Annotated in this window: 452 protein-coding genes, 7 tRNA genes, 2 rRNA genes, 1 other RNA gene, 6 pseudogenes and 1 other annotated feature (1 of these 469 running past the window's edge); of the genes and pseudogenes, 265 read left to right on the top strand and 203 right to left on the bottom strand. The window is 64.9% G+C overall.

Annotated elements, in window-relative coordinates; translation table 11 throughout:
- Together GCU53_RS20800 and rrf are read left to right on the top strand one after the other, a co-directional pair.
- Positions 1-847 (top strand): 23S ribosomal RNA (locus GCU53_RS20800); it begins 2,045 nt to the left of the window's first position.
- A gap of 156 nt (positions 848-1,003) precedes the next feature.
- Positions 1,004-1,119: ribosomal RNA gene (rrf, locus tag GCU53_RS20805) — 5S ribosomal RNA — on the top strand.
- Positions 1,120-1,482: 363 nt separating this feature from the next.
- Here rrf and gloA read toward each other — a convergent pair.
- The 10 genes from gloA to metG form a co-directional block, all read right to left on the bottom strand.
- Positions 1,483-1,872 carry a lactoylglutathione lyase gene (gene gloA / locus GCU53_RS20810; protein ID WP_152389276.1) on the bottom strand — a complete coding sequence of 130 codons (390 nt, stop codon included), beginning with the start codon at positions 1,870-1,872 and terminating at the stop codon, positions 1,483-1,485.
- A gap of 283 nt (positions 1,873-2,155) precedes the next feature.
- Entirely contained in the window at positions 2,156-2,335 is a 180-nt protein-coding gene (locus GCU53_RS20815) for a PA3496 family putative envelope integrity protein (protein ID WP_152389277.1), read from the bottom strand.
- 105 nt (positions 2,336-2,440) lie between these two features.
- Positions 2,441-3,079: an endonuclease III gene (nth, locus tag GCU53_RS20820; protein ID WP_152389278.1), complete on the bottom strand. Its 639-nt coding sequence runs from the start codon at positions 3,077-3,079 to the stop codon at positions 2,441-2,443.
- 23 nt (positions 3,080-3,102) lie between these two features.
- Positions 3,103-3,816, bottom strand: coding sequence for an electron transport complex subunit E (locus GCU53_RS20825; RefSeq protein WP_152389279.1), 714 nt, complete (start codon positions 3,814-3,816; stop codon positions 3,103-3,105).
- Complete coding sequence (rsxG, locus tag GCU53_RS20830; RefSeq protein WP_167520093.1) at positions 3,813-4,466, bottom strand: electron transport complex subunit RsxG; 654 nt, start codon at positions 4,464-4,466, stop codon at positions 3,813-3,815. The genes GCU53_RS20825 and rsxG overlap by 4 nt, the downstream gene beginning before the upstream one ends.
- 3 nt (positions 4,467-4,469) lie before the next feature.
- A complete protein-coding gene (locus GCU53_RS20835; RefSeq protein ID WP_152389280.1) occupies positions 4,470-5,501 on the bottom strand; it encodes an RnfABCDGE type electron transport complex subunit D in 1,032 nt (343 codons plus the stop codon).
- A 78-nt stretch (positions 5,502-5,579) separates the two neighbouring features.
- Entirely contained in the window at positions 5,580-7,655 is a 2,076-nt protein-coding gene (gene rsxC / locus GCU53_RS20840; protein ID WP_152389281.1) for an electron transport complex subunit RsxC, read from the bottom strand.
- The gene (rsxB, locus tag GCU53_RS20845; protein ID WP_152389282.1) at positions 7,652-8,215 is read right to left on the bottom strand and encodes an electron transport complex subunit RsxB; all 564 of its coding nucleotides are present in this window, start codon (positions 8,213-8,215) and stop codon (positions 7,652-7,654) included. The genes rsxC and rsxB overlap by 4 nt, the downstream gene beginning before the upstream one ends.
- Positions 8,212-8,796 carry an electron transport complex subunit RsxA gene (rsxA, locus tag GCU53_RS20850; RefSeq protein WP_152389283.1) on the bottom strand — a complete coding sequence of 195 codons (585 nt, stop codon included), beginning with the start codon at positions 8,794-8,796 and terminating at the stop codon, positions 8,212-8,214. The genes rsxB and rsxA overlap by 4 nt, the downstream gene beginning before the upstream one ends.
- A 158-nt stretch (positions 8,797-8,954) precedes the next feature.
- Positions 8,955-11,000, bottom strand: coding sequence for a methionine--tRNA ligase (gene metG, locus GCU53_RS20855; RefSeq protein WP_152389284.1), 2,046 nt, complete (start codon positions 10,998-11,000; stop codon positions 8,955-8,957).
- 197 nt (positions 11,001-11,197) lie between these two features.
- On the opposite strand from metG, the gene apbC reads away from it, so the two are divergent.
- Both apbC and GCU53_RS20865 read left to right on the top strand, forming a co-directional pair.
- On the top strand, positions 11,198-12,292 hold the full coding sequence (apbC, locus tag GCU53_RS20860; RefSeq protein WP_152389285.1) for an iron-sulfur cluster carrier protein ApbC: 1,095 nt from the start codon (positions 11,198-11,200) through the stop codon (positions 12,290-12,292).
- 65 nt (positions 12,293-12,357) lie between these two features.
- A complete protein-coding gene (locus GCU53_RS20865; protein ID WP_152389286.1) occupies positions 12,358-12,876 on the top strand; it encodes a sterol desaturase family protein in 519 nt (172 codons plus the stop codon).
- On the opposite strand, the gene GCU53_RS20870 is transcribed toward GCU53_RS20865, so the two are convergent.
- From GCU53_RS20870 to fni, 5 genes are read right to left on the bottom strand one after another with little or no spacing between them, the layout of a single operon-like run.
- Complete coding sequence (locus GCU53_RS20870) at positions 12,794-13,756, bottom strand: phytoene/squalene synthase family protein (protein ID WP_152389287.1); 963 nt, start codon at positions 13,754-13,756, stop codon at positions 12,794-12,796. The genes GCU53_RS20865 and GCU53_RS20870 overlap by 83 nt on opposite strands.
- Positions 13,753-15,243, bottom strand: coding sequence for a phytoene desaturase (locus tag GCU53_RS20875; RefSeq protein WP_152389288.1), 1,491 nt, complete (start codon positions 15,241-15,243; stop codon positions 13,753-13,755). Before GCU53_RS20875 ends, GCU53_RS20870 begins: the two co-directional genes overlap by 4 nt.
- 1 nt (position 15,244) lies before the next feature.
- Positions 15,245-16,414 carry a lycopene beta-cyclase CrtY gene (crtY, locus tag GCU53_RS20880; RefSeq protein WP_152389289.1) on the bottom strand — a complete coding sequence of 390 codons (1,170 nt, stop codon included), beginning with the start codon at positions 16,412-16,414 and terminating at the stop codon, positions 15,245-15,247.
- A complete protein-coding gene (locus GCU53_RS20885) occupies positions 16,401-17,684 on the bottom strand; it encodes a glycosyltransferase (protein WP_152389290.1) in 1,284 nt (427 codons plus the stop codon). Before GCU53_RS20885 ends, crtY begins: the two co-directional genes overlap by 14 nt.
- Positions 17,685-17,700: 16 nt before the next feature.
- Complete coding sequence (fni, locus tag GCU53_RS20890) at positions 17,701-18,744, bottom strand: type 2 isopentenyl-diphosphate Delta-isomerase (protein WP_152389291.1); 1,044 nt, start codon at positions 18,742-18,744, stop codon at positions 17,701-17,703.
- Positions 18,745-18,885: 141 nt separating this feature from the next.
- On the opposite strand from fni, the gene GCU53_RS20895 reads away from it, so the two are divergent.
- The 3 genes from GCU53_RS20895 (at position 18,886) to GCU53_RS20905 (ending at position 20,762) form a co-directional block, all read left to right on the top strand.
- Entirely contained in the window at positions 18,886-19,788 is a 903-nt protein-coding gene (locus tag GCU53_RS20895; RefSeq protein WP_152389292.1) for a polyprenyl synthetase family protein, read from the top strand.
- A 74-nt stretch (positions 19,789-19,862) separates the two neighbouring features.
- Positions 19,863-20,429 (top strand): dCTP deaminase, encoded by a 567-nt coding sequence (dcd, locus tag GCU53_RS20900; protein ID WP_152389293.1) that lies wholly within the window; start codon positions 19,863-19,865, stop codon positions 20,427-20,429.
- 123 nt (positions 20,430-20,552) lie between these two features.
- Positions 20,553-20,762 (top strand): hypothetical protein, encoded by a 210-nt coding sequence (locus GCU53_RS20905; protein ID WP_152389294.1) that lies wholly within the window; start codon positions 20,553-20,555, stop codon positions 20,760-20,762.
- Between the two features lie 25 nt (positions 20,763-20,787).
- Here the strand turns inward: GCU53_RS20905 and GCU53_RS20910 are convergent, their stop codons facing one another.
- Both GCU53_RS20910 and GCU53_RS20915 read right to left on the bottom strand, forming a co-directional pair.
- The gene (locus GCU53_RS20910; RefSeq protein ID WP_152389295.1) at positions 20,788-21,459 is read right to left on the bottom strand and encodes a phosphoribosyltransferase; all 672 of its coding nucleotides are present in this window, start codon (positions 21,457-21,459) and stop codon (positions 20,788-20,790) included.
- Between the two features lie 4 nt (positions 21,460-21,463).
- Positions 21,464-22,801 carry an erythromycin esterase family protein gene (locus GCU53_RS20915; RefSeq protein ID WP_208845354.1) on the bottom strand — a complete coding sequence of 446 codons (1,338 nt, stop codon included), beginning with the start codon at positions 22,799-22,801 and terminating at the stop codon, positions 21,464-21,466.
- A gap of 177 nt (positions 22,802-22,978) precedes the next feature.
- Between GCU53_RS20915 and GCU53_RS20920 the strand changes: the two genes are divergently transcribed.
- Entirely contained in the window at positions 22,979-23,218 is a 240-nt protein-coding gene (locus GCU53_RS20920) for a hypothetical protein (RefSeq protein ID WP_152389296.1), read from the top strand.
- 99 nt (positions 23,219-23,317) lie between these two features.
- Here GCU53_RS20920 and GCU53_RS20925 read toward each other — a convergent pair whose 3' ends face one another.
- The 3 genes from GCU53_RS20925 to GCU53_RS20935 all read right to left on the bottom strand — a co-directional run bounded on the left by GCU53_RS20925 (position 23,318) and on the right by GCU53_RS20935 (position 26,928).
- The gene (locus GCU53_RS20925) at positions 23,318-25,849 is read right to left on the bottom strand and encodes a penicillin acylase family protein (protein ID WP_152389297.1); all 2,532 of its coding nucleotides are present in this window, start codon (positions 25,847-25,849) and stop codon (positions 23,318-23,320) included.
- Between the two features lie 119 nt (positions 25,850-25,968).
- Positions 25,969-26,424 (bottom strand): DUF2489 domain-containing protein, encoded by a 456-nt coding sequence (locus tag GCU53_RS20930; protein WP_152389298.1) that lies wholly within the window; start codon positions 26,422-26,424, stop codon positions 25,969-25,971.
- Between the two features lie 6 nt (positions 26,425-26,430).
- Entirely contained in the window at positions 26,431-26,928 is a 498-nt protein-coding gene (locus tag GCU53_RS20935; protein WP_208845356.1) for an LEA/WHy family protein, read from the bottom strand.
- Between the two features lie 178 nt (positions 26,929-27,106).
- Here GCU53_RS20935 and GCU53_RS20940 point away from each other — a divergent pair, with 178 nt between their 5' ends.
- From GCU53_RS20940 to tnpC (GCU53_RS20960), 4 genes are all read left to right on the top strand, one after another.
- Complete coding sequence (locus GCU53_RS20940; protein ID WP_152390001.1) at positions 27,107-27,643, top strand: hypothetical protein; 537 nt, start codon at positions 27,107-27,109, stop codon at positions 27,641-27,643.
- 1,860 nt (positions 27,644-29,503) lie between these two features.
- On the top strand, positions 29,504-29,827 hold the full coding sequence (tnpA, locus tag GCU53_RS20950; RefSeq protein WP_152389299.1) for an IS66-like element accessory protein TnpA: 324 nt from the start codon (positions 29,504-29,506) through the stop codon (positions 29,825-29,827).
- Positions 29,824-30,159, top strand: coding sequence for an IS66 family insertion sequence element accessory protein TnpB (gene tnpB / locus GCU53_RS20955; protein WP_152389300.1), 336 nt, complete (start codon positions 29,824-29,826; stop codon positions 30,157-30,159). The genes tnpA (GCU53_RS20950) and tnpB (GCU53_RS20955) overlap by 4 nt, the downstream gene beginning before the upstream one ends.
- Before the next feature lie 81 nt (positions 30,160-30,240).
- Complete coding sequence (gene tnpC, locus GCU53_RS20960; protein ID WP_152389301.1) at positions 30,241-31,752, top strand: IS66 family transposase; 1,512 nt, start codon at positions 30,241-30,243, stop codon at positions 31,750-31,752.
- A 75-nt stretch (positions 31,753-31,827) separates the two neighbouring features.
- On the opposite strand, the pseudogene GCU53_RS20965 reads toward tnpC (GCU53_RS20960), so the two are convergent.
- The 3 genes and pseudogenes from GCU53_RS20965 to GCU53_RS20975 form a co-directional block, all read right to left on the bottom strand.
- Positions 31,828-32,688 (bottom strand): annotated as a pseudogene (locus GCU53_RS20965) (IS5 family transposase); the annotation flags it as partial.
- A gap of 116 nt (positions 32,689-32,804) precedes the next feature.
- Positions 32,805-33,302 carry a YchJ family protein gene (locus tag GCU53_RS20970; RefSeq protein ID WP_208845358.1) on the bottom strand — a complete coding sequence of 166 codons (498 nt, stop codon included), beginning with the start codon at positions 33,300-33,302 and terminating at the stop codon, positions 32,805-32,807.
- 4 nt (positions 33,303-33,306) lie between these two features.
- Positions 33,307-33,804, bottom strand: a complete 498-nt coding sequence (locus tag GCU53_RS20975; RefSeq protein ID WP_152389302.1) for a DUF6231 family protein — start codon at positions 33,802-33,804, stop codon at positions 33,307-33,309.
- A gap of 116 nt (positions 33,805-33,920) precedes the next feature.
- Here GCU53_RS20975 and GCU53_RS20980 point away from each other — a divergent pair, with 116 nt between their 5' ends.
- On the top strand, positions 33,921-34,184 hold the full coding sequence (locus GCU53_RS20980; protein ID WP_152389303.1) for a DUF1145 domain-containing protein: 264 nt from the start codon (positions 33,921-33,923) through the stop codon (positions 34,182-34,184).
- An 18-nt stretch (positions 34,185-34,202) separates the two neighbouring features.
- Here the strand turns inward: GCU53_RS20980 and GCU53_RS20985 are convergent, their stop codons facing one another.
- On the bottom strand, positions 34,203-34,667 hold the full coding sequence (locus GCU53_RS20985; RefSeq protein WP_152389304.1) for a CopD family protein: 465 nt from the start codon (positions 34,665-34,667) through the stop codon (positions 34,203-34,205).
- Positions 34,668-34,761: 94 nt separating this feature from the next.
- Between GCU53_RS20985 and dinG the strand changes: the two genes are divergently transcribed.
- Entirely contained in the window at positions 34,762-36,906 is a 2,145-nt protein-coding gene (gene dinG / locus GCU53_RS20990) for an ATP-dependent DNA helicase DinG (RefSeq protein WP_152389305.1), read from the top strand.
- A gap of 56 nt (positions 36,907-36,962) precedes the next feature.
- On the opposite strand, the gene mnhG is transcribed toward dinG, so the two are convergent.
- The 6 genes from mnhG to mbhE are packed head-to-tail and all read right to left on the bottom strand — an operon-like array spanning position 36,963 to position 42,721.
- Positions 36,963-37,301, bottom strand: coding sequence for a monovalent cation/H(+) antiporter subunit G (gene mnhG, locus GCU53_RS20995; protein WP_152389306.1), 339 nt, complete (start codon positions 37,299-37,301; stop codon positions 36,963-36,965).
- A complete protein-coding gene (locus GCU53_RS21000) occupies positions 37,298-37,615 on the bottom strand; it encodes an MrpF/PhaF family protein (RefSeq protein ID WP_152389307.1) in 318 nt (105 codons plus the stop codon). Before GCU53_RS21000 ends, mnhG begins: the two co-directional genes overlap by 4 nt.
- Positions 37,612-38,100, bottom strand: coding sequence for a Na+/H+ antiporter subunit E (locus GCU53_RS21005; protein ID WP_152389308.1), 489 nt, complete (start codon positions 38,098-38,100; stop codon positions 37,612-37,614). The genes GCU53_RS21000 and GCU53_RS21005 overlap by 4 nt, the downstream gene beginning before the upstream one ends.
- Entirely contained in the window at positions 38,101-39,594 is a 1,494-nt protein-coding gene (locus tag GCU53_RS21010; protein ID WP_152389309.1) for a proton-conducting transporter transmembrane domain-containing protein, read from the bottom strand.
- Complete coding sequence (locus tag GCU53_RS21015) at positions 39,591-39,998, bottom strand: sodium:proton antiporter (protein WP_152389310.1); 408 nt, start codon at positions 39,996-39,998, stop codon at positions 39,591-39,593. Before GCU53_RS21015 ends, GCU53_RS21010 begins: the two co-directional genes overlap by 4 nt.
- The gene (gene mbhE / locus GCU53_RS21020) at positions 39,998-42,721 is read right to left on the bottom strand and encodes a hydrogen gas-evolving membrane-bound hydrogenase subunit E (protein ID WP_152389311.1); all 2,724 of its coding nucleotides are present in this window, start codon (positions 42,719-42,721) and stop codon (positions 39,998-40,000) included. The genes GCU53_RS21015 and mbhE overlap by 1 nt, the downstream gene beginning before the upstream one ends.
- Positions 42,722-43,093: 372 nt before the next feature.
- Here mbhE and GCU53_RS21025 point away from each other — a divergent pair, with 372 nt between their 5' ends.
- The 4 genes from GCU53_RS21025 to pdxH all read left to right on the top strand — a co-directional run bounded on the left by GCU53_RS21025 (position 43,094) and on the right by pdxH (position 48,209).
- On the top strand, positions 43,094-45,478 hold the full coding sequence (locus tag GCU53_RS21025; RefSeq protein ID WP_152389312.1) for a beta-agarase: 2,385 nt from the start codon (positions 43,094-43,096) through the stop codon (positions 45,476-45,478).
- Positions 45,479-45,567: 89 nt separating this feature from the next.
- Entirely contained in the window at positions 45,568-46,719 is a 1,152-nt protein-coding gene (locus GCU53_RS21030; RefSeq protein WP_152389313.1) for a serine hydrolase domain-containing protein, read from the top strand.
- Positions 46,720-46,864: 145 nt separating this feature from the next.
- A complete protein-coding gene (locus GCU53_RS21035; RefSeq protein ID WP_152389314.1) occupies positions 46,865-47,509 on the top strand; it encodes an OmpA family protein in 645 nt (214 codons plus the stop codon).
- A 52-nt stretch (positions 47,510-47,561) separates the two neighbouring features.
- The gene (gene pdxH / locus GCU53_RS21040) at positions 47,562-48,209 is read left to right on the top strand and encodes a pyridoxamine 5'-phosphate oxidase (RefSeq protein ID WP_152389315.1); all 648 of its coding nucleotides are present in this window, start codon (positions 47,562-47,564) and stop codon (positions 48,207-48,209) included.
- A 60-nt stretch (positions 48,210-48,269) separates the two neighbouring features.
- On the opposite strand, the gene GCU53_RS21045 is transcribed toward pdxH, so the two are convergent.
- Entirely contained in the window at positions 48,270-48,506 is a 237-nt protein-coding gene (locus tag GCU53_RS21045) for a hypothetical protein (RefSeq protein WP_152389316.1), read from the bottom strand.
- A gap of 162 nt (positions 48,507-48,668) precedes the next feature.
- On the opposite strand from GCU53_RS21045, the gene GCU53_RS21050 reads away from it, so the two are divergent.
- From GCU53_RS21050 to GCU53_RS21080, 7 genes are all read left to right on the top strand, one after another.
- Positions 48,669-49,133 carry an outer membrane lipoprotein gene (locus GCU53_RS21050; protein ID WP_152389317.1) on the top strand — a complete coding sequence of 155 codons (465 nt, stop codon included), beginning with the start codon at positions 48,669-48,671 and terminating at the stop codon, positions 49,131-49,133.
- 337 nt (positions 49,134-49,470) lie between these two features.
- A complete protein-coding gene (locus GCU53_RS21055; protein WP_152389318.1) occupies positions 49,471-52,263 on the top strand; it encodes a monovalent cation/H+ antiporter subunit A in 2,793 nt (930 codons plus the stop codon).
- A gap of 1 nt (position 52,264) precedes the next feature.
- On the top strand, positions 52,265-52,594 hold the full coding sequence (locus tag GCU53_RS21060) for a Na+/H+ antiporter subunit C (protein WP_039803610.1): 330 nt from the start codon (positions 52,265-52,267) through the stop codon (positions 52,592-52,594).
- Entirely contained in the window at positions 52,591-54,093 is a 1,503-nt protein-coding gene (locus GCU53_RS21065; RefSeq protein ID WP_152389319.1) for a monovalent cation/H+ antiporter subunit D, read from the top strand. Before GCU53_RS21060 ends, GCU53_RS21065 begins: the two co-directional genes overlap by 4 nt.
- Positions 54,090-54,593, top strand: coding sequence for a Na+/H+ antiporter subunit E (locus tag GCU53_RS21070; RefSeq protein ID WP_152389320.1), 504 nt, complete (start codon positions 54,090-54,092; stop codon positions 54,591-54,593). Before GCU53_RS21065 ends, GCU53_RS21070 begins: the two co-directional genes overlap by 4 nt.
- Complete coding sequence (locus GCU53_RS21075; RefSeq protein WP_152389321.1) at positions 54,578-54,847, top strand: K+/H+ antiporter subunit F; 270 nt, start codon at positions 54,578-54,580, stop codon at positions 54,845-54,847. Before GCU53_RS21070 ends, GCU53_RS21075 begins: the two co-directional genes overlap by 16 nt.
- 14 nt (positions 54,848-54,861) lie before the next feature.
- On the top strand, positions 54,862-55,188 hold the full coding sequence (locus GCU53_RS21080) for a Na+/H+ antiporter subunit G (protein WP_152389322.1): 327 nt from the start codon (positions 54,862-54,864) through the stop codon (positions 55,186-55,188).
- A 1-nt stretch (position 55,189) separates the two neighbouring features.
- Here the strand turns inward: GCU53_RS21080 and GCU53_RS21085 are convergent, their stop codons facing one another.
- Positions 55,190-55,861, bottom strand: coding sequence for a COG3650 family protein (locus GCU53_RS21085; RefSeq protein ID WP_208845360.1), 672 nt, complete (start codon positions 55,859-55,861; stop codon positions 55,190-55,192).
- A 192-nt stretch (positions 55,862-56,053) separates the two neighbouring features.
- Here GCU53_RS21085 and GCU53_RS21090 point away from each other — a divergent pair, with 192 nt between their 5' ends.
- Positions 56,054-56,416 carry a DUF5064 family protein gene (locus GCU53_RS21090; protein ID WP_152389323.1) on the top strand — a complete coding sequence of 121 codons (363 nt, stop codon included), beginning with the start codon at positions 56,054-56,056 and terminating at the stop codon, positions 56,414-56,416.
- A gap of 3 nt (positions 56,417-56,419) precedes the next feature.
- On the opposite strand, the gene GCU53_RS21095 is transcribed toward GCU53_RS21090, so the two are convergent.
- The 5 genes from GCU53_RS21095 to GCU53_RS21115 all read right to left on the bottom strand — a co-directional run bounded on the left by GCU53_RS21095 (position 56,420) and on the right by GCU53_RS21115 (position 61,330).
- On the bottom strand, positions 56,420-57,121 hold the full coding sequence (locus GCU53_RS21095; RefSeq protein WP_152389324.1) for an ABC transporter ATP-binding protein: 702 nt from the start codon (positions 57,119-57,121) through the stop codon (positions 56,420-56,422).
- Complete coding sequence (gene livG / locus GCU53_RS21100) at positions 57,121-57,885, bottom strand: high-affinity branched-chain amino acid ABC transporter ATP-binding protein LivG (RefSeq protein WP_152389325.1); 765 nt, start codon at positions 57,883-57,885, stop codon at positions 57,121-57,123. Before livG ends, GCU53_RS21095 begins: the two co-directional genes overlap by 1 nt.
- The gene (locus GCU53_RS21105; RefSeq protein WP_152389326.1) at positions 57,882-59,138 is read right to left on the bottom strand and encodes a high-affinity branched-chain amino acid ABC transporter permease LivM; all 1,257 of its coding nucleotides are present in this window, start codon (positions 59,136-59,138) and stop codon (positions 57,882-57,884) included. Before GCU53_RS21105 ends, livG begins: the two co-directional genes overlap by 4 nt.
- Positions 59,135-60,058: a high-affinity branched-chain amino acid ABC transporter permease LivH gene (gene livH, locus GCU53_RS21110; protein WP_152389327.1), complete on the bottom strand. Its 924-nt coding sequence runs from the start codon at positions 60,056-60,058 to the stop codon at positions 59,135-59,137. The genes GCU53_RS21105 and livH overlap by 4 nt, the downstream gene beginning before the upstream one ends.
- 150 nt (positions 60,059-60,208) lie before the next feature.
- The gene (locus GCU53_RS21115) at positions 60,209-61,330 is read right to left on the bottom strand and encodes a branched-chain amino acid ABC transporter substrate-binding protein (RefSeq protein ID WP_152389328.1); all 1,122 of its coding nucleotides are present in this window, start codon (positions 61,328-61,330) and stop codon (positions 60,209-60,211) included.
- A gap of 173 nt (positions 61,331-61,503) precedes the next feature.
- On the opposite strand from GCU53_RS21115, the gene GCU53_RS21120 reads away from it, so the two are divergent.
- Entirely contained in the window at positions 61,504-61,821 is a 318-nt protein-coding gene (locus GCU53_RS21120; RefSeq protein WP_152389329.1) for a DUF2288 domain-containing protein, read from the top strand.
- Positions 61,822-61,830: 9 nt separating this feature from the next.
- Here GCU53_RS21120 and phnE read toward each other — a convergent pair whose 3' ends face one another.
- From phnE to GCU53_RS21145, 5 genes are all read right to left on the bottom strand, one after another.
- On the bottom strand, positions 61,831-62,598 hold the full coding sequence (phnE, locus tag GCU53_RS21125; protein ID WP_152389330.1) for a phosphonate ABC transporter, permease protein PhnE: 768 nt from the start codon (positions 62,596-62,598) through the stop codon (positions 61,831-61,833).
- A complete protein-coding gene (locus GCU53_RS21130; RefSeq protein WP_152389331.1) occupies positions 62,595-63,425 on the bottom strand; it encodes a PhnE/PtxC family ABC transporter permease in 831 nt (276 codons plus the stop codon). Before GCU53_RS21130 ends, phnE begins: the two co-directional genes overlap by 4 nt.
- Entirely contained in the window at positions 63,419-64,219 is an 801-nt protein-coding gene (locus GCU53_RS21135) for a phosphonate ABC transporter ATP-binding protein (protein WP_152389332.1), read from the bottom strand. The genes GCU53_RS21130 and GCU53_RS21135 overlap by 7 nt, the downstream gene beginning before the upstream one ends.
- Positions 64,216-65,067: a putative selenate ABC transporter substrate-binding protein gene (locus tag GCU53_RS21140; protein WP_152389333.1), complete on the bottom strand. Its 852-nt coding sequence runs from the start codon at positions 65,065-65,067 to the stop codon at positions 64,216-64,218. Before GCU53_RS21140 ends, GCU53_RS21135 begins: the two co-directional genes overlap by 4 nt.
- Positions 65,068-65,365: 298 nt before the next feature.
- Positions 65,366-65,752 carry a diacylglycerol kinase gene (locus GCU53_RS21145; RefSeq protein ID WP_152389334.1) on the bottom strand — a complete coding sequence of 129 codons (387 nt, stop codon included), beginning with the start codon at positions 65,750-65,752 and terminating at the stop codon, positions 65,366-65,368.
- Between the two features lie 124 nt (positions 65,753-65,876).
- Between GCU53_RS21145 and GCU53_RS21150 the strand changes: the two genes are divergently transcribed.
- A complete protein-coding gene (locus GCU53_RS21150; RefSeq protein ID WP_152389335.1) occupies positions 65,877-66,665 on the top strand; it encodes a hydroxypyruvate isomerase family protein in 789 nt (262 codons plus the stop codon).
- A 73-nt stretch (positions 66,666-66,738) separates the two neighbouring features.
- Here the strand turns inward: GCU53_RS21150 and GCU53_RS21155 are convergent.
- The 3 genes and pseudogenes from GCU53_RS21155 to GCU53_RS21165 form a co-directional block, all read right to left on the bottom strand.
- A pseudogene (locus GCU53_RS21155) lies at positions 66,739-67,965 on the bottom strand (IS3 family transposase).
- Positions 67,566-67,682 (bottom strand) — a sequence feature (AL1L pseudoknot). (Overlaps the previous pseudogene by 117 nt.)
- A gap of 185 nt (positions 67,966-68,150) precedes the next feature.
- Positions 68,151-68,247: signal recognition particle sRNA small type (ffs, locus tag GCU53_RS21160), an RNA gene on the bottom strand.
- 334 nt (positions 68,248-68,581) lie between these two features.
- Positions 68,582-68,776 carry a hypothetical protein gene (locus tag GCU53_RS21165; protein WP_152389336.1) on the bottom strand — a complete coding sequence of 65 codons (195 nt, stop codon included), beginning with the start codon at positions 68,774-68,776 and terminating at the stop codon, positions 68,582-68,584.
- A gap of 626 nt (positions 68,777-69,402) precedes the next feature.
- On the opposite strand from GCU53_RS21165, the gene dnaX reads away from it, so the two are divergent.
- The 3 genes from dnaX (at position 69,403) to recR (ending at position 72,530) form a co-directional block, all read left to right on the top strand.
- Positions 69,403-71,478, top strand: a complete 2,076-nt coding sequence (gene dnaX, locus GCU53_RS21170) for a DNA polymerase III subunit gamma/tau (RefSeq protein WP_152389337.1) — start codon at positions 69,403-69,405, stop codon at positions 71,476-71,478.
- 10 nt (positions 71,479-71,488) lie between these two features.
- Positions 71,489-71,815 (top strand): YbaB/EbfC family nucleoid-associated protein, encoded by a 327-nt coding sequence (locus GCU53_RS21175; RefSeq protein WP_152389338.1) that lies wholly within the window; start codon positions 71,489-71,491, stop codon positions 71,813-71,815.
- Between the two features lie 115 nt (positions 71,816-71,930).
- Entirely contained in the window at positions 71,931-72,530 is a 600-nt protein-coding gene (recR, locus tag GCU53_RS21180) for a recombination mediator RecR (RefSeq protein ID WP_152389339.1), read from the top strand.
- Positions 72,531-72,621: 91 nt separating this feature from the next.
- On the opposite strand, the gene GCU53_RS21185 is transcribed toward recR, so the two are convergent.
- The 16 genes from GCU53_RS21185 to ccoN form a co-directional block, all read right to left on the bottom strand.
- Positions 72,622-72,930: a cyd operon YbgE family protein gene (locus tag GCU53_RS21185; RefSeq protein WP_152389340.1), complete on the bottom strand. Its 309-nt coding sequence runs from the start codon at positions 72,928-72,930 to the stop codon at positions 72,622-72,624.
- Complete coding sequence (gene cydX / locus GCU53_RS21190; protein WP_152389341.1) at positions 72,905-73,021, bottom strand: cytochrome bd-I oxidase subunit CydX; 117 nt, start codon at positions 73,019-73,021, stop codon at positions 72,905-72,907. The genes GCU53_RS21185 and cydX overlap by 26 nt, the downstream gene beginning before the upstream one ends.
- Positions 73,022-73,095: 74 nt before the next feature.
- On the bottom strand, positions 73,096-74,235 hold the full coding sequence (gene cydB / locus GCU53_RS21195; protein WP_152389342.1) for a cytochrome d ubiquinol oxidase subunit II: 1,140 nt from the start codon (positions 74,233-74,235) through the stop codon (positions 73,096-73,098).
- Between the two features lie 10 nt (positions 74,236-74,245).
- Positions 74,246-75,859: a cytochrome ubiquinol oxidase subunit I gene (locus GCU53_RS21200; RefSeq protein ID WP_152389343.1), complete on the bottom strand. Its 1,614-nt coding sequence runs from the start codon at positions 75,857-75,859 to the stop codon at positions 74,246-74,248.
- A complete protein-coding gene (gene cydP / locus GCU53_RS21205) occupies positions 75,859-76,071 on the bottom strand; it encodes a cytochrome oxidase putative small subunit CydP (RefSeq protein ID WP_152389344.1) in 213 nt (70 codons plus the stop codon). The genes GCU53_RS21200 and cydP overlap by 1 nt, the downstream gene beginning before the upstream one ends.
- A 507-nt stretch (positions 76,072-76,578) precedes the next feature.
- Positions 76,579-77,313 carry a fumarate/nitrate reduction transcriptional regulator Fnr gene (gene fnr, locus GCU53_RS21210; protein WP_012700607.1) on the bottom strand — a complete coding sequence of 245 codons (735 nt, stop codon included), beginning with the start codon at positions 77,311-77,313 and terminating at the stop codon, positions 76,579-76,581.
- Between the two features lie 147 nt (positions 77,314-77,460).
- Positions 77,461-78,837: an oxygen-independent coproporphyrinogen III oxidase gene (gene hemN, locus GCU53_RS21215; protein ID WP_152389345.1), complete on the bottom strand. Its 1,377-nt coding sequence runs from the start codon at positions 78,835-78,837 to the stop codon at positions 77,461-77,463.
- A 73-nt stretch (positions 78,838-78,910) separates the two neighbouring features.
- Positions 78,911-79,672: a sulfite exporter TauE/SafE family protein gene (locus GCU53_RS21220; protein WP_152389346.1), complete on the bottom strand. Its 762-nt coding sequence runs from the start codon at positions 79,670-79,672 to the stop codon at positions 78,911-78,913.
- Positions 79,665-79,892 carry a cbb3-type cytochrome oxidase assembly protein CcoS gene (ccoS, locus tag GCU53_RS21225; RefSeq protein ID WP_152389347.1) on the bottom strand — a complete coding sequence of 76 codons (228 nt, stop codon included), beginning with the start codon at positions 79,890-79,892 and terminating at the stop codon, positions 79,665-79,667. Before ccoS ends, GCU53_RS21220 begins: the two co-directional genes overlap by 8 nt.
- Positions 79,893-79,917: 25 nt before the next feature.
- A complete protein-coding gene (locus tag GCU53_RS21230; RefSeq protein WP_152389348.1) occupies positions 79,918-82,320 on the bottom strand; it encodes a heavy metal translocating P-type ATPase in 2,403 nt (800 codons plus the stop codon).
- Between the two features lie 72 nt (positions 82,321-82,392).
- Positions 82,393-82,896, bottom strand: coding sequence for a FixH family protein (locus GCU53_RS21235; protein WP_152389349.1), 504 nt, complete (start codon positions 82,894-82,896; stop codon positions 82,393-82,395).
- 12 nt (positions 82,897-82,908) lie between these two features.
- Positions 82,909-84,321, bottom strand: a complete 1,413-nt coding sequence (ccoG, locus tag GCU53_RS21240; RefSeq protein WP_152389350.1) for a cytochrome c oxidase accessory protein CcoG — start codon at positions 84,319-84,321, stop codon at positions 82,909-82,911.
- Positions 84,322-84,450: 129 nt separating this feature from the next.
- Positions 84,451-85,371, bottom strand: coding sequence for a cytochrome-c oxidase, cbb3-type subunit III (gene ccoP, locus GCU53_RS21245; RefSeq protein WP_152390005.1), 921 nt, complete (start codon positions 85,369-85,371; stop codon positions 84,451-84,453).
- 5 nt (positions 85,372-85,376) lie between these two features.
- Positions 85,377-85,562 carry a cbb3-type cytochrome oxidase subunit 3 gene (locus GCU53_RS21250; RefSeq protein WP_152389351.1) on the bottom strand — a complete coding sequence of 62 codons (186 nt, stop codon included), beginning with the start codon at positions 85,560-85,562 and terminating at the stop codon, positions 85,377-85,379.
- A gap of 6 nt (positions 85,563-85,568) precedes the next feature.
- Positions 85,569-86,177, bottom strand: coding sequence for a cytochrome-c oxidase, cbb3-type subunit II (ccoO, locus tag GCU53_RS21255; RefSeq protein WP_152389352.1), 609 nt, complete (start codon positions 86,175-86,177; stop codon positions 85,569-85,571).
- The gene (ccoN, locus tag GCU53_RS21260; protein ID WP_152389353.1) at positions 86,177-87,616 is read right to left on the bottom strand and encodes a cytochrome-c oxidase, cbb3-type subunit I; all 1,440 of its coding nucleotides are present in this window, start codon (positions 87,614-87,616) and stop codon (positions 86,177-86,179) included. Before ccoN ends, ccoO begins: the two co-directional genes overlap by 1 nt.
- A gap of 367 nt (positions 87,617-87,983) precedes the next feature.
- Between ccoN and GCU53_RS21265 the strand changes: the two genes are divergently transcribed.
- The gene (locus GCU53_RS21265; protein ID WP_208845362.1) at positions 87,984-88,685 is read left to right on the top strand and encodes an alpha/beta family hydrolase; all 702 of its coding nucleotides are present in this window, start codon (positions 87,984-87,986) and stop codon (positions 88,683-88,685) included.
- Positions 88,686-89,819: 1,134 nt separating this feature from the next.
- On the opposite strand, the gene acnA is transcribed toward GCU53_RS21265, so the two are convergent.
- Positions 89,820-92,507: an aconitate hydratase AcnA gene (gene acnA, locus GCU53_RS21275; protein ID WP_152389354.1), complete on the bottom strand. Its 2,688-nt coding sequence runs from the start codon at positions 92,505-92,507 to the stop codon at positions 89,820-89,822.
- 179 nt (positions 92,508-92,686) lie between these two features.
- Between acnA and rlmM the strand changes: the two genes are divergently transcribed.
- The 4 genes from rlmM (at position 92,687) to GCU53_RS21295 (ending at position 94,797) form a co-directional block, all read left to right on the top strand.
- The gene (rlmM, locus tag GCU53_RS21280; protein WP_152389355.1) at positions 92,687-93,748 is read left to right on the top strand and encodes a 23S rRNA (cytidine(2498)-2'-O)-methyltransferase RlmM; all 1,062 of its coding nucleotides are present in this window, start codon (positions 92,687-92,689) and stop codon (positions 93,746-93,748) included.
- 52 nt (positions 93,749-93,800) lie between these two features.
- Positions 93,801-94,058: a sulfurtransferase TusA gene (gene tusA, locus GCU53_RS21285; protein WP_152389356.1), complete on the top strand. Its 258-nt coding sequence runs from the start codon at positions 93,801-93,803 to the stop codon at positions 94,056-94,058.
- A 170-nt stretch (positions 94,059-94,228) separates the two neighbouring features.
- The gene (locus GCU53_RS21290; RefSeq protein WP_152389357.1) at positions 94,229-94,579 is read left to right on the top strand and encodes a ComEA family DNA-binding protein; all 351 of its coding nucleotides are present in this window, start codon (positions 94,229-94,231) and stop codon (positions 94,577-94,579) included.
- 142 nt (positions 94,580-94,721) lie between these two features.
- A tRNA-Asn gene (locus GCU53_RS21295) sits at positions 94,722-94,797 on the top strand.
- A gap of 104 nt (positions 94,798-94,901) precedes the next feature.
- Here GCU53_RS21295 and GCU53_RS21300 read toward each other — a convergent pair.
- A complete protein-coding gene (locus GCU53_RS21300) occupies positions 94,902-96,098 on the bottom strand; it encodes an amino acid aminotransferase (RefSeq protein WP_152389358.1) in 1,197 nt (398 codons plus the stop codon).
- Positions 96,099-96,389: 291 nt separating this feature from the next.
- On the opposite strand from GCU53_RS21300, the gene uvrB reads away from it, so the two are divergent.
- From uvrB to GCU53_RS21315, 3 genes are all read left to right on the top strand, one after another.
- Positions 96,390-98,399, top strand: coding sequence for an excinuclease ABC subunit UvrB (gene uvrB / locus GCU53_RS21305; protein WP_152389359.1), 2,010 nt, complete (start codon positions 96,390-96,392; stop codon positions 98,397-98,399).
- 111 nt (positions 98,400-98,510) lie between these two features.
- Positions 98,511-99,992 (top strand): glutamate--tRNA ligase, encoded by a 1,482-nt coding sequence (gene gltX, locus GCU53_RS21310; RefSeq protein ID WP_152389360.1) that lies wholly within the window; start codon positions 98,511-98,513, stop codon positions 99,990-99,992.
- A 283-nt stretch (positions 99,993-100,275) separates the two neighbouring features.
- Positions 100,276-101,400 carry a mechanosensitive ion channel family protein gene (locus GCU53_RS21315; protein WP_152390008.1) on the top strand — a complete coding sequence of 375 codons (1,125 nt, stop codon included), beginning with the start codon at positions 100,276-100,278 and terminating at the stop codon, positions 101,398-101,400.
- 62 nt (positions 101,401-101,462) lie between these two features.
- Here GCU53_RS21315 and GCU53_RS21320 read toward each other — a convergent pair whose 3' ends face one another.
- Together GCU53_RS21320 and GCU53_RS21325 are read right to left on the bottom strand one after the other, a co-directional pair.
- Positions 101,463-102,329, bottom strand: coding sequence for an isocitrate lyase/PEP mutase family protein (locus tag GCU53_RS21320; RefSeq protein ID WP_152389361.1), 867 nt, complete (start codon positions 102,327-102,329; stop codon positions 101,463-101,465).
- 357 nt (positions 102,330-102,686) lie between these two features.
- On the bottom strand, positions 102,687-104,702 hold the full coding sequence (locus GCU53_RS21325; RefSeq protein WP_152389362.1) for an alkaline phosphatase D family protein: 2,016 nt from the start codon (positions 104,700-104,702) through the stop codon (positions 102,687-102,689).
- A gap of 177 nt (positions 104,703-104,879) precedes the next feature.
- Here GCU53_RS21325 and GCU53_RS21330 point away from each other — a divergent pair, with 177 nt between their 5' ends.
- A complete protein-coding gene (locus GCU53_RS21330) occupies positions 104,880-105,785 on the top strand; it encodes a pseudouridine synthase (RefSeq protein WP_152389363.1) in 906 nt (301 codons plus the stop codon).
- A 39-nt stretch (positions 105,786-105,824) separates the two neighbouring features.
- Here GCU53_RS21330 and GCU53_RS21335 read toward each other — a convergent pair whose 3' ends face one another.
- Both GCU53_RS21335 and GCU53_RS21340 read right to left on the bottom strand, forming a co-directional pair.
- A complete protein-coding gene (locus GCU53_RS21335) occupies positions 105,825-106,358 on the bottom strand; it encodes an Hsp20/alpha crystallin family protein (protein ID WP_152390009.1) in 534 nt (177 codons plus the stop codon).
- 115 nt (positions 106,359-106,473) lie between these two features.
- Positions 106,474-107,409: an AEC family transporter gene (locus tag GCU53_RS21340; RefSeq protein ID WP_167520094.1), complete on the bottom strand. Its 936-nt coding sequence runs from the start codon at positions 107,407-107,409 to the stop codon at positions 106,474-106,476.
- A gap of 308 nt (positions 107,410-107,717) precedes the next feature.
- On the opposite strand from GCU53_RS21340, the gene GCU53_RS21345 reads away from it, so the two are divergent.
- Entirely contained in the window at positions 107,718-107,909 is a 192-nt protein-coding gene (locus GCU53_RS21345) for a 2-hydroxymuconate tautomerase (RefSeq protein WP_152389364.1), read from the top strand.
- Positions 107,910-108,277: 368 nt separating this feature from the next.
- Here the strand turns inward: GCU53_RS21345 and GCU53_RS21350 are convergent, their stop codons facing one another.
- From GCU53_RS21350 to GCU53_RS21360, 3 genes are all read right to left on the bottom strand, one after another.
- Positions 108,278-109,408, bottom strand: a complete 1,131-nt coding sequence (locus GCU53_RS21350) for a patatin-like phospholipase family protein (protein WP_152389365.1) — start codon at positions 109,406-109,408, stop codon at positions 108,278-108,280.
- 70 nt (positions 109,409-109,478) lie between these two features.
- Entirely contained in the window at positions 109,479-110,462 is a 984-nt protein-coding gene (locus GCU53_RS21355; protein ID WP_152389366.1) for an SDR family oxidoreductase, read from the bottom strand.
- A gap of 119 nt (positions 110,463-110,581) precedes the next feature.
- On the bottom strand, positions 110,582-111,349 hold the full coding sequence (locus tag GCU53_RS21360) for an IclR family transcriptional regulator domain-containing protein (protein ID WP_152389367.1): 768 nt from the start codon (positions 111,347-111,349) through the stop codon (positions 110,582-110,584).
- Positions 111,350-111,495: 146 nt separating this feature from the next.
- Between GCU53_RS21360 and GCU53_RS21365 the strand changes: the two genes are divergently transcribed.
- The 7 genes from GCU53_RS21365 to GCU53_RS21395 all read left to right on the top strand — a co-directional run bounded on the left by GCU53_RS21365 (position 111,496) and on the right by GCU53_RS21395 (position 120,027).
- A complete protein-coding gene (locus GCU53_RS21365) occupies positions 111,496-112,305 on the top strand; it encodes a shikimate dehydrogenase family protein (RefSeq protein WP_208845364.1) in 810 nt (269 codons plus the stop codon).
- Between the two features lie 2 nt (positions 112,306-112,307).
- A complete protein-coding gene (locus GCU53_RS21370; protein ID WP_208845366.1) occupies positions 112,308-114,098 on the top strand; it encodes an FAD-dependent oxidoreductase in 1,791 nt (596 codons plus the stop codon).
- Entirely contained in the window at positions 114,067-114,387 is a 321-nt protein-coding gene (locus GCU53_RS21375; protein ID WP_208845368.1) for an NIPSNAP family protein, read from the top strand. The genes GCU53_RS21370 and GCU53_RS21375 overlap by 32 nt, the downstream gene beginning before the upstream one ends.
- 111 nt (positions 114,388-114,498) lie before the next feature.
- Positions 114,499-116,244 carry an FAD-dependent oxidoreductase gene (locus GCU53_RS21380; RefSeq protein ID WP_152389369.1) on the top strand — a complete coding sequence of 582 codons (1,746 nt, stop codon included), beginning with the start codon at positions 114,499-114,501 and terminating at the stop codon, positions 116,242-116,244.
- A gap of 875 nt (positions 116,245-117,119) precedes the next feature.
- On the top strand, positions 117,120-118,349 hold the full coding sequence (locus GCU53_RS21385; RefSeq protein WP_152389370.1) for a calcium-binding protein: 1,230 nt from the start codon (positions 117,120-117,122) through the stop codon (positions 118,347-118,349).
- A gap of 135 nt (positions 118,350-118,484) precedes the next feature.
- Positions 118,485-119,681 (top strand): calcium-binding protein, encoded by a 1,197-nt coding sequence (locus GCU53_RS21390; protein ID WP_152389371.1) that lies wholly within the window; start codon positions 118,485-118,487, stop codon positions 119,679-119,681.
- A gap of 124 nt (positions 119,682-119,805) precedes the next feature.
- Positions 119,806-120,027 carry a DUF2934 domain-containing protein gene (locus tag GCU53_RS21395; RefSeq protein WP_208845370.1) on the top strand — a complete coding sequence of 74 codons (222 nt, stop codon included), beginning with the start codon at positions 119,806-119,808 and terminating at the stop codon, positions 120,025-120,027.
- A 20-nt stretch (positions 120,028-120,047) separates the two neighbouring features.
- Here GCU53_RS21395 and GCU53_RS21400 read toward each other — a convergent pair whose 3' ends face one another.
- The 4 genes from GCU53_RS21400 to GCU53_RS21415 all read right to left on the bottom strand — a co-directional run bounded on the left by GCU53_RS21400 (position 120,048) and on the right by GCU53_RS21415 (position 124,673).
- On the bottom strand, positions 120,048-120,980 hold the full coding sequence (locus tag GCU53_RS21400) for a helix-turn-helix domain-containing protein (RefSeq protein WP_425278156.1): 933 nt from the start codon (positions 120,978-120,980) through the stop codon (positions 120,048-120,050).
- A gap of 53 nt (positions 120,981-121,033) precedes the next feature.
- Positions 121,034-122,074, bottom strand: a complete 1,041-nt coding sequence (locus GCU53_RS21405) for an NAD(P)-dependent alcohol dehydrogenase (protein ID WP_152389374.1) — start codon at positions 122,072-122,074, stop codon at positions 121,034-121,036.
- A 13-nt stretch (positions 122,075-122,087) separates the two neighbouring features.
- Positions 122,088-123,395 carry an MFS transporter gene (locus tag GCU53_RS21410; protein ID WP_152389375.1) on the bottom strand — a complete coding sequence of 436 codons (1,308 nt, stop codon included), beginning with the start codon at positions 123,393-123,395 and terminating at the stop codon, positions 122,088-122,090.
- Between the two features lie 390 nt (positions 123,396-123,785).
- On the bottom strand, positions 123,786-124,673 hold the full coding sequence (locus GCU53_RS21415) for a helix-turn-helix domain-containing protein (protein WP_152389376.1): 888 nt from the start codon (positions 124,671-124,673) through the stop codon (positions 123,786-123,788).
- A gap of 73 nt (positions 124,674-124,746) precedes the next feature.
- Between GCU53_RS21415 and GCU53_RS21420 the strand changes: the two genes are divergently transcribed.
- The 9 genes from GCU53_RS21420 (at position 124,747) to GCU53_RS21460 (ending at position 134,200) form a co-directional block, all read left to right on the top strand.
- On the top strand, positions 124,747-125,787 hold the full coding sequence (locus GCU53_RS21420) for an IS630 family transposase (protein ID WP_152385914.1): 1,041 nt from the start codon (positions 124,747-124,749) through the stop codon (positions 125,785-125,787).
- A gap of 230 nt (positions 125,788-126,017) precedes the next feature.
- A complete protein-coding gene (locus tag GCU53_RS21425) occupies positions 126,018-126,851 on the top strand; it encodes an SDR family NAD(P)-dependent oxidoreductase (protein WP_208845372.1) in 834 nt (277 codons plus the stop codon).
- Between the two features lie 72 nt (positions 126,852-126,923).
- Positions 126,924-128,669 (top strand): FAD-dependent oxidoreductase, encoded by a 1,746-nt coding sequence (locus tag GCU53_RS21430; protein WP_152389378.1) that lies wholly within the window; start codon positions 126,924-126,926, stop codon positions 128,667-128,669.
- Positions 128,669-128,995, top strand: coding sequence for an NIPSNAP family protein (locus GCU53_RS21435; protein ID WP_152389379.1), 327 nt, complete (start codon positions 128,669-128,671; stop codon positions 128,993-128,995). The genes GCU53_RS21430 and GCU53_RS21435 overlap by 1 nt, the downstream gene beginning before the upstream one ends.
- A gap of 194 nt (positions 128,996-129,189) precedes the next feature.
- Positions 129,190-130,509, top strand: coding sequence for an MFS transporter (locus tag GCU53_RS21440; protein WP_244306903.1), 1,320 nt, complete (start codon positions 129,190-129,192; stop codon positions 130,507-130,509).
- Between the two features lie 115 nt (positions 130,510-130,624).
- Positions 130,625-131,983: an OprD family porin gene (locus tag GCU53_RS21445; RefSeq protein ID WP_152389381.1), complete on the top strand. Its 1,359-nt coding sequence runs from the start codon at positions 130,625-130,627 to the stop codon at positions 131,981-131,983.
- 44 nt (positions 131,984-132,027) lie between these two features.
- Positions 132,028-132,813: an SDR family NAD(P)-dependent oxidoreductase gene (locus GCU53_RS21450; RefSeq protein WP_208845374.1), complete on the top strand. Its 786-nt coding sequence runs from the start codon at positions 132,028-132,030 to the stop codon at positions 132,811-132,813.
- A 26-nt stretch (positions 132,814-132,839) separates the two neighbouring features.
- On the top strand, positions 132,840-133,241 hold the full coding sequence (locus GCU53_RS21455; protein ID WP_152389382.1) for a PA2779 family protein: 402 nt from the start codon (positions 132,840-132,842) through the stop codon (positions 133,239-133,241).
- Between the two features lie 32 nt (positions 133,242-133,273).
- Positions 133,274-134,200: a PA2778 family cysteine peptidase gene (locus GCU53_RS21460; RefSeq protein WP_152389383.1), complete on the top strand. Its 927-nt coding sequence runs from the start codon at positions 133,274-133,276 to the stop codon at positions 134,198-134,200.
- 1 nt (position 134,201) lies between these two features.
- Here the strand turns inward: GCU53_RS21460 and GCU53_RS21465 are convergent, their stop codons facing one another.
- Positions 134,202-135,485, bottom strand: a complete 1,284-nt coding sequence (locus GCU53_RS21465; protein WP_152389384.1) for an NAD(P)/FAD-dependent oxidoreductase — start codon at positions 135,483-135,485, stop codon at positions 134,202-134,204.
- A 173-nt stretch (positions 135,486-135,658) separates the two neighbouring features.
- Here GCU53_RS21465 and GCU53_RS21470 point away from each other — a divergent pair.
- The 11 genes from GCU53_RS21470 (at position 135,659) to GCU53_RS21525 (ending at position 146,637) form a co-directional block, all read left to right on the top strand.
- Positions 135,659-135,735 (top strand) — tRNA-Val (locus tag GCU53_RS21470).
- A gap of 2,522 nt (positions 135,736-138,257) precedes the next feature.
- Positions 138,258-138,548, top strand: coding sequence for a hypothetical protein (locus GCU53_RS21475; RefSeq protein ID WP_152389385.1), 291 nt, complete (start codon positions 138,258-138,260; stop codon positions 138,546-138,548).
- Between the two features lie 539 nt (positions 138,549-139,087).
- Complete coding sequence (gene thrS, locus GCU53_RS21485) at positions 139,088-141,010, top strand: threonine--tRNA ligase (RefSeq protein WP_152389386.1); 1,923 nt, start codon at positions 139,088-139,090, stop codon at positions 141,008-141,010.
- The gene (infC, locus tag GCU53_RS21490; RefSeq protein WP_208845535.1) at positions 141,010-141,561 is read left to right on the top strand and encodes a translation initiation factor IF-3; all 552 of its coding nucleotides are present in this window, start codon (positions 141,010-141,012) and stop codon (positions 141,559-141,561) included. Before thrS ends, infC begins: the two co-directional genes overlap by 1 nt.
- A 62-nt stretch (positions 141,562-141,623) precedes the next feature.
- A complete protein-coding gene (gene rpmI, locus GCU53_RS21495; RefSeq protein WP_039804765.1) occupies positions 141,624-141,818 on the top strand; it encodes a 50S ribosomal protein L35 in 195 nt (64 codons plus the stop codon).
- A gap of 30 nt (positions 141,819-141,848) precedes the next feature.
- Entirely contained in the window at positions 141,849-142,205 is a 357-nt protein-coding gene (rplT, locus tag GCU53_RS21500; protein ID WP_152389388.1) for a 50S ribosomal protein L20, read from the top strand.
- 198 nt (positions 142,206-142,403) lie between these two features.
- Entirely contained in the window at positions 142,404-143,420 is a 1,017-nt protein-coding gene (gene pheS, locus GCU53_RS21505; RefSeq protein WP_152389389.1) for a phenylalanine--tRNA ligase subunit alpha, read from the top strand.
- A gap of 36 nt (positions 143,421-143,456) precedes the next feature.
- On the top strand, positions 143,457-145,835 hold the full coding sequence (gene pheT, locus GCU53_RS21510) for a phenylalanine--tRNA ligase subunit beta (RefSeq protein WP_152389390.1): 2,379 nt from the start codon (positions 143,457-143,459) through the stop codon (positions 145,833-145,835).
- Between the two features lie 5 nt (positions 145,836-145,840).
- On the top strand, positions 145,841-146,143 hold the full coding sequence (ihfA, locus tag GCU53_RS21515) for an integration host factor subunit alpha (protein ID WP_011913482.1): 303 nt from the start codon (positions 145,841-145,843) through the stop codon (positions 146,141-146,143).
- Positions 146,124-146,480: a MerR family transcriptional regulator gene (locus tag GCU53_RS21520; protein ID WP_152389391.1), complete on the top strand. Its 357-nt coding sequence runs from the start codon at positions 146,124-146,126 to the stop codon at positions 146,478-146,480. The genes ihfA and GCU53_RS21520 overlap by 20 nt, the downstream gene beginning before the upstream one ends.
- Positions 146,481-146,560: 80 nt before the next feature.
- Positions 146,561-146,637 (top strand) — tRNA-Pro (locus GCU53_RS21525).
- Between the two features lie 78 nt (positions 146,638-146,715).
- Here GCU53_RS21525 and GCU53_RS21530 read toward each other — a convergent pair.
- From GCU53_RS21530 to GCU53_RS21580, 11 genes are all read right to left on the bottom strand, one after another.
- On the bottom strand, positions 146,716-147,852 hold the full coding sequence (locus GCU53_RS21530) for a tyrosine-type recombinase/integrase (RefSeq protein ID WP_244306904.1): 1,137 nt from the start codon (positions 147,850-147,852) through the stop codon (positions 146,716-146,718).
- Complete coding sequence (locus tag GCU53_RS26275) at positions 147,753-148,178, bottom strand: hypothetical protein (RefSeq protein ID WP_244306905.1); 426 nt, start codon at positions 148,176-148,178, stop codon at positions 147,753-147,755. Before GCU53_RS26275 ends, GCU53_RS21530 begins: the two co-directional genes overlap by 100 nt.
- Before the next feature lie 47 nt (positions 148,179-148,225).
- Positions 148,226-148,528 (bottom strand): hypothetical protein, encoded by a 303-nt coding sequence (locus tag GCU53_RS21540; protein ID WP_152389393.1) that lies wholly within the window; start codon positions 148,526-148,528, stop codon positions 148,226-148,228.
- 65 nt (positions 148,529-148,593) lie between these two features.
- Positions 148,594-148,938 carry a hypothetical protein gene (locus tag GCU53_RS21545; RefSeq protein ID WP_152389394.1) on the bottom strand — a complete coding sequence of 115 codons (345 nt, stop codon included), beginning with the start codon at positions 148,936-148,938 and terminating at the stop codon, positions 148,594-148,596.
- Positions 148,935-149,537, bottom strand: coding sequence for a hypothetical protein (locus tag GCU53_RS21550; protein WP_152389395.1), 603 nt, complete (start codon positions 149,535-149,537; stop codon positions 148,935-148,937). Before GCU53_RS21550 ends, GCU53_RS21545 begins: the two co-directional genes overlap by 4 nt.
- Entirely contained in the window at positions 149,527-149,781 is a 255-nt protein-coding gene (locus GCU53_RS21555) for a hypothetical protein (protein ID WP_152389396.1), read from the bottom strand. Before GCU53_RS21555 ends, GCU53_RS21550 begins: the two co-directional genes overlap by 11 nt.
- The gene (locus tag GCU53_RS21560; protein ID WP_152389397.1) at positions 149,778-150,059 is read right to left on the bottom strand and encodes a hypothetical protein; all 282 of its coding nucleotides are present in this window, start codon (positions 150,057-150,059) and stop codon (positions 149,778-149,780) included. Before GCU53_RS21560 ends, GCU53_RS21555 begins: the two co-directional genes overlap by 4 nt.
- Entirely contained in the window at positions 150,056-150,451 is a 396-nt protein-coding gene (locus GCU53_RS21565; protein WP_152389398.1) for a hypothetical protein, read from the bottom strand. The genes GCU53_RS21560 and GCU53_RS21565 overlap by 4 nt, the downstream gene beginning before the upstream one ends.
- 3 nt (positions 150,452-150,454) lie before the next feature.
- On the bottom strand, positions 150,455-151,486 hold the full coding sequence (locus GCU53_RS21570) for a DUF551 domain-containing protein (protein ID WP_152389399.1): 1,032 nt from the start codon (positions 151,484-151,486) through the stop codon (positions 150,455-150,457).
- Positions 151,487-151,503: 17 nt separating this feature from the next.
- On the bottom strand, positions 151,504-152,313 hold the full coding sequence (locus GCU53_RS21575; RefSeq protein WP_152389400.1) for a BRO-N domain-containing protein: 810 nt from the start codon (positions 152,311-152,313) through the stop codon (positions 151,504-151,506).
- 80 nt (positions 152,314-152,393) lie between these two features.
- Positions 152,394-152,987 carry a BRO-N domain-containing protein gene (locus GCU53_RS21580; RefSeq protein ID WP_152389401.1) on the bottom strand — a complete coding sequence of 198 codons (594 nt, stop codon included), beginning with the start codon at positions 152,985-152,987 and terminating at the stop codon, positions 152,394-152,396.
- 562 nt (positions 152,988-153,549) lie between these two features.
- Here GCU53_RS21580 and GCU53_RS21585 point away from each other — a divergent pair.
- The gene (locus GCU53_RS21585) at positions 153,550-153,849 is read left to right on the top strand and encodes a hypothetical protein (RefSeq protein WP_152389402.1); all 300 of its coding nucleotides are present in this window, start codon (positions 153,550-153,552) and stop codon (positions 153,847-153,849) included.
- 197 nt (positions 153,850-154,046) lie between these two features.
- Here GCU53_RS21585 and GCU53_RS21590 read toward each other — a convergent pair whose 3' ends face one another.
- The 15 genes from GCU53_RS21590 to GCU53_RS21660 form a co-directional block, all read right to left on the bottom strand.
- The gene (locus GCU53_RS21590) at positions 154,047-154,226 is read right to left on the bottom strand and encodes a hypothetical protein (RefSeq protein WP_152389403.1); all 180 of its coding nucleotides are present in this window, start codon (positions 154,224-154,226) and stop codon (positions 154,047-154,049) included.
- A complete protein-coding gene (locus GCU53_RS21595; protein ID WP_152389404.1) occupies positions 154,223-154,618 on the bottom strand; it encodes a hypothetical protein in 396 nt (131 codons plus the stop codon). Before GCU53_RS21595 ends, GCU53_RS21590 begins: the two co-directional genes overlap by 4 nt.
- A gap of 86 nt (positions 154,619-154,704) precedes the next feature.
- Positions 154,705-155,166 (bottom strand): single-stranded DNA-binding protein, encoded by a 462-nt coding sequence (ssb, locus tag GCU53_RS21600; protein ID WP_152389405.1) that lies wholly within the window; start codon positions 155,164-155,166, stop codon positions 154,705-154,707.
- 2 nt (positions 155,167-155,168) lie between these two features.
- Positions 155,169-155,786, bottom strand: coding sequence for a lambda exonuclease family protein (locus GCU53_RS21605; RefSeq protein WP_152389406.1), 618 nt, complete (start codon positions 155,784-155,786; stop codon positions 155,169-155,171).
- Positions 155,773-156,282 (bottom strand): hypothetical protein, encoded by a 510-nt coding sequence (locus GCU53_RS21610; protein WP_152389407.1) that lies wholly within the window; start codon positions 156,280-156,282, stop codon positions 155,773-155,775. The genes GCU53_RS21605 and GCU53_RS21610 overlap by 14 nt, the downstream gene beginning before the upstream one ends.
- 169 nt (positions 156,283-156,451) lie before the next feature.
- A complete protein-coding gene (locus tag GCU53_RS21615) occupies positions 156,452-156,712 on the bottom strand; it encodes a hypothetical protein (protein WP_152389408.1) in 261 nt (86 codons plus the stop codon).
- Positions 156,712-157,116 (bottom strand): hypothetical protein, encoded by a 405-nt coding sequence (locus GCU53_RS21620; protein ID WP_152389409.1) that lies wholly within the window; start codon positions 157,114-157,116, stop codon positions 156,712-156,714. The genes GCU53_RS21615 and GCU53_RS21620 overlap by 1 nt, the downstream gene beginning before the upstream one ends.
- Positions 157,117-157,180: 64 nt before the next feature.
- The gene (locus GCU53_RS21625) at positions 157,181-157,696 is read right to left on the bottom strand and encodes a hypothetical protein (protein WP_152389410.1); all 516 of its coding nucleotides are present in this window, start codon (positions 157,694-157,696) and stop codon (positions 157,181-157,183) included.
- Between the two features lie 11 nt (positions 157,697-157,707).
- A complete protein-coding gene (locus tag GCU53_RS21630; protein ID WP_152389411.1) occupies positions 157,708-158,490 on the bottom strand; it encodes a hypothetical protein in 783 nt (260 codons plus the stop codon).
- Entirely contained in the window at positions 158,487-158,837 is a 351-nt protein-coding gene (locus GCU53_RS21635) for a hypothetical protein (protein ID WP_152389412.1), read from the bottom strand. Before GCU53_RS21635 ends, GCU53_RS21630 begins: the two co-directional genes overlap by 4 nt.
- 1,049 nt (positions 158,838-159,886) lie before the next feature.
- Positions 159,887-160,147, bottom strand: a complete 261-nt coding sequence (locus GCU53_RS21640; RefSeq protein WP_152389413.1) for a phiTE_015 family protein — start codon at positions 160,145-160,147, stop codon at positions 159,887-159,889.
- A 43-nt stretch (positions 160,148-160,190) separates the two neighbouring features.
- The gene (locus GCU53_RS21645; protein ID WP_152389414.1) at positions 160,191-160,379 is read right to left on the bottom strand and encodes a hypothetical protein; all 189 of its coding nucleotides are present in this window, start codon (positions 160,377-160,379) and stop codon (positions 160,191-160,193) included.
- Positions 160,380-160,445: 66 nt separating this feature from the next.
- Positions 160,446-160,688, bottom strand: a complete 243-nt coding sequence (locus GCU53_RS21650; protein ID WP_152389415.1) for a hypothetical protein — start codon at positions 160,686-160,688, stop codon at positions 160,446-160,448.
- Between the two features lie 408 nt (positions 160,689-161,096).
- Positions 161,097-161,342 (bottom strand): DUF1654 domain-containing protein, encoded by a 246-nt coding sequence (locus tag GCU53_RS21655; RefSeq protein WP_152389416.1) that lies wholly within the window; start codon positions 161,340-161,342, stop codon positions 161,097-161,099.
- Between the two features lie 171 nt (positions 161,343-161,513).
- Positions 161,514-161,765: a DUF1654 domain-containing protein gene (locus GCU53_RS21660; protein WP_152389417.1), complete on the bottom strand. Its 252-nt coding sequence runs from the start codon at positions 161,763-161,765 to the stop codon at positions 161,514-161,516.
- Between the two features lie 176 nt (positions 161,766-161,941).
- Here GCU53_RS21660 and GCU53_RS21665 point away from each other — a divergent pair, with 176 nt between their 5' ends.
- Complete coding sequence (locus GCU53_RS21665) at positions 161,942-162,199, top strand: hypothetical protein (protein ID WP_152389418.1); 258 nt, start codon at positions 161,942-161,944, stop codon at positions 162,197-162,199.
- 37 nt (positions 162,200-162,236) lie between these two features.
- Here GCU53_RS21665 and GCU53_RS26810 read toward each other — a convergent pair whose 3' ends face one another.
- The 3 genes from GCU53_RS26810 to GCU53_RS21680 all read right to left on the bottom strand — a co-directional run bounded on the left by GCU53_RS26810 (position 162,237) and on the right by GCU53_RS21680 (position 164,525).
- Positions 162,237-162,695 (bottom strand): hypothetical protein, encoded by a 459-nt coding sequence (locus GCU53_RS26810; protein WP_152389419.1) that lies wholly within the window; start codon positions 162,693-162,695, stop codon positions 162,237-162,239.
- Positions 162,586-163,536, bottom strand: coding sequence for a hypothetical protein (locus GCU53_RS21675; RefSeq protein ID WP_152389420.1), 951 nt, complete (start codon positions 163,534-163,536; stop codon positions 162,586-162,588). The genes GCU53_RS26810 and GCU53_RS21675 overlap by 110 nt, the downstream gene beginning before the upstream one ends.
- A gap of 338 nt (positions 163,537-163,874) precedes the next feature.
- Positions 163,875-164,525 (bottom strand): LexA family protein, encoded by a 651-nt coding sequence (locus GCU53_RS21680; protein ID WP_152389421.1) that lies wholly within the window; start codon positions 164,523-164,525, stop codon positions 163,875-163,877.
- Between the two features lie 113 nt (positions 164,526-164,638).
- Here GCU53_RS21680 and GCU53_RS21685 point away from each other — a divergent pair, with 113 nt between their 5' ends.
- From GCU53_RS21685 to GCU53_RS21750, 16 genes are all read left to right on the top strand, one after another.
- Positions 164,639-164,875 carry a helix-turn-helix domain-containing protein gene (locus GCU53_RS21685; RefSeq protein WP_152389422.1) on the top strand — a complete coding sequence of 79 codons (237 nt, stop codon included), beginning with the start codon at positions 164,639-164,641 and terminating at the stop codon, positions 164,873-164,875.
- Between the two features lie 2 nt (positions 164,876-164,877).
- Positions 164,878-165,189 carry a CII family transcriptional regulator gene (locus GCU53_RS21690; protein ID WP_152389423.1) on the top strand — a complete coding sequence of 104 codons (312 nt, stop codon included), beginning with the start codon at positions 164,878-164,880 and terminating at the stop codon, positions 165,187-165,189.
- Positions 165,189-166,160 (top strand): DnaT-like ssDNA-binding domain-containing protein, encoded by a 972-nt coding sequence (locus GCU53_RS21695; protein ID WP_152389424.1) that lies wholly within the window; start codon positions 165,189-165,191, stop codon positions 166,158-166,160. The genes GCU53_RS21690 and GCU53_RS21695 overlap by 1 nt, the downstream gene beginning before the upstream one ends.
- Positions 166,160-166,822 carry a replication protein P gene (locus GCU53_RS21700; RefSeq protein ID WP_152389425.1) on the top strand — a complete coding sequence of 221 codons (663 nt, stop codon included), beginning with the start codon at positions 166,160-166,162 and terminating at the stop codon, positions 166,820-166,822. The genes GCU53_RS21695 and GCU53_RS21700 overlap by 1 nt, the downstream gene beginning before the upstream one ends.
- A complete protein-coding gene (locus GCU53_RS25580; RefSeq protein ID WP_167520096.1) occupies positions 166,815-166,976 on the top strand; it encodes a hypothetical protein in 162 nt (53 codons plus the stop codon). Before GCU53_RS21700 ends, GCU53_RS25580 begins: the two co-directional genes overlap by 8 nt.
- The gene (locus tag GCU53_RS21705; protein WP_152389426.1) at positions 166,973-167,164 is read left to right on the top strand and encodes a hypothetical protein; all 192 of its coding nucleotides are present in this window, start codon (positions 166,973-166,975) and stop codon (positions 167,162-167,164) included. Before GCU53_RS25580 ends, GCU53_RS21705 begins: the two co-directional genes overlap by 4 nt.
- The gene (locus tag GCU53_RS25585) at positions 167,157-167,327 is read left to right on the top strand and encodes a hypothetical protein (RefSeq protein ID WP_167520097.1); all 171 of its coding nucleotides are present in this window, start codon (positions 167,157-167,159) and stop codon (positions 167,325-167,327) included. The genes GCU53_RS21705 and GCU53_RS25585 overlap by 8 nt, the downstream gene beginning before the upstream one ends.
- Positions 167,320-168,198, top strand: a complete 879-nt coding sequence (locus GCU53_RS21710) for an ead/Ea22-like family protein (protein WP_167520098.1) — start codon at positions 167,320-167,322, stop codon at positions 168,196-168,198. The genes GCU53_RS25585 and GCU53_RS21710 overlap by 8 nt, the downstream gene beginning before the upstream one ends.
- The gene (locus tag GCU53_RS21715) at positions 168,191-168,373 is read left to right on the top strand and encodes a hypothetical protein (RefSeq protein WP_152389428.1); all 183 of its coding nucleotides are present in this window, start codon (positions 168,191-168,193) and stop codon (positions 168,371-168,373) included. Before GCU53_RS21710 ends, GCU53_RS21715 begins: the two co-directional genes overlap by 8 nt.
- The gene (locus tag GCU53_RS21720) at positions 168,366-168,788 is read left to right on the top strand and encodes a recombination protein NinB (protein WP_152389429.1); all 423 of its coding nucleotides are present in this window, start codon (positions 168,366-168,368) and stop codon (positions 168,786-168,788) included. The genes GCU53_RS21715 and GCU53_RS21720 overlap by 8 nt, the downstream gene beginning before the upstream one ends.
- Positions 168,788-169,087: a DUF1364 family protein gene (locus tag GCU53_RS21725; RefSeq protein ID WP_152389430.1), complete on the top strand. Its 300-nt coding sequence runs from the start codon at positions 168,788-168,790 to the stop codon at positions 169,085-169,087. The genes GCU53_RS21720 and GCU53_RS21725 overlap by 1 nt, the downstream gene beginning before the upstream one ends.
- Entirely contained in the window at positions 169,084-169,686 is a 603-nt protein-coding gene (locus GCU53_RS21730; protein WP_152389431.1) for a KilA-N domain-containing protein, read from the top strand. Before GCU53_RS21725 ends, GCU53_RS21730 begins: the two co-directional genes overlap by 4 nt.
- Positions 169,687-169,782: 96 nt before the next feature.
- The gene (locus GCU53_RS21735) at positions 169,783-170,019 is read left to right on the top strand and encodes a hypothetical protein (RefSeq protein ID WP_152389432.1); all 237 of its coding nucleotides are present in this window, start codon (positions 169,783-169,785) and stop codon (positions 170,017-170,019) included.
- Entirely contained in the window at positions 170,006-170,371 is a 366-nt protein-coding gene (locus tag GCU53_RS21740) for a RusA family crossover junction endodeoxyribonuclease (RefSeq protein ID WP_152389433.1), read from the top strand. The genes GCU53_RS21735 and GCU53_RS21740 overlap by 14 nt, the downstream gene beginning before the upstream one ends.
- Positions 170,368-170,733, top strand: coding sequence for an antiterminator Q family protein (locus GCU53_RS21745; RefSeq protein ID WP_152389434.1), 366 nt, complete (start codon positions 170,368-170,370; stop codon positions 170,731-170,733). The genes GCU53_RS21740 and GCU53_RS21745 overlap by 4 nt, the downstream gene beginning before the upstream one ends.
- Positions 170,734-170,817: 84 nt before the next feature.
- Positions 170,818-170,892, top strand: a tRNA-Met gene (locus GCU53_RS21750).
- A 50-nt stretch (positions 170,893-170,942) separates the two neighbouring features.
- Here GCU53_RS21750 and GCU53_RS21755 read toward each other — a convergent pair.
- Positions 170,943-171,365 (bottom strand): type II toxin-antitoxin system HicB family antitoxin, encoded by a 423-nt coding sequence (locus GCU53_RS21755; protein ID WP_152389435.1) that lies wholly within the window; start codon positions 171,363-171,365, stop codon positions 170,943-170,945.
- 51 nt (positions 171,366-171,416) lie between these two features.
- The gene (locus tag GCU53_RS21760; RefSeq protein WP_152389436.1) at positions 171,417-171,608 is read right to left on the bottom strand and encodes a type II toxin-antitoxin system HicA family toxin; all 192 of its coding nucleotides are present in this window, start codon (positions 171,606-171,608) and stop codon (positions 171,417-171,419) included.
- A 154-nt stretch (positions 171,609-171,762) separates the two neighbouring features.
- Here GCU53_RS21760 and GCU53_RS21765 point away from each other — a divergent pair, with 154 nt between their 5' ends.
- The 32 genes from GCU53_RS21765 to GCU53_RS21920 all read left to right on the top strand — a co-directional run bounded on the left by GCU53_RS21765 (position 171,763) and on the right by GCU53_RS21920 (position 197,770).
- Entirely contained in the window at positions 171,763-172,074 is a 312-nt protein-coding gene (locus GCU53_RS21765) for a phage holin, lambda family (RefSeq protein ID WP_244306907.1), read from the top strand.
- 4 nt (positions 172,075-172,078) lie between these two features.
- Positions 172,079-172,705: a hypothetical protein gene (locus tag GCU53_RS21770; protein WP_152389438.1), complete on the top strand. Its 627-nt coding sequence runs from the start codon at positions 172,079-172,081 to the stop codon at positions 172,703-172,705.
- Positions 172,695-173,888: a PBSX family phage terminase large subunit gene (locus tag GCU53_RS21775; protein WP_152389439.1), complete on the top strand. Its 1,194-nt coding sequence runs from the start codon at positions 172,695-172,697 to the stop codon at positions 173,886-173,888. Before GCU53_RS21770 ends, GCU53_RS21775 begins: the two co-directional genes overlap by 11 nt.
- Before the next feature lie 8 nt (positions 173,889-173,896).
- A complete protein-coding gene (locus GCU53_RS21780; RefSeq protein ID WP_152389440.1) occupies positions 173,897-175,306 on the top strand; it encodes a phage portal protein in 1,410 nt (469 codons plus the stop codon).
- Complete coding sequence (locus GCU53_RS21785; protein WP_167520099.1) at positions 175,257-176,111, top strand: phage head morphogenesis protein; 855 nt, start codon at positions 175,257-175,259, stop codon at positions 176,109-176,111. The genes GCU53_RS21780 and GCU53_RS21785 overlap by 50 nt, the downstream gene beginning before the upstream one ends.
- Positions 176,112-176,235: 124 nt before the next feature.
- Positions 176,236-176,745, top strand: coding sequence for a KilA-N domain-containing protein (locus GCU53_RS21790; protein WP_152389442.1), 510 nt, complete (start codon positions 176,236-176,238; stop codon positions 176,743-176,745).
- Between the two features lie 12 nt (positions 176,746-176,757).
- A complete protein-coding gene (locus tag GCU53_RS21795; protein ID WP_152389443.1) occupies positions 176,758-177,921 on the top strand; it encodes a DUF2213 domain-containing protein in 1,164 nt (387 codons plus the stop codon).
- Positions 177,921-178,418, top strand: coding sequence for a structural cement protein Gp24 (locus GCU53_RS21800; protein WP_152389444.1), 498 nt, complete (start codon positions 177,921-177,923; stop codon positions 178,416-178,418). The genes GCU53_RS21795 and GCU53_RS21800 overlap by 1 nt, the downstream gene beginning before the upstream one ends.
- 12 nt (positions 178,419-178,430) lie before the next feature.
- Positions 178,431-179,522: a major capsid family protein gene (locus GCU53_RS21805; RefSeq protein WP_152389445.1), complete on the top strand. Its 1,092-nt coding sequence runs from the start codon at positions 178,431-178,433 to the stop codon at positions 179,520-179,522.
- Positions 179,523-179,524: 2 nt separating this feature from the next.
- A complete protein-coding gene (locus GCU53_RS21810) occupies positions 179,525-179,911 on the top strand; it encodes a hypothetical protein (RefSeq protein WP_152389446.1) in 387 nt (128 codons plus the stop codon).
- A gap of 3 nt (positions 179,912-179,914) precedes the next feature.
- The gene (locus tag GCU53_RS21815; RefSeq protein WP_152389447.1) at positions 179,915-180,337 is read left to right on the top strand and encodes a DUF4054 domain-containing protein; all 423 of its coding nucleotides are present in this window, start codon (positions 179,915-179,917) and stop codon (positions 180,335-180,337) included.
- Complete coding sequence (locus GCU53_RS21820) at positions 180,337-180,819, top strand: hypothetical protein (RefSeq protein WP_208845378.1); 483 nt, start codon at positions 180,337-180,339, stop codon at positions 180,817-180,819. The genes GCU53_RS21815 and GCU53_RS21820 overlap by 1 nt, the downstream gene beginning before the upstream one ends.
- Positions 180,816-181,211: a phage collar protein gene (locus GCU53_RS21825; RefSeq protein ID WP_152389448.1), complete on the top strand. Its 396-nt coding sequence runs from the start codon at positions 180,816-180,818 to the stop codon at positions 181,209-181,211. Before GCU53_RS21820 ends, GCU53_RS21825 begins: the two co-directional genes overlap by 4 nt.
- Positions 181,208-181,717: a phage gateway protein gene (locus GCU53_RS21830; RefSeq protein ID WP_152389449.1), complete on the top strand. Its 510-nt coding sequence runs from the start codon at positions 181,208-181,210 to the stop codon at positions 181,715-181,717. Before GCU53_RS21825 ends, GCU53_RS21830 begins: the two co-directional genes overlap by 4 nt.
- Positions 181,718-184,003, top strand: coding sequence for a right-handed parallel beta-helix repeat-containing protein (locus GCU53_RS21835; protein ID WP_152389450.1), 2,286 nt, complete (start codon positions 181,718-181,720; stop codon positions 184,001-184,003).
- The gene (locus GCU53_RS21840) at positions 184,003-185,556 is read left to right on the top strand and encodes an SGNH/GDSL hydrolase family protein (protein WP_152389451.1); all 1,554 of its coding nucleotides are present in this window, start codon (positions 184,003-184,005) and stop codon (positions 185,554-185,556) included. The genes GCU53_RS21835 and GCU53_RS21840 overlap by 1 nt, the downstream gene beginning before the upstream one ends.
- Before the next feature lie 5 nt (positions 185,557-185,561).
- Positions 185,562-187,076 (top strand): DUF3383 domain-containing protein, encoded by a 1,515-nt coding sequence (locus tag GCU53_RS21845; protein WP_152389452.1) that lies wholly within the window; start codon positions 185,562-185,564, stop codon positions 187,074-187,076.
- A gap of 12 nt (positions 187,077-187,088) precedes the next feature.
- Positions 187,089-187,550: a phage tail fiber protein gene (locus GCU53_RS21850; protein ID WP_152389453.1), complete on the top strand. Its 462-nt coding sequence runs from the start codon at positions 187,089-187,091 to the stop codon at positions 187,548-187,550.
- Position 187,551: 1 nt separating this feature from the next.
- Positions 187,552-188,007, top strand: a complete 456-nt coding sequence (locus GCU53_RS21855; RefSeq protein ID WP_152389454.1) for a hypothetical protein — start codon at positions 187,552-187,554, stop codon at positions 188,005-188,007.
- A gap of 100 nt (positions 188,008-188,107) precedes the next feature.
- Positions 188,108-189,805, top strand: a complete 1,698-nt coding sequence (locus GCU53_RS21860; RefSeq protein ID WP_152389455.1) for a phage tail tape measure protein — start codon at positions 188,108-188,110, stop codon at positions 189,803-189,805.
- Positions 189,805-190,362: a phage baseplate protein gene (locus tag GCU53_RS21865; RefSeq protein ID WP_152389456.1), complete on the top strand. Its 558-nt coding sequence runs from the start codon at positions 189,805-189,807 to the stop codon at positions 190,360-190,362. The genes GCU53_RS21860 and GCU53_RS21865 overlap by 1 nt, the downstream gene beginning before the upstream one ends.
- Complete coding sequence (locus tag GCU53_RS21870; RefSeq protein WP_152389457.1) at positions 190,362-190,670, top strand: phage baseplate plug family protein; 309 nt, start codon at positions 190,362-190,364, stop codon at positions 190,668-190,670. The genes GCU53_RS21865 and GCU53_RS21870 overlap by 1 nt, the downstream gene beginning before the upstream one ends.
- Positions 190,660-191,478, top strand: a complete 819-nt coding sequence (locus GCU53_RS21875; protein WP_152389458.1) for a baseplate hub protein — start codon at positions 190,660-190,662, stop codon at positions 191,476-191,478. Before GCU53_RS21870 ends, GCU53_RS21875 begins: the two co-directional genes overlap by 11 nt.
- On the top strand, positions 191,475-192,125 hold the full coding sequence (locus GCU53_RS21880; protein WP_208845380.1) for a Gp138 family membrane-puncturing spike protein: 651 nt from the start codon (positions 191,475-191,477) through the stop codon (positions 192,123-192,125). Before GCU53_RS21875 ends, GCU53_RS21880 begins: the two co-directional genes overlap by 4 nt.
- Positions 192,122-192,475 carry a contractile injection system sheath initiator gene (locus tag GCU53_RS21885; RefSeq protein WP_152389459.1) on the top strand — a complete coding sequence of 118 codons (354 nt, stop codon included), beginning with the start codon at positions 192,122-192,124 and terminating at the stop codon, positions 192,473-192,475. Before GCU53_RS21880 ends, GCU53_RS21885 begins: the two co-directional genes overlap by 4 nt.
- Entirely contained in the window at positions 192,462-193,646 is a 1,185-nt protein-coding gene (locus GCU53_RS21890) for a baseplate J/gp47 family protein (protein WP_152389460.1), read from the top strand. Before GCU53_RS21885 ends, GCU53_RS21890 begins: the two co-directional genes overlap by 14 nt.
- The gene (locus GCU53_RS21895; protein ID WP_152389461.1) at positions 193,643-194,263 is read left to right on the top strand and encodes a baseplate wedge 1 family protein; all 621 of its coding nucleotides are present in this window, start codon (positions 193,643-193,645) and stop codon (positions 194,261-194,263) included. The genes GCU53_RS21890 and GCU53_RS21895 overlap by 4 nt, the downstream gene beginning before the upstream one ends.
- Positions 194,260-195,363, top strand: a complete 1,104-nt coding sequence (locus GCU53_RS21900; protein ID WP_152389462.1) for a hypothetical protein — start codon at positions 194,260-194,262, stop codon at positions 195,361-195,363. The genes GCU53_RS21895 and GCU53_RS21900 overlap by 4 nt, the downstream gene beginning before the upstream one ends.
- 63 nt (positions 195,364-195,426) lie before the next feature.
- Positions 195,427-195,903, top strand: coding sequence for a hypothetical protein (locus GCU53_RS21905; protein WP_152389463.1), 477 nt, complete (start codon positions 195,427-195,429; stop codon positions 195,901-195,903).
- Entirely contained in the window at positions 195,900-196,343 is a 444-nt protein-coding gene (locus GCU53_RS21910) for a holin family protein (protein ID WP_152389464.1), read from the top strand. Before GCU53_RS21905 ends, GCU53_RS21910 begins: the two co-directional genes overlap by 4 nt.
- Before the next feature lie 28 nt (positions 196,344-196,371).
- Positions 196,372-197,049, top strand: a complete 678-nt coding sequence (locus tag GCU53_RS21915; RefSeq protein WP_152389465.1) for a polysaccharide lyase family 7 protein — start codon at positions 196,372-196,374, stop codon at positions 197,047-197,049.
- A gap of 520 nt (positions 197,050-197,569) precedes the next feature.
- On the top strand, positions 197,570-197,770 hold the full coding sequence (locus GCU53_RS21920; protein ID WP_152389466.1) for a YodC family protein: 201 nt from the start codon (positions 197,570-197,572) through the stop codon (positions 197,768-197,770).
- 551 nt (positions 197,771-198,321) lie between these two features.
- Here GCU53_RS21920 and pta read toward each other — a convergent pair.
- Positions 198,322-200,460, bottom strand: coding sequence for a phosphate acetyltransferase (pta, locus tag GCU53_RS21925; protein ID WP_152389467.1), 2,139 nt, complete (start codon positions 200,458-200,460; stop codon positions 198,322-198,324).
- Between the two features lie 123 nt (positions 200,461-200,583).
- Positions 200,584-201,771, bottom strand: coding sequence for an acetate kinase (locus GCU53_RS21930; RefSeq protein WP_152389468.1), 1,188 nt, complete (start codon positions 201,769-201,771; stop codon positions 200,584-200,586).
- A 581-nt stretch (positions 201,772-202,352) separates the two neighbouring features.
- Between GCU53_RS21930 and GCU53_RS21935 the strand changes: the two genes are divergently transcribed.
- A complete protein-coding gene (locus tag GCU53_RS21935) occupies positions 202,353-202,880 on the top strand; it encodes a host-nuclease inhibitor Gam family protein (protein WP_244306908.1) in 528 nt (175 codons plus the stop codon).
- Positions 202,881-203,015: 135 nt separating this feature from the next.
- Here the strand turns inward: GCU53_RS21935 and GCU53_RS21940 are convergent, their stop codons facing one another.
- Together GCU53_RS21940 and GCU53_RS21945 are read right to left on the bottom strand one after the other, a co-directional pair.
- Positions 203,016-204,695 carry a tetratricopeptide repeat protein gene (locus tag GCU53_RS21940; protein ID WP_244306910.1) on the bottom strand — a complete coding sequence of 560 codons (1,680 nt, stop codon included), beginning with the start codon at positions 204,693-204,695 and terminating at the stop codon, positions 203,016-203,018.
- A 1,778-nt stretch (positions 204,696-206,473) separates the two neighbouring features.
- Positions 206,474-206,815: a hypothetical protein gene (locus tag GCU53_RS21945; RefSeq protein WP_208845382.1), complete on the bottom strand. Its 342-nt coding sequence runs from the start codon at positions 206,813-206,815 to the stop codon at positions 206,474-206,476.
- Between the two features lie 669 nt (positions 206,816-207,484).
- On the opposite strand from GCU53_RS21945, the gene GCU53_RS21950 reads away from it, so the two are divergent.
- From GCU53_RS21950 to GCU53_RS22005, 12 genes are all read left to right on the top strand, one after another.
- Positions 207,485-209,638 carry a hydantoinase/oxoprolinase family protein gene (locus GCU53_RS21950; RefSeq protein WP_152389469.1) on the top strand — a complete coding sequence of 718 codons (2,154 nt, stop codon included), beginning with the start codon at positions 207,485-207,487 and terminating at the stop codon, positions 209,636-209,638.
- A 41-nt stretch (positions 209,639-209,679) separates the two neighbouring features.
- Positions 209,680-211,998, top strand: a complete 2,319-nt coding sequence (locus tag GCU53_RS21955) for a hydantoinase B/oxoprolinase family protein (protein ID WP_152389470.1) — start codon at positions 209,680-209,682, stop codon at positions 211,996-211,998.
- Between the two features lie 10 nt (positions 211,999-212,008).
- On the top strand, positions 212,009-212,515 hold the full coding sequence (locus GCU53_RS21960; protein WP_152389471.1) for an acetone carboxylase subunit gamma: 507 nt from the start codon (positions 212,009-212,011) through the stop codon (positions 212,513-212,515).
- A gap of 364 nt (positions 212,516-212,879) precedes the next feature.
- Positions 212,880-214,796 (top strand): sigma-54-dependent Fis family transcriptional regulator, encoded by a 1,917-nt coding sequence (locus GCU53_RS21965; RefSeq protein ID WP_244306912.1) that lies wholly within the window; start codon positions 212,880-212,882, stop codon positions 214,794-214,796.
- A 193-nt stretch (positions 214,797-214,989) separates the two neighbouring features.
- Complete coding sequence (locus tag GCU53_RS21970; protein WP_152389473.1) at positions 214,990-215,787, top strand: PP2C family protein-serine/threonine phosphatase; 798 nt, start codon at positions 214,990-214,992, stop codon at positions 215,785-215,787.
- 15 nt (positions 215,788-215,802) lie between these two features.
- Positions 215,803-217,323: a serine/threonine-protein kinase gene (locus GCU53_RS21975; protein WP_152389474.1), complete on the top strand. Its 1,521-nt coding sequence runs from the start codon at positions 215,803-215,805 to the stop codon at positions 217,321-217,323.
- Positions 217,320-217,529, top strand: coding sequence for a hypothetical protein (locus GCU53_RS21980; protein ID WP_152389475.1), 210 nt, complete (start codon positions 217,320-217,322; stop codon positions 217,527-217,529). The genes GCU53_RS21975 and GCU53_RS21980 overlap by 4 nt, the downstream gene beginning before the upstream one ends.
- Positions 217,530-217,585: 56 nt before the next feature.
- Positions 217,586-218,425: an FHA domain-containing protein gene (locus GCU53_RS21985; protein WP_152389476.1), complete on the top strand. Its 840-nt coding sequence runs from the start codon at positions 217,586-217,588 to the stop codon at positions 218,423-218,425.
- 267 nt (positions 218,426-218,692) lie between these two features.
- Positions 218,693-219,214 (top strand): rhodanese-like domain-containing protein, encoded by a 522-nt coding sequence (locus tag GCU53_RS21990; protein ID WP_152389477.1) that lies wholly within the window; start codon positions 218,693-218,695, stop codon positions 219,212-219,214.
- A 130-nt stretch (positions 219,215-219,344) separates the two neighbouring features.
- Entirely contained in the window at positions 219,345-220,286 is a 942-nt protein-coding gene (gene epsC, locus GCU53_RS21995) for a serine O-acetyltransferase EpsC (protein WP_167520117.1), read from the top strand.
- A 51-nt stretch (positions 220,287-220,337) separates the two neighbouring features.
- On the top strand, positions 220,338-221,270 hold the full coding sequence (locus GCU53_RS22000; RefSeq protein ID WP_152389479.1) for a family 2A encapsulin nanocompartment shell protein: 933 nt from the start codon (positions 220,338-220,340) through the stop codon (positions 221,268-221,270).
- Entirely contained in the window at positions 221,245-223,002 is a 1,758-nt protein-coding gene (locus GCU53_RS22005; protein WP_244306914.1) for a family 2A encapsulin nanocompartment cargo protein cysteine desulfurase, read from the top strand. Before GCU53_RS22000 ends, GCU53_RS22005 begins: the two co-directional genes overlap by 26 nt.
- Before the next feature lie 53 nt (positions 223,003-223,055).
- Here GCU53_RS22005 and GCU53_RS22010 read toward each other — a convergent pair whose 3' ends face one another.
- The gene (locus GCU53_RS22010; RefSeq protein WP_152389480.1) at positions 223,056-225,536 is read right to left on the bottom strand and encodes a heavy metal translocating P-type ATPase; all 2,481 of its coding nucleotides are present in this window, start codon (positions 225,534-225,536) and stop codon (positions 223,056-223,058) included.
- Positions 225,537-225,838: 302 nt separating this feature from the next.
- On the opposite strand from GCU53_RS22010, the gene GCU53_RS22015 reads away from it, so the two are divergent.
- Complete coding sequence (locus tag GCU53_RS22015; RefSeq protein ID WP_244306916.1) at positions 225,839-226,138, top strand: hypothetical protein; 300 nt, start codon at positions 225,839-225,841, stop codon at positions 226,136-226,138.
- Between the two features lie 36 nt (positions 226,139-226,174).
- Here GCU53_RS22015 and GCU53_RS22020 read toward each other — a convergent pair whose 3' ends face one another.
- The 9 genes from GCU53_RS22020 to puuE all read right to left on the bottom strand — a co-directional run bounded on the left by GCU53_RS22020 (position 226,175) and on the right by puuE (position 234,263).
- Positions 226,175-227,266, bottom strand: a complete 1,092-nt coding sequence (locus GCU53_RS22020; protein ID WP_152389481.1) for an enoyl-CoA hydratase/isomerase family protein — start codon at positions 227,264-227,266, stop codon at positions 226,175-226,177.
- Positions 227,263-228,159, bottom strand: a complete 897-nt coding sequence (mmsB, locus tag GCU53_RS22025) for a 3-hydroxyisobutyrate dehydrogenase (RefSeq protein ID WP_152389482.1) — start codon at positions 228,157-228,159, stop codon at positions 227,263-227,265. Before mmsB ends, GCU53_RS22020 begins: the two co-directional genes overlap by 4 nt.
- Before the next feature lie 18 nt (positions 228,160-228,177).
- Positions 228,178-228,642 carry an aldehyde dehydrogenase family protein gene (locus tag GCU53_RS22030; RefSeq protein ID WP_167520100.1) on the bottom strand — a complete coding sequence of 155 codons (465 nt, stop codon included), beginning with the start codon at positions 228,640-228,642 and terminating at the stop codon, positions 228,178-228,180.
- A 136-nt stretch (positions 228,643-228,778) separates the two neighbouring features.
- Positions 228,779-229,876 carry an IS630 family transposase gene (locus GCU53_RS22035; protein WP_152389484.1) on the bottom strand — a complete coding sequence of 366 codons (1,098 nt, stop codon included), beginning with the start codon at positions 229,874-229,876 and terminating at the stop codon, positions 228,779-228,781.
- A 165-nt stretch (positions 229,877-230,041) separates the two neighbouring features.
- Positions 230,042-231,232 carry a urate hydroxylase PuuD gene (locus GCU53_RS22040; protein WP_152389485.1) on the bottom strand — a complete coding sequence of 397 codons (1,191 nt, stop codon included), beginning with the start codon at positions 231,230-231,232 and terminating at the stop codon, positions 230,042-230,044.
- 37 nt (positions 231,233-231,269) lie between these two features.
- Positions 231,270-231,770 (bottom strand): ureidoglycolate lyase, encoded by a 501-nt coding sequence (locus GCU53_RS22045; RefSeq protein ID WP_152389486.1) that lies wholly within the window; start codon positions 231,768-231,770, stop codon positions 231,270-231,272.
- A 46-nt stretch (positions 231,771-231,816) separates the two neighbouring features.
- Positions 231,817-232,812 (bottom strand): allantoicase, encoded by a 996-nt coding sequence (gene alc / locus GCU53_RS22050; protein WP_152389487.1) that lies wholly within the window; start codon positions 232,810-232,812, stop codon positions 231,817-231,819.
- 9 nt (positions 232,813-232,821) lie between these two features.
- On the bottom strand, positions 232,822-233,337 hold the full coding sequence (uraD, locus tag GCU53_RS22055) for a 2-oxo-4-hydroxy-4-carboxy-5-ureidoimidazoline decarboxylase (protein ID WP_152389488.1): 516 nt from the start codon (positions 233,335-233,337) through the stop codon (positions 232,822-232,824).
- The gene (puuE, locus tag GCU53_RS22060) at positions 233,334-234,263 is read right to left on the bottom strand and encodes an allantoinase PuuE (RefSeq protein ID WP_152389489.1); all 930 of its coding nucleotides are present in this window, start codon (positions 234,261-234,263) and stop codon (positions 233,334-233,336) included. Before puuE ends, uraD begins: the two co-directional genes overlap by 4 nt.
- Positions 234,264-234,378: 115 nt before the next feature.
- Between puuE and uraH the strand changes: the two genes are divergently transcribed.
- Together uraH and GCU53_RS22070 are read left to right on the top strand one after the other, a co-directional pair.
- A complete protein-coding gene (uraH, locus tag GCU53_RS22065; RefSeq protein WP_152389490.1) occupies positions 234,379-234,729 on the top strand; it encodes a hydroxyisourate hydrolase in 351 nt (116 codons plus the stop codon).
- 41 nt (positions 234,730-234,770) lie between these two features.
- Entirely contained in the window at positions 234,771-234,956 is a 186-nt protein-coding gene (locus GCU53_RS22070; RefSeq protein ID WP_152389491.1) for a hypothetical protein, read from the top strand.
- A gap of 26 nt (positions 234,957-234,982) precedes the next feature.
- Here the strand turns inward: GCU53_RS22070 and GCU53_RS22075 are convergent, their stop codons facing one another.
- Entirely contained in the window at positions 234,983-235,549 is a 567-nt protein-coding gene (locus GCU53_RS22075; protein WP_152389492.1) for a LuxR C-terminal-related transcriptional regulator, read from the bottom strand.
- Positions 235,550-235,824: 275 nt separating this feature from the next.
- Between GCU53_RS22075 and GCU53_RS22085 the strand changes: the two genes are divergently transcribed.
- Complete coding sequence (locus GCU53_RS22085; RefSeq protein WP_152389493.1) at positions 235,825-237,003, top strand: acetyl-CoA acetyltransferase; 1,179 nt, start codon at positions 235,825-235,827, stop codon at positions 237,001-237,003.
- Positions 237,004-237,005: 2 nt separating this feature from the next.
- Positions 237,006-238,520, top strand: coding sequence for a class I adenylate-forming enzyme family protein (locus GCU53_RS22090; protein ID WP_152389494.1), 1,515 nt, complete (start codon positions 237,006-237,008; stop codon positions 238,518-238,520).
- On the opposite strand, the gene guaD is transcribed toward GCU53_RS22090, so the two are convergent.
- The 6 genes from guaD to GCU53_RS22120 form a co-directional block, all read right to left on the bottom strand.
- Positions 238,515-239,813, bottom strand: a complete 1,299-nt coding sequence (guaD, locus tag GCU53_RS22095; RefSeq protein ID WP_152390018.1) for a guanine deaminase — start codon at positions 239,811-239,813, stop codon at positions 238,515-238,517. The genes GCU53_RS22090 and guaD overlap by 6 nt on opposite strands.
- A gap of 134 nt (positions 239,814-239,947) precedes the next feature.
- Positions 239,948-240,790, bottom strand: coding sequence for a xanthine dehydrogenase accessory protein XdhC (gene xdhC, locus GCU53_RS22100; RefSeq protein WP_152389495.1), 843 nt, complete (start codon positions 240,788-240,790; stop codon positions 239,948-239,950).
- A 93-nt stretch (positions 240,791-240,883) separates the two neighbouring features.
- Complete coding sequence (gene xdhB, locus GCU53_RS22105) at positions 240,884-243,277, bottom strand: xanthine dehydrogenase molybdopterin binding subunit (RefSeq protein WP_152389496.1); 2,394 nt, start codon at positions 243,275-243,277, stop codon at positions 240,884-240,886.
- On the bottom strand, positions 243,270-244,718 hold the full coding sequence (gene xdhA / locus GCU53_RS22110; protein ID WP_152389497.1) for a xanthine dehydrogenase small subunit: 1,449 nt from the start codon (positions 244,716-244,718) through the stop codon (positions 243,270-243,272). The genes xdhB and xdhA overlap by 8 nt, the downstream gene beginning before the upstream one ends.
- Positions 244,719-244,851: 133 nt before the next feature.
- The gene (locus GCU53_RS22115; protein ID WP_152389498.1) at positions 244,852-245,799 is read right to left on the bottom strand and encodes an adenosine deaminase; all 948 of its coding nucleotides are present in this window, start codon (positions 245,797-245,799) and stop codon (positions 244,852-244,854) included.
- Between the two features lie 241 nt (positions 245,800-246,040).
- A complete protein-coding gene (locus tag GCU53_RS22120; protein WP_152389499.1) occupies positions 246,041-246,955 on the bottom strand; it encodes a TauD/TfdA dioxygenase family protein in 915 nt (304 codons plus the stop codon).
- Between the two features lie 417 nt (positions 246,956-247,372).
- On the opposite strand from GCU53_RS22120, the gene GCU53_RS22130 reads away from it, so the two are divergent.
- On the top strand, positions 247,373-248,395 hold the full coding sequence (locus tag GCU53_RS22130) for a sigma-54 interaction domain-containing protein (protein ID WP_152390019.1): 1,023 nt from the start codon (positions 247,373-247,375) through the stop codon (positions 248,393-248,395).
- Between the two features lie 181 nt (positions 248,396-248,576).
- Here the strand turns inward: GCU53_RS22130 and GCU53_RS22135 are convergent, their stop codons facing one another.
- The 4 genes from GCU53_RS22135 to GCU53_RS22150 form a co-directional block, all read right to left on the bottom strand.
- Positions 248,577-249,617: an NADP(H)-dependent aldo-keto reductase gene (locus GCU53_RS22135; RefSeq protein WP_152389501.1), complete on the bottom strand. Its 1,041-nt coding sequence runs from the start codon at positions 249,615-249,617 to the stop codon at positions 248,577-248,579.
- Between the two features lie 113 nt (positions 249,618-249,730).
- Positions 249,731-250,351: a glutathione S-transferase N-terminal domain-containing protein gene (locus tag GCU53_RS22140; protein WP_152389502.1), complete on the bottom strand. Its 621-nt coding sequence runs from the start codon at positions 250,349-250,351 to the stop codon at positions 249,731-249,733.
- 53 nt (positions 250,352-250,404) lie between these two features.
- Complete coding sequence (locus tag GCU53_RS22145; RefSeq protein WP_152389503.1) at positions 250,405-251,352, bottom strand: TauD/TfdA dioxygenase family protein; 948 nt, start codon at positions 251,350-251,352, stop codon at positions 250,405-250,407.
- A 62-nt stretch (positions 251,353-251,414) separates the two neighbouring features.
- A complete protein-coding gene (locus GCU53_RS22150) occupies positions 251,415-252,776 on the bottom strand; it encodes an LLM class flavin-dependent oxidoreductase (RefSeq protein WP_152389504.1) in 1,362 nt (453 codons plus the stop codon).
- Between the two features lie 413 nt (positions 252,777-253,189).
- On the opposite strand from GCU53_RS22150, the gene GCU53_RS22160 reads away from it, so the two are divergent.
- Positions 253,190-254,269, top strand: a complete 1,080-nt coding sequence (locus GCU53_RS22160; RefSeq protein WP_152389505.1) for an ABC transporter substrate-binding protein — start codon at positions 253,190-253,192, stop codon at positions 254,267-254,269.
- Between the two features lie 212 nt (positions 254,270-254,481).
- The gene (locus GCU53_RS22165) at positions 254,482-255,153 is read left to right on the top strand and encodes a hypothetical protein (RefSeq protein ID WP_244306920.1); all 672 of its coding nucleotides are present in this window, start codon (positions 254,482-254,484) and stop codon (positions 255,151-255,153) included.
- Between the two features lie 62 nt (positions 255,154-255,215).
- Here GCU53_RS22165 and GCU53_RS22170 read toward each other — a convergent pair whose 3' ends face one another.
- The 3 genes from GCU53_RS22170 to GCU53_RS22185 form a co-directional block, all read right to left on the bottom strand.
- Positions 255,216-256,484, bottom strand: coding sequence for an OprD family porin (locus GCU53_RS22170; protein ID WP_152389506.1), 1,269 nt, complete (start codon positions 256,482-256,484; stop codon positions 255,216-255,218).
- Between the two features lie 212 nt (positions 256,485-256,696).
- Entirely contained in the window at positions 256,697-258,049 is a 1,353-nt protein-coding gene (locus GCU53_RS22180; RefSeq protein ID WP_152389507.1) for a GntP family permease, read from the bottom strand.
- 83 nt (positions 258,050-258,132) lie between these two features.
- Positions 258,133-258,657 (bottom strand): gluconokinase, encoded by a 525-nt coding sequence (locus tag GCU53_RS22185; protein WP_152389508.1) that lies wholly within the window; start codon positions 258,655-258,657, stop codon positions 258,133-258,135.
- A 635-nt stretch (positions 258,658-259,292) separates the two neighbouring features.
- Between GCU53_RS22185 and GCU53_RS22190 the strand changes: the two genes are divergently transcribed.
- The 6 genes from GCU53_RS22190 to GCU53_RS22215 all read left to right on the top strand — a co-directional run bounded on the left by GCU53_RS22190 (position 259,293) and on the right by GCU53_RS22215 (position 265,522).
- Positions 259,293-260,366, top strand: a complete 1,074-nt coding sequence (locus tag GCU53_RS22190; RefSeq protein WP_152389509.1) for a PhnD/SsuA/transferrin family substrate-binding protein — start codon at positions 259,293-259,295, stop codon at positions 260,364-260,366.
- A 7-nt stretch (positions 260,367-260,373) separates the two neighbouring features.
- Positions 260,374-261,585, top strand: coding sequence for an MFS transporter (locus tag GCU53_RS22195; RefSeq protein WP_152389510.1), 1,212 nt, complete (start codon positions 260,374-260,376; stop codon positions 261,583-261,585).
- On the top strand, positions 261,582-262,424 hold the full coding sequence (locus GCU53_RS22200) for an ABC transporter permease (RefSeq protein ID WP_152389511.1): 843 nt from the start codon (positions 261,582-261,584) through the stop codon (positions 262,422-262,424). Before GCU53_RS22195 ends, GCU53_RS22200 begins: the two co-directional genes overlap by 4 nt.
- Positions 262,425-262,436: 12 nt before the next feature.
- On the top strand, positions 262,437-263,210 hold the full coding sequence (locus tag GCU53_RS22205) for an ABC transporter permease (protein ID WP_152389512.1): 774 nt from the start codon (positions 262,437-262,439) through the stop codon (positions 263,208-263,210).
- A 96-nt stretch (positions 263,211-263,306) separates the two neighbouring features.
- Entirely contained in the window at positions 263,307-264,074 is a 768-nt protein-coding gene (locus GCU53_RS22210; RefSeq protein ID WP_152389513.1) for an ABC transporter ATP-binding protein, read from the top strand.
- A gap of 116 nt (positions 264,075-264,190) precedes the next feature.
- Positions 264,191-265,522 carry an OprD family porin gene (locus GCU53_RS22215; RefSeq protein WP_152389514.1) on the top strand — a complete coding sequence of 444 codons (1,332 nt, stop codon included), beginning with the start codon at positions 264,191-264,193 and terminating at the stop codon, positions 265,520-265,522.
- A gap of 84 nt (positions 265,523-265,606) precedes the next feature.
- On the opposite strand, the gene GCU53_RS22220 is transcribed toward GCU53_RS22215, so the two are convergent.
- Positions 265,607-265,891 carry a hypothetical protein gene (locus GCU53_RS22220; protein WP_152389515.1) on the bottom strand — a complete coding sequence of 95 codons (285 nt, stop codon included), beginning with the start codon at positions 265,889-265,891 and terminating at the stop codon, positions 265,607-265,609.
- A gap of 289 nt (positions 265,892-266,180) precedes the next feature.
- Here GCU53_RS22220 and GCU53_RS22225 point away from each other — a divergent pair, with 289 nt between their 5' ends.
- A complete protein-coding gene (locus GCU53_RS22225; RefSeq protein ID WP_152389516.1) occupies positions 266,181-266,492 on the top strand; it encodes a hypothetical protein in 312 nt (103 codons plus the stop codon).
- A 79-nt stretch (positions 266,493-266,571) separates the two neighbouring features.
- On the opposite strand, the gene GCU53_RS22230 is transcribed toward GCU53_RS22225, so the two are convergent.
- Positions 266,572-267,420, bottom strand: coding sequence for an NAD-dependent protein deacetylase (locus GCU53_RS22230; RefSeq protein WP_152389517.1), 849 nt, complete (start codon positions 267,418-267,420; stop codon positions 266,572-266,574).
- Positions 267,421-268,256: 836 nt separating this feature from the next.
- Here GCU53_RS22230 and gstA point away from each other — a divergent pair.
- The 13 genes from gstA to GCU53_RS22295 all read left to right on the top strand — a co-directional run bounded on the left by gstA (position 268,257) and on the right by GCU53_RS22295 (position 278,861).
- The gene (gene gstA, locus GCU53_RS22235; protein ID WP_152389518.1) at positions 268,257-268,862 is read left to right on the top strand and encodes a glutathione transferase GstA; all 606 of its coding nucleotides are present in this window, start codon (positions 268,257-268,259) and stop codon (positions 268,860-268,862) included.
- A gap of 281 nt (positions 268,863-269,143) precedes the next feature.
- Complete coding sequence (locus GCU53_RS22240; RefSeq protein ID WP_152389519.1) at positions 269,144-269,482, top strand: heavy-metal-associated domain-containing protein; 339 nt, start codon at positions 269,144-269,146, stop codon at positions 269,480-269,482.
- Positions 269,469-270,164 carry a ferritin-like domain-containing protein gene (locus tag GCU53_RS22245; RefSeq protein ID WP_152389520.1) on the top strand — a complete coding sequence of 232 codons (696 nt, stop codon included), beginning with the start codon at positions 269,469-269,471 and terminating at the stop codon, positions 270,162-270,164. The genes GCU53_RS22240 and GCU53_RS22245 overlap by 14 nt, the downstream gene beginning before the upstream one ends.
- Before the next feature lies 1 nt (position 270,165).
- Entirely contained in the window at positions 270,166-270,579 is a 414-nt protein-coding gene (locus GCU53_RS22250) for a hypothetical protein (RefSeq protein WP_152389521.1), read from the top strand.
- A complete protein-coding gene (locus GCU53_RS22255; protein ID WP_152389522.1) occupies positions 270,576-270,938 on the top strand; it encodes a hypothetical protein in 363 nt (120 codons plus the stop codon). The genes GCU53_RS22250 and GCU53_RS22255 overlap by 4 nt, the downstream gene beginning before the upstream one ends.
- Positions 270,922-271,446, top strand: a complete 525-nt coding sequence (locus GCU53_RS22260; RefSeq protein ID WP_152389523.1) for a YtxH domain-containing protein — start codon at positions 270,922-270,924, stop codon at positions 271,444-271,446. The genes GCU53_RS22255 and GCU53_RS22260 overlap by 17 nt, the downstream gene beginning before the upstream one ends.
- The gene (locus GCU53_RS22265) at positions 271,446-273,614 is read left to right on the top strand and encodes a heavy metal translocating P-type ATPase (protein WP_152389524.1); all 2,169 of its coding nucleotides are present in this window, start codon (positions 271,446-271,448) and stop codon (positions 273,612-273,614) included. The genes GCU53_RS22260 and GCU53_RS22265 overlap by 1 nt, the downstream gene beginning before the upstream one ends.
- Before the next feature lie 27 nt (positions 273,615-273,641).
- Positions 273,642-273,869 (top strand): FeoA family protein, encoded by a 228-nt coding sequence (locus GCU53_RS22270; RefSeq protein ID WP_152389525.1) that lies wholly within the window; start codon positions 273,642-273,644, stop codon positions 273,867-273,869.
- Positions 273,866-276,205, top strand: a complete 2,340-nt coding sequence (gene feoB / locus GCU53_RS22275; protein WP_152389526.1) for a Fe(2+) transporter permease subunit FeoB — start codon at positions 273,866-273,868, stop codon at positions 276,203-276,205. Before GCU53_RS22270 ends, feoB begins: the two co-directional genes overlap by 4 nt.
- An 11-nt stretch (positions 276,206-276,216) precedes the next feature.
- Positions 276,217-276,444 (top strand): FeoC-like transcriptional regulator, encoded by a 228-nt coding sequence (locus GCU53_RS22280; RefSeq protein WP_152389527.1) that lies wholly within the window; start codon positions 276,217-276,219, stop codon positions 276,442-276,444.
- Between the two features lie 9 nt (positions 276,445-276,453).
- A complete protein-coding gene (locus tag GCU53_RS22285; protein WP_152389528.1) occupies positions 276,454-277,011 on the top strand; it encodes a hypothetical protein in 558 nt (185 codons plus the stop codon).
- A complete protein-coding gene (locus GCU53_RS22290; protein WP_244306922.1) occupies positions 277,001-277,978 on the top strand; it encodes a glutaredoxin family protein in 978 nt (325 codons plus the stop codon). Before GCU53_RS22285 ends, GCU53_RS22290 begins: the two co-directional genes overlap by 11 nt.
- Positions 277,979-278,366: 388 nt before the next feature.
- On the top strand, positions 278,367-278,861 hold the full coding sequence (locus GCU53_RS22295; RefSeq protein WP_152389529.1) for a Dps family protein: 495 nt from the start codon (positions 278,367-278,369) through the stop codon (positions 278,859-278,861).
- Between the two features lie 28 nt (positions 278,862-278,889).
- Here GCU53_RS22295 and GCU53_RS22300 read toward each other — a convergent pair whose 3' ends face one another.
- The 4 genes from GCU53_RS22300 to GCU53_RS22315 all read right to left on the bottom strand — a co-directional run bounded on the left by GCU53_RS22300 (position 278,890) and on the right by GCU53_RS22315 (position 282,917).
- A complete protein-coding gene (locus tag GCU53_RS22300; RefSeq protein WP_152389530.1) occupies positions 278,890-279,318 on the bottom strand; it encodes a heavy-metal-associated domain-containing protein in 429 nt (142 codons plus the stop codon).
- Between the two features lie 313 nt (positions 279,319-279,631).
- Positions 279,632-280,678 carry a sensor domain-containing diguanylate cyclase gene (locus GCU53_RS26285; RefSeq protein WP_425278157.1) on the bottom strand — a complete coding sequence of 349 codons (1,047 nt, stop codon included), beginning with the start codon at positions 280,676-280,678 and terminating at the stop codon, positions 279,632-279,634.
- A gap of 137 nt (positions 280,679-280,815) precedes the next feature.
- Positions 280,816-282,162, bottom strand: coding sequence for an omega-aminotransferase AptA (gene aptA / locus GCU53_RS22310; protein ID WP_152389531.1), 1,347 nt, complete (start codon positions 282,160-282,162; stop codon positions 280,816-280,818).
- A gap of 92 nt (positions 282,163-282,254) precedes the next feature.
- Positions 282,255-282,917, bottom strand: coding sequence for an ion channel (locus GCU53_RS22315; protein WP_152389532.1), 663 nt, complete (start codon positions 282,915-282,917; stop codon positions 282,255-282,257).
- Between the two features lie 118 nt (positions 282,918-283,035).
- On the opposite strand from GCU53_RS22315, the gene GCU53_RS22320 reads away from it, so the two are divergent.
- Together GCU53_RS22320 and GCU53_RS22325 are read left to right on the top strand one after the other, a co-directional pair.
- Complete coding sequence (locus GCU53_RS22320) at positions 283,036-283,404, top strand: DUF2946 family protein (protein ID WP_152389533.1); 369 nt, start codon at positions 283,036-283,038, stop codon at positions 283,402-283,404.
- Positions 283,405-283,564: 160 nt separating this feature from the next.
- Entirely contained in the window at positions 283,565-285,601 is a 2,037-nt protein-coding gene (locus tag GCU53_RS22325; protein WP_152389534.1) for a TonB-dependent receptor family protein, read from the top strand.
- A gap of 34 nt (positions 285,602-285,635) precedes the next feature.
- Here the strand turns inward: GCU53_RS22325 and GCU53_RS22330 are convergent, their stop codons facing one another.
- The 6 genes and pseudogenes from GCU53_RS22330 to GCU53_RS22355 all read right to left on the bottom strand — a co-directional run bounded on the left by GCU53_RS22330 (position 285,636) and on the right by GCU53_RS22355 (position 295,741).
- Positions 285,636-286,304: an MliC family protein gene (locus GCU53_RS22330; RefSeq protein WP_152389535.1), complete on the bottom strand. Its 669-nt coding sequence runs from the start codon at positions 286,302-286,304 to the stop codon at positions 285,636-285,638.
- A 183-nt stretch (positions 286,305-286,487) separates the two neighbouring features.
- Positions 286,488-287,240: a general secretion pathway protein GspB gene (locus GCU53_RS22335; RefSeq protein ID WP_152389536.1), complete on the bottom strand. Its 753-nt coding sequence runs from the start codon at positions 287,238-287,240 to the stop codon at positions 286,488-286,490.
- Position 287,241: 1 nt separating this feature from the next.
- On the bottom strand, positions 287,242-288,951 hold the full coding sequence (locus GCU53_RS22340; RefSeq protein ID WP_152389537.1) for an ExeA family protein: 1,710 nt from the start codon (positions 288,949-288,951) through the stop codon (positions 287,242-287,244).
- Positions 288,952-289,124: 173 nt separating this feature from the next.
- Entirely contained in the window at positions 289,125-291,356 is a 2,232-nt protein-coding gene (locus GCU53_RS22345) for an Ig-like domain-containing protein (RefSeq protein WP_152389538.1), read from the bottom strand.
- 32 nt (positions 291,357-291,388) lie between these two features.
- Positions 291,389-292,753: pseudogene (locus GCU53_RS22350) on the bottom strand (hypothetical protein).
- Positions 292,754-293,026: 273 nt separating this feature from the next.
- Complete coding sequence (locus tag GCU53_RS22355) at positions 293,027-295,741, bottom strand: cation-transporting P-type ATPase (protein WP_152389539.1); 2,715 nt, start codon at positions 295,739-295,741, stop codon at positions 293,027-293,029.
- A gap of 913 nt (positions 295,742-296,654) precedes the next feature.
- Between GCU53_RS22355 and GCU53_RS22360 the strand changes: the two genes are divergently transcribed.
- The 4 genes from GCU53_RS22360 (at position 296,655) to GCU53_RS22375 (ending at position 301,348) form a co-directional block, all read left to right on the top strand.
- On the top strand, positions 296,655-297,572 hold the full coding sequence (locus GCU53_RS22360; RefSeq protein WP_152389540.1) for an AAA family ATPase: 918 nt from the start codon (positions 296,655-296,657) through the stop codon (positions 297,570-297,572).
- Positions 297,542-298,531, top strand: a complete 990-nt coding sequence (locus GCU53_RS22365) for a DUF58 domain-containing protein (RefSeq protein WP_208845387.1) — start codon at positions 297,542-297,544, stop codon at positions 298,529-298,531. The genes GCU53_RS22360 and GCU53_RS22365 overlap by 31 nt, the downstream gene beginning before the upstream one ends.
- Complete coding sequence (locus tag GCU53_RS22370) at positions 298,528-300,528, top strand: transglutaminase TgpA family protein (protein ID WP_152389542.1); 2,001 nt, start codon at positions 298,528-298,530, stop codon at positions 300,526-300,528. The genes GCU53_RS22365 and GCU53_RS22370 overlap by 4 nt, the downstream gene beginning before the upstream one ends.
- A gap of 64 nt (positions 300,529-300,592) precedes the next feature.
- Entirely contained in the window at positions 300,593-301,348 is a 756-nt protein-coding gene (locus GCU53_RS22375) for a CHAD domain-containing protein (RefSeq protein WP_152389543.1), read from the top strand.
- A gap of 15 nt (positions 301,349-301,363) precedes the next feature.
- Here GCU53_RS22375 and GCU53_RS22380 read toward each other — a convergent pair whose 3' ends face one another.
- The 4 genes and pseudogenes from GCU53_RS22380 to folE2 all read right to left on the bottom strand — a co-directional run bounded on the left by GCU53_RS22380 (position 301,364) and on the right by folE2 (position 303,444).
- Positions 301,364-301,726 (bottom strand): Mpo1-like protein, encoded by a 363-nt coding sequence (locus tag GCU53_RS22380; protein ID WP_152389544.1) that lies wholly within the window; start codon positions 301,724-301,726, stop codon positions 301,364-301,366.
- 116 nt (positions 301,727-301,842) lie between these two features.
- Positions 301,843-302,271: pseudogene (locus GCU53_RS22385) on the bottom strand (metal ABC transporter solute-binding protein, Zn/Mn family); the annotation flags it as partial.
- Positions 302,272-302,368: 97 nt separating this feature from the next.
- Positions 302,369-302,548: pseudogene (locus GCU53_RS22390) on the bottom strand (ATP-binding cassette domain-containing protein); the annotation flags it as partial.
- The gene (gene folE2 / locus GCU53_RS22395; RefSeq protein ID WP_152389546.1) at positions 302,545-303,444 is read right to left on the bottom strand and encodes a GTP cyclohydrolase FolE2; all 900 of its coding nucleotides are present in this window, start codon (positions 303,442-303,444) and stop codon (positions 302,545-302,547) included. The pseudogene GCU53_RS22390 and the gene folE2, both read right to left, overlap by 4 nt.
- 161 nt (positions 303,445-303,605) lie before the next feature.
- Between folE2 and dksA the strand changes: the two genes are divergently transcribed.
- From dksA to GCU53_RS22410, 3 genes are read left to right on the top strand one after another with little or no spacing between them, the layout of a single operon-like run.
- Entirely contained in the window at positions 303,606-304,010 is a 405-nt protein-coding gene (dksA, locus tag GCU53_RS22400) for an RNA polymerase-binding protein DksA (protein ID WP_152389547.1), read from the top strand.
- Positions 304,011-304,020: 10 nt separating this feature from the next.
- On the top strand, positions 304,021-305,226 hold the full coding sequence (zigA, locus tag GCU53_RS22405) for a zinc metallochaperone GTPase ZigA (RefSeq protein WP_152389548.1): 1,206 nt from the start codon (positions 304,021-304,023) through the stop codon (positions 305,224-305,226).
- Between the two features lies 1 nt (position 305,227).
- Complete coding sequence (locus tag GCU53_RS22410) at positions 305,228-305,860, top strand: DUF1826 domain-containing protein (protein WP_152389549.1); 633 nt, start codon at positions 305,228-305,230, stop codon at positions 305,858-305,860.
- Between the two features lie 19 nt (positions 305,861-305,879).
- Here the strand turns inward: GCU53_RS22410 and GCU53_RS22415 are convergent, their stop codons facing one another.
- A complete protein-coding gene (locus tag GCU53_RS22415) occupies positions 305,880-306,692 on the bottom strand; it encodes a TatD family hydrolase (protein ID WP_152389550.1) in 813 nt (270 codons plus the stop codon).
- A 222-nt stretch (positions 306,693-306,914) separates the two neighbouring features.
- On the opposite strand from GCU53_RS22415, the gene GCU53_RS22420 reads away from it, so the two are divergent.
- On the top strand, positions 306,915-308,342 hold the full coding sequence (locus GCU53_RS22420; RefSeq protein WP_152389551.1) for an MltF family protein: 1,428 nt from the start codon (positions 306,915-306,917) through the stop codon (positions 308,340-308,342).
- A 12-nt stretch (positions 308,343-308,354) separates the two neighbouring features.
- On the opposite strand, the gene thpR is transcribed toward GCU53_RS22420, so the two are convergent.
- The 4 genes from thpR to GCU53_RS22440 are packed head-to-tail and all read right to left on the bottom strand — an operon-like array spanning position 308,355 to position 312,641.
- Entirely contained in the window at positions 308,355-308,885 is a 531-nt protein-coding gene (thpR, locus tag GCU53_RS22425) for an RNA 2',3'-cyclic phosphodiesterase (RefSeq protein ID WP_152389552.1), read from the bottom strand.
- A gap of 24 nt (positions 308,886-308,909) precedes the next feature.
- On the bottom strand, positions 308,910-309,407 hold the full coding sequence (greB, locus tag GCU53_RS22430) for a transcription elongation factor GreB (RefSeq protein ID WP_152389553.1): 498 nt from the start codon (positions 309,405-309,407) through the stop codon (positions 308,910-308,912).
- A gap of 51 nt (positions 309,408-309,458) precedes the next feature.
- Positions 309,459-311,960 carry an ABC transporter permease gene (locus tag GCU53_RS22435; protein ID WP_152389554.1) on the bottom strand — a complete coding sequence of 834 codons (2,502 nt, stop codon included), beginning with the start codon at positions 311,958-311,960 and terminating at the stop codon, positions 309,459-309,461.
- Positions 311,961-312,641 carry an ABC transporter ATP-binding protein gene (locus GCU53_RS22440; protein WP_152389555.1) on the bottom strand — a complete coding sequence of 227 codons (681 nt, stop codon included), beginning with the start codon at positions 312,639-312,641 and terminating at the stop codon, positions 311,961-311,963.
- A 10-nt stretch (positions 312,642-312,651) separates the two neighbouring features.
- On the opposite strand from GCU53_RS22440, the gene GCU53_RS22445 reads away from it, so the two are divergent.
- From GCU53_RS22445 to GCU53_RS22455, 3 genes are all read left to right on the top strand, one after another.
- Positions 312,652-313,260 carry an arylesterase gene (locus tag GCU53_RS22445; RefSeq protein WP_208845389.1) on the top strand — a complete coding sequence of 203 codons (609 nt, stop codon included), beginning with the start codon at positions 312,652-312,654 and terminating at the stop codon, positions 313,258-313,260.
- Positions 313,261-313,353: 93 nt separating this feature from the next.
- On the top strand, positions 313,354-313,647 hold the full coding sequence (locus tag GCU53_RS22450; RefSeq protein ID WP_152389556.1) for a hypothetical protein: 294 nt from the start codon (positions 313,354-313,356) through the stop codon (positions 313,645-313,647).
- Between the two features lie 65 nt (positions 313,648-313,712).
- Complete coding sequence (locus tag GCU53_RS22455; protein WP_152389557.1) at positions 313,713-314,666, top strand: L,D-transpeptidase family protein; 954 nt, start codon at positions 313,713-313,715, stop codon at positions 314,664-314,666.
- 120 nt (positions 314,667-314,786) lie between these two features.
- On the opposite strand, the gene GCU53_RS22460 is transcribed toward GCU53_RS22455, so the two are convergent.
- The gene (locus GCU53_RS22460; RefSeq protein WP_152389558.1) at positions 314,787-315,041 is read right to left on the bottom strand and encodes an Lpp/OprI family alanine-zipper lipoprotein; all 255 of its coding nucleotides are present in this window, start codon (positions 315,039-315,041) and stop codon (positions 314,787-314,789) included.
- 460 nt (positions 315,042-315,501) lie between these two features.
- Here GCU53_RS22460 and GCU53_RS22465 point away from each other — a divergent pair, with 460 nt between their 5' ends.
- Entirely contained in the window at positions 315,502-315,774 is a 273-nt protein-coding gene (locus tag GCU53_RS22465) for a GNAT family N-acetyltransferase (protein WP_152389559.1), read from the top strand.
- A 57-nt stretch (positions 315,775-315,831) separates the two neighbouring features.
- Here GCU53_RS22465 and GCU53_RS22470 read toward each other — a convergent pair whose 3' ends face one another.
- A complete protein-coding gene (locus GCU53_RS22470) occupies positions 315,832-316,908 on the bottom strand; it encodes a 3-deoxy-7-phosphoheptulonate synthase (protein WP_152389560.1) in 1,077 nt (358 codons plus the stop codon).
- Positions 316,909-317,257: 349 nt separating this feature from the next.
- On the opposite strand from GCU53_RS22470, the gene cysB reads away from it, so the two are divergent.
- On the top strand, positions 317,258-318,232 hold the full coding sequence (gene cysB, locus GCU53_RS22475; RefSeq protein WP_152389561.1) for an HTH-type transcriptional regulator CysB: 975 nt from the start codon (positions 317,258-317,260) through the stop codon (positions 318,230-318,232).
- A gap of 20 nt (positions 318,233-318,252) precedes the next feature.
- Here cysB and GCU53_RS22480 read toward each other — a convergent pair whose 3' ends face one another.
- The 5 genes from GCU53_RS22480 to rloA form a co-directional block, all read right to left on the bottom strand.
- Positions 318,253-318,987, bottom strand: a complete 735-nt coding sequence (locus GCU53_RS22480) for a phosphoadenylyl-sulfate reductase (RefSeq protein ID WP_152389562.1) — start codon at positions 318,985-318,987, stop codon at positions 318,253-318,255.
- Between the two features lie 124 nt (positions 318,988-319,111).
- A complete protein-coding gene (gene pabB / locus GCU53_RS22485) occupies positions 319,112-320,446 on the bottom strand; it encodes an aminodeoxychorismate synthase component I (protein ID WP_152389563.1) in 1,335 nt (444 codons plus the stop codon).
- Between the two features lie 96 nt (positions 320,447-320,542).
- Positions 320,543-321,529, bottom strand: a complete 987-nt coding sequence (locus tag GCU53_RS22490) for an alpha-L-glutamate ligase-like protein (RefSeq protein ID WP_152389564.1) — start codon at positions 321,527-321,529, stop codon at positions 320,543-320,545.
- Between the two features lie 3 nt (positions 321,530-321,532).
- On the bottom strand, positions 321,533-323,059 hold the full coding sequence (gene rloB, locus GCU53_RS22495) for an osmotic stress tolerance membrane protein RloB (RefSeq protein WP_152389565.1): 1,527 nt from the start codon (positions 323,057-323,059) through the stop codon (positions 321,533-321,535).
- 5 nt (positions 323,060-323,064) lie between these two features.
- The gene (gene rloA, locus GCU53_RS22500; protein ID WP_152389566.1) at positions 323,065-323,601 is read right to left on the bottom strand and encodes a retropepsin-like aspartic peptidase RloA; all 537 of its coding nucleotides are present in this window, start codon (positions 323,599-323,601) and stop codon (positions 323,065-323,067) included.
- A 274-nt stretch (positions 323,602-323,875) separates the two neighbouring features.
- Between rloA and GCU53_RS22505 the strand changes: the two genes are divergently transcribed.
- From GCU53_RS22505 to prpF, 5 genes are all read left to right on the top strand, one after another.
- A complete protein-coding gene (locus GCU53_RS22505) occupies positions 323,876-324,592 on the top strand; it encodes a GntR family transcriptional regulator (protein WP_152390022.1) in 717 nt (238 codons plus the stop codon).
- A 3-nt stretch (positions 324,593-324,595) separates the two neighbouring features.
- A complete protein-coding gene (gene prpB, locus GCU53_RS22510; protein WP_152389567.1) occupies positions 324,596-325,480 on the top strand; it encodes a methylisocitrate lyase in 885 nt (294 codons plus the stop codon).
- A gap of 83 nt (positions 325,481-325,563) precedes the next feature.
- Entirely contained in the window at positions 325,564-326,727 is a 1,164-nt protein-coding gene (prpC, locus tag GCU53_RS22515; protein ID WP_152389568.1) for a bifunctional 2-methylcitrate synthase/citrate synthase, read from the top strand.
- Position 326,728: 1 nt separating this feature from the next.
- A complete protein-coding gene (gene acnD / locus GCU53_RS22520) occupies positions 326,729-329,332 on the top strand; it encodes a Fe/S-dependent 2-methylisocitrate dehydratase AcnD (RefSeq protein ID WP_152389569.1) in 2,604 nt (867 codons plus the stop codon).
- A gap of 115 nt (positions 329,333-329,447) precedes the next feature.
- The gene (gene prpF, locus GCU53_RS22525; RefSeq protein ID WP_152389570.1) at positions 329,448-330,641 is read left to right on the top strand and encodes a 2-methylaconitate cis-trans isomerase PrpF; all 1,194 of its coding nucleotides are present in this window, start codon (positions 329,448-329,450) and stop codon (positions 330,639-330,641) included.
- Positions 330,642-330,908: 267 nt separating this feature from the next.
- Here prpF and ppsR read toward each other — a convergent pair whose 3' ends face one another.
- Entirely contained in the window at positions 330,909-331,727 is an 819-nt protein-coding gene (ppsR, locus tag GCU53_RS22530) for a posphoenolpyruvate synthetase regulatory kinase/phosphorylase PpsR (protein WP_152389571.1), read from the bottom strand.
- A gap of 159 nt (positions 331,728-331,886) precedes the next feature.
- On the opposite strand from ppsR, the gene ppsA reads away from it, so the two are divergent.
- From ppsA to GCU53_RS22560, 6 genes are all read left to right on the top strand, one after another.
- The gene (ppsA, locus tag GCU53_RS22535) at positions 331,887-334,259 is read left to right on the top strand and encodes a phosphoenolpyruvate synthase (RefSeq protein ID WP_152389572.1); all 2,373 of its coding nucleotides are present in this window, start codon (positions 331,887-331,889) and stop codon (positions 334,257-334,259) included.
- Between the two features lie 538 nt (positions 334,260-334,797).
- A complete protein-coding gene (gene rraA / locus GCU53_RS22540) occupies positions 334,798-335,286 on the top strand; it encodes a ribonuclease E activity regulator RraA (RefSeq protein WP_152389573.1) in 489 nt (162 codons plus the stop codon).
- A gap of 195 nt (positions 335,287-335,481) precedes the next feature.
- Positions 335,482-335,727, top strand: coding sequence for a CrfX protein (locus tag GCU53_RS22545; RefSeq protein WP_152389574.1), 246 nt, complete (start codon positions 335,482-335,484; stop codon positions 335,725-335,727).
- A gap of 1 nt (position 335,728) precedes the next feature.
- Entirely contained in the window at positions 335,729-336,553 is an 825-nt protein-coding gene (locus tag GCU53_RS22550; RefSeq protein WP_152389575.1) for a mechanosensitive ion channel family protein, read from the top strand.
- 86 nt (positions 336,554-336,639) lie between these two features.
- Positions 336,640-337,230 (top strand): RNA polymerase sigma factor SigX, encoded by a 591-nt coding sequence (gene sigX, locus GCU53_RS22555; protein WP_152390023.1) that lies wholly within the window; start codon positions 336,640-336,642, stop codon positions 337,228-337,230.
- Between the two features lie 103 nt (positions 337,231-337,333).
- A complete protein-coding gene (locus tag GCU53_RS22560) occupies positions 337,334-338,392 on the top strand; it encodes an OmpA family protein (RefSeq protein WP_152389576.1) in 1,059 nt (352 codons plus the stop codon).
- Positions 338,393-338,532: 140 nt separating this feature from the next.
- Here GCU53_RS22560 and cobA read toward each other — a convergent pair whose 3' ends face one another.
- The 6 genes from cobA to GCU53_RS22590 all read right to left on the bottom strand — a co-directional run bounded on the left by cobA (position 338,533) and on the right by GCU53_RS22590 (position 348,329).
- Entirely contained in the window at positions 338,533-339,270 is a 738-nt protein-coding gene (cobA, locus tag GCU53_RS22565) for a uroporphyrinogen-III C-methyltransferase (protein WP_152389577.1), read from the bottom strand.
- Positions 339,271-339,362: 92 nt separating this feature from the next.
- On the bottom strand, positions 339,363-342,074 hold the full coding sequence (locus GCU53_RS22570) for a nitrate reductase (protein ID WP_152389578.1): 2,712 nt from the start codon (positions 342,072-342,074) through the stop codon (positions 339,363-339,365).
- A 138-nt stretch (positions 342,075-342,212) separates the two neighbouring features.
- The gene (gene nirD / locus GCU53_RS22575; protein ID WP_152389579.1) at positions 342,213-342,539 is read right to left on the bottom strand and encodes a nitrite reductase small subunit NirD; all 327 of its coding nucleotides are present in this window, start codon (positions 342,537-342,539) and stop codon (positions 342,213-342,215) included.
- A gap of 94 nt (positions 342,540-342,633) precedes the next feature.
- On the bottom strand, positions 342,634-345,084 hold the full coding sequence (nirB, locus tag GCU53_RS22580; protein ID WP_152389580.1) for a nitrite reductase large subunit NirB: 2,451 nt from the start codon (positions 345,082-345,084) through the stop codon (positions 342,634-342,636).
- A gap of 263 nt (positions 345,085-345,347) precedes the next feature.
- Complete coding sequence (locus GCU53_RS22585) at positions 345,348-347,027, bottom strand: bifunctional protein-serine/threonine kinase/phosphatase (protein ID WP_152389581.1); 1,680 nt, start codon at positions 347,025-347,027, stop codon at positions 345,348-345,350.
- 90 nt (positions 347,028-347,117) lie between these two features.
- A complete protein-coding gene (locus GCU53_RS22590) occupies positions 347,118-348,329 on the bottom strand; it encodes a nitrate/nitrite transporter (RefSeq protein WP_152389582.1) in 1,212 nt (403 codons plus the stop codon).
- Positions 348,330-348,861: 532 nt separating this feature from the next.
- On the opposite strand from GCU53_RS22590, the gene GCU53_RS22595 reads away from it, so the two are divergent.
- Together GCU53_RS22595 and GCU53_RS22600 are read left to right on the top strand one after the other, a co-directional pair.
- Positions 348,862-350,583: a sulfatase-like hydrolase/transferase gene (locus tag GCU53_RS22595; RefSeq protein ID WP_152389583.1), complete on the top strand. Its 1,722-nt coding sequence runs from the start codon at positions 348,862-348,864 to the stop codon at positions 350,581-350,583.
- Between the two features lie 98 nt (positions 350,584-350,681).
- The gene (locus GCU53_RS22600; protein ID WP_208845391.1) at positions 350,682-351,608 is read left to right on the top strand and encodes a 1-phosphofructokinase family hexose kinase; all 927 of its coding nucleotides are present in this window, start codon (positions 350,682-350,684) and stop codon (positions 351,606-351,608) included.
- Between the two features lie 11 nt (positions 351,609-351,619).
- Here GCU53_RS22600 and GCU53_RS22605 read toward each other — a convergent pair whose 3' ends face one another.
- Positions 351,620-352,936 (bottom strand): leucine-rich repeat-containing protein kinase family protein, encoded by a 1,317-nt coding sequence (locus GCU53_RS22605; protein WP_152389585.1) that lies wholly within the window; start codon positions 352,934-352,936, stop codon positions 351,620-351,622.
- 88 nt (positions 352,937-353,024) lie between these two features.
- Positions 353,025-354,266 carry an alanine transaminase gene (alaC, locus tag GCU53_RS22610; RefSeq protein WP_208845393.1) on the bottom strand — a complete coding sequence of 414 codons (1,242 nt, stop codon included), beginning with the start codon at positions 354,264-354,266 and terminating at the stop codon, positions 353,025-353,027.
- Between the two features lie 218 nt (positions 354,267-354,484).
- On the opposite strand from alaC, the gene GCU53_RS22615 reads away from it, so the two are divergent.
- The gene (locus tag GCU53_RS22615; protein WP_152389586.1) at positions 354,485-354,784 is read left to right on the top strand and encodes a hypothetical protein; all 300 of its coding nucleotides are present in this window, start codon (positions 354,485-354,487) and stop codon (positions 354,782-354,784) included.
- 29 nt (positions 354,785-354,813) lie between these two features.
- Here the strand turns inward: GCU53_RS22615 and GCU53_RS22620 are convergent, their stop codons facing one another.
- The 3 genes from GCU53_RS22620 to acnB form a co-directional block, all read right to left on the bottom strand.
- Positions 354,814-355,392, bottom strand: a complete 579-nt coding sequence (locus GCU53_RS22620; RefSeq protein WP_152389587.1) for an ANTAR domain-containing response regulator — start codon at positions 355,390-355,392, stop codon at positions 354,814-354,816.
- Positions 355,374-356,624, bottom strand: a complete 1,251-nt coding sequence (locus GCU53_RS22625; protein WP_208845395.1) for a CmpA/NrtA family ABC transporter substrate-binding protein — start codon at positions 356,622-356,624, stop codon at positions 355,374-355,376. The genes GCU53_RS22620 and GCU53_RS22625 overlap by 19 nt, the downstream gene beginning before the upstream one ends.
- A 245-nt stretch (positions 356,625-356,869) precedes the next feature.
- On the bottom strand, positions 356,870-359,479 hold the full coding sequence (gene acnB, locus GCU53_RS22630) for a bifunctional aconitate hydratase 2/2-methylisocitrate dehydratase (protein ID WP_152389589.1): 2,610 nt from the start codon (positions 359,477-359,479) through the stop codon (positions 356,870-356,872).
- A 386-nt stretch (positions 359,480-359,865) separates the two neighbouring features.
- On the opposite strand from acnB, the gene GCU53_RS22635 reads away from it, so the two are divergent.
- Together GCU53_RS22635 and GCU53_RS22640 are read left to right on the top strand one after the other, a co-directional pair.
- Positions 359,866-360,342, top strand: a complete 477-nt coding sequence (locus tag GCU53_RS22635; protein WP_152389590.1) for a DUF1289 domain-containing protein — start codon at positions 359,866-359,868, stop codon at positions 360,340-360,342.
- Positions 360,343-360,417: 75 nt separating this feature from the next.
- Positions 360,418-361,020, top strand: a complete 603-nt coding sequence (locus tag GCU53_RS22640; protein ID WP_152389591.1) for a MiaE family protein — start codon at positions 360,418-360,420, stop codon at positions 361,018-361,020.
- 110 nt (positions 361,021-361,130) lie between these two features.
- Here the strand turns inward: GCU53_RS22640 and lpxH are convergent, their stop codons facing one another.
- Together lpxH and GCU53_RS22650 are read right to left on the bottom strand one after the other, a co-directional pair.
- A complete protein-coding gene (gene lpxH / locus GCU53_RS22645; RefSeq protein ID WP_152389592.1) occupies positions 361,131-361,856 on the bottom strand; it encodes a UDP-2,3-diacylglucosamine diphosphatase in 726 nt (241 codons plus the stop codon).
- A gap of 5 nt (positions 361,857-361,861) precedes the next feature.
- On the bottom strand, positions 361,862-362,356 hold the full coding sequence (locus GCU53_RS22650) for a peptidylprolyl isomerase (RefSeq protein ID WP_152389593.1): 495 nt from the start codon (positions 362,354-362,356) through the stop codon (positions 361,862-361,864).
- Between the two features lie 156 nt (positions 362,357-362,512).
- On the opposite strand from GCU53_RS22650, the gene GCU53_RS22655 reads away from it, so the two are divergent.
- Both GCU53_RS22655 and cysS read left to right on the top strand, forming a co-directional pair.
- Entirely contained in the window at positions 362,513-364,183 is a 1,671-nt protein-coding gene (locus GCU53_RS22655; RefSeq protein WP_152389594.1) for a glutamine--tRNA ligase/YqeY domain fusion protein, read from the top strand.
- A complete protein-coding gene (gene cysS / locus GCU53_RS22660; protein ID WP_152389595.1) occupies positions 364,184-365,569 on the top strand; it encodes a cysteine--tRNA ligase in 1,386 nt (461 codons plus the stop codon).
- Positions 365,570-365,665: 96 nt separating this feature from the next.
- Here the strand turns inward: cysS and folD are convergent, their stop codons facing one another.
- Positions 365,666-366,520 carry a bifunctional methylenetetrahydrofolate dehydrogenase/methenyltetrahydrofolate cyclohydrolase FolD gene (gene folD, locus GCU53_RS22665; protein ID WP_152389596.1) on the bottom strand — a complete coding sequence of 285 codons (855 nt, stop codon included), beginning with the start codon at positions 366,518-366,520 and terminating at the stop codon, positions 365,666-365,668.
- 275 nt (positions 366,521-366,795) lie between these two features.
- On the opposite strand from folD, the gene GCU53_RS22670 reads away from it, so the two are divergent.
- From GCU53_RS22670 to GCU53_RS22680, 3 genes are all read left to right on the top strand, one after another.
- Positions 366,796-366,872 (top strand) — tRNA-Arg (locus GCU53_RS22670).
- A 35-nt stretch (positions 366,873-366,907) separates the two neighbouring features.
- Positions 366,908-366,983, top strand: a tRNA-His gene (locus GCU53_RS22675).
- A 59-nt stretch (positions 366,984-367,042) separates the two neighbouring features.
- Positions 367,043-367,127: transfer RNA gene (locus tag GCU53_RS22680), tRNA-Leu, on the top strand.
- 9 nt (positions 367,128-367,136) lie between these two features.
- On the opposite strand, the gene GCU53_RS22685 is transcribed toward GCU53_RS22680, so the two are convergent.
- Genes GCU53_RS22685 through GCU53_RS22705 form a run of 5 tightly spaced genes read right to left on the bottom strand, consistent with a single transcriptional unit; the run spans position 367,137 to position 370,876 of the window.
- Complete coding sequence (locus GCU53_RS22685) at positions 367,137-368,081, bottom strand: tyrosine-type recombinase/integrase (protein ID WP_244306926.1); 945 nt, start codon at positions 368,079-368,081, stop codon at positions 367,137-367,139.
- 44 nt (positions 368,082-368,125) lie between these two features.
- Positions 368,126-368,446: a helix-turn-helix domain-containing protein gene (locus tag GCU53_RS22690; RefSeq protein WP_152389598.1), complete on the bottom strand. Its 321-nt coding sequence runs from the start codon at positions 368,444-368,446 to the stop codon at positions 368,126-368,128.
- A 57-nt stretch (positions 368,447-368,503) separates the two neighbouring features.
- The gene (locus GCU53_RS22695) at positions 368,504-368,740 is read right to left on the bottom strand and encodes a hypothetical protein (RefSeq protein WP_152389599.1); all 237 of its coding nucleotides are present in this window, start codon (positions 368,738-368,740) and stop codon (positions 368,504-368,506) included.
- 52 nt (positions 368,741-368,792) lie between these two features.
- Entirely contained in the window at positions 368,793-370,544 is a 1,752-nt protein-coding gene (locus GCU53_RS22700) for a DNA cytosine methyltransferase (protein WP_244306928.1), read from the bottom strand.
- A complete protein-coding gene (locus GCU53_RS22705; RefSeq protein WP_152389601.1) occupies positions 370,541-370,876 on the bottom strand; it encodes a hypothetical protein in 336 nt (111 codons plus the stop codon). The genes GCU53_RS22700 and GCU53_RS22705 overlap by 4 nt, the downstream gene beginning before the upstream one ends.
- A 106-nt stretch (positions 370,877-370,982) precedes the next feature.
- Between GCU53_RS22705 and GCU53_RS22710 the strand changes: the two genes are divergently transcribed.
- Complete coding sequence (locus GCU53_RS22710) at positions 370,983-371,198, top strand: hypothetical protein (protein ID WP_152389602.1); 216 nt, start codon at positions 370,983-370,985, stop codon at positions 371,196-371,198.
- A gap of 41 nt (positions 371,199-371,239) precedes the next feature.
- On the opposite strand, the gene GCU53_RS22715 is transcribed toward GCU53_RS22710, so the two are convergent.
- The 8 genes from GCU53_RS22715 to GCU53_RS22745 all read right to left on the bottom strand — a co-directional run bounded on the left by GCU53_RS22715 (position 371,240) and on the right by GCU53_RS22745 (position 376,359).
- Positions 371,240-371,491, bottom strand: a complete 252-nt coding sequence (locus GCU53_RS22715; RefSeq protein WP_152389603.1) for a hypothetical protein — start codon at positions 371,489-371,491, stop codon at positions 371,240-371,242.
- A complete protein-coding gene (locus GCU53_RS25590) occupies positions 371,488-371,643 on the bottom strand; it encodes a hypothetical protein (protein WP_167520101.1) in 156 nt (51 codons plus the stop codon). Before GCU53_RS25590 ends, GCU53_RS22715 begins: the two co-directional genes overlap by 4 nt.
- Positions 371,640-371,822, bottom strand: coding sequence for a hypothetical protein (locus GCU53_RS22720; protein WP_152389604.1), 183 nt, complete (start codon positions 371,820-371,822; stop codon positions 371,640-371,642). Before GCU53_RS22720 ends, GCU53_RS25590 begins: the two co-directional genes overlap by 4 nt.
- Positions 371,806-372,168, bottom strand: coding sequence for a hypothetical protein (locus tag GCU53_RS22725; RefSeq protein ID WP_152389605.1), 363 nt, complete (start codon positions 372,166-372,168; stop codon positions 371,806-371,808). The genes GCU53_RS22720 and GCU53_RS22725 overlap by 17 nt, the downstream gene beginning before the upstream one ends.
- A gap of 729 nt (positions 372,169-372,897) precedes the next feature.
- Positions 372,898-374,409 (bottom strand): IS66 family transposase, encoded by a 1,512-nt coding sequence (gene tnpC / locus GCU53_RS22730; protein WP_152389606.1) that lies wholly within the window; start codon positions 374,407-374,409, stop codon positions 372,898-372,900.
- Between the two features lie 81 nt (positions 374,410-374,490).
- A complete protein-coding gene (tnpB, locus tag GCU53_RS25595; protein ID WP_167520046.1) occupies positions 374,491-374,826 on the bottom strand; it encodes an IS66 family insertion sequence element accessory protein TnpB in 336 nt (111 codons plus the stop codon).
- Positions 374,823-375,152: an IS66-like element accessory protein TnpA gene (tnpA, locus tag GCU53_RS22740; protein ID WP_152388408.1), complete on the bottom strand. Its 330-nt coding sequence runs from the start codon at positions 375,150-375,152 to the stop codon at positions 374,823-374,825. The genes tnpB (GCU53_RS25595) and tnpA (GCU53_RS22740) overlap by 4 nt, the downstream gene beginning before the upstream one ends.
- 991 nt (positions 375,153-376,143) lie before the next feature.
- Positions 376,144-376,359, bottom strand: coding sequence for a hypothetical protein (locus tag GCU53_RS22745; protein WP_152389607.1), 216 nt, complete (start codon positions 376,357-376,359; stop codon positions 376,144-376,146).
- Positions 376,360-376,951: 592 nt separating this feature from the next.
- Between GCU53_RS22745 and GCU53_RS22750 the strand changes: the two genes are divergently transcribed.
- The 5 genes from GCU53_RS22750 (at position 376,952) to GCU53_RS22770 (ending at position 378,810) form a co-directional block, all read left to right on the top strand.
- On the top strand, positions 376,952-377,266 hold the full coding sequence (locus GCU53_RS22750) for a DUF1654 domain-containing protein (RefSeq protein WP_152389608.1): 315 nt from the start codon (positions 376,952-376,954) through the stop codon (positions 377,264-377,266).
- A gap of 107 nt (positions 377,267-377,373) precedes the next feature.
- Entirely contained in the window at positions 377,374-377,505 is a 132-nt protein-coding gene (locus GCU53_RS26630; protein ID WP_280115845.1) for a hypothetical protein, read from the top strand.
- Between the two features lie 233 nt (positions 377,506-377,738).
- On the top strand, positions 377,739-378,026 hold the full coding sequence (locus GCU53_RS22760; protein WP_152389609.1) for a type II toxin-antitoxin system Phd/YefM family antitoxin: 288 nt from the start codon (positions 377,739-377,741) through the stop codon (positions 378,024-378,026).
- Positions 378,016-378,303 carry a type II toxin-antitoxin system RelE family toxin gene (locus tag GCU53_RS22765; protein ID WP_152389610.1) on the top strand — a complete coding sequence of 96 codons (288 nt, stop codon included), beginning with the start codon at positions 378,016-378,018 and terminating at the stop codon, positions 378,301-378,303. The genes GCU53_RS22760 and GCU53_RS22765 overlap by 11 nt, the downstream gene beginning before the upstream one ends.
- A 54-nt stretch (positions 378,304-378,357) precedes the next feature.
- Positions 378,358-378,810, top strand: coding sequence for a DUF2442 domain-containing protein (locus GCU53_RS22770; RefSeq protein WP_152389611.1), 453 nt, complete (start codon positions 378,358-378,360; stop codon positions 378,808-378,810).
- A 72-nt stretch (positions 378,811-378,882) separates the two neighbouring features.
- Here GCU53_RS22770 and GCU53_RS22775 read toward each other — a convergent pair whose 3' ends face one another.
- Positions 378,883-379,134 (bottom strand): DUF1654 domain-containing protein, encoded by a 252-nt coding sequence (locus GCU53_RS22775; protein ID WP_152389612.1) that lies wholly within the window; start codon positions 379,132-379,134, stop codon positions 378,883-378,885.
- A 151-nt stretch (positions 379,135-379,285) separates the two neighbouring features.
- On the opposite strand from GCU53_RS22775, the gene GCU53_RS22780 reads away from it, so the two are divergent.
- Together GCU53_RS22780 and GCU53_RS22785 are read left to right on the top strand one after the other, a co-directional pair.
- Positions 379,286-379,543 (top strand): hypothetical protein, encoded by a 258-nt coding sequence (locus GCU53_RS22780; RefSeq protein ID WP_152389613.1) that lies wholly within the window; start codon positions 379,286-379,288, stop codon positions 379,541-379,543.
- A gap of 123 nt (positions 379,544-379,666) precedes the next feature.
- Complete coding sequence (locus tag GCU53_RS22785) at positions 379,667-379,903, top strand: hypothetical protein (RefSeq protein WP_152389614.1); 237 nt, start codon at positions 379,667-379,669, stop codon at positions 379,901-379,903.
- A gap of 96 nt (positions 379,904-379,999) precedes the next feature.
- Here GCU53_RS22785 and GCU53_RS22790 read toward each other — a convergent pair whose 3' ends face one another.
- The 3 genes from GCU53_RS22790 to GCU53_RS22800 all read right to left on the bottom strand — a co-directional run bounded on the left by GCU53_RS22790 (position 380,000) and on the right by GCU53_RS22800 (position 382,931).
- Positions 380,000-381,073, bottom strand: coding sequence for a helix-turn-helix domain-containing protein (locus GCU53_RS22790; protein WP_152389615.1), 1,074 nt, complete (start codon positions 381,071-381,073; stop codon positions 380,000-380,002).
- Positions 381,060-381,698, bottom strand: a complete 639-nt coding sequence (locus GCU53_RS22795; protein WP_152389616.1) for a hypothetical protein — start codon at positions 381,696-381,698, stop codon at positions 381,060-381,062. Before GCU53_RS22795 ends, GCU53_RS22790 begins: the two co-directional genes overlap by 14 nt.
- Before the next feature lie 195 nt (positions 381,699-381,893).
- Positions 381,894-382,931, bottom strand: a complete 1,038-nt coding sequence (locus tag GCU53_RS22800; RefSeq protein ID WP_244306931.1) for an XRE family transcriptional regulator — start codon at positions 382,929-382,931, stop codon at positions 381,894-381,896.
- Here GCU53_RS22800 and GCU53_RS22805 point away from each other — a divergent pair.
- The 44 genes and pseudogenes from GCU53_RS22805 to GCU53_RS23015 all read left to right on the top strand — a co-directional run bounded on the left by GCU53_RS22805 (position 382,899) and on the right by GCU53_RS23015 (position 414,346).
- Positions 382,899-383,042 carry a helix-turn-helix domain-containing protein gene (locus GCU53_RS22805; RefSeq protein ID WP_341873524.1) on the top strand — a complete coding sequence of 48 codons (144 nt, stop codon included), beginning with the start codon at positions 382,899-382,901 and terminating at the stop codon, positions 383,040-383,042. The genes GCU53_RS22800 and GCU53_RS22805 overlap by 33 nt on opposite strands.
- Before the next feature lie 27 nt (positions 383,043-383,069).
- A complete protein-coding gene (locus GCU53_RS22810) occupies positions 383,070-383,375 on the top strand; it encodes a CII family transcriptional regulator (RefSeq protein WP_152389618.1) in 306 nt (101 codons plus the stop codon).
- A gap of 98 nt (positions 383,376-383,473) precedes the next feature.
- A pseudogene (locus tag GCU53_RS22815) lies at positions 383,474-383,755 on the top strand (BRO-N domain-containing protein); the annotation flags it as partial.
- A 132-nt stretch (positions 383,756-383,887) separates the two neighbouring features.
- Entirely contained in the window at positions 383,888-384,220 is a 333-nt protein-coding gene (locus tag GCU53_RS26290; protein ID WP_280115887.1) for a phage antirepressor KilAC domain-containing protein, read from the top strand.
- Positions 384,220-385,074: a DUF1376 domain-containing protein gene (locus GCU53_RS22825; RefSeq protein WP_152389619.1), complete on the top strand. Its 855-nt coding sequence runs from the start codon at positions 384,220-384,222 to the stop codon at positions 385,072-385,074. Before GCU53_RS26290 ends, GCU53_RS22825 begins: the two co-directional genes overlap by 1 nt.
- Entirely contained in the window at positions 385,071-385,829 is a 759-nt protein-coding gene (locus GCU53_RS22830) for a replication protein P (RefSeq protein WP_244306933.1), read from the top strand. The genes GCU53_RS22825 and GCU53_RS22830 overlap by 4 nt, the downstream gene beginning before the upstream one ends.
- Positions 385,822-386,211 carry a hypothetical protein gene (locus GCU53_RS22835; protein WP_152389620.1) on the top strand — a complete coding sequence of 130 codons (390 nt, stop codon included), beginning with the start codon at positions 385,822-385,824 and terminating at the stop codon, positions 386,209-386,211. Before GCU53_RS22830 ends, GCU53_RS22835 begins: the two co-directional genes overlap by 8 nt.
- Positions 386,204-386,710: a VRR-NUC domain-containing protein gene (locus tag GCU53_RS22840; protein ID WP_152389621.1), complete on the top strand. Its 507-nt coding sequence runs from the start codon at positions 386,204-386,206 to the stop codon at positions 386,708-386,710. The genes GCU53_RS22835 and GCU53_RS22840 overlap by 8 nt, the downstream gene beginning before the upstream one ends.
- Positions 386,703-387,002, top strand: a complete 300-nt coding sequence (locus GCU53_RS22845) for a hypothetical protein (RefSeq protein WP_152389622.1) — start codon at positions 386,703-386,705, stop codon at positions 387,000-387,002. Before GCU53_RS22840 ends, GCU53_RS22845 begins: the two co-directional genes overlap by 8 nt.
- Complete coding sequence (locus GCU53_RS22850; RefSeq protein WP_152389623.1) at positions 386,983-387,291, top strand: hypothetical protein; 309 nt, start codon at positions 386,983-386,985, stop codon at positions 387,289-387,291. Before GCU53_RS22845 ends, GCU53_RS22850 begins: the two co-directional genes overlap by 20 nt.
- Before the next feature lie 11 nt (positions 387,292-387,302).
- Complete coding sequence (locus tag GCU53_RS22855) at positions 387,303-387,695, top strand: antiterminator Q family protein (protein WP_280115846.1); 393 nt, start codon at positions 387,303-387,305, stop codon at positions 387,693-387,695.
- Between the two features lie 326 nt (positions 387,696-388,021).
- Positions 388,022-388,336, top strand: coding sequence for a phage holin, lambda family (locus GCU53_RS22860; RefSeq protein ID WP_244306935.1), 315 nt, complete (start codon positions 388,022-388,024; stop codon positions 388,334-388,336).
- Between the two features lie 72 nt (positions 388,337-388,408).
- A complete protein-coding gene (locus tag GCU53_RS22865) occupies positions 388,409-389,155 on the top strand; it encodes a hypothetical protein (protein ID WP_152389626.1) in 747 nt (248 codons plus the stop codon).
- A gap of 119 nt (positions 389,156-389,274) precedes the next feature.
- The gene (locus tag GCU53_RS22870) at positions 389,275-389,802 is read left to right on the top strand and encodes a terminase small subunit (RefSeq protein WP_039804063.1); all 528 of its coding nucleotides are present in this window, start codon (positions 389,275-389,277) and stop codon (positions 389,800-389,802) included.
- Positions 389,803-389,818: 16 nt separating this feature from the next.
- Entirely contained in the window at positions 389,819-391,741 is a 1,923-nt protein-coding gene (locus GCU53_RS22875) for a phage terminase large subunit family protein (RefSeq protein ID WP_152389627.1), read from the top strand.
- Entirely contained in the window at positions 391,741-391,944 is a 204-nt protein-coding gene (locus GCU53_RS22880) for a phage head-tail joining protein (RefSeq protein ID WP_039804066.1), read from the top strand. Before GCU53_RS22875 ends, GCU53_RS22880 begins: the two co-directional genes overlap by 1 nt.
- Before the next feature lie 2 nt (positions 391,945-391,946).
- The gene (locus tag GCU53_RS22885; protein WP_152389628.1) at positions 391,947-393,455 is read left to right on the top strand and encodes a phage portal protein; all 1,509 of its coding nucleotides are present in this window, start codon (positions 391,947-391,949) and stop codon (positions 393,453-393,455) included.
- Positions 393,430-395,403: a prohead protease/major capsid protein fusion protein gene (locus GCU53_RS22890; protein WP_244306937.1), complete on the top strand. Its 1,974-nt coding sequence runs from the start codon at positions 393,430-393,432 to the stop codon at positions 395,401-395,403. The genes GCU53_RS22885 and GCU53_RS22890 overlap by 26 nt, the downstream gene beginning before the upstream one ends.
- Before the next feature lie 69 nt (positions 395,404-395,472).
- A complete protein-coding gene (locus GCU53_RS22895; RefSeq protein WP_152389629.1) occupies positions 395,473-395,826 on the top strand; it encodes a DUF2190 family protein in 354 nt (117 codons plus the stop codon).
- 3 nt (positions 395,827-395,829) lie between these two features.
- Positions 395,830-396,153: a head-tail joining protein gene (locus GCU53_RS22900; RefSeq protein WP_152389630.1), complete on the top strand. Its 324-nt coding sequence runs from the start codon at positions 395,830-395,832 to the stop codon at positions 396,151-396,153.
- Positions 396,150-396,710: a hypothetical protein gene (locus GCU53_RS22905; RefSeq protein WP_152389631.1), complete on the top strand. Its 561-nt coding sequence runs from the start codon at positions 396,150-396,152 to the stop codon at positions 396,708-396,710. Before GCU53_RS22900 ends, GCU53_RS22905 begins: the two co-directional genes overlap by 4 nt.
- Positions 396,707-396,898 (top strand): DUF2635 domain-containing protein, encoded by a 192-nt coding sequence (locus GCU53_RS22910; RefSeq protein WP_152389632.1) that lies wholly within the window; start codon positions 396,707-396,709, stop codon positions 396,896-396,898. Before GCU53_RS22905 ends, GCU53_RS22910 begins: the two co-directional genes overlap by 4 nt.
- On the top strand, positions 396,899-398,371 hold the full coding sequence (locus GCU53_RS22915; RefSeq protein WP_152389633.1) for a phage tail sheath subtilisin-like domain-containing protein: 1,473 nt from the start codon (positions 396,899-396,901) through the stop codon (positions 398,369-398,371).
- 33 nt (positions 398,372-398,404) lie between these two features.
- Entirely contained in the window at positions 398,405-398,764 is a 360-nt protein-coding gene (locus GCU53_RS22920; protein ID WP_152389634.1) for a phage tail tube protein, read from the top strand.
- Positions 398,764-399,066 (top strand): hypothetical protein, encoded by a 303-nt coding sequence (locus tag GCU53_RS22925; protein WP_152389635.1) that lies wholly within the window; start codon positions 398,764-398,766, stop codon positions 399,064-399,066. Before GCU53_RS22920 ends, GCU53_RS22925 begins: the two co-directional genes overlap by 1 nt.
- Positions 399,067-399,166: 100 nt before the next feature.
- Positions 399,167-400,849 (top strand): phage tail tape measure protein, encoded by a 1,683-nt coding sequence (locus tag GCU53_RS22930; RefSeq protein WP_152389636.1) that lies wholly within the window; start codon positions 399,167-399,169, stop codon positions 400,847-400,849.
- A gap of 103 nt (positions 400,850-400,952) precedes the next feature.
- Positions 400,953-401,150, top strand: a complete 198-nt coding sequence (locus tag GCU53_RS22935; RefSeq protein ID WP_152389637.1) for a hypothetical protein — start codon at positions 400,953-400,955, stop codon at positions 401,148-401,150.
- 113 nt (positions 401,151-401,263) lie between these two features.
- Positions 401,264-402,457: a DNA circularization protein gene (locus tag GCU53_RS22940; RefSeq protein ID WP_152389638.1), complete on the top strand. Its 1,194-nt coding sequence runs from the start codon at positions 401,264-401,266 to the stop codon at positions 402,455-402,457.
- Positions 402,450-403,568: a phage baseplate assembly protein gene (locus GCU53_RS22945; RefSeq protein WP_152389639.1), complete on the top strand. Its 1,119-nt coding sequence runs from the start codon at positions 402,450-402,452 to the stop codon at positions 403,566-403,568. Before GCU53_RS22940 ends, GCU53_RS22945 begins: the two co-directional genes overlap by 8 nt.
- 2 nt (positions 403,569-403,570) lie before the next feature.
- On the top strand, positions 403,571-404,050 hold the full coding sequence (locus GCU53_RS22950; RefSeq protein WP_244307211.1) for a phage baseplate assembly protein V: 480 nt from the start codon (positions 403,571-403,573) through the stop codon (positions 404,048-404,050).
- Complete coding sequence (locus tag GCU53_RS22955; RefSeq protein WP_152389641.1) at positions 404,050-404,517, top strand: phage GP46 family protein; 468 nt, start codon at positions 404,050-404,052, stop codon at positions 404,515-404,517. Before GCU53_RS22950 ends, GCU53_RS22955 begins: the two co-directional genes overlap by 1 nt.
- Positions 404,517-405,581 (top strand): baseplate J/gp47 family protein, encoded by a 1,065-nt coding sequence (locus GCU53_RS22960; protein WP_152389642.1) that lies wholly within the window; start codon positions 404,517-404,519, stop codon positions 405,579-405,581. Before GCU53_RS22955 ends, GCU53_RS22960 begins: the two co-directional genes overlap by 1 nt.
- A gap of 9 nt (positions 405,582-405,590) precedes the next feature.
- A complete protein-coding gene (locus GCU53_RS22965; protein WP_152385844.1) occupies positions 405,591-406,262 on the top strand; it encodes a YmfQ family protein in 672 nt (223 codons plus the stop codon).
- Positions 406,259-408,124: a hypothetical protein gene (locus tag GCU53_RS22970; RefSeq protein ID WP_152385845.1), complete on the top strand. Its 1,866-nt coding sequence runs from the start codon at positions 406,259-406,261 to the stop codon at positions 408,122-408,124. The genes GCU53_RS22965 and GCU53_RS22970 overlap by 4 nt, the downstream gene beginning before the upstream one ends.
- The gene (locus tag GCU53_RS22975) at positions 408,070-408,669 is read left to right on the top strand and encodes a hypothetical protein (RefSeq protein ID WP_152385846.1); all 600 of its coding nucleotides are present in this window, start codon (positions 408,070-408,072) and stop codon (positions 408,667-408,669) included. The genes GCU53_RS22970 and GCU53_RS22975 overlap by 55 nt, the downstream gene beginning before the upstream one ends.
- Positions 408,669-410,150: an SGNH/GDSL hydrolase family protein gene (locus GCU53_RS22980; RefSeq protein WP_152389643.1), complete on the top strand. Its 1,482-nt coding sequence runs from the start codon at positions 408,669-408,671 to the stop codon at positions 410,148-410,150. The genes GCU53_RS22975 and GCU53_RS22980 overlap by 1 nt, the downstream gene beginning before the upstream one ends.
- Positions 410,147-411,175 carry an IS5 family transposase gene (locus GCU53_RS22985; protein ID WP_425278158.1) on the top strand — a complete coding sequence of 343 codons (1,029 nt, stop codon included), beginning with the start codon at positions 410,147-410,149 and terminating at the stop codon, positions 411,173-411,175. Before GCU53_RS22980 ends, GCU53_RS22985 begins: the two co-directional genes overlap by 4 nt.
- Before the next feature lie 108 nt (positions 411,176-411,283).
- On the top strand, positions 411,284-411,493 hold the full coding sequence (locus tag GCU53_RS22990) for a hypothetical protein (RefSeq protein WP_152389644.1): 210 nt from the start codon (positions 411,284-411,286) through the stop codon (positions 411,491-411,493).
- 33 nt (positions 411,494-411,526) lie between these two features.
- On the top strand, positions 411,527-412,057 hold the full coding sequence (locus tag GCU53_RS22995) for a gp53-like domain-containing protein (protein ID WP_152389645.1): 531 nt from the start codon (positions 411,527-411,529) through the stop codon (positions 412,055-412,057).
- 172 nt (positions 412,058-412,229) lie between these two features.
- A complete protein-coding gene (locus tag GCU53_RS23000) occupies positions 412,230-412,433 on the top strand; it encodes a hypothetical protein (RefSeq protein WP_152390030.1) in 204 nt (67 codons plus the stop codon).
- 76 nt (positions 412,434-412,509) lie between these two features.
- The gene (locus tag GCU53_RS23005; RefSeq protein WP_152389646.1) at positions 412,510-412,992 is read left to right on the top strand and encodes a hypothetical protein; all 483 of its coding nucleotides are present in this window, start codon (positions 412,510-412,512) and stop codon (positions 412,990-412,992) included.
- A complete protein-coding gene (locus GCU53_RS26295; RefSeq protein WP_244306939.1) occupies positions 412,989-413,231 on the top strand; it encodes a 3TM-type holin in 243 nt (80 codons plus the stop codon). Before GCU53_RS23005 ends, GCU53_RS26295 begins: the two co-directional genes overlap by 4 nt.
- Before the next feature lie 6 nt (positions 413,232-413,237).
- Positions 413,238-413,435 carry a hypothetical protein gene (locus GCU53_RS26300; protein WP_244306941.1) on the top strand — a complete coding sequence of 66 codons (198 nt, stop codon included), beginning with the start codon at positions 413,238-413,240 and terminating at the stop codon, positions 413,433-413,435.
- 35 nt (positions 413,436-413,470) lie between these two features.
- Entirely contained in the window at positions 413,471-414,346 is an 876-nt protein-coding gene (locus GCU53_RS23015) for a polysaccharide lyase family 7 protein (RefSeq protein WP_152389647.1), read from the top strand.
- Between the two features lie 328 nt (positions 414,347-414,674).
- On the opposite strand, the gene GCU53_RS23020 is transcribed toward GCU53_RS23015, so the two are convergent.
- On the bottom strand, positions 414,675-415,709 hold the full coding sequence (locus GCU53_RS23020; RefSeq protein WP_152389648.1) for an IS630 family transposase: 1,035 nt from the start codon (positions 415,707-415,709) through the stop codon (positions 414,675-414,677).
- Positions 415,710-415,940: 231 nt separating this feature from the next.
- Between GCU53_RS23020 and tig the strand changes: the two genes are divergently transcribed.
- From tig to GCU53_RS23050, 6 genes are all read left to right on the top strand, one after another.
- Positions 415,941-417,251 (top strand): trigger factor, encoded by a 1,311-nt coding sequence (gene tig, locus GCU53_RS23025; protein WP_152389649.1) that lies wholly within the window; start codon positions 415,941-415,943, stop codon positions 417,249-417,251.
- A gap of 104 nt (positions 417,252-417,355) precedes the next feature.
- Positions 417,356-417,976, top strand: a complete 621-nt coding sequence (gene clpP / locus GCU53_RS23030; protein ID WP_152390031.1) for an ATP-dependent Clp endopeptidase proteolytic subunit ClpP — start codon at positions 417,356-417,358, stop codon at positions 417,974-417,976.
- A 102-nt stretch (positions 417,977-418,078) separates the two neighbouring features.
- Positions 418,079-419,359 carry an ATP-dependent Clp protease ATP-binding subunit ClpX gene (gene clpX / locus GCU53_RS23035; RefSeq protein ID WP_152389650.1) on the top strand — a complete coding sequence of 427 codons (1,281 nt, stop codon included), beginning with the start codon at positions 418,079-418,081 and terminating at the stop codon, positions 419,357-419,359.
- Between the two features lie 130 nt (positions 419,360-419,489).
- Positions 419,490-421,883 carry an endopeptidase La gene (lon, locus tag GCU53_RS23040; RefSeq protein ID WP_425278159.1) on the top strand — a complete coding sequence of 798 codons (2,394 nt, stop codon included), beginning with the start codon at positions 419,490-419,492 and terminating at the stop codon, positions 421,881-421,883.
- Positions 421,884-422,019: 136 nt separating this feature from the next.
- Positions 422,020-422,292, top strand: a complete 273-nt coding sequence (gene hupB / locus GCU53_RS23045) for a nucleoid-associated protein HU-beta (protein ID WP_012700946.1) — start codon at positions 422,020-422,022, stop codon at positions 422,290-422,292.
- Positions 422,293-422,517: 225 nt separating this feature from the next.
- Positions 422,518-424,392 carry a SurA N-terminal domain-containing protein gene (locus GCU53_RS23050; protein WP_152389652.1) on the top strand — a complete coding sequence of 625 codons (1,875 nt, stop codon included), beginning with the start codon at positions 422,518-422,520 and terminating at the stop codon, positions 424,390-424,392.
- A gap of 169 nt (positions 424,393-424,561) precedes the next feature.
- Here the strand turns inward: GCU53_RS23050 and phaC are convergent, their stop codons facing one another.
- The 3 genes from phaC to phbB all read right to left on the bottom strand — a co-directional run bounded on the left by phaC (position 424,562) and on the right by phbB (position 428,498).
- Positions 424,562-426,265 carry a class I poly(R)-hydroxyalkanoic acid synthase gene (gene phaC, locus GCU53_RS23055; protein ID WP_152389653.1) on the bottom strand — a complete coding sequence of 568 codons (1,704 nt, stop codon included), beginning with the start codon at positions 426,263-426,265 and terminating at the stop codon, positions 424,562-424,564.
- A gap of 247 nt (positions 426,266-426,512) precedes the next feature.
- The gene (locus tag GCU53_RS23060) at positions 426,513-427,691 is read right to left on the bottom strand and encodes an acetyl-CoA C-acetyltransferase (RefSeq protein WP_152389654.1); all 1,179 of its coding nucleotides are present in this window, start codon (positions 427,689-427,691) and stop codon (positions 426,513-426,515) included.
- Between the two features lie 63 nt (positions 427,692-427,754).
- A complete protein-coding gene (phbB, locus tag GCU53_RS23065) occupies positions 427,755-428,498 on the bottom strand; it encodes an acetoacetyl-CoA reductase (RefSeq protein ID WP_152389655.1) in 744 nt (247 codons plus the stop codon).
- Positions 428,499-428,976: 478 nt separating this feature from the next.
- On the opposite strand from phbB, the gene GCU53_RS23070 reads away from it, so the two are divergent.
- Both GCU53_RS23070 and GCU53_RS23075 read left to right on the top strand, forming a co-directional pair.
- Positions 428,977-430,047, top strand: coding sequence for an AraC family transcriptional regulator (locus tag GCU53_RS23070; protein WP_244306943.1), 1,071 nt, complete (start codon positions 428,977-428,979; stop codon positions 430,045-430,047).
- A 343-nt stretch (positions 430,048-430,390) separates the two neighbouring features.
- A complete protein-coding gene (locus GCU53_RS23075; RefSeq protein ID WP_152389656.1) occupies positions 430,391-430,951 on the top strand; it encodes a phasin family protein in 561 nt (186 codons plus the stop codon).
- A 61-nt stretch (positions 430,952-431,012) separates the two neighbouring features.
- Here the strand turns inward: GCU53_RS23075 and phaR are convergent, their stop codons facing one another.
- From phaR to GCU53_RS23090, 3 genes are all read right to left on the bottom strand, one after another.
- Positions 431,013-431,537, bottom strand: a complete 525-nt coding sequence (gene phaR, locus GCU53_RS23080; protein ID WP_152389657.1) for a polyhydroxyalkanoate synthesis repressor PhaR — start codon at positions 431,535-431,537, stop codon at positions 431,013-431,015.
- Between the two features lie 163 nt (positions 431,538-431,700).
- The gene (gene folE, locus GCU53_RS23085; RefSeq protein ID WP_152389658.1) at positions 431,701-432,246 is read right to left on the bottom strand and encodes a GTP cyclohydrolase I FolE; all 546 of its coding nucleotides are present in this window, start codon (positions 432,244-432,246) and stop codon (positions 431,701-431,703) included.
- A 93-nt stretch (positions 432,247-432,339) separates the two neighbouring features.
- Positions 432,340-432,900, bottom strand: a complete 561-nt coding sequence (locus tag GCU53_RS23090; protein ID WP_152389659.1) for a Smr/MutS family protein — start codon at positions 432,898-432,900, stop codon at positions 432,340-432,342.
- A gap of 256 nt (positions 432,901-433,156) precedes the next feature.
- Between GCU53_RS23090 and GCU53_RS25600 the strand changes: the two genes are divergently transcribed.
- Entirely contained in the window at positions 433,157-433,393 is a 237-nt protein-coding gene (locus GCU53_RS25600) for a hypothetical protein (protein WP_167520006.1), read from the top strand.
- A 1-nt stretch (position 433,394) separates the two neighbouring features.
- Here the strand turns inward: GCU53_RS25600 and GCU53_RS23100 are convergent, their stop codons facing one another.
- Positions 433,395-433,988: a cysteine hydrolase family protein gene (locus GCU53_RS23100; RefSeq protein ID WP_152389660.1), complete on the bottom strand. Its 594-nt coding sequence runs from the start codon at positions 433,986-433,988 to the stop codon at positions 433,395-433,397.
- Between the two features lie 342 nt (positions 433,989-434,330).
- On the opposite strand from GCU53_RS23100, the gene prmB reads away from it, so the two are divergent.
- Positions 434,331-435,251, top strand: a complete 921-nt coding sequence (gene prmB / locus GCU53_RS23105) for a 50S ribosomal protein L3 N(5)-glutamine methyltransferase (RefSeq protein ID WP_152389661.1) — start codon at positions 434,331-434,333, stop codon at positions 435,249-435,251.
- A gap of 21 nt (positions 435,252-435,272) precedes the next feature.
- Here the strand turns inward: prmB and GCU53_RS23110 are convergent, their stop codons facing one another.
- A complete protein-coding gene (locus tag GCU53_RS23110) occupies positions 435,273-436,226 on the bottom strand; it encodes an alpha/beta hydrolase (protein WP_152389662.1) in 954 nt (317 codons plus the stop codon).
- A 112-nt stretch (positions 436,227-436,338) separates the two neighbouring features.
- Here GCU53_RS23110 and aroC point away from each other — a divergent pair, with 112 nt between their 5' ends.
- The 8 genes from aroC (at position 436,339) to speE (ending at position 442,651) form a co-directional block, all read left to right on the top strand.
- Positions 436,339-437,430 (top strand): chorismate synthase, encoded by a 1,092-nt coding sequence (aroC, locus tag GCU53_RS23115; protein ID WP_152389663.1) that lies wholly within the window; start codon positions 436,339-436,341, stop codon positions 437,428-437,430.
- 94 nt (positions 437,431-437,524) lie between these two features.
- Positions 437,525-438,676, top strand: coding sequence for an MFS transporter (locus GCU53_RS23120; RefSeq protein WP_152389664.1), 1,152 nt, complete (start codon positions 437,525-437,527; stop codon positions 438,674-438,676).
- The gene (locus GCU53_RS23125; RefSeq protein ID WP_152389665.1) at positions 438,673-439,293 is read left to right on the top strand and encodes a methylthioribulose 1-phosphate dehydratase; all 621 of its coding nucleotides are present in this window, start codon (positions 438,673-438,675) and stop codon (positions 439,291-439,293) included. The genes GCU53_RS23120 and GCU53_RS23125 overlap by 4 nt, the downstream gene beginning before the upstream one ends.
- Positions 439,294-439,346: 53 nt before the next feature.
- Positions 439,347-439,892 (top strand): 1,2-dihydroxy-3-keto-5-methylthiopentene dioxygenase, encoded by a 546-nt coding sequence (locus GCU53_RS23130; protein ID WP_152389666.1) that lies wholly within the window; start codon positions 439,347-439,349, stop codon positions 439,890-439,892.
- 1 nt (position 439,893) lies between these two features.
- Complete coding sequence (gene mtnC, locus GCU53_RS23135) at positions 439,894-440,577, top strand: acireductone synthase (protein WP_152389667.1); 684 nt, start codon at positions 439,894-439,896, stop codon at positions 440,575-440,577.
- Between the two features lie 71 nt (positions 440,578-440,648).
- The gene (locus GCU53_RS23140) at positions 440,649-440,849 is read left to right on the top strand and encodes a PLDc N-terminal domain-containing protein (protein WP_152389668.1); all 201 of its coding nucleotides are present in this window, start codon (positions 440,649-440,651) and stop codon (positions 440,847-440,849) included.
- Positions 440,850-440,972: 123 nt separating this feature from the next.
- Positions 440,973-441,506, top strand: coding sequence for a histidine phosphatase family protein (locus tag GCU53_RS23145; RefSeq protein ID WP_152389669.1), 534 nt, complete (start codon positions 440,973-440,975; stop codon positions 441,504-441,506).
- Positions 441,507-441,790: 284 nt separating this feature from the next.
- The gene (gene speE, locus GCU53_RS23150; protein WP_152389670.1) at positions 441,791-442,651 is read left to right on the top strand and encodes a polyamine aminopropyltransferase; all 861 of its coding nucleotides are present in this window, start codon (positions 441,791-441,793) and stop codon (positions 442,649-442,651) included.
- Positions 442,652-442,793: the final 142 nt, after the last annotated feature.

Raw genomic sequence — 442,793 nt, forward strand, 5'->3', positions numbered from 1 at the left:
AAAGACCCCGTGAACCTTTACTGTAGCTTTGCACTGGACTTTGAGCCTGCTTGTGTAGGATAGGTGGGAGGCTTTGAAGTGGGGACGCCAGTTCCCATGGAGCCATCCTTGAAATACCACCCTGGCATGCTTGAGGTTCTAACTCTGGTCCGTCATCCGGATCGAGGACAGTGTATGGTGGGCAGTTTGACTGGGGCGGTCTCCTCCCAAAGAGTAACGGAGGAGTACGAAGGTGCGCTCAGACCGGTCGGAAATCGGTCGCAGAGTATAAAGGCAAAAGCGCGCTTGACTGCGAGACAGACACGTCGAGCAGGTACGAAAGTAGGTCTTAGTGATCCGGTGGTTCTGTATGGAAGGGCCATCGCTCAACGGATAAAAGGTACTCCGGGGATAACAGGCTGATACCGCCCAAGAGTTCATATCGACGGCGGTGTTTGGCACCTCGATGTCGGCTCATCACATCCTGGGGCTGAAGCCGGTCCCAAGGGTATGGCTGTTCGCCATTTAAAGTGGTACGCGAGCTGGGTTTAGAACGTCGTGAGACAGTTCGGTCCCTATCTGCCGTGGACGTTTGAGATTTGAGAGGGGCTGACCTTAGTACGAGAGGACCGGGTTGGACGAACCTCTGGTGTTCCGGTTGTCACGCCAGTGGCACTGCCGGGTAGCTATGTTCGGAAAAGATAACCGCTGAAAGCATCTAAGCGGGAAACTTGCCTCAAGATGAGATCTCACTGGAGCCTCGAGCTCCCTGAAGGGCCGTCGAAGACTACGACGTTGATAGGTGGGGTGTGTAAGCGCTGTGAGGCGTTGAGCTAACCCATACTAATTGCCCGTGAGGCTTGACCATATAACACCCAAACAATCTGCACGCAGCACGCTGCGGCAGCGGGTGGGGTCGAAGCCGACAGAACCGAAGATTCGCCTGAACCGCAAGAGCACCGCGACACCGATATCACATGCCCGATACGGGAGGGCGCCGCACAGCGACCTCCCCACCGAATTGCTTGACGACCATAGAGCGTTGGAACCACCTGATCCCATCCCGAACTCAGCAGTGAAACGACGCATCGCCGATGGTAGTGTGGGGCTTCCCCATGCGAGAGTAGGTCATCGTCAAGCGCCCTTTCCGAACCCCCGAGCCGTCATCCGGCTCGGGGGTTCTTGCTTGCGCGAGCAGCCCTCGCGGCGCGGCCGAACCGTCTTCGGGTTCAGGCCATAGCTTTTGCTCAGCGTCTGAATCAAAGCTTTCGATCGCTGTATTACAGTTCGGATGGCGTAAGTGGCCGTGGCGTAGCCATAAAGTATCTGTCTTATAACGACTCCCTGTAATGGTGAATACCAAGCATGCCACCACACTGCAAGGCCGAACATCTAGAGAAAAAACACACCGTACTCCCCTCTCTGAGCTATGGTGCGGCTTACGTTTGATGCACCGGCATGAATTTTTATACTCCGGCGCAGTTTAGGAATTTCCTTATTTATTCAGGCTTGGCTTTCCTGAATAAGCTCGATTTTGTAGCCATCTGGGTCAGTCACAAACGCAATAATCGTTGTTCCATGTTTCATGGGGCCGGCTTCTCTGATCACATTCCCGCCGTTTCGCTTGATATCTTCGCAAGCCTTATAGGCGTCATTGACAGCAATGGCGATATGTCCGAAGGCGCTGCCCATTTCATATTTATCAACGCCCCAGTTATATGTCAGCTCAATGACAGCATTTTCTTCTTCTTTCCCATATCCAACGAAGGCTAGAGTGAATTTTCCTCCGGGGTAATCATGTTTTCTGAGAAGGCTCATGCCCAAGACCCGAGTGTAGAAATCTATTGACTTTTCAAGATCGGTTACACGGATCATGGTGTGTAGAAGGCGCATGTCTAGTCCTTATATGGATGGGATGCTCAGAGAAAATTTTAGGAAGAAGTAGCCCAAAGAGGCAAATCATAGCCATGGCATTCGATACCTTGGCTAATAGCCGATCATGCTCTTGAAGCTGTAGAAGGGATAGGGAGGAGGCAAAGGGCCCTTTTCGTGTAAGGCCGCCTCTGCCTCACCGGGTAGGAATTAAGGAATACAGGGCTTTCAGGAGCGGATCAATCTGAAGCACATGGCTGAAAGCAAGCTCACTCCCAAAGAGTACCAAGTTTAGAGGCTGAGCTCATATATCAAAGTCGTAGTCGGCAAGGTCTTTTTGCAGGCGGCGTTCTTCAAGGTAGTTATCTATGATTCGGCGCTTGGTCAGGTTGGTCTTGGCTGCTTCAACTTCGGCTCCAGCGTCATCTGCTTCTTCAGCGACGAAGTCATCATCCAGTTCAATATCGGCTTTATCGGTGGCCATATTGTTCACTCCAGGCTACGGGCGCTATGGCGCTTCTTATAGCGGCAAAGCCTGAGAGGGTAAAAAAGATTTTTTCAATTGATCCGGCACATTTGAAATGAAAGGCTAATCGTTAGATGTCTTGTGTTTGTACTCGCACAGGTCTTCGATGCGGCAGCTGCCGCATAGCGGCTTGCGAGCCTTGCACACATAGCGGCCATGCAGGATCAGCCAATGATGGGCGTCCAGGAGATACTCCTTGGGCACCAGTTTGACCAGTTTGCGCTCGACCTCCAGTACATTCTTGCCTGGCGCAATGTGGGTACGATTGCTTACCCGAAAGATGTGCGTATCCACCGCCATGGTGAAGTGCCCGAAGGCCGTGTTGAGCACCACATTGGCTGTCTTGCGGCCGACTCCGGGCAGCGCCTCCAGCGCTTCTCGATTGTCCGGAACCTGGCTGTTGTGCTTCTCGATGAGGAGGCGACAAGTCTCGATGATGTTTTTGGCCTTGCTATTGAACAGGCCGATACTCTTGATGTACTCGCTCAGCTCCGCAACTCCCAAGGCGAGTATGGCTTCTGGGGTGTTGGCCACTGGAAAGAGCTTGGCAGTAGCCTTGTTTACCCCGACGTCGGTAGCTTGAGCAGAGAGAATCACCGCGATTAGCAGCTCGAACGGCGTGCTGTAGACCAGTTCTGTGGTAGGGCTTGGGTTGTCTTCCTGGAAGCGGCGAAAGATCTCCCGACGTTTGGCTGCGTTCATGAGTAGTGGATTTCAGGTTGGATTTACTCGATCACCCCGGTAACCCGTACCCGACGGCTGGGGGCGGGAGCGTGTGGTTGCATGGCCTTGGCCCGCTCGGCGCGATGTTCATCGATCCGGTTCTTCAGTGCAATGAGAAGGCCGAGGACGATAAAGGCCCCGGGCGGCAATATGGCCAGCAGAAATCCCTTGTAGTCGTCGACCAGCACGATATGCCACTCGGTTGCTGCGGAGCCAAACAACAGATGCATGTTGGCAAATAATCCGCCAGTGCCGAACAGCTCGCGCAGTCCGCCCAGCATGACCAGCACTGCGGCAAAACCTAGCCCCATCATCAATCCGTCGAAACCGGCCAGCAGGGGAGAATGCTTGGCAGCGAAGCCGTCGGCGCGACCGAGTATCACGCAATTGGTCGTAATCAATGGAATGAAGATGCCGAGGATCTGGTAGAGCTCGTAGGTGAAGGCCTGCATCAGAAGTTCGATGCAGGTGGTCAGCGCAGCGATGATCATCACAAAGACCGGCAAACGTACAGCAGTATTTACCACTCTGCGCACCAGCGATACGGCCACGTTCGAGCAGCCCAGCACCAGCACCGTGGCCAGTCCGAGCCCCAGGGCATTGACGGTCGAGTTGCTTACACCGAGCAAAGGACAAAGTCCGAGCAGCTGAACCAGCGCCGGATTGTTCTTCCAGAGCCCGTTGAAGCTCAGTTCACGATAGCTCGGATTGCTCATGGTTTATTCCCCTGCCGCTCGACGAGCTGTGCGTTCAGAAGTGCCGCCTTGTTGGCCTGGAAATACTGCAAGGCCTGGTGAACTGCCTTGACCACGGCCCGCGGCGTGACGGTGGCTCCGGCGAACTGATCGAAAGCTCCGCCGTCCTTCTTCACAGCCCATCCGGAGTCATCCGGATTTCCAAGGGATTTACCCTTGAAGCCGAGAATCCAAGGATCCTTGGCCAGTTCGATGCGATCTCCCAGTCCAGGTGTTTCCCGGTGGCCAATGATCCGTACTCCAGCCAGTCGCCCATCGGCCAGGACACCGATCAGCAGATGGATAGCTCCACTGTAGCCGTCGGGAGCCGTGGCTCGGAAGATCACTGCAGTGGTCTGTCCATACTTGCGGGCGAGATGGGCCGGCTGCGGCCCGCGATGGCCGAGCAACGGCTCGTTGAGCAAGGCGGTATTGGCGAGTAGATCGTTATCGTAGCTGCCGCTCGGGAGAATCTCGCCCAAGGCACGAACCTGAGCCTGGCGCTCAGCGGCCTGGATCCGGTCGGCCGTACCCTGTTGGAGCAGGGTGACACCACCGACCGTAACTACTGCAAACAGCCCCAATACCAGAGCATTCTTCAACATCGAGCGACCGATTTCAGGCGCGGGCATGGTTCAGTCTCCCACCTTGAAGCCGCGCTCCGCCTTGCGATGCCCATAGGTGCGCGGACGGCTGAAATAGTCGATGGTCGGTGCAGCCAGGTTCATCAACAGCACGGCGAAGGCCACCGCATCCGGATAACCGCCCCAGGTGCGAATCACGTAGACCAGGATGCCGACGCCGATTCCGAAAATCAGCCGCCCTTGGTTACTGGTCGCGCCGCTTACCGGGTCGGTGACGATAAAGAAGGCGCCCAGCATGGTCGCACCGCTCAGCAGGTGAAACAGTGGCGAGCCGTTGGAGTCGGAGCCCGAGCCGTTCCAGAACAGCAGGCTCATGACGAACAGCGCACCGAGCATGCCGAGCGGCGCGTGCCAGCCGAACAGGCGACGCCGGAGCAGGAACAGTCCGCCGGCGAGGAAGGCCAGGTTGACCCATTCTGCTCCCCGGCCCCCCAGGTTGCCGAATGCCGGATTTTGCGCCCGGAGTTCGTCCATCGTCAGGCTTCGATTGGTTTTCAGTGTATCCAAGGCCGTGGCCTGACTCCAGCCATCGGGCAGGGCAGCGATGCCGAGGATCTGCTGGAGACCATCGGCCAGCCCGACGACATGGGGAGCCGGCCAGGCGGTCATCTCCACCGGGAAGGAGATCAGTACCACCACATAGCCAACCATTGCCGGGTTGAAGGGATTTTGCCCCAGCCCGCCATAGACGTGCTTGCCGAACAGAATGGCGAAGCTGCAGGCCGTCAGGGTCAGCCACCAAGGCGAGTAGGGCGGAAGGGCCAGGGCCAGCAGCACGGCCGTGACCACAGCGCTGCAGTCGTTGAGAAAGAAGCCGACAGGGCGTTGCCGGAGGTGCAGAACGGCCGCCTCGAGACCGAGCGCTACGGCACTTCCCCAGAGCAGATTGACCAAGGTGCCGAAGCCATACAGCCAGGTCAGCACCAGCAGACCGGGCAGGGTGGCGACCAGCACCTGCTGCATGACCTGGCGGGTACGGTTGCTGCCCGTGGCATGGGGCGAAGTGATGCGAGGCAGGGCCATTGGCGCTCCGTTGTGTACTTGCCTGGGGGCGCGGCTATCAGGCTAACTGGTTGATTGCCAGAAACGGCCGCTGCCGGGTTATTCGCTTTGGTGTTCCGCCAGCCGGCGTTCGGCTTCCGCCAGGCGCGTCCGGGCCGACTCCAAGGCGGGTGGATCGACCGCCTCGTTGCGCTCCAGCTTGCGCAGATCGGCGAGTGCGAACGCGAGTTCGGTCTTCAAGGCTCGCAACTTCTCATCCATGGGGCGCTTTTCCGTGCGCACCACTTGTGGTGCGGGCTTGTCCGAAGCCTCCTCGGCGGCATGCAGGGCGCGCTCGGCCCCGGCCAGGGCCTCGTGCAGGCGCGTCAGTTCGCTGTCGTCTGCACCGCCTTTCTCGGCCTTTTTCAGTTCGGCACGCTTCATCGCCAGTTCGATCTTGGCTTTCTTCAGGGCAGCATCGTCGCTCGCCGGCGGTGCCGCCGGAGCAGCGGCCACGGCGGCCTCAAGGGCTTTCTGGGCCGCCTTGGCCGCGGCACGCAGCTCGGCGACTTGGGCTTCCAGCTCTGGCGCGGCGTGGGCAGCGAGCTGCTTCTCGGCCTTTCTCAGGGCGACTTGGGCCATGCTCGCCTCGATCTTCAGCTTCTTCTGAAGGTCGGAAAGCCCGGCCGGCTGGCCGGCAGGCGGGACTTCCTGATGGGGCACCGAGGTGCTCTCCGCCTGTACCGCCTTGGCCCGCGCGGCCTTTTCGGCACGGGCCTGGCGTTCGGCCTCCTTCTGCTCCTCGGCCTTGCGCAGACGCTCCTGGCGCAGCTCGAAGCGCTGCCGGGCATTCTCGGCCTTGTGATGCTTCTGCTCCAGCTCGCGGATTTCCGCCTTGGCCGCGCGGTAGTACTGTACCAGCGGCAATGTGGAGGGGCAGACATAGGCGCAGGCACCGCATTCGATGCAGTCGAACAGGTTGTATGCCTTGAGCTGTTCATGCTCCTGACCGAGGGCGAAGAAATGCAGTTGCTGCGGCAGCAGGCTGGCCGGACAGACATCGGAACAGGCGCCACAGCGGATGCACGGCAGTGCCGGTGGTGGAGGCGGTAGCTCGCTGCGGGTCGGCGCCAGCAGGCAGTTGCCGGTCTTGATCAGCGGTGCGTCGAGCGAGGGCAGGGTGAAGCCCATCATCGGACCGCCCATGATCAGTCGGTCCATGCGTTCCTCGTCCAGCCCGGCGAAGGCCAGCAGCTCGCCCACCGGCGTGCCGAGCAGGGCCTCGACGTTCATCGGCCGCGCCAGGGCTTCGCCGGTCAGGGTGACGATGCGCGAGATCAGCGGTCGTCCCTTGAGCACCGCATCATGGATGGCGACACAGGTGCCGACGTTCTGGCAGATCATGCCGATGTCCGCCGGCAGGCCGCCGCTCGGCACCTGCAGGCCGGTGAGGATTTCGATCAGCTGTCTCTCACCTCCGGACGGGTATTTGGTCGGCAACACCCGCAGACCGAATGGTTGCTCGCCGAGGGCGGCGCGCACCGCGGCGCTCGCCTCGGGCTTGTTGTCCTCGATGCCGATCAGCACCTGCTCGGGCTCGATCAGCCGCACGAGGATCTCGATGCCGACGACCAGCTCGGTAGCTCTCTCGCGCATCAGCCGGTCGTCGGCGGTGATATAGGGCTCGCATTCGGCACCATTGATGACCAGCGTGTGGATCTTCCGCTGCGAACGGGCCGCCAGCTTTACCGCCGTGGGAAAGCCGGCACCGCCCAGGCCGCTGATACCAGCCTGGCGGATCTTCTCCAGCAGGGCCGCAGGCTCCAGGCTGCGGTAGTCGATGCAGGGCTCCAGTGCAGTCCACTCGTCCAGGCCGTCGCTGTCGATGACGATGGCCGGAGCGAGCATCCCGGAAGCGTGGGGATAGGGCTGCAGACCGATGAAGCTCACCGTGCCGGAGGTCGGCGCATGCAGCGGCGCGCCGACCCGTCCGCTGGCGGCGGCGATCGGCTGGCCCTTGAGGACCCGCTCGCCGACCGTGACGATCGGCTCGGCTGGGGCGCCGATGTGCTGTCCGAGCGGCAGGATCAGGCGCGCGGGCAACGGCGCCGTCTGGATCGGCGTACGGTTGGAAAGCTCCTTGCGCTCCGGCGGATGGATGCCACCGTGGAACTCCCAGAGTTTCATCTCGCTCATGCTACCCGCTCCCGATCGCTGGCGATCAGTCGGCCAGGGGGCAGGGGCATATCCCATTTCCAGTTCTGCAGCGTGCCGGCGACCGGCAGCATCTCGATGCAATCCACCGGGCAGGGCTCGACACAGAGGTCGCAGCCGGTACATTCGGCGGCAATCACCGTGTGCATGTGCTTGGCAGCGCCGACGATGGCATCCACCGGGCAGGCCTGCAGGCACTTGGTACAGCCGATGCATTCCGCTTCGCGGATGTGGGCGACCATCTGCGGTTTTTCGCCCTCGGCGGCATCCAGCGGTTCGGGCTCGAGGTCCAGCAGCTCGGCCAGGGCCTGGATGGTCGCCTCGCCACCGGGCGGACACTTGTTGATCTTGTCGCCGGCAGCAATGGCCTCGGCGTAGGGCTTGCAGCCGGGATAGCCGCACTGGCCGCACTGGGTCTGCGGCAGCAGGGCGTTGATCTGCTCGGCGATGGGGTTGCCCTCGACGCGAAAGCGAACCGCCGCATAGCCGAGGATGGCGCCGCAGACCAGACACAACAGGAGCAGGGCGAGAACTGCAGTCATGGCTTGATCAATCCGGAAAAGCCCATGAAGGCCAGTGACATCAGCCCGGCAGTGACCATGCCGATGGCCGCGCCCTTGAACGGGCCGGGCACGTCGGCGATGGCGATGCGCTCGCGCAGGGCGGCGAACAGCACCAGCACCAGAGAGAAGCCGAGTCCGGCACCGAAACCGTTGATGCTGGCTTGGAGAAAACCGAAGCCGGTCCTGTTGGCGTTGAGCAGGGCCACGCCGAGGACGATGCAGTTGGTGGTGATCAGCGGCAGGAAGATGCCCAGCACGCGGTAGAGCAGCGGGCTGGTCTTGTTCACCAGCATCTCGGTGAACTGCACCACCACGGCGATCACCAGGATGAAGCCGATGGTGCGCAGATATTCGAGATCCAGCGGCTTGAGCACGTACTGCTGCAGCAGGTAGCTGCACATAGACGCCAGGGTCAGCACGAAGGTGGTGGCCAGGGCGAGGCCGATGGCGGTTTCGATCCGCTTCGACACGCCCATGAACGGGCAGAGGCCGAGGAACTGCACCAGCACAAAGTTGTTGACCAGGATGGCGCCAACCAGGATCAGGACGAGTTCGGTCATCGCGGGGGCACCGTCAGGCGGGCAGAAAGCGGAGGAGAAAGAGTGTCCATTATCCGGGAAGGCGCCAGGGCGGACAACCGTGAAGGCCGTCCGGAAAGGATTTCAGGGAGCGGCCAAGGGAGGAGAAGCACAGCTGGCTTCTCCTCCCCCGGCAGGCCTCAGTGCACGCGCTGACCGGGCTTGGCGCCGGCGTCCGGACTGAGCAGGAAGATCTCGCTGCCGCCGGGGCCGGCGGCCAGCACCATGCCTTCGGACATGCCGAACTTCATCTTGCGCGGCGCCAGGTTGGCCACGTACAGGGTGAGGCGGCCTTCCAGCTTGCTCGGATCCGGGTAGGCGCTCTTGATGCCGGAGAACACGTTGCGCTTGGCATCGCCGATGTCCAGGGTCAGGCGCAGCAGCTTGTCGGCGCCCTCGACGAACTCGCACTTCTCGATCAGGGCGATGCGCAGGTCGACGGCGGCGAAGGCGTCGAAGTTGATTTCCGCGGCCAGCGGCTCCTTGACCAGCTCGCCGTTGCCGGTCGGGGCGGCAGCTTCGGTGCTCTGGGCGGCGAGGTCTTCCTTGGAGGCTTCGATCATGGCATCAATCTTCGCGGGTTCGATACGGGTCATCAGGGGCGTGAAGGGGTTGAGCGGGTGGTTGGCCAGACGCAGCACATGGTCCTGCCAGGAGAGCGGGGCGACGTTGAGGAAGCCCTCGGCGGCGGCGGCCAGGTTGGGCAGCACGGGCTTCAGGAAGATCACCAACTGGCGGAACAGGTTGATGCCGAAGGCGCAGATCTCCTGCACTTCGGCCTGCTTGCCTTCCTGCTTGTTCAGCGCCCAGGGTGCCTTGTCGGCAATCCAGGCGTTGGCGCGGTCGGCCAGGGCCATGATCTCGCGCATGGCGCGGCCGAAGTCGCGCTGCTCGTAGGCCTCGGCAATGGCCGGGGCGGCGGCCTGGAAGGCCTCCCACAGCTCCGGCTCGGGGTTGGCATCGACTATCACGCCGCCGTTGCCCTTGTGGATGAAGCCGGCGCAGCGGCTGGCGATATTGACCACCTTGCCGACCAGATCGGAGTTGACCTTCTGCACGAAGTCCTCGAGGTTGAGGTCCAGATCGTCCACGCCGCGCGACAGCTTGCTGGCGTAGTAGTAGCGCAGGTACTCGGGGTTCAGGTGATCCAGGTAGGTGCGTGCCTTGATGAAGGTGCCGCGCGACTTGGACATCTTCTGGCCGTTGACGGTCAGGTAGCCGTGCACGTTGACCGCGGTCGGCTTGCGGAAACCCGCGCCCTCCAGCATCGCCGGCCAGAACAGGGTGTGGAAGTTGACGATGTCCTTGCCGATGAAATGGTACAGCTCGGCGCTGGAGTCCTTGCGCCAGAAGGCGTCGAAGTCCAGCTCCGGGCGGCGTGCGCAGAGGTTCTTGAAGCTGGCCATGTAGCCGATCGGCGCATCCAGCCAGACGTAGAAGTACTTGCCCGGCTCGTCGGGGATCTCGAAGCCGAAGTAGGGCGCGTCGCGGGAGATGTCCCACTCCTGCAGGCCGCCGTCCAGCCATTCGGCGATCTTGTTGGCCACCGCGTCCTGCAGGGTGCCGCTGCGGGTCCACTCCTTGAGCATCGCCTCGAAGTCGGGGAGCTTGAAGAAGAAGTGCTTGGAGTCCTTGAGCACCGGGGTGGCGCCGGAGATTGCCGAGCGCGGGTCCTTCAATTCGGTCGGCTCGTAGGTGGCGCCGCACTTCTCGCAGTTGTCGCCGTACTGGTCCTCGGCACCGCACTTCGGACAGGTGCCCTTGATGAAGCGGTCGGCGAGGAACATGCCCTTGTCCGGGTCGAAGTACTGGGTCACCGAGCGGGTGGCGATGTGCCCGGCGTCGTGCAGGCGGGTGTAGATCAGGCTGGCCAGCTCGCGGTTTTCTTCCGCATGGGTCGAATGGAAGTTGTCGAAATCGACGAGGAAATCGGCGAAGTCGGCGCTGTGCTCGGCCTGCACGTAGGCGATCAGCTGTTCCGGGGTGATGCCTTCCTTCTCGGCGCGCAGCATGATCGCCGAGCCGTGGGCGTCGTCGGCGCAGACGTACACGCACTGGTTGCCGCGCTGCTTCTGGAAGCGCACCCAGATGTCGGTCTGGATGTACTCGAGCATGTGGCCCAGGTGGATCGAGCCGTTGGCATAGGGCAGGGCGCTGGTGACGAGGATCTGGCGAGCTTCGGACATGGTCTGTGCGATCGGGATTGCGGAAGGAAAGTCCGCGAGTGTAAAGCCGCGGCGGTTTTTTTTCATCCGCAGGGGGCGCCTGTGCAGAGGCCGGCGGAGATGCCTCTTCCACGGCGGTTGACGCCTGCGCATGGCGATCGGGCCGGGCTCGGCTATCATGGCCATCTGTTTTAGTCGGTTTTTCTCGGGAGTAGCCCATGTCCGTCACTCGCGAAGCGGTGGAAACCGCGCTGCGTCAGTACCTCGACCCCCATCTCAAGCAGGACCCGGTCAGCGCCGGCTGCGTCCGCGACATCGCCATCCAGGATGGCCAGGTCAGCGTGCGCTTGGAGCTCGGCTATGCTGCCGGGCTGTTCAAGGACGGCTGGGCACAGCTGCTCGAGGCCGGCCTGAGGAATCTCGACGGCGTGCGCGAGGCTCGGGTGCAGGTGGATTGCGTGATCGCCCCGCACAAGGCGCTGGAGCAGGTGCAGGGCCTGCATGGAGTGAAGAACGTCATCGCCGTGGCCTCCGGCAAGGGCGGGGTGGGCAAGTCCACCACTGCCGCCAACCTGGCCCTGGCCCTGGCCCGCGAGGGCGCGCGGGTCGGCATGCTGGATGCGGACATCTACGGTCCCAGCCAGGGCATCATGTTCGGCATTCCCGAGGGCACCCGCCCGCAGGTCCGCGACCAGAAGGCCTTCGTCCCGCTGCAGGCCCACGGCGTGCAGCTGATGTCCATGGCCTTCCTCACCGACGACAACACGCCCATGGTCTGGCGCGGCCCCATGGTTTCCGGTGCGCTCCTGCAACTGGCCACCCAGACCGACTGGGATAACCTCGACTACCTGGTGGTGGACATGCCGCCCGGAACCGGCGACATCCAGCTGACCCTGGCGCAGAAGGTGCCGGTGGCCGGCGCGGTGATCGTCACCACGCCGCAGGACCTGGCTCTGCTGGACGCCAGGAAGGGCGTGGAGATGTTCCGCAAGGTGAACATCCCGGTGCTCGGTGTGGTGGAGAACATGGCCGTGCATATCTGCTCCAACTGCGGGCATGCCGAACACCTGTTCGGCGAGGGTGGCGGCGAGAGGCTGGCAGCCCGGTACAACGTCGAGCTGCTCGCGTCCCTGCCGCTGTCCATGGAGATCCGCAGCCAGGCCGATGCCGGCCGGCCGACGGTGATCGCCGACCCGGACAGCCCGGTCAGCCTGATCTACCAGCAGATGGCCCGCACCGTCGGCGCGCGCATCGCCCAGAGCGGGCAGATCGTCGCCCAGTCGATGCCGAAGATCGTGATCAGCGAGGATTGAAGTCCGGGGTTGTCCGCAGCCGGCGTCTTCTAGACTGAGGGCACCTCCACTGCCGAAGGTCCGCCATGCGCCTGCTGCTCGACACCCTCATCGTGCTCGCCACCGTCGCCGTGATGGAGGCGGTGGCCTGGGCCTCGCACAAGTACGTGATGCACGGCTGGGGCTGGGGCTGGCACCGCTCGCACCACGAGCCACGCCACGGCCCGTTCGAGAAGAACGATCTCTATGCGCTGGTATTCGCCGGCCTTGCCATCCTGCTGATCGCCCTGGGCACCGCCGGCCTCTGGCCGCTGCAGTGGATCGGCGCCGGCATGACCCTCTACGGTCTTCTCTACTTCCTCGCCCACGACGGCCTGGTGCACCGACGCTGGGGGCTGCGCTACGTGCCGCGCAAGGGCTATCTCAAGCGGCTTTACCAGGCGCACCGGCTGCACCATGCGGTGCCGGGGCGTGACGGCTGCGTCTCCTTCGGCTTCCTGTATGCGCCCAGGCTGGACATCCTCAGGGCGCAGCTGCGACGCCTGCATGGCGGGTCGCTGCAGGGCGCCGCGACCGGGTCCACAGGCCCGCGGGCCGCGGACTAGGCCTGCCGAGGCGCGAGACCAGCGCCTGCAAGCCGCCGACGAAGGCCAGACGCAGCTTGTCCGTCCTGCTCGTGGCCAGGCGCGAGTCCCAGGCAGCGGAGCCGGCCGCCTTCACCCTGATGCCGATCTGCCGATAGACCGCCCAGGCCGTGGCGACGGCCCAGGCCGAGCGTGGCGGCAGAGTCGCCAATCCGCCGAGCGCCGAGGCGTAGTAGGGCTCGGCTGCATTCACCAGGCGACCGGCCAGTCGTGCCAGCGCCGGGCGGTGCCGGGGGGCGCTCAGCGCCTCGGGCGGTATGCCGGCTTCGTCCAGCCACTGCGCCGGCAGGTAGAGGCGGCCGCTGGCGTGGTCGTCGAGGATGTCACGGGCGATGTTGGTCAGCTGGAGGGCCAGGCCTAGGTCGCAGGCGCGATCCAGGATGTCCTCGTCGCGCACGCCCATGACCAGCGCCATCATCACGCCGACCACCCCGGCGACGTGGTAGCAGTAGTCCAGGGTGTCGGCGAAGCTGTGGTAGCGCCGGCCCTCCACGTCCATGCGAAAGCCGGCCAGGTGATCGAGCGGGTAGCGCTCGGGAATGCCGTGCCGGCGGACCACCTCCTGCAGCGCGGCGAAGGCGGGGCTGGCGGGGGGCTCGCCGGCGCAGACGCGGCGGGTCGCCTCCTCGAGCTGGGCGAGACAGGCCGGATCGGCGCCGGGCAGTCCGTTGCCGAAGCCGTGGGACTGGCCGTCGATCACATCGTCACAATGCCGGCACCAGGCATAGAGCAGCACCGTGCTGCGCCGGGTCGATGCATCGAACAGCCGGGCGGCGGCGGCGAAGCTCTTCGAGCCTGCGGCGATGCTCCGGCTGGCGTGTTCGAGTAGGGCGTCGCTCATCCAGTCAGCTCCTCGATCATCAATCCTGCAGTGGCCTTGGCCGAGCCGACTACCCCGGGCAGGCCGGCGCCCGGGTGGGTGCCGGCGCCGACGATGTAGAGGTTGGCGATCTCGTCGTCGCGGTTGTGCGGACGGAACCAGGCGCTCTGGATCAAGGTGGGTTCCAGGGAAAAGGCCGAGCCCAGGTGGGCATTCAGCTCGTCGCGAAAATCCAGCGGGGTGAAGGTGCGGCAGGTCACCAGATCCTGGCGCAGGTCCGGGATGTAGTGGCGTTCCAGGTAGGCGAGGATGCGGTCGCGGTAGCGCGGCCCTTGCTGCGTCCAGTCGATGGCGGCGCGCCCCAGATGCGGCACCGGCGCCAGCACATAGAAGCCGGAGCAGCCCGGGGGTGCCAGCGAGGGATCGGTGACGCAGGGCGCGTGCAGATAGAGGGAGAAGTCCTCGGGCAGGGCCGTGCCCTTGAAGATTTCCTCGATAAGGCCGCGATAGCGCGGGCCGAAGCACACCGTGTGATGCTGCAGATGTGCGTGCTGGCGCTTCAGGCCGAAGTAGACGACGAACAGCGACATGCTGAAGCGCTTGCCCGCGAGCCGCCGGCCCTCCCGGCGGCCGCGCTCGTGCTGGCCGAGCAGTTCGCGGTAGGTGTGCACGACGTCGGCGTTGGAGGCGACGGCATCGGCCGCGAAACGCCGGCCATCGGCGCAGATCGCCGCGTTCAGGCGCTTGCCCTCGGCGGCCAGGTGCGCCACCGGCGCGTTCAGCTCCAGTCGCCCGCCGAGTTCCTCGAACAGTTGCACCATGGCGCGCACCAGGGCGCCGGTGCCCCCGCGGGGGAACCACACGCCCCAGCGCCGCTCGAGGGCGTGGATCAGCGCATAGATCGAGGAGGTGGCGAAGGGATTGCCGCCGACCAGCAGCGAATGGAAGGAGAAGGCCTGACGCAGCTGGTCGTCCGCGATGAAGGACGACACCATCCCGTATACGCTGCGCCAGGCCCGCAGCCGGACCAGCTGCGGCGCGGCCATGACCATGCGCTCGAAGGTCAGGAAGGGCACGCTGCCGAGCTTCAGGTAACCGGCTTCGAATACCGCCCGGGAGTAATCGAGAAAGCGCCGGTAGCCGTCGACGTCCGCCGGATTGCGCGCCCGGATCTGGCTGTCCAGCAGGGCCTGGTCGTTGACGTAGTCGAAGCGGCTGCCGTCCTCCCAGCACAGCCGGTAGAAGGGGCTGACCGGCAGCAGCTCGACGTAGTCGGCCAGGCGCCGGCCGCTCAAGGTAAATAACTCCTCCAGCGCCGAGGGATCGGTGATCACCGTGGGACCGGCATCGAAGACGAAGCCCTGGTCCTCGTAGACGTAGGCGCGGCCGCCCGGCTTGTCGCGCTTCTCCAGGAGCGTGGTCTGGATCCCGGCGGCCTGCAGTCGGATGGCCAGAGCCAGGCCGCCGAAGCCGGCGCCGATCACCACGGCGTGTTTCCCCGTGCTCATTTCAACTCCCTTGTCGATGCAGGTCCCCGGCCAGCGCCGCCCGCAGCGCCTGGTCGAGGGGCACCGGCGGCTTGCCGGCGAGGATGCGCAGTTTGTCGCCGGCATGCAGACGGCCGGCGTAGAAGCGCCGGATCAGAGCCTCCGGCAGGCCGTAGAAGCGCTGCATGACCCGCCAGCGGTCTTCCGGCGCGCCGGCGAGGAACAGCATGCGGTTGAGCAGGCGGAAGAACCCCTGGCGGCGCCACTCGGCGCGCAGGGTCGCCTGGATTTCTGTAGCCAGACTGGCGGCGTCGAGCTGCGGCAGGGCGGCGATGCGCTCGGCCAGGCGCACCGCATGCGGCAGCGAGTAGCCGGTGGTGGCGTGAAACAGGCCAGCGGCCAGACCGCTGCACGGCTGGGCGCCCATTTCCCGGCAGAAGCCCTCGAGATCGCCGCTGAGGATGATAGGCAACACGCCTTGTTCCTCGCGCAGTACCTCCAGGATGCACCAGCCATGCTGCGCAGAGTAGTCGTCGATCTGCGTGCGCAGGGTCGCCGGTGCCAGGCTCGCGCCGTCGGTGTAGTAGGTGTCCTCGATCAGCAGGCGGTCGGGGCCGAAGGGCAGCAGGTAGACGAACCGGTAGCCTTCGCGCTGGGCGACACCGGCGTCCATCAGCACCGGCATGTCCAGCCCGTGTGGCGCCGTCAGGCGTACCTCGCGGCCGAGGAATTTCTGGTAGCCGAGCGCCAGGTGCGGACTGGAACGCGGGCCGCGGCCGTCGATCACCGCGCGGGCACCGAGGCTGCTGCCGTCCGTCAGCTCCACCCGTTGCGGATTCAGGCTGTGCACCTTGTTGCCCAGCTGCACCTGACCGACGAGGCGTGCGCACAGCTGGGCATCGAAGTGCGTGGAGGTGATCGACGCATAGCCGCTGCGCAGGATGCGCCGTCGCTCGGGAAAGCGCACTTCGTAACCGGGCCAGCGGTGACTCACCAGCGGCGCCAGCCAGGCGTGCTGTTGTGCGGTCAGATCATCCTGATGGAACGACCAGGTGTGATTGCCGCCGAGCACCGGGCCCCGTTCCAGCAGCAGCAGGCGCAGCGCCGGGCGCAGCTCGGCCAGACGCCAGGCGATCAGGCCGTTGGCCAGGCCGCCGCCGACCAGGATGAGGTCGTAGTCAGGCCGCGGCATGGAGAACCGGCCGGCCGCTTTTCAGCACCGCCTCGACGATGTCGGCGGCGCGTTCGACGCCGCCCGCCTGCCGCGCCTCGGCGCCGATCCGGGTGGCATGCTCGGCGAAGGCCGGCTCGTCCAGTAGCCGGCGCAGCAGGCGACGCAGCCTGCTGCGCCGGGCCAGCAGCGGTGAGGCACGCAGCCCGGCGCCGGCATACACCACCCGGGCGGCGATCGCCGGCTGATCGAAGGCGATCGGCAGGGCAAGCATCGGCGTGCCGGCGACCAGGGCGTCGAGCACGGTGTTCAGTCCGGCATGGGTGATCGCCACGTCGGCTTGGGCCAGGGCCGCACACTGCGGGGCGAAGTCGGTCACCCAGGTAGCGCCCGCCGCGTGCAGTGCACGCACCTGGCCGGGGTCCAATCGGCCGCAGTGCGCCAGCAGGAGTTGCAGATCCAGGTCGCGACAGGCTGCGGCCATACGCCGAAACAGGCCGAAACGGCCGCCCTGCAGGGTGCCGAGCGAAGCGAAGACGAACGGCCGCCCAGGGTCGATTGGCAGGTCCAGCGGCGCCGCACCCTGGTTCGGTGAGCGCAGCGGGCCGACCGGGTGGAAGTGCGCCGGGGCCTCCTGGCGCGGAAAGTCGAAGCCGGCGAGGGTCTGGCTGATCTGGGCGAAGGGCGACAGGCACTGGTGCAGGCTGTCGCGCGGCGGCAGGCCGAAGGCCTCGGCATGCCTGGCGATGATCCTCCCATGGGGCCGCATCAGGTAGTCGTAGACCCGGCTGCTGCTGCGGTTGAGATGCTTGCCGAAGGGTGAGACGGCATAGCCCCAGGGCATCACCGGCAGCGGCAGGCGCGGCTCGCGGTTGACCGGCAGGGCGCAGGCCACCGAAACCCAGGGCAGGCCCAGGTATTCGGCGAGCAGCCCGCTAGCGGCCTCCATCTGGTCGGCGATCAGCGCCTCGACGCCGAGCGCGCGCAGCAGCTGTGGTCCTTCGCGGCAGAGCATGTCGGTGCCGTGCGCCATGTCCTGGATCACCCTGCGCAGGCCGAACGGGGCGCCGGGATGCCCGGCATGGGCGATGAGCGTGGCGAGCGAGCCGGGCGGATGCGAGGCCTGGCCGAGGGCGGCGAACTCGACCTGCGGCTGGCGCAGCAGGGCGCGGGCATCCTCCTGCTGGACGAAGGTGACCCGGTGCCCGCGCATGATCAGGCATTCGGCCAATGCTTCCAGTGCCCAGAAATGGCCGGCGAAAGGTGGTGCGATGACGGCGAAGTGGCTCATCCTTGAACTCCAGCTTCTAGTGCGGCGGCGCTGCCTGCCGTATGCGCGCCAGGCGCAGGGCCGCCAGGTCCGCCGAGCCGGTGCAGAAGCAGGCGATGCGCAACTGCTCGATGATCACGTTGAAGTGCTCGATCACCGCCTCGCTGGAGTGCAGCGCGCCGGACAGCGCGGCGGCGGCCTGCCCAGCCAGATCGGCGCCCAGGCGGATCGCCTTGGCCACATCCACGCCGTCGCGTATCCCGCCCGAGGCGATCAGCGGCGTCCCCGGGCACGCCTGGCGCACCTCGCGCAGCGCCTCGGCGGTGGGGATGCCCCAGTCGGCGAAGGCCAGCGCGACCTGCTTCCGGGCCGGGGTGCGCGCCCGTTGCGCCTCGACCGTGACCCAGTTGGTGCCGCCGGCGCCGGCGACGTCGATCACCGCGACGCCGGCTTCGACCAGGCGCCGCGCGACCGGGGCGCTGATGCCGGCGCCGACCTCCTTGACCACCAGCGGCACCTCGAGGCGGGCGGTGAGCCGGCCGATGGCGTTGAGCACGCCGCGCCAGTCGCGGTCGCCTTCCGGCTGCACGGCTTCCTGCAGTGGATTCAGGTGCACGATCAGGGCGTCTGCCTCGAGCATGTCCACCGCCCGCCGTGCTTCCTCCAGGCCGAAGCCGGCAGCCAGCTGCGCCGCGCCGATATTGGCCAGCAGCGGCACGTCCGGGGCCAGCTGGCGCAGCTGCCGGGTCAGGCCGTGGTCGGCGCCGGTTTCCAGGGCGATGCGCTGGGAGCCGACGCCCAGGGCGATGCCGAGCGCCTGTGCCGCTTCGGCCAGATGCCGGTTGATGGTCGCCGCCCGCGCGGGACCGCCGGTCATGGAGCTGATCAGCAGCGGCGCACGTAGGGGGCGGCCGAGGAAACTCGTGCCCAGATCGATCTGCTGCAGGTGCAACTCCGGTAGCGCGCAATGCTCGAAGGCAAAGGCGGCGAAGCCGGTATTGCCGTGCCGATTGGTCCGGGCCGGGTCGAGGACGATATCCAGATGGTCGTTCTTGCGCGCCGCCAGTTCGTCTCCTGCCATCGCTGTTCCCTGGTTCGGTGGAGTGGGACTGCGGGGTCGGGAAATCTTTCCGTCAGGATTGTACAGAATTAGAAATATGTACAAGAATTTTAGCATTCTTTCTTCCGCCCGCCTTTTCAGAAAACGGAGTTTCTGGACCTTATGGCAACTTCACTTGTGCCACCCCAAGGTGACACCTTCGCCGGCGACCTCGGCGCGCTGCGTGGGCGGATCGACCGGCGCCTGGCGCATCTGCTGTCCACTTCCGCGGATGAGAGCGACTTGATCGGCACGGCGATGAAGGCTGCGCTGCTCTCGCCTGGCAAGCGCGTACGTCCGCTGATAGTGGTGCTGGCAGGAAGCCAGCTGGGCGCCCGCGAGGCGCCGCTGCTGGACCTGGGGTGCGCGCTGGAGATGGTCCATGCCGCCTCCCTGGTGCTCGACGACATGCCGTGCATGGACGATGCGCGCCTGCGCCGGGGCCTGCCGACCGTGCATGTGCGCTTCGGCGAGGATATCGCCGTGCTGACGGCGGTGGCGCTGCTCGGCCAGGCCTTCAAGGTGATTTCCAGTGCGTCCGAGCTGCCGTCGTTGCTGCGTACCCGGCTGGTCGGCGTGCTCGCCGACGCGGTGGGGGCGCAGGGGCTGGTGCGCGGCCAGTATCAGGATCTGCGCGAAGGCGGCCGGCCGCGCCGGGTCGGCGAGATCGCCGAAACCAATCACCTGAAGACCGGGGCGCTGTTCGCCGCGGCCCTGGAGATGGCGGCTCAGGTCGCGCATGCCCGCGATGACGTGCGCATGACCCTGCGCGAGGCGGCGCTCGAGCTGGGGCAGGCCTTCCAACTGTACGACGACCTCTGCGACCGCGCGTCGGATGCGCCACTGCGCAAGGACCTGGGCAAGGATGCCGGCAAGTCGACCCTGGTCGCCCTGCTCGGGCAGGAAGCGGCCAGACAGCGTCTGTACGGGCACGTGCAACGCATCGATACCCTGCTGAGTGGCGTGTACGGGCCGGATTGCCTGCTCCTGCGGCTTCTTTGCCTGCTGTTTCCGCGTCTGTACTAGGCCGGCGGCTGGCGCTTTGAAGGCGTCGGGACAGCCGTTAATATGCGCACCTCATTTTTTGCAGGACTGCCGTCATGACCATCAAATCGGACAAGTGGATTCGCCGCATGGCCCGGGAGCAGGGCATGATCGAGCCCTTCGTCGAGCGCCAGGTGCGCACCGAGGGCAGCGAGCGGCTGATTTCCTACGGCGTGTCCAGCTACGGCTACGATGTGCGCTGTGCCGACGAATTCAAGGTATTCACTAACATCCACTCGGCTACCGTCGATCCGAAGAACTTCGACGAGAGGAGCTTCGTCGACGTCAAGGGCCCGGTCTGCATCATTCCGCCGAACTCCTTCGCCCTGGCGCGCACCGTCGAGTACTTCCGCATCCCGCGCAACGTGCTGACCATCTGCCTGGGCAAAAGCACCTACGCGCGCTGCGGCATCATCGTCAACGTCACCCCGCTGGAGCCGGAATGGGAGGGCCATGTGACCCTGGAGTTCTCCAACACCACCACCCTGCCGGCGAAGATCTACGCCAACGAGGGCGTGGCACAGATGCTCTTCCTCGAGTCCGACGAACCCTGCGAGGTGTCCTACAAGGACCGCGGCGGCAAGTATCAGGGGCAGACCGGGGTGACCCTGCCGAAGGCGTGAGTGGCAGCGGCATCGCTGTCATCGGACTTTCGGCGGGCTCGGGGAATTACTCCGCTCCGGCGGACTCTACCGACTGTAGCCATCGGGCCGGCAGCGTGCCGTCCCTCACAGTCGGAGGTCGTCATGGAAATCCGTCATCACAGCGAACCCCTTCCCCAGCCCTCGGTGGCAGCGCAGGCATTACCCGGCCGGCCCTGGATGGCCAGTAATCCTTCCGGCGATCCGGAACCGGGCGTGCCGACGCAGCCCCATGAGCCCGGTGTGCCGACGCAACCGACCGAGCCGGGAGAGCCGACCCGGCCGGACCAGCCTCCGCCGGCGCCGGTGGCCTGAGCGCCTGCCCAAGCACAGCACCCGTTCACCGGGCGCTGTGCCGCGCTTCCGCCAGCAGGCCGACGACTTCCTGGTCGGTGGTTTCGGCGAAATCGCCATAATGTTGCGCGATCGAGCCAAAGGGCTCGGGCATGGCCAGGCAGACCAACTCGTCCACCAGCAGCTGCAGGTCCTTGGCGACTTCCCGGGGAGCGACCGGCACGGCCAGGATCAACTGCGCGGGAGCGGACTTGGCCAGGCCCTTCAGGGCTGCCCGTACGCTGCTGCCGGTGTCGATGCCGTCGTCCACCAGGATCACGTAGCGTCCGGCCACCGGTATCGGCGGCTCGCTGCAATACAGCCGTCGGGCACGCTCCAGCTCCTGCAGCTGACGCTGCATTTCCTCCTCGAACCAGCCGGACGGCGGGCGCACCTGGCGCATCACTTCCTCGTTGACCACGAATTGCGGATTGGCGCCGTCGATCACCGCCCCGAGCGCAAGCCCGCTATGTCCGGGCGCGCCGATCCGACGCACCAGCAGGATGTCCAGTTCGGTGTGCAGCATCCTGGCGGCTTCGAAGGCGACCGGGACACCGCCGCGGGGCAGGGCGAGCACCAGCGGACGGTTCGCCGCATGGGGCATCAGCGCTTCGGCCAGCTCCAGGCCGGCGCTGCGGCGATCGAGGAACAGGTGGGAGGCGTGGCTGGTTCCATGCATGGGGTCATTCTCCGAACGGGTAGGTTTCGGCCTGCCCCACCTGCGGCTGGCGGGGCCCCAGGGGCGTGACGGCGCGGGTTTTCTCCAGCCAGATCCAGGCATCGAACTGTTCGGCCAGCACGGCTTCGAAATAATGGCTCTGGCGCTCGCTCTCGGGTCGGTAGATCACGCCGATGGCGCGTTCCAGCAGGGTCTGGGAAAGGACCGCACGCAGTTCGATGGGGGCGTCGTCACGCCAGTCGGTGAGCGAGGCGGGGATGCCGGTCTGTAGGAACAGGTGTTCCCAGCTGTCCGGGCGCGACGGACGGACCTGCTTGATGCGCATCGGCTCGTCCCATTCGTTGGCGCACGCCACTTCGCCGCGGTCGGTGCCCATGCCGATCAGCACGGCATCCCTGCCCCATGCGGTGCGGCTCAGTTCGCCGATGTTGAACTCGCCGGCCCAGCCCATGGCCGTTGCGTCGGCATTGCCGATGTGCGAATTGTGCGCCCAGACCACCGCCCTGGCCTCGGGACTGCGGTGCTCCAGCAGATGACGCAGGGTGTCGAACATGTGCCGATCGCGCAGGTTCCAGGAGGCGCTGGAACCGTGGTACATGATCCGGTAGTAGTGCTCGGCAGCCCGCACCACGCGGGCGTTCTGGGCGGCGTCGAAGAAGTCCTCGCCATCCTGGCCGAGGGCCGCCAGGCGCAGCTCGAGCAGGCTGCGCAACTGCTCGATCACCGCCTCCTCGCAGGACTGGCGGCCATAGAGGACATCGCGACCGTAGCGGGTCGGTGCATCCTTCCAGGGCATTAGACAGCCGTAGCGCTGGCGTGCGGCCCGGGCAGCCTGGGTGTCGATCTTGTCCAGGTAGTCCAGTACCGCGCCGATCGAGGCGCCCATGCTGTAGACATCCAGGCCGCGGAACTCGACGCGCCGTTCGTACGGCAGGTCCCGGTTGAAGCGGCTCAGCCAGTCGCAGAATTCGGCGACCTCCAGATTGCGCCACATCCAGATTGGAAAGCGCTGGAAGGCCTGGCGCTCCCAGTCGGGACGCTGCTGCCGGCGCACCTGGCGATCGATCTGGGCGGCGTCCGGCCAGTCGGCTTCGACAGCGACGATGTTGAAACCATGCCGCTCGATCAGCCGCCGGGTGATCGCCGCGCGGGTGCGGTAGAACTCGGAGGTGCCGTGGCTCGCCTCGCCGATCAGCACCACCCGGGCATCGCCATAGCGGTCGAACAGGCTGGGGAACGCCTCGCTGTCGAGCGCAGGCAGGGAAATGGCATGACGGCGCAGCACTTCCACGTGCTCCCGGACTTCCGGCGAGGCAGAGCGGGTCTCGAAAGGCTTTCTCATGCAGGCCTCCTGAAGGCCTGTCCCTGCGGACGGGCCCGGGACAGGCGTTGGCAGGATTCTTCAGAAAGCCTAGCCACATTTGGCCGACTGGCGAACTGTGCGAAGGGGGGCTAGTCTGACTCTTAACTTGGATTGGAATGCCTATCCGCATCAGTGGTTGGAACGGAGGAGCAAGACATGGCTATTTGGTCGATTACATTCAACAAGGACGGTAATACGGTCAAGATGGTGACCGAGTCAGTGGCCAAGCCAACCGTGGAGGAAGCTAGTCAGAAAGTGCTGGAACTGGCGCGGCGTGAGGGATTCGAGCCTCAGGACAGGGAAGGCGGTAGCGCGGGAAACGGGGCCAAGGAGCCGGCAGTGCAACTGTTCGAGCGCTATGGCATTACCTTGAGTGGCATCTTGAAGACGGGGTGAGACGCAAGGTTCTGTCTTAGGTGTTCATCCCCGGTCGCCAGCGGCGATGACGGCCGGGGGTTGCTGCTTTTTCGCCATCAAGTTCCCATCCATTCAAGCCTACGGCACCAGCAGCAGACGCTGGTTGCCGTAGGTCTTGTCCAGATTCTCCGCCTTGAAGGGAAAGCTCATGTAGCGCCCTTCGAGCCAGGCATCGATCCCATCCTTGTAATGCGGACTGGCCGGATTGCCGGATTGGCCGGTACTGTTCAGCCCGAGCATGGGCTCTTCGCGTGCGAAGTCGACGACGATGCGCATGGCCGGAATCAGCTGGCTGTCGAAGTCCTGCCCCCAGCGATAGGCAGAAACGTTCAGCGTGCCATGGTCGCCACCGGCGGGATCGGGCGCTCGGTTCAGGTAGTCGTCGAGCGCGTGGATGGCGGTACGCTGCCGCGCGCCGAGGTAGGGGGCCAGGCGGGTGCTGTCGCTGATCCACCGGTAGCGGTGCAGCTTGCCCCATTGCCAGGCGCCCCGATCGCTGCCGAGCCGGCTTTCCAGATGCTGTACGGCGGCCGCCAGGCTGCGCGCGAGAATGGCCGGCTTGTCTTCGGTCTGTGCGGTGGCGATGTCGTCCCAGAAGGGGCTTTCCTCGCGGCCGAGCAGGTGATCGGCCTGGGCCGAGTAGGAAAGACCGGACATCTGCAGCAGGGCATGCCAGGCGTGGCTGTCGTCCGGGCCCAGTTCGTCGAGGAAGATCTGGCGCGCACTTTCCTGCAGGAAGGCACTGTACAGGGCTGCATCCGCCGAGCCGGCCGCGAGCCGGCCATCGAAGGCGAGCAGCCGGGCCAGGGCTTCGCGAGCCCGGTCGCGCGCGGCCGGCGGCAGGGCATCGATGGCCTGACGCAGCGGCCCGGTCATGCCCGGCGCTTCGAACATGGCCTTGAGCTTGCCAGCGAAAGGCGTGGTCTGGTCGTACTGCATGGCGATCATGCTCTGCGCATCGTGGCGACCGCGGCCGGCCAGCTCGGCGATGCGCTCGGCGCGCTCCGGGTAGTACCAGGTGCTGGACAGTTGCATGCCATAGCCGCGCGGCACCGTGCGCTGGTTGGCGGTACCCAGCCAGCCCTGCGCCGGGTCCTGGTCGTAGGGGTGCAACATGGGATCGGCGAAGCCGTCCCAGTCGTAGGCGCTGTCCCAGCCCGGGGAGGGCAGGAGGCCGAGGCCGCCGCGGCGATTGGGGTAGCGTCCGGTCACCTGCCAGCCGATGTGTCCGGCATCGGCGAACATCAGGTTCACCGCCATGGCGCGCAACTCGCCGGTTGCGGTGAAGGCCTCGTCCACCGAGCGGGCGCGGGAGAGCTGGAAGAAGGCATCCAGGCTGCGATCGTCGTCGAACGAAAGCGTCTGCAGCGCCAGCCCATGGCCGCTTTTCAGCGACAGGGGCTGCAGCGGATGCTTGCGCTCGCCGAGCACGCTGTTCAGCAGCGGGCCGTGGCGGGTCTCGTAGAGCGTTTCGCGCACCGCTTGTGCGCCCTTGACGAGAAAGGTCTCCTGACGCGCACGAGCAGGTAGCCACTTGCCATCGGCCAGGTAGTGGAGGCGTCCGCCTTCGCTCTTGATCCGCTCGAGGAAAAGGTCCTGGGTATCGGCCATGACCATGGTCATGCCCCAGGCCAACTGGCCGTTGAAGCCGACGATCACCGCCGGGATGCCGGCGACAGAGACGCCGGCGGTCTGGCGCTGTGGCGTGCGGACATGCACGAAGTTCCACAGCGAGGGCAGGGTGGACGGCAGGTGGGTGTCGTTGGCCAGCAGGCTCTTGCCCAGCCGGCTGCTGCGCGGTGCGATCGCCCAGTTGTTGGAGGCGGCGACGCCGAGCATGTTCAGGGTGGCGATCTGTCCGGCCGTCCGATCGAGAGCGCTGAGGCCGGGGATCTGCCCGCCGAGATCGAGCCCCTTGAGCTTGTCCGCCTCCGCCTCCGGCAGGGGGTCGTCAGGGTAGATCGGCGTCAGCCAGGCGAGCCGTTCCGCTCCGACCTTCTGTGCCAGCGCGAGCGCGGCAATTTCCTCCTGCAGATTGGTCGACAGGCCGAAGTTCAGCAGACAGAACAGCAGCACAGAGTCCTCGGCCTTCCAGTATGGCGGCTGGTAGCCGGACTCGGCCAGAGCCATGGGCAGTCGGTCGCGGTGGCGGAACAGGAAGGCATTGACCCCCCGGGCATAGACCTCGAAGTCCTGCTTCAACCGGGGCGAAGCATTGCGGTAGAGCGTCTCGGCATGGCGCCGGAGGTCCATCGCGCGCATGAAGCGGTCGATATCGAGGACGTCCGGACCGAGCATCTCGGCCAGTTTCCCTTCGGCCACCAGGCGCAGGCCGACCATCTGGCCGAGACGATCGCTGGCGTGCACGTAGCCGAGGGCGAACAGGGCGTCGTGCTCGTTGCGGGTTTCGATCAGCGGCATGCCGAGGGCGTTGCGCCGTACCACCACGGTGTCCGCCAGTCCCTGGATGCGCAGCATGCCCTGCGCGGGCGGCAGGCTGTCCGCATAGCGCTTGTCTACCATCGACTGGCAGCCGGCGAGAACGAGCAGGGCGGCGAGCCCGGCAGCGAGGGGCAGGCGGGACAGGGGTCGAAACGGGCGCAGGCGCATGCGGCGGCTTCCTTGGGGCATGGGGTCGCGAAAAGACGGGCAGGCCGGCGACTTGGGGTACGGGAATGGGCGCCTAAAGTAGGGAGCCGGCCGGTGACTTGCAAGCTGGCCGAGCTGTCTCAGCGACCCGTGGCCAGCCCTTCCTCCAGCAGCCAGCGGGCACTGCCGCGGGCCGCTGTCTTGTGCTGCAGCTCGAGGCGGCTGAACAGCGCCTCGTACTGACGACGCTCCGTTCTGCTCAGGGCCTTCCAGGCCTCGTGCGTGGGGATGTGGGCAGTGGCCTCGCCAAGCTCACGAAAGACCTGCAGGTGCTCGCTCTGGTGCAATTGCGGGTCGTAGTGCTCGAGCAGGGCTCGGATGCGGATGGCCCCCTCGATCAATGGCAACTGCCCATCGAGCAGGCTGCCGGCGAGGATACGCAGGTGCTCGGCGAGTTGAGCCCGGCGCTCCTGCTCGGCAGCCTTGCGGGCCTTCTCGCGCAGCCATACCCGGCGCCAGAGGACGACGGCCACGACGCTCAGGGCAAGCACGATCAGCAGGGCGGCCAGCAGCAGACCGACAATCAATGGATTCATGGGTGATCAGTCCCGGATATAGTCGCCAGGGGTTATCTCGCCATAGCGGGAAACCAGCACGCGGCGTCCGAACAGAAGCCCTGTCTTGGCCTTGCCCTGCAACTGGTACTGGATTGGCTGGTCGGGTTCTTCCAGCAGCTTGACGATGCGCTTCATGTGTCGCCAGAGGTTGGTCGTGACCAGGACGTCGAACTCCTCGCGACCGCGGGCGGGTACGGTGAACCACTTGCTCGACTCACCCTTGGCGAGGCGGATATCGTTCAGGAACACTTCGTAATCCAGGCCGCGGATCGGCAGGCTCGCCCAGTTGGGATTGTCGACGCGAAAGCGCAGAATGAATTGCTGCTCCAGCAGGCGGGCCTTGACGACATCGACCTTGACCAACTGGACGTCGGGATCCTTGAAGGCCCCGGTCACCCAAGTAGAGCAGCCGGCAAGGCCGGATAGCAGACCGAGCAACCCCAACAGGCCTAGAATTCTTGTGATATGTGCCTGGAAAAACATGCTGAACTCCAAAGGGGGCCTCAGTGTAACAAGCAGCTCTCTGGCTGCAACCTTTGCCGGATCGCCCGGAAGGCGCGGGATGATCTGCTTCGCAGAAGTCCCTCCTGCAAGGTTCCCGAGCTTTTTGGTCGAAAAAAACTGCGCCATACTGCCCGACGATTGGGGCATGAGTATGACCATGAGCCGCTATCGGATCGTTTTTTCCGGCCAACTGATGCACGGAGTCTCTCGAGAGCAGGCGCAGGCCAATCTGGCCAGGCTGTTCCGTGCGGATGCCGCACGCATTGCCGCGCTGTTTTCCGGTCGGCGCATATCCCTCAAGGACAATCTGCAGGCCGATGAGGCCGAGAGATACCGAGCCGCGCTGGAGCGCGCCGGTGCCCTGGCGGACATTCTGCCGATGGAGGCGGTGGAGCCGTTTGCTCCAAGGCAAGAAACCGACCTTGCCACGCCACGTCCCGAACCTGCCCGCAAGCCTCTCGTGGTCGTGCCACGAGACGTCTACATGGCGGCCTTCAATGCCGTCGAGGCGCCAGACTTCGGCATCGCTCCGGTGGGAACCGAGTTGCTGGAGCCGCGAACCGAAGAGTCGCCACCGCCTCTGGATCTGAGCGGTCTGAGCCTGGCGCCGGTCGGCAGCGACATGGAACAGGTCCCGGCGCGGTCGGTCGGCGTGCTGCCCGATATCTCCCATCTTCGCCTGGAAGCACCCTGATCCGGGGGCGCTTGTGCCCCATCCGGACAGGGGGCATGCACCACTTCTTTGAATCGTCACCGTATACATCCGATATCCGGGATGGGAAATGGCGAGGCGACGAGTGTACCTCAACAATTAAGAATTATTCTCAAATATTGGTGTCCTGCTGCAGTCGGCAGGCATGGAATGTCCGTCCAGACCCAGGCGGGATCGGTTGTCATGGCCATGGGTCGTCTGGCATTGAAGGCCCGGGCAGGGCATGGGATCGAGGCCGCTGGCGCCTGGTTGCGCGCGCATGCCGGGTTGAGCGGCTTGCCTTGAGGGGCGGAAGGTCGGTGATTTTGGTGGAGAGTACGGAGATGCGGTTCCTCGGGACGAACAAAAAGCGACAAGAGGTCGTCTTGTCGCTTCATGTTCTTGCTTTCCTCCATGGGGCCATCATCCTGATGGAGCCGCTATCCTGCGACTGTTCCCATGGCCTTCATCCCTAGCAGCCTTCATCGGTCCCTCGATGCCGATGAAAGTGAATCTAACGAAGTGGCCGCCTCGGATAAATTGGAAAAGCTCCTGATCTTTTGTAAGTGATGGCTTACAGCGCGACCTGCATGCAGCGATGCTCAGCGCAAGTGTCCTTGGCAGGAAAATTTATCTTCGACAAAGGCCTTGTTGGTTTCCCTCGTGTTTATCCAGGCTCTAAAATCTAGAGCTTCCCTTGGGAAGCTCTGCAATTTGTCCTAATCAGGAGCGTCACGTGCCTAATAAGAAAATAGACGCCATCAAGCTATCTAACATGATCGATCAAAACTACAGTCCAAACTTGGGAATTGTCTTGCGAAATCTGTTCGCCCTTGGATGTCTGCTGACGAGCCAGGGCAGGATCAAGGAGGGGCTCAGAGTTTGCCATGATGTAATCAACGCCCTCGACCAGAGCGGGAGCAGCAGCTACCTTGGCCGACTCATGGCTGCCTTGCTGGCCGACCCCATCCGTATCGCCCGGGAGGTCGGGCCATCCCACGAACTGCTGGCTCTCTTTCCGAGTGACAAGGCCTGGAGTTCCGGGCCTCCGACTGGAAGCCGATAGTCAGGCCGAACTCAAGAATTGAATGATCGTTGGGGGCTGGATATACGCCAGCCTGGCTTTCAATTCAGATCGCTCTGATGGGGCTTGATTAATGGTGAGGCTTCAACTACTTGATTCGATCGACTTCAAGGATTTCATAACTCCACAACTATCCCGGGGTGTTGTAGTGCTCCGTTGCCTCGGAGTAGCTGTATCCTATCTTGGACACTCTTCCCAAGATGGGAGTATCAAGCCGAATGGCGCTCCCGGGCTCTTGATCCAGATTGCAATGATTGCCAAGGGCGAGAGGCAGGGGCCGGGGAGAGTGTCGAGTGTTTTCTCCATGGCGGGCCGGCGGGAGATTGAGATGCGCCGCGAGCCATTTGTCTCGATGGCTCGGCCCTTGCCGGCTTCATGGCCGGGAATTGAAAGCGGCACGGTTGCGCTGCCCGAAACGAAGCGGGCAGCATTCGCACGCATCGCCTGATGGGCACCTCTAAAAACACCCACCTGAGCTAGGTCGAGCAGTGACGAACCCAGCGCTTGGCATCCGTTGACCGGGTTGATGTCTCGCAGAAGATCCTGCTGCCGGTCGCGGTATGCAACCGGCGACCTGACTCAGGCCATTTCCAGCAGTCTCGACATCCGCTTGAGGTTGTAGACCGCCGATTTGACCACCAAACCGAACTCCGCCCGGACCAAGAAGCCAATGCTCCGTAAGCGTCCGGCCAAGTCATCTGGTTTGAGCCCGCCAGGCTAAGAGATGGTGTCCACCTATTTATCGTGGACACCATCTCCAGGCTTTTAAGCGGGAAATCATGCAGCGTCGTTCCTATTCCACAGCCTTCAAGGCTCAAATCGTGCAGGAGTGTGGCCAGCCCGGCGCCTCCGTCGCCAGCGTGGCGCTGAGCCATGGCATCAACAGCAACGTTGTCCATAAATGGATACGCACGGCACGCAGCCAGGTTGAGACCCTGCCGGCGTTCATCCCGCTTGCACTGGATGCGCCCGTGCGGGCCGGATATGCCTCCCGCGCGGACATTCGCATCGATATCCCCCATCGGCGCACAACCTTGACCGTTCCCTGGCCTGCGGGCGATGCAGAGGGGTGTGCCCGGTTCGTGCGCGAGATCCTGCAATGATCCGTATCGATGCCATCTGGCTCGCCACCGAACCGCTGGATATGCGGGCCGGAACGGAAACGGCGCTGGCCAGGGTGGTGGAGGTCTTCGGTGCGGCGAAGCCGCACAACGCCTACCTGTTCGCCAACAAACGAGCCAACCGCATGAAAGTGCTGGTTCACGATGGTTTCGGTGTCTGGCTGGCCTCGCGCCGACTGAACCGGGGCCGTTTTGTCTGGCCGGGCAGTTGGCAGGGCACGCAGTTGGAGCTGAATGCCGAGCAGCTTCAGGCCCTGGTGGTCGGGCTGTCCTGGCAGCGGGTCGGATCGGGGGCCGAAATCAGCCTTTTATAGTTGGCCGTCAGGTGGTGCCTGCCGCGCAATTGACCGAACGACCTATCGTCGATAGCGGTCAAGGCAGGCACACTCGGCGCCATGACTTCTGCTTGCTTCGACCATCTGACTCCCGAGCAACTGCGCGAACTGGCGGCGCAGTTGACGCAGCAAGTCCATTACTACAAAACCCGCGGCGAGCAGCTGGCTCACGAAATTGCCGTCCTCAAGCGGCATCGGTTTGCCCGGCGCAGCGAGCAGCTCGGTGCTGCCCAGCTCAGCCTGCTGGACGATCTGCTCGATACCGATATCGCGGCCATCGAAGCCGAGCTCGAGGAGCTGGCTCCAGCTCCCGCCGCTGCCGAGCCACGCCAGCAGCCCAGGCGCACAGCCTTGCCGCCGCAGTTCCCCCGCACGCTGATCCATCACGAGCCGGACAACACGCAGTGCGCCTGCGGCTGCCAGCTCAAACGCATCGGTGAAGATGTCAGCGAAAAGCTCGACTACACCCCGGGCGTCTTCACGGTGGAGCGGCATATCCGCGGCAAATGGGTCTGCGAACGATGCGAAACGCTGATCCAGGCGCCGGTTCCGGCCCAGGTGATCGACAAGGGCATCCCGACTGCCGGGCTGCTGGCCCAGGTCATGGTGGCCAAGTTCGCCGACCATCTGCCCCTGTACCGGCAGGAAAAGATCTTCGGCCGGGCCGGTTTCGCCCTCCCGCGCTCGACCCTGGCGCAGTGGGTCGGCCGCTGCGGCGTGCAACTGCAACCACTGGTCGATGCACTGCGGGACATAGTCCTGGAGCAGAACGTCATCCATGCCGACGAGACCCCGGTACAAATGCTCGCGCCGGGCATGAAGAAGACCCGGCGCGCCTATGTCTGGGCCTACGTTCCCAGCCCGTTCGCCGAGCTGCGTGCGGCGGTCTACGACTTCAGCCCCAGCCGTGCCGGCGAGCATGCCCGCACCTTCCTCGGCGACTGGCGCGGCCAACTGGTCTGCGACGACTTCGCCGGCTACAAGGCCTGCTTCGAGCAGGGCGTGACCGAGATTGGCTGCATGGCCCATGCCCGGCGCAAGCTCTACGACCTGCATATCGCCAACCAGAGTCAACTGGCCGAACAGGCTCTGCGCTACATCGGTCAGCTGTACGACATCGAGCGTGAGGTGCGCGACCTGCCGCCCGACGAGCGACAGCGAATACGCCAGGAAAAAGCCAAGCCCATCGCCGATGCCCTGCACGGCTGGATGCTCACCCAGCGCCGGTTGGTGCATGAAGGCACGGCCATCGCCAAGGCACTCGACTACTGCCTCAAGCGCTGGACGGCCCTCGTGCGCTATCTCGATGACGGCATGCTCGCCATCGACAACAACGGGTGTGAAAACCAGATCCGCCCGTGGGCCATCGGCCGCGCAAATTGGCTGTTCGCCGGCTCACTGCGCAGCGGCAAGCGTGCGGCCGCCCTGATGACACTGATTCAATCGGCACGCCTGAACGGGCATGATCCGTATGCCTATCTGAAAGATGTGCTGACCCGGCTGCCGACGCAGAAGGCCAGCGAGATCACCCAGCTGCTGCCACACAACTGGAAACCCTCCTGCAAGGCGTGATGCCCGGCCGCTTACAATGCTCCGGACCATCTTGCCGCCCATCTGGGCGAGGCTGGCAAATACATGCTCGACCCTGGCCCGGGGGCTGGCAATGCGTTTGTTCCGGGCCTTGCCCGGCTCTCCGATAGGCTTGCCGGCCTGGCCCTTGCGCTGGATATGCGGTCGCCAGCCGATCAGCTTGAGCCAGCGCTCTCTGGGCTTGTCGTGATAACCGCGATCCGCCCAGAAGTCACGGCTGCTGTTGTTTCGGTCGAGCACATCCACCAGGTGCAGGGTATCGGCCTCGCTGGCATCGCTCACCCGCACGCCGCGGATCAGCTTGTGCCGACGATCCACGCTGACCGACAGCTTGTAGCCGAAGTACGATTTGCCGTGCTTCTTCGTCCAGCGCGCCTCGACATCCTTTTGTCGGCGCTGGGCGGGTGACCACTCCACCGGCACAGCCTGCTCCTTCACCACGGCCTGCTCATCGGCTGTGTTGTGCTGGATGGGCGCGCGAACGATGCTGGCATCGATGATCTGCCCTTCGCGAGCCCGGAATCCGTGTGCCTGCAACTGACGCTGCACCTCGGCAAAGATCTGGTGCTCGACATTGGCCTTGACCAGGCGCTCGCGAAAGAGCCAGATCGTGTTGCGATCCGGCACTCGGCCGGCGTGCTTGAGACCGGCAAAACGCTGGAAGCTCATGCGGTCGAGCAACTGGAACTCCATCTGCTCGTCGGACAGGTTGAACAGTTGCTGGAGTACCAGCAGTCGCGTCATCTGCTCCGTTGGATAAGGCGGCCGGCCGCCCTTGGCCCTACTGGGCCTGGGAGCCCAGCGGTCGATTTCGGCGGCCAAGGATGCAAAGTCCACATGCTTGTTCAGTAGGGCCAGTGGGTCGCCCAAGCTGTCCAGCTTGGCTTCACGCTCCTGGTCGGCAAAAAGACTGAACATCAGCAGGCTCCGGGTGATCAACAGGCGGATGATCTTACCCGGCGGCCGGGCTGGTTTTTAGAGGTGCCCTGATGTGTATGTACGCATCGCAGGCAGCTGTGCGCGGACGAGTGTCTTCACTGGCCTGCCGCTCCGTAGCAGCACTTCTTGAATTTCGCGCCGCTGCCACAGGGGCAGGGGTCGTTGCGTCCTGCATGCAGCGGGACGGTCGGGTCGATGAAGTACCAGCGGTCGTCGCATCGTACGAAGCCCGAGCGTTCACGATGGACGTGTTCGCCCGAGCCATCGCGCCAGTGCGCGCTGAAGGTGACGAAGGCGTGCGCCGGTCGCTCGGCAGGCAATTCGGTTTTCTCCACCGTCAAACCGAGCCAGGTGCTCTGCAGGCTCCAGTCCTGCATGGCTGCGCGATCCAGTCCTGCCTGCTGAGCCGGCAGGGTGGTCTGCAGCAGATAGTCGATATCGCCCAGGACGTAGGCGCTGTAGCGCGAGCGCATCAGGCGTTCGGCCGTAGGGGCAGGAGTGCCGGCCAGATGGCGGCCGCAGCATTCATCGAACCGGCTGCCACTGCCGCAGGGACAGTTCCCGCCCTGCGCCGACAGGTCGTTGCTGTTCATCCGTTCACCACCAGTATTTGCCGAAATTCTCGGGGTTGGCCCAGAACTTGGCATTCAGCCAGTCCGGGATCTGCTTGTAGTCATAGAGATCGTAGGTGAACAGGGTGAGGACCTGTTCGTTGCGCCGGAAACGCTCGCTGGCCTGCAGCGCCAGGGAGAAGAAGTCGGTATCCTGCCAGCCGCACGCCGCCAGATCGACCAGTACCGCAAGGCGACTGGCATTCAGGTTGCGAATGCCGCCGAGCAGCTCCAGGCCGGCACGTCGGGGCAGGTGCTCCAGGCAGTCGACCAGCGCGGCCAGCTCGTAGCGCTGGGCGGCGACCTCGGGGGGCAGCGGGCCGGCGGCACAATGAGTCACCTGGGCCTCCGGGTGCGTAGTGCGAAAGGCCTCGAGAGCAGGCAGATCGCTGGCGCCGACCAGCAGCAGCCGGCTCGGGGCGTAGCGCTCGAGCAGGGCGGCGAGGGCTTGCTGCGGCGTGCGGGAAGAAAAGCTGTCGTTCATCGAAGGTCCTCGAGCGGAGTGCAGCTGAGATTCAAGAGTAAGGCAATGGGCGCTTCGTGCCGGCGGCTACGCCCGCGGATGTCCCGCCTGGATGAAGATCGTATGACAGGAACGCGATGAAACTGTTGTTGACCCTGGGAAAGGCCCTGATCCTGATGCTGTGGCTGGCGCTTGCCGGAATGCTCCTGCAGCCGTTGAACAAGCCCTTCGACCTGCTGCTGCCGCTCTGCGGCGGGCTGCTCCTGTCCGCTCACCTGCTCGCGCTGGTGCTGTTCGAGCGTACCGCCAGAGCCGATCCGCCGTGCTGGAAGATCCGTCTGCAGATACTGCTGTTCGGCATCCTCCATCTGTACGCTCCGCCGAAGGATGGCCGAGCATGACTTGGGCAGCCGGACGGTTCAGAACATCGGCCGGGCGGAGGCGATGGCGACCAGCGACAGACCGATCGCCAGGTTGAAGCCCACCAGCCGGCGAATCCGTCCCAGCGCCGCACCGCCGGCCGGCCAATCGCGAAGCTCCACGGCCCTGCGCAGCTGCGGCAGTTGCTGCAGTCGCACGCGCAGGAACAGGGCGAGCATCACCAGGTACAGGCCCATCATGATGTGTACGTACGCCGGCGCCGTCTCCAGGCTGGGAAAGCGCAGGTGCAGCAGGCCGACGCCGGTGACCGGCAGCAGCACCACCGCGGCCCAGACCCACTGGAAGAAGCGGCGGAACACTTCCGGCCACAGCTTCAGGCGGGCCGGCGCGTCCAGTTCGCTGACCGCGGCGGGACGCAGGATCGTCCAGGCGAAGAACATGCCGCCGACCCAGATCAGGGCGGGCAGCACGTGCAGGGTGTAGGCGAGGGAATAGGGCGTCATTCGGCAATCTCCGGTGGTGGTCCACGCAACGCGCGCTATCATAGCCGCCCATTTGCATACTGAAAATTTGTCCAGTTTCGATTCGGGAAACGGAATGCTCAGCGCCGAACTCAAGTCACAGATCCAGGGTGCCTACTCCCGCTTTCTCGAAGCCAAGGGCCTCAAGCCGCGCTATGGCCAGCGCTTGATGATCGCCGAGGTGGCCAGGAGCCTGGGGGCCATCGCCACCGACGACGAAGGACGCCGCCAGGGCGAGCCGGCGGTGGTCGTGGTGGAGGCCGGCACCGGCACCGGCAAGACCGTCGCCTACAGCCTGGCAGCGATTCCCGCGGCCAAGGCGGCCGGCAAGCGCCTGGTGATCGCCACCGCGACCGTCGCCCTGCAGGAGCAGATCGTCAACAAGGACCTGCCCGACCTGATGCGCAACAGCGGCCTGAGCTTCAGCTTCGCCCTGGCCAAGGGGCGCGGTCGCTACCTGTGCCTGTCCCGGCTCGATCTGCTGTTGCAGGAGGGCCAGGCGCAGAGCGCCACCGCCCAGCTTTTCGAGGAGGAGGGCTTTCGCATCGATGTCGACGAGGCCAGCCAGAAGCTGTTCACCCAGATGATCGAGAAACTCGCCGGCAACCGCTGGGACGGCGACCGCGATGCCTGGCCGCAGGCCATCGAGGACGACACCTGGTCGCGGCTGACCACCGACCACAGCCAGTGCACCGGCCGGCACTGCCCGAACTTCCAGCAGTGCGCCTTCTACAAGGCGCGCGAGGGCATGACCAAGGTCGATGTGATCGTCACCAACCACGACATGGTGCTCGCCGATCTCGCCCTGGGCGGCGGCGCCGTATTGCCCGATCCGCGCGACACCCTCTATGTGTTCGACGAGGGCCACCATCTGCCGGACAAGGCCATCGGCCATTTCGCCCACTTCACCCGCCTGCGCTCGACCGCCGACTGGCTGGCGCAGGTGGAAAAGAACCTGACCCGGCTGCTCGCCCAGCATCCGCTGCCCGGCGAGCTCGGACGGCTGATCGAGGGCGTGCCGGAGCTGGCCCGCGAGCTGCGCACCCAGCAGCAGTTCATGTTCGCCGCCTGCGAGCAGTTGGCCGATTTCCGCGCCGGCGAGGACATGGACGGCCGCGAGAGACCACGCCACCGCTTCGTCGGCGGAGTGGTGCCGGAGCACCTGCGCGAGCTGGGACTCGAATTGAAGAAGGGCTTCTCCAGGCTGGTGGAGCTCTTCACCCGGCTCACCGAGCTGCTCAAGGAGGCCATGGACGGCGAGCCCGGCATGGGCCTGCCCAGCCACCAGGCAGAGGAATGGTATCCGCTGTTCGGCAGCCTGCTGGCGCGGGCCGAGGGCAACTGGCAGCTGTGGACCGCCTTCACCGCGGAGGATCCCGAGGACAGTCCGCCGATGGCGCGCTGGCTGACCCTGGCCGAGAGCGGTGCCCTGCACGACATCGAGGTCGACGCCAGTCCGATCCTCGCCGCCGAGACCCTGCGCCGCCATCTCTGGAGCATCGCCCATGGCGCGCTGGTGACCTCCGCCACCCTGACCGCGCTGAACAGCTTCGAGCGCTTCCGCATGCGCGCCGGGCTGCCAAGGAGCGCCGTCACCGCGGTGGTGCCCAGCCCCTTCGCCCATGCCGAGGCGGGCCTTCTGCGGGTGCCGGACCTCAAGGCCGACCCGCGCGACGCTGCCGCGCACACCGTCGCCATCGTCCGCGAGCTGCCGCAATTGGTGGAGGGCGCGCGCGGAGCCCTTGTGCTGTTCTCCTCGCGCCGGCAGATGCAGGACGTCTTCGACGGCCTCGAGCGGGACTGGCGCAGGCGCGTGCTGATCCAGGGCAACCTGTCCAAGCAGGAAACCCTGAACCGGCACAAGGCGCGGGTCGACGCCGGCGAGTCCAGCGTGCTGTTCGGCCTGGCCAGCTTCGCCGAGGGTGTCGATCTGCCCGGGGCCTACTGCGAGCACGTGGTCATCGCCAAGATTCCCTTCGCCGTGCCCGACGATCCGGTGGAGGCGGCGCTGGCCGAGTGGATCGAGGCCCGCGGCGGCAACCCCTTCATGGAAATCGCCGTGCCCGACGCCTCGCTGCGCCTGGTCCAGGCCTGCGGCCGTCTGCTGCGCACCGAGCAGGACCGCGGCACCATCACCCTGCTGGATCGCCGGGTGGTGACCCAGCGCTATGGCAAGGCGATTCTCGATGCGCTTCCGCCCTTCCGCCGGGAGATCGGCTGACACCGCCGCGGCGAGGCTCGCCGTGGCTGCTTCCCCGCAAGCCGTGATGCCGGCGCTTAGTCGTGTTTCCGTCGCTCCCGCTCCAGGGCATCGCCGAGTGGGCCTACCTGCGGCCTGATCCGCGCCCGGTGCGCAGCGCGGGAGATCGCATGGGTGGCCAGAGGCGCGCTGGCCAGCAGTACGAGCAGGCCGAGCAGGGCCTCGCCGGCCATCTGGCCACGGCTGGCGGCAGCGGTGCCGGCCAGGACCAGCACCGTGCCCAGCACCCCGGCCTTGCTCGCCGCATGCATGCGGCTGTAGCTGTCGGGCAGGCGCAGCACGCCGATGGCGCCGAGCAGCGAAACCAGCGCTCCGCCGAGGACCAGCAGCGAGGCCAGCCAGGGCAGGATGTTCATGGGTTCTTGTCCTGCTCGCTGCGCGCCTCCTGCTCGGCCGGCTCCCCACGGAACAGAAAGGCGAAGGCGGCGGTGCCGATGAAGGACATCAGAGCCAGCAGCACCGCGACCTCGAGCAGCACCGCCTGGGCTCGGGACAGGGCGGCCAGTGCCATGGCGGCGATCGCCACCAGCGTCAGGGCGTCGATGGCCACCACCCGGTCCGGGCGGCTCGGTCCGCGCAGCAGGCGGTAGAGGATCAGCAGGGCGCTCATGGTCAGCAACAGGGCGGCCGTGGGCAATACCCAGGTGGCACCGGCCAGCTCCACGATCATCCCGTCTCTCCGTCGCTGCCGGCATCCAGCCAGTGGAGCAGGCGACGCTCCAGTTCGCGCAGCATCTCTTCCACGGCAGCCGGGTTGCGCACATCCAGGGCATGGATGAAGAGGGTGCCTTCGGTTTCCCGGTACTCCAGGGCCATGGTGCCGGGCGTCAGGGTCAGCAGGCAGCCGAGCAGGGTTGCCAGACGCGCTTCGGGGCGGCGCAGGGACACGGCCACCACCGCCGGCTCCACCCTGATCCGTCGCGCCAGCACCAGGCTGGCCACATGCAGGCTGGCGAGAAACACCTGACCGACGAACCAGAGGATGAAGGCGCTTCCCCGTTCCACCTTGCGCGCATGGCGGCGCAGGGGCCGCAGAGGAAGGACCAGCCTGCACAGCAGGTACAGGGCGACGAAGGCCGCCAGCAGCCCCGGGACATGGGCGGCTCCGGCAAGTGCGGCGAGGGCGCCGCTCAGCAGAAGGTGGGCCAGGAACATCTAGCGTGCTTCCGTCGTGCGCAGGAGGTGGAAATAGGCCTGGGGATCGCCCAACTGGGCGGCCGCGGCGCTGGCATACTCGGCCACCGGCCCGGCGCCCAGGCCGATTGCCACGGTCAGCAGGGCCAGCGCAGCGATGGACCACCAGTTGCAGCGATGCGCTCCCGCCGTCCGCAGCGCTGCCTCGCCCTGTGGATGAGCCTTGAGGAAGGCCTCGTTCCAGAGCTTGTTCATCGACAGCAGGGTGAAGATGCCGGTGACCAGCGCGATGGCTGTGGCCCACCAGACACTGCTCTCCAGGCTGGCCCTGACCAGCAGGAGCTTGGCCCAGAACCCGGAGAGCGGGGGAATGCCGGCCAGCGACAGCGCCGGAATGGCGAACAGCAGGGCCAGTCCGGGATGGCGCGCGTAGAGCCCGCCCATGCCCGCCAGGTGTTCCGAACCGCAGATCCGTGCCGCCAGCCCGCCGATGAAGAACAGGTTAGCCTTCACCAGGATGTGGTGGATCAGGTAGAACACCGCTCCGGCCAGGGCCAGGGGCGTGGCCAGGGCGAGGCCCAGGATCATGTAGCCGACCTGGCTGACGATGTGAAAGGACAGGATGCGCCGCACTTCGCTCTGTGCCGCGGCGCCCAGCACGCCCACCAGCATGGTGGCGCAGGCGATCCACAGCAGGATTTCATGGGCCGGGCCGTACTCGGGCCAGAGCAGGGTCACCAGGCGGATCAGCGCGTAGACCCCGACCTTGGTCAGGAGACCGGCGAACAGCGCCGAAACGGCCATCAGCGGTACATGATAGGTGGCTGGCAGCCAGCCGAACACCGGGAACAGTGCGGCCTTGATGGAGAACGACAGCAGCATCAGGGACAGCGCGGCGGTGGTGCCCGGGGCCGTTTCGCCAGCGCGCACGAGCAGCGCCAGATCGCCCATGTTGAGGGTTCCGGTCGTGCCGTAGACCAGTCCGGCGGCGAGCAGGAACAGCAGGGTGGCGAACAGGTTCAGCGCCATGTAGCTCATGGTGCCCGCCAGATGCCGCTTGCCGCCGCCCAGGGCCATGAGGGCGAACGAGGCGATCAGCAGCACCTCGAACCAGACATACAGATTGAAGATGTCGGCGGTGATGAAGGCGCCGCAGATCCCGCACAGCAGCCCCTGGACGAACAGGTGGAAGTCGCGGATCACCTGCGGCGGACAGTCGTGGCCGACGCCATAGACCACGGTAGCCAGGCCGATCGTTGCGCTGATGGCGACCATCGCCGCGGACAGCCGGTCGATCACCAGGCTGATGCCATAGGGCGCCGGCCAGCCACCCAGTTGCCCGGACAGCACCACATCGCCGGCCGCCTGCCAGACGAGCGCCAGGCCGACCAGCAGCAGCAGGCTGCAGCCGCCGATGCTGAGTCGCTCCACCAGCCGGACCCGTGGCCGCAACAGGATGCCCAGCAGCAGCGTGGCCAGCGGCACCAGCACGGGGGCGACCAGCAGGATGTTCATGGGCGCGGCTCCCGCTGCTCCTCGCTGCCGGGCTCCTCTTCCTCCTGGCCGGCCTGCCAGTCCGGCGCCGGCTCTTCGGTGACGGCACTGACCGCATCGGTGGAGCGGTCGCCATACAGTTCGCGGGTGCGCTTGAGCAGGGCCAGGGCGAACACGAACAGTCCGAAGCCGATGACGATGGCGGTCAGCACCAGCGCCTGGGGCAGGGGATTCGCCGCCGCCGCACCGACGTTCGCGAAGGCCGCACCGTTGCCGGCGAGGCGGCCGGCGGTGAACACGCCGAGGTTGATGGCGTTGCCCAGCACGCCGATGCCCAGCACCACGCGCTTGAGATTGCGGTCCAGGAGCATCCACAGGCCAAGGCCGGCGAGGCCGCCGACGGTCACTGCCGCCATCCATTCCATCAGTCCGGCACTCCCGTCACCCTCTCCTGCATGTGCATGGCCGAGCCGAGCACCGTGAGAAACACGCCCAGGTCGAACAGCAGGGGGCTGCCCAGCGGCAGACCGCCGGGAAAGATCCAGAGCCCGTCGAGAAAGGCCTCGCCGGCCACCAGGCCGAGCATTCCCGCTCCCATGGCACAAGCCAGCCCGCAGCCGATCAGGCGTGCCGGGCCGACCCGCAGCAGGCGACGGGCCGCGTGGCTGCCGAAGGTCAGGGACAGCAGCATCAGGCCGGCAGCCGCCACCAGCGCGGCGATGAATCCGCCGCCGGGCAGATTGTGGCCACGCCACAGCAGCAGCAGGGCGACGCCCATCAGCAGCATGGCCAGGGGCGGAAGGCCCTGGCGCAGCAGCACCGAGGCGAATTCCGGCTCACCCCGGCGGCCCTCCCCGGTGCCCGCTCCGCCAGCCAGCAGGGTTGCCGCGGACAGGGCGGCCAGCGCCACCACGAGGATCTCCCCGAGCGTGTCATAGGCACGAAAGTCCACCAGGATCACGTTCACCACGTTGTTCCCGTGACCCTCTGGCTGGCTCCTGGCCAGATACCAGGCGGCCAGGTCGCCCGGCAGTGGCAGGCTCACCGTCAGGAGCAGGGCACAGGTCACGCCCAGGCCGAAGAGTATCGCCACGGTGGCGTGCAGGCGGCGCTTCCAGGGCGAATGCGCGCCGCTCGGAGGCATGGATGGCATCCTGCGAAAGACCAGGGCGAGAAAGATCACGCCGAGGGCTTCCACCATCAGTTGAGTCATGGCCACGTCAGGCGCATTGGCGGCGGCGAAGAACAGCGCCAGGCCCAGGCCGCAGGTGGCCAGTGTCGCCACCAGGGTCAGCCGGCCGGGCAGCAGCGCCGTGGCGGCGGCGCCGACCAGGGCCAGCAGGCAGCCGACCAGGCCCAGCGGCGAGAGCGGCGAGAAATCCGCCCCGGCCAGCACCCCGCCGACAGCCGGCAGGCCGGATGCCAGCAGGGTGCCGAGCGCCGTCATCGCGAGCAGCAGCAGATGCTGGCGCAGCGAGCCGTGCTGAAAGCGCGCGGCGAGGGTTCCGGCGATCAGGAACAGGTGCTTGAGCAGGCGATCCCAGAGCAGATCGCCGCTGATGCTCAAGGCCATGTCGGCACGCTCCAGCAGCGTCCGTACGCGCTCGCGGGAACGATAGAACCGCATCCCCAGCAACAGGGTCAGCAGACTGGCCAGCACGGCCGGCGTGATGCCACCCCAGAGGTACAGTTTGACGTCTACCGGGCTGCGCGCCACCGCCTGCACGGCCGTGTTCACCAGCCAGGTTTCCGGCCAGGTGTTCCAGGCGCCGAGGAGGAAGCCGCCGAGCGCCAGCAGCATCGGCCCCAGCCACATCGACAGGGAAACTTCATGGGGAGCCTTGGGGTAGTCGCCCGGGGGGCCGAGGAAGCTGCGGATGAACATCAGGCCGGCGATGGCGAACAGCAGGGCGTTGGTGAGGATCATCACCAGGGCCACGGCCCAGCCGACCAGGCCCATCTCCATTAGCCCGGCGTATTTGAATTCCTTGGCGATGAAGCCGAAGAATGGCGGCAGTCCGGCATTGGAGAAGGCTGCCAGGGCCATGGCCGCGCCGGTCAGCGGCATGTAGCGGATCAGTCCGCCGAGGCGCGTCAGCTCACGGCTGCCGGTGCCCTGGTCGATGGCGCCCACCACCATGAACAGGGCACCCTTGTACAGCGAGTGGGCCACCAGATAGAGCACGAAGGCCTGCAGGCCATGGGCGGTATCGGTGCCGATCAGCATGGTCAGCTGACCCAGCACGGTGACCGTGGTGTAGGCCAGCAGTCGCTTGAGATCGGTCTGGCGGAACGCCAGCAGGGTGCCGAGCACGGCAGTGGTCGCACCCACGGCAATCAGTACCGTCCCCCAGCCAAGGGGGCCGCCGAGCACCGGATTCAGGCGCGCCAGCAAATAGATGCCGGCCTTGACCATGGTCGCCGAATGCAGGTAGGCCGACACCGGCGTCGGTGCGTTCATCGCGTTGGGCAGCCAGATGTGGAAGGGGATCTGCGCCGACTTGGTAAAGCAGCCGAGCAGCACCAGCGCCATGATCGCCGGCAGCAGGGGATCTCCTTCCAGCTGCGCCGCCTTCAGGGTGGAAAACTGCGAGGCTTCGGCAGCAATGCCGAGCAGGATTAGCCCGGCGAGCAGGGCCAGACCGCCTGCGCCGGTGATCAGCAGCGCCTGCAGGGCGGCACGACGCGACTCCGCCCGCTCGTGCAGGAAGCCGATCAGCAGGAAGGAGGCGATGCTGGTCAGCTCCCAGAACACGAACAGCGCCACCATGTCGTCGGCCAGTACCAGGCCGAGCATCGCCAGCATGAAGGCCAGCAGATAGGCGTGGAAGCGGCCGAGATGCTGGTGACGGGACAGATAGGCGCCGGCATAGAGCACGATCAGCGTACCGATGCCGCTGATCAGCAGGGCGAACAGCAGCGACAGACCGTCCAGATACAGGGCGAGCCGGACGCCCAGAGCCGGTACCCAGGCGAGGCTTTCATGCAGTGTCTTGCCGGCGGCCACGGCAGGGATACGGGAGACGAACCAGCAGAACGCCGCCAGCGGTGCCAAAGCCAGCACCCAGCCGGCACGCTGCTGCAGCTTCCCGGTCACCCAGGGAGCGGCCGAGGCTGCCAGCGCGATGACGAACAGCAGACCGAACACGGTTTTCTCCTGTTCCGAGGCCTGCGGCACAAGGCCGACACTGACCCGGCGCAACCGGCGGAACGTGCCGGCGAGAAGGACATCGGCGCCCGGGCGCGCGGGAGGCGTGCCGACCGGTCTTCCACACCGCTTTCTCCAGCATAGAGAATCCGTCCGCAAATCACCGTTGATCGCAGCGGGCGCCGGGGGCGGCAGCCGGTGTCCGTTTGCGATCGAACTGCAGGGGCGAATCCCGGTCGCATCCAGTCACGCCCGCGCATGAAGGGTGTTGAAACAGGCCGTCCAGTCAATGTCTTGGCTTCACCGCTGCAGGAGCGACTGGCATCATGCCAACTCTGTTGTCCACCTCCGTTCCGCTGGAGAGCGAACTCGATGATCCGTCCCCTGGTTCCCCTGCTGTTTGCCTGTTGCCTGGTACCCCTGTCGGCACGGGCGGCCGACGAGCAGGTGCTGTTCAACTTCGTGCGTCCCACCGATGTGGTGCAGGTCAAGGGCGAAGGCGCCTTCCTGCCGCAGCTGACGGCGGAGAGCACGGCAGGAGGCGAGGTGCTCCGGCGGGTCACCTTCAATCCGCAGGAGCAGCCGAGCCTGCGCCTGACACCGCAGCAGGGCAGCTGGGACTGGTCTTCCGCCGGGGCGGTCAGTCTGCGCATCCAGAACGCCATGGACTGGGCACTGACCCTGCAGGTGAGCATCGAGAGCGCCGACGGCAAGGTGCTCAGGACGCTTGTCGCGTTGCCGGCCGGTCCGGCGCAGACCCTGGTGTTGCCACTGCGCGCCAGCTCGCCCAGGGCGCACGGCATGCGTGCCGCGCCGCCGATGCCCTGGACCCATGACAACCAGCGCCTGCTCGTGGCGACCAACCTGGAGGGCGAGATCGATCCGCGCCAGGTGCGGGCGGTGAGCCTTTCCCTGGAGAGGCCAGACGTGCAGCAGAGCATCCTGCTCGGCCGCTTCGGCGTGCGCGAGGATCTCGAGGCGGCCGCGTACCGCGGCATCGTCGATGCCCATGGGCAGTACAGCCGTGGCAACTGGCCGGAGAAGGTCAGCAGCGACAAGCAGCTGAAGGCGGCCGCCGAACAGGAGCGGGCGCAGCTCGGCCGCTGGCTGGCCGAGCGGCCCGGGCTGGATCGCTTCGGCGGCTGGTTGAAAGGCCCGCAGCTGGAGGCCACGGGCTTCTTCCGGGTGGCCAGGCACGAGGGCCGCTGGTACCTGGTGACGCCGGAGGGCCATCCGTTCTTTTCCCTCGGCGTGAACACGGTTTCCTCCGGCAACAGCCGCACCTACGTGGAGGGGCGCGAGGAGATGTTCCTCGCGCTGCCCGGCGAGGACGGGCCGCTGGGCGCCTTCTATGGCGCCGCGGACAGCCGCCAGGCCACCGGCGCCAACGGCGGCCGGCAGTTCGCCCATGGCCGCTGGTACGATTTCTATCGGGCGAATCTCTATCGAACCTACGGGCAGACCTGCAAGCCGCCTGCGGAGCAGGTTGCCGAGCCGGAGCGCACGACACCGGCAGCCCCCACGGAGGAAACGCCCGCCAATGCGCCGGTCGTCCCGGAGGCTGGCGTGCCGGTCGCCGGACAGCCGGCCGCCGCGTCGCCGTGCGTCGCCCAGTTCTTCGATGCCCAGCGCTGGCGCGAGCACACCCTGGGCCGCCTGCAGGCCTGGGGCTTCAACACCCTCGGCAACTGGAGCGATCTCGCCCTGGGGGCGATGCGCCGGGTGCCCTACACGATCCCGCTGCTGATCCGGGGCGACTATGCCACCATCTCCACGGGCCACGACTGGTGGGGCGGCATGCCCGACCCCTTCGATCCGCGCTTCGCCATGGCCGCCGAGCGGGCCATCGCCATCGCCACCCGCGACCACCGCAACGACCCTTGGGTGATCGGCTATTTCGCCGACAACGAGCTCAGCTGGGCCGCCCCGGGCACGGACCCGAAGGCCCGCTATGCCCTGGCCTACGGCACCCTGCGGCAGACCACCGACGTGCCCGCCAAGCGTGCCTTCCTCAAGCTGCTGCGCGACCGTTACCGCAACCAGCAGGGCCTTTCCGCCGCCTGGGGCATCGAACTGCCCGCCTGGGAACTGATGGAGGACCCGGGCTTCGAGGCGCCTCTGCCGAGTCCGGAGCATCCGGCCATCGAGGAGGATCTGCAGCGCTTCCAGCAGCTCTTCGCCGACACCTACTTCAAGACCATCGCCGAATCGCTGAAATGGCATTCGCCCGATCATCTGCTGCTCGGCGGTCGCTTTGCCATTTCCACCCCGGAAGCGGTCGCTGCCTGTGCCAGGTACTGCGACGTGCTCAGCTTCAACTTCTACACCCGCGAGCCCCAGCACGGCTATGACTTCGAGGCTTTGCGCAAGCTGGACAAGCCGGTACTGGTCAGCGAGTTCCATTTCGGCTCGCGGGATCGCGGCCCGTTCTGGGGCGGCATGGCCGAGGTATACAAGGAAGAGGAGCGTGGCCCGGCCTATGCCCACTTCCTGGAGCGGGCCCTGGCCGAGCCGTCGATCGTCGGCGTGCACTGGTTCCAGTATCTCGACCAGCCGGTGACCGGACGGCTGCTGGACGGCGAGAACGGCCATATCGGTCTGGTCGGTGTCACCGATCGACCGTTCGCCGGCTTCGTCGAAGCGGTGCGCAAGGCCAACCTGGAGGTGGGCGAGGCCCTCGAGCCGGCTGCGCCTGCCGCCGGGCAGGCGGCGGCAGGGGGCGGCGCTCCCTCCGCGGCGCCGGCCGGGGCACAGTGAGGATGGTGCGGCGGTTTCGTGCAGGAGTTCACAAAAACCCGCTATGGCTGGGAGAATGACCAGCGGTTTTACAGCCAGGAGAGACAAAGGTGCAGGTTCAAGGCTATTTCGACCTCAAGTTCGAGGCATTGAAGGACGCGTTCGCCGCGCTGTTCGAGGACGGACAGACCCGCGGCGCGGCACTCTGCATCCAGATCGGCGGAGAAACCGTGGTGGATCTCTGGGCCGGGCTCGCCGGCCGGGACGACAGCGAGGCCTGGCAGAGCGATACCATCGCCAACCTGTTCTCCTGCACCAAGCCCTTCGCCGCGGTCGCTGCCCTGCAGCTGGTGGAGGAAGGCAAGCTGGACCTCGATGCCCCGGTGGCACGGCTGTGGCCCGAGTTCGCCGCCGCCGGCAAGGCCCGGATCACCCTGCGCCAACTGCTCTGCCATCAGGCTGGACTGCCGGCGATCCGTGCACCGCTGGCGGCGGAAGCGCTCTACGACTGGCAAGCCATGACCGCGGCACTGGCTGCCGAGACGCCCTGGTGGAATCCGCACGACAAGGGGCATGGCTATGCGCCGATCACCTTCGGCTGGCTGGTCGGCGAACTGCTGCGACGCGCCGACGGCCGCGAGCCCGGCCACTCGATCGCGGCGCGCATCGCCCGGCCGCTCGGCCTGGATTTCCATGTCGGGCTGGACGATGCCGAATTCCACCGGGTCGCCCATATCGGACGGGGCAAGGGCAATCTGGGCGACGCCGCCGCCCAGCGCCTGCTCAAGGTCACGATGAGCGAGCCGGAAGCCCTCAGCACCCGGGCCTTCACCAACCCGCCGTCGGTTTTGAACAGCAGCAACAAGCCCGAGTGGCGGCGCATGCACCAGCCGGCGGCGAACGGCCATGGCAATGCGCGCGCCCTGGCGGGCTTCTATGCCGGGCTGCTCGACGGGCGCCTGCTGCCACCCGAGCTGCTCAATGAAATGACCCGCGAGCACAGTTGCGGCGAGGACCGCACTCTGCTCACCCCGACCCGTTTCGGTCTCGGCTGCATGCTCGACCAGCCCAAGCTGGCCAATGCCACCTTCGGCCTCGGCCCCAAGGCCTTCGGTCATCCCGGCGCCGGCGGCTCCTGTGGCTTCGCCGATCCCGAGCGCGAACTGGCCTTCGGCTTCGTCACCAACAGCCTGGGCCCCTACATACTGATGGACCCGCGGGCGCAGAAGCTGGCGCGCCTGGCGGGAGAATGCCTTGGTTGACGCCACTCGTCTGTCTGGCAAGGCAATGCCTTGCCTGCAGTGGGGTTGCGGCCAGACTCAAAATTCGATCTTGAGGCCTGCTACCGCCATGCTGCCTGTGATGCCTCATCTCCCTTGGCACTTTTCTTTACGACGGGACCTGTCGATGAAACTTCTCATTAAAAGCAGCACCCTGATCCTCTGCATGGCCATCGCCGCCTGCAGCTCTTCCGGCAAGCAGGAACGTGCCGGCGCTCAGGCCGCCAAGTCCGGCTCATCGGCGGCCGGTTTCGACTCCAGGGCAAGTCGGGCCTGGGTGGCCAGCCACGAGGCGAGCGTGCGCGAAGCCGTCAAGGGCAGCCAGTTCGAGGTGGAGCGTCGTGGCGATCTGCTGGTCGTGACGGCCCCGGTGGACAGCTCGTTCAACCCCGACCGGCCGAGCATGCTGCTGGTGGCGACCCTGGGGCCGCTCAGCCGGGTGGCCAAGCTGGTGGCGCAGGACCGCGAAGTGGCCGTGCTGCTGCTGGGGCATGGCGACAGCAGCGGCTCGACCGATCTGACCCGCAAGTTGAGCCAGGAACGGGCGCAGTCCATGGCGTCGATCTTCCGTATGAGCGGCCTGCACCATGACCGTCTGATGTACAAGGGGGTGGGCGCCGACATTCCGCGTTCCAGCAACGCCAGCAAGAACGGTCGCTCCCACAACCGCCGCGTGGAGATGTTCCTGACCACCCGCGGCAGCCTGTCTGCCGTGCTGGCCCAGTACGGTACGCCAGGGGTTCGGGTGGTTGCTTCAGATCAAGCGAAGTGATAGCGGTCTGGTTAGACTTTGGTCGACTGCAATCCATTCGAAGGAACCCGCCATGCCCCAGACGCTGGCCGACATGCGCCGTGACTATACCCGCTCCGGCCTTTGCGAGGCAGATGCCCCGCTCGAACCCTTTTCCCTGTTCCATCAGTGGTTCGCCGAGGCGATGAAGACCGAGCAACTGCCGGTCGAGCCCAATGCCATGAGTCTGGCCACCGTGGACGCCAGCGGGCGGCCCCATTGCCGGGTGCTGCTGCTGAAGGGTCTGGACGAGCGTGGCTTCACCTTCTTCAGCAACTACGACAGCGCCAAGGGCCAGCAGCTGAAGGCGCGACCGTTCGCCGCCATGACCTTCTTCTGGCCGACTCTGGAGCGTCAGGTGCGCATCGAGGGACAGGTCGAGAAGGTCACGCCACAGGAGTCCGACGCCTACTTCCAGGTACGTCCCCTGGGCAGCCGTCTCGGTGCCTGGGCTTCGCCGCAGAGCCAGGTGATCCGCGACCGCGTGGAGCTGGAAGAGCTGCTGGCGCTGACCGAGCAGCGCTTTCTCGATCAGGCGCCGCACTGCCCCGGACATTGGGGCGGCTATCGCCTGCTGCCCGAGCGCATTGAATTCTGGCAGGGGCGTGCCAGTCGTCTTCACGACCGCCTCAATTACCGCCTGGAGAAGGGCGGCTGGGTGCGCGAACGCTTGGCGCCCTAGATCGATCCCACGACGGGGCGCTCGCCCGGGAGCGCCTCTGTGCAAGACCGGCCCGCATGCTCAGGAGGCGGGATAATCGGCCGCTGCGCGTTCTAGCCACTGCGCCAGATCGCGACGCTTGACACCCTCTCTCCTGGCCTCGTCGAGGCGCTCCAGCATGTAGTCGCGCCTGGCTGCGTCCCGACTGGCGAGGGACAGCGCCAGATCGCGGTCCATCCAGCGCTTGATGCGCACATACAGCCACCAGTGAAAGTACAGCCCGGTCACAGTGGTGATGAAGATGATGAAATAGTCCATGGCAGTCCTCCTGGCCGCCACCCTAGCCGATCCGCCCAGGGGCGGGAAGTGGGGGCGTACCGCTGGATATCCGGGCGGTGCCGGGAAGCGGCATGAACGCGCCGTGACAAGGGGCGGAGGCGGGGATTTAATAATTGGCATGACTCATGTGGAGTAAGTGCAATGCGCAAGCCCGTACTGTTGTTCGCCTCTTTCACTGCCGTGGCGCTGGCCCTCGGCGGCTGTGCCTCCAGCCTGACCGGCGAGGCCTATTCGCGCGGGGAAGCGCGTACCGTCCAGACCGTGCGCATGGGCACCATCGTGTCGCTGCGGCCGGTGCGCATCGAGGGCACCAAGACTCCCATCGGTGCCGGTGCCGGCACCATCGTCGGCGGCGTGGCCGGCAGCGGAGTGGGCGAGGGCCGTGGTAGCGCCGTGGCTGCGGTGATCGGCGCAGTGGCCGGCGGCATGCTCGGTGCCGCGGCGGAAGAGGGAATCACCCGCACCCAGGGTGTCGAGATCACCGTGCGCGAGGACGATGGCAGCATGCGTGCCTATGTGCAGGCGGTGCAGCCGAACGAGGTGTTCCGCGTCGGTGAGCGGGTGCGCATCCTGACCGTCAACGGCACCAGCCGCGTCGCCCACTGAGCCTCGCGCTGTCCTCGCGAGCGATCGTCTCCCCGGAAGGCGGCAGGCTGGTTCGCGCCTGCCGACTTCCGGATAGCTTGTCTGGTGCCTTTCCCCTGTGCCATATCTGTGCCAGCCATGCTTGATTCATGCCTGTAGTGAAGATTCCAATTTTCCTTTTTACAAAATAATTCAATTCATGACGGTTAACCGATAGATATGGATAATCGGTTCAACCAGTTTCGTTCGGGGCTGGCAATCGGAAGAGACCTGGCGCGGGCGCGCGACGCCATGTTCGCCACGAATCCCTGGCATCAAGGAACCGGTTGCAAGTCGGAACTATGAAAAGGACGTGCCGATGACGCTTGCGTTGATCATTGCCTTGCCCTTTCTCGGCGCCTGCCTGCCTCTGCTGGCGGATGGCCGTGGGCGCTCGCTGTGCGCGGCAGCCGCTGCGCTGGTTCCGCTGCTGGGACTGATCCTGCTGTTTTCCCAAAGCGCGACAGTGTTCTCCGGGACGCTCATCGAAACCAGTATCCCCTGGCTGCCGGAGCTGGGTCTGAACCTCAGCCTGCGTCTGGACGGCCTTGGTTTTCTCTTCGCCCTGCTGATTCTCGGCATCGGCATTCTGGTCATCGTCTATGCCCGCTACTACCTGGCCAAGCACGAGCCGATGGGGCGTTTCTTCGCCTTCCTGCTGCTGTTCATGGGCGCCATGCTGGGGCTGGTACTGTCGGAAAACCTGCTGCTGATGCTGATGTTCTGGGAGCTGACCAGTCTCTCCTCGTTCCTCCTGATCAGCTTCTGGCACCACCGCTCCGATGCCCGCCGCGGTGCACGCATGGCCCTGACCGTGACCGGCGGGGGCGGGCTGGCGCTGCTCGCCGGGGTGCTGCTGATCGGCCACATCGTCGGCAGCTTCGAGCTGAGCGAGGTGCTCGCTGCCGGCGACAGGGTCAGGGCCCATGCCCTCTATCCGCTGACCCTGATTCTGGTGCTGCTCGGCGTGTTCACCAAATCGGCCCAGTTCCCCTTCCATTTCTGGCTGCCGCAGGCGATGGCCGCACCCACTCCGGTGTCGGCCTATCTGCACTCGGCGACCATGGTGAAGGCCGGGGTCTTTCTCCTGGCCCGCCTGTATCCGGTGCTCTCGGGCAGCGACTGGTGGTTTTATCTGGTCAGCCTGAGCGGTCTGACGACCCTGCTGCTGGGGGCGGTGACGGCGCTGTTCCAGCACGACCTCAAGGGTCTGCTCGCCTATTCGACCATCAGCCACCTGGGCCTGATCACCCTGCTGTTCGGACTCAACTCGGACCTGGCGACCGTGGCGGCGGTGTTCCACATCATCAACCACGCCACCTTCAAGGCCTCGCTGTTCATGGCCGCGGGCATCATCGACCACGAAACCGGCAGCCGCGACATGCGGCGCGTCAACGGCATGTGGAAATACATGCCGCACACCGCCACCCTGGCCATGGTGGCCAGTGCTGCGATGGCCGGGGTGCCCCTGCTCAATGGCTTCCTGAGCAAGGAGATGTTCTTCAGCGAGACACTCCAGCAGAACCTGCTGGGCAGCTTCCACTGGCTGCTGCCGGTCGCCGCGACCATCGCCGGGGTGTTTTCGGTGGCCTATTCGCTGCGCTTCATCCACGACGTGTTCTTCAACGGCGAGCCGATCGATCTGCCCAAGCCGAAGCCGCACGAGCCGCCGCGCTACATGAAGATTCCGGTCGAGGTGCTGGTATTCCTCTGCCTGCTGGTGGGCATGGTGCCGGGCTGGGCCGTGGCACCGCTGCTGGCCGTTGCGGCCTCGGCCAGCCTCGGTGGAGAGCTGCCGACATACAGCCTGGCGATCTGGCATGGCTTCAACCTGCCCCTGGCGATGAGCGCCGTCGCCCTGTTCGGCGGGGTGCTGGTCTATAGCCTGCGGCAGCCGTTGTTCCGCTGGTACGAGGGCCTGCCGAGCCTGGACGCGCAAGGTATCTTCCGCCGCTGCGTCGGCGTGCTGGTGGACTTCTCCCGCGATCTGACCGAGCTGCTGGAGAACGGCTCGCTGCAGCGCTACCTGGGTCTGATGCTGGGCAGCGCCCTGCTGCTGGCGGTGTTCGCCCTGGCGCCGCTGGCCGATGTCGACGGCCCCGTGGCGCTGAGCCCGATGGACGGCATCACCGTGCTGGGCCTCGCCGCACTGGCCCTGACCGCCCTGCTCAGCGCGGTGTTCCATCGCAACCACCTGGTCGCCCTGATGATCCTCAGCGGCACCGGGCTGATGGTAGCCCTGGCCTTTGCCCGCTACTCGGCGCCCGATCTGGCGCTGACCCAGCTGTCGGTCGAGGTGGTGACCATCATCCTGCTGCTGCTCGCGCTGTTCTTCCTGCCCGAGCGTTCTCCGGCCGAATCGGGCAGCCTGCGGGTGGTTCGCGACCTGCTGCTGGCGGCCGGCAGCGGCGTCCTGGTGTCGCTGCTCGCCTACGCGGTGCTGACGCGCCCCTACGAGAGCATTGCCGACTTCTTCCTGGCGAACAGCCTGACCGGCGGCGGTGGCTCCAACGTGGTCAACGTGATCCTGGTGGATTTCCGCGGCTTCGATACCCTGGGCGAGATCAGTGTGCTGGCCATCGCCGCGGTGGGCGTCTTCGCCCTGCTGCACGGTCTGCGCCTGCCGCACCCGCAACTCGACCTGCGGGGCCGGCCGTGGTCCGCCGATCCGCATCCGCTGATCCTCGACCAACTGGCGCGCGCCCTGCTGCCCCTGGCGCTGCTGATCTCGGTGTTCATCTTCCTGCGCGGTCACAACCTGCCGGGCGGCGGGTTCATCGCCGGACTGATCACTGCGGTGGCCCTCATCCTGCAGTACATCGCCCTCGGCGTGTCCTGGTCCCAGGCCCGCCTGCGTTTCAGCTATCACGCCATGGCCGGTGCCGGGGTGCTGATCGCCGCCCTCACCGGGCTGGGCAGCTGGGTCTTCGAGCGACCCTTCCTGACTTCGGCGTTCGGTCATTTCAGCCTGCCCCTGGTCGGCGAGTTCGAGCTGGCCACGGCGATGCTCTTCGATCTGGGGGTCTATCTGGTGGTGGTCGGCGCGACCCTGCTGATCCTGTCCAACATCGGCCACGTCAGTCGGGACGAGGCGAGCAAGGAGGTGCTTTGAGATGGAAGCGCTGTTCGCCATCACCCTCGGCGTGCTGACCGCCAGCGGCGTGTACCTGCTGCTGCGCGCGCGGATCTTCCCGGTGGTGATGGGACTGACCCTGATTTCCTATGCGGTGAACCTGTTCCTCTTCGCCATGGGTCGTCTGCGCACCGGCGTGGCGCCGGTGCTCGGCAAGAGCGCCGAGTACGGCGATCCCCTGCCGCAGGCCCTGGTGCTCACCGCCATCGTCATCGGCTTCGCCATGACCGCCTTCGTGGTGGTGCTGGCCCTGCGCGGCCTGGGCGAAGTGCATAGCGACCACGTGGACGGACGGGAGCCGGACCAATGATGCACGCACCGATCCTGCCGATCCTCCTGCCGCTGTTCGCCGGCAGCCTGCTGCTGCTCGGCCATCGCCTGGGGCGCAGCATGCAGCGCCGGCTGTCCCTGCTCGCCACCTGGGCGTTGCTGCCGCTCTCCGTCTGGCTGCTGGTCCTGGCCGGGGACGACCAGTTGCGCATCTATGCGCTGGGCGACTGGGCGCCGCCTTTCGGGATCATCCTGCTGCTCGACCGGCTGAGCGCGCTGATGCTGCTGGTCACCGCCCTGCTGGCCGGGTTCGCGGTGCTCTACGCGGTGCGCGGCGACGACGAGCGGGGGCCGAACTTCCACGCCCTGTTCCAGTTCCAACTGCTCGGCATCAACGGCGCCTTCCTGACCGCCGACCTGTTCAACCTGTTCGTGTTCTTCGAGATCCTGCTGATCGCCTCCTATGCACTGCTGATGCACGGCAACGGCGCCGCGCGGGTACGGGCCGGCATGCATTACGTGCTGCTCAACCTGCTCGGTTCGTCGTTCTTCCTGATCGGCGTGGGCACCCTCTACGGCCTGACCGGGACCCTGAACATGGCCGATCTGGCCCGCCAGGTGGCCAGCGCCGATGCGACGCAGACGCCGCTGCTGGCGGCTGCCGGCTACCTGCTGCTGCTGGTGTTCGGCCTCAAGGCGGCGGTTCTGCCGCTGTACTTCTGGCTGCCGCGCGCCTATGCCGCCGCCAGCGCACCGGTGGCGGCGCTCTTCGCGATCATGACCAAGGTCGGGCTGTACGCCATCCTGCGGGTATTCACGCTGATCTTCGGCAGCGAGGCCGGCGAACTGGCCGATCTGGCGCAGCCCTGGCTCTGGCCGCTGGCCGCCATGACCCTCGCTGCCGGGGTGTTCGGTGCCCTGGCGGCGCGCAGCCTGCAGACACAGCTGGCCTACCTGGTGGTGGTATCGGTCGGCACCCTGCTGGTCGGCATCGCCCTGGGCACCGCCGAGGGCTTCGCTGCCGCGCTCTATTACCTGTTGCACAGCACCCTGGTCAGCGGTGGCCTGTTCCTCCTCGCCGATCTGATCGCCCGCCAGCGCGGCGAGCTGGGCGGCGAGCTGCAGCACGGGCCCACCCTGCGCCAGCCGACTCTGCTCGGCGGGCTGTTCTTCTTCGCGGCGATATCGGTGGCCGGTCTGCCGCCGCTGTCCGGCTTCCTCGGCAAGCTGATGCTGCTGCGTGCGGTACCGACCGGCTCCCCGGCGCTGCTGATGTGGTCGGTGCTGCTGGTCGGCGGCCTGGGGCTGCTGATCGCCCTCAGCCGCTCCGGCAGCACCCTGTTCTGGCGCACCTCCGGGGCGCCGGTGGCCGAGGGGGCGGCCGACCGCCTGCGCATCCTGGCCTGCGCCGGCCTGCTGCTCGGCAGCCTGCTGATGGTTCTGGCGGCTGCGCCGCTGCAGGCCTACGTGCAGGCCACGGCGCGCCAACTGCTGGATCTTTCGCCCTATCTGCAGATCGGCATGGGAGGTGCTGCATGAAGGCAATGCGCGGCTTGCCGCATCCGGCCCTGAGCCTGTTGCTGGCGATCATCTGGCTGATGCTGGTGAACACCCTGAGCCTCGGCCACCTGCTGCTGGGGGCCTTTCTCGGTTGGGCGATCCCGCTGCTCTGCCGCGATTTCCTGATCCGGGTGCCGCGGGTGCGCCGGCCGCTGCAACTGATCCGGTTCGTGCTCAAGGTGTTCGGCGACATCCTCATCGCCAACCTGGCCGTGGCGAAGCTGGTGCTGGGGCCGAAGGAGCGGCTGAACCCGGCCTTCGTCGAGGTGCCCATGGCCATCGAGGACGGGTTCGTCCTGGCGGTGCTGACCAGCATCATTTCCCTGACGCCGGGCACGGTGTCCGCCGATCTCAGCGCGGATCGCCGGACCCTGCTGCTGCACGCCCTGGATGCGCCGGAGCCCGGACAGCTGGCTGCCGAGGTGAAGCGCCGCTACGAGGCGCCCCTGCTGGAGATCTTCGAATGCTCGCCTACGTGATTCCCTTCTGCCTGGTGGTCATCGGCCTGGCGCTGGCCCTCAACCTGGTTCGCCTGATCAAGGGGCCGAGCCTGCCGGACCGCATCCTGGCCCTGGACACCCTGTATATCAACGCCCTGGCGCTGATCGTGCTGTTCGGCATCTGGTTGGCGTCGGACCTGTTCTTCGAGGCGGCGCTGCTGATCGCAGTGATGGGCTTCGTCGGTACCGTGGCGGCCGGCAAGTACCTGCTGCGCGGCGATATCATCGACTGAGGAGTTTGTCATTCATGCCATTCTGGATCGAAGCGCTGGTCAGCCTGTTCCTGGTCCTCGGCAGCCTGTTCGCCCTGATCGGCGCCATCGGCCTGTACCGTCTGCCGGATTTCTACACCCGCCTGCACGGCCCGACCAAGGCCACCACCCTGGGCGTGGGCGGCATGGTGATCGCCTCGATGCTGTTCTTCGCTGGGCGGCCGGAAGGGCCGAGCCTGCATGAACTGCTGCTCACCCTGTTCCTGTTCATCACCGCGCCGGTCAGCGCGCACATGCTGGCCAAGGCGGCGATGCAGAAGAAGCTGCCGCTGACCGAGCGGACCCGCGGCAAGCCCTGGTGACTCAGTTCTCGCGGCTGCCGCCGACATAGGCGCAGCCGCGCTGCACCTGGCCATCGAGGCGCAGCTCGGCGCTCAGGTGGCGGATCGCGCCGCTCATGGAGTCGACGCAGCGTTGCGGCGCTACCCAGAGCTCCAGGCGCCGGCCGTCGGCCTCGCTGGTCAGGTTGAGGCTGCCGCCGGGCAGCTGTTCCTCCAGATAGGGCAGGGCCAGGGGAGGCTGGTCGGGGCGCTGCAGCAGCAGGCCCCGGCTGCCGACGCTGACGCTCCAGAAGGGCTCATTGCCCGCGGCGCGCAGGATCATGCGGCGGAAGTCCGGATCCTTGCAGCTCTGCCCGCCTAGTTCCAGGCGATAGAGCCGGCTCGCCTCGAAACGCCCATCCACGCCGGACTTGTCGCTGGAGCCGAGGCTGCCGCGCAGGTCGGCGAACAGCGGCTCGTTGCCGCCCCCCTGAAGTCCGCGTATGTCCTCGGCCAGACCGAGGTCGCCGGCATCGATCAGCACGAAGCGGCGTTGCTCGTCGCACGGGCGCAGCAGCAGATCGCCGTCGCGCATGCTCAGCTCGCCGTGCAGGCGGACTTGCCCGCCCGCAGGGGCCTGGCTTTCTCCGGCGAACAGCTGGCAACCGGTGAACAATGGCAGAAGGCAGTACAAGAGGGGACGGACAAGGCGCATCGGCGGTCTCCTGAAAGGGGGCTCACGTTAACCAGAGGGGCCGCCGATCTCAAGCCCGACGATACTGTGCCAAGCGACGACACGCAGGAGATGGGCAGCCTCCGCTGTCTACACTGAGCGCAGGCTGCACCCCGCCGATTGCGGACCGGGGGCTCTACGTTGTTCGGTCTTACCCCCTGCGAGGAGGCTCCCATGTTCAAGCCGGGTCACCTGCATCGCGAGCATCTGCCGGACAAGTCCGACCCGCAGACCTTCGTCTACGACGTGCATTACGAGGTGCGCGACCTGCCGGAAAAGGGCCAGGTGCTGCACATGCGCATGGACGGCGCGGTCGACGGCAAGGCCTTTTCGGAGGAGTGCGAGCTGCCCCGCGACATGGCCTTCGACTTCATGAACGAGCTGACCCGGGTCGCCGTGCGCAACGGTTTGCATCCGCGCTTCGGCCCGATCCTGCGCGAGCACGACGAATACGACGCGATGTTCGAGGATATCCGCCACAAGCTGGGGTTACGCCCCGGAGAGCCGATCGATCTCGGCCATCTACCCGGGCGATAGGGCTCAACTGCCCAGGTAGGCCTCGCATACCCGCGCATCGCCGAGCAGTTCCTCGCCCGTGCCGTGCATGACGATCCGCCCGTTCTCCAGCACGTAGCCGCGGTCGGCCAGCTTCAGCGCCTGGTTGGCGTTCTGCTCGACCAGAAAGACCGTCACGCCTTCCGCGCGCAACTGCTCGATGATTGCGAAGATCTGCTGGATGACCAGCGGCGCCAGGCCCAGGGAGGGTTCGTCGAGCAGCAGCAGGCGCGGCCGGCTCATCAGCGCGCGGCCGATGGCGAGCATCTGCTGCTCGCCGCCGGACAAGGTGCCGCCGCGCTGGGCATAGCGCTCCCTCAACCGCGGGAAGAGCTCCAGTACCCGCTCGAGCTGTTCCTCGAAGGCGTCCTGGGCGGTGAAGAAGCCGCCCATGGCGAGGTTTTCCTCCACCGTCAGACGGGCGAAGATGCGCCGGCCCTCCGGGACCACGGCGATGCCCTTGCGCATGATCGCGCTGGTGTCCTGGCCGACCAGTTCCTCGCCGCGGTAGCGGATACTTCCGGCGCTGGCCCGCGGCGTGCCGCAGAGGGTCATCAGCAGGGTCGACTTGCCGGCGCCGTTGGCGCCGATCAGGGTGACGATTTCGCCCTCGCGGACCTCCAGGCTCACCCCGTGGAGCGCCTGGATCTTGCCGTAGCAGGTGGAGACGTCGTCGAACCGTAACATCAGGCTTCCCCCAGATAGGCCTTGATCACCTCGGGATGACAGCGGATCTGTGCCGGCGTGCCCTCGGCCAGCGGGCGGCCCTGGTTGATGACGACGATCCGGTCGGAAATGCCCATCACCAGCGGCATGTCGTGCTCGATCAAGAGCACGCCGAGGCCGTGTTCCTCGCGCAAGAGGCCGATCAGCGCCTTGAGGTCCGCGGTTTCCCGCGGGTTGAGGCCGGCGGCCGGCTCGTCGAGCATCAGCAGGCGCGGACGGGTCATCATGCAGCGGGCGATTTCCAGACGGCGCTGCTGGCCGTAGGCGAGGGTGCCGGCGGAACGGTTGGCGCAGTCCAGCAGCCCGACCCGTTCCAGCCAGCTGTGGGCGAACTCCAGGGCCTGGCGTTCGCTGCGGCGGAAGGCCGGGGTCTTCAGCAGGCCGGCGAAGAAGTTGGTGTTCAGGTGGCGGTGCTGGGCCACCAGCAGGTTCTCCAGCGCGGTCATCTCCCTGAACAGGCGGACGTTCTGGAAGGTGCGCACGATCCCCTTGCGGGCGATCCGGTGCCCCGGCAAGCCCTGGATCGGCTCGCCGTCGAGGAGGATCTCTCCGCCGCTGGGCCTGTAGAAGCCGGTCAGGCAGTTGAACACCGTGGTCTTGCCGGCGCCGTTGGGGCCGATCATCGACAGCACCTGCCGTTCGCCGAGGCAGAGGTTCACGCCGTCGACCGCCAGCAGGCCGCCGAAGCGCATGGCCAGGTCGCGCACCTCGAGCAGGGCGCTCATCGCTTGAGCTCCAGGTGCGGGCGCTGCATGGGCAACAGGCCCTGCGGCCGCCAGACCATCATCAGCACCAGCAGGGCGCCGAACAGCAGCATGCGGTACTCGCTGAACTCGCGCATCAGTTCGGGCAGCAGAATCATCACCACTGCGGCGAGGATCACCCCCAGCTGCGAGCCCATGCCGCCCAGCACGACGATGGCGAGGATCACCGCCGACTCGATGAAGGTGAAGGATTCCGGCGTCACCAGCCCCTGGCGGGCGGCGAAGAAGCTGCCGGCGAATCCGGCGAAGCAGGCGCCCAGGGTGAAGGCCGAGAGCTTGATGGCGGTGGGGTTGAGGCCCAGGGCGCGGCAGGCGATCTCGTCCTCGCGCAGGGCCTCCCAGGCGCGGCCGATCGGCATGCGCAGCAGGCGGTTGATGACGAACAGGGTGAGCAGTACCAGCGCGAGGGCGATCAGGTAGAGGAAGATCACCTTGTGCGCCGAGTCGTAGGGCAGGCCGACGAAGCCGTGGAAGGTCTGCAGGCCCTCCGGGGCGCGGCGCTCGAAGGTCAGGCCGAAGAAAGTGGGCCTGTCGATGCCGCCGATGCCGTTGGGGCCACCGGTGAGTTCGGTGAGGTTGCGCAGCAGGAGGCGGATGATTTCGCCGAAGCCCAGGGTGACGATGGCCAGGTAATCGCCGCGCAGGCGCAGTACCGGAAAGCCGAGCAGAAAGCCGAACAGCGCGGCCATCGCCCCGGCGATCGGCAGGCAGGTCCAGAAGCCAAGGTCGAAGTACTGCGAGAGCAGGGCGTAGGTATAGGCGCCGATCGCGTAGAAGCCCACGTAGCCGAGGTCGAGCAGGCCGGCGAGGCCGACCACGATGTTCAGGCCGAGTCCCAGCATGACGTAGATGAGGATCAGGGTGGCCAGATCCACGGCGCCGCGGGAGGCGAAGAACGGCCAGATCAGGGCCGGAACCAGCAGGGCGAGCACACCCCAGCGCTGGGTCGAGGGCAGGCTGAGGAGGTTCTTCACCCGGCCCGGCATGCCGGGAAGCTGCGGTGCTTCGCCCCAGAGGGCGGCCAGTCGGTCGCGGCCGAGCTGCCAGCAGAACATGCCGACGGCCGCGGCGGCGATGCTCCAGAGCACCGCCGGGCTGGCATTGTGCACTTCCAGGCGGATGCCCACGGTGGTCAGCTTGAGTCCCAGCACCGGCCAGGCTACGGCGAGCACCAGCAGGGCGCTGAACAGGGCGGTCTTCAATCGGGGGCTCATACCTTCTCCACCTCCGGACGGCCGAGGATGCCGGTCGGGCGGAACAGCAGCACCAGCACCAGCAGGCCGAAGGCCACCACATCCTTGTACGGATCGCCGAACAGGTCGGCGCCGAAAGCCTCGGCGACGCCCAGCAGCAGGCCGCCGAGCATGGCTCCGGGGATGCTGCCGATGCCGCCGAGCACCGCGGCGGTGAATGCCTTGATCCCGGCGAGAAAGCCCTGCTGCGGGTTGATCACCCCGTACTGCAGGCCCAGCAGCACCGCGGCCACCGCAGCCAGGGCGGCGCCGATGACGAAGGTCAAGGCGATGATGCGGTGGGTATCGATGCCCAGCAGACTGGCCATCTTCAGGTCCTCGGCACAGGCACGGCAGGCGCGGCCGAGACGCGAGCGGGAGATGAACAGGCTGAGGGCGAGCATGACCAGCAGGGTGACGGCGAAGATGAGGATCTGCGTCCAGGAGATCACCACGCCGTGCATGGCGCTTTCGCCGATGACGAAGTTGCCCGGCAGCAGGCTGGGGATCGCCTTGTCGCGGGAGCCCTGGGACAGCAGTACCTCGTTCTGCAGGAAGATCGACATGCCGATCGCCGAAATCAGCGGAATCAGTCGGTTGCTGCCGCGCAGGGGGCGGTAGGCGATTCGCTCGATGGAGTAGCCGTAGGCGCTGGCGACCACGATGCTCGCGGCGAAGGCGACGGCCATCAGCAGCGGCAATTGGTCCAGACCGAGCATCGACAGCCCGGCGATGGCGATGAAGGCCACGTAGGAGGCGATCATGTACACCTCGCCGTGGGCGAAGTTGATCATGCCGATGATGCCGTAGACCATGGTATAGCCAATGGCGATCAGCGCGTAGGTGCTGCCGACCGTCAGGCCGTTCACCAGTTGTTGCAGGTAGTGGTAGAGCTCGGGCATTGCCTGGTTCCTCGAAGCCCGCGGCAGGCGCAGACACACTCGCTCGTCGGTTTTTGCGGCCTTGGGAGTCGTAGGGTGGGTTAGGCCAACGGCCGTAACCCACCAACGGCACCGCAGGTGCCGCTTTCGCAGACGAGCTGGGCTCTCGACCTACTCGACCGGCGTCTTGCTCCCGTCCCGATGCCACTCGTAGACCTCGAAGCCGAAGTCTTTCAGATCGCCCTTGGCATCGAAGGCCAGGGTGCCGGTCACCGTATCGAAGCTGTTGCCGCGCAGGGCCTCGGCGACCGCCTCGGGGTCGTCGCTGCCGGCTTTCTCGATGCCCTGGGCGATCAGTTGCACGGCGGCATAGGCGGGAAACACGAAGGGGCCGCTGGGGTCCCGGTTCTTGGCCTTGAGAGCCTCGACCAGCGGCTGGTTGCGCGGGTCCTGGTCGAAGGCGCGCGGCAGGGTGAGCAGCAGTCCTTCGGATGCGTTCCCGGCAATGGCGGAAAGTTCCTTGTTGCCGACCCCCTCCGGTCCCATGAAGCGCACCTTCAGGCCCCTTTCCGCGGACTGGCGCAGCAGCAGGCCGAGCTCCGGGTGGTAGCCGCCGTAGTAGACGAAATCGACGCCGGCCTGCTTGAGCTTGGCGATCATCGCCGAGAAGTCCTTGTCGCCGGCGTTGATGCCCTCGAACAGGGCCACCTCGACACCGCGCTCCTGCAGGGTCTTCCTGACCGCGCTGGCGATGCCTTCGCCGTACTGCTGCTTGTCGTGCAGCACCGCGACGCGCTTGGGCTTGATCCGCTCGGCGATGAACTTGCCCGCGGTCGGCCCCTGCAGGCTGTCCAGGCCGATGGTGCGGAAGATCAGTTGGTGGCCCTGGGCGGTGATCTGCGGGCTGGTAGCGGCCGGGGTGATCATCAGCACGCCCTCGTCCTCGTAGATGTCCGCCGCGGGCTGGGTCGAGCTGGAGCACAGGTGGCCGACGACGAAGGCGATGCCGTCGTTGACGATCTTGTTGGCCACCGCGACGGCCTGCTTGGGATCGCAGGCGTCGTCGTAGACGCTGCCCTCGAGGAGCTGGCCGTTCACCCCGCCGGCCTCGTTGATCCGTTCGATGGCCAGTTTCGCGCCGATGAACTGCATGTCGCCGTATTGCGCCACGGGCCCGGTGACCGGCCCGGCCAGGGCGATGCGGACCGGCTCGGCGGCGGCTGCATGGAGTGCGGTTCCGGCCAGCGCCAGGGCGGCGAACAGTCGGGAAAGGTGTCGGGTAGCCTTGTGCATACTGCTCCTCGTTGTTCTGTCGTTGCGGGGGGCCGCTCTGCAGCGGGCCCTTCTGCCAGGCGTTGCGTTACAGTGTAAAGTCACGCTTCGCCGCTTGGAAACCTTGCCGACCGACACTTGCCTGGTCCCGTCACACCGTTATGATGGCGGCCCTTCCAACCGGTGAATCCTTCATGACAGACACGACCAACCCCCTCTACGTCAAACTGCTCGGCGAAACGGCGCGGATCACTTGGGAAGAACTGCAGCCGTTCTTCGCCCGTGGCGCGCTGCTCTGGGTCGCCGGCGAGGTGGATCTGGTGGCGGTGGCGCTGGCCGTCGCCGAGGACGATCAGGCCAGTGTGGCCGCCTGGTTGACCGGCGGCCAGCTGGCGAAGCTGGAGGAGAGCCGCGCCGAGGATCTGCTCGCCCGCGACCCCGAACTCTGGGCTGTGGTGGTGGCGCCCTGGGTACTGGTGCAGGAGCGCAGCGGGGCGCCGGGGCACCACTGAGCCGTCAAGCTATGCCTGCACCCAGCGCTGGCGCCCCCAGCCGCTCAGCGCGTCGACCCCAAGCACCAGCAGCAGCATGGCGAGGATCACCGTGGCGGCCTGGGCCTCCTGGAACAGGCTGAGGCTCAGGTAGAGCATCTGTCCCAGCCCGCCGGCGCCGACGAAGCCCAGCACGCTGGCCATGCGGATGTTGTTTTCCCAGCGGTACAGCGAGTAGGCCAGGAGTTGCGGCCAGACTCCCGGCAGGGTTCCGTAGCAGAACGCCGCGATGCGCCCGCCGCCGGCCAGGCGCACGGCTTCGGCCGGCTCGCCCGGGGTGTTTTCCAGGGCCTCGGCGAACAGCCGGCCGAGCACCCCGGCGGTGTGCAGGGCCAGCGCCAGGGTGCCGGCATTCGGCCCGAGGCCGGCAGCCAGCACCATCAGCGCAGCCCACACCAGCTCCGGAATCGCCCGCAGTGCATTGAGCAGCAGGCGCGCGGCGCTGGTCGCCAGCAGCCCGCAGCGTCCGCTGGCCGGGAGCGCCAGCAGCAGGCCGAGGCCGGCGGCGAGCAGGGTGCCGATGGCCGACATGGCCAGGGTCTCGAGGGCACCCTGACCAATGGCCAGCAGGTGTGCCGGGGAGAAGTCGGGGCGCAGGAAGCCGCCGGCGTAGTCGCCCATCTGCCGCAGGCTGTCCGCGCCGAACAGCGTCCCCAGGTCGATCTCCAGCCAGGCGAAGGAGGCCGCGACGGCCGCCAGCAGGCCCAGCAGCAGGAGGACGTTGCCCGTACGCCTCATGTCAGCCTCCCGCGCAGCAGGCGACTCAGCTGGTCGGCCAGCAGCACCAGCAGGAGGAAGGTCAGCAGCATGCTGGCCACCTCGCCGCCGGCGAACATGCGCATCGACAGGTCGATCTGCTGGCCGAGCCCGCCGGCGCCGACGAAGCCCATCACCACCGAGGCGCGGATCGCGCATTCCCAGCGGTAGACGGTGTAGGAGAGCATCTCCGCCGCGGCGTTGGGCAGGATGCCATAGAGGAAGGCGACCAGCCGCGGACTGCCGCTGCCGAGCAGGGCGCGCACCGGGCGCGGGTCGACCGACTCGAAGATCTCGGCGTAGACCTTGCCGAGCATGCCGGCATAGGTGATGGCGATGGCCAGCACCCCGGCGCTCGGGCCGAGCCCCACGGCGCGCACGAAGAGCAGCGCCCAGACGATCTCCGGCACGCTGCGCAGGACGATCAGCAGGCCGCGCACCGGCCAGCGCAGCAGGGCACCCCACCAGGCCGGCCGGCCACTGCGATGCACCGCCGAAAGCGACAGGGCGCGGCTGGCGAGCAGCGCGGCGGGCAGGGCGACGAGCAGCGCCAGGCTCATGCCGGCGGTGGCGATGGCCAGGGTTTCCAGGGTTGCCCGGCCGAGCAGTTCGAGAAACTCGTGGCCGTGTTCCGGCGGCCAGAAGGCGGCGACGAAAGTACCCATGGTGGCCACGTTGTCGCCGTGCAGCAGCACGCCCAGGTCCAGCTCGCTGAGCGACAGCCCCGGCCACAACAGGGCCAGCGCGAGCAGACCGAGCAACAGGCGCGGCAGGGCGGCGGGATCGCGGGAGGCAGCGCGGGTCAGCATCGGGGTATGTGCAGTACGTGGGGCAGAGCCGGCGGTGCAGCCGGCGGCTGCAGCTGTTCGTTGGCGTAGAGCGCGTCCAGCTCGGCCCGGCCGAGGGCGGCGGCCGGGCGGTCGAAGACCAGGCGCCCGGCGCGCACGCCGAGGATGCGCGGGAAATGCGCCAGCGCCAGATCCACGGCATGCAGGCTGGCGAGCAGGGTGATGCCGCGGCGGGCGGCCTCCTCGCTCAACACGCCGAGGGTGTGTCCGGCGAGCACCGGGTCCATGGCCGAAACCGGCTCGTCGGCGAGGATCAGCTCCGGCTCCTGATAGAGCACGCGGGCGATGCCGACCCGCTGCAGCTGGCCGCCGGAAAGCTGGTCGCAGTGCTCGAACAGCTTCTCGGCCAGGTCCAGACGCGCCAGGGCTGCAGCGGCGCCGGCGGTATCCAGCGGATGCAGCAGGTTGAGCAGGCTCCTGCCCAGGGACCACTGGCCGAGCTTGCCGGCCAGCACCGCGGTGACCACCCGCTGGCGCGGAGGCAGGGGCGGCGCCTGATGGATCAGGCCGATGCGCGCGCGCAGCCGTTGCCGGGCTGCGGCGGACAGGCGCCAGGGATCGGCACCGAGTATCTCGAGACGGCCGGCGGTGGGTTTCTGGGCAGTGGCGAGCAGGCGCAGCAGGCTGGTCTTGCCGGCACCGGACGGCCCGATGATCGCCACCCGCTCGCCGGGGGCGACTTTCAGCTCGACATCGCTCAGTGCAACCTGGCCGTTGGCGTGGGTCAGCCCCACGCCGGACAGGTTCAGGGTCACTTCAGCAGGCCGGCGGCGCGTGCCGCTTCCTCGATGCCCTGGTAGTTCTCCGGCTTGGTCTCGATGAAGCGGCTGGCCGCCTGCAGGTCGAGGATCTCCTTGTGCTCCGGCTTGGCCGGGTCGAGGGCGAGGAAGGCCTTCTTGATCTTCGCGGTCAGCTCGGGATCAAGGCTGCCGCGCACCGTCCAGTTGTAGTCGTAGTAGGTCGGGGTGGTGGCGAACACCTTGACCTTGTCGGTATCGACCTTGCCGGCAGCGACCAGCTTGTCCCAGACCGAGGCGTTGAGCACACCGGCGTCGACCTTGCCGGACTGTACCCAGGCGACGGTGGCGTCATGGGCGCCGGAGTAGGCCACGCGGCTGAAGAACGCTTCCGGCTTGATGCCGTCCTTGAGCATGAAATAGCGCGGCATCAGGCTGCCGGAAGTGGAGGACACCGAGCCGAAGGCGAAGGTCTTGCCCTTGAGGTCCTGCAGGGACTTCACGTTGGCGTCGGCGCTGATGAACTTGCTGGTGAACTTCTCGTCCTGCTCGCGCTGCACCAGCGGAATGGCGTTGCCGGTCTTCAGGCGGGTCTGCACGAAGGTGAAGCCGCCCAGCCAGGCCAGGTCCACGCGATCGGCGGCCAGCGCCTCGACCACGGCGGCATAGTCGGCCACCGGCACGAACTTCACCGGCATGCCCAGCTCCTTCTCCAGATAGGCGCCGAGCGGCTTGAACTTGCGCAGCAGCTCGGTGGGCGCCTCATCGGGAATCGCCGAGACGTTGAGCACGTCGGCAGCCTGGGAAAGAACGCTGGACAGGGACAGGGCAAAGCCGGCGGCGAGCGCCAGGGTACGCTTGAGCATGGGGTTCTCCGGTTCAATAGCGGAAAAAAGGCGGGCGGATTATAGAGGAAGCACATGGCTGATTGGCGAGTGCCATGCCACGGCTCTGGAGGATCTCTGGAGGCATGTTGAGCGGTAGGTGACCGCAATGGCTATGGCGCCGTCCTTGCGGTGGGTAACGCTGCGCGGTTACCCACCCTACGGAATCCGAGTCAGCGTGTACGGTGGATGGCCACCCCGTGGAAAACTCGCGCAGCGATTTTCCACCAGAAGATATCCAGGCGTCTCGCCGGGCCTTATGGAGCTGCTCTCCGAGCGGCTATGACAGCAGGATGGTCGCCCAGACCGCGGCGATCAGCACCAGCGCCAGCAACTGGGCCGCACTGCCCATGTCCTTGGCCCGCTTGGAGAGGGGGTGCAGTTCCAGCGAGATGCGGTCGACGGTGGCTTCGATGGCCGAGTTGAGCAGCTCGACGATCGGCGCCAGCAGCACCACGGCGATCAGCAGGGCGCGCTCGACCCGGCTCACGTCGAGCAGGCAGGCGACGGGAATCAGCAGCAGGTTCAGCATCACCAGCTGGCGGAAGGCAGCCTCGCCGACGAAGGCGGCCTTGAGGCCGGCGAGCGAATAGCTGGTGGCGTTGAGAATCCGGCGGAATCCTCGTTGGCCCTTCAGGGCCCGGCTGTCAAGCAGATTGGATGGCATCAGAAGCGTCTCGGTGGCGAATGAGGGGACCACGGGGCGGTTGTTGGATCGTCCGATGGTAAACAGCATAGAGTGAAAAAAACGTAAGCCACCATGATTGGGGCTCGACCAGAGGAGCAGAAGCATGCAGATCGCCGCCAACCTTTCCCTGCTGTTCAGCGAAAAACCGCTGATCGAGCGCATCGTGGCCGCTGCCGCGGCGGGCTTCGACGGCGTGGAAATCCAGTTTCCCTACGAGATCCCGGCCATCCGCCTGAAGGAAGAATTGGAGCGCGCCGGGCTGCCATTGGTACTGATCAACCTGCCGGCCGCCGATCTTCTGCAGGGCGGCCCCGGCCTGGCCGCGGTGCCGCAGCGCCAGGCGGAGTTCGACGCCGCGCTGGAGCTGGCGCTGAGCTATGCCGCGATGGTCCGGCCGGACTGCGTCAACGTCCTGCCGGGCTGCCTGGCCGGGGGTGTGGCCCCGGAGCAGGCCCTGGCGACTCTCGAGTCGAATCTGGCCAGGGCCGCCGAGGCCTTCTCGGTGCTGGGAATCACCGTGGTCTGCGAGGCGATCAACCCGCTGGACATGCCGGGCTTTTTGATCAACACCGCCGACCAACTGGATACCCTGCTGCGTCGCGTGGATCACCCCAATTGCCTGGCCCAGCTGGATCTCTATCACATGGCCCGCCAGGGACTGGATATCCCGGCCTGCATCGCCCGCCTGGCCGGGCGCATCGGCCATGTGCAGTTCGCCGATTGTCCGGGGCGGGGCGAGCCGGGCAGTGGCCAGGTGGATTTCACCGCGTCGCTGGCTGCCCTGCGGGAAAGCGGCTATCGAGGCTGGCTCGGTGCCGAGTACCGTCCGGCCGGTGCAACCCGCGACAGCCTCGCCTGGCTGGCGCGCTGGCGGGCCGGGGATTATCGCTGACGCTTCTCTCCCGCGTGTGGGCTACGGTGTGCACTGAATCGCCCCGGGATCTCTGGAGGCTCTTTGGTGTGAATCATGCCGCTTGGGCCGACTCGGTAAGTTGTCGATAATAAAGGGCTTCGGCTTCGGCGGGTGGCATGTTGCCGATGGGCTCCAGCAGCCGTCGGTGATTGAACCAGTCCACCCACTCCAGCGTCGCCAACTCCACTGCCTCTCGATTCTGCCAGGAACGGCGATGGATCACCTCGGCCTTGTACAGGCCATTGATGGTCTCGGCCAAGGCATTGTCATAGGCGTCGCCTACGCTGCCCACCGAGGGCTCGACCCCAGCTTCGACCAGGCGTTCGGTATAGCGGATCGAGACGTACTGCACGCCCCGGTCGCTGTGGCGAATGAGCCCACCCTGATTGACGGGGCGGCAGGCGTACAGCGCTTGCTCCAGGGCATCGAGCACGAAGTCGGTACGGGCCGAACTGGACACCCGCCAGCCGACGTTACGCCGGGCGAATACGTCGATGACAAAGGCCACATAGACGAAGCCCTGCCAAGTGCTGACGAGGTGAAGTCCGACACCCAGAGCGCGTTTGGCCGCTCGGCGCGGAACTGGCGATTGACCTTATCCTGCGGGCATGGGTTGGCCTTGTCGCTGATCGTGGTCTTGAGCGGCTTGCCGCATACGACACCTTGCAGACCCAGTCGCCGCATCAGCCGTTCCACCGTGCAGCGGGCCGCCACTACGCCTTCGCGCTGGAGCTGCCGCCAGACCTTGCGCACGCCATAGGCCTGGAAATTCTCCTCCCAGATCCGTTGGATATGCCCGCTCAGCACCTCGTCACGCTGTGCTCGCGGGGAACGCCGCTCGGGGGCAGCCTGGCAACGCGCATGGGTGTAGTAGGTCGATGGAGCGATCGGCAGTACCCGGCAGATCAGCTCGACTCCATAAACCGCACGATGCTCGTCGATGAATGCTTTCATGGCTTGAAGCGGCGGTCGAACTCCGCCTGGGCAAAAAAATACGCCGACGCCTTGTGCAAGATCTCGTTGGCCTGGCGCAGCTCACGCACCTCACGTTCCGGTGCCTTGATCCGCTCGCGTTCGCTGATGGTCTGGCCTTCGCGCTTTGCCATTGCCGCGCTCAGCCTGAGCGCACCCAGCGGCGCAGCGTTTCGGCCGTACAACCAATCTTGGCTGCAATTGAGCAGATCGCCGCCCACTCCAAGTCATGTCCGTCTTGATGCTCCAGCACCAAACGAACCGCTCGCTCGCGGACTTCCGGGGAATACTTCGTTGCTGTCTTCATGGCTCCATCCTCTCAAGAGTTGGAGCCTCCGGGAAAGCCGGGACGGTTCAGAGGGGCTTGGAAAGAAAACGAGCACGATACAGCCTAACGAAGATACATCACTTTGGTGTACCTAAACGCTGTCACACTCTGGGCTTCTGGCAGAAAATTCTTTAGAAAATCAACGAATTAGAGATTGGAGATGGCCCCACCAGCCACACCCCGGCACACAAGGTCACCGCTACGGCTGCTCCCTTCCGGGCCTGACCGGGTTCACGGCTGCTCGTTGCGGGGGGACCGGCAGGACCACCATAACGAAACCCACCAGCTCGGTGGGTCGGATAATTCTACTGGCTTACTCGCAATTTACAACTGTCACGTGCAAAGAAAACGTTTGGAGACAGTCAATTGCTGATATAAGCCTGCGCAAAAGCCTCTGGCTGGCCATCTGGCATCAGTGAACCGCCCCGGGTTTTCCGGAGACAGCAGGGGGCAGCGGTTGGTGAGTTTGGCGGCTGCCAATTTACCTGCTTCCCTGACTGTCAATCCTCGCTTCCCCAGGACTCTGCGAAGAACCATAAAAAAGCCCTCCGAAGAGGGCTGGAGCAGATCGAGCAAAGAACAAAGCACGCACCTACTAGAAAACCAGACCCTGCCCATCGAGTTGAAGTTCATATCGGGAAACAGGGAATTCTGCTAACAAGTTGCCGTTTTCAGGCGGAAAAGGAGGCTGCCGGGGAGGTGGGCTGGCATTGATACAGCCAGATGATGTCGGGTCGGTGAAGCTTCCATCCTTTCCGCGAAATATAAAGAGCTGGGTGGCTGCCTTCATGATCGAAAGCTCCGCTCTGGCAGCGAGTCGGGGTGCAGACCCGGGACAGCTACCAGGAGCGCATTGGCCGATTCCGAGCTAGCGGCCCTTGTATGTGCCCTGCCAGATCACGCCGACAATGGACACCAGAAAAACGATTGACCAGAAAGCCCATTGAATACCCATGGCATTTACCTCCAGAGGCAGCGGCGTTTACCTGTTTGAAGCAATAATCCTTCCAACTGCCTGCCTTCCCGCACCGATCGCTCTATGACGCTACCTGGGCTGCGGCTTTGCACTTGGGGTGAGGTGGCCTCGGGCAGGGGTGTTTCATATTTGAAACAGTCGAGTGTCTCGGTGGACATGGGTGCTCCACATATGAGACATGTGGGTAGACAGATGGCTGCTCGGCACTTGCCGATGCACCTCTTCCGGGCTCGGGCGATGCTCGAGATTGCGCCTGATCGCGCCGCGATAAAGCCTCGGGTCGGTTTGCGTCCTTTCACAAGTCCAAGCATTTCAGGCAAGGCCGAGATGCGCCTTGGGCTTGCCCCGAGTCCTGGCTGGTGTGCCTGCAGGGCGGATGCAATTTGCATTCTGCTCCGCTAGCATTGCCGCTCTCCGCTTGTTCAGCTGCGATGGTATCGATGAGTTATCAGGTTCTTGCACGTAAATGGCGTCCCCGCTCGTTCCGAGAAATGGTCGGCCAGACCCATGTGCTCAAGGCACTGATCAATGCCCTCGACAGTCAGCGCCTGCACCATGCCTATCTGTTCACCGGCACCCGCGGGGTGGGCAAGACCACGATCGCGCGGATCATCGCCAAGTGCCTGAATTGCGAGACCGGCATCAGCTCTATCCCCTGCGGACAATGTTCGGTCTGCCGTGAAATCGACGAGGGGCGTTTCGTCGATCTCATCGAGGTCGATGCTGCCAGCCGCACCAAGGTGGAGGACACCCGCGAGCTGCTCGACAACGTGCAGTACGCGCCAAGCCGTGGACGCTTCAAGGTCTACCTGATCGACGAAGTGCACATGCTTTCCAGCCACTCGTTCAACGCGCTGCTGAAGACCCTCGAGGAGCCACCGCCTCACGTCAAGTTCCTGCTGGCGACCACCGATCCGCAGAAGCTGCCTGTCACCATCCTGTCTCGCTGTCTGCAGTTCGCTCTGAAGAGTATGCCGCCAGAGCGGGTGGTCGAGCACCTGACCCACGTGCTTGGCGCGGAAGGCATTCCCTTCGAGTCGGATGCCCTCTGGTTGCTCGGTCGTGCTGCCGACGGTTCGATGCGCGATGCCATGAGCCTGACCGATCAGGCCATCGCCTTCGGCGAGGGCAGGGTGCTCGCCGCCGATGTGCGAGCCATGCTCGGAACCCTCGATCACGGTCAGGTCTATGGTGTGCTGCAGGCGCTGCTGGAGGGCGATGCCCGGGCCATGCTCGAAGCGGTGCGCCAGTTGGCCGAGCAGGGGCCGGACTGGAGCGGTGTGCTGGCGGAGCTGCTCAACGTGCTGCATCGGGTGGCCATTGCCCAGGCGCTGCCGGAGGCGGTGGACAACGGCCAGGGCGACCGCGAGCGGGTGCTGGCCCTCGCCCAGGCGCTGCCGGCCGAAGATGTGCAATTCTATTACCAGATGGGCCTGATCGGCCGTCGCGATCTGCCGCTGGCGCCGGACCCGCGCGGTGGTTTCGAGATGGTGCTGCTGCGCATGCTGGCGTTCCGTCCGGCGGATGTCGGCGGAGCGCCCGGCAGGCCGCTAAAGGATCAGGGAATCCGCTCGGCCACGGCTGATTCCCCATCCGATCCTGTGGCAGAGACTGACTCTGCACAGTCGCCTGCCGTCTCCGCGGCTGTATCGGGCGAAAGTTCGGCCATGGCTGCTCCGGCGTTTGCCGAACCGATCGAGCCTGTATCGCCGCCAGAGCCAAGGTTGCCTGCCGGAGCTCCCGATCTGCCATGGGAGGAGCCTTCGCAGGCTGCCGGCGCTCTCGTCTCGAAGTCGGCTGCGATGCTGGTCGGTGGCATGGCCACTGCGCCTGTGGCGGAGAAAACGGAGAGGGCTCCCGAAAGTGCCGTATCGGATCAGCCGAGTCCGCCGGCTCGAGCCTCCTTGGCGTGCGAGAGGTCAACGGCTCCTGCCGCCGATCGCGCGCCGGAAAGGATGCCTGCGCCGGTCACGGGGGAAGAGCCTCCTCCGGCGGACGATGACTATTATGAAGTGGATGCCGAGGAGGTGGATGTCGAGGCCTACGCCTACCTCGATGCCTTTCCCGTCGAGGAGCCGCTTCCGGCGAAGCCGGAGCCCGAAGCCGAGCCCGCGGTAGCGCCGGCCACCGGCCTTGCGGCCGAATGGCTCGAACTTTTCCAGCGCCTGAGACTGGCCGGCATGACAGCCAACATCGCAGCCAACTGTACCCTGGTGAAGGCCGAAGGCGACCATTGGGTGCTGCATCTGGATCCGGCGCAGGCCGCACTGTTCAACAGTACCCAGCAGCGGCGCCTGAACGAGGCTTTGAACCAGCATCATGGGCGTACGCTCAAGCTGGACATCGAATTGCGCAAGCCGGAGCAGGAAACTCCAGCCCAGGCGGCGGCACGGCGAAGGGCCGAGCGCCAGCGCCAGGCCGAGGCGTCCATTCAGGACGATCCCCTGATCCGGCAGTTGATTCAACAGTTCGCCGCGGTGATCCGCGACGGCACCATCGAACCCCTGAATACCTGAGGTGATTCCCATGATGAAAGGTGGCATGGCCGGCCTGATGAAGCAGGCCCAGCTGATGCAGGAAAAGATGCAGAAGATGCAGGAAGAGCTGGCCAACGCCGAGGTGACCGGTCAGTCCGGGGCCGGCCTGGTGAGCGTGGTGATGACGGGGCGTCACGATGTCCGGCGCGTAACCCTGGACGATAGCCTGATGCAGGAGGACAAGGAGGTTCTCGAGGACCTGATCGCCGCTGCCGTCAACGATGCGGTACGCAAGATCGAGCAGAACAATCAGGAAAAGATGGCCGGGATGACCGCCGGCATGGGCTTGCCGCCCGGCTTCAAGATGCCGCTCTAAGCATTTCCCGGGTTTTTCCCGCGCCGGCCCCTCCCGCTTGCGGGGGAGGGTGCCGACTGGTCGCCGTTCTTGCGTGCGATCTATCCTGCTGTCCTGCCCTCCGGTCCGTTCGCCCATGAGCTTCAGTCCGCTGATCCGACAACTCATCGACGCCCTGCGCATCCTTCCCGGTGTGGGGCAGAAAACCGCCCAGCGCATGGCCCTGCATCTGCTCGAGCGCGATCGCAGTGGCGGCGTGCGTCTGGCCCAGACGCTCACCCAGGCGCTCGAGCGTGTCGGTCACTGCCGACAGTGCCGTACCCTGAGCGAGGACGAACTCTGCCCGCAATGCGCCGATCCGCATCGCGACGATTCCCTGCTCTGTGTGGTGCAGGGACCGATGGACGTGTTCGCCATCGAGCAGACCGGTTATCGGGGCCGCTACTTCGTGCTCAAGGGGCATCTGTCTCCCCTGGATGGTCTCGGTCCGGAAGCCATCGGTATTCCCGAGCTGTTGATGCGGATCGAGCTGGGAGTCTTCGCAGAGGTGATCATCGCCACCAACCCGACGGTGGAGGGCGAGGCCACGGCCCATTATATCGCCCAGATGCTGGCGTCCGGAGGTGTCATGGTTTCCCGCATCGCCCATGGCGTGCCGCTGGGCGGCGAGCTGGAACTGGTGGATGGCGGCACTCTGAGTCACGCTCTGGCCGGACGCAAGCCGATCAGCCTGTGAGCCTGGTTGTGCGCCGAGTGATTCGATGGCAGGAGAGGACGGGGGAAGGGGAAAAGCGAAAGGCCCCTCGCGGGGCCTTCCTGGCAGGGCATCAACCCATCTGCACCTGGTACAGAATCGCGTAACCCAACCCCATCAGCACCCAGCCACCCACGGGGTGGAACAGGATGCGCCAGACCAGGCCGCGCGGATCGAAGCCGACACCGTGAATGAAGCCGCTGGAGATCCCCAGCATTACCAGCATCAGCATGCTGTGGCTGTACCCGGCCTCGGGATCGACGATCAGCGATGGATGAATCAGAAATATCAGCGTGATCGGCGTGGCCAGAAGCAGCGACAGGATGCGGAGCGGGCGTCGCTGCAGGAGCTGCTTTTCACTCGTCACCCGCCGGACCCTCATCCATTTTCATGGTGGTTTCCAGCCACAGGGCGTTGATGACTCCGAAGCCACAGGCCAGCAGGATGCCGAGAATCCAACTGAAGTACCACATGTTGCCTCCTAGGCCCGCCATGGGGCGGGCGAACTCGATGGGGATGGCGCGGACAGGGTCCGCGCCGGTTTCAATCAGTACAGGCCGTGAGGGTTGGCCTCGATGGTCTGGTCGTTCAGCTTGCCCCACATGCGCCAGTAGCACCACAGGGTGTAGCCCAGGATGATCGGCACGAAGATGATCGCGGCGATCAGCATGATCCCCAGAGTCTTGTGGCTGGACACGGCATCCCACACGGTCAGGCTGGAGACCGGGTCGATGGCCGACGGCATCACGAACGGGAACAGGGCGAAGCCTGCGGTGAGGATGGCGCCGACGATCGCCAGGCTGGTGCCCAGGAAGGCCATGCCATTGCGCTTGGTCTGCGCGCCCATCAGGGCCAGCGCGCCGCCAACCAGGCCCAGCAGCGGAGCGAACTGGGTGAGGGGGTAGCGTACATAGTTGGCCTGCCAGCCGCTGTTATCCAGGGTGACCTGCTTGGTCAGCGGATTCAGAGCCGCGTTGGGATCGAAGTTGTCGACCAGATTCATGCCGTCGATGCCCAGCAGCAGCCAGATGCCGCAGATGAAGAAGCCGCCCAGGAACACCAGCGCGCACAGGCGGGTAGCCTTGCAGGAGCGCTCGTACAGTTCGCCTTCGGTGCGCAGCATCAGCCAGGAACCGCCGTGGGCGCTGAGCATGCTCAGGCTCACGATGCCGGCCAGCAGGGCGAAGGGGTGCAGCAGGGAGAAGAAGGAGCCTTCGAAGTGGGAGCGCATCGTCTCGTCGAAGCGGAACGGCAGGCCCAGGAACAGGTTGCCGAACGCTACCCCGAACAGCAGGGCGGGCAGTGCGCCACCGGCGAACAGAGCCCAGTCCCAGATGTCGCGCCACTTCTTGTTTTCCAGCTTGCTGCGGTAGTCGAAGCCTACCGGGCGGCAGAACAGACCGAAGAGCACCAGCAGCAGGGCCCAGTACATGCCGGAGAAGGCCGTGGCGTAGACCAGCGGCCAGGCGGCGAACAGGGCGCCACCGGCGGTGATGAACCACACCTGGTTGCCGTCCCAGTGGGGGGCGATGGTGTTGATCGCGACGCGGCGCTCGTTGTCGGTCTTGGCGACGAAGGGCATGATCGCCATCGCGCCCATGTCGAAGCCATCGGTCAGGGCGAAGCCGATCAGCAGCACACCGATCAAGCCCCACCAGATCAATTTCAGTGTTTCGTAATCAAACATGGCGTTTTCCTTAGGCGCTGACTGGTTGTTGGGGTTCCGTCTGGCTCGGGCTGGCATGCTTGTGAGCCGACTGCTCGAGCTGCTCGAAGTGATAGCGGCCGGTATGCAGGCTGGACGGGCCAAGGCGAGCAAAGCGGATCATCAGATACATCTCGACTACCAGCAGCAGGGTGTAGAACGCGATCAGAGCCAGCAGCGAGCCCCAGAGATCAGCACTAGTCAGGCTGGAGGCGGAGAGGTGGGTGGGCAGGACGCCACCGATGGTCCAGGGCTGGCGGCCATGCTCGGCCACAAACCAGCCGGTCTGGGTGGCAATCCACGGCAGCGGCAGGCTGTACAGGGCGAACTTGAGCAGCCAAGGCTTGGATTCCTCGTTCTTGCGAGCCGAGGCCCAGAAGGCGCAGGCGAACAGAACAAGCATCACAAAGCCGGAGCCGACCATGGCGCGGAAGCTCCAGAACATGCTGGGCACGTGGGGAATGGTGTCCTTGGCAGCTTGCTTGATCTGCTCTTCGGAGGCATCGACCACGTTCGGGGTGTACTTCTTCAGCAGCAGACCGTAGCCGAGATCATCCTTGACTTCGTTGAAGGCTGCGATCTTTTCCGGGCTCTTGTCGCCGGCACGGATTTCTTCCAGCAGGCCGTAGGCAATCATGCCGTTGCGGATGCGGGCTTCGCTCTCGATGACCAGATCCTTGATACCAGTGACCTGCTCATCCAGCGAGCGAGTGGCGATGATACCCAGGGCGAAGGGAATCCGGACCGCAAAGTCGGTGCGCTGCTCTTCCTCGTTCGGGAAGCCGAACAGGGTGAAGCTGGCCGGTGCAGGATGGGTTTCCCATTCGGCTTCGATGGCGGCAAGCTTGGTCTTCTGCACTTCGCCGACTTCGTAGCCGGATTCGTCACCGAGCACGATTACCGAGAGAATGGAGGCCATACCGAAGGCGGAGGCGATGGCGAAGGAACGACGTGCAAAGCCCAGATCGCGTTTTTTCAGCAGGTAGTAGCTGGAGATGGCCAGTACGAACACGGCGCCGGTTACATAGCCGGAAGCGACGGTGTGAACGAACTTGACCTGGGCGACCGGGTTGAGGAGCAGGGCACCGAAGTCCACCAGTTCCATCCGCATGGTTTCGAAGTTGAACTCCGCGCCAACCGGATGCTGCATCCAGCCGTTGGCCACCAGAATCCACAGGGCCGACAGGTTGGAGCCGAGTGCCACCAGCCAGGTCACCGCCAGGTGCTGCACTTTCGACAGGCGATCCCAGCCGAAGAAGAACAGGCCGATGAAGGTGGACTCCAGGAAGAAGGCCATCAGACCCTCGATGGCCAGCGGCGCACCGAAGATGTCACCCACGTAGTGGGAGTAGTAGGCCCAGTTGGTGCCGAACTGGAATTCCATGGTCAAACCGGTGGTGACGCCGAGAGCGAAGTTGATACCGAACAACTTGCCCCAGAACTTCACCATGTCCTTGTAGACCTGCTTGCCGGTCATTACATAGACCGACTCCATGATGGCGAGCAGGAAAGTCATCCCTAGGGTCAATGGTACGAATAGGAAGTGATACAGCGCCGTCATGGCGAACTGCAGACGCGATAGGTCTACGACGGATTCCGAGATCATCAGGGACTCTCCTCGGTCGGGGATTGATCTTGTGCTGCCACACTGCCAAACAGTCGCTCGCTGACTTTCTCGGTACCGTTTTCAGGCACCGTCGGTTCTGTGAACCAAAGTGCCTTGATACCGAGAATTACGCTCAGCTTGATCGTCAGGATGACAACGAGCTCCCGAACCAGAGGAATACGCCAAGGCGAAGATTTGGATGGTTGAGACATGTGGGCAGCTCCAAAAGGCTGGATGGCCAACGGTCGACGGGGGAAGGCGACCGTTGATCCAGGTCAAATAAATCAAGATTCACTGTTGGTCGGTAGTGACCAATTGACGCAGGTCAATGAAGCCTGCCCGTTTTTGCTGCTTGGGAGAGGTCTTGCGGAGGGGGAAGGCAGGGCGATCGAGTGTTATAAGTATATGATATTTAACAAAAATGTCTTGTATTGACTTTTTGGTACTGACGTGCCCCTAAGTCTTTGGTAGGGGGTGTCATAAGGGCGAAATAATGGCCTTCGCCTGCGCATATGCGCAGGCTGCGGTCGCAGCGTGCAGGAAATGTCCCCAGTACGCGGCGGAGAGCATCTCGGCTGCGAGTTGTCTGCTGGGTCGGAGAGAGGTACGCCTTGGTGGCGAAGACGGTAGCGTTGCGGTGAGGGAGGGGCCCCAATGCGCTCAAGTCGCTGCTGCAAAGGGGCTGAAGCGGGGCGCCTTCTGATGGCGCCCGACGCAGGTCAGGCTTCCATGTTGCCGCCTGCCAGGGAGCATAGTTCGACGGGGTTGAGGATGGTCACTTCCTTGCCTTCGGCGGCAATCAGCTCGTTCTGCTGGAAGCGGCTGAACACGCGGGACACGGTTTCAACGGCCAGGCCCAGATAATTGCCGATCTCGTTGCGCGACATTGCCAAGCGGAAGTGGTTGGCAGAGAAGCCGCGTGCCCGGAAACGCGAGGACAGGTTGATCAGGAAGGTGGCAATGCGCTCGTCGGCAGTTTTCTTCGACAGCAGCAGCATCATCTGCTGGTCGTCGCGGATTTCACGGCTCATGACCCGCATCAGCTGTCGCCGCAGCTGGGGCAGCTGCAGGGCGAGCTCGTCCAGCCGCTCGAAGGGGATCTCGCAGACCGAGGTGGTTTCCAGTGCCTGTGCGGAAACCGGGCAGCTGTCGCTGTCCATGCCGGAAAGACCGACGAGTTCGCTGGGCAGGTGGAAGCCGGTGATCTGCTCCTCGCCATTGTCGCTGACGCTGAAGGTCTTGAGAGAGCCCGAGCGTACGGCGAACACCGAGCCGAAGGCATCACCTTGGCGAAAGAGGAATTCGCCCTTTTTGATCGGCTTGCCGCGCTTGACGATTTCGTTCAAGGCGTCGATATCCTCGAAGTTGAGCGAAATCGGTAGGCACAAGGCCGCCAGACTGCACTCCTGACAGCGGATATGATGCACGGGGCGTACCTTGGATTTATCCGACATAAGCAACTTTCTCTTACTTGTGATGCGCTTTGACGGAGGATAATACCCCAGGCTTCAGTCAACTGACAAAAAGTCTTAACCCGGAGAAACCCTCATCTTCGAGGCACCGCGCCGGAAGGTCTGCATGGCTTTCCGGCGCGCTGCGAGTCAGATGATACGGGAGAAGCGCTGGCGATTGTGTTCGACCAGATAATAGTCGAAAAGCATGCAGATCGAGCGAACGAGCAGGCGTCCGGCAGGCAGGACCTCGATGCCTTGCGGAGTCAGATCGATCAGTCCGTCGCGAGTCATGCTCTGCAATTGAGGCCAGACATCTGCGAAGTAGTCCCGGAAGACAATGCCGAACTGTTGCTCGATGCTGGTGAATTCCAGCTGGAAGTCGCAGATGAGCTTCTGGATGACCGCGCGGCGAATCCGGTCGTCGCCATTGCATTGCAGGCCGCGGGCGGTCGGCAGCTGATCGTTGTCGAGGCGACTCTGGTAGGTGTCGATGTCGCTCTCGTTCTGGCTGTAGAGATCGCCGATCTGGCTGATGGAGGAAACGCCCAGCCCGATCAGGTCGCAATGACCGTGCGTGGTGTAGCCCTGGAAGTTGCGTTGCAGCCTGCCATCTTCCTGGGCAATCGACAGCTCGTCGTCGGGGAGGGCGAAGTGATCCATGCCGATGTACTGGTAGCCGGCGGCGGCGAGTTGCTCGATGCTGTTGTGCAGCATGGTCAGCTTGTCGGCGGGTGCCGGCAGGTCGGCAGCGCTGATTCGCCGCTGCGGCTTGAAGCGCTCCGGCAGGTGGGCGTAATTGAATACCGACAACCGGTCGGGTTGCAGGGCGATGATCTCTTCGACGGTACGGGCGAAGGTTTCCGGCGTCTGCCTGGGCAGGCCATAGATGAGATCGACGTTGATCGAGCGGAACCCCAGGGTCCGGGCGGCCTCGACGATGGCGCTGGTTTCCTCCAGGCTCTGCAGACGGTTCACTGCGCGCTGGACGCCGGGGTCGAGATCCTGCACACCGAGACTGATGCGGTTGAAGCCCAGCTCGCGGAGCAGTCCCATGGTCGACCAATCCGCTTCCCGAGGATCGATCTCGATGCTGAAGTCGCCTTTCTCGGCAAAATTGAAGCGCTGACGGAGGAGCTCCATCAACTGCTGCAGTTCACCGTGACTGAGGAAGGTCGGTGTGCCGCCGCCCAGATGCAGTTGCTCGACCTGCTGTTGTGGCGAAAGGTGACGGCTGATGATGTCGATTTCCTTTTCCAGCCGCTCGAGGTAGGGCTGGGCGCGGCCGCGATCCTTGGTGATGACCTTGTTGCAGGCGCAGTAATAGCAGACGTGGGCGCAGAACGGGATGTGTATGTAGATCGACAGCGGACGCTTGGCCTGGCGGCTTTCGCGCAGTGCGTTGAGCAGCTTGAAGGAGCCCACGCCAGGCTGGAACTGCACTGCCGTGGGGTATGAGGTATAGCGCGGACCCGCCTGATCGTAGCGACGGATCAGGTTGGTATCCCATTTGATCGGAGCAGGCATAGGGGGTATTCCGGTATGGGCAGGCTGTGGGGGAAGTCTAAAAGAACGCTCTCGGAAAGCACCTTGATTTGTATCAAACGGGCTTGACGGTTGCCGCCGGCGGGCCGACAGGCTGCATTGGCACCGGCATGCGGTCGGTTGCGGCATGCTCCCGGTGTCCCGTCAGCCATGCCTGGTGAGGACCGGGGAAGGTCCAGAAACCGAACAGGATCACCAACAGACCACCAGCAATACGCACGTGCCGCTGGCGTAGCCAGGCGGTCAGGCGCTCGGCCGCCAGTCCGGTGGCGAGCAGTACTGGCCAGGTGCCGAGACCGAAGGCGAGCATCAGCAGCGCGCTATCCAGGGCGCTGCCCTGGCTCGCTGCCCAGAGCAGGGTGCTGTAGACCAGTCCGCAGGGCAGCCAGCCCCAGACTGCACCGAGCAGCAGGGCGCGGGGCAGGCTGTCGACCGGGAGCAGGCGGGAGGCAACCGGCTGGAGATGCCGCCAGAGTCGCTGGCCGAGAGCTTCGAGACGGGTCAGTCCGCTCCACCAGCCGGCCAGATACAGGCCCATCGCAATCAGCAGCAGGGCTGCGACGATGCGCAGGACCAGAGCGGCCGGGCTGTTGGCCAAGGCCCAGCCGCCCAGGCCGATCAGCAGGCCGGCGGCGGCATAGCTGAGGACTCGTCCGAGGTTGTAGGCGAGTAGCAGCCGCAGGCGGTGGCCCCGTTGCTCGGGCGGGATCGCCAGTGTCAGGGCGCCCATCAGGCCGCCGCACATGCCCAGGCAATGCCCGCCGCCCAGCAGGCCCAGGATCGCGGCCGAAGCGAGCAGCGGGATCATTTCAGGCACGGGGAGGCTCCTTGTCCTGGCCCTGCCCGGTTGGCTTGTCAGGATGTTCTGCCTCGGCCAGTCCGGCCTTGTGCGAGGGATCTTCGTCGTCGAAAAGGATGTTGTGCGCCGGGCTGTCGAGATCGTCGTACTGGCCGTTGTCGATAGCCCAGAAAAGCAGCCAGATGGCCAGGGCGACTACTATTACAGCGACCGGAATCATTACATAGAGCGCAGCCATGTCGTGCTCCTGTTGTGCTGGCGGCTCAGGAGCCGCGGGTCAGCCGCAAGGCATTCAGGACCACCAGGAGGGAGCTCAGCGACATTCCAATCGCGGCCCAGAGCGGGGTGACCCAGCCGAGTGCGGCAAAGGGCAGAATCAGGCCATTGTACAGGCCGGCCCAGGTCAGGTTCTCGATGATGATGCGGCGTGTTCGGCGGGCGAGGGCGAAGGACTGTACCAGCGTTTCCAGCCGGTTGGACAGCAGGACGGCATCGGCGCTGGTCTTTGCCAAGTCGGTGGCCGAGCCCATGGCCACGCTGATGTCCGCGCCGGCCAGCACCGGAACGTCGTTCACCCCGTCGCCGAGCATCATGACGCGGTGTCCCTCGGCATGTAGCTGCCTGAGTACGCCGAGCTTCTCGTCCGGGGTCAGGCCGCCACGGGCATCGTCGATAGCCAACTGCCTGGCGACCTCGGCAACCATCGGCGAGCTATCGCCCGAGAGCAGCAGGGTTCGCCAGCCGCGTGCGCGACAGGCATCGAGCAGGGCGGAGGCGTCTTCGCGCAGGCGGTCGTCGAGCACCAGCCAGGCCAGTGGTCCCTGTCGGTCGCCCAGCAACAGCCACTGGCCCTGTTCGCCGGGAATCGGTGGTGCTGGCTGGTCGTGGAGTGCGGCGACGAAGGTGGGCTGGCCAATGCGTAGCAGTCGGCCCTGGACGACTCCCTCCAGGCCTTGCCCGGGAGTGACATCGACCCGCTCGGCAGCCTGGGGCGCGCGGCCGAAGGCACGGGCGATCGGATGCTCGGAGCGGTTCTCCAGGGCAGCGGCCAGTGCCAGGCAGGCATCGCCGTCCACTTCGCGCAGGGGATGCACGGCGCTCAGGACCAGGCGTCCTTCGGTGAGGGTGCCCGTCTTGTCGAAGATCACCGTGTCTATGCCGTTCAGGCCCTCCAGCACATGTCCGCGGGTCAGCAGCAGGCCCAGCCTGTGCAGAGTGCCGGTGGCCGCGGTGAGAGCAGTGGGGGTGGCCAGCGACAAGGCGCAGGGGCAGGTGGCGACGAGCAGGGCGAGTACTACCCAGAAGGCCCGCTCCGCATCGATCTGCCACCAGATCAGACCGACCACCATGGCTGCGCCCAGCATGGCGAGCAGAAACCACTGGGCCACCCGATCGGCCAGTTCGGCGAGCCGGGGCTTGTCGGCCTGGGCGCGCTCGAGCAGGCGCACGATGGAAGAGAGGCGAGTATCGTCGCCCAAGGCCTGAACCTCGATGGTCAGCGGGCCTTCCACGTTCAACGTTCCTGCAGTAACGGCATCGCCCGGGGTACGGGGTTGCGGCAGGTATTCGCCGGTCAGCAGCGACTCGTCGACACTGGACTGCCCCGCGATGATGCGGCCATCGGCCGGTAGAAGGTTGCCTGGCGGCACCAGCACGCGATCGCCCAGGTTGAGCTCCCTGAGCAGGATGCGTTCGCTGTGTCCTTCGTCATCGAGGCGCAGGCAGGAAGGGGGCAGCAGATTGACCAGTTGGGCCGTAGCCGCAGCAGTGCGTTCGCGGGCACGACGCTCGAGAAAGCGCCCGGCGAGGAGAAACAGGGCAAACATGCCGGCTGCATCGAAATAGAGTTCACCCTGGCCTGTCAGGGTCGACCAGATGCCGGCTGCATAGGCACCACCGATCGCCAGGCTGACGGAGACGTCCATGGTCAGGTGATGCGTGCGCAGGTCGCGCCAGGCGCCCTTGAAAAAGTCGATGCTGCTGTAGAAGACGATCGGCGTGGTGAGAATCAGACTGACCCAGCGGAGGATCTTGTCCATCCCTGCCGAGAGATCGAGGTTGAATTCCGGCCAGGTGGCCATGGTGGCCATCATCACCTGGAACCACAGCAGGCCGGCGACCCCCAGCTGCCTCAGCACGCGACGATTCTCCCGGGCCAGATGCTCGGCGGCTCGGTCCGGCTGATAGGGGTGGGCGGCATAGCCGATCTGGCGCAATGTTTCGAGCAGGCGGCTCAGAGGCACCTGGCTGGCATTCCAGCGCACATGCAGGCGGTGGTTCGACAGATTGAGGCTGGCATCGGCAACGCCGTCCAGAGTGCGCAGGTGCTTTTCGATCAGCCAGCCGCAGGCAGCACAGCTGACGCCCTCGATCAGCAGGCAGGCAGTGCTCAGCTCGCCCTCGTGCTGGACGAAGGGCTGCTGTACATCGGCGCGATCGTAGAGTGCCAGTTCCTCGCTCAGTGCCTGGGGCAGGGCCTCGGGATTGGCGGCATTCTCGCTGCGATGCTTGTAGTAGCTTTCCAGGCCGCCGGCGACGATCGCTTCGGCCACGGCCTGGCAACCCGGGCAGCACATTGCACGGGGCTCGCCCAGTACGCGAGTCTGGAAGTGGCTGCCGGCAGGGACCGGCAGGCCACAGTGGTAGCAGGGGGTGAGGGTGGCCATGGGGAGTGCCGAAATGCGGGATGAATGGTGGGAGCCTGGACAAGTCGACGGCAGAGCCTGCCGTCGACTTCTTTAGTCGCCCAGCTCGAGGGTGACGCCCGATTCGAGGTTCTCCTCCTCGAACAGGCGCCAGTCCTTTCCGCCTTCCTGGCCAAGGATCTCGACGAAGCGGCGTCCCTGCACCGCATCCTGCATCTGGCCCCTATAAAGGTCATCGGTCTGCGGCTGCAGCACGATGCGGCGGTCTTTTTCCACCTGGGTCGGCGAGATCAGGTTGAGCACCAATTGCTGGGGGCGGCTGTTGCCGGTCAGCCTGATCTCGGCGATGCCGTCCTCCTCGTGGAGTACGAGCCGTGCCTGCATGCCCAGGCGACGAGCGAGGTGCTCCCGTTCCAGCGAAGTGTTGATGCCCTTGCCGGCATCGTAGTAGTTGTCCACTACCAGGCTGTCCGCCTCGCGGATGGAAATCACCAGCAGGCTGGTGCCCAGCACCACCGAGCAGAGAAGGATCGCGATGACGAACCAGGCCCAGAACTGCTTGTACCAGCGGCTGCTTTCACGGTTTGTCGGGTGCATGCGTTACCTTGGCTAGCGGACGCTGGGGCCGATGAAACGGCTTTCGGCGTCTTGGTGAATGCTCGGGTCGTCAGCGGACTGTATCCTGAAAACGATGTCGTTGGTGCTCGAAGGCAGCTTGTCCGGATCGAGGGATAGTTCCACCGGTATCGACAGAATTTCCCCGGCGCTGGCCCGCACTTCGCGCTGGCCTTCATAGATGAGGCCGTCGAGGCCTTCGGCGTCGATCACGAAGGTAAGGTCGCGCTGGGCCTTGTTCATGACCTTCAGGATGTAGACGTTCTCGATGCGGCCATCGTCATTCTCGCGGTAGAGCACCCGATCCTTCAGCACGTCCAGCTCGACCAGCGAGCGGTTGGATACGGCGTATCCGAACACGCTTGTCATGGCGATCAGCGCGATGGCATAGCCGACCAGGCGCGGACGCAGCAGGCGGGTCTTCTCGCCGGACAGCGTGTGTTCGGTGGTATAGCTGATCAGGCCCTTCGGATAGTTCATCTTTTCCATGATCGAATCGCAGGCGTCGATGCAGGCGGCACAGCCGATGCACTCGAACTGCAGGCCATTACGGATGTCGATTCCGGTGGGGCACACCTGGACGCACATGGTGCAGTCGATGCAATCGCCCAGACCCTGGGCCTTGTAGTCGATACCCTTCTTGCGCGGGCCGCGCTTTTCACCACGGTTCGGATCGTAGGAGACGATCAGGGTGTCCTTGTCGAACATCACACTCTGAAAGCGTGCATAGGGGCACATGTAGACGCACACCTGTTCCCGGAGGAAGCCGGCGTTGCCATAGGTGGCCAGGGTGAAGAAGCCAATCCAGAACAGGGCCCAGCCTCCGACATCGAGGGTCAGCAGATCGGGCACCAACTGGCGAATGGGGGTGAAATAGCCGACGAAGGTGATTGCCGTAAGCAGGGCGACGCCCAGCCAGATGCCATGCTTGGCCATCCTGCGGAGGAGTTTCTGACCGCTCATCGGAGCCTTGTCCAGCTTCATGCGCTGGTTGCGGTCTCCTTCGGTGACCTTTTCCGCCCACATGTAGACCCAGGTGAAGACGCTCTGCGGGCAGGTATAGCCGCACCAGACGCGTCCGGCGAAAACGGTGACGAAAAACAGGCCGAAGGCACAGATGATGAGCAGCCAGGACAGGAGCATGAAGTCCTGTGGCCAGAAGGTGGCGCCGAAGATGTAGAACTTGCGTTCCGGCAGATCCCACCAGACGGCCTGGCGGCCATCCCAGTTCAACCAGACGGTGCCGAAAAAGAGAATGAAGAGAACCAGGCCACCGACGCGCCGCAGGTTGCGGTACAGGCCGGTGAAGGCGCGGGTGTAGATCTTTTCACGCTGGACATAGAGATCGACGTTGTCGCTGTCTTTGTCCGCTGGAGTAACGTCTTGGACGGGGATTTGCTCGCTCATCAATGCTTACCACGGCGTTGGAGGGTGATCCGGCCGATGGGCTACCGGCCGTGATCAGTTTACCTTTTGGTAGATTGTAGACCTGGCGAGTCGGATGCAGGTGCGACCGCTGGTCGCGCCTGCAGGCGATCATTTCTCCGTGGCTTTGTTCGACAGGCTATACACGTAGGCGGCTACCAGGTGGGCCTTGTCGTTGCCCAGGAAGTCCTTGTGGGCTGGCATGTTGCCATTGCGCCCATGGCGCAGGGTCTGCTGAACCTGGGCGAAGCTGGATCCGTAGAGCCATACGCGGTCGGTCAGGTTGGGCGCGCCCATGGCCTGAACGCCCTTGCCCTCGGGGCCATGGCAGACCACACAGTTGGCCTGGAAGATCTTCTGGCCTTCGGCCAGGTTGACTTCGACGCCTTCCGGAGCCTTGAGACTGGCGAGGCTGCGTACATAGGCGGCAGTGTTCTTGATGCCTTCCTCGCCGATCACGTCCTTCCAGGCCGGCATGGCTGCCTTGCGGCCTTCCATGATGCTGGTCTTGATGGTTTCCGGCTCGCCGCCATACAGCCAGTCGTGGTCCGTCAGGTTGGGAAAGCCGTAGGCGCCCTTGGCGTCGGAGCCATGGCACACGGAGCAGTTGGAGGCAAAGATGCGGCCGCCCATCTTCAGGGCCTGATCCTGTTTGGCAACTTCCTCGATCGGCATGGCGGCGTATTTCTGGAACAGCGGGCCGTACTGGTCGTCGGCCTTGGCCATTTCCTTCTGGTACTGGTTGGCGCCGGTCCAGCCTTCTTCATAGCCAGGCAGCACGCCTTTCCAGTTGCCCAGACCCGGATAGAGGATCAGATAGCCGACCGCGAAGATCACGGTGCCGAGGAACAGCCAGAACCACCACTTGGGCAGCGGGTTGTCATATTCCTCGATCCCATCGAAGGAGTGCCCCATGGTCTGGTCGGTGCTGCCCTTGCGTTCGCCCTTGCGGGTCGCGAAAAGCAGCCAGGTAACGGCGACGATGGTCCCGAGGGTCAGCAGGGTGATGTACGAACTCCAGAATGAAGTCAATGAAGTCATTCGTTCTTGCTCCTAGAAGCTTTGTCGTCACGCTTCTCGGATTCGGGCTCGTCGGCGAAGGGCAGGTTGGCGGCTTCGTCAAAGCTCTTTTTGCGTTTGCTGCTGAAGACCCAGATCAGCATTCCCACGAAGGCGATCAGCACCAGAGCGGTGCCCAGTCCGCGAAGAGTCCCGATATCCATGATGCGTTACCGTTTGGTTTTGATGGAGGTGCCGAGAACCTGGAGATAGGCCACCAGAGCATCCATTTCGGTCTTGCCCTTGACCGACTCCCGGGCACCGGCGATGTCCTTGTCGGTGTAGGGCACGCCGAGGGTGCGCATGGCTTCCATCTTGTCGGCCGTCTTCTCGCCGGTCAGCTTGTTCTCGACCAGCCAGGGATAGGCGGGCATCTTTGATTCCGGCACCACGTTGCGCGGGTTATAAAGGTGCGCGCGGTGCCAGTCGTCGGAGTAGCGGCCGCCTACGCGGGCCAGATCGGGACCGGTGCGCTTGGAGCCCCACAGGAACGGATGGTCCCAGACGCTCTCGCCGGCAACCGAGTAGTGACCATAACGCTCGGTTTCGGCACGGAACGGGCGAACCATCTGCGAGTGGCAGCTGACGCAGCCCTCCTTGATGTAGATGTCGCGTCCCTCCAGTTGCAGGGCGGTATAGGGCTTCATGCCCTCTACCGGCTCGTTGACGACGTCCTGGAAGAACAGCGGAACGATCTGGGTCAGGCCGCCGATACTGACGGCGGCGACCATGAACAGGCCCAGCAGGCCGATGTTCTTTTCGAGTACTTCGTGCTTCATTAGTGGGCAACCTCGACGATTCGGGCGGCAGCTTCGTATTCAGTCGATTTGGCGACACGCACGGTACGCCAGGTGTTGTAGGCCATCAGCAGCATGCCGACGACGAAGAAGGCGCCGCCGATCATCCGCACGATGAAGCCGGGGTGGCTGGCTTCCAGTGCCTCGACAAAGGAGTAGGTCAGAGTGCCGTCCTGGTTCACCGCGCGCCACATCAGGCCCTGGGTGATGCCGTTGACCCACATGGAGGCGATGTACAGCACGGTACCGATGGTGGCCAGCCAGAAGTGGGCGTTGATCAGGTCGACGCTGTGCATCTGCTCGCGACCGAAGACCTTCGGAATCAGGTGATACAGCGAGCCGATGGACACCATGGCTACCCAGCCGAGGGCGCCGGCATGAACGTGGCCGATGGTCCAGTCGGTGTAGTGGGACAGGGCGTTGACGGTCTTGATCGCCATCATCGGGCCTTCGAAGGTGGACATGCCGTAGAAGGCCAGGGAAACTACCAGGAAGCGCAGGATCGGGTCGTTGCGCAGCTTATGCCAGGCACCCGACAGGGTCATCATGCCGTTGATCATGCCGCCCCAGCTCGGAGCCAGCAGGATGACCGACATCACCATGCCGAGCGACTGTGCCCAGTCCGGCAGCGCGGTGTAGTGCAGGTGGTGCGGGCCGGCCCAGATGTAGAGGGTGATCAGGGCCCAGAAGTGGACGATGGACAGGCGATAGGAGTAGACCGGACGCTCGGCCTGCTTGGGCACGAAGTAGTACATCATGCCGAGGAAGCCGGTGGTCAGGAAGAAGCCCACGGCGTTGTGGCCGTACCACCACTGGACCATGGCATCGGTCGCGCCGGAATAGAGGGAGTAGGACTTGAACCAGGAAACCGGCAGCTCCATGTTGTTGACGATGTGCAACATGGCGGTGACGAGAATGAACGCTCCGTAGAACCAGTTGCCTACATAGATGTGCTTGGTCTTGCGCTTGATGACGGTGCCGAAGAAAACGATCGCGTAGGTGACCCAGACCACGGCGATCAGGATGTCGATCGGCCACTCCAGCTCGGCGTACTCCTTGCTGCTGGTTACGCCCAGCGGCAGAGTAATGACGGCCAGCACGATCACGGCCTGCCAGCCCCAGAAGGTGAAGGCGGCCAGGCTGTCGGAGATCAGGCGCGTGTGACAGGTGCGTTGCACCACGTAGTACGAGGTAGCGAACAGGGCGCAGCCACCGAAGGCGAAGATCACCGCGTTGGTGTGCAGCGGTCGCAGGCGACCGAAGCTGGTCCACGGCAGGTTGAGGTTCAGTTCCGGCCACACCAGCTGTGCGGCAATGAGGACCCCAAGTCCCATTCCGATGACCCCCCAGATCACCGTCATGATGGCGAACTGGCGGACCACCTTATAGTTATAAGCAGTCTGACTCGATGCTGTGCTCATGCTTAAGGTTTCCACGGTTAATGGAGGTTTTTGAAGACAAAAAACGGCGTCTGCTATGCTTGATGGAGTGAACCATGGCAATGCTCGAGCCGTCGTGATCTGCGTTAAAAAAGCCCAGCAAAAGACTCGACCCTGTTTGCGGGCAGGCCTGACCGAGGTGGTCGCCTCAAGAGGGACGCCGGGTCAATGCGCCATTGTCTCAAAATTATTTCGGAAAGTTTAGATAGCGGAAGTCCAATCAAGAGATCGGGCGGTCCGTGGTGCGAGGTCGTATCGCACTTCGAGGGGGATCTGCCCCTCTGTGGCGGGCTATGTGTCATGCTCAGGCTTCATCAGGAAAAATTGGGCGTTTCAAAGCGGGGAAAGGATGGTGAATGAGCAAGGTGTCTGTATTGACGTAGATCAATGCCCGCAGGACGCTAATGGGATTGGGCAATGGCTGTGGAACGGTCCGGCGCCGGCCGAATCGCATGCCTGCCTGGTCCTGGCTCACGGCGCCGGATCTCCGATGGACAGCGAGTTCATGACGGGGATGGCCGAGCGCCTCGCTGCCCGCGGGATTTCCGTGGTGCGCTTCGAGTTTCCCTACATGGCGGCGCAGCGGCGGGGAACTGGCAGACGCCCTCCCGATCGGCAGGCACGCTTGCTGGACTGTTGGCGCGCGATATATTCCCTGTTGCGCCGGGAGATATCCAAGCCTTTGGCGATCGGCGGCAAGTCAATGGGCGGACGCATGGCAAGTCTGCTGGCGGACGAGCTTGAGGCCCAGGCGCTTGTCTGTCTGGGTTATCCCTTTTATCCCGCAGGCAAGGCAGACAGGCCGAGAACGGCTCACCTGGCTACGCTCAGGACACCGACTCTGATTGTGCAGGGGGAGCGTGATGCCATGGGCAGCCGGGAGAGGGTCAGGGGATATTCCTTGTCTCCGGCAATATGTCTTCAGTGGTTGGCGGCAGCCGATCATGATCTGAAGCCACTCAGGGCTTCAGGTTTTACCCATGAACACCATCTCGATACTGCTGCAAATATGGTCGCAGACTTCCTGCAATCCTTCGGTCGGCATCGCTGATATCTTTTTGCTACCGTTTTATATTGCCGATATCGGTGGCATATTGCTTCGATAAATCCTGCCATTCAGTATGGCTATTTGCCGCGCAAGAAGGTGAATTGGCCTTTATTCTCGATGGGGGCTACCGTTTCGCTTGGATAGCTTGTGTCTGATTCGGCTCAATGGAGCAAATGCTGAATTTCGGGAATTGTTTGCTGGCATTTTGGTCATGTCATCGCTGATGGCGCTTGGGTTGGTTGGGGGCGAATAACCGTCCTCTGCTTGCCCATTTACATGTCATCTTGCCATATCAGTCATTGCCTGGCGGAAAGGGTAGAGATGGGGTCGTGATGTGCCAAGTAAGGGGCTGCTGCAAGCAGCCATGAGCCTGGCGGAGAGGCAAGGGACAGGTGGTTGCAGCATGCAGGTCCTTCGATAACCGCAAGGCGAAGGGAAACGGACTGCGTTACAGTTATGAATATGTGAATATTTTTAGATATATAAATATTTCTTTTTCAAATAAACAATTGCTCGAAATCAGCTTGTGCCCTTGCTCGCGCATTACATTGACCATTGTTTCGGCGCTGAGTTGCACGGGGTTGCCGGCAAGTGCGCAAGACGCATCATCGCTTGGTCTGTTTGCCGGGGCTGCTGTGGCTTGTGCGAGGGGTTGAGGGGGCGGGACCAGGGCTATGTCTCCAGCGTTCCGGTCCACTCCTTGCGGGGGTATGGAGCGAAGCTTTTCGTCTGCCAATGGTGGCAGGGCTCACTGCCGTCTGGCTCAGCCAGGCGGCATGCAAAACGATGTTCAGGAGGCGCTATGGATTGGCATTCAATCCTCAGGAAGAAGAGGGTACGCGCTGTAGTACCCATCACGGGCCTGGCCTGCTGCTGGCTGCTGCTCAATGCAGTGGCCGCGGAAGGCGGGCGCATGGCCATGAGCGAAAGCCCGGTGAGGCAGTACAAGAGTGCCGGACACGTCAGTGTCGATCTGCTCGGTGCTGGCGCCGACCGGCAATGGGCATCCTATCCGCAATGGGAGGGAGCGGCTTCCAGCGGGACCGCGGGGCAGCCGGTACAGACCTACTGTCTGAGTACCTTGGAGTCGACACTGCATCCGATTGCCCGTCTGAAGGGGAGACCTGTATGGCGCTTCTAGGTCTGCGATTCGGCAATCAGCTGTCGCAGCACGTATTGCAGAATGCCGCCGGCCTTGAAGTATTCAACCTCGTTGGCCGTGTCGATGCGGCATAGCACCGGGAAGTCGGTTCGCGATCCATCCCGGCGTTCCACCTCCACCGTCAGCGACTGGCGCGGTTTCAGCAGGCTTCCCGACAAGCCGCGAATGAACAGTTTCTCCGTGCCGTTCAGGCCTAGGCTTTGGCGCGTGGTGCCTTCGCCAAACTGCAGTGCCAGCACACCCATGCCAATCAGGTTGGAGCGGTGGATACGCTCGAAGCTCTCGGCGATCACTGCCTTCACGCCGAGCAGATTGGTGCCCTTTGCCGCCCAGTCACGACTGGAGCCGGTGCCGTATTCCTTGCCGGCGATCACCACCAGCGGCACGCCTTCAGCCTGGTAGCGCATGGCCGCATCGTAGATGGGCAGCTTTTCCCCGCCCGGTTGATGCAGGGTGTTGCCACCTTCCTCGCCAGCCAGCATCTCATTCTTGATGCGGATATTGGCAAAAGTGCCGCGCATCATCACTTCGTGGTTGCCGCGCCGCGCGCCGTAGGAGTTGAAGTCGGCCGGCTGCACGCCGAGCTGTTGCAGGTAGAGCCCGGCCGGAGAGCTGGGTTTGATGCTGCCGGCCGGGGAGATGTGGTCGGTGGTGATGGAGTCGCCGAACAGCGCCAGAATGCGTGCATTCTCGATGTCCCGGGGAGGCGCCGGGGGCTGGGCGATGTCTGCGAAGAAAGGGGGATTTCGGACATAGGTGGACCGGGCGTCCCATTGATAGGTATCTCCGGTTCCGGCCGGAATGGCCTGCCAGGCGGCATCGCCGCTGAACACGTCGGCGTAGCGCCTGCGGAACATCTCGCTGTCGATCTGGGCAACTGCCATGGCAATCTCCTCGTTGCTCGGCCAGATGTCCCGCAGATGGACCGGCTGCCCCTGGGCATCGAGGCCGAGCGGTTCGCGGGTCAGGTCGATGCGTGTGGTGCCGGCGAGGGCGAAGGCTACCACCAGGGGCGGCGAGGCCAGCCAGTTGGCCTTCACCAGAGGGTGCACACGGCCCTCGAAGTTGCGGTTGCCGGACAGCACCGAGGAGACGATCAGATCGTTGTCGGTGATCGTTTGGCCAACGGGGTCCGGCAGGGGGCCGGAATTGCCGATGCAGGTGGTGCAGCCGTAGCCGACCAGGTTGAAGCCGAGCCGGTCGAGATAGGGCGTGAGACCAGCCTTTGCCAGATAGTCGGTGACCACCTTGGAGCCTGGCGCCAGGGAAGTCTTCACCCAGGGCTGGCACTTGAGGCCGCGCTCGACGGCCTTCTTCGCCAGCAACCCGGCGGCCATCAGTACGCTGGGATTGGATGTGTTGGTGCAGGAGGTGATGGCGGCGATCACCACGTCGCCGTGATGCAGGCTGCAGCTGCCATCGCCGACCGGAAAGGCCTTGTCGAGTTCGGCCTTGCGTCCGCCGAGGTCCAGCAGCAGGTCGAACTGGGTACCGATGTCTTCCAGGGCAACCCGGTCCTGCGGGCGCTTGGGACCGGCCAAAGACGGGCGGACCTCGCCCAGGTCGAGTGCCAGGGTGGTGGTGAAGGCGGGCTCCGGAGCCTCGACGTCGTGCCACAGCCCCTGGGCCCTGCAGTAGGCCTCCACCAGGGCGATGCGCCGCTCGTCACGGCCGCTCAGGCGCAGGTAGTCGAGGGTCACCCGGTCGACCGGGAAGAAGCCGCAGGTCGCGCCATACTCCGGGGCCATGTTGGCGATGGTGGCCCGATCGGCCAGCGGCAGATTGTCCAGACCGGGGCCGTAGAACTCGACGAACCTGCCGACAACCCCGTGCTTGCGCAGGATCTGCGTGACGGTGAGCACCAGGTCGGTGGCGGTCACGCCTTCGTTCAACTGGCCGTTGAGGCGAAAACCGACCACCTCGGGGATCAGCATCGAGACCGGCTGGCCAAGCATCGCCGCCTCCGCCTCGATCCCGCCGACGCCCCAGCCGAGCACGCCGAGGCCGTTGATCATGGTGGTGTGCGAGTCGGTGCCGACCAGGGTGTCCGGGTAGGCCCAGAGTTCGCCGTTCTCCTCGCGGGTCCAGGCCACCTGGGCCAGGTATTCCAGATTGACCTGATGGCAGATGCCGGTGCCCGGCGGTACCACGCGGAAGTTGGCGAAAGCCTGCTGTCCCCAGCGCAGGAAGGCGTAGCGCTCGCCGTTGCGCTCCATTTCCAGGGCGACATTGTCGGTGAAGGCGCTCGGGTCGGCGAAGCGGTCGACCATCACCGAATGGTCGATCACCAGGTCGACCGGGGAGAGCGGATTGATCCGCTGCGGATCGGCGCCGGCCTGCGCTACGGCGTCGCGCATGGCGGCCAGGTCGACCACCGCGGGCACGCCGGTGAAGTCCTGCATCAGCACCCGCGCCGGGCGGAAGGCGATCTCTCGCGTGGAGCTGCGCGTCTCGAGCCAGCCGGCCAGCGCGGCGAGATCGTCGGCGCGCACGCTGACGCCGTCTTCCCAGCGCAGCAGGTTCTCCAGCAGCACCTTGAGCGAAATCGGCAGGCGACTGATGTCGCCCAGGCGCTTCGCCGCCTCCGGCAGGCTGAAGTAATGATAGGTCTGGCCATCTATCTCGAGGCTGCGTCGGCAGTTCAGGCTATCCAGGGAAGGCATCGGGGGGTTCTCCGGGAATGTTCGGCGGGGCAGGCTTCTTGATGGACTAGTGTTCCAAGCTAGTCCCGCCGGCCGGGACGTGCCAGTCGAGGGGATTGCCGGGAAGGCCTACCGCCGTCGAATTGGCTATCATGCGCGGCCCTGAAGGCGATCGGATGTCTCGAGGAAAAATACCGACCATGAACAGCCTGTTGTTGCATTGCCGTCCCGGTTTCGAAGGCGAGGTCTGCGCCGAGATCGGCGAACATGCCGGGCGCCTGAATGTGGCCGGCTATGCCAGGGCCAGGCCAAACAGTGCCTATGCCGAGTTCGTCTGCAGCGAGCCGGGCGGTGCCGAGCGGCTGATGCGCGAGTTGCGCTTCGCCGCGCTGATCTTTCCCCGCCAGTGGGCGCGTGGTGGTTTCGTCGAGCTGCCCGAGAGCGATCGTATCGGCGTTCTGCTCGAGCATCTGGCCGACTACCCAGTCTGCGGCAGCCTCTGGCTGGAGGTGCTGGACACCAACGAAGGCAAGGAGTTGTCGACCTTCTGCCGCAAGTTCGAGGTGCCGCTGCGCAAGGCGCTGGGCAAAGCCGGCAGACTGCTGGACGATCCACGCGGGCCGCGCCTGCTGCTGACCTTCAGAAGCGGCCGCGAGGTCTTTCTCGGACTGGCCGAGCCGGTCAACTCGTCAGCCTGGCCGATGGGCATCCCGCGCCTCAAGTTCCCCCGCGAGGCGCCGAGCCGTTCGACCCTCAAGCTGGAAGAGGCCTGGCATCAATTCATTCCGCGCGAGGCATGGGACCTGCGCCTCGCACCGGGGATGACCGCCGTGGACCTCGGTGCCGCGCCCGGTGGCTGGACCTGGCAATTGGTCAACCGGCACATGAAGGTGATGGCGGTGGACAACGGGCCTATGGCGCAGAGCCTGATGGATTCCGGGCTGGTCGAGCACGTGCGTGCCGATGGCTTCGTCTTCCGGCCGCGCCGGCCGGTCGACTGGATGGTCTGCGACATCGTCGAGAAGCCCGCCCGCACGGCCGCCCTGATCGAGACCTGGCTCGGCGAGGGACTCTGCCGCGAGGCGGTGGTCAACCTCAAGCTGCCGATGAAGCAGCGCTACGCCGAAGTACGCCGCCTGCTCGAGCGCATCGGCGATGGTCTGGCCGCGCGTGGCGTGAAGACGTCCATCGCCTGCCGCCAGCTCTACCACGACCGCGAGGAAGTGACCTGCCATCTGCGCCGGCTGCAGGCCCCGGCGTGACCCGGGGCGCTGCTTCGGCGACAATGTCCCTACCGGTTTTCTGGAGTTAGCCATGTCCCAGCCCGATCCCGCCAGCCTGGCCGTCGACGCGATTCTCGATGCCACCGGCCTCAACTGCCCCGAGCCGGTGATGCTGCTGCACAACAAGGTCCGCGACCTGACAGCCGGCGGTCTGCTCAAGGTGATCGCCACCGATCCCTCGACCCGTCGCGACATCCCCAAGTTCTGCATCTTCCTCGGCCATGAGTTGCTCGGGCAGCAGGAGGAGGGCGGAACATACCTGTACTGGATCCGCAAGAAGGTGGAATAGGCGGCATGCCGGGCGTGCCAGATCGTCCGCAAAAGTCCGGCATCCATTCGCCAGTTCTGTGCATCCGTTGCGGATTCCGCAATGTGCCGGGTCGATGTGCCCGGGGTGTCCGCTATCGTGGCGATGCGTGGTCATGGAACCCCGCGCTTAACGACACAAGGAGTGCACCCATGCGCAAGAACCCGTTTTCCTCCCTCCTGCTGGCTCTGCTGGCCAGCGCATCCGTCGCTGTCTCGGCAGCCGAAGCGCCCAAGGCCGAAGCCGCCAAGCCGGCCGTGACCCAGCCTGCGCAGCCCGCCCAGGTTGTCCAGGCGACTGCCGCGGCCAAGGTCGATCTCAACACCGCCGATGCGGCAACGCTCGAGCGCGAGTTGCAGGGCATCGGTCCCGCCAAGGCCCAGGCCATCGTCGACTATCGCCAGGCTCATGGCTCGTTCGCCTCGGTGGACGAGCTGCTGGAGGTCAAGGGAATCGGCGCTGCGACACTGGAAAAGAACCGTGCTCGCTTGAGCGCCAACTGATTCCAGTGCAGTAGTCGGGCCGGTCTCGTGACCGGCCTTTTCATGAAGGGGAGCCATCGGTCCGATTCGTCGCAAGCGAGTTGCAGCCGATCCCGAGGGGAGTTGACTTTCCTTTCTCTATCAGTAGGATACGCACCGTTGTTCCGCGATAGCTCAGTCGGTAGAGCAAGTGACTGTTAATCACTGGGTCCCTGGTTCGAGTCCAGGTCGCGGAGCCAGATCGCAAAAGGCCTGATCGCAAGATCAGGCCTTTTTGCTTTTCTGCAGCGTCGCTCCTTCGTCCCGGCGGCTCTCGCATGGAGAGTCCGCCGGGCGGGCAGGATCAGAGCACCTGGGCGATGGCCTGGGTGACGCTGGCGATGTTGCGCTGGTTCAGGGCGGCGACGCAGATGCGGCCGGTGGCGACGGCATAGATGCCGAACTCGTTGCGCAGACGCTCCACCTGCTCGGCGCTGAGGCCGGAGTAGGAGAACATGCCGCGCTGCTGGGCGACGAAGGCGAAGTCGCGCCTGGCGCCCTGGGCAGCCAGCTGCTCGACCATGGCCTGGCGCATGCTCTGGATGCGTCCGCGCATCTCGGCCAGTTCGCTTTCCCACAGGGCGCGCAGTTCCGGGCTGTTGAGCACGCCGGACACCACGCTGGCGCCATGGGTCGGCGGGTTCGAGTAGTTGGTGCGGATCACCCGCTTGATCTGCGACAGCACGCGCGCGGCCTCGTCCTTCGAGGCGGTGACGATGGACAGGGCGCCGACGCGCTCGCCGTAGAGGGAGAAGGACTTGGAGAAGGAGCTGGAGACGAAGAACTGCAGGTCCGATTCGGAGAACAGGCGTACCGCGGCGGCGTCCTCCTCGATGCCGTCGCCGAAGCCCTGATAGGCGATGTCGAGGAAGGGCACGTGGCCGCGCTCGCGGATCGCTTCCAGCACCTGCTTCCAGTCGTCGGCGGACAGATCGACGCCGGTCGGGTTGTGGCAGCAGGCGTGCAGCAGCACGATGGAGCCGGCCGGCAGGGCCTTGATGTCCTCGAGCATGCCGGCGCGGTTCAGGCCGTGGCTGGCGGCGTCGTAGTAACGGTAGCTCTGCACGCGGAAGCCGGCGGACTCGAACAGGGCGCGGTGGTTCTCCCAGCTCGGGTCGCTGATGGCGACCACGGCGTCCGGCCGCAGGCGCTTGAGGAAGTCGGCGCCGACCTTCAGCGCGCCGGTGCCGCCCAGAGCCTGTGCGGTGACCACACGGCCATCGGCGAGCAGGGCGGCGTCGTTGCCGAACAGCAGCTTCTGCACGGCCTGGTCGTAGGCGCCGATGCCCTCGATCGGCAGGTAGCCGCGTGGCGCATGGGCGGCGATGCGAGCCTTCTCGGCTTCCTCGACGGCGCGCAGCAGGGGAATTCGACCCTCTTCGTTGTAGTAGACGCCGACACCGAGGTTGACCTTGGTCGGACGGGTATCGGCATTGAATGCTTCGGTGAGGCCAAGGATCGGGTCACGCGGTGCCATTTCTACGGCAGAGAACAAGCTCATGGTCGAGGTGCTCGAAGAAGAAGAGGGTGGAGGGCCAGGCTACTACCCCCACGCAGGCGGACGGGCCATCGACCGGAGAGGGGCGACGGTATGCGCAGGGGGCATGCAGAATCGGGGCGTTAGTATAGCGGCCACGTCCGATGCCTGCGATATGCTGTTTCAGGGTTTTGTGTCAACCATATGTCGAAGGCGGCCCCGCCGGCCGGTGCTCGAAGGCTCCTGCCGGACGCATGCCGGCTGCCTGCAGTTTCCCGGCGAAGTTGTCCGCCGGCACCATCGAGAGAGGTTCCCATGTCCGAATTCCAGCTGGTGACCCGTTTCCAGCCCGCCGGCGACCAGCCCGAGGCCATCCGTCGGATGGTCGAGGGGCTGGAGGCCGGGTTGTCGCACCAGACCCTGCTCGGGGTGACCGGCTCCGGCAAGACCTTCAGCATCGCCAGCGTGATCGCCCGGGTGCAGCGCCCGACCCTGGTGCTGGCGCCCAACAAGACCCTGGCGGCGCAGCTCTACGGCGAGTTCAAGAGCTTCTTCCCGCACAACGCGGTGGAATACTTCGTCTCCTACTACGACTACTACCAGCCGGAAGCCTATGTGCCGTCCTCCGACACCTACATCGAGAAGGACGCCTCGATCAACGACCACATCGAACAGATGCGCCTGTCGGCGACCAAGGCGTTGCTGGAGCGGCCGGACGCGATCATCGTCGCCACCGTCTCGTCGATCTACGGCCTGGGCGATCCGGCCAGCTACCTGAAGATGGTGCTGCACATCGACCGCGGCGACAGACTCGACCAGCGCGCCCTGCTGCGTCGCCTGGCCGAGCTGCAGTACACCCGCAACGACATGGATTTCGCGCGCGCCACCTTCCGCGTGCGCGGCGACGTGATCGATATCTTCCCGGCCGAATCCGAGCTGGAAGCGATCCGCATCGAGCTGTTCGACGACGAGGTGGAGAGCCTGGCCGCCTTCGATCCCTTGACCGGCGAGGTGATCCGCAAGCTGCCGCGCTTCACCTTCTATCCCAAGAGCCACTACGTCACCCCGCGGGAAACGCTGCTGGAGGCGGTGGAGCAGATCAAGGCCGAACTCAAGGACCGCCTGGAGCATCTGCAGGGGCACGGCAAGCTGGTGGAGGCGCAGCGCCTGGAACAGCGCACCCGCTTCGACCTGGAGATGATCCTCGAGCTGGGCTACTGCAACGGCATCGAGAACTACTCCCGCTACCTCTCCGGGCGCGCGCCGGGCGAGGCGCCGCCGACCCTCTACGACTACCTGCCGGACAACGCGCTGATGGTGATCGACGAATCCCACGTCACCGTCCCGCAGGTCGGCGCCATGTACAAGGGCGACCGCTCGCGCAAGGAAACCCTGGTGGAATACGGCTTCCGCCTGCCCTCGGCGCTGGACAACCGGCCGATGCGTTTCGACGAGTGGGAGCGCATCAGCCCGCAGACCATCTTCGTCTCGGCGACCCCCGGTCCCTACGAGGCCGAACACGCCGGACGGATCATCGAGCAGGTGGTGCGCCCCACCGGCCTGGTCGACCCCCAGCTCGAGGTGCGTCCGGCGACTACCCAGGTCGACGACCTGCTCTCCGAGATCCGCAAGCGCGTCGCCGCCGAGGAGCGCGTGCTGGTCACCACCCTGACCAAGCGCATGGCCGAGGACCTCACCGACTACCTGGGCGACCACGACGTGCGGGTGCGCTACCTGCACTCGGACATCGACACCGTGGAGCGCGTGGAGATCATCCGCGACCTGCGCAGCGGCGCCTTCGACGTGCTGGTGGGCATCAACCTGCTGCGCGAGGGGCTGGACATGCCCGAGGTGTCGCTGGTGGCGATCCTCGACGCGGACAAGGAGGGCTTCCTGCGCAGCGAACGCTCGCTGATCCAGACCATCGGCCGCGCCGCGCGCAACCTCAACGGCAAGGCGATCCTCTATGCCGACAACATCACCGGCTCGATGCAGCGCGCCATCGACGAGACCGAGCGGCGCCGGGCCAGGCAGATCGCCTTCAACGAGGCCCACGGCATCGTGCCCAGGGGCGTCAAGAAGGACATTCAGGACATCCTCGAAGGGGCCGTGGTGCCCGGCGCGCGCAGCCGCAAACGGGTGGCCAGGGCGGCGGAGGAGAGCGGCCAGTATGCCGCCGAGCTGCGTTCGCCGAGCGAGATCAACAAGCGCATCCGCCAGCTCGAGGAGAAGATGTACGCCCTGGCTCGCGACCTGGAGTTCGAGGCCGCGGCGCAGCTGCGCGACGAGATCCAGGCGCTGCGCGAAAAGCTGCTGCAGGTCTGATGCAGGAAGGCTCCAGCGTTCGGCCGCGTGCCCGGCTGGAGCCCCCGGCTTCGCCCCTGCTAACATTCGCGCCCTTCATCCTTCTGTTCGTCCCTCTGTCCGGGAGCCTGCATGACCACCGTCCGCACCCGCATCGCGCCGTCGCCCACCGGCGATCCGCACGTCGGCACCGCCTATATCGCCCTGTTCAACCTGTGCTTCGCCCGTCAGCACGGCGGCCAGTTCATCCTGCGCATCGAGGATACCGACCAGCTGCGCTCGACCCGCGAGTCGGAGCAGCAGATCTACGACGCCCTGCGCTGGCTAGGCATCGAATGGGACGAGGGCCCGGACGTCGGCGGCCCCCACGGCCCCTACCGGCAGAGCGAGCGCGGCGAGATCTATAAAAAGTACTCGGACGAGCTGGTCGCCAAGGGCCACGCCTTCCCCTGCTTCTGCAGCGCCGAGCGCCTCGACCAGGTGCGCGCGCAGCAGATGGCCAACAAGGAGACCCCGCGCTACGACGGCCACTGCATGCACCTCGCCCCGCAAGAGGCGCAGCGCCGCATCGATGCCGGCGAGTCCCACGTGATCCGCATGAAGGTGCCGAGCGAAGGCGTCTGCACGGTGCCGGACCTGCTGCGCGGCGATGTGGAGATCCCCTGGGACCGCATGGACATGCAGGTGCTGATGAAGGCCGACGGCCTGCCCACCTATTTCCTCGCCAACGTGGTCGACGACCACCTGATGGGCATCACCCACGTGCTGCGCGGCGAGGAGTGGCTGCCCTCGGCGCCCAAGCTGATCAAGCTCTACGAGTACTTCGGCTGGGAGCAGCCCAAGCTGGTGTACATGCCGCTGTTGCGCAATCCGGACAAGAGCAAGCTGTCCAAGCGCAAGAACCCCACCTCGATCACCTTCTACCAGCGCATGGGCTTTCTGCCCGAGGCGATGCTCAACTACCTGGGCCGCATGGGCTGGTCCATGCCCGACGAGCGCGAGAAGTTCACCCTGGCGGAGATGATCGAGCACTTCGACATCAATCGCGTGTCCCTCGGCGGGCCGATCTTCGACATGGAGAAGCTTTCCTGGCTGAACGGCCAGTGGCTGCGCGAGCTGCCGGTCGAGGCCTTCGCTGCCGAAGTGCACAAGTGGGCGTTCAATCCCGAGTACCTGATGCAAATCGCTCCGCACGTGCAGGGTCGGGTGGAGACCTTCAGCCAGATCGCCCCGCTGGCCGGCTTCTTCTTCGCCGGCGGCGTGCCGCTGGACGCCACGCTGTTCGAGCACAAGAGGCTCTCGCCCGACCAGGTCCGCCAGTTGCTGCAGCTGATCCTCTGGAAGCTGGAAGCCCTGCGCCAGTGGAACAAGGACAACATCACCGCGATCATCCAGAAGACCAGCGAGCACCTCGGCTACAAGCTGCGCGACGCAATGCCGCTGATCTTCCCGGCGATCACCGGCCAGGCCAGCTCGGTGTCGGTACTCGACGCCATGGAGATCCTCGGCGCCGACCTGACCCGCTTCCGCCTGCGCCAGGCCATCGAGCTGCTCGGCGGCGTGTCGAAGAAGGAGAACAAGGAGTGGGAGAAGCTGCTGGCCGAGATGCCCTGATCTTTCCCGCATGAGCGAGGCGGCGGGCTGAACCGGCCCGGCTTCCCGAGCTACGTGCCCCGAGCTACGCGCCCCGGTCTTTCCAGCAGGAGAGGCCGGGGCTTTTTGTTTGTCGCGTCAGCAGGTCACCCAGACAGCCATGGACGTCCACGGCTGTCGGCGAGGGGAACTTATCAAGGTCGTCGGTCAACGAAAAAAGACCTGCGCCTTTTTCTTTCCCTATCTGATTGCCTTGCTCGGAGGACGCCACGCAATGAATTGGACGGAGCTGAATTGGCAAGAGCTGGACTGGCAGGCAATGCTGAACGAAAGCCTCTGGACGAGCCTCGCCCTGCTGCTGGCCGTGACCCTGGCCAGCTACTGGCTGCTGCGCGGCATTCTCGGCATCGTCAGCCGCCGGATGCGGGCGCTGGCGGCGCGCGGGCGGCTCTACGGCTTCATCGCGGAAATGCTCGCGCATACCAGCCGCCTGCTGGTCTTCGCCTTCTCGCTGCTCATCGGCCTGAAGGTGGTGGAATTGTCGCCGCGCTGGGAGGACATGCTGTCCCACGGCTGGTTCATCGCCCTGGCCTTTCAGCTGGCGCTGTGGCTCGACACCGGCATCCGCCTGTGGATGGACAGCCTGGCCCACAACGGCCGGGCGCGCAATCCGGTGACCACGGCGATCATCGGCATCCTCTTCCGTATCCTGATCTGGGCGATGATGCTGCTGTCGATCCTCGCCAACCTCGGGGTGAACATCACCGCCATGGTCGCCAGCCTGGGGATCGGCGGCATCGCCATCGCCCTGGCGGTGCAGACGGTGCTCGGCGATGTCCTCGCCTCGCTGTCGATCGGCATGGACAAGCCTTTCGAGATCGGCGATTTCGTGGTGTTCGGCGAGGTGGCCGGAACCATCGAGCACATCGGCGTGAAGACCACCCGCATCCGCAGCCTGAGCGGCGAGCAGATCGTCTGCGCCAATTCCGACATGCTGACCAGGACCCTGCACAACTACAAGCGCATGGACACCCGGCGGATCGTGTTCAAGTTCGGCATCGCCTACAACACGCCGGTGGAGAAGGTGCGCGAGGTCGCGGCGCTGGTCCGGCGGATCGTCCAGGGGATCGAGGGCACCCGTTTCGACCGCGCGCATTTCCTGGCCTTCGATGAAAGCCAGCTGACCTTCGAGGTGGTCTACATCGTGCTCAGCGCGGATTACAACCGCTACATGGATATCCAGCAGGAGATCAACCTGGGCCTGCTGCAGGGCCTGCGCGAGATGCAGGTGCAGTTCGCCTTTCCCACGCGCAGTGTCGAGTTCATCGGAGGCGTCCTGCCGCAGGTCAGCGTGGGCGGCCTGCCCTCGGGCAAGCTTGCCGCCAACAACGGCATCGTCCTGAGCGACGGCAGAGGGCAGCAGCAGTGAGACCTTGAAAGGAGCCAGCCCGCGGCGCCCCGAGGGCGCCACGGGACAGGCCCGGGGGAGGGTTATTCCTGGACGTTCATGAACTCGCGCGCCCAGATGCGATATTCATCCAGGGTCGAGTACTTGGTGCAGAGTTCCTTGGCGCTCAGGTCGGACGGGCCGACGCCGCGCTGTTCGCGCAGGCAGTCGTAGGTCGCCTTGATCGCGGCGAAGTAGGCGGCATGCCCGTTCACCACGATGCGCACGCCGTTCTCGGCCAGGCGGGCCATGTCGCGCAGCTTCGGATTGCCGTAGGTGATCAGCATCAACGGCGTATCCGGCAGGTGCCGGGTGATGGCCTCCAGATGCTCGAAGTCCTTGATGCCGATCATGCAGATGCCGTCCGCGCCGGCGGCCTGGTAGGCCTTGGCCCGCTCGATGGTCTCCTCGATGCTGAGCTGCTCGGCGTTGGTACGGGCGATGATGCTCAGCTGCGGATCGATGCGTGCCTCCAGGGCGGCGCGGATCTTGCCCACGGCCTCGTCCAGGGGGATCAGGTCGGTGGTCTTGTGCCCGTACTTGGGCGGCAGCAGGGTGTCTTCCAGGGTCAGCGCGGCGACGCCGGCGCGCTCCAGTTCGGCCACGGTACGCATGGCGTTGATCGCGTTGCCGTAGCCATGGTCGGCATCGGCGATGATCGGCAGGCTGGCCACGCGGCCGATGCGGGTGGCCTGCTCGACGAACTCGCTGAGGGTGATCAGCGCATAGTCCGGGGCGGCGAGCACCTGCAGGGCGGCGACCGAGCCGCCGAGAATGCCGACCTCGAAATTCAGGTCGCCGGCGATCCGCGCCGACATCGGATCGAATACCGAGGCGGCGTCGTAGCAGGTCCTGGATTCCAGCAACGCCCGGAATTGGCGTCTCAAATCGTGCTGAGAAGCAAGGGTCATAGAAAAACTCCTGAAAGGCGGTATGGGGTAGTCGTTATTTTTTTTGAATGGCTCCGGTCTGCCCCGGGCAAACAGCCGGGGTGCCTGGCCTTTTTGGTTTTAATGTCGCAGCGGCTGCGCAAGGGGCCATGCGGACTACTGTTTCGATGGCCAGGGGCTCGCCGTGCCGCTAGGTGCCGGCGGGCCTGATTGTTGTTCTGCTGCCAGGCGGATTTGCTCCGTGCAGGCAGACCCGTTCCGGTCCCTTCATGAAGGGCGGGGGGCTTGACTAAAGTACAGCTTGTTTCGCTTGAAGACGAGCCTTTTTGGCCGCTCTGGTGGCTTTTGGCCTGCCCCGTTCCAGCGTGCGGGATCCTCTCACTCCACCTTGCTGCGGCGCAGCCGAGCGCTTTCGGCGATGCCGCTCTCGGCCTGCTCGGACGCCTGCTGCAGTTCCGCCGAGCGGACGAAGCGGGTCGGCGCCGAACCGTCGGCATTGTGCTGGAGGATGCCGCGAGGGCGGCCCTGGGCGTCGAGCAGCAGCTGGCCAATGCCGGCGCCGTTCCACAGGCGCTCGCCGCGCCGGCCGCGATGGGGAATGCGCGGCACCACCTCCATCCGGCGCCGCTTGGTCAGCCAGTTGAGCGGCGACCAGGGCGCGTATAGCCAGCGGTTGAGGCGGTCGAAGCACTTCAGCAGGCCAGGGGGGAACTCGTTCTTGATGCCGCTGCTGGTGATCTGCCAGATGCGCGGTCCTCCGGCGCGGTAGCGGATCTGCACGTCGTAGGCGAAGGAGTAATGCACGTCGCCCGACAGGATCACGTAGTTGGCCGGGGTGCGCGAGTGGCGGAAGATGTTGAGGATCACCTGCGCCGCGCCGCGGTGTGCCATCCAGTTCTCCGCATCGACCAGCAGCGGGTGCCCGGCCAGGGTGAACAGGCGCTGGACGGCCTCTATCAGCTTGACGCCGAAGACCGGCGCCGGCGAGACGATCACCGCGGCCTGCTCGTCGAGCAACTCCTGCTGCAGCTCGCAGAGGGCCTCCCAGTCCATCAGCCCCGAAGGCCGGCTCAGGTGGATTTCGCTGCGCCAGCGGCGGGTGCGGGTGTCCAGCACGATCAGGGTGGGCGTGGTCGACAACTGGTAGTGCCAGTTCTGGAACTTCAGCAGCTCGTCGATCAGCCCGTCCTGGGCTTCGCAGTCAAGGCATCCGTCGGGGTCCGCGGTCAGCGTCTCGATCTGGTGCAGGAGTTCATGGAAGACATCCGGGTTGTTGCCCCAGCCCTGGCACAGGGCATAGGCGATCAGCGCGTTGCCGATGATGCGCCGGGAGAAGGGATGGCCGTAGGCGGTTTCCTCCCAGCGCGCGGACAGGTTCCAGTCGTCGGTGACGTCGTGGTCGTCGAAGATCATCAGGCACGGCAGATGGGCCAGGGCGCGGGCGGCCTGCGGCAGCTGGGCGCGGAAGGCGTCGAGGGCTTCCTGTTCGCCGGCGTAGCGCTCGGCGAGGGCGGCATCCAGTTCCGGCGGTTCGGGGCGGATCAGCGTCCAGGGCACCGGCGACCAGACCAGCAGGTACATCGCCAGCACCTCGGCGAGGGTGACCAGGTGGTTGTGGGCGTTGGCGGTGGTGAAGACCGGCTTTTCCACACCGCCGAAGAAGCGCTCGCGCAGAGCCTCGGTGGACTTGAAGGCGGGCAGCAGTTCTTCGCGCCGGTAATAGGTCAGCGGATGGACATAGAGCTCGTCGCTATCGGCGACCAGGGCGCCCTCGAGCTGCTCGCCGTAGAGCCCGAGCCGGCGGATCAGCGCATGGATGGCCACCAGCATGGGGCCGGCGACATCGTCCGCGTAGACCTGGTCGCCGCTCAGCATCAGCAGCGCCGGGCGTGCTTGCGGCCGCTCGCGCAGGCCGGCGAGCAGGCTGTCGACCTTGGCCAGGCCGTCCTCGCAGGGGAAGTGTGGCTTGCGGCAGGAACCGTGCAGCAGGTTGTCGAGACGCGACTTGAGCACGAAGTCCGGCCGCTTCGCCCCCTCGTGCAGCAGGTGCGGCGCCCAGTCGGCGATGCCGCTCTGCCGGCCGTCCTCCTCCAGCAGCAGGTCGTATTCGATCGGGATGTCCATGGGCAGCGGCCTGTCCAGCGGCACGTCGATCAGGTGCAGCCAGGCGTGGGTGCCGACGCGCAGGTGGTTGCAGTGCGCCGCGTCGAGTGCGATGAGGCGCTGCTGCGGACCCTGCGGTCCGCTCCAGGCCAGTTGCAGCGACAGCTGCAGCGGCCACGAGCCGACCAGCCAGAGGATCAGGCGCTCTGGGCTCAGCCGGCGCAGCAGCGGGCCGGCGATGACCGGAGGCAGGGGGGAGGTGTCGGGCGGGAGCGGGAGGTCTGTCGGCATGTCTGGCGTGTCGATCCGTGCAGCATGGGGCACTCCCTCGCTCCCGTGCGTGCGGTTCATGGTCGGTGCCGCGCCCGGACGCAGGCTGCGGAGCCGGGCATTATGGCACCCGTGGGCCCTTTGACGTCAGACCCTCGCTGGGGCCTAATGCGCTCCCGCCGCCGGAGTCTTTTCGCCATGTCCCCTGCTTCTGCCGCCAGCCTTCGCCCAAGCGTCCTGCACCTGCCGCGCGGCGACTGGCGTACCGTGCTGGACTGCCTGTGCGCGCACTTTCCGGCGATCGGCCGGGAGGTCTGGCTGGAGCGCATGGGCCGCGGTCGGGTGCTGGACGGCGAGGGGAACGTCCTGGGTCCCGAGCATCCCTACCGCGAGGCGCTGCGCGTCCACTACTTCCGCGAGGTGGCGGCGGAAACGCCGATCCCCTTCGCCGAGGCAGTGCTGCACGTGGACGATCATCTGGTGGTGGCGGACAAGCCGCACTTCCTGCCGGTCGCCCCGGTCGGCGAGTACGTCGAGCAGACCCTGCTGGCGCGTCTGGTGCGCCGCCTCGGCAACCCCGATCTGGTGCCGCTGCACCGCATCGACCGGCTCACCGCCGGACTGGTGCTGTTCTCCTGCAACCCGGAAAGCCGCGGGCGCTATCAGGCGCTGTTCCGCGAGCGGCGGATCCACAAGGTCTACGCGGCCATCGCGCCGGCGCTGCCCGGGCTGAGCTTCCCGCTGCTGCGCCGGACCCGGCTGGTCAAGGGCGAGCCGTTCTTCCTGATGCGCGAGGCCGAGGGCGAGCCGAACAGCGAAACCCGCGTCGAGCTCGGCGAGCGTGCGGGGGACTTGTGGCGCTACGTGCTGTATCCGGTCACCGGCAAGACCCACCAGCTGCGCGTGCACATGGCCGCGCTGGGCGCGGGGATCTGCAACGATCCGCTCTATCCGCGCCTGCTCGAGCGCTCCCGGCGGGAGATCGACGACTATCGCCGGCCGTTGCAGCTGCTGGCGCAGAGCCTGAGCTTCGTCGATCCCCTGTGCGGGCGGGAGCGGCGCTTCGACAGCCGTCTCGCGCTGAGTTTCGATGCCTGCCGCTGAGGCCCGCCGGGAGGCGGGCGGGGCTGGAATGCGGAGCGCTCAGTCGGCCTTGATCTGGATGGTCTTCTCGGCGCTGAGCGCTTCGGCCTTCTTCGGCAGGCTCAGGGTCAGCACGCCCTTGTTGAAGTGCGCCTCGATGCGGTCGGCGTCGACTTCCGCGGGCAGAGCGAAGCTGCGCTGGAAGGAGCCGTAGTAGCGCTCGGCGACGTAGGCGTCCTTCTTCCTGTCCTCGTGCTCTTCCTTCTTCTCGCCGCGGATGGTCAGGCAGCCGCTGGACAGCTTGATCTCGATGTCCTTCTCGTCCAGGCCGGGCAGCTCGGCGGAGATCTCGTAGGCCGCGCCCTTGTCGTTGATGTCCACCGCCGGCATGCCCTGGCTGAACAGCTCCCGTGCCCACTGTGGCTCGCTGTCGAACAGGCTGCGGCTGAAGGGGCTGCGCAGGGCCTTGCGACCGAAGTCGGAGAACAGGTGGTCGACCTGCCGGCGCAGGCGGTCGAGCGGATGCCAGTGTTCCAGGGAATGCCTGCTGTCCTGCGTGCCGCCCGTGGGCCCTTGCTTGTCGCTGTTGATCATTTCCAATCCCTCCCGATGGCGATTGTCCGAAGCGGACAGGCCAAAGCTTAGGCCAGTCTCCATGACCCGCTTCCGGGGGGTGCCGGGAAGCTCCTGTCCCGGCGCGGCTGCGTCATCACAGGTGCGGCTTCATGATGCCGATCAGCAGGCTGATGGTGAAGAAGGACATCAGCGTGGTGAACAGCAGGGCAGCAGCGCAGCGGCCCTCGATGCCGAAGCGCTGGCCGAAGATCGGGTAGATGCTCAGCATGGGCGAGCTGGCGAACATCACCCCGGCCACCATCAGCGCCGGGTCCACGCCCGGCAGCAGCGAGAAGAGCAGGAACACCGCCAGCGGGTGCAGGATCAGCTTGCCCGCGGCGATCATCGGCAGCCCGGCGAACAGGCCTTTCAGCTTCAGGCCGTAGAGCGAGCCGCCGATCACGAACAGCGCCACCGGCGCCGAGGCCGCGGCGAGCATCTCCACCACCTTGCCCGGAATCGCCGGCAGGCGCGCCTCCAGGAGGGACAACAGCAGGCCGCTCAGCATGGCGAGGATCAGCGGCGTCCGGGCCAGGCGCTTGGCCGTCTCGCGCAGCACCTTGGCGGTGGAACCCTGCTGCCGGCCGGCCTCGGCGAGGATCAGGCTGAGCGGAATGATCAGCAGGTTCTCCACCAGCATGTTCAGCGCCAGGCCGATGGCCGCCGCCGGGCCGAGCAGCATGGCGACGATGGGGTAGCCGACGAAGCCGCTGTTGGAGACAGCCATGCCCAGGGCGGTGATGGCGCCGGTGGTCAGGGGCTCGCGGCGCAGCCTGAGAGCAAGCAGCAGGCCGAGCAGGTAGACCGCCAGGGAGCCCAGGGTGTAGGCCAGCATGTATTGCCAGTTCATCACCTCCTGGAAGGCGTTGTTCGACAACGCCTTGAGCACCAGCGCCGGCAGGGCGAAGGTGATGACGAAGCTGCCGAGACCACGGATCTGTTCGCGGCTGATCACATCGAAGCGGACGGCGAAGAAGCCGAGCCCGATCAGGATGAAGATGGGCGTGGTGATGGAGAGGATCTGCAGCACGGCTGACTACCTTGGTGGGATGGCGAGGAGGGAAGGGGCAGGGGTGCTTGCAGATTGTACTGACCGGTTCAAGCCGGTGCGTCAAAGGAACCCCCCGTAGTGTTCGTTTAGCGAACACATATGGCGGCGCGCCATGAGCTCCTCAGAAATTATTTAGTTGACAGACATCGTATCTCATTGGAGGCTGCTCGCAACCGGCAGGCAATGCCGGCTCTAGCGAGCGGGAAAGGCGTCTCGCTTGATTTATAACCCAGGCTGCCTTGCCGCGCCGCATGGCGAAGTGGCAGCTCTTCTGGAGTAGTCATCCTATGCCCATCGTCCATGTACACCTCATCGAAGGCCCCAGCCGCGAGCAGAAGGAATCCATGATCCGCGAAGTCAGTCAGGCCATCTCCCGCTCGCTGGACTCTCCCATGGAGCGGATCCGGGTGATCATCCACGAGATCCCCAAGACCGACTTCGGCATCGCCGGCGAGCCGGCCAGCAAGCTCAGGCCCTGAGGGGAACCCGCAGCGTGCAGGCGGGCCGGGGAGGCGGGCCTGTCTCCCCCGGCATCGCGGCGCACCGGCTGTGCAGGGCCATGGTTTCAGGTTCCCGGAAAGGCTTCCTGGCCAGAGGAGGTCCCATGAAAGCGATGACCTGCGACCGCTACCATAGCGGCCGGCAGCCGTCTGGAGATCCCCGTGGCCTGGGTGTTTCCCCTGGAGCAGGCGGGGCCGCCACGCTACGAGGTAGGAGCCATGCGGATCTGCGCGAGGCCAAAGCCTTCATCGAGACGGCGTTCGGGCGCTACGAGTCCAATTACGAGGAAGTGATCCGCAGGCCCGTTCCCGTCCGCGCCTCGGGCGGACGGGGTCGCCGTCCGCGCTCAGGAGATATCCGCGCCCTGGAGTTCCCTGGACTCGCCGCCGCTGAAGGTCCGCACGACGAACTCTCCCGGGGCGGCACGCCGGCTGCCCAGCTCCTGCAGGGCCCGCGCCATGTCCGCACGGCCGCTTTCCCAGCGCTCGGTCAGCACCGGCCGGGAGAAGTCGAACGCCCGAAGTTCGGTATCGTGGGGCACGCTGGTGTGGCTGAGCAGCAGCAGTGTGGTGCCACCGCCAAGCTTTTCTCCCTCCGCCAGGGCCGGCGCCAGGGCGGGGTCCGTGCGCACTTCCGCCGGAAGCCTGTCGCCGAGCAGGCGCAGCTGGCGGCGCAGCTCATGGACCTGTCTCAGGTTCTTCAGCGCCTTCCACGTCTGGGACGAGAGCAACAGTTCGAGCTGCCGGTCGACCGCCTGTCCGACGGTGTGCACCCCATCGTTCTGCCGGCGCAGCAGATCCAGCGCGATGCACAACCGGTCCTCCGCGACATGCTCCTCCAGCGTGGCCTCCAGGGGCAGGTTCGAGGACATGGCGCCGTCGACCAGCAGGCGGCCAGCGATCTCGACGGGCGGAAAGAAGGGCAGGAAGCCGCAGCTCGCCAGCAGGTGGTCGACCTCGATCGGCCCCTCGGTGGTGTCGAAGCGCACCTCCTCGCCGCTGTGGGCGTCCACGGTGACGACGATCATCCGGGTCTCGCCGCTGTTCAGCCGGCCGAAGTCGACGGCCTTTTTCAGCTGCTCGCGCAAGGGGCTGAGGTCGTAGAGGCTTTTGTCGGTGGGCATGCCCGGCAGCATCGACAGGGCGCCCGGAAAGCGTGGATGGTAGATGCCCGCGCTGCCGAGGAGGGCGCATTGCATGATGCGCGCCCGGCCGCTGTCCAGCGCCGTCGACCAGTAGGCCGGCCCCAGGACCCAGGCGGCCATGTCCTGCGAAACCATCGCCCAGAAGCGACGCAGGCTGTCCACGCGCTTTTCCGGCGGATTGCCGGCGATGAGCGCGGCATTGATCGCGCCGGTGGAAACGGCGACGAATTGCCCCGGATACAGGCCGCGTTGATGCAGCGTCTCGTAGGCGCCGGCCTCGTAGGCGCCGAGTGCGTTGCCTCCGGCCAGGATGAGCGTGATCCGATCGGTCATGGTGAGCTCCTTGGGGCGATCCCCCGGCTCAGGCCGGGGTGACGGAATGGAGGGTCGGTATCGGGCGTGTCTAGCTTCCGTGGCCGGCCCTGCGGCGCCAGAGCAGGATGCCGAGCGGCAGGCCGATCAGGGCCAGGGCCAGCAGCGAGGGCACGCCGCCGTTGTTCGGCCCCTTGCGCCAGCCGCCACGCACGGTATGCCCGTCGTACATCGGTTCGAACAGGGTGCCGCTGCTCTCCTTGCCCGGTTCGCCGGCGAGAAAGCCACGCGGGGAGAGCTGGGCGCCGAGCCGCGTCATCAGTTGGGGCGCGAGGCGTTGCAGCAGGGCGGCCGCGCGTCCGGCCCCGCCGACGACGACCTCGGCACGCGGCTGCCGGACCAGGTCCACGACCGTGCGGGCGACCTTCTCCGGCGTGTAGACCGGCGGCGCGGCGCGCACCCGGTGATGGCTGAAGTTGGCCGCATGCTCGAAGAAGGGCGTATCGATGACCGCGGGCAGGACGGTACAGACGTGGATGCCCCGCTGGTCCCACACTTCCTGGCGCAGTGCCTCGGAAAAGCCGCGCACGGCGAACTTGCTGGTGGCGTAGGCGGTGGAGTCCGGCTGGGCGAGGACCCCGGCGATGGAGGCGTTGTTGATCAGGATGCCGTGGCCCTGGGCGCGGAACTGGCGTATCGCCGCCCTGGCGCCGTACATGTAGCCGAAGACGTTGGTCTCGATCACCCGGCGCCAGATTTCGGAGGGGATGTCCTCCAGCCGGCCGAACACGCCCACGCCGGCGTTGTTGAACCACACGTCGATCCGGCCGAAGCGGACGATGGCCTGGCGTGCCAGCTTTTCGACGTCCTCCTCGCACGTCACGTCGGTGCCCAGGGCGAAGGCGCTGCCGCCCAGCTCCCGGCACTTGCGCGCTACCTCCTCGAGCATCTCCGTGCGCCGGGCGGCGAGCAGGAGCCTGGCGCCGCGCTCGGCAAAGGCATAGGCGGAGGCGCGGCCGATGCCGCTCGACGCTCCGGTGATGACGACGACTGTCCCGCTGGAGATCGGATTCATGGCGTTCCCTCGGCTTGAGCGCTTGGGCGGTTACGGCCTGCTTGCTGAGAGAGAGCGATTCCGCGAGAAGTTCAAAGGCGTGCGCGATTGGCTGACGGCCTGTCGGCCGCAGAGGGGCCTCAGAGAATCGGCTTGAGCAGGGCCTGGGCTTCGTACAGGGCGGGCAGGTAACGCTCGCGCATCTCCTCCGGGCTCATCCGCGAGGCATGGGTGGTCAGCGTCAGGCTGGCCTTCAGCTGCCCCTCGCGGTCGCGCAGCGGCACGCCCAGCACGCGCATGCCCACTTCGTATTCCTGGTCCACCAGTGCATGACCGAGTTCGCCGATCCGGGCGATCTCGGCCCTGATCGCCTCCGCCGAGGTCCGGGTGTAGGGCGTCAGGGCGCGCAGCTCGACCCGCGCGAAGTAGGCGTCCAGCGCCGTGGCGTCCAGCGCGGCCAGCCACAGCCGGCCGCTCGCCGTGCAGTACATCGGCACCCGCGAGCCGGGGCGGATCGACAGCGAGGCGACGTGGCTGTAGCGGCTGCGCACGATGTGCACGATGTCGTCGCCGTCGCGCACCCCCACCGAGACATGCTCCTGGGTATTGCGCGCCACCTGCTCGACGATCGGCCGCAGCATGCGCGGCAGCTGCGCCGAATCCACGTAGGCCTGGCCGATGCGCAGGGCCTTGGCGGTCAGCCAATAGTGGCGCCCGTCGGTCTCGGCGAAGCCGTCGTGGACCAGGGTCAGCAGAAAGCGCCGCACCGCGCTCGGCGTCAGTCCGGAAAGGCTGGCCGCCTGCGGCACGCTGAGGCGCGGATGGCGCTCGGAGAACAGCTGCATCAGGGCCAGGCCCTTCTGCAGGCCGACGATCAGGTCGCGGGAGTGGATGACGGGCTGTTTCATGGAGGCGGAAGGTATTTTGCCGATTCGGTGCGATTATCGCAGTGTAAGCGCGATTAACAAATAAAACGGCGAACAGGAACCTTGTTCCGGAAATTGCGGATGGCACAGGATGGCTCCCACAACAAATCCAAGAACTGGAGGCCCGCATGATTCGTGGTTCCACCGCCCTGGTCGGCATCGTCGGTTCGCCGATCGCCCAGGTCAAATCCCCGGAAAACTTCAACGCCTGGTTCGCCGGGCACGGACAGGACCTGGCGATGCTGCCCATCGACCTGCAGGAGCAATCCCTGGACGCCTTCCTTGCCACCCTGCGCGGCTGGAAGAACCTGCGCGGCTGCGTGGTCACCGTGCCCTACAAGCAACTGCTCGCCACCCGCCTGGACGCCGTCAGCGAGCGCTCGGCGGCGCTGCGCTCGGTCAACGTGATCCGCCGCGAGGCGGACGGCCGCCTGGTCGGCGACATCGTCGACGGCGAGGGCTTTCTCGACGCGGCGCGTCGGCACCGCTTCGAGCCCCGCGGCAAGCGCGCCTTGGTGGTCGGCTCCGGCGGGGTCGGCAGTGCCATCGCCTATTCCCTGTGCCAGGGCGGGGTGAGCCGACTGGCCATCGCCGACCTCAGCGCCGAGCGCGTCGAGAGCCTCTGCGCGCTGCTGCGCCAGGCCTTCCCGGACATCGCCATCGGCGGCGGCTACGCTTCGCTCACCGACTTCGACCTGGTGGTCAACGCCTCCCCGGTGGGCATGGGCGACAGCGGCGAGCTGCCGCTGCCGGAAAGCCTGCTGGAAAGCCTGCCGAAGCAATGCCTGGTCGCCGATGTGGTGACCTCGCCGGAGATCACCCCGCTGCTCGCGCTTGCCCGGCGCATGGGCTGCGCAGTGCAGACCGGCCCGGAAATGGCCCGCGCCCAGCTCGGCAACCTCGGCCATTTCATGGGCGTCACGCCCCTGGATATCTGACGATGAACACAGCTATGCACCTGTCCAGTACAGGCCCGACGGACACCTGCGCGCAGACCTACGACGTCATAGTGCTCGGCAGCGGCGCCGCGGGTTTCGCCGCGGCGGTCAGCGCCGCCTGCCAGGGCCTCAGGGTTCTGCTGGTGGAGAAGGCCGCCACCTTCGGCGGCACCTCGGCGATCTCCGGCGGTGCCGTGTGGATCCACGACAGCGACCAGGCGCGGGCGGCCGGCATCCATGTCCCGGCCGAGCAGACGCGCACCTATCTGAAGGCGGTCATCGGCAAGGGCTACAGGCCCGAGCTGGTCGACGCCTTCCTCGCGCGCGGCCGCGAGGCGCTGGGCTTTCTCGAGCGCCACAGCGAGCTGAAGTACAGCCTGCGGGCGCTCTCCCCGGACTACTACCCGGACCTGCCCGGCGGCACCGAAACCGGCCGTGCGCTGGAAATCGCCGAGTACGACGGGCGCCGCCTCGGCGCGCGCTTCCAGGACCTGCGCAGGCCGCCGGACGGCATGCTGCTGTTCGGCGGGATGATGGTCAACCGCGTCGACATCCAGCATTTCCTCGGCATCAAGCGTTCGCCCAAATCGTTCTGGCACTGCCTCAAGCTGCTGGCGCGCTACGGCGTCGGCCGCCTGAGCCAGCCGCGCGGCACGCGCCTCACGGTCGGCAATGCCTTGATCGCGCGCCTGGCCAGCACCGCCTTTGCCAAGGGGGTGGCGCTCTGGCTGAATGCGCGCACGGAATCCCTGATCGTCGAGGACGGCAGGGTCGAGGGCGTGCTGATCGACTACGCCGGGCAACGCCGGCGCGTGCTGGCCCGCGGCGGGGTGGTGCTGGCCTGCGGCGGCTTCGCCGCCGGTCCGCAGGCCGCCGCCTACCGGCCGGAGACCGATGCCGAGCACTGGAGCATGTCGCCGGAGACCAACGTCGGCGATGGCCTGAGCCTGGCCGCCGCGGTGAATGCCGCCACCGGCGAGGATCTGGCGGCCAGCTTCTTCTGGGCACCGGTGTCGGTGCTGCGCAAGCCGGACGGCAGCCTGGAGCGCTTCCCGCATCTGGTCACCGACCGGGCCAAGCCGGGGGTGATCGCCGTCAACCGCGCCGGGCGGCGCTTCGTCAACGAGTCCGACTCCTATCACCGCTTCGTCGAGGCCATGTTCGCCGACGGCGGCGCCAACGCGCCCTGCTGGCTGATCTGCGATGCCGAGGCGATGAACCGGTACGGCATGGGCCTGGCCCGGCCCAAACCGGTCGACAACGCGGCGCTGGTCGAGGCCGGCTACCTGCACCGCGCGGACGGCATCGCCGGGCTGGCGCGCAGCATCGGCGTGGACGCCGCCGGCCTGCAGCGGACCCTGGAGCGCTACAACGCCGACGCCCGGCACAACCTCGACCGGGAATTCGGCAAGGGCGGCAACGCCTACAACCGCTACATGGGCGACCCGCTGCACCAGCCCAATCCCTGCATCGCGCCGTTGGACAGGGCGCCGTACTACGCGATCCGCGTCGACACCGGCGACCTCGGTTCGGGGCGCGGCCTGCTGACCGACGCCCGGGCCAATGTGCTGGATCGCGCCGGCCAGCCGATCGCCGGGCTCTACGCCGCCGGCAACGAGATGAATTCGATCATGGACGGCACCTATCCGGGCCCCGGCATCACCCTGGGCCCGGGCCTGACCTTCGGCTACATCGCCGCCTGCGATATCGCCGAGCGCCTGAGCGGCAACACTTCGCACGCAACCCAACCTGGAGAAGCCCATGTACTACGAACTGCGCACCTACACCATTAAACCGACCAAGCTGGCCGACTGGCTGGCCCTCTACAAGAGCGATGCGTTGCCGCTGCAGACGGAGGTCCTCGGCAAGCTGGTCGGCTTCTTCGTCACCGAGTTCGGCGGCGCCAACCAGGTGGTGCACATCTGGGCCTACGAGAGCCTGGACGACCGTCAGGCGCGCCGCGGCAGGATGGCCGCCGACCCGCGCTGGCTGGAGTTCAGCCGCAAGAACAAGGAGCTGGACGCGGTGATGAACCTCGAGTCGCGGCTGATGCGCCCGACCGACTTCTCGCCGTTGCAGTGACGACCCGGCCCCGCCAGCGGGGCCGAACACCCGGCGAAGATGCCGATGTCCGCCGCATGCGGGCAGGGGATCGGCTTGCCCCCCGATCACGACAACAAGAAGGAGATCGCCATGCACAGTGTCGACAGCCAGCCCTTGCCCGAGTACTGCGACGTGCTGGTCCTGGGTTCGGGCGCCGCCGGCCTCGCCGCGGCGGTGACCGCTGCCGAACACGGCCTCGAGGTGGTGGTGGCGGAGAAGGAGCCGTTTCTCGGCGGCACCAGCGCCTGGTCGGGCGGCTGGCTGTGGATTCCGCGTAATCCCCTGGCCATTGCCGAGGGCATGGTCGAGGACACCGAGCAGCCGAAGACCTACCTGCGCAGCGAATTGCACACAGACTGCCTGGACGAGCGGATGGAGGCCTTTCTGGATCAGGGGCCGCGGATGGTCGAGTTCTTCCAGCAGCGTACCGCCGTGCAGTTCTTCTCCGGCAGCCGGATGCCGGACTTCCACGACTCGCCCGGTTCCGTCCGCGGCGGCCGCTCGCTCTGCGCCCAGCCGTTCGACGGCCGCCAGCTCGGCCCCTGGCTCGACAGGCTGCGCCCGCCGCTGGACCTGATCAGCCTGGCCGGCATGGGCATCGCCGGCGGCGCCGACCTGGCGCACTTCTTCAACGCCCGCCGCTCGCCGCGCTCGGCGCTGTATGCCGGCAAGCGCCTGCTGCGGCATTTCCGCGACCTGCTTGCGCATGGCCGCGGCCTGCATCTGGTCAATGGCAACGCGCTGGTGGCGCGGTTGCTGAAGAGCGCTCTGGAGCGCCGGGTGCGCCTGTTCACCGAGGCGCCGGCGCGCGGCCTGCTGCGCGACGGCGAGGCGGTGGTCGGCGCGCGGATCGAGCGGGGTGGGGCGCTGGTCGAGGTTCGCGCCCGCCGCGGCGTGGTGCTGGCCTGCGGCGGCTTCTCCCACGACCAGCGGCGTATCGCCCAGCTGTTCGCCCATGCGCCGCACGGCACCGAGCATCTCTCGGCGGCGCCCAAGGGCAACACCGGCGATGGCCTGCGCCTGGGCGAGAGCGTCGGCGGGCGGGTCGCCACCGATCTGGCCAGCCCTGCGGCCTGGGCGCCGGTGTCGCGGGTGCCGCGCGCCGACGGCGGCTTCAGCGGCTTCCCGCACCTGCTCGAGCGCGCCAAGCCCGGCTTCATCGCCGTGCGCCGCGATGGCCGGCGCTTCGTCAACGAGGCCGACTCCTATCACGATTTCATGAACGCCCTGTTCGCCGCCACGCCGGAAGGCGAGGTGGCGCAGGCCTGGCTGATCGGCGATCACCGGGCGCAGCGCCGCTACGGCCTCGGCTGGTCGCGGCCGTTTCCGTTCCCGACCCGGCCCTGGGTGCGCAAGGGCTATCTGCACCAGGCCGACAGCCTGAGCGGGCTGGCCCGCCAGTGCGGCATCGACGCCCGCCAGCTGGAGGCCACGGTGGCGGCCTTCAACGCCGCCGCGGCGCAGGGCGTCGACCCCGAATTCGGGCGCGGCGCCTCGGCCTACAACAAGGCCCAGGGCGAGGTGCTGCACGGCCCGAACCCGGCGCTTGGCGCGCTCGTCCAGGCCCCGTTCTATGCGGTGAGGCTGGTGCCCGGCAGCCTCGGCACCTTCGCCGGACTGCGCACCGACGCCGGCGCCCGGGTGCTCGGGGAGGACGGTGCGCCGATTCCCGGCCTGTACGCGGTGGGCAACGACATGGCCAGCGTGATGAACGGCCACTACCCGAGCGGCGGAATCACCCTGGGGCCGGGCATGACCTTCGGCTACATCGCCGGCCGGGCCCTGGCCGGGCAGTCGGTGCTGGCACCGGCAAGGGCGCATCCGGCCAGCGCCTGAGCGGTGCGGGCATGGATAAAAACAATCTGGGTACCGGCGGGAAATCATTTTGTTGGGCAGAACGGATGTCTCATCCTCCCGAATCCGGATCATGCGGGGCGGATAAGCGCTGCGCAGTTTCGTATGCATCGAAATATCGGGATACCGTTTCACAAGAATAACTGCTGATTCTTTTTATAATGAAGGGGGCCGAGTGAAAATTGATTGCTGATTTAAAGTGGACAGTTTAATCATGCATTGTCATTGATATTGTCGACACTTCGAGCGAGCAATCTGAACCGAGGCGCTCATGTCGCTTGAGTCCGGGCGGCAGACCATTGCATCGAGTCGCTTCCGAACTTGAAGCGGGGATTCCGATCCTCGACAGGTACTGGCGAGGCCGGCTCGCTGTGGCCGCCTTGTCAGGCCATGCGGTTGTCGCAGAAGCTCGCCGGGCCCCTCGCCACACGCCATGGGCCGGGCTCTTGGGGCGCGCCGAGACGTTGCCTGTCGAGCAGCCGCCTTTCCGTTCGCCGGCCTGAAACGGATCCGTTTGCTGCATCAACTTTGTAATGGGCATGGCGGCAAGTTACCGGAGCGCTCGAGGGCGGTGGAGTTTGCGATCGCCGGTAAATAACCAGGCCATCAATGCCGGATCTGGCGACTGGTTGTAGTGGTCCGGGTGGCGCCCGTCATTCCGATTCGCTGCTGACCAGTTGTCGCCCGAGTCCGCTGGGGTTGCAACTTTGCGATGTTCGTCAATATCCGATCTATGCCTGGTGTCTCTTGGGTGACATTGTCGAGACGCTGGCAGATTGTTTGTCGGGAACGTTATGGGTTGGGATTTCCAGTAGTCGAGTAACTTCCTGGATTGATCGAATAGGGAGTGCGAAAGCATGACTGACTATTACGGTACCGATGGCGACGACACCATCAATGCCGGTGACGACGACGACCGCCTCTATGGTCGCGCCGGGAACGACCGCCTCTACGGCGGCTCCGGCCACGACTGGCTCTGGGGTGAGGACGGCCATGACAGGCTCTATGGCGGTGACGATAGCGACCGGCTCGACGGCGGTTCCGGCAACGACCGGCTTGATGGCGGCCAGGGTGACGACCTGCTCTACGGTAGCTACGGCAGCGACCGCCTCTACGGTCGGGCCGGCCACGACTGGCTCTATGGCGAGGACGGCAACGACCGGCTCTATGGCGGCGAAGGCGACGACCGGCTGGAGGGCGGCGAGGGTGACGATCTGCTGCAGGGCGAGGACGGAAACGACTGGTTTGACGGCGGCAGAGGCAATGACCGGCTCTACGGCGGCGCCGGCAACGACGTCCTCAACGATGGTGGAAACGGCGACGACCTGATCTACGGCGATACCGGCGACGACCTGCTCTACGGTGGCTACGACAACGACCGGCTCTATGGCGGGGACGACAACGATTCGCTCTACGGCGAGGACGGCGACGACCGGCTCGATGGCGGCGAAGGCAACGACCGGCTGGAAAGCGGGGATGGCAACGACCGGCTCTACGGCGGCAACGGCCACGACTGGTTCGACGGCGGCAGAGGCAACGACCGGCTCTACGGCGGCGCCGGCAACGACTTCCTCAACGATGGCGGCAACGGCGACGACCTGATCTACGGCGGTACCGGCAACGACCAACTCTACGGCGGCTACGACAACGACCGGCTCTACGGCGAGGACGACAACGACTGGCTCTACGGCGAGGACGGCAACGACCGGCTCGAGGGCGGCGACGGCGACGACCGGCTCTATGGCGGCAATGACGTCGACTGGCTCGAAGGCGGGGATGGCAACGATCGCTTCGTCTATAGCGCCCTCACCGATACGGGCCTGGACAGCGGCAGTTGGGACGTCATCAACGCCTTCACCCGGGGTGCCGACAAGATCGACCTGTCGGCGCTGGATGCCGATACCGCCACGTCCGGCGACGATGCCTTCACCGTCTTCCTCGACAGCCAGGAGGATTTCTCCGGGGCTGGCCAGCTGAAATTCGACGGCGGGGTGCTCTACGGCAACGTGAATGGGGATGACTCGGCCGATTTCGCCATTGCCGTTACCGGCGTCGGCAGTCTTTCTCTGGCGGATGTGATCGCCTGAGCCAGAAGGGCAACCTTCTTGGTTTCGCGGCCGCTTTTTACTGCTGGGCCGGCACTGCCAGGCTTGACGCTTGTCGGTGCCGGCAGCGGATGACCGGCAAAACACCTCCTGGTTTAGCGAGTAGGGAGAGTGGACATGACCCATAACCTGATCGTCGGCACCGACGGCGACGACGTCCTCGAGGGGACCGGCGCCGGCGATACCATCGATGCCCTCAAGGGCGACGACATCCTCGACGGCCGCGCCGGCAACGACACGCTCAGAGGCGGCAGCGGCAACGACCGCCTCGATGGCGGCCGGGGCAGCGATCTGCTCTATGGCGGCGAGGGCGACGACTGGCTGCAGGGCCGCAGCGGCAACGACCGCCTCTACGGCGGCAAGGGCAACGACCAGCTCGACGGCGGCGACGGAGAGGATACGCTGGAGGGCCACACCGGCAATGACAGCCTCTACGGCGGCAGGGGCAGCGACCGGCTCTTCGGCAACGCCGGGGACGACCGGCTCGATGGCGGCCCCGGAGCCGACACCCTGAGCGGGGGAACCGGCAGCGACACTTATGTGGTCGACGATCCCGGCGATGTGATCGTCGAAACCGATACCTACGGCGATCTCGAGACCGTCTTCTCCAGCGTCAGCCATACCCTGGGCGACTTCCAGGAGTGGCTCGTCCTGACCGGCAGCGCGGACATCGACGGCACCGGCAACGATCTGGGCAACGAGCTGACCGGCAACCACGGCAACAACGTGCTGGATGCCGGCAAGGGCAACGACGTCCTCAACGGCAGTCTCGGCGACGACATCCTCCACGGCGGCGATGGCGACGACTGGCTGTACGGGGACGACTGGCTGATCAGCGACGAGGGCAACGACCGGCTTTATGCCGGTGCCGGTGACGACAGCCTCAACGGCGGCACCGGCAACGACTGGCTCGAGGGTGGCGACGGCAACGACTGGTTCAACGCCGGCACCGGCGACGACGTCCTGGTGGGCGGTGCCGGCAAGGACCGGCTGAACGATCCCTCCGGCCGGGACCTTTTCGTCTTCAACGCCCTCACCGATACGGGCCTGGACAGCGAAACCTGGGACGTGATCTCCGGTTTTGCCCGCGGAGAGGACAAGATCGACCTCTCCGCGCTGGATGCGGACATGGGCACGCCGGAAAACGACGCCTTCATCGGCTTCATCGACAGCCAGGAGGATTTCACCGAAGCCGGACAGCTGAAATTCGACGGCGGAGTGCTCTACGGCAACGTGAATGGAGATGGCTCGGCCGATTTCGCCATCGAACTCCTCGGGATCGACAGCCTGTCGCTCGACGATGTGATCGCCTGACCCGGAAGGGTTGCGCCACGCCTGGTGCAGGCTCGCCAGGCCTGGTCGGGCGGCTCCGGAGCCTCGGGCTCCGATACGACGGCTTGTCCGCAAGCCCGGCAACCTCAAGGGAGGACGGATGAACATGACTCACGACGAACCGCGCATTCGCGAGCGGGCCTATCGGATCTGGGAGTCGGAAGGCTGCCCGGAAGGGCAGGAGATGAAGCACTGGTGCGAGGCGTGCGAGCAGATAGAGGCCGAGGACGCTGCCGCACGGACTTCGGAAGAAACCCGGGAGACCGCTTCGGGCGGTATCGAAAGCGGCGTCGCGCCGCCCATGCCCGACCGGCAGGGTGAGCCCTGAGCCGGACCGGTCGCGACGGATCAGCCGGTTGCCGTTCCCACCGACCCCGCGCGGCCGGCCGGCAGGCCGGGAAGTTGCCCGAGCCGTCGGCGGTATTCGCTGGGCGTCTCATGCATTTCATGGCGGAAGTGGCGGTTGAAGTTCGACAGGTTGCCGTAGCCGACCTGAAAGCAGATGTCCGCGATCGACTGCCGGCTTTGCAGCAGCAGGCGGCAGGCCCGCTGGATGCGCAGCTTGCGGATCAGGTCGACGAAGGTGTGCCCGGTCGTGCGCTTGAAGAAGCGCGAGAAGGCCGGCTCGCTCATCTGCAGGCGCTGGGCAATGACCGACAGGCGGATCTCGCCGGCCAGATCGGCCAGGATGTAGTCGAACACCTGATTGATTCGCCTGGTCGTCAGGCTGTCCAGCAGGGGCGAGTAATGAGGGCTGGCCAGCGCGCGGCTCTCGTCGGCGCCGGCCCGGGCCAGGGTGTCCAGGAGCGACAGAAACAGCACCAGGCGCCCGAGGCCGTCCGTCTGCCCGATGGCCTCGAGCAACCGGGCGGCACTACGGGCCGTCTCGCCCGTGAACTCGACGCCCTGCCGGGCCCGCTCGAACAGGGGCTGCAGATCGCCCAGTTCTGGCAGGCTTTCGCGCAGCCTCAGCAGACTTTCCCCGTCGAACTGCAGGACCACATCGCGTCCCCGGATGCATTGCCCCGGCGCCAGATCGCTGATCCAGTCGTGGGGCAGCCCGGGGCCCATCAGCGCCACGTGGCCGGGGCCGAAGTGGCCGATATGATCCCCGGCGAGCAGCTTGCCGGTGCCTCGACGGATCAGGTGAATCTCGAACTCGGGGTGATGATTCCAGCGTGCCAATGGGAAGGGATAATCGTGCTCGTACCAGCGGAAGCTGTGCTGCGGCTCGTTGAGGATCACCTCGAGATCCGAGGGCCTTCCACCGAATTCGCTCATCATCATCACCCGGCGACTTCCTCTGGCTGCTCCTCGGAGAGTAGCCGCCGCGATCAGCCGTCGGCAAAGGTGATTTGCACCTTCACATCGCCAGGCTGGGCACTGGCGGCCCGCTCGAAGGCCTCGACGCCCCGTTCGAAGGGGTAGGTCGCCGAGATCAGCGGCTTCAGGTCGACCTTGCCGCTGGCGATCAGGTTCACGGCCCGCTCGTAGACATTGGCGTAGCGGAACACGGTCTCGATGCGGATCTCCTTGGCCTGGGCCGCCACCACGTCGAAAGGCACCGGCTCGACCGGCATGCCCACTAGCACCAGCGCGCCGCCGGGGCTGACGGTCGCCAGCGCATCGCTATAGGCGCGGGCACTGCCGCTGGCCTCGAACACCACGTCCGCACCCCAGCCGCCGGTGGCCTCGGCCACCTTGTCCTTCAGGGAGTGCGCCTTCACGTTGACGGCGGTGATGCCTTCGTAGCGCCCGGCGATGGCCAGTTTTTCCTCCATCAGGTCGGACACCAGCACCTGGCTCGCGCCGCCGGCCAGGGCGGCCAGGGCGGTCATCATGCCGATGGTGCCGGCGCCGATGACCACGGCGACATCGCCGGGCTTGATGCGCGCCTTGACGGCTGCCTGCATGCCGATCGCGAAGGGTTCCACCAGCGCGCCTTCGGCAAAGCTGACGTGATCGGGCAGCTTGTAGGCGAAGGCCGCCGGATGGACGACTTCCGGGGTCAGGCAGCCATGCACCGGCGGGGTGGCCCAGAACACCACCGCCGGATCGACGTTGTAGAGCCCCAGGCGCGAGGCTTTGGACGTGGGATCGGGAATGCCGGGCTCCATGCAGACGCGATCGCCCTTGGTCAGGTGCGTCACATTGCTGCCGACTTCGACGACCGTGCCGGCCGCCTCGTGCCCCAGCACCATCGGCTGATCGACAATGAACGGGCCGATCCGGCCATGGGTGTAGTAATGCACGTCGCTGCCGCACACGCCCACGGTATGGATGCGGATGCGCACATCGTCCGGACCCAGGGTCAGGGGCAGATCGATGTCGCGGATCTTCAGGTCGTGTTGCTTTTCCAGGACCAGAGCTTTCATGGATGGCCTCTCCTTAGATGGCTTTGCTGGTGTTCGATGGATGCGAAATGGGAAGGCCGGGCTTGGCCTGGTGTTCGAGTCCGGGCTGCTCGACGTGGATGAAGTAAGTCAGCACCATCCCGACCAGGTAGAGCAGGGCGTAGATCCAGACCACGCCCTCCACGCCCACCGCGGAAATGGTCAGGGTGGCGATGGCCGGGCCCATGAAGTTGGAAAGGCCGGCGGCCAGGTTGTGGGCCGAGATGGCCGCGCCCTTGTGCTCCGGGGCCATGGCCGGAAAGATCGCGCCCATCGGCACGAAGGCGGACACGCCGATGCCCAGGAAGACCGCGGCCAGGATGGCGGCCGGGAAGCTGGCGCCGTAGGTGAGCGGCACGTAGTAGAAGGCCAGGGTGGCGAGCGCGCATCCGGCGCAACCGAACCAGCGCATCTGGAACACCCAGCCGATCCGGTCGCCGATCAGGCCCCACATCACGTTGGTGAAGATGGTGACGATGAACAGGGCGCCCCAGACGCGCAGCCATTGCTCCATGCTGAAGCCCACCTCGGGCGAGGTGAAGAACAGCGGCATGACCACGGGGAAGCCGAACAGCGTCAGGTTGCAGATGATCCGCACGAGGGCGGCGACGAGGATGCTGCGGTGCTGGAAAAGGATGGTGACGCCACGGCCCAGCTCACGAAAACGCCCGGCCAGATCCCGGTGGGCGCCGTTATCGTCCGCCTGCCGATCCTTTACCAGGAACACGACCATGGCGCCCGCTATCGCCACCCAGGCGACGGCCATCCATAGTGTGCCCATGAAGCCGATATGGGGGATGCTGAAACTGGGCAGGTAAGTGCCGAGAAAACCGATGCCGATCGAATACATCGTCCAGTACCAACCCATGGCCGAAGCCAGACGGGCGCGTGGCGCCACTTGGGCGACCCAGACGACGAAGGCATAAATGAACAGGGGATAGGCCAGCCCCCGAATGCCGTAGAACAACAGCATCAAGGCGTAGTTCTTTTCTTCCAGGCCGAAGAGCAGGAAAAGAACATGGAAGACGATCCAGGCGATTACGCCGATGCGCATGATCCGTCTCGGCCCGAATACGTCGGCCAATACTCCCGAACTCCAGCTGGACAGGGCTGCCAGCAATCCATAAACGGTGAAGAGAAGGGATGCCTGTGTGGCCGAGAAGCCGAGATCGACGACGTAGCGCGACAGAAAGGCCAGTTCGATGCCGTCTCCCGTCATGAACAAGGCAATGGCGATATAGCCCCATATGAGCGACAAGGGCATGCCGAGCAGCAGCCCTCGCGACTCTTCGCGATGAGTCATGGTGTTTTCCTTTGTTGTAGTTGTAGGTGAATATGGCCGTCAGTTGACGGTCGGCGGATTAAAACTAACGAGGAGATGGCTTGACTGGCTAGCGCGCTTCTTTCCGGGGGGTGATACTTTTTTGCGGCGCCGTCCGAATGCGAAAGTCGGTAATGACAGAATGATGTAAAAGATCGAACGCTTATCTCTGCAGAAACTTCATGGTCCGCAGAGTGATGATCAAGAAAAATTGATCTGAACTTCCATGCCGTTATTCAAGATCTTTTTATTGCATCGATAACTTTCGAAACCGATCGTCGGCCGACCGCGAAAGTTGTACGCCCCCGTTGTTTGCAACGCGCCGATGGGCGTGGCCGGTCAGTCGGTTCCCGGCGGTGGGGCAGGCTCCGGCTAGAGGCGCTCCTGCCGCACCTGGCTGCGGAATTCGCTGGGCGTCAGGCGGGTGTGCCGGCGGAAGAAGCGGCTGAAATAGCCCTCGTCGGAAAAGCCCAGGTCGTGGGCGATCTCCTTGATGCTGCGGCTGGAATAGGCCAGCTCGCGCTTGGCCTCGAGCAGCAGGCGGGCGTTGATCGCCGCCAGTGGGCTCATGCCCAGCTGTTCCTGGCAGAGCCGGCCGAGAGTCGCCAGGGGCATGCCGAGCAGGTCGGCGTAGTCGCTGACCGGACGATGGCTGCGAAAATGGATCTCCACCTGTTCGCGGAACTGGCGGATCTGCTGGCTGCGTCGGCCGCGCGGCTGCCCCGGCTCGGCCGCGGCCGACTCGCCCAGACGAGCGATGTGCACGACCAGCGCCAGCAGCAGGGCGGTGCTGCAGGCCGCATGCTCGCGGCCGCGGGCCAGGTATTCCTCCTCGAGGGCGGCGAACAGCGGCAGCAGCGGGTCTTCCGCGGCCGTCCAGCGCGGCAGGTCGATCAGCTGGCGGCTGCGCAGCAGCGGCAGCAGGCCGGGGGAGAGGACTTCGGCGACCGACTCCAGCGGCTGCTGCAGGGCGGTGATCACCTTGCCCTCCACCGGCCCCTGCCAGTCGAAGCCGTGCACGCTCTGCGCCGGGATATGGATGATGCAGGGCGCGCGGGCGGCCAGGCGGACGCTGTCGCAGAGCACCTGGCCGCCACCCTGCTGCAGGTAGAGGATCTGCAGCTGGCTGTCGTGTCGATGCGGCTCGATCGACCAGTCGTGGGCGCCGGAGCGGTTGGAAATGGTCTCCACGTGGAGAGACTCGTGCCAGACCGGCTGGGCGGCCTCGCCATAGAGGGCGTAGCTGGGAATCTTGTTCATTGTTGTTCCGGGCTCCTTGCCTCCTTTGATTATTAAGGTGGCCCTTAAATAGACGTCTAGTTAGACTTCAGGCATGGAAAAGATCGACGCCCGCAAACTGACCGCAGAGAGTCGCAAGCTGCTTCGCCAGATAGTGATTCGCCTGCGCCAGCAGTCCAACATGAAAGTCGAGGAGTTGGCCTCGGTCACCGGTGTGCATCCGACCACCATCAAGACTTGGCTGACCCGTGCCAACCGCGAGGGCGCGCAAGCCCTGGAGGAAAAGCGTCGGGGGCGCCCGGCGGGCGCCTGCCGCAAGCTGACGCCGGCCGACGAGCAGTGGCTGCGCGAGCAAATCGTCGAGCAACCCCCGCAGCAGCTGCAGTTGCCGTTTGCCCTGTGGACGCGCCCGGCCATCAAGGCGCTGGCCAGGGAACGCCTCGGGATCGAGCTGCAGGACCGGTTGATCGGCAAGTATCTCAAGCGCTGGGGGTTTACGCCTCAGCGTCCCGTGAAGCGGGCGCAGGAGCAGCGGCCGGAGGACATCGAGCGCTGGCTGAAGCAGACCTACCCCCAGGTCAAGGCGCGCGCCGCTGCCGAAGGAGCGGTGATTCACTGGGGGGACGAAACCGCAGTCAAGGAGGATGCGAACTGGATACGCGGCTACGCCCCCAGGGGCCAGACGCCAGTGCTGGCGACGCCCACTCGCTGGCACAAGCTGTCGATGATCTCCGCAATTTCGCCCCGTGGCGAGGTGGCCTTCCAGATCGTCGAAGGCAGTATCAACGCGCTGCGTTTCATCGACTTCCTGAGCCGCCTCGTTGAAGGGACACCGCAGAAGATCTTCCTGGTGGTCGATAACCTGCGCGTCCACCATGCCAAGGTGGTCAGCGAGTGGCTCAGTGACAAGCAGGACAGGATCGAACTGGTGTTCCTACCACCCTATGCGCCCGAGTCCAATCCCGACGAGTACCTGAATCGGGATTTCAAGACGGCGCTGCGCAGCGGCCCGGTCAGCCATGACAAGGCCAGCCTGCTGGACAAGGCGATGGCTTTCATGAACACACTCGGCAGCTTGCCCGACAAGGTCATGGCCTATTTCCAGCATCCTGCAGCACGCTATGCCATGGCGTGAATTTAAGGGCCTGATTAATAGCCCGAGGCGGCCGGGCCGGTCAATGCGACTCTTCCCGGAGGCGCTTTTTTGTTCGAAATGTCGGGGCGGTTGTCGATTTCGTCCATTCTGGAACGCCGTCACGTCCTCCTAACATCCGCCTCACGTGCAGGGCCGGAAGGCCCGACGCGCCAACAACAATAAAACGCGGCGCCACGGCGCGCCGCCCTGCGTGAGTGCCGGAGATGGTCATGAACAACAACAACGTCAACTGGCTGGGGCTCGACTCGGCCGTCTGTGTGGTCAGCGGAGCGGCCGGCGGCATCGGCCGCGAAATCGCCGCCGCGCTGGTCGGGCAGGGCGCCCGGGTGGTGCTGCTGGATCGCGACGCGGCCGGCTGCGCGCACCTTGCCGAGCAACTGTCCCCGCGTGCCGCCGAACCCGTCCAGGCCATCGCCTGCGACATCGCCGACCCGGCGAGCGTGCGCCAGGCGGCCGCCCAGGTGGAAAGCCGCTTCGGCGGCTGCGACGTGCTGGTCAACAACGCCAGCGTGCTGCAGCCCGGCGGCATCGAGGAGATCAGCCTGGAGAAGTGGAACCAGGTGCTGTCGGTCAACCTGAACGGCTACCTGCTCTGTTCCCAGGCCTTCGGCCGTTCGATGCTGGCCCGCGGCTGCGGGCGCATCGTGCACATCGCCTCGATCGCCGCGCACTCGCCGCAGACCTGGAGCGGCGCCTACAGCGCGGCCAAGGCCGGGGTGAGCATGCTCTCCCGGCAGATCGCCAGCGAGTGGGAGCCGCGCGGCGTGCGCAGCAACGCCGTCTGCCCGGGGCTGATCCGCACACCCCTGTCCGCCGCCTTCTATGCCGATCCGCAGATCGAGCGCCAGCGCTGCGCCATGACCGCCAACGGACGGATCGGCGAGCCCACCGACATCGCCAACGCCGTGCTGTTTCTCGCCAGCCCGCGCGCCGACTACGTCAACGGCGCCGAGCTGACCGTCGACGGCGGCCTGGAAAGCATGCTGATGGCGCTGATCCCGCGCCCCGGCTTCGAGTCGTCCGCTAACGCCCGCCAGGGCTGAACCCCCCCTTCATCGGCGCGCGCCGCTCTCCGGCGCGGGCGCGCCCCTGCCTGTTCGGCAAGGAGACTGCTCATGACTGCGCAAACCCCGCTTCCCACGCTCAGCTGCGACGTACTGGTCGTCGGCTCCGGCGCGGGCGGCCTGTCGACCGCCATCACCGCGAAGAAGCACGGCCTGGATGTGCTGGTGGTGGAGAAGGAAGAGTATTTCGGCGGCACCACGGCCTTTTCCGGCGGTGTGCTGTGGATTCCCGGCAACCATCTGGCCAGGGCCTCCGGCGTGCAGGACAGCCACGAGGCGGCGCGCACCTACCTGCGGAACGAGGCCGGGGCCTTCTATGACGAGCGGGCGGTGGACGCCCTGCTCGAGCACGGCCCGGAGATGCTGGAGTTCTTCGAGCGCGAGACCGAGGTCAAGTTCGTCCCGACCCTCTATCCCGACTACCACCCGACGCTGCCCGGCGGCGTCGACATCGGCCGCTCGGTGCTGGCGGCGCCCTACGACATCCGCCGGCTCGGCAAGGACATGGCGCGCCTGCGTCCGCCGCTGGAGACCATCACCTTCATCGGCATGATGTTCAACTCGTCGAACGCCGACCTGAAACACTTTTTCAACGCCACCCGGTCGCTGACCTCCTTCGTCTACGTGACCAAACGGCTGACCACCCACCTCAAGGAGCTGCTCCTCTACCGCCGCGGCATCAATGTGACCAGCGGCAACGCCCTGGCCGCGCGCCTGGCCCAGTCGACGCTGGATCTGGGCATTCCGATCCACACCCGTACCTCCGCCAGCGAGCTGCTGGTGGAGAACGGCCGGGTGATCGGCGCCCTGGTCCGCGGGCCCCAAGGCACGCAGCGGATCGAGGCGCGGCGCGGCGTGGTGCTGGCCAGCGGCGGCTTCTCCCATGACCTGGCGCGCATCCACCAGGCCTATCCGCACCTGCGCCGCGGCGGCGAGCACCTCTCGCCGGTGCCGGCCGGCAACACCGGCGACGGCGCCTACCTGGCCGAGTCCGTCGGCGGCAAGCTGGAGCTGCGCTTCCCCGAGGCCGCGGCCTGGATGCCGGTCTCCAGGGTGCCGCTGGGCAAGGGCCGCCACGGGGTCTTCCCGCACCTGCTCGACCGCTACAAGCCGGGCGTCATCGGCGTGCTGCGCGACGGCCGGCGTTTCACCAACGAGTCGGAGTCCTACCACGACGTCGGTGCCGCGCTGATCCGCGCCTGCGAAGGCCAGCGCGAAACCGCCATGTGGCTGGTCTGCGACCGCACCGCCATCGGCAAGTACGGCCTGGGCTACGCCAAGCCGTCACCGATGCCGCTGCGTCCGCTGCTGCGCAGCGGCTATCTGCTCAAGGGCGCGACCCTCGCCGAGCTGGCGCAGCGGGCCGGCATCGACCCGCGCGGGCTGGAGGAGACGGTGCGTCAGTACAACCTCGGCGCCGAGCGCGGGGTGGACAACGAGTTCGGCCGCGGCACCACCTCGTTCAACCGCTACCTGGCCGACTCGGAGCACAGGCCCAACCCGTGCGTGGCGCCGATCGCCAGGGGGCCGTACTACGCGGTGAAGGTGGTCATGGGCGACCTCGGCACCTTCGACGGCCTGCGCACCAGCCTCGAGGGCGAGGTGCTGGGCGAGGGCGGCGCGCCCATCTTCGGCCTGTACGCGGTGGGCAACGACCGCGCCAGCGTCATGGGCGGCAACTATCCGGGCGCCGGCATCACCCTCGGCCCGATCATGACCTTCGGCTACCTCACCGGCCGCCATCTGGCCCGCGCCGAGGCGCTGCAACCCGCAACCCGCTACCGGGAGGCCGTGTGATGAACCACAGGCCGGTCGTCGACCACCGCATCTACACCATCAGGCCGCGCGGCATGGCCGAGTTTCTCGAGGTCTTCGACCGCCTGGCGATGCCGGTGCTGCTGCGCCACCTGGGCAGGCCGCTGGCCTTCTACACCAGCTGCATCGGGCCGCTGAACCAGGTGGTGCACCTCTGGGGCTACGACAGCCTGGACGACTTCGAGAAGCGCGCCCTGGCCCGCGACAGCGACCCGGAGTTTCGCGAGTACCTGCAGGCCTCGGCGCACCTGGTGATCGCCCAGGAGACGCGGATCATCCGCCCGGTGCAGTTCCAGAGCCTGCCGTAACGACGTCGCCGCCGGTTGCCTTGCCGGCGGCTAGCTTGCCCGCCAACCCACCGGCTGCGCACGTCCGGCAGTGCGCGCGCAGCCCTCATGCCCGGAGGAAATGTCGTTCGTGCTCTGCCATCCCCGATCGCCTTTCGACAATAAAAAAATGAGCCCGAGGCTCGAGGTGACTTCAAGTGAACGCGACAAGAACAATGGATGTGCGTGAACTGATCAACGACCGCCCCTTCGGCGGCTTCCAGAAACTGGTGGTGTTCTTCTGCTTCGTGATCATCGCCCTGGACGGCTTCGACGTGGCGGTGATGGGGCTGATCGCGCCTCAACTGCGCGAGGAGTGGGGGGTGACCCCGCAGGCGCTCGGCCCGGTGCTGAGCGCCGCGCTGGTCGGCCTGGCGGTCGGCGCGCTGGTCGCCGGGCCGCTGGCCGACCGCTACGGGCGCAAGATCGTGCTGGTCACCAGCGTGCTGTTCTTCGGCTTCTGGACGCTGGTCACGGCCTTTTCCAGCGATGTCACCCAACTGGTGGTGTTCCGCTTCCTCACCGGCCTGGGCCTCGGCGCCGCCATGCCCAATGCCGCCACCCTGACCGCGGAGTTCGCCCCGGAGCGCAAGCGCGCCTTCCTGGTCACCGTGGCCTTCTGCGGCTTCTCCTTCGGCGCGGCCGGCGGCGGTTTCCTGTCCGCCTGGATGATCCCCAACCTCGGCTGGCAGAGCGTGCTGATCATGGGCGGGGTGCTGCCGATCCTGGTGGTGCCGCTGCTGATCTGGAAGATGCCGGAGTCGCTGAGCTTTCTGGTCAGCCGGCGGGCTCCGCGGGAGCGCATCCGGCGCATCGTCGAGCGGATCGCGCCGGGTGTCGCCGACAGCCGCACCGACTTCACGATGCCGAGCGCCCCGCAGCAGCAGGGCGGTGCGCGGCTGGTGCTGTCCAGCCATTACCGCTTCGGCACCCTGATGCTGTGGGTGGGCTATTTCACCGCGCTGTTCCTCGTCTACCTGTTCAGCAGCTGGTTGCCGACCCTGGTCAAGTCGGGCGGTTACAGCGTTGCCGATGCGGCCATCGTCACTTCCATGTTCCAGGTCGGCGGGCCGGTCGGCGCGCTCTGCGTCGGCTGGGCGATGGACCGCTTCCGGCCGCACGGGGTGCTGCTCGTGACCATGCTGGTGGCCGCGCTGACCATCGGCGCCATCGGCCAGGCGACCGACAACCTGTTGCTGCTGGGCGCCATCGCCTGTGCGGTGGGCTTCTGCCTGAACGGCGGCAGCGTCGGCATGAACGCCATGGCCACCTGTTTCTATCCCACCGAGGCGCGCGCCACCGGAGCCTGCTGGATGAGCGGCATCGGCCGCTTCGGCGCCATCCTCAGCGCCTTCGCCGGCGGCCAGATGATCGCCATGGGGCTGCCGCTCGGCCAGGTGTTCGCCCTGCTGGCGATTCCCGCCGTGCTCTCCGGGCTGGCCCTCGCCGCCAAGGGGCTGAGCCGGCGCGCCCTGCCGCAGTTGCAGACCGCCTGACCTCCGGAGCGCACCCGCATCGCGGGTGCGGCTCCGTTCGCCGTCATGGACCGGAAGCCGGACGCGACGTCTGCGCCGGTCTTCATCGCAGAACAACAACAAGAGCGATACGGATATGCGACCTCGATTTCTCGCTGCGGGACTGCTCGGCCTGTCCCTGAGCGGCACGCTTCAGGCCGGCCAGGCGGATGCCAAGGGCTTCCTCGAAGACAGCCACCTGGATCTGCTGAACCGCAACTTCTACTTCAACCGCGACCTGCGCCACGGCGCCCGCAACAACCTCGGCGCCAACGCCCGCAAGCCGCGCGACGAGCGCAACGGCTACCGCGAGGAGTGGGCGCACGGGCTGATGGCCTATTTCCGCTCGGGATTCACCCGGGGGCCGCTCGGCTTCGGTCTCGATGTCCATGCGCTGATCGCGCTGCGCCTGGACGGCGGCGGCGGGCGCACCGGCACCAGCCTGATGCCCTGGGACGGCGAGGGCCATCCGGAGCGCGAGTCCGCGGAGCTGGGCGCGGCGCTCAAGCTGCGCATCTCCAACAGCGTGCTGAAGTACGGCCAGCAGCAGCCCAATGTGCCGGTGTTCGCCATGAACCAGGCGCGCCTGCTGCCGAGCACCGCCACCGGTTTCAGCCTGAGCGTCGACGAGATCGCCGGACTGAACCTGCAGGCGGGTCATTTCACGGCAGTCAGCGGGGTGGACTCGAGCGACAGCCACGGCGAGATCACCACCGATTACGCGGTGCTGCCGGCCGCGCGCAGCCTCGACTACCTGGGCGGCACCTACCAGTTCGGCAAGGACTTCGCCGTCACGCTGTACGGCAGCGAGCTGGAGGACATCTGGCGGCAGTATTACGCCGGCATCCGCTACCGGCTGCCGCTGAGCGAGCGCCAATCCCTGAGCTTCGTCTTCAGCCTCTACGACACCCACGATTACGGCGAATCCAGGGGCGGCGAGATCGATAACACCTCCTGGTCGCTGGCCGTCGGCTACAGGCTCGGCGGCCATACCCTGACCCTGGGACACCAGCGCATCCATGGCGACGAGCCGCTCGATTGGGTCGGTTTCGACGGCACCCAGGGCGGTTCGCTGTTCATGCACAACTTGGGGCAGGTGGTGACCTTCAGCGAGGCCAACGAGCGCTCCTGGCAGCTGCGCTACGACCTGGACCTGGCGGCCTACGGCATCCCCGGGCTGAGCTTCATGACCCGCTACACCCGTGGCGACAACATGGACAATGCCGACAGCGACAACCGCTTCTATACCCGCAACGGCACGAGCATCTATCCGCGCGGCAAGGACCTCAGCCACTGGGAGCGCAACGTCGAGCTGTCCTACCTGGTGCAGTCCGGGCCAGCCAGGGACCTGCTGCTGCGGGTGCGCCAGTCTACCCATCGGGGGGACACCGGCTACCGCTATCCCGATCACGACGAGGTACGCCTGATCGCCGAATACCCGCTGAGCGTCTTCTGAGACGGACGCGAGCGTTTCTTCACTGCTTCGAGAGGAGATTCATCATGCTCGATGGAAAGGTTGCCGTCGTCACCGGCGGCGGTTCCGGGATAGGCGAGGCGATTGTCCGGCTGTTCGTGGCCGAGGGCGCCCGGGTGGTGATCGGCGATATCGACGCGTCGGCGGCGGCATTGGCTGCCGAACTCGGCGAGGCGGCGATTTTCGTGCGCGCCGACGTGACCTGCGAGGAAAGCGTTGCGGCCCTGATGCAGGCGGCGGTGGACGGTTTCGGCCGGCTCGACATCCTGGTAGCCAACGCGGGAATTCCGGAAAAGAAGGCGCCGGTGCACCAGCTCGACCTCGCGAACTGGCAGCGGGTGATCGACATCGACCTGACCGGGGTCGCCCTGTGCAACAAGCACGCTGCCACCCGGATGCTGGAAGGCGGCGGCGGGGCCATCGTCAACATGGCCTCGATCCTGGCGCACGTGGGGCAGGAGAACAGCACGGCCTATTCGGCGGCCAAGGCCGCGGTGGTCAACTTCACCCGCTCGGTCGCCCTGACCTACGCCCGCCAGGGCATCCGCGCCAACAGCGTGTCGCCGGGCTATATCGACACGCCCCTGCTGGCCCGGCTGCCGCAGGCGACCCGGGAGGCGATCCTGGCCAGACAGCCGGTCGGCCGCCTGGCCCAGCCGCTGGAGATCGCCCAGGGCCAGCGACCGGGCCTCGATCGTGACCGGTGCCTGTCTCCAGGCAGACGGTGGCTATACTGCGATCTGACGGAACGGCACGTGGGGATGGGGGAGGTTCCGTCTAGAATGGCCGTCTTTCGTAACAGGACGGGCTGACAATCAAATGAAGGGAGTTCTCTCCTATGTCCACCTCGACTCCTATTCGGCGTGTGGCCGGCACCTTGGCCGCGCTGCAGCTGCTGATGTGCACCCAGATTCCCATGGCCCAGGCGGCGATGATCGGCACGCCGGAGGTAGTCGCTGCGGAACAGCACCAGGTCGATCGCCAGCAGTTGCTGCAGATGCTCGAGAATCAGGAAGTCCGGAAGAAGCTGGAAGCCCTGGGCGTCGACCGGCAGCAGGTCGAGCAGCGGATCGGCAGCCTCACCAGCGCCGAACTGGCGGAGTTCAACCGGCAGCTCGCCGAAGCGCCGGCCGGGGGCAATGTGCTGGGCATCATCGTACTGTTCCTGGTGATCTTCATCATCACCGACATGCTCTGCGCCACGGACGTCTACACCTTCGTTCGCTGCATCAACCGCTAGGCCGGCGCCTGCGGACGTTCCTGCTGTTCGGGATGCTGGCCCTGCTCGTGGCCTGTGCGCGCGCTCCCGTGTTGCCCGCGGAAACCGCGCGCCTGCCCGAGCGGGTCGAGCTGACTGGCGTGCCTTTCTATCCGCAGAGCGCCTATCAGTGCGGGCCGGCGGCGCTGGCGACCATGCTCAGCCAGCGGGGCCTGGATACTTCGCCGGGGCTGCTCAAGGACCAGGTGTATCTGCCCGGTCGCAAGGGCAGCCTGCAGGTGGAGATGGTGGCCGCCGCGCGTCGCCACGGAATGCTGGTCTATCCGTTGGCGCCCCGGCTCGAGAGCGTCCTGGCCGAGGTGTCCGCCGGCAACCCGGTGCTGGTGCTGCAGAACCTCGCGCTGGACTGGTGGCCGAGCTGGCATTTCGCAGTGGTGGTGGGCTACGACCGTCGCGAGCAGCAGCTCATCCTGCGCTCGGGAACCACACGCCGCCTGACGATCGACTTCGCCACCTTCGACCGGACCTGGGCGAAGGGCGGACGCTGGGCCGTGCTGACGCTGCCCGCCAACCGGCTGCCGGCAACTGCGCAGGCACAGCCCTGGCTGAAGGCCGCCAGCGATCTGGAGGAAACCGGGCAGGGCGATGCGGCGCAGCAGGCCTACCGCACGGCGGTGACGCGCTGGCCGGAAGCCTCCGTCGGCTGGTTTGCCCTGGCCAACAGTCGCCATGCCCAGGGCAATCGGCTGGGCGCCGAGGAGGCGTTGCGGGAAAGCCTGAGGCGTGACCCGCGGCTCGCCGCCGGCTGGTTCAATCTGTCCGAGGTCCTCGCCGAGCGCGGCTGCCCGGCAGTGGCCAGCCAGGCCCGCAGCTGCGCCCGGCAGCTGGCGCCGAACGACGCCCGCTTCGCCACGGAGCTGCCGCCGGCCCGGGGTGGGGGCGCGAGCTGCGCGCCGGTGCCGGCCTGCCCGTCCTCCTGAGTCAGACGCCCAACTGGTCCCGCAGGTTGTAGTACCAGGCTCCCAGGGCGGTGAAGGGCACGCGCAGCAGCCGGCCGCCGGGGAAGGGGTAGTGCGGCAGTGCGGCGAAGGCATCGAAGCGTTCGGCCTGGCCGCGCAGGGCCTCGGCGAGCAGCTTGCCGGCCAGGTGGGTATAGGTGACGCCGTGGCCGCTACAGCCTTGGGAGTAATAGATGTTGTCGCCGATCCGCCCTACCTGGGGCAGGCGCGAGAGGGTGAGCAGGAAGTTGCCGGTCCAGGCGTAGTCGATCTTCACGTGCTGCAGCTGCGGGAAGGTCTTGAGCATCTTCGGCCGGACGATGGCAGCGATGTCCCGCGGATCGCGCGCACCGTAGACCACTCCACCGCCATAGATGAGGCGCCGGTCGGCGGAGAGCCGGTAGTAGTCCAGTAGGAAGTTGCAGTCTTCGACACAGTAGTCCTGCGGCAGCAGGTTGGCGGCCAGCTCCTCGTCCAGGGGCTCGGTAGCGATCACCTGGGTGCCGCAAGGCATCGATTTGGCGGCCAGCTCCGGGACCAGGTCGCTCAGGTAGGCGTTGCCGGCCAATATGACGAACTTCGCCCTGACCTGTCCCTTGGGCGTATGCACTACTGGTGTGGTGCCGTGCTCGATGCGCACGGCGGGCGATTGCTCGTGGATCACTCCGCCGAGAGCCTCCACTGCAGCGGCCTCGCCGAGCGCCAGGTTGAGCGGATGGATGTGCCCGCCGCTCCTGTCCAGCAGGCCACCCACATATTGCCGGCTGTCTACCACCGTGCGAATGCCTCGCTCGTCCAGCAGTTCCAGCTGGCCATGGCCATAGCGCTCCCAGAGTTTCTTCTGCTCCTCCAGATGGGCCATCTGCCGGCTGGTGAAGGCGGCGAACACACCGCCGTCCTTCAAGTCGCAATGAATGTCATGACGAGCCACGAGTGCGCGCAGGATACGTCCGCCCTCGAAGGCCATGTCGCCGATCCGGCGGGCCTGCTCGACGGGCAGGCTGCGCTCGATCACATCAATGTCGCGACTGTAGCTGTTGACGATCTGCCCGCCGTTGCGCCCGGAAGCGCCGAAGCCGACCTTGGCCGCCTCCAGCACAACGACGCGAAAGCCGTTCTCCAGCAGGAACAGGGCGCTCGACAGGCCGGTATAGCCCGCACCGACGATGCAGACGTCGGTTTCGACCTCCCCGACGAGCTGTGGGCGCTGCGGGGCGGGGGCGGCTGTGGCGGCATAGTAGGAAAGGGGATAGTCGGTATGCGCCATCTTGCAGCTTCCTGATTCAATATTCGAGGTCGATCCGATGCTACCGAAGCGGCTTTCCCCCGGCTAGCGCACCGGGAATCCGGTCCCGCAGGGAAAAATCATCTTTTTCAGTTGGTTAGCGGGAAAAGGTGTTGACAGGGCGGCTCAAGTCCGTAGAATGCGCGGCCATCGACAGGCACATAGCTCAGTTGGTTAGAGCACCACCTTGACATGGTGGGGGTCGTTGGTTCGAGTCCAATTGTGCCTACCAAACAAAACCCGCATCGTGCGGGGCTTAGAAGGCGATCCGAAAGGGTCGCCTTTTTTGTTTTGAGCAAAATATTGGGAATATTTGGGGGAAACGCCCATCGGCTCGCAACTTCAGGTCCGCCTGGACACGCTGGTAGGTGATTCCCTTCTTATGTCATGGGCGGTCATCGCCCGTCGGGGCCTGTACGTGGGTCTGCATGAACTTCTCTTATCCTGGCGTGAATCTCTGTTGTCGCGGCCATGAGGAGGTCGCTGCCGGGCGGGCGAGCTGGCATTCCGATGCATGCGGGGACGTAAGGAGAAGAGTGCGGCCGGTTACGCCGGCCAGGCGGGCACTCTGTCGCCATTGGCGTGCCTACCAATAGGAGAGGGTACGGATGGATTCCCCTTTGGCTTGCAGATTATTCGAACCGACCGCGCGCTTTACCGATCCTTTGGAGGTCCGGTGCAGCCATTTTTACCAATGACCAGCTGACGCCGAGGGTATGCCGATCTGCCGGCGGCAATGCATGGGCATGTGCCTGTCCTGGTTGGTAGGGGGGGCTTTCATAAAAGTTAGCCTTTGGCGAACTTTTTTCCACACGCTTTGTGCGGATGTATTGTCCTTGTTGGTGGAGTGGCAGAGCGCGTGGGGTGCATGTGCTCTCCGTTTGGCCCCAAAAGACAAAGATGGCCGGTTGCGCCGGCCAGGCGGTCACTCTATCGACGCCTGCGTGACTACAGGCGGATTCCGGTGTCATAACTTCCGTGTCTTGCAGATTACTCGAACCGACTGCGCGCCTTGCCGGGGACGACATACCCTGACGTGGACATTTCACGAATGGCCGGCTGACGCTGCCGGCATGCCGATCTGCCGACGGCTCCTTGGCAAATACCTGCTGCAGGTGCTCCCCCGGGGGTTGCAAGGGAGTAATAAGTAAGGTAGTTCCCAGGTTGTTTTTGACAAATCCAGCGGTGGGAAAGTCCTTCTCTGCGCCCGATCCTGGGCGAATGCAGTGCATGTGCTATCAGCCAACCGGAAAGGGGTGGAGGTGTGGCCGGTTACGCCGGCCAGGCGGGCACTCTGTCGCCATTGGCGTGCCTGCCAGCAGGGGGGGATAAGCTCCCTGGCTTGCGGATTACTCGAACCGACTGCGCGCCTTGCCAAGGCTGTGGCCTTGGCGTGGCCACCGTGCGCGTGGCCGGCTGACGCTTTCGGCATGCCGATCCGCCGACGGTATTTACAAGGTAAGCCCGATAACTGGCGCCCAGCCAGGCGGCTGTGTCTGTTTTTGTCACGGGCCGAGGGGGCGGATTTGCATGCGAAATCGTGTGGCTGTCTCTTTGCTCTGGTTCCTCGGGGTTCTTCTTGTCCTTGGCGTGGTGCGCGCGCAGGCAGCTGAATCGCCCCGGTTGAGGTGGTTTCCTGATGGGGTATGGACGGGGTGGGTGTGGCCGGTTACGCCGGCCAGTCGGGCACTCTGTCGCCATTGGTGTGCCTGCCAATAAGGAGCAGGAGCGAACGTCCCTTGGCTTGCGGATTACTCGAACCGACTGCGCGCCTTGCCGGGGCCGTGAGACCCGGCGGGCCACCCTTAGCAGTGGCCAGCTGACGCTGACGGCATGCCGATCCGCCGACGGTATTCAAAGAATAGCTTCTTGGTGCGGAACGCCCAGGCAGGCACGGGTTTTTCTGCCTGCGTCGGAGGCTTCTGGCCGAATGCTCGCAGGTGTTCGACCCGGTGCAGGGTTGGCGGCTCGATTGGTGGTGAGGCAGGCTGTGGATAGGGGGCGGGGGGAAGGGTGCGGCCGGTTACGCCGGCCAGTCGGGCACTTTGCCGCCGCTGGCGTGCCTGCCAGCTGGGTAGGTGAATCGGCCTCGGCTTGCAGATTACTCGAACCAGCTGCGCGCCTTGCTGGAGCCGGGAGCTCCGGCGTGGCCATCATCTTGGATATGCCGGCTGACGCTGCTGGCGTGCCGATCTGCCCACGGATATTGCAAATCCTGCCCGATGTCGGGGCAATGGCCGTCTTTCCGGCCTGTCATCTGCTCTGTCGCCGACTGCGCAGATACAGCCCGTATAGGGGATATGGATAAAACCCTAGGCTTGCGGATTACTCGAACCTGCAGCGCGCATTCACAGCCCCTACTAAAAAGGTGAGTCAGCTAACGCTGCGGGCATGCCGATCCGCCGGCGGCAGGGTCATGATAACCTGTCGAAACGAGGATATGTTGTTTTAATAATAACATTTTTTCCTAAAATTTCTCTTTTAAGAAAGAATTTGTCTTTTATTTCTGTTTTTTTTCGTGTATCGCGGCTTGCCCATGGTTACTTCCTGGGTCGTAGCCGCTCCGGTTGCTATCGGGGCGGTGATCGTAATCAAGGGCGTCTGTGGTTGGGCTCGAGGGGGCTGGTCGGGGGGAGGAGGCTTGCAAGCCATTGCCGAGCTTGTCGGATGATTGGCGGGTTTGCTGGTCGAACGCTATGCGCTGGCAGTCATCTCATGTACATGGCCGATCTGTAAGTCAGTAGCGAGGTGTGCATGATGGATCCGGAAGCTCCTATCGAAATTCCTGCCGATACTGAAGGTGAAATTCCAAGATCTCGCGATGAGCAGGGAGAGCGCGAGTCTGAAGAGGTCAAGGAGGTAAGGCGCAAATCAGGCTCTTTGAATGCCCGGCGAGTCCGGGGGAGCCCTGATGAGTCGGGTGTTGAGGATGTGCCCGGCTATGACATCGAACTTCCACCGGATGCCAATGACGAGATCAAGGGATTGCCCTCGGATATTGATCCGGATAGTGCGGATATTGATGGCCAGATCAATCCACTTTGATTGTCCGGTTGGATGTGTTGGGAAGGCCCGGTCAGTGCACCGGGCTTTTTCTTCTCTGGCTTCTGGAAGGCGCCATCGGGGTGAGGCCCGAATGTTGTTGTCGAACGGTATGGCGAGACGCCCGAAGGGCTCTGCGTGCGCTGTCGTGGGTTTTTTCGTGGGGAAATACAGCATTAATTTATAAATGGTTCATGTTAGGATAAGCGTTTCAAAAGCAAGCGATTCGATCTGTTTCCCTTTTTGACTCAATGGATTAAGGCCATCCTGCCGCTGTCCTGAAGGGGTAGCTCGGTCAAGTCCTATTATGCTCGCAACTCTGAATTGAAAAGGCCGCGAAAGCGTCTTTTTACAGGATGCTTGTCAGTGGCGCGGCTTTCTGAAAGCATCCCGCAGCTTTTACTTCCAGTGACTCCGGTTCGCTCGGTTCGGGCCTTCGGGCTTCTGCCACCGTGAGGCAGGCATATCCGGCGAATCGCTTTACTGGCTCATCCCAACCCATGTGGCCTTTGGTAGGGGTCACCACTAGGAGAGGAGGCGCCATGCCCACCATCACTCTTCCCGACGGCAGTCAACGTGCATTCGATCATCCGGTTTCGGTCGCCGAGGTCGCCCAGTCCATCGGCGCCGGCCTGGCCAAGGCCACCGTGGCCGGCAAGGTCGACGGCAGGCTGGTCGATGCCTGCGATCTGATCGACCATGATGCGACCCTGCAGATCATCACGCCGAAGGACGAGGAGGGGGTCGAGATCATCCGCCACTCCTGTGCCCACCTGGTCGGCCATGCGGTCAAGCAGCTGTATCCGACGGCGAAGATGGTGATCGGTCCGGTCATCGAGGAAGGTTTCTACTACGACATCGCCTACGAGCGTCCCTTCACGCCGGAGGACATGGCGGCCATCGAGCAGCGCATGCGCGAGCTGATCGACAAGGACTACGACGTCATCAAGAAGATGACCCCGCGCGAGCAGGTGATCGAGGTGTTCAGGTCCCGGGGCGAGGACTACAAGCTGCGCCTGGTCGACGACATGCCCGACGAGCAGGCGATGGGGCTGTACTACCACGAGGAATACGTGGACATGTGCCGTGGTCCGCACGTGCCGAACACCCGCTTCCTCAAGGCCTTCAAGCTGACCAAGCTGTCCGGCGCTTATTGGCGCGGCGACGCCAAGAACGAGCAACTGCAGCGCGTCTACGGTACCGCCTGGGCGGACAAGAAGCAGCTGGCCGCCTACATCCAGCGCATCGAGGAGGCAGAGAAGCGCGATCATCGCAAGCTCGGCAAGCGCCTCGATCTGTTCCACACCCAGGAAGAAGCGCCGGGCATGGTCTTCTGGCATCCCAATGGCTGGATCGTCTACCAAGTGCTCGAGCAATACATGCGTACCGTCCAGCGGGAAAACGGCTATCTGGAGATCAAGACGCCGCAGGTGGTCGATCGCGTACTCTGGGAAAAGTCGGGGCACTGGGCAAACTATGCCGAGAACATGTTCACCACCGAATCGGAAAGCCGCGACTACGCGATCAAGCCGATGAACTGCCCGTGCCATGTGCAGGTGTACAACCAGGGGCTGAAGAGCTACCGCGAGCTGCCGCTGCGTCTGGCCGAGTTCGGTGCCTGTCATCGCAACGAGCCGTCGGGTGCGCTGCACGGCATCATGCGCGTGCGCGGCTTCACCCAGGACGATGCGCACATCTTCTGCACCGAAGAGCAGATGCAGGCCGAGTCCGCCGCTTTCATCAAGCTGACTCAACAGGTTTACGCCGACTTCGGCTTCCAGGACATCCAGCTGAAGCTGTCCACCCGTCCGGAAAAGCGCGTCGGTTCCGACGATCTGTGGGATCGTGCCGAGGGTGCGCTGGCCGCGGCCCTGGAGACTGCCGGCCTGCCCTATGATCTGCAGCCGGGCGAAGGTGCTTTCTACGGCCCGAAGATCGAGTTTTCCCTGAAGGACTGCCTGGGGCGTGTCTGGCAGTGTGGCACCCTGCAGTTGGACTTCAACCTGCCGGTCCGTCTCGGAGCCGAGTACGTCAGCGAGAACAACGACCGCCAGCATCCGGTGATGCTGCACCGGGCGATCCTGGGCTCCTTCGAGCGTTTCATCGGCATCCTGATCGAGCACTACGAAGGCGCTTTCCCGGCCTGGCTGGCGCCGACTCAGGCGGTGATCATGAACATCACCGACAAGCAGGGCGAATTCGCGCTTGAAGTCGAGCGGATGCTCAATCAAAGCGGTTTTCGTGCCAGGTCCGACTTGAGAAACGAAAAGATCGGTTTTAAAATCCGCGAGCATACTTTGCTCAAGGTTCCCTATCTCTTGGTGGTCGGAGATCGGGAAGTTGAGACGCGAGCCGTAGCTGTGCGCACCCGCGAAGGGGTCGATCTGGGCTCGATGCCCGTCGAACAGTTCCGCGAGATGCTGGCGCAGGCGGTAGCCCGGCGTGGTCGCCAAGAATTGGAGTAATCATTATTAAGCGTGAAATGAGACAAGATAGAAAAGCTCAACCGAAAGCCCCGATCAACGAGAATATCTCGGCACGCGAGGTTCGGTTAATTGGAGTGGACGGCGAGCAGATTGGCATCGTCTCGATTGATGAAGCGCTTCGCGTAGCGGAAGAGGCCAAGCTGGATCTGGTCGAGATTTCCGCTGACGCGGTACCGCCCGTGTGCCGGATCATGGACTACGGCAAGCACCTGTTCGAGAAGAAGAAGCAGGTCGCGGCGGCGAAAAAGAACCAGAAACAGGTCCAGATCAAGGAAATCAAGTTCCGACCAGGGACGGAAGAAGGGGATTACCAGGTAAAACTACGCAACCTGGTACGTTTCCTTAGCGATGGGGACAAGGCCAAGGTATCCCTGCGATTCCGCGGCCGCGAGATGGCTCACCAGGAGCTGGGCATGGAGCTGTTGAAGCGGGTCGAAACCGACCTCGTCGAATATGGCGCCGTCGAACAGCATCCGAAGATGGAAGGACGCCAACTGATCATGGTCATCGCCCCCAAAAAGAAAAAATAACCCACCAGGGCACTGGCAGGCCTTGCGGTTATGTATATTGACTGAATGCGGAGTATCCGAACATGCCAAAGATGAAAACCAAGAGCGGTGCCAAGAAGCGCTTCAAGCCGACTGCGAACGGCTTCAAGCACAAGCACGCTTTCAAGAGCCACATCCTGACCAAGATGACGACCAAGCGTAAGCGTCAGCTGCGCGGCACCTCGCTGATGCATCCGTCCGACGTCGCCAAAGTCGAGCGCATGCTGCGCGTTCGTTAATTCCGGTCAAGATTCTAGAGGTAACTACTCATGGCTCGTGTTAAGCGTGGCGTTATCGCCCGTCGCCGTCACAAGAAAATCCTGAAACTCGCCAAGGGCTACTACGGTGCGCGTTCCCGCGTATTCCGCGTCGCCAAGCAGGCGGTGATCAAGGCAGGCCAGTATGCCTACCGTGACCGCCGTCAGCGCAAGCGTCAATTCCGTGCCCTGTGGATCGCCCGTATCAACGCTGGTGCCCGTCAGAACGGTCTGTCCTACAGCCGTCTGATCGCCGGTCTGAAAAGGGCGGCCATCGAGATCGACCGCAAGGTTCTGTCCGATCTGGCAGTGAACGAGAAAGCGGCGTTCGCCGCGATTGTCGAGAAGGCCAAAGCCGTTCTGGCTTGATCCCCCCCGACAATCACCGGGTTCGCCCGGTGCCGAACGTCACCGATAGGGGAAGAGCCTAGTGCTCTTCCCCTATTTCGTATCTGAGAAGGGGTTTTTGCAAAACCGAGCGTTGCGTTCCTGGCAGACCTCCTGCCGAGTGCGGCAAGGTCGAAGCGGGCGCCAGGACAGTTCTGCAAGACCCCCTGGAGGTTGTACATGGAAAACCTGGATGCACTGGTCTCGCAAGCGCTCGAGGCCGTGCAACATTGCGAAGACGTCAACGCCCTGGAGCAGCTCCGAGTTCACTACCTCGGCAAGAAGGGCGAGCTGACCCAGCTGATGCAGAGCCTGGGCAAGCTCTCGGCCGAAGAGCGCCCGAAGGCTGGCGCCCTGATCAATGCGGCCAAGAACAGCGTTCAGGAGGCCCTCAATGCGCACAAGGCCGACCTCGAGTCCGCTGCGCTGGCTGCCAGGCTGGCCGCGGAGCGCATCGACGTGACCCTGCCGGGGCGTGGCCAGGCTTCCGGTGGCCTGCATCCAGTGACCCGTACCCTCGAGCGCGTCGAGCAGTTCTTCACCCATATCGGCTACAGTGTCGCCGAGGGCCCGGAAGTCGAGGACGACTACCACAACTTCGAGGCTCTCAACATCCCCGGTCACCATCCGGCGCGGGCGATGCACGACACTTTCTATTTCAATGCCAACATGCTGCTGCGCACCCACACCTCGCCGGTCCAGGTGCGCACCATGGAAAGCGGGGAGCCACCGATCCGCATCGTCTGCCCGGGCCGCGTCTACCGCTGCGACTCGGATATCACCCACTCGCCCATGTTCCACCAGCTCGAGGGCCTGCTGATCGACGAAAACGTCAGCTTCGCCGATCTCAAGGGCACCATCGAGGAATTTCTCCGGGTGTTCTTCGAGAAGCCGCTGGGCGTGCGCTTCCGTCCCTCGTTCTTCCCCTTCACCGAGCCTTCGGCCGAGGTCGACATGCAGTGCGTGATGTGCGGCGGCCATGGGTGCCGGGTGTGCAAGCACACCGGCTGGCTGGAGGTGATGGGCTGCGGCATGGTGCACCCCAATGTGCTGCGCATGTCCGGCATCGATCCGGAGAAGTACCAGGGCTTCGCCTTCGGCATGGGGATCGAGCGCCTGGCCATGCTGCGTTATGGCGTCAACGACTTGCGCCTGTTCTTCGACAACGATCTGCGCTTCCTTGCGCAATTCCGCTAGGGCCGCAACCGTAATCGAATTCTTTGGGAGAACAGGATGAAATTCAGCGAACAATGGCTGCGGGACTGGGTCAATCCGCAGGTGTCCCGCGACGAATTGGTGGCCCGCCTGTCCATGGCCGGTCTCGAGGTCGACAGCGTCACGCCGGTGGCGGGGGCCTTTTCCGGTGTGGTGGTGGGCGAGATCCTCGCCACCGAGCCGCATCCGGACGCCGACAAGCTGCGCGTCTGCCAGGTGAGCAACGGCAGCGAAACCTTCCAGGTGGTCTGCGGTGCGCCCAATGCCCGTCCGGGCATCAGGGTCCCCTTCGCCATGATCGGTGCCGTACTCGGTGACGACTTCAAGATCAAGAAGGCCAAGCTGCGTGGTGTGGAATCCTTCGGCATGCTCTGCTCGGCAGCCGAGCTCAGGATCAGCGAGGAGAACGACGGCCTGCTGGAACTGCCGGCCGATGCGCCGGTAGGGCAGGACATCCGCACCTATCTCGATCTGGACGATGCCAGCATCGAGGTGGACCTGACCCCCAACCGTGGCGACTGCCTGTCCCTGGCCGGCCTGGCCCGCGAGGTAGGTGCCCTCTACGGCGCTCCGGTCGCTCGCCCGTCGGTCGCCAGCGTGCCGCCGGTACATGACGAAGTGCGTCCGGTCGAGGTGCTGGCATCGCAGGCCTGCCCTCGTTATCTGGGGCGCGTGGTGCGCAACGTCGACCTGTCGCGGCCGACTCCGCAGTGGATGGTCGAGCGCCTGCGCCGCTCCGGTGTTCGCGCCATCGACCCGGCGGTCGATGTCACCAACTACGTGATGCTCGAGCTGGGTCAACCGATGCATGCCTTCGATCTTGCCGAGATCCATGGCGGTGTCCGCGTGCGCATGGCCGAGGAGGGCGAGAAGCTGGTCCTGCTCGACGGCCAGGAGGTCAGCCTGCGTGCCGATACCCTGGTGATCGCCGACCACCAGCGCGCCCTGGCGATCGCCGGCGTGATGGGCGGCGAACACAGTGGCGTTGCCAAGGGTACCCGTGACCTGTTCCTGGAAAGTGCCTTCTTCGACACCATCGCCATCGCTGGCAAAGCGCGCTCCTATGGTCTGCACACCGATGCCTCGCACCGCTTCGAGCGCGGTGTCGATTGGCAACTGGCCCGCGAAGCCATGGAGCGTGCCACTGCGCTGCTGCTGGAGATTGTCGGTGGCGAGCCCGGCCCCATCATCGAGGTGGTCGATCCGTCGAGCCTGCCGCAGGTGGCGCCGATCACCCTGCGTGCCGAGCGCATCGAGCAGATGCTCGGCCTGCGCATGGAGGCCGCCGAAGTCGAGCGCCTGCTGGTCGCACTGGGGCTGACGGTCAGCTCCACTGCGGCCAGCCAGTGGCAGGTTGGGGTGCCCAGCCATCGTTTCGATATCGGTCTCGAAGTGGATCTGATCGAGGAGCTCGGCCGCCTGCATGGCTACAACAACCTGCCGGTCCGCTATCCGCAGGCACGCCTGGCACCGCAGGCGCGTGCCGAGGCCCGCGGTGAACTGCCGGTGCTGCGCCGTCTGCTGGTCGCGCGCGGCTACCAGGAGGCGATCACCTACAGCTTCATCGATCCCAAGCTGTTCGAGCTCTTCACTCCGGGCGTCGAGCCGCTGGCCCTGGCCAATCCGATTTCCGCGGACATGGCGGTCATGCGGGCCTCGCTCTGGCCTGGACTGCTCAAGGCGCTGCAGTACAACCTGAACCGCCAGCAGTCCCGCGTGCGTCTGTTCGAGAGCGGCCTGCGTTTCGTCGGTCGGCTGGACAACCTCAAGCAGGAGCCCGTGCTGGCTGGCGTCATCACCGGCAGCCGTCTGCCGGAAAGCTGGAGCCATGGCCGGGATGCGGTGGACTTCTACGATGCCAAGGCGGATGTGGAGGCTCTGCTTGCCACCGCCGGCGCCGCCGACGAATATCGTTTCGTCAGTGGCGAGCATCCTGCGCTACATCCGGGGCAGACCGCACGGATCGAGCGCAAGGGACGTCTGGTCGGCTTCCTGGGTGCCCTGCATCCCGAACTGGGCAAGGCGCTGGGGTTGGATCAGCCGGTCTTCCTGTTCGAGCTGGTCCTGGCGGAAATCGCTGCCGGTCGCCTGCCGGCTTTCCGCGAGCTTTCGCGCTTCCCCGAGGTGCGCCGCGATCTCGCGCTGATCGTCGATTGCGATACTCCGGCAGAGGCGGTGCTGCAGGCCATTCGCGAGGCGGCAGGGGAATATCTGACCGACCTGCGTCTGTTCGATGTGTATCAGGGTAAAGGTATTGATCCGCAACGAAAAAGCCTGGCTGTCGGCTTGACCTGGCAACATCCATCGCGCACTCTTAACGATGATGAGGTGAACAGTACAACCCAGAACATCCTCACCTCGCTGGAAGAAAGGTTCAATGCGACGTTAAGGAAGTAGCGTATATGGGGGCTCTGACGAAAGCTGAGATGGCAGAACGTCTCTACGAGGAGCTTGGCCTGAATAAACGAGAAGCCAAGGAATTGGTGGAGCTGTTCTTCGAGGAAATCCGCCAGGCACTGGAGCACAACGAGCAGGTCAAATTGTCCGGTTTCGGCAATTTCGACCTGCGCGACAAGCGCCAGCGGCCTGGTCGCAACCCCAAGACGGGGGAGGAAATCCCGATCACGGCACGGCGTGTCGTCACCTTTCGTCCAGGGCAGAAGCTGAAAGCCAGGGTTGAAGCCTATGCTGGAACCAAGCCATAACGACGAACTGCCTCCCATCCCCGGGAAGCGTTACTTCACCATTGGCGAGGTCAGTGAGCTGTGTGCGGTCAAGCCGCACGTGTTGCGTTACTGGGAACAGGAATTTCCCCAGATCAACCCGGTCAAGCGTCGGGGCAATCGGCGCTACTATCAGCGTCAGGATGTCCTGATGATCCGGCATATTCGCGCCCTGCTGTACGAGCAGGGCTTCACCATCGGCGGGGCGCGCCTGCGCCTTTCCGGGGACGAAGCCAAGGAAGAAACCACCCAATACCGGCAACTGATTCGACAGACGATCGCCGAGTTGGAGGATGTTCTCCAGGTTTTGCGCAAGTAGCCGAAGTCGCAAAAAAAACTTCCACTTTTCAGAAGCTTAATATATAGTTCGACCCGCTCCAGCGAGTTGGGGCAAAGAGTCGGGGCGTAGCGCAGCCTGGTAGCGCACTTGCATGGGGTGCAAGGGGTCGAGTGTTCGAATCACTCCGTCCCGACCAATGAATTCAATGACTTAGCCGCTTTCGAGCGGTTTTGTTATTTTTGGCCTAGTGACTTTTCAAGTAACTCGGCCTTTTTTATCCCTGCCTCCTTTTCAGGATCGTCAGCGCCGGAGCGCGACTGTCGGTTGCTGATACCTTGTTCGCCGCATCAATCAGCTGGTCGAGTTCTGCCGCCGAATAGTGGCTGGTGATGCTTCCATTCTTGTGGCCCAATAGGGCCTTCCTGTCCTCCTCGGTTACGCCTGCCGCCCTAAGCCGTCTGCCAAACGTATGCTTTAGGTCGTGGATGCGTATCGAGGCGAATCCTGGGTGAGCCGGCGTCTTGTGGATCTCCTCCCACTTGGCAGCCGACCTAACCCTGGCCTTCCTCCAGGCGCTGTCGTTCATCCGGTGGACTGCAGTTGGCCCGAACTGGTCTGGATTTCCGTAGGGGAACACCAGTGATGGGTGTAGGCCGCGCTGCCCATCAATCACCCGCCTGGCTACGTCATTCAGAACGACAAGACGCTCGTCGCGGTTCTTAACGCCAGACTGCTCACGCCTCCCACCGAATTCTGCCGGGATCAGGAAAACGCTGGTCCCGAGTTCTGGCACGGCGATTTCCCATTCCCACCTGAGCTTGCAAACCTCCTGCTCTCGGCACCCGGTGTTAACCTTGTACAAGGCCATTCTCCGAAGGTGGTCGGGAAGCTCCGCGAACAGCAGGCTCTGTTCCTCCCACGACAGCGGGTACGGTTTTCGGCTGGCCCGCTTCTCATCCAGTTTGGCGATCATCGGCACTGTGTCGAGCCACGGTTTGCTGTTGTCGTCCCGCCACTTCCTAGCGCACAGGTTCAGGATCCTGATTACCCTCTCCAGCGCGATGTTCACCGTCCTGTTCGACGCTCCGCCTTGGAGCTTGTCCTTTATGTAGGGAGCCAAGGACCTGTCATCTATGCGGGACAGTGGTAGATCGCCTATGTACGAGTCGAGCTGCTCCAGGTAGATCGCCGTCAGCCAGATGGAAGGCTGGTTCTGGAACTCGATCAGATAGCGGGTTGCGGCCTCCTGCCACTGGATGACAGGGCGAACCCCGTACACTTTTTCCTGCCGCAACTGCTCCAGCCGATGGATCAGGTACTGCTCTGCTTCTTCCCGGTCACAAGTTCCAGTGCTTTCCTGAATCCGTTCTCCTTTGTACCTTTTGTCGATTTTCCAGATGCCGTTCGGCATTTTCTGGAGCCCTGAGATTGTTTTTCGCGCCATTGCTGTTCTCCTTTGCTTTGGCGCTCGCTGCGGGCGGATTGTTGCCCCGTAGCGCCTGCTTTATCAATTGCTGCTCGTTCAACATAGGCGTCAGCCCATGCGTCCAGTTCTTCACGATCGAACCCGACGCCCTGCTTCCCGATGGGGAACTCACGGACATAAGGCCTGACCGTATTTGCAAATTCGGTCTTGCACATGCCGAGGTATGCCGGAGCATCGCCGGCCCGGATGAATCGCGGGGCAATATCCTGCCGGCGCTGCCGAGTGATCGGCTGCGCTACTTCTGCGCTCATTGAGTCTCCCTGCCCCGGCCTGGCCGGGGAGTGTGGGCGGGGTTGGGTTAGGCTTGGCCGGTGGCCTTGGCTATTGCGGCGCGGGCTATATCTCCCGCGTGATACCGGGTTCCGCCCTTGCCTTCGTGTACAGCCAGAAGATTCTCAAGCGCCTCCAGCAGGCTCGGTGCGGCGGCGATCAGGCGGGCGTCATGATCATTCTCAAGCCCTGTTTCTGGTTCTGCCGCATACCAAACAACGGCCTTGCCTTCATGATTTTCAACTCCAAGCCCAGGCAATGAGCTTGGGCCTTCATAGTCCTCTGGAGTGAATACTCGCCAAGGCCCTGGCGTGTGCTTATGTTCAGACATGACTCTCTCCGCGCCGCCCGTGGGCAGCGGTGGTAAGTGGGTATGGGGGGATGGGGGGATGGGGGTTAGCGGATAGTTCCGCCGAGGGCCTTGATTGCTGCCTTGATCTCGTCGAGCTTGTCCTTCGGTGCCTGTACGCTCAGGAACACGCTGCTCTGGAGCTTGCGCCACTTTCGGAACTGAGTCTCCAGATCACGCTCATCGCCATTCTCCAGGCAGATCGCTCCGCCAATGATCTTGATGTCTTGATCGTCGGTAAGAGTTCCCGGGTCTGTGCCATCGAACTCGTCGGTCAGCGCGCCGTCGACCATCAAAGTCAGACCTTCCACGTAGGCCCCGTCCGGCCAGAACATCGGGTCATCCGAAGCCCAGAACGCCTGAAGTTCGCTCGCCGTGGTTTTTGTCGTCATCGGCTGGCCTCCAGGGCTACGTCGATGGCTATGTCGACCTTGACCGATTCGACCTCGCTTGGCTGAGACCAAGCGGGGTGCTCTCCTGGGATATCCTCGACTGCCATGCGCTCGCGCAGCCACCGATAGCGATCCGCATCCTTGCGCAGGGCCTCGACCTCGGCGTTAGCGTCCAGGAGTCCTGCCTTCCAATACTCGGCAGTCCCGCGAGCTTGTTCGACCTCGGCGCGCAGATCATCAACAGTCGACTGGTATTTACCGATCAGTTCGGTGTCTGCTGCGGCCTGGTTTTCCAACTCCCTGCACCGCTCTGCCAGCTGGTCGCGCTCCTGAATCGCCTCGCGGATCAACGACATGACTTCGATCAGCTTCGTGTCATCGGTCAGCTGGTCGAACTCCATCTTGCCCAATGCACATACCACGGACGCGAGCCGGATTGCCTCCTGCTGCCACTGATCCCGCTCCGCCTGCATCTTCCTCCCGCCCTCGACCAGCTCGCTGACGATGCGGTCGTGGTCGGCGGCATCTACCACCTCGACGACTGAGCCGTCACCAGGTCGCTCGGTGGCTCGCCAGCGATGAACTCCGTCATTCGCCATGGCGGGCCTCCTTTGCGGTCAGCATCCAGTCAGGCAGGCACGACAGGCTTTTCCCGCCATTGACGCTATGTAGCCAGCAGGTTACTCGGTGCTCGTCGTCATGCCAGGTTTTAAGCCAATCCCCATGTACCTCGGTTGGCGCGCCTGCGGGCGGGGTAGGTTCTATCTTGCATGCAGCCAACAGCAGGGCCGCAAGGACAACCAATAGGCGCATCATGGTCTTGCGGCAGATGAGGTCGCTCATGCGCCACCTCCAAGCAGATCACGCAGAGCCACGGTTTTGATTTCGATCAAACGGTCAACATCCCATCGCAATCCATTTTCAAGCACGCCTGTCCAAGTAGTTCTGGCCCGGCGCATTTCGATTAGATAGTCAAGTGCATCTCTTGATCCGTTCGCGCTGTCAATATTGACCATTGACATCTGCCTGCGCAGGTCGGTGTTAGTAGGCTGTCCGTGGTCTGCCAACCATTGATCGCTGCGATCCATAATCGCAAAGTCGAATTCATTTTCGGTGCTCATTCGCCACCTCCAAGCAGGGCGCGCAGTTTGTGCCCGGCCTCTACCCAATCGCCGCCCCCGTTCAGGTAGCACTCCAGCAGCCCCCGCGGCACCTTCACGGCGTCCTGCTCGGCCTGCTCCAGTTCGGCCACGCGCTTTTCCAGCTTCTCGACTTGCTTCTCAGCCGCAGCCAATTGCTGCGCGGTCCAATCCGTGTCGAGCACTTCCTTGTCGCCGTCATAGACGCGGGCGGCATATACGTCACCGACATCCATCTTTCCGGAGCAGTAATGGCAAAGACTTGGATTGCCGGCTTCATCCATCGCCAGCTCGGCCGCATCCTCTGGCGTGTCGGCGGTAACCGTCATTGAGGTCGATGCGTCGATCAGCAGCGTTACTGAAAATTCGGCCATGGTTCACTTCCCCTCTGCCGTCGGCTGCTCGGCCTGCCCATTGATCCGCTCCAGCTCAACCAGGGCCTCGGTCACGTTGCCGTATCCCATATCGCGGGCCTTCTGCCACACCTCGTCGTAGAGTTCGGCGCGGTACTTGTCGCTGGTCGTTCCGTAAGGCTGCTCGGTCTGCTCCGGCGCTGCGGTGTCGCCGGGGGCGGCTGGAAGCGGCATCCAGTGCGATACCTCGCCCTCTGTGACGTGAACTGTACTGTAGTCTCCCCAGTTGTTGATCCGCTCGTACCAGCCTGCTTGCAGATAGTAGGTATCGGACTCTTCGTCGTACTCAACAGATTCGATATCTGGGTCTGTGGATTCCTCAGTTCTTGGGGCCACGTATTCGGCGCGGATGACAAATACCCTCCCGGTATATCTACCCGCATAAGAGGCAAGAACATCCTTGCCTCTTTCCGGCAGCCGCTCACTCACAGCCACCCACTGGCTCTGCTGCGCTGGCGGGGCTGCGTAGAGCGGGATTCTTCCAGGCGAGTTCGCAGCAGCCAGTTCGTCGATGGCTTTCCCGTCGCACTGAATATCCCACTCGCCGGCCTCAATCCCGGCCGCTCCATGGAACGGCTCGTCGACGCTTATCCACGCCGCCGGCTGCTGCGCTGGCGGGGTTGGCGAGGATGGTGCTGAACTTTCCCGCCATTCGAGAGCGGCGAGCCAGCCCTTGCGAATTTCGCCATAGGCATTTGCCTGCCACGCATTGAACTCGGTGGCGGCATAGGTGTTGCCGACACGCCTGCAATCGCTCGGCACGGGAAATTTTGCCTCGAATGCCTCGCGCTCATCCGGCACGGCCACCGGGGCGGCCTGCTCAGCTTCATGCGCCGCAACCAGCTCGGCGGCGGCGTGGCGGGCGTCGCGGTGGCCCTCCTTGTAGGCGAGCATCATGTTGACGTTGGTGTACTCCGCCGGATCGCACGGCAGCCACATGATCTGGTCATGCAGGCTCGGGCTGATCAGCTTCATTTCAAGCGGGGTGTCGGTCATATCGTTTCTCCGGGAAATCAGTGGCGGGTTTCGATGAGGTCGAGAAGCTCTTGGAACCGATCGGCGAAGAACAGCGGCTGAGTCTCGCGCGGGTTGCTCGGGCTGGTGGCGTTCTTTCCGTACTGGAGGCCGGGCCCAGTGAGCGCCCAGAAGGTCTTGACCTTTTCCGGCGCCTTGGTCGAAGCCCGTTGCTTGGCTTCCAGGAGGCCCGCCTGTTCCAGCGCTTTGTTGGCCTTGATCGCCGACATCGCGATCCCGTGCTCCTTGAGCAGGTGCGTCAGGCTGAAGGCTGGCAGCGATGATCCGGATGTAACGTGGCCGGCCGGTGCATCCACGGCGTAGGAGGGGAGCAGGCCAACCGGGTCGACGCCGTGGCGGGAGAAGGCGGCGCCGAACATCTGCAGCTTGCTCGACTCGCACACGTTCAGCGATCGGGCGACGATCTCAATGGATGCCACGACTACCGGGAGTTCGGCGACATCGGCAGGGCGTGAAACAGGGGGTTTCAACTGGTACTGGCCAGTCCTGCGGATCGTTGGAAGGACTTCGGCGGTGACCCACTTCTTGAAGCGCTTTGCCTCGGGCTTCTGGCTGCCGAGGATCGCGGTATAGAGGCCTGACTCGTTGATGACCGTGATCCCGCGATTTCCAAAACCTGCTCCGCGCAGGTTTTGCTTTTCGTCATCATCAAGGCGGGTAGTCATGTTGAAGGCATCGGAGTAGCCGAGCGACTCTGCTACGTCCATTGCGATCCACCACAGTTCGCCGTCGATCTCGACGACGCGGACTTCATGCTGCTCGAATTGGAACGGGGTGATGCTCGTCATTGCATTTCCTCCAGGCAGAAGGGGGCCGCACCGCCGGCGATGGCCGGCGGCGGGTAGAAGCGTTTGGGGTTAGCGGTGCGTCAGATTTTCAGCCCGGCTTCCCAGGCTTTCTTGATGCGCGAGCTTTGGTAGTCGGTGCGGGCCTTGAGGTTGGCCATGGCGGCGACGACGAATGCGAACAGCTCTTCGGTCGAGATCGGCAGTTCGCCGGGCTCGGTGATTGCCTTCAAGACCTCGGGGATGGTCATGACGCAGGCGTCGTTTGGAATCGGCTTGATCTGCTCACGGCCCATGTGATCGAAGGAGACAAGCCAGCGGCGGGTTGTCAGGGAGGGGACTGGCCGGACTTGCTCCTGGGCCACTTCCTTGTCCAGCACGTCGAGCACCCACTTACGGAACTCGGCGGCAATCTTGGTACGGGCGAACATGGCCAGCAGGTGAGCGCCGCGCAAGGAGAAAATTCGGGTTTCCTGCAAGACGCCGTTAGGGTCGGTCAACTTGACCGAACCTGTCATCTGATCGGTGAACTCTTCGGCGTTGCGTGCGTAGATGCGATTGATGCTGCTGGCATCTGCGTATCCCAAGGCTAAACCGATCTGGTTTGCCCTCAGCCACGGCTTGCCGTTGCGGTCGATGACGTCGAATTGGGTGTCGCGGAAGGCTAGTGCTTGCATAGCGAAGCTCCTTTGCTTTGGTGAGGAGTTCGCCGCCACCCATTGGTCGTTGGGCATTGGAGGCGAACCGCGCAGGGCGACCAAGACCGGGGCAAAGGAACCCGGCGAGCCCGAGAGCTCCCCTACGCGGCCCGCCATAAAGCGTTTCGCGGGCACAAAAAAAGCGCCTGCGAATGGTGGGCGCTGTTGCGCCTTTGCTGATCCGGGTTGGTCGTCCCGGCCGCTGAATTTGCAGCGGCAGGGCAAAGGTAATCCCGGAAGCATCAGGCGTCAACGGCACATCTCACTTCCCCTGCGAAACAGGGGGTTTCACCGGCTTGGCCGGCGCAACCGGCCGGCAGCGGAAACAGTCTTTCCTCTCGCCGTAGCGGTGCAGGCGTCCGTCACTTCGGCTGCGGCAGTAGGTAGGCGCGTTCATGTCGCCTCCTGCTTGGGGGATTGGTTTTCTGTGGGCATGGGGAGTCCTTGCAGGCCGTATGTCGGCCAGCATATTTGGCGGTGATAGGTGGGCTACGTTGATTATCTAGTCGGATGGGCGATGTGAAATCATCCGGAGGGAATCATGGCGCTCCATATCGTTGCGAAGGCTCGTATCAACAACAATGATGAAATCGAGGGCTTTATGTGGGCTTTGGCTAACGGATCGAACAACTTTCTCGAGGAGCTGCACGAAGTAAGTGTCGAGGAGGTCATCAAGGCGATAGACCGTGGTGATGTTATCGAGATGGTGTTCGAGGCTGACCACAGGCGGCTAGTCTCTGGCGGTGAGCTTCTGAAAGCAGAGCTGCCAGGAGGCGGAGCAACTGTTATTGAAGAGCGTGGTTATCCGGAGAGAAAGATTCGAGATTTACCAAGGTTTTAAGTTGCAGAGCTGATTATCCGGATAGATTCAATTCATACCCTCAATCGGGCAAGGATGGACCGGAAGGCTTACGCCGCCTGCCCAAAAGTCTCACGATTAGCCATCCTGCCGACGGATCGTCCTGGCCCGGCGCTGACCGCGCTCGACCGTGTAGCCGAGCTGCTGCCAGTGCCAGTTGGGGGAGTCGGGCTGGGCGGTCATGCTGCCCTCCGATTGCTCTGCCGCATGCCGCGCTGCTCGGCGTCGCGCACTACGTGGCGAACCGTCTCAGGGTGGGTATCCATGAGCCTGGCGACACAGACCCATTTCAGGCCCTCGCCGTAGTAGAGCTCCATGGCGTAGGCGATGCGCTCGTCGGTCCAGGCCAGGGTGCTCATGTCACTGTCTCCGCCCGCCCAGGCCGGCTGCCCACGCCTGCGAACTGGATTCCGTGCTCCTCGGCGATGCGTGTCAGCCTCATCCGTCCGCACTTCATCAGGGTGGCGGCCGAGTACAGGCTTTCGCCCCGGGCGGCGTGCTGGCGGGCCAGTGCGGCCAGGGCGATATCGGACTCCTGTTTTTCCGCGCTGCTTGCGGCTGCTCGTTGTGCCGGCCTGCGCTTCAGCACCGTCTCCGGATCGATCTTACGGCGGCGCGGTGGCATGGGCTTTTGCTCGTAGCCGGGCAGTTCGATCACTGGGCCTCCGGCCTTGGCATGTTGGTCCATGAGACGGGCAAGCCGCTGCCTGTCCGCCTCTTTGCTGGGCAGAGTGTTGATTGCGTCGTACATGGGATATCCGAGGCCGGTCAGCGCCGGCGGTTGAGGCGAGAGGGGCGCTCGGCGGCGCCCTTGTGGCTGGTCAGTAGTGGTCTGACCTAGAAGGGGATGTCATCGTCGAAAGGGTCAGGCGTCGAAGCCTGCTGGCTTTGCTGGCCCTGCTGCTCATCGCTCGGCTTGCGAGGCTGCTGCTGTTGTGGTGGCAAACCGCCCTCTTGCTTGCCGCCGAGCATCTGCATAGAGCCTTCGACGCCCACCAGAATCTCAGTGGTATAGCGCTTGATGCCATCCTTCTCCCACTCCCGGGTGCGCAGCTTGCCCTCGATGTAAAGCTGCTGCCCCTTGGTGACGTACTGCCCAACGATCTCGGCCAGCTTTCCGCTGAAAACTACGCGGTGCCATTCGGTGCGCTCCTGCTGCTGCCCGGTCTGTTTGTCCTTCCAGCTTTCGGATGTGGCCAGGGTGATGCTGGCAAAGGCGGTACCGTTCTGGCTGTAGCGAACCTCGGGGTCGCCGCCTACGTTGCCGATCAGCATGACTTTGTTGAGCCCGCGTGCCATATCTACCTCGGAATGCTGTCCAGCGTTTCGTTTACCAGGGCAAGGAACTTATCTCGCCGCGCCCTGAGCCGTTCGATCTCTTCGGCGAAGTCACTCCGATGCAGGCGGTGAACGATCAACTGGCCCGCCTCGGGGAACTCTGAGCAGTAGCTGACAAAGTCGACCCATTGGCGGCTAGTACAGTCTAGGTGCCCAATCAACTGCCAGCGGTAGGCAGGATCGAACGAGCCGCGCTTGAGGGTGGCGAAGTGGACTGCGGCAGTGACGGACTTGATCTCTATCACCCCGTCTTCGCCGATCAGGCCGTCAGGTGAGTCTCCGTATGTGCCGTGGTCGAAGAAGCCGCCGTTCGTCACGTCGACGAAGTGCTCTTCCTCGTACAGCATTCGGGCAACAGGTTCCTGCTCGTGGCCGCGGTCGGTGTGGTCATTCTTGAAACTGAACTCCGCCTTCCTTCCGGTCGCTATCTCCAGAGCGATCTGCAGCGCATACCTCTTCGCCGGGTCTCCGAAAGCGTTTCCATCGTTTGCCATGATGGTCCCGAAGTTAGACGCTGTGGCTTTTCCTACCCGCAGCGCCTCCCAGACTTCGCTGTTCTGGGGCACGTCATGCCACTTCACGCTGGCATTCCTCTATCAGCAGGGCCTGGTTCTCTTCGCTCATTTCCGCCCTGGCCAGCACGGCATCGAGGTTTCCGTCGCGCCGATAGGCCAGCTTGGCGTTTTCCCATGCCTTGGTGCCCGGCTCAATCCGGCGACCAACCGGCGCGTGAGGGCTGATGCGCAGCCCTTCTGTCACTTCCTTGCCGAATCGCACGTTCTGGTCGACGTAGATCGTCACCCTGACGTTCTGCCAGTCCTCAAGGAAAGCCGAGCCTGTCAGCGACCGGAGCGTCTTGCTGTTCGTGGCGTTGAGGATCATCGGCTTCAGCGGCTCGCCAGGGCGAATCTCACGTTCGACGAAGTGAGCGGTGTTGAACATGTCCTTGGTTTTCTTCGTGCGGTCAGGCTCCAGCCCGACGCGTTTGATGGTCAGCACGGTCGGCTCTACAAGGTCAGCGCTGCTCAGGTACGGCGAGTCGAATGCTTTGCGATAGTGGGTCTTGGTTTCAGCCATGCTTATCTCCGGCGCACGCTTATCCCTACGGCGTGCGCATCTGGTTAGGTTTGAAGGGGTCAGCAGATCGGGCGAGTCTGCTCAATCATCAGGACGATGATGAGGACGATGCCGGACTCGATTGCGATGATGTTGGCGGTGCGCCAGAGCTTGGCGCGGCGGTAGCGGGTCATGCCTGCTTCAGCTCCTTCAGGATCCGGTGCTGGGTGCCGATGGCGAAGCGGCGGCCGATGCCGGCCAGCCAGCGGCGGAGGCGGGCGGTGCGCAGGCGGGCCAGCGTGGCGACGGGGTTGGTTGCCGGGTAGAACACGGTCCACTCACCGCCGACGCAGTATTCGTACACCGGGGCTTCCGTGTGGCCCTCATTGCGAGCGAGCGACTTGGCCCCGAGCAGGCTGCCGGCTGCGTACTTGTCGAATTTGCCTTCCATCAGATGTCTCCTATCCATGCGTGGGCCTTCTCGGCCGCGTCCTGGTGCTTGAGCAGCATTTCCTCGGCGACCTTGCGGGCCAACTGCTGATACTGCTCGCCGCCGCTGAACATCCCGCCGCGGGCCAGCGCCCATTCGAGGCGGTTCTTGGGGTCGTAGGCGTAGATGTCTGCGGCGGCCTCGCCGAAGCCGGCGATGAACTCTGCCGCGGTGACGACCAGCTTCTGGCTGAAACTGATCACGACGTCACGGCTTTCAAGCAGTGCGTCGGCGCTCTCATTGAGCCAGTCCTTGCCCTGCTGGCTGTCGATCCAGCGGTCTTGCTCGGCCGGCGGCTCCATGTTGTCCCAGGCGTGCTGAGCGGCTTGGAAGGTGCGCTGGTTGTGCAGTGCGAGTGATGCCATTCTGGTTTTCTCCGTTTTCAGGCGTGCGGGTGCCCGTACCGCCGGGGTGGCCGGCAGGCGGGGATCAGAAGGGGAGGCAGAAATTGGCCCCGACCGGGGGCAGGTCTGGGACCTTGGGAAGTGCTATTTCAGGCATTGGGGACTGGTCGATGCCCACGTCGAAGGGGACGCCCACCAGCGGCGTTGTCGATGGCCAAGGGACCAGGCCCTCGTCGCTCCTGCACGGGGCCCAGCGGGCTATCAGGTCCCACACATCGGTGAAGAACCAGCCATGCCCGACGTAGTAGCCTCCGGTCAGGTAGTCGACGCGGATTAGCTGGTCGCGGGGCGGCTGTTCGGATGTCGGCCGCCAGTCGAGTTCAGTCTTTCGGGCAGGTTGCGGGTCGGCAGGTGGCGGTGCGTCAAACGCCTCGAACTGCCGGCGTGCCGTCTCCCCGGTTGCTACCAGCTTGCCGCCGATAAGCAGCGCGTCGAAGTTGCAGCGGCCGCAGGATCGGCACTCCTGGTACTCGAGGAGCGCGGCATGTTTCGATCGCTCGGCCCGCCCAGACTTCATCAGGCCGCCGCAGTTGCATTCCATGGCGGCCTCCTTCAGTGGCGTGTTTCGCTGGCCTCGATCAGGTCCAGCAACTGCGGGAACCGCTCGGCGAAGAACAGCGGCTGTGTCTCGCGTGGGTTGTTCGGGCTGGTGACGTTCTTCCCGTATTGAAGACCGTGCTCGGTGAGCGCCCAAAAGTTCTTGGCCCTGTCAGGCGACTTGGTGGACGGCCGCTGCTGTATCTCCAGAATGCCGGCCTTGGCCAGCTCCTTGTTGGCCTTGATAGCCGACATCGGGATGCCGTGCTCCTTGAGCAGGTGCGTCAGGCTGAATGCCGGCAGCGATGAGCTGGCGGTGACGTGGCCTGCGGGAGCGTCGACGGCGTAGGAGGGCAGCAGGCCCACCGGGTCGACTCCGTGGCGGCTGAATGCGGCGCCGAGCATCTGGAGCTTGGAAGACTCGCAGACGTTGAGCATTCTGGCGGCGACTTCCAGAGCTGCGGACAGATCGGCCAGGGCGGGCGGTGAAACCGGGGGTTTCAGTTGAGCTGGTTCCGCCTTCTTCAGCTTCGCCAGGACTTTTCGGCGAACTCCCTTCGATTCGCGCATCGCAACCAGCATGCACTGGTCCTGGGTAAGCTCGATGGTCTCCGACTCTTTCCCGAACTTCAGGCTTACAAAAATTTTGTAAGCTTCGCCTTCCAACTCGTCCTTGATGCGGTCGACGAACACGTTGTTCCGCAGCTCAGATTCCCCGAACTCTTTGCGGGCTTCGTTGACGATCTCCAGTAGCTCGGTACTGTTCATGGTTGCAGGTGTTTCAACGATGCTGCTCATTGCCTTCCTCCAAGTTCGAGCCCAGCGGATCCGGGGATGCGTTCAACGATCTTCCAGGCCTCGCCAGGGTCGACGCGGGATGGCCCGACGTGGCGCAGCTTGGTGCCGTCGGGCAGTTCCAGGATGATTACGGGCCCTGCCAGCGTCTGGTCGCTGGTGTTGACGGCGGTCGCCACCGCCCAAGAATCGTGGGCGGTGTCCATGATCTGCACGTTCCGCAGGGTTACGTCCGGCGCCGGCAGCTCGGCGCTTTGGGCCTCGTGGGTGGCCAGGGCGCCGGCGGCCAGGATAAGCAGGGTCGCGGTCGCGGCGACGCCTGCCGATTGCAGCATGTCGATCAGTTTCATTGGGGGTCTCGTGGTTGCTGGGGTGGGTCGCGCGCGCATGAGGAAGCCGCCTCGGGCGAGGTGGCTTTCTTATGAGTACGGAAGAGAGAGAAGGGGCGGCCGGTTACGCCGGCCAGGCGGTCACTCTGTCGACGCCTGCGTGACTACAGACTGATTCCGGTGGTTTGACTTCCGTGTCTTGCAGATTACTCAAACCGGCTGCGCGCCTTTCCGGGAACGAGATACCGGCGTGGCCACTTCGGAGGTGGCCGGCTGACGCGGACGACATACCGATCTGCCGACGGCTTAGACTGACATGAGCATCTCTTGCAACTTCTCCCCCGGATTAGCTGGGGAGTGCTCAGTAAGCTAAGCCCTTGGATAGGGCCTCGCTATACCCTGCGGCGGGAAGGTCTTTCCCATAAGAGTAGGGTTGAGAAATGGCCGTCTTTCCGGCCTGTCCGTCAGCGCATCGCCGCGAAGCAATGAGGGCGCTAGCAATCGCTGACTGCTGCTGATGTTTCGGTCTCAGTCAGCGCAACCGGCCTGCTGTGTGACCGGCTACGGTCGACCGGCAACAGGCAACCGGAGATTCGTGCCCGGTGCTTGGCACCCGCCCGGCGCGGGTTAAACGCTGACTGCTGGAGTCAGTTGCCCTCAGGGCAGATCAGAGGGGGATGCTGGGGAAGCATCGGGGAGTGACCTGCGCTGGACCTAACGCCAACCTGGGTAACTCGACACTCTCGCCGGAGGCGAGCGTCTCATGCGTAGCTATCTCGCATGTCAGGTCACTCTCCGATGCCACCCGCTGGATGGATCGGCCCGTCTTTCCGGGGTCATCGCCTAACGCGGTCGACTACGGCCGTCTTTCCGGCTGTCAGATGCGAGCGGCATCGGTGGAGTGGTCTGGCCGGCGCTGATCTCCGGCTTCTTTCAAGGGCAGACTCTTTGGCTGGCTATCCTGGTTGCGAGTCTTAGCAATGCCGCTCGCGGATACGTCACAAATATCTGGCCACGCAGGAGCGCATCAGCCTGCGCATTCAGACCACTCCCCTGATGCCGCCCTGTCGCTACTTGGTGCGGATGCCGGCGGCCTCGATGGCGGCGCGGAAGGCATGGTGCAGGCCGCTCAGCGCATAGAAGGCCTCCATGTCTTCCTCTTCGGCGCCTTCAAGCTCGGGCTGAGGGCATGGTGGCAGCTCCACCACCATCGCGGCGCGGGAGGCTTGCCAGCCGGCCCACATGGCACGCTTGATGAAGTCCGGCTCGCCGTCGTGTTTGCTGTCGATCCACCACGCCTCGAACTCCGCCCGTACCTTGTCTTGTTCCATGTCTCTCTCCTGTGGGCGCCCCGTTGCCAGGGCGCGGTCGTGTTCAAGCTGCCTCGCATCCATTCCGCAATCCGGCCTGGTAGGCCTTCTTCATCTCGTTCAGGATCTGCAGGCAGTACTGGCCGTTCTCCTTGCGAAAGGTGCGGTAGCCCAGGGCGCGCATCTCGCGCTCGAAGTCCAGGGTTTCCGGGTCGGTGGGGCGATGGCTGTTGGTGATTGTGATAGAGGGCATGGGGGGTTTCCTTCTTCGGTTGGTTTTCCCGGATGCCACTGTCGCCAATGGCATCGAGGAAATCGCTCATGCCCCTTGTGCAGCCATTTCGCGCTCCCACGCACGAGTATCGTGCTGAAGGCGTAGCGCCTTCATGCTCCGGCCAATGGAGCCTGCAAGTTCTGGCTCGTCGTCATCGATTGCGTTGTTCTGCAAATCGCGCCATTCCAGGTAGGTGCCGACATCAATCCGAATGGCTTCTTTTGCGCGAAGAGCGTCGCAGGCTTTGCCTAGGTCTTGGGCGCGGTGCAAAGCTACTTTGGTCTTCATCCCTTGCTCCTTCTGCTGGTGGTTTCCCGGTGCGCCCTCGGGAGAAGGCGCAGCAGTGAAACTTCTGGTCTTTCTGGCCGGCGTTACTCGCCACCTCCGGCTGGGCGGTGATTTCTTTCCATACGTTTTCTGGTTTCGGCTGATGGGTTCCGGCCATACGGCACAACCAGGTGGGAGTCACCCACTCCAGATGCGTTAAGGCCGGCTTGGCCATCAGCTTTCAAGCATTCGGTTGTTAAAGAGCGTTCCCGGCGAACCGGAGGCATCGCTGCCTGGCGAGGCGCTTGGTGCGCTTCGATGGGTAAAAAATACAAAACGTATTTCTAAAGGTCAATACGAAACGTATTTTATTTTTCCGTGGCGTATTAAAAAGCCCGCACTCGGCGGGCTTCGTTGGATAGGGGCGGATCAGTCAGAGGTAGGGGCTGTCCAGGTCAGATGTACGGCGCCGTCCTCGCGCTTGGCCATCGTTACTGATTCCTCGTCGGCGAGATCCTCAAGTAGCTGTTCCCAGGCGTCCAGGGGTTCCTCTGGCAGCCGGCTGACCAGGACACATCGGCTGGCCTGAGCCCTAGGACTGAGAATCTGCTTCTTGATTCGCAGGGCGAGGAGTTCATAGGGGGTTGGTGTGCGGGGTAGTGCTTTACGTGCCATACAGTCGTCTCCTTACTGCTTCGCTGTATATCCATACAGTAGTAATAACGAAGCGCTGGATCAAGGAGAAAAGCTATGGCGATTTGATGGTATGTAAACTTTTCGAGCAGGTTCTGAGGGCGGGAGAGACGAAAGCCCCGCGCTGGGCAGGCTTGAGGGGAGGGGGCGGTGCTACTCGGCCGGAACGGTCCAGGTAAGCCGGACGCCATCTCCGCCGACGTGCTGGACCTTGACGTTCTCGGCTTCCGCAACCTCTTCGAGGAAGCGCGCCCAATCAGCCGCTGGCTCATCTGGCAGGCGGTGGACTGTCACGTCCCTGGCCTGCTGCGCCTTTGGCGAGTTGATGATCTTCTGGATGCGGGCGCCCATCAGCTCATAGCTGGACGGCTGGCGGACGGCGGTTTTCTTGGCTGGCTTGGCCATGCAGCTTACTCATTGCTGTATTTGTATACAGTATAAGGGGTGCCAGGGGGAGAGGTGGAGTAGCTGCGGACGGCCGAAGGGCGTGAACCAGGTAGAGCTTTGAGCGCGTCGCTATGGCGCGGCTAAAGGCAGCTGCTACCTTTGGTTAATCGATTCTGCCAAGGAGGGTGACGACGATGATCAACTCAATCCTTTCTCTTCTGCTCGCAGGTGGCCTGCTGACTACTGGTGGCTGTCTGGCCGCCATGAGTTCGCATGGCCAAGATCTGGATGCTTTAGACGATGATGAGCTGCTTGATGGCTTAGGCGATCTCACCCCCAGGGAGCGGAGGAGGCGCCTGGCGGTATACCGGCGGCGTGTGCGCGATCAGATCGCCGAGGAGCAGGAGATGGCTTGGGTACGGGCGCGGATTAAGGGGTACGTGGGGGACTGAAACGAAAAGCCCCGCGCGGGGATTGGATTGCTTAGCATCAAAGTGATTTCCTGCAAATATTGATTATTATGGTGCTTATGGTCGCAACCTGAATTACGCTGTTTGTTGCAAGCGAGAGTGCGGACCGCATAAATATCTCTGCGGAAGCTGATGCTAGAGTAAGTAGCGAGGCTCCAAATGTTAGCGCCAATGTAATTATGCAGTAAAAGTAAATAATGAAGAAAATATCTAGGTATTTGTTATTTTTGTATTTTTTGAATGTCGTTGATTGTGAAAAGTTCAAAAGGATAGCGATTACTGCAGCCAAGAACCCAAGCATTGTGAATGCGTAGGTTGCGAGTATTACGGCAACATTTGGCCTTTGTGCGAATAGGCTGACTGAGTTCTCAGGGGCTGAGCTTATAACGATTTTGTAAATCAGCAGCAAGATTGGCCCAGGTATGGACATCAGAAAAACGAAGAATACGGCTAAAGTCCACTTTGTTAGTTTGTCCATTTTCTGTGAAGGCCTTTAGCTGTTCCTGTAGTTGGTTGTTTTCTCTAATTTTTTCCTCGATTATTCCGGGTATATCTTTTTCGTCACGAGATCCAAGGTCATCAGAAATCACTCCTTTCCCTGCTACGTAAATATCTAGCATAGCAGAAGATGCATCATTTTTTGCTTTGATCATAAACTTTTCAAGGCCATCGCTTGATGTGGCCTCAACAACCTTTTCAATTAATGGCTTAATGCTGCGCATTCTTCTTGGCTTCAAAATAATCTCTATGGATTCCAGCTCTTCTGTGTCAGCTTCGCCAGTAAATACATTGAGAAAATGCTTGGCGAGAGTGTTTTTTTGTGTCACCTCGATGGTTGTTCTTCCTATGTATTCCATCTTGACGGCTTGTTCTTTGGTTGCCTGGTAAATCAATGGCTTAATGCAAAAGCTCCAGCTGCCATTTTCAGTATAGTTAAGGAGTTCATTTATTAGGTTTGTAAATGCATCGAATTTTGGGGAGAGTGACGTTGATGAAAACCCGAAGTAATATTCTTTGAGTATGATGTAAGAGGCAAAGCCAATTTTTTCGTCTTGCCCAAGTATTTTATTTATTTCGCTGATTGATAGGTTTGTGGTATTGATTTTTTTGAACTTCTCACTGTCACGCGTCATGATTAGCACGCAGACATTTCCTAGAAGCCTCTGTAGGTAGATGTGCTCGCCGTTGTGTCTAAAGCTGCCTTTGAATTGAGGGCTGTCAAATTCTGCAAATGAAGACAAAAATCCTGATAAGTCTATTAAGTGAGACTCGTTAGAGATTTTGTGTTGCAAGTAATATCCAAAATAGCTAATCTTCATTTTGACCTTTTTTCATTAAAAGCTAACAAAGCTTATGTTTTGTGCGCGTAACTTTCTCGGGGTTGGTGTATTTTTTGTGACCTCTTTAATTTATTTACATAAGCTCTCACACGGCACCCCATCCCCATCCCCATCCCCATTCCGATCCAGCCGGCCATTCCCGCACTCGTTCAGGTGAAACTCAGCCCCTCCCAACTTCTCATCAGCAAGCGGGGCGGCGACGAACAGCTTTGATCGCATAAGGCTTCCTTGCGTTGCTGATGGTTGTGCTGAGTTGGTTACATCCGGACCCCGCCCGGCGGCCCCCTACCCCCTGACCTTGCTCGGCGGGCAGGCGCTCAGAGCACGCCTTTTGGCGCCTTCATGTCGATAACTCGACCAATCACGTCCCAGTTGTCGTCCATCTCGACCTGCTTGAATTCCTTGTTCAGCGGGACCAGGTACTCGCGCCCGCCATCGTAGATGTACTGCTTGAACGTCGTTTCGCCGTCGCGGTGCTTGGCGACGTAAAACTTGCCGCTGACCAGGTCGAATCCTTCCGGACGCACCAGAATCCGCGTTCCTTCGGGGAAGCTGGGAGAGCCAGGCGCGGTCATGGATGGGCCCTTGACGACCAGCCAGTAGCCGTCCTGCCCGGCGTTTTCTGTCGACGGCAGCCACTCTTCCGGTGCCTGACGGCTGAAGTTCTCCGGCGATTCTGCGCGCTGGCCGGCGATGACCCAACTGATCACCGGGTAGTCGCGCAGGCTGCGGGATGGCTGCAGCGCTAGCTCAACATTCTGGTGGCGCTGAGGGGGCTGCTGTATCGATAGCGCCTCAATCCCGAGTGCACTGAGCATTGCGTTGATGTCAGCCAGTCCAGGCTCACGGCGGCCATTCAACCAATGCGCGATTGCGCCTTGGGTTTTCCCAATACGTTCGGCCAGTTGGGCTTGGGTTACGCGCTGCTGCGCCATAGCGCTTCGCACGGCTTTGATCCATTCATCCATGGGCGAAATGCTACAGCCCGTATTAATTTGCGCAACGCACGGCATGTATTAATCCTTGCATGTTATGAATACGAAATGTATTTTTATGGGAGGCAAAAAACCGGAGAAATGCCATGAGCGCCTTGAAAACCATCCGCAAGCAGACGGGTGTAACTCAAACCCAACTGGCTGAGCGTGTGGGGCTTACTCAGGCCGCCATCGGTCACTACGAGACAGGTCGGCGTAAGCCTGGGCTGAGCGAATGCCGTCGCATCGTCGCGGCGCTGAATTCGTTCGGAGTTGACTGCTGCCTTGCAGACGTCTTTCCAGAGCCAATCCAAGAGCAGGACCCTGCTCAGTCGGTGGCCTAGCCATGGCCACGACTCAATTAAGCCCTGAGCAGGACGCAAGGGCACGAGAGTTCGAATCGCTGATCTTGAGCCAGCTTCTGTCGGTCGGGCAGAAGCATGTGGCTGACGCAATCGCTGTCAGCGAATCGACGGTAAGCCGCTGGAAAGAGGGCGAGATAGAGCGGTGGAGCAAGGTGATTTCACTGCTTGGCCTCCAGCTCGTACCGCAGCACGCGGTCGTAGTGAGCGCCGATTACCTGCGCTCTCTGGAAACCCTGGCAGAGCTTGGCCTGAAGGCTGAGAAGAAGCGTCCAGGCCCGCTGGGGTGGGACTGATGAGCACTTTTCTGCAGGCACAAAAAACCCCGGTCAGCTGGCAGGCCCCGGGGTTCGTTGCAGCACATAAGCATGACATGCACAACGAGGGAATTATGGCGTCAATCCACGCAATCAGTAAAGGGCAGTTGCGTATGCAGCTCCAAGATAGGGCGGGGCCGGTCGTCGGGGTTTACCCGGCGTTCCGTAAGGTCTTGGGCCTGAACGCTACGGCAGCGCAGTTCCTGTCTCAGTGCGTCTACTGGACAGAGCGGACTGATGACGGCTGGTTCTATAAAACCAACGCGGAATGGTTTGATGAGCTAGGGCTTACCGTGGAAGAGGTCAACGGTGCTCGCCGCAAGCTCAAGGCTCTCGGGCTGCTTTCGGAGAAACGCAAGGGTATTCCTCCGAAGCTGTATTACCGAATCGACACCGACCTGCTTCTTTGCCTTCTATCCGGGGAAAAGCCTGTAATCAATTCCGGGAAAACCCCGGAATTAAAGGCTGTAAAACCCCGGCAACGTACCCCGGAAAACCCCGGCGATATTACAGAGACTACCAAAGACTACGGCAAAGAAACTCTCTCTCAGGGCGCGGACGAGCAAGCGAGCGCAGAGGGCGAGGGCGAAAGCGCCGAGGCGGAAGATACCACCCCCCCTGATCAACCCATCCCGGCCAGCAGCGATCTGGTAACCGTCACGCTGGACTGGCAGCCGGACATGATCCGGCTGAAGGCCAGGGCAGTGAAGGCCGGCGTGCCGATGGACCTGTTCACCGGCGAAGCCATCGGCCTGTTCGCCGTCCATCACGAAGCAGGCGGCCTGGCGAAGACCCAAAGCCAGTGGGAAGCCGCGCTGGTGTCCTGGGTCAACCGTGACCGCCAGCGCTCCGCCCGAGCGCCAAGCCGAGATGCTTGGCGACCCCGAACCTCAGGCCCTGACTTCCACAGCGGAGACACCTCTTGGGCCGATGACCTGGGGGACCTGTGATGAAACAGGTCGTCGAAATTGCCAAGCGGGTTACTCCGCAGCAGGTCCAGTTCAGCCCGAAGACCGCGCCGCGCCAGATCGATCGGGGAACCGCCTCCGTCGTGAACGCGCTGTTCTGCGAGCTGCAATCCGTTTTCCCGGCCTGGCGTCAGGCTTGGCCCGACGACAAGGCGCTGGAGTCCGCCAAGAAGACTTGGATCAAGGGCTTCATGGCGGCGGGCATCAACACCCTGGAGCAAATCCGGTTCGGCATCGAGCAGTGCCGCCGCTCTGGCAGCGACTTCGCCCCGAGCGTGGGCAAGTTCATCGCCTGGTGCCAGCCGACCCCTGAAATGCTCGGCCTGCCGAACGCTGACCGGGCCTACCGCGAGGCCTGCGCGAACGCCCACCCAGCCGCCAGTCGCGACTGGAGCCACCCGGCCGTGCACCACGCTGCCTGTGAAACCGGCTTCTACGAGCTGGCCAGCCTGCCCGAGGAGCGCAGCCGCAAGCTGTTCGAGCGCAACTACGCGGCCACCGTCCGCATGGTCCTGGCCGGAGAGCCGCTGCGAGAGATTCCGAAGGCCCTGCCAGAGCGGGTATCCATCTGCACGCCGGAAGTGGGCCGCAGCGCCCTGGCTGGCCTGCGTAACGCACTGAAGAAGGAGTCCGCCCATGGCTGACATACCCCGCTGTCTCCCGCTGAGCCACCAGGCTGAATCGCGCCGGCAGCGCGCCGCGAAACTCCGAGCCCAGATCGAGAAGTTCGAGGCCATCCGCGCCGAGTTCGGAATCACCAATATCAAGGCGCTGATGAAGAAGGAGGCCAGGGCATGAGTTTCTACCTGTTCATGACCGCTGTGATTTCCGCTTGGTCGCTTGGCTTTTCGGCCGGGAGCGAAGAGGAGTCAAGCGCTATGTCGATCATCCTCGCAGCCTTTGCGCTTGGCCTTTTGTGGCCTGTGTTCATCGGCTGCCTGCTGTACGGACTGGCTAAGGCTGCCAAGGAGCCCCGCCATGCGTAAGCACCTCAGCGCCTGGTGGCGCGCCCACATCGTCGCCGACGAGCCCGTGGAGGTTTCCCGCGTGCAGATGCCGAAGCTCTCCGACATGAGCTTCAAGGTGCTGATGCAGAGCCTCAAGAAAGGCGTGGACATCGAAGAACTGCGGAGGGCTGAGCGTGGCTGATATCGAGAACCTGAAGCGGCTGGCCGAGGCAGCTACGCCCGGGCCTTGGTCTGTCGGGGATGCAAACCGAGACGAAAGAGACATCGGTATCCATGGCGTCGGCGAGGGATCAATCGTTGCGGATGTGTGCGTGGACGTTTGGGGCGACCCGGATGCCAATGCTGACTTCATCGCTGCCGCCAACCCCGCCGCCATCCTGGAGTTGATCGCCGAGAACGAGGCGTTGAAGGCCCGCCTGGAAGTCGACGACCGCCACCCCTATGACGGCATCGCCTGCCGGGACGAGACCATCAAGGGGCTTCAGGAGCAGGCCGACCGGCTCAAGGCCGAGCTGGAGCGGGCGAGGGCGGATGTTAATTTTTTCAACCAGCAATGTAGGCGCGAAAAATTAACATGCATGCAGCTCCAGGCTGAGAACGAGCGGCTGCAGGAGCAGCAAAAATCTGCAGGTGATGCAGACGCAGCAGAAAACTGCAGGTGCAACGAAAAAGTGCAGGTGGTGCAGGAGCTGCAGGCCGAGCTGGAGCGGGTGAAAGCCGAAGGATTGGCATTGCTCGTAATGGCGCGGCCTTTTCTGGCCTCCAGGCTCACCGAGCTGCCCTCCATTCGAGAGCAGGTCGAAAATCCTGAAGCGGTTGATCGAGCCATCGAAAAACTTTCAGCCTTGGTCAGTCACATCGACGCCGCCCTGGGCAAGGGTGGTGGTCAAAGCGGCACAAAAACAGCCGAAACCCGCGCCAGTGCTGGGCTTGATGGTGGTGGGCATGGCGGAAATTCTGGTGGCGCGGAAAACGCCCTCGAAACAGTTGAAACCCGCGAGATAGACGGCGCGGAGGGTGGCGCCGAAAAGGGAGGGAAGGCCGATGATTGAGATCATCGCCTCCGCCCTTGCTTGGGCCTGGGTCGGCTACTCAGTCGGGTATCTCCGCGCACAGAAGCGGTATATCCCCGAGATCATCGAGGCCAGAGAAGATCTGGCCAAGGCCCGCATGCTCGCCAAGCTGCATGTCTGCCCGCAGTGCGAGGGAGGGCGCGCAGATGGCTAGCCCAACCTTCCCGCTCCGCACCGAGATGGACCGGCAGCGGGCTATCAGCTTCATCGCCGCACTGGACCTTGAGCAGCCCCGCAAGCTGGCCATCACCGACGAAGACCGCACCGCCGAGCAGAACGCCAAGCTGCACGCGATGCTGACGGATATCTCCCGCCAGGTGGAGCACGTCGGCAAGAAGTGGAACGTCCTGATCTGGAAGCGCCTCTGCACCGCGGCGTGGCTGCGCGAGATCGGCGAGAGCGCCCAGATGATCCCGGCCCTCGATGGCAACGGCTTCGACGTCATCTACGAGAAGACCTCGAAGCTTGGCGTGAAGAAGTGCGCCTCGCTGATCGAGTGGGTGCAGGCATTCGGCGCAGAGCACCAAGTGCGCTGGACGCAGAAGGACGTATGGGGAGGGCGGTACTGATGCTCCGCCAACGCCAACCCATCTACCGCTCCAGCAAGTGGCTGGCCGCGGTTCGCAAGATCGAAAACTGCGTGCTCTGCGGCGCCTATGGCGTGCAGGCCGCGCACCTGAACGAAGGAAAGGGGATGGGGATGAAGACCGATGACGCTTTGACCGCGGCCCTGTGCCCAGCCTGTCATCACGAGCTGGACAACGGCAACAAGCTGAGCCGCGAGGAGCGTCGGGAAATCCTGCGCAAGGCGGTGCTGGACACTATTGCACTGCTGGCCCGCCGCGGGCTGATCGAGGTGAAGGCATGAGCGCAAGCATTATCCGATTCGACTATCAGGGACAGCCAGTGCGGTTCAACGCCGAGGGGTGGCTCCATGCGACAGAGATCGCGGCGCGGTTTGGTCGCGAGCCCTCAATGTGGCTTCGCCAGCCTGACACTGTTGGGTATCTGGCGGCTCTTGCGCGAGCCCTGGGCGTCGAAATCAAATCCTCCATTCTGGAGGAATTAAGTAAAATCAATGACTTAGATAGCTCTAAGGCCTCGACCCAGGCAAAACTCCTTCGCCTTTCAAAGGCAACTGGGCTGGTCAAGACGAAGGCCGGCGCGCCGGAGACAGGTGGCGGCACCTGGCTCCACCCGAAGCTGGCTGTCGCCTTCGCTCGCTGGCTGTCGCAGGACTTCGCCGTCTGGTGTGACCTGCACATCGACGACCTGCTGCACGGCACGCAGACCCCTACTAAGAGCGCCATGCAGGCCTTGGACGAAGCCATCGCGGCTATGGAAGCCGACAAGGCCATTGCCTCGAGGTGCGGCATGGCTCTGGCTCGCTGGAAGAAGTCCCGCAAGCAGCACATCAAGGCGGTCGAGACGGCTACCCGCCGGGCTCAGCTGCTGCTGGGGTTCTGAGCATGAAAATCTCCCCCATAGACGTACAGGCACTCAACGGCGATGACGGACAGCACGAATCGGGCCGGCCCTTCGGCGAGCGCTGGCTCATGGAATTTGGCCTTATCGACTGCGGAGAGCCGCCAGCAGATCGAGGCGCACAAGGCAGCCTGCCTGGAGCGCTGGAAGGCCGCGCAGGAGCTCGCCAGCTCGATCTACTCCCAGCGCAGGGACAAGGGGAAGGGGTGGCGGATGTGGGCCGAGCGGGAGCTGGCGGCCAGGCCGGAGCTCGAGAGGGAGGCCAGGGCGAAGCTCAACAGGCTGATGAAGGGGGCGGGCAGTGATCGAACTTGAGCTGCCGTGGCCGCCCAAGGAGCTGAGCCCTAACGCTCGGGTGCACTGGGCGAAGCGCGGCAAGGTGGCCAAGGCGTACCGGGCAGCCTGCCATCTGCTGGCCAAGAAGGCCGGTTTGCTGGCTCCAGCAGGAAGGGCCCTGCTGATGCTGGAGTTCGTCCCTCCAGACCGGCGCCGGCGCGACGACGACAACATGCTGGCCAGCTTCAAGGCAGGCAGGGATGGCCTGGCCGAGGCGCTGGGCATTGATGACAGCCGATTCGTGACACAGCTGCGGGTCAGTCAAGAGACGGCGACCGGCGGGGTTGTACGGGTTCGCATTTCAAAGTTCGAAGAGGGGGAAGAGGGATGAAAGACCTTGGCACCGAGTATCTGCTGCAGGAGTGGGGCGTCTGGCTGCGTTGCCAGACTGGCGTGCCGCGTTACGTGTCTCCTTCCTATGCTTTGATGCGCGACAAGCTGGGCATCCACGGCGGAGAGACTCCGCAGATCCAAGACGAGACAGCCATGCTCATTGATCGGTTGGTATGCCGTATGGCCCTGCGCTACGAGGAGGCGGCCTACTCGCTGTTCCTCTGGTATCGCCACAGCATGACCAGCTATAGGCAGCTAGGAAGGGCAATGGACGTGCATCACACGAAAGCCGAGGTCTGCCATAGGGCAGGAATTGCCTGGATCGACGCGATGCTGAGTAGCTATGCCGAGGCTGCGTAATCTTTGATGACATGTCGTAGTGATTGACGTGTCGACAGCGAAATGGCAATATGCGTCTACGTTGCGGTTTTACCGCTTAGATGTTGCGTGGTGGAGCAGTGGTAGCTCGTCGGGCTCATAACCCGAAGGTCGGCGGTTCGAGTCCGTCCCTCGCATCCAAATTCAAAGCCCCGGCTCAGAGCAATCTGGCCGGGGTTTTTCGTTTCCAGTCAGGCCGCCTCGACGGAAACCGCCAGGCGCTTGCCGAGAGCTGCCAAGGCCCGCTCGATCTGCTCCATCTTCGAGGTGTGATCGAAGTCGACCAAGCGGCTGGCTACAGGGTGTGAGACCTCGAGCAGTCGGGCAAGATCGGCTACTCGCAGCCCTTGTTCGCGCATGGTGTTCCATAGCGCAATCTTGGCGACGGCCTGGGCGGGAAGGTGCACAACGTGCTGGCCTTCCCCTGCAGGAGAGGCAGGTGGAATGCTGCGCACCTGATCGACATAGATGGTCAGCGCTAGGCAGATGCCATCGACTGCATTGGCCAGCAGCTCCTCGATGGTATCGCCCGCGCTGTGAGCTTCCGGGATGTCTGGACAAGAAGACCAGAAATGGCCGGCCTCGTCGTGCGCAGTGATCGGATAGTCGTACATGGTCACCTCGTCTTGATTTGAGAGCTGATGCCTGTTCCGGGTGACTGGGCCTCAGTCGTTGAGGCCCAGTTGCTTGATGATGTCCTTCCTGAGTCCTTCGCCGATTTCCTTGGCTCCATGATTCGGGAAGATCGTCTGTTTGCCGTTCGGGGCTTTGATCTTGAAGTGGCTGCTGCCGCCGCGTGACTTCGTGAACTCAACCCCCTGGGCCTCCAGCCATCGCCGGAACTCGTTGTATTTCATCAACTCTCCTCTGTTCTGTTGATGGCTCTATTGTATAGCATAAGTGATTAAAGTAAATACTTATGCTTAATCTTTTGTGCTGCCCGATCCGGTCACCCTCCCGGCCGGAGAGGGCAGCGCCCATCCGCCCGCGAGGGCTGCCGAGATGCCCAAGATGCCCGAGAAGTCCCCAGAGTTCTGGGTCGGCGTCGTGTTAGCCCTTCGTGAGCAAGGTCTGGCCATGACGCTGACCTTCATCCTGTCCTACCTGCGCATTCGTCTGTACGGAGATCAGCCGAGCATCGTGCGCTCAGTCCTTGAGGCTGCTGTCGGCGCGCTGCTGGTGATGATCGTCGGCCTTGCCGTGAAGGAGGCCGGGTTGAGCGAGGCCTGGACGCTTTTCACTGCGGGGTTCGTCGGCATCCTTGGCGTGGACCAAGTGCGAGTCCTGGCAAAGAAGTGGGCTGTGCGGAAGGTGGAAGGATAGTGATATGGCGGCAAAGCAACTTGACTGGGAGGCAATAGAACGCGCCTACCGGGCGGGCCAGCTTTCAGTCCGGGCCATCGCCGCGCAGCACGGCATCAACGAGAAGTCCATCCGTAATCGTGCGGCGGCCGGTGGGTGGCAAAGAGACTTAGCCGACCAAGTACGCAAGGAAGTCCGCAACAAGTTGGTCCGCAGTCCGCAGTCCGCAGTCCGCAACCCCTTACGCGCGAGTGCGGACTGCGGACTTGATGCACAGATCGTTGAGGTGGCGGCCGAGGAGGGGGCACAGGTAGTCCGGACTCACCGCCGGGATATCCGCAAGGCATCGGATATCGCCGACCTGCTGATGTGCGACCTGATGACAACGATCAGAAATCGTGAAGCCATCGAGGAGGCCATCGAGGCTGAGACAGAACCTGGAATGCTCCGGGCCAACATGCTCGCCGCCGTGGCTCTCCCAAGCAACGCCAAGACCCTGTTCCAGCTATCGGCGGCGATGAAGAACCTGCAGACGCTGGAGCGCCAGGCCTACAACCTCGACGACGAGAAAGAGTCCGGGCCTGCTCAAGATTGGGACGGCAAGGTGGTGGTGGAGCTGGTAGAGCCTGGGACGGCAGTCGATGCCGATTAATCTGCGGATGCCCGCAGCGATCGGGCGTCTGTTGCATGCCGAGGGATATCGGTACTACGGCCTGAAAGGCGGGCGAGGCTCGGGAAAGTCGGCCAGCGTTGCCCAGCGCCTGCTGATCGAGGGCATGCAGCAGCCGCACCGGATACTCTGCTGCCGCGAGGTCCAGAACTCGATCCGCGAGTCATCGCACGCCGAGCTTGGTACCTGGGTCGACAAGCTAGGGCTGCGCTGGTTCTACGACTGCGGGGACACGTACATCCGCGGGCGCAATGGCACCGAGTTTTTTTATCGAGGCCTGCTGCGCAATCTCGACGCCGTCAAATCCATGTCCGGGGTGACGCGCGTATGGATCGAGGAGGCCGAGAACGTCTCGCAGAACTCCTGGACGAAGCTGGACCCCACGATCCGCGCCCCAGGGGCAAAGATCTACGTCACATACAACCCCGAGGATGCCGATAGCCCTACGGCAAAGCTGCTTGACGGCAACCCGAGCGCCATCGTCGGGCACTTCAACTTCGACTCGAACCCATGGTTTCCAGCAAGCCTTGAAGAGCAGCGCTTGCTATGCCAACGCCGAGACCCGGACGCATACGCTCACATCTGGCTCGGCGAGCCGATCAGCCGAAGCGACGCGCAAGTGCTTGGCGGAAAGTGGGTCGTCGAAGACTTCGAGCCTGGAGCGGACTGGGAAGGCCCGCTATGGGGCTGTGACTGGGGGTTCAGCCAAGACCCGACAACCCTGGTCAAGGTGTGGATCTACGGCGGAAACCTGTACATCGAGCAGGAGCTGTACCGGGTCAATCTTGAGATCCGGCATACCGCGAAGGCCTTTCGAGATGTGCCAGGCCTCACTGACCGCAGCCTGATCTTCGCCGATTGCGCGCGTCCCGAGACGATAAGTCACGTCCGGGGGGATGGCCTGAACATCAAGCCCTGTACGAAGTGGCAGGGCAGCGTCGAGGACGGCATCACTCACCTGCGCGGTGCATACGACAAGATCATCATCCACCCGCGATGCCGCCACATAGCCAAAGAGGCCCGGCTGTACAAGTACAAAGTCGACCCGCACACAGACGAAGTGACAGACATCATCGTAGACAAGCACAACCACGGCTGGGATGCGGTCCGATATGCCCTGGACAGGCGCATCCAGCGGCGCGGCAAGGGCTTCTTCGGGCGATAGGAGGCATCATGCCACGCAAGCGCAACAAGCCCCGTCGAGGGGGTGTTTTCTCGACCGACCTGAGCCTACCGGCCGCCGGTCCGGCTCGAACTGTCGGGATCGCCCGGGACAGCGCCCTTGGGCCGATCATCAAGGGCGCGCAGACAGTTGGCGTGCCAGATGCCCAGTTGGAGTGGTACGGGGCTCAGAGCTTCATCGGCTACGCTGCCTGCGCGGTACTCGGCCAGCACTGGCTGATCGACAAGGCCTGCCTGCAGCCTGCCCGGGATGCGTTACGCCATGGCTATGAAATCACTGGCGTGTCCGAAGAGGTCAAGGCAAGGCTTCGTGACTCGGAGAAGCGTCAGCGGCTGAACGACAAGCTGCGCGAGTTCATCCACTTCGGCCGGCTGTTTGGTGTTCGGATCGCGCTGTTTTCCGTGGCCAGCCCGGACCCCGAGTACTACGAAAAGCCGTTCAACCCTGACGGTGTGGGGGCTGGCTGCTACCGAGGCTTGGTACAGGTCGACCCACATTGGTGTACGGCGGAGCTGGACGAGGCCTCGCTCGCTGACCCGACGTGCCCGCACTTCTACGAACCGCTGTACTACCGGATCGGCAAGCTCCGCATCCATCGCAGCCACCTGGCCATATTCGTCCCGTACCCGGTACCGGACCTGCTCAAGCCGCAGTACCAGTGGGGCGGAGTGCCCTTGCCGCAGCGGATCTATGAGCGGGTCTACGCGGCTGAGCGCACGGCCAACGAGGCGCCCCAGCTCGCGATGACCAAGCGGCTCACGGCCCTGAAGACCGACACGGCACAGGCCATGGCCAACATGTCGGACTTCCAGCAGAAGCTTCAGGACTGGACCGAGCTGCGGGACAACTACGGCGTCTGGGCAATCGACAAGGAGGTCGAGGATCTTGCCCAGTTCGATGTGTCCCTGGCCGACCTCGATGCGACGATCATGACGCAGTACCAGCTTGTCGCAGCCGTCGCCAACGTGCCTGTGACGAAGCTGATGGGCACGCAAGTCCCGGGCTTCAACTCCAGTGGCGAGTACGAAGAGACCAGCTACCGGGAAGAACTGGAGTCGATCCAGAGCAACGACCTCTCGCCGCTGATTGAGCGGCACCTGCTGTTGTGCCTGCGCTCCGCTGGCATCGCTGATCAGATCCCAGGCGTCTCCTGGAACCCGCTCGACAGCCCGACCGCGGAAGAGTGGGCGGCAATCAACAAGACGAAGGCCGAGACGGCAGAGATCTACGCCGGCATAGGCGCGATTGATGGGGGCGACGTGCGCCGTCAGCTCATGGGCGATCCGAACAGCGACTGGAGCAACCTTCAGGCGCTCACTGAAGAGTCGATGCTGGAGGCGGAGGAGCAGCATGGCGAACAAGCGCCCGCCGCTGTCGAGCAAGCGGCAGCAGTACGCTGAGCAGCGTAAATCCGGCTTCTTCGTTGGCAAGCCGCTGAGCTACCCAGCCGGCCCGATGCACCGCTACAGCTTCGCGCTGCTGCGACTGATCGATCCGATGCTGCGCGAGTACGAGCACGAGCTGTCGGCAGTCTTTCGCGAGTACGGGCCTGACCTGCCGGCACAGGACGCCAGCCTGGCCAGCCAGGCACGGATTGCCCTGAACAGGCTTCAGCAGAAGTTCGCTCGGATGTTCCGCCAGGCTGCTACAGGCATCGTGAGCCGGATCTTTGGTCAGGTCGACAAGGCTTCGGCCGCAAGCCTAGGCCTGTCGCTCAAGGAGCTGTCCGGCGGCCTGACGCTCAAGACCGACATCATGCCGGCGGCTCTGGCCGAGGCCGTGACCGCTCGCACCGCCGAGAACGTGGCACTGATCAAGTCGATACCGCAGGCCTTCCACGAGCAGATCGCCGGCGCAGTGATGCGTTCGATTCAGCCGGGGGCCAACGGCCTGGCCGACGTGACCGAGGCGCTGCGCAAGTACGGCGGGATCACGCAAAGGCGGGCGGACTTCATCGCGCGGGATCAGGTTTCCAAACTGACCAGCGTGATGAACGCCGAGCGCTCCAGGGCGCTGGGCATCAAGAAGTTCCGCTGGCTGCACTCCGGGGGAGGCGCCGAGCCGCGCAAGCTTCACCTGAAGCTGAGCGGGCAGGTCTTCAGCTACGACGACCTGCCCGTGATCGATGAGCGGACCAAAGAGCGTGGATTGCCGGGGCAGTTGCCGAACTGCCGGTGCCGCGCCGTGCCGCTAGTTGAGTTCTGAGCCCTGGCATCCGCCGGGGCTTTTTGTTTGCGCGCGGCCTAGGTCCGTACAACCGAACGACGGGTGTCCGCTCATCCGCCTGTCCCGGCCGCGCACCTATTTCCCGGTGAGCGAGGTAACGCCAATGAGCAATGTCATCCCGTTCCATTACCAAGGCCAGCCGGTACGGTTCAACACTGATGGCTGGATCAATGCAACCGAAGCGGCCAAGCGGTTCGGCAAGAAGCCGGCGAAGTGGCTTGAGCTGCCTAGCACTCAGAGCTATATGGCGGCGCTCGCGAAGCGTCTGACCCAGGAGTTTGATGTCCGAAAATCGGACATCAAACTGGTTGATACCTCTCGGGTTCGTGGTAGAGCAGGCACCTGGCTTCACCCGAAGCTGGCTGTTGCTTTTGCTCGCTGGCTATCTGACGACTTCGCCGTCTGGTGCGATCTGCAAATCGACGCCTTGCTCCACGGCAACCTGCCGGCCCAGCAGCAATTCGACAATGCCTGCAGGCGCCTGGCTGACGGCAAGGCTATGGCCAGCCTGAGCGGCCGAGAGCTAGCCCGCTGGCGGTGGGACAAGCCAGGCCTTGAGCACGAAGTCGATCACTGGCGCGGCCAGATTCAATTGATGCTGGCTCTCGGGTAGCAGGAGCACCACATGCCCCCGTCAGCAAGAACCCGAGACATCAATGGGTATGTCGAAATCCGAGACAACCCGATATCCAAGGCTGGCGTATACCCCTACTCGGGCGCGCAGCTCGGCATGACAGGCGAAGCGACAGGCCGGATTTTCCGCGTCTACCGGCCGCCGGAAGAACTGGCGGATCCCGAGTGCATCGCCTCCTTCCGCCTGCTGCCGCTGGTCGATGAGCACCCGGCCGGCATCCTCGGTGACGAGGAACTCGGCGCGACACCCGCCGAACTCCACGGCATTCAGGGCTGTATCGGGGAGCAGGTCCACTTCGACCCGCCCTACCTGCGGGCCAACCTGCGCCTCCTGTCCGAGTCGATCAAGCGGGCCATCGACATGGCCGGCAAGGTCGAGCTGTCTCCCGGCTACCGCTGCCAGTACGACTTGACACCCGGTGTCACGCCAGAGGGCGAACCGTATGACGCCGTGCAGCGCAAGATCCGCGGCAACCACCTGGCACTGGTCGAGGAGGGGCGCACCGGCCCGGACGTCGCCGTGCTCGATCACCTGAAAATCACTCTTGACGCAAAGGAGGTCGCGCCCATGGCCGACGAAAACGAGAACACACAAGACGCCGAAGGCGGAGAGGGCGGCGACATCCTGGCCACTGCCAAGGCTGCGCTCGAAACCCTGAAGCCGCTGCTTGAAGCCTCGGCCGAGGTCAAGGCCATGCTCGCCGAGCTGATGGGCGCCGGCGATCCGGCGGCGGCTGGCGACCAAGAGCCGGAACCGACTCTACCAGCCCCCACGATGGACGAACCCAGCATGACCCCTGCAGCACTCGACGCAGCCCTGAGCAAGGCGCTCCAGCCCATCAACGATCGCCTGTCCGCCCTGGAGGCTGGACGTACCGCGCTCGATGCCGCCGTGATTTCCAGCCTGGCCGAGCGTGATGCGCTGGTCGGCAAGGTCACCCCCTTCGTGGGCACCTTCGACTCGGCCCGCATGACCGTCCAGCAGGTTGCCGAGTATGCCGCGGACAAGCTCGGCATTCCTGTCGTGGTAAAGGGCCAGGAGCGCGTCGCCCTGGATGCCTGGCTGCATGGCCGCACGCCTGACATGAGCAAGCCGACCATCGCCGCCGACGGGGCCAGCGGCAAGGGCATCTTCGACACCTGGAGGGCTCAGTAATGGCTTTTCAAACTTCCATCGCCGCCGACATCGTGTCCGGCTATATCGGCGAGCTGTCGCACAAGGGCCCGATGCGCGCCATCCCGGCAAGGATCGCCGCCGATGCCACGCAAGCCGATTGCCTGGTAGGGCGCGCCTACACCTATGCCGACGAGACCGCCGAGACCGTCCGCCCGGGCGGCACCGGACAATTCGCCGGCATCCTGATCAGCCCGAAGTCGTACCCGCGGCAGGACCTCTATGACGACACGCTGGATATCCCGCTGAACAGCATCGTTCAACTGCTGCAGATGGGTTACGTCTACGTCCAGCTCGCGTCGGCAGGCGCCTCCATTGGCTCCTCGCTGGTCTATCACACCACGACCGGCGCCCTCGACTGGACCGATACCCCCGGAACTCCCCCGGCGGACCATGCCCTGGTCCCCAACGCCATCATCGACCGCCACATGCCCAGCAGCGCGACCCCGCGTCTCGCCCTGGTCAAGCTGACCAACTGATAGGAGCCGCACATGCGTTCCCGCGTTCATAGCAACATCTCGGGTCGCGAGCTTATGCGCCGCGGCCCCCTGCAGCTCGCTCCCGAGCAGTGCGGGCAATACCGCGATCTGCGTCAGCTCGGCATTGGACTCGATGCCGTCGTAGCCAACGATGCAGCCCTGGTCGGCCCGGCTCTGGGTAGCCTTGGCGGCCCGTTCTGGAAGCTGCAGAACTGGCTGCCGGGCGTCGTGCGCCAAATCACTCAGGTTCGCCTGATTGATGAGCTGGTCGGCGTGATGGCCGTTGGGTCGTGGGAGGACGCCGAAGTCGTCCAGACCACCAGCGAGCTGGCAGCTCTGCCCGAGCTGTATGGCGATCACACCAACATCCCGCTGGCCAACTACCGGTTCGGCTACGAGCGCCGGGAGATCGTCCGTTTCGAGCAAGGCTTTATGGTCTCGAAGCTGGAAGAGGCCCGGGCCAGCAAGTTTGACTTCAACGACGAAGCCGAGAAGCGCGCGGCGGTCGCCCTGGCCATGGACATCATCCGCAACCGCGTCGGTTTCCTCGGTTACAACGCGCCGGACACCCGGATCTACGGCTTCCTCAACGACCCGAACTTGCCGGCCTACACCACGCTGCCCAACGGCGCGGGAGGCTCGTCCACCTGGGCCAGCAAGACCTTCCTCGAGATCTGCGCGGACATCCGCAAGATGATGATCGAGCTGGAGGTGGGCTCAGGCGGAAACATCCGGACCGAGACCGATGCCGTGACCATGGCCATCCCGCTCGGTCACTCGCAGTACCTCGGCCTGGTCGATGCGACCGGCGTCACCAGCGTGCGCGACTGGGCGCGCCGTACCTACCCGAATCTGCGGTTCGTGTCGGCGCCCGAGCTGATCGCCGCGAACGGCGGTGCGAACGTGATCTACGTCTATGCCGACCGCGTTCCGGCCGACGACTCGACCGACGACGGCAGCGTCATCGTGCAAATGGTCCCGGCTCGCTTTCAGGCCTTGGGGGTCGAGGTCCGTGCCAAGGGTCGTGTCGAGGACTTCACCAATGCGCTGGGCGGCGTGCTGATCAAGCGCCCATGGGCAATCAAGCGCTACTCGGGGGTATGAGGATGGCCAAGGTATACGTCTACTCCACCCTGACCAGCGATCAGGAGTACCGGACGTTCCGCGAGTCCGGCGGCGACCTGCCGCAGGTAGAGGCCTCGGTGGTCATCCGTGGCAAGGCCAACGTGATGGACAAGCACTTCGTGACGCCGGCCGGCATGCTGACCGAGATCACCGAGGACCAGCTTGCCGTGCTGGAGCGCTGCGAGGTTTTCCGGATCCACGTCAAACATGGCCATGTCATCGTGTCGCGCGATCTGCTGCCGGTGGAAAAAGTCGTCGGCGATCTTGAGGCCCGCGACAAGTCCGCACCGCTGACCGAGTCTTCGGTTCGCGGCCAGGTCGATGACGTCGTGATCAACAAGACCGCCAAGGCCAAGCCGAAGGAGTAAGCCATGGACCTGGCAGCATTCCGCCAACGCTTCCCGCAGTTCGCCAGCGTGCCGGATGAAACCGTCACGGCCACGGCAGCCGACGCGGAGTGCTACCTGTCCGGGCAGGGCTGCTCCTGCGCAGAGCTGCAGATAGAGCTGATGACTGCCCACCTGCTGGCACTTCGGCAAGCGGCGCAGGCGGGGACGGGCGGGGTAACCGGAGCGGTCACGTCGGCGACGGTCGGCAAGGTGACCGTTTCGACCACCCCCCCGCCGGTTCGGTCCTCTTGGGACTGGTGGCTGTCGTCGACGCCATACGGTGCGGAACTGCTGGCGTTGCTGCGGTCCTGCGCCGTCGGCGGACTGTATGTCGGCGGGCGGCCGGAGCGCGCCGCGTTCCGCTCGGTCGGCGGAAGGTTCCCCCGGGGTGGGAGGGCACGGTAATGGGCTTCAAAGTGCACCACATCGAAGGTAGCCACGGCCTGATCCTGGGCGCCATTCAGGCGTTCAAGCGCAAGTCGGCGGCCGTCGGCTTCATGGACACGGCTCGCTACCCAAGCGGTGAGTTGGTCAGTTACATCGCCACTATCCAGGAGTTTGGCTATCCGGCCGGTGGCATTCCGGCGCGACCGTTCTTCCGGCCGACCATCGCCCAGCAGAAGCAGGCATGGCGTGACCACCTGCTGCGGGGCGCCCGACAGGTCTTGCTGCGCAGGATCACCCTGGAGGCCATGCTGCGCCAGTTCGCCATGGCTGCGGCGGGAGACGTGGCGACGACTATCTCCAAGATCCAGACGCCACCCCTGTCCCCGAGCACCATCGCGGCCAGGCAGGCACGGCGAAAGACGCCCGGCGTGAGCACCAAGCCTCTGGTCGACACCGGCCTGATGATCCAGTCCGTGACGGGCGAGGTAATCGACAAATGATCCCCGGAAGCAACCTGTTGGACATGGCGCTGGATCTCATCGGCGCCCAGCCCGACGTGTACTGGCGGCAGCAGACTGGCCGCACCCTGGACGAGGCCGGCGAGTGGGTACCCGAATACGCCCCGCCGTTGCAAGTCAAGGGCTCGCTCCAGCCGCTCAGCTCGGCCCGATACCAACAGCTCGGCCTCGACCTGGCGCGTCGGTACTTCACTTTCTTTACGTCGGCCCCTGTGCAGGGCGTAGGCCGGGACCGCTCGGGCGATCTGCTGGATATCGCGGGCCGCAGGTATCAGGTTGAGGCCATCTCCAACACCGATGGCGGGGGCAGCGATTGGTCAGAGATCGACGGCTGGCGTGAAGTGGTCGTCGTCGATATAGGGCCGGCCCCATGACAGCCCGCGAGCTGGCCATCCTGCTGCGCGCTCAGCTCATCGCTGGCCTTGCGCGCTATGGCGACACCTCGACCACGGTTGCCCAGGCTTACCAGCAGGGGCAGCAGGGCCGCATGGACGCTGGGCTGTATTTCTTCACCGTCACGGCGCACCGCCACGGCTGGCAAGCCCGTCGCCACGTCTATGACCCGGACGCCGATGAGACTGTGACCGAAGAATCGCAGGTCATCGAGACGACCTTTCAGATCTTCGGTCTCGGCCCGCAAGCCGAGGACATCACGCACACGGCGGCCATGGTCTGCAACAGCCTGTTCTTCGTCGAGGGCATGCGCGCTGGCGGCGCGGGCGTCCAGAGGGTCGGCGACGTGCGCAACCCAATTATCCAGAACGACCGGGGCCAATTCGAAGGCAACCCGTCATTCGACCTCATCGTTACGACTCGGCAGACGCGGGTGGATCGCCGTCAGGCCGTCGAGCGCGTGGAAATCCGCATGGGAAGGGTATAGATGGCTATTCCCCAGTCTCGGTATATCAACGTAGGCGGCGCGAATGACGCGGATATCAGCCGCCTCGACCAGCAGATCCGTCAGCTCACCGCCATCATCCAGGCACACATCGGCGCCGGCGGCGACGCGCACCGAGCGGCTACCACTACCCTGGCGGGCTTCCTGTCAGCGTCCGACAAAGCCCGGTACGATGCGTTCGCGTCGCAAGGAGAGCAGGAGCAGGGCGACCAGTTATCGAGTGCCGGCATCTTCACGGGCGCAGCATATGGCGTGATCGGTGGCCCCGGTCGCGATGAGGCCCTGAATATCCTGACCGCTCTCGATGAGATGGGTGACGAAGGCGGAGAACTGATAATCCGCGCCCAGACGCCGGGCGACCCGGTCTATATCAACAGCCCGATCCCAATCGAGAGCAGCAACCTGACCCTACGGTTCCAAGGGACGCTGCTCATGGGGCCGGATGCCTACGTCAGGGTCAATGGCGGTCTAAAGGAGATCGTGCGCCCGGGCATGGCCGGCAGCTCCCTGGCCCTGCGGGCGCCAAGCTTTACTGACAGCGAGGGGCGCATGGTCCTGCCGCTGCGGTCAGGGCATGGCGCCTTTGTGTTCCCTTATGATCAGATCGTCGTGCGCGGCGAAAACGACAAATTCGGCAAGCCATTCGTCAAGCAGATCACCTCGGTTGTATCGGTCTCCGGCGACGACGTGACCTGTGCCGACGAGCCGGATACCACTTTCCAGCCGACTTACCCAGATTCGGACTGGCCGCCGGATCACACCACGGGCACCACGGTTTCCATCTCTGCCTTCAAGGCCCTGACGGTTGACGCGCAGGCCGGCGACATCACCGTCGACGTGGGCGATACCACGATCTTCAGCGTCGGTGATCTCTGCTACATCAGCGACATCCGGACCGAAGCCGACTTCATGGCCGCGATGGACCCGCCCGTGGCCAGCACGCTGCGGTCCATGTGCAACATGGAGATTGCTACGGTGGTGGCCAAGACCGCGACCACCCTGACCTTTGATCGCCGCCTGGAACGCGGCTTCCCAGTTGAATGGGGGGCAGGCGTGGCCATCATGGAGCCGGTCACGAATACCCATATCCGGGCGGATGTCATCAAATGGGACGCGCCGCAACCGAACCGGCGCAACTCGGCGCTCGCCATCAACTACAGCCAGCGTTGCACCATCAAGGCCCAGCTCATCAACGGCAAGGCCGGGCGGATCGGCGCTGCGGCGCGGATCGGCTACAGCTACGACTGCCACATCATCTACACGCGGGCCATCGGCGCCTACCGGTTCGAGAGCGCGGAAGGGTACGGGTTGACCCTGTACTACTCGACCCTCTGCAGCATCAAGCACAGCCACGCGACCGGCTGCCGGCATAACTACCTGGTGCAGACCGGAACCCTGAACGAGATTGCCCATAACTACAGCGGCGATGACTTCATCAGCGGTATCGACGTGCACGGCGCGAACAGCGTCAAGACCTGGATTCACCACAACACGGTCACCCGCAGCAACCGGCATTCGCCTGGCGTCACGAACGGCGGCGGCATCCGCAATGGCAATACCTCGCACGTGATCGGCGACCACGACACGGTCATCGAGGAAAACTGGATCTCAGGTTACCTGGGTGCCCTGCATGCCGCGATCGACGTGTCGCCTTCCAGCCGCGACGCCATCGTTCAGCGCAATAACATCCAGGACGCACAGATCGGCTTTCGCCATTACAAGGTCAACTCGAGCATCCCGAACCAGCACGCCAACCGGGTCACATTCCAGGACAACACCCTGGTCCGCGTCGTCGAGCCGCTCGATGTCGAGAACTACGACGGCAACAGCTACTGGGACGAGCTGATCCTCAAGCGCAACACCTTCCGCGAGTGCGGCCCCGTCGTCGTGTGGGACCTCCCCAAGCTGATCTGCAAGGGCAACGACGTCGAGGCCATGGCCTACGTGCCGGGCCAGCATGCCTTCGAGTTTCGCGGCATCTCCGACCTGCGCGTACAGGGCTGCTCGGTCGACGGCGCGGCCCGTGGCGTCAGCGTGACCAACTGCGGCACGGCAGCCGTGGTCCGCAACTGGTTCGGAGACACGGTGGAAGGCGTCCCGGTCACGGACGGCGGCGGCAACGGGACACTCCTGCTGCTGAGCAACGACAACGGCATATCCAACTCGATCATCGACGCCGGCGCGTTCGGCGACCCGACTACCACGACGCTCAATGGCGGAGCCTTCGGCGACCCGACCGATACCGCTTATGACGGGGGAACCTTCTGATGGCAACGCGCTACCAGCATCGGCGCAGCACGACGACTGCACAGGCGCCGAGCACTCTGCTGCCTGGCGAGATCGCCGCCAACCTGACTGACGAAGTCCTGTGGGTCGGCAAGGCAGATGGCACACCCAAGAAGCTGACATCCTTTGCTGACTTCCTCGAGGCGGTACAGGACCTGATCGGCACATTCGTGAAGGGCGGCACGGGCATATCCGTGGCCTACAACGACGCTACGGGCGAGACGACGATCACCAATACGGGCGGCTCTGGCGGCAGCTCGAACGCTCCCTATCTCCTGTACGAGTTCGGGGATAGCCGCTCATATCAAGCGTGGAGCTACACGACAACCATCCCAGCGCCGCGCGCTGCCAGCCCCTTCTGGTGGATGGAGGCGCTGAGTCGTCGCGTCAAGATGGACTATCGCTATGTGCAGGGCGTGTCCGGCAACGAGGTCGCCCAGGTCAAGGCTCGCATTCAGGCCAACACCGCTAACGCCTGGGGCTTCGGCCCTGAGGACCTGCCAGAGCCCGGAATCGTCACCCTGCTGGTCGGCACCAACGACATCACCGGTGCTGTGGCGGCCGGCGGTCGCACATACATCGACAGCGTGCTGGCCGACCACCTGTGGATCGTGAACTGGGCGCTCGGCAAGGGCCACAAGGTCATCGTCATTACCGAGTGGCCGCGCTCCGGCCTGACCGCCGACGAGCAGAAGCTCATGCAGTACTTCGTCAATGGATTGCGCCGGCAGTACGCCGGCATGAAGGACGTCTGGGTCGATGATCCCTGGATCGAGACGGCGAACCCCAGCGACACGACCGGCGCGGCCATCGTGGGGCTGCTCAATGCAGACGAGTTGCATACGAGCCCGGGTATCGGTCAGGTTCAGGGCCGAAGGCTGGCCCGCCTTGCCGAGCGGATGGGGCTGCCGATCATCCATAACCATTGTCCTGGCTCCAACGCGGACCTGTACGACGCAACGAACAACCCCCGCGGCTGTATCGCGGGCAATCCGATGATGCAAGGTTCTGGCGGCACCCTGGGGGCCGGTGCCAGCGGCGTGGCCCCGGATGGCTGGACGCTCGACGCATCCGGCGGCCTGTCAGTCGTGGGCAGCCGCGAGACGATCACTGTCGACGGCCGTGAATATGACGCCTTCAAGGTTGTCGTCAGCGGCACGACCAGTGCGGCAAACGCATACGCGCGCATTCGCCGCTCTGGGCTCCTGTCGAGCGTGGCGATCGGCGACAAGCTGGAAGCCGGCTGCTTCGTCAAAGTTCTCGACGGGCATCAAAACTTCGGCGCTCCGGCAATGGTCATCGACCCGGGCGTGACTGCCGATCAGGTACACGGCGGCCTGACCGTGACCGGCGACCGTGCGCCGCCGGCTGCGATCGTCGAGGCCATGGACGTATACCCGCGCTCCGAGCGCTACACCGTGCCCGATCCGCTTCCGGCATCGCTGGCCGTCGACTACCGCGTGCGCTTCGTCGAGTCGGGCCTGGTCTCCTCGGCCACCGCCTACTTCATCAGCTCCTATTTCCGGAAGGTGTGATTCCCATGGCCATCTCTTTCGCCCGCTACATCGACATCGCCTCCGGGGTGATCGGCGCGCAAACAGTCGCCGAGCGCGAGCTGGTGGGGCTTCGGTTTACGACCGATCCCCGCGTTCCGGTCAACGACCCCATATCGGCGACCAGTGCCGACGATGTGCTGCAGTACTTCGGCGCATCGTCCGACGAGTACGATTTCGCGCAACAGTACTTTTCCTACGTCAGCCCGTCGCCGATCAGCCGCCCGCGCCGCCTGCTGTTCGCGGCATTCGCCCAGACCGCCCGCGCCCCGCGCATCTACGGCGCAGAGGGCTCCTACCTGCTGGCGACCTTCCAGGCGGTCACCGATGGAACGCTGAACCTGACCATGGGTGCCCATCAGGCCGAGCTGGTCGGTATCAACCTGTCCAGCGCGACCACCCTGGCCGACGTGGCGACGGCCATTCAGGGCGCGATCCGTGCCGAGACTGCCGGTGGCGCGCAGTGGACAGGGGCGACCGTCATCTATGACGCGGCAGAGCGGGCTTTCATCCTGGTGGGCGGCGATGCGGTCGATGCGCCGGTCTCCGTCGCCATCGCCTCGACAGGCACCGACCTTGCGCCGCTGCTCGGCTGGACGCTGAGCGCTACGGTTTTCTCGCCCGGCAGCGATCAGCAGACGCCCGTCGAAGCCTTCACCGCAGCCCGCGACGTGTCGGACAACTTTGGCACCTTATCCTTCGGCACTGTGCTGACTGAGGACGAGATCGAGGCCACCGCTCTGGCCAATGCGGCGCTCAACGTCGAGTTCATGTTCCTGGTCAGCGTGAGCGCCGCCAACGCTGCCGCACTCTCGGCTCGCCTCATCAATGTCCCGTCCGTGGGGCTGGTGCTCAACGGCACGGTGGGCGAGTACAAGGAGGCTCTGATCCAGGCCATCGTCGCCGCGATCGTCTGGACGCGCCGCAATGCGACCGTCAACGTCATGTATCGCCAACTGGCGGGCCTCACCGCCGACGTGACAACCACGGCGGACGCCGACACCTACGATGGGCTGCGGGTCAACTACTACGGGCAGACCGCCAAGGCTGGCCAGCAGTACAGCTTCCTGCAGCGGGGCTACCTCATGGGGCCGCCGACTGCGCCGCTGGACATCAACGTCCATGCGAACGAGCAGTGGCTGAAGTCCTACCTGCAGGCGCGGCTCATGTCGCTACAGCTTTCCCTGGGCAAGCTCGCCGCCAACGATGCCGGCCGGGCAACCGTGCTCGCTCAGGTGGTCGCGGCCGTCCAGCTCGCCAAGCTCAACGGCACGATCAGCGTGGGCAAGATCCTGGACGCCACCCAGCAGGCGGCCGTCGCCGACCTTACCGGCGATCCGGAAGCCTGGCGCGACGTACAGAGCAAAGGCTACTGGGCGGATTGCCAGATCGTGCAGGAGACCGGCCCCGGCGGAATCCTGGAGTACGTCGCGCAGTACACGCTCGCGTACAGCAAAAACGACGTGGTCCGCAAGATCACCGGCAGCCACAACCTGGTTTGAGGATAAACGACCATGACTTTCGATGTTTCCGCCGCCGGCACGGGCGCCCGACTGGTGGCCAGCGAGACTTTCCCGAACGGTTTCGACCTGACCTCGTGGGCCGACGATTCCGATCCGTTCGACATCCCGGCCCTGACCACTGCCAGCCAGGCGATGAACGTCAACGGCGACATGGTGACCTGGTCGACCCCGGCGCCCATCGTCGTGACCATCAACGTCCTGCCCGGCTCGCCGGACGACCAGAACCTGCAGGCGCTGCTGGACGCCAACCGCCCGGCCGCAGGCCGCCGCGTGGCCCGCGACGTGATCACCCTGACCAAGACCAACCCGGACGGATCGACCGAGTCTCTGGTAGACGGTCGGATCACCGGCGGCATGCTGGGCCGCAGCATCGCCAGCGCCGGCCGGCAGAAGGCATCGACCTTCACCTTCGCCTTCCAGGACATCGCCGTGACCCGTGCAGGAGGCCAGTAACATGGGTGCAAGCCATGAGCTGATCGAGCCGGTCGACCGGGTAATTACTGGGCGCGGGGGCAAGGAGAAAACCTTCGTCCTGTCGTACCTGGATTGTGTGGATGGCCGCAAGATCGCGGCCCTGTACCCGGTCGCCAACATGCCCAAGCTGGGGGACTACCAGTCCAGCGAGGAGGCCATGCAGCTCCTGCTGTCGCATGTAGGGGTCTATCGGTCGGACGGCACGATACTGCGGCTATCAACCCTCGACCTGATCCGCAACCACGTTCCCGACCCCATCATGCTGATGAAGCTGGAATATTCGATGCTGGATCACAACTTCGATTTTTTCGGACCCGGCGGCCCCTTAAGCTCGGTCGAGGGGCTGCTCAAACAGGGCGCCGCGTGGATTACCCAAATGCTGACCCAATCGTTGGCGTCATCGTCTCCGCGGGCCTCGCATCGTACGCCGAGCTGAAAACGTCCATCTCCCTGCGCGAAGCCATGGACCTGTGGGAAATCGCCATCGTCAACCGGCATAACGAGTGGCTGGCGATGGAAGATGCCAAGAGGCAACGATGAGCATTCTTGACACTTTCGTTACGATCTTCACCGCCGACACGACGGGTCTGGAGCAAGGCGCGGACCGGGCGCGCCGGGAAGCTGATCGGCTGATCGACCGGCTACGGGGCGTTGACCGCGCAGCGACAGGAGCCAGCCGGACGCTGGTCGACATGTTCCACGAGTTTGAGCGAGGCCTTACCGTCGCCAACACGACGGCAGCGGCGATGGGCGCAGGTGCAACTATCGGGCTCGGCTTGGCTGGCGTGGCGGCGCACGTCACAGCCACGGAGTTCGGTCAGCTCGCATCCGCAGCCGAAGCCCTGGGCATCTCGGCGCAGCAGGTCGATGGCTTCGGCACCGTCCTCGGCCAGTTCGGCGGGGATGCCGAGATGGCGCGGGAGGCGCTACTCGACCTGGGCGAGGCCATTGGTACCGCAACGCTGGACGCCAAGAGCACCGAGGCCGAGACTTTTGCCGCCCTGGGCGTCCGCATCCGCGACTCCAGCGGCCGAGCCATCGATGCACGGGAGGGCTTCCTGCGGCTGGCCGACAGCCTGTCGAAGCTGGACAAGGCTGCCGCACTCTCCCGCGCCAAGGACCTTGGCATAACCGACCCCGAGACCATCTACGCGCTGCGCCTGGGGCGGCAAGCGCTTGAGGAGCAGTGGAACGCGGCGGCTCAAGGCAGCGGAGCGACGGAAGAGAACATTCGGGCCACGAAAGAGTACATGCTCGCCAACCAGGGGCTGAAAAATTCCTTCGGCGACCTCACTGAGTCGGTCGGGTTCGACGTTATGCCCACGTTCACCGAGCTGCAAAAGCTACTGGCGCGGGCGTTCGACTGGATGGCTGAGAATGAAGACGTTGTAATTGGTTTCTTCGTTGGCGTTGCGGCAGCGGCTACGCTGCTAGCCGCGCCGTTGCTGACCCTGCTCGCCCCATTCATCGCCGTGGGCTTGGCTATCGCAGCGGTCGGTGTGGCGGCTGGCCTGGCCTGGGATGACCTACAAGCCTTCCTTGAGGGCGGCGACAGCCTGATCGGCCAGTTTTTGAACCGCTTCCCCGAGCTGCGCGAGGCTTGGGAAGGGCTCACCGAATGGGCGGCGCGTGCCTGGGAGTCGATCAAGGAGTTCGGGGCGCAAGCGGCTGAGGCGCTAACCCCTTTCGCCAACTCGGCTAAGGCGGTTTTCAAGTCGGTGGGTGAGTTCGCATCCGCGCTGCTTGACGTGCTGATAGCGTTCGGAAAGCGGATATGGGAGGTCTTTGGCGATGACATCATTGCCGCGTTCAAGTGGATGCAGGAGGTAGCCAATGGGGTCTTTGAGTGGCTCAAGCGTGCCTTGCAGGGGCTGGCCAATTTCCTCACCAATGCCTTTAACCAGATCGCCGGCGGCTTCAGCACCGGCGCGGGCGTGCTTCGCACCGTGGCCGGCTGGCTCGGGGGGGGCGACGAGGCGGGGGCGCAACAAGCCGTTGCCATGGGGCAGGCGCAGATGGCCGCCGCTGCTACCAACCCCCTGAACGCCGCGACAAGCCAGTCGATCAGCAACACGGCGACCAGCAACCGCCGCGAGTCGTCGGTCACGGTCGGCGAGATCAACGTCCAGACGCAAGCCACCGACGCGCAGGGCATCGCCGGCGCCGTGGCCGACCCGCTGCGCGACCAGCTCCGCAGCCTGGACGAGGAGTTTGCCAGTGGGGTGGATCGGTAATGGCCCAGACAGACCCGCGGGTCATCGAGGCGACGCAGGACCTGGTCGCCATCCTCGACGCGCAGACCTTCCAGCCGGTGTTGTCGCCTTTGGCGCCGATGCGCGTCACGGTGCGCGAGGTGTCTCGACTCACCACCTGGCCCGTGGAGGACGGCACCGAGCGGACCGACCATCGCGTTATCCAGCCCGTGGAGATCGAGCTGCCGGCGTTGTTGACCGAAAGCGTCCGTGACCAGTTCGAGCTGCTGCGCCAGGCGTACATGGCTGGCACCGAGGTGATCGTGCAAACCCGCGTGCGCAGCTACCCGCGCATGATGATCATGGAAATTCCGCACGACGAGACGCCGGACCAGATGGACGCCCTCGCCGTGGCCGTGCGGTTGCGCGAGATACAGACGGTTGAAGTGCAGTTCGGCACCCTGCCGCCCCGCAAGGTGGCCGGACCTACCGGCAACCCGGCGCAGACCGATACCGTGCGCAAAGGCTCGCAGCAGACCACGCCGAGCGACGCGACCACTCAACGTCGTGCCTCGGTCCTGTATGGAATCTTCAACTGATGCTGACCATTCCCCTTGACCCGATCCCGAACCAGTCGCTGGACTTGTCGATCGGTGGCCATCGCTGGTCCTTGCGCATCAAGCAAGCCCGCGAGTCGATGGCCATCGACGTGACCCTTGACGACACGCCGCTGATTGCCGGCCATCGCATCGCCGTCGGCTCTCCGATCCTGCCCTACCCGCCGATGCAAGCTGCCGGAAACTTCCTGCTGCTGACCGACGGGGACGCGAACCCTGACTACTCGCGCTTCGGCGTGGACCAGACCCTGGTCTATGTCACCCCCGAGGAACTGGGCAATGGCACTTGACCTGCGGCGCATCCGCGTGGGGGTGGAAATCTCCGGCCGGCTCCAGTGGTATGAGGGGTTGCGTGTCCGGGCGCAGGGTACCAAGTACGCCAGCCCGACCAAGAACGAGGCGACGATCACCCTCACCGGCCTGTCGCAAAAGACCCGCGACTACCTGCTGACCGAGACCAGCCCCTTCAACGCCAACCGCACGCCGAAGCGGGTCTATCTGGAGGTCGGGCGGCAGTCGGGCGGCATGTTCCGGCTGTACGTGGGGGACATCACGTCGGCCGAGCCATCCAGCCCGCCCGATATCGATTTGATCCTGCGCTCGAAAACCCAAGCCTCGGCGGCCAATACCGTGGTGGCCAAGTCCGCGCCGGCGACCACCCGACTATCCGACCTGGTGCGTACTGTCGCGGCCGACCTCGGGCTTGCCCCGGTGTTCGAGGCGCAAGACATCCAGATCGCCAACTACCAGCACGCCGGCAGCAACCTGGCGCAGGTGCAGGCGCTGCAGGACGTGGGCGGCGTATCGGCCTACGTCGACGACGGGGAGCTGATCGTCAAGGACGCCAACCGCCCCCTGAGCAACCGCATCCGCATCCTGAACAAGGACAGCGGCATGGTCGGTCTGCCGAAAGCCACTGAAAAGGGGCTGTCCGTGACCTTCCTGCTCGACCCGGAAACCAAGATCGGCGGGGCGCTGCGCGTACAGTCGGCCCTGAATCCAGCGCTCGACGGCGACTACCTGATCAAGCAACTGAAATTCGACGTGGCCAGCCACGACGACCCGTTTTTCTACACGGCGGAGTGCACGCGGCTATGACCTTGCAGGCCCCCAATCAGGACCAGTCGCACGATGGCAGCCTCGCGGGCATCGCCGGCGACGTGCTCGCCCGGTGGCTGCGGGATAAGGTCGACGACATGCTGCCGGCGCGGGTGGTCAGCTACGACGATGCAACCAACCGCGCCACCGTACAGCCCATGGTCATGGTCGGCATGACGGACGGCTCGGCCCTGGCTCGGCCCAATGTGGCGAGCGTCCCGGTCTTCCGTTACGGCGGGGGCGGGTTCTTCATCCGATTCCCGCTGAAGCCGGGCGACCTGGGCTGGATCAAGGCCAACGACCGGGACATCAGCCTGTATCTGCAGGCGCAGCAGCAGGCCCGCCCAAATACCCGCCGGTCGCACTCCTTCAGCGATGGGGTGTTCTTCCCCGATACCCTGCGCCAGTGGGCGATCAGCGGGGCCGATGCCGATGCCCTGGTCCTTCAGTCGCTTGACGGGCAAACCGTGGTGGCGCTCCGGCAGGACGCGCTCCACCTGCGCCAGGGCACCAGCCAGATTGCTGTGACCGCGGCCGCTGTGGACATCACCGCGCCGCTGCTTCTGCACAACGGCGTCAACATCGGCGCTACCCACGTCCATGGCGGCGTGACCGCCGGGGGCGCCAATACGGGGGCGCCGGCATGAGAACCTTCCTGACCAACCGCAACAACTCCCTGCAGCGCAACGCCGCCGGCGACTTGGAGACCGTCACCGGCCCCGGCGCTGTGGCCATGGTCGCCCGCCACTTCATGCTCGCCCGGCGGGGAGAGATGATCCACGCGGCCGACCTGGGCATGCCCTATGAGCAGATCGTCTGGGGGGCACAACCAAACGTCGCGCAGTTCGAGGCGGCCGGTAGGGCCACCCTGGCGCGGGTGCCGGGCGTGGTCGAGGTACTGTCGTTTCAAGGGCGGCTGGAGGGTGAGGGGCTGTTCTATGAAGCGACTCTGCGGACCATCTACAGCGAGGATCTGACCATCGATGGCCAGCTATGAATACATCACCTCCACGGGGGTGATTCTGCCGGACACGGGCGAGCTACTGCAGACCGTCGAGGGGGAATGGCGGGACGCCTTTGGTCAGGATCTGGTCACGTCCCCGGAGACCCCGCAAGGCGTGCTCATCACCGCCGAGGTCGAAGCCCGCGACGCGGTTGTTCGCAACAATGCCGAACTGGCCAATCAGATAAACCCCGACTATGCCGCGGGCGTCTTCCTCGACGCCATATGGGCGCTGACCGGCGGCGCGCGGCGGCCGGCTACCTATTCGCAAGTCACCGGTGTGGTGCTGACCGGCACACCCGGCACGATCATTCTGGCCGGCGCCGAGATCGCCAGCGTCACCACCGGGGAAATCTTCCGCCTGCTGGGCACCGTGCAACTGGGCGCCGACGGTACGGGAACGGGAAACTTCGCCTGCATCGACCCGGGGCCCATCGGCGCGCTGCCCGGCACCCTCACGGAGATCCGTACCGCCGTGCTCGGCTGGGAGACGGTGACGAACCCAACGGCGGCGGTGCTCGGCTCGCTGGAGGAGAGCGACACGGCCGCCCGGCGGCGCCGCCGACTGACGCTCGCCCTGCAGGGTCGCCAGACCCCCGAGGCCGTGCAGTCGCTGCTGGCCGATCTGCCCGGCTATCGCAGCCACACTTTCCGCGAGAACGTCACCAATGCGCCGCTGACCATCGATGGGGTGACTCTCGCGCCGCATTCCATCTACGTCTGCGTTGATGGCGCGACCGACGCTGCCGTGGCTGCCGCGCTGCTGGCGGCGAAGGGGGACGGCAGCGGCTGGAACGGCGGGACAACGGTCAACGTGATCGAGCCGATCAGCGGCCAGAGCTACGCCGTGCAGTTCGACCGGCCGGCCGTCATCGGGGTTTTCGTCCGCGTGACCGCACGGTTCAACGGATTGGACGGCCAGACCATCATCGAGGATGCCATCGAGCAGTATGCGAGCGGCACGATGGCCGGCGAGACGGGCCTTGTCGTCGGCGGCAGTCTGTCGCCGTTCGAGTTGGCCGGCGCCGTGAACCAAGTAGAGCCCCGGATCTTTGTCACCCTGGTGGAACTGTCGACCGACGGCATCAACTACGCCGTCCAGAACATCGCCGCCAACGTCTCCCAGTTGATCGCCATCAGCGACGTGCAGGTGCTCGAGGCATGAAACTGACGCATTGCCTGCTCTGGGAGCACGAAGAGGCCGCCGAGCTGGTCGCCCTGCTGGTCAGCAAAGGCGCGTGGTACGACACCGAGCACGACGGATTCTGGGCGGATTGGGTGCGGGATGTGTTCGATCTGCGCACGGCCAACGCGTTCGGCTGCGCGGTCTGGGCGCGCATTCTCGACGTGCGGCTTGACCTGATCGCCCCTGCCACCATCGGCCCGTCCTTCGGCTTCGGGGCCAACAATCGAAACTTTGGCCGCGGCAACTTCGGTCGGCGGGTACCGGGCCGGGTGGGGCTCTCCGTCGAGCAGCAGCGCCTGGTGCTGCGCGCCCGGTATCTCCAGCTCATCAGCCGCGGGACCGTGCCGGAGATCAACCGCATCCTGCACATCCTGGTCGGCGAGCGGGGGCCGGCGTGGGCCATCGACAACCACGACATGACGACGACCGTTTTCCTGGGCTTCGCCCCGGACAGCCAGCTTCGCCAGGTACTGGACAACTTCCCGCTGATCCCTGTGCCTACCGGCGTGCAGGTCAACTATCAGTTCGCCGCGCAACCGGCATGGGGTTTCGGCGAGGACAATCTCAACTTCGAACATGGGGGCTTCGCTGAATGACGAAGTTTTTCGGAACACCTTTCGCCCTCTCCGGCGACCGCGACACCATTCCCGACGCGACGCAGGCGGACGGCAGCGTGTCCTATGCCGCGGGCTTCGGCTTCGACTATGAACGGGATCTGAACGCTGATCCGCCGGACCCGGACGCCAAGGCGGTCCCTCGCGCCGGCACGAACGGCATCCTGTACGACATCACGGATGCGCTGCGGGCGCTCCAGCGCTTCGGCGTACCGGAGTACTTTCCGGCCGCCGCGCCTTACGCCATCAACGCCCTGGTCCGTTATAACAACACCGTCTGGCGGTCGCGTATCGACAACAATAACTCCCTGCCAACCGAGGGTGCCAACTGGACGGCCATCAGCAGCGTGCCGCAGGCCAGCGAGACAGCAGCCGGTATCATCGAGATCGCCACGGCAGCCGAGACCGCCGCCGGCACCGACGGTACGCGGGCCGTGACGCCCGCCGGCCTCAAGCCGCTGCTGGACGCCAAGGCACCTCTGGCCAGCCCGACCTTCACCGGGCAGCCCAAGGCCCCCAGCCCTTCACGGGCGGACGCTACGGATCGCCTGGCTAACACCTGGTGGGTCAAGGATTGGTATGCCAACGATATCGCCCCAGGCGTCCAGCCGGCCCTTGGCTACACGCCTGTCCGCCAGGGCGGCGGCCCGTCGCAGCTCAACAATCAGGTCAATATCGGCTATGACGGCAGCGGCATCCGAGGCAGCGTGGATAACAACCCCGTGTTCGGCCAATTCTGGATGGACCATAACGGCCTGACCAAGGTGCGGGATACGCATGGCGGGGCCAACTTTTCCGGCGGGATTCAATTCACCATCCCGACAAACGTCGGGGATCTCACCGTCAAGTTGTTCAATACGGGAACTCTCCCCGGCAAGGCCATTTCTACCGTTCCCTTCCCGAACAATGGGTTTCCGACCGAATGCCTGGGGGTCATTCCGGTTTCGACGACGAATCAGGGGATCAGCGGCAGCGACGATAACCGTTTCGCCCACGGGGCTGGCGAATACACGAAGGACAATTTCAAGCTCTACAACGACGGGTATAACGCCGCCTTCCTCATCCTTGCCTTCGGGCGGTAACGCGACGCTGCGCAACACCTTCACCAGACCGCCGCCGGCGGTTTTTTCGTCTTTGGAGACCCCATGACATTATCCGAGATCCGCGCCGCGGCCATCGCCCCGGCGCTCGCGCTGCTGCCTGCGCGAATGACCAGTCCGGCGGCCGAGGTGATGCTGCTGGCCATCGGGCTGCAGGAGTCGGCGCTCCGGCACCGCCGGCAGGTCGGCGGGCCTGCCCGTGGCCTCTGGCAGTTCGAGCAGGGCGGTGGCGTGCGCGGTGTGCTGCAGCACCCGCTGAGCCGGCCGCGTGCGCTGTCGATCTGCGAGGCCCGCGGCATCGCGCCGGTGCCGAGCGCCGTCTATGCCGCGCTCGAGCACGACGACATCCTCGCCGCCGCCTTCGCTCGTCTGCTGCTGTGGACCGATCCGGCGCCGCTGCCGGCGGTGGGTGAGGTCGGCAAGGCCTGGGATCTGTACCTGCGGACCTGGCGGCCGGGCAAGCCGCACCGGCACAGCTGGGACCGTCTCTATGCGCAGGCGATGGATGAGGTGCTGGCATGACCCTGCTTGCCACCGCCACGGCCCTGCTGCCAACCGTCGCCGGCCTGCTCGACCGGCTGATCCCCGATCCCGAACAGAAGGCCAGGGCCCAGCTCGAGCTGCTCAGGCTCCAGCAGGAGGGAGCATTCAGGGATCTGGACGCAGTCCTGCAGGTCAACCTGGCTCAGGCGAAGATCAACGAAGTCGAGGCGGCGAGCCAGTCGGGCTTCCAGGCCGGCTGGCGTCCGATGGCGGGCTACGTCTGCGTCGCGGGCCTAGCCTACGAGTTCCTGATCAGGCCGCTGCTGCCCTGGCTGCTGACCGTGGCCGGCGCCGCGGAGGTGCCGCCGTTGCCCTCGCTCGACGAGGTGCTGTTCGAGCTGGTGTTCGGCCTGCTCGGCCTGGGCACCCTGCGCACTGCCGACCGCTGGAAGCGGATCAACGCCATCGCTCCGAAGTAACCACCACCCACTATATATAGGAGATCCCATGATCGACCTTTCCTGCTTCAACCTTGTCACCCCTGAAGTAACCTCAGACGGTGAAGCAGTCACCTACTGGCCATCTAATCTGCCGTCCAACGAGTATTTCTCGATCCTGGACAATGGCGAGAATGCTCTCTGGGCGCCGACCAAGGGCGCGACGACGGAGAACAGCGAGAAGACGCGCACCGAGTTCCGCGAGATCGTCCCCGGCGGCACAACCCTGAAGAACTGGAAGCTGGGCCAATACAGCGAACAGTATCTGCGCGCGGCGCTGACCCTCCAGCAGGTCACGCCAAACGGGCGTGTGTGCATCGGGCAGATCCATGTGAAGGACAACAATCGCCCGCCGATCAAGCTGGTGTGGAACAACGGCAAGCTGCGCCTGATGTACCGCATCACTTACAACCAGGAAGCGGACGTGGGCGTGACCGTGCTGGACAGCGTGCCCATTGGCGAGTGCTTCACCTACTCCATCCATGTAGCCCCCGACGGCAACGTGACTGTGATCGTCGGACATGGCACCCGTTCCGGGACTAAGACGGTTCAGCTCGATTCGAGCTGGAAGGACAAGCTGCTCTACTTCAAGGCCGGGCTCTATAACCAGGAGGAGGCCACGTCGCTGACCCTGCCCACCGACGGCTCCCGTGGTGTGATGTATACCCTCGAAGTTAAGCGGCCGTGACGATCAAAAGGGGGGGGATTGAGGTGCCCGGACGGGCGGGGAGGGAGGCGTGGCGCCTGACTGGAGGGCGAGTGACTTTCCAAGTAACTTTGTTACTCGCCGTTGGGATTCGTTGGGCTTCGATTGCAGCGAGCGCCCGTTGGACATGGCTTGTAGCGTGGCCTGCAGACGTCCCGGCCTGCATGGGGTGCAAGGGGTCGAGTGTTCGAATCACTCCGTCCCGACCAACAAATTCAGTGAGGAAGGCCGGTTCCAAAAAGACCGGCCTTTGTCGTTTCTGGTGGTTGCCAACACGGGTTGATGCCTGATGGCAACTTACACGCCGGCTTTTGCCTTAACTTCATATTCAGCCGCCGTGATCCTTTCCGCGGCGGAATGGCAATGGTGTTCTGTCTGGCCAGCCTTGGCCCTTGGATGGGGTAGTCGCAGTGGCCGTGGTTCGGCATCGACGCATGTGCGAGAGCTGATTTGCGAAACCCGCTCCATACTTGAAGCTCAGCCATTCTTAGGGAGCGGAAAAATGACTGGGCTTGAGTTTGTGAAGGGCGATATCGTTGCGTTGAAGAGCGGTGGGCCGGCGATGACGGTCGAGAGTATCGGCAACTATGCCGAAGGTTTGGCGCATGGGCCGGAGAAGGGGGCGAAATGCATTTGGTTCGAGGGGGGCAAGCCCCAGGAGCACGTCTTCGATGTAGCGGTGCTGGAGAAGGTCGAGCCTTAGGTTCTGTTGTTGCGTCGGCGTAATCACGGCAGAACAGTGGCAAAGGCCAGCATTTCCTTGACGTGGCTGGCCTTCTTCTCAAGACGCGTGGCGATAGCACTTCAGCTTGCCGAGCAGGCACTCGATGACGTGACGCTCCTTGTGCAGGCATCAATCGCAGGGATGTTGCTCGATGCCCTGCTGTCTGGACATTAGCCCTTGTTCACCAATACTGCCGACGTATCCATCTTGCCATGAGCGGGTTTGCCGGGGTGATGGCGACCTGAGCTTGCGTCGGGATGAGGCGAGTCGGAGTTGCCTTGCTCTGCCTGCGGCGCAGGCGAGGTTGCATGCATGGCAATCCCATGGTCAGCGGCAAACTTGCACTGATACCGATACGGCACCTCCTGCGTCCCGGTTTCCCCGCGGCGAGCCCACTCGGGCCGCTACCGACCATGAGTCAGGTCGCTACCCGGTCGGCATTGGGCAGATGCACACACCTTGCGGAGCTTGCATGGCCGACCGGATAGCGCTGACAGACGTGATTCTCGAGCCTGCTTTTCGTCAGCCTGTCAGGCCTCGATCAGCAGGTCCTGCTCCAGTGCCTTCTGCTGCTTCTGCTTGGTGATGCTGGCAGCCTGAAGCGCGGTGAGGGCGATGGTGAAGACGATGTCGTCCACCAGCGCACCGCGCGACAGGTCGTTCACCGGTTTGGCCAGACCCTGCAGCATCGGGCCGACGCTGATGCAGTTGGCATTGCGTTGTACCGCCTTGTAGGTGGTGTTGCCGGTGTTCAGGTCGGGGAACACGAACACGGTGGCCTGGCCGGCGACCGGGCTGTTCGGCGCCTTCTGCTTGCCGACGCTGGCCACGGAGGCGGCGTCGTACTGCAGCGGGCCGTCGATCGGCAGGCCGGGTGCGCGCTCCTGGGCAATACGGGTGGCTTCACGGACCTTGTCCACCTCGGCACCGCTGCCGGAGTCGCCGGTCGAGTAGCTGATCATCGCCACGCGCGGATGCACGCCGAGGGCCACGGCCGACTCGGCGCTCTGCAGGGCGATTTCAGCCAGCTCGCCGGCGCTCGGGTTGGGGTTTACCGCGCAGTCGCCGTAGACCAGCACCTGATCCGGCAGCAGCATGAAGAACACCGAGGACACCAGGTTGTAGCCAGGGGCGGTCTTGATCAGTTGCAGGGCCGGGCGGATGGTGTTGGCGGTGGTGTGCACGGCACCGGAAACCAGGCCATCCACTTCGTCCAGCGCCAGCATCATGGTGCCGAGCACCACGGTGTCCTTGAGCTGCTCGTCGGCCATCTCTGGGGTGAGGCCCTTGCTTTTGCGCATCTTCACCATCGGGGCGATGTACTGTGCGCGAATGCTGTCCGGATCGAGGATCTCCAGGCCGGCCGGCAGGGTGATGTCCTGCTCGCGGGCCACGGCCTGGACTTCTTCCGGACGGGCCAGCAGCACGCAGCGGGCGATACCGCGCGCCTGGCAGATGGCGGCGGCGCGGATGGTGCGCGGCTCGTTGCCTTCCGGCAGGACGATACGCTTGTTGGCTTCCTGGGCGCGCTTGACCAACTGGTAGCGGAACGCCGGCGGCGACAGATTCAGCTCGCGCGGCAGGCTGCAGCGGGAGTGCAGGTACTCCGGATGGAGATGCTTGGCGATGAAGTCAGTGACGCGGGTGGCGCGCTCGATGTCGTCCGCCGGGGTTTCCTTGTTCAGGGCGAACAGGCTGGTGGCTGTGTCATAGGAGCCAGTGGTCACGCTCATCACCGGCAGGCCGCCATTCAGGGCTGCCTGGCACAGGTCCATGATGCGCGGATCCGGCGCGAAGTCGCTGCACAGCAGCAGGCCGGCCAGCTTCACGCCGTTGAGCGAGGCCAGGCTGGCGGCAAGGATGATGTCGTCGCGATCGCCTGGGGTCACCACCAGCACACCCGGCTGCAGCAGTGGCACGGTGCTGGGCACGGCGCGGGCACACAGGACGATCTTGTTCACCCGACGCTGGTCGGCTTCGCCGGCGCTGATCACCTGGGCGCCGAGCAGCTCGGCTACGTCTCGGGTGCGCAGGGCGTTCAGTTCCTCGGCGAAGGGAATGGCGCCGAAGAGCTGGAAGTCGGCGCTGCCGAGCAGCGGCAAATGCTTCTTGAGTCGTTCGATGAAAGCCGCAGCGCCATCCTCGCTATCAATCTTGTTGATGATCGCACCGAGCACTTTCGGGTGCTTGACGCCGCCGAACAGCTGGGCCTGGATCTCGATGCGCTCGGCCAGCTGCTTGAGGTTGTCGCCGTCCTGGACGGCCGTCAGGATGACTTCGGCATCCAGGCTCTTGCTCAGCAGGGGGTTGAGGTACGCGGAGTAGTCGCTGTCGCGGGTCGGCAGCACGCCCTCGACGATCACCACGTCCTTGCCGGCGGCAGCCTGCTGATAGCGGCTGACCACCTCCTCCAGCAGCAGGTCGATTTCGCCGTTGGCCAGATGGCGCTCCACCTGATCCAGCAGTATCGGTTCGGGCGTGCTTTGGCCCAGAGTGCGCTCGACCAGCAGGCAGGAGCGCTCGCGGCCCTGGTCGATGGGGAAGGGCTGGGCGATCGGTTTGAAGAAGCCGACCTTCAGGCCGGCCTGTTCGAGGGCGCGGATCAGGCCGAGGCTGATGGAGTTGAGGCCGACGGCGTAGCCGGTGGGGGCGAGAAACAGAGTGTGCATGGGATCTCTTGCTCAGACTGTAGAAAGCGTGATGCCGGCGGGAAGTCAGGATGACGAAACCCGACGCCATGATGGTCGTCGGGTTCCGTTGCATTGCTGCTTCCCGCCTGTGCGGGTGTTCGATCAGGCGCCGAGCAGGGCGAGGGTGTCCAGGGCGATCTGGCGCTCCTCGTTGGTCGGTACCACGATGACGCGCGGGCTGCCGTCCGCCTGGATCTCGCCGGCCACGCCGCGGGTGCAGCGGGCGTTGGCTTCGGCGTCGAGCTGGAAGCCGAACAGCTTCATGTGCTCCACGGTGCGCTCGCGCACGGCGGCCGAGTTCTCGCCGATGCCGCCGGTGAAGATCAAGCCGTTCAGCTTGGGGAGGGCGCAGGCCATGCTGGCCAGCGACTTGGCCAGGCGGTAGCAGAACACCTCGAAGGCCAGAATGGCGCCGGGATGGCCGTTCAGGCGCGCTTCGGACAGGGTGCGCATGTCGTTGGACAGGCCGGACAGCCCCTTCAGGCCGCTGTCGTGGTTGAGCATGCGATCGACCTGCTCGATGCTCCAGCCCAGGGTGCGGGCCAGGTAGCTGTGCAGGTTGGGGTCGACATCGCCGCTGCGGGTGCCCATCGCCAAGCCCTCCAGCGGGGTCAGGCCCATGCTCGTATCGCGACTCTCGCCGTTGACGATGGCGCAGGTGGAGCAGCCGTTGCCCAGGTGGGCCGACAGCCAGGCGCTGTCTTCCACCGGCAGGCCGGCCATCTCGGCGGCTCGCTTGCTGACGTAGCGGTGGCTGGTGCCGTGGAAGCCGTAGCGGCGCACGCCGTGTTCCTTGTACAGAAATTCCGGCACGGCATAGCGGTAGGCGTGGGACGGCATGGTCTGATGGAACGCGGTATCGAACACGCTGACCTGCGGCAGATCGGGGAACAGCGACATGGTCGCGGCAATGCCGATCAGATGAGCCGGGTTGTGCAGCGGTGCCAACTGGGCGCTGGTGCGGATGCCTTCGATCACCGAGTCGTCGATCAGGCGGGCTTCGGTGAAGTGCTCGCCACCATGTACCACGCGGTGGCCGATGCCGCTGAGCTGGCCGCCGGCAGCTTCCTGGGCCAGCGGAAGGATCTTGCCCAGGACTGCCTGATGATCGGCGCCTGGCAGGCTGAGGGTTTCCTTGGTGTCGCCAAACTGCCGATGAAGGACTGCTTCCGGGCTGCCGAGGCGTTCGGCCAGTCCCTGCAGGGGGAAGGTTGTTTGTGCTTCGTTGACCAGGGCGAACTTGATAGACGAGCTACCGCAGTTGATCACCAGAATATTGCGGGCGGACATTGAGACTCCTGAAACATGTCGCGCATGGCCACTACACTCGATGGCCATACAATTTTTGTAATTGGATTGGGTCCGGCGTTCTTGTGGAACATGGACGAATCAGGGGTTGCGCCATCATGCCATGCAAAACAGGGCTTTGCCGTTCTGCTTTAGTCGAATCGGGCGCCTGGCGGACAGTTGTCCGAGGGCAGGGCATTGGAGCCGATCCGAGCCCGGGGATGTACCGGCAGGTGCCGCTCTTGCGCTGACCGATGTGCCCGATCGGTGTCGCTGTACAGCGGCGCAGCCGCAGCCCTATCAAGGTCCTGCACGGGCGTTCGGCGGACAAGGCAAGGAGCGCAACCCGGCAGGGCAGCCATGCGTATGGGCGCGCAGATCGCGTCTTGCCCGGCCTGCGGGCAATCCAGCGTCAGCGGCAGGCCTGCTGCAGGGTTTGACGTGGCCTGGTTCATGAAACAAGCTGAAATTTGCTCGAATTCACAAGATGCTTGCTCAAGAGAGGCTGGATCGTCGGCCTTGGGCACGACGCTCAGGCGGTTCGGCTCGATTTCGCTGAAATGCTGGAGGCAGGAGGAGCAGTCATGGCAAAAGCTACTCATGTGAAGGCCGATGCGGCCCAGTTTCCGGTCCCTCAAAGTCGTGATGAAGTGAACGAGGCGATTGCCAGGATCGGTCTGCTCCAGCGCGAGCGTGCGCGCATGCAGGCCGACATGAACGATGAGCTGGCCAAGGTAAGGCTGCGTTTCGAAGAGGCGGCCACCCCCCTCAACGAGCAGCTCGCGGAGCTGACCCAGGGGGTGCATACCTGGTGCGAGGCGCACCGCTCGGAGCTGACCAAAAACGGCAAGACCAAGTTCTATGATTTCGCCGCGGGTGAAATCAAGTGGCGCATGCGTCCGCCGCGAGTGACCCTGCAATCTGTCGAAAACGTTCTGGAAACCCTCAAGCGTCTGGGGCTGACGCGCTTCATCCGTGTGAAGGAGCAGTTGAACAAGGAGGCCATGCTCGCCGAGCCGGATGTGGTTTCCGGTGTTGCCGGAGTGAAGATCGAGCAGAGCGAGGACTTCGTCATCGTGCCCTTCGGGAGCAAGCTCGAAGAGGTCGCCTGATCGAATCGCACCCTTCCCGGCGTTGGCTCAGGGCGCAGGCTGCTGCTGTGCCATGCCGGGCCCGGATCGCCGGAGGGCATGGCGCCTGGAGCGGCAGTCGACCGTCTTTATGGCAGCCAAGACTCCCGCCAAGGATCAGCGTGCCGCCGCTGCCAACTGCATGTCGGCGCCTGCCCAGACCTTGCGGAAGCGCTCCATGACGGCGTCCGCTTCCTGGCTGCGGTTCTGCGTACGCAGGGTCTGGGCCAGTCCGTGCAGCGACCAGCCGTTCTCCGGGAAGCGCTTCAGGTCCTCGCGATAGGCCTGCTCGGCTTCCTCGTTCCGGCCCGCCGCGAGCAGCACCGGACCGAGCTCCTGGCGCACCGGCACCGTCCATTCCGGGGGCTCGCCGTAGACCAGGCCGTCCTCCAGACGGGCCGCTGCGCGCAGATGGTCGATCGCGCCGGGAAAATCCGCCTTCCTGGCGGCAATATGGCCGGCCAGCACTTCCGTGGCGATTTTCAGGATTGCCCCCGAAGTATTGAACTCCAGGCGCAGCGAGTCCATCCGCGGATCCTGTGCCGTGGCGCGCAGCTGTGCCAGCTCCGCCTCGGCGCCCGGTACGTCGCCCCGCGCCGCCAGCGCCCGGCCCCGGGCGTAGTGCCAGAGGGCGCGGGCGTGGGGCAGGTCCTGCGGCGGAGCCTCTGCCTGAAGGATCTCGTCCCAGCGCCCGAAGCGCACCAGCATCTGCAGCTGGCGCGTCTGGTGATGCTGCAGGAAGGTCATGCCGGGCTCCCGCAGCATGGGTTGCGGCACCAGTTCGGCCATCTTCTGCGTGGCGCCCAGCGCCTGCCCGCTGCGGCCGATCATGCTCGCGGCGAAGGCCAGAAAATCGTAGTTGTGCGGGTAATAGCCGGCGATGTAGATGCCGAATGCCGGATTCTGGTCGCGGATATAGGTTTCGTCCACATGCACCGCATGTTCGTTGGCCTCGATGGCATCCTCGTAGCGCCCGACGCGGACGTAGATGTGTCCGGGCATGTGCACCAGATGACCGGCGCCGGGCATCAGCCCGGCGAGCCGCTCCGCGCATGGCACCGCACGCTCGGGTTGTGCCGCCTCGACCGCGTGAATGAAGAAGTGACAGGCACCCGGGTGATCGGGGTTCGCGGCGATCACCCGCTCCAGTTGGGCGAGCAGCTCGGGCGTATTCGGCCGTGGCTGGCTGTCCTGAGTCCAGTACTGCCACGGGCTCAGGTCCATGAGGGATTCGGCGAAGAGGGTCGCCGCCTCCTGATCCTCCGGGTACTGGCGAACGACCTCGCGCATCGCGCGGGCATAGGCTTCATCCAGGGCGGCCCGGTCGTCGGGCGGGGGCGAGGCGTAGCGTGTCGCGAGGGCACGGATCAGCGCCTGTTCCCTCGGACTGGCCTTGCGCTCGAGGGCCTTCTGGATCGCGGCATGGGCGGCGGCCCCAGCGCTGGCGTCCATCGGTGCGTTGATATTGGGACCATGCGCCAGGGCGATCCCCCAGTAGCACATGGCGCACTCCGGATCGAGCCGGGCAGCTTGCTCGAAGGCGCGGGTCGCCTCCTGATGGTTGAAGGCGTAGTAGAGCCGCAAGCCCTGGTCGAAATAGCGCTGTGCCAGGGGGACGCCGGTCGTGATGCCGTAATGATGGTTGCCGAGATTGTCGTATAGCGGGACAGCGGTGCCTTCGGCCTGGGCAAGGGCAGAAGGTGCGATGCCCAGTGCGAGGGCTGCTCCCAGTGCGGCGAGAAAGTGGCGACCGAAGGAGGGCAGGACGGGCAGAACTCTGGTGATCCGGATGCTCACGGTATCGCTCCCTTCCAGGCGGCTCTGCAGCAGGCGCGCATGACATGGCATATGTTCTGCACCTCCCATGGAATTGCCTGGTCGATGAATGGACTGTCGGAGGATTGTCTTTATTTCGCTAAAGATGTCTGGAAGAAGAATATAGCGTACGAAAAAGAGTATGCAGTCTTCTGGCGGATCGATCTGCCTGGAGAGATTTTTATTTGGTTTCATGGCAGGTTGGATTCGATGCTGTATGGCCGGCGCGGAAAACTGGCCGAAGTGCACTCGTTATTATCCAGGGAGCATAGGGATGACTGTGGCTCGATCGATTGTTTTCGATGTCGTCGGATTCTTACTAAGACCAGTAATGTGCTTGAGGCAGTAATGCAGTATTTGGCTCTTGGCTGCTAGTGCCGTCGGCCTGCGCAAGACCCCTTGGCGCTCTATCGTGCGATATTCGAGTCATTGGCCGATGTGGTTGGGTTTATATGTTCGGCAATGCTGGTGTCGAGGAATTTGCCCTCAAAAGGAGGCTGATGTTTGGTGTCCGGATGGGGTGGTCACGATTTCTATAGTTGTACGGTATGTCGCGAAGATTGCTGATGCAGGACTTGATGGTTCTGTGATCTGCGATAGTTCGATGATCGGTCGGAATTCGTTGGCGCGAGTGATGTTTTCGAAATCACAAGAATGCTGCTGCAGATTCTTTGCACTTCCAAAGAGTAGGGCCGGATTGACATGAGAACTCGTCAACTAATCGTGGCTTGTACAGGTTTCGACCATCCCTGCACTCAGCCGAAGAGGCGGTCGATGCTCCCGGGCTGTCCTTGTCTGGAGCCGTACCGGAGTTCTGGAGGCTCTGATGTGTCTGGTTCGTCAGCCCGGCCCAGCGGTGCTCCCTGGCATGCTCTGGCGGCTTTTTCAGCCCCTGCGGCCCGAGCCAGAGGGGCAGGCGTCTCATCTGCGCATGACCGGGGCTCCGGATAATGTCTGCCCTGATGCGGACGCCTTGGCTCGCATGTGGTCGACCCCGGGCGAGCTTCATTACATAAGCTGCTATAAAGGCTCAGTAATATACCTTTGATCTATTAATTTGCATCTGTTCGTCCGTTCGTCGGTCATGGGGAAACTTTGATGGCTACCCTATTTTCAAAATTATCGACAAGCGCAAGACGGAAAATCTGCTGGATCGGTGCTTGCGAGAGGCTCCGGGGTAGAGCAGAAATAAAGACGGTGGCCGGGTTTCACCGATTGTAACGGCTGCCAGGCGTAATTATTAATTTATCGATTATTTTGGCTCTGCTCGGGTGTGGCAGAGAAAGACGAATAGAGAAATAGAGAAATAAGGGGCGGTGTAGCCGCCTTTTTTGTGTCGGAAACTTGATTCGGTGAAAAGATGACTATACTAGAGGCGGACGGTATGCCTGAGAGCTCATCAGGCACAGTGATAATCACAGAACGAACATGAAAGTTCAGAAGATTGTCTGGGGGAGTTGCACCAAAGCAACTGCGCACTGACCGTCGATGAGGCGGGCCGCAAAAGCGCCAAAGCCACATGGACGGTTCACAACCACGATTTCCCCATAGGAAATCGGATACGAGGGCGGCGAGGCAGTGAAGGGCAGCCAACGTGTCAGGGAGATGCTTGAACAAGGAAAAGGCAGAACCAATCAACCAAGCCCATGAGCCAACGATCGCCCGAAAACCTGAACTACGTACTATGTAAGGAGTTCATCATGGCCACTGAAAAACAACCAGGTCAACAAGGCAACATGGGACGGCAGGGAGGTAGCGAGTCACAGCAAGGCCAGAGCGCAGGGCAGCGTGCCGGCAGCCAGGACCAGGAGCGGAACCTGAATCAGCGTGCAAGCGATCAGGACTGGAATCAGAGCCAAGGGGCACAAGGTATGAGCAATCAAGACCGGACCCAACAAGGTCATCAAGGTGGACAACAGAGCGGCCAGCAGGGCCAGCAGGGCCAGCAGGGCACCCAGCAAGGTCATCAGGGTGGCCAACAGGGCGGCCAGCAAAGCGGCCAGCAAGGCCAGCAGGGCACCCAGCAAGGTCATCAGGGTGGCCAACAGGGTGGCCAACAGGGCGGCCAGCAAAGCGGCCAACAAGGCCAGCAGGGCACTCAACAAGGCCATCAGGGTGGGCAACAGGGGCAACAGGGGCAACAGCGCAACCTGACCGAGGAAGAGCAGCGCAGGCAGAACCAGTCTCGGCAGGAAGACCAGAACCAACCGGGCCGCAACAGGTAGGCCGTGCGTTCAGGACCGAACCATGGAGCCCTGACGACCTGCTGGCTTGATCCGGTCAGCCACTAGTCTTCTGGTAAACGACAGGATCAATGGATGGCCCCGAGCAGCGAATCGGGGCCATCAGCCTCCAGAAAGAATCAAAACCCCCGCGTGGCGGGCGAAGTCCAGGCCAGCCGCCTCAAGCGAACAGCCGCACTGCTTGTCGCAACCTCTTGTATTCCCCGTCAATTTCTCCGTCGCTTTCCATCACGCCCACAGTTCCCTGCATTCGCCGGCTGGCCATCAGACGGGGAGTGTTGAAAATCGTGTCCGAAACTCATACGGCCGAGGACGACGCCATTCGGCTATCGGACGCCTGTACTCGCCTCGGCAGATGCGCAATCAAAAAATAAATCTTTTATTTCAATAAGTTAAATATCCTCTCCGAACATGGCCCAGGCCTTGCTCCGTTGCTTGGTGAGCCGCGACTGCTGCCCTTTTGGCAGGCAAGGACGCGCGGTCTCGAAAGGTTGTACCGCGACAATTCGAACAACAACGGAGAACCCCATGGACATGCAACGCTCGAAAGTCCAGGTGATGGGCATCGATGCCGGCGGCACGATGACCGACACCTTCTTCGTCCGCGAGGACGGCAACTTCGTGGTCGGCAAGGCGCAGAGCAACCCTGCCGACGAATCCCTGGCCATCTACAACTCCTCCATCGACGCGCTGTCCGCCTGGCAGCTGGGCGTCGACGACGTCTACCCCGAGCTGGTGACCTGCGTCTATTCCGGCACCGCCATGCTCAACCGGGTGGTGCAGCGCAAGGGGCTGGACGTCGGCCTGATCGTCAACAAGGGCTTCGAACAGACCCACTCGATGGGGCGCGCCATCCAGAGCTACCTGGGCTACGCCCTGGAAGAGCGGCTGCACCTCAACACCCACCGCTACGACGCGCCGCTGGTGCCCTATTCGCGGACCCGCGGGGTCACCGAGCGCACCGACGTGCAGGGCCGGATCGTCATCCCGCTGCGCGAGGAGGAGGTGCGCCAGGCCACCCGCGAGCTGGTCGAGGCCGGTGCCCAGGCGATCGTCATCGTGCTGCTGCAGTCGCACAAGAACCCCGCCAGCGAGAAGCGCGCCCGCGACGTGTGCCGCGAGGAGCTCAAGCGGCTCGGCGCGGACCTGCCGGTGTTCGCCTCGGTCGACTACTACCCCTCGCGCAAGGAGAGCCACCGCACCAACACCACGATCCTCGAGGCCTACGCCGCCGAGCCGTCGCGCCAGACCCTGCAGAAGGTCAGCGAGCGCTTCAAGAAGCATGGTGCCAAGTTCGACCTGCGGGTGATGGCCACCCACGGCGGGACCATCTCCTGGAAGGCCAAGGAGCTGGCGCGGACCATCGTCTCCGGGCCGATCGGCGGGGTGATCGGCTCCCGGCTGCTCGGCGAGGCGCTGGGCTACGAGAACATCGCCTGCTCGGACATCGGCGGCACCTCCTTCGACATGGCGCTGATCACCAAGGGCAACTTCGCCATCGCCTCCGACCCGGACATGGCCCGCCTGGTGCTGTCCCTGCCGCTGGTGGCGATGGACTCGGTGGGTGCCGGCGCCGGCAGCTTCGTGCGCCTCGACCCCTACAGCGGCTCGCTCAAGCTGGGCCCGGACAGCGCCGGCTACCGGGTCGGCACCTGCTGGCCGGAGAGCGGCCTGGACACCGTGTCGGTGACCGACTGCCACGTGGTGCTCGGCTACCTCAACCCGGACAACTTCCTCGGCGGCACCATCAAGCTCGACGTGGAGCGTGCCCGCCAGCACATCCAGGCGCAGATCGCCGGGCCGCTCGGGCTGTCGGTGGAGGAGGCCGCCGCCGGGGTGATCGAGCTGCTCGACCTGTCGCTGCACGAGTACCTGCGCTCCAACATCAGCGCCAAGGGCTACAACCCCACCGACTTCGTCTGCTTCTCCTACGGCGGCGCCGGCCCGGTGCACACCTACGGCTACACCGAGGGCCTGGGCTTCAAGGACGTGGTGGTGCCGGCCTGGGCGGCAGGCTTCTCGGCCTTCGGCTGCGCCTGCGCCGACTTCGAGTACCGCTACGACAAGAGCGTCGACATCGCCCTGGCGCCGGACAGCGGCGAAGCCGCCTGCGCCGAGGCCTGCGCGGTGATCCAGGCGGCCTGGGACGAGCTGGCGGCCAAGGTCATCGAGGAGTTCGTGATCAACGGCTTCAAGGCCGAGGACGTCACCCTGCTGCCCGGCTACCGGATGCAGTACATGGGCCAGCTCAACGACCTGGAGATCACCTCGCCGATCGCCAGGGCAGCCTCCGCCGCTGACTGGCAGCAGATCACCGAGGCCTTCGAGGACACCTACGCGCGGGTCTACGCCAGTTCGGCGCGCTCCCCGGAACTGGGCTTCTCGGTCACCGGGGCGATCATGCGCGGCCTGGTCGCCACCCAGAAACCGGTATTGCCCGAAGACCCCGAGGCCGGCCCGCAGCCGCAACCGGCCGCACACCTCGGCAAGCGGCCGTTCTACCGGCACAAGCGCTGGGTCGACGCCGACATCTGGCAGATGGAGGCCCTGCAGCCGGGCAACCGCATCGTCGGGCCGGCGGTGATCGAGTCCGACTCCACCACCTTCGTGGTGCCCGAGGGCTTCGAGACCTACCTGGACAAGCACCGCCTGTTCCACCTCAAGGAATGCGCCCGCGGCTGAGCCCGGATTCCAAAACGACAAGAAGAAAGAGGGAACCTCACATGAATATGCTGGCCAAGAACGCGCCCGGCTCGCTGCTGGGCAACGGCAAGACCCTGCAGGCTTTCCGCGGCGAAGTGATGCAACGCACCAGGGAAACCGGCTTCTACAACGGATTGAGCAGCCTGCCGTTCCGCGAGAGCGACCCGATCGGCTACGAGAAGCTGTTCTCCAAGATCCGCGGCGGCCTGGTGCACGCCCGCGAGACTGCCAAGAAGATCGCCGCCAGTCCCATCGTCGAGCAGGAGGGCGAACTCTGCTTCACCCTCTACAACGCGGTGGGCGACTGCATCCTGACTTCCACCGGGATCATCATCCACGTCGGCACCATGGGCGCAGCGATCAAGTACATGATCGAGAACGACTGGGAGAGCAACCCCGGCATCGCCCCCGGCGACATGTTCACCAACAACGACTGCTCGATCGGCAACGTACACCCCTGTGACATCGCCACCATCGTGCCGATCTTCGCTCACGGCAAGCTGGTCGGCTGGGTCGGCGGCGTCACCCACGTCATCGACACCGGCGCAGTGACCCCGGGCTCCATGTCCACCGGCCAGGTGCAGCGCTTCGGCGATGGCTACCAGATCACCTGCCGCAAGACCGGGGTCAACGACCAGCCGCTGCGCGACTGGTTGCACGAGTCGCAGCGTTCGGTGCGCACGCCCAAGTACTGGATCCTCGACGAGCGCACCCGTATCGCCGGCTGCCACATGATCCGCGGCATGGTCGAGGAGATCATCGCCGCCGAGGGCCTGGAGGCCTACGAGCGCTTCGCCTTCGAAGTGATCGAGGAGGGCCGCCGCGGGCTGCAGTCGCGGATCAAGGCGATGACCCTGCCGGGCACCTACCGCAAGGTGGCCTTCGTCGACGTGCCGTTCAAGCACGAGGACGTGCAGACCTCCTCGGCCTTCGCCAAGGTCGACACCATCATGCACTCGCCGGTGGAGATCACCATTCGCCCGGACGCCAGCTGGCGCCTCGACTTCGAGGGTTCCAGCCGCTGGGGCTGGCACACCTTCAACGCCCACCACGTGGCCTTCACCAGCGGCATCTGGGTGATGATGACCCAGACCCTGGTGCCTACCCAGCGGATCAACGACGGCGCCTGCTTCGGCACCGAGTTTCACTTGCCCAAGGGCGCCTGGTGCAACCCGGACGACCGCCGCACCGGCCACGCCTACGCCTGGCACTTCCTGGTCTCCGGCTGGAGCGCCCTGTGGCGCGGCCTCGGCCAGGCCTACTACAGCCGCGGCTACCTGGAGGAGGTCAACTCGGGCAACGCCAATACCTCCAACTGGCTGCAGGGCGGCGGCATCAACCAGGACGGCGAGGTGCACGCGGTCAACAGCTTCGAGGCCTCGTCCTGCGGCACCGGCGCCATGGCGATCCGCGACGGCCTGAACCACGCCGCGGCGATCTGGAACCCGGAAGGCGACATGGGCGACATCGAGATCTGGGAGATGGCCGAGCCGCTGCTGTACCTGGGCCGCAACGTCAAGTGCAACTCCGGCGGCTACGGCAAGTACCGCGGCGGCTGCGGCTTCGAGACCCTGCGCATGGTCTGGAACGCCGAGGACTGGACCATGTTCTTCATGGGCAACGGCTACATGAACTCCGACTGGGGCCTGATGGGCGGCTACCCGGCCGCCGCCGGCTACCGCTTCGAGGCCCACCGGACCGGTCTCAAGGAGCGCATCGAGCAGGGCCTGTCGCTGCCCTTGGGCGGCGACCGCGATCCCGCCGAGCCGGCCTACGAGCAGCACATCGCGGCCACCGCCAGGGTCAAGCGCGACAAGCAGTGCATGACCACCGAGGATTGCTACGAGAACCACGATCTCTACCTCAACTACCTGCGCGGCGGCCCGGGGTTCGGCGACCCGCTGGAGCGCGAGATCGCCGCCATCGAAGACGACCTGAACCAGGGCTTCGTCCTGCCGGCCTACGCCGAGAAGGTCTACGGCGCGGTGATCGCCCAGGATGCCAAGGGCCTCTGGTCGGTAGATGCTGCCGGCACCGAGGCGCGCCGCCAGCAGATCCGCGCCGAGCGCCTGCAGCGCTCGCAGCCGACTCGCGAGTGGATGCGCGAGGAACGCGAGCGGATCGTCACCAAGCACGCCTCGGCACCGGTGCAGCAGATGTTCGCCAGCAGCTTCGCCCTCTCCGAGAAGTTCCTCGCCCGGTTCAAGGCGTTCTGGGAGCTGCCCGCCGACTGGACGCTGAAGGAGGAGGAACTGGGCGTGCCGGTCTACGGCGCCAAGCACCGCATGGACCTGTCCCTGCTGCCCGACGTGCATACCGTGGTTCAAGTGGAAGAATGAGGAGCGCGAGATGAGCACCTATACCAAGGAACAAGTGAAGAACCTGGTGGACGGCCGCCTGGACTGGGACACCACCACCCGCATGCTGACCATGCCCAAGGACCGCGAGCGCTTCCGTCTCTACCTGGAGGTGTTGCAGGAGCGGGTCGCCTGGCCGGACCGCATCGTCCTGCCGCTGGGGCCGGCGCTGTACATCGTGCAGTCGGCGACCAGCAAGCGCTGGGTGACCAAGTGCCGCTGCGGCCACGAGTTCTGCGACTACCGGGAGAACTGGAAGCTCTTCGCCAACATCCACGTGCGCGACACCCCGGAGAGCATGCAGGAGGTCTACCCGACGCTGCTCGCTCCGGACACCCAGTGGCAGGTCTACCGCGAGTACTACTGCCCGCACTGCGCCACTCAGCTCGACGTCGAGGCGCCGACCCCCTGGTATCCGGTGATCCACGACTTCGAGCCGGACATCGACACCTTCTACCGCGACTGGCTGGAGATGCCGCTGCCCGAGCGCGCCGACTGAGCGTGCGAGCCCGTTGCCTCCCCGGCGTTCGCCGGGGAGCCTGCCGACAGGCCCCGTCCCGGGGCCTGCATCCCGCCGCTGGCCTTGACCGGCCAGCGGCTGCCGCCTGTCCGTACTCGCCGAAGCGCCGGGACGATTGCCGGATCGGACGGGTGGATTCCTGTCTAGAATGCCTTGCAGTTTCTACGGCATTGCATATCTTCAGATGCCCGCTGCAGTAAGGACACTGTGGACGCTTCGCTCGCAGGGCTAAGCCAAGAACAATAACAATCAAGGGTGATGGCTGATGAGTTCGCTCATACCGAAAGGAGTCTTTTCCTGTCCCGAGGATGACCAACGGATAAGGGCCGCCTGGCGGCACTTTGTGAGGGGCACGGATCTGCCCGGCGATCTGGCCGTGCGTCCTCCGGTCGACCAGTCCTGGCGGCGCTGCCTGGACAGCCGGGTCGATCCGGGCCTGCGGCAGGCCCCGGAGCCGCTGACCGAGGCGCAGCTCGAAGCCCTTCGCGATCGGCACCGACGCCTGCTCGATGCCAGCATGCCGGTCATGGCCATGGCCCGCGAGCTCATGGCGCAGAGCGGGAACATCATGCTGCTGGCCGACAGCAACGGCATGGTGATCGAGGCGAGCGGCGATTACGCCACCCTCGGCCAGGCCGAACGTATCCATCTGATGCCCGGCAGCCCCTGGGACGAGAAGCTCTGCGGCACCAACGCCATCGGCACCGCGCTGCTGCTGGGTCAGCCGGTGCAGATCCATGCGGCGGAGCATTTCTGCGAGGGCATCAAGCGCTGGACCTGTTCCGCCTCGGTCATCCGCGACCCGCGCGACGGGCATATCCTGGGCGCGCTGGATGTCTCCGGCGAGTCGCGCAGCTTCAGCCGGCACACCCTGGCCCTGGCGGTGACCACCGCCCACCGCATCGAGTCGGCGCTGGCCAAGCACGAGATGGCCAGCCGCTATCGCCTGCTGGAGCTCAGCGTCGAGCAACTGGCAGCCCATCGCGACGAAGGCCTGCTGCTCTTCGACCCCCATGGCTTTCTGGTTCGCAGCAACCTGCATGGGGCGGCGGCCCTGGCGGCCCGTGGCATCGATCTCGACATCCGCGGCACCTGCCGGCTGCCCGCCCTCGCGCTCGGGCCGGACGGGCGCCCGACGGGGCCCTTGCCCGCCTGGCTGCCCGGCGACTGGCTGCAGCCGGTCCAGGCGCGAAGCGAGGTGCTGGGCATGCTGGTGCGCATTCCCTGGCCTGCCCGGCCATCCCGGGCGCTGGCCGTTCACCACCCACGCAAGAGCGTGCCGGGCGAGCGGGAGGTCGGCTTCGCCCGCCTGGTGGGCAACGGTGCGGCGCTGGCCGCGGCGGTGCACAAGGCGCAGCAGCTGGCCAGCTGCAATGTGCCGGTGCTCTTGCAGGGCGAAACGGGCGTGGGCAAGGAGGCGTTCGCCCAGGGCATCCACTACTCGGGAATCGGCCGCGACGGCCCCTTCGTGGCCATCAACTGCGGCAGCCTGTCCCGCGAACTGCTGGCCAGCGAGCTGTTCGGCTATGCCGAGGGCGCCTTCACCGGTGCCCGGCGTGGCGGCATGAAGGGCAAGATCGAGGCGGCCCATGGCGGCACCCTGTTTCTCGACGAGATCGGCGAGCTGCCGCTGGATCTGCAGAGCCATCTGCTGCGGGCGCTGGAGGAGGGCGAGATCTACCGGCTGGGCGAGTGCGAGCCGCGGCGGGTCGAGTTCCGCCTGGTGGCGGCGACCCACCGGGATCTGCGCGAGGAGGTGGCCCAGCGGCGTTTTCGCCAGGACCTGTTCTACCGGGTGGCGGTCACCAGCATCCGCATCCCATCGCTGCGCGAGCGGCGCGACGACATCCCTCTGCTGGCCGCGCATATCCTGAGGCGCCAGGCCGAGCGGCACGGGCGACCGCTGCCGGAACTCGACCCCGAGGCCCTGCAGGCGCTGATGGCCTACGACTGGCCCGGCAACGTGCGCGAGCTGCGCAATGTCCTCGAGGGCATGCTGCTGCTGGGCGGGCGTTGCCTGACCCGCGACGATCTGCCGGACGAATTGCGCCAGTCGGCACGGGCGGCGGCCGGGCTGGTCGAGGGGCAACTCGAGGAGGCCGAGCGCGAGGTCATCCGGCAGGCCATCGAGCGCAGTCGCGGCAACCTCACCCAGGCCGCCAGGGTGCTGGGCATCGCCAAGAGCACCCTGTACCTGCGGCTCAGGAAGTACGGCATGTCCCGTGTAGCGGAAGCCGGCGAGCGGCTGCGGCTCGAATGATGGCGCCGGACAGGGCCGCGTGGAGGAGGGTACGGCTCGCCCGTCCCCCGCCAAACTGTGCGCTCCTTCACCTTCCCGGCGTCGTGCCCGGCAAGCGGCTTTCCGGGCGTTAACGGCAGAGTATGCTACTGGCGAATAGCCATTCACCTCGTCGGCTCCAGCCGCAGCGCCGTCACCGAGACAGTACACCGCCATGTCGATCACCCCGTCTTCCGCTCCCAGCCTGGGATACGCGGCGCTCACGGCCGCCGGCCGGGTGCGCACGCACAACGAGGACGCCCTGCTGTGCTGTCCGCAATTGCGTCTGTGGGCGGTCGCCGACGGCATGGGCGGACATCACTGCGGCGAGGTGGCCAGCGCCCTGGCGCTGGAAACCCTGCGCCGGCTGATCGCTCGCGGCCAGGACCTGCGCAGTGCCGTACTGGGCGCCAATGCCGCCGTCCTCGCCGCCGCCGAGGCCGAGGAGGGGCGTCGCGGCATGGGCACCACCCTGGTTGCGGTGCGCTTCGCCGGTGCGGATTTCCAGCTCGCCTGGGTCGGCGACAGCCGCGTCTACCGGATCAAGGCCGGCTCCATCCAGCAACTGACCCACGATCACAGCTGGGTACAGGCGATGATCGACGCCGGCCGGCTGACCCCCGAGGAGGCCAGCCGCCATCCGCTGCGCAACGTGGTGACCCGCTGCCTCGGTCAGAGCGAGGCGCTCGAGGTGGCGCTGGTGCAGGGCCGTCTCGGCCACGGCGAGCTGCTGCTGCTGTGCAGCGACGGCCTGACCCGCGAGCTGAGCGACGCGCAGATCCGCCAGCTGTGCGCCCGTGCCGCCACTCTCGACGTCCTGGTCGACAGCCTGGTCCAGGCTGCCAACCGCATGGGCGGCAGCGACAACATCTCCTGCATCGCGCTGGGGCTGACCTCGCCGCCGCCGGTGCAGGCCGCGGCCGAGCGGCCGCGCAGTTTTCTCCGCAAGTTGTTGAAATCCGCAAAGAAATGATCGGCGCCCGACTCCATGAACGACAGCGTGCTTGATATTCCCGGTTACAGCCTGCATGGCCTGCTGGGCAAGGGCGGCATGGCCGCGGTCTACCTGGCCACCCAGCAGTCGCTGCAGCGTCAGGTGGCGATCAAGGTTCTGGGCAAGCCCGAGGACCAGAGCTTCATCCTGCGCTTCATCCGCGAGGGGCATTTGGTCGCGTCCCTGCACCACCCCTCGATCATCACCATCCACGACATCGACCAACTGCCCGACGGTCGCCACTATCTGGCCATGGAATACCTGCCCGGCGGCGACCTGGCGCGCCACAAGGGCGAGCTGTTCGCCCCGGAGCGGGCCCTGGAGATCGTCCGGCAGATCGCCAGCGGCCTGGCGGTGGTGCACGCCAAGGGGCTGGTGCACCGCGACGTGAAGCCGGCCAACATCCTGTTCCGCGGCGACGGCACCGCGGTGCTCACCGACTTCGGCGTGGTCAAGGATCTGGATCTCGACAGCGAACTGACCCAGTTCGGCATCGCCGTCGGCAGCCCGGCCTACAGCAGCCCGGAGCAGGCGCAGTGCCTGCCGCTCGATGCACGCAGCGACATCTACAGCCTGGGCGTGATCCTGCTGGAGATGCTCACCGGCGCCAACCCCTTCCGCGGCAGCAACTACACCCAGACCGTGATGAACCATGTGCAGCTGCCGCTGCCGAGTCTGCCCGGTTCGCTCGGGCCGTTCCGCGGCGTGCTCGAGCGCATGCTTGCCAAGGAGCCCGAGCAGCGCTTCGCCAACTGCCAGGAGTTGCTGGCGGCGCTGGAGGCGATCGAGCTGGGCGATCCCGACGAAACCCGTCTCGGCCCCGGTCTGCAGCTGAGCGCCAGCCGCAGCGAAGAGGAAGCCCCGGCGGCTCGGCCCGCATCGCGCCAGCCGCGCCGTGTGCGCTGGCCTGTCGTACTCGGCGTGCTGGTGCTGGGCGGCGCGCTGGCCGGCGGCGGCTTCTACTGGCAGCAGCAGCGGCAGGTCGAGGCTTTCCTCGCCAGGGCCGAGCAGCGCCTGGCCGAGGGGCAACTGCTGGTGCCGGCGCAGGACAGCGCCGAGCACTACTTCCGCGAGGTGCTGCGCCTGGATGCGCGCAGCCAGGCGGCCCTGGCCGGCCTCGAGCGGGTCCGGGCCGCGCACATCGGCGGCCTCCTGACCCTCGGCAAGCAGCGACTGGCCGAAGGGCGGTTGCTGGAGCCGGCGCAGGACAGCGCCGACCACTACTACCGCCACGTCCTGGCGCTGGAGGCCGACAATGCCGAGGCCCTCGACGGCCTGCGCCGCCTGCTCGAGGCGCGGATCGCCGGCTATCTGGCGCGCGCCGAGCAGAGCATCGCCGACAAGCGCCTGCTGACCCCCGAAGACGACAGCGCGGTCTTCTACTACCGGCAGATCCTCGGCTGGGCGCCGCCAACGAACAGGCCCTGGCCGGCCTGCACCGCGTCGCCAGCCAGTACCGCGATCTGGCCAATACCGCCTACCGGCGCCGGGATTTCCCCGGCGCTCTGGAGATGATCGAGCGCGGGCTGCAGGCCGAGCCGGCAAACGCCGAGCTGCTGAAGATGCGCGAGGAGCACCGGGAACTGCTGGCCTCGGCGCGGGCGGCCAAGACGGCCCAGGCCAGCCGGCCCGTACAGCGAACGTCGGTGCCGCGCAGCGAGCCGCCCCCCGAGGACGGCAATCCGATCAAGCGGGCTTGGAACAACCTATTCGGCAACTGACGGACAGTCGCCGCCCCCAACGAGTCTGCGCAACAGGAACAGGGCTCATACCGCATATGCTCAAGCTGCACTTCAAAGACGGTCGCCAGGCGCCCATCTGGCTGGTCGAGGAACGCTTCACCATCGGCCGTGACCGGCGCAACCACCTGGTACTCGAGGATCCGGGCATCGGCGCCTTCCATGCGGAAATCCGCCAGCAGAACGCCCAGTACTACCTCCACGATTGCAACAGCGACAGCGGCACCTTCGTCAACGACACGCGCATCGCCAGCCACTACCAGTTGCGTGCCGACGACCTGCTGCGCCTTGGCGCCGTGGAGCTGCTGCTGCTCGACCCGAGCAAGGCCAGGCCCAGGGCCGAGGCCACTCGGCGCTGGTTCCTGCAGGTGATCCAGGGCGAACATGAGGGGCGCAAGTTCCTCGTCCAGGGCTCGATGACCTTCGGTCGCTCGACCCGGTGCGAGCTGTGCTTCAGCGACCCCGAGCTGTCGCGCCGCCACGGCGAGTTCTTCCTCAAGGGCGATGTGCTGGAAATCAAGGACCTGGCTTCGGCCAACGGCGTCTACGTCAACCGCAAGCGCATCGAGAGCGCCGTCCTGCAGCCCGGCGACCAGGTGCGCATGGGCTCGGTGACCCTGCTGGTGATCGGCCCCAAGGTCGAGGTGCAGCAGACCGAGGACGAGGACGCCACGCTGTTCATGGAGGCGGTCGACCTGCCCAGGCCGGAAAAGCCCAAGGCGAGCGGCCGTGCACCCGTCGCCAACCCTTTGCACGACGCTGCCCAGGCCGCGCCCCAGCCGGAAGCGAAGGCCGACTCCAGCCCCCTGGCTCTGGGGCTGCTGGCCGGCGGGGCGCTGCTGGCGGTGGCAGCGGTGCTGGTGGTGCTCTTTCGCTAGGAAATCATCCGGAGCACCCTGTTTTCTTTGGAGAAGGGACCCTGCCGGTCAGGATGGCTGGCGTCTTGCCGGGCAGTTCGCCACCAACTACGGGCATTGGAAGGCCAAGATGCTGGCTGCTCACGCCAGTGATTCTATATTCAAAAAAGTTTTATAAATAAAATAATAAATTATTTTTTTGGAATAAGTGGGCGGCATACATTAACCCGCAACGTGGTGCGGCGGATGGGCTGCCGGGCCTCGACCAGTCAACCGGAGGACTCACCAATGCCAGCCGCTGCCCCAGCTCCCCATATCGCCGAAGACATCCGGCGCCCCGTCGACCTGTCCGCCGTGCTCGCCGCCCGTCCGGCGGAGCTGTTCGCCCGGGCTCGCGCCCGCGCCGTTGCCGACGGCCTGGCCTATGCCGGCAGTTTCTATCCGCCGGAGGCCTGGGTGCTATTGCAGGCTGGCGTGGCGACCCTGGTGGATGTGCGCAGCGCCGAAGAGCTGAAGTTCGTCGGGCGTGTGCCGGATACTCTGCATGTGGCCTGGCAAAGCGGCCCGACGTTGATCAGGAATCCGCGCTTTCTCATTGAGCTGGCCGGCAAAGCAGGGCGCGACGGCGTACTGGTGCTGCTCTGCCGCAGCGGCAAGCGCTCCGCAGCAGCGGCGACCGCGGCTACGGCGGCCGGTTTCTCCCAGGTGTTCAACGTGCTGGAAGGTTTTGAGGGCGATCTCGATACCCATCAGCAGCGCGGCGAAAGCGGCGGCTGGCGGCACTGGGGCCTGCCCTGGGTGCAGGACTGAGCCGCCTTCACCCAAACGCTCCCGGCACTTCTTCCCCCGTCCATCCTCGTTCAGGACCGGCCGTTTCCGCGGCCGGCAGGGTTCCCTCATGTCCAACAAACTCAAGGCTGTCTTCGACGGCGTCTCGCATATGCCGGAGGCTCCCGCGCCCGGCCCGGTGAACTGGCAGCTCGAACAGATCGTCGACGAACTGCGCGCCGCCCGCGACGACTGGCGCAAGCGCTGCGGCCGGACGCGCGAGCTGGGTAGCCGCGAGCTGCCCTCGCGGCAGACCGTTGCGGAGATTCTCGCCGCGCTGTGTGGCGCACTCTTTCCGATGCGCCTGGGCCCCAGCGACCTGCGCGAGGAGAGTGAGGATTTCTATGTCGGACACACCCTCGACAGCGCGTTGAACGCTCTGCTCGGCCAAGTGCGCCTGGAGCTGCACTACGTCGCCCGCCAGTGCGGGCAGCGCGAGCCGGATCTGGAGTCGCGCGCGGTGCAGATCGTCCGCGAGTTCGGCGCCGCGCTGCCGGAGCTGCGCCAGCTGCTGGACAGCGACGTGATCGCCGCCTACCAGGGCGATCCGGCGGCGCGCAGCCTCGACGAGGTGTTGCTCTGCTACCCGGGCGTGCAGGCGGTGATCCATCATCGTCTGGCCCATCGTCTTTATGGCGCCGGAGTGCCGCTGCTGGCGCGGATCGTCGCGGAGATCGCCCATTCGGCCACCGGCATCGACATCCATCCGGGAGCACAGATCGGCCACAGCTTCTTCATCGACCACGGCAGCGGCGTGGTGATCGGCGAGACCGCGGTGATCGGCAACCGCGTGCGCATCTATCAGGCGGTGACCCTGGGCGCCAAGCGCTTCACCGTCGACGAGTCCGGCCAACTGCTCAAGGGCCAGGCTCGCCACCCCATCGTCGAAGACGACGTGGTGATCTACGCCGGGGCCACCATCCTCGGGCGCATCACCATCGGCAAGGGCTCCACCATCGGTGGCAACGTCTGGCTGACCCGCAGCGTGCCTCCGGGCAGCAACGTCACCCAGGCGACCCTGCAACACCAGCCAGGCAACGCGGAGCAGTCATGACGACGACGCTTCCGGCCCTGTGCATTCATTCGAATCTTTCTGGAGCGATTCATGAGTGACTTTCAGGACATACGCCAGGCACTAGGCGACAGCGCCGCCCGCCAGCTGGCGAACGCGACCAAGACCGTCCCGCAGCTTTCCACCATCAGCCCGCGCTGGCTGGTGCACCTGCTGCAGTGGACGCCGGTGGAGGCGGGCATCTTTCGCCTGAACCGGGTGAAGAACCCGCTGAACGTGCAGGTCGCCTGCTCGCAGCGCGACGAGGCGGTGCTGCCGCAGACCTTCGTCGATTACGAGGAGCAGCCGCGCGAGTACTTCCTCAACGCGGTGACCACCATCCTCGACGTGCACACCCGGGTTTCCGACCTCTACAGCAGCCCGCACGACCAGATCCGCGAGCAGTTGCGCCTGACCATCGAGACGATCAAGGAGCGCCAGGAAAACGAGCTGATCAACAACCCGGAATACGGTCTGCTGGCCAGCGTCGACCCGAGCCAGCACATCTCCACCCTGAGCGGCGCGCCGACCCCGGACGATCTCGACGAGCTGATCGCCAAAGTCTGGAAGGAGCCGGCGTTCTTCCTCGCCCATCCGCTGGCTATCGCCGCCTTCGGCCGCGAGTGCACCCGCCGCGGCGTGCCGCCGCCCACCATCAGCCTGTTCGGCGCGCAGTTCCTGACCTGGCGTGGCCTGCCGCTGGTTCCCTCGGACAAGGTGCCGTTCGACGAGAGCGGGCGGACCAAGATCCTCCTGCTGCGCGTCGGCGACAAGCGCCAGGGGGTGATCGGCCTGTATCAGCCCGGCGTGGCCGGCGAGCAGAGCCCGGGGCTGTCGGTGCGCTTCATGGGCATCAACCGCAACGCCATCGCTTCCTACCTGATCTCGCTGTACTGCTCGCTGGCGGTGCTGACCGAGGATGCCCTGGCCGTGCTCGATGACGTGGAGGTCGACAAGTACCATGACTATCCGGCCACCTATAAATAATCCGCTGCCGGCGGCTGCTCCGACGCCGGGCCTGCCGGACGTGGCGGAGCTGGCGCGGCTGGCCAACGCCTTCTTCGCCAGCCTGCCGAACAGCGCGCCGGCGCGTCCCGAGGCCGCGCCCGTGCAGGCGCTGGCTCCGGCGGGCCTTGCCGCCGGTCCGGGTGCGGCTGCGCCCGAGGCCCATGCCGCGCCGGTGTCGCCTTTCCCGGCGGCCGGCGGCCTGGCGCCGTCGGCCGGGGGCGCGCCGGCCACGCCGTACTACTATCTCGGTGAAGAAGGCGGCCATGCCGGCGAGCCGGTGCGCTTCGCGGATATCGCCATCAATCCGCACGGCCTGGCGGTGCCGGGTGGTGACAGGTTGGAAACGCTGCTGCAATCGATCCTCGCCGAGCCGTCCGGACGGTTCAGCGCGCCGGCTCCGGCCGGAGCGGGAGGCGGGCAATTCTACTTCCTCGACCTGGCCACGCCACGTCTGGAGCAGGCGCCCGAGCTACCCGGCCAACCACAGGCCCGCAGCGGTTTCGACGTACAGGCGATCCGCCGGGACTTCCCGATCCTCGCCGAACGGGTCAACGGCCGGCCGCTGGTGTGGTTTGACAACGCCGCCACCACGCAGAAGCCGAAGGCGGTGATCGACCGCCTGACCTACTTCTACGAGCACGAGAACTCCAACATCCACCGCGCCGCCCACGAACTGGCGGCGCGGGCGACGGATGCCTACGAAGGCGCACGTAACAAGGTGGCGCGCTTTCTCGGCGCGAAGTCGGCGGAGGAGATCGTCTTCGTGCGCGGGGCGACCGAGGGCATCAACCTGCTGGCCAATACCTTCGGCCGCCAGTTCATCGGCGCGGGCGACGAGATCATCGTCTCCCACCTGGAGCACCACGCCAACATCGTGCCCTGGCAGCTGCTGGCCAACGCGGTGGGCGCCAGGCTCAAGGTGATCCCGGTGGACGACTCGGGGCAGATCCGCCTCGACGAGTACGCCAGGCTGCTCGGCCCGCGCACCAGGCTGGTGAGCATCACCCAGGTGTCCAACGCCCTCGGCACGGTCACCCCGGTGGCCGAGGTGATCGCCCTGGCGCATGCCGCCGGTGCGCGGGTGCTGGTGGACGGTGCGCAGTCGGTGTCGCACCTGAAGGTCGACGTGCAGGCGCTGGATGCGGACTTCTTCGTGTTCTCCGGGCACAAGATCTTCGGTCCGACCGGCATCGGCGTGGTCTACGGCAAAAAGGCGCTGCTCGACGGACTACCGTCCTGGCAGGGCGGCGGCAACATGATCGCCGATGTGACCTTCGAGAAGACCCTCTACCAGGAGGCGCCGGCGCGTCTGGAGGCCGGCACCGGCAACATCGCCGACGCGGTGGGGCTCGGGGCGGCGCTGGACTATGTCGAGCGCATCGGCCTCGACGCCATCGCCCGCTACGAGCACGAGCTGCTGGAGTACGCCACCCAGGGGCTCGCGGGGATTCCCGGCCTGCGCCTGATCGGTACCGCGGCGAACAAGGCCAGCGTGCTGTCCTTCGTGCTGCAGGGCTACCGTACCGAGGAGGTCGGCGCTGCCCTCAACCGCGAAGGCATCGCCGTACGCTCCGGCCACCACTGCGCGCAGCCGATCCTGCGCCGCTTCGGGGTGGAAACCACGGTGCGGCCGTCGCTGGCGTTCTACAACACCTTCGAGGAGATCGATCTGCTGGTGAGTACCGTGCAGCGCCTGGCGACCCGGCGCTGAAGCGAGGACAGCCCCCGGCCGTGCGGCCGGGGGCTGTCTTTTTTCCGCTCCGCTCAGGCCGGCTGGAAACGCTTCAGGCGCAGCGCGTTGCCGAGCACGAACACGCTGGACAGGGCCATGGCGCCAGCGGCGAAGATCGGCGAGAGCAGCATGCCGTTGACCGGGTAGAGCGCGCCGGCGGCCAGCGGGACCAGCGCGGTGTTGTAGGCGAAGGCCCAGAACAGGTTCTGCCGGATGTTGCCGAGGGTCGCGCGGGACAGGGCGATGGCCGTGGGCACGCCGCGCAGATCGCCGGACATCAGCACCACGTCGGCCGCCTCGATGGCGATGTCGGTGCCGCTGCCGATGGCCAGGCCGACATCCGCCGCGGCCAACGCCGGGGCGTCGTTGATGCCGTCGCCGACATAGGCGATCTGCCCGTATCCGGCCTTGAGGCGCTTGACCGCCTCGACCTTGCCGTCCGGCAGCACTTCGGCCACCACCTCGTCGATGCCCAACTGTCGGGCGATGGCTTCGGCGGTGCGGCGGTTGTCGCCGGTGATCATCGCCACCCGGATGCCCAGCGCGTGCAGGGCATGGATCGCCGCTGGGGTGCCGTCCTTGATCCGGTCGGCCACCGCCAGCATGGCGGCCAGGCGGCCATCGACGGCGGCGTAGAGCGGCGTCTTGGCCTCGTCACCGAGGCGCCGGGCCTCGCTGGCAAAGAGCCCCACGTCAAGGCCCAGCTGAGCCATGAAGCGGTCGGCGCCGATCTCCACCCGCATGCCGTCCACCGTGGCGCGCACGCCATAGCCGGTGACCGCCTCGAAGTCGTCCAGCTGGCCGAGGGCGAGGCCCTCGGTCTGTGCCGCATCGACGATGGCGCGGGCGATCGGATGCTCGGAGCGCGCTTCGACGGCAGCGATTCGACCCAGCACGGCGCCGCGTTCGAAGCCCTCGGCGAGGATCAGGTCGGTCAGCTCGGGCTTGCCGCGGGTCAGGGTACCGGTCTTGTCCAGCGCCACCACGTTCGCGTCCTTGAGCAGCTGCAGGGCCTCGCCCTTGCGGAACAGCACGCCTAGCTCGGCAGCACGGCCGGTGCCGACCATGATCGAGGTGGGCGTGGCCAGACCCATGGCGCAGGGACAGGCGATGATCAGCACGGCCACCGCGTTGACCAGGGCGAAGGTCAGCGCCGGAGCAGGGCCGAAGAGCATCCAGGCGAAGAAGGTGAGCAGGGCGGCGAGCATCACCGCCGGGACGAACCACAGGGTGACGCGGTCGACCAGGGCCTGGATCGGCAGCTTGGCGCCCTGGGCCTGCTCGACCATGTGGATGATCTGCGCCAGCACGGTGTCGCCGCCGATGCGGGTGGCGCGCAGGGTCAGGGCGCCGTTCTGGTTGATGGTGCCGCCGACCACGCCGGCGCCGGGCGCCTTTTCGACCGGCACCGGCTCGCCGGTGATCATCGATTCGTCGACGAAGCTCGCACCCTCGGTCACCTCGCCGTCCACCGGAATGCGCTCGCCGGGACGCACCTCGAGCAGGTCGCCGCTGCGCACTTCCTCGATGGCCAGTTCCTCGACCTGGCCGTCGCGGCGGACCCGGGCGGTCTTGGCCTGCAGGCCGATCAGACGCTTGATCGCTTCCGAGGTGCGCCCCTTGGCACGCGTCTCGAGGAAGCGGCCGAGCAGGATCAGGGTGATGATCACCGTCGCCGCCTCGTAGTAGACGTGCACGGTGCCGGACGGCAGCAGGCCGGGGGCGAAGGTGGCGACCAGCGAGAACAGCCAGGCGGCGCTGGTGCCGACCGCGACCAGCGAGTTCATGTCCGGCGCCCCGCGCAGCAGGGCCGGGACGCCTTTCTGGAAGAAGCGCAGGCCGGGGCCGAACATTACCAGCGCGCTGAGGACGAACTGCAGGATCCAGTTGGCCTGTTGCCCGAGGGTGGCGAGGATCAGGTGATGCAGGGCCGGAACCAGATGCGCGCCCATCTCCAGCACGAACACCGGCAGGGTGAGGACGGCGGCCAGCGCCAGGGCACGCTTGAGCGAGGCCAGTTCGGCACCGCGCCGAGCCTCCTCGGCGTCGAGCAACTCGCTGGTGGCGGTTACGGGTTTGGCCGCATAGCCGGCACGCTCGATGGCGGCGATCAGGGCGGTCGTCGGCACGCCGCGCAGGACGCGCACCTGGGCCCGCTCGCTGGCCAAGTTGACGCTGGCTCCCGTCACCCCGGGCACCTTGTTCAGTGCACGCTCGACGCGGCCGACGCAGGATGCGCAGGTCATGCCGGTCACGCTCAGCTCGATGCCGTCTTCGGCGACCTGGTAGCCGGCCTTGTGCACCGCGGCGATGGCGGCGTCGACATCGGGGGCGCCGGCGAAGGCGACATCCGCCCGTTCGCTGGCCAGGTTGACGCTGGTACCCGTCACGCCGGGCACCTTGTTCAGGGCGCGCTCGACCCTTCCGACGCAGGACGCGCAGGTCATGCCTTCGATGGTGAGGCTCAGATGCGCCGCCTGGTCTGGATGGTGGGCGCTGATCGATGACTCCATGGAGGTTCCTCGCAAATCTCGACTGCCGGCTACCTTAGAGCTTGCCGTGGTGGCAAGGTCAACGCTCGAGAGGCATCTGCGTGCGTGCGGCTTGTCCCAAATCATCGGTTGGGGGAGAGCTGGCTGGCAAAATGCTACACATGCAGGAGTGGCCGCGGGTACGACAGTGCCCGGATGTCGGCCTGGCCAGGGAAGGAGTCAGTTCATCAGATTTTCAGTCGCCATTATTTTGCCCGACTCCGTTCCATCGGCATTGGGAATGGCAAAGATCAACAACATGTTCCTCGGAGGGAACCGCTGTCATGAAAACTTCCGGTGTCCTAACCCTGACCCTCAGTCTGTCGATGCTCGCCGGCGCCGTGAAGGCCGCCGAGGTCCGCGAAGACGCCGATTCCAATGTCTCGCACGGCAAGTCGCTGGGCGGCATGAACGGCATGATGATCGGCGCCATCGGCGGCCCGATCGGCATGCTGATCGGTGCCGGCGTCGGCATGCTGGTCGGTGACGGTGCGGAGGAGGTGGCCGAGAACACCCTGTCCAGCTCCGGCAAGCCCCAGCCTGCCGAGTCCTCCACCAATTCCAGCAAAACCGTCACCCGCTGAGAACTTTCCGGCCCGGCCTTGAGCCGGGCCGTTTTCTCACCCCACCAAACCCATCCGCTCTTCGCCGGACCTGAAGTCGGCGAAGAAGGCCTGGACCTGCTCGGGCCGGACCTCGGCGAGGGTCGGCGGATTCCAGCGCGGCGATTTGTCCTTGTCGACCAGCAGCGCCCGCACGCCTTCCATGATGTCGCCCCGTTCGAACCACTGGCGATCCAGATGCAGTTCCAGGGCGAAGCAGTCGTCGAGGGACAGATGGCGACCACGCTGCAGCAGCTCCAGGGTCACGCAGAGCGCCAGTGGCGAGCGGCTGTCCATCAGCCGGACGGTTTCCTCGGCCCAGGCGCGGTATTCCGGACGGTGCTCGGCGAGCAGCGAGGCACGGATGGTCGGAATATCCGGCTGCGAGAAGTGGGTTTCGATGGCTGGGTGCAGCTTCTTGAGCTCGGAGCCCGGCAGGTGACGCTTGCCGAAGGCGGCCAGCAGGTTGCCGAGCGCCTGGCGCGGATGCACCTCCCAGGTCAGGTCATCGAGGCTGCGCTCCAGCTCGGCGAAGCCCTCGCTGGGCAGGTACCAGTCGGCCAGGCCGGCGTAGAGGGCATCGGCAGGCGACAGATGCACGCCGGTGATGCCCAGGTAGAGGCCGAGGGCGTCGGGCAGGCGGGAGAGGAAGTAGCTGCTGCCGACGTCCGGGAAGTAGCCGATGCCGACTTCCGGCATGCCGATCCGGGTCCGCTCGCTGATCACCCGCAGCATGCTGCCCTGGACCAGGCCCAGACCGCCACCGAGAACGAAGCCGTCCATCAGGGCCAGCACCGGCTTGGGGTAGCAGTGCAGGTAGTAGTCGAGGGCGTATTCCTTCTCGAAGAAGGTCAGGTGGCGGCCGTCGCCGGCGCGGAAGCTGTCGTACAGGGCACGGATGTCGCCGCCGGCGCAGAAGGCCTTGTTGCCGGCGCCGCGCAGTACCACGGCGAGGATCGTCGGGTCCGCCGCCCAGGCTTCGAGCTGGCGATGCAGGGCGCAGACCATCGGCAGGGTCAGGGTGTTGAGGCTGGCCGGACGGTTCAGCGTCAGGTGGCCGATGCGGTTGCGCTCCGTAACCAGTACGGGGCAGTCGGAAAGGTGCGTCATGGGTGATTGTCCTTGTTGTAGAGGTGGATAATCGCGGAGAAATCCAGGGCTTCGTTGCCCTGGGTGACGAAAACCTGGTAGAGCTGCTGGGCGAGGGCGCCGAGGGGCACCGGCTGGCCGACGTGGCGGGCAGCCTCGCTGGCCAGTCCGAGGTCCTTGAGCATCAGGTTGCTGCGAAAGCCCCCGCTGTAGCCGCGGGCGGCGGGGACGTTTTCCAGCACGCCGGGAAAGGGGTTGTAGGTGTCCGAGCTCCAGCAGCGGCCGCTCGAGCTGTTGATCACCCCGGCCAGCACTTTGGCGTCCATGCCCAGGGCCACGCCCAGGCTCATCGCCTCGGCGGCGCCGATCATGGAAATGCCGAGCAGCAGGTTGTTGGCGACCTTGGCCACTTGGCCATTGCCGGCATCGCCGCAGTGAACGATGTTGCGGCCCATGGCGGCGAGGACCGGCCGGGCCCGCTCGAAATCCTCCGCGGCGCCGCCGACCATGAAGGTCAGGGTGCCGGCCGCGGCGCCCGCCGTGCCGCCGGAGACCGGCGCATCGAGCATGGGGTTGCCGCACGTCCGGGCTGCGGCGGCGACTTCGCGGGCGCTCAGCGGGTCGATGGTGGAGCTGTCGATCAGCAGGACGCCGGGGCGGACATGGGCGAGCAGACCGTCTTCGCCGAGGTAGACCGTCTTCACATGGGTGGCGGCGGGCAGCATGGTGATGATCAGCTCGGCTTCGCTGTGCGCCACGGCGGCGGGCGAGTCGCAGGCGCTCGCCCCGGCCTCGACCAGGGCGGCGACGGCCGCTTCGGAGAGGTCGCAGACGCTCAGGCGGTGACCGGCCTTGAGCAGGTTGCGCGCCATCGGCGCCCCCATGTTGCCGAGTCCGATGAAGCCGATGTGCATGACGATTTCCTCCGCGGCTCACTTGAGGGCGATGGTGGTGTCCAGCGGACCGCCGACTGCGTCTTCGCCGAACCAGCGCTGGGGGGCGGTCCTGGTCGGGGCGAGCTCCACGGTCGGCTTGCCGTAGAGGGCCGGGTCGCCGAGCTGCCGGCCCCGGAGTCCGCCACCTCCGGCATCGGCCAGGGACTTGACCTGCTTGGCGGTGCGGATCGCCGCCAGCTTCTCGAGGTTCTTGCGGATCGGTTGCCGGTAGTTGAGAGGAATCCGTGTGCCGGCGGCGATCGGCGTCTTGCGCCGGCTCCTGGAAGCCATGAGGGCGCCAGCCGCCGCCGCGTTCGGCTCCGCCGCAGGGGCGAAGGGGACGCGGGCCAGAACTTGCCGGCTGGCCGGGTCGGCCACGTTGCGCCACTGCCCACCGGCGGAGTCGACGAACTGGCCGTCGATCAGTCGCCCGACGCGGGGAATGGCGCCTTGCTCGCTCATGGGAAACCCCATTCTTATTGTTGTTCTCGCCCGATGCTGGGGCGGACTCTGCCTAGGAGGCTAGCAGTGCGACTCTGCCGCTGCCATTGGCGCTATTGCCAATTGCAAATTCGTCGAAATGCGCTAGTGTGGTGAATCACAAGTTCGCTTCATTATTTATTTGCAAGGCTCGAGCAGCCCTGCCGACAGAGGCCAGGATTTCACCTGCTCCCTTACTCCAGCGGAAGGGCCTTGGATTCTGGTTGTAAGTCGCCAGGTAATACTCGATGGCCTGCTCGAGATCCTTCACGCTGGTATGGGCCTGGCGCCTTATCCACTTCTGGGTGAGCATCGAGAAAAAGCGCTCCACCAGATTCAGCCATGACGCAGACGTCGGGGTGAAATGCACATGATGACGCGGGTGTGCGACAAGCCAGGCACGCACCTTGTCGGTCTTGTGCACGGCATAGTTATCCATGATCAGGTGTATGGCCTTGTCGCTCTCGACCGTTTCCTCGATGGCCCTGAGAAACTCCAGGAATTCTGCGCTGCGGTGACGGCGCTTGAGACGTCCGATCACCTCGCCGGTGGCCACATCCAGGGCGGCAAACAAGGACGTCGTGCCATGGCGCTGATAATCATGGGTACGGGTCGCCGGATACCCAGGCTCCAGCGGCAGCCCCGGCTGTGTTCGATTGAGCGCCTGGATCTGGCTTTTCTCATCGACGCACAGTACCAGCGCTTTATCCGGCGGATTCAGGTAGAGCCCTACGATATCCTGCACCTTGTCGACAAAGGCAGGATCGGTGGACAGCTTGAAGGTGTGCTCCAGGTGAGGCTTGAGCCCGAAGGCTCGCCAGATACGCTGTACGCTCGCCGGTGAAATATGGGTGGCCTTGCTCATCCGGCGCGAGCTCCAATGACTGGCATCGTCGGGCCTGGTCTGCCGCACCCGGTCGACCACTTCCTGGACCTTTTCATCACTGATGCTGCGTGGGCGGCCTGAGCGCGGCTCGTCATTGAGGCCTTGCAGGCCCAAACGGGCGAAGCGAAGGCGCCACCTCGAAACGGTTTGCGCCGTAATGCCGAGCCGTCGAGCAATGGAAGAGCCGGACTCGCCTCGAGCGCAGGACAGAATGATCTCGGCGCGCAGCTGCATATCGGCAGGCCCCTTGTGCCTGGCTCGGCGGCGGGTGAGTTCGGCATGCTCGTGTTCGGTCAGTTCGATCCGAACGGCTGGGCGGCCTGTTTTCATCGCATGCCCTCCGAAAAAACTCTGTCAGCTCCGCGGTAGACAAGTCTTATCCTGAGTAGTTGTGATTCACCACACTAGCTTCGGCGCAGACTGTGCCCCATTGCGGCATGCGAAGTACCGCCGGGGATCAATGTCCGGCACTAAAACGTGCGATGTCCGCACGCTTCAGTCGATCCGCGCCCCGGCGGCGATCCAGGCGCCGATCAGTTCGCGTTCCTCCACTGTCATTCCGGTGATGTTGCCGAGCGGCATGAGCTGACTGGCCACCGCCTGGGCGTGGATCTTCGGCGCCAGGCTGCGGATCTGCTCGGGACTGTCGAGCACCACCCCGCCCGGTGCGCTGGCGAACAGCGGGCTGGTGGGCCTGGCGGAGTGGCAGACCGTGCAGCGCGTGTGGATCACGTCGGCGACTCGGTCGAACCGGCCGGCCGGCGCCTTGTTGCCGGCGGCCGGCGCGGACACCTGACGCGGCGCGCTGACGAAGGCCAGGCAGAGCATCCCTAGGGCTGCGGCCGGCAGCGCCCAGGCGAAGCGCTGGCTCCGGTGCCGGGTGTTGAAGTAGTGGCGCACCAGCACGGCGAGCGCCGAGAGGCCGGCGAGGATCGCCCAGTTCCACGAACTGCCGTAGGTGCTGGGGAAGTGGTTGCTGATCATGATGAACAGCACCGGCAGCGTCAGGTAGTTGTTGTGCCGCGAGCGCAGGAGGCCCTTGGCCGGCAGGCGCGGGTCCGGTGCACGGCCTTCCTCGATGGCTTTCACCAGATCGCGCTGCGCCGGCATGATGATGCGGAACACGTTGCCGACCATCAGGGTGCCGATCAGCGCGCCGGTGTGGATGTAGGCGGCGCGCCCGCCGAACACCTGGCTGTAGCCCCAGGCGGCGAGGACGATCAGCGCGAACAGCACGCCGCCGAGCAGCGCCGGGCGTTTGCCCAGCGGCGAATCGCACAGGCGGTCGTAGACGAACCAGCCGGCGATCAGCGAGCCGAAGCCCAGAGCCACCGCCGCTGCCGGCGGCAGCGCGCTGCCGGGGGCGAGCAGGTAGAGGCCGGGATTCAAGTAGTAGACCGCCGTGAGCAGGGCGATGCCGGACAGCCAGGTGCTGTAGGCCTCCCACTTGAACCAGTGGAGCTTCTCCGGCATGCGCGGCGGGGCCAGCTTGTACTTTTCCAGGTGGTAGATGCCGCCGCCGTGGATCGCCCAGAGATCGCCGGCGAGTCCTTCGCGGGGATTGCACCGGTCGAGGTTGTTCTCCAGCCAGACGAAATAGAAGGAGGCGCCGATCCAGGCGATGCCGACGATCATGTGAATCCAGCGGATGGCGAGGTTCAGCCATTCGGTCAGGTGTGCTTCCACGCAGGATACCTCTGGCCCGCGCCAGCGGGCCTGTCTGTCACGGATGGCGCAGGAGCAGTTGCTCGCCTTCGCCGAAGAAGTGCTCGTCGCAGTTGGCGCCGGCGCCGCTGCGGTCGATCACCAGAAACTCGTCGTCGTCCACCAGCGCCAGCACCGGATGGTGCCAGACGCCGCGCTGGTAGTTGATGCCCTGGCGGCCGTTGCCGAGGAAGGCGCGGACCTGTTCCGGGCGCGGGGCGTCGCCCGGCGGGGCGACCACGATCAGGAAGGGGTTGCCGCGCAGCGGCACGAACGCCTGGCTGCCCAGCGGGTGGCGCTCCAGCATGCGGATGGTCAGCGGCATCGGCAGGGGGCGGGCGACGAAGATGCTGACGATGGCCCGGTCCTCCGGCGCGCTGGTCTGCACCTGGGCGAGGGCGTGGTAACGGCGGGTCGAGCCGTTGTTGATCAGGAAATGGTCGCTGCCCTCGGTTTCGATCACCTCGCCGAAGGGGGCGAAGGCGGCCTTGCTCAGGGGTTCGATGCTCAGGGTGCGCATGGGGCCTCCAGTGGCTCGCTCTCCCCTCGGGGGAGAAGGGTGGGGATCAGCGGGCCAGCCGCCCGAACAGTCGCAGGCGGCTGACGCCGCCGTCGGGGAAGACGTTCAGGCGCACGTGGGTGATCGGCCCGAGCGGCTTGATCTCTCCGACGAACTCGTGCTCCTGGTGCATCGAGAGCTTCTGGCTGGGCAGCAGCTCGCGCCAGAACAGGCTCTGGGTCTCGATCTGGCTGTCGGTACCGCCTTTCACGAAGGCCGCCTGGATCGAGCAGCTGTCCGGGTAGTTGCCCTTGAAGTGCAGGGTGTCGACGACGATCCGCTCGATTTCGCCGGGATGGCCGAGGGCGACGATCACCCAGTCGTTGCCCGGGGTGCGGCGGCGCGCGGTTTCCCAGCCGTCGCCCATGTTCACCCCGCGTCCCGGGTTGAGCAGGTTGCCCATGCGCCCGAAGTGCTCGTCGGAGCAGGCCAGGGCGCGCCCGCCGTTGAGCGCGGCGGCCAGATCGAGCGACTCGTCGGCGCCGACCGCGCTCCAGTCGCGGTAGGGGATGCCGTAGACGCGCAGGCGCGCCACGCCGCCGTCCGGGTAGATGTTGAAGCGCAGGTGGCTCCAGGGACGCTGGTCGGCGATGGCGTGGTAGTGGTGGCTGTTGCCCTGAAGCTCCACCGCCGGCAGCAGCTCGACCCATTCGGTGTGCTCGTCGGGATCGCCTTCGGCGAGGAAGCAGGCTTCCAGCGAGGCGGACGGTGGGTAGTTGCCGGTGAAATGGCGGGTGTCGATGTCCACGCCCTTGATCGTGCCGGGTACGCCGAGGCGCAGCACCACGTGGTCGTAGCCCTCGAAGCGCTTGCGCCGCGACTCCCAGCCGTCCATCCACTTGCCGTTGTCGTCGTAGACGCCTTCCTTCCACTCGGGCTCGGTGGGCTGGAGCATCCGCTCGACCGGCGCGAACCAGTCGTCGGTGACGTGGAGGGCGCGGGTGCCGAGGCGGGCGTCGGCGAGGTTCAGGTATTTCTCGAAGGGGGCGGCGTAGTTCTTCATGTGTGGTCCTTACATCGCCTGCAGGCGGAACAGGGCGATCTTGTCGATTTCGGCCAGGGCGCGGGCGAATTCCTGCTCGGGCGTGTGGTTCAGGCGCTCCTCGAAGGCGGCGAGGATCCGCTGCCGGTCGCTGCCCTTCACCGCCATGATGAAGACGAAGCCGAAGCGTGCCTGGTAGGCGGCATTGAGGCGCTCGAAGCGCTCGAACTCTTCGGGCGTGCAGTCCTGAATGCCGGCGCCGGCCTGCTCGGCCGTGCTGGCCGCGCTCAGCTCGCCGCGCACCGCGGCCTTGCCGGCCAGGTCCGGGTGGGCCTGGATCAGCGCCAGCTGCGCTTCGTGGGGCGCGGCGCGGACGACCTGTGCCAGGCGCGCGTGCAGGCGCTCGATGTCGTCGTCTTCCTGGCCGATTCCCTGGTCGAAGACGGTTTCGGCGATCCACGGCGAGTGCTCGTAGACGCCGCCGAAGGTTTCGATGAACGCCTCGCGGGACAGGGACGAGGGCTTGACGGTGGCGAAGGCGGTCATTGGCCGGCTCCCGGAAAGGGGTGGGTGGCATGCCAGTGGCGGGCGATGTCGATGCGTCGGGCGAACCAGACCTTGTCATGGCCCTTCACGTAGTCGACGAAGCGCTGCAGGGCGGCGAAGCGCGCCGGGCGGCCGAGCAGGCGGCAGTGCATGCCGATCGAGAGCATCTTCGGCGCGCCGGCCTCGCCCTCGGCGTAGAGCACGTCGAAGGCGTCCTTGAGGTAGGTGAAGAAGTCGTCGCCGCTGTTGAAGCCCTGTACCTGGGTGAAGCGCATGTCGTTGGTGTCCAGGGTGTAGGGGATCACCAGATGGGGTTTTGCCGCTGTGGAGGCCGGGTCCCAGTAGGGCAGGTCGTCGTCGTAGGCGTCCGAGTCGTAGAGAAAGCCGCCTTCCTCGCGCACCAGCCGACGGGTGTTGGGGCCGAGGCGCCCGGTGTACCAGCCGAGCGGGCGTCCGCCGGCGATCCGGGCGAGGATGTCGATGGCCCGGTCCAGATGCGCCTTCTCCTCGGCCTCGTCCATGTACTGATAGTCGATCCAGCGGTAGCCGTGGCTGCAGATCTCGTGGCCGTCGGCGACCATCGTCCTGATGACTTCGGGATGACGCTCGGCGGCCATGGCCACGGCGAACACGGTGAGCGGAATGCCCTCGCGGCGGAACAGCTCGAGCAGGCGCCAGACCCCGGCGCGGCTGCCGTATTCGTAGAGCGACTCCATGCACAGGTTGCGCACGCCCGGCAGCGGCTGGGCGGCGACCATCTCGGAGAGGAAGGCCTCGGACTCCTGGTCGCCGTGGAGGATGCAGCGCTCGCCGCCTTCCTCGTAGTTGAGCACGAAGGACAGGGCGATGCGCGCCTCGCCCGGCCAGTGCGGATGGGGCGGCTGGCCGGCGTAACCGATCAGGTCGCGGGGGTAGGGGCTGGTCACGAGAGTCTCCTATCGGCGGGTGTCTGGGCTTGAAACTATCGAGCCAAGGGTATTTCCTGCAAATCTACCGCTCATCCGGATGCAGGAGGAAGGGGCCGCCGGCTCCGCAGTACCCATGGCCAGACTGACCACCCACGTGCTCGACACCACCCACGGCTGCCCCGGCGCGGGCATCGCCATCGACCTCTACCGGCTCGACGGCGAGCAGCGGCAACTGCTGGCGCAGGCCGTGACCAATGCCGACGGGCGCTGCGACGCGCCGCTGCTGGAGGGCGAGGCGTTTCGCGCCGGCGTCTACGAGCTGCATTTTCATGCCGGCGACTACTACCGCCGCCGCGGGCTGAGCCTGGCCGAGCCGGCCTTTCTCGACGTGGTGGTGCTGCGCGTCAGGCTGGGCGGCGAGGGGCATTACCACGTGCCGCTGCTGGTGTCGCCCTACGGGTATTCGACCTACCGCGGCAGTTAGAGCAGCCTTGTCGTGGGGCACTCTCGACTGGAGTGCCCTCGGTGGTACTGCGCAACCTCCACGGCCGCGCCGAGCCGCTGGTCGACGACCTGGCCAGCCTGGCCCTGGCCGAGCAGGGCGAGTACCTGTGCAGCGGCTGCAATCCCTTGCGCGTCTCCGGCAACTGCAGTTCCTGCCAGGAGCCGATTGATGGTCTGCTGCGCGTCACGCCAGGTGGCGTTGGGTGAGTAGCGGACGCTAGCGTCAGATTGAATCAATTCAGAACAATGATCTTGGAGACCAAATCTGCGCTGTTCTTTGCCGTTAGCTTCTTCATCAGGCGCGCCCGATGTACTTCCACAGTTCGGTGGGAAATTCCCAGCTTGCGGCCGATCTCCTTGCAGGTAAGGCCGTTGACGATGTACGCCGAGATTTCCCGCTCGCGAGGCGTCAGGTTCACTGTCGCGCGGATGGAACGGTCGATGCGCTCGAAGTGCCAGACCATCAGCCGGAAGGGTTCCTCGGGCGTCAGCGTGTAGCCATCGGCATGCGCCCAGAAGACTTTGCCGTCGCACTGCTGCATGAATCGTTCGTCGGAGTAGGAGCGACTCTTGCGCAGCCAGCTCAGGCAACGCTCGCCAATCGCCCGGTAGTCGGCGCGCGAGGGATAGAGCCGCAGGATCAGCTGGCCAAGCAGTTCCTGACGCTCATAGCCGAACAGACGTTGGAACGCTTCGTTGCAGTCGAGTATCAGGCGATTTCCGGTGATCACCTGCGGCGCTGGCGAAACCCGGAACGCCAGGCCGGCCAGATCGCCAGGTTCGGACGTATGTGCTGCCATACCTTGTCCTTCATGCGATTTGCCTTCAAGTACAGCCTAAACGACCTGATCCGCCCGGCCACCAATACTCACGCTTGTACGTAGTTGCACGCATACCGGGCGTGCCAATCGTGCGCCATCGTAAATCCAGCACACCGACAGCGCCGCTGCGTACCGGTCGATGTCGCTACAAGACCTCATGGTTTTCGGTCCTCATAACAACAACGGGAGACCGTGGCGAAAGCCGCCTTCTCGGCCGAGCCGCCGTCACCCGGTCAGCAACAGAGGCAATTCAAATGATCACGGATTCGGTATCCATCGTGGCCAGCGGCCACACCCGTTTCGGCAGGCTGGAAGGCCGCACGCTCGAGGACCTGATCGTCGAGGCGACGCGCGAGGCGCTGGAAGAGGCCGCGGTGGACGCGGCGGAGATCGATGCGGTGTTCCTCGGCCATTTCAATTCGGGAATGGTGGCGGATGGCTTCCCGGCCTCGCTGGCGCTGCAGGCGGACCCGGCGCTGCGCTTCAAGCCGGCCAGCCGTTGCGAAAACGCCTGCGCCTCGGGTTCCGCGGCGATCCGGGCCGGGATCTGCGCGATCCGCTCGGGCGCTGCCGAACTGGTACTGGTGGTCGGTGCGGAAAAGATGACCTCCAACTCCACCAGCGTCGTCACCCGTGCCCTGGCTGGCGCCGGCTACCAGAATGATCCGCAGGAGGCCGCCTTGAGCTTCCCGCAGCAGTTCGGCATGGCCGCCCGGCAATATGGAGAGCGCTACCGGGATCCGCTGGGAGCGATGGCAGCCATAGCGGTTAAGAACCATGGCAATGCCATGAGCAACCCGCTGGCGCAGATGCACAGGGAGATGAGCCTCGAACACTGCAACACGGTGTCCGAGAGCAACCCGCTGATCGCGCCGCCACTGCGCCTGACCGATTGTTCGCTGATCTCCGACGGCGCTGCGGCAATCGTGCTGGCCTCGACGAAGCGGGCCAGGCAGTTCCGCCGCAGCGTGGCCATCCGCGCCATGGCTCAGGTCAACGACTTCCTGCCCCTCTCGAGGCGGGACTTCCTGGCCTTCGAAGGTCCGCAGCGGGCGATCCGATCCGCCCTGGAGCATGCCGGTGTGACCCTTGCCGACCTGCACTTCGCCGAGGTGCATGACTGCTTCACCATCGCCGAGCTGATGATCTACGAAGCCATGGGGCTGGCACCGAAAGGCGAGGGATTCCGCGCGCTGGAGGATGGCACGGTACTGGCCGACGGGCGTCTGCCGGTGAACCTCTCCGGAGGCCTCAAGGCCAAGGGCCATCCGGTGGGCGCGACCGGGGTGTCGATGCACGCCATGGCGTTCCGCCAGCTCACCGGCAAGCCCATGGGCATCGCCCTGCAGCAGCCAGAGTTCGGCCTGGTGTTCAACATGGGCGGCATGGCGGTGGCGAATTACGCCAGCGTGCTGCAAGCGGAGAGGGCCTGACCATGAACCTCGCCAACTGGCTGAACGATGCCGCGCGCCGCTGGCCCGAGCGGCCGGCCCTGTACGAAGGCGAGCGGCCGGTCGCGAACTACCGGACGTTCGCGGCCAGCGCCGGCGCGCTGGCAACGGCGCTGCGCGATGACTACGACATCGCGCCGGGAGAGCACGTCGCGCTGTTCATGAAGAACTGCTGCGAGTACCTGGAGCTGCTCTACGCCATCTGGTGGGCCGGCGCGGTAGCGGTACCGATCAACTGCAAGCTGCATCGCAGCGAGGCTGCCTGGATCGCCGACGACGCTCAGGCCCGGCTGATCTTCACCGACGACGGAAGCCTGTTCGCCGAGGGCGAACTGCCCGCGCAATGCCGGGAGTTGGCCGGCCGCGGAAGCACGATCGAGCGACTTAAGCAGGCCGCCCCTCTATGGGCAGGTCCCACCCGGCGCAGCCCGGACGACCTCGCCTGGCTGTTCTATACCTCCGGCACCACGGGGCGCTCCAAGGGGGTGATGCTTTCCCACGGCAACCTGACGGCGATGTCCCTCTGCTATCCGGTCGATGTCGATCCAGTCAGCGCGGACGACGCTTGCGTCTATGCCGCGCCCATGTCCCATGGGGCGGGGTTGTACAACTTCATCCATGTTCGCTGCGGAGCCCGGCACGTGATTCCCGCCTCACGCGGCTTCGATGCCGCCGAGCTGTTCGGGCTGGCCAGGAGGCTGGGGCAACTGACCCTGTTCGCGGCACCGACCATGGTCAAGCGCATGGTCGAAGAGGCACGGCGCCAGGGTTATGACGGCGACGGCATCAAGTCCATCGTCTACGGCGGCGCACCCATGTATCTGGCCGATCTGCAGGAGGCGGTGGCGACCTTCGGCCCGCGGCTGATCCAGATCTACGGCCAGGGCGAAAGTCCGATGACGATCACGGCGCTCTCTCGCGAGCTGATCGCCGACCGAGCCCGGTCGGATTGGCAGCGGCTGGCGTTCTCGGTCGGCTATGCGCAGTCGTGCGTCGAGGTCTGCGTGGTGGATGGATCGCGTCATCCACTGCCACCAGGCCAGCCCGGCGAGGTTGTCGTGCGCGGTCCCAGCGTAATGCAGGGCTATTGGCGCAACGAGGCGGCAACCGGTGCGACTCTGGTGGACGGCTGGTTATATACCGGCGACATCGGTTACCTGGACCAGGATGGATTGCTGACTCTCACCGACCGCTCCAAGGACGTGATCATCTCCGGGGGCAGCAATATCTATCCCCGCGAAGTGGAGGAGGTGCTGGCGCTGCATCCGGCGATCTCCGAAGTTTCGGTGGTCGGCGAGCCGGATCCCGACTGGGGAGAACGCGTGGTGGCCTTCGTCGTCCTTCGTCCGGGCGAGCAGGCGAGCGCGCAGGCTCTCAACGCCTGGTTCATCGAGCGCATGGCATCGTTCAAGAAGCCCAAACGCTACCTGTTCAGCCAGGAGCTGCCGAAGAACAGCTACGGCAAGACTCTCAAGAGCGAACTGCGCCGCTGCCTATGACCCGCGCCGATGCACCGAACGCCCGGCAGCGAAGGTTTCCCGCACCGCCCGGTCGTCGCCAAGGATCATCAGGGCGAAGAGTTTTTCCTCGAGGCTGCGCGCCTGTTCCAGGCGGCGGGCGAGCAGCGGCGTGGCCTTGTAGTCCAGCACCACGAAATCGGCGTCCTTGCCCGGTTGCAGGTTGCCGATCTGTTCGTCCAGATAAAGCGCCCGGGCGCCGCCGAGGGTGGCCAGGTACAGGGCCTTGAACGGATCGAGCTGCTGCCCCTGCAGCTGCAGCACCTTGTAGGCCTCGTTGAGGCTCTGCAGTTGGGAGAAGCTGGTGCCGCCGCCGACGTCCGTGCCCAGGCCGACGCGCACGCCGTGCCCTTCCAGCCTGGCCAGGTCGAACAGGCCGCTGCCGAGGAACAGGTTGGAGGTCGGGCAGAAAGCCACCGCCGAGCCGCTCGCGCCGAGGCGCCAGCACTCGTCGTCGCAGAGATGGATGCCGTGGGCGAACACCGAGCGGGCGCCGAGCAGGCGGTGGTGGTCGTAGACGTCCAGGTAGTGCTTGCGCTCGGGGAACAGCTCCTTCACCCACTCGATCTCCGCGCGGTTCTCGGACAGGTGGGTGTGCAGGTAGAGCCCGGGGTATTCGCGCAGCAGCCGGCCGGCCAGCTCGAGCTGCTCGGGCGTGCTGGTCGGCGCGAAGCGCGGGGTGACGGCATAGTGCAGGCGGCCCTTGCCGTGCCAGCGCTCGATCAGCGTCTTGCTCTCGTCGTAGCCGGAGGCGGCGTCGTCGCGCAGGTCGTCCGGGGCATTGCGGTCCATCAGCACCTTGCCGGCGATCATCCGCAGGTCGAGTCGACTCGCCTCCTCGAAGAAGGCATCCACCGACTGCGGATGCACGGTGGCGAACACCAGCGCGGTGGTGGTGCCGTTGCGCAGAAGCTCGGCGAGGAACAGGCGCGCCTGGGCGCGGGCATGCGCCGGGTCGGCGAAGCGCGCCTCGGCGGGGAAGGTGTAGGTTTCCAGCCACTCCAGCAACTGGGTGCCGTAGGAGGCGATCACGTCCAGCTGCGGGTAGTGGATGTGGGTGTCGACGAAGCCGGGAAGGATCAGCGCGTCATGGTACTCGACCACTTCGACCCCGGCCGGCAAGGTCGGCAGCAGGCTGGCGGCGTCGCCGATCTGCGCCACCTTGCCGTCCTCGACCAGCAGCAGGCCATCCTCGAAATACTGGCAGGAACGCTCGATGCCGACCACGCGGGGATCGGCGAGGCAGTGGAGCAGGGCGGCGCGGTAGGCGTGCATCGGACGGTCCTTCATGTGTTGAGTCGGTCCCGACAAGGTAGGAGCCAGCTGGCTGGCGATCAGTTTGTAGGGTGGACAACGCCGCAGGCTTGTCTGCCATGGTGAATGGCTTCGGCCATCCACCCTACAGACTTTCAGGCCGGGCTGCGTCGCGAGGCTGGCAGCAGTCTGGCGATGCGCTCGCCGCCCTGGCTTTCCTCTCCGAAACGGGCGTTGTAGGTGGCGATCACCTCGCCGGCGATGGAGATGGCGATTTCCAGCGGCAGCTTGCCCTTCACCTCGGGCAGGCCCATCGGGCAGCGCATGCGCTGCACCACTTCGGCGGCCAGGCCGCGTTCGTGCAGGCGGTGCTCGAAGCGGGCGCGCTTGCTCTTCGAGCCGATCAGCCCGAAATAGGCGAAGTCGTTGCGTTTGAGGATGGCCTCGGCGAGCTGCAGGTCGAGCTGGTGATCGTGGGTCATGACGATGAAGTAGCTGCCGGCGGGCATCCGCTCGACCTCCACGAGCACCTCGTCGTTCACCACCTGTTCCACCCCGGCCGGTACGGGGTCGGGGAATTCCTGCGCGCGCGCGTCGATCCAGCGCAGCCGGCACGGCAGGCCGGCGAGCAGCGGCGCCAGGGCGCGGCCGACGTGGCCGGCGCCGAACAGGGCGATACGCGCCTGCGGCTGGCCCAGCGGTTCGAACAGCAGCACGGTGGCGCCGCCGCAGCACTGGCCGAGGCTGGCGCCGAGGGCGAAGCGCTCCAGGCGCGCGGCCTGGCTGCGGCTCTCCAGCATCTCGCGGGCGATCTGCAGGGCCTTGAATTCCAGGTGGCCGCCGCCGATGGTGTCGTGCAGCCGCTCGCGCTCGACCACCATCTTCGCCCCGGCATTGCGCGGCGTGGAGCCCTGCTCCTCGACGATGGTCACCAGCACGCAGGGTTCGCCGCGTTGCTTGAGGTCGGCGAGGGCGTCGATCCAGCTCATGTTGCTCATGGTTTGGTCCTTGGTAGGGTGGACAACGCTTTGCTTGTCCACCTTGAGCCCCCGAAGATGGATACGGTGGAAAACGCTTCGCGGTTTTCCACCCTACGTTGATTCGCCCGTGTGCTCGTGCACCGCACCTTGGGGCTGCTGCAGCCTTTTCATCTGCTCCACGCCCCAGAGCACCCGCTCCGGGGTCGCCGGGGCGTCGATGGCCGGCTGCAGGCGGTAGTCGGCGAGGCTGGCCACGGCGTCCTTGATCGCGCACCACACGGAGATGCCGAGCATGAACGGCGGCTCGCCGACGGCCTTGGAGTGGAACACCGTGTCCTCCGGGTTGCGGCGGTTCTCCACCAGCTTGACCCGCAGATCGGCCGGCACATCGGCGACCGTGGGGATCTTGTAGCTGGCCGGCCCGGCGGTGAGCAGGCGGCCCTTGTCGTCCCAGACCAGCTCCTCGCTGGTCAGCCAGCCCATGCCCTGGACGAAGCCGCCCTCGACCTGGCCGATGTCGATGGCCGGGTTCAGCGAGGCGCCGACGTCGTGGAGGATGTCGGCGCGCAGCAGGCGGTACTCGCCGGTCAGGGTGTCGACCAGCACCTCGGCGCAGGCCATGCCGAAGGCGTAGTAGTAGAACGGCCGGCCGCGCGCCTGGGCGCGGTCGTAGTAGATCTTCGGCGTACGGTAGAAGCCGGTGCTGGAGAGCGACACCTGGCCGACGTAGGCCGCCTGGATCAGCTCCTCGAAGCTCAGGTAGCGGTCGCGGATGCGCACCTGGCCGTTCCTGAACTGCACATCTTCCTCGCCGACCTGCCAGTGCCGGGCGGCGAATTCGACCAGGCGCTGCTTGATGGTCTGCGCAGCTTCCTTGGCCGCCTTGCCGTTCAGATCGGCGCCGCTGGAGGCGGCGGTGGGCGAGGTGTTGGGCACCTTGCCGGTGTTCGTCGGGCTGATCTGGATGCGCGCGATGTCCACCTGGAACACCTCGGCGACTACCTGGGCAACCTTGGTGTTGAGGCCCTGGCCCATCTCGGTTCCGCCGTGGTTGAGGTGGATGCTGCCGTCGGTGTAGACGTGCACCAGTGCGCCGGCCTGGTTGAGGAAGCTCGACGTGAAGCTGATGCCGAACTTCACCGGAGTCAGCGCCAGGCCCTTCTTCAGCACCGGGCTCTGCGCGTTGAAGGCGCGGATTTCCTCGCGGCGTGCGGCGTAGTCGCAGCTTGCTTCCAGCTCGGCGGTCATCTCCTCGAGCAGGTTGTGTTCCACCGTCTGGTGGTAGTGGGTGACGTTGCGCTCGCTCTTGCCGTAGTAGTTGAGCTTGCGCACCGCGAGCGGGTCCTTGCCGAGCCGGCGGGCGATGGCGTCCATGATCTCCTCGATGGCGAGCATCCCCTGCGGGCCGCCGAAGCCGCGAAAGGCGGTGTTCGAGGCGAGGTTGGTCTTGCAGCGGTGGCCGTCGATCAGCGCTTCGCCCAGGTAGTAGGCGTTGTCGGCGTGGAACATCGCGCGGTCGACGATGGCCCCCGAGAGGTCCGGCGAATAGCCGCAGTTGGCCGCCAGCTGGATGTGCACGCCGTGCAGGCGGCCGTCGTCGTCGAAGCCGACCTCGTACTCCAGCTGGAAGGGATGGCGCTTGCCGGTGATGCGCATGTCCTCGTTGCGCGGCAGGCGCATCTTGGTCGGCCGCCCGGTGAGGCGGGCGATCACCGCGCATAGGCAGGCCGGCGCCGCGGCCTGGGTTTCCTTGCCGCCGAAGCCGCCGCCCATGCGGCGCATGTCCACTTCCACCTTGTTCATCGGCACGCCGAGCACCTCGGCGACCAGCTTCTGCACCTCGGTGGGGTGCTGGGTCGAGCTGTGGACCAGCATGCCGCCGTCCTCGGTGGGCAGCACCGCGGCGATCTGCGTCTCCAGGTAGAAATGCTCCTGGCCGCCGATCCGCAGGCTGCCGGCGAGGCGATGGGGGGCGCTGGCCAGCGCCGCGGCCGCGTCGCCGCGCCGGTGGCTGTGACTGTCGAGGACGAACTGCTGGCGGCGCAGGGCCTCGTCCACCGTCAGCACCGGCTCCAGGTCCTCGTACTCGATCACCGCCGCCAGCGCCGCGCGGCGGGCGTTCTCCAGGCTGTCGGCGGCCACCGCCAGCACCGGCTGGCCGAGGTACTGCACGGTGCCGTCGGCGAGCAGCGGGTCGCCGGGGAACACCGGGCCGATGTCCAGCTTGCCGGGCACGTCGGCGCTGGTGATGGCGATGGCCACGCCGGGGACGGCGTAGCATGGCGCGGTGTCGATCCTGAGGATGCGCGCATGGGCACGCTCGGACAGGCGCGCGTAGACGTGCAGCTGGTTGGGAAACTCCAGGCGATCGTCGACGTAGAGCGCCTCGCCGGTCACGTGCTTGGCCGCGCTCTCGTGCCTGACGCTGCGGCCGACGCCGCTGACCAGCTCCGCGCGGAACAGCGCGGCGAGTTCTTCCTGGGTATGGGGTGTGAGGTTAGACATGATCGGTCACCCGGGTCGGCAGTGCCGGCGTGTGCAGTTCGAGGAAGGCCTTGCGCAGCAGGTTCTGCGCGGCGAGCAGGCGGTACTCGCGGCTGGCGCGGAAATCGCTGAGCGGCGCGAAGTCGCCGGCCAGCGCCGCGCAGGCGCGCTCGATGGCAGCGGCATCGAACGGCTGGCCGAGCAGGGCCTGCTCGCAGGCCGCGGCGCGTCTGGACGTCGCCGCCATGCCGCCGAAGGCGATGCGCGCTCCGCGCACCCGGCCGTCCTCGATCTGCAGGTTGAAGGCGGCGCAGACCGCCGAGATGTCGTCGTCCAGGCGCTTGGACAGCTTGTAGGCGCGAAACGCCTGGCCGGGACGGGCGCGCGGCACGAGGATCTTCTCGATGAACTCGCCCGGCTCCAGGGCGGTGACCCGGTAGTCGAGGAAGAAGTCCTCCAGCGCCAGGCTGCGGCTGGCCTCGCCCTTGCGCAGCAGCAGGCGCGCGCCGAGGGCGATCAGCAGCGGCGGTGCGTCGCCGATCGGCGAGGCGTTGCCGATGTTGCCGCCCAGGGTGCCCTGGTTGCGGATCTGCAGGGAGGCGAAGCGCGCGAGCAGGGCGCCGAAGTCTGGGTACTCGGCGGCCAGCGCGGCATAGCAGTCGGTGAGCGGCGTGGCGGCACCGATCTCGATGGCCTCGTTGCCCACCGTCACCCGCTTCAGCTCCTCGATCCGGCCGAGGTGGATGGTCAGCGGCAGGGCGCGGTGCTGCTGGGTCACCTCCAGGGCGAGGTCGGTGCCGCCGGCGAACAGCCGCGCTTCGGGGTGGGCCGCGTAGAGCGCGGCCAGTTCGGCGACGCTGGCCGGCAGCAGGCAGCGCCTGTCGCCGTCGGCCAGCTCGGTGCCGTCCCGGGCGATGGCCTTGAGCGCGGCGACGATCTCGGCCTCGGCGGCGTCGAACTGGTCCGGCGGCGCAGCGCTGCAGGCCTGCTCGGCGGCGGCGAGGATCGGCCGGTAGCCGGTGCAGCGGCAGAGGTTGCCGGCCAGGGCCGTGCAGGCCTCGTCCCGGTCGGGACCGCCGGCGTTCTTCTGCAGGGCGAACAGCGACATGACCACGCCGGGCGTGCAGAAGCCGCACTGCGAGGCGTGCTGGTCGACCACCGCCTGCTGCACGCTGTGCAGCTGCCCCTGGTGCCGGAGGTCTTCCACCGTGAGCAACTGCTTGCCGTGCAGGGCGGCGACGAAGGTCAGGCAGGCGTTGAGGCTGCGGTAGCGCAGGCGTTCCCGGCCGCCCTCGTCGACCAGCTCGCCGACCACCACGGTGCAGGCGCCGCAGTCGCCGGAGGCGCAGCCTTCCTTGGTGCCGGTGCGGTGCAGGTGCTCGCGCAGGTAGCGCAGCACCGTGAGGTTCGGGTCGAGGGCGCGTTCGCTGCGCAGCTCGCGGTTGAGAAGAAACTGGATCACGGCATTCTCCGGGGATTCGACGGTAGCGCATGTAGGGTGGGAAACGGCCGCAGGCCTTTCCCACCAGCGGTGCGGTCATGGTGGAAAATCGCGACGCGAGTTTTCCACCCTACAAGAGCCATAGGCCGGCCCCTCAGACCAGGCGGGCGTCCAGGCTGTTCTGCGCCAGGCGCTCGGCCTGCTCGCAGGTCATGCCGAGGCTCTCCTGCAGGGCCACGAAGTTCTCTGTGACATAGCCGCCGAAGTAGGCCGGATCGTCGGAGTTCACCGTCACCTTCACGCCCATCTCCAGCAGCCTGAGGATATTGTGCTCGGCCATGTCCTTGAACACGCGAAGCTTGACGTTGGACAGCGGGCAGACGGTGAGCGGGATCTGCTCGTCGATCAGCCGCTCCAGCAGCCTCGGGTCCTCCGCGGCGCGCACGCCGTGGTCGATGCGCTTGACCTTGAGCAGGTCGAGGGCTTCCCAGATGTACTCCGGCGGGCCTTCCTCGCCGGCATGGGCGACGGTGGCGAAGCCCTCGGCGCGGGCGCGCTCGAACACCTGGCGGAACTTGCGCGGCGGATGGCCAACCTCCGAGCTGTCCAGGCCCACGGCGATGAAGGCGTGGCGGAAGGGCAGGGCCTGGTCGAGGGTCTTGTGCGCCTCCTCCTCGGAAAGGTGACGCAGGAAGCTGAGGATCAGCCCGCTGCTGATGCCGAGCTGCCGGCGGCCGTCCTCCAGCGCCTGGCCGATACCGCTCAGCACCGTCTCGAAGGAGATGCCGCGGTCGGTGTGGGTCTGCGGATCGAAGAAGGGTTCGGTATGGACGACGTTCTGTTCCTTGCACCTCTGCAGGTAGGCCCAGGTCAGGTCGTAAAAGTCCTGCTCGGTGCGCAGCACGTTGGCGCCCTGGTAGTAGAGGTCGAGGAATTCCTGCAGGTTGTGGAAGGCATAGGCCTTGCGCAGGCTTTCCACGTCGGGCCAGGGCAGGGCGATCTTGTTGCGTTCGGCGAGGGCGAACAGCAGTTCCGGCTCCAGCGAGCCTTCCAGATGCAGATGCAGTTCGGCTTTGGGCAGGGCATTGAGCCAGGCGTACATGGGGGCGGCCTCTTGTCGTCGTGGGCAAGGCGGGCAGGGCACTTGGAACGGCCCTGCGCTCTATGTCTAGCTTGCCTCTTGTCGCCGCGCCCTGCCACTGCCGCGAGGGCAGTGGGCGCGGTCGCGACGCTCCGACGAAGGCGATCCTGATGCCTGGCGCACAGGTCGTTGGTGAAGCAGCGCACGGATGGCACCGAGTGGCCGGGGGCCACCGGGTGCCTTTGCAGGGAGTGGAGGGGCCTCAGCCGGCCTTCTTCAGCGCCGCCTTGTCCGCTTCGCTGCGCGGGATGCGGCTCTCCGGGGACGGCTTGATCGCCCGGCTGCTCTCGCCGCCGACCGATACCGGGATCTCGCCGAGCACCGTGGTGCGGCGCACGATGCGCCGGGCGCTGCCGTAGTCGTCGACGGCGATGTGCTGGGTGGCGCGGTTGTCCCACAGCGCCACGTCGCCTTCGCTCCAGCGCCAGCGCACGATGTTCTCCAGCCTGACGGTATGCGCCTGGAACAGGTCCAGCAACGCCCGCGAATCGCGCGAGTTGAGGCCGACGATCTTCTGCGCGAAGTGGCCGAGCACCAGTGCCTTCTCGCCGGTTTCCGGATGCACGCGCACCAGCGGGTGCTCGCTTTCGTACACGGTGGAGGTGAACTGCTCGCGGAAGCGCTTGTTGGCCGCCACCTCGATCTGCTTGGGCGCGGCGTAGTCGTAGTCGTTGGTGTGGCGTACCCACAGGCTGTCGGCCAGCCGCTGCAGCGGCTCGGGCAGGTCCTGGTAGGCGCTGACGGCGTTGGCGAACACGGTGTCGCCGCCCGCCTCGGGGATCACCTCGCCACGCAGGATGGTGATCTTCGGGTAGTCGACGACGAAGGTGATGTCGCTGTGCCAGGAATTGGCCCGCGAGCGCTCGGAGTCCACATCGAGGATACCGGCGGTGTTTTCCGCGGTATGCACGGTCGGATGCACCACCAGCTCGCCGAAGCGGCGGCCGAAGGCTTCCTGTTCGGCGTCGGTCAGGTGCTGGTTGCGCAGGAACAGCACCTTGTGCTCGAGCACGGCCTGCTGCAGCTCGGCGAATTGCGCATCGTCCAGATCGGTCAGGCGCACGCCGCTGACGATGGCGCCGATGCGGCCGGTGACGGGGCGGATATCCAGGGACATGGGATTTTCTCCTGTGGGGCTGCCGCGGCTCCTTGCCGCGGGCGAATGGTTGAGTCTGCGCGGCGCGTCGCCAGCGGCAGATCGTTCGGCGGACGGTGGCCGCGCCGCTCTCGTCCAAGGCAGGAGCAGAAAGCGTGCCAGTGCTCGAAATCCTGTTATTTCGCGGCTTTTGACCGCTTTATGGCCGCAGGGCTGTTGGATTTCGCGCAGCTTGCGCAGAAGGCTGGCGCTTATCCGGCAGCGGGAACATGCATTCCGGCAGACGGCTTTATGTGAGTAATGGAATATACAAATCTAATTTGATTATTTTTAAATATATGCATTGGCCGCTAGAGTCCTGCCGCACCGATATATCTGTCCGCGAGGCCGTCCATGAACGCACCCGTCCTGACTCTGGCTCCCCACGAAAACAGTCGCATGGAGATCCGCGCCAAGGCTCTGCTGTTCGCCGACGCGCGTTCGCAGCAGTTGCTGGCCCAGGCCGAGCTGGTCGCCGACAGCCCGGTACCGGTGCTGATCCAGGGCGAGACCGGCACCGGCAAGGAGTTGCTGGCCCGGCACCTGCACCAGCGCAGCGGGCGCAAGGGCCCCTTCGTCGCGGTGAACGGGGCGGCGATCAACGAGAGCCTGGCCGAGAGCGAGTTCTTCGGTCACGAGGCCGGCGCCTTCACCGGCGCCGTCGGCCGCCGCGAGGGCTGGTTCGAGGCGGCCAATGGCGGCACCCTGTTCCTCGACGAGATCGGCGACCTGCCGCTGGCGCTGCAGGTCAAGCTGCTGCGCGTGCTGCAGGAGCGCGAGGTGGTGCGGGTCGGCGGACGCAAGCCGATTCCCATCGACGTGCGGCTGATCACCGCGACCCACGTCGACCTGCAGTCGGCGATCGCCGCCGGGCGCTTTCGCGAGGACCTGTTCTACCGCCTGAACATCGTCACCCTGGCCATCCCGCCGCTGCGCGACCGGCCCGGCGACATCCTGCCGCTGGCCCGGCACTTCCTCGGCCAGTTCGCCCGCGAGCACGCCCGCGAGGAGCCGGCGCTGACGCCGGCCGCCGTCGAGTGCCTGCTCGGGCACAGCTGGCCGGGCAATATCCGCGAACTGGAGAACGTGCTGCTGTCCGCCGCGCTGATGGCCGGCGGCCAGCCGATCGGGGCCCGCCACCTGCAGCTGCGCCCGCGCAGCACGCCGCCGGCGGCGCCGGCCGAGGAGGCACCGGTCGATCCGCTCTGGCAGGGTATCCGCAAGCAGCTCGGCGAACTGCTCGACCGCGGCGACGACGGTCTGCTGGCGCGCTGGGAGTCGCTGCTCCTGGAAACCACCCTGCAGCGCCATCGCTACAACCAGGTGCACAGCGCCGACCGCCTCGGCATCAGCCGCCACGCCCTGCGCACCCTGCTGAAGCGCTACGACCTGCTGCCCGAGACGCGCGCACCGCGGGTCTGAGGTGTTCTCGGGGCAGCAGTAGGATGGATGGCCGAAGCCATCCACCATGGTGGACAAGCCTGCGGCGTTGTCCACCCTACGAAACTGCGGGGATGGATGTAGCAGTAGGGTGGATGGCCGAAGCCATCCACCATGGCGGACAAGCCTGCGGCGTTGTCCGCCGCTACGAAAGCGGCGGCTTTCAGGGCGCCGGGTTGGGCTGCTCGGTGTGGATGCGCTCGATGCCGGCCAGCAGCTCGTCGCTCGGCTTCAGCTCCAGGCTGGCGATGTTGCTGTCCAACTGCTCCAAGGTGGTCGCGCCGATGATGTTGCTGGTGAGGAACGGCCGGCTGGTGACGTAGGCCAGGGCCAGCTGCGCCGGATCGACGCCGTGCTCGCGGGCCAGGGCGATGTAGGCGCTGGCGGCGCGGCGCGCCTGCGGGTTGTTGTAGCGCTGGAAGCGCTCGAACAGGGTCAGCCGCGCCTTGGGCGGCTGTGCACCGTTCTCGTACTTGCCGGAGAGCAGGCCGAAGGCCAGCGGCGAGTAGGCGAGCAGGCCGACCTGTTCGCGGATGGCGATTTCCGCCAGGCCCACCTCGAAGCTGCGGTTGAGCAGGTTGTAGGGATTCTGGATCGACACCACCCGCGGCCAGCCGCGGGTCTCGGCCAGGTGCAGGAAGCGGTGCACGCCCCAGGGCGTCTCGTTGGACAGGCCGATATGGCGGATCTTGCCGTTCTTCACCAGGCCGTCCAGGACCTCCAGCGTCTCCTCGATCGGCGTGATGTGGGCGTCCGGGTCGTGCCGGTAGCCGAGCTGACCGAAGAAGTTGGTCTGCCGGTCCGGCCAGTGCAGCTGGTAGAGGTCGATGTAGTCGGTCTGCAGGCGCGCGAGGCTGGCGTCCACGGCGGCGGTCAGGTTGGCCCGGTCGAAGTGGTTGCGGCCGCCGCGGATGTGGCTGATGCCGTTGCCCGGGGGCGCCGCCTTGGTGGCGAGGATCCAGTCGCCGCGCCCGCCATGACGCTTGAAGTAGTTGCCGATGATGGTCTCGGTGGCCCCGGCGGTTTCCGCCTTCGGCGGCACCGGGTACATCTCGGCGGTATCGATGAAGTTGATCCCGGCCGCCTGGGCGCGGCGGATCTGCTCGAAGCCCTCGGCTTCGCTGTTCTGTTCGCCCCAGGTCATGCTGCCGAGCGCCAGCGCGCTGACCTGGAGATCGGTTCTGCCGAGTGGACGGTAAAGCATTGGAAATTCCCTTTGCTGAGCTGGGTGGAAGGGCAGAGTACCCCATGTGGCGGCCTGTCGCAGACAGGTAGGACCGGCGTTCGGCGGCGGGGCCGGGCGCCCCGCCGTCGGAATCACAGGAGACCTTCGGTGGCCAGCGCCTGGCGGACCGCCGGGCGGGCGCGGAAGGCCGCGCCGATGCGGGCGATCTGCGCAAGGTCGCCGAAACGCTCGCCGAGGCGCGGCAGCCAACCGGCGAACACCCCGAGATAGGCGTCGGCGATGGTATAGCGCTCGCCCACCAGCCACTGCCGCCCGTTCAGCTGGCGTTCGATGTGCGCCAGCGCCTGATGCAGTTGCTCGGTAGCCTGGACGCGGATGCCCGGGTGCGCGCCCTCGTCGGCCGAGTAGCGCTCCGGACGGTTCAGCGGGCGGAAGCCGCCGACATGCACCTCCGAGGTCAGGTAGCCGATCCAGCTCTGGATCTGTGCGCGCTCTCTGCTCCCGGCCGGGGCGAACAGCCCGGCTTCCGGCCTGAGGTCGGCCAGGTAGGGCAGCAGTGCACTGTTCTCGGTGAGCACGCTGCCGTCGTCCAGCCGCAGCGCCGGCACCCTGCCCAAGGGGTTGACGGCGTGGATCGGCGAGTCGGGGGTGCGCAGGGCCACCGATTCGATGCGGATCGGCAGGTCGAGCTCGTGGATCAGGCTGTGGGCGGCCAGGGAGCAGGCGCCGGGGGCGATGTACAGAACGGTCATGCGATACCTCATGGGCAGGGGGCGCATATCCCCCAGTGGATGGAAGGAAGGGATCAGGCGGCCAGCACCGGCTCGCCGGCGATGGCGCGGGAGGGACGGCCGTCCGGGCCGACGGGGATGTCGCCGACCAGGGTGATGCGATAGAGCTGACGGGGCAGATCGGTGGCGTGGATATCCGTCGGCGGCTGGTGGGCGGTGACCCGGTTGTCCCAGAAGGCCAGCGAGCCGGGCCGCCACTTGAAGCGCACGCTGTATTCGGGACGGATCGCGTGCTCGAAGAGCAGCTCCAGCAACTGTTCGCTCTCGCGCGGGCTGAGGCCGACGATGCGCTTGAGGAAGGCCGGGCTGACGAACAGCGCCTTCTCGCCGGTCTCCGGATGCACCCGCACCAGCGGGTGTTCGCTGACCAGCGGCCTGGCCGCCAGCGGCTCGCTGAAGCCCGGCCGCGCCTCGGCGCCCTCCGGCGGGGTGAAGCGGTGCTCGCCGCGCAGGCCATGGACGAAGGCCCGCAAGGTCGGCGACAGGCCATTGTAGGCGGCCACCAGGTCGGTCCACTGGGTGTCGCCGCCATAGGGAGGGATGTCCACGCCGCGCAGGATCGCCGCCGCCGGCGGGTTGACCGCGGCGCTCACGTCGGTGTGCCAGCCGCTCCAGGGGCGCACCAGGCGCTCGTCGGTGAAGCGCGCCTTGAAGCGGTCGCGGCCGACCGAATAGATCTCCGGATAGCCCTCGACATGGCCGAATACCGGGTGGCCGACGGTCAGCTCGCCGAACTGTCGGCCGAACGCCACCTGCTGGGCGTGGTCGAGGTGCTGGTCGTGGAAGAACAGCACCTTCCAGCGCAGCAGGGCGGCGCGGATGGCTTCGCGCTGGGCGGAGGGCAACGGGCGCGACAGGTCGACCCCGTCGATCTGGGCGCCGATGTGCAGGGACAGCGGGGTGACGACGATCGCCTCGGCGGCGGGCAGCGCGGCCTGCTGCGAGCGGGCGGAAGACGGCATGGGCAACTCCTTGTGCGGATGAAACGCTGGGGCGGGCCGCGGCGGCCCGCCGGGACGGGGGATCAGCTCGCCGCGCGCTGGTCGCGCCCGGCGGCATGGCGGTTTTCCGGACGGGCCAGGCCCAGGTGCTCGCGCAGGGTGCTGCCGCGGTACTCCTCGCGGAACAGGCCGCGGCGGCGCAGTTCCGGCACCACCAGCTCGATGAACTCCTCCAGCCCGCCCGGCAGCCAGGGCGCCAGCACGTTGAAGCCGTCGGCCGCGCCCTGCTCGAACCAGCTCTGGATCTGATCGGCGATCTGCACCGGGGTGCCCACCACCGTCCAGTGGCCGCGGGCGCCGGCGATGCGCAGGTAGAGTTCGCGGATGGTCAGGTTCTCGCGGTGCGCCAGCTCGAGCAGCAGGGCCTGGCGGCTCTTGTTCTGGTTGGTGGCCGCCAGCTCGGGCAGCGGGCCGTCGACATCGAAGCCGGACAGGTCGCTGCCGATCAGCGCGCTGAGCAGGTTGACGCCGACCCGCGGGTCGATCAGCTCCTGCAGCTCGCGGTACTTGGCCTGGGCTTCGGCCTCGCTGCGGCCGACCACCGGGAAGATCCCCGGGAGGATCTTCAACTCCTCGGGCGCGCGTCCGTACTTGGCCAGGCGCCCTTTCACGTCGGCGTAGAAGGCCTGGGCGCTTTCCAGGGTCTGGTGCGCGGTGAAGATCGCCTCGGCGCTGCGCGCCGCGATCTCCCTGCCCGGCTCGGAGGAGCCGGCCTGCACCAGCACCGGGTAGCCCTGCGGCGGGCGCGCCACGTTCAGTGGACCGCGCACCCGGTAGTGCTCGCCCTGGTGGTTCAGCACATGCAGCTTGGCCGGATCGAAGAACTGGCCGCTGGCCTTGTCGCGGGCAAAGGCGTCGTCCTCCCAGCTGTCCCACAAACCCTGCGCCACGTCGAGGAACTCCTCGGCGCGCCGGTAGCGCTCGCCGTGTTCGGGCAGCTCGCTCTGGCTGAAGTTCAGCGCCTCGGCCGGCGCCGAGGAGGTCACCAGGTTCCAGCCGGCGCGTCCCCTGGAGATCCAGTCCAGCGAGGCGAACTTGCGCGCCAGGTGGTAGGGCTCGTTGTAGGTGGTGCTGACGGTGGCGATCAGGCCGATCCGCTCGGTCACCGCGGCCAGCGCCGAGAGCAGGGTGAAGGGTTCGAGGCGGGTGCCGCGGGCGGTCAGTGCCAGTTCCTCCAGGCCGCTGCCGCCATTGCCCGCGTTCACCGCCACCGAGTCGGAGACGAACAGCGCATCGAACTTGGCCGCCTCGGCCAGGCGGGCCACGCGCACGTATTCGCCGAAGTCGTGGTTGGCGTGCTCCGGCACGTCCGCGCGCCGCCAGGCAGCGATGTGATGGCCGGTCGGCAGGATGAAGGCATTCAGCGCAAGCTGGCGTTTGCTCATGGCGCATTTCCTTGGCAGGGAGTCGTGAAGAAGGCTTCCGGATAACGCCGGAAGGTCGCGAGGAGTGCCGAGGCAGAATGCATGCCAGCGTCTTGTCTCTTCGCCGCAGGCCGCGCCGGCTCTGGGCCGCAGGGAGTCGCCGGCGTTTGCGGCGGGCGCTTCGGCGAAAAAGGCGAACAGGCGCTGGGGGATTTTCAACACTTGGCCGCGGCGGCTGCGCCGTTTGCAACAGTTGCCGCGGCCGGACAGGGCGCCGATCCGGCCGGTTTCCCCGCGATAACGCCCCGCTGCGCCGCGCCATGCGCGGACCGCGCCCGGCGCCGCATGCGCCTGGGCACAGCGCTTGCTCCGTGGGATTCGGGCAGTCGCCCTGCGCACCGCCAAGTCTTCCAAGCCGAATAAGGAAATCCGCGATGAAAAAGAACCATCCCTTGGCCTCCCTGCTGCCCGGATTGCTGAGTGCAGCCCTGCTGCTGGCGCCGCTTCCGCTCAGCGCCGCCGAGTCCGTGACCATCCGCTTCGGCGTCGCCCAGGTCGGCAAGGGCGGCGTGCCCTTTTCCAGCGGCGGGGTGGCCGGTCTCGCCGACCAGCGCAAGGCTATCCAGCAGGAACTGGAGGGCAGCGACGTGCGGGTGGAGTGGTTCTACTTCAAGGGCGCGGGACCGGCGGTCAACGAGGCGCTGGCCAACCGGCAGCTGGATTTCGCCGTGCAGGGCGACCTGCCGGCGGTGGTCGCCAAGGCCGGCGGCCTGGACACCCGGCTGATCACTGCCGACAACCTGCTCACCTCCACCTACCTGGTGGTGCCGGCCGATTCTCCGGCCAGGAGCCTCGCCGACCTCAAGGGCAAGCGCGTGGCGCTCTTCAAGGGCACCAACCTGCACTTGGCGATCCTGCGCGCGCTGAAGCAGCAGGGCCTCGGCGAGCGCGACTTCCGCACCCTCAACATGGATTTCGCCACCATGGCCGCCGCGCTGACCTCGAAGAACATCGACGGCGCCTGGTTCGATGCGCGGGCCTTCGATCTGCAGGCTTCCGGCGTCGGCCGGATTCTCTACGACACCCGCGCCGTCGATCCGCGGCTGACCCGCCAGGGCCATGTGCTGGTACGCGGCGAGTTCGAGCGCGAGCATCCCGAGCTGGTGCAGAAGGTGGTGACCGCGCTGGTCAAGACCGCGGCCTGGGCCTCGGACCCGGCCAACCGGGAAGCGGTGCTCGCGCTCTGGGCCAACTCCGGCACACCGGTCGAGGCGCTGCGCGCCGAGCAGGAGGGGCAGTCGTTCCAGCGCCGCTATTCGCCGCTGCTGGACGAGTTCTTCGTCGAGCGCTACCGCACCACGGTGCAGGAATCCAGGGAGCTCGGCCTGATCCGCGGCGACGTCGACGTGGCCCGGTGGATCGAGCCGAAGTACGTCCAGGCCGCCATCGAGCAGCTCGACCTGCAGAAGCTGTGGCCGGCCCACGATGCCGGCAACCGCCCCGTCGTCCGCTGAGCCCCGTTCCGGCGAGGACGGCCGTGCCTTCGCCGGCTTCCGGCGGCTTCGGGACCGGACGCCGGCGAATGATCGTCCCCATCCCGCCGCCGATGCAGCGCAATGACCATGGGCCGCGCCGAATGCGCCTATGGTTAATGGCGCGAGCGCTCTGTCTCCAGCATTGGCAATGCGCCATGGCCGAGTCATATGCCTGCGGGCGGGAGAGCGAGATGACTTTCATTGCGACAGTCAGCATGGGGGATTGCACGATACTGGCCGCCGATCGCGCGACCTTCTATGTCGGTGCCGGCATTTCCATTCCGTCGGCGCATCTGGAGCGGAAGATCGCCGGGAACCGGCATGGCTATATCACGGCCGCCGGCTTCGTCGAGCTCATCCGGCCGGTGAAGGAGCGCTTCGTGGCGGAAGCGCCCGGGAGCCTGGAGGCGGTGATGCGGCTCATCGCGGACGAGCAGGAGCGCTTCAGGCGGCGGAATTATTTGAAGGCGGTGGTCGAGTCCCGGGTGAAAAGCTGCTCATGGACGCTAACCCTTGCCGACGGAGAAAAATCCGTCCTGGCGGCCGTATACGATTATGCGGGCGATGGATTGCTCGCCCTTGCCAAGGGGCATTCGATATTCAACTACCCGTCCGATGTGGCCGAGCATGAAAAACGGCATGTCGAATCCATGGCGGCCGAATTCAGCTTCGGATGCAGGGGTGAAGGCGCATCTCTTCAGGATATTCGCCATAACATGTCCCAGATCCTGTCGATTGCCGGATACCTGAGAGGACGTGGTCGCTGTCTGACGTCCCAGATCGACTTTGCCGTGCATGCCGTCGGCTGGCGGAGGGAAGTCGACTCCGGCCAGTTTCTGGAAAAAGGCCTGTCGTTGCGCTGAGCGAACGCTTCGTGCCCGGATAGCGAGGCTGCAAGGCACGACAGGCCTTGCAAGCGGCGCGGTCAGAACAGCGAGAGCGGGTACTGGACGATCAGCCGGTTGTCGTCGAACTTGTTGTTGGCTCCCCAGTCGCGGCGGATGGTCGAATTTCGCCAGCGCAGGCTCAGGGCCTTCAGCGGGCCGCTCTGCACCACGTAGCTGAGCTGGGTCTCGCGGTTCCATTCCTCGCCGTCGTCGATGGCGCCGGCGTGCACGTTGGTGCCCTTGATATAGCGGGTCATCAGGGTCAGCCCGGGAATGCCGAGGGCGGCGAAGTCGTAGTCGTAGCGCACCTGCCAGGAGCGCTCGCGGGCGTTGTCGAAGCTGCCGTTGTAGCTGTCGTTGGCCGCCGTGCCGCCGCTGGTGCCGTTGACCCGCAGCCACTTGTCGTCGCCCGTGACCCGCTGCAGGCCGAGGTAGAAGACGTGCGCGCCATGCTTGAGGGAGAACAGCCCGGAGAGCAGCGTGTTGTCGAGCTCGCCGGCCTGGGCGCTGCCGTCCTCCTCGCCGTCGAAGTAGCCGATATTGGCGCCGAGCGCCCAGTCCTTGCCCAGCGGCTGGGTGTGGGTGAGCTGGAAGTAGCGCTGCTTGTAGATGTCCTCCAGCTGGCCGAACCAGGCGCCGACCAGCGTGCGGTTGTCGTTGAAGGCGTATTCGGCGCCGGCGAAGCTGAAGCGGTCGGAGGTGACGCTGGAATTGCCGACCCAGCTCATGTCATTGAGGCTGCTGTCGTCGCGCGGGCTGTTGCCGCGAAAGCGTCCGCCGTAGACCGTCAGGTTCCTGATCTCCTTCGAGGTGAGCATGCCGCCCTGGAAGGTCTGCGGCAGCGAGCGGCCGTCGTCGGAACGCAGGATCGGCAGCGCCGGCGACCACTCGCCGGCCTTCGCCTCGGTTTTCGAGAAGCGCAGCTTGCCGGCCACCGCCAGACGGCCGAACTGGTCGGCCGGGTCGCCGTCCTTGCCGACTGGCAAGAGTTGGGTGCCGCCGGTGCCCTGGCCGCCGTCGAGCTTGACCGACCAGAGGCCGAGCACGTCGAGGCCGAAGCCGACCGGACCTTCGGTGTAGCCGGACTGCAGGTCGAGGATGAAGCTCTGGGTCCATTCCTCGGCCTTGCTGCGGGTGGCGCCGTCGTCGACGAAGTTGCGGTGGATGTAGAAGTTGCGCAGGGTCAGGGTGCCCTTGGCGTCGTCGACGAAGGCCGCCTGGGCAGTGGGCAGGAAGCCCGCCAGAAGCAGGGGCAGAACAAGCGTACGGGGGCAATCCAGCAGCGAGGGTCTATTGCTGTTTTTCATTATTGTTGTCCTGGCAATCGATAAAGATCGGGCGGCATCCGACGCCGCCGCCATGGGGTGAAAGGGGGGGTATCGGTCGCTGCCGGCACTGGCCGGCCGGAGCGAACCGCTTGGGGGAGTTGTCTTGGGGTTGACAGCCGACCGGCGTGGCGACCGTGGCGGGACTGGCGATCCCGACTCGCCGAGCGAGCCGGGATCGCCTCCCCGCCCGCTCAGACCACCAGCGAGAGCAGCAGGATAAACACCAGGCCGACCACGGAGAGCAGGGTCTCCATCGCGGTCCAGGTCTTGAAGGTTTCGCTGACGCTCATGTTGAAGTACTGCTTGACCATCCAGAAGCCGGCGTCGTTGACGTGCGAGAGGATCAGCGAGCCGGCCCCGGTGGCGAGCACCAGCAGCTCCCGGTTGACCCCCGGCATCATCTCGATCACCGGCACCACGATGCCGGCGCCAGTGATGGTGGCGACCGTGGCCGAGCCGGTGGCGATGCGGATCAGCGCGGCGACCAGCCAGGCCAGCAGGATCGGCGAGACCTGGGCGTTCACCGCCATCTGGCCGATCACGTTGCCCACTCCGCTGGTCACCAGCATCTGTTTGAAGCCGCCGCCGGCGCCGATGATCATGACGATGGCGGCGGTCGGCGCCAGGCTCTCCTCGAGCAGCTTGAACACCCGCTTGGGCGCGAAGCCGCGGGCGTAGCCGAAGGTGTACAGCGACAGCAGCAGGGCCAGCAGCAGGGCGCTGATCGGGTGGCCGATCAGGTCCATCCAGGCGCGGACGATGTGCCCCTCGGCCAGGGCCACGTCGGCGAAGGTCTTCAGCAGCATCAGGAACACCGGCAGCAGCACGGTGACCAGGGTCACGGAAAAGCTCGGCAGGTTGCCGGCCTCGGACTCGTGGGCGAGCTGCTCCATCAGCTCGGGCGAGGGGGTGCCGGGCACCCGGCGGGCGATGAAGGAGGCGAACAGCGGGCCGGCGATGATGGCGGTCGGCAGGGCGACGATCAGGCCGTAGAGGATGGTCTTGCCGATGTCGGCGCCGAACACGCCGATGGCCAGCAGCGGGCCGGGGTGCGGCGGCACCAGGCCGTGGACCGCGGAGAGGCCGGCGAGCAGGGGGATGCCGATCCGGATCAGCGAGACCCCGGTGCGCCGGGCGACGATGAACACCAGGGGGATCAGCAGGACGAAGCCGATCTCGAAGAACAGCGGGATGCCGACCAGGAAGGCGGCGAACATCATCGACCACTGCACGCGTTCCTTGCCGAAGGCCTGGATCAGGGTGCGGGCGATCTGATCGGCGCCGCCGGACTCGGCCATCATCTTGCCGAGCATGGTGCCCAGGGCGAGGATGATGCCGACGAAGCCGAGGACGCCGCCGAAGCCGTCCTGGAAGGCCTTGATGACCTGGTCCACCGGCATGCCGGAGGTCAGGCCGAGGAACAGGGCGGAGATGATCAGGGCGAGGAAGGGGTGCAGCTTGAAGCGGGTGATCAGGACGATCAGGCCGACGATGGCGATCAGCGCATCGAGCAGCAGCAGGGTGGTGTGGGACAGGCCCGGCATGGGAGTTCTCCTATTTGTCGTTGTTTTGGATGGAGCAATACGAGACAGCGCTATCTTTGCGGATTAAAAAAATATGGCCTTGATCAGTCCGGCCGATGCCGGCGCCACCAGTCAGCGGCGGCCGTGGCCAGTTGCCGTATGTCTTCGCGCGCGGCGTCCAGGACCAGGGTCAGGGGTTCGCCCTGCGGCGGCTCGAGGGTGGCGAACTGGCTGTCGATCATGCTGGCCGGCATGAAGTGGCCGGGGCGCTCGGCGACCCGGCGGGCGGCGACGGCGGGGCTCAGTTCGAGGTACACGAAGCCGAGCCCGGGCACGGCGCTGCGCAGGCGTTCCCGGTAGCTGCGCTTGAGCGCCGAGCAGGACAGCACCGGACGCCGTCCGGCGGCGATGGCGTGGCGCAGCTCGTCGCACAGGATGCCGAGCCAGCCGTCGCGGTCCTCGTCGGTCAGCGGGATGCCGGCGCTCATCTTGCGGATGTTTTCCGGTGGGTGGAAGGCGTCGCCCTCGATGGGCATGGCGCCGTTGAACTGGCAGAGCGCATGGCCGACGCTGGACTTGCCGCAGCCGGCGACGCCCATGATCACCAGGGCATGGATGGGTGGAAGCATAAGGCACCTCAGCAGAAAGACAGCGCTATCTTTGAGAAATTGAGAAAAGTCGCAAGATAAAACCGTTACCGCTTTGTTGTCGTTAACATTGGGTGGGCCGGATTTAGCGGTCTACAGGCAATGACGCTGCACTTCAAGAGTACATGAGTCCTGCAAACGCCCTAAAGACAGCGCTATCTTAGGATTGGTCTTTTCGTTTGACAAGTAGCCAGCCACATCCCCCCGAAGCGAGGCGTTGGTTCGGGTACTTCCCCATACACCGGAGCGGATTCGAAAAAACTCGTCGGGTTTATAGAGATCACTGCGGAAAACCATGCACAGAGGTCCCATCACAGTCCCGCGCAGGCGAGGGCATGACCGTCAGCTGTGGCATTTCCCGCAGCCTGCGGCACCTTCTGCCGGGATTCCCGCAGCACCGTCCGTGACAGCCGCATGCCGGCGAGCCGATCCGGCAGGCGCGCACGGGCGGGCGAGGGCATGGCAGGGCCTGCGCAGCGTCCAGGCCGGCTGGTTATGTCTTTTCTGCATCATGATCTGGAAAAAATAGAAGCGGTTGGCATAACCCCTGCAACACCGGCCTTCACCCGCCAGGACTGCACGGGGCAGTCCGGCATCCGGCTACAGGACGCCAACCCATGAAACGCACGCTGCTCCTTCCCCTCATCGCCGCGCTCGCCGGCACCTGGCTGGGCACCGCCCCGGCCGGCGCCGCGGACAATCCGCAGGTGATCCGCTTCGGCCTGGCCACCGTCGGCAAGGGCGGCATCCCCTTCGCTTCCTCCAGCGTCACCAGCCTGGCCCACCAGCGCCAAGCCATCGAGAAGGAACTGGAGACCGACGGCATCAAGGTCGAGTGGACCTATTTCAAGGGCGCCGGTCCCGCGGTCAACGAGGCGCTGGCCAACAAGCAGCTGGACTTCGCCTGGCAGGGCGACCTGCCGGCGGTGATCGCCAAGGCCGGCGGCCTCAATACCAAATTGATCGCCGCCGACGGCCTGCTCGCCTCCAACTACCTGGTGGTGCCGGTCGACTCGCCGGCCAGGACCCTGGAGGATCTCAAGGGCAAGAAGGTGGCGCAGTTCAAGGGCACCAACCTGCAACTGGCCACCGCGCGCACCCTCAAGCGCGCAGGCCTGCAGGACCGCGACTTCCGCACCATCAACATGGACTTCCCCACCGCCGCGGCGGCGCTGGCCTCCAGGGACATCGACGGCGCCTGGCTGTCGTCCACCGCCTTCGAACTGCAGAAGAACGGGGTCGGCCGGATCATCTACGACACCCGCGCGGTGGACGCCCGCCTGACTCGCCAGACTCACGTGTTGGTGGACGGCGACTTCGAGCGGCAGCATCCGCAGATCGTGCAGAAGGTGGTCGACGGCTTGGTGAAGACCGCCGCCTGGGTGTCGGCGCCGGAGAACGATAACGCGGCGTTCGAGCTGTGGGCCAAGTCCGGCACCCCGGTCGACTCGCTGCGTGCCGAGCAGGGCGAGCTGAGCCTGAAGCGCCGCTACTCGCCGCGCCTCGACGAGTTCTTCGTCGACCGCTATCGCGCCACGGTGCGCGAGTCCCGCGAGCTGGGCCTGCTGCGCGGCGATGTCGACGTCGACGGCTGGATCGAGCCCAGGTACGTGAACGCCGCCATCGACCGGCTCGGCCTGCAGACGCTGTGGCCGGCCTACGATGCCGACAACCGCCCGCAGGCCCGGTGAGGTGCCCATGACCCGGACTGCCCCCGGCCTGGCCGATACGCGTGCCCTGGCGGCCTTCATCCTGCTGGCCAGCCTGTCGGGGATCGGCGTGGGCCTGGCCAAGGTCAACTTCGCGCTCTATGCCCTCAGCCTGGAGGCCTCGCCGCTGGAGCTGGGCCTGGTGGCAGGGGCGCAGACCGCCGGCCTGCTGCTCGCCAGCCTGCCGTGCGGGATGCTGGTCGAGCAGTTCGGCCCGCTGCGCCTGTACCTGTTCGGCAGCCTGGCGGCCGGCGGCCTGTTCCAGCTCCTGCCGCTGGTCGGCCAGCCGCTGCTCCTGCTGTTGCCGACCTTGCTGATCGGGCTGTGCATGCCGTGCCGGCTGGTCTCGCTCAACGCGGTGTTCATGCAGCAGCTGGCCCAGGTCGGCGAGGCGCGCGCCGGCTGGTTCCGCGGCTCGCAGATGATCGGCATGCTGCTGCTCGCACCGCCTCTGGCGGCGCTGTTCGCCGGCTGGCTGGGGGCGGGCGGCAGCTGGCTGCCGATCGGCCTGCTGTTCGCCATCCCGGTGCTGCTGGCACCGCGGGTGCTGCACATCTACCCGACCCGCCAGCAGAGCGCCGAACCGCTGAGCCTGGCCGCGCTGGGCCGCCAGCTCGGGGTTCTGCGCGAGCAGCCGACGCTGCGCGACAACTGCCTGCTGGAGTTCTGCGTGCAGGCGGCGGCGATGTTCTTTTCCTGGTTCATCGTCGCCATCACCGTGCAGGACTACGGCTGGTCGGCCGGTGAGGCCGCCGCGCTGCTCAGCACCCACGGGCTGGCCTACATCTTCGCGCTGTTCGGCCTCGGCCGGCTGCTCGGCGGCAGCGGCCAGGCCGGTTTCGCCGCCAGCCTGCTGCTCTGCGTCGTCGCCCTGGCGAGCCTCGGCCTGAGCGGCCGGGCGCCGCTGCTGTGGGGCGGGGCGCTGCTGCTCGGCCTGGGCCTGGGCATGTTGCAGGTGGTCACCCTGTCTGCCTATGCCCGGCACGGCGCGCAGCTCGGCCACGGGCGGATCGCCGGCCTGGCGGTGCTGGCCGGGCCGGGCGGCAGCCTCGCCGGCAGTCTGCTCGGCGGCGCGCTCGGCGAGTGGTTCGGCCTGCAGCCGCTGTTCCTGCTCTTCGTTCCGCTGTTTCTCGGCTTTCTCTTGCGGCCCTCGCCGCAGCATCCGCAACCCGCGCTCTGCGCAAGGAGGATTTCCCGATGAGCACGATTCAGGCTTCGCATCCGTTCCACGCGTTCCACGCGTTCCCGACCCGCCCCTGGCCGGGGTTCGCCCGCGCCCTGCGCCGGGTCGGTGCCGGCGGCGCCGCACTGCTGCTGCCGGCGCTGCTGCTGGTCGTCTGGCAGATCGCCGTCGAGCGGCACTGGGTGTCGGCGCAGATCCTGCCGCCGCCGTCGCGGGTGCTGGAGACCTTCGGCGAGCTGTGGGCGAGCGGCGATCTGTGGTTCGAGCTGTCGATCAGCCTGCAGCGGGTGCTGATCGGCTCGCTCATCGGCGGCGCCTTCGGCCTGCTGCTCGGCCTCGCCATGGGCCTGTCGCGCCAGACCGAGGCCTATCTCATGCCGCTGTTCCAGGCGCTCAGCCAGGTGCCGGTGCTGGGCTGGATTCCGCTGTTGATGATGCTGGTCGGCATCGACGAGACGCTGAAATACCTGGTGATCGCCAAGGCGGTGCTGGTGCCGCTGACCCTCAACACCTTCTCCGGCATCCGCAGCATCCCGCCGAGCTACCTGGAGGTGGCCCGGGTGTACCGCCTCGGGCTGCTGCTGCGCCTGCGCCGGGTGATCCTGCCGGCGGCGCTGCCGAGCATTTTCACCGGGGTGCGCTTCGCCCTCACCAAGGGCTGGATCGCCCTGGTCACGGTGGAGCTGCTGGCCTCCAGCGAGGGCATCGGCTACCTGATGGTCGACGGCCGGCAGCTGTTCCAGCTCGATCTGGTGATCGTCGCCATGCTGGTGGTCGGGCTGGTCGGCCTGGTCCTCGACCAGGGGCTGGCGCTGATCGAAACCCGCCTGCAGCGCTGGCAGCGCCAGGCCTTCTGAAGGAGCGCGCGCATGTCCGAAGCAACCCGCAAACGGCCCGATCTGCGCGGCTGGGTGGTGCCGGGAGTCCTGCTGCTGCTCTGGTGGCTGGCCACCGCGCAGGACTGGGTGGATACCAAGCTGGTCGCCAGCCCCGTGGCGGTGCTGGAGACGGCCTGGCAGGCGGTGGCCAGCGGCGAGCTGTGGCGGAGCCTCGCCGCCAGCCTCGGCCGTAACCTGTCGGGCTTCGCCCTCGGCAGCCTGGCGGGCCTGGTCTTCGGCGGCCTGCTCGGGCTGTCGCGGCTGGCCGAGCGGCTGGTCGGGCCGACCTTCCACGCCCTGAAGCAGATCGCCCTGTTCGCCTGGATTCCGCTGCTCTCGGCCTGGTTCGGTTTCGGCGAGCCGGCCAAGGTAGCCTTCATCGCCCTGGCGGTGTTCTACCCGGTGGCGCTGAACAGCTTCGAGGGCATCCGCGCCACCCGCCACGAGCTGCTCGAGGTGGCCCGGGTGCTCGGCCTGACCCCGGCGCAGCGGCTGCTGCGCCTGGTGCTGCCGTCCGCCGCGCCGGCGATCTTCACCGGCCTGCACCTGGGGCTGATCTACGCCTGGCTGGCCACGCTCGGCGCCGAGTACTTCTTTTCCGCCGGGCCGGGGATCGGCAACACCATGATCGACGGCCGCGAGCATTTCGAGATGGACCAGGTGATCTACGGCCTGCTGGTGGTCGGTGCCGTCGGCCTGGTCCTCAATCGCCTGGCCGCCTGGATCGAGGCGCGCGCGCTGGCCTGGCGCGGCGGCGGGCGCTGAGTGCCGCTGGTGGGAAAGGCCGGTGGCCGTTTCCCACCCTACACAACGGACAGTCCTGGATTCACCGTTTTGCACTTCAACTGATGGGAGTTTTCGATGAGAGGGACCGGTTTTCTGAGTTTGCACGGCGTGGACAAGCGCTTTCCCTTGAAGGAGGGCGAGCTGCACGTTCTCGACGACATTTCCCTGGACATCCGTCAGGGCGAGTTCGTCAGCATCGTCGGCGGCAGCGGCTGCGGCAAATCCACCCTGTTGCGCCTGCTGGTCGGCCTGGAGGAGGCCAGCGGCGGCAGCCTGCGCCTGGACGGCGCACCGATCCACGGCACCGATCCGGCGCGCGGCATCGTCTTCCAGGATCACCGCCTGTACCCCTGGCTGACGGTGGAGGACAACGTGCTGCTGGCGCTGGCCAACTCGCCGCTGGACAAGGCCGAGCGCCTGGCCCGGGTCCACGCGCACCTGGAGCTGGTCGGCCTGAAACACTTCGCCAGGGCCTGGCCGGCGCAGCTCTCCGGCGGCATGAGCCAGCGCGTGGCGATCGCCCGCGGGCTGGTCAACCGGCCGAAGGTCCTGCTCCTCGACGAGCCCTTCGGCGCCCTCGATGCGCTGACCCGCGCCCAGTTGCAGGACGAGCTGGCGCGCATCTGGCAGACCGAGGGCATCACCACCGTGCTGGTCACCCACGACGTCGACGAGGCGGTGCTGCTCGGCGACCGGGTGGTGGTGATGGAGCCGCGCCCCGGACGCATCCGGCGCATCGTTCCGGTCGATCTGCCCCATCCGAGGAGGCGCGACGATCCGCGGCTCGCCGAGCTGCGCAGCGACATCCTGCAGGACTTCACCCGCCGCCAGGCCATCGCCTGACGCCGCGGGTTTCCTCCAAGCCGACACCTTCACGGGGGTCGGTCCGCGACAGCCCATTCGACGACGAAACGTTCTCCCGGCCGACCCGACCAATTGCACGCTTCCGGAGCTGAAGCATGAGAACGTCCATTCTGGCCATGGCCACGGTGGCGGGCGTCGTGGGTCTGCCATGCGCATCCGCCGCAGGTTTCATCGATGACAGCAAGGCCAGCCTCGGCCTGCGCAACTTCTACTTCAATCAGGATTACCGCAGCGGCGAGGCGGCGCCCTCGAAGGCGGAGGAGTGGGGGCAGGGTTTCATACTCAATTTCCGCTCCGGCTACACCCAGGGACCGGTCGGCGTCGGCCTCAATGCCATCGGCCTGCTCGGCGTCAAGCTGGATTCCGGCGGACGCACCGACAAGGCCGGGCGCAGCCGCAATCCCGGCCAGCTGTTCCCCCTCGACCACGACAACAGCGCGGTCGACCACTTCGGCTCTCTCGGCCTGACCGGCAAGCTGCGCATCTCCAGGACCGAGGCGCACATCGGCACCCTGCAGCCGCGCCTGCCGGTGGTGGTGTTCAACGACGGCCGCCTGCTGCCGCAGACCTTCGAGGGCGGGCAGATCACCTCCGCCGAGTTCGCCGACCTGACGCTGATCGGCGGCATGCTGGAGCACGCCAAGGGGCGCGCCTCCACCGACCGCCAGGCGCTCAGCGTGCCCGGCAACCGCACCCGGCGCAGCAACAAGTTCTACTACGGCGGCGCCGACTACCGAATCGGCAAGAACCTGCTGCTGCAGTACTACTACGCGACCCTGGAGGACTTCTACGAGCAGCACTTCGTCGGCCTGACCCATACCCTGGCGCTGCCGGTCGGCAGCCTGACCAGCGACCTGCGCTATTTCCACAGCGAGCCGGACGGCGACAACGCCAGCGCCGCCGGCCGCGCCGACGGCTACACCATCGGCGACGCGCGGCTGGCCAACGACCTGGAGAAGGGCGAGGTGGACAGCCGGCTGTGGAGCGCGCTGTTCACCTACCGCCTCGGCGGCCATGCGCTGGGCCTCGGCTACCAGCAGAACGAGGGCGACAGCGAGCTGCCCTATCTCAACCAGAGCGACGGCGCCACCAGCTACACCATCGCCACCCGCCAGATCGGCGGCTTCAGCTGCGCCGGCGAGCGCGTGCTGGGCGCGACCTACAGCTACGACTTCGCCGCACTCGGCCTTCCCGGCCTGAGCGCCCGGGTGATCTACAACAAGGCTTGGCACATCGACGTTGCCGGCCGTGCGCGCAGCGACCGGGAATGGGAGCGCGACCTGCGCCTCGACTACGTGCTGCAGAGCGGCCCGCTCAAGGGGCTGGGCATCGCCTGGGCCAACGCCTCGCTGCGCAGCCACGTGGCCAGCCAGCGCGACATCGACGAGAACCGGCTGATTGTCCTGTACAGCGTGCCGTTGTTCTGAGGGGAGAGGGCAGGGCGAGCGCCCGGCATCCGGGCGTTCCGGAGGGCGCGCCCGCGCGGGGGCGGGCACGCCTGGCGGCGGGGATCAGTCGTTCTCGCTCCAGAGGTACTGATCGATTTCCTGCATCAGGTAGGCGTTGTTCCTGATATTGCGTGCCTCCGCCTCGGCCTCTTCGCGGGTGTAGCCGTTCAGGGTGAAGCTGGTCCGGCCCGCCGGATGGGTCTCGTAGAACAGGCGCACGTCCAGCAGCCAGGTGTCGGCGCGGTGCCGGTCGGGCAGCAGGCGCAGATGCGCCTTCAGCTTTCGCTCGAGCGGGACGATCAGGTTGAACACTTCCGTCGATACAGGCGATGAATTCACCTCACCCATTTTTCTCCCCTTGTCACTGCAAAGCCGCTGCGCCTACGCCGGGCTTTCCGGTTCATGATGTTCTTCCGCCTGTGCCCGGGCCTGTCGTTGCCGTCCGACGAGCGGTTTGGCAACATCCCCGCAGCCTGCGGGCTGCCCTGGCGGGGGCGATTGGCGCATGGCCGACCGCTGATCGGGCCGCATTAGAGCAGATCGTCATCCGCCGTGATACCGCGTGCAACGCTCGGTTTTTTGCAACCGGTTTTGAAGAATGCTGTTTCGGAAGCGGTGGGAGATACGGAGCGCGAGCATGAATATCTGGGCGCTGGACAAACATCAGGACATTCGCCATGTGTTGTTGCTGCTGAGCGAGCAGCTGGGGCCGGATGCCTTCGGCATCGATGCCACGACCTCGCTGGACCCGCGGGCCGTCTATCTGCTGCACCGCGAGGAGCCCGGCGTGCGCGCCTGGCTCTACACACTCGGGCAGAGTGCGGATCGCTACGGCGTGCATCTGGAATACCCGAACAGCACCGATACCCACGAGAACGTGCCGCTATCGGAGCTGGTGGCGATGCTCGCCGTGCATTTCGACGTGCCGACGATCCGGCCGCTGCCCTGATTCCTCCGGCTTAGGGCCTGTTAACCCTACTCCACACGGCCGCGGCAACGCGGCTTGCGGAGAGTAGTGTTAACAGGCCCTAGGCGACCCCCAGGCGCTCGGCGAGCCAGGGCAGCACCTGCTCGCAGGGCCGCTCGATCTTCAGGGTCAGCAGGGCTTCGGCGCGCATCGCGCCCTGGTTGATCGCCGCCAGCGGCTTGCCCAGCTCGGCGATCGAGCGACACAGCCGGAAGCTGGAATAGGTCATCACCGTCGAGCCGATCACCAGCAGCGCCGGCGCCCGCTCGATGCTCCGCGCGGTCGCCTCGGTCTGCTCGGCCGGCACGCCCTCGCCGTAGAACACCACATCCGGCTTGAGCAGGTCGCTGCCGCAGCAGGGGCACCAGGGGACGCGGAACCCCTCCAGCCAGGCCTCCGCCAGCCGGGCGTCGCCGTCCGGGGCGAGGACGGCCTCGGCGCCCTGCAGGTAGGCGTTCTCCGCTTCCAGCACGGACTGGATCTCGCTGCGCCACAGCCGTTTGCCGCAATCCAGGCAGCGCACCCGGTGCAGGTTGCCGTGCAGCTCGATCACGTCCTCGCTGCCGGCCGCCTGATGCAGCCCGTCCACGTTCTGGGTGATCAGGCCGGCGATCCGCCGTCCGGCCGAGAGCCTGGCCAGGGACTGGTGCGCCGCGTTCGGCTGCGCCTCGCGCATCTTCGGCCAGCCGATCATGCTGCGCGCCCAGTAGCGCCTGCGCGCCGCGGCCGAGCCGGTGAACTCCTGATAGGTCATCGGCGTCCGGCCATGGCGGACGCCCTCCTTGTCGCGATAGGCCGGAATGCCCGAGGGCGTGCTGAGGCCCGCGCCGGTCAGGACCAGCAGCGGCTGCCGCGCCATGAGCGCGCACAGCTCCAGCAGGGCGGCGGGGGGATCGAGGTCGTGCGGCATGGGTGTCTCCACATCTGTCGGTTCGGCGGAAGCGGCCGGCCGGTCGTGCGCTGTCTCGGCGAACGGCATGGGGTGAAACGGAAAGGCTGAGCATAAGGCAGAGTCGATCCGGCCGCTTGAGTGCGCCATTGCCCACAGGGTTATCCACAGATTTTTTCCCGGCCGGCAGTTGACAAGCAAGGGCTTGTAGTACCTCCGGGCGTGTCGGTTATCTCCTGTCGGCCTACTGGAAATGACTTGATATTTCAGGTGGTTATGTGCTGGCAGGAGGCTTCGTCATGCCGCTGGTCAAAAAGTGAGCGCTGCCCTCCAGGCCAGGTTTCATCGGCTCTGCGGCCAGTCATACCGCATTTGTCCACAGTTCGATCCACACTTTCTGTGGGCAAACATGCAGGCCCGATCCGCTGTTCCGTAGGCGGAGTCCGCAGCTCGATCGGCGTCCGGTTGCCGGGATCGGGAGCCGTTTTTCCGGAGTCCGGCAGATAAGATTTCGTCAACCTCTACCGCGGTGGCCGCGGCGACGCCAGCCACGGCGTCTGTCAGCCGTACGGCGAGAGCCGGAAGCTGGGGGCTGATCGGGTGGCACAGGCGATCTGCCCGGCCTCATGGCGCGCAGCGCCGGGGCGTCTGGGCCGAGGGCTGGTGCGGCATGGTCTGGCCATGGCCGGCCGGAGGAAGGCGCAGGCCGCGGCAGTGGCGAGCCGACTCCCCGCAAGATCGCACTCCAGCCGACTCCGGGCGGTGTCCGCTGGTTTTCGATGCTCTGTTAGCAGAGGCGACGGGGCCGTTCTAAGATTGCCGGGCGAGCCGAGCAATTCGTCGATCGAGGAGAAACCATGAAGCTCTACTACACCCCGGGGGCTTGCTCCCTGGTTCCGCACATCGTTCTTTGCGAACTGGGCCTGCCCTATGAATTGGAGAAGGTAGATCTGAAGAGTCATACCATCGAGGGCGGTGGGGATTACTACAACGTCAATTCCAAGGGTTATGTGCCGACCCTGCAGCTGAACGACGGCCAGCGGCTCACCGAAAGCGGGGCCATCGCCCTGTTCCTCGCCGAGAAGTTGCCCGAGGCCGGTCTGCTGCCCTCCAACGGCACCCTGGAACGGTTCCGCGTCCACGAATGGCTGTTCTTCATCAGCAGCGAACTGCACAAGGAGATCGGTCAGCTGTTCAATTCGCAGATCACTCCCGAGTGGAAGCAGGCCGCACTGGCCGCCCTCGAGAAGCGCCTGGCCTACGTCGACAAGGTGCTCACCGGCCAGGACTACCTAAACGGTGCGCGCTTCTCCGTGGCCGACGCCTATCTGTTCACCGTGCTGAGCTGGACCAAGCCGCTGGACATCGATCTGTCCCCCTGGCCGGCCTTGCGCGCCTTCCACGACCGGGTGGCGGCGCGGCCCGCCGTGCAGAAGGCGATGCAGGCGGAGGGGCTGATCTAGCGGGACGGGCAGCGCCACCCTGACCGTTTGCCGTGGGACAGGGGGAGGGCCGCCCCCGCCCACGACGCTCCGCCCAGCGCTTCCCGGACGGTCCGTGGCGCGCCGCGCCCGATGCGAGTCCTTCGCGTTTTGACAGCCACGGATAATGCTGCCATAGCTTTTGAGCGACGCCGGGCCAGCCTGCCGCCCGGCTCCGGGCATTCGCCGGCAGCGCCCGGCCGCAGGCGGGCGGCGGATCTCCCCCGCCAATCCATCCGAATCGCCGTGGGGAGGTTTCCCCGATGCTCAGCTTCGATGAACTGCGCGGCTACCTCGTCTACATCCGCATCGCCCACCACATCCACGGGCGTATCCGCCTCAAGCTGGTGGCCGACTACGAGTCAATCGTCCGCCAGGGCCGGCAGGCCCGACAATTCAAATCTATTCTGGATCGCACGCCGGGCGTGCACTCGATAAGGGTCAATCTGCTGGCTCGCTCGTGCTCCGTGGAATACGACCCGCAGGTGATTCCGGCCGAGGCCTGGAGCGATTTCCTGGCCGGCGTCGAATCGCCTGCCGCGGCGACTCTCGAGCAGATTCTGCGTGAGATCTACGGGGAGATCATGCATGAGAAACTATGACGAGCCGATCCTGCGCAGCCAGCGGATCGATCCCGCCGCTCCCTTTCCCATCCTGCATCAGGCCGTGCGCATCGCCCTCTACGACGAATACGCCGCCCAGAGCTTCTATGCCGGAGTGGTCGAGGCGTTCGGGGCGCGTCAGCCCTTCGCCAGCATCCTGCGCTCCGAGGAGCGGCACATCGCCGCGCTCTCGAACCTGTGCCAGCGCTTCGGCATTCCCCGCCCGTTGAATCCCTTCCCGCAGGAAACCAGCGTCTCGCCCAGCTGGCTGGTCAACTGCGAGCGGGCGGTCGCCGGCGAGATCGCCAACATCCGCCTGTACGACTATCTGCTCTCCCAGGCGGCCGAGCCCGAGGCGCGCCGGGTGTTCCAGAGCCTGCGGGCGGCCTCGCTGGAGCGGCACCTGCCGGCGTTCCGCCAGGCGGTGCTGGAGGCCATGGCGCAGGAGCGCTACCACGCGGACAGGGGCATCCCGCCGCAACAGGCCTACGTGCAGCACGGCCCGCTTTCCGACTTCATGGAGCGGGCGTTCGCCCATCTGGGCATCCAGGCCGGTCCGCTCGGCATTTTCAGCCCCCTCTTGCGTCACAGCCATCCCGCCATGCTGGCCGGCATGCTGGCAGGCGGGACGGGGGTCTATCTGCTGAAGAACCGGCCCGGTCGAAATCGAAAGGAGGACTGAGATGTTCCATATCATTCCCTTTGCCGTCGGCGTCGTGACGGGAGCCGCGTTGCTCAAGCTGTTCAAGAGCGAGAAGACCCAAGAGGGCCTGGACAAGGCCCAGGGCGGTCTGCGCGGCGCCACCGTGTCCAGTCTGGAGGCGATCGAGAACGCCTCGGCGCGGGCCCGCGCCCGTCTCGCCGGGAGGCAGGAGGCCGCACCCGGGCCCGAGCAGGCCGCCGCCGGCGAACCCCCGCACCTGAACGAGGAGGAGGCGGCCACGGCGCGCGCCGCCGCCGAGCCGGTGACGGGCACGCCGGGCACCCAGGGCGCACAGGGCAGGCAGGGCGGAGCGGTCGGGGGCGAGCGCCATCTCTGGACCGCCAGCGAGTCCCTGGAAGGCACTGAGGGCAAGAGGGGGGATCGGGCACCATGAGATACCAGCCCCTCGGCCCCGGCCATGTGGCCTATCCGGCGTATCCGCTCTATCCGCCGCCGCTGCCCATGAGCACCGAATTCACCCGCGCCTTCGTCGCCACCGCCTGTCTCTCGGCGTTCCAGGGCGGCGCCCGCCCGCAGTCGCCGACCCAGCTGCGGAAGGTGCTGCGCCAGGCCCTGCAGGGCGGCACGGCATTCGCCGCCGGGTCGCGGGCCGCGACGGCCGTCCGCCAGGGCGACTATTCCAGCGCGCTGGTCGCCGCTGCACTCGGTGCCGGGGGCGTGCTGCTGCTCGAACAGCTGCTGCGCGATGCGGCCCGGCTCGACAAGGAGAAACAGGATGGGCAAGAAGCATAAGTACAAGAAGCAGTACGCCGGCGGCGGACCCTATGGCATGGGTTATGGCGAAATGCCGCCCCAGGCGGCCGGGTCGCAGTACGGCGAGGGCGGCGGCTATGGGACGGCATATGGCGGTTACGGTGGGTATGGCGGCGGGCCGCAGCCGCAGCAAGGTTTCGATGGCATGCATGGCGGTACCTACCACCACCATGGCCACGGCTATGGATACGGCTACGGTGGCAATGGCGCGTTCGGCGGCGGCTTCCCCGGCGCCGGCCTGTTCGATGCCGGCCTGCTGCAGAACATGCCGGCCTTCCTGCGTTCGGGCAATGCCGAGCAGTTCCTGCTCGGCGCGGTGCTCGGCGCCACCGCGGCCTGGGTGCTGGCCGACGAGGAGCTGCGCGGCAAGCTGATCAAGGCCGGCATGAAGCTCTATGCCGGCGTCGCCGGCGGCTTCGAGGAGATGAAGGAGCAGATGGCCGACCTCAAGGCCGAGGTCGCCGCCGAGCGTCACGGAGAGGACTGATGGACGGCGACTGGTTCGTCCGGCTGCAGCCGCTGCACCAAACGCTCGGTCGGGTGCGCTTTCGCTACCGCTGCCGGGCGGGCATGCCGCTCGATGCGCACAGCATCGAATACGAGGTCAGAACCCTCAAGGGCGTGCTGCAGGCGCGCGCCAATCCGGCGGCGCGCTCGCTGGTGGTGGAGTTCGAGCCGGGCGTCACCGACCCCGACAGCCTGGCCGCCGCCATTCTCGCCCTGTCGCCGTCGGGCCTGCCGCTGCCGGCCGCCAACCACCGGCACAGCGAGGCCGCGCGCCTGGGCGCGGTGGCCATGAGCGGCGCTACATTGCTGGCCACCTCCAGCCTGCAGCCGACCCTGCAGGCGCCGGTCGCCTTCGGCGCCGCCGTGCCGCTGCTCGGCGAAGCGGTCGACGACTTTCTCGAGAAGGGCATCACCTCCCATGTGCTGGAAGCTCTCGCCGTGGGCATCTCCATCGGCCGCAGCGATTTTCTCGCCGCCAATACCACTTCCTTTCTACTGGCGCTCGGCGAATACCTCGAGGAGTCCATCGAGCGCCGCTCCGACGAGCTGCTCAAGCACCTGTTGCGCCCGCCGGGCGGCGAGGTGTGGGTCGAGCGCAACGGCGTCGAGACGCTGATCGATGCCGCCGAGGTGCAGGTCGGCGACAGCGTGATCGCCGCCACCGGCACGGTGATCCCGGTGGACGGCACCGTGCTCGGCGGCGAGGCGCTGGTCAACGAGGCGACCATGACCGGCGAGAGCGTGCCGGTGGTACGCCGGCGCGGCGACCGGGTGCTGTCGGCGACCCTGATCGAGGAGGGGCGCCTGCGCATCTACGCCGAGCGGGTCGGCCGGCAGGCCGCCGCCGCGCGGATCGCCGAATTCGTCGAGCAGTCGCTCTCGGTGAAGAGCGAGACCCAGCTCGAGGCCGCGCGCCTGGCCGACCGCCTGGTGCCCATGGTGCTCGGCCTGGCCGGCGCCACCTGGCTGCTGACCGGCGACGGGCAGCGCGTCGCGGCGGTGCTGCAGGCCGACTATTCCTGTGCCTTGAAACTGGCCACGCCGGTGGCCTTCAAGGCGGCGATGTACCGCGCCGGACAGTCGGCGATCCTGATCAAGAGCGCCAAGGCCCTGGAGCGCCTGGCTCGCGCCGACACCTTCGTCTTCGACAAGACCGGCACCCTGACCACCGGCGTGCTCAAGGTGACCGATTCGATCGCCTTCAGCGCCGCCTATACCTCGGAGGACCTGACCAACCTGGCCGCCTCGGTCGAGGAGCATTACGTCCATCCGGTCGCCGAGGCGGTGGTGGCGGCGGCCCACCGCCTCGAACATCCGCACCACTTCGATCACCAGGCCGTGCAGTTCGTGGTCGCCCATGGCGTGGCCAGCGTGATCGACGGCAAGCGCGTCGTGGTCGGCTCGCGGCACTTCATCGAGGACGACGAGGGGATCTCCACCGCGGCCCATGCCGAGGTGATCGAGCGCCTGCACGGCGAAGGCAAGACCCTCCTCTACATCGGCTTCGGCGGCGAGCTGATCGGCGTCCTGGGGCTGACCGAGAGCGTGCGCGACAATGCCGCCCAAACCGTGGCGCGGCTGCGCGCGCTGGGCGTCCGGCGCATCCTGATGCTCACCGGCGACCAGCCGGAGCGCGCCCGTGCGCTGGCCGAGGAGTTGGGCCTCGACGAGTTTCGCGCCGGCCTGCTGCCGGAGCAGAAGGCCGAGGTGCTGCAGCAACTCGCCGCCGAGGGCGCGCGCATCGCCTTCGTCGGCGACGGGGTGAACGACGCGCCGGCGCTGACCGGCGCCCTGGTCGGCATCGCCATGCACCATGGCGCCGACATCGCCCGCCTGGCTTCCGACATCACCTTGCTGGAAGACGATTTTTCCCGGGTCGCCGACGCCCGTGCCCTGGCGCTGGCCACCCGGCGGCTGATCGACGGCAACTTCAAGCTCACCGCCGGCCTCAACACCAGCATCCTCGGTGCGGCGGCCTTCGGCCTGCTGACCCCGGTGGCCGCCTCGATGCTGCACAACGGCAGCACCATCGCCATCCTCCTGCGCGCGCTGGCCGGCGCCGGCCTGCCGCGCGAGCCCGGGACCCGGGTGAAACGCTGCGCCGCGAAGCGTTCCGATGCCGGACCCGCGACCGCCACAGGCCACTGACCGACATCCGAACAAGGAGGTTTTTCCATGCTGCTCAGGGATCTTCACGTCGGCGAGCGCGCCAGGGTCCTCGGCTTCGCCGAGGGCGGCAGCGCCTACCGCCGCAAGCTGCTGTCGATGGGCCTCACGCCAGGTGCGGAAATCAGCATCACACGGGTGGCGCCGATGGGCGATCCGGTGGAAATCCGTGTGCGCGGCTTCGCCCTGTCGCTGCGCCGGGACGAGGCCGACGCGCTCTCGGTGGAGCGGCTATGAAGGACCTCTACCTGATCGCCCTGGTCGGCAATCCCAACTGCGGCAAGACCACCCTGTTCAACGCCCTGACCGGCTCGCACCAGCGGGTCGGCAACTGGCCGGGGGTGACGGTCGAGCGCAAGAGTGGCGAATACCTGTTTCGCGGGCTGCGCTTCGAGGTCGTGGACCTGCCGGGCACCTACTCGCTGGACGTGACCGACCAGGAGGTCTCCCTCGACGAGAAGCTCGCCCGCGACTATGTCCACGGCAGCGAGGCCGATCTGGTGATCAACATCGTCGACGCCGCCAACCTGGAGCGCAACCTCTACCTGACCAGCCAGCTCGTCGAGATGCGCGTGCCGCTGCTGGTGGTGCTCAACATGGTCGACGTGGCCGAGGCCCGGGGCATGACGCTGGATGCCAGGGCCCTGGTCGAGCGCCTGGGCTGCCCGGTGGTGCCGGTGGTCGCCTCCGAGGGCGAGGGCATCGAGAAGCTCAAGGCGGCCATCGCCGAGGCCGTCGCCGAACGCCGCGGCGCGACCGCCGAGGTCGCCTACGCGGCGGCGCTGGAGGAGGCGATCGCTGCCCTGGCACCGCAGCTGGCGGCGACCGCCGCCCATGCCGGCACCTCGACGCGCTGGCTGGCGGTGCGCCTGCTGGAGGGCGACGATCTCGCCCGGCAGACCGCCGGCAGTGCGCTGAGCGGGCAGGCGCAGGCGCTTGCCGCGAAGCTGGGCGAGGACCTCGACATCCAGGTGGCCGATGCCCGCTACGGGCTGGCCAACCGCCTGGCCGGCGAGGTGGTCGGCGTCGGCGGCCGGGTCGGGCGCGACCTCACCGAGCACATCGACCGCGTGGTGCTCAACCGCGCCCTGGGCATCCCGATCTTTCTGGCGATGATGTATCTGATGTTCATGCTCACCATCAACCTCGGCGGCGCCTTCATCGATTTCTTCGAGCAGCTCGTCGGGGTGCTGCTGGTCGACGGTCTGGGTGCGCTGCTGGCCAGTCTCGGCGCGCCGGGCTGGCTGGTGCTGCTGCTGGCGCAGGGCGTCGGCGGCGGCCTGCGGGTGGTGGCGTCCTTCATTCCGATAATCGGCTTTCTGTTCCTGTCCCTGTCGCTGCTGGAGGATTCCGGCTACATGGCCCGGGCCGCCTTCGTGATGGACCGCTTCATGCGCTGGATCGGCCTGCCGGGCAAGTCCTTCGTGCCGCTCCTGGTCGGCTTCGGCTGCACGGTGCCGGCGATCATGGCGACCCGCACCCTGGAACACCGCCGCGACCGCCTGATGACCATCGCCATGGCGCACTTCATGTCCTGCGGCGCCCGCCTGCCGGTCTATGTGCTGCTGGCCGCGGCCTTCTTCCCCGAGGGTGCGCAGAACGTGGTGTTCGGCCTGTACCTGATCGGCATTGCGGTGGCGGTGCTGACCGGGCTGGTGCTGAAGAACACCCTGCTGCAGGGCGAGGCCACGCCCTTCATCATGGAGTTGCCGCCCTACCATGTGCCGACCGTGCGGGGCGTGCTGATCCATGCCTGGGACCGCCTGAAGCGCTTCATCTTTCGCGCCGGGCGGGTGATCGTGCCCATGGTACTGGTGGTGAACGTGCTCAATGCGCTGGGCACCGACGGCAGTTACAGCAATGAGAACAGCGACCGATCGGTGCTGGCCGCCGTGGGCCGCGGCGTCGCACCGGCCTTCGCGCCGCTGGGGCTGGACGAGGACAACTGGCCGGCGGTGGTCGGCATCTTCACCGGCGTGCTGGCCAAGGAGGCGATAGTGGGCACCCTGAACGCCGCCTATGCGTCCCTGGCGGCAGGCTCGCAGGATGCCGGCGAGAGGTCACCCCTCGCCCTGGGCGCCGGCATCGCCGCCGCCTTCGCGACCATCCCCGCCAACCTCGCCGCGCTGTTCGACGGCTGGCTCAAGCTGCTGCCGGGCAGCACTTCCTGGCGCCGGGATGTCGCCGGCATCGAGGCGCAGAGCCAGAGCCTGCCGGAGGCGGATCAGGCCCGAACCAGCAGCGTCTTCGGTGCCATGGCGAGCCGCTTCGACGGGCGTGCCGGCGCCTTCGCCTACCTGCTGTTCATTCTGCTCTACATGCCCTGCACCTCGGCAACCGCGACGGTCTACCAGGAGTCCGGTCCGCGCTGGACGCTGTTCGTGGCGCTCTGGACCACCGGGCTGGCCTATGGCGTGTCGACCCTGTTCTACCAGGCGGCGACCCTGACCCGTCACCCGCTGTCTTCGCTGGTCTGGATCGGTGCGCTGCTGATGTTCTTCGGCCTGGTGCTGTACGCCATGCGCCGTTTCGCCGGGCGCGGCGCCCCGGCAGCTGTTCCCCAGCGAACCTGAGGAGGAAGACCATGATCCTGTCGGAGATCGGCCAGTACCTGCGACTGCACGGCCGGGCCAGCCTGCGCGATCTGGCGACGGCCACCGGCAGCACGCCGGAGGCGGTCGAGGCCATGCTCGCCACCCTGGAGCGCAAGGGCCGCGTGCGCCGCCTGCCCGCCGGCTCCACTTGTGGATCGTCCTGCTGCCAGTGTGATCCGGGCACGCTCGTGCTCTACGAGTGGACCGGCGACTCCTGAGCGGCGCCGATGAACACCCCCCCGACGCTGCTGGTGATCGGCATCCACCGCGAGGAACTGGCCTTCGGCCAGGCCGTGGCCGGAGGCATGGACCCGGCGCAGGTGGCGGTGCTGGAGATCCCGGAAGGGCTGTCCGGGCAGCCGCCGCCCGCCGCGCGGCGCTTCCAGTACGAGGCCCTGCACCGGGCACTGTACCTGCAGCTGCTGCCCCATGTGCTCAATCGTCACCGTTTGCTCATCGACCTGCACAGCGGCTCCGATCCGCAGCTCGGCGCCGACCTGATCTGCGCCGACCCGGCACTGTGCGCCTGCCTGCGCACGGCGTTGGCCGGTGCCGAGCGCCTGACCGGCGCGGAGGTCCGTGTGGTGCCCCTCGGCGACGAGGGCGCCGACCTGCACGCGCGCACCATCATCCCACCGCAGGTGTGGCGCAACCCGGCCTTTCTCTACCTGGGGCTGGAGATCTACCTGCCTGAGCTGGCGGATGCCTGGCCGGGCGCCCGCGAGCTGGCCCGCGAACTGATCGCCATCGCCGCCGGCTGCGTCGGGCGGCTCGATGGGCGCTGAGCGAGTGTCGCTGCTGTGCCGGCTGGTGCTGCTGTTTCTGCTCGCAGGCCCGCCTTCGGCGTTCGCCGAACCGCCAGCGGACCACGCCGGGGAGCAGACGGTCGAGGTGTTCGTGCGCGACGGCTGTCCGCACTGCAGCGTGGCCAAGGCCTTTCTCGCCGAGCTGGCCGCCGAGCGCCCCGAGCTGCGCATCGTCCTGCGCCCGGTGGACCGCGATGCCGCGGCGCGCGAGGATCTCTTGCGGATTTCCCGCAAGGCCGGCGTCTGGCCGTCCGGCGTGCCGACCTTCGTGATCGGCGAACGGGTGCTGGTCGGCTTCGACGCTGCCGGGCGCACCAGCGCCGAGCTGGTCGCGCTGCTCGATCGGCAAGCGTTGCCTGTCGATTCGCTCGAAACCGGGCTGTTCGGCACCCTCAGCGTGGAGCGCCTGGGGCTGCTGCTGTTCACCCTGGCCCTCGGCCTGCTCGACGGCTTCAATCCCTGCGCGATGTGGCTGCTGCTGTTTCTTCTCTCGCTCCTGGTGCGCCTGCACGACCGCCGGCGCATGGCGCTGGTCGCCGGCACCTTCGTGCTGGCCGGCGGCGCGGTCTACTACGCCTTCCTGACCGCCTGGCTCAACCTGTTCCTGCTGGTCGGCGTCTCCGCGGCGCTGGCCCGGCTGCTCGGCGGCCTGGCCCTGCTGATCGGTGCGCTCAATCTCCGGGACGGACTGCGGCCGGGCGGCGACTTCACGCTGTCGATACCGGCCGCGGCCAAGCCCGGGCTCTATGCCCGCCTGCGTGCCATCCTGCAGGCCGAGCGGCTGCTGCCGGCGCTCGCCGGCGTCGCCGTGCTGGCGCTGCTGGTGAACGTCGTCGAGCTGCTGTGCACCGCAGGCTTCCCGGCGCTCTACACGGCGATCCTCGCCCGCCAGGACCTGACTCCGGCCGCCCACTATGCCTACCTGGGCCTGTATGTGCTGGGCTAGCTGGCGGACGACCTGCTGATGGTGGCCAGTGCGCTGCTCGCCCTCGGCGGGCGGCAGCTGTAGGAACGGGCGGGGCGCTGGCTCAAGCGTGTGAGCGGGGCAGTCATGCTGGCTCTGGGGGCGGTCATGTTGCTGCGGCCGCAGTGGCTGGCGTAGCGCCCGGCCATCTGCACGCTGCTGGCTCTTCGCCGTTCACCGACGGCGGCGTGGACCGTCACTTTCAGGGCTAACCTTTTTCTGCTGGGGGCGTCTTCCGCTTTTCCGGATGCTCCAGAAAGCCCGCTTCCCGCTCGGGAATGCCCGGTTCCTGGCAAGGCTGGCCGATTCGGTCGACAGCATGGCTTCGCCCGGGCATCAGGAAGGTCGTTTCTTCGAGAGGAGTGTTCCCATGGAAAACCGCAAAGCCAAGCTTCCCGCCATCGATATCGGCATCGAGGCCGCGGATCGCGAGCAGATCGCCAACGGCCTGTCGGCACTGCTCGCCGACAGCTTCGCGCTCTATCTGATGACCCACAACTTTCACTGGAACGTGACCGGCCCGCAGTTCAATACACTGCACCAGATGTTCATGACCCAGTACACCGAGCAATGGGATGCCCTCGACCTGATCGCCGAGCGCATCCGCGCGCTGGGCTTTCCGGCGCCGGGCACCTATGCGGAATTCGCCAGACTGGCTTCCATCGAGGAGGTGAAGGGGGTGCCGAAGGCGAGCGAGATGGTCCGTCATCTGGTCGCCGCCCAGGAAGCGACCGCCCGCACCGCCCGCAAGCTCTTCCCGGTGGTCGAGAAGGCCGGCGACCAGCCGACGGCCGATCTGCTCACCCAGCGGCTGGAGGTGCACGAGAAGACCGCCTGGATGCTGCGCAGTCTTCTGGAGGAGTAGACCATGCGCGGAGCGTGGCCTGGGATGCTCAGCGCACCAGCGAGCGCCGATGCACGCCCAGGTGCACGCCCAGGCAGGCCACGAACAGGCCGCCGGTGACGGCATGCGCGCCTTTCTTGCCGGCCGCGGCCAGCGCCAGCGAGGCGGCCAGGCTGCCCAGCATGCCGAGCTTGGCGCCGCGGTTGATCTGCATCTTCAGCGAGCGCCGGCGCGGCGCGTGGGGCCGGGCCAGTTCGGCGTCGATGATCGAGTCGACCTTCGCCTCCAGCGCCTCGACCGCGGTCCGCGCGGCATCGAAGTGCAGGACGAGGCTGCCGGCACGGGCGTTGGGCTGCAGGCTGTCGACGCCTTCGAGGCCGGCCAGGGCCTCCTCAATCCGGGCCAGGCGCGCCCGGTCCCGCAGCACTCGGTCACGGATGCGGATGCGCCCGGGCAGCGCGGAAACGATACGACTCATGGGTGATTCATCCTGTACGGCAGATGAGCGACTCTCCGCCAGTCATGGCTCGGCATGGCTGTGCGCAGGACGGGAAGGGGAGTCGGCATCAACGGGGTGGGTGCGAGAATTGGCAACTGATAATTATACGCATTTGGCTTCCGTGGCAAGCCGAACCGGATGTTCGGTCAGCCTGGCGTTGCGCCTTCGCTGAAGCGGAATGTATCCCGAGTCATGCGGCCAGCCGGGTGGCTGCAGTATTTTCCGCCTGCCATCCTTCCGGGACGGCCTTCCGATGGCCACTGCCTCACGCCGTAGGATGGGTATCGCTGCGTCAACCCATCCTACGGCTACACGAGGGCGTCGCCACGGCTGCGGGTGGCAAGGCCCTGTGCGGACCTGCAGGACGGCGAAGTAGCAGCGCCTTCAGCGGGTGTGCTCCACCCGGTTGCGTCCGTTGCGCTTGGCCTTGTAGAGCTCCGCATCCGCCAGGCTGAGCATGTGTTCGAGGTCCAGCGAACCGTTCTCGCAGACGGCGACGCCGAAGCTGGAGGTGCAGCGGATGACGACCGGCGCCGTGCGCGAGGCTGGTGGCGGCGATGGCGCCGCGCAGCCGTTCGGCGACGGTCAGCGCCTCGGGCAGGGAGGTTTCCGGAAGGATCAGCGCGAATTCCTCGCCGCCGAGCCGTCCGGCGATGTCCGCCTCGCGCACCTGCGCGCGCATGCTGTCGGCCACCGCGACCAGCACCTTGTCGCCGACGAGGTGGCCATGGACATCGTTGATCTGCTTGAAATGATCGAGGTCGAACATGATCACGGCGATGGGGCTGGCGGCACGCGCGGCCTGCCTGAAGGCCTGCAGGCCCAGCTGGAAGAACGCCCGGCGGTTGTTCAGGCCGGTGAGCTCGTCGATCTGCGCCAGGGCTTCGGCCTGGTGCTTGGCCTCGGCGAGCTCCGCCTCGATGCGCTTGCGCTCGGTGATGTCGGTGGCGATCTCGATGCGCACCAGGCGGCCGTCCGCCCAGTAGCGCGCCCGGTCGCGGCATTCGTACCAGCGGCCGGTACGGGTGTTGCGGATCTCCCAGACGTGGACGCCGGCCGGCTCGCCGTTGCCGTCGAGCAGATAGGGGTTGCTGCAGAAGTCGCAGGGGCCGGACTGTCCGGCCTGCATCACCTGCCAGCACTTCATCCCTCCGGGATTGCCGTAGTACTGGCGTCCGTAGCTGTTGAGAAACAGCAGGTCATGGCTGTGCATGTCCGCCACATAGACGATGGCGTCGATGCTGTCGAGGATGATCTCGAGGCTGGCGGCCCGGCTGCAGTCGCAGGCCGTCCCTGGCCCGCGACCGGTTTCTTCTGGGGTGCTTTCTGGCGAATGCATGTCCGCTCTACTGCTGGGCCGGCACTCCGGCCGGCGGGAATACACCCGTCTGCCTCACAGGCGGCAGACGGAGCCAGGGGCAGAATAGATCAAACTGCCATTATGCGGAGGCTTTCGCGCCGAGCCGCCGGCCTTCTTTAGTCGAGCCCGCCGAGCACCTCGCCCACGGCGTCGAACAGGCGGTCGAGTTCGCTGGCGGAGCTGGTGAAGGGGGGGCCGAACTGCAGGGTATCGCCGCCGAAGCGCACGTAAAAGCCCCGCCGCCAGAGCTGCATGGCCGCCTCGAAGGGCCGGATCAGGGCATCGCCGTCGCGCGGGGCGAGCTGCAGGGCGCCGGCCAGGCCGCAGTTGCGGATGTCGAGGATGTGCCGCGCACCGCGCAGGCCGTGCAGGGCGTTCTCGAAGTGGGGGGCCAGCTCCGCCGCCTGCTGCACCAGGCTCTCGCGCTCCAGCAGCTCGAGCGTGGCGAGGGCGGCGGCACAGGCGACCGGGTGGGCCGAGTAGGTGTAGCCATGGGCAAACTCCACCGCGTGCTCGGGCAGGTCCTGCTGCATGAAGGTGTCGTAGATCGCCCCGCTGACCACCACCGCGCCCATGGGGATGGCGCCGTTGGTGAGCTGCTTGGCCAGGTTGAGGATGTCCGGCGTCACGCCGAAGCGCTCGGCGCCGAACAGCGCGCCGGTGCGGCCGAAACCGGTGATGACCTCGTCGAAGATCAGCAGGATCTCGTGGCGGTCGCAGATCTCCCGCAGCCGCGCAAGGTAGCCCTCGGGCGGGACCAGGACGCCGGCCGAGCCGGACATCGGCTCGACGATCACCGCGGCGATGTTCGAGGCGTCGTGCAGCTCGATCAGCCGGAGCAGCCCGTCGGCCAGCGCCGCGCCGCCGTGCGCGGGCAGGCCGCGGCTGAAGGCGTTCTCGGCGAGCAGGGTGTGCGGCAGGTGGTCGACGTCCAGCAGCGGGCCGAAGGCCTTGCGGTTGCCGACGATGCCGCCCAGGGCGGTGCCGCCGACGTTGACTCCGTGGTAGCCGCGGGCGCGGCCGATCAGTCTGGTCTTGCCGGCCTTGCCCTTCAGGCGCCAGTAGGCGCGGGCGATCTTCAGCGCGGTGTCGGCGCATTCCGAGCCGGAGTTGGTGAAGAACACGTGGTCGAGGCCGGCCGGGGTCAGGCCGGCGATCCGCTCCGCCAGGCGGAAGGACAGCGGGTGGCCGAACTGGAAGCCGGGGGAGTAGTCGAGGGTGCCGAGCTGGCGCGCCACCGCCTCGGCGATCTCCCGGCGGCCGTGCCCGGCGCCGCAGCACCAGAGGCCGGAGAGGCTGTCGTAGACCTGCCGGCCTTCGGCGTCGGTCAGGTAATTGCCCTGCGCCGCGACCACCAGGCGCGGGTCGCGCTGGAAGTTGCGGTTGGCGGTGAAGGGCATCCAGTGGGCGCGCAGGTCAAGTCCGGCGACGGAGAGGGTGGGGATTTCCAGCGGTCGATTCATGAGGCCTCGCAGGCTGGGAAGGGGGCTGATTCCAGTCTAGCGGCCTGTGCCGTCGTTGGGCGACTCGGCCCCGGAGGGGCGAAGACGCCTGCCTAACGCCTGGCGCCGAGGATCGTCAGGCCGATCAGGCGCGAGACCACCAGGGTGAAATACATGACTCCGGCGAATTCCTCGAGCATCACCAGGGCGCGGGAAAAGGGCTTGAGCGGCAGGATGTCGCCGACGCCGACCCCGGAGAGGGTGGTGAAGCTCAAGAACAGCAGGTCCATCCAGCTGCGCGTCGCGCCGGGATTCACCTGGCCGACGAAGCTGTCCGGGGCGACGAGCTGGCAGGCCATGAACAGGTAGGCGAAGGCCCAGGCCAGCAGGGTGAAGGTCGCGCCGGCGGCGAAGAGCTCGTCGGTGGTCGCCCGCTGGTCCTCCATCATGTAGAAGATCAGGCTGCCTGCCGCATAGAAATAGAAGGCGCTCTCCAGCAGGGCCAGGCTCAGCTTGATCTCCCAGGCGGAGACCACGGTGTTGGCCAGCATCAGGACGAGGATGGCGACGGCCAGCACCAGGGCGATCCAGGTCACCGCGGCGCTGCGGCGCACCATGCGCAGCGCCGCGCCCAGCACGACGATCCCGAAGGCCCCGAGCAGCGCCGGTCCGATCTGGGTGTCCTCCATCAGCGGATAGAGCAGCACGCCCAGCAGCTGGATGAACAGCAGTCCGGCGGAAGGCAGGCGGATGAAGTGCTGGAAGAGTGGCTGCATCGGCGGCAGAGGCGTCGGCACAAGACTGGGGCAGTGTAAATAGGCGCGGCGGGGCTGTCATGGGGCGCAGCCATCGGATAGATTTTCGCCCTCCCAATCTCCGGCCTGCTCCACGCCCATGGACCTCCCGCGCGCCCACCGCTCGCTGATCGCCTGGATGCTGTATTTCAGCGTCCTGCTCGGCGCGTTGCATTGCAGCCTCGGTCATGGACAGATGGTCGGCTTCATGCCGGCCGGGGTGGAGGGCTCCTGTGCGAGCGAAGGGCATGCCGGACCGATGTCCCATGGCGATGAGGAGGATTCGACGCAGATGCCGGCCTTCTTCAAATGCCCGCTCTGCAGCTGCCTCGCCCTCGTCGATCTGGCCCTGCTGTTCGTCCTCGGCGCCTGGCTGCGCCCGCTGCACACCTGGCGTCGCGGTCGGGCCCGGCGCGGCAAGGCGCCGCCCCGCCAGCACTGGCCTCCGGCCAATCCCCGCGCGCCCTGATTCCCGCCTGGCTTCGCCGTCGCTCCCATCCCCGGGCGTCTGCCCGTGGCGGGAGCGTGCGCCCGCGAAGCCGACCCTTCCTGCGACTTCGGCGTGGTTCCGGCCACGGCCGGGCCCATGCCCGACACGGAACGAAGAAGAATCAAAGGAGACGACGGGGATGCGCCCTTCATCCATTCTGAGCCTGCTGGCCCTGAGCGCCGGCCTGGCAACCCCTGCTTTTGCCGAACAGATCGAACTGGACAGCATGACCATCGATGCACGCCACGAATCGGACCCGACCGCGCCGACCCTGGCCGAGAAACGCGCCGAGTTCGCGCGGATTCCCGGCGGCGCCACGCTGGTCGATAGCGAAACCTGGAAGACCGGCCGCAGCAGCACCCTGCAGGACGCCCTGGGCATGGCCACCGGGGTGTTCGTCCAGCCGCGCTTCGGCGCCGAGGAGTCGCGCCTGTCGATCCGCGGCTCCGGCCTGCAACGCACCTTCCATGGCCGCGGCCTGCTGCTGATGCAGGACGGCGCGCCGGTCAACCTGGCCGACGGCAGTTTCGACTTCCAGGTCATCGAACCCCTGGCCACCGACCACATCGAGGTGCTGCGCGGCGCCAACGCCTGGCACTACGGTACGGCCACCCTCGGCGGGGCGGTCAACTTCGTCGCGCCCACCGGCAGGAGCGCACCGCCGCTGGATCTGCGCTACGAGGGCGGCAGCTTCGACTACCAGCGGCTGTACCTGGCGGTCGCCCAGGACTTCGGCGATTGGGACGCCTACCTGAGCATGACCGACTCGTCCCAGGACGGTTTTCGCGAGCATGCCCGGCAGGACAACCAGCGCTACTTCGTCAACCTCGGCGGGCGGCTCACGGATCGGCTGTCGACCCGTTTCTACCTGACCCACGTGGAAACCGACTCCGAACTGCCGGGCAACCTGACCAGGGCACAGATGCATGACGACGACGAGCAGGCCGCCCCGAACAACCTGCGCAACGATCAGCGCCGCGACTTCACCCTCGACCGCATCGGCAACCGCACCGTCTGGGCGCTGGGCGGCGGCCACAGCCTGGAGCTGGCCAGCTTCTACAGCGAGAAGGATCTCTGGCACCCCATCCATCAGGTGTACGACGTGGACAGCGAGGACTACGGCCTGCGCCTCACCCACAAGTGGCAGCGCCAGGGCTGGCGCTGGACCGGCGGCATCGAGGCCAGCCACGGGCGCAACCGCGACGTGCGCCACCAGAACGTCGGCGGCCACGCCGGGCGCAAACTCAACGAGCTGCGCCAGACCGCGCGCAACCTGAACGCCTTCGCCGAGCTGGAAATCCCGCTGGTCGAGCGCTGGGCGCTGATCGGCGGGCTGGCCTGGCTGCACCAGGAGCGCGAGGTCGACGACCGCCTCAAGTGCAGCACCGCGGTCGCCAGCCGCTGCGTGTTCCAGGACGAATCCTTCGAGGCGACCTACGTCGGCCGCGTCGCGCGCCTCGGCGTGCGCCACGATCTGGCCGAGGGCGTGCAACTGTTCGCCAACTTCAGCCAGAGCTACGAGCCGCCGACCTTCAGCGAGCTGACCGGCGGCCAGATCGTCAGCAAGAACGACGCCCAGCGGGCCAGGACCTGGGAAGCCGGCCTGCGTTACGACCGCGGCGGCGTGGAGCTGGACCTGGCGGTCTACCGCAGCGAAATCCGCGACGAGCTGCTGGCGCTGAACGACGCCAACGGCGATCCGCTGGGCACGGTCAACGCCGACCGCACCCTGCACCAGGGCGTCGAGCTGGGCGGCGCCTGGTCGGTCGGCGCCTTCGTCCTGCGCGGGCAGTACCTGTTCAACGACTTCCGCTTCGATGACGATGATGTCTACGGCGACAACCGCCTGGCCGGCGTGCCGCGCCAGTTCGTCAAGGGCGAGCTGCTCTGGCAGCGGGCGGGCTGGTACGCCGGGCCGACCTTCGAGTGGGTGCCGAGCCACTATGCGGTGGACCACGCGGAAACCCTGTACACCGACCGCTACGCCCTCTGGGGGCTCAAGGCCGGCTACCGGCCGGCGCAGGGGCCGGCCTTCTTCGTCGAAGGCCGCAACCTCTCCGACCGCCGCTACGCCGCCGCCACCGGGGTGATCGCCGACGCCCGCGGACAGGACAGCGCCCAGTTCCTGCCGGGCGACGGGCGCAGTCTCTACGCCGGGGTGGAGTGGCGCCTGTGACGGGGCGCCTGTGGCCGCCGAGGAGCCGGGCGGGTTAGCCGCCCGCCTTGCCCGGCGCCTCGCCGGTGGGCGCGATCAGGGGTGTCTTGATGCACTTCATGGCCGGTGAGTCGTCTCCCCAGGTGACCAGCGCATCGTTGTCGTGCTCCCACAGCGTGGTTTCGTCCAGCCCGGCGTATTTGGCGCCGGTACTGCTGGGCTGGGCGATCATGACCGCGCTTTGCTCGCCGTACTCGGCATAGAGCGAGGGTGGATTGGTCTCGTAGAAGCGGGCGTGGATGATCTTGTTCTGGTCGTCGTCGCAGGTGTAGGTGAAGGTGCCGCTGATGGGAACCAGCCCGTAGCGCGCCTGCAGCTCGGCGATCCGCTGTGTATAGCTCTCCTGCAGGCATTCGGACGGCTCCGCAGCCTTCTCGCAGGCGTCGCGCGACTCGAGCCAGCCTCGCTGCCGTTCTTCCAGGCCTGCCGGATTCTCGGCGGCGGCCTTCTGCTGCGCGGCCGAGTAGACCTCGGCCATCTTCCGGTCCAGCGCCGAGAGGTTCTGGTCCGTGCAGATCGTTTCCTCCAGGGTGCCGGACATGTTCTCGCCGCATTCGTAGGGGGGCGCCTCGCCCGCTTCGGCGGGCAGGCCGAGGCAGCCTGCGAGCATCAGCAGGGGCAGTGTCGCGCGCGATGGCGGGTTGAAGCGAAGCAACTGGTTCATGGAAAGGTCCTTGATGGGCGCTCCTGGCGAGCAGGGAAAAAGGGTGGCCCGCGCCAGGACGTCCGCTGTCGCCGGACGGCGGCCCGGCACCGGCCTGCCTTGGCTGGGCCTTACTCTTGACAAGCAGGTGCGCGAAGCCGTTTCAAGGCGTCGGAGCGTTATCGGCTCGATCGGCGCGATTTCTCAGCGCGGACGGAAGCGGTAGCCCCTGTAGTTCAGCACCACGCCGTCGCTGGCGATCTGCTCCAGGACGATGCCGGGGCCGGCCTGGTCGCCCTGGTGCAGGATGCGGTCGTTGATCACCGCCATGCGCATCTTCGGCTCGTCGGCATAGGAGAAGCCGGCGAGGGACAGGGGCGGGAGGCTCTGGCGCAGCTCGCTGGGCAGCTCGTGGAAGCCGAGCACCCGCTCGGGCGGCGCCGGCAGGGCGTGCGGGAGCACCGGCACGCCGGGCGCGGGACGGGGCGCCGCGGGGAGGGCGGCGGGCGGCGGGGCTGAGGACGGGGTGTCGGGCTCCGCTACCGGATCCACACGGATCAGCGGCTCGGAAGCGGCGACCGGAGCGGCCGGTGGGGCAGCGGCGACGGCCGGTCTGGCCGCTTCCGGGGCTGGCGCGACGCTGGCGGCGACAGGCGCTGTCGGGGCCGGCTGCACGGGGTCGGCCGGCCGGAGGGCGGCGGGCTGTGGAGCTGGCGTTTCGGGCAACGGCGCCTGGACCATGAGGCGGTCTTCTGCAGTGACCTGCCAGGGACGCCACCAGCCGAGGCCTGCGCCGATCAGCGTCAGGCCGAGCGCCAGCGACAGGTAGGCCGGTGGACGGCGGCGGGCGGTTTCGCGGGGGGCGGCGAGCAGGGGCGGCAGGCTGTTGAGGGCCGGCGCCTTGCCCTGCCGGCGGGCGTGTTCCGATTGTTTCAGGGCTTCGAGTATGTAGGACATGTCAGTAGCTCAGTGCGGCCATCTCGGTGGTGCCCAGGCCGGCCAGGCGCTCCAGGGTCTGCGCGCCGACCACGCCGTCGGCGAGCAGGCCGTTGGCCTGCTGGAACTGGCGCACGCGCCGCTCCAGATCGCTGCCGAACAGCGGATCGCCGGCGCGCGGCCGGTTCTGTCCTTCCCAGCGGGCCAGTTGCAGATCCACCCAGGCCACGTCGGCGCCCTGGCTGCCGCGGCTCAGGCGCCGGCCTTGGGCCAGCGGCGCCTGCTGCAGCAGGACGTAGCGGCCGCTCCAGCGGCGCGTCAGCGCGGTGAGGCCGACCTCGCGGACGGCGCCGGCCACGGCCAGTTGCGCTCGCCGCTCGTCCCTGCTCAGCAGGGTGGCCAGGAAGGGCGGGCCGTCGGCCGGGACGAGTTCGAGGATGAGCGGGGGCGGCAGGCTGGCCAGGGATGCCGGCTCGGCCTGCCGGCGCAGGCAGCGCAGGCCCATTTGCTCGACCTGGCGGCAGGCGCCGTCGAGGTCGCTGGGCTGACGGATGGCGGCCTGCCAGTGGCCGAACAGGGCGCGTACCGCCAGCGCCTCGTGCAGCCAGTGACTCTCGGGCGCGGGGCCGACGACATCTTCCTCCGGCGGCAGCTCGATGGGCTCGGGACGCGGCGGCTCCAGGGGCGGGACGCTGTCCTCCGCCGGCAGGCCGGACGAGGGCATCGGCTCTGCGCCGCTGTCCGGGGCGCCGGCCGGCGGCAGCATGTCCCGGGGGGCTGTGGCGGCGAGCAGGCTGTCCAGTTCGCTGCGGCCGGCGGCCAGCAGGGGCTCCGGCGCCAGCTGCCAGCCGGCCGTGGCCACGCCGGCGAGCAGGCCGATGCCGAGGAGCGCGGCCAGGGCGGCCGGACGTCCTGGGTGGCGCCGCGGGCCGAGCACCTCGCGGGCGGCGTTGTCCAGGGTGGCCCGGTCCACCGCGGCCTTGCCCTGCACGTAGGCGCCGAGCAGGGCGCGGTCGCAGAGCACGTTGATCAGCCGCGGCGTGCCGCCGCTCAGCCGGTACAGGCGCTCCAGCAAGGACGGCGCGAAGAGCGCGGCGCGGGTACCGGCGACGGCCAGGCGATGGCGGACGTAGGCGCCGACCTCCGGGCCCGACAGCGGCTCCAGGTGATAGCGGGCGACGATGCGCTGGGCGAGCTGGCGCATGTCCTCGCGGGCGACGAGGTCGCGCAGCTCCGGTTGGCCGAGCAGGATGATCTGCAGCAGCTTGTGCCGGTCGGTCTCCAGGTTGGTCAGGAGGCGCAGCAGCTCCAGCACCTCGGCCGACAGATTCTGCGCCTCGTCGATGATCAGCACCGTCTTGCGGCCGCGGGCGTTGCCCTCCAGCAGATGGGCGTTGAGCCGGTCGAACAGGGTCTTGAGGCTGCGGACCCCTTCCGGCAGGGCGATGTGCAGCTCCTCGCAGAGGGTCTTGAGCAGATCCAGGCGGGACAGCTTGGGGTTGAAGATGAAGGCGATGTCACAGTGCTCCGGTACCTTCTCGAGCAGGCAGCGGCACAGGGTGGTCTTGCCGGTGCCGACCTCGCCGGTGAGCAGCACGAAACCGCCGTCGATCTGCAGGCCGTAGAGCAGGTGGGCGAGCGCCTCGCGATGCCGCTCGCTCATGAACAGGTAGCGCGGATCGGGCGCGATGGAAAAGGGGGCCTCGGAAAAGCCGAAATACTGGTTGTACATATGTCTGCGTTCCGTGGCTGGAAACATTCCTTCAGGGTAGACCCGCCGTCCGACAGCCTGACGGCCGAATGTTGCATTCGGCCATCGGCTCGCTGCCGGGCGACGGGCCGGCATTGCCGGTCAGGGCGGCCCCGGCCGCGATGCGTGTCGTCGCGACCGGGAGCCATGCGGCCTCACTGGATGGTCACGGGGATCGTCATGCCCTGGGTCAGGCTGCTGCTGACGGTGATCGTCCCGCTGATCGGCGGCGCCACACTGCTGTTGTTGGCCTTGATCTGCCAGCGGCCGTTCTGGCCCGGCGTGGCCGTGCCCAGGACGACGCCGTCGACCAGGACCCGGATGTTGTTGCCGTTCACCACGCTGGTGGTGCCGCGGATGTCCCAGTTCCAGCGGTTGCGGTTCTTCGCCTGCACGCTGGCGCTCTGCACCGCCAGGTTCTCCTGGACGACGGGCGCAGTGACCGCGACGGTCACGCTGGCCACGTTGGAGACGGCGCCGAGGCTGTCCCGGGCCTGGTAGGTGAAGCTGGTGCCGAAGTCGGCGGTGACGTTGCCCGGCGGGGTGTAGGTGACCTCAGTGCCGTCGCTGGCGACCGTGCCCTGGCCGGCGGGCGGCGCGGTCAGGTTGACGATGGTTAGTGGTGTGTTGCCCTCCGGATCGCGGTCGTTGGCCAGCACGGCGATGTTCACCGGCGTGCCGTTGCCGTTGCCGCTGGCGCTGGCCGTATCGTTTGCCGTGGTCGGCGCCTGGTTGGCCGCCACGCTTACGGTGACGGTGGCCGGCTCCGAGCGGCCGCCGCGGGCATCCTGGACCCGGTAGGTGAAGGTTTCCACCAGTCCCTCGGCAGGCACGCCGCTGCTCGGCGCGGTGTAGAGCGCCTGGGTGCTGCCGCTGGGCGCGACGCTGCCGAGCGAGCCTGCGGCCATGACCAGGTCGACCACGCCGAGCGGCGTGTCGCCGTCCGGATCCTCGTCGTTGGCCAGCACGGCGATGGTCACCGGCACGCCCTCGCTGGTCGAGGCGCTGTCGTTGCGGGCCAGGGGAAGCTGGTTCTCCCCGACTGGCGGCGCGCTGCCGACCACCGTCACCGGCTCGGTATCGATGCCGCCGGCGGCGGATTTCACGCTGACGCGGGCCGGCGGCTGGGCCAGGCCAGTCACAGTCAGGGTCTGCAGGATGCCGGTCTTGGCCAGGCGGCCGTAGCCTTCCGCGGCGAGGTCGGGAATCGCCGTTTCGTCGCTGGAGTTCGCCTCGATGGTCAGCGTGCGGTCGGCCCAGGAGTAGCGGGCGGTCTTGATCTTCACCACGTCGGAGAGGTGTGACGACAACGAGGTCGACCGGGTCGCCCGCTCCGGATCGCTGGCGGTGAGCACCACGAAGGGCGACAGGCCCTGGCTGGGCGGGTTGCTGGCGAAGAAGTGTCCGTTGCCGTCGCCGGTCAGCGTGTGCAGGCAGGGCGAGGTGCCCTCGATCAGCTCCAGGCTTTCGCGGTAGCAGAGTTCGGCGTCGTCGCTGGAACTGGCGAACAGGTCGATCCGGGTGCCCGTGGAGGTGCGGCTGTAGGTGCTGCGGCCGACGTTCAGCGCGGTCGCCGGGCGGGCGTCGAGGACCTTGCCGGACAGGACGAACTGGTCGGACTCGATGCTTCCAGCCGGGCCCTGGATACGCACGAAGTTGGTGTTGAAGGGGCTGCCGGTCGCGGACGTGGTTTCGTTGGGATCGCCGATGAAGGTTTCCGCCTGGCCGGTTTCCGGGTTGGTGGCCGTGATCCGCGCGCCGTCCGCGCGGGTCAGGAAGGGGCCGACATCGCCGGCGAGGGCGCCGCTGAAGTCGCCCGGCGCGCCGATGCCGATGTCGCGGGTGATGTTGATCGCCCGCCGGCCCGGAGTGGTGACCTGGACCTTCTCGACGCCGTAGGGGTGGGTGATGGTGTATTCGCCGGCCACCGGCACCGAGGCGCGGATGCGGATGCGCGCGAAGCTCTGCTGGTTGCCATCGCGCGGCTGTTCCGAGGCGAAGGCCGCCTCGATGGCGGCGATGTAGACCTCCAGTTCGAAGCCGCTGTTGTTGGTGGCGGGGATGCTGGTTTCGGCGAGGAACCAGAAGAGCTCCGGGGGCCAGTTGTCCGGGAAGACCATCGGCTGGGTGTCGTCGTAGACGCCCGGTTCGGGAATCAGGGTGCAGAGGTAGGCCGGTGCGCCCGGCGTGCCGGGTACCGACGGGCTGACCGCCTTCGACTGGCAGAGCTCCAGTTGCAGCCCGGTGTCGTCCTGGTACCACTGGGGAAAGCCGCCGGTCGCCGGGGTGTAGGGGCCGGGGTCGACGGCCGCGAGTTCGGCCCGGGCCGCGCCGGTCGCGGCGATCAGCCCCAGGGTGCCGAGCAGTAATGCTGACCACTTCTTCATGATGCCTCCTGGCAGGTGAGGGGTGCTTCTTTTCACGGGAGGATGAGCACGTCTTCGGTGTCGCTGCCGCCGTGGGCGGAGGCCACCGTGACGCGGGCCGGAGGCACGGGGCCGACGCCGCTGGTCAGGGACTTGAGCGCCCCGTCGCCGCCGAGCGGGCCGATCGGCGAGCCGCTGCCGGCATCGCTGGCGCTCAGCGCGGGCCGGTCGATCCGGTCGCTGGAGCTGGCCACCACCAGCAGCTGGCCGGAGCCGAGGCTGTACTCGGCCCGCTCGATGGTCACCTGGTCGACCAGGCTGGCGGGCAGGCTGGTCGGTGCATTGGGTGGCGTGGCCAGGCTGTTGTCGGCGGTGATCTCCAGCGGGGCCCCGGGCGCCGGAGCGGCGGCCGACTGGCCGTACCAGTTGCCGGTGCCGTCGGCCTCGCTCATCTCGACGCTGGCACCGCTGCTGTCCTCGAAGCGGGCCCTGCCGGGGGGCGGCGGCGCCTGGACGAACAGGTCCTGGCTCTGCACCGTCGCGTTGTTCTCGTCGGTGTCGCGGTAATAGGTGGTGCGCTGGATGGCCAGCGGGGTCGGCCGTTCGAGCGTGGAGAGCTTGCCGGACACGGCGAAGCGTTCGGTGCGCAGGTCGAGGCCGTTCGGTCCCTGGATGCGCACGTAGTTGGTGTTGAAGGGGCTGCCGGTGACGGCCTCTTCGAGGTTGGGATCGCCGACGAAGAGCTCCACCGCGCCGGTGTCCGGGTTGGACTCCTGGTAGGGGCCGTCGACGCTGCGCAGGAAGGGCCCGACGTCGCCGGCGAGGGCGCCGCTGTAGTTGCCCGGCGCGCCGATGCCGATGTCGCGGGTCAGGTTGATCGCGTTCACGCCGTCGTTGCCGATGTCCTCGGCGGTGACGTTGAACACTTCGACCCCATAGGGGTGGGTGATGGTGTAGCTGCCGGGGGTGGTCAGGTCGGCGTGGATGCGGATGCGCGCGAAGCTGATCTGGTCGCCGTCGACCGGCTATTCGGTGTTGAAGGCGGCCTCCAGGGCCGCGCCGTAGCTGAGGTCGATCCCGCCCTGCTGGATGAGGGCGTCGGCGGTGAACCAGAAGGCCTCGCTGGGAAAGTTGCCGGGGAAGGCGAGCGGCTGGGTGTCGTCGTAGACGCCCGGTTCGGGAAGCAGCGTGCACATGTAGCTGGGGGTGCCGGGCGTGCTCGGCACGCGCGAGCTGAGCGCCTTGGACAGGCACAGGTCGAGGACGCGGCCGTGACTGTCCTGGTACCAGGCGGCGAAGCCGGCGGTGTCGTTGCCGTAAGGGCCGGGGTCCACGGCGAAAAGCGCCGCCTGGGCGGCATTGCCTGCCGTGAGGCCGAGCAGGGCTGCGGTCGCGGCTGTCGAGAAGGTTCTGCGCATAAGTCTCTCCCTGATGATGAGCAGGGCCGCTCGTGGACTTCTGGACTGCCTGTACACACCACTGGCTGGCTGCCATCAGCGTGGGGCAACTTTCATACCAGGCCGCTTCGTTGATGGCCAAATAGCGAAACGGCGAGGCTCTGGCAGAGTGCCACCTTCAGGGGGATGGGGAGCGGGGAGGCGGGACTGTACCCGGAGTTGGGTGTTCTCCGGGGCAGCGGGTGGGGAAAGGGACGGGCGTGCCTGGCGCCGCTAACAGGCACGCCCGCAGGTTCAGCGGGTTGCCACCTCCCGTTCGGCGTGGCCTGGCTGGCGCCGGCGGTAGAAGGCCTTCTCCACCTCCACCGCCAGGCACACGCCGACCGCGCCGAGCAGGCACCAGCCCCAGGCGTTGAGGCTGAGGGCAGCGGTGCCGAACAGCCGCTGCAGCGGCGTCCAGTAGGTGAAGGCCAGCTGCAGCAGGAACAGCAGCAGCACCATGGCCCAGACCATGGGGTTGCGGCGCACGCCGAAGCAGGCCGGCTCGAGCAGGCGGCGGCAGCTGAACAGGTAGCCGATCTCGCCGGCGACCAGCACGTTCACCGCCAGGGTGCGGCTTTCCTCCAGGCTCCAGCCCTGCTGCTGGGTGAGCAGGAACAGGCCGAGGCTGGCCACGGTCAGCAGCAGCGACACGCAGAGCACCCGCCAGAGCAGCCAGCCGCTGAGCAGCGGGGCCTTCGGATCGCGCGGCGGCTGTTGCATGAGCCCGCGTTCGGCCGGCTCGAAGGCCAGAGTCAGGGCCAGGGTCACGGCGGTGATCATGTTGACCCAGAGGATCTGCAGCGGGGTGATCGGCAGGGACAGGCCGAGGGCGATGGCCACCAGCAGCACCATGGCCTGGCCGCCGTTGGTCGGCAGGATGAACAGGATCGACTTCTTCAGGTTGTCGTAGACGGTGCGGCCTTCGGCCACCGCCTGCACCAGGGTGGCGAAGTTGTCGTCGGCCAGCACCATCTGCGCCGCTTCCTTGGCCGCCTCGGTGCCCTTGATGCCCATGGCGATGCCGATGTCGGCGCGCTTGAGCGCCGGAGCGTCGTTGACCCCGTCGCCGGTCATCGCCACGCGGGCGCCGCCGGCCTGCAGGCGTTCGACCAGGCGCAGCTTGTGGGTCGGACTGGTGCGGGCGAATACCGAGGTTTCGGCGAGGCGGGCATCCAGTTCGGCGTCGCCCAGCGCATCGACCTCGGCGCCGGTCATCGCCCGGCTTCCGACGAGGCCCAGGCGCCGGGCGATGGTGCCGGCAGTGGCGGCGTGATCGCCGGTGATCATCTTCACCGCGATGCCGGCACTACGGCATTCGGCGATGGCGCGGATGGCTTCCTCGCGCGGTGGGTCGATCATGCCGACCAGACCGAGCAGGATGAAGCCTTCGTTCAGGTCGTCCTCGTCGAGCTGCTGGCGGGGCTTCTCCAGCGGCCGAATGGCCAGGCCGATCATGCGCAGGCCCTGGCTGGCGCCCTCGTCCAGGCGCTGGTGCCAGTAGCGGCGCTCGAGCGGTTCGTCGCTGCCCGCCCGCCACTGGCGCTGGCAGATTTCCAGCAGCCGTTCCGGGGCGCCGAACTGGTAGATCAGGCCGTGCCCGGCGTGGTCGTGGTGCAGGCTGGCCAGGCTGCGCCGCTCGGAGCTGAAGGGAATGGCATCGACCCGCGGCAGGCGCTGGTTCTCCTGGTGCAGGTTCAGCCCGACCTTGCCGGCCAGGGTGAGCAGGGCCGCCTCGGTGGGGTCGCCGGCGATGCACCAGCATCCCTCCAGCAGATGCAGGCTGGCGCTGTTGGCCAGCAGCCCGGCGCGGGCCAGTTCCAGCAGGTCGTTGGCGTCCTCCAGCTGGCACAGCTGGCCGTCGTCGCAGCGGACGGTGCCGAGCGGCGCATAGCCGACGCCCTCCACCTCGTAGCTGTGTTCGCGGGTGAAGACGCGCTGCACGGTCATCTCGTTGCGGGTCAGGGTGCCGGTCTTGTCCGAGCAGATCACCGTCACCGCGCCCAGGCTCTCCACCGCCGGCAGGCGGCGGATGATCGCCCGGTGGCGGGCCATGCGCTGCACGCCGAGGGCGAGGATGATGGTCAGCACCGCCGGCAGTCCTTCGGGAATGGCTGCCACGGCCAGGCCGACCGCGGCCATCAGCATGTCGCCGGCCGAGTAGTCGCGCAGCAGCACGCCGAAGGCGAAGGTCGCCACGGCCAGGCCGACGATGATCAGGGTGAGCTGGCGGGCGAAGTGTGCCATGTCGGCCAGCAGCGGGGTCTGCAGGCGCTGCACGTCGCCGAGCAGGTGGCTGATCCGGCCCAACTCGGTGTGCCCGGCGGTGGCGACCACCAGGCCGACGCCGCTGCCGGCGCTGACCAGGGTGCCGGAGTAGGCCATGCTGCTGCGGTCGCCCAGGCTGGCGCCGGCATCGACCGGCTCGTAGCCCTTGTCGCTGGGCAGGGATTCGCCGGTCAGCGCGGCCTCCTCGATGCGCAGGTTGCGGGTGTCGAGCAGGCGCAGGTCGGCCGGCACGCGGTCGCCGGCCTCGAGCAGGACCAGATCGCCCGGCACCAGGTGCTCGGCGTCGATCACGCTGACCTTGCCGTCGCGGCGCACCCGGCTTTCCTGGGTGAGCATCTTCTGGATGGCGCGCATGGCCTGTTCGGCCTTGCCCTCCTGGATGAAGCCGACCACCGCGTTGATCAGCACCACGCCGAAGATCACCGCGCTGTCCAGCCACTCGCCGAGGATCAGGGTGACCCCGCAGGAGGCCAGCAGCACGTAGATCAAGAGGTTGTGGAACTGCAGCAGGAAGCGCTTGAGCGGTCCCGCGCTCCTGCGTTGCGGCAGGCGGTTGGGGCCGTGCTGCTCGAGGCGGCGCCTGGCCTCGTCGGCGCTCAGGCCGTCAGGGCCGCTGTTCAGCGCGGCCAGGCTGTCCTCGGCCGGTCGGGTATGCCAGTCGGTGTGCGGGTGAGCTTGCATCGCATTCCTCGTTCTGTCTGTCCTGGCGGGCTCGGCGGCGCCCGCCGCCTGCACAGGCCCGGTCGCACCTTTCCCGGTGCGTCGCCAGGCCCGTCTCCACGGGATGGCAGCTGCTTTCGCCGCATCCGCGCTGCGCGCGACGCCAGGCAGCGGGGCGAAAACCAGTGTGCTCCTGTTCCGGCCGCCTGTCGCCGGCACGCGGCGTGGGTACGGGCTATCCTCGCCCAGGCGCAGAGTGTGCGCCTTGCTCACCGTCAGGCCGGGCTACCGGGCGGTCTGCGTCGTGCCTCCGGTGGCGGCAGGGAGGAGGCGGGTGGCTGTCGGCGGAACATAGCGCATTCGGCGAGGCAGACGCCGTCAATCGATTGTTTCCGGATCGTGCGGCAATCCGTCCGGGTCCGCGGCGGTGGCTGCGTCCCGGCGGATGCGACATGCACTGTTGCTCGCTACGGGCATGCTGACACCATCGCACATGCCTCGCTGGCCACGTTTCATGGAGTCCTTTCCGATGCTTGTCCTGGACCGCATCCAACCCTGGACGCTCTTGGGTCTGCCATCCGCCGAGTTTCATCCACCATGCCTTGCTGCGCTGGTTGCTGACTTTCCCAACGCCTTCGACAAGGCCGCCGAGTCCGCGCACCTGACCCACGACCACCCGACCGGCTACCCGCCCGCTGGCTGGACGGGCTGGAGCTGCGCGACGCGATCGAGCGCGTGGCGCTGGACATTTGCCTGGTGCCTGGGCGGTACCGCAACGACGGCAGCGAGGCGAGCCGGGCGATCCTGGCGCGGTATCCGGGCTGGTGAGGCGCCAGGGCGGCCTGCTTCACATTTTGACCGCTGCGCGCGCCTGCGGCTTTGCCATGGGGGGGAGGCCGGTAGCATCGGGCTTTCGCAATCTAGGGAATCAGACATGCGCGCGCGACTGGAAAGCTGTTTGCAGAGTATCGACCGGGTATTGCTGGGCAAGGAGCTGCAGGTGCGCCTGGCCCTGACCTGTCTGCTGGCGCGCGGCCATCTGCTGCTCGAGGATCTGCCCGGCATGGGCAAGACGACCCTGAGCCATGCCCTGGCCAGGGTGCTGGGCCTGGGTTTCCAGCGCATCCAGTTCACCGCCGACCTGCTGCCCGGCGACATCCTCGGCACCTCGGTGTTCGACAAGGAAAGCGGGCAGTTCGTCTTTCATCCGGGGCCGATCTTCGCCGAATTGATCCTGGCCGACGAGATCAACAGGGCCACCCCGAAGAGCCAGAGCGCGCTGCTCGAGGCGATGGAGGAGGGCCAGGTGACCATCGAGGGCGCGACCCGGCCGCTGCCGTCGCCGTTCTTCGTCATCGCCACCCAGAATCCGGTCACCCAGGGCGGTACCTTCGCCCTGCCGGAGTCGCAGCTGGACCGCTTCCTCATGCGCCTGTCGCTGGGTTATCCGGGGCGCGCCGCGGAGAGGGCGCTGCTGCTGGCCGGTTCGGGACGCCAGCGCCTGCCGGAGCTCGAGCCTGTCCTCGACCATGCCGCGCTGGCGGCGATCCAGGCGGAAATTCCCCAGGTGCGGGTCAGCGATGCGCTGGTCGACTATGTGCTGCGGCTGGTCGAGGCCACCCGCAGCCAGCCGCAGTTCGCCTGGGGGCTGTCGCCGCGGGGCAGTCTGGCGTTGCTGGCCGCCGCCCGGGCCTGGGCCTATCTCGCCGGGCGCGACTACGTGATCCCGGAGGACGTGCAGGCGGTGCTGCCGGCAGTGGCCGGCCACCGTCTGCGCGAGCGCGCCGATCCGGCGGGACAGGGTAGCGGCGCGCTGGTGCAGTGGCTGCTGCGCGAGGTGGCGGCGATCTGATGCTGGCCGAATCCCTGAAGGGCGCCCGGCCCCGCTGGCCGGGGCGGATCGTCCGTGCCGCGGGCGGTGCGCGCCTCGACCGCAGCTGTATCTTCATCCTGCCCAGCCGCATCGGCCTGGCCTTCGGCGTGTCCCTGCTGCTGATGCTGCTGGCGGCGATCAACTACCGCAACAACCTGGCCTATGCGCTGATCTTCCTGCTCGGCTCGGTGTTCATGGTCGGCGTGCTGCATACCTATCGCAACCTGGTCGGGCTGCGCCTGCAGGTTGGGGTGCCGCCGGCGCTGTTCGCCGGCGGGCAGGCGCGCTTTCCGGTCCGCCTGGAGAGCGACGGCCGTACCCGCCAGGCGCTGGCGCTGGGCTGGTCGGGCGGCGCGCTGCAACTGCACGACCTGCCCGCCGGCGGCAGCGCCTGCGTGGAACTGAGCCTGCCCGCGGCACGGCGCGGCTGGCTGCCGGCGCCGCGCCTGCGGGTCGAGAGCCGCTTTCCGCTGGGCCTGATGGTGGCCTGGAGCTGGGTCGACCCGGAGCAGCGGGCGCTGGTCTATCCGCAGCCGCTGGCCGGCGATCTGCCGCTGTCCGCCGGTGCGCCGGAGGAGTTCGGGAGCGAGGGCCGGCAGGCGCGCGGCGAAGGTGTGGACGACTACCAGGGACTGCGCGCCTATCGCCCCGGCGACTCGAGGCGGCGTCTGGACTGGAAGGCCTATTCCCGCGGCCGGGGCCTCCTGGTCAAGGAGTTTTCCGCACTGGAAAGCGGCGAGCTGTGCCTCGATTTCGCCGCACTGGCGGGCGATGGCGAGACGCGCCTGTCGCTGCTCTGCCACTGGGTACTCGAGCTGTCGGCGCAGCGGCGCCCGTTCGTCCTGCAATTGCCCGGCCAGCAGCTCGGCCCGGCCGGCGGCGAGACGCATCGCGACGCCTGCCTGCGCGCCCTGGCGCTGTACGGGGAAGCGCCATGACGACGCAGCCCGGCGCAGCACTGCAGCCGATTCCGCGGGGCGGCCTGACCTGGCTGCTGGTCGCCCAGCTCCTGGTGGTCCTGCCGCATCTGGGCCATCTGCCGCTGTGGATCGTCGGCCTCTGGCTCGGCTGCGCGGCCTGGCGCATCCAGATCTTCCGCATGCGCGCGCCCTATCCCAACGGCTGGATCAAGGCCGGGCTGATGCTCGGCACCGGTTTCGGCGTATATCTCTCCCGCGGCGGGCTGGTCGGCCTGGAGGCCGGGGTGGTGCTGCTGATCGCCGCTTTCATCCTCAAGCTGGTGGAGATGCGCAGCCGGCGCGACGCCCTGGTGGTGATCTTCCTCGGCTTCTTCGCGCTGGCCACCGCTTGCCTGTTCGAGGACGGCATCCTCGCCGCGCTGTACTACCTGCTGCCGCTCACCGCCCTGCTGGCGGCGCTGATCGGCCTGCAGCAGAGCGCCCCGGCCGCCGAGCCCTGGGCCACCCTGCGTCTGGCCGGCAGCCTGCTGCTGCAGGCGGCGCCGCTGATGCTGCTGCTGTTTCTGTTCTTCCCGCGCATCGAGCCGCTGTGGACTCTGCCCGGGCCCCGCGAGCGCGGCGTGACCGGCCTGTCCGACAGCATGACGCCCGGCGACATCGCCGAGCTCGGCCAGTCCGGCGAGCTGGCCTTTCGCGCCAGCTTCGAGGGGCCGGTGCCGGAGCGCAGCCGGCTCTACTGGCGGGCGCTGACCCTGGAGCATTTCGACGGGCGCCGCTGGTCGCAGGCATCGGGGCCGCAGGGCCAGCCGCCGCTCTGGGAGAGGCGCGGCGAACCGCTCGCCTACAGCATCGTCATGCAGCCGAGCAACCAGCCCTGGCTGTACAGCCTGGACGTCGCCGAAGGCAGTCCCGGCGATGCCCGCCTGATGGAGGATTTCCGTCTGCAGCAGCGCCATCCGGTGACCGGGATGCAGCTCTATCGGGTGACTTCATGGCCGGATGCCCTGCGCGAGCCGAAGGGGGCCGTGGGCGCCTTGCAACGCGCCCTGCAACTGCCGGAACAGGGCAATCCGCAGAGCCGCGCCTGGGCCGCCGAGCTGCGTCGCCGCTACCGGCAGCCGGAGGCGCTGGTGCAGGCGTTGCTCGATCACTTCGGCCGCGAGGCCTTCCACTACACCCTGAAGCCGCCGCGGCTGGGGCGCGACAGCGTCGACGAATTCCTGTTCTCCACCCGCCGCGGCTTCTGCGAGCACTTCTCCAGCGCCATGACCTTCGTGTTGCGCGCTGCCGGGATTCCCACGCGGGTGGTCATCGGCTATCAGGGCGGCGAGTTCAATCCGGCCGGCAACTACCTGCTGGTGCACCAGTTCGATGCCCATGCCTGGGTCGAGTACTGGCAGCCGCAGCACGGCTGGACCAGCGTCGATCCGACCTTCCAGGTGGCGCCGGAGCGCATCGAGCGGGGGCTGGAGCAGGCGCTCGGCCAGGACCAGGACTTCCTCGAGGGGGCGCCGTTGTCCCTGGCGCGCTATCGTGGCATCGACTGGTTCAACCGGCTGCGCCTGTCCTGGGACAATTTGAACTACGGCTGGCAGCGCTGGGTGCTCGGCTACCAGGGCGAGCGGCAGATGCAGGTTCTGCGCGCCTGGCTCGGCAGCGCCGACCTGCGCCTGCTGGGGTTGAGCGCCGTCGCCGCGGTCGCGACGATGCTGGCGCTGGTCGCGCTCTGGCTGTTCAAGCCCTGGCGGCGCGAGGGCGACGCGCAGCAGCGGCTGTTCGGGCGCTTCGAGCGGCTGCTGGCGCGTCACAGCCTGCACCGCGCGCCCGGCGAGGGACCGCGGGCCTTCGCCGAGCGGGCGGCGCGCCGCTTGCCCGCCCAGGCTGGGGAGATCCTGGCCTTCGTCGCACTGTTCGAGGCGCAGCGCTATGGCGGGCGGCAGGACGCACCGGGCGACCTGGCAAAAGTCTTGCGGCGCCTGCGCCGGGCGCTGCCCTGGCGTACGGGCGAGGGCTGATTTTCGGACATGTTGATCGGGCCGCAGTTGCAGGGCGGAACGCTGCGTTCGGGGGAGGTAGTGGATGATTGCCAATCGCTTGCAGGATCAGGTTCTGCGCCTGGATGTCGCCTTGCAGGCTTGCGCCGCTCGCCTGGCAGCGCGCAGCGATGGCGAGGCGCTGCACGACCTGCGCATTTCCTTGCGCCGATTGCGCAGCCTGCTGCGCCCGTTGCGCGGTATGCCCGGTGTCGAGCCGCTGGAGCAGGCTGCTGCCGCCATGGGGCGACTGAGTACGCCGCTGCGCGACGACGAGGTGCTGCTGCAGGAGCTGCAGGCCGCCGGTTTGACCGGGCTGATCGGCGTGCGCCGGGAGCGCCTGGCGGCCGGACGCGACAGCCTGCTGGCCAGTGCCGAGTGGCATCAGCTGTGCAGCACCCTGGTCGTCTGGCCTTCGCTCTGGCGTCAGGCCGGGCGCGATGGCGTCCTGCGCGGGCTGCGCCGGCGCATCGGCAAGCGTCAGGCGCGCCAGGCCCGGCGCCTGGGCGAGGCGCTGCGCGATCCGGCCCACGACCGGCACCGGCTGCGTCTGCTGATCAAGCGGGTGCGCTATGGCGCCGAGGCCTATCCCGATCTGGTCGAACTCTCGAAAGACGGGGCGAAGCGGCTGAAGACGGCGCAGTCGGCGCTCGGGGATTGGCACGACCGTCTGCAATGGCTGGCGCGCGCGGAGCGGGAGATCGACCTGCAGCCGCTGACGGCCCGCTGGCGCGCAGAGCTGGAGTCGAGCGCGCAGCGGGCCGACCGGATCCTGCTGAACCTGACCAAGGATTTCGGCTGAGCCGGCTTCCGTCGCTCACTCGCGCTTGCGCTGGCAGGCTTTCCAGGCGCGCCGCCAGGCGCCGCTCAGAACGAACCAGGGAAAGGTCAGGAACTGCTCGACCAGCAGGTGGGGCAGGGAGTTCTCCGGATGCCGCGGATCGGCACCGGCCTCGAAGCGATGGCCCTGGGCGATCAGGGCGAGGGCGGCGGACAGGCCGAGTACGCCGAGCACCAGCGCCAGCAGATCCCGCTGCAGGAGTGCGCTGATCAGCACCAGGCAGGCCACGACGAACAGTGGCAGGGCGAGCATGTGCAGGGCCAGGTTGGTCTGGTTGTGGTGGCAGTCCTCGTAGTGCTGCCATTGACGGTGGAAATACTCCGCAGCGCGCTTGCCCATGTCCGTACTCCTCGAGACCTTGGATGAGAAAAGTCTAGTCCGGTTTCGGGCATGTACCTGCGAGCGGGCGTGCCCGGGCAGTCGCAACTGCCGGCAGCGGGTCCGGAGCACAGGCCTCAGCGACGCAAGGCCCCGAGCAGGGTGGCGACGTTGTGCCGATAGAGACCGAGGTAGGTGCTGGCGGGGCCTTCGGCGGCCAGCGCGTCGGAATACAGGGTGCCGCCGATCCCGGCTCCGCTTTCCTCGGCGATCTGCCGGAGCAGCATGGCCAGCTCCGCCGCGGAGGGCTCCCGTTCGGTCGACAGGCCCTGGGGCGCGAGGATGTCGAGACGGTAGGCTTGGCCGAGATAGCCGAAGGCGTCATGGGAGGTCAGGATGCGCCGGTGCTCGGGCGGAAGGGCGCGAAAGGCCCCGTCCACCCCATCATCCCCAGTCGCTCGATTTCTGCTGCGTAGGCGGCAAGGTTGTGCCGGGTCGTCCGTCTCGATCAGCACCCTGGCGGTGTTCTCGGCGTGGATCCGTGCGTTGGCCAGATCGTGCCAGGCCAGGGCCTGCCAAAGCGGCCAGATCGATGGGGAACTGCCGGTCGAGCGGCGATTGCTGGGGCAGATAGCCGATGCCGCCCAGCCTGGGCACCTTGAGACTCAGGGTGCCGGCCAGCGGCTCCTGCCAGCCGGCGATGACCTTCAGCAGGCTGCTCTTGCCGCTGCCATTGGCACCGACGAGTGCCGTCAGGCTGCCTGTTTCCAGGCGCAGATTCAGCGGCGGGGTCAGCGGCCGGCCGGGCATCCCCCATTGCAGGGCGGTGCAGTTCAGCATCATCCGTGGCTCCAGTTCCAGGCGCTCTCGGCGACGGCATCGTGGGCGTGCAGGCTTTCGGCATGCACCACGCGGACATGGAAGGCCCGGATGCCGTCGAAGCCGCTCAGGGCCCGGTGCAGCCGCCGTGCGGCATCCTCGCAGAACATCGGGTTCTGTCCGTTGGCCAGGGCGAAGGCCTGTTCGTCGCCGCGCTTGACGGCGGTTTGTACGGGGGTGGCGAGTGCCTCCTCGGCAGTATCCAGCAGGGTCCGCAGCGGGAGTTCGTCCTGGCTGGCCGACAGCCTGATGCGCAGCGAGGCGACGCTGCGCTGGCTGTGCGGGGTCGCGGCGATGCCCCGTTCGCTGCCCAGCCAGGCGAGGAGTTCGGCGCGCTGCAATGGCCGGCCGGAGAAGTCCTCGGCGAAGCGTTGCTGGATCACCTGCCTGGCCAGCGCGGCCGAGCAGGGGCAGGTGGAGGAGTAGTCGACATCCAGCTTCAGCTCGATCCGCAGGCCCTTCGCGTCGAGGCGTGCGCTCACCTCGAACGGATACGACTTCCAGCCCGACAGCGGACTGACCAGGGCGGGACGCTTCAGCAGCAGTTCGCCACGCACGGCCAGGAATGCGCGTTTCGACAGGCCCGCGTGGGTGGCGAGGAAGCGCCCGAGTCCATATTTCAGCAGCTTCGGAGTCAGCGGCCGGTCCTCCAACTCCTCCAGCGCCAGGTAAAGCCTCGACATGTGAATGCCGCGGGTGGCGGGATCGTCGAGGCTGACGCCCGCGTCGACGGAGGCAGCGATCCGCTGGTCGGCCAGCACGACGGGCAGCGCGATGTTCCGCATGCCGACCCATTCGAGCGCGATGTCCTGGTGCGCACGGGTCTGGCTGGCGACGTCGGGTAGGGCGAGGGAATTCATGGGCGCTGGTCCAGGATAAAAATGTTATGTTATAACAATAATTATCGTGTTCCTCTCATGCAAGGTATGCAAGCGGAAGTCTTGCTGCGACGCGGGGGAGGAGCGTTGCGAGGCAACCCCTCTGGAATGCGCCTGTGGAGGTCCTGACCCTGGAGACGCCCATGACCGAAGCCGAACTGCTGGCCCAGCCCGAAGAGGCCTACATGAACGAGCGGCAGCAGGCCTTCTTCCGCGAGCTGCTGCTGGCGCAGCGCGCCGAGCTGCAATTGCGTATCGACGAGAGGTTCGCCGCCTTGCGCGAGCCGGAGCCGAGCGGCGATCCGGCGGATATCGGCAGTGCCGAGGAGCAGCGGCAATGGCATCTGCGCGTGCTGGAGCGGGAGAAGAAGCTGCTGGACAAGATCGATGCGGCGCTCGAGCGCCTGGCCCATGGCGCCTATGGCTGGTGCGTCGAGACGGGCGAGCCGATCGGCCTGCGGCGCCTGCTGCTGCGTCCCACCGCAACGCTCTGCATCGAGGCGAAGGAACGTCAGGAGCAGCGCGAACGACACCTGCGTGACACCTGAGGAGAATCCTGTGGATCGACGACTGCCCGTGACCGTGCTGTCAGGCTTTCTGGGAGCCGGCAAGAGCACCCTGCTCAACCATGTCCTGAAGAATCGCGAAAACCTCCGGGTGGCGGTGATCGTCAACGACATGAGCGAAATCAACATCGATGGCAGCGAGGTTCAGCGCGACGTCAGCCTCAAGCGGGGCGAGGAGCGGCTCGTCGAGATGAGCAACGGCTGCATTTGCTGCACTCTGCGCGAGGACCTGCTCGAGGAGGTCAGCCGACTGGCGCGCGAGGGGCGCTTCGACTACCTGCTCATCGAGTCCACCGGCATCGCCGAGCCCCTGCCGGTGGCGGAAACCTTCACCTTCCGCGACCGGCAGGGGCGCAGTCTGTCCAACCTGGCCCGCCTGGACACGCTGGTGACTGTGGTCGACGGGGTCAACTTCCTGCGCGACTTCCACGAGGCCGAAAGCCTGGCCAGCCGCGGCGAGACGCTGGGAGAGGAGGACGAGCGCTCGATCACCGACCTGCTGATCGAGCAGGTCGAGTTCGCGGACGTCATCCTGATCAGCAAGATCGACCTGATCTCCCGGGCCGAACGGGAAGAGCTGACAGCGATTCTCGGCCGACTCAACACCCAGGCCGAGATTCTGCCGATGAGCATGGGCCGGGTGCCGCTGGACAGGATTCTCGACACGGGGCGCTTCGATTTCGAACGCGCCGCCCAGGCGCCCGGCTGGCTCCGGGAAATGCGCGGCGAGCATGTGCCGGAGACCGAGGAATACGGCATCGCCTCGGCGGCCTACCAGGCCCGCCGGCCCTTTCATCCGCAGCGTTTCTTCGATTTTCTGAGCCGCGAATGGGAGAACGGGCGGCTGCTGCGCTCCAAGGGCTGGTTCTGGCTGGCGAGCAAGCCGGAGGAGGCCGGCAGTTGGTCCCAGGCCGGCGGCCTGATGCGCCACGGCCATGCCGGGCGCTGGTGGCGCTTCGTGCCCAGGGAGCAGTGGCCGCAGGACGAGGAGGGGCTGGCGGCGATCATGAAACACTGGACGCCCGAGATCGGCGACTGCCGCCAGGAGCTGGTGTTCATCGGCCAGCACATCGATTTTGCCCGCCTCACCCACGAACTCGACGCCTGCCTGCTCGATGACGCGGAGATGGCCGGGGGGATCGAGGCCTGGCGGACGCTGCCGGATCCCTTCGGTGCCTGGAGCGAGGAGGCCGTCTGAGATGCGGGGAGCGACTATCCAGCGGCGGTCGCGCCAGGTCCGCGCCGACAGCCCGGCGGTGCTCGCCGATGTGCTGGAAGATGGCGTCAACATGGCGCTCTGGCAGCGGCGCCTGCCCCGGCCGGTCGAGCGCTTTGCGGCATTGCTGGCGCGTGGCGCCCCCCTGGCGCTATCGCTGGTGCTGGAGCTGGACCATCCCGAGGCGGAGCCGGATCTGAGCCGGCTGGCCGAGGAGCACGTCGGCGCGGAGGGGCGCGCCGAGTTCATCGCCGATGTGGCCTGGCTGGTATCGGCCTTCGCCTGCCTGGTCGATGCCCGCCGTGTCGGTCTGCGGCTGCGCTCGCTGGAAACCGCCATGTGTCCGCGCTTTCATGTCGACCGGGTGCCCCTGCGGCTGGTCACCACCTACTACGGTGCCGGCAGTCAGTGGCTTCTCGAGGGGGCGATGGCGAGGGCGCGTCTCGGCGATGCCTCTGCCGAGCCAGGCGATGTGCTACAGATCGAAGCCGGCGCGGTGGCGCTGTTCAAGGGCGAGAAGTGGCTGGGCAACGAGGGAGCCGGCATCATCCACCGCTCGCCCCGGCCGGAATCGGGCAAGTCTCGCCTTCTCCTGACCCTGGACTGGCTGGCATAGCCCGGATACGGCGCGGCTATCAGCGGACGGAGATCTCCGGCAGGCCGAAAAAGCGTCGGGCGCAGGCCGTGCTGTGTGCGGCCAGCACCTCCATGGATTCGCCGCGATGCTGGGCGACCTCGCGCAACACCTCGGGCAGGAATGCCGGCTCGTTGTGCCCGCTCCTGGGCCTGGGGCGCAGGGTGCGCGGCAGCAGATAGGGGGCGTCGCTTTCCAGCATCAGCCGGCCGGCGGGAATTTCCCGCACCAGCGGGTGCAGGTGGCTGCCGCGGCGCTCGTCGCAGATCCAGCCGGTGATGCCGATGTGCAGATCCAGGTCGAGATAGGCGAAGAGGGCCTGGCGGTCGCCGGTGAAGCAGTGCACCACGGCTGCCGTCAGACTGTCACGATAGACACGGAGAATCGCGGCCAGGCGCTGGCTGGCATCGCGTTCATGGAGGAACACCGGCTTGCCGAGTTCGACGGCCAGCGCCAGCTGTTCCTCCAGGGCCTTTTCCTGCTGGGCGCGCGGGGACAGGTCGCGGTTGAAGTCCAGGCCGCACTCGCCGACGGCGCGGGTTCGCTCTTCGCGCAGCAGGTCGCGCAGTTGCTGGGCGCTGGCAGGCGTCCACTCGCGGGCATCGTGGGGGTGGACACCGGCAGTGGCGAACAGGCGCTCGCCCGTTTCGTCCAGCTGGCGGCAGAGTGTCAAGGCCTGTTCACTGTCCGCCACGCTGGTGCCGGTCAGAACCAGTTGGCAGACCCCGGCCTGATAGGCACGGGCCAGCAGGGCTCCTCGGTCGTGGGCGAAGCTGGGGTGGGTCAGGTTGACGCCGATGTCGACGAGTTGCATGCCAATGCCTCGGGAAAGAACGCGGGAAGCATAGCAGAGCTTCCTCGGCTGGAATTAAAAAACCCGTCAAATCAGCAGCTTAATGGGTGAACTGACGAACCGTCCTGGCCTTGGCCGGTTCGCTGTGCCACCCTTGAAAGTGAATGCCCCGAGGAACTTGCACCGGACACGGGGTTCTCAGCGCATTGTTTTGCTCGTCAAACACTGCTTTTTGGAGACCGGATGACAATAAGAAGACTGCTACTTCTGTCCTGCCTGCTGAGCCTGCTGCCGCTTCCGGCCGCAGCGCGTCTGGCCGGGCCGCCGGAAGCCTGGCAGCGGCCGGGGGAAGTCCGCGATTTACCGCAGGTGCGCAGCAGTGGCGTACTGCGGGTGTTGGTGAACCAGAGCCGGAACAGCTCGGGCGAAGTGAATGGACAACCCATCGGCGTCGAATACCGGCGCCTGCGAGCTTTCGAGCAATACCTGAACCGCACCGCCAAGGGGAATCGAAACCTTCGCTTGGAGATCGTTCCCAAGGCCAAGGACCAGCTGATTTCCGCCCTGCAGCGCGGTGAGGGCGATCTGGTCGCGCCCGGCGAACTGGTCCATCTGCGTGGTCAGGGCGACATCAGTCCCAGCGCGCCGATCATGACGCGGGTTCCGCTGGTGCTGGTCGGACGCCAGGGGGCACGTCGCTACCAGCGGCTCGACCAGCTGTCCGGCAGGACCCTGATGCTGCCGGCCGGCAGTGCTGTCGGCGCGGCAGTGCACAAGGTCAACGAGCAGTTGGCGGCGCGCAAGCTGCGGCCGATCGACATTGAATGGCTCGATCCCAGCCTGGCGGTGGAGGATGTGCTGGAGATGGTGCAGGCCGGCATCTATCCGCTGACTGCCGTGGAGCTGCCGATCGCCCAGCGCTGGGCCAAGGTGTTGCCCAAGCTGCAGGTGCAACCCGAAGTCGCCTTTTCCCGCGATGACAACCTGAGCTGGTTCATCCGTCGCGATGCGCGTCTGCTGCGCGCCAGCGTCGACCAGTTCCTCAAGGACTATCGCAGCCCGGCCGATCAGGATGCCGCTTTCCAGCGCGTCTACCGTCGCCTCTATAAGGTGCACAACCCCTTGGGCCGGACCGAGCTCGGGCGTCTCGAGAAGGTGCGTCCGGTCCTGCAGCAATATGCCGAACGCAACGATCTTGACTGGCTGAACCTGGCGGCGGTCGCCTTCAAGGAGTCGACCCTTAATCCGTCCGCGCGTGGGGCCGGCAATGCTACCGGGCTGATGCAGGTCACGCCGGCTGCGGCACGCAGCGTTGGCGTGGGCAACATCCACCGGCTGGAGAACAATGTCCAGGCCAGCGCCCGCTACCTGGCTTCGCTGCGGCGGAAATTCTTCTCCAGCCCGCGCCTCAACGAGCGCGAGCGCATGGCCTTCACCCTGGCGGCCTACAACATGGGGCCGCAGCGGGTGCAGCAGCTGCGGGCGGAGGCGAAGCGGCGCGGACTGAACCCCGACCAGTGGTTCTTCCAGGTCGAGCGCGTCGCTGCCGAGCAGGTGGGCATGGGCGTGGTCAGCTATGTGAACAGCGTGAACAAGTATTTCCTCGCCTTCCACCGCGAGCGCAGTGCCCTGGAGTCTCGGCAGCGGGTCGCCCGCCGCGACGACGATTGACGGGTTGCTCGCTCAGAGGCCCGGCATGGCCAGCGGCCAGTGGAACAGGGGGTGATAGACAGTACCCTGTTCGTCGCTCGTCGAGTGGAACAGGACGAAGCGTTCGGCCGTCCAGCTGAAGTCCGGGGGGCAGTCGGAGGGCGGACGTTTCCGGCAGTCCCGGGCCAGGGTGAGGTGCGGCCAGAAGACACGCTCGTCGAGGGCGTAGCCGGCGCCGCGCAGTATCCGGTGCAGCTCCCCGGCCAGCCGCAGCAGGGCTTCCGGTGGTTGGCTGGTGCCCAGGGAGACGAGGCCGTGGCGGCCAGCCTCCAGACGGTCCAGCTTCAACGCGAAGCCTTCCAGCCGTATCCGGCCGGCCAGTTGCTGCAGCTCCTCCAGGCGTTCGACCAGCTGACTGCCGAGAAAGGCCAGGGTCAGGTGCAGGTTGCGCCTGGCAACCAGGCGACCGTCGAGTCCCAATCCGTTGCGCCAGGCGTCGATCGCGTCGGCCTGTCGGTGCGGCAGGGGCAGGCCGAAGAACAGGCGCAGGTTCTTGATGCTCATGGCTTCCCCCTCGCAACCTTCGGCTCAAGGGTAGTCGATCGCAACCAGGTACCAGGTCTTTTCCCCGGTGGGCGTCGGCACCCGGATCTCGGCGTCCAGCTGCTTGCCGACCAGGGCTCGGGCGAGCGGGGCGTCGATGCTGATCAGGTTCTGTTTCAGGTCCAGCTCGTCCGGACCGACGATGCGGTAGCGGGCCTGTTCGCCATCCTCGTCCTCCAGGGTGACCCAGGCGCCGAAGTAGACCTTGTTCAGGTCGGCGGGGCGCTCGCCGACCACCTTGAGTTTCTCCAGCCGCTTGGTGAGAAAGCGTACCCGGCTGTCGATTTCCCGCAGCATCTTCTTGCCGTACGTGTACTCGGCGTTCTCCGAGCGATCACCCTGGGCGGCAGCTTCGCTGACCGCCTGGGTTACCTGCGGGCGACGCACATGCCAGAGTTCGTGCAGCTCGGCGCGCAGACGCGCTTCGCCTTCGGGAGTGATCAGGGGCGTTCCGGCGGAACGGGGCGGTCGATAACGGCTCATGGGACTCGATGGTGTCGGAAGAGAGTGAGGATAACCAAACCTGATGCGGGTTCAGCCTTCCCGCAATACCTGCAGCGGGCTGGCATTCAGGGCCCGCTGCGTGCCCAGCAGCCCGGCGGCGCCCACCAGCAGCGCGCCGAGCGCCGGCAGCAGCAGCAGCCAGGGATGGGGACGCCAGGGCAGGTCGAAGGCGAAGCGGTAGAGCAGCGCACTGACCAGTTCGCAGCCCAGCGCGGCGAGCAGGCCGCTGAATGCCCCGAGCAGGGCGAACTCCAGGCGCCGGGTCTGCACCAGCAGACGTCTGCCGGCGCCCAGGGCACGTAGGAGGGCGCCCTGGCGAAGACGTTCGTCGAGGGTCGCCTGCAGCCCGGCGAACAGCACGCAGAGGCCGGCGGCGAGGACGAACAGCAGCACGTATTCCACCGCCAGGGTGACCTGGGCGAGGATGCCGCGCAGCTGGGCCAGCAGGGCCTCGACCTGGAGCAGCGTCACTGTGGGGAAGCTGCGTGCCAGGCGAACCACTTCGGCATCCTGGCCGGGCGGCAGATAGAAGCTGGTCAGGTAGGTAGCCGGGAGGTCCTGCAGGGTACCGGGCTGGAAGATCATGTAGAAGTTCGGCTGGAAGCTGTCCCAATGCACTTCGCGCAGGCTGCTGACCCGTGCATCGCGGATGATGCCGCCGACGCTGAAGGTAAGGCGGTCGCCGAGCTTGAGCTCGAGGCTCTTGGCCAGTTCGGCCTCGACCGAGACCCCGGGCAGCTCGCTGTCGTCCAACTGGTCCCACCACCGGCCGGCGCTCAGGCGGTTGTCGGCAGGCAGCTGTTCGGCCCAGGTCAGGTTGAGGTCGCGCTGGGTGGCGCGCTCGCCACGGGACTCCTTGCTGACGATCCGCCTGACCGGTTCGCCGTTGATGGCGGTCAGGCGCCCCATCACCACCGGGTAGAGGGGGGCGCTCTGCGGGGCGATGCGCGTCACTTCCGCCATGAAGCGCTCTTTTTCCGCCGGCAGGACATTCAGGGCGAAATGGTTGGGTGCCTGTTCCGGCAGCTGGCTTTGCCAGGTATCCAGCAATTCGCTGCGCAGCAGGGCCACCAGGGCCATGGCCAGCAGGATCAGACCGAAGGCCAGGGTCTGTCCGGCGGCGGAGAGGGGGTGGCGCAGCAGCTGGCCGATTCCCAGTCGCCAGGCCAGGGGGGCCGTGGCCAGGAGGCGTCGCAGGGTGCGCAAACCGAACAGCAGCAGGGCGCCGAGGGCGAATGCGGCGAGCAGGCCGCCGCCGAGCAGGGCCAGGGTCAGTCGCAGGTCCAGACTGAGCCGCCACATGATCAGGCCGAGTGCCAGCAGGGCGGCGCCGTAGGTCAGCCAGGCGCCAGGCGGTACCGGCATGAGATCGCGTCGCAGAACCCGCAGTGGTGGTACCCGGCCGAGGGCGGCGAGCGGCGGCAGGGCGAAGCCGGCCAGGGCGACCAGCCCCGTGGCGCTGCCGGCCAGCGCCGGCATCAGGCCGGCAGCCGGAACCTCGGCCGGCAGCAGGCCATGGAGCAACCAGAACAGCCCCTGCTGGGCGAGCCAGCCCAGTCCGGCGCCCAGGCTGCAGGCGAGCAGGCCGAGCAGGCCGAGCTGCAGACCGTAGAGACTGAGAGTGGCGCGGCGCGACAGGCCGAGGCAGCGCAGCAGGGCGCTAGCGTCGAAGCGGCGGGTCGCGAAGCGCGCCGCCGACAGGGCCACGGCGATTCCCGCCAGCAGCACTGCGGCCAGACTCGCCAGATTCAGGTAGCGCTCGCCGCGCGCCAGTGCACTGCCTATCTGGCGATTGCCGGCGCGCGCATCCTCCAGGCGCTGGCCGGCGGCGAGCAGCGGCGTCACCTGCTGGCGATAGGCCTGGAGCGCCTCCGGGCTGCCACGCCACAGCTCGCGATAGCGCACCCGGCTGCCGGGCTGGACCACGCCGGTGGCGGCCAGATCGTCGAGGTGCATCAGCACCCTCGGCGTGAGACTGTAGAAATTTCCGGCGCGGTCCGGCTCGTGGGTGAGGACGCGGGTCAGGCGCAGGGTCTTTTCGCCTACCTCGAAGCTGTCTCCGACCCTGAGGTTCAGGGCCGCCAGCAGGCGTGCCTCGGCCCAGGCCTCGCCCGGGGCGGGGCCCGGGCCACGGGTGTCAGGCTGGTAGGGGGCTGGAGCGCTCCTCAGCTCCCCCCGCAAGGGGTAAGTGCTGTCGGCGGCCTTGACGCTGGCCAGCTGGATGGCTGTGTCGGTGGCGATGACGCTGGAGAACTCGACGACCCTGGCATGCTCAAGCCCCAGCGCCGTGCCGGCTGCCAACTGCTCCGGGGCGGCCGCAGAACTGCCGCTCAGGCGCAGGTCGGCACCGAGGAATTCGGTAGCGCGCAACAGCATGCTGGCATTCAGGCGAGCCCCGAAATAACCGATGGCAGTGGTCGCCGTCACCGCCACCAGCAGGGCGAAGAACAATACCCGCAATTCTCCGGCGCGGGCATCGCGCAGCAACTGGCGGACGGCCAGATCCAGCAGGCGGAGAAAGGGCAGATCCATTCAGGACTCCGAGGCGACCAGGCGGCCGGCTTCCAGGCGTATGGAGCGTTCGCAGCGCCGGGCGAGGCGCTCGTCGTGGGTGACCAGTACCAGTGTGGTCCCGCGCTCCCGATTGAGGGCGAAGAGCAGATCGCTGATCCGTTCGCCGGTCTGACTGTCCAGATTGCCGGTCGGTTCGTCGGCGAAGAGGATGTCCGGCTCGGCGGCGAAGGCGCGGGCGATGGCGACGCGCTGCTGCTCGCCGCCGGAGAGTTGCTTCGGGTAGTGGGTGAGGCGCTGGCCGAGTCCCACCCGTTCGAGCAGTTCGCGGGCGCGCGTACGGGCATCGATGCGGCCTTCCAGCTCGAGGGGAAGCATGACATTCGCCAGGGCGTCGAGCGTATCGAGCAACTGGAACGACTGGAAGACGAAGCCCACATGCTCGGCACGGATCCGCGCCCGGCGATCCTCGTCGAGGCCGGCGAGGCTGTGACCGGCCAGGACGACCTCGCCGGTGCTGGGCAGATCGAGCCCGGCCAGAAGACCGAGCAGGGTCGACTTGCCGGAGCCGGAGCTGCCGACGATGGCCAGGCTTGCGCCATGGGGGAGCTCGAGATCGAGCCCGTGGAGGATGGTCAGCTCGCCTTCCGCACTGGAAACCACTTTGCTAAGGTTCTGCGCAACAAGAATGCTCGAGTTCATGGAGATTCCAATGCGTGGGTGGTTGCTGGGCGGTATGCTGACTTCGCTGCTTTTCTGGGCGCAGGGAGCGCTGGCGGGTACCGTACTGATCGTTGGCGATAGTATCAGCGCCGCTTTGGGCGTGGAAACCAGCCAGGGCTGGGTTGCCCTGCTGGAAAGGCGTCTCACTGAACGGGGGCTGGAGCACCGTGTGGTGAATGCCTCGATCAGTGGCGACACCACTGCCGGCGGCCTCGCGCGCCTCCCCGGACTGCTCGCCACTCACCGTCCGAATCTGGTGATCATCGAGTTGGGCGGGAACGATGGCCTGCGTGGACAGCCTCCGCAGCAATTGCAGCAGAATCTTGCGGCGATGATCGAACGCTCGCACGCCAGCGGGGCGCGAGTCGTGCTGCTCGGCATGCAGCTCCCGCCGAACTATGGGCCCCGCTACAACCAGGCCTTCAGCCAGGTCTTTGCGACCCTGGCCGAGGAGAAGCAGGTGCCGCTGGTGCCGTTCTTTCTCGAGGGGGTGGGGGGCGTGCCCGGGATGATGCAGGCCGATGGCATCCACCCGACCGTGAAGGCCCAGCCGAAGATGCTGGACAATCTCTGGCCTACCTTGGAGCCGCTGCTCTGAGAGGCCGGCAGTAAGTTTCCGCAAAGGGGGCCTTCCGGGCTTTTCCGCGCATGCCCTTTCGGCTAATGTTGCGCCCCCTTTCTGGAGCCCCCGATGCCGCGTCCTGCCTGGTCTTTGCATGCCTATTACCTGATCGAGCCGGATGAGCAGCTCGATCTCTTCGCCTGTCGCGAGGTGCGTCTGCATCTGGTCGGCCGTCAGCTGGAGCTCGGCGGCCAGATCGATCGGACCCTGTGCGGTAGCCTGCTGCCGGCACAGCCGCGCTGGCACGGGCTGACCAAGCCCTTGCTACGCGATGAGCGGCTGTGCCCGGCCTGTCGGGCGGCCCTGGAGGCACAGCGTCGAGGCGACTGTGTGGGCTGGTCCATTCCTTGGGTGCTTGGCTAAACGCTTCGATGATGGGGTACAATCAGGCACCCTCACTTGGGCTACCCATGCCAAGGATTGTCTCGATGCTTGCGCGTTTCGCTGTTTCCGTGCCTTTTTTGGTGCTGTTGAGTGCTCCTCTGGCGGCCTTGGAACTGCCGCTCCCTCCGCCCGGAGAGGATGTGATCGGGCAGGTACAGGTCATCAAGGCCAAGTACGAGGACACTTTCGCCGATATCGGCCAGGCCAACGACATCGGCTATCTGGAAATGGTCGCGGCCAATCCGGGCGTGGATCCCTGGCTGCCTGGAGCCGGAACCGAGGTGATTCTGCCTACGCGTTACATACTGCCGTCCGGTCCCCGGGAGGGAATCGTCATCAATCTGGCCGAGTACCGTATGTATTACTTCCCCAAGGATCAGAATGTGGTGCATACCTATCCTCTGGGAATCGGGCGCGAGGGTTGGGGGTCTCCCATCGCTGAAACCCGCATCACCGGAAAGGTCAAGGACCCGGCCTGGTATCCGCCGAAATCGATTCGCGAGGAGCATGCCGCCGATGGCGATCCTCTGCCGACCGTGGTCCCGGCGGGCCCGGACAACCCCTTGGGGCCCTTCAAGTTCACTTTGGGTCTGTCCGGCTATCTGATTCATGGCTCGAACAAGAAGTTCGGTATCGGCATGCGGGTCAGTCACGGGTGTTTCCGCATGCTGAATCATAATGTGCTGCAGCTGGCGAGTATGGTACCGGTAGGAACCAAGGTTCGTATCATCAACGAGCCTTACAAGTTCGGCATCTCGGAAGGCAAGGTCTACCTGGAGGCTCATGCTCCGCTGGAGGACGAATCTTCGAACTCTTCCGTCGTAGACAAGCATGCGGCATTGGTTGACGAGTTGCTCAAGCGCACTGATTTGTTGGGGCAGCGGCGATTGGATTGGGAAGTTGTGCGAGAAGTAGTGGCGGCCGAAGATGGTTTGCCGATTGAAATATCCGGGCCGGAATCAGGGCTGGCCAGCACCACTAATGGATCGGATATCTGAGAAGTACTCGGGGTTTCTGCAAGTTGACAAGTTGATGAAGAGGCTGTGTTGATTTTTTCCGCAGCCCTCCAATAAAAAAGCCGACCCAGTTGTGGGTCGGCTTTTTTGTCTCTAAAAAAATTACTTGCGGCTGGCTTTTTCCAGCATGCGCAGAGCGCGCTCGTTGGCTTCGTCAGCGGTCTGCTGAGCGCGCTGAGCGGCTGCCAGAGCTTCGTCGGCTTTGCGGTAGGCTTCGTCAGCGCGAGCCTGGGCGCGAGCAGCTGCGTCTTCGGTGGCGGTCATGCGAGCTTCGGTAGTTTCTTTGGAGGCGCTGCTGCAACCAGCGGCCAGCAGGGCGGCCAAAGTCAGAGCAGAAATTTTCAGAGCGTTGTTCATCATGTTCCCCTTTTGAGGTGGCTTTCATCTTAAAAGCAATTTCCCATGCGAGGGAAATTCGCCGAGCAACATACTACCTATAACTTTTAGTAAGTAAACTGAGCACAGGCAGGGCTGCTATGTTTTTTTCTGGATAAATCCGAAGAATTCATGGAATTGTCTAAAATTTATCCAGGGCCATGCATTGGAAGGCTCTATCCAGGCTCGAAAAGGCTTGCTGAATCGGCCTTGTACGTTCGTGCCACTGCCCGTGTTGATGTGGGACTGTGGAGACGAGAGAGGAGGGCTTGCTGCTCATCCGATAAGGGGGGCGGCTCTTCCCGGGGCGTGCTACACAGAAAGCGAAAAAGAAAGCAGTGGTCCATGGTCGGATAGGGGCGGATTCAGGTAGTTCTTCGTTGGCAAAAGGGCCTAAGGTACGAAGCGTACAAAAATAAGACACGACTTGAGGGGAGACGGAATGAGCGAGGCATTATCCATTCATCATGATCGGACCGGACATCAGTTCGAGGCTGTCGTAGATGGTCATCGTGCCTATCTGGCCTATATGGACCTGGGCAAGAATACCTTGGACATCTACCGAACCTATGTTCCTGCCTCCTTGCGTGGCCGCGGTATCGCCGCCGCCCTGACGGCCGAGGCGCTCGATTATGCCAGGCGCATGGGGTACACGGTGATTCCGTCCTGCTCCTACGTCGAGCGCTACATTGAGCGTCAACAGCGGCAGTCCTGAAGGGGTGGGAGCGAGCAGCAAAACGCCGGGATGTCCCGGCGTTGTTGTGTCTCGTGCTCAGGAGCGTTTTCGTTTCGGCAGGACATCCCTGAGCTTGGCGTGCATGTCGCGTACCGCAGCGACCGTGGTGTCCCAGTCGATACAGGCGTCGGTGATGGAAACTCCGTACTTGAGGTCGTTCAGGTTGGCAGGAATCGACTGGCTGCCCCAGCCCAGATTGCTTTCCACCATCAGGCCTATGATGGACGAGTTGCCCTCGAGAATCTGGTTGGCGACGTTGGCCATCACCAGGGGCTGCAGGGCGGGATCCTTGTTCGAGTTGGCGTGACTGCAGTCCACCATGATGTTCGGCAGGATGCCGGCCTTGCGCAGCTCCTGCTCGCAGATGGCGACGCTGACCGAATCGTAGTTGGGCTTGCCATTGCCGCCGCGTAGAACGACGTGTCCGTAGGTATTGCCCTTGGTCTCCACGATGGAGACGCTGCCTTGCTGGTTGATACCCAGGAAGCGGTGGGGTCTGGAAACCGACTGCAGCGCGTTGATTGCAACGGTCAGGCTGCCATCCGTACCGTTCTTGAAGCCGACGGCAGACGACAGGCCGGAGGCCAGCTCGCGGTGAGTCTGGGATTCAGTGGTGCGAGCACCAATGGCCGACCAGCTGAACAGGTCCTGCAGGTACTGTGGAGAGATCGGATCCAAGGCTTCGCCAGCTGTCGGCAGGCCCATTTCGGCAATATCGAGCAGCAGTTGGCGAGCAATGTGCAGTCCCTCCTGGATCTTGAAGGTGTCGTCCAGATAGGGATCATTGATGAGGCCTTTCCAGCCGACGGTGGTGCGAGGCTTCTCGAAATAGACGCGCATCACCAGAAACAGGGTGTCGGAAACCTCGGCTGCGAGCTCCTTGAGTCGCTCCGCGTATTCATGCGCCGCCTTGAGGTCGTGGATGGAGCACGGGCCGACCACCATGAACAGGCGATGATCCCTGCCGTCGAGAATGTTGCGGATGACTTCGCGACCGCAGGAGACGGTGTTCATGGCGGTGGCGCTCAGGGGAATCTCGGTCTTGAGCTGCTCGGGGGTGATCAGGGGGTCGTTGGAGACAATATTGATGTCATTGATCGGTAAATCGGCCATCGGGTTACTCGTCAGGTCACGGTGCCAGCCGCCGGCATCCCCGCACGACGGGGCGCGGCATGTGAGGCAATGGGGGAGGAGGGAACCTTAACGCGTTATGCGCAGCGTCGACAATGGGCTTTCGGAGAATACCGGAGTGATGGGGTGTGGGGCGGGTGTTCGGCATGCGGAGGCGGTCCTGTCAGAGCTGGGAGGGTGCTCTCCGCATGCCCGGTGCCGTATGGCCAACCGAGGCTATGAATGTGGTTTGGCTGACGGAGCGTCTGGCTTTATTCGATAAACTATCAATAATGGTTATAAGAATGCTGTCATTTTGCGAGCGTTCGTTATCTTGGTTTGAGGAACAACCATGAAGCTTCAGCAACTGCGTTACATATGGGAAGTGGCGCACCACGATCTCAATGTCTCGGCCACCGCCCAGAGCCTCTACACATCACAGCCCGGCATCAGCAAGCAAATCCGCCTTCTGGAGGATGAGCTGGGGGTGGAGGTTTTTGCGCGCAGCGGCAAGCACCTGACGCGGGTGACGCCGGCAGGCGAGCGGATCATCACCACGGCCGGCGAAATCCTGCGCAAGGTGGAAAGCATCAAGCAGATTGCCCAGGAATTCTCCAACGAGAAGAAGGGCACGCTGTCCATTGCGACGACCCACACGCAGGCACGTTATGCCTTGCCGCCGGTAATCAGTGCCTTCATCCAGCAATACCCGGAGGTTTCCCTGCACATGCACCAAGGGACGCCGACGCAGATCGCCGAAATGGCGGCCGACGGAACTGTCGACTTCGCCATCGCCACTGAAGGGCTGGAGCTGTTCAGTGATCTCATCATGATGCCATGCTATCGCTGGAATCGCTGTGTGGTGGTGCCACAGGGACATCCGCTGACCAAGCTGCCCAAGTTGACGCTGGAGGCGGTAGCCGAATATCCCATCGTGACCTATGTATTCGGCTTCACGGGGCGCTCCAAGCTGGACGAGGCCTTCCTCAATCGCGGCCTGACGCCCAGGGTAGTGTTCACCGCCGCCGATGCCGATGTCATCAAGACCTATGTGCGGCTCGGTCTTGGCGTGGGCATCGTGGCCCGGATGGCAGTGGACGAGACGCTCGACAGCGATCTGGTTGCCCTCGACGCCAGCGAGCTCTTCGAGTCCAGCGTAACCAGGATCGCTTTCCGCCGTGGCACTTTTCTGCGCGGGTTCATGTGCGACTTCATCGAGAAGTTCGCCCCGCACCTTACCCGGCCTGTGCTGAGCAAAGCCATGCAGTGCCACAACAAGGCCGAGTTGGACGAGCTGTTCGAGGGGATCGAGCTGCCAGTATACTGACGGGGCGGATGCCGGCCGGATCAGCTCTTGCCGACCAGGTTGCCGGCATGCAGGCCGCATTCCTTGTGGGTGGCCTCTTCCCACCACCAGCGACCTTCGCGCTCGTGCTGGTTGGGGAGTACCGGTCGGGTGCAGGGTTCGCAGCCGATGCTGATGTAGCCTCGCTCGTGCAGCGGGTTGTAGGGAATTTCCAGCATGCGGATATAGCCCCAGACTTCCTCGCTGCTCATCTGTGCCAGTGGATTGAACTTGTACAGCGGCCTATCCGGCGTGGAGAAGGCGCCATCCATCTCGAACGCGGCCACTTGGCTGCGAGTCCCGGGACTCTGATCACGACGCTGGCCGGTGGCCCAGGCGCTGACGGTGGCGAGTTTGCGCTTGAGCGGTTCGATCTTGCGGATACCGCAACATTCGCCGTGACCATCCTTGTAGAAGCTGAACAGTCCTTTTTCCCTGACCAGCGGTTCGAGGAGGCGGGCATCGGGTGAAAGCACCTCGATGGCCATGCCATAGTGCTCGCGCACCTGCTCGATGAACCGGTAGGTTTCAGGATGCAGACGGCCGGTATCCAGGGTGAAGACCTTGACGTTCTTGTTGAGCTTCCAGGCCATGTCGACCAACACGATGTCTTCGGCGCCACTGAAGGAAATCCACAGATCGTCGCCGAAATGATCGAAGGCGACCTGCAGGATTTCCTGGGGCGATTTGCCGGCACAGGCAGCGGCCAGTTCGGCGAGGTTAACAGCTTGCTTCATCGGGCGATTTTCCTAGGTGTCATGAGCGGCTGGGAATTGTGCGTCGCGCATGCTAGCAAAGGAAGTTTCCTTCCCTAAATAATCGATCCCTGTCGATGGATTCATTTTCGTTATGAAGGGCTGGCTAGAGCATGCGAAGAGTATCCAGCAGGGTGCGTACCTTGGTGATGGACTCCTGGTACTCCGCTTGCCAGTCGGAGTCGGCGACGATGCCGCCACCGCCCCAGCAGGTGATTCGCCCATGGCGGGCCAGCAGGGTGCGGATGGCGATCGAGCTGTCCAGCTCGCCGCGCACATCAAGGTAGAACAGCGAGCCGCAGTAGATGGAGCGGCGCCTGCCTTCCAGCTCCTCGATGATCTGCATGGAGCGGATCTTCGGTGCGCCGGTGATGGAGCCGCCCGGAAAGCTGCCGGCGAGCAGGTCCAGGGCATCCTTCCCCGGAGCCAGCTCACCCCTGACGCAACTGACCAGATGGTGCACGTTCGGATAGCTCTCCAGGGCGAACAGTTGGGGAACGCACACCGAGCCGGGGCGGCAGCTACGGCTCAGGTCGTTGCGCAGCAGGTCGACAATCATCAGGTTTTCGGCCCGGTCCTTGGGGCTGTGCTGAAGTTCGTCGGCTAACAGCCTGTCTTCCTCGACGCTGCGGCCGCGTGGGCGGGTGCCCTTGATCGGACGGGTTTCCACCTGTCGCTCTGTGACGCGCAGAAAGCGCTCCGGCGAGAGGCTGAGAATGGCGTCGCCGTCATTCAGGGACTGATATCCGGCGAAGGGGGTCGGACAGGCCCGGCGCAAAGCCTGGTAGGCCGTCCAGGGGTCGCCCTGAAAGGGTGCCTGGAAGCGCTGGGCGAAGTTCACCTGGTAACAGTCGCCTGCCTGGATGTAGGCGAGAATGCGCTCGATGGCCAGGCGATAGCCATTGGCAGTCAGATCCGGCATGAAGTCCGCCTCGAGCTGGAATGCCGTATTCCGGGCTGCCGCCGGAGCAGAGAACAGTTGTTTCAGACGCTCGCATTCATTGGTGTCCAGGCTGGGATGGCAGACGAGGGCGGTCGTTTGCGCCTGGTGGTCGGTGATCACTGCCCAGGCATACAGGCCGACCTGGGCGTCGGGGAGGCCGAGGTCATCGCAAGCCGTGTCGGGCAGACGCTCGAGACGACGGGCGAAATCGTAGGACAGGTAGCCCATCAGGCCGCCAGCGAAAGGAAGTCCATGCGCTTCTGCATGACCCAGGCTCGATGAGGCCTGACGCAATCGCTGGAGAAAATCGCTGCCGGTTTCGCCGGGGGCGGGACTGAAGCAGGCCAGGGGCCAGGCACTGAACAGGTCGTAACGGCCACGCTGCGATGCCGGCTGGCCGCTATCGAACAGTACGGCGCCGGGTGCCTGGCGGATCCTCTCGAAATAGCGGGTTGGGTCGGCACTATAAGGGAGGACGTGGGTACGGCAACTGGGCATGCGGATGCGTCGGTTGTGGCGAGGCCTGATTGTAGCGTCGGATGCTCTGGAGTGCCGACTGGAGAGCAATCCGCCCCCGAGGGGGCGGAGGAGCAGTCAGATGGCTGCGCTGGGAACGTGGCCGAACAGCTCCTGGGAGAAGCGCACGCGCTCGGCCGGGGTCTCCTGGAGGCCGCGCTCCTTCAGCTCGGCCAGATGAGCTTCGATCTTGTGGGTGCGCAGGGCCAGGCCACAGTCGTTGGCGATCTGGATATTCAGTCCCGGGCGGGCATTGAGTTCGAGGATCAAGGGGCCCTTGGTTTCGTCCAGCACCATGTCGACCCCGATGTAGCCGAGACCGCAGAGTTCGTAGCAGCCGGCCGCCAGCCTCATGAAGCCGTCCCAGTCGGGCAGTTGCACGCCGTCGACCGGATTGGTGGTGTCCGGGTGCTTGGCGATCTTGTTGTTCAGCCAGGTGCCGCGCAGGGTGATGCCGGTGGCCAGGTCGACGCCGACGCCGATGGCGCCCTGGTGCAGATTGGCCTTGCCGCTGGACTGGCGGGTCGGCAGGCGCAGCATGGCCATCACCGGATAGCCCATCAGCACGATGATGCGGATGTCCGGTACGCCCTCGTAACTGATGCTCTTGAAGATCGGATCGGGCTTGACACGGTATTCGATCAGCGCCCGGTCCCGATGCCCGCCGAGGGAATAGAGGCCGGTGAGGATGCTGGAAATATGGTGCTCGAGCTCATCGTGGGTGACGATCTTGCCGGACACCGTCTTGTAGCGGCCCTCGAAGCGGTCGGCGATGACCATGATACCGTCGCCGCCGGCCCCCTGGGCCGGCTTGATCACGAAGTCGCTGTGCTCGCCGATGATCTGCTCGAGCTTCTCGATCTCCTTCTCGGTCTCGATGATCCCGTAAAGCTCCGGTACATGGATGCCTGCCTCGATGGCGCGCTGCTTGGTGATGATCTTGTCGTCGACAATGGGATACAGGCTGCGCTTGTTGTATTTCAGCACGTAGTCCGCATTGCGTCGATTGATGCCCATGATGCCCCTGGCTTCCAGGGCCTTCCATCTCTTCCACAGGTTGATCATGTCTCATTCCTTCAGGAAGGCCTTGAAGCGGAACAGCTCGGTCAGGCGGTAGCCGCGGTAGCGACCCATCGCCAGCATGAAGCCCACCAGGATCAGCAGTACCGTCGGGAAGGTGAAGATGAAGTAGGTCAGTTCCGGAATGTTCATCAGCAGGTGGGCCAGCGAGGCGGCGATGATGGTACCCAGGGCGACCTTGAAGGCATGGCCACCGCCGCGCTCTTCCCAAGTGATCGACAGGCGCTCGATGGTCATGGTCAGGATCACCATCGGGAACAGGGACACGGACAGACCACGCTCGAGGCCGAGCTTGTGGCTGAGCAGGCTGATGACGGCGATCAGCACTACCACGAAGGTCAGCACCACCGACAGGCGCGGCAGCATCTGCAGCTTGAGGTGCTCCAGGTAGGAGCGCAGCGACAGGCCCAGCGCGGTGATCAGGGTGAAGAGAATGATGCCGAAGCCCACCTGGGTTTCGCGGAAGGCCAGGGCGATCAGGACCGGCGTGAAGGTACCGAGGGTCTGGATGCCGATCAGGTTGCGCAGGACCAGGATCACCAGCACGCCGATTGGAATCATGATCATGATCTGATAGGTCTGCTGGGTTTCCAGGGGCAGGCCGTACAGCGTGTATTCCAGGAAGTCGGCATCGGTGTTCTGGTCGGTCATCTTGGCCAGGCCGATGGCGTTCAGTTCACTGTTGTTCAGGGTGAAACTGACCTTGGCCTGCTTGCCTCCGTCCACACTGATCAGCGGCTCGTCGCCGGTCCACCAGATCAGGCGGTCGGCCGGCAGTCCCTGTTCGCCGGTGTCGGGGTTGAAGTACAGCCACTTCTCGCCGTTGAAGCTGCGAATCCAGAGTTCAGGACTGACTGCCTGGTCGGTGATCAGGCGCAGGGTGTGCACGCGCTCCATGGGGACATGGGCGAAGGACAGCAGGAGTTCGACGATGCGCACCCGGTTCGGAGTCGAGGTGTTGCCGGCGGTGAGCAGCTTGACGTTGTCGTCGTTGAGGTTGTTCACCCGCTTGATGGTCTCGCCGATGAAAGTCTCGACATCGGCCGAATGCTCGCGGATGGGAGCCAGCAGGGCTTCGGCGGCGATCTTCTCGGCGCCCTCCAGCGGGATGCTGTCGCGGAATACCGGGCCCTTGGGCTTGGGCAGGTCGCCGGTATAGCGCTTGGTCAGCGCCAGACGATAGTAGAGGGTCTGCTTGCCGCTGGTGCGTCGTGCCGACCAGGTCACCCGGCGGTTGTTGTCGACCTGATTGACGCTCACGCCATAGTTGTTGGAGATGAAGCTTTCATTGAGGCTGACATAGTTCTGGTTGAGCGGCGGAGCGAACATCTGCACTTTCACCGGCTCGCGGGGGTTGGCCTGAAATTCGACGCGCGCGTCGATGTTCCACAGGTCGTCGGTCTCGTCTTCGGTCACTGGAATGCCGAGGACGAAGATCTGATAGGCCGTGACCAGAACCCCGACCGACACCAGCAGGACAATCAGTATTTTCAGATGCAGGTTGAGAGCGCGCATGCGTATTACTCGGCGGAGTTTGCGACGGTGGCGCAACCGGGCTTGCCGGCTGCGTATTTAAGGCTCGGGTCGACCAGGGCACCGAAGCGCGCGAGTGCGTCGGAGCCGATCAGCAGCGGGTATTGGAATGCGCTCCGATCGGTCAGGTTTACCTCGATGGTGCGCAGGGTATCGCCCATGCAGAAGTCCAGCTCGACCACGGGGCGAGCCGTGTAGGACTTGCTTTCCGTCGGGTCGTAGTCGCCGGAGCGGCGCTTGATCTTGCTGACCCGAGCCAGAGGCCGTTCGATGGGATGCGAATGGCTGTCGTCGATGGCCAGGTAGAAGCGTACCCAGGTCTCACCGTTGCGCTTGAAGCGACTGATGTCGCGAGCGCTGAGCGATGCCGTCTCGGCCCCCGTATCCAGCTTGGCCGCTACCTCCAGCTTGATCTCGGGCAGCGACACGTATTCGTTCAGGCCATAGATGGTCTTCTCGGCAGCAGTAAGTAGACCAGGGATGAACAGCAGGCAGAAAAGCAGGGCAAGGGGTTGGAATCTCATAGGTCCTGTAGACGGAAGCGATCGACAGTTAAGGCAGCGGCTTGGCAAGCGATCCTGCCGCCTGGGTAGCAGGCGGTCACGGACAGGGCCGCCTGCCGCGCGGCGCGCATTCTAGCACGGGTTTCCCGCATCGACAGACCCTTGCCCCCGGCCTCTGGAAAAGGTGTGGAGAAGTGCTCGTCTTCGACGATTGTCGACAATCTGAAAGATTTATTTGACACTCTGGCTTTGCAGGCCTACTTTCCGTGCAACAAAAATAGTGATTGTCGACAATATGCTGGACACCCCATCCTCACCTCAAGCTCTTCCAAGCGATTCCGAGACGCTCTCCGAACATGTGTTCCGTCGCATTCAGGCGGCGATCGTGAAGGGCGAGATCGCTCCGGGCAGCAAGATTTCCGAGCCTGAGCTGGCCCGTATCTATGGCATCAGTCGCGGGCCCCTGCGCGAAGCCATCCATCGCCTGGAGGGGCAGAAGCTGCTGGTCCGGGTGCCTCATGTGGGGGCCAGGGTGGTTTCGCTCAGCCATCAGGAACTGATCGAGCTTTACGAAATCCGCGAGTCCCTCGAAGGGATGGCCTGTTGCCTGGCGGCCGAGCGCATGACGCAGACGGGTATCGACGAGTTGCGCCGGGTGCTGGATACCCACGAGCGCGACGCAGCCTTCCAGGCCGGCGTCGGCTACTACCAGCAGGAGGGCGATTTCGACTTCCACTACCGGATCATCCAAGGCAGCGGCAACCAGACCTTGGTGCGCATGCTCTGCGGGGAGATGTATCAGCTGGTGCGCATGTATCGCATCCAGTTCTCCTCCACGCCCAACCGGCCGCGCCAGGCCTTCAACGAACACCACCGGATACTCGACGCCATCGCCGACCACGACGGCGAACTGGCCGAGCTGCTGATGCGCCGGCATATCGCCGCATCACGGCGCAACATGGAGCGTCACTACGAGGACGCTCAGGTCAATACAGCCAATGAAAAGAGGTAAGTCATGACTCAGACGTCTGCCGGGCAACGTTTCCGCGATGCCGTCGCCAGCGAGCATCCACTGCAGGTGGTTGGCGCCATCAATGCCAACCATGCGCTGCTGGCCAAGCGTGCCGGCTTCAAGGCCATCTACCTGTCGGGTGGCGGTGTGGCGGCCGGCTCCCTGGGCTTGCCGGACCTGGGCATCACCGGTCTGGACGACGTGCTGACCGATGTGCGCCGCATCACCGACGTATGCGACCTGCCGCTGCTGGTGGACGTCGATACCGGCTTCGGCTCCTCGGCCTTCAATGTCGCCCGTACCGTCAAGTCGATGATCAAATTCGGTGCAGCCGCCATCCATATCGAAGACCAGGTCGGTGCCAAGCGCTGCGGTCATCGCCCGAACAAGGAAATCGTTTCCCAGCAGGAAATGGTCGATCGGATCAAGGCGGCCGTGGATGCCCGTACCGATGACAGCTTCGTGATCATGGCGCGTACCGACGCGCTGGCGGTCGAGGGCCTGAACTCCGCGCTGGATCGTGCCGCAGCCTGTATCGAGGCCGGTGCCGACATGATCTTCCCCGAGGCGATCACCGAACTGTCCATGTACAAGATCTTCGCCGACCGGGTGAAGGCGCCGATCCTGGCCAACATCACCGAATTCGGTGCCACGCCGCTGTACACCACCGAGGAGCTGGCCAGTGTCGACGTGTCCCTGGTGCTCTATCCGCTGTCGGCGTTCCGCGCCATGAACAAGGCGGCCGAGAACGTCTATACCGCACTGCGCCGCGACGGGACCCAGAAGAACGTGATCGACACCATGCAGACCCGCATGGAGCTGTACGAGCGCATCAATTACCACGCGTTCGAGCAGCACCTCGACGCGCTGTTCGCAGCCAAGAAGTAACCCGGCACCGGGCCGACCCGAGCCCGTCGGCTCCGGGGACAACAAGACAGACAAATATCCAACCGGATTAGGAGAAACGAGCGATGAGCGCTACCGCAGAAACCACCACTGTAGGCTTCAAGCCGAAGAAGTCCGTGGCCCTGAGTGGCACCGCCGCCGGCAATACCGCCCTGTGCACCGTGGGTCGCACCGGCAATGACCTGCACTACCGCGGCTATGACATTCTCGACTTTGCCACTATCTGCGAATTCGAGGAAATCGCCCACCTGCTGGTGCATGGCAAACTGCCCAACGTCGCCGAGCTGACTGGCTACAAGGCCAAGCTCAAGTCCTTGCGTGGCTTGCCGGCCGGCGTGAAGGCCGCCCTCGAGCAGCTGCCGCCCTCCGCCCATCCGATGGACGTGATGCGCACCGGCGTGTCCGTGCTCGGCTGCCTGTCGCCCGAGAAGGACGACCACAACCACCCGGGCGCCCGCGATATCGCCGACAAGCTGATGGCCTCCATGGGCTCCATGCTGCTGTACTGGTACCACTTCAGCCACAACGGCAAGCGCATCGAGGTGGAAACCGATGACGACTCCATCGGTGGTCACATCCTGCACCTGCTGCACGGCGAGAAGCCGCGCGAGTCCTGGGTGCGCGCCATGCACACCTCGCTGATTCTCTACGCCGAGCACGAGTTCAATGCGTCCACCTTCACTTCCCGGGTGATCGCCGGCACCGGCTCCGACATGTACTCCTGCATCACCGGCGCCATCGGCGCACTGCGCGGGCCGAAGCATGGCGGTGCCAACGAGGTGGCCTTCGAGATCCAGAAGCGCTATGACAACCCGGATGAGGCCGAGGCCGACATCCGCGCCCGCGTCGAGCGCAAGGAGGTCGTGATCGGCTTCGGCCACCCGGTCTACACGGTCGCCGACCCGCGCAACAAGGTGATCAAGGAAGTCGCCCGCGAACTCAGCACCGAGCAGAACAACACCAAGATGTTCGACATCGCCGAGCGCCTCGAGAGCGTGATGTGGGAGATCAAGAAGATGTTCCCCAACCTGGATTGGTTCAGCGCCGTCAGCTACCACATGATGGGTGTCCCCACCGCCATGTTCACCCCGCTGTTCGTGATCTCCCGTACCTCCGGCTGGGCCGCCCACGCCATCGAGCAGCGCATCGACGGCAAGATCATTCGTCCGAGCGCCAACTACGTCGGTCCGGAGGACCTGAAGTTCGTGCCGCTCAAGGAGCGCAAGTAACATGAACACCCAATACCGCAAGAGCCTGCCCGGTACCCAGCTGGAGTACTTCGACACCCGCGCGGCCGTCGAAGCCATCCAGCCGGGCGCCTACGACAAGCTCCCCTACACGTCGCGCGTACTGGCGGAGCAGCTGGTCCGCCGCTGCGATCCGGCCATGCTGACCGACTCGCTGAAGCAGATCATCGAGCGCAAGCGCGACCTGGACTTCCCGTGGTACCCGGCCCGCGTGGTCTGCCACGACATCCTCGGCCAGACCGCGCTGGTCGACCTGGCCGGCCTGCGCGATGCGATTGCCGAGCAGGGCGGCGACCCGGCCAAGGTCAACCCGGTGGTGCCGACCCAACTGATCGTCGACCACTCGCTGGCCGTGGAGTACGCCGGTTTCGATCCGGAAGCTTTCGAGAAGAACCGCGCCGTCGAAGACCGTCGCAACGAGGATCGCTTCCACTTCATCGAGTGGACCAAGACCGCCTTCAAGAACGTCGACGTGATCCCGGCCGGCAACGGCATCATGCACCAGATCAACCTGGAGAAGATGTCGCCGGTGATCCAGGCCCGTGGCGGCGTCGCCTTCCCGGATACCTGCGTCGGCACCGACAGCCACACCCCGCACGTCGATGCCCTCGGTGTGATCGCCATCGGCGTCGGCGGTCTGGAAGCCGAAACCGTGATGCTCGGCCGTGCGTCCATGATGCGTCTACCCGACATCGTCGGCGTCAAGCTGACCGGCAAGCGCCAGCCCGGCATCACCGCCACCGACATCGTGCTGGCGCTGACCGAGTTCCTGCGCAAGGAGCGCGTGGTGGGGGCCTACGTCGAGTTCTTCGGCGAGGGCGCCGACAGCCTGTCGATCGGCGACCGCGCGACCATCTCCAATATGTGCCCGGAATATGGCGCCACCGCGGCGATGTTCTACATCGACCAGCAGACCATCGACTACCTCAAGCTGACCGGCCGCGAGCCGGAGCAGGTGGCGCTGGTCGAGAACTACGCCAAGACCACCGGCCTGTGGGCGACCGCCCTGGAAACCGCCGAGTACGAGCGCGTGCTGGAGTTCGACCTGTCCAGCGTGGTACGCAACATGGCTGGTCCGTCCAACCCGCACAAGCGTCTGCCGACCTCGGCCCTGCACGAGCGTGGCATCGCCGACGAGGCCAAGCTGGAAGCAGCGCGTGCCGAGGAGGCCCAGGGCCTGCTGCCGGATGGCGCGGTGATCATCGCCGCCATCACCAGTTGCACCAATACTTCCAACCCGCGCAACGTGGTCGCCGCGGGCCTGCTGGCCAAGAAGGCCAACGCGCTGGGCCTGGTGCGCAAGCCGTGGGTGAAGAGCTCCTTCGCCCCAGGCTCCAAGGTCGCCAGGCTGTACCTGGAAGAGGCCGGCCTGCTGCCCGAGCTGGAGAAGCTCGGCTTCGGCATCGTCGCCTACGCCTGCACCACCTGCAACGGCATGTCCGGCGCGCTGGATCCGAAGATCCAGCAGGAAATCATCGACCGCGACCTGTACGCCACCGCCGTGCTGTCCGGCAACCGCAACTTCGATGGCCGCATCCATCCCTACGCCAAGCAGGCCTTCCTGGCCTCGCCGCCGCTGGTGGTCGCCTATGCCATCGCCGGTACCGTGCGTTTCGACATCGAGCAGGACGTGCTGGGCCACGACCAGAACGGCAATCCGGTCACCCTGAAGGATCTGTGGCCGAGCGACGAGGAAATCGACGCCATCGTCGCCTCCTGCGTCAAGCCCGAGCAGTTCAAGCAGGTCTACATCCCGATGTTCGATCTGGGCACCGTGGAAGAGGCCAAGAGCCCGCTGTACGACTGGCGTCCGATGTCCACCTACATCCGCCGTCCGCCGTACTGGGAAGGCGCGCTGGCCGGCGAGCGGACCCTCAAGGGCATGCGTCCGCTGGCGGTGCTGCCGGACAACATCACCACCGACCACCTGTCGCCGTCCAACGCCATCCTGGCGGACTCGGCCGCCGGCGAGTACCTGGCCAGGATGGGCCTGCCGGAGGAGGACTTCAACTCCTACGCCACCCACCGCGGCGACCACCTGACCGCGCAGCGCGCCACCTTCGCCAACCCGCAGCTGGTCAACGAGATGGCCGTGGTCGACGGCGAGGTGAAGAAGGGGTCGCTGGCCCGCGTCGAGCCAGACGGCAAGGTCATGCGCATGTGGGAAGCCATCGAGACCTACATGGAGCGCAAGCAGCCGCTGATCATCATCGCCGGTGCCGACTACGGTCAGGGCTCGTCGCGTGACTGGGCCGCCAAGGGCGTGCGTCTGGCCGGTGTCGAGGCGATCGCCGCCGAGGGCTTCGAGCGCATCCACCGCACCAACCTGGTCGGCATGGGCGTGCTGCCGCTGGAGTTCAAGGCCGGCGTCAACCGCAAGACCCTGGGCATCGATGGCACCGAGACCTACGACGTGATTGGCGAGCGCAAGCCGCGTGCTGACCTGATCCTGGTCATCCACCGCAAGAGCGGCGAGACCGTCGAAGTGCCGGTAACCTGCCGCCTGGACACCGCGGAAGAAGTCTCCATCTACGAAGCCGGTGGCGTGCTGCAGCGCTTCGCCAAGGACTTCCTCGGCCAGGCTTGACCGGCGGCCTGTCGTCCGTCCTGCGTCGTGCGGCTGCGGGGCAGACCGGCAGGCGCCAGCATTCCCATCTCCGTGCCGTCGTCCGGCGGCGCGGTCTCATGAGGACGAGACTCCCATGGTTCACGTACCCCAGATCAAGATTCCCGCCACCTACATCCGCGGCGGTACCAGCAAGGGCGTATTCTTCCGCCTGCAGGACCTGCCGGAAAGCTGCCAAGTGCCCGGTGAGGCCCGCGACAAGCTGCTGCTGCGGGTGATAGGCAGCCCCGACCCGTACGGCAAGCAGATCGACGGCATGGGCGGCTCCACTTCGAGCACCAGCAAGACGGTGATCCTCGCCAAGTCCGAGAGGCCTGATCACGACGTCGACTACCTGTTCGGTCAGGTGTCCATCGACACCGCCTTCGTCGACTGGTCCGGCAATTGCGGCAACCTGTCCGCCGCGGTGGGCGCCTTCGCCATCAGTGGTGGCCTGGTAGACGCCAGCCGCATCCCGCAGAACGGCATCTGCACCGTGCGCATCTGGCAGGCCAACATCGGCAAGACCATCATCGCCCATGTGCCGATCACCAACGGCGAGGTGCAGGAAACCGGCGACTTCGAGTTGGACGGGGTGACCTTTCCGGCCGCCGAGGTGCAGCTGGAATTCCTCGACCCGGCCGACGAGGGCGAAGGCGAGGGCGGTGGCTCGATGTTCCCTACCGGCAACCTGGTCGACGACCTGGAAGTGCCGGGTGTCGGTACTTTCAAGGCCACCATGATCAACGCTGGTATTCCCACCGTGTTCATCAACGCCGAGGACATCGGCTACACCGGCACCGAGCTGCAGGATGCCATCAATGGCGATGCCAAGGCACTGACCATGTTTGAGACCATCCGTGCCTACGGTGCGTTGCGCATGGGGCTGATCGCCAATGTCGATGAGGCCGCCAAGCGTCAGCACACCCCCAAGATCGCTTTCGTCGCCAGGCCGAAGGATTACGTCGCCTCCAGCGGCAGGCAGGTGCAGACCTCCGACGTGGACCTGCTGGTGCGTGCGCTGTCGATGGGCAAGCTGCATCACGCCATGATGGGCACTGCCGCTGTGGCCATCGGCACCGCTGCGGCGATTCCGGGCACCTTGGTCAATCTCGCTGCCGGTGGTGGCGAGCGCACTGCCGTGCGTTTCGGCCATCCGTCCGGCACCCTGCGTGTCGGTGCCGAGGCCAGGCTGGCCGACGGCGAATGGACGGTGACCAAGGCCATCATGAGCCGCAGCGCCCGCGTGCTGATGGAAGGATGGGTCCGCGTGCCAGGCGATGCTTTCTGAAGCGTGCTGCCGAATGAGCCTCGATACCAGTGGCGGGCGAAAAGGCTTCCGCTGCTGGCGCCGGCTTCGCGAGCCTGCCGCCAGGTTCAGCTCTTCAGGTGATGGAGGAGGCCGACTGTTCCGCAAGTCATCCTGATCGGTCGCTTCTTCGATCGGTACATGCTCGGACCTTCGAGGACAGCGGCAAGCGATATGGAGCAGTCGGAAGCCAAGGGGCGCGACTTTCCCGCATATGGATGCCGACATCGAAGGCTTCGAGGGACGCTATTATTTCAGGCGTCTCTCGACGCCCTTCTCGACAAGAATCTTGGCGGAGATTTCTTCCACCGAGAAATGGGTGGAATTGATGAAGGGGATGTTTTCGCGTCGCAGCAGTCTTTCCACTTCACGTACTTCGAAATCGCACTGGGCGAAGCTGGAATAGCGGCTGTTCGGCTTGCGTTCATTGCGAATCGCGGCCAGTCGCTCGCTGTCGATGGTCAGGCCGAACAGTTTTTCCCGATAGGGTTTCAGCGCCACCGGCAGTTGCAGGCGCTCCATGTCTTCCTCCGTGAGTGGGTAATTGGCGGCGCGGATGCCATACTGCATGGCCATGTACAGGCAGGTCGGCGTCTTGCCGCTGCGGGAGACGCCCAGCAGGATCAGATCTGCCTTGTCGTAGTAGTGGGTGCGGGCCCCGTCGTCATTGTCGAGGGCGAAGTTCACCGCCTCGATTCGCTCCATGTAGTGAGCGTTGTGGCTGATGGAGTGCGACTTGCCCACGGAGTAGGAAGAGTGGGCGACCAACTCATGCTCCAGGGGAGCGAGAAAGGTGGAGAAGATGTCGATCATGAAGCCGTTGGATTTGGCGAGAATGTCACGGATTTCTTGATTGACGACGGTGTCGAAGATGATCGGTCGGGCACCATCCTTCTCTGCCGCAGAGTTGATCTGCTGGACCATGCCGCGCGCTTTCTCCGCCGTGTCGATGTAGGGACGCGTAAGCTTGGTGAAGGAGATGTTCTCGAATTGCGCCAACAGGCTCTGGCCAAGGGTTTCCGCGGTGATACCGGTACCGTCGGAGATGAAGAAAGCGGTTCGTTTCATGGCGCCCTTGGCCTTAAGAATATGACGACAATTAGGCTATGATAAGGCCCGGCATTGCCAGGCATCCTGCCCGATATTGTCACTTATTTTCATGGGGCAAGCCAGAATTGTGCGGAAAGGTCCTGTCTGTGCTTCCCAACCCCTAGTGGAGAATTCATCTTGGTAGAGTACGTAGTTTCCCTTGACAAACTCGGCGTCCATGATGTGGAGCGAGTAGGGGGCAAAAACGCATCCCTGGGCGAAATGATCAGCAACCTGTCCGGCGCCGGCGTATCCGTTCCCGGGGGCTTTGCCACTACTGCCCAGGCCTACCGTGACTTCCTTGAGCAAAGCGGTCTGAACGATCGCATCCACGCGGCACTCGACGCGCTGGACGTAGATGATGTGAATGCGTTGGCCAAAACCGGCGCGCAGATTCGCCAGTGGGTGATGGAAGCCGACCTGCCCGTCCAGCTTGACGCCGACATTCGCCGGGCCTTCGCCGAAATGGCGGGTGGCAATGAGCACCTGGCTGTGGCAGTGCGCTCTTCCGCCACTGCGGAGGACCTGCCGGACGCCTCCTTCGCCGGTCAGCAGGAAACCTTCCTCAACATCCGTGGTGTGGACAACGTGATCCGCGCGGTGAAGGAGGTCTTCGCCTCCCTGTTCAACGATCGGGCCATTGCGTATCGGGTACATCAGGGCTTCGAGCACAAACTGGTCGCTCTGTCTGCCGGCGTGCAGCGCATGGTGCGTTCGGAGACCGGCACCGCAGGGGTGATGTTCACCCTGGATACCGAGTCCGGTTTCCGTGAGGTCGTATTCATCACCGGAGCCTATGGTCTCGGTGAAACCGTGGTCCAGGGTGCGGTGAACCCTGACGAGTTCTATGTGCACAAGTCGACCCTCGAGGCCGGGCGTCCTGCCATCCTGCGCCGCAATCTGGGCAGCAAGGCGATCAAGATGGTCTATGGCGATGAAGCCAAGGCTGGCAAATCGGTGAAGACCGTTGACGTGAGCAGCGAGGATCGTGCCCGCTTCTGCATCAGCGACGCCGAGGTCACCGAACTGGCCAAGCAGGCGCTGGTCATCGAGAAGCACTACGGACGGCCGATGGACATCGAATGGGCCAAGGACGGCGATGACGGTCGGCTCTATGTCGTCCAGGCGCGTCCGGAAACGGTGAAAAGCCGTGACAGTGCCACCGTGATGGAGCGCTACCTGCTGAAGGAAAAGGGCAATATCCTGGTTGAAGGACGTGCCATCGGTCAGCGAATCGGCGCCGGACCTGTCAAGGTGATCCACGATATCGCCGAAATGGACAAAGTCCAGCCGGGCGACGTACTGGTTTCCGACATGACCGACCCGGACTGGGAGCCGATCATGAAGCGCGCCAGCGCCATCGTCACCAACCGTGGCGGGCGTACCTGCCATGCGGCGATCATCGCCCGCGAGCTGGGCATCCCGGCGGTCGTCGGCTGCGGCAATGCCACTACCGTGCTGCAGGATGGCCAGGGTGTGACCGTGTCCTGTGCCGAAGGCGATACCGGCTACATCTTCGAGGGCGAGCTGGGGTTCGACGTCCGCAAGAACTCCATCGATGCCATGCCCCAGCTGCCGTTCAAGATCATGATGAACGTCGGCAATCCGGACCGGGCCTTCGACTTCGCCCAGTTGCCGAACGAGGGCGTGGGCCTGGCTCGTCTGGAGTTCATCATCAACCGAATGATCGGTGTGCATCCCAAGGCATTGCTGAACTTCGCCAGCCTGCCGCCGGAGGTCAAGAACAGCGTCGAGAAACGTATTGCCGGTTACGACGATCCGGTTGGCTTCTATGTCGAGAAGCTAGTCGAGGGCATCAGCACCTTGGCTGCAGCCTTCTGGCCGAAGAAGGTCATCGTGCGCATGTCCGACTTCAAGTCCAACGAGTATGCCAACCTGATCGGCGGCAAGCTCTACGAGCCGGAAGAAGAGAACCCGATGCTCGGCTTCCGTGGGGCTTCGCGCTATATCAGCGAATCCTTCCGTGATTGCTTCGAGCTGGAATGCCGGGCGATCAAGAAGGTGCGCAACGAAATGGGGCTGAGCAACGTCGAGATCATGATTCCCTTCGTGCGCACTCCGGGGGAAGCCAGTCAGGTCATTGATCTGTTGGAAAGCCATGGCCTCAAGCGTGGAGAAAATGGCCTGCGCGTGATCATGATGTGCGAGCTGCCCTCCAACGCGCTGCTGGCCGAGGAGTTCCTCGAGTACTTCGATGGCTTCTCCATCGGCTCCAACGACCTGACCCAACTGACCTTGGGCCTGGACCGCGACTCGGGCATCGTCGCCCACCTGTTCGACGAGCGGAATGCTGCCGTGAAGAAGTTGCTGTCCAGCGCCATCCAGGCTTGCAACAAGGCTGGCAAGTACATCGGTATCTGTGGCCAAGGACCATCGGATCATCCGGATCTGGCCAAGTGGCTGATGGAACAGGGGATCGACAGCGTCTCGTTGAATCCCGACTCAGTACTGGATACCTGGTTCTTCCTGGCAGAGGGGCTGGGAAACTGATTCCAGATTGAGTCGATGAGCGAAGGAAGGGTGGGCATGGTCCCACCCTTTTCGCTTGTGAATTTGTATATTCGACGTATGTCGTTCTCCAGGGGTGTTCTTTTTCGCCTGGCCCGGCATTTCACCGAGACAGCCTCATCGCTAAGATGAGCGGCCCAATTCGCCCGCGGCCATGCCCTTGTCGATGGAGGCGCCCTGTTTGTTTCGCTCAAGCAGTTGCTGCATCAGCACAGGGGAAGCAGCGAGCCTCCCGATCACAGGATGTAGCCTGCTTCAGCTGGTCAGCGACAATACTCCCGCATTGCTGAAAACCGCTGAATGTGATCGGAACGGTTGGACATTATGGGCCATCGCCAGGCATTGATGTCCGGCAGCCGGGCGCGGAGTGGAAACTGTCCAGGATCGGCATTGTTCAAGCTCGGTTGTAGCGGAGATCGTTTCGCCATCGATTTCTGGGCTTTTCACCTTTCCCGGGCTCTCGGCCAATGGCCGGGAGGCGCTCATCTACCCTGTGTTATTTCTCCAGAGGAGTTTTGTCATGCAATACATTACCCCGGATCTGTGCGACGCCTATCCCGAACTGGTACAGGTGGTCGAGCCGATGTTCAATAATTTCGGCGGCCGCGACTCTTTTGGTGGCGAAATTGTCACCATCAAGTGCTTCGAGGACAATTCGCTGGTCAAGGATCAGGTCGAAACCGATGGCAAGGGCAAAGTGCTCGTGGTGGATGGTGGCGGTTCGCTGCGTCGTGCCCTGCTGGGCGACATGCTCGCTGAAAAAGCCGCCCGCAACGGTTGGGAAGGGCTGGTCGTTTACGGCTGTATCCGCGATGTGGACGTGATCGCCCAGACCGACCTCGGTGTCCAGGCCTTGGCTACCCATCCCATGAAGACCGACAAGCGCGGCATCGGCGACCTGAACGTTCCGGTGACCTTCGGTGGCGTCACCTTCCGGCCGGGTGAATACTTGTACGCCGACAACAATGGCGTCATCGTTTCTCCCCAGCCCCTGAAGATGCCTGAATAATACTGATCCCGGACCTGCCGTCCGCTCCCTGGCGAGGCAGGTCCGACTCTGCGCAGGAGGTGGCCAGGCCTTCCGCTTTCCTCGCTGTCGATTCCGTCGCCATCCAGCGATGTTGCCTGTTCGACGTCTGGGTGGACCCAGATGTGACCTGCCGGCGAACGACCTCGTCTAGGCGTTACATCCAGAGAGGTGCGCATGCACGATCCATTCGAAGAGTCCTTACGCGATCTGCTCAAGTCCTCGACGCTCACCCATGATGACAATGCAGCGCTGGGGCGCGTCCTGAAAACGGCCAACCGCCAGGCAGGTGCGGGCGATCTGTTTGCCCTGCTGGGCCACTGGTTCGAAGCACTGATGATCGGGTTGAACAGCGGATCGCCCCATATCATGCCTGTCTCTCGTGGTGGCACTCCTGATTCTTCTGCAGACAAGGCTGATTGAAATGGAACTCGACCCCTGGACTCAAAGCCTGGTTGCTGTGATGAAGGCGCTTTGGACTAAGGTAGCCAGCTTCATTCCCAACCTGTTCGTCGCCCTGATCGTGGTGCTGCTCGGCTTCGTCGTGGCCAAGGTGCTCGATACGTTGTTGTCCAAGCTGCTGGCGAAGGTGGGGCTGGATCGTTTGATGTCGGGCACCGGATTGACCCGACTGCTGGCCCGGATCGGTATCCAGGTGCCGGTCTCCGCCCTGATCGGCAAGATTGTCCACTGGTTCATACTGCTCGTATTCATGGTTTCGGCCGCCGAATCCCTCGGTCTGGCGCGTGTTTCCGCGACCCTGGACGTGCTGGCGCTCTATCTGCCCAAAGTCTTCGGCGCGGCATTGATTCTGCTTGCAGGCTTACTCCTGGCGCAGTTGGTCAATGGCTTGGTTCGTGGGGCGGCAGAAAGCGTGGGCCTCGACTATGCCAGCGGGCTGGGGCGCGTCGTGCAGGGGCTGGTGATCATCATCAGTATCTCCGTGGCGATCGGGCAACTGGAGATCAAGACCGATCTGCTCAATACCGTCGTGGCTATCGTGTTGATCTCGGTCGGGGTGGCGGTTGCCCTGGCTCTGGGGTTGGGCAGCCGCGAGGTCGCTGGCCAGATCATCGCCGGCATCTATGTCCGCGAGCTTTATCGGGTAGGGCAGACAATCAGGGTCGGTGACCTCGAGGGACATATCGAGGAAATCGGCACGGTCAAGACGACGCTGCTGACCACCCGGGGCGAGCTGGTCTCGCTGGCCAACCGTTCTCTGCTGGATGAACGGGTTAGCAGTCGTTAGGGCGAAGATCTGGTAAGCTATGCCGCCAATTTGAACCCGAGGTCTGGGCTTTGGCGGCCGCGACCCGACTGCCAGCCTTTCTTGTCTTGAACACAGACCACTCACCCTCTTCGCGATACGATCCTAAGGAACTGTCCGACGAGGAACTGGTTGAGCGTGCACATGTCGAGCTTTTCCACATTACCCGTGCCTATGCGGAGCTGATGCAACGCTATCAGCGCACGCTGTTCAATGTCTGTGCCAGATATCTGGGTAACGAACGGGACGCTGACGATGTCTGTCAGGAGGTCATGCTCAAGGTTCTCTATGGCTTGAAGAACTTCGAAGGCAAGTCGAAATTCAAGACTTGGCTTTATAGCATCACATACAACGAATGCATTACCCAATACCGGAAAGAGCGGCGAAAACGACGTCTGCTCGATGCTCTGAGCCTTGATCCCCTGGAAGAGGCTTCGGAGGAGAAGGCGCCGAAACTGGAAGAGCGGGGCGGCCTTGATCGCTGGTTGGTACATGTCAATCCCATCGACCGGGAGATTCTGGTGCTTCGCTTTGTCGCGGAGCTGGAATTTCAGGAAATCGCCGACATCATGCATATGGGGTTGAGTGCCACCAAAATGCGATACAAGCGCGCTCTAGACCGACTGCGAGAAAAATTTTCGGGGCTTGCTGAACCTTAGCTTGACAGCTAGCCTCTTAACGAATAGCGATCTCAGCCATTAGTAGTTGAAAATAAATTTCGAGATTGTCTTTACCGTCAAACACCACGATGGGGAAATACGGATGAAACTGAAAAACACCTTGGGCGTCATTATTGGCTCGGTGGTCGCCGCATCTTCTTTCAGCGTGCTGGCTCAGGGCCAGGGCGCGGTTGAGGTGGAAGCTTTCGCCAAACATTGGTTCAGCGACGAGAGTTCGCGTGACTTCGAAAACGATGAGGCCGAACTGTACGGTGCATCGATTGGTTATTTTCTGACCGACGATGTGGAACTGGTTCTGTCGCATGGCGTTTACAGGGACGTGACTACCGACGATCCGGTAGGCAACAGCGGTCACAAGGATATCAAGGGCGAACTGACCTCCCTCGATGCCCTCTATCACTTCGGCCAGCCAGGTGCGGGCCTTCGCCCCTATATTTCCGGTGGTCTCGCCCATCAGAGCATTGGTCAGGCCCGCAGTGGTCGTGACCAGAGCACCTTGGCCAATATCGGTGCCGGCCTGAAGTACTACTTCACCGACATGCTTTATGCCCGGGCCGGTCTCGAAGGCATGTACAACTTCGATGACGACCAGACCGACTGGCAGGCCGGCGTGGGTATCGGCCTGAACTTCGGCGGCAGTGCCGGCAAGCGTCAGGAAGCGGCCCCGGAGCCGGTGGCTGAAGTCTGTCCCGACGTCGACAACGACGGCGTCTGCGACAATGTCGACCGTTGCCCGGATACTCCTGCCAACACCACTGTGGATGCCGAGGGCTGCACCGCCGTCGCCGAAGTGGTTCGTGTCGAGCTGGACGTCAAGTTCGACTTCGACAAGGCGCAGGTCAAGGAAGAAAGCTACGCCGATGTCAAGAATCTGGCTGACTTCATGAACCAGTACCCGCAGACCACCACCACTGTGGAAGGTCACACCGACTCCGTCGGTACGGACGCCTACAACCAGAAGCTGTCCGAGCGTCGCGCCAACGCAGTGCGTGATGTGCTGGTCAACGAGTATGGCGTGCAAGGCAACCGCGTGGACTCCGTCGGTTACGGCGAGTCTCGCCCGGTGGCCGACAACGCTACCGAGTCCGGCCGTGCGATCAACCGTCGCGTGGAAGCGGAAGTGGAAGCCCAGGCCAGGTAATTCCGGCAGGGTGCTTCGAGAAAAACCCGGCATTGCCGGGTTTTTCTTTTTCATGGAGAAGATGAGGAGAGGCTTGGGCTGCCGGCCTCAAGCGAGCCTTGAGCCCGGGGCCGACAGACCTCGCTCGGTGCTTGAGGCGTTCAGGCTGTCCGGGCCATGGACAGCGGCCGAGCGACGGCAGCAACCTCGCCGATCACCAGAATCGCCGGGCTTGTCAGGCGGAAGGCCGCAGCGTCCTGCTGCATGGCGCCGAGGCTGCTATGGCATTCGCGCTGCTGCGGCAGCGAGGCGTTTTCGATCATCGCCACCGGCATGTCGGCATGCATGCCGCCAGCCAGCAGGCCGTCGCGGATCTCGGCCAGCTTGGCCACGCCCATATACACCACCAGGGTGGTACCCCCCTGTGCCAGCGCCTGCCAGTTCAGGCTGCTGTCGTCCTGGGTGTGAGCCGTGACCAGGGTCACGCCACGGGCCACACCGCGCAGGGTCAGGGGGATGCCGCACTGGGTGGCGCCGGCCAGGCCGGCGGTGATGCCGTTGACGATTTCCGTGGCGATGCCGTGTCTGGCCAGCCAGTCGGCTTCCTCGCTGCCACGGCCGAAGATGCAGGGATCGCCGCCCTTCAGGCGTGCCACGCACTTGCCCTGACGGGCATAGCGAAGCATCAGGCGGTGGATGAAGTCCTGCGGTGTGGAGCGGCAGCCACCACGCTTGCCCACGCCGATGACCCGGGCCTGCGGGCAGTGCTCGAGCACCGCCGGGTTGACCAGGTCGTCGATCAGCACCACCTCCGCTTCACCCAGGGCACGCACGGCCTTGAGAGTCAGCAGTTCGGGATCGCCGGGACCGGCACCGATCAGCCAGACTTTTGCGCTCATGTTCCACCTCTATCGCTTGGAGGATGGGCAGGCTTGGCGTACCCATCCGGAAATGTCTGTTCTGGAAAGCGCTGTGCGCTTCCATCCTGGATTCAGGCCTTCGCTGCCAGCGGCTGGACCAGCAGCCGCTTGATTTCCGGTACGCAGGAGCCACAACTGGTGCCGCAACGCAGTTCCTGCTTGAGACCGTCGAGATCGAGGCCGCGCGCGACGCCGGCGCGGATCGCTGCCTCGCCGACATTCATGCAACTGCATACCGTCTTGCCCTTGAGTGCCCCGCTGCTGCCCGGCGGGGTGCTGAGCGGGGCGAGCAGCCAGCGGCGTAATTCGGCATCGGTCCGTCCCTCGCTCCACAGCGCCTTGAGCCAATCGCGCGCGGCGGTTTCGCCGGCCAGGCGCAGCGCGGTGATGCGGCCGTCCTCGATGCGTACGCGCTTGCCCACGGTGCGCCGCGGGTCGTCGTAGGCCAGTACCGGCCCCTCGTCGAGGCCGAGCAGGGCGTCGATGCGCGCCAGCAGGCCGGCTTCCGGTGGCACGGCACTGGCAGCCTTGAGCAGCACGGCCGGGCGTTCGCGGCCGGTCAGGGTCAGACTGGCGTAGGCGAACTCCTCCAGTAGCAGGCGCAATTCGGCGAAGCGCTGCTGCACCGCACCCTCGACCAGGGCGAACAGCTGCCAGGGCAGCTCGACCGGTTCCACCTCGACCCCGGCGTGCTTGAGTTCCGGCTGTTTGGACAGCGGGTCGAAGGCCGGCAGGGTCAGCACGTTGGTGCCCAGCCCCTTGAGAAAGCGGTCGCCCCAGTGCATCGGCAGGAAGGCCTGGCCGGGACGTACGGAGTCGTCGGCCTGCACCGGCAGGATCAGGCTGCCGCGGCGGCTGCGCAGCTTGACCAGGTCGCCGCTGGCCAGGCGCCGGCGGCGCAGCTCGTCTTGATGCAGGCTGAGCACGGCTTCCTCGACGTGGCCGAACAGCTGGGCGACGGTGCCGGTACGGCTCATGCCGTGCCACTGGTCGCGCAGACGGCCGGTGTTGAGGATCAAGGGATAGCGCGCCTCGCGCTTCTCCTGCGGTGCCCGGTACGGATCGGCATGGAAGCGGGCACGACCACTGGCGGTGGGAAACAGACCATCGGCGTACAGGCGCAGCGTGCCGTGGCTGGCACCAGCCGGAAACGGCCACTGCTGGGGGCCGAGCTCGTCGATCAAGGCGTGGCTCAGACCGGACAGGTCGAGGTCGCGACCGGTGGTCAGTTGCTTGTATTCATCGAACAGCGCGGCCGGGCTGGCGAAGTCGAACAGGCTGGACTGGCGTGGGTGCAGGTGCTTTTCCAGGCGGCGGGCGAAATCGCAGACGATTGCCCAGTCCGCCCGCGCCTCACCCGGTGCCGGCACGGCCCGGCGCACATGGCTGAGGCGCCGCTCGGAGTTGGTCACCATGCCTTCCTTTTCGCCCCAGCCGGCGGCGGGCAGCAGCAGGTCGGCGTAGCGGCAGGTCTCGGTGGTCGCGTAGGCCTCCTGCACCACCACGAAGGGGCAGGTGGCAAGGGCTTCGTGGATCTTCTGCTGGTCGGGGAGGGACTGCGCCGGGTTGGTGCAGGCGATCCACAGCGCCTTGACCTTGCCGGTCCGCACGGCCTCGAACAGCTCTATGGCGGTCAGTCCGGCCGCCTCCGGCAGTCGGTCGACGCCCCAGTAGCCGGCGACTTCCGCACGGTGCTCGGCATTGCCGGCTTCGCGATGGCCGGGCAGCAGGTTGGCCAGGCTGCCGGTTTCGCGCCCGCCCATGGCGTTGGGCTGGCCGGTCAGGGAGAACGGGCCGGCGCCGGGCTTGCCGATCTGCCCGGTGGCCAGGTGCAGGTTGATCAGTGCGCTGTTCTTGGCGCTGCCCGACGAGGACTGATTCAGTCCCATGCACCACAGCGACAGGAAGCTGGGCGCCTTGCCGATCAGTTCGGCGCATAGTTGCAGACTGTCCACCGAGATGCCGCAGATATCCGCCACCGCCGCCGGGGTATAGTCGCGCACCAGCTTCTTCAGCTCGTCGAAGCCCTCGGTGTGGGCGTCGATATAGGCGCGGTCGATCCAGCCTTCCCACAGCAGGATGTGCAGGATGCCGTGGAACAGCGCCACGTCGGTGCCCGGCAGGATCGCCAGGTGCAGGTCGGCCAGCTCGCAGGTATCGGTGCGCCGCGGATCGACCACGATGATCTTCATCTCCGGGCGACTGGCCTTGGCCGCCTCCAGGCGGCGGAACAGCACCGGATGGGCGTAGGCCATGTTGCTGCCGGCGATCAGCAGGCAATGGCTCTGCTCCATGTCCTCGTAGGAGCAGGGCGGGGCGTCGGCACCCAGACTGCGCTTGTAGCCGACCACCGCCGAGGACATGCACAGCCGCGAGTTGCTGTCGATATTGTTGGTGCCGACCAGCGCGCGCGCCAGCTTGTTGAAGGCGTAGTAGTCCTCGGTCAGCAGCTGTCCGGAGATGTAGAAGGCCACGCTGTCCGGGCCGTGCTCGCGGATGGTTTCGGCGAACATGTTGGCCGCATGATCCAGTGCCCTGTCCCAGTCGGTACGGCTGCGGGGCAGTGCCTTGCCCAGGCGCAGCTCGGGATGGAGCGCGCGAGCGGCCAGATCACCGGTCAGGTGCAGGGTCGAGCCCTTGCTGCACAGCCGGCCGAAGTTGGCCGGATGCGCCGGGTCGCCGGCGACGCCGGTGATCTTCTCGCCGTCGTGCTCGATCAGCACGCCGCAGCCGACGCCGCAGTAGCAGCAGGTGGAGGCGGTGGTCTGGGTCGGCCGGGTCATGGCTGTCGCTCCGTGTCGTAGGGTGGGCAACGCTTTGCTGTCCACCGGTTCGGGATGTTTCTGGTGGAAAACGCTACGCGGTTTTCCACCCTGCGTTTGTGTATCGGTGTCGCTGGTAGGAAAAAAAAGCCTGTGGGGTCAGGCGCAGTCCTTCAAAGATTTCAGGGCCAGCAGCACGCGGCCGTCCTCGATCTTGACCGGGTACTTGTGCGAGCAGCCAACATCCGGCTCCAGTGCCTCGCCGCTTTCCAGATCGATCTGCCAGTTGTGCAGTGGGCAGGCTACGCGCTTGCCGTAGATCAGTCCCTGCGACAGTGGCCCGCCCTTGTGCGGGCAGCGGTCGTCGAGGGCGAAGACCTCGTCGCGTGCGGTGCGGAAGATGGCGATGTCGCCCTTGGGGCCGGCGACGATGCGTGCGCCGAGCACGTTGATCTCTTCCAGGGCGCAGATATCCAGCCAGTTCATGCGTATTTCTCCAGAATCGGTTCGGTTTGGCCGCGGGAGCGGATTCATCTGCGACTGGCGCGGACGAATTCGCTCCTGCAGGGAGCAAGGGGTGTCAGACGATTTCCACTTCCCTGACCGGGATGCGCTCGAATTCCTTCTTCAGCGCCGGGGTTTCGATCTGCTGCTGCCACGGGTCCTGCTCGAAGGACAGGGCGAACAGCAGGCGCTGATGCAGCGACTTACGCCGCTCCTCGTCTTCCAGCACCGCCTGCTTGATGTGCTCCAGGCCGACGCGGTGCATGTAGTGCACGGTGCGCTCCAGGTAGAAAGCCTCCTCGCGGTAGAGCTGGAGGAAGGCCAGGCTATATTCCATGACTTCCTCGGCGGTCCTGACCTTGACGAAGAACTCGCCGGCCTCGGTCTTGATGCCGCCGTTGCCGCCGATGTAGAGCTCCCAGCCGGAGTCCACGCCGATGATGCCGACGTCCTTGATGCCCGACTCGGCACAGTTGCGCGGGCAGCCGGAAACCGCGAGCTTGACCTTGTGCGGCGACCACATGCCGAACAGCGCGTGCTCGAGGTCGATGCCCATCTGCGTGGAGTTCTGGGTGCCGAAGCGGCAGAACTCGCTGCCGACGCAGGTCTTCACGGTGCGGATCGACTTGCCGTAGGCATGGCCGGAGGGCATGTCCAGATCGCGCCACACGTTCGGCAGATCTTCCTTCTTCACGCCGAGCAGGTCGATGCGCTGGCCGCCGGTGACCTTGACCATGGGGATCTGGTACTTGTCGGCCACGTCGGCGATGCGCCGCAGCTCGGACGGGTTGGTCACGCCGCCCCACATGCGCGGCACCACCGAGTAGGTACCGTCCTTCTGGATGTTGGCGTGGGCGCGCTCGTTGATCAGGCGCGACTGCGGGTCGTCCTTGGCCTCGCCCGGCCAGGTGGAGATCAGGTAGTAGTTCAGGGCCGGGCGGCAGGTGGCGCAGCCATCGGGGGTGCGCCACTCCATGGCTTTCATGGCCTGGCCCAGGCTGGTCAGGTGTTGCTCGCGGATCGCCTGGCGCACCTGGCCGTGGTTGAGATCGGTGCAGCCGCAGACCGGCTTCTCGCTCTTGGGCTTGACATCCGCGGCGCCGCCGACGGTGTTGATCAGGATCTGCTCGACCAGGCCGGCACAGGAGCCGCAGGAGCTGGCCGCCTTGGTGTGCTTCTTCACCTCGTCCACGGAAAGCAGTCCGTTTTCCTGGATCGCCTTGACGATCGTGCCCTTGCACACGCCATTGCAGCCGCAGACTTCCATCTCGTCGCTCATCGCCATGGCCTTGTCCTGGCCCTGATGGCCGGCATCGCCGATGGCGTTCTCGCCGAACATCAGGAGGTCGCGGATCTCGGCGACGTTGTGGTTCTCGCGGATCTGCCGGAAGTACCAGCCGCCGTCGGCGGTGTCGCCGTACAGGCAGGCGCCGACCAGCACGTCGTCCTTGACCACCAGCTTCTTGTAGACGCCGCCGATGGGGTCGGAGAGGGTGATGGTTTCGGTGCCTTCCTCGCCCATGAAGTCGCCGGCGGAGAACAGGTCGATGCCGGTGACCTTGAGCTTGGTGGAGGTCACCGAGCCCTCGTAGCGGGCATTGCCGAGCTGGGCCAGATGATCGGCGCAGACCCGGGCCTGCTCGAACAGCGGCGCCACCAGGCCGTAGGCGATGCCGCGGTGGTTGGCGCATTCGCCGACGGCATAGATGGCCGGGTCGGAGGTCTGCAGGCAGTCGTCGACCTGGATGCCGCGGTTGCAGGCCAAACCTGCGCGCTCGGCCAGCTCGGCGTTGGGGCGGATACCGGCGGCCATCACCACCAGATCGGCAGGAATTTCCTCGCCGTCGCTGAAGCGCGCGGCGGCGACCCGGCCCTGGCCGTCATCGAGCAGGGCGCCGGTGTTGGTGTTCAGGCGGAACTTGATGCCGCGGGCCTCCAGGGCGCTCTGCAGCAGCTTGCCGGCGGTCTTGTCGAGCTGGCGCTCGAGCAGCCAGTCACCGAGGTGCACGACGGTCACGTCCATGCCGCGCAGCTTGAGGCCGTTGGCCGCTTCCAGGCCGAGCAGACCGCCGCCAATCACCAGCGCGTGACGGTGAGTCCTGGCGGTTTCCATCATCATCTGGGTGTCGGCGATGTCCCGGTAGCCGATCACACCCTGCAGATCCTTGCCCGGGATCGGCAGGATGAAGGGGGTCGAGCCGGTGGCGACGAGCAGTCGGTCGTATTCGGCCACGCTGCCATCTTCGGCGACTACCCGGCGATTCTCGCGGTCGATGTCGACCACCTTGCAGCCGATGCGTAGGTCGATGCCGTTGTCCCGGTACCAGTCCAGGTCGTTGAGAACGATCTCCTCGAAGGTCTGTTCGCCGGCCAGCACCGGAGAGAGCAGGATGCGGTTGTAGTTCGGGTGCGGTTCGGCTCCGAACACCGTGACCTCGTAGAGATCCGGGGCGAGCTTGAGCAGTTCTTCCAAGGTGCGAACCCCGGCCATGCCGTTGCCGATCATCACCAGCTTGAGTTTTTCCATCGCTCTTCTCCGTTACGGAAAGCGGAAAACAAAAAAGGCGTCCCGCCGGTTACCCAGCGAGGACGCCTTTGTCCATTCCCGTTCTATCGGGAAGCATTGCCCTCCACGTTGAAGGCAGTGCTTATGTAATCTGTCGAGTTTTTAATGCAGGAGCTATGCCATTTTTATGAGTTCCTGATTTGCAAGGCTTTTCCTTAGTACAGACCGGGGGCACCCTGCTTTGGCTTGCACTGTTTTGGTTCTCTGTGCCCGCTTGTGGTGCTTCAAGAGTTCGCCGGTGCGATCAACAGGGCGAGCAGGGTCAGGTTGAGCAGCAGAGAGAGCAGGGCGATGCCGCGCCAGACCTTCAGCGGCTCGCGTTCCAGCCAGGGGCGCGGGCGCAGCTCCTGGAGGCGGCGTTCGCCCTGCTCCAGCTCGAGCAGCCATTCCTCGGCGGTCTCGAAACGTTGCGCGGGGTCGGCTACCAGCGCCCGCCGCAGGCATTCGTCGAGCCAGGCGGACAGATCCGGACGGTAGCGGCTGGCCGGGGTCGGGCTGCCGAAGCGCGGATGCTGGAAGGCCTCGATCTCGCCATAGGGGTAATGACCGGTGAGCAGGAGATAAAGGGTGACGCCAGCGGCGTAGAGATCCTGCCGGGCATCGGGCGCCGCGCCGGCGAAGGCCTCCGGTGCGATGTAGCTGGGTGTGCCCGGCAGGCTGTGGGCTTCGTCTCGGGACAGCCCTGGGCAGTAGGCCAGGCCGAAGTCGAGCAGGCGCAACTCGCCATTCTCGTCCCACAGCAGATTTTCCGGCTTGATGTCGCGGTGCAGGATGTTGCGCCGATGCAGCATGCCGAGGGCGCGCAGCAGGCGGGGAGCGAGGTCCTGCCATTGGGCGAGCGTCAGCGGACCGTGCGCCTGCAGGTGCTCGGCCAGGGTCCGACCGGAATATTCGCGCTGCACGTAATAGAGGTGCTGGCGCTGTGGCAGCAGGGCGACCTCGGGGAAGTAGCGGCCCGCCACCCGGCGCAGGAACCACTCTTCCAGCAACAGGGCCTGGCCGGCCTCGGCCTCGCTGCGCCGGGCCGGCGGCAGGGTCTTCAGCAGCCAGCGGCGGTCATGGCTGTCGCGCACCCGATAGACCAGGGACTGACGCGATTCGGCCAGCAGGCCCTCTATCCGCCAGCCCTCGAACAGCTGGCCTTCGCGCAGCGCCGGTGGTGGCAGCCAATGCTGCAACTGGGCCAGGCTGTCGGCCAGCGAGCCTTCCGGCAGCTGTTCGACGCGCAGCAGCAGGGCGCTGGCATTGTCCTGGCTGCCGGCCAGGTGCGCGGCGCGCACCAGCGCCCGGGCAGCCGCCGGCAGATCGCATTCGTCGACGAGGATGCGACGGATGCCCGAGTCGTCGAGGGTCGCCCAGACGCCATCGCTGACCAGCAGGAAGGCATCGCCCTCCTGCAGGTCGCCGTCCAGGTAGTCGACCAGCAGGTGCTGGTCCAGACCCAGGGCGCGCTTGAGCACATGGCGCATCTCGGGCTGCTCCCAGACATGCTCCTCGGTCAGCCGTTCCAGTTGTCCGTTGCGCCAGCGATAGGCCCGGCAGTCGCCGACATGGGCAAGGGTGAAGCGCCGTCCGCGCAGGACCAGGGCAGTGAGGGTGGTGAGCAGCGGCTGGCCGCCGCCGTTGGCCTGCAGCCAGCGGTTCTGCGCCAGCAGCAGGCGATCCAGCGCCTGCGCCACCGCCCAGGTCTCGGGGGTGGAGTAGTAGTCCATGGCCAGGGCCTGCAGGGTGGCACGCGCCGCCAGGCCGCCGTCGGCGCACTGGCTGACGCCATCGGCGAGGGCGAACAGGCAGCCCTTGCTCGCGGCCTGGGCCGGGCTCGGGGTGACCACGCGGATGGCATCCTGGTTTTCCGGGCGGGGGCCGGTGGCGCTGGCTTCGCCGATGTTGAGTTGCAGGGTCATGGGATCTCCAGGGCTACGGGACGGCTGGACGTGAAAAGGCCCCCGCGCGGGACGTGGGGGCCATTGGCAGGGAGCGGTTGCTGCCCGGGATCAGACCCGCGCAGCGGTCACTGCGGCACTGCCCCAGGTGGTGCGCCAGCGCTTCTTCACGCCATGCAGGCCGATCCAGGCGATCACGCCGAGAGCAGCGAACAGCCACAGGCCGAGCTGGTAGTCGCCGGTGGACTGCTTGATGGCGCCGAGCCCTGCAGTCAGGCAGAAGCCGCCGATGCCGCCGGCCATGCCGATCAGGCCGGTCATCACGCCGATCTCCTTGCGGAAGCGCTGCGGCACCAGCTGGAACACCGCGCCGTTGCCGGCGCCCAGGCTGAGCATGGCGACCACGAACAGGGCCAGCGCGGCGGTCGAGCTGGGCAGGTTGAAGCCGACCACGGCGATGCACAGGGCAGCCAGGGTGTACATCACCAGCAGGGTGCGGATGCCGCCGATGCGGTCGGCCAGGGCGCCGCCGAGCGGGCGCAGCAGGCTGCCGGCGAACACGCAGGCGGCGGTGTAGTAGCCAGCCTTCACCGGATCGAAACCGTACTGGTCGTGGAAGTAGCCGGGCAGGGTGCTGGCCAGGCCGAGGAAGCCGCCGAAGGTCACGCTGTAGAACAGCATGAACCACCAGCTGTCACGGTCGGCGAGGGCCTTCAGATAGTCGGCGACGGCCTTGGGCTGCGGGCGCTCCGGGGCGTTCTTGGCGACGCCGGCGAAGATGATCAGGGTCAGCACCAGCGGAATCAGCGCCAGGCCGAACACGTTGTTCCAGCCGAACGCGCTGGCCAGGCCGGGAGCGAAGAGTGCGGCGAGCACGGTACCGGAGTTGCCGGCGCCGGCGATGCCCATGGCCTTGCCCTGGTGCTGCGGCGGGTACCACTGTGAGGCCAGCGGCAGGGCCACGGCGAAGGAGGCGCCGGCGAAGCCGAGGAACAGGCCGAGCAGCAGCGCCTGTCCGTAGCTGTGGATGCCCATGCTCCAGGCTACCGCCAGGGCGGCGATGACGATCACCTGGCCGAGGATGCCGGCGCTCTTCGGCGAGGTACGGTCGGCCAGCATGCCCATGACGAAGCGCAGCACGGCACCCGAGAGGATCGGCGTGGCGACCATCATGGCGCGCTGCTGGGTGGTCAGCCCGAGGTCGGTGGCGATCTGCACGCCCAGCGGGCCGAGCACGTACCAGACCATGAAGCTCAGATCGAAATAGAGGAATGCGGCGAACAGCGTGGGGGTGTGGCCAGCCTTCCAGAAACTCGTATTCATCGAACACCTCATCGGTGGCAGGGAGCTCCAGTGGACTGGCAGGCGATGCGCGTGTCCGGACCGGAGCCACAACAGTTGAAAAGGGCGGGCCACGAGGGCCTCCGTTCACCGCCCCAGACGCTGGGGCTGAAACGCAAAAGGCGCCACATCACGACTCGCCGGAGCGAGGGTGATGCGACGCCTTTGTCGTTCAACAGGCAACCGCCGTTGGCTGCCCTGTACCAGACTCATAGCAATACCTATGCCGGAATGGAGCGGCTGTATTTCTGGGGGCTCCCGGAGTTTTTGTAGGGGAATTCTGTGCCAAAACGAGGCGGGCGATCGATATTTGCACAGTGTTGGAGCATCGCTGCGCCCATTGCCAGGACGGCAAGGCTGCTTTTGCCCCGAGGCCGCCTGTCGTGTCGCTTCAGTCTGTTGGGCCGCGGCTTGTGCATCACAAGCGCGCTGCTAATGTTACGGAGAAGTTACCCGTTCTTGGGCCCCTTCCAGGATGTCGGCGACGCCGCTGGAGCAGATTGGAAAGGAAGCCATGGCCATTTACCTGAAGGAGTTGCTGCTCGGGCTGTATCTGCTGATCCACCATGACTATTACCTCGAGCGCCTGATGGCGTTGGGGCTCGGCGTGCCGCTAGTGCTGTTCGCCGGAGTGTTCGCCGTACTGCTCGTTGCCCTTTGGCTGACCGCCTATATCCGATGGGCGCCTGTGCGCTATCTGTTCGCCCTGCTGTTTTTCGCCAGCACCCTGTTCTTCGATGTCTACACGCAGGTCACTACCGAGTACCTGAAGTACAGCACTTTCGTCTCGCTGATCTATTCCGGGGGCTTCATCGACGAGGCCTTGTACCAGTACCGGGCAAGCATCCTGAGCTGTGCCGTCGGGGCTTTGCCGTTACTGTTCGGTATCGCTCTCGCGCCCCGGCGGCGTATGCCGCTGCCGGGATACGCGCTGGTCGCGGCGCCGCTCTGCAGCCTGCTGCTGCTGACGGCAATCCTGTTCGTGCGTGGTGGCGAGGGGGCTCGCGGCCTGCCGGCGATGTACACGCCGATGGCCTACCTCAACCTGTTCGTCTACGAGACGGCGAGCAGTACCGTGGGACCGCGGGAGACGGTGAGCCTGCCGCGCCATGCTCAGGCGGTCGGCAACGATATTGTGCTGATCATCGACGAGAGCGTGTCCGGCAACTATCTGGACATCAACGCCGGGCAGGGCGTGCGCACCAACCTCAAGCAGTCCCCCCCCGGCGCGACCATCTACAACTATGGCTATGCCGCCTCCATCGCCAACTGCAGCGCCGATACCAACATCACCCTGCGTTACGGAGGGACGCGCAGCGACTACCTGCGCATCAACTCGACCATGCCCTCGATCTGGCAATACGCCAGAACGGCCAGGATGCGCACGGTCTACATCGACGCACAGCGCACGGGCGGCCGCCTGCAGAACCTGATGAACAAGAGCGAGCGCAAGGAAATCGACGAGTTCGTGCAGTTCGATGACACGCCGGTACGCGACCGGGACATGGCGGCAGCGCAGAAGCTCGTCGAACTGCTCGGCAACGATACCGCCGAGCTGGTCTACATCAACAAGGTCGGTGCGCACTTTCCGGTGCATGACAAGTATCCGGACGACTTCATGATCTACCGCCCTGTACTGCCGCGCGGTCAGTATGCCGATATTTCCGATACCGGCGAGCGTGACGGGTTTGGCGGTCAGGTCGAGGATTGGGGACGCTACCGCAACGCCTACAAAAATACCCTGCTGTGGAATGTCGGCGAGTTCTTCGCCCGGGTCTTCGCCCAGGCCAGGCTCGACAACGCGATTCTGATCTATACCTCCGACCATGGTCAGGATCTGCACGAGCGCGGTAACCCGGGGCTCGACACTCACTGCGGCGGCGACCCGGTGGTGGAGGAGGGATTGGTGCCGCTGGTCGTGATCCAGGGCAACGGCCTGCCCGGCCTGGACTGGCAGCGCGAGCTGGCGGGCAACAAGGACCGCTCCAGCCACTACAACATCTTTCCCACGCTGCTGCAGCTGATGGGCTATGACCTGACGGCGCTGCAAGCCATCTATGGCAAACCGCTGAGCCTTCACACCGAGGACGAATTCACCTTCAACACCCGCTTCAATGCGCGTCTGGGAGAGAAGGCGAACTGGAAATACATTGATCTGAAAGAGGTGGTGACCCCCACGCTGCAGGGCATGTGGCCGGTCGAGCCAGGGAGCACGGCTGCTTCAGGGAGCCGGTGAGGCCGGCTGGACGAGCACACTGCTATCATGGCGCCCGGCGAGAGCGAAGAATTCCGATCCTCTCGTGAATCAACGAGCAGGACAGTCTGGAGTTCGCCATGTCCCGTATTGTCACCCTGACCCTGAACCCGGCGATCGACGTCTCGACCGTCGCCGCGCGGGTCGAACCGACCCGCAAGCTGCGCTGCGGACTGCCGCGCTATGAGCCGGGTGGCGGCGGGATCAATGTGGCGCGGGTGATCGAGGCCCTTGGGGGCGAAACCATGGCGGTCTATCCGGCCGGCGGTCCGTTCGGCGAGATGCTGCAGCGTGCGTTGGAGGCGCTCGGCCTGCCGCATCTGCCGGTGCCGATCATGGGAGATACCCGCGAGAGCTTCACCGTGGATGAAGGCGAGAGCGGTCTGCAATACCGCTTCGTTCTGCCCGGTCCGACTCTGACTCCGGCAGAGCGGCAGGCCTGCCTGGAGGCCATTGCCAGCCTCGTGCCGGCGCCATCGCATCTGGTCGTCAGCGGCAGCTTTCCGCCTGACGTGGAGTTGGGGCTCCACGACGAGATCGCGGATTTGGCCGAGCGCATGGGTGCGAAACTGGTGCTCGACTACTCCGGAGAGGTGCTGCGTCATGCCGTGGCTCGCGGAGGCATCCATCTGCTCAAGCCAAGCCTGAGCGAACTCTCCACCCTAGAGGGGCGGCCGCTGGACGACGAGACCGAACAGGAGGCCGCAGTGCGCAGGCTGGTCGAGCAGGGCGCCGTGGAGATCGTCGTTCTGTCCCTCGGCGCCGCTGGCGCACTGCTGGCGAGCCGGGAGGGAGTCGAGCGCTTCCGCGCCTTCGACGTACCGCTGCGCAGCGCGGTGGGAGCCGGTGACAGCGTGGTCGGCGCCACGGTGCTCGCCCTGAGCCGTGGCTGGAGTCTGCGCGACGCGGTGCGCTACGGCATGGCTGCCGCGGCCGCCACCCTGATGCGCCCGGGCACAGGGCTGTGCCGGGCGGAGGACGTGGAAAGGCTGTACCGCGAAGGCTGAAGAGTCCCTTCTCAGAGGGCGGCGAGGGCGGCGCTCAGGGTGGCGAAGTCCGGCCGCTGCGCCGGCTGCACACTCGCGCACTGCTCTTGCAGTTGTCGAAGCTGCCGCTGGCGCATGGGCTGATCATCCGGCGGACAGCGTTCCAGCAGCTCCTCGAGTAGACAGCCGAAGGCACGTGTCTCGATGCGCTGCAGAGCTCCAGCACGGGTGCTGCCCGCCTCGAAGAACGAGGCGGCGCCGAAGTCGCCGAGCAGGCAGCTGCCAAGATCATCCACCAGCAGGTTGTGAGCATACAGATCGCCATGCAGGATGCCGCGCCCATGCAGATGCGCCATCGCGGCAGCCACGCCACGGGCGATGCGCAAGGTCTCATCGAAGACGAAGCGTCGCTTCGGCGCATAGCAGTCGCGGGTGCAGCTGGCCAGCGAGGGCGGTCCGGCCAGTACGCGGAAAGCCGGGTCGATCAGCTCCAGCAGCAGGCCTGGCGCTGCGCCCGGCTGCTCGGCCAGTGGGCCGGCCACGCGGATCAGGTTGGCATGCTCGCCGGCGGCAAGGCAGGCAGCCATTTCGCTGTGTGGCAGGCCGTCGCTGGTGACGCTGCCCTTGAACAGCTTGACTGCCATGGCCTGTACCGGCTGCCCGGACCGCTGCCAGTCGGCACGGTGAATGATGCCGGAAGCCCCCTGGCCGAGAATCTCGCCGAGCGCGATGCTGCCGCGTGGAATCGGCGGCAGCGGATGCTGGCGCAGAATCTCCGCTTCGCTGGCGTCGCTGAAGGGGTTGCCGGCGAACGCCAGCCAGGACAGCCGCGGCAGCTCCGCCAGCCAACCTGGTAGGGTTTCCAGGCGGTTGGCGGCGATGCGCAGCAGCTCCAGCCGGTTCAGGCCGGCCAGGCTCGACGGCAACTCCTGCAGACGGTTGCCGGCCAGCATGAGCTTCTGCAGGCGGCTGCAACCGCCGAGTTCGGCGGGCAGATGCTCCAGCTGGTTGTCAGTCAGGATCAGCCAGCGCAACCGGGGCGGCAGGGCGGCCGCTGGCAGATGGCGGATGCGGCAGGCCTTGAATCCGACCATTTCCAATTGCGGGCAGTCGCCGAGTACCTCCGGCAATACGCTGAACGGATTGTCCGAGCAGAACAGGATGCGCAATTTTCGCAGACGCGGCAGGTCCGCCGGCAGGCTGGCCAGGCGATTGCCCGAGAGATCGAGGATCTCCAGGCTGTCGGCCAGGGCAAAGATTTCCTCGGGAAATTCGTGAAGTTCGGCGGAGAGGTTCAGGCGCGTGCTGCCGGCCAGTTCGCCGCGGCGCAGTTGTTCGAGGGTGGGCATGGGCGGTTGGATGTCGGAGGCGTGGTCAGGCAGGAAGTATGGACGGCAAGGAGCGGAAAGCCCCGTCGCGGGACGGGGCGGATCCGGGTCAGTGACTGGCGTCGGCCTTGCGCGCCTTGTCCGGTGCGCTCTCGAGCAGGCCATCGGCACGGAACATGGCCTTGATGCCACGGATGGCCTGACGGGTGCGGTCGAGGTTCTCGATCAGGGCGAAGCGCACATGGTCGTCGCCGTAGTCGCCGAAGCCCAGCCCCGGCGAGACGCAGACCTTGGCCTCGGCCAGGAGCTTCTTGGCGAACTCCAGCGAACCGAGATGAGCGTAGGGCTCGGGGATCTTGGCCCAGATGTACATGGAGGCCTTGGGCTTCTCCACTCTCCAGCCGATCTCGTGCAGGCCCTTGACCAGCAGGTCGCGCCGCTGCCGGTACTGCTCGGCGATATCGCGCACGCACTGCTGGTCGCCTTCCAGGGCGGCGATGGCCGCCACCTGCAGCGGGGTGAAAGTGCCGTAGTCGTGGTAGCTCTTGATCCGCGCCAGGGCGCTGACCAGCTCCTGGTTGCCGACCATGAAGCCGATGCGCCAGCCGGCCATGTTGTAGCTCTTCGACAGGGTGAAGAATTCCACGGCGACATCTTTGGCGCCCGGCACCTGCATGATCGACGGCGCCTTCCAGCCGTCGTAGACGATGTCGGCATAGGCCAGGTCGTGCACCACGAGGATGTCGTACTGCCTGGCCAAGGCCACTACGCGCTCGAAGAAGCCCAGCTCCACGCACTGCGCGGTGGGGTTGGACGGAAAGCCGAGGATCATCATCTTCGGCTTGGGGATGGCCTCGCGGATGGCCCGCTCCAGCTCGGCGAAGAAGTCCACGCCGGGCACCAAAGGGACCGAGCGCACCTGGGCGCCGGCGATCACCGCGCCGTAGATGTGGATCGGGTAGCTGGGATTGGGCACCAGCACGGTATCGCCATGGTCGAGCGTGGCCAGCATCAGGTGCGCCAGGCCTTCCTTCGAGCCGATGGTGACGATGGCCTCGCTGTCCGGGTCGATCTCCACGTCATAGCGATCCCGGTACCAGTGCGAGATGGCACGGCGCAGACGCGGAATGCCGCGGGAAGTGGAGTAGCCGTGGGTATCCTCGCGGCGGGCGACCTGCACCAGCTTCTCGACGATGTGCGGCGGGGTGGCACCGTCGGGGTTGCCCATGCTGAAGTCGATGATGTCCTCGCCGCGGCGGCGGGCAGCCATCTTCAGTTCGGCGGTGATGTTGAAGACGTAGGGGGGGAGACGATCGATGCGCGCAAAGCGGCGCTTGCCGTGTTCGGCCATGATTTCCTCGAGAGACGTAGGCGCCCGGAACCGTCCGAGCGACGTTGGCCAGTGCGCTGGCCTGCCCATGGAAAATACGCGCCTGGCCACCAGCGTGGCAAGCTCGACTTTTTGACCAGCCGATTACGGGCACGGTCGGCACATCGATGCGCTCGAAGCTGGGTTTTGGCACAAGCGTTTTGGTAGATTCCCCGCATTCTCAACAGGGGGTGAAATCCATGAAGCCAGTCAGCAGCAAATCGTCCACACAGCGTTCGTCCGGCAGCGAATTTCTCGAAACCCGCTTCGGCGACAAGGTGCTCGGCGTCACGGTCACCATGAAGCCGGACCGGCTGGTGGCCGAGCAGATGATGCCCGAAGGCGACGAGGTGCAGGTGGCGGTGCTGCAGAATCCGTTCGGGGTGACCCGCCAGCTGACCAACCTGCTGAGCGGGGCGAAGTCCGGCGATTCGCTGGTGATCGTCTGCGCCGGCGACAAGATCTACCGGGCGGCGCTGAAGTTTCTCGGCCTGGCCTGACGCGCGAGAGGGAGGGGGCTGAGTCCCCCTCAGCTGCCGAGCATGTCATGCATGGCAATGACCTGCTCGGCGACCTGGATCAGCTTCTGCTGACGGCTCATGGCCTGGCGGCGCATCAGGGTGTAGGCCTCCTCCTCACTGCAGTTCTTCATCTTCATCAGCAGTCCCTTGGCCAGTTCGATGCGCTTGCGTTCGGCCAGCTGTGCCTCGCGGGCCTGCAGCTGGGCGCGCAGGGCCTGGTCGCTCTCGAAGCGGGCCATGGCCACGTCGAGGATCGGCTGCAGGCGCTGGGTCTGGATACCCTCGACGATGTAGGCGCTGACCCCGGCCTGGATTGCCTGGCGCATCACCTGCGGATCGTGCTCGTCGGTGAACATCACGATCGGCCGCGGCTGGTCGCGACTGACCAGCACCACCTGCTCCATCACGTCGCGACCGGGCGATTCGGTGTCGATGAGAATCACATCGGGGCGCACAGCCTCGACCCGTGCTGGCAGGTCGATGGTCAGGCCGGACTCGTCGACGACCTCGAAACCGGCCTCGACCAGAGCGCTTCTCAGGCGGCCGACCTTTTTGGGCGTGTCGTTGATCAGGAGGATGCGCAGCATGGGGATGTTCCTTGGTCATCGGCCGAGGAGGGCGCCTCGCTCAGGGCGTGCAGATCGAAGCTGCGGGCGTAGGCCGCAGGATCGGAGCCGTCCCAGCGCTTGCCGTCCAGCAGAGTGGCGCTGCGCATGGCGGTGGCGGGCTGCACGATGCCGAGGGCGGCGGCAGCATCGCGATACAGCTCAAGCTGTTGCACCTGGCTGGCGATGGCGAAGTAATCCGGATCTTCGCGCAACAGCCCCCAGCGGCGGAACTGGGTCATGAACCAGAGTCCGTCGGAAAGGTAGGGCAGGTTGACCTCGCCCTCGCCATAAAAGCGCAGGGCATGGCTGTCGTGCCAGGCATGGCCGTTGCCATCCTCGTAGTTGCCGAGGAAGCGCGGCTCGATCACCTGGCGTGGCGCGGCGACGTAGGCGTCGGCGCTGATCAGTTGCGCGGTACCGGCCTTGTTCTCTTCGCTGGCGTCGATGAAGCGGCTGGCCTCGAGCACGGCCATGATCAGGGCGCGGGCGGTGTTGGGATACTGTTCGACGAAGGCGCGGGTACAGCCAAGAACCTTCTCCGGGTGGTCCGGCCAGATCGACTGGCTGGTGGCGATGGTGAAACCCATGCCCTGGTCGATGGCATGGGCGCCCCAGGGTTCGCCGGCGCAGAAGCCGTCGATGCGGCCGGCGCGCAGGTGTTCGACCATCTGTGGCGGCGGCACCACCAGCGTGTTCACGTCTTCGAGGGGATGGATGTTCAGACTGGCGAGCCAGTAGTAGAGCCAGAGGGCGTGGGTGCCGGTGGGGAAGGTCTGGGCCAGGGTGAGCTTTGCACTGCTCTGGTGCACATGCCGGAGCAATGTCTCGCCACTGCACACGCCGGCCTGTCGGAGCGGGGTCGACAGATTGATGCTCTGGCCGTTCTGGTTGAGGCCCATCAGCACCGCCATATCGGTCGCCGGTGCGCCGCCGATGCCGAGCTGCATGCTGTAGATCAGTCCGTACAGCCCTTGGGCAGCGTCCAGCTCGCCGCTGAGCAGCTTGTCGCGCAGGCTCGACCAGGATACCTGGCGCTTGAGGTTTAGGCTCAGTCCGTAGGGTTCGGCAAAGCCCTGGGTCGCGGCGACGATCAGCGACGCGGAGTCGGTGAGCGGCATGAAGCCCAGGTTGAGCGAGCTCTTCTCGGGGGCGTCACTGCCTGCGACCCAAGCCTGGGCATCCGCTCTGGGAGTCGTGTGGTGGTCTGTCATGGTGTCTTCCGGCGCTGAACGAAAAGGCGTCGCCTCGGCTACTGCCTGGGGCAGGGCCGAAGCGACGCCATTGTCGATGAATGGGGCCCCGCCGTTGGGGCCGCCGATGCTGCTGGGCTCTAAGCAATAAACGCGCCAGGAGTCGAGACATCGGCCTTTCGACCTGCCACCACTCTAGCGCAGGTCGACGGAAAAGAAGAAGCCCCGCACGGGGGCGGGGCTTCTTCATTCAGCGCGAGTGACGCTTAGGCTTGCAGGACCGGGAGTTCGGCCTTGGCTGCAGCTTCCTTGTACTCGGCGATCTGGTCGAAGGACAGGTAGCGATAGATATCGGCAGCCATGGTGTCGATGTTCTTCGCGTATTCCATGTACTCCTCGACGGTCGGCAGCTTGCCGAGGATCGAGGCGACCGACGCCAGTTCGGCGGACGCCAGGAACACGTTGGTCGCATCGCCCAGGCGGTTCGGGAAGTTACGGGTCGAGGTGGAGACCACGGTCGAACCGGTCTGTACGCGGGCCTGGTTACCCATGCACAGCGAGCAGCCCGGCATTTCCATGCGTGCACCGGCCTTGCCGTAGATGCCGTAGTAGCCTTCCTCGGTCAGCTGGTGGGCGTCCATCTTGGTCGGCGGAGCCAGCCACAGGCGGGTCGGGATGCCGCCCTTGACCTTGTCGAGCAGCTTGCCGGCCGCGCGGAAGTGACCGATGTTGGTCATGCAGGAGCCGATGAACACTTCATCGATCTTCTGACCGGCAACGGTGGACAGCAGGCGGGCATCGTCCGGGTCGTTCGGCGCGCAGAGAACCGGCTCCTTCACTTCGGACAGGTCGATCTCGATCACGGCCGCGTATTCGGCGTCCTTGTCGGCTTCCAGCAGCTTCGGATTGGCCAGCCAGGCTTCCATCGCCTGGGCGCGACGCTCCAGGGTGCGGGCATCGCCGTAGCCTTCGCCGATCATCCAGCGCAGCATGGTGATGTTCGAGCGCAGGTATTCGGCGATGGCCGCTTCCGGCAGCTTGATGGCGCAACCGGCAGCGGAACGCTCGGCGGAGGCGTCGGACAGCTCGAAGGCTTGCTCGACCGTCAGGCTGTCCAGACCTTCGATCTCGAGGATGCGGCCGGAGAAAATGTTCTTCTTGCCTTTCTTCTCGACGGTCAGCAGGCCGGCCTGGATCGCGTAGTAGGGGATGGCATGCACCAGGTCACGCAGGGTGATGCCGGGCTGCATCTTGCCCTTGAAACGCACCAGCACGGATTCCGGCATGTCCAGCGGCATCACGCCGGTGGCGGCGGCGAAGGCCACCAGGCCGGAACCGGCCGGGAAGGAGATGCCGATCGGGAAGCGGGTGTGCGAGTCACCACCGGTACCCACGGTATCCGGCAGCAGCATGCGGTTCAGCCAGCTGTGGATGATGCCGTCGCCCGGACGCAGGGACACGCCGCTGCGGTTCATGATGAAGTCCGGCAGGGTGTGGTGGGTCTTGACGTCGATGGGCTTCGGATAGGCGGCGGTGTGGCAGAAGGACTGCATCACCAGGTCGGCGGAGAAGCCGAGGCAGGCCAGATCCTTCAGCTCGTCGCGGGTCATCGGGCCGGTGGTGTCCTGGGAGCCGACGGTGGTCATCTTCGGCTCACAGTAGGTGCCCGGACGCACGCCCTTGCCTTCCGGCAGACCGCAGGCGCGGCCAACCATCTTCTGAGCGAGGGTGAAGCCCTTGCCGCTGTCGGCCGGAGCTTCCGGCTTCTTGAACAGGGTGGACGGCGCCAGGCCCAGCTCGGCGCGGGCCTTCTCGGTCAGGCCGCGGCCGATGATCAGCGGGATACGGCCGCCGGCGCGGACTTCGTCGAGCAGCACGTCGGTCTTCAGCGAGAAGGTGGTGACCAGCTCGTCGCTGCCGTTGCGGCGCACTTCACCCTTGATCGGGTAGACGTCGATGACGTCGCCCATGGCCAGGTTGGTGCAGTCGAATTCGATCGGCAGGGCGCCGGCGTCTTCCATGGTGTTGTAGAAGATCGGGGCGATCTTGGTGCCGAAGCAGAAGCCACCGGCGCGCTTGTTCGGCACATAGGGGATGTCGTCGCCGAAGAACCACAGCACCGAGTTGGTGGCGGACTTGCGGGAGGAGCCGGTACCGACCACGTCACCGACGTAGGCAACCGGGAAGCCCTTGGCCTTGACCGCTTCGATCTGCTTCAGCGGGCCGACGGAGCCCGGTTGGACTGGCTCGATGCCATCGCGCGCCATCTTCAGCATGGCCAGCGCGTGCAGCGGGATGTCGGGGCGCGACCAGGCGTCCGGAGCGGGGGACAGGTCGTCGGTGTTGGTTTCGCCCGGGACCTTGAACACGGTCAGGGTGACTTTTTCCGGAACGGCCGGACGGGCCAGGAACCACTCGCCGTCAGCCCAGGACTGCAGCACGGCCTTGGCGGCGGCGTTGCCCTTCTTGGCGCGCTCGGCGACGTCGTGGAAGGCGTCGAACATCAGCAGGGTGTGCTTGAGTTGCTCGGCAGCCACGGTGGCCAGCTCGGCGCTGTCCAGCAGCTCGACCAGGGTGGCGATGTTGTAGCCGCCCTGCATGGTGCCCAGCAGCTCGACGGCGCGGGTCTTGCTGATCAGCGGGGAAGTGGCTTCGCCCTTGGCGACAGCGGAGAGGAAACCTGCCTTGACGTAGGCTGCTTCGTCCACGCCCGGCGGAACACGGTTGGTGATCAGGTCAACCAGGAATTCTTCTTCGCCGGCCGGCGGATTCTTCAGCAATTCGACCAGAGCAGCGGTCTGCTCGGCGTTCAGCGGCTGGGGCACAACGCCCTGGGCGGCACGCTCTTCTACGTGTTTGCGATAGGCTTCAAGCACAGTTTTACCCTCATCAGTGGTCCCAGGGGTTTCCGGGACACGCATCCTGGGAATCTCCGCACGCAAGCGCCTTCGCCGCTTTATGGGCGGCACGGCCAAGGTTGCGATGATCCCCCTCCAGAAGCTGTTTTCAAAGTTTTACGCCGAGAGGGGAGGCACTGGCGCCCAGGGGCGGGGTGCCAGCGCCGTTCCATTCGGGTCAACTGTGCTCGTGACGCTTTGAAAACAGCTTCGACCGGACAGTGGTGCCAAAAAGGCGTTGGCAGTGTACTGGAAAGCGGTGGTCGAGTTAAAGCCGCCGAGGGGTTCATGCGGGTGACCGGGGCTAGACAAAGGGCTAAGATACCGTCCCGTTTTCGCGTCTCTCCGGTCTCTGTCCTTCGCCCATGTCCCATCAGCGCATCAAGACGCCCTGTGTCGGTCTCTGCTCCACGGTCTATGGCGATCTGGTCTGCCGGGGCTGCAAGCGTTTCCATCACGAGGTGGTGAACTGGAACCAGTACACCGAAGAGGAGAAGCGTGCCGTCTGGCAGCGGCTGGAGTCCCTTCTGGTGCAGGTGGTGCAGGCCAAGCTGGAGGTGTTCGATGCGCAGTGTCTGCGTCGGCAGCTCGAGCAGCGACAGATCCGCTTCGTGACCGAGCAATCGGTGTATTGCTGGGCGTACCAGTTGATCGCCCGCGGCGCCCGCTCGATCAACCAGCTCGAGGCCTACGGCATCGTCCTGCTGCCGGAGTTCCGCGATTGGGAGTTGCCGGCCCTTCGCGATGCCATTGATCGCGAATTCTTCCTGCTTTCCGAAGCTCACTACGAGCGCTACATCGCTCCGCGCTTCCTGCGCGAGGGCATGCAGGTGCGCGTCTGAGGGCGGGGCTGCCGACTCCTCCGCCATGGGCGGGCGCCGTATAATGCCCGGCTTTCCAAGTCCAGTCAGATTGCCATGTCCCTGCTTCCCGAAATCGAAAGCTTCCTGCTCTGTCCGACTCCCCAGGCCTGGATCGAGCAGGCATTGCAGCACCCCGAGATCCTGCTGATCGATCACGCCAACTGCGAAAAGAAGGCGGCCGGCACGGCGCTGACCCTGCTGTTTCGCCATGTCGACAAGGAAGACCTGCAATACAAGCTTTCGCGCCTGGCTCGCGAGGAGCTGCGCCATTTCGAGCAGGTGGCCGACTTGATGAAGAAGCGCGGCGTCGTCTACCGGCCGCTTACCGCCTCGCTCTACGCCCAGCGCCTGCATGCGCATATCCGCAAGAACGAGCCGGGCCGACTGGTCGATACCCTGATCGTCGGCGCCTACATCGAGGCGCGTTCCTGCGAACGCTTCCATCGTCTGGCGCCGTTTCTCGACGAGGAACTGGGGCGCTTCTACGTCTCGCTGCTCGCTTCGGAGGCGCGGCACTATCAGGACTACCTGGGCATGGCTCGTCAGTATGCCGGCGAGCCGATCGACGAGCGCGTGGCCTTCTTCGCCGAGATCGAGCGTCAGGCGATTCTTGCCCCGGATACGGAATTCCGCTTCCACAGCGGTGTGGCGGTCTGACGGCCGTTTCTCTCGGAGTTGGCCAGAACGCTGCCGGTCAACCCTCCGTCGATCGCTCGGGCGTGCTTGGCTTGCCCTGGCGATGGCGGAGCGGCCTTCTGATGCTGCGGTCAGGCGATGGGGAGTGGGGCCAAGTGGTAGCCGCTGGCGTCGACTTGCAGCACCCAGCCTTGGTGATTCCAGTCGCCCAGGACGATACGTCGGGCCTTCCGACCGTCGATCTGCAGCTCGTGTACGGCAGGGCGGTGGGTGTGGCCGTGGATCAGGGTCAACACGCCATGGGCAGCCATGATCCGCGGCACCTCCTCGGGTGTGACGTCAACGATTTCGGTGGCTTTCTGGCGGACCTGCGTGCGGCTGGCCTCTCTCCACTTGCGTGCCAGTTGCTGGCGCTTGGAGAGGGGGAGGTGGCGCAGGAGCCATAGTGACACCGGATTGCGCAGGCGCCGGCGAAAGCGCATGTAGGCGATATCGCGGGTACACAGGGTATCGCCATGCATCAGCAGTACGGGGGCGCCGTTCAGCTCGATGCAGGTGGGGTCGCGCAGCAGGGTGCAGCCGGCCAGGCGGCAGAATGCGCGGCCGATGAGGAAGTCACGGTTGCCATGCATCAGGAAGACCCGTGTGCCCTGGTCCGCCACTTCGCGAAGCGCCTCGGCAATGGCGTGCTGGAAGGGCGTCATGGCGTCGTCGCCGATCCAGGCTTCGAAGAAGTCTCCGAGGATGTACAGCGCTTCGGCCTGGCTGGCGCGCTCCTTCAGGAAGCGCAGGAACGCCCGCGCGATGTCCGGGCGTTCCTCATCAAGGTGCAGATCCGAGATCAGCAGCGTAGTCATCGGGATTATTCGACGATCTCGGCCTTCTCGATGATCACGTCGTCAACCGGGACGTCCTGATGGCCGGCGCGGGAAGTGGTGGGGAGGCCCTTGATCTTGTCGACCACCTCCATGCCCTCGACCACTTCACCGAACACGGCATAACCCCAGCCCTGGGTAGTCGGCGCGGTATGGTCGAGGAAGCTGTTGTCCTTGACGTTGATGAAGAACTGGGCGCTGGCCGAATGCGGATCCATGGTGCGGGCCATGGCGATGGTGCCGGTCTTGTTGGACAGGCCGTTGTTGGCCTCGTTCTTGATCGGAGCGCGGGTCGGCTTCTGCTTCATGCCTGGTTCGAAACCGCCGCCCTGGATCATGAAATTGCCGATCACGCGGTGGAAGATGGTGCCGTCGTAATGGCCCTCCTTCACGTACTGCTCGAAGTTGGCAGCGGTTTCCGGTGCCTTGTCGGCGAACAGCTTCAGGGTGATGGTGCCGTGGTTGGTGTGCAGCTTGATCATGGCTGAGTTCCGCTGGGTGGGTGAGGAATGCCCGGACCGCGCCGGCCGATGGTCGTTGATGCCGGGTCTCTGTCAGGGGCATGACGGGTCCGCTATGATAAGCCCTTTGCATTGGCCGGCCTACCCTGGCTGGCGCCGACATGTTTCAAGGATCCCATGAGCAAGCCCGAGACTCCCGCCGCTGCCGCGAACTTCCTCCGCCCGATCGTCCAGGCCGACCTGGAGTCGGGCAAGCACGCCAAGATCATCACTCGCTTCCCGCCGGAGCCCAACGGCTACCTGCACATCGGCCACGCCAAGTCGATCTGCCTGAACTTCGGCCTGGCGCAGGAGTTCGGTGGCGAGTGCAACCTGCGCTTCGACGACACCAATCCGGCCAAGGAGGATCAGGAGTACATCGATGCGATCAAGAGCGACGTCCAGTGGCTGGGCTTTTCGTGGGCCGGTGAGGAACGCTACGCCTCCGACTACTTCGATCAGCTCTATGGCTGGGCCGTGCATCTGATCAAGGCCGGCAAGGCTTACGTCTGCGACCTGTCGCCGGACGAGGCGCGCGAGTATCGCGGCAGCCTGACCGAGCCGGGCAGGAACAGCCCTTACCGCGAGCGCTCGGTGGAGGAGAACCTCGATCTGTTCGCACGGATGAAGGCCGGCGAATTCCCCGACGGCGCCAAGGCGCTGCGTGCGAAAATCGATATGGCCTCGCCGAACATGAATCTGCGCGACCCGATCCTCTACCGCATCCGCCATGCCCATCATCATCAGACCGGCGACAAGTGGTGCATCTACCCGAGCTACGACTTCACCCACGGCCAGTCGGATGCCATCGAGGGCATTACCCACTCGATCTGTACTCTTGAGTTCGAAGATCATCGGCCGCTCTACGACTGGTTCCTGGAGAACCTGCCGGTGCCGTGCAAGCCGCGCCAGTACGAGTTCGCCCGCCTCAACCTGAACTACACCATCACCAGCAAGCGCAAGCTCAAGCAACTGGTCGATGAGGGGCATGTGTCCGGCTGGGACGATCCTCGCATGTCGACCCTGTCCGGCTACCGCCGGCGTGGTTACACTCCGGCCTCGATCCGCCACTTCTGCGACCTGATCGGCGTCAACCGCGCCGGTGGCGTGGTGGATATCGGCATGCTCGAATTCGCCATCCGTGAAGACCTCGACGCGAACGCGCCGCGCGCCATGTGCGTGCTCAAGCCGCTGAAGGTGGTCATCACCAACTACCCGGAAGACCGGGTCGAGAACCTCGAGCTGCCGTGCCACCCGAAGCAGGACATGGGCGTGCGTGTGCTGCCGTTCGCCCGCGAAATCTACATCGATGCCGGTGACTACGACGAAAACCCGCCGAAGGGCTACAAGCGCCTAGAGCCGAACGGCGAGGTACGCCTGCGCGGCAGCTACGTGATCCGCGCCGACGAGGCCATCAAGGATGCCGAGGGCAACGTCGTCGAACTGCGCTGCTCCTACGACCCGGGCACCCTTGGCAAGAACCCCGAGGGCCGCAAGGTCAAGGGCGTGATCCACTGGGTCCCGGCCGACGGCAGCGTCGAATGCGAAGTGCGCCTCTATGACCGCCTGTTCCGTTCCGCCAACCCGGAGAGGACCGAAGAAGGTGGCAGCTTCCTCGACAACATCAATCCGGATTCGCTGGTGGTGCTCAAGGGATGTCGTGCGGAGCCGTCGCTGGGCCAGGCCAGGCCGGAAGAGCGTTTCCAGTTCGAGCGCGAAGGCTACTTCACTGTCGACCTGAAGGACTCGAGGCCGGGTGCTCCTGTATTCAACCGCACCGTCACCCTGCGCGATTCCTGGGGGCAGTAAATGACGCTTTCCATCTACAGCACCCTGTCCAAGAGCAAGGACGCATTCAAGCCGCTGGAAGGCAACAAGGTCCGCATGTACGTATGCGGCATGACCGTCTACGACTTCTGCCACATCGGCCACGCGCGGGTGATGGTGGCGTTCGACGTGGTGAGCCGCTGGCTGCGCCATCGCGGCTATGAGCTGACCTATGTGCGCAACATCACCGACATCGACGACAAGATCATCAAGCGCGCCAACGAGAATGGCGAGTCGTTCCAGGATCTGGTCGGGCGCATGATCGCCGCCATGCATGAGGACGAGGCGCGCCTCAACGTGCTGCGTCCGGACATCGAGCCGCGTGCCACCGATCATATCGCCGGTATGCACGCGATGATCCAGACCCTGATCGCCAAGGGTTTTGCCTATGCGCCAGGCAACGGCGACGTCTACTACCGGGTCGGCAGGTTCGAGGGCTACGGCAAGCTGTCGCGCCGCAAGATCGAAGATCTGAAGATCGGTGCGCGCATCGAGGTGGGCGAAGCCAAGGAGGATCCGCTCGACTTCGTGCTATGGAAGGGCGCCAAGCTGGGCGAGCCGAGTTGGGAGTCGCCTTGGGGGCCCGGTCGTCCGGGTTGGCACATCGAGTGCTCGGTGATGTCCACCTGCTGCCTGGGCGAAACCTTCGACATTCATGGCGGTGGTCCGGATCTGGTGTTCCCCCATCACGAGAACGAGATCGCCCAGAGCGAGGCGGCCACCGGCAAGCTGTACGCCAACACCTGGATGCATGCCGGTGCGGTGCGTGTCGACGGTGAGAAGATGTCCAAATCGTTGGGCAACTTTTTCACCATCCGCGAAGTGTTGGAGAAGTACCACCCCGAGGTGGTTCGCTATCTGCTGGTGTCCAGCCACTACCGTAGCCCGATCAATTACTCCGAGGACAGCCTGCGCGAGGCCAAAGCCGCTCTGGGGCGCTTCTACAACGCCCTCAAAGGGTTGCCGGACGCGCAGCCTGCCGGCGGCGAGGAATTCGTTGCACGCTTCGCGGCAGCCATGGATGACGACTTCAATACTCCGGAAGCCTGCGCCGTGCTGTTCGAGCTGGCCCGTGAGGTCAACCGCCTGCGCGAGTCGGATCTCGCCGCTGCCGCCGGCCTGGCCGCGCGCCTGCGCGAGCTGGCTGGACTGCTCGGCGTGCTGAGGTTCGAGCCGGAAGCTTTCCTGCAGGCCGGCGCCGAGGGCAGGGTGGATGCCGCCAAGGTGGAGGCATTGATCGCTGCTCGTCTTGCAGCGCGCGCCGAGAAGAACTGGGCCGAGTCCGATCGCATCCGCGACCAGCTTGCTGCCATGGGCGTGGTGCTGGAGGATGGCAAGGGTGCTACCACCTGGCGCCTGGCCGAGTGAGAAGGTATTTCCGCTAAGGTGGGGCGTCTGGATGCGCCCTCGGGTGGAAATATGGCACCCCAGGCCGGGGGTGCCATTTTCATGGAGAGCCTCTGGTTACCGGTGCAATTGCTCGGCTGCGTACAGGGTGTTTTCCAGCAGGCAGGCGCGGGTCATCGGGCCGACGCCGCCTGGGACAGGGGTGATCCACCCTGCACGTGCGGCTGCGGTGGAAAACTCCACGTCGCCGACCAGTCTGCCGTCCTCAAGGCGGTTGATGCCGACATCTATGACAATTGCTCCAGGTTTGATCCACTCGCCTTTGACCAAGCCAGGCTTTCCGGCTGCAACCACCACCAGGTCGGAGCGACTAACGTGCTCGGCCAGATTACGGGTGAAGCGGTGGGTGACGGTCGCTGTGCAGCCAGCCAATAGCAATTCCAGTGCCATCGGGCGGCCAACGATATTGGAGGCGCCGACAACCGTAGCGTCCAGGCCGTACAGGTCTATGCCGGTACTCTGCAGGAGTGTCATGATGCCTTTGGGAGTGCAGGGGCGCAGCAACGGCATGCGTTGAGCGAGGCGGCCGATATTGTAGGGATGGAAGCCGTCCACGTCCTTGTCCGGGCGAATGCGCTCTAGTAGCAAGGATGCCTCAAGGTGCTGCGGCAGCGGCAACTGCACCAAGATGCCGTCGATCGCCGGATCTTCGTTCAGGCGGTCGATCAAGGACAGAAGCTCATCCTGACTGGTGCTGGCGGGGAGGTCGTAGGCTTGGGAGTGAAAGCCTACCTCTTCGCAGTCCTTGCGCTTGTGGGATACATAGACTTGGGAGGCTGGGTCAGTTCCCACCAGAATGACTGCCAGGCCGGGGGCGCGCAGGCTCTGCTGACGTCGCTCGGCGACACGTTGGGCGATCTGCTGACGAAGACTGGCGGCGATCGCTTTGCCGTCGATTAATTTTGCAGTCATGACGCTTGCTTGACCATAAGGTTGATAAGACGAAGCAAGCATTCTCTCATGGCAAGGCTGGCGGGCCAATGCAGATGACTGGCTACTGCTGTCGCTCCTTACATCTTGCTGATTTATTTAAAAAATATTGTTGACAGGAGTTTGTGTGCTCTATAAGATTTGCCCCGCTTGTCGAGCACAGCCTGTTGCTGGATGGGAAGGCAGGGTCGAGCTGCTAGGCGTTAGACTTTGCGAAAGGCTTCGAATTTGCGCTCTGCTCAGAATGCGGATGAAAAGCGCCCGTAGCTCAGCTGGATAGAGCATCCGCCTTCTAAGCGGATGGTCGCAGGTTCGAGTCCTGCCGGGCGCGCCATGAGGTGGTTCGGCGGCAAGCAGCAGCAAGATATGGTGGGCGTAGCTCAGTTGGTAGAGCACAGGATTGTGGCTCCTGGTGTCGTGGGTTCGATTCCCATCGTCCACCCCATATTCCAAAGCGCCAGGCGTCAGGCCTGGCGTTTTCGTTTCTCAAGGGTTTCTGGCCACGCGGATGTGGTGGAATTGGTAGACACACTGGATTTAGGTTCCAGCGCCGCAAGGCGTAAGAGTTCGAGTCTCTTCATCCGCACCACTTGATAAATCAAGGACTTACGAGCTTTAAAGGCCTGCCTCCTTGATGCACTGGAACTTCAGCGTAGCGAGAACGTGACATGCCGTTCTCACGGTCCAGAACCGCTACCGCGTCCCGAACACGAGCCGGGGCGAGGTGGGCATACCGCTCCGTCATCGTCACCGTGCTGTGGCCTAGCAAATCCCGTACCTCCGAAAGCGGAACGCCTGCACTAATAAGGTGCGCTGCACAGGTGTGCCTCAGGTCGTGAATCACGAAGTCGGTGATGCCGGCTTTTTGACACGCCTTCTCGAAACCGGCCCGCACGCTTACCGCTCGCTCTCCAGTCGGCCGGCAAAATACCCATGGGCTCGCCGGGCAGTGCTTTGCCCGGAATGCCATCCGTCCCTTGAGCGCCGATAGGGCGCCCTCGTTGATCGGTATCGATCGACGCTTGCCGGCCTTCGTGTGCTGCCCTTCCAGGTGGATCAGCCGGTTGTGCAGATCCACACGCCGCCATTCGAGCCCGAGCATCTCTTCCTTCCGGCAGCCAGTGTTGACCGCCAGGCGTATGAAGTCCTCCAGGTTGTCGCCGTACTTCAGCATCCGTGCCTCCCTGCACAGCGCCTCTACCTCGGCCGGCGTGATCCAGCGCACTCGACCCTCTGGCTCCCTGGCCTTCCTTCCTTTCACCGGGTTCGGCAATCCCCACTCGTACTCCACGTTGCACCAGTTGATGGCTGCGGATAGCGCCGACAACTCACGATTGATGGTGGCTGCCGAGGCCCCGGCCTCCATGCGTTTGCTGGTATATTCGCGGATCTGCTGGCCGGCCAGATCGTTCATGATCTTTCCGGCAAAAGCCTCCCGCAGATGCTTTACCCGATGAGTCGTCGTCTCGTAGCTGCGCTGATGCTGGCGAGCGTGCTGCAGGTACGGGATGATCACCTCCTCGAAGCTCCGGGGCGGATTCACGCCCCATTCCTTTTCCTTCCATGCGTCTGCTCGGGCCTGCTGCTCTAGCGCCTTTGCCGCCGCGTAGTCCTCTGTCCCAGAAGATCGTCTAACGTACTTTCCAGTTGGTAGCTTGTAGCTGACCCACCAGAAAGGTGAGTCGCCTCGTTTGTACGGCATGTGGTGTTCTCCTTCACGCCGCCCGCGGCGCGAATACTAGCAGCGGCTTCATCTTCGAGCATTGCCTCCAGCTTCTCGCGATGGACGCGCAGGCTCCGGCCGCGCATCCTGACTACCGGTATGCGGCCGTCGGCGGCCATGTTGTAGACGGTGCGGCTGCAGACGCTCAGAAGCTCTGCCGCCTGGTCGACAGTGATCAAACTCATGGGCAAAAGTCTCCTGCCCCAGGCGCGGCTTGGCCGGGGAGTGTGGGTGGAGTGGGATTACTTGCTGCACTGGAACTGCGTGCAGCGGACGATGACTGTCTGGCCGGCTCGCTTGAGTTCCGGCATCGATGCGAAGGGCAGGGCGCTGCAGTTGCTCAGGGCGTGGCGGCAGGCTGCGCACATGCTGCCTTTGGGCTGGTGGGTCACCGGCCGGCAGCGGATGCAGTCCTTCGAGCCGAAGCGGTGCAGGCGTCCGTCGCTTCGGCTGCGGCAGTAGATGGGGGATAGAGGCATAGGAACTCCTTGCCCGCCCGGGCCCCGGGCGGTCTGTTGATGGTGAGATGGGTCAGGCCAGCAGACGCTGCTGAACCTGCAGCTCCTCGGCGAAGAGTGCGGAGATCAGGGCACGCATCGGCGGCGGGCTGACGCTGTTGCCGACGAAGCGCACCTGCACCTTCTTCGAGAAGATTCGCCCGTCGTGCCCGCGGTCGAAGACGTAACCCTTCGGGAAGCCTTGGGCGGCGTAGAGCTCGGCCGGGGTGAGCATCCGCATGCCGATGTCGACGATGACGTAGGGTGTGCCGCGCACTGCGACGGTGACCAGGGCCAGCCGGTCCTTGGTCGTGATGGTGTGCAGCGGGTCGCGCAGGTCTTGCCCGTCGCCCTGGCCGTAGTACTTGGTCAGAAAGGCCGCGACCCGCAGCGCGCCGGCCTTGACATCGGGCGATAGGGTGCAGGCCACCAGGGCGTGGTGCTCCGCCCCGGCAGTGATCACCGGTACCGGATCCGTCAGCTCGCGGCCCACGCAGTTCTTGCGCAGGGTCATCAGGCTGGCGGTCACCAGCTGCTGCTGGCTGCCGGTGTTGGTGATGGTGGTCATGGGCTTGGTCAGCGGGTGGCCGGGCGTTTCGTTGAAGCCGCCGTTCTGCTGGGCCAAGTAGGCGACCGCCAGGGCGAAGTGCCCGCCTTTCACCTCGCTGCAGATGGTGCGCAGCGGCTCGCTGGCCGGCATGTTGCGCTGGCTGCTGCCGTTGGCGTGCTCGGTGATCAGCGGCGCGACCTCGCACCTCACCGCGGCGAAGCGGGCGGCGCCGGCCAGGACGGTCGGAAGCGGCTTGCGCGGGGCGATGCCGGTCACGTTCTGCGCCATCGCCGCCAGGCTGCCGACGGCGCCGTCCGGGGCGATGAATGGGTCGGGGTTGTCGATGACGAATGTCTGGATGCCCTTGGCCAGGCGCACCAGGGTCTTCTCGGCCAGCGGCCGGCGAACCCCGAGAGCCTTGCCTTCCTCGGCATCGAGAAAGATCGACGGGCACGGGATCGACCAGTCGATGTGCTCGGCAGCGGTGCTCAGCTTGCGCTGGCCGCGCTTCGGCTTGGCGGCATGGCTGGGTTCGGGCCAGCGGATCGGCATGTCGTCGCGGCGCGCCGCCAGGTAGAGCCGCTTGCGCAGGGTGGCAGCGCCATGCAGGCAGGCTGCGTAGGCGCGCCACTGCACTGCGTAGCCCAGGCTGCGCAGCGCGCCGACGAAGTGCTGCCAGTTGCGGCCGCGGCGCTTGCTGCAGGGGACCAGGTACTGCTCGGCAACCGGCACGCGTTCGCCCGGGGCGGCCACGCTGCCGTCAACCTTCACGACGCGACCGGTGCTGGCGCAGCGCTTGGCCACCAGCGGGCCCCACTGCAGCATCTGCTCGACGTTCTCCAGGGTGATCACCCGTGGCGCTCGGCCGTGCCGGGCCAGCGTGCCGGCCCACTTGATGACTACCCACGCCAGCGCGCGGATCTTGCGGCTACGCGGCTGGCCGGCGCGGGCCTGGCTGTGATGCGTGCAGTCCGGCGAGGCGTGCAGCAGGCCGACGGGGCGGTCGGCAGTGGCCTCCAGCGGGCATACCTCGTAGACGTCGCTGAGGTAGTGCTTGGCATGCGGGTGGTTCAGGGTGTGCATGCTCACGGCATCGGGATCGTGGTTGATGGCCACATCCACCGGGCGGCCGAGAGCCTGCTCGATGCCGGTGCTCGCACCTCCGCCGCCGGCGAACAGGTCGACGACGATCTCGCCGGTGAAGTTGAGGCCGAACTGGGTATGGAAGGCCGTCATGCAACGTCCTTCCATATGGTGGCCGGCGCCTTCTTCTTCGTGCGGCCTGCTGCCGGCGCGTCAGCCTTCACCTTTGCTCGAATCTTGAGATCACGGCAGCGACCGGCTTTGCGCAGCAGTTCGATGTACTGCTGAGCGAATTGTGGGGCGTCGAACAGGGGGCTCAGTTGGACGACACGAGCGCCGCCCATGGTCTTCTCGGCTCGTCGCTCGACGGCTTCGAGCCATTGCGACTCGGTCAGCTGAACCTTCAAGACGACAGTCGGCGTATTCTTTCGGGCTTCCTCGCGAGCGTAATGCGCGGTCATGCCGAAGACGGCAAAGGTGCTCATGGTTCTTTCTCCAGACAAACGGTGCCGCCCGAACTCAAACGGCTGAAATCAAAAGGAAATCCTGTGGTCTAACAAACCCGGCCCAAATTTTCAGGGGGAGAATCTTGTGAGCCGAGTGGTGAGAAACATCCGCAAAACTTTGGATTCAGTAGCCGCCAACAATGAGGCGGCTGCGATTGAGGTCATGCGAGCGATTGAACAGCTCGATAACGGATTACTTCGCCAGCGGCTGCTGAGGGTGGTTCATGATCTGAACCAGGATGCCGACGAGCTGCATGCTCTCCGGCATGCAGTGCCGGATCAGAAAATACGGCGAGCGTAGCGGTGTACTCGCCATATCATCGTGACAGGTAGGCGTGACAGCTACGGCAGGCGGATCAGCTCGGCCAGGGCCTCGTCGCTGAGGCGGTCGGCGCCATGGATGAGCCGGGTGATCAGATCCTGCGGTTCCTCGATGTCGGTGCGCTCCATCGAGCGGATCAGCTTGGCGTCGGTAGCCTTGAACAGGTCGAGCTTGATGCGGCGGGAGAGGAGGCGGGCGAGGCGTTCTTCCTCCTTGAGCTTCTTGCGCTCGCGCTCTTCGCGCTTGCGTTCGGCGGCGTTCTTGGCAGTCATGGAAAGCACCTCTCCAGCAATATCGCCCCACGCAGCTTGCCGTCCCGCGTGACGACGATCTGGCCGCTGGCTACCTGAACTACGATGTGGGGCTCTCCGCGGGATGTGGCGAGCTGCTGGGCGTGTTTGATGAGCTGGATGGCGTTGTTCATGCCGCATGCCTTGCTTCCAGGCTTGCAATTGCTTTGATGTGCCGCCAGTAATCGGCGCGGCACATGGCTGTGGTTGCCCCAGTTGTGACGATGCGGATGGAGCCGCCTGCTTTGCACCAGGCCAGCGCTGTGCGCGGGCAGCGGGTGGTCATGCCGCGGTGCTCAGTCGCGATTTCCATGCTGCTCTCCTGCCTGCATTTGCTCTGTGCCAGGTATGCGCTCGAAGATCCTCCAGGCTTCGCCTGGATCGACGCGGGAGGGGCCGACGTGGCGCAGTTTGGTGCCGTCGGGCAGTTCCAAGACGATGATGGGCTCTACCAGCGCCTGGTCGCTGGTGTTGACGGCGGTCGCCACCGCCCAAGAGTCGTGGGCGGTGTCCATGATCTGCACGTTCCGCAGGGTTACGTTCGGTGCCGGCAGCTCGGCGCCCTGGGCCTCGTGGGTGGCCAGGGCTCCGGCGGCCAGGACAAGCAGAGTCGCGGTCGCGGCGACGCCTGCCGATTGCACTATGTCGATCAGCTTCATGTGAGGGTTCTCGTGGTTGCTGGGGTGGGTCGCGCGCGCATGAGGAAGCCGCCTCGGGCGAGATGGCTTTCTGATGAGCACGGGGATTGGGGGAGGGGCGGCCGGTTACGCCGGCCAGGCGGTCACTCTGTTGACGCCTGCGTGACTACAGACGGGGACGGTGTCACGAACTTCCGTGTCTTGCAGATTACTCAAACCGGCTACGCGCTTTGCAGGAGGACGAGGTACCCTGGCGTGGCCATTAGGAATGGCCAGCTGACGCTACCAGCATGCCGATCTGCCGGCGGCTCCTTGCAAATGCCTACTGTGCAAGTGCTCCCCTAAGCTGACAGGGAGTAATAAGTAAGGTAGCTATCGGGTAGCTCTTTACAAACCCAGCGGTGGGAAGGTCCTTCCCTGCGCAAGCTCCCAAGACACATGCAGTACATCTGCTATCAAACCAGCTTGAGAGGTTGGAGGTGTGGCCGGTTACGCCGGCCAGGCGGGCACTCTGTCGCCGCTGGCGTGCCTGCCAACTGGGTGAGGGCGTGGAGCCCCCGGCTTGCAGATTACTTGAACCGACTGCGCGCCTTGCGGAGCCCTGTAGTCCGGCGTGGCCACCATTGAGCAATGGCCGGCTAACGCTGACGGCATACCGATCTGCCGACGGTTTTCCTAGCGTAGACCGAGGATGTAGCGCACAGCCAAACGAGTCAGCTGAATGAATAGTCCTTGGTAAGCGGCTGGGGATTACACCTTGCTGGCAGGCATCCAGTTGTGCGGCAGCAGCTCGGTGAGCCCACTGGCCTTCTGCGTTGGCAGCCGGGTCAGCACATCTTTCAGATAGGCATACGGATCATGGCCGTTCAACCGCGCTGACTGGATCAGTGTCATCAGCGCAGCCGCACGTTTGCCGCTGCGCAGCGAGCCGGCGAACAGCCAGTTCGCACGGCCGATGGCCCACGGGCGGATCTGGTTTTCACACCCGTTGTTGTCGATGGCGAGCATGCCGTCATCGAGATAGCGCACCAGGGCCGCCCAGCGCTTGAGGCTGTAGTCGAGTGCCTTGGCGATGGCCGTGCCTTCATGCACCAACCGGCGCTGGGCGAGCATCCAGCCGTGCAGGGCATCGGCGATGGGCTTGGCTTTTTCCTGGCGTATTCGCTGTCGCTCATCGGGCAGCAAGTCGTGTACCTCGCGCTCGACGTCATACAGCTGACCGATGTAGCGCAGAGCCTGTTCGGCCAGTTGACTCTGGTTGGCGATATGCAGGTCGTAGAGCTTGCGCCGGGCATGGGCCATGCAGCCGATCTCGGTCACGCCCTGCTCGAAGCAGGCCTTGTAGCCGGCGAAGTCGTCGCAGACCAGTTGGCCGCGCCAGTCGCCGAGGAAGGTGCGGGCATGCTCGCCGGCACGGCTGGGGCTGAAGTCGTAGACCGCCGCACGCAGCTCGGCGAACGGGCTGGGAACGTAGGCCCAGACATAGGCGCGCCGGGTCTTCTTCATGCCCGGCGCGAGCATTTGTACCGGGGTCTCGTCGGCATGGATGACGTTCTGCTCCAGGACTATGTCCCGCAGTGCATCGACCAGTGGTTGCAGTTGCACGCCGCAGCGGCCGACCCACTGCGCCAGGGTCGAGCGCGGGAGGGCGAAACCGGCCCGGCCGAAGATCTTTTCCTGCCGGTACAGGGGCAGATGGTCGGCGAACTTGGCCACCATGACCTGGGCCAGCAGCCCGGCAGTCGGGATGCCCTTGTCGATCACCTGGGCCGGAACCGGCGCCTGGATCAGCGTTTCGCATCGTTCGCAGACCCATTTGCCGCGGATATGCCGCTCCACCGTGAAGACGCCCGGGGTGTAGTCGAGCTTTTCGCTGACATCTTCACCGATGCGTTTGAGCTGGCAGCCGCAGGCGCACTGCGTGTTGTCCGGCTCGTGATGGATCAGCGTGCGGGGGAACTGCGGCGGCAAGGCTGTGCGCCTGGGCTGCTGGCGTGGCTCGGCAGCGGCGGGAGCTGGAGCCAGCTCCTCGAGCTCGGCTTCGATGGCCGCGATATCGGTATCGAGCAGATCGTCCAGCAGGCTGAGCTGGGCAGCACCGAGCTGCTCGCTGCGCCGGGCAAACCGATGCCGCTTGAGGACGGCAATTTCGTGAGCCAGCTGCTCGCCGCGGGTTTTGTAGTAATGGACTTGCTGCGTCAACTGCGCCGCCAGTTCGCGCAGTTGCTCGGGAGTCAGATGGTCGAAGCAAGCAGAAGTCATGGCGCCGAGTGTGCCTGCCTTGATCGCTCCCGGCGATAGGCCGTTCGGTCAATTGCGCGGCATGGGGCACCTGACGGTCAACTATAAAAGGCGGATTTCGGCCCCCGATCCGACCCGCTGCCAGGGCAGCCCGACCACCAGGGCCTGAAGCTGCTCGGCGCTCAGTTCAAACTGGGCACCCTGCCAGCTGCCCGGCCAGACGAAGCGGCCCCGGTTCAGCCGGCGCGAGGCCAGCCAGACACCGAAACCATCGTGAACCAGCACTTTCATGCGGTTGGCCCGCTTGTTGGCGAACAGGTAGGCGTTGTGCGGCTTCGCCGCACCGAAGACCGCCACCACCCTGGCCAGCGCCGTTTCCGTTCCGGCCCGCATATCCAGCGGCGCGGTGGCGAGCCAGATGGCATCGATGCGGATCATTGCAGGAGCTCGCGGACGAACCGGGCACAGCCTTCGGCATCGCCCGCCGGCCAGTGCACGGTCAAGCTTGTACGGCGATGGGGAATCTCGATGCGGATCTCCGCCTGGTCGAAAGTCGCCGACTGAACCAGCGGCTCCAGCGTCACCGGAAGAAAGGCGGGCAGTGTCCCGGTCGACGGGGAGCATGCGGCCAATCTTCTCCAGCGATGAACCACATTGGTATTGATGCCGTGGCTCAGGGCCACGCTGGCAACCGAGTTGCCGGGCAGGCTGCACTCCTGCACGACCTGCGCCTTGAAGGCCTTGGAATAAGAACGTCGCTGCATGATTCCCCGCTTGAAAGCCTTGAAATGGTGTCCACGATAAATAGGTGGACACCATCTCTTAGCCTGGCGGGTTCAAGCCAGATGACTTGGCCGGACGGTTACAGTCCTTGCTGAACCCTGCGGTGAGGTCCTTCCCACAAGAGCGGGAGGTGTGGCCGGTTACGCCGGCCAGGCGGGCACTCTGTCGCCCTTGGCGTGCCTGCCAAGAGGAATGGAAGGTGCTGTCCTCCTTGGCTTGCAGATTACTCGAACCGACAGCGCGCCTTGCCGGGGGGGGAACTTCAAAACCCGGCGTGGCCATCTTTGGGGATGGCCAGCTAACGCTGACGGCATGCCGATCCGCCGACGGTGTTCGTAAGGTAGGCCACGAGCCGTACACCCAGCCAAGCGGCTGGCTCTTTGTAAGACAGAAGGTATGTGAAGGGGATGGGAAAAGGCCGGTTACGCCAGCCAGTCGGTCACTCTTTCGACGTCTGCGTGACTACAGACCGCGTGGCGCTATCGCTGCCCTGTCTTGCGGATTACTCGAACAGGCTGCGCGCTTTGCCGGGAGCCGTGAGGCCCGGCGTGGCCATCGTAGGAGATGGCCGGCTGACGCCGCTTGCATACCGATCTGCCGACGGTCTCTGCATCATATGCTAATGATAATTATTATCAAGTGTTTAGAAATGGAAAAGGATAGCCGGTTACGCCGGCCAGGCGGTCGCTCTGTCGCTGGGTGCGCGACTACACCCCGAAGCGGGAACCGCACGCTCATGCGGCGCCTTGGCTTGCCGTTTACTCGAACGGTTGCGCGCTTTGGTCCGGGTGGTGAGAGCACCTGACCTGCGGCTTGTAGGAGCCGCGCTAACGCCGCCGCATGCCGAACGGCCACGGTGTTGCAGTGTCTGTGCCCGGTGCTTGGCACCCGCCCGGGCGGAGGGTTAAACGCAGGCGCTGATTAGCGTCTGCCCTAGGCAAGCTCTAGGTGGATGGGGTGCCTGGCGGTGGGTTAGGCGGCGGCGCACTTGTCAGCTACGTAGCCATTCCGCCAGCCGGCCAGGTAGGCGAGCTTCAGGTCGTTCAGGATTTGGAGGCAGTACCGGCCGCGCTCCTGCTGGAAGTTGCGGTAGCCCAGGGCGCGCATCTCGCGCTCGAATGCGGTGGCTGCTGCGTCGCCTGAGACCTTGGTAGTTGAGGGCTTGGTGGTTGCGATAGAGATTGACATGGGGGTTTCCTTCTTCAGTAGTTTCCCAAAGCGCCCGATCGCTCAGGCGCTTCAGTGAAAACTTCTGGTCTTGCTGGCCGGCGTTACTCGCCACAATCCGGCTGGGCGGTGACTTATCGCTGCGCCTGCTGTACCGGTGAATCGCCTTCGTCTCAGGCACCCGGCAGGGAGCATTTGCAGCGCAACCCTCGACCCGTTCTGCGTGGCCAGCCCTGTGTTCCTGGCTAGCTGACGCTCGACATGGTTCTGAGCAGGTGGGTTCCAGAGCCCACATGGGCTGCTCGTCGTGCGCCTCTCGGCGCTGAGCAGCGGTAAATCTTGAAACCCGATTTGTGAAAGAGCGTTCCCGGCTACCCGGAGGCATCGCTGCCTGTCTCGGCGCTGTGCACCAAGGGCCTTTTGAGGGTCTCTGCTTGGCAGCGCGTCGATGGAGTAAATATAAGCATGCTTATCTTGGCGGTCAATAAGTTTGCTTATATTTTTTCGGCCAACAAAATCGCCCATCGGAACGGTTGTGACCGAGTTGGCAGCAAGGGCTTGGCTCTCTGTGTGCAAATGCTTACTGTATGTGCATACAGTAAATGAGTGGCATATGGCCAGGCAGAAAGCCCAGAAGCAGCAGCCCCAGGAACTCACTCCGCTGGAGAGGCTTGGGCTACGGGTTTCGTCGATGATCAACGCGCTGCGGGCGCAGCTGGATCGCCGGGTGACTATTCACCGGCTGGACACCGATCCGGACGACGCATGGGAGGGGGTGCTGGAGCTGCTGGCCGAGACGGATGGCCTGGAGATGGCTGTCAACGACGATGGCGGCGTGACGCTACGGTGGGAGCGCCAAGCGGACAATGCCGCCCCGGCAGATGATCGGGAGTTCGAGATGGTGGAAAGGGACAAATCCCCATTCTGATGGCCCGGCCGACATGTGAAGTGGATAGCATCTTGAGTGCGCCACAGTGGTGCGCTGGCCGCTAATAGCTACCCTGCTGGAATCTCAACGCCAAGGAGGGCGACCCAATGACGATCAACTCGGTTCTCTTTCTCGCACTGGCAGGCTGTGGCCTGTTCGCCATAGGTCTGTACATCGAGGAGTGGACACGCCCCAAAGACGAGCGCGACCCGGACTTGGATGACGTGGTGGACAGATGAGGATCTGTTCGCCGGTTGGGACTGGCTCACGCCGGTCGCCCGGAGGCAGCGCCTGGCTCTGTACCAGCGGCGCGTGCGGGCCAGGATCGCCGAGCAGGAGAGGGAGTGGTTACGGGTGCGGCTGAGGGAGTGCGCGAAGGGGTGAAATGAAAAGCCGGAGCCAAGCAAGCCGCCATGCCTTGCTCAAAAATGAGTAAAGGACCAAAATAAAGCCCTTAATAGGAGGCTTTATTATGCAGAGCATCTTGGCTGACGTCGCCGTTAGCGTTTCCGAGCTGAAGAAGAACCCTTCCGCCGTGCTGAGCAGCGCTGGCGGCGCTCCGGTAGCTGTGCTGAACCACAACCGTGTCATGGGCTACATGGTGCCGGCTGACGTGTTCGAGGCCATGATGGAGCGCCTGGACGATCTGGAGCTGATCCGGGTAGCTCGGGAGCGGATCGAGGCAAACGAGCCGACCGTCCGCGTGGCGCTGGAAGACCTGATCGCCGAGGCTGAGCGCGATACTGAGCATGACCGTTGAGTATGCGGTCGAGTGGGCTCCCCAGGCGCTGAAGGAGTTGCGCAAGCTCGGCGGGGCGATCCGTCTGCAGCTGCTGCGAAAGCTCGACGAGCGCCGCCGTAACCCTCGCGTGCCGGGCGACGCACTGCACGGCCTCAAGGACTGCTACAAGATCAAGCTGAAGTCCGCCGGCTACCGGCTGGTCTATCGGGTCGAGGACGAGCGGGTGGTGGTAGTCGTGGTGGCCGTTGGCAAACGGGAGCGTAGCGCCGTGTATGAGCAGGCGATGAAGCGGTAGGGCAGAGACGAAAAGCCTCGCGCACCGGGCCGAACTGCTGGAGGAGTGGAACCTATGGCATCCATGAAACGCCCCCGCCTGCGGGCCGTGCAGGCGCGCCCCGGCCACCGGCTGGAGCTGACCTTTATCGACGGCCGCCGCTTCGTCCTGGACATGCGCGAGGACGTGGCCCAATACCCCGGCCTGAAGCCGCTGCAGAATGCCATGGCCTTCGTCGGCGCCGCTCTGGGCGACGACGGCTGGACGGTGGAGTGGCCGGCGCTGGACATCCAGATCGGCGCCGACACCCTCTATCTCGACGCCCTGGCTCAAGCCGCGCCGGACGAGATCATCGGATGGCGATCACGCACTGGCTTCGGCCTGGAGCAGGCTGCCAGCGCTCTTGGCGTGTCTGCGCGCACCATCAGCCGCTACAGCAGCGGCCGTGAGGCGGTGCCGCGCCAACTGGCTCTAGCCTGCAAGGGCTGGGAGGCGGTACAGGCCGAGCAGCAGAAGAAGCGTGCTTGAGCCCGTGCAGGTTGAGAAGGGCTGAGATGAAAAGCCCCGCGCGGGGCGGGCTTGAGGGGATGAGTGGCGGTACTACTCGGCTGTCACGGTCCAGGTAAGCCGGATGCCGCCGCTCTCGATGTGCGAGATTTTGACGTTCTCGGACTCGGCAACCTCATCGAGGAAGCGTGACCAATCGGCTTCCGACTCGTCCGGCAGGCGGTGGACTGTAACGTCCCTGGCCTGCTGCGCCTTTGGTGAGTTGATGAGCTTCTGGATGCGGGCGCCCATCAGCTCATAGCTGGAGGGCTGACGGACGGCGGTTTTCTTGGCTGGCTTGGCCATTTGGCTCACTCCTTACTGTATTTATATACAGCATACAACAAGGCGATCTGATAGGCGCTTGGTTGCTCGCATGCCGTTCATCAGGAGCCCATGAAATTCCTGACTAAGGCGCTACGTTTTTATACGAGACACACCAATTCAGGGAAGAACCATGACATCTACCATGCTTCTTTTTGCGCTGGCCGGCTTTCTTTTGTCCGTTTTTTGTGTAGCCCTGGCCATGTGGGAACGCCAGCATGCAGCCGCCGGGGCAGACCAATCTGCTGATCTTTTCCATGACTGGAATCAGTTTACGCCTGAAGAGCGCAGGAGAATTCTGGCGGGTCATCAGGCGCGTGCTATGGCCATGATTGCCGAGCGAGAGAAGGAGTGGCTGCAGGAGCGGCTGAGGGAGTACGTGAAAGGATAGAAACGCAGAGCCTCGCCCTGGGCCGTCTGCCGTTGGTCGGTAGTATGCTCGGCATCAAGCTAAATCTGATCGTCCTGCTACATTACAGTGGTTGCAAAACAACCATGCTATGGAGGGCAGCCTATGTGGACGATCAGCATCATTTTTTCCCTTGCGTTATTGATCTGCAGCCTGTTTGCCGTAGGGCTGTATCTGAATATGCGATCAGATGATCCGCATGAGTTTGACGACGCGGGTTTGAAAAATATGCGGGGTGATCAGGGGCTGCTCTGTAACTGGAAAGGGCTCACGCCCTTTGAGCAGAAGATGCGGCTCGCGCTGTATCAGCAGTCGGTGCTCGCCCGGGTCGTCAAGGAGTAGGAGAGGGTCTGGCTGCAGGCGTGGCTGAGGGAGGTCGTGAGGGGGTGAGACGAAAAGCCCCGCGCGAGGCGGGGCTTCGAACGCAATGCTGGATAGCTAGACTACGTGCAGCGAAGGCGGTGATGTTTCTCGCTCCAGCGTAGCCCTGCCTCCCAAAACTCCTCGCAGGAGCGAGTCTACCTCATCAAGAGGCAAGCTAAGCTGTGCCGCGATGCTTTCCTTCGTGAAGCGCTCTTTCCACAGTTCTTCTAATACTTTTCTCCATAGGATAGAGCTTTCACGAGGCATCGATTCAGGCTCATTTGTTCTAAACCCGGATGTAGCTATCTGCTTACATAACTCCCTGTAGTGCCAATCTGTAATCAGGTCGGCATCCTTAGATGCGCGAGCAAGTGCAGCCACGGATACTCCCCAGCGATGCTTGCTGGCAACAAGTTGAGCAAGAGAGCTGATCGAAGGGAGATTTGCAATCAAGTCCTCTCGCGGAACAAGGAAATGTGAGGCGAATTGATCTGCCTCTCTTTCTACCTCGCGACCGTCATGGTATCCGTGGGCATGCAAAAGCAAGTGCCCGAGCTCATGCGCTGCGTCGAATCGACTACGCTCAGCCGACTTAAGCGTATTAAGAAAAATGTAAGGAACTTCATCTCGCCAAAAAGAAAAGGCATCTACATTTTTTCCTTCTGCCAAAGTGAAGATTCGAACACCTTTAGCTTCCAGCAACTTTATAAGATTAGGTATTGGCCTAAATCCTATGCCCCAATGCCTACGAATTGCGGCAGCGGCTGAGACTGGATCTTCAACTCGAAGATCAGGAAGATCTGGCTCCGGCAAGTTGAATTTACTAGATACCCAATCGTTAAAAATATAGCCAAGTACACCGCTTGCAAGCGCAGCGTTAGTCTGCCTGGCTGTCATAGCTTTTAGGCTCCTGAAGCTTACTTGATCTTCCTTTAGCTCATCGATGTCATCCAGATAAAAAAAACTAACAGGATACCCAAGCGCTTTCGCTAGCGATGAAACAGTTTCATCGCTAGGGTCAAGCGTCACACCTTTATCTATTCTACTTAATGTGACATGCGAAATCCCGGCAATCTCGGCTAGTTGCTTTTTTGTAAGTTTTCGGCGTTTTCTAGCAAAAGCCAGGCGCGTGATATTAAGAATGGCCATGTTGCTTCTTGGTGATCACAATTTCATGATCATCCTCTTCTTCCGGCTCTACCTTGGCGGCAACTACTGGTGCCTCAAGATTCTCATCAGCTACAAAGATACGCTCAAAAAATCCTTTGAATTGAGAACCATCAAATGGCTTTGGGCGAGAAACTTCGACTTGAAGCTTGTCTTTGTCGGCAGCTACACAAACAAACCAAACTAAAGGGAATGCGCCCGAGCGCGGAGCCTGGAGTTGATTATTGTCCTGCTTGAAAAGGTCAGCCTCATAAGGCCTGGCGACCAGTTGCCTGGTTCCTTCCCCGCGATCCGATATTGAGATAGGTGAAGACTCTTCGCACGCACGGTCAACATTCTGGAATCCAAGCATCAGCCCTAAATCATGGTTAACAACCACTTCAATATTGTTGAACCTTCCGGACTTCCAGCCCGCCGGCAGCATCTCTAGGCGAAGCTGCCGAATGCCAGCCTGGTGCGCTTTGGTTCCAGGTGCATTGACAGGATCAATGCCGGGCAGATACTCCGCCCTAGCGTAGGAGGCCGCCTTCGCAATCTGAATGACCTTCTCTGCACTCAAGCCTATTTGGCTAAGGGCAGGGCGAACATCCCCGGCGTGCTTGATCACTGACGTTTCTTGGATCGGCATCTGAGAACCTGCATGTTAACTTTTCGTACCTACATTGTAGGTAGAAAAAATTAACATGCAACATCCGGTCAGCAGGTTTCGAGCGCGCTAGCATTCCACGCTAGCAGGACGCGGGCGCAGATGGCAGTTATCTCGTAAGGGCTACACCCTGACCTTGCTCGGCGGGCAGGCGGCTCACAGTTTCTTGGCGTTCCAGACCAGCAGGACGCGAGCCTGGATATAGATATCGTCGATCCGGATCATCCGGTCCTTGTGATTCGGATTGTCCGAAATCATCTCGAAATGCTCTGCGTCGGCCACCTGCAGGCGCTTGGTGTAGAAATGGCCCTGCCAGACGAATGAGTAGATCCCGTCGCCCTCGAACTCGCGGATGCTCACATCGACGATCATCGGGTCCAGGTGCTGGATTGTGGGCGCCATGGACTGTCCGTAGCCGGTCAGCATCTTGAGGTGGCAGGGGTCTTTGTAGATGACGCCCAGTTCCTGCAAGTGCTGCTTGCTGACGAGCAGATCCGGCATTATCTCGGGGTAGTCCGGGACCAGTTGCCCGCCACCTAGAGCTGTCCGAACGTCGTAGTGCACGATGCGAATCGCATCACCGGCCGGGGTCGGGGGCAGGAAGTCGGCGATGATGACGTTGCTTTGCGGGCTGGACGTGGGCTCTGATTCGGCCAGAGAGTCAGCGACGGCATCGACGATCTGCTTTCTGACGGCCGCACTCAGGCCCTTCCCGTGCCGCTGCAGCATCTCCAGCACCTTTGCCGCGGCGACCTCCTTGTGGTTATCAGCTGCGGGCACAAGCGAGCCTGACTCGACGTTCGCGTCATTGCCAGCGTCGCTTGGAAGCATTTCACCCTCGCCGCTAGCCAGCCAGATAGCGCTGACTCCGCACACCTTTGCCATTTGGGCGATGTGCGCGCTTTTGAGCGTCTTCCCTGTTTCAAGCTGAGAAATCAGGGGCTGCTCCACGTTTACCGCCTCAGCAAGTTGCCGCTGGGTAAGTCCAGCGTGCTTGCGGGCTGCCTTTATGCGCTGAGAGAGGTTCATGCGCGCGAATGTATAAGCGAGCTTATGAGCTTGCAAATAAGGCTCCTTATTGCCTAGTATATAAGCATACTTATCAATGGTGGAAAAATGAAGAACCCTATCGAACGACTGGTCGCCCACTTCGGAGGCCAGATGAAAACGGCGGCTGAGCTTGGCGTTACTCAACCAGCGGTATCGCAATGGCTTTCCGGTGCGTGCCGCATGAGTGCAGCCATCGCCTTTCGAGCTCAAGTAAAAAACCTGCGGAGCTATCCAGGCCTGGGAGCTCTGCTCTGACATCCCAAGACCAAAGGCTGCATAACCATGACGATGACATTAAGCCCTGAGCAAGACGCAAGGGCTCGCAAGAACTACAGCCAGCTTATGCAGAGGCTTGGATCGGTCGGGAACGCGGCTGTCGCGCATGCAGTCGGGTGCGACGAGTCGACGATCAGCCGCATGAAGCCGGAGAAATTCCAAGAGTTCTCGCAAATCCTGGCCGTGCTCGATCTGAAGATCGTCCCGACCGAGGCCCGCTGTTTCAACGAGAAGGAGATCGAGGCAATCCTCCAGATCGCCAAAACGCGTATGGAGCAGCTTGAGGGAATACACCAGTTGGAGTGGAACTGATGAAGGTCTGCGAATCCGCAGTGCCTGGCTTTTCTGCGGGCACAAAAAAGCCGGGCTGCCACCCGGCTTCTTCGAAAACACAGCAATCGGGAAAGATTATGACTCAAGAGCTCCAGTTGTTCAATTTCGAGAAGGCCGAGGTTCGCGTCGTGACCATCGACGGCGAGCCGTGGTTCGTGGCGAAGGATGTGGCTGAGGTGCTCGGCTATGCCAAGCCGCGCAATGCGATTGCCAGTCACTGCAAGGGGGCCCTGATTCAGGGCGTCCTTACCGCCGGCGGCATGCAGGACATGACGCTCATCCCCGAGTGAGATCTGTACCGCCTGGTGATGAAATCCCAGCTCCCGGCCGCCGAGCGCTTCGAGGAGTGGGTGGTGGGCGAGGTGTTGCCCAGCATCCGCAAGACCGGAAGCTATGGCGTGACATGTCACGCTCCGGCAATTCCGCAAACGCTGCCCGAGGCGCTGCGCCTGGCTGCCGATCTGGCCGACCAGAACATCGGCCTGCGCCACGTGGTCGCCGAGCAGGCGCCGAAGGTGCACGCCCTGGAGGTGCTGACCGAGACTGCTGGCGCGATCTGTATCACCGACGCGGCCAAGCAGGTCGGCCTGCAGCCCAAGGTGCTGTTCCAGTGGCTGCAGGAGAACCGCTGGATCTATCGACGGGCCGGCTCCAGCCGTTGGCTGGCCTATCAGCCGCGCCTGCAGCAGGGCGTGCTGGTGCACAAGCTGAAGGTGCTGGGCATCGATGACGACACCGGGCAGCAGAAGGTCGCCGAGCAGGTGCTGGTGACGCGCAAGGGGCTGGCGCTGCTGGGCGAGAAGCTGGCGGGGAGGGTTGCCTGATGGCCGCGCTCCCCTACATGCAGCTGTACGTCGCCGACTACTTGGCCGACACCGCGCACCTCACCGCCCTGGAGCACGGCGCGTACCTGCTCCTGATGTTCAACTACTGGCAGCGCGGCGAATCCTTCAAGGCGAAGGACGAGCAGTCGTTGAACAAACGCTTGGCGACCGTTGCACGGCTGTCCCTCGCTGAATGGGAGGAAGTGCGCGAAACCCTCGAGGATTTCTTCGAGGTGACGGACACCGAATGGTCTCACCATCGGATCGACCGCGATCTGGAGGCCGTGAACGCCAAATCCGGCAAGGCGAAGGCTGCTGGCAAAGCATCCGCCAAGCGTCGGTCAAGCGAACGCTCAACGGACGCTGAACAGACGTTGAGCATTCGTTCAACGTCCGTTGAACAGGCGTTGAACCATACAGATACAGATACAGAGGTAAAAGCCCCTCTCACTCCCGCGGGTGAGGTCGCAGCGCCCGTCGAGCCGGAGCAGGAGCCTGCCCAGGCCGCACATGCCGAGCCGACAGCGCCCGTTGCCGGCCTATTTCCGATGCACCTGGAGTGGGCACCCGATCAGCAGCAGCTCAAGGCCCGTGCCGCGATGGCCGGCCTGCCGATGGATCTGTTCGACCGCAAAGCCATCGCCGGCTTCGTGATCCACCACGAGGCCAAGGGGCTGGCGAAGACCGAGCGCGAGTGGCTGGCGGCCCTGGTCAACTGGGTCAAGCGCGACGCGCTGCAGGCGGCTGCCCGGCCGGCTGCCGTGGTGAGCTTCCCGGGCAAGGGCCAGCGCCGTGCCAACGGGCCGGACTTCGACGATCCCAGCTGGCGGACCATGACGGAGTACGACCTGTGAAACCGATCCGGAACGTGGTCGCCATGACCGGTACGCGGCTCGCCGCCGGGCAGGCGCTCCCTGGCGGGCAGGTATTCACCCGGCCGCTTGGTGAGGTCGACGAGCAGACCGCCGCGGTGGTGGACATGGTCTTCCTGCAGCTGCAGGCGATCTTCCCGGCCTGGCGTCAGGCGTGGCCGGACGACAAGGCGCTGGCGCTGGCCAAGCGCAGCTGGACCAAGGGGCTGCAGGCCTCGGGGATCCGCACGATCGAGCAGGTGCGCTTCGGCATCGAGCAGTGCCGGCGCAGCGGTTCGGCCTTCGCGCCGAGCATCGGCCAGTTCGTGGCCTGGTGCCTGCCGACCGCCGAGATGCTGGGTCTAACCGAGGAGGAGGCAGCTTGGCGCGAGGCTGTGCAGGCGTGTGCTGATCCGGATGGCTGGCGCTGGAGCCATGAGGCGGTGCGCCTGGCCGCGGCGATGGTGGGCTTCTGGGAGTTGCGCCAAGGGGTCGGCGGTGCCGATGTGCTGCGCCGCCGGTTCGGGAATGCCTACGCGCAGCTGCTGGGCCGCCTGGCCCGCGGCGAAGCCCTGGGCACGCCCATGCAGGCGCTGGAGTGGGACGGGGCGCGCATGGCGGCCGAACGGGCAGAGAGGGCTGGCGAGCTGGCGCTGCAGGAGCGGCTACGCAAGCAGGGGCTGGCAGGATTCGGGCAGGGCGCCCGGGCAGCGCTGCTGGCGAATTTGGGAATCAAGCGAGGGAAGAGCGATGCATGACCATGAAACGGCTTTCAAATTCCACGCCCAGCGCCTGGGCTACACGAATTTCAGCCGCGAGCACGGTCGTTATTGCCATCAGCTGCTGAACAAGCTGCGGGCCATGTACGACGCGGCGCATCGGGATGGGCGGTTGACTGGGAGGGCTGAGGTGGCAAGAGCGATGCATGACCATGACACGGGTTTCAAATTCCACGCCCAGCACCTGGGCTACACGGATTTCGGCCGCAAGCACGGCCGTTACTGCCATCAGCCGCTGAACGAGCTGCGGGCCATGTACGACGCGGCGCATCGGGATGGGCGGTTGACTGGGAGGGCTGAGGTGGCGCTGAGCAAGGGGAGTGCGCTGGGCAAGGGAGGGGTGACGGCGTTCGATGACTGATCAGGAACGGCAGGCCGTGCTACGCGAGCTGGCGCGGGATACCTGGGAGCAGTTGCGGAAGTTGGGGGGTGATGGAGTGAAGCAGTTTGCAGTGGGAACACCCCGCCGGCGGTCGCCGGTCGACTACGAGGGGAACGAGCAGGCGGCGCTGTTCAACTGGATGAGGCTGCGTCACCCGCTGGCCTGGCGGCTGGCCTACCACGTCCCGAACGGCGGCCACCGGCACAAGGCCACGGCGGCGAAGCTGAAGGCCCAGGGTGTGAAGGCGGGTGTGCCGGATATCTCGATCGCATTGGCGCGCGGTGGCCACCATGGGCTCTACATCGAGTTCAAGGCGACTCCTCCGCACGATGCCGAGGTGGCGGCTAGCCAGAAAGAGTGGCTCTGCGCGCTGGTGGGGCAGGGCTACAGGGCGGTGGTCTGCAGGGGGATGAAGGAGGCTATGGCGGTGATCGATGACTATCTGGCTCAGCCAGCAACGGAGGTGGTGAGTGCTTGAGGTGCTGGTGGGATTGGGCGGCATGAGCGTCGCCGAGCTTGGCCGTCTGCAGTCGGAGCTACGCGAGGAGCAGGATGTTTGGCGGAGGCGGAGCAGGAAGGCGTCTGGCCAAGTTGTGATCAAGGGCGCTGGGCGGCGCGGCAGCCAGGTGCGCATTCGGCCGATGCCCGGGCGGCGTGACCCGGCCGCGCTGGCCGAGGCAGACAGGGCCCTGCGCACGATCTCGCGCCATCTGGATGCAATCGAGCGCGAGCTGATCAGGAGGTCGGCCGGTGAAGCGGCACGGGCCTGACTTCCAGAAGCAGACCCGCCCCCTGGCGCCTTGCGGGCGCTGCCGGGGGCAGGGTGTGGTGAAGGGGTTGTTCTACGAGATGCCCTGCGAGGGGTGCCACGGCTCGGGATTCGTGGATGCGGCGACGGGTGAGAGGCTGGAGATCGAGGAGCTGGTGCTCCAGCTGGGCAGGTCGCTCAGGCTGGAGCGGCAGCAGGCGGCGAACCGGTCGGCACAGGCCGGCGCCGAGCGGGACTATCGGGGTGGTAGCGGGCGACATGGGTTGCGTGGGCACTGGACTGGCGATTGAAGGGGGAGTTGATGGCTGGAGCAGAGTTGAAGGTGAGGCGCGCAGTGACCGATCGGACTGCTGATTATCTACTGACGCAGTGGGGAAAGTGGGTGTGGCAGAACACCGGCGTGCCGCGTTATGTATCGCCACTGCTGGCTCTGATGCGGGACAACGTGCCGAGCACGCATGGAGCAGCGGCTGCAATCACGGACGATGAGGCCGAGGCGGTGTCGGCTGCGGTGGCTAGGCTGAAATCCGGGCGCGAGGATGTGTCGGATGCGATCCACCTCTACTACTGCTACAGCTTGACCCAACCCCAGGTGGCAGAGCGGATGCAGATCCAGCGGATGAAGGTGCGCGAGCTGCTGATCATGGGGGAGTGGTATGTGCAGGCCTGGCTCGATAAGCGCGCGGCTGCATGACTGTTCAAATATCCAGCACTGGATGAATTGACAGTGTTAACAGGATGGTGCAAAGTTCTGCCTAGATTGCGGTTTTACCGCAAAAAACAGTTGAGAGCCCGGCACAGAGCGATCTGGCCGGGTTTTTTTGTTGCCTCTTGCGGAGGCGCGTTTGTGAAGGTAATTTTTTCCAGGCACCTTGAGTGCCCTGTCTGCGCGACAGTGAACCTGCGGTAGCCCGGCCAAGCGCCGGGCTTTTTTGTTTCTGGCTCCTCGCTCCTTTGCTCCCCAGAGGGACTGCGCTGCGGGCTATCCAACACGCCCCGCGCGGGAATATCGAGATGCCAATGCCTGAGAAGTCGCCTGAATTCTGGGCCGGCGTCCTGCTGGCCCTGCGCGAGCATGGCCTGACCATGATGCTGACCTTCGTCCTGTCCTACCTGCGCATTCGTCTGTATGGCGATCAGCCGAGCATTCTGCGCTCGCTGCTTGAGGCTTCAGTCGGTGCGCTGCTGGTGATGATCGTTGGCCTGGCGGTGAATGCCGCAGGCCTGAACGTGGCATGGACGCTGCTCACCTCAGGCTTCATCGGGATATTGGGCATCGATCAGGTGCGTGTCCTGAGCAAGCGCTGGGCTGAGCGGCAGGTAGAGGGACGGTGATGGCCTGCGCTGCATGCCGGCGAAGGCTGGAGCGGCTTTGGAGGCAGGCAAAGGCGCTGCGAGGAATGCTCAATGGTAGTGAAGATCGACGCACGGCCCGAGCTGAAGGAGCTGTCCAGGGCGTTTTCCGAACTGGGGAGCAAACAGCTCCCGTTCGCCATGGCGCTGGCGGCCACGCGCATGGCGCAGCGCATCAAGAAGGGCGAACTGAGCGTCATGCGCAGGCGGCTCGACAACCCGATCCAGCAGACTCTGAACAGCCTCTACGTGAAGGCGGCGACCAAGCAGAACCTGCAGGCTCACGTCTGGTTCAAGGACCAGTGGTCCTCGGGGATTCCTGCCGACCGATACCTGCAACCTGTCGTGCAGGGTGGCACGCGCCGGCATAAGCGGTTCGAACGCGCCCTGATCGCCAGGGGCATCATGCGATCCAGCCAATACGCCACGCCCACGCCCGCCTTGCTCGACAGTCACGGCAACGTGAAGGGCAGCACGATCATGAAGATCCTGTCCGGCCTTGGCGCGGCCGAGACCGTCAGCGGCTACCAGGCCAACGCGACCGGCAGCAGGCGCAGCCGCAAGAAGGGCAATGCCCATCGCTTCTTCGCTGCGGAGATCGAGGGAACCATGGGGGTGTGGGAGCGGCGGAGTACGGCATGGGGCGATGCCGTTCGCCCGGTGTTCGTCTTCGTCGATCGGTCGCCTCGCTATCGAGTGCGGTTCCCGTTCTTCCAGGTGGCCGAGAACATGGTGAAGGCGAACTACGCGGTCGAATTCCGGAGCGCCCTCGACTACGCCCTCGCCACGGCCAACCGCTGACCCCCCCCGTCTTGGGTCCTTCCGGCACCCCCGGCAGCTGCGGGTAATTCGCGCCCCGTTCTCGCTCTATACATGAGCATTTTTCAGGACTTCCGTTTCCGGTTCCGGGTGGGTATCGCATGGCAACTCAGATCGAAGTGGCGAAGCACCTCGATCTCAGCGATCGCCAGGTGCGCAATCTCCTTGCAGACGGCGTCCTGCCTGGCTCCAAGGGAAAAGGCGGATTCGACGTGGACGCCTGCCGGCTGGCGTACATCCGCTACCTCAGAGGGCTCGGAAACGCCCAGGTCAAACCGGAAACGGACCCCGATTCCGGAGACATTGACCCGCTGATCGAATACCGGCTCACGCAGGAGCGCCTGCGGCTCACCGCGGCACAGTCCGAGGCTCAGGAGCTGAAGAACGAAGTGACCAAGAAGCGGCTGATTCCGGCCGACTTCATCACGTTCGCTTTCGCCAAATTCATCCCGGCCGCCGGTTCGATCTTCGACACGGTGGTCATGACGCTGCGCCGCCGCCATCCCGACCTCACCCCGGGGCAGCTCGACTCGATCAGCCGCGAGTTGACCAAGGCGCGTAACACCATCGCCCAGGCGGCGGATCGCCTACCGGAGTGGCATGACGAGTTTATCGACAGCGCAGATTGAGGCCTGCCAGGCCGCGATGTCGGCCGGCTTGCTGTCTCTGCGGCGCGACGCGCCACAGACCCCGGTCGCCTGGGCCGATGACAACTTCTACCTATCCAGCGAATCCTCCTACCAGGAGGGACGCTGGGAGACGCTGCCCTACCAGGTGGCAATTCTCAACGCCATGGGCAACGACGAGATCCGGATCGTCAACGTGATCAAGTCCGCCCGCGTCGGCTATTCCAAGATGCTGCTGGCGGCCTCGGCCTACCAGATCGAGCACAAGCGCCGGCACATCGCGTTCTTCGTGCCAGACGACGGCAGCGCCGACCTCTTCATGAAGTCCGAGATCGAGACAATGATCCGGGACGTCGGCGCCGTCCGCGCGCTGGCACCCTGGTACGGCAAGAAGCACCGGGACAACACGCTCGACATCAAGAAATTCAGCCATGGCAAGCAGCTGTGGTGCCGTGGCGGTAAGGCCGCGAAGAACTACCGGGCGATCTCGGCCGATACCGTCATCTACGACGAGCTGGCGGCCTTCGATCACGACATCGATAAGGAGGGCTCTCCGCTGGTCCTGGGCGACAAGCGGATGGAGGGATCGACCTTCCCGAAGTCGATTAGGGGCAGCACGCCGAAGCTGCGCGGTCCCATCGACCGGGGTGGCTGCCAGATCGAAGGCGCTGTTCAGAAATCGCCGCACCTGCTGCGCTTCCACGTGTCTTGCCCGCACTGCGGTGCCGAGCAGTACCTGAAGTGGGGCGGCAAGGACTGCGCCTACGGCATCAAATGGGACCCGGACCAGCCGGAGGACGCCTGGTACGTGTGCGAGGCCACCGGCTGCGTGATCCGCTACCCCGAGGCGCTCGAGGCGCAGCGCTTGGCGCGCTGGGTCTGCGAGAAGACCGGCATCTGGACACGGGATGGCTTCGATTTCTTCGATGCCGAGGGCGAGCCGATCCCCACCCCCGAGTCGGTCAGCTTCCACATCTGGACGGCCTACAGCTTTTTCGTGGCCTGGGGCCGAATCGTGCAGGACTTCCTCCAGGCCAAGGGCAGCCGCAGCGACCTGAAGACCTTCGTCAACACCACCCTTGGCGAGACCTGGGAGGAAGACCAGGGTGAGCGGGTCGAGTGGGACGTGCTGCTGGGCCGTCGCGAGGTCTGGCAGGCCGAAATTCCGGCTCAGGCCGTGGCCCTCACCGGCGGCGGCGACACCCAGGACGACCGCTACGAGGGTCGGGTCTGGGCCTGGGGCCCCAACGAAGAGTGCTGGCTGGTTTATCGCTTCGTGCTGATGGGTGACCCGGGCGGCGAGGAACTGCGCCGCAAGCGCGACCTGGAGCTGCACCGCCAATTCACCCGGGCCGATGGCCTGCTGATGAAGGTCGAACGCTGGTGCTGGGACGCCGGCGGCCACTACATGGACCAGGTCTGCGACGACAGCAAGAAGAACGGCGTGCTCTGGATGATCCCGATCATCGGCGCGCCGGTTTACGGCAAGCCCATCGCTAGCTTCCCCACGAAGCGCAACAAGCAAGGCGTGTACCTGACCACCGTCGGCACTGACAACGCCAAGGAGTTGATCTACAGCCGCCTGCGCCTGCCGCTGGACGTGGCGAAGTCCCAAATCGGGGAGACCCAGCCTCAGGTGATCCACCTGCCGGCCAACGACCTGGTGTGTGACGAGACCGAGGTCAAGCAGCTGACCTCCGAGAGCAAGGTGCTCAAGGTCGTCGGCGGCGTGCAGCAGTACCGCTGGGACAATCAGGGCCGGCGCAACGAGGCGCTGGATTGCTTCGTGTACGCCTTGGCCGCGTTGCGCATCAGCCAGCAACGGTTTGGCCTTGATCTCAATGCCTTGGCTGCGGAGCCAGAGCCGGGCGGCTCTGCGGCGGTCGGCAACGAACAAGAGCGCCCGCGCCGGCGCTCGTCCTATTGGGAGAAACGCACCTGATGGCCTACACCCTGGAGCAATACACCGCCCTGCAGGCCGCCATCGCCGAGGGCGCGCTCACCGTCCGTTACCAGGACAAGAGCGTCCAGTACCGGGATCTCGACGAGATGATGCGCATCCTCAAGCTGATGGCTACCGAACTGGGGCTGAACAGCAACAACGACGGCGGCCGCCGCTACGCCAGTTTCAGCAAGGGCTACTGACCATGGGGATCTACGACACGCTGTTTCCCCGGCGGGCGGCGCGGCGCGCCGAGCTGAAACTGCAGCGCCGCAAGGCCGAGTTGAAGCTGGAGCTGCTCGAGCGTGGCTTTGACGGCGCTGCGCTGGGCCGCCGCAACGACGGGTGGCGCAGCACGGGCGCCGACGCCAACGCCGAGAACGCCCCGGCGCTGGCCCGGCTGCGCAACCGCGCCCGCGACCAGCGTCGCAACAACCCCTACGCCGAGCGGGCCGTCACCGGCATCGCCGACAATGTGGTCGGCGCTGGGATCGTGCCGCGCCCGCTGGCCCGCAGCGAGCGCGGAAACAAGAAGCTGACCGACCTCTGGAAGGCCTGGGCCGAAACCGGCGCCTGCGATGCCGACGGCCTGGAGAACTTCTACGGCCTGCAGCACAAGATCATGGAGACCGTGGTCGAGGCGGGCGAGTGCCTGATTCGCCGCCGCCGCCGCTACTCCTCGGACGGCCTGCCGGTTCCCGTACAGCTGCAGGTGCTGGAGCCGGACTTCCTCGACGAGCGCAAGGACGGCGACATCGCCGGCACCCAAAACCGCATCATCCAGGGCGTCGAGTTCGATGCGCTGGGCCGCCGGGTGGCCTACTGGCTCCATGACCAGCATCCCGGCGCGAACAACACCTGGCGGTCGCTGGACTCCAGGCGGGTGCCGGCCGAGGACGTGATTCACGTCTTCCTGCCGAAGCGTCCCGGGCAGGCCCGCGGCTATAGCTGGCTGGCCCCGGTGCTGCAGCGCCTGCGCAGCTTCGACGAGATGGAAGACGCGATCATCGAGCAGGCCAAGATCGCTGCCTGTTTCGCGGCCTTCGTCACCAAGGACGAGGCGATGGGCAGCCCCAAGGGCCAGGCGCCGCTGATCGAGCGCATGGAGCCCGGCATCGTGCAGGAGCTGGGCATCGGCGAGGAGATCAGCTTCGGCTCGCCGCCGACCTTCAATGGCTACCAGGCCTATTCCTGGCAGGCCCTGCACGCCGTCGCTGTCGGCCTCGGTGTCCCCTACGAACTGCTGACCGCCGACCTCAAGGGCGTCAACTTCTCCAGCGGTCGCATGGGCTGGCTGCACTTCGCCCGCCGGGTGGACGTCTGGCAGTGGCGCATGCTGATCCCGCAGCTGTGCGACCGCACCTGGCAGTGGTTCATGGAGGCGCAGGTGCTGCTGCCCGGCGCCGTCCTCGAGGACGTGCGCGCCGAGTGGGTGCCGCCGCGCCGCGACATGGTAGACCCGAAAGCCGAAACCGAAAACGTCAAGGAACGCATCCGCAACGGCCTGACCAGCTGGCCGGATGCCCTGCGCGAGCTGGGCGTGACCGACCCGATCCGTCACGCCGAGCAGATCGCCGAAGCGAACCGGCTGCTCGACGAGAAGGGCCTGATCCTCGACTGCGACCCGCGTAAAGCCGCGTCGCCTGGGTCGGCCGCGCCGGCCCAACCCACTAACGAGAGCGAGAACAATGCCACCGACGATCAAGACGCTTGAGACGCCGATGCTCAGCCTGCGCGCCGCCGTACGCCCGGGCTCGGTGGATATCGAGCAACGCACCGCCGAACTGACCTGGACCACCGGTGCCAAGGGCCGGCGTTGGTCCTGGGACGTCGGCAGCTACATGGAGGAGCTGGACGTCAGCGAAGGCGCCGTCCGGCTGGAGCGCCTGAACAGCGGCGCGCCGCTGCTGAACGCGCACAGTTCCTGGGAACTGCGCGACGTGATCGGCGTGGTCGAGCGCGCCTGGATCGAGAACGGCGAGGGCCGGGCGCTGGTCCGCTTCAGCCAGCGCGAGGACGCCGACGAGGTCTTCCGCGACGTCAAGGACGGCATTCTGCGCAACATCAGCGTCGGCTACGCCGTGCACCGCTACGACGTCGTCGAGGAAGAGGACGACAAGCTGCCGACCTACCGGGCGACCGACTGGGAGCCGATGGAGCTCTCGATCGTGCCGATCGGCTTCGACGACGGTGCCAAGATCCGCAGCGCCCAGACGCCGGCCGACTATCAGGGCCCGCGCTTCCAGACCCAATTCCCGACTCGCCAGGCCCCCGCGCCGACTATTCAAGAGGAACCCGCAATGCCCCCCATGACCGAAGAAGGACAGCGCGCCGCCGAGGAAACCATCCGCCGCGAAGCCGCCGAGGCCGAACGCAAGCGCGGCCTGACCATCAAGCAGATGGTGCGCAAGGTGGGTCTGGACGACGCGATCGCCGAGGACCTGATCGAGCGCGGCGTACCGGTCGAGCAGGCCAGCGCCAAGCTGATCGACAAGTTGGCCGAGCGTCAAAAGGCTGACCAGGGAGAAACCCGCAACAGCCAGCCGACCACCACCAGTACCGTCGACCTGGCCGTTGTGGGCGCCAAGCGCGCTGCGATGCAGAACGCCCTGCTGCACCGCTGCAACCCGGCGATCCAGCTGGAAGAGGCTGCCCGCGAGTTCCGCGGCATGCGCCTGATCGACATGGCGCGCGAATCTGTCGAGCTGGTCGGCGGCACCGTCCGTGGCATGACCCCGCAGGAAGTGGCGCGCGCCGCACTGGGCTGCGATCGCCAGGCCTTTCGTGCCGCCGGCATGCACACCACCAGCGATTTCCCGCTGCTGCTCGGCGGCACCGTGAACCGCACCCTGCGCGACGCCTACGCACTGGCGCCGCAGACCTGGCGCCCGCTGGGCCGCCAGACCAGCGTGCCGGACTTCCGCGAGATCACCCGCGTGGCGCTGGGCGACATCTCGGCGCTGGAGAAGGTCAGCGAGCACGGCGAGTACAAGTACGGCACCCTCGGCGAAGAGGGCGCCCCGCTCAAGGTCGCCAAGTTCGGCAAGATCATCGCCGTCACCTGGGAGTCCATCGTCAACGACGACCTCTCCGCCCTGACCCGCATCCCGCAGGCGCTGGGCGCCGCCGCCGCGCAGACCGAGTCCGACGTGGTCTGGAATCTGCTGCTGGGCAACCCGAATTTCGTGGATGGCACCGCGCTGTTCCATGCCGACCACGGCAACCTGGCCGCCAGCGGCGGTGCCATCAACACCACCACCCTGGCCGCCGCCCGCGCCGCCATGCGCAAGCAGAAATCCAAGGCCGGGCACTTCCTCAACCTCGGCCCCGAGTTCCTGGTGGTCGGCCCGGACAAGGAGCTGGAGGCCTTCCAGTTCACCTCCAGCCAGTACGTCCCGGCCAAGAACGCCGACATCAACGACAGCCGCAACACCTCGCTGACCGTGATCGTCGACGCGCGCATTACCGGCAACCAGTGGTACCTGTACGCCGCGCCGGGCGTGGTGGACACCTTCGAATACGCCTACCTGGAAGGCGAGCAGGGCGTGTTCACCGAAACCCGCGAGGGCTTCGAGGTGGATGGCATGGAAATCAAGGCCCGCCTGGTGTTCGGCGCGGCCTGGATCGACTTCCGCGGCGCGTACAAGAACCCAGGGAACTGACCGGCAAACCTGAGCCAGCACGGGCACCGCGAGGTGCCTTTTTTGTTCCTGCTCGATTTGGAGGCATCCATGAAAAGCTACATCCAGCCCGGCGACTGCATCACCGTGCCGGCGCCTGCCGGCGGCACTGTTTCTGGCGAGCTCTACAAGATCGGCAGCATCATCGGCGTCGCCGCCACCACCGAGGCCGCGGGCGATCCCGTCGTGCTCAAGCTGTGCGGCGTGTTCGCGCTGAACAAGACCAGCGCGCAGGCCTGGGCGGTTGGCGACCCGGTCTACATGAACACCAGCACCCGCGTCCTGACCAACGCTTCCGCGGCTGGCCTGGTGCTGGTCGGCGTGGCCACCGAGGTCGCAGCCAACCCGTCCGCTGTCGGCCGCGTGCGGCTCAACGGCGTTTCGGCGCCGGCCGCGGTGGCCTAAGCCATGGCCTGGAGCAGCATGGCCAACCGGATGCTGGGCGTCGCGGTTCGCACGTTCTCCGAGCCCTCGGTCCACTGGCTCACCGATGGGGTCGAGCCGGGCGTCGAGCTGCCCCAGGCCGTGTTCGACTCCGCGCACGTCGAGATCGATCCGGAAACGCAGGCGCCGGTTTCCAGCACCAACCCGGTGCTGGGCGTGCGGCTGTCCGACCTGCCGAATGAGCGGACCCCCCGCGACCGCGTCCGGGTGCGCGGCCAACTCTATCGCATCAACGACGTGCAGCCTGACGGCGTCGCTGGGGCGCTGATCGTTCTGAAGAAGGTGTGATCGTGCCGCATCCGCGCACAGCAATCCGCAAGAAGGCGGTCGAGCTGCTCATGGGCAACACCGGCGTCGGCGCGAGCGTCTACGCCAGCCGGGTGGCGCCGTTCATCGTCAACGACTGGGACAACCAGCTGCCGGCGATATCGGTTTACACCATGGGTGAGGCCGGCGAGATCCATACCGCCGCCCCACGCGAGTACCGGCGCACCGTACAACTCGCCGTCGAGATACAGGGCGAAGCGGACGAGGCGCTCGACGACGTGCTCGACGAGATCGCGCGCCAGGTAGAGCTCATCCTGCTGCGTGACGACACGCTCGGCGGAACGGCCAGCGACCTGCGCTACAGCCAGACCCAGATGGTGCTGAGCGAGCAGGGCAAAACCGTCATCGGCGCCTGCCGCATCATCTTCGACGCGGACTACCTCGACGAGCAGCCAGGCCCCGACTTCAACGAGACGCTCGACGATCTGGCCACGGTGCACACCGACTACAGCCTGGCCGGCGAGCAGGACGATCCGGCCGACCGGGCGAGCACCCACCTCACAGGACTGAACCAATGAACGACCGCCGCACGCTGAGGCCGGCAGACGGGCGCCTGGTGCGCCACCCGGCCGACTACCGACCGCTGGCCGCCGAGGGCGAGCCGGTCGAGATGAGCAGTTACTGGCGTCGCAAGCTGAAGGCCGGCGACGTGATCGAGGTCAAGCCGGACGCCATACCGGCCGCAGCACAGGAAGAGGACAACTAAATGGCCATGAGCTTCAACACCCTCCCGGGGCCGGGAACGCTGCGCAAGCCGGGCGTCTACAGCGAGATCGACAACAGCAAGGCCGTCGGCGGCCCGCAGGCCGTCACCTACCGGCGGCTGCTGATCGGGCAGAAGCTGGCCGCCGGATCCGCTGCCGTCGAGCAGCTGGTGCGCGTGACCAGCGAGGCCCAGGCTGACGCACTGTTCGGTGCCGGCTCGATGCTGGCCGGCATGGTGCGAGCCGTGCTGGCGCAGGACACCTTCACCGAGTTGCAGGTCATGCCGGTGGCCGACAACGCCGAGGGCGTGGCCGCGACCGGTGCGCTGGCCTTCGGTGCCGTGGCGACGGAAGCCGGCACCCTGTACTTGATGATCGCCGGCCGCCGCGTCGACGTGGGGGTGCCAAGCGGCGGCACGCCGGCTTCCGTGGCCACGGCTGTGGCGGCTGCCATCAACGCCGCGGTCGACCTGCCGGTGACGGCCACCGCCAGCACGGGAACCGTGACGGTGACCGCGCGCCACAAGGGCGAGGCCGGGAACACCCTCGATCTGCGGGTGAACTACTACGACGGCCAGGCCCTCCCGGCCGGGCTCACCCTGACCATCACCGCCCTGTCCGGCGGTACCGGCAACCCGGATATCACCGACGCGCTGGCCGCGCTGGGCGACGAGTGGTTCCAGGTCCTCGGCATGCCCTATACCGACGCGGCCAGCCTGGCGGCACTGGAGACCGAGCTGGCCAGCCGGTTCGGCTGGAACCGCGAGATCGAGCTGCATGCGTTCGCCGCCGCGCGCGGCACCCAAGGCACGCTGAGTACGCTGGGCGACAGCCGCAACAGCCCGCACCTGACCATCGTCATGGCGAACAGCGAGCCCATGCCGGCCTACGAAAAGGCCGCCGAGACCATGGCGATCGCCGCCTACTACGCCGCGATCGATCCGGCGCGGCCGATCCAGAACCTGGGCTATGCCTGGTGCCTGCCGCCGGCCGCGGCCGACCGCTTCACCAACGAGGAGCGGAACCTGCTGCTGTTCGACGGCATCGCCACCACCAAGGTCGATGCCGGCGGCGTCATGCAGGTCGAGCGCCTGATCACGACCTACAAGACCAACTCGGCCGGCGGGAACGACACCAGCTATCTGGACAGCGAGACGCTGTTCACGCTGATGTTCATTCGCCACGACTGGCGCGACTACATCCTGCGCAAATACCCGCGCCACAAGCTGGCGAACGATGGCACCCGCTACGGCAGCGGCCAGGCCGTGGTCACGCCGGTGGTCATGAAGGCCGAGGCGCTCGCCAAGTTTCGCGCCTGGGAGGACCTGGGCCTCGTCGAGAACATCGACGACTTCAAGGCCAACCTGGTCGCCGAGCGCAACGCCAGCGACCCGAACCGCCTGGACATGCTGCTTCCGCCTGATCTGGTCAACCAGCTGCGGGTCATCGCGAACAAAATCCAGTTCCGCCTGTAACGGGCCGAACTTCCTGCATCGGAGAATCGAGCAATGGCACGCCTCGGCGGAACCATCAGCATCAAGGTCGACGGCGAGATCTACAACGCCGTCGGCAACTTCACCTACAACCTGGGCCAGCCGCTGCGGGCAGGCCTGGTCGGCCCGGACGGCGTCCACGGCTACAGCGAGACGCCGCAGATCCCGTTCATCGAGGGCGAGATCCGCGACCGCCGCGAGATCAGCCTCGAGACGCTGCTGAACCTGACCGACGCCACCGTCACCCTGGAGCTGGCGAACGGCAAGGTCGTCGTCCTGCGCAACGCCTGGTACGCCTCCGAGGGCACCTTCAACACCGAGGAGGGGAACGGTGCGTTCCGCTTCGAGGGCCTGTCCGGAGAGGAGATCCGCTGATGGCAAAAGAACGCGTTCATACCCTGGCCGAGCCGGTGCAGTTCGGGACCGAGACCATCACGCAGGTGACGATCACCCGCAAGCTGAAGCATCTGCGCAGCTGCACGCTCCGCGCCGGCGCGGATGCCAAGGGCGAGGTGTCGGTCAACCTCGACTTCGGCACCCTGATCGACCTGGGCGCCAAGATGATCGGGCATCCGGTCGCCGTGCTCGAGGAGTTCGCCGAGGAGGACCAGTCGGTCGTCATCCAGGAGGCGAACGATTTTTTGTTCAGGCACCTCGGGACTGGGCCAAAGCCGTAACCGTCGCCGTCAAGGTGATGGGCATCCAGCCGTCCGAGGTCTGGGAGTTTGACCTTGACGATTTGACTTTCTGGCTAGAGCGCGCGGAGGAGTGGGTATCGTGGCAGAAAGGGAATACCCGCTAAACGTCGTCATCCGCGCGGTCGACCAGATCACCCGGCCGCTGCGCGGAATGCTGGGCCGCATTGGCCAGGCTGCCGGTGGCATCCGCGACCGGCTCCTCGATCTATCCAACCGCAGCGGCCTGCCAGTGCTGGTGCAGTCGTTTCGCAACGTGGGCACGGCGGTCGGCGACCTCGCCAAACGTGTGGCGACCGTGGGTGTCGGCATCGCGGCGATGGCAACAGCCGCGTCGGCGGCGATCATCGGCATCGGGGCTTCGGTAGCCGAAACCGGGGGCGAGGTACAGAAGTTCTCGGCACGTCTCGGCGTCCCGGTCGAGACCCTGCAGGAGCTTCAGTACGCCACCAAGGCATACGGCGTTGAGAATGATGCACTGCTCGATGCGCTCAAGGAGCTGAGCCTGCGCGCCGACGAATACGCCGTAACCGGAGAAGGCAGTGCGGAAGAGGCCTTCAAGCGGATCGGGCTCAGCGACAAGCAGATCAAGGCCACCATGGGCAACACCGAGGCCCTGTTCGATCTGGTGCTGACCCAACTGCGCAAGGTGGATAACGTCGCCAAGCGGCAGCGGTTGGTCGATGAGCTGTTCGGGGGCGAGGGCGGCGAACAACTGGCCGAGTTCGTCAGCGTGAGCGCCGAGCGTGTCGCGCAGCTGCGCGGAGAGGCCCGCGAGCTGGGCGTCGTGCTCAGCTCCGAGACGGTCAAGGCGGCGAGCGACTTCAACGCTCAATTGCGCGTGTTCCAGGCATCGCTGACCGGGGTGAAGAACACGATCGCCGCGGCGGTGCTGCCGGAGCTGGGGCAGCAGTTCTCCAAGATCCTGGTGCAGTACCGGCCGCAGATAGAGAAATTCGCGAAGGACTTCGCCGATAAGCTGCCGCAGCGGCTTGACGATCTGGTGAAGGGCTTCACAGAGCTTAGGGAAAAGATACAGCCGGTCGTCGATGCGGTTGATTGGCTGATCGAGAAATTCGGCGGCGTGAACCTGATACTTGGAATTCTCGCCACGCTGATCGGCGGATGGCTGCTGACCAGCATCTACGCGCTGGGAGCCGCGATCTACGGACTGGGCGCCACGATGCTGGCCACGCCGATCGGCTGGATCGTCGCTGGCCTGGCCGCGGTGGCGGCTGCCGGATACCTGCTGGTGCGCAACTGGGACCAGATCAGCGCCTGGTGGACGCAGAGGTTCGAGGACGTGCGGGCCGCTTTCCGGGACAACTTCCTGCTCGGACTGCTGGCGGCCTGGCGCGAGTACAACCCGGTGGGCCTCATCATGGAGGCGTTCAACGGGCTGGTGAAATACTTCACCGGCTGGGACATCGCCGCCATCCTGAGCGAGAAGATTTCCGCAGCGGCACAGGCCGTCAAGGGCGCGCTGCCGGACTGGATGCGCGGGCTGCTCGGCATCGAGGGTGGCGTCGTGGCGCCTGCGGTCGGAGCGGCGCAGGCGACAGGCAGCGCGGCCGCCGCGACGGACATCGGGCGACGCTCGGCCGAGATTGGCCGCGAGGCGGCGGCCACCGTGCGCAACGAGCCGCAGGAGGTGCTCGTGCGCGTGGACATGAACAACCTGCCGCCGGGCACCCGGGTGCAGACGCAGGGCAGCCGCGGCGCGCAGTTCGACACGAACCTCGGCTACGTGATGGCGGCACCATAACAGCAGATCCTCAGATCCATGCATCGGGCTGACACCACTTGATTCAGGCCGTGATGCCCTTACATACAAACTGTCCGTTGGAGTGCCATGTACAGGAGCGACCATGTGGACGGAAGCAGACATCCTTGATCTTGAGCATGAGGGGCTGCTCGATAAGGAGGCCGATGAGTCTTTGGAGCAGCTCGATGACGATGGACTCGATTATTTCGATGACGAAGCTCTGGATGCCCAGCTAGTCGAACTGGATTCAGAAGATGAAGATGGTTGGGATGAGGACATCGAAAGCTGGGATGACCTCTAGCCAACGCCTCCACGAGAGCCCGCCTGTGCGGGCTTTTTCTTTTCTTGGCCCTGGCAACCGCCGGGGCTTTTGTTTCCGCCATAAAGCAAGCACAGCCCATATTGGAGCCTTCCATGACCTGGCGCGACATGTACCGCACCGCGTCCTTTCGCGGCGCGGCGTTCAAGGTCGAGTCCGCCGACAGCGCCTATGGCCGCCGGCAGGCCGTGCACGAACACGCGCTGCGCGACGTGCCGTACACCGAGGATCTTGGGCGCCGTGCCCGGGAATTCACGGTCACCGGCTATCTGGTCGGCGAGAACTATCACCTTGAGCGAGACACCCTGATCGAGGCGTGCGAGACGCCCGGCCCGGGTCTGCTGGTGCATCCGTACCGGGGAGAGCTGACCGTCGTCTGCCGTGGGCTGAGCGTCAACGAGACGAGCCAGAACGGCGGTATGTGCCGGGTGTCGATCACCTTCCTCGAGGCAGGCGAGGCGTCCTATCCGCGCGCGGTGACCGACAGCATCAACGCGATCAGCAAGGCCGGCAATTCGGTTATCTCTGCCGCGCAAGCGGGCTTCGTCGAGCGGTTCCTTACGGAGGGATTCCCCGGTTTCGTGCTGGAGGCTGCAACGCAGCACCTGCAGGCGCTCACGGAGTTCCTGGCCGCGCCCGGGGGGATCAACCTGGCCGGCGAGCTCGAGGCGGCGGTGTCGTTCAGCCGCGCGTTGCGCAACCTGGCGGGCAATGCCCTGTCGATCGTGCAATGGCCCGAGCAGCTGGCGAGCGGTCTCATCGACATGTTCGATCTGGCGAGCGACGCCTATGGCGAGCAGGCGGCCTCCCTGTTCATTGGCGTGATGGAGCAGGTGTCGGCGCCCTATAGCGGGCGGACCACTACCCCGAGCCGCCGGCAGCAGGCCACGAACCATGAGGCGTTCAACGAGTTGGTGCGGCAGGTGTCGCTGCCGGCGGCGGCCCGGGCCGCCGTCGCCATCGACTATCCGAGCTATCAGGATGCGAACAGCGCCCGGCAGGCCCTGGTCGAGCGGATCGACACCGAGATGGAGCGCACCGGGAACGACGAGGCCTATGTGGCGCTCGGCGCGCTGCGCACGGAGGTGGTGCGCGGCATTCCCCAGCCCGAGGTGGATCTGCCGCAACTGGTCGAGTACACGCCGCCGGCGACGCTGCCGTCGCTGCTGGTGGCGTACCAGCTCTATGGCGACGCCAGCCGGGCGGACGAGATCGTGAGCCGCAACAAGCCGCGCCACCCGGGATTCCTGCCGGGCGGCCAGCAGCTCGAGGTCCTGTCGGATGGATGACCTCGAACTGCGCGTGAACGGCCTGTCCTATGCCGGTTGGACAGAGTTGGGCGTTACCCGGGCGATGGATGCGGCAAGCAGCGCATTCACCGTCACGCTGACCGAGCGCTGGGAAGGGCGCGCCGGCATGGCCGCCCAAGTCGAGCCCTGGCCGATCCTGCCGGGCGACGCCTGCGAGGTACGCCTGGGCGGCGTGCCGCTGGTGATCGGCTACGTGGATATCTTCCGGCCCTCGTATGGACCGGAAACCCACACCATCAACATCCAGGGCCGCGACAAGACGGCGGACCTGATCGACTGCTCGGCAGTGCACAGCCCCGACGAGTGGAAGAACATCGACCTGCTCAAGTTCGCGCAGATCATCGCGAAGCCGTTCGGCATCGCAGTGCGTGCGGACGTTCCGGTCGGCGAGCCGTTCCAAGTCATCAAGCTCCAGCAGGGCGAGACCGCATTCGAGGCGATCGAGCGCTATGCCCGGCAGCGGAAGCTGCTGGCGATGCCGGATGGCGCCGGCGGCCTGCTGCTGACCCGTGCCGGCACGCAGCGCGCCGCCGTGGCGCTGGTGCAGGGCGAGAACATCAAGGAAGCCTCCGGCTCGATCGATCACTCGCAGCGCTTCAGCCAATACACCGTGAAGGCACAGACCTCCTGGAGCGAGGCGACCGACGGCGAGGCCGAGGCGCACGTCGAGGGCGCGGTGACCGACAGCGGCGTGAAGCGCTATCGGCCGCTGCTGGTCATCGCCGAGGCAGATGGCACGGCGAACGCCGCGAAGGATCGTGCCGCCTGGGAAGCGAACACCCGGATCGGGAAATCGGCCACGGCCTCGATCACCGTGCAGGGGTGGCGCCAGTACCCGGGCGGCCCGCTGTGGCTGCCGAACATGCTGGTCACTGTCCGCTCGTCCTGGTTGCGGATGGAGGGCGAGATGATGATCCGCCAGGTCACCTTCACCCGCGACGACGGCGGGACCCAGGCAAAGCTGGACATCGTCAGTCCGCAGGCCTTCGCGCCGGAGCCGCCGGACAGCACTGCCGCCAAGAAGGCCGGCAAGAAAGACGACGACGGCACGTTGTGGAAAGAGGCTCTCGGCGAGGAGAAGAAGACGTGAGCATGCAGCAACAGATTCGCACCTTGGGCAACCGGGTGATGATGGCGTTCGCTCGTGGGGTGTTGCGCGCCGTAAGCGACAGCACCGCACGCCAGACGCTGCAGGTCGAGCTGCTGCGCGGCGAGCTGCGCGACGGGGTCGAGCGGATGCAGAACTATGGGTTCACCGCGCACCCGCATCCGGGCGCCGACGCGGCCATCGCGTTCGTCGCTGGCAACCGCGAGCAGGGGATCGTCCTGGTGGTGGATGACCGCCGCTTCCGGCTGAAGCTGGAGCCGGGCGAGGTGGCCATGTACGACGATCTCGGCAACAAGATCCAGCTGCTGCGCGACCGCGTGCAGATCACGGCGGTCCAGGCGCTGGAGATCGTCGCGCCGGACGTGGCCATCGCCGGCAATGTGGCCATCACCGGCACGCTCACCAACAACGGGAAAGACGTGGGTAGCACCCACACCCATCCGGGGACGGGAGTGCCGAACTGATGGCAGACGTTGCGCTTGTCATGACGGAAGCAGGCGGCGACCTGCTGCTCGATGGGTTCGACCTGTCCCGCGACGACGGCCTGGAGACCGCCGTCATCATCAGCCTGTTCACCGACCGCCGGGCCGAGCCGGACCAGATTCCGCCGGAGCTGCCGCAGGACGACCTGCGCGGCTACTGGGGCGACGTGCAGCCGTCCGTCGAGGGCGACCGTACCGGGTCGCTGCTCTGGCTGCTGGCCCGCGAGAAGCAGCTGCCGCAGACACTGGCGCGGGCCGAGCAATACTGCCGCGACGCCCTCGCCTGGATGATCGAGGACCGCGTCGCCACCCGCATCGAGGTGGCGGCGTCGTATCACTCCAAGAGCTGGATGCTGATCGTCGTCGACCTCTACAGGCCGCAGGGCGAACGGGTGCAGTACCGGTACAACTACGAGTGGTCGGCCCAGGCCGCCAAGAGGGCCGCCTGATGCCGTTCGCCAGACCCTCCCTGACCGAGATCATCGACCGCGTCGTCGCCGACATCAGCACCCGTCTCCCCGGAGTCGACGGCGCCGTGCTACGCCGCTCCCTGCTGGGGATCATCGGCCGTGCCCAGGCCGGCGCGGCGCACCTGCTCTACGGATACATCGACTGGGCCGCGCGCCAGGCCCTGCCGGATACCGCCGAGCGCGAGTACCTGCAGCGCTGGGCGGCGATCTGGGGGATCACCCGCAACGCGGCGACCTTCGCCGAGGGCTCGGTCACATTCACCGGGACGAACGGTGCGGCGATCCCGGCGGGCACAATCGTTCAGCGCCAGGACGGCGTGCAGTACGCCACCCAGGCCGCAGCAACCATCGCCGGCGGCACGGCCACCGTCGCCGTCGAGGCGAGCGTGGCGGGCACGGACGGCAACCTGTTGGTGGGCGCCAGTGTGTTTCTGCTCTCGCCGATCGCCGGCGTGCAATCGAGCGCGGCGGTGGCGGCCGGCGGCATCTCCGGCGGCGACGACGTCGAGAGCGATGAGCGTCTGCTCGCGCGCCTGCTGCAGCGCATCCGCAACCCGCCCCAGGGCGGCGCGGAGGCCGACTATGTGCTGTGGGCGCTGCAGGTACCGGGCGTCACGCGCGTGTGGGTCTACCCGAGGCAGCTGGGGGCCGGCACCGTGACGGTGCTGTTCGTCAACGACGACGACCCGGTGAGCATCATCCCTGATGCCGCCGAGGTGGCCGAGGTGCAGGCCCACATCGATGGGCGGCGGCCGGTCACCGCCGAGGTGTTCGTCGCCGCGCCTACGGCGACACCGCTGGACATGACCATCGCGCTCGCCCCGAACACCGCCAGCGTGCAGCAGGCGGTGCTGGCCGAGCTGCAGGACCTGCTCACGCGCGAAGCCCAGCCTGGCGGGACCCTCCTGATCAGCCGGCTGCGCGAGGCCGTATCGATCGCCGCCGACGAGGGTGACAACGCCATCATCACGCCGGCCGCGAACGTCATGCATGCGGTCGGGGAGATGCCTGTGCTCGGCACGGTTACGTTCCAGCCGCTCTAAGGGGGAGTCATGCCGCGCACAGCTGCAGAATACCAGGAGCAGCTGAAAGCGCTGCTCCCGCCCGGGATCGCCTTCCCGCGCGAGCCCGGTACCCGCCTCGAGGATTTGCTCGATGGCATGGCGCAGGAGTTGGCCCGCATCGATGCGCGGGGCGAACGGCTGATCATCGAGGCGAACCCGCTCAGTACCAGCGAGTTGCTGGCCGATTGGGAGCGCGTCGCCGGTCTGCCGGACAACTGCGCCGGCACGCTCGAAACGACCCAGCAGGGGCGTCGCAACGCCCTGCTAGCGAAGCTCACCGCCACCGGCGGCCAGAGCCCGGCCTACTTCATCGAGGTGGCGCGGGCGCTCGGCTACGAGGTGAACATCAGCGAGTTCCGGCCCTTTCGCGCCGGCCTGTCGCAAGCCGGCGATCCGCTGACAAGCGGCGACTGGGTTCATACCTGGCGGCTCAACACGCACGAGACGACGGTCATCGCCTTCCGCGCCGGCCTGTCCGTCGCCGGCGAGCCGCTGCGCACCTGGGGCAACGACCCCCTCGAGTGCAAGATCGACCAGCTCAAGCCCGCCCACACGATCGTGCTCTACGGCTACGGCGCGATCGAGATTCAGCAGGCATACCTGCTGTCCGACCGGCTCTGGCACTACGCAAACTTCATACTTCCCGAGGACATAGGATGAGCGATCCGGCTGATCTCAATGACCGGCTGCTCCAGGCTGTGCTGAAGGCGGAGCCGGCAAGCCAGATCATGTTCGACGTCGCAAATGGCGACGATCAGACCGAAGTGCAGACCCTGAGCGGCCGCATCCCGTCGCTGGCAAAGTGGCTGAAAGACAAGGGCAATGCCCTCGTCGACAGCGCCGCGGCGCTGCAGGATTATGCGGCGTTGCGCGCATACACCGGTCCCCTGTCGATCGTGCGCATTATCAAGCCGGGTATCAGCGGCTTCTTCCAGCACCGCGCAGGGGACACGACCAGCGCCGACAACGCCGGCACGCTCATCGTCGACACCCTGGGGCGGCGGTGGAAGCGACAGTACGAGGGGCCGGTCTACGCCACCTGGTTCGGCCTCGTCGGCGGCGCCGGCATCGATGAGACCGGGACCATCCTGACCGCGATCGAGGCGATGCCCGCAGGCGGTCAGCTGATCATCGCCGCGCAGAACCCCGACGATCCGATCTACATCAACCGCCCGCTCCCCGTCGAGACGAGCCACTTCACCCTGGATTTCCGCAGTCCGATCCTCTGCGGGCCGAACGAGATGATCCGCATCAACGGCGGCCTGCTGGAGGTGAAGCGCCCAGGCATGGTCAACGACAACCTGGCCCTGCGCTCGCCCAGTACCGTGGATGCCGAGGGCCGCATGGTCCTGCCGCTACGTCCCGGAGAAGGCGCCTTCCTGCTGCTCGACGACAAGATCGTGGTGCGCGGGGAAAATGACCGATACGGCAAAGCGTTCACCAAGCAAGTCACCACAGTCATCGCGATCAACGGGGATGACATCACGTGCGCGAACGAGCCGGACGAGACATTTCAACCGACGTATCCGGGCAGTGAGTGGCCGTCGGACTGGACGACCGGGACCACGATATCCATTGCTGCGTTTTCCGCGCTGACCGTTGATGTGGCCCCGGGCGAGCGCCCGCATACGGTTACCGTTGCCAGCACGGACATCTTTGCTGTCGGGCAGCTCTGCTACATCAGCGACGCCAGGCCCGAAGCCGACATGATCGCGCCTGTCGCATCGAACCTGCGCTCAGCCTGCAATATGGAAATCGCCCGGATCGTGGCGGTCGATCCGGTGGCCAAGACGTTGACCTTCGACCGCCACCTGGAGCGGGATTTCCCCACCGCCTGGGGCGCCGGTGTTGCCATCATGGCCCCGGTAGTCAACTCGCATATCATCCTGCGCGCCGGCATGTCGTGGGCTGCCCCGCAGCCGAACCGCCGCAACTCGGCACTGGCTATCAACTACGGTGACCGTTGTACGATCCAGGCGGATCTGATCGACGGCATTGCGGGACGGATCGGCGCGGCGGTACGCGTCGGCTACAGCTATGACTGCCACATCATCAATGCGCGAGTGCGAGACGCATATCGGTTTGAGTCGGCTGAAGGCTACGGCCTGACGCTGTACTACTCGACCCTCTGCAGCATCAAGCACAGCCACGCGACCGGCTGCCGGCACAACTACCTGGTCCAGACGTGTACGCTCTGGGAAATCGCCTACAACTACGCTGGCGACGACTACATCAGCGGTATCGACGCGCACGGCGCGAATAGCGTCAAGGGCTGGGTACACCACAACACCGTGACCCGCAGTAACCGGCATTCGCCGGCGTCACCAACGGCGGCGGCATTCGCATCGGCAACACCTCGCACGTCATCGGAGACCACGACACCCTCGTCGAGGACAACTGGATCTCGGGCTACCTGGGCGCCCTGCATGCCGCGCTCGACGTGTCGCCGTCCAGCCGGGACACCGTCTTGCGGAAAAACACCATCCAGGACGTGCAGATCGCCTTCCGCCACTACAAGGTGAACACCAGCAACCCGAACCAGCATGCGAACCGGGTGGAGTTCTCGGACAACCTGGTGATCCGCGCCGTCGAGCCGCTCGACGTCGAGAACTACGACGGCAACAGCTACTGGGACGAGCTGATCCTCAAGCGCAACACGTTCAGGGAGTGCGGCCCCGTCGTCGTGTGGGACATCCCCAAGGTTCTCTGCAAAGGCAACGATGTCGAGGACATGGCCTACGTACCCGCCCAGCATGCCTTCCAGTTCCGCGGCATTGGCGACCTGCGGATGCAGGGCTGCTCGGTCGACGGCGCCGCGCGAGGCGTCATCGTGACCAACTGCGCCAAGGCGGCCCTGGTCCGCAACTGGCTGGGCGAGACGGTGGACGGCATCCCGATCACCGACGGCGGCGGCAATGGCCAACTGATCCTGCTCGACAACGACAACGGCCTGCCGCCGACCACGCTCATCGACGGCGGTGAGTTTGAGGCCGCCACGACCACCGTGATCGATGGCGGCGACTTCGATGACGCCACCGGCACTTTTTATGATGGAGGCACTTTCTGATGGCTGATCGGTACCAGCATCGCCGCAAAACCACCTGCGGTATCGCACCGACGACGCTGCTGGTCGGCGAGTTCGCTACGAACCTTGCGGATGGGCAAGTCTGGGTCGGCCAGGCCGATGGCTCGCCAAAGCCCCTGGCCGAGATGGCGGCGGTGGCGGCCGGTATGCGGGCGATCATCGGCGCGACGATCGCACAGGGCTCCAACGTCAGTCTCGACGTCAACCCGACGACCGGCGTCGTGACCATCTCGGCGACAGGCGGGGGGGGGGGCGGCGGTTTCCGGCGCGGCATACGCCTGGGCTTCATCGGCACCAGCCTTATCCAGAACAACATCCAGTCGAGCAGCAGCCAGGTCTCGCACTCGTCGCGGGGCTGGATCTCGTGGGCGCGCTTCTTTTCGCGCGGGCGCTTCTTCACCCCGGTCTGGTATGACCCGAGCGTCTATAGCGGATGGGAGCCGGGCGGTGCCGCGGGTACCACCCGGTATTTCCGGGGGCTGAATGCCGGCGTGTCCGGCCAGACGATTGCGCAGATCGCGGCCCGCAAGGAGTTCCTCGCCGCGGCGGTCGAGTGCGACATGATCGTCATCGACGGCGGCACGAACGATATCGATGCGCTGACCGCCACGGAGATCCAGGATGCCCGCGAGGCGATCGCGGAGTATTACCTGGGCCTGGGCATCCCGGTGGTCCTGCTGCCGATCCTGGCGCGCAGCACCGCGCAATGGCCGGGCGGCGATGTCAAGCGGCAGAAGGCCGCCTGGATCAACCAGCGCTCTCGCGACTTCTGCAAGGGACGAGAGGCATGCTGGCTCTATGACTGGAACCAGCCCTGGGCCGATTTGACGGGTTCCTACGTCGTGCCGAAAGCCGGCTACTCCAACGATGGCCTGCACAAGGCGCCCCCCGGCGGCGTGGCGGTCGGCGAAGACTTCGCCAACTTCCTGGCCGACATCCTGCCGCCCGCCCAGCCGCGCGTGTGGGCGCAGGACGATCAGTACAGTGCGGCCAACAACCCGTTCGGGAACCTCCTGAGCAACCCGTTCTGCCTGGGGACGGGTGGTTCGCTGACCGGCGCCACGGGCGTTGTCGCGAACAACATGCGGATCGAGCTGGTCAGCGGCGGCGGAGCCGTCGTCGGCAGCAAGGAGGCGCGCGCCGACGGCCGCGGCGAGTATCAGGTCATCACTGTCACTCCGGGCACAACTGATACGACCGCCCGCTTCCGCACCGCCAACGCCGACATGGCCACGACGTTCCCGGTCGACACCTGGCTGCAGGCGTCGTGCGAGGTGGAGATCAGCGCACACGCCTACATCCGGGGCGTGACCCTGACGCTGTGGGACGTGACCGCGGGCCTGACGGTTTCGGACATGAGCCCCGACCAGTACACGAGCCCGGCGGTCCGCTGGCCGAACCGGACATATAAGGGCACCTCTAAAAACCAGCCCGGCCGCCGGGTAAGATCATCCGCCTGTTGATCACCCGGAGCCTGCTGATGTTCAGTCTTTTTGCCGACCAGGAGCGTGAAGCCAAGCTGGACAGCTTGGGCGACCCACTGGCCCTACTGAACAAGCATGTGGACTTTGCATCCTTGGCCGCCGAAATCGACCGCTGGGCTCCCAGGCCCAGTAGGGCCAAGGGCGGCCGGCCGCCTTATCCAACGGAGCAGATGACGCGACTGCTGGTACTCCAGCAACTGTTCAACCTGTCCGACGAGCAGATGGAGTTCCAGTTGCTCGACCGCATGAGCTTCCAGCGTTTTGCCGGTCTCAAGCACGCCGGCCGAGTGCCGGATCGCAACACGATCTGGCTCTTTCGCGAGCGCCTGGTCAAGGCCAATGTCGAGCACCAGATCTTTGCCGAGGTGCAGCGTCAGTTGCAGGCACACGGATTCCGGGCTCGCAAAGGGCAGATCATCGATGCCAGCATCGTTCGCGCGCCCATCCAGCACAACACAGCCGATGAGCAGGCCGTGGTGAAGGAGCAGGCTGTGCCGGTGGAGTGGTCACCCGCCCAGCGCCGACAAAAGGATGTCGAGGCGCGCTGGACGAAGAAGCACGGCAAATCGTACTTCGGCTACAAGCTGTCGGTCAGCGTGGATCGTCGGCACAAGCTGATCCGCGGCGTGCGGGTGAGCGATGCCAGCGAGGCCGATACCCTGCACCTGGTGGATGTGCTCGACCGAAACAACAGCAGCCGTGACTTCTGGGCGGATCGCGGTTATCACGACAAGCCCAGAGAGCGCTGGCTCAAGCTGATCGGCTGGCGACCGCATATCCAGCGCAAGGGCCAGGCCGGCAAGCCTATCGGAGAGCCGGGCAAGGCCCGGAACAAACGCATTGCCAGCCCCCGGGCCAGGGTCGAGCATGTATTTGCCAGCCTCGCCCAGATGGGCGGCAAGAGGGTCCGGAGCATTGGCTTGGTCCGGGCGGAGTTCGGTTTGGTGGTCAAATCGGCGGTCTACAACCTCAAGCGGATGTCGAGACTGCTGGAAATGGCCTGAGTCAGGTCGCCGGTTGCATACCGCGACCGGCAGCAGGATCTTCTGCGAGACATCAACCCGGTCAACGGATGCCAAGCGCTGGGTTCGTCACTGCTCGACCTAGCTCAGGTGGGTGTTTTTAGAGGTGCCCATAAGGGGCTGCTGGAAACCCCGGCTATCCGTGTCTCCACGGCCAACCCGACGTTCCGCTGGCGCGTCGACATCGTCCTGGGCAATACCGGGGAAGGCGCCTCGGGCGACCTGGTGGTCAAGGTCGGCGCGGTCGAGTTTCGGCCCGTCGAAGATCCGCGAGCGCTTGTCGGCTACACGGCGGGCTGACCGGCAACTCGATCGAGCGAGGTTTTTGAGCACATGCATCGAATAGACGTCCCGTCGGCGACGGCGGACTACCAATTCACCGAGGGTTCGCCCGCAGGAGGCGTTCCGGCGACGACGGTATCCGCGGCCTGGCTGAACGACATGCAGGAGGAGCTGATCAGCATCCTGGCCGCGGCCGGCATCGCGCCGGTCAAGGGCGATCAGGATCAAGTGCTGGCGGCAATCCTGGCGCTTATTGCCGCACAGGCAGGAGGCATTAGATCGCTCACGCCGAATGGGTATCGCCAGATCGGGGATATCGTTCTGCAGTGGGGTTCCGGGTCAACCGTTACAGGCAACCTCGACGACGTGGTTTTTCCCGTGACATTCCCGGACGAGGTATGGGCGGTCATCGTCATGGAAGCAGCGTCGGCAGGGTGGGGTACACCGGTTCAGCCGACCGTTTACGGATGCGCAAACAAGCACCCGTCTGGGTTCAAAGTTAGCGGGGCCCGAGTGCTTTCAGGCGGCGGGGCGCTGTACGAAAGCGGCCTTTTTTACAACTACATTGCCATCGGTCGGTGAGGTTGAGATGGGGATTTTGTATAGCGCCACGACCAACGGGTTCTACGACTCGGCGATCAACAAGACCATGCCTGCCGACGCGGTGGAGATCACGTGCGAGCAGCGCGCCGAATTGCTGGCCGGGCAGTCTGCCGGGAAGCTGATCAAGCCTGGAGCTGGTGGCAGGCCCACCTTGCAGAGCCCGCCGGAGCCCACCGTCGAACAGAAGCGGCACGCCGTCCTGGCGCAGCGATCGCGTGCATACCGGCTGGAGTCCGATCCGCTGAAGCTCGAGGCTGAATACGATGCGGTGATCGCCGGCACCGAGCCGGACTACTCGGCCTGGCTGGCCAAGGTCGCCGAGATCAAGGTGCGCTACCCGCTTTCGAATCATTAGAGCCGCTCGGCATCAATCCATAGAAACCTGAATGCCCCAAGCCCGCCCTGTGCGGGCTTTCGTTTCTGGAGATCCCATGCTTCTATCCGAAATCCGCGCCGCGGCCATCGCCCCGGCGCTTTCGCTGCTGCCTGCGCGCATGAACAGCCCCCAGGCTGAGGCCATGCTGCTGGCGATCGGGCTGCAGGAGTCCGGTCTTATCCATCGTCGGCAGATCGGCGGGCCGGCCCGGGGTGTGTGGCAGTTTGAGCAGGGTGGCGGGGTAACTGGTGTACTGCGCCATCCTGCATCGGCGGGATATGCTCGTGGCGTCTGCACAGCCCGAAAGGTCAGCCCTGAGCCCGGCATCGTATGGGCCGAGCTCGAGCACGATGACATCCTCGCTGCTGCCTTCGCCCGCCTGCTGCTGTGGACCGATCCGGCGCTATTGCCGGCGGTGGGCGAGGTCGGCGCGAGCTGGGATCTGTACCTGCGCACCTGGCGGCCCGGCAAACCGCACCGGAGCCGCTGGGATAGCTGCTATGCCCAGGCGATGGATGCGCTGGAGGCGACAGCATGAGCCTGCTCGCCACCGCCACGGCGCTGCTGCCGACCGTCGCCGGCCTGCTCGATAGACTGATCCCCGACCCGGAGGCCAAGGCCAGGGCCCAGCTCGAGCTGCTCAGGCTCCAGCAGGAGGGCGCCTTCAAGGAGCTTGACGCGGCTCTGCAGGTCAACCTGGCCCAGGCGAAGATCAACGAGGTCGAAGCGGCGAGCCAGTCGGGTTTTCAGGCCGGCTGGCGACCGCTGGCCGGGTAAGTCTGCGTGGCCAGCCTGGCCTACGAGTTTCTGGTCAGGCCGCTGCTGCCCTGGTTGCTGACCGTGGCCGGCGCCGCCGATGTCCCGCCGCTGCCCTCGCTCGACGAGGTGCTATTCGAGCTGATCTTCGGCATGCTTGGCCTTGGCACCATGCGATCGGTCGACCGCTGGAAGAGGGTGAGCATGATCGCCAATCCGAAGTGAGGCTAACCACCAACCTGCACCATCCGGAGATTGCCATGATCGACCTTCCCCAAAAAATAGACCTTTCCCACTGGAACCTGACCATCCCGGTCGGCGCCAAGATTATCCAGACTAAGAAGTTGCAGACCTATGCGTCTGAGTGGTTTGTCCATAACGCCGACGGCTCCATCACTTTCTTCGCCCCATCATCCGGGGATGGCATGAAGTCGACTAGCAACAGCGCCTATCCGCGCAGCGAACTGCGAGAGACCCTGCCCAACGGCGACGACGACGAGGCCAACTGGAGCCTTGGCAGCGCGCCGGTCCATCGCTTGAGCGCAACCTTGACTGTCGACGCTCTGGCCAAGAGCAAAAAGGCCATCATCGGGCAGTTCCACGGCAAGAGCACCAAGCCACCGTTCAAGCTGCAGATCACCGGAGGCACGGTCTATGTGCAGTACCGGCCGAAGCACAACGGCCAGGAAATCAAGGATCCGATCCTGAAGGGCTACCATCTGGGCGACATGCTGGACTATTCCGCCGAGGTGACCAGCGGCGGGGCTTTTACGGTAGTGGTCAACGGCGTCACTCGGCAGTACCAGTTCGACGTGGCTTCGTACAAGGGCGACAAGTGGTACGCCAAGGCGGGGATGTACAGCCAGGAGAAGATCGGCGGGGAGGGCGCCGGCCGGGCCACCTTCTATGCGCTGACTATGACGCATGGAAACCAGAAAGCACAGACGGTTGATCTCGAACCCATGCGGGTACAGCCGGCTGCGCTACCAACGGCCGAGCAGCCGGCAGAAAGCCAGGAAACCACTGCCGGCATCCGCGAGCGGCTGTCCGCCATGGAGGATCTGCTCGACGACCTGCCGGAGGGAAGCGTGGGGAAGCTGCGCGCCGAGATTGATTCGATCAGGGAGCTTCTCTGAGTGATGCGATAAGGGTATGGGGATTGAGGTGCCCGGACGGGCGATGAGGGAGGCAGCGACCCAGCGTTCCAGCACCCGGCCGCCGCCCTGCAAGCGTGGCCAAGGGTACCTTCTTGGTTCCGACAGGGATAGTGTGGGTGCCTGTTGGAATAATTGACCTGAGATCGGCCAGAAGCGGAGCGTAGCGAAAACGTGATGCACAGTTTCGCTCAGCGTGACATGGGATTACTGTATTTTCACAGCGTAGCGGTTGCGGGCGGCTTAAGCTGTTGATTTAAAAGGCTTTCAGGTTGATTCCTATGATTTACTAATCTTTTAAAAAGTAATGTCATGCTGCTGCATATCGGCAGTCCGGGTGGCGGAAAAACGATTTCACCAACTCCGGCAACTTCTGGATTCTGCGCAGCGCGCCCAGGGCCAACTTCTTCATCTCCTCCCGGTTCTGCACAAGACGCCTGGACACACTGCGCTTGACGTGCCCCCAGACCTGCTCGTCCGGGTTCAGCTGTGGCGAGTACGGCGGCAGATAGAAGAGTTTCAGGCGCCCCGCTTGTTCTTCGACGAACGCCCTGACCAGCCGGGCCTTGTGCACCGGATGGCCATCGATGATCACGAAGACCGGCTGCTCGGCACCGATCAGCAGGCGCTTGAGAAACTCGCGGAACACGCTGGCCGTCACCGTCCCGTCGTGCAGCATGAAGCGGAACTCGCCGCGCGTCCCGACCGCCGACAGCATGTTCACCGAGAAGCGTCGGCCGGTCACCTCGACCACCGGCGTTTCCCCCTGCGGTGCCCAGGTCGTGCCGGCATGGTAGTCGGAGCGCAGGCCCGACTCGTCCGCGAAGTAGATCCTTGCCCCCGCTGCACGGGCCTCGGCCCGAATCGCCGGGTAGGTCTCGTTTTCCCACTGGCGCACCAGCGCCGCATCCTGCTGCCAGGCGCGATGCAAGGGTTTCTGCGCGGTGAAGCCGAGCAGCTTCATGACTCGGCTCACGGCGGACAGCGACAGCGTCTTGCCGAACTGGCGGCGGATCAATTCGGCGATCAGCGACAAGGTCCACAGGCCGAACTCGAAACGGTATTGCAGCGGCGAGTGGTCCCGAACGGCCTGTGCCAGCCAGCGCATTTCCTCGGCACCGATCCTGGGGGGACGTCCGGGAACCGGCTTGGCGAGCAGGGCGTTCTGTCCGCCATTGGCGAAGTCGGACAGCCAGCGAAAGACGCTGCGGATATTGACGCCGAAGGCGGCCGCCACGCTTTGGACGGTCTGCCCTTCGCGAACGGCCTTGATCGCCTGCTGACGCATGACCTGAAGGGAATGGTGGTCGATTGCTCGACCGTCGGAGTTTCGTTTGCATTTCATGGGGGTATTGTCTCTCAATATGACAATACTTTCGATAGGCTTAGTAGGTTCCAGCGCCGCAAGGCGTAAGAGTTCGAGTCTCTTCATCCGCACCATTTCCTATCTCCCTGCTCCCTCCCGTATGCCGCCTGCTCTCTGTAGGGTGACTTCTGCAATCTGACCCACTAGAATGCATGCCCTTGATTTGGGGCCGTCAATGGCCGGCTAACGTCTGTGCAACGAGGAATATCCATGCAAGTTTCTGTTGAAAGCACCTCCGCTCTTGAGCGCCGCCTGACGATCGGCGTGCCGGCCGAGCGCATCGAGACCGAAGTCAGCAAGCGTCTGCAGCAGACGGCTCGTCGCGCCAAGATTCCTGGCTTTCGTCCTGGCAAGGTGCCAATGAGTGTGATTCGCCAGCGTTACGAAGAATCTGCTCGTCAGGAAGCCTTGGGTGATCTGATTCAGGCCAGCTTCTATGAGGCGGTGGTCGAGCAGAAGCTGAAGCCGGCCGGTGCTCCCTCCGTTGAGCCGAAGGTTTTCGAAAAGGGCAGGGATCTGGAATATGTTGCCACTTTCGAGGTTTATCCCGAGTTCGAGGTTGTCGGCCTGGAGGATATTGCAGTCGAGCGTCTGCAGGCGGAAGTTGCAGAATCTGATGTCGATAACATGCTGGAAATTCTGCGTAAGCAGAATACCCGCTATACGCAGGTCGAGCGTGAGGCGCAGGATGGCGATCAACTGAACATCGATTTCGTCGGCAAGATCGATGGTGAAGCCTTTGCCGGTGGCTCTGCCAAGGGCACGCTGCTGGTGTTGGGCTCCGGGCGGATGATCGAGGGCTTCGAGGCGGGGCTGGTTGGCGCGAAGGCCGGTGAGGAGCGCGTTCTGTCGCTCACCTTCCCTGCGGACTATCAGAATCTGGATCTGGCGGGCAAGGCTGCCGAGTTCACGGTAACCGTCAATTCGGTCTCCGAAGCCGAGCTGCCCGAACTGAATGCCGACTTCTTTGCCTTGTTCGGTATCGCTGAGCCGAGTTTGGAAGCCTTCCGTGCCGAGGTCGGCAAGAATATGGAGCGCGAGCTGGGCCAGGCAATCAAGTCCAAGGTGAAGACCCAGGTAATGGATGGCCTCTTGGCCGCCAATCCGATTGAAGTGCCCAAGGCCTTGATCGAAAACGAAGTGAATCGCCTGCGGGTCCAGGCCGTGCAGCAGTTCGGCGGCAATATCAAGCCGGAGCAGCTGCCGGCGGATCTGTTCCAGGAGCAGGCCAGGCGTCGTGTCGCACTGGGGCTCATTGTTGCGGAGATGGTCAAGCAGTTCGAGATCAAGCCGGATGAGTCGAAGGTAAAGGCTCTGATCGAGGAAATTGCCTCTGCCTATCAGGAGCCGGAGCAGGTCGTTGCGTGGTACTACGGCAACGAGCAGCAGCTTGGTGAGGTTCGTTCGGTTGTGCTGGAGGAACAAGTTGTAGATACTGTCCTGCAGAAGGCCAACGTAACCGACAAAGCGGTCTCTTACGAAGAAGCTGTCAAGCCGGCGGAAGTTCCGCAAGCTGCCTGATTCTTCCCTCGTGTGAGTACATCCATAAGCCAGCCTTCGTGCTGGCTTATTTGCATTTCAAGACCTGACCATTAGGGAGCAATCAGGACATGACCAATCATTTCATGCAAATGCCTGAAATCCAGGCCGCTGGTGGCTTGGTGCCTATGGTGATCGAGCAGTCCGCGCGCGGTGAGCGTGCTTACGATATTTATTCGCGCCTCTTGAAGGAACGGGTGATATTCATGGTTGGCCAAGTGGAAGACTACATGGCGAACTTGATTGTTGCTCAATTGTTGTTCCTTGAGGCTGAGAATCCAGACAAGGATATCCATCTCTACATCAATTCGCCTGGTGGCTCCGTGACGGCAGGCATGTCCATCTACGACACCATGCAGTTTATCAAGCCTGACGTTTCCACCATTTGTATTGGTCAGGCCTGTAGCATGGGCGCCTTGCTGTTAGCTGGTGGTGCTGCTGGAAAGCGCTACTGCCTGCCGCATTCGCGGATGATGATTCACCAGCCTCTGGGGGGGTTCCAAGGGCAGGCCTCGGACATCGAGATCCATGCCCGGGAGATCCTTACCATTCGTGAGCGCTTGAACAAGATTCTGGCGCATCACACGGGTCAGCCTATCGATGTGATTGCCCGTGACACGGATCGTGACAATTTCATGAGTGGTGAGGAAGCGGTCAAGTATCGCCTCATCGATCAGGTACTCGTGCATCGTCAGCTGGTGGGTTGAGCCCATATCGGGGCAGCCTGAAATTGAGGCTGCCCTTGGGCTTGAAAATGCCCGCATTTGCCTTCATCTTGTGTTGCAAGCCTACCGGATTGGATTGATCGAATGACTGACACCCGTAACGGCGAGGACAATGGCAAACTGCTTTACTGCTCCTTCTGCGGCAAGAGCCAGCATGAGGTGCGTAAGCTGATTGCCGGGCCCTCGGTCTTTATTTGTGACGAGTGCGTCGACCTGTGCAACGACATTATCCGAGAGGAAGTGCAAGAAGCCCAGGCCGAAAGTAGTGCGCATAAGCTACCCGCACCCAAGGAAATCAGTACCATTCTCGACCAGTATGTCATTGGTCAGGAGCGTGCCAAGAAGGTCTTGGCTGTGGCTGTGTACAACCACTACAAGCGCCTGAATCAGCGTGACAAGAAGGACGATGTCGAGCTGGGCAAGAGCAATATCCTGTTGATCGGCCCGACTGGCTCCGGCAAGACCTTGCTGGCTGAGACCCTGGCCCGTCTGTTGAACGTTCCCTTTACGATTGCTGATGCGACCACCCTGACCGAGGCGGGGTATGTCGGCGAGGATGTCGAGAACATCATCCAGAAGCTGCTGCAGAAGTGCGATTACGACGTCGAAAAGGCCCAGATGGGCATCGTCTATATTGACGAAATCGACAAGATTTCGCGCAAATCCGACAACCCATCGATTACGCGAGATGTGTCGGGAGAAGGCGTCCAGCAGGCCCTGCTCAAGCTGATCGAAGGAACGGTGGCCTCCGTTCCGCCGCAGGGTGGGCGTAAGCATCCACAGCAGGAGTTCCTGCAGGTGGATACCCGCAATATTCTCTTTATTTGCGGTGGCGCCTTCTCCGGTTTGGAGAAGGTAATCCAGAACCGGTCGACGAAGGGTGGCATCGGCTTTAATGCCGAGGTGCGAAGTCCGGATATCGGCAAGAAAATCGGTGAGGCTCTACGTGATGTGGAGCCAGACGATCTGGTCAAGTTCGGCCTGATTCCGGAATTTGTGGGACGCCTGCCTGTCATTGCTACACTTGATGAGTTGGACGAGGCAGCTTTGGTGCAGATCCTCACGGAGCCCAAGAACGCGTTGACCAAGCAGTATGGCAAGCTGTTCGAAATGGAAGGGGTAGAGCTTGAGTTCCGCCCTGATGCATTGCGGGCCGTTGCCTTGCGCGCGCTCGAGCGAAAGACCGGGGCTCGTGGATTGCGTTCCATTCTCGAGGGCGTCCTGCTGGATACCATGTACGAGATACCCTCGCAGTCCGGTGTCAGCAAGGTGGTTATCGATGAGAGTGTCATCGCTGGTGCTTCCAAGCCTCTGCTGATCTATGAAAACGTGGAGCCGCCTGCCAAGGCTGCACCTGATGCTTGATCCGGAAAGGGGCCTGCGGGCCCCTTTGCATTTCCACTGCAGTGCTTGTTTTTTCCTGGGGCTACCCTCATCTTAGAAATCAGGGTGCGTCCGTCACTCTCCGGTCCTGAGCCCACGTAGAGCCTAAATCATGAATATGATCGAATTACCTCTTCTACCGCTGCGCGATGTCGTCGTATATCCGCACATGGTAATCCCGCTGTTCGTGGGGCGCGAAAAGTCCATCGAAGCCCTTGAGTCCGCAATGAGTGGGGACAAGCAAATCCTCTTGTTGGCCCAGAAGAATCCGGCAGATGATGACCCGGGAGAGGAGTCGCTCTATCGAGTTGGCACCGTTGCAACGGTCCTGCAACTGCTGAAGCTTCCCGATGGCACCGTCAAGGTTCTGGTCGAAGGAGAGCAGCGTGGGGCCATCGAGCGCTTCATTGATGCCGATGGGCACAGCCGGGCACAGCTGTTCCTGGTCGAGGAGGCACCGGTCGCCGAGCGGGAGGGAGAAGTCTTCATTCGTAGCCTGCTCAGCCAGTTCGAGCAGTACGTCCAACTGGGCAAAAAAGTGCCTGCTGAGGTCCTGTCGTCATTGAACAGCATTGATGAGCCGGGTCGTCTGGTCGACACCATGGCTGCACACATGGCTCTCAAGCTCGAGCAGAAGCAGGAGATTCTGGAGATCGCCGACCTTTCAGCTCGCGTCGAGCATGTCTTGGCGCTTCTGGATGCCGAAATCGATCTATTGCAGGTCGAGAAGCGTATCCGTGGTCGAGTGAAGAAGCAGATGGAGCGCAGCCAGCGTGAGTACTATCTGAATGAGCAAATGAAGGCCATTCAGAAGGAGCTCGGTGATATTGACGAGGGGCACAATGAAATCGACGATCTGAAGCAGCGCATCGAGGCTGCTGGATTGACGAAAGAGGCTCTGGCCAAGGCACAGGCCGAGCTGAACAAGCTCAAGCAGATGTCTCCGATGTCTGCCGAAGCCACTGTCGTTCGCTCCTATATTGATTGGCTGGTCAATGTACCTTGGAAGGCCGAGAGCAAGGTTCGCCTGGATCTCTCCAAGGCCGAGGCTATTCTCGATACGGATCATTACGGATTGGAGGAGGTCAAGGAGCGCATCCTCGAATATCTCGCTGTGCAGAAGCGCGTGAAGAAGCTCAAGGGGCCTGTACTCTGCCTGGTCGGGCCGCCGGGAGTCGGTAAGACCTCCTTGGCTGAATCCATCGCACGGGCTACCAATCGCAAATTTGTGCGCATGGCACTGGGTGGTGTGCGCGATGAGGCTGAAATACGCGGTCACCGTCGTACCTATATTGGTTCGATGCCTGGACGGCTGATCCAGAAGATGACCAAGGTGGGGGTTCGAAATCCCTTGTTCCTTCTCGACGAGATCGACAAGATGGGTAGCGATATGCGAGGAGATCCTGCCTCTGCGCTGCTGGAGGTACTCGATCCGGAGCAAAATCACAATTTCAATGATCATTATCTGGAGGTTGACTATGACCTTTCGGATGTGATGTTCGTCTGTACTGCCAACTCAATGAACATTCCGGCGCCGCTCCTGGACCGCATGGAAGTGATTCGTCTTCCTGGATATACCGAAGACGAGAAAGTCAACATCGTCGTCAAGTATCTGGCCCCCAAGCAAACCCAAGCCAATGGGCTGAAAAAGGGGGAACTGGAGTTCGAGGAGACGGCAATTCGCGACATGATCCGTTACTACACCCGTGAGGCGGGTGTTCGCAGCCTTGAGCGGCAGATTGCCAAAGTCTGTCGTAAAGTAGTCAAGGAAAATGCCAAGGAAAAGCATTTCAAGGTCACGGTAACAGCCGACTCGCTAGAGCATTTCCTGGGCGTTCGCAAATATCGCTATGGCTTGGCGGAGCAGCAGGATCAGATCGGCCAGGTCACGGGACTGGCTTGGACCCAGGTCGGCGGCGAACTGTTGACGATCGAGTCGGCCGTTGTGCCAGGCAAGGGGCAACTGATCAAAACCGGATCGCTTGGTGATGTCATGGTCGAGTCCATCACTGCAGCATTGACCGTGGTGCGCAGTCGGGCAAAGAGTCTTGGCATCCCGCTGGATTTTCATGAGAAGCGTGACATTCATATCCATATGCCGGAAGGGGCTACACCCAAGGATGGCCCTAGCGCTGGTGTGGGGATGTGCACTGCCTTGGTTTCTGCGCTGACGCAAATCCCCGTGAGGGCCGATGTGGCGATGACTGGGGAAATAACATTGCGTGGTCAAGTATTGGCCATTGGTGGGTTGAAAGAGAAACTTCTGGCAGCGCATCGGGGAGGTATCAAGATTGTTATCATTCCTGAAGAGAACGTCCGGGATTTAAAAGATATTCCTGAGAACATTAAACAGGACTTGCAAATCAAGCCGGTAAAATGGATTGACGAGGTCCTGCAGATTGCGCTGCAATACGCCCCGGAGCCCTTGCCTGACGCGGCTCCCGAGATGGTCGCAAAGGATGAGAAGCGCGAGGCTGATCCCAAGGAGAGAATCAGTACGCACTAATCAGTGGGGGCTTTCCTTGACATCTTTTTCGAGCGCTTGATATAAAGCGGCTCTTTTCGTGTTGGCAAACCATCCAGCACCCGTTTTGCCTGCACCAAGATCAAGAAATAACCCAAATGAAATAAGGGGACCTAGAGTGAACAAGTCGGAATTGATTGATGCGATTGCTGCATCTGCTGATATCCCGAAAGCTGTTGCTGGCCGAGCGCTGGACGCAGTCATTGAGTCTGTCACTGGCGCCCTGAAGGCTGGTGATTCCGTGGTGCTGGTTGGTTTTGGTACTTTTGCTGTCAAGGAGCGCGCTGCTCGCACTGGTCGCAATCCGCAGACCGGCAAGCCGATCAACATCGAGGCTGCCAAGATCCCTGGCTTCAAGGCTGGCAAGGCCTTGAAAGACGCAGTCAACTGAGCGTCTTGCGAGCATAGGGCTCGTCCGGACCAGGAACTGCCTGGTCTTGATCTCGGCGTGGAAGGCTCGGCCGATTGATGTGCCGGCCTGTCGCGTCGGGAGCCGCGGGTTCGAAGCCTGCCTGCTCCACCAGTCATGAAAAGGCGCATCCGAAGAGATGCGCCTTTTTTATATTCAGACTCTACCAGTACCAAATGGCTTCTCGCGGCCATTTCTGGGGGATGCATGCTGCAGAACATCAGGGACAATTCACAGGGGTGGATTGCCAAGACCATTATCGGTGTCATCGTCGTATTACTAGCCTTGACCGGCTTTGACGCGATTCTCACTAGCACAAGCAACAGTCAGAATGCAGCAGAGGTCAATGGTGCGAAGATCAGCCTGGTTGAACTGAACCGGGAGGTAGAGATGCAGCGCCGCCAATTGCTTCAGCAGCTTGGCAAGGACTTTGATGCTTCGCAATTGAACGAGGGGTTGCTGCGCAATGCGGCACTCAACGGCCTGATAGAGCGCGCGCTGTTGCTGCAGGGAGCCGAGGCGGCAGGTTTTGCCTTCTCCCAAAGCGCTCTGGATCAGCTGATTCTGCAAACTCCTGAATTCCAGGTGGATGGCAAGTTCGACGCGAACAAATTCGATCAGGTCATTGCTCGGATGGGCTACAGCCGCTTGCAGTTCCGACAAATGCTGGAACAGGAAATGCTGATCGGTCATTTGCGCGCCGGTCTGGCAGGTAGTGGCTTTGTGACGGATCGTGAGGTCGAGGCCTTTGCTCGCTTGGAGCAGCAGACGCGAGATTTCTCCACCATGACATTACCTGCCGATCCGGCACAGGTGACAGTCGAGGATGAGGCGGTGCGGACCTATTATGAGGAGCATACCAGCCGCTATATGACTCCTGAGCAGGTCGTGGTGGAGTATATCGAATTGAAGCGAGATACCTTCTTCGATCAAGTGGAAGTCAAGAGCGATGATTTACACGCACTTTATCAGCGGGAAATTGCCAACCTTGCGGAGCAACGTCAAGCCGCGCACGTTCTCCTCGAGGTGAATGAGGAGCTGAGTGACGAGCAGGCAAAGGCCAAGCTGGAGGAACTCAAGACTCGTATCGATAAGGGAGAGGATTTTGCCGCTCTGGCCAAGGAGTTCTCCCAGGATCCTGGCTCAGCAGATAAAGGCGGTGACCTAGGCTATGCAGGGCCTGGCGTTTACGATCCAGCTTTCGAGCAGGTACTGTATTCCTTGAATAAAGGGGAGGTAAGTTCTCCGGTTCGCAGCGAATTCGGATGGCACCTGATCAAGTTGCTCGATGTGCAAGCACCCGATACTCCCAGCTTCGATACTCTGAAGGAGAAACTGGGTCGTGACCTCAAGTCAGAGCAGGTCGAACAGGCGTTCGTGGAGGCTGCTCGCGAGCTGGAAAATGCGGCCTTCGAGGCATCGGATCTTGTCCAGCCAGCCCAGGAACTTGGACTTCAGTTAAAAACCAGTGCTCCTTTCGGCCGTGAAGGCGGTGAGGGACTGACTGCAAATCGACAGGTCATTCAGGCTGCATTCAGTTCCGAAGTGCTTGAGCAAGGCAATAACAGCAGTGCTATCGAATTGGACCCGGACACAGTCGTCGTTCTGCGAGTAAAAGAACATAAAAAGCCTGAGCAGGTTCCGCTCGAGCAGGTGGCCGATAGCATTCGGGAGCAGCTGTTGAGGAAGCGTGCGGCTGATGATGTCAAGACGAGAGGAGAGGCACTCCTCGGCGAGCTCCGGCAAGGGCATACGCCTGTTGAGCAAGCCCGGCATAATGAGGGCTGGCAGGTAGTGGAGGCGGCGGCACGTAACCAGGACGGAATTGATCCGGTCATCCTGCAGGCAGTGTTTCGTATGCCCAAGCCTGCCGATGCGGATAAGCCTGCCTTTACCGGAGTGACCTTGCCGAATGGTAATTATGTGCTGATTCGTCTGACTGGAATCGGCGAGCCGGAAGATAGCTTGTCCGAAGAGGAAAAAAGCATATATCGACGCTTTTTGGCCTCGCGCAGTGGTCAGCAGGATTTTGCAGCCTATCGCCGCCAGCTCCAGTCGGCAGCCGATATCGAGCGCTTTTGACATTGCTTGATAGCGTCGGAAAAGTACTCCGCGTCCAAGAAAGAGCTCATGAGAAAAGCAAAAATGCCCATATCATTCGACATGGGCATTTTAGCTTTAGATTTCTTGATGCAGAAGGTTGTGATCTAGTGATTTTTCAAGAGATCATCCCGAGAGCCAGGGGAATTGCTCAACCTCTCACATAACGACCCGGCGCTGCCTCTATAACCTGATACTCGCGATTGCCGCTCTGTTTCACTGCTGGACGTTGCTCGCCTGCGTGCTGGGCAAGCCAAGCGAACCAATCGTTCCACCAACTGCCGGGCTTTTTCTCGGCAGACTCCATCCAGGCATCCGGATCGGCTGGTGTCTGTTCATTGGTCCAGTAATGTCGTTTATTCTGGGCCGGCGGGTTGATGACTCCGGCAATATGGCCTGAAGCACCCAATACAAAACGAGTTTTTCCGGAAAATAGATTACTGGTGCTGTAGGCGCTGCGCCAAGGGACGATATGGTCGTCTTGAGTGCCAAGTAGGTAAGTAGGGGCCTTGATCTTGCTCAGATCCAGTCTCACGCCACAGCACTCCAACTCACCGGATTTGAGGTCGTTCTGCAGATAGGTATGTCGTAGATACCAGCAGTACATGGGGCCGGGAAGGTTTGTGCTGTCATTGTTCCAGAACAACATATCCAGCGTCCGTGGCTTTTGTCCCTTGAGATATTTGTCTACGGTGTAGTTCCACCACAATTCGTTTGGACGTAGCAGGGAAAACGTATTGCCCATGTCTTGGCCGCGGAACAGACCAACCGGACCTCCTTTGCCACCAATGGTGCGCTCTCGCTGAGTGACGAGATGCTCGTCGACGAAAACGTTGATGACCCCGGTGTCGGAGTAGTCGAGGAAGGTGGCCAGCAAGGTCAGGCTGCTGATGGCGTCCTTGTCACCCTGAGCTTCAAGTACAGCAAGAGCAGTGCTCAGTAGGGTTCCCCCTATGCAGAAGCCGACGCAATTGAGCTGCTGTCCTCCACTGATGGCTCGAGTGATCGTGATAGCTTTGAGTATGGCATCCTGAATGAAGTCGTCCCAAGTCTTACCGGCGCAGCTTGCATCGAAATTGCGCCAAGAAATCAAAAATACCTGATGGCCTTGTTCAAGGGCATAGCGAACCAGAGAATTCTCGGGACGCAGGTCGAGAATGTAGTACTTGTTGATCGAGGGAGGCACGATAAGCAGCGGGCGCTGGTACTGCTTTTCGCTGAGTGGCCGGTACTGGATGAGTTGGAATAGATCATTCTCGAATACAACGTCACCTGGGGTAGTCGCCACATCTCGTCCTACCTGGAAGTCGCCACTATCGCACTGTCGCAGCTTGCCTTCCTTTAAGTCACTTGCCAGATGCAGCATGCCGTTGAATAGGCTGACACCGTTGCTTTTTACCAAGGCCTCCAAGGCATCTGGGTTGCTGGCAAAGAAATTGCTTGGTGCACTGGCGGCAATAGCCTGCTCCACCAGATAGTAGAGACGTTGCCGGGGCTTCTCGTCGTTTATCTGAAGCTCTTCGAGAAGCTCCATCATATAGCGGGAATTGAGCAGATAATAGGCAGCCAATGAGCCAAACAGGGGAGAGCTCCAGTTGTCGCTGGCAAAACGCTTATCCGTAAAGCTGAACGGTTTTCTCGAAAGAAGCTGCAAGCCGAGTTGGTACCATTCATGCTGATAATCAACTTGCATCTGGCGTAGGCGTTCTGCCGGAATTTCGAACCACCTTGCATTGTCCGTATCGGCAAACCATGGTGAGGCGTTCACCCAAAGACGTAACTGCTGCAGGGCAAAATTGGCTACGAAGGGCGTCTGGGCAGACCAGAAACTTGCAAAGGAGGGGGCTTGATCCATGACGTTTATCCTGAAAAGCGTGCGAATTCACGGACTGGACAGGATCCTGGTCCGTTGCCAATGGCAGACTGGCATCCTGAAGAGGACGTTGACTGCTTCAGCCCAGTCGCTCGTTGCCATAACCATTTGCTTCTCGGAGCGAATCGTCAATTCAGGATGTCAGTTGGCAGCGCACGGATACGGATGACTCAGTGAGGTATTCATCCGTATCCATGCTACTAGTCGAACTGGTTTAAGTTGTCAGGACTCAACGCTCCACTGCGAGGGCTACACCCTGTCCGCCACCGATACAGAGGGTTGCCAAGCCTTTCTTGACATCGCGCCTAATCATTTCATGCACCAAGCTGACCAGAATGCGGCAGCCGGAAGCTCCTATCGGGTGGCCGATAGCAATGGCACCACCATTCACATTGACTTTGCCGGCATCCCAACCCAGTTCTTTGCCCACGCTCAGGGATTGAGCTGCGAAGGCTTCATTCGCTTCGATCAGATCCAGCTCATCCAAGCTCCAACCTGCTTTTTCCAAGCAGCGACGAGTAGCTGAAACCGGACCGATGCCCATGATGGCAGGGTCGACAGCTGCACTGGCATAGGCCTTGATACGAGCCAGAACCGGCAAGCCGAGCGCTTGGGCTTTTTCGGCGCTCATCAACAGCACGGCGGCAGCTCCGTCGTTGATACTGGAGGCGTTACCTGCAGTGACGGTTCCGTCTTTCTTGAAGGCCGGCTTGAGTTTGCTCAGGGCTTCGAGGGTGGTTTCGGCACGCGGCTGTTCGTCGGTGTCGAAAACGATCGGGTCTCCCTTGCGTTGGGGAATTGATATCGGGGTGATCTGGCTCCGGAAGTGGCCGGCCTCGATGGCTGCTACTGCCTTCTGCTGAGAGGCGGCGGCGAACGCATCCTGTTCTTCCCGGGAAATGCCGAATTTTTCGACGAGATTCTCCGCAGTGATACCCATGTGGTAGTTATTGAAGGCATCCCACAGACCGTCCTGGACCATGCTGTCGACCAGGTTGGCATGTCCCATGCGCAAGCCGGTGCGGGCCCCCGGAAGAACATAGGGAGAAAGGCTCATGTTCTCCTGGCCACCTGCGATGATCACGTCAGCATCGCCACAGCGAATGGCTTGAGTAGCCAAGTGCAGGGCCTTGAGGCCGGAACCGCAGACCTTGTTCAGCGTCATGGCAGGAACGGTATGAGGCAAACCTGCCTTGATCACGGCTTGGCGGGCCGGATTCTGACCTACGCCAGCAGTGAGTACCTGACCCAGGATGACCTCATCGACTTGGCTGCCATCCAGCTTGGTCTGTTCGAGCAGACGACGAATTACAGCGGCGCCCAGTTCTGCAGCAGGAATGTTCGCCAAGGACCCTTGGAAGCTGCCTACTGCAGTTCGGGTTGCAGCGACGATTACAACCTCTTTCATGAAGAAACTACCTCAAATGAATAGGGGGGCTGATCGGAAAGCCTAGCAGCTTCCCGAATGACGTCATTGCATGTTCAGACCGCCGTTGATGGAGAAGTCGGCACCGGTGGCATAGGCCGCTTCTTCGGAGGCTAGCCAGGCAACCATGCTGGCGATTTCCTCGGGCTGGCCGAGACGGCCGACCGGGATGCCGGCAGCGATCTGCTCAAGAACTTCCGGTCGCATGGCGCCGGTCATTTCGGTGAGGATGTAGCCGGGGGAGATGGTGTTGACGGTTACGCCCTTGTTGGCCACTTCGCGAGCCAGGGCCATGGTGAAGCCATGAATGCCGGCTTTGGCCGCCGAGTAGTTTGTCTGACCGAACTGACCGCGTTGGCCGTTGATCGACGAAATGTTGATGATGCGCCCCCAGCCCTTGCCGAGCATGTCTTCGACGACTTGCTTGGTGGTATTGAACATGCCGTTGAGGTTGGTGTTGATCACGGCATGCCAGTTTTCCGGGGTGAGCTTGCGAAAGCTGGCATCACGGGTAATGCCGGCGTTGTTGACCAGGACATCGATGCTCCCGATGCGTTCGCGCAGCTCGGCAAAGGCGCGCTGGGTGCTTTCCCAATCGGTTACATCATGCTCGCAGACCTCAAAGCTGAAGCCGCTATCGCGCTGGGCGGCGAGCCATCCATCCTTGCGCTTGGACTGTGGGGTACATCCGACGACCACGGTGAAGTTTTCCTTGTAGAGGCGCCGGCTGATTGCAGTTCCGATTCCGCCCATGCCGCCCGTGACGAATGCAATTCGTTGATTGCTCATAGATTTCCCTTCCTTATTGTCGGAGACCCTGGCAGTTCACGACTGTAAGAAGCAGCACGTAAGCTGCGCAGCGTCGGTCGTGTTGTGACTCGCAGGGACAGATTCTCAAGGTGTCTGCGGCTTTGGGCTAGTGCCCGTTGGTGACATCGTACTGGCTATCGGTGACATCCTCCGGAGGATTTCCCCGGTGACTTTTTGTCTGCGATATGACAAATCTTGTATTGCCGGTGTGAGAATGGGGAGGCGATGGAGGGCTGATATGCAGCTGGTGCGATCATGGATGACAGGCTGGATAGGGGCGGAGGTGAGTGATGAACGGTCACCCTGTCGTCGGATGCATGTGTTTTGATGAGGACGTTTCTCAGGCATGTGATGCATGAGGTGTGGCTCCCGGCTCGCTTCACGGGAGCGAAATCTGCTACGGGAACTAGAATGCTTGAGGCATTGGTTTCCCCACATGCGTTTGGTTTCTTGGCCCATGGAAGAGAGCGTGAAAAGGGATATGTTTACAGTCAGTGTGAGTTATGCACGACTCGTCGAGGAGACGCTTAGGGCAGAGGGTTTGGAAATTGAAAATCTACTTAATGAGCTGGATTTAAGCCCTGAAATTTTCAATGACATGGGCGGGTGTCGGGTCAAGGATCTTTCGAGAGTCCTGAGCCGGGCTGTGGTGCAGAGCGGCAACCCGGATATAGGCCTCAAGGCCTATGAGCTGGTCAAGCCCGGGATTTACGATGTCATGGGCTATGTGATGATGTCGAGTCCCGATCTGAAGTGTGCCCTGCAGCATTTTGTCCGTTACTGCTCGTTGATCGACAATGGCGTCGATTTTTCCCTTCGTCAGGAGGGTAGTGCCTATCGACTGTGTGGCGATCGCCATGGTGGTAGCAAAGGTATACCGCGCCAGTTCTATGATATCGGCACAGCCACCTTGATCGCTTATCTCCGCTGGTTATGCGGAAATGCACGGTTCGCGCCGTTGTGTATCGAATACATACATCCAGAGCCGGTTGATACGAAAGAATATCATCGTATTTTGCGGTGCCCCATTCAATTCAATTCTTCCCGGTACTCCATCCTGTTCGATGCAGCCCAGCTGGATTTTCCCCTGAGCACGGCAGATGCAGCCTTGGCCAGTATGCATGAACGTTTCGCCGAGCAGCGCCTGCATGAGCAGAACTCACAGCTGAGTACTTGGCGCGTCCAGCAGCTGATCATGGAGCGGCTGAGCAACGGCGAGCCGACCATCGAGGAGATAGCTGGAGCGCTTTGTGTCAGCAAGCGTACTCTTCAACGCTGTTTGAAGAAGGAGGGCACGCAGTACAAGGACCTTTTGAACGAGACTCGGCGCGAGCAGGCCCACCTGTACCTGCGGCATTCGCATTTCAGCCTGCAGGAGGTTGCCTATCGTCTGGGGTTCCATGAGCAGAGCAGCTTCTTCCGTGCATGTTCGCGTTGGTTCGGCATGACTCCAGGCCAGTACCGGGCTCATAGGAGCTTTCTCCGAGCAGATACTCCAAAAGGCCATGCTGTTGCTGCATACGGATAGCTGATTTGGGGGGTAAAGCACCAAGCCTGTAAGCCCGGGGGGGCAGTCGCGCTGTGCAGGGTTGTTATTGTGCGATGCAAAAAAATAAGCTTTGGCAGAGCTGCTCTCATGATGTTTAGCGCACCGTGGCAAGGGGGCTCTAATGGGCTTTAGAGTTAATCTAGCACAGAAAGCCTGGCCTTCCAGGCAGCTCAACCAAGAGCTGCAAGATTTTTTTGCGATGCAAAAAATGCTTGCAGAAATTGTTTTGCGGCGCAACAATGGCTCTGCCCGTTGAGTCCAAGAAGTTATCAGCAGCGGCGCGCCAGGCCGGTCCGGCCGTCACTATGCAGGAGATACCGTCATGTCATTTTTTGATCTGGAAAAAATGGAAAGTGCTTCTAAATCCAATCTGGATGCCGTACAGCAACTGAGCAGCAAGATCTTCGAGAGTGCCGAAGAACTTTCCCGGCTGCAGTTCAAGACCATACGAGCTGCGGCTGATGACAATTTTGAAAGCCTGCGCAAGATGATGTCGGTCCGTGATCCGCAGGCTTTCTTGGAACTGCAAGCCTCCTTCTTCAAGCCAAACGAGCAGGCTGAGCGTCTCGTGGATTTCAGCCGTCAAACCTACGATCTCATTTCCCGTTTCCAAGCAGAGGTCACCAGGTTGACCGAGCGCCAGATTGAGATCGGTACCCAGCAGGCTCAGGAAATCGTTGAAGAGATCTGCAAGAATGCCCCGGCCAGCGCCGAGCCGGTCGTATCCGTATTCAAGTCTGCCGTCGAAGGGGCCGGCAACGTCTACGAAAGCGCGCAGAGAGCAGCTAAGCAAGCATCCGAAATCACTGCGAGTGGCATCGAGGCGGCTGCCAACGCTGCAGGTCAGGCGACTGCCCAAGCCTCCGGCAAGAAGACTGCCTGACGGCAATTGGTGACCGCTGCACCACAGTTTCTACCTTCCTTGAGTCCTTCGGCGGTGAAAGTCAGTCCTGGCCTTCATCGCCATCTTTTTTTCCACCCGACTTGCCGGCAAAACCGGAGAAAATACCGAACATGTTCTGAGTGTTCAGGTAGAGCTTCTTGGATTGCTCGACATACTGGCGCATCAGGTCCTGCATCATTGGTGCCTGACTCTGCATGAAGTCTGTCCAGGCTTGAGTTGACTGCACTCCGGCCTGAGTCTGTACGTCTATAACGCTTTGAATGCTTTTTTCCAGATAACTGGTGAGTACTCCCTGGAAGGGGCCATAGAAACGAATGATCCCTTTGAGCATTTCGCTCGAGAAAATAGGTTCGCCGTCACTTTCAGCTTCCTGGATGATTTGTAAGAGGATATTGCGGGTAAGGTCCTCTCCGGTTTTCGCATCGACGACCTGGAAGGGCTCTTCGGTGAGCACTAACTGGCGAATATCGGCAAGCGTGATATGACTGCTGGTGCGGGTGTCATACAAACGGCGGTTTGGGTACTTCTTGATCAGACGAACATCGTTCCGGCCATTGGCTGACATGCGTATATCTCGTTGTGTAACGGGGCCCATATGGTAGCCCAAACTGCGGCTGTCTGGCCGGCCGCGGACGAGGATGGCGCCTGAGGGGCGGCAAACTGTGCTTGGGCACCTTCCCATCAAGAGTACGCCCCGGCCGCTGCCGGACCAGGGCATACTCGCTGTTTCACTTGATCAAACTGAGAAATTCGCTGCGCGTGGCCGCATTGCTGCGGAAGTGACCAAGCATGACCGAAGTGACCATGGTGGAGTTTTGCTTTTCCACTCCACGCATCATCATGCACATGTGTTGCGCCTCGATCACCACCCCGACGCCCGAGGCTTCCGTAACCTGCTCCACCGCTTCGGCGATCTGGCGAGTGAGATTCTCCTGGATCTGCAGGCGTCGTGCATACATGTCCACGATTCGGGCGACCTTGGACAAGCCTAGAACCTTGCCGTTGGGAAGATAGGCCACGTGCGCCTTGCCGATGAACGGCAGCATGTGGTGCTCGCAGAGCGAATACAGCTCGATATTCTTGACCATCACCATTTCGCTGTTGTCCGAGCTGAACAGGGCGCCGTTGACAACCTCCTCGAGAGTCTGTTGATAGCCGCGGCAGAGGTACTGCATGGCCTTGGCCGCGCGCTTGGGCGTGTCGATCAGGCCTTCACGGGAAACGTCCTCGCCGAGGTGGGCGAGAATCGCGGTGTACTGCTGTTCCAGGGACATGGATATTCCTGCGAGAGCTTCTTTGATGTAATACACGGGCATGCAGGTTAGGGGGGGGCGACGAGGCTTGCAAGCACGTTGGCGGGAATCCAGCTATTCGTCGCGTCCCTCAAGCATGGTGCGTTTGAGCAGGACGTAGACGGCACCAGTGCCTCCATGGCGGGGCAGGCAGGAGGTGAAACCGAGTACCTGCGGATGCTGGCGCAGCCAGGTATTGACATGACTCTTGACCATGGGCCGCTTGCCATCCAGGCGAGCAGCCTTGCCATGGGTGACACGTACGCAGCGCACTTCCAACTTGAGGGCTTCGGCAAGAAAGCTCCAGAGGGTTTCGCGGGCTTTCTCCACGGTCATGCCATGCAGATCCAGGCTGCCCTCGAAGGCGATCTGTCCGGCCCGGAGCTTGCGCATTTGACCCTCCTGCACGCCATCACGTGCCCAATGGAGATCGTCTTCGGCAGCCACATCGATAACGAACTGGTCGGACAGGCCGTCGACCTTCTGAGCCTCGACCTGTTTCATGGCTGCCTGGCGGCGGTTGGCAATCTGCCGATAGTCGCGCTGTCGAACGCCGGTATCGGCACGATTATCCTGGCGCAATGGTTTGACTCCGTGAACGGCAGATTGGAACAGGGCAAAATCATCATCGGACATGGGCTGGCCTCCGCGAGGGGGGCTTCTAGTGTAACCAATGGATGCCCTCTGCCGTCATTTGTGCTTTTTCCGATGGAAAGTGGCAGAGCCGGGATGCCGTGCGGCACGCAACCCACGCCGGCAGATGCGCCAGGCGCGGATGCCCGTCCACAGCAACAGGAGTCCGAGGATCAGGAGAAGTGCGGCGGAGGCGAAGGGGAGGCCGGGGGCATCGATATCTGGGCCGGGAGAAGGAGCCCGGCCAAGCAGGGAGGCGATGCCAGCCATTGCGAACAATATGCCTAAGGACGTGGCCAGTGCTGCAAGCGCCGCCCCGAAATGCCAGCGGCTGATCCGCAGCCTGCTGGCGCTTGGCTTGGAGGGGTTGGATTCGTCAGGCGACTTCATTGAGATTCCTCCCATTGAGGTCTTGGCCCAGGTCCGGCTCGGCAACCGGCAGTGCAGTCTGTCGCCGAGCATCGAATATCTTTTAGCAGCGCTGCGTTCTGGCTGAGCTAGAGCAACGCCTTTGCATCGGGTACTACAGCCGCGAAGTTGTCGGCGAGGCTGGCGATCTCGATGCGGTGGACCTGCTCCGCACTGATGGTGCCATTCGGGCTCGGCAGGTCGCGGGTAGCACAGGCGCGGTCCACCAGGGTACAGCGATATCCATAATCCTTGGTTGCACGCACGGTGCTGCTGACGCTGGAATGGGTCATGAAGCCACAGACGATCAGGTCCAGACGGCCGATCGCCTGCAACTGGTCATGCAGGTTGGTGCCGGAGAAGGCGTTCGGCAGGCGCTTCTCCACGACGATTTCTCCCGGCAGCGGCGCGACTTCCGGAATGAGCTGGCCACGCGTACCCTGCGGATCGAGAAAGCCCCCGGGAATGCCGAGGTGTTTCACATGCACCACCGGAGTGCCCGCGGCACGAGCGGCAGCCAGCAGGCTGGCGATTTCCGCAATCGCAGACTCGAGCCCGGGCAGGCGCAGGATGCCACTGCGATACTCCTCCTGCGCATCGATGACGAGCAGGGTGGCATTCTTTAAGTGGGTCGGTGCAAAGCTGCGGCCTGTGATCTGCATCACGGTTTGTGGTTGGGGCATGGTGGCTCCTCCATGGAAAAACGGCGCAGATTGTCTCCTTCCTGCCCGCAGAAGTGAACAAATATCACCTTTAAGTTTATGAAGCGGAGTGATCGCGGGGCTTGGGGATGTCGATCGGGCCGGCAATGGCAGAGGCTGCAAGCTGGTTGCTCTTCGCCATGGATGCGTTCATCGCGGTACCTCATGCGCTTTGCAACCAGCCTGATAGGTTTCATTGCATGCCGGTCTTCTGACCCGGAAGTAACCTGCCAGGCGTTCGAATTGCCATACAGGCATGGTCTGTTTCCGGCATGAGATCCTTGCTGCCTGTTAAAATGCCCGCTTTTTGGTCTGGAGATCCCCATGGCAGCCATTCCGACCCGCCTGCGCACCCTGCGCGATTACATTCGCTGGGCGGTCAGCCGTTTTCATGCCGAGGGCCTGTACTTTGGTCACGGTACCGACAACGCCTGGGACGAGGCACGCCAACTGGTGCTCGGTGCCTTGCACCTGCCTTGGGAGATGGCCGACGGCTATCTGGACTGTCGTCTCGAAGAGGACGAATGCATGCATCTGGGGGCTCTACTCCAGCGCCGCATCGAGGAACGTATCCCGGCCGCCTATCTGCTCGGCGAGGCCTGGTTCTGCGGGTTGCCCTTTCTGGTCGACGAGCGGGTGCTGGTGCCGCGCTCGCCCATTGCCGAGCTGATTGGCCAACGCTTCGCTCCCTGGCTGCTACACGAGCCGATGCGGATTCTCGACCTCTGTACCGGCTCCGGCTGCATTGGCATCGCCTGTGCCTATGAGTTTCCCGAGGCCGAAGTGGTGCTGGCCGATCTGTCTTTCGACGCGCTCGAGGTGGCCAACCGGAACATCGAGCGCCATGGCCTGGACGAGCGCGTCTATACCGTGCAGGGCGATGGTTTCGTAGGACTGCCAGGGCAGCGCTTCGACTTGATCGTCTCCAATCCGCCCTATGTGGACGCCGAGGATTTTGCCGACATGCCGGAGGAGTACCACCATGAGCCGGCCATGGGGCTGGCCTGCGGCGAAGACGGCCTGGACCTGGTTCGGCGCATGCTGGCGGAGGCGGCCGACCATCTGACCGAGCGGGGCGTGCTGGTCGTCGAAGTGGGGAACAGCCAGGTGCATGTGGAGGCGCTCTATCCAGAGGTGGATTTTACCTGGCTGGAGTTCACTCGGGGCGGACATGGCGTCTTTCTGCTGAGCGCCGCCCAGTGCCGCGAGTATCAGGATCTGTTCCGCTCACGGCTTCGGGCCTGACCCCCTTTTGTCCGAACAGGTTTATCGAGGCGGCTCGTTCCGCAGGATGAAGTCGCCGACCGCCTGCTCCAGGGTGCGGGCCAGTGGCAGTTCCGGATTGTCGTAGGAGGGCAGCTGAAGCTGTACGTCCGCCGGGACGATGCGCAACACGTGATTCATGCCGTCGATCGCCAGCAGTTCGGCGTCGGGCTTGGCGGCCTTCAGGGCTTCGGCGTCCTGCATGCCGACCTGGATATCGTGGCGCCCCTGGACGATCAGTGCCGGAATGCGCAGCCGAGCAAAGGCTGCGGCTGGATCCTGGCGAAACAGCGAGATCAGGTAGGGTTGCACGCTCGGGCGAAACAGCACCTCGAGCGGCTCGGGAATCCGCTCGTGGGTGCGTCCCGCCTTGAGCTCCTCGATCAGCGCCGCGCTGAAGGCCAGCAGGGGGGGCGGCAGGCGTGTGCTGAGTTGCTCCAGCAGTACCTGATCGATCGGGCGGCCGCTGCCAGCAATGGAGACCAAGGCGTCGGCACCGGCCTGTTCGGCGGCCAGGCTGGCGATCAGTGCGCCCTCGCTGTGACCGATCAGCACCAGCCGAGAAAAGCGCGGGTCGGCGCCCAGCTTCTGCCCCCAGGCGGCAGCATCGGCAACGTAGCCTTCCACGCTCAGCATCCGCTCGTCCGGTGCGGCGGCCAGGCTGGCGGCGACGCCGCGCTTGTCGTAGCGCACGCTGGCGATGCCGCGTCTGGCCAGGGCCTCGGCCAGGCGCTTGAGACTGTCGTTGCGGCCGGCCGGATTGTTGCCATTGCGATCGGTGGGGCCGGAGCCGGCGATCAGCAGGGCCACGGGTACAGAATTGTCGCTTTGCGGCAGCAGCAGCGATCCGTACAGCACTCCACTCGAAGTCGCCAGCTCGATGGGCTGGTGCAGGATGGTCCAGGCATGGGCGGAGCCCGTCACCAGGAGCAGAAGCAGCAGAAGTATTCGCAACATCGTGGACAGCCATGGCGGCGCGCCGGCTGGCGCGGGGCGGAGGATGAACTGGCAGGGTCCCCTAGGTATACTCGCACACCTTCGATCTGGCTGATTGTTCGCGGAGCCCTGCATGTCCGGCAATACCTACGGCAAGCTGTTCACTGTCACCACGGCTGGCGAGAGCCACGGCCCGGCTCTGGTCGCTATCGTCGACGGCTGTCCGTCCGGGCTGGAATTGTCGGCCGCCGACCTGCAGCGCGACCTCGACCGGCGCAAGCCGGGCACCAGTCGCCACACGACCCAGCGTCAGGAAGACGATGCAGTGGAGATCCTCTCTGGGGTGTTCGAGGGCAGGACCACCGGCTGTCCGATCGGTCTGTTGATCCGCAACACGGATCAGAAATCCAAGGACTATTCGGCGATCAAGGACCTCTTCCGTCCGGCCCATGCCGACTACACCTACCACCACAAGTACGGCATCCGCGACTATCGCGGCGGCGGTCGCAGCTCGGCGCGCGAGACCGCCATGCGCGTGGCGGCCGGAGCCATCGCCAAGAAGTATCTGGCGACCCAGGGCGTGGTCGTGCGCGGCTACATGAGCCAGCTCGGTCCGATCGAGATCCCCTTCAGGAGCTGGGCGTCGGTGGAGCAGAATGCTTTCTTCAGCGCCGATCCGGACAAGGTGTCCGAACTGGAGGCCTACATGGACCAGCTGCGTCGCGACCAGGATTCGGTCGGAGCCAGGATCACCGTGATCGCCGAAGGCGTGCCGCCGGGGCTCGGCGAGCCGATCTTCGACCGCTTGGATGCCGAGCTGGCCCACGCGCTGATGAGTATCAATGCGGTCAAGGGTGTGGAGATCGGCGCCGGCTTCGCCAGCATTGCCCAGCGCGGCACCGAGCACCGCGACGAGCTGACCCCGGATGGCTTCCTCTCCAACAATGCCGGCGGCATTCTTGGCGGGATCTCCTCGGGACAGCCGATCGTCGCCCATCTGGCTCTCAAGCCGACCTCCAGCATCACCACTCCGGGCCGCTCCATCGATATTCACGGCAATCCGGTCGAGGTGATCACCAAGGGACGTCACGATCCCTGTGTCGGCATCCGTGCCACACCGATCGCCGAAGCCATGATGGCTCTGGTACTGATGGATCACCTGCTGCGCCACCGGGCACAGAATGCCGGTGTGCAGGTGAGCACTCCGGTGCTGTCGCAACTGTGAGCCGGAGCGCAGGCCGGTCGAGACACCACGATTCCCGACAGCCGGCGCGCTGGCTGTCGTCCGGAACCTCGACCCGGCTCGCGTCCTACTAGTCATGTTGCCCGCCTTGCCCTACTGGCGCCTTTCCGGTTTCTATTTCTTCTATTTCGCCCTGCTCGGTGCGACGGCGCCGTTCTTCTCGCTTTATTTCGACCATCTGGGTTTTTCGGCCGCCCGCATTGGCGAATTGCTGGCCATCCCCATGCTGATGCGCTGTCTGGCGCCGAATCTGTGGGGCTGGCTGGGCGACATGAGCGGTCGGCGGCTGGCCATCGTGCGGCTCGGTGCGGTCTGCACCCTGGGCTCCTTCGCGCTGATCTTCGTCGGCCAGAGCTATGCCTGGCTGGTGCTGGTGATGGCTCTGCACGCCTTCTTCTGGCATGCCGTGCTGCCGCAGTTCGAGGTGATTACCCTGGCTCACCTGCGCGAGCAGTCGGCGCGCTACAGCCAGTTGCGCCTGTGGGGCAGCATCGGCTTCATCGCCGCGGTGGTCGGGCTCGGCCAACTGTTCGAGCGGCTCGGTCTGGGCGTCTTCCCCTGGGTGATCGTGCTGATCATGGGGGGAATCGTCCTCGGCAGCTTCTGGGTGCCCAATGCCCAGCCGGAGCCACGGGCCGGCCTGGAGGTGCAGGGCGGCTTCCTGGCCCAGTTGCGTCGTCCCGGAGTGCTGGCCTTCTATGCCGGTGTGGCGCTGATGCAGCTGAGCCATGGTCCCTATTACACCTTCCTCAGTATCCATCTGGAGGCCCTGGGCTACGGTCGCGGGCTGATCGGCCTGCTCTGGGCCCTCGGCGTGCTGGCGGAGATCCTGCTATTCCTGGCGATGGCCGGGCTGCTGCGGCGTTTCTCCCTGCGCCAGCTGCTCATGGCCAGTTTCCTGCTGGCCGCACTGCGCTGGCTGCTGCTGGGCAATCTGGCCGACCATCTACTCGTCTTGCTGCTGGCGCAGGTGATGCACGCGGCGACCTTCGGCTGCTTCCATGCCTCGGCCATCCACTTCGTGCAGCGCAGTTTCGGCGTCCGCCAGCAGGGACAGGGTCAGGCCCTGTATGCGACCCTGTCCGGCGTCGGCGGTGCCCTGGGGGCGCTGTATTCCGGCTACAGCTGGACGAGCCTCGGCCCGGCCTGGACCTTCGCCCTGGCCAGTCTGGCGGCGCTGGCCGCCGCCATCATCATCGCCACCTGTTTAAGAGAGGAGAGGCCATGAGCCTGACCCGTGCACAACTTGCCCAGCAGATCATCGAGGCTGGACGCTTCCTGTACGGCCGCGGCTGGTCGCCGGCGACCAGCAGCAACTACTCGGTGCGGCTGTCGCCCCGCGAGGCGCTGCTCACCGTTTCCGGCAGGCACAAGGGCCAGCTCGGCGAGGACGATGTGCTGGCCACCGACATGGCCGGCAACAGCCTCGAGCCGGGCAAGAAACCTTCGGCCGAAACCCTGCTGCACACCCAGCTGTATAACTGGAAGGCAGAGATCGGTGCGGTGCTGCACACCCATTCGGTGAACGCCACCGTGCTCTCCCGGCTGACCCTGAGCGACTCCCTGGTGTTCGCCGACTACGAGCTGCAGAAGGCCTTCGCCGGCATCACCACCCATGAGTGCCAGGTCTGCGTGCCGATCTTCGACAACGACCAGGACATCGCCCGCCTGGCCAGCCGGGTACAGCCCTGGCTGGACGAGCATTCCGACTGTGTCGGCTACCTGATCCGCGGCCATGGTCTCTATACCTGGGGCGCCACCATGAGCGACGCGCTGCGCCAGGTGGAGGCCTTCGAGTTTCTCTTCGACTGCGAACTGCAAATGCGCGCCCTGCAGGGCCGCTGAGCCGAAAGGCCGCCGAGGCGACCCGCGGCCCCTACGAACAAGGAGATCTGCCCATGAGTTCCCTGAGCGTCTATCGCGACGACCATCCCGCCCAGCCCTACAAGATCCTCAATCATGGCGAGGACATCGCCGCCACCCTGGCCAGGATCGGCGTGCGCTTCGAGCGCTGGCAGGCCGAGGCGCCGATCGCTCCCGGCGCCAGCCAGGAGGAGGTGCTCGCGGCCTACCGTATGCAGATCGAACGGCTGAAGGCCGAGGGCGGCTACGTCGCCGTCGACGTCGTCAGCCTGAACGACAGGCATCCGCAGAAGGACCAGCTGCGCGCCAAGTTTCTCGACGAGCACACCCATGGCGAAGACGAGGTGCGTTTCTTCGTCGCCGGGCGCGGGCTGTTCTCGCTGCATGTCGACAACGAGGTATATGCCGTGCTCTGCGAGCGCAACGACCTGATTTCGGTGCCTGCCGGCACGCGCCACTGGTTCGACATGGGCGAGCATCCGCATTTCGTCTGCATCCGGCTGTTCAACAACCCGGAAGGCTGGGTCGCCCAGTTCACCGGCGATTCCATCTCCCACCGTTTTCCCGAGCTGGAAGACTGACATGCCGATTCGCGCCATCCTCACCGACATCGAAGGCACCACCAGTGCGGTCAGCTTCGTCTTCGACGTGCTGTTCCCCTATGCCCGCGAACATCTGCCGGCGTTCGTCCGCCAGCATGCCACCGAGGCGGAGGTCGCCACCCAGCTCGAAGCCGTGCGTGCCGAGAGCGGCGAAGCGGACGCCGATATCGAACGGATCATCGGGGTCCTGCTCGGCTGGATCGCCGAGGACCGCAAGGCCACGCCGCTCAAGGCCCTGCAGGGCATGGTCTGGGAGCAGGGCTATCGCGCCGGCGAACTCAAGGGGCATGTCTATCCGGATGCAGTGGATGCGCTGCAGCGCTGGAAGCGCAAGGGATACGAGCTCTACGTCTATTCCTCCGGCTCGATCCAGGCGCAGCGCCTGATCTTCGGCTGCTCGGAAGCCGGCGACCTGTCGCCGCTGTTCTCCGGCTACTTCGACACCACCAGCGGGCCCAAGCGCGAGGCGGCTTCCTATGCGCGCATCGCCAAAGCCATCGGCCGTGCGCCGGCAGAGATCCTGTTTCTTTCTGACGTGGTGCAGGAGCTCGACGCCGCCCGCGAGGCCGGCATGCGCACCTGCGGTCTGGCGCGCGAGGGAGGGGGGCTGGCTGGACATCCGACCGTGGCCAGCTTTGCGGCGATCGAGCCGGCGGCCTGCTGAGAGGTTGCTGAACCATCGCCCGGCTGCGCCATCCTAACTAGATATCTGATCCTGGATAAGGAGTGCATCCGATGGATATTCTTCGCGGCCTCTTGAGTCTGATCATCCTGGTGTTGGATATCTGGGCCATCGTCCACGTCGTGCGCAGCCGGACGGAAACCACCAAGAAAGTGCTCTGGGTGTTGCTGATTGCCGTTCTACCGGTCCTCGGTCTGATCATCTGGGTATTTATGGGGCCGCGCAGCGCCAGCTCCAATATCGATCTGCGCTGAGCCGGCGGTGGCGCCGGTCCGCCTGTGGCCGAGCGGCCCGCGCTCCTGCCGGGGTTGCCCTTTCTGAGCCCTGTTCGGAGGCCAGGCTGTCGCATGCGAGCCGGCATGGGGCTGCTGTGAGTCATGGCGTTGCTGCTGGGCGGTTCGCTGCATGTCGTTGCCGATTCCGCCTGGGATGCCTTGCGCGATGGGCGCGCGTTGCTTCTTCTGCGGCATGCCACTGCCCCCGGTCTCGGTGACCCGCCCGGCTTCGTGCTCGACGATTGCCGCAGCCAGAGAAACCTCGACGAGCGCGGACGCCAGGAGGCCAGGCGCTGGGGCGAACTGCTGCGCCGGCAGTGGATCGAGCGGCCGCGGCTTTACAGCAGCCGCTGGTGCCGCGCGCTGGATACCGCCCGGGAGATGCGGCTGGGAGCCGTCCAGCCACTTCCGGCACTGGATTCCTTCTTCGAGAACGTCGAGGGCGCCGAATGGCAGACCCGCGCGCTGTGCGAGGCGATCAACGCGCTGCCGCGCGGCGCTCCGCTGGTGCTGGTGTCGCATCAGGTCAACATCACGGCGCTGAGCGGTGTCTATCCCGTCTCCGGCGAGGGGCTGATCCTGGCGCTGCCTCTGACGGTGCCGGCCAGGGTGCTGGCGCGGATTCCACCGCCCTGAGCGCAGCGGTCTTTTCGACCGGCAGTAGGTTGCCGGATGCTCGGCGGCTTCGCCGATGCCGATCGCTCGCTAGGATACATGACGGGGTTTCGCACGCAGGCCTTTGGGCGGGAAATGCTGTAGGGCTACGGATCTCCAGGAGCGTTCGCTCCGTTCGGCTGCGGAGCGGCAAGGTTTCAACTGTCATCCCGATCAACGTAAAATGCGCCCCTTTGCGTGCGGGCCTGGTCGGAAGAGCCGGACAGCCGCGTTCGAATCAGCCAGCTTCAGGGGGAAAGCGAGCCATGGGCGACTATCAGGAAACTCTCTACGAGGGCTACGGCCAGCGTTTTCGCATGGACAGGCTGCTCCATGAAGTGCGCACCGAGCATCAGCACCTGGTGATTTTCGAGAACGCCCGCATGGGCCGGGTGATGGCCCTGGACGGGGTGATCCAAACCACCGAGGCCGACGAGTTCATCTACCACGAGATGCTCACCCATGTGCCGATTCTCGCCCATGGCGCGGCGCGGCGCGTGCTGATCATCGGCGGCGGCGATGGCGGCATCCTGCGCGAGGTGTGCCGGCATCGGAGCGTCGAGCAGATCACCATGGTCGAGATCGATGCCACCGTGGTGGAGATGTGCAAGGAGTTCCTGCCCAACCATTCCCGGGGCGCCTTCGAGGACCCGCGCCTGAACCTGGTGATCGACGACGGCATGCGTTTCGTCGCCACTACCGAGGACAAGTTCGACGTCATCATCTCCGACTCCACCGACCCCATCGGGCCGGGCGAGGTGCTGTTTTCCGAGAACTTCTACCAGGCCTGCCGGCGCTGCCTGAACGATGGCGGCATCCTGGTCACCCAGAACGGCACGCCCTTCATGCAACTGGGCGAGGTGCAGACCACCGCGCAGCGGATGAACGGCCTGTTCGCCGACTGGCACTTCTACCAGGCTGCGGTGCCGACCTATATCGGCGGCGCCATGACCTTTGCCTGGGGGGCCTGCGACAGCGCCTCGCGTCGCGTGCCGCTGGACATCCTGCGCCAGCGTTTCGTCGGCAGCGGCATCGTGACTCGCTACTACAACCCGGAAATCCACCAGGGCGCCTTCGCCCTGCCGCAGTACGTGCTGCAGGCCATCGGCAAGCCCGGCAACTGCTGATATCGTTCTGCTGGCAAAATCTGTTGGAAAGCTTCGCTGGCAGTCGGGATGAGGCTATTCTGATGAAACGGCAGTGGTTTCCCGCTGCCGTGTCTTTCCAGGGCATGGACAGCGGATGCGCTTTCCGTGTCCCTGAGCAGTT

Source organism: Azotobacter salinestris (assembly GCF_009363155.1).
In the GTDB taxonomy this organism is placed as follows: Bacteria; Pseudomonadota; Gammaproteobacteria; order Pseudomonadales; family Pseudomonadaceae; genus Azotobacter; species Azotobacter salinestris.

Bases quoted from the DNA above. Each gene is read 5' to 3' on its own strand.
- GCU53_RS21620 (WP_152389409.1), bottom strand. From the start codon at position 157,116: ATGGCATCACTCGCACTGCACAACCAGCGCACCTTCCAAGCCGCTCAG.
- GCU53_RS25580 (WP_167520096.1), top strand. From the start codon at position 166,815: ATGGCTGACATACCCCGCTGTCTCCCGCTGAGCCACCAGGCTGAATCG.
- GCU53_RS22895 (WP_152389629.1), top strand. From the start codon at position 395,473: ATGAAAAGCTACATCCAGCCCGGCGACTGCATCACCGTGCCGGCGCCT.
- GCU53_RS21000 (WP_152389307.1), bottom strand. From the start codon at position 37,615: ATGATCGTGGAGCTGGCCGGTGCCACCTGGGTATTGCCCACGGCCGCC.
- GCU53_RS21950 (WP_152389469.1), top strand. From the start codon at position 207,485: ATGGACATGCAACGCTCGAAAGTCCAGGTGATGGGCATCGATGCCGGC.
- GCU53_RS21035 (WP_152389314.1), top strand. From the start codon at position 46,865: ATGAAACTTCTCATTAAAAGCAGCACCCTGATCCTCTGCATGGCCATC.
- GCU53_RS21650 (WP_152389415.1), bottom strand. From the start codon at position 160,688: ATGAAGACCAAAGTAGCTTTGCACCGCGCCCAAGACCTAGGCAAAGCC.
- GCU53_RS21185 (WP_152389340.1), bottom strand. From the start codon at position 72,930: ATGAGGGTCCGGCGGGTGACGAGTGAAAAGCAGCTCCTGCAGCGACGC.
- GCU53_RS26295 (WP_244306939.1), top strand. From the start codon at position 412,989: ATGAGCCTGCTCGCCACCGCCACGGCGCTGCTGCCGACCGTCGCCGGC.
- GCU53_RS22250 (WP_152389521.1), top strand. From the start codon at position 270,166: ATGTTCCATATCATTCCCTTTGCCGTCGGCGTCGTGACGGGAGCCGCG.
- GCU53_RS22150 (WP_152389504.1), bottom strand. From the start codon at position 252,776: ATGAGCAAACGCCAGCTTGCGCTGAATGCCTTCATCCTGCCGACCGGC.
- GCU53_RS20915 (WP_208845354.1), bottom strand. From the start codon at position 22,801: ATGAGAAAGCCTTTCGAGACCCGCTCTGCCTCGCCGGAAGTCCGGGAG.
- GCU53_RS26630 (WP_280115845.1), top strand. From the start codon at position 377,374: ATGACGATCAACTCGGTTCTCTTTCTCGCACTGGCAGGCTGTGGCCTG.
- GCU53_RS21980 (WP_152389475.1), top strand. From the start codon at position 217,320: ATGATCGAGCGCGGGCTGCAGGCCGAGCCGGCAAACGCCGAGCTGCTG.
- GCU53_RS21690 (WP_152389423.1), top strand. From the start codon at position 164,878: ATGGCCACGACTCAATTAAGCCCTGAGCAGGACGCAAGGGCACGAGAG.
- uraH (WP_152389490.1), top strand. From the start codon at position 234,379: ATGGCCAGACTGACCACCCACGTGCTCGACACCACCCACGGCTGCCCC.
- GCU53_RS22480 (WP_152389562.1), bottom strand. From the start codon at position 318,987: ATGAAGCAAGCTGTTAACCTCGCCGAACTGGCCGCTGCCTGTGCCGGC.
- GCU53_RS22825 (WP_152389619.1), top strand. From the start codon at position 384,220: ATGGCCGCGCTCCCCTACATGCAGCTGTACGTCGCCGACTACTTGGCC.
- aroC (WP_152389663.1), top strand. From the start codon at position 436,339: ATGTCCGGCAATACCTACGGCAAGCTGTTCACTGTCACCACGGCTGGC.
- GCU53_RS22375 (WP_152389543.1), top strand. From the start codon at position 300,593: ATGATTGCCAATCGCTTGCAGGATCAGGTTCTGCGCCTGGATGTCGCC.
- GCU53_RS21380 (WP_152389369.1), top strand. From the start codon at position 114,499: ATGCACAGTGTCGACAGCCAGCCCTTGCCCGAGTACTGCGACGTGCTG.
- greB (WP_152389553.1), bottom strand. From the start codon at position 309,407: ATGAGCCGTTATCGACCGCCCCGTTCCGCCGGAACGCCCCTGATCACT.
- GCU53_RS22505 (WP_152390022.1), top strand. From the start codon at position 323,876: ATGCTGGACACCCCATCCTCACCTCAAGCTCTTCCAAGCGATTCCGAG.
- GCU53_RS22360 (WP_152389540.1), top strand. From the start codon at position 296,655: ATGCGCGCGCGACTGGAAAGCTGTTTGCAGAGTATCGACCGGGTATTG.
- GCU53_RS20935 (WP_208845356.1), bottom strand. From the start codon at position 26,928: ATGTTTTTCCAGGCACATATCACAAGAATTCTAGGCCTGTTGGGGTTG.
- rraA (WP_152389573.1), top strand. From the start codon at position 334,798: ATGCAATACATTACCCCGGATCTGTGCGACGCCTATCCCGAACTGGTA.
- GCU53_RS20870 (WP_152389287.1), bottom strand. From the start codon at position 13,756: ATGAGCGACGCCCTACTCGAACACGCCAGCCGGAGCATCGCCGCAGGC.
- GCU53_RS22595 (WP_152389583.1), top strand. From the start codon at position 348,862: ATGGCCATTTACCTGAAGGAGTTGCTGCTCGGGCTGTATCTGCTGATC.
- GCU53_RS22840 (WP_152389621.1), top strand. From the start codon at position 386,204: ATGACTGATCAGGAACGGCAGGCCGTGCTACGCGAGCTGGCGCGGGAT.
- GCU53_RS22925 (WP_152389635.1), top strand. From the start codon at position 398,764: ATGGCAAAAGAACGCGTTCATACCCTGGCCGAGCCGGTGCAGTTCGGG.
- GCU53_RS22960 (WP_152389642.1), top strand. From the start codon at position 404,517: ATGCCGTTCGCCAGACCCTCCCTGACCGAGATCATCGACCGCGTCGTC.
- GCU53_RS21025 (WP_152389312.1), top strand. From the start codon at position 43,094: ATGATCCGTCCCCTGGTTCCCCTGCTGTTTGCCTGTTGCCTGGTACCC.
- GCU53_RS21785 (WP_167520099.1), top strand. From the start codon at position 175,257: ATGGCGAACAAGCGCCCGCCGCTGTCGAGCAAGCGGCAGCAGTACGCT.
- GCU53_RS22915 (WP_152389633.1), top strand. From the start codon at position 396,899: ATGGCCATGAGCTTCAACACCCTCCCGGGGCCGGGAACGCTGCGCAAG.
- GCU53_RS20825 (WP_152389279.1), bottom strand. From the start codon at position 3,816: ATGAGCAATCCGAGCTATCGTGAACTGAGCTTCAACGGGCTCTGGAAG.
- hemN (WP_152389345.1), bottom strand. From the start codon at position 78,837: ATGCCTGCTCCGATCAAATGGGATACCAACCTGATCCGTCGCTACGAT.
- GCU53_RS22870 (WP_039804063.1), top strand. From the start codon at position 389,275: ATGGCAACTCAGATCGAAGTGGCGAAGCACCTCGATCTCAGCGATCGC.
- pheT (WP_152389390.1), top strand. From the start codon at position 143,457: ATGAAATTCAGCGAACAATGGCTGCGGGACTGGGTCAATCCGCAGGTG.
- GCU53_RS21725 (WP_152389430.1), top strand. From the start codon at position 168,788: ATGCTCCGCCAACGCCAACCCATCTACCGCTCCAGCAAGTGGCTGGCC.
- GCU53_RS20910 (WP_152389295.1), bottom strand. From the start codon at position 21,459: ATGCATGGAACCAGCCACGCCTCCCACCTGTTCCTCGATCGCCGCAGC.
- GCU53_RS21795 (WP_152389443.1), top strand. From the start codon at position 176,758: ATGCCCCCGTCAGCAAGAACCCGAGACATCAATGGGTATGTCGAAATC.
- GCU53_RS21970 (WP_152389473.1), top strand. From the start codon at position 214,990: ATGTCGATCACCCCGTCTTCCGCTCCCAGCCTGGGATACGCGGCGCTC.
- GCU53_RS21335 (WP_152390009.1), bottom strand. From the start codon at position 106,358: ATGATCAACAGCGACAAGCAAGGGCCCACGGGCGGCACGCAGGACAGC.
- GCU53_RS21290 (WP_152389357.1), top strand. From the start codon at position 94,229: ATGCGCAAGAACCCGTTTTCCTCCCTCCTGCTGGCTCTGCTGGCCAGC.
- GCU53_RS20835 (WP_152389280.1), bottom strand. From the start codon at position 5,501: ATGGCCCTGCCTCGCATCACTTCGCCCCATGCCACGGGCAGCAACCGT.
- GCU53_RS21130 (WP_152389331.1), bottom strand. From the start codon at position 63,425: ATGCTGACCCGCGCTGCCTCCCGCGATCCCGCCGCCCTGCCGCGCCTG.
- tig (WP_152389649.1), top strand. From the start codon at position 415,941: ATGCAAGTTTCTGTTGAAAGCACCTCCGCTCTTGAGCGCCGCCTGACG.
- GCU53_RS21870 (WP_152389457.1), top strand. From the start codon at position 190,362: ATGCTGACCATTCCCCTTGACCCGATCCCGAACCAGTCGCTGGACTTG.
- GCU53_RS22790 (WP_152389615.1), bottom strand. From the start codon at position 381,073: ATGGCCATTCTTAATATCACGCGCCTGGCTTTTGCTAGAAAACGCCGA.
- GCU53_RS20895 (WP_152389292.1), top strand. From the start codon at position 18,886: ATGGCAACTTCACTTGTGCCACCCCAAGGTGACACCTTCGCCGGCGAC.
- GCU53_RS21385 (WP_152389370.1), top strand. From the start codon at position 117,120: ATGACTGACTATTACGGTACCGATGGCGACGACACCATCAATGCCGGT.
- GCU53_RS22420 (WP_152389551.1), top strand. From the start codon at position 306,915: ATGACAATAAGAAGACTGCTACTTCTGTCCTGCCTGCTGAGCCTGCTG.
- GCU53_RS21060 (WP_039803610.1), top strand. From the start codon at position 52,265: ATGGAAGCGCTGTTCGCCATCACCCTCGGCGTGCTGACCGCCAGCGGC.
- GCU53_RS22290 (WP_244306922.1), top strand. From the start codon at position 277,001: ATGGGCGCTGAGCGAGTGTCGCTGCTGTGCCGGCTGGTGCTGCTGTTT.
- GCU53_RS21990 (WP_152389477.1), top strand. From the start codon at position 218,693: ATGCCAGCCGCTGCCCCAGCTCCCCATATCGCCGAAGACATCCGGCGC.
- GCU53_RS22600 (WP_208845391.1), top strand. From the start codon at position 350,682: ATGTCCCGTATTGTCACCCTGACCCTGAACCCGGCGATCGACGTCTCG.
- GCU53_RS21015 (WP_152389310.1), bottom strand. From the start codon at position 39,998: ATGGAATGGATGGCGGCAGTGACCGTCGGCGGCCTCGCCGGCCTTGGC.
- GCU53_RS21810 (WP_152389446.1), top strand. From the start codon at position 179,525: ATGGCCAAGGTATACGTCTACTCCACCCTGACCAGCGATCAGGAGTAC.
- GCU53_RS21420 (WP_152385914.1), top strand. From the start codon at position 124,747: ATGGAAAAGATCGACGCCCGCAAACTGACCGCAGAGAGTCGCAAGCTG.
- GCU53_RS22725 (WP_152389605.1), bottom strand. From the start codon at position 372,168: ATGAAGCTGATCGACATAGTGCAATCGGCAGGCGTCGCCGCGACCGCG.
- GCU53_RS22615 (WP_152389586.1), top strand. From the start codon at position 354,485: ATGAAGCCAGTCAGCAGCAAATCGTCCACACAGCGTTCGTCCGGCAGC.
- GCU53_RS22440 (WP_152389555.1), bottom strand. From the start codon at position 312,641: ATGAACTCGAGCATTCTTGTTGCGCAGAACCTTAGCAAAGTGGTTTCC.
- GCU53_RS21720 (WP_152389429.1), top strand. From the start codon at position 168,366: ATGGCTAGCCCAACCTTCCCGCTCCGCACCGAGATGGACCGGCAGCGG.
- GCU53_RS21905 (WP_152389463.1), top strand. From the start codon at position 195,427: ATGACATTATCCGAGATCCGCGCCGCGGCCATCGCCCCGGCGCTCGCG.
- rsxG (WP_167520093.1), bottom strand. From the start codon at position 4,466: ATGCCCGCGCCTGAAATCGGTCGCTCGATGTTGAAGAATGCTCTGGTA.
- GCU53_RS22560 (WP_152389576.1), top strand. From the start codon at position 337,334: ATGAAACTGAAAAACACCTTGGGCGTCATTATTGGCTCGGTGGTCGCC.
- GCU53_RS21105 (WP_152389326.1), bottom strand. From the start codon at position 59,138: ATGAGCCCCCGATTGAAGACCGCCCTGTTCAGCGCCCTGCTGGTGCTC.
- crtY (WP_152389289.1), bottom strand. From the start codon at position 16,414: ATGCCGCGGCCTGACTACGACCTCATCCTGGTCGGCGGCGGCCTGGCC.
- GCU53_RS21200 (WP_152389343.1), bottom strand. From the start codon at position 75,859: ATGATCTCGGAATCCGTCGTAGACCTATCGCGTCTGCAGTTCGCCATG.
- GCU53_RS21575 (WP_152389400.1), bottom strand. From the start codon at position 152,313: ATGACGAGCATCACCCCGTTCCAATTCGAGCAGCATGAAGTCCGCGTC.
- GCU53_RS21985 (WP_152389476.1), top strand. From the start codon at position 217,586: ATGCTCAAGCTGCACTTCAAAGACGGTCGCCAGGCGCCCATCTGGCTG.
- GCU53_RS21090 (WP_152389323.1), top strand. From the start codon at position 56,054: ATGTTCAAGCCGGGTCACCTGCATCGCGAGCATCTGCCGGACAAGTCC.
- GCU53_RS22260 (WP_152389523.1), top strand. From the start codon at position 270,922: ATGGGCAAGAAGCATAAGTACAAGAAGCAGTACGCCGGCGGCGGACCC.
- GCU53_RS20970 (WP_208845358.1), bottom strand. From the start codon at position 33,302: ATGAACAGCAACGACCTGTCGGCGCAGGGCGGGAACTGTCCCTGCGGC.
- GCU53_RS23090 (WP_152389659.1), bottom strand. From the start codon at position 432,900: ATGTCCGATGATGATTTTGCCCTGTTCCAATCTGCCGTTCACGGAGTC.
- epsC (WP_167520117.1), top strand. From the start codon at position 219,345: ATGCCGGAGGCTCCCGCGCCCGGCCCGGTGAACTGGCAGCTCGAACAG.
- acnD (WP_152389569.1), top strand. From the start codon at position 326,729: ATGAACACCCAATACCGCAAGAGCCTGCCCGGTACCCAGCTGGAGTAC.
- gltX (WP_152389360.1), top strand. From the start codon at position 98,511: ATGACCACCGTCCGCACCCGCATCGCGCCGTCGCCCACCGGCGATCCG.
- rsxA (WP_152389283.1), bottom strand. From the start codon at position 8,796: ATGACCGAACTCGTCCTGATCCTGGTTGGCGCCATCCTGGTCAACAAC.
- GCU53_RS22760 (WP_152389609.1), top strand. From the start codon at position 377,739: ATGCAGAGCATCTTGGCTGACGTCGCCGTTAGCGTTTCCGAGCTGAAG.
- GCU53_RS21840 (WP_152389451.1), top strand. From the start codon at position 184,003: ATGGCAACGCGCTACCAGCATCGGCGCAGCACGACGACTGCACAGGCG.
- GCU53_RS22950 (WP_244307211.1), top strand. From the start codon at position 403,571: ATGCAGCAACAGATTCGCACCTTGGGCAACCGGGTGATGATGGCGTTC.
- alaC (WP_208845393.1), bottom strand. From the start codon at position 354,266: ATGGCCGAACACGGCAAGCGCCGCTTTGCGCGCATCGATCGTCTCCCC.
- ssb (WP_152389405.1), bottom strand. From the start codon at position 155,166: ATGGCACGCGGGCTCAACAAAGTCATGCTGATCGGCAACGTAGGCGGC.
- GCU53_RS21920 (WP_152389466.1), top strand. From the start codon at position 197,570: ATGACTGGGCTTGAGTTTGTGAAGGGCGATATCGTTGCGTTGAAGAGC.
- rsxB (WP_152389282.1), bottom strand. From the start codon at position 8,215: ATGACTGCAGTTCTCGCCCTGCTCCTGTTGTGTCTGGTCTGCGGCGCC.
- mmsB (WP_152389482.1), bottom strand. From the start codon at position 228,159: ATGCACATCGGCTTCATCGGACTCGGCAACATGGGGGCGCCGATGGCG.
- GCU53_RS21230 (WP_152389348.1), bottom strand. From the start codon at position 82,320: ATGGCCACCCTCACCCCCTGCTACCACTGTGGCCTGCCGGTCCCTGCC.
- GCU53_RS21640 (WP_152389413.1), bottom strand. From the start codon at position 160,147: ATGGAACAAGACAAGGTACGGGCGGAGTTCGAGGCGTGGTGGATCGAC.
- GCU53_RS22995 (WP_152389645.1), top strand. From the start codon at position 411,527: ATGCATCGAATAGACGTCCCGTCGGCGACGGCGGACTACCAATTCACC.
- gloA (WP_152389276.1), bottom strand. From the start codon at position 1,872: ATGCGCCTTCTACACACCATGATCCGTGTAACCGATCTTGAAAAGTCA.
- tnpA (WP_152388408.1), bottom strand. From the start codon at position 375,152: ATGCAGCGACGTTCTTATTCCAAGGCCTTCAAGGCGCAGGTCGTGCAG.
- rlmM (WP_152389355.1), top strand. From the start codon at position 92,687: ATGAACAGCCTGTTGTTGCATTGCCGTCCCGGTTTCGAAGGCGAGGTC.
- GCU53_RS23120 (WP_152389664.1), top strand. From the start codon at position 437,525: ATGTTGCCCGCCTTGCCCTACTGGCGCCTTTCCGGTTTCTATTTCTTC.
- GCU53_RS21565 (WP_152389398.1), bottom strand. From the start codon at position 150,451: ATGGCCGAATTTTCAGTAACGCTGCTGATCGACGCATCGACCTCAATG.
- GCU53_RS21235 (WP_152389349.1), bottom strand. From the start codon at position 82,896: ATGCACCCGACAAACCGTGAAAGCAGCCGCTGGTACAAGCAGTTCTGG.
- GCU53_RS22890 (WP_244306937.1), top strand. From the start codon at position 393,430: ATGCCACCGACGATCAAGACGCTTGAGACGCCGATGCTCAGCCTGCGC.
- GCU53_RS22865 (WP_152389626.1), top strand. From the start codon at position 388,409: ATGGTAGTGAAGATCGACGCACGGCCCGAGCTGAAGGAGCTGTCCAGG.
- GCU53_RS20865 (WP_152389286.1), top strand. From the start codon at position 12,358: ATGCGCCTGCTGCTCGACACCCTCATCGTGCTCGCCACCGTCGCCGTG.
- GCU53_RS21115 (WP_152389328.1), bottom strand. From the start codon at position 61,330: ATGCACAAGGCTACCCGACACCTTTCCCGACTGTTCGCCGCCCTGGCG.
- GCU53_RS22945 (WP_152389639.1), top strand. From the start codon at position 402,450: ATGGATGACCTCGAACTGCGCGTGAACGGCCTGTCCTATGCCGGTTGG.
- GCU53_RS21755 (WP_152389435.1), bottom strand. From the start codon at position 171,365: ATGTACGACTATCCGATCACTGCGCACGACGAGGCCGGCCATTTCTGG.
- GCU53_RS21865 (WP_152389456.1), top strand. From the start codon at position 189,805: ATGGCCCAGACAGACCCGCGGGTCATCGAGGCGACGCAGGACCTGGTC.
- GCU53_RS21055 (WP_152389318.1), top strand. From the start codon at position 49,471: ATGACGCTTGCGTTGATCATTGCCTTGCCCTTTCTCGGCGCCTGCCTG.
- acnA (WP_152389354.1), bottom strand. From the start codon at position 92,507: ATGCCTTCCCTGGATAGCCTGAACTGCCGACGCAGCCTCGAGATAGAT.
- GCU53_RS20940 (WP_152390001.1), top strand. From the start codon at position 27,107: ATGAGCCGCTATCGGATCGTTTTTTCCGGCCAACTGATGCACGGAGTC.
- GCU53_RS20885 (WP_152389290.1), bottom strand. From the start codon at position 17,684: ATGAGCCACTTCGCCGTCATCGCACCACCTTTCGCCGGCCATTTCTGG.
- thrS (WP_152389386.1), top strand. From the start codon at position 139,088: ATGCCCACCATCACTCTTCCCGACGGCAGTCAACGTGCATTCGATCAT.
- prpC (WP_152389568.1), top strand. From the start codon at position 325,564: ATGAGCGCTACCGCAGAAACCACCACTGTAGGCTTCAAGCCGAAGAAG.
- GCU53_RS21975 (WP_152389474.1), top strand. From the start codon at position 215,803: ATGAACGACAGCGTGCTTGATATTCCCGGTTACAGCCTGCATGGCCTG.
- tnpB (WP_167520046.1), bottom strand. From the start codon at position 374,826: ATGATCCGCATCGATGCCATCTGGCTCGCCACCGCGCCGCTGGATATG.
- GCU53_RS21825 (WP_152389448.1), top strand. From the start codon at position 180,816: ATGATCCCCGGAAGCAACCTGTTGGACATGGCGCTGGATCTCATCGGC.
- GCU53_RS22935 (WP_152389637.1), top strand. From the start codon at position 400,953: ATGTGGACGGAAGCAGACATCCTTGATCTTGAGCATGAGGGGCTGCTC.
- GCU53_RS22570 (WP_152389578.1), bottom strand. From the start codon at position 342,074: ATGACCCGGCCGACCCAGACCACCGCCTCCACCTGCTGCTACTGCGGC.
- GCU53_RS21395 (WP_208845370.1), top strand. From the start codon at position 119,806: ATGACTCACGACGAACCGCGCATTCGCGAGCGGGCCTATCGGATCTGG.
- GCU53_RS21730 (WP_152389431.1), top strand. From the start codon at position 169,084: ATGAGCGCAAGCATTATCCGATTCGACTATCAGGGACAGCCAGTGCGG.
- GCU53_RS22700 (WP_244306928.1), bottom strand. From the start codon at position 370,544: ATGACGGCCTTCCATACCCAGTTCGGCCTCAACTTCACCGGCGAGATC.
- GCU53_RS21465 (WP_152389384.1), bottom strand. From the start codon at position 135,485: ATGGCGCATACCGACTATCCCCTTTCCTACTATGCCGCCACAGCCGCC.
- GCU53_RS21765 (WP_244306907.1), top strand. From the start codon at position 171,763: ATGCCCGAGAAGTCCCCAGAGTTCTGGGTCGGCGTCGTGTTAGCCCTT.
- GCU53_RS21625 (WP_152389410.1), bottom strand. From the start codon at position 157,696: ATGGAATGCAACTGCGGCGGCCTGATGAAGTCTGGGCGGGCCGAGCGA.
- GCU53_RS21410 (WP_152389375.1), bottom strand. From the start codon at position 123,395: ATGACTCATCGCGAAGAGTCGCGAGGGCTGCTGCTCGGCATGCCCTTG.
- GCU53_RS22210 (WP_152389513.1), top strand. From the start codon at position 263,307: ATGAGAGGGACCGGTTTTCTGAGTTTGCACGGCGTGGACAAGCGCTTT.
- GCU53_RS22000 (WP_152389479.1), top strand. From the start codon at position 220,338: ATGAGTGACTTTCAGGACATACGCCAGGCACTAGGCGACAGCGCCGCC.
- clpX (WP_152389650.1), top strand. From the start codon at position 418,079: ATGACTGACACCCGTAACGGCGAGGACAATGGCAAACTGCTTTACTGC.
- nth (WP_152389278.1), bottom strand. From the start codon at position 3,079: ATGAACGCAGCCAAACGTCGGGAGATCTTTCGCCGCTTCCAGGAAGAC.
- GCU53_RS21595 (WP_152389404.1), bottom strand. From the start codon at position 154,618: ATGTACGACGCAATCAACACTCTGCCCAGCAAAGAGGCGGACAGGCAG.
- GCU53_RS22625 (WP_208845395.1), bottom strand. From the start codon at position 356,624: ATGACAGACCACCACACGACTCCCAGAGCGGATGCCCAGGCTTGGGTC.
- nirD (WP_152389579.1), bottom strand. From the start codon at position 342,539: ATGAACTGGCTGGATATCTGCGCCCTGGAAGAGATCAACGTGCTCGGC.
- GCU53_RS21715 (WP_152389428.1), top strand. From the start codon at position 168,191: ATGATTGAGATCATCGCCTCCGCCCTTGCTTGGGCCTGGGTCGGCTAC.
- apbC (WP_152389285.1), top strand. From the start codon at position 11,198: ATGTCCGTCACTCGCGAAGCGGTGGAAACCGCGCTGCGTCAGTACCTC.
- GCU53_RS21120 (WP_152389329.1), top strand. From the start codon at position 61,504: ATGACAGACACGACCAACCCCCTCTACGTCAAACTGCTCGGCGAAACG.
- GCU53_RS22330 (WP_152389535.1), bottom strand. From the start codon at position 286,304: ATGAACCAGTTGCTTCGCTTCAACCCGCCATCGCGCGCGACACTGCCC.
- GCU53_RS23050 (WP_152389652.1), top strand. From the start codon at position 422,518: ATGCTGCAGAACATCAGGGACAATTCACAGGGGTGGATTGCCAAGACC.
- GCU53_RS21350 (WP_152389365.1), bottom strand. From the start codon at position 109,408: ATGACCGATCGGATCACGCTCATCCTGGCCGGAGGCAACGCACTCGGC.
- GCU53_RS22770 (WP_152389611.1), top strand. From the start codon at position 378,358: ATGGCATCCATGAAACGCCCCCGCCTGCGGGCCGTGCAGGCGCGCCCC.
- dcd (WP_152389293.1), top strand. From the start codon at position 19,863: ATGACCATCAAATCGGACAAGTGGATTCGCCGCATGGCCCGGGAGCAG.
- GCU53_RS21460 (WP_152389383.1), top strand. From the start codon at position 133,274: ATGCTGGCCCTGCTCGTGGCCTGTGCGCGCGCTCCCGTGTTGCCCGCG.
- GCU53_RS22550 (WP_152389575.1), top strand. From the start codon at position 335,729: ATGGAACTCGACCCCTGGACTCAAAGCCTGGTTGCTGTGATGAAGGCG.
- GCU53_RS21685 (WP_152389422.1), top strand. From the start codon at position 164,639: ATGAGCGCCTTGAAAACCATCCGCAAGCAGACGGGTGTAACTCAAACC.
- ppsR (WP_152389571.1), bottom strand. From the start codon at position 331,727: ATGAAACGAACCGCTTTCTTCATCTCCGACGGTACCGGTATCACCGCG.
- GCU53_RS21550 (WP_152389395.1), bottom strand. From the start codon at position 149,537: ATGGCGAATGACGGAGTTCATCGCTGGCGAGCCACCGAGCGACCTGGT.
- GCU53_RS21150 (WP_152389335.1), top strand. From the start codon at position 65,877: ATGCAGATCGCCGCCAACCTTTCCCTGCTGTTCAGCGAAAAACCGCTG.
- GCU53_RS21475 (WP_152389385.1), top strand. From the start codon at position 138,258: ATGATGGATCCGGAAGCTCCTATCGAAATTCCTGCCGATACTGAAGGT.
- GCU53_RS25590 (WP_167520101.1), bottom strand. From the start codon at position 371,643: ATGAACAACGCCATCCAGCTCATCAAACACGCCCAGCAGCTCGCCACA.
- GCU53_RS22620 (WP_152389587.1), bottom strand. From the start codon at position 355,392: ATGCTGCGCATCCTCCTGATCAACGACACGCCCAAAAAGGTCGGCCGC.
- GCU53_RS21660 (WP_152389417.1), bottom strand. From the start codon at position 161,765: ATGGCCAAGCCAGCCAAGAAAACCGCCGTCCGCCAGCCGTCCAGCTAT.
- GCU53_RS21955 (WP_152389470.1), top strand. From the start codon at position 209,680: ATGAATATGCTGGCCAAGAACGCGCCCGGCTCGCTGCTGGGCAACGGC.
- GCU53_RS20985 (WP_152389304.1), bottom strand. From the start codon at position 34,667: ATGACGCCCTATTCCCTCGCCTACACCCTGCACGTGCTGCCCGCCCTG.
- GCU53_RS22085 (WP_152389493.1), top strand. From the start codon at position 235,825: ATGATCACGGATTCGGTATCCATCGTGGCCAGCGGCCACACCCGTTTC.
- GCU53_RS22980 (WP_152389643.1), top strand. From the start codon at position 408,669: ATGGCTGATCGGTACCAGCATCGCCGCAAAACCACCTGCGGTATCGCA.
- GCU53_RS22720 (WP_152389604.1), bottom strand. From the start codon at position 371,822: ATGGAAATCGCGACTGAGCACCGCGGCATGACCACCCGCTGCCCGCGC.
- GCU53_RS21080 (WP_152389322.1), top strand. From the start codon at position 54,862: ATGCCATTCTGGATCGAAGCGCTGGTCAGCCTGTTCCTGGTCCTCGGC.
- GCU53_RS23060 (WP_152389654.1), bottom strand. From the start codon at position 427,691: ATGAAAGAGGTTGTAATCGTCGCTGCAACCCGAACTGCAGTAGGCAGC.
- metG (WP_152389284.1), bottom strand. From the start codon at position 11,000: ATGTCCGAAGCTCGCCAGATCCTCGTCACCAGCGCCCTGCCCTATGCC.
- GCU53_RS22265 (WP_152389524.1), top strand. From the start codon at position 271,446: ATGGACGGCGACTGGTTCGTCCGGCTGCAGCCGCTGCACCAAACGCTC.
- GCU53_RS21140 (WP_152389333.1), bottom strand. From the start codon at position 65,067: ATGCTCAAGCGTACCCTGGCGCTCGCCGCCGGCTTTGCCCTGTCCCTG.
- GCU53_RS21760 (WP_152389436.1), bottom strand. From the start codon at position 171,608: ATGAAATACAACGAGTTCCGGCGATGGCTGGAGGCCCAGGGGGTTGAG.
- GCU53_RS22410 (WP_152389549.1), top strand. From the start codon at position 305,228: ATGCGGGGAGCGACTATCCAGCGGCGGTCGCGCCAGGTCCGCGCCGAC.
- prpF (WP_152389570.1), top strand. From the start codon at position 329,448: ATGGTTCACGTACCCCAGATCAAGATTCCCGCCACCTACATCCGCGGC.
- GCU53_RS22115 (WP_152389498.1), bottom strand. From the start codon at position 245,799: ATGTACGCCTGGCTCAATGCCCTGCCCAAAGCCGAACTGCATCTGCAT.
- GCU53_RS20875 (WP_152389288.1), bottom strand. From the start codon at position 15,243: ATGAGCACGGGGAAACACGCCGTGGTGATCGGCGCCGGCTTCGGCGGC.
- GCU53_RS21445 (WP_152389381.1), top strand. From the start codon at position 130,625: ATGCGACCTCGATTTCTCGCTGCGGGACTGCTCGGCCTGTCCCTGAGC.
- GCU53_RS21085 (WP_208845360.1), bottom strand. From the start codon at position 55,861: ATGCGCCTTGTCCGTCCCCTCTTGTACTGCCTTCTGCCATTGTTCACC.
- GCU53_RS22435 (WP_152389554.1), bottom strand. From the start codon at position 311,960: ATGGATCTGCCCTTTCTCCGCCTGCTGGATCTGGCCGTCCGCCAGTTG.
- pabB (WP_152389563.1), bottom strand. From the start codon at position 320,446: ATGCCCAGTTGCCGTACCCACGTCCTCCCTTATAGTGCCGACCCAACC.
- GCU53_RS22695 (WP_152389599.1), bottom strand. From the start codon at position 368,740: ATGCCTCTATCCCCCATCTACTGCCGCAGCCGAAGCGACGGACGCCTG.
- rplT (WP_152389388.1), top strand. From the start codon at position 141,849: ATGGCTCGTGTTAAGCGTGGCGTTATCGCCCGTCGCCGTCACAAGAAA.
- GCU53_RS22225 (WP_152389516.1), top strand. From the start codon at position 266,181: ATGAATATCTGGGCGCTGGACAAACATCAGGACATTCGCCATGTGTTG.
- GCU53_RS22765 (WP_152389610.1), top strand. From the start codon at position 378,016: ATGACCGTTGAGTATGCGGTCGAGTGGGCTCCCCAGGCGCTGAAGGAG.
- GCU53_RS22745 (WP_152389607.1), bottom strand. From the start codon at position 376,359: ATGTCAATCTCTATCGCAACCACCAAGCCCTCAACTACCAAGGTCTCA.
- GCU53_RS22075 (WP_152389492.1), bottom strand. From the start codon at position 235,549: ATGGCAGCACATACGTCCGAACCTGGCGATCTGGCCGGCCTGGCGTTC.
- GCU53_RS21815 (WP_152389447.1), top strand. From the start codon at position 179,915: ATGGACCTGGCAGCATTCCGCCAACGCTTCCCGCAGTTCGCCAGCGTG.
- GCU53_RS22200 (WP_152389511.1), top strand. From the start codon at position 261,582: ATGAGCACGATTCAGGCTTCGCATCCGTTCCACGCGTTCCACGCGTTC.
- GCU53_RS21530 (WP_244306904.1), bottom strand. From the start codon at position 147,852: ATGCCGAACGGCATCTGGAAAATCGACAAAAGGTACAAAGGAGAACGG.
- tnpC (WP_152389606.1), bottom strand. From the start codon at position 374,409: ATGACTTCTGCTTGCTTCGACCATCTGACTCCCGAGCAACTGCGCGAA.
- GCU53_RS22240 (WP_152389519.1), top strand. From the start codon at position 269,144: ATGCTCAGCTTCGATGAACTGCGCGGCTACCTCGTCTACATCCGCATC.
- folE (WP_152389658.1), bottom strand. From the start codon at position 432,246: ATGTCCCTGGAACAGCAGTACACCGCGATTCTCGCCCACCTCGGCGAG.
- GCU53_RS23005 (WP_152389646.1), top strand. From the start codon at position 412,510: ATGCTTCTATCCGAAATCCGCGCCGCGGCCATCGCCCCGGCGCTTTCG.
- GCU53_RS21805 (WP_152389445.1), top strand. From the start codon at position 178,431: ATGCGTTCCCGCGTTCATAGCAACATCTCGGGTCGCGAGCTTATGCGC.
- GCU53_RS21630 (WP_152389411.1), bottom strand. From the start codon at position 158,490: ATGAGCAGCATCGTTGAAACACCTGCAACCATGAACAGTACCGAGCTA.
- GCU53_RS20975 (WP_152389302.1), bottom strand. From the start codon at position 33,804: ATGAACGACAGCTTTTCTTCCCGCACGCCGCAGCAAGCCCTCGCCGCC.
- tnpA (WP_152389299.1), top strand. From the start codon at position 29,504: ATGCAGCGTCGTTCCTATTCCACAGCCTTCAAGGCTCAAATCGTGCAG.
- GCU53_RS22875 (WP_152389627.1), top strand. From the start codon at position 389,819: ATGTCGGCCGGCTTGCTGTCTCTGCGGCGCGACGCGCCACAGACCCCG.
- GCU53_RS22315 (WP_152389532.1), bottom strand. From the start codon at position 282,917: ATGCAGCCACTCTTCCAGCACTTCATCCGCCTGCCTTCCGCCGGACTG.
- GCU53_RS22255 (WP_152389522.1), top strand. From the start codon at position 270,576: ATGAGATACCAGCCCCTCGGCCCCGGCCATGTGGCCTATCCGGCGTAT.
- GCU53_RS20905 (WP_152389294.1), top strand. From the start codon at position 20,553: ATGGAAATCCGTCATCACAGCGAACCCCTTCCCCAGCCCTCGGTGGCA.
- GCU53_RS21800 (WP_152389444.1), top strand. From the start codon at position 177,921: ATGGCTTTTCAAACTTCCATCGCCGCCGACATCGTGTCCGGCTATATC.
- GCU53_RS21345 (WP_152389364.1), top strand. From the start codon at position 107,718: ATGCCCATCGTCCATGTACACCTCATCGAAGGCCCCAGCCGCGAGCAG.
- GCU53_RS22215 (WP_152389514.1), top strand. From the start codon at position 264,191: ATGAGAACGTCCATTCTGGCCATGGCCACGGTGGCGGGCGTCGTGGGT.
- guaD (WP_152390018.1), bottom strand. From the start codon at position 239,813: ATGCACGCCTACCGCGCCGCCCTGCTCCACTGCCTCGCCGATCCCCGC.
- GCU53_RS26285 (WP_425278157.1), bottom strand. From the start codon at position 280,678: ATGCATTCGCCAGAAAGCACCCCAGAAGAAACCGGTCGCGGGCCAGGG.
- GCU53_RS22690 (WP_152389598.1), bottom strand. From the start codon at position 368,446: ATGAGTTTGATCACTGTCGACCAGGCGGCAGAGCTTCTGAGCGTCTGC.
- pta (WP_152389467.1), bottom strand. From the start codon at position 200,460: ATGCACACTCTGTTTCTCGCCCCCACCGGCTACGCCGTCGGCCTCAAC.
- GCU53_RS22900 (WP_152389630.1), top strand. From the start codon at position 395,830: ATGGCCTGGAGCAGCATGGCCAACCGGATGCTGGGCGTCGCGGTTCGC.
- GCU53_RS21570 (WP_152389399.1), bottom strand. From the start codon at position 151,486: ATGACCGACACCCCGCTTGAAATGAAGCTGATCAGCCCGAGCCTGCAT.
- GCU53_RS22180 (WP_152389507.1), bottom strand. From the start codon at position 258,049: ATGCCGGGCCTGTCCCACACCACCCTGCTGCTGCTCGATGCGCTGATC.
- GCU53_RS22220 (WP_152389515.1), bottom strand. From the start codon at position 265,891: ATGGGTGAGGTGAATTCATCGCCTGTATCGACGGAAGTGTTCAACCTG.
- GCU53_RS22910 (WP_152389632.1), top strand. From the start codon at position 396,707: ATGAACGACCGCCGCACGCTGAGGCCGGCAGACGGGCGCCTGGTGCGC.
- dnaX (WP_152389337.1), top strand. From the start codon at position 69,403: ATGAGTTATCAGGTTCTTGCACGTAAATGGCGTCCCCGCTCGTTCCGA.
- GCU53_RS22970 (WP_152385845.1), top strand. From the start codon at position 406,259: ATGAGCGATCCGGCTGATCTCAATGACCGGCTGCTCCAGGCTGTGCTG.
- GCU53_RS22940 (WP_152389638.1), top strand. From the start codon at position 401,264: ATGACCTGGCGCGACATGTACCGCACCGCGTCCTTTCGCGGCGCGGCG.
- GCU53_RS21360 (WP_152389367.1), bottom strand. From the start codon at position 111,349: ATGAAACAGCCCGTCATCCACTCCCGCGACCTGATCGTCGGCCTGCAG.
- GCU53_RS21845 (WP_152389452.1), top strand. From the start codon at position 185,562: ATGGCCATCTCTTTCGCCCGCTACATCGACATCGCCTCCGGGGTGATC.
- fnr (WP_012700607.1), bottom strand. From the start codon at position 77,313: ATGTCGGATAAATCCAAGGTACGCCCCGTGCATCATATCCGCTGTCAG.
- GCU53_RS22135 (WP_152389501.1), bottom strand. From the start codon at position 249,617: ATGCTTTACCGTCCACTCGGCAGAACCGATCTCCAGGTCAGCGCGCTG.
- GCU53_RS21775 (WP_152389439.1), top strand. From the start codon at position 172,695: ATGCCGATTAATCTGCGGATGCCCGCAGCGATCGGGCGTCTGTTGCAT.
- GCU53_RS21610 (WP_152389407.1), bottom strand. From the start codon at position 156,282: ATGGCTGAAACCAAGACCCACTATCGCAAAGCATTCGACTCGCCGTAC.
- uraD (WP_152389488.1), bottom strand. From the start codon at position 233,337: ATGACCGCCTTCGCCACCGTCAAGCCCTCGTCCCTGTCCCGCGAGGCG.
- GCU53_RS22585 (WP_152389581.1), bottom strand. From the start codon at position 347,027: ATGACCCTGCAACTCAACATCGGCGAAGCCAGCGCCACCGGCCCCCGC.
- GCU53_RS21065 (WP_152389319.1), top strand. From the start codon at position 52,591: ATGATGCACGCACCGATCCTGCCGATCCTCCTGCCGCTGTTCGCCGGC.
- GCU53_RS22885 (WP_152389628.1), top strand. From the start codon at position 391,947: ATGGGGATCTACGACACGCTGTTTCCCCGGCGGGCGGCGCGGCGCGCC.
- GCU53_RS21455 (WP_152389382.1), top strand. From the start codon at position 132,840: ATGTCCACCTCGACTCCTATTCGGCGTGTGGCCGGCACCTTGGCCGCG.
- GCU53_RS20815 (WP_152389277.1), bottom strand. From the start codon at position 2,335: ATGGCCACCGATAAAGCCGATATTGAACTGGATGATGACTTCGTCGCT.
- GCU53_RS23015 (WP_152389647.1), top strand. From the start codon at position 413,471: ATGATCGACCTTCCCCAAAAAATAGACCTTTCCCACTGGAACCTGACC.
- GCU53_RS21145 (WP_152389334.1), bottom strand. From the start codon at position 65,752: ATGCCATCCAATCTGCTTGACAGCCGGGCCCTGAAGGGCCAACGAGGA.
- GCU53_RS22245 (WP_152389520.1), top strand. From the start codon at position 269,469: ATGAGAAACTATGACGAGCCGATCCTGCGCAGCCAGCGGATCGATCCC.
- GCU53_RS22640 (WP_152389591.1), top strand. From the start codon at position 360,418: ATGTCCCTGCTTCCCGAAATCGAAAGCTTCCTGCTCTGTCCGACTCCC.
- folE2 (WP_152389546.1), bottom strand. From the start codon at position 303,444: ATGAATTCCCTCGCCCTACCCGACGTCGCCAGCCAGACCCGTGCGCAC.
- GCU53_RS22445 (WP_208845389.1), top strand. From the start codon at position 312,652: ATGCGTGGGTGGTTGCTGGGCGGTATGCTGACTTCGCTGCTTTTCTGG.
- GCU53_RS20925 (WP_152389297.1), bottom strand. From the start codon at position 25,849: ATGCGCCTGCGCCCGTTTCGACCCCTGTCCCGCCTGCCCCTCGCTGCC.
- GCU53_RS22130 (WP_152390019.1), top strand. From the start codon at position 247,373: ATGGAGATCCGCGCCAAGGCTCTGCTGTTCGCCGACGCGCGTTCGCAG.
- GCU53_RS22230 (WP_152389517.1), bottom strand. From the start codon at position 267,420: ATGCCGCACGACCTCGATCCCCCCGCCGCCCTGCTGGAGCTGTGCGCG.
- ccoO (WP_152389352.1), bottom strand. From the start codon at position 86,177: ATGAAGCACGAAGTACTCGAAAAGAACATCGGCCTGCTGGGCCTGTTC.
- GCU53_RS20930 (WP_152389298.1), bottom strand. From the start codon at position 26,424: ATGAATCCATTGATTGTCGGTCTGCTGCTGGCCGCCCTGCTGATCGTG.
- thpR (WP_152389552.1), bottom strand. From the start codon at position 308,885: ATGAGCATCAAGAACCTGCGCCTGTTCTTCGGCCTGCCCCTGCCGCAC.
- GCU53_RS22190 (WP_152389509.1), top strand. From the start codon at position 259,293: ATGAAACGCACGCTGCTCCTTCCCCTCATCGCCGCGCTCGCCGGCACC.
- GCU53_RS21560 (WP_152389397.1), bottom strand. From the start codon at position 150,059: ATGAGCACCGAAAATGAATTCGACTTTGCGATTATGGATCGCAGCGAT.
- GCU53_RS21665 (WP_152389418.1), top strand. From the start codon at position 161,942: ATGATCAACTCAATCCTTTCTCTTCTGCTCGCAGGTGGCCTGCTGACT.
- GCU53_RS22195 (WP_152389510.1), top strand. From the start codon at position 260,374: ATGACCCGGACTGCCCCCGGCCTGGCCGATACGCGTGCCCTGGCGGCC.
- GCU53_RS22280 (WP_152389527.1), top strand. From the start codon at position 276,217: ATGATCCTGTCGGAGATCGGCCAGTACCTGCGACTGCACGGCCGGGCC.
- GCU53_RS22165 (WP_244306920.1), top strand. From the start codon at position 254,482: ATGACTTTCATTGCGACAGTCAGCATGGGGGATTGCACGATACTGGCC.
- xdhB (WP_152389496.1), bottom strand. From the start codon at position 243,277: ATGTCTAACCTCACACCCCATACCCAGGAAGAACTCGCCGCGCTGTTC.
- GCU53_RS21325 (WP_152389362.1), bottom strand. From the start codon at position 104,702: ATGCCGACAGACCTCCCGCTCCCGCCCGACACCTCCCCCCTGCCTCCG.
- GCU53_RS22355 (WP_152389539.1), bottom strand. From the start codon at position 295,741: ATGCAAGCTCACCCGCACACCGACTGGCATACCCGACCGGCCGAGGAC.
- GCU53_RS22750 (WP_152389608.1), top strand. From the start codon at position 376,952: ATGGCCAGGCAGAAAGCCCAGAAGCAGCAGCCCCAGGAACTCACTCCG.
- livG (WP_152389325.1), bottom strand. From the start codon at position 57,885: ATGAGCGCCCTGCTCGAGGTGCGCGACCTGGCCATGCGCTTCGGCGGC.
- GCU53_RS21440 (WP_244306903.1), top strand. From the start codon at position 129,190: ATGGATGTGCGTGAACTGATCAACGACCGCCCCTTCGGCGGCTTCCAG.
- GCU53_RS22205 (WP_152389512.1), top strand. From the start codon at position 262,437: ATGTCCGAAGCAACCCGCAAACGGCCCGATCTGCGCGGCTGGGTGGTG.
- GCU53_RS22030 (WP_167520100.1), bottom strand. From the start codon at position 228,642: ATGAGCGAGCAAGGCGCCATTCCCCGCGTCGGGCGACTGATCGACGGC.
- feoB (WP_152389526.1), top strand. From the start codon at position 273,866: ATGAAGGACCTCTACCTGATCGCCCTGGTCGGCAATCCCAACTGCGGC.
- GCU53_RS22810 (WP_152389618.1), top strand. From the start codon at position 383,070: ATGACGATGACATTAAGCCCTGAGCAAGACGCAAGGGCTCGCAAGAAC.
- GCU53_RS21850 (WP_152389453.1), top strand. From the start codon at position 187,089: ATGACTTTCGATGTTTCCGCCGCCGGCACGGGCGCCCGACTGGTGGCC.
- GCU53_RS21175 (WP_152389338.1), top strand. From the start codon at position 71,489: ATGATGAAAGGTGGCATGGCCGGCCTGATGAAGCAGGCCCAGCTGATG.
- tnpB (WP_152389300.1), top strand. From the start codon at position 29,824: ATGATCCGTATCGATGCCATCTGGCTCGCCACCGAACCGCTGGATATG.
- GCU53_RS21010 (WP_152389309.1), bottom strand. From the start codon at position 39,594: ATGAACATCCTGCTGGTCGCCCCCGTGCTGGTGCCGCTGGCCACGCTG.
- phbB (WP_152389655.1), bottom strand. From the start codon at position 428,498: ATGAGCAATCAACGAATTGCATTCGTCACGGGCGGCATGGGCGGAATC.
- GCU53_RS22340 (WP_152389537.1), bottom strand. From the start codon at position 288,951: ATGTACAACCAGTATTTCGGCTTTTCCGAGGCCCCCTTTTCCATCGCG.
- GCU53_RS22160 (WP_152389505.1), top strand. From the start codon at position 253,190: ATGAAAAAGAACCATCCCTTGGCCTCCCTGCTGCCCGGATTGCTGAGT.
- GCU53_RS21355 (WP_152389366.1), bottom strand. From the start codon at position 110,462: ATGAATCCGATCTCCAGCGGGACAGTCGTCGTCATCACCGGAGCGTCG.
- GCU53_RS22860 (WP_244306935.1), top strand. From the start codon at position 388,022: ATGCCTGAGAAGTCGCCTGAATTCTGGGCCGGCGTCCTGCTGGCCCTG.
- dksA (WP_152389547.1), top strand. From the start codon at position 303,606: ATGACCGAAGCCGAACTGCTGGCCCAGCCCGAAGAGGCCTACATGAAC.
- cysB (WP_152389561.1), top strand. From the start codon at position 317,258: ATGAAGCTTCAGCAACTGCGTTACATATGGGAAGTGGCGCACCACGAT.
- lpxH (WP_152389592.1), bottom strand. From the start codon at position 361,856: ATGACTACGCTGCTGATCTCGGATCTGCACCTTGATGAGGAACGCCCG.
- GCU53_RS22835 (WP_152389620.1), top strand. From the start codon at position 385,822: ATGCATGACCATGAAACGGCTTTCAAATTCCACGCCCAGCGCCTGGGC.
- GCU53_RS21430 (WP_152389378.1), top strand. From the start codon at position 126,924: ATGACTGCGCAAACCCCGCTTCCCACGCTCAGCTGCGACGTACTGGTC.
- folD (WP_152389596.1), bottom strand. From the start codon at position 366,520: ATGACTGCAAAATTAATCGACGGCAAAGCGATCGCCGCCAGTCTTCGT.
- GCU53_RS22300 (WP_152389530.1), bottom strand. From the start codon at position 279,318: ATGAGTCGTATCGTTTCCGCGCTGCCCGGGCGCATCCGCATCCGTGAC.
- dinG (WP_152389305.1), top strand. From the start codon at position 34,762: ATGCTCAGCGCCGAACTCAAGTCACAGATCCAGGGTGCCTACTCCCGC.
- GCU53_RS22635 (WP_152389590.1), top strand. From the start codon at position 359,866: ATGTCCCATCAGCGCATCAAGACGCCCTGTGTCGGTCTCTGCTCCACG.
- GCU53_RS21075 (WP_152389321.1), top strand. From the start codon at position 54,578: ATGCTCGCCTACGTGATTCCCTTCTGCCTGGTGGTCATCGGCCTGGCG.
- GCU53_RS22345 (WP_152389538.1), bottom strand. From the start codon at position 291,356: ATGAAGAAGTGGTCAGCATTACTGCTCGGCACCCTGGGGCTGATCGCC.
- GCU53_RS21585 (WP_152389402.1), top strand. From the start codon at position 153,550: ATGGCGCTCCATATCGTTGCGAAGGCTCGTATCAACAACAATGATGAA.
- GCU53_RS22955 (WP_152389641.1), top strand. From the start codon at position 404,050: ATGGCAGACGTTGCGCTTGTCATGACGGAAGCAGGCGGCGACCTGCTG.
- GCU53_RS21415 (WP_152389376.1), bottom strand. From the start codon at position 124,673: ATGAACAAGATTCCCAGCTACGCCCTCTATGGCGAGGCCGCCCAGCCG.
- GCU53_RS20920 (WP_152389296.1), top strand. From the start codon at position 22,979: ATGGCTATTTGGTCGATTACATTCAACAAGGACGGTAATACGGTCAAG.
- GCU53_RS21695 (WP_152389424.1), top strand. From the start codon at position 165,189: ATGAGCACTTTTCTGCAGGCACAAAAAACCCCGGTCAGCTGGCAGGCC.
- GCU53_RS21890 (WP_152389460.1), top strand. From the start codon at position 192,462: ATGGCCAGCTATGAATACATCACCTCCACGGGGGTGATTCTGCCGGAC.
- ccoN (WP_152389353.1), bottom strand. From the start codon at position 87,616: ATGAGCACAGCATCGAGTCAGACTGCTTATAACTATAAGGTGGTCCGC.
- GCU53_RS22090 (WP_152389494.1), top strand. From the start codon at position 237,006: ATGAACCTCGCCAACTGGCTGAACGATGCCGCGCGCCGCTGGCCCGAG.
- rloB (WP_152389565.1), bottom strand. From the start codon at position 323,059: ATGCGCGCTCTCAACCTGCATCTGAAAATACTGATTGTCCTGCTGGTG.
- tnpC (WP_152389301.1), top strand. From the start codon at position 30,241: ATGACTTCTGCTTGCTTCGACCATCTGACTCCCGAGCAACTGCGCGAA.
- prmB (WP_152389661.1), top strand. From the start codon at position 434,331: ATGGCAGCCATTCCGACCCGCCTGCGCACCCTGCGCGATTACATTCGC.
- GCU53_RS21770 (WP_152389438.1), top strand. From the start codon at position 172,079: ATGGCGGCAAAGCAACTTGACTGGGAGGCAATAGAACGCGCCTACCGG.
- GCU53_RS21250 (WP_152389351.1), bottom strand. From the start codon at position 85,562: ATGGATATCGGGACTCTTCGCGGACTGGGCACCGCTCTGGTGCTGATC.
- GCU53_RS23145 (WP_152389669.1), top strand. From the start codon at position 440,973: ATGGCGTTGCTGCTGGGCGGTTCGCTGCATGTCGTTGCCGATTCCGCC.
- GCU53_RS22035 (WP_152389484.1), bottom strand. From the start codon at position 229,876: ATGAAAACAGGCCGCCCAGCCGTTCGGATCGAACTGACCGAACACGAG.
- GCU53_RS21165 (WP_152389336.1), bottom strand. From the start codon at position 68,776: ATGAAGGCAGCCACCCAGCTCTTTATATTTCGCGGAAAGGATGGAAGC.
- rsxC (WP_152389281.1), bottom strand. From the start codon at position 7,655: ATGAGCGAGATGAAACTCTGGGAGTTCCACGGTGGCATCCATCCGCCG.
- clpP (WP_152390031.1), top strand. From the start codon at position 417,356: ATGCAAATGCCTGAAATCCAGGCCGCTGGTGGCTTGGTGCCTATGGTG.
- GCU53_RS21900 (WP_152389462.1), top strand. From the start codon at position 194,260: ATGACGAAGTTTTTCGGAACACCTTTCGCCCTCTCCGGCGACCGCGAC.
- GCU53_RS22295 (WP_152389529.1), top strand. From the start codon at position 278,367: ATGGAAAACCGCAAAGCCAAGCTTCCCGCCATCGATATCGGCATCGAG.
- GCU53_RS21365 (WP_208845364.1), top strand. From the start codon at position 111,496: ATGATTCGTGGTTCCACCGCCCTGGTCGGCATCGTCGGTTCGCCGATC.
- GCU53_RS23020 (WP_152389648.1), bottom strand. From the start codon at position 415,709: ATGAAATGCAAACGAAACTCCGACGGTCGAGCAATCGACCACCATTCC.
- GCU53_RS22335 (WP_152389536.1), bottom strand. From the start codon at position 287,240: ATGTCCTACATACTCGAAGCCCTGAAACAATCGGAACACGCCCGCCGG.
- xdhC (WP_152389495.1), bottom strand. From the start codon at position 240,790: ATGAGCAACATGAGCTGGATCGACGCCCTCGCCGACCTCAAGCAACGC.
- GCU53_RS22015 (WP_244306916.1), top strand. From the start codon at position 225,839: ATGAAAACTTCCGGTGTCCTAACCCTGACCCTCAGTCTGTCGATGCTC.
- GCU53_RS21855 (WP_152389454.1), top strand. From the start codon at position 187,552: ATGGGTGCAAGCCATGAGCTGATCGAGCCGGTCGACCGGGTAATTACT.
- GCU53_RS21835 (WP_152389450.1), top strand. From the start codon at position 181,718: ATGGCTATTCCCCAGTCTCGGTATATCAACGTAGGCGGCGCGAATGAC.
- GCU53_RS21700 (WP_152389425.1), top strand. From the start codon at position 166,160: ATGAAACAGGTCGTCGAAATTGCCAAGCGGGTTACTCCGCAGCAGGTC.
- GCU53_RS22605 (WP_152389585.1), bottom strand. From the start codon at position 352,936: ATGCCCACCCTCGAACAACTGCGCCGCGGCGAACTGGCCGGCAGCACG.
- GCU53_RS21045 (WP_152389316.1), bottom strand. From the start codon at position 48,506: ATGGACTATTTCATCATCTTCATCACCACTGTGACCGGGCTGTACTTT.
- alc (WP_152389487.1), bottom strand. From the start codon at position 232,812: ATGAAGAACTACGCCGCCCCCTTCGAGAAATACCTGAACCTCGCCGAC.
- GCU53_RS22185 (WP_152389508.1), bottom strand. From the start codon at position 258,657: ATGCTTCCACCCATCCATGCCCTGGTGATCATGGGCGTCGCCGGCTGC.
- GCU53_RS22590 (WP_152389582.1), bottom strand. From the start codon at position 348,329: ATGAATACGAGTTTCTGGAAGGCTGGCCACACCCCCACGCTGTTCGCC.
- GCU53_RS21935 (WP_244306908.1), top strand. From the start codon at position 202,353: ATGGCAAAAGCTACTCATGTGAAGGCCGATGCGGCCCAGTTTCCGGTC.
- GCU53_RS21580 (WP_152389401.1), bottom strand. From the start codon at position 152,987: ATGCAAGCACTAGCCTTCCGCGACACCCAATTCGACGTCATCGACCGC.
- tusA (WP_152389356.1), top strand. From the start codon at position 93,801: ATGTCCCAGCCCGATCCCGCCAGCCTGGCCGTCGACGCGATTCTCGAT.
- pheS (WP_152389389.1), top strand. From the start codon at position 142,404: ATGGAAAACCTGGATGCACTGGTCTCGCAAGCGCTCGAGGCCGTGCAA.
- GCU53_RS22880 (WP_039804066.1), top strand. From the start codon at position 391,741: ATGGCCTACACCCTGGAGCAATACACCGCCCTGCAGGCCGCCATCGCC.
- GCU53_RS22045 (WP_152389486.1), bottom strand. From the start codon at position 231,770: ATGCGCACCCTGAGCATCGAACCCCTGAGCAAGGCCGCCTTCGCCCCC.
- cydP (WP_152389344.1), bottom strand. From the start codon at position 76,071: ATGTCTCAACCATCCAAATCTTCGCCTTGGCGTATTCCTCTGGTTCGG.
- nirB (WP_152389580.1), bottom strand. From the start codon at position 345,084: ATGGAAAAACTCAAGCTGGTGATGATCGGCAACGGCATGGCCGGGGTT.
- ccoS (WP_152389347.1), bottom strand. From the start codon at position 79,892: ATGGCTGCGCTCTATGTAATGATTCCGGTCGCTGTAATAGTAGTCGCC.
- GCU53_RS21780 (WP_152389440.1), top strand. From the start codon at position 173,897: ATGCCACGCAAGCGCAACAAGCCCCGTCGAGGGGGTGTTTTCTCGACC.
- GCU53_RS21425 (WP_208845372.1), top strand. From the start codon at position 126,018: ATGAACAACAACAACGTCAACTGGCTGGGGCTCGACTCGGCCGTCTGT.
- GCU53_RS23070 (WP_244306943.1), top strand. From the start codon at position 428,977: ATGGAAGAGAGCGTGAAAAGGGATATGTTTACAGTCAGTGTGAGTTAT.
- cobA (WP_152389577.1), bottom strand. From the start codon at position 339,270: ATGAGCGCAAAAGTCTGGCTGATCGGTGCCGGTCCCGGCGATCCCGAA.
- GCU53_RS21960 (WP_152389471.1), top strand. From the start codon at position 212,009: ATGAGCACCTATACCAAGGAACAAGTGAAGAACCTGGTGGACGGCCGC.
- GCU53_RS21590 (WP_152389403.1), bottom strand. From the start codon at position 154,226: ATGAGCACCCTGGCCTGGACCGACGAGCGCATCGCCTACGCCATGGAG.
- GCU53_RS21545 (WP_152389394.1), bottom strand. From the start codon at position 148,938: ATGACGACAAAAACCACGGCGAGCGAACTTCAGGCGTTCTGGGCTTCG.
- GCU53_RS21895 (WP_152389461.1), top strand. From the start codon at position 193,643: ATGAAACTGACGCATTGCCTGCTCTGGGAGCACGAAGAGGCCGCCGAG.
- uvrB (WP_152389359.1), top strand. From the start codon at position 96,390: ATGTCCGAATTCCAGCTGGTGACCCGTTTCCAGCCCGCCGGCGACCAG.
- GCU53_RS22460 (WP_152389558.1), bottom strand. From the start codon at position 315,041: ATGAACAACGCTCTGAAAATTTCTGCTCTGACTTTGGCCGCCCTGCTG.
- GCU53_RS22450 (WP_152389556.1), top strand. From the start codon at position 313,354: ATGCCGCGTCCTGCCTGGTCTTTGCATGCCTATTACCTGATCGAGCCG.
- GCU53_RS21915 (WP_152389465.1), top strand. From the start codon at position 196,372: ATGATCGACCTTTCCTGCTTCAACCTTGTCACCCCTGAAGTAACCTCA.
- GCU53_RS22715 (WP_152389603.1), bottom strand. From the start codon at position 371,491: ATGACTGCCAAGAACGCCGCCGAACGCAAGCGCGAAGAGCGCGAGCGC.
- GCU53_RS22020 (WP_152389481.1), bottom strand. From the start codon at position 227,266: ATGACGCACCTTTCCGACTGCCCCGTACTGGTTACGGAGCGCAACCGC.
- GCU53_RS21540 (WP_152389393.1), bottom strand. From the start codon at position 148,528: ATGTCTGAACATAAGCACACGCCAGGGCCTTGGCGAGTATTCACTCCA.
- GCU53_RS21830 (WP_152389449.1), top strand. From the start codon at position 181,208: ATGACAGCCCGCGAGCTGGCCATCCTGCTGCGCGCTCAGCTCATCGCT.
- cydX (WP_152389341.1), bottom strand. From the start codon at position 73,021: ATGTGGTACTTCAGTTGGATTCTCGGCATCCTGCTGGCCTGTGGCTTC.
- mtnC (WP_152389667.1), top strand. From the start codon at position 439,894: ATGCCGATTCGCGCCATCCTCACCGACATCGAAGGCACCACCAGTGCG.
- GCU53_RS21930 (WP_152389468.1), bottom strand. From the start codon at position 201,771: ATGTCCGCCCGCAATATTCTGGTGATCAACTGCGGTAGCTCGTCTATC.
- GCU53_RS22005 (WP_244306914.1), top strand. From the start codon at position 221,245: ATGACTATCCGGCCACCTATAAATAATCCGCTGCCGGCGGCTGCTCCG.
- GCU53_RS22855 (WP_280115846.1), top strand. From the start codon at position 387,303: ATGGCTGGAGCAGAGTTGAAGGTGAGGCGCGCAGTGACCGATCGGACT.
- GCU53_RS21860 (WP_152389455.1), top strand. From the start codon at position 188,108: ATGAGCATTCTTGACACTTTCGTTACGATCTTCACCGCCGACACGACG.
- GCU53_RS26810 (WP_152389419.1), bottom strand. From the start codon at position 162,695: ATGGACAAACTAACAAAGTGGACTTTAGCCGTATTCTTCGTTTTTCTG.
- GCU53_RS21820 (WP_208845378.1), top strand. From the start codon at position 180,337: ATGGGCTTCAAAGTGCACCACATCGAAGGTAGCCACGGCCTGATCCTG.
- GCU53_RS21265 (WP_208845362.1), top strand. From the start codon at position 87,984: ATGGTGAATGAGCAAGGTGTCTGTATTGACGTAGATCAATGCCCGCAG.
- GCU53_RS21790 (WP_152389442.1), top strand. From the start codon at position 176,236: ATGAGCAATGTCATCCCGTTCCATTACCAAGGCCAGCCGGTACGGTTC.
- GCU53_RS21320 (WP_152389361.1), bottom strand. From the start codon at position 102,329: ATGACCCTTGCTTCTCAGCACGATTTGAGACGCCAATTCCGGGCGTTG.
- GCU53_RS21070 (WP_152389320.1), top strand. From the start codon at position 54,090: ATGAAGGCAATGCGCGGCTTGCCGCATCCGGCCCTGAGCCTGTTGCTG.
- GCU53_RS23100 (WP_152389660.1), bottom strand. From the start codon at position 433,988: ATGCCCCAACCACAAACCGTGATGCAGATCACAGGCCGCAGCTTTGCA.
- GCU53_RS21745 (WP_152389434.1), top strand. From the start codon at position 170,368: ATGAAAGACCTTGGCACCGAGTATCTGCTGCAGGAGTGGGGCGTCTGG.
- GCU53_RS22920 (WP_152389634.1), top strand. From the start codon at position 398,405: ATGGCACGCCTCGGCGGAACCATCAGCATCAAGGTCGACGGCGAGATC.
- gstA (WP_152389518.1), top strand. From the start codon at position 268,257: ATGAAGCTCTACTACACCCCGGGGGCTTGCTCCCTGGTTCCGCACATC.
- GCU53_RS23130 (WP_152389666.1), top strand. From the start codon at position 439,347: ATGAGTTCCCTGAGCGTCTATCGCGACGACCATCCCGCCCAGCCCTAC.
- GCU53_RS21555 (WP_152389396.1), bottom strand. From the start codon at position 149,781: ATGAGCGACCTCATCTGCCGCAAGACCATGATGCGCCTATTGGTTGTC.
- phaC (WP_152389653.1), bottom strand. From the start codon at position 426,265: ATGGATCAAGCCCCCTCCTTTGCAAGTTTCTGGTCTGCCCAGACGCCC.
- prpB (WP_152389567.1), top strand. From the start codon at position 324,596: ATGACTCAGACGTCTGCCGGGCAACGTTTCCGCGATGCCGTCGCCAGC.
- GCU53_RS21390 (WP_152389371.1), top strand. From the start codon at position 118,485: ATGACCCATAACCTGATCGTCGGCACCGACGGCGACGACGTCCTCGAG.
- GCU53_RS22140 (WP_152389502.1), bottom strand. From the start codon at position 250,351: ATGACCGTTCTGTACATCGCCCCCGGCGCCTGCTCCCTGGCCGCCCAC.
- speE (WP_152389670.1), top strand. From the start codon at position 441,791: ATGGGCGACTATCAGGAAACTCTCTACGAGGGCTACGGCCAGCGTTTT.
- lon (WP_425278159.1), top strand. From the start codon at position 419,490: ATGAATATGATCGAATTACCTCTTCTACCGCTGCGCGATGTCGTCGTA.
- GCU53_RS22470 (WP_152389560.1), bottom strand. From the start codon at position 316,908: ATGGCCGATTTACCGATCAATGACATCAATATTGTCTCCAACGACCCC.
- rpmI (WP_039804765.1), top strand. From the start codon at position 141,624: ATGCCAAAGATGAAAACCAAGAGCGGTGCCAAGAAGCGCTTCAAGCCG.
- GCU53_RS22545 (WP_152389574.1), top strand. From the start codon at position 335,482: ATGCACGATCCATTCGAAGAGTCCTTACGCGATCTGCTCAAGTCCTCG.
- GCU53_RS21050 (WP_152389317.1), top strand. From the start codon at position 48,669: ATGCGCAAGCCCGTACTGTTGTTCGCCTCTTTCACTGCCGTGGCGCTG.
- GCU53_RS21680 (WP_152389421.1), bottom strand. From the start codon at position 164,525: ATGGATGAATGGATCAAAGCCGTGCGAAGCGCTATGGCGCAGCAGCGC.
- GCU53_RS22270 (WP_152389525.1), top strand. From the start codon at position 273,642: ATGCTGCTCAGGGATCTTCACGTCGGCGAGCGCGCCAGGGTCCTCGGC.
- GCU53_RS21370 (WP_208845366.1), top strand. From the start codon at position 112,308: ATGAACACAGCTATGCACCTGTCCAGTACAGGCCCGACGGACACCTGC.
- GCU53_RS22705 (WP_152389601.1), bottom strand. From the start codon at position 370,876: ATGAGCACCTTTGCCGTCTTCGGCATGACCGCGCATTACGCTCGCGAG.
- GCU53_RS21880 (WP_208845380.1), top strand. From the start codon at position 191,475: ATGACCTTGCAGGCCCCCAATCAGGACCAGTCGCACGATGGCAGCCTC.
- GCU53_RS23125 (WP_152389665.1), top strand. From the start codon at position 438,673: ATGAGCCTGACCCGTGCACAACTTGCCCAGCAGATCATCGAGGCTGGA.
- GCU53_RS21405 (WP_152389374.1), bottom strand. From the start codon at position 122,074: ATGAAAGCTCTGGTCCTGGAAAAGCAACACGACCTGAAGATCCGCGAC.
- aptA (WP_152389531.1), bottom strand. From the start codon at position 282,162: ATGAATCGACCGCTGGAAATCCCCACCCTCTCCGTCGCCGGACTTGAC.
- ihfA (WP_011913482.1), top strand. From the start codon at position 145,841: ATGGGGGCTCTGACGAAAGCTGAGATGGCAGAACGTCTCTACGAGGAG.
- GCU53_RS22650 (WP_152389593.1), bottom strand. From the start codon at position 362,356: ATGATCAAGCTGCACACCAACCACGGCACCATCACCCTGAAGCTGTTC.
- GCU53_RS22965 (WP_152385844.1), top strand. From the start codon at position 405,591: ATGCCGCGCACAGCTGCAGAATACCAGGAGCAGCTGAAAGCGCTGCTC.
- GCU53_RS22785 (WP_152389614.1), top strand. From the start codon at position 379,667: ATGTGGACGATCAGCATCATTTTTTCCCTTGCGTTATTGATCTGCAGC.
- GCU53_RS21400 (WP_425278156.1), bottom strand. From the start codon at position 120,980: ATGAGCGAATTCGGTGGAAGGCCCTCGGATCTCGAGGTGATCCTCAAC.
- GCU53_RS26275 (WP_244306905.1), bottom strand. From the start codon at position 148,178: ATGAGCGCAGAAGTAGCGCAGCCGATCACTCGGCAGCGCCGGCAGGAT.
- ccoG (WP_152389350.1), bottom strand. From the start codon at position 84,321: ATGAGCGAGCAAATCCCCGTCCAAGACGTTACTCCAGCGGACAAAGAC.
- GCU53_RS22010 (WP_152389480.1), bottom strand. From the start codon at position 225,536: ATGGAGTCATCGATCAGCGCCCACCATCCAGACCAGGCGGCGCATCTG.
- GCU53_RS22370 (WP_152389542.1), top strand. From the start codon at position 298,528: ATGACGACGCAGCCCGGCGCAGCACTGCAGCCGATTCCGCGGGGCGGC.
- fni (WP_152389291.1), bottom strand. From the start codon at position 18,744: ATGGCAGGAGACGAACTGGCGGCGCGCAAGAACGACCATCTGGATATC.
- GCU53_RS22465 (WP_152389559.1), top strand. From the start codon at position 315,502: ATGAGCGAGGCATTATCCATTCATCATGATCGGACCGGACATCAGTTC.
- recR (WP_152389339.1), top strand. From the start codon at position 71,931: ATGAGCTTCAGTCCGCTGATCCGACAACTCATCGACGCCCTGCGCATC.
- GCU53_RS21300 (WP_152389358.1), bottom strand. From the start codon at position 96,098: ATGAGCTTGTTCTCTGCCGTAGAAATGGCACCGCGTGACCCGATCCTT.
- GCU53_RS22145 (WP_152389503.1), bottom strand. From the start codon at position 251,352: ATGCCGTCTTCCGCCCGCTCGCAGCAGGCCGCGCTGCCCGCCGCCGAG.
- GCU53_RS21675 (WP_152389420.1), bottom strand. From the start codon at position 163,536: ATGAAGATTAGCTATTTTGGATATTACTTGCAACACAAAATCTCTAAC.
- GCU53_RS21635 (WP_152389412.1), bottom strand. From the start codon at position 158,837: ATGAAACTGATCGACATGCTGCAATCGGCAGGCGTCGCCGCGACCGCG.
- GCU53_RS21655 (WP_152389416.1), bottom strand. From the start codon at position 161,342: ATGGCACGTAAAGCACTACCCCGCACACCAACCCCCTATGAACTCCTC.
- GCU53_RS22780 (WP_152389613.1), top strand. From the start codon at position 379,286: ATGACATCTACCATGCTTCTTTTTGCGCTGGCCGGCTTTCTTTTGTCC.
- GCU53_RS21615 (WP_152389408.1), bottom strand. From the start codon at position 156,712: ATGGAAGGCAAATTCGACAAGTACGCAGCCGGCAGCCTGCTCGGGGCC.
- GCU53_RS21375 (WP_208845368.1), top strand. From the start codon at position 114,067: ATGTACTACGAACTGCGCACCTACACCATTAAACCGACCAAGCTGGCC.
- GCU53_RS22455 (WP_152389557.1), top strand. From the start codon at position 313,713: ATGCTTGCGCGTTTCGCTGTTTCCGTGCCTTTTTTGGTGCTGTTGAGT.
- GCU53_RS25600 (WP_167520006.1), top strand. From the start codon at position 433,157: ATGCCAGCCATTGCGAACAATATGCCTAAGGACGTGGCCAGTGCTGCA.
- GCU53_RS22325 (WP_152389534.1), top strand. From the start codon at position 283,565: ATGCGCCCTTCATCCATTCTGAGCCTGCTGGCCCTGAGCGCCGGCCTG.
- cysS (WP_152389595.1), top strand. From the start codon at position 364,184: ATGACGCTTTCCATCTACAGCACCCTGTCCAAGAGCAAGGACGCATTC.
- GCU53_RS21450 (WP_208845374.1), top strand. From the start codon at position 132,028: ATGCTCGATGGAAAGGTTGCCGTCGTCACCGGCGGCGGTTCCGGGATA.
- GCU53_RS22170 (WP_152389506.1), bottom strand. From the start codon at position 256,484: ATGAAAAACAGCAATAGACCCTCGCTGCTGGATTGCCCCCGTACGCTT.
- GCU53_RS25585 (WP_167520097.1), top strand. From the start codon at position 167,157: ATGCGTAAGCACCTCAGCGCCTGGTGGCGCGCCCACATCGTCGCCGAC.
- mnhG (WP_152389306.1), bottom strand. From the start codon at position 37,301: ATGAACATCCTGCCCTGGCTGGCCTCGCTGCTGGTCCTCGGCGGAGCG.
- GCU53_RS21435 (WP_152389379.1), top strand. From the start codon at position 128,669: ATGAACCACAGGCCGGTCGTCGACCACCGCATCTACACCATCAGGCCG.
- rloA (WP_152389566.1), bottom strand. From the start codon at position 323,601: ATGAGATTCCAACCCCTTGCCCTGCTTTTCTGCCTGCTGTTCATCCCT.
- GCU53_RS22415 (WP_152389550.1), bottom strand. From the start codon at position 306,692: ATGCAACTCGTCGACATCGGCGTCAACCTGACCCACCCCAGCTTCGCC.
- GCU53_RS21095 (WP_152389324.1), bottom strand. From the start codon at position 57,121: ATGTTACGGTTCGACGACGTCTCCACCTGCTACGGCAAGATCCAGGCG.
- GCU53_RS21520 (WP_152389391.1), top strand. From the start codon at position 146,124: ATGCTGGAACCAAGCCATAACGACGAACTGCCTCCCATCCCCGGGAAG.
- GCU53_RS20980 (WP_152389303.1), top strand. From the start codon at position 33,921: ATGAAACTGTTGTTGACCCTGGGAAAGGCCCTGATCCTGATGCTGTGG.
- GCU53_RS21910 (WP_152389464.1), top strand. From the start codon at position 195,900: ATGACCCTGCTTGCCACCGCCACGGCCCTGCTGCCAACCGTCGCCGGC.
- GCU53_RS23110 (WP_152389662.1), bottom strand. From the start codon at position 436,226: ATGTTGCGAATACTTCTGCTGCTTCTGCTCCTGGTGACGGGCTCCGCC.
- GCU53_RS22285 (WP_152389528.1), top strand. From the start codon at position 276,454: ATGAACACCCCCCCGACGCTGCTGGTGATCGGCATCCACCGCGAGGAA.
- GCU53_RS21885 (WP_152389459.1), top strand. From the start codon at position 192,122: ATGAGAACCTTCCTGACCAACCGCAACAACTCCCTGCAGCGCAACGCC.
- GCU53_RS23140 (WP_152389668.1), top strand. From the start codon at position 440,649: ATGGATATTCTTCGCGGCCTCTTGAGTCTGATCATCCTGGTGTTGGAT.
- GCU53_RS22655 (WP_152389594.1), top strand. From the start codon at position 362,513: ATGAGCAAGCCCGAGACTCCCGCCGCTGCCGCGAACTTCCTCCGCCCG.
- GCU53_RS21645 (WP_152389414.1), bottom strand. From the start codon at position 160,379: ATGCCCTCTATCACAATCACCAACAGCCATCGCCCCACCGACCCGGAA.
- GCU53_RS22490 (WP_152389564.1), bottom strand. From the start codon at position 321,529: ATGATCAACCTGTGGAAGAGATGGAAGGCCCTGGAAGCCAGGGGCATC.
- GCU53_RS22120 (WP_152389499.1), bottom strand. From the start codon at position 246,955: ATGTCCCTGGATATCCGCCCCGTCACCGGCCGCATCGGCGCCATCGTC.
- GCU53_RS21005 (WP_152389308.1), bottom strand. From the start codon at position 38,100: ATGTTCCTGGCCCACCTTCTGCTGAGCGGCGCCCTCGCCGCACTTGCC.
- GCU53_RS22380 (WP_152389544.1), bottom strand. From the start codon at position 301,726: ATGGGCAAGCGCGCTGCGGAGTATTTCCACCGTCAATGGCAGCACTAC.
- GCU53_RS22775 (WP_152389612.1), bottom strand. From the start codon at position 379,134: ATGGCCAAGCCAGCCAAGAAAACCGCCGTCCGTCAGCCCTCCAGCTAT.
- phaR (WP_152389657.1), bottom strand. From the start codon at position 431,537: ATGTCAGCCAATGGCCGGAACGATGTTCGTCTGATCAAGAAGTACCCA.
- GCU53_RS23075 (WP_152389656.1), top strand. From the start codon at position 430,391: ATGTCATTTTTTGATCTGGAAAAAATGGAAAGTGCTTCTAAATCCAAT.
- GCU53_RS21330 (WP_152389363.1), top strand. From the start codon at position 104,880: ATGTCCCCTGCTTCTGCCGCCAGCCTTCGCCCAAGCGTCCTGCACCTG.
- GCU53_RS21705 (WP_152389426.1), top strand. From the start codon at position 166,973: ATGAGTTTCTACCTGTTCATGACCGCTGTGATTTCCGCTTGGTCGCTT.
- cydB (WP_152389342.1), bottom strand. From the start codon at position 74,235: ATGTTTGATTACGAAACACTGAAATTGATCTGGTGGGGCTTGATCGGT.
- GCU53_RS22320 (WP_152389533.1), top strand. From the start codon at position 283,036: ATGGACCTCCCGCGCGCCCACCGCTCGCTGATCGCCTGGATGCTGTAT.
- phnE (WP_152389330.1), bottom strand. From the start codon at position 62,598: ATGAGGCGTACGGGCAACGTCCTCCTGCTGCTGGGCCTGCTGGCGGCC.
- livH (WP_152389327.1), bottom strand. From the start codon at position 60,058: ATGCCCGAGCTCTACCACTACCTGCAACAACTGGTGAACGGCCTGACG.
- pdxH (WP_152389315.1), top strand. From the start codon at position 47,562: ATGCCCCAGACGCTGGCCGACATGCGCCGTGACTATACCCGCTCCGGC.
- GCU53_RS21875 (WP_152389458.1), top strand. From the start codon at position 190,660: ATGGCACTTGACCTGCGGCGCATCCGCGTGGGGGTGGAAATCTCCGGC.
- GCU53_RS22805 (WP_341873524.1), top strand. From the start codon at position 382,899: ATGAAAACGGCGGCTGAGCTTGGCGTTACTCAACCAGCGGTATCGCAA.